This is a genomic window from Roseimaritima multifibrata, from assembly GCF_007741495.1.
GTDB lineage: Bacteria > Planctomycetota > Planctomycetia > Pirellulales > Pirellulaceae > Roseimaritima > Roseimaritima multifibrata.
On sequence record NZ_CP036262.1, the window covers coordinates 980,413 to 1,441,785 of the forward strand.

The following is a 461,373-nucleotide window of genomic DNA, read 5'->3' on the forward strand; positions in this document are numbered from 1 at the left end:
CTGCGTCTCGCGCTGCGTTCCCGTCACGCAAACGGATCTTTTGATTACCGATTTACGTCAGGTCCACGCACTCATCGGGACCGGCGAATCGTTGGCTCCGGAATCGCGTATCGAGCCCGGGGACATTGTTCGTATCAAGAACGGGCAATTCGCCGGCTATGAAGGTCGGGTGATCCGCCGCGAACACGAAATTCGATTGGTCGTCGACGTGCGGTTCATGAACCAAGGTGTTTCGGTGGAATTGGACGACTGCCAGATGGAAGTGATCGGCAAAATTCCTGCATCCTGAGCGAGTATTCAGGTACATGCGGTTAAGGTTTTCAAGTTCAAATCTTCGCGGCATTGAGGGGGCTCCTACGGCGGGTCTGAATTCCCGCGTAAAGGGCCGGACACCGTGCGCCCAGTGTCGTCTACTTTCTTAGCGGAACGGCGCGAGCCGTCCGGCAATCGCATAGAAAAAACAATGATGCGCCGATCCGCTAGGAAATTCGGCCGCAGATGCCAAAGTAGGTGGCATTGGGCGTGCACTGTTCTGCTATTTATGGTCGGCCCTGCAAAAGACAGCGGCTAGAGAAGCGATTACAATCGTTTTTCTCTGATCCAGATCTTTATTCCTGCAGACAGGCAGCCTTAATGCGCGTCTTAATCACTGGCGGCGCCGGTTTCATCGGTTCCAATCTCGTCCGCCTGGCTATCGAATCGGGGCACACCGTCCTGAATGTGGACAAATTGACGTACGCGGGTAACCTTGCCTCCCTAAAAGATCTCGACAGCCACCCAAATTACCAGTTTTTGCAGGCCGACATTACGGATGCGGAAGCGGTGTCCCAAGCGTTTGCCAGCTTCCAGCCCGAAGCGGTGATGCATTTGGCGGCAGAAAGTCATGTCGACCGGTCTATCGACGGCCCTGGGCAGTTTATCCAGACAAACGTTGTCGGCACCTTTCAGCTACTTCAGGCCAGCCTCCAGTATTGGCGAGGCCTCTCGGCGCAAGGGCAGTCGGAATTTCGTTTTCTGCATGTATCGACCGATGAAGTTTACGGATCATTGGGCGAAACTGGCCTGTTCACTGAAACGACCCCATACACGCCCCATTCTCCATACTCAGCCAGCAAGGCTTCCAGCGACCATTTGGCCCGCGCCTGGCACGACACCTACGGACTGCCCGTTTTGGTGACCAATTGCAGTAATAATTATGGTCCCTATCAGTTCCCTGAGAAATTGATCCCGGTTGTCATTCTTAAATGTTTGCGTAACGAACCGATCCCGATCTATGGCAAAGGTGAAAACATTCGCGACTGGTTGTACGTGGTCGATCACTGCGAAGCCCTCCTGAAGGTTGTTCAAGAAGGAAAAATAGGCCAGACCTATAATATTGGCGGAAACAACGAACGTACGAACCTTGAACTAGTAAAGACTCTGTGCGGGCTGTTGGACGATTTGCGGCCTTGTGAATCAGGGCAAATGCACGAGAAGAAAATTACCTACGTAACCGATCGCCCTGGGCATGATCTGCGGTACGCCATTGATGCTTCGAAAATAGCCGAAGAACTTGACTGGCATCCCAAGGAAGACTTCGCCAGCGGCTTTCGTAAGACCGTAGAATGGTATCTGGATCATCCGGAATGGTGGCAGGATATCCTCTCGGGTGATTACCAACTGCAGCGACAGGGAAATAACGTTTCTTAGATCGCGAGGGATCGTTATTGCTGGTTCTTACTTATTTCTAACTTTTGACCGAATGAAAAACATGGCTTGCCAACGATTATTCGCACTTCTTTTTGCCGGCCTTTTAATGGCGGTTACCGTGAACCTTGCCAGCGCCGAAGAAACGACGCGAGAATTTTACGAAGTTCGCACCTATCAGCTGGGCGAAAACGGTGACCCCGCGGCTCTGGATGCGTATTTAGAAAAAGCCCTTTTGCCAGCGCTTCAACGCCAAGGCATCGGTCCAGTAGGAGTCCTTTTTGATCCGCAAGCTGAACCAGCAAACCAGCAAGTTACCGTCGTTATCCCGTTCAACTCGCCCGCTCAATTGCCTGAAGTTCAAGCGGCTTTGGCAAGCGACGAAGCCTATCAAAAAGCTGGCAAGGATTACCTTGAATTGCCTGTGGACCAAGCTCCGTTCAGCCGAATTCGAAGCGAACTGCTGATTGCCTTTGAATCGATGCCACGCATGGAGGCACCCACCGAATCGATCGCTCCAAAAGACGAACGCGTCTATGAACTGCGTACGTACGAAAGTGCGACGGAGCAAAAGGGAATCGTCAAGGTTCACATGTTCAACAACGGTGAAATTCCAATCTTCTTGGACTGTGGGATCCAGCCTGTTTTCTTTGGTCAAGCGATCGTCGGACCAAACTGCCCCAATCTGACTTACTTGACCGTGTACCCAACGGACGAAGCCCGCCAAGCTGGCTGGAAAGCCTTTGTCGCGCACCCCGACTGGGCAACCCTAAAGGTCAAACCCCAATACGCAAACACCGTCAGCAAAATCGAAAAAGCCGTACTGAAGGCAAAGCCATACTCCCAGTGGTAAGCAACGGCGATTGGTGTTGCGCTTGTACGCTTGTCCTTGCGGGCAAGCGATTTATAAATGGACGGCTTTGCTGCGTTTTAACACCTGGTCCTGAGCGAGCAGGTTGATCGCTTCCCGTTGCGAGTTCCGTCGGGCTAGCCCGAAACGGAACGCTTACTGCAGGTGAAGCTTGGCTTGTGAAACGCTAAAGCCATCACTTATGAATTTTACGTCCCGCGCGAAAGGACGTCTTCTCTTAACCGCCAGCCTGCTTGCCGGCGAAGGAATTTGCTTTTTGCTAGGCGGCTGGCATTCCGATCGCTCGGCGCCATGCACTGATTTGGCCTAGGTGCATCATCATGTGGCCACCCATGTAAAAAGTGTGCATCGATCCCATTGTGGAGAAACGCTCACGCATGCGCTCAAGTGGGTTTGCGACTTCGTAGGCAGCGTTGTCGATGTTAGCGATCTCTTTCAGGGCCGCTGCGTAGGAGTCGTAAAACCGGGACATGATTTCATCCATTGGAGGATAGATGTCGCCATTTACGTCGTCGCTGCAGGCGACTCCGGGCTTAAACAGTTCGTGGTAGTTTGCGGGGGCTTCGATTTTGCTTGCATCCAGCCCTAGGTCTTCGAGCATTCGGGCGGGGTACAAGCAAAGATGCCCGAACACGAACGCAGGATGGTTTGAGTCGATAGGTCCGTTGGATCCGGTTGCGAAGCGTCCGAACTGGTCCGCTTTAACATCGGTCATAAGACGTTGGGCATAACCGATGGATAGGTTGGCCGATTCGGTAATTGCAGTGGCAATCGATTGCATGGTATCGCTTATCTAGGTGGTAGGACAGAAAAAAAACAGGGAGTGCGGTTGAGTTCTGGATGGGGGCTTTGCCGTTTCGTTACGGCGATAGGTGCCGCTGCAGCAGCCCACCATAAGCATCGATTCGGCGATCCCGCAAGAATGGCCAGTGGGTGCGGACCAGATCAAGCATGTCTAACGAACAGGTCTGGATCAGGGTTTGTTCGTCGCTGTGGGACCCTTGTTCGATGACTTCGCCGGTTGGTGCAACGAAAAAGGAACCGCCCCAGAATTCGATCCGCCCTTCGGTGCCGACGCGGTTTGGGGCGGCAACCCACAGCCCGTTTGCAATCGCATGCCCGCGCATGGAGGTCTGCCAAGCATTGTACTGATTTTTGCCAAATTCTTCCTTTTCTTCATCGATCCAGCCGATCGCCGTTGGGTAGAGCAAGATCTCTGCTCCGCCCAAGGCAAACAGTCTCGCCGCTTCGGGGAACCACTGGTCCCAGCAGACGCCGACTCCAAGTTTGGCGTATCGGGTTTCGATGACCTTGAACCCTAAGTCACCGGGGGTGAAGTAGAATTTTTCATAGTACAACGGGTCATCGGGGATATGCATTTTCCGGTAGATGCCCGCAATGCTTCCGTCCGCGTCCAGGACGGCGGCCGTGTTGTGATAAAGCCCAGGTGCCCGGCGTTCGAATAGCGAGGCGACAATCACGACCTCGTATTTTGCAGCAACCTTGCCAAGCACGTCGGTTGTCGGGCCGGGGATCGATTCCGCCCAGTCAAAAACCCGGTGGTCTTCTTCCTGGCAGGGGTAGGGGCTGGTAAATAATTCTTGCAGGCAAATGATCTGCGCCCCTTTCTCTGCAGCTGCTACAATTCGCTCGACCGCTTTACAGACGTTTTGCTGCTTATCTTCGGAGCATTGCATTTGCACTAGGGCTAAAGAAACGTCGCGTGTCATAAATTGGTCTCGGGGAAGGGCGTTCATCATTGGATATCGTTTTGTAATTCAAAACCGCCAGCAGCTTCTACCCCCTATAATGCGGCAACCGTTCTTAATTTTCACTCTTCCTCCTTCCCTCCCGAATCGACCGGATGGTGGGCATGATCGTCAAAGCACCTCCCATCCTCTTTTTTACGGGGACCGACACCGATGTGGGGAAGACCTACGTCGCTAGTTTGACGGCAAAATTGCTTGCCGGCTACGGAATGAAGATTGGAGTCTACAAGCCTGTCGCCAGCGGCTGTGACTATCGCAACGGCGAACTTGTGTCCGAGGACGCATTGGGATTGTGGCAGTCAGCGGGCCGCCCGGAAAGCCTCGAACGTGTTTGCCCTCAGCGGTTTGCGGCTCCTTTAGCACCCCCATCGGCCGCGGCACTAGAAAATCGAATCGTCGACAAGGACGAACTGATTGAGGGAGCCAAGTGGTGGTATGGCCGCTGTTCGTTGTTAATCGTCGAGGGGGCCGGGGGCCTTTTTTCTCCTTTGGCAGACCGATTTAGCAACGCCGACTTGGCCTATGCCTTGCGGGCCACTTTGGTTTTAGTGGCAGAAAATCGGTTAGGGGTGATTCATCAAGTGGTTGCGACCACTTTGGCGGCTAAACATTTTGCCGATGGAGAGGGGCTGAACCTTGCTGGCATTATCCTGAATCAAGCGATGTCACGCAGCGATGCGTCTGCAGAAACCAACCTCACTGAAATACGAAAATACTGCCATGTTCCGTTGCTTGGTTCGCTCCCTTACGGAAGCGACGCCTCGCCGATTGAACAGTGGCTACGGAAAGCCTGCTAAGTAAGAATGTCACTCCCTGCGATTGCAATCACCACCGGTGACCCTGCTGGAATTGGTCCTGAAGTTTCGCTGCGGGCGATTCCCGAAATCCTTGCTTTTTGCCGTCCTCAGCTGATTGGCAATCGCACGGTTTTGCAGCAAGTTGCTGCTAAGATTGGCGTCGACCTACCTGAGGTTCCCATCCTGGACCCTGCCGGCGATTTCTCAGCTGTGCAGCCCGGACAAATCTGTGCTGAAAATGGTAGTGCTTCTTACCAGTACGTTACGACTGGTATCGATTTGGCCATCGAGGGCAAGGTGGCTGGGGTCGTGACGGGGCCGATCCAGAAAGAGGCTTGGCATCTGGCAGGGATTCCTTTTCCCGGCCATACCGAACTGTTGGCGTCACGCACTCATTCGTCCAATGTTCGCATGATGTTGACCGCGCCGCAGATTAGCTGTGTGTTGGTGACGGTGCACGTCGGGTACGCCGAGGTGCCGCGGCTGCTTACCACGGAGGGGATTTTTGAATCGATTCAAATGGGGCACGAGGTGGTGTCGCGGATTCGTCAACGCAAGGCGCGCGTCACTGTCTGCGGCTTGAATCCGCACGCCGGAGAACACGGGCTGTTCGGTCAGCAGGAGGAAGAGCGAATCATCCAGCCGGCCATTGATCGAGCGAGAGAAGCGGGGATGGACGTTCAGGGCCCCCTGCCGCCCGACACCGCATTCACCGCAGCAAAACGCCTGGAAACCGACGTCTACATTTGCATGTATCACGACCAGGGGCTGATTCCGCTGAAGACACTTGCCTTTGATGACGCGGTGAACGTCACGTTGGGGCTGCCGATCGTGCGCACGTCCGTTGACCATGGGACCGCCATGGACATTGCTTGGCAAGGAATCGCCGGGCACAGCAGCATGGTCCAGGCGATTCGTTTGGCCGTCCAGTTGGCGTCCCCAGGGCAAGTCTAGGTTTGACTGGCACTGGTTTGCGCTGCAGCCATTGGATTGCATTCCTGGGATGGGGCCAGGAATGCAATCGAAGGGGAAGTCTTCTTTACCGACTATTTCTTGTCGGTGACATCAAAGTCTTTTGTCATTCCGTCGCCTTCGGTAGGGATATCCAGTTCGACTTTGTAATCGCTAAAGAGGGGCTTTCCGAGGGGCAGTTCCGCATCCGGTTCGGCTTTCCCGTCAAACCCGTTGATGATCACTTCGTGAGGGCCGCCGACGGTCCCTTTTCCGCCCTCGGCTGCGGTATCGTATTTTCCGTTGATAATTTTCGCACTTCCCGCGGGTCCAGGGTTGCCCGATTTTGGCAGGAACTGAATGTCACCCATTTGGACCGGAGCCCCCTTAAAGGTGACGGAACCACTGACGTTTTGTCCTCTTGGGTCGGCTGGTCCGCAGCCGATTTGCGATAGCAGCAGGACGGCGGCACAGAGCAATAAAGCGGGAGACAGTCTTTTCATTTTTTGATGCAGGGCTAAAGAGACAGATTCATAAAATAAGAAAGCCACCTGCGATCCAATCGCAGGCGGCAGTGGGATGGTCATCAAAAAAGGTTTAAAGACCGTCGGACTCGCGTCCGTTAACACTTGCAGCGGATAGGTACGTGCTGAAGTTAATGGTTTCGGAAACGAACCGAACCGAGCCGTCGCAAAGCCCAAACATCGCACCGCCTGGGTGCTCGCTGCCCATGCTCATGTCATTAAACAGGGCCGTGTAATCGGAGTTGATGGCGCGAGCAATGTTCTTGGCAGGTGCCATGTATTGATTCACTTGGCCGCCACGCGTCCATGCTCGATAGCGAGTCGCGTTTCCATTCCGTTCGGACCATGAAATTTCGCCAAAGGCCAAAGAGTTCGAAGTTCCGTCAACGATGTTGGCGAAGTTTTTAGGTTTCAGCCCCCAGCGAAATAGCCCTTGTTCGCTCCAACCACCGTGTGCGCCGGAAGTGTTTTCTTTGTAGGCGACGCCGGATTGAGGGTTGGTGCCTGTCGGCCCCATGACGCCGTAGTAGTGAGTCGTGTAATCGGCTTCGGTATCATCCGCGGTATTTTCCGGCGAACTAGGGCAAATGTACATCGCCATTGGGGCGTCTTGAGTCAACGGTCGATTGTTTGCGCTATTGAAGACTTCCTCAATGATAAATCGATCGTACTTGTTGCCTTGTTCCATGAATGGCAGCAACGCGACGTGTAGCGAAAGTCCCTGCGTGATCGCAGTGGCCCCGAGTGGGAAGGCCTGATGCGTGTCGTGGTAATTGTGCAGCGACAGCCCTAACTGCTTGAAGTTGTTGCTGCAGCTCATTCGTCTAGCGGCTTCGCGAGCGGCTTGGACGGCTGGTAAGAGCAAGCCAACCAAGACACCGATGATGGCAATCACCACCAATAATTCAACTAAAGTAAAAGCGTTCCGTTTCATAGGATAAGCCCTTTGGGGGATAGAAAAGAAAATTGGAAAAGAGGATCGCTTCCGTGAACCACCAAGGAAGCAATGAAGGTTTGCCCGCCTTTAATCCTGTGGTATGGTTGCTTGGAATTGCATCCGTACTCACTATATCGGTTTCTGGGGGCCGAGAGTAGCAATTTTGCCAAGATTCTTTGAGCTTTGTTTTGCCCGTTTCTATCGACGGGCTGAGAGGGCCGAGGCGTGCAAGCAACACGTCAGCGGACGACGCAAGCTCTCCAGTGTGTTCGTCTGCCCGCGCGCCGGTGCAAATCGCAGGGCCGATTTCCACCGGCGGAAGCAATTGTGGGTTTCCGCCCGGCTTCCCCAGGTCGGTGCAATCACTGGCAACTGCGTCCAGTCTCCCGTGTTCGTTCTTTGGGTTGCCGACTGGGTGATTGTCGCCTTTCGCCCCGCGAAAGGCCGCAATCTTTTTCTGCTTCCGATTAAAACGACAGCCCGTTTTTAGAGGAACATGCGGTAAACAGGATTTTGGGTTTCTTCCACGCAGGGGTATCCTAGGCCTTCGATGAAATTCGAGATCGCTTTCAGATCGCTATCGGGCACTTGGATTCCGACCAATATTCGTCCGTAGTCGGCGCCTTGGTTGCGGTAGTGGAACAGGCTGATGTTCCAGTTGGGATGCATGCTTGATAAGAAACGCATCAGTGCCCCGGGGCGCTCCGGGAATTCAAAGCGATACAGGTGTTCATTCTGTGAGGCTTGGCTTCGGCCGCCCACCATGTACCGAATGTGTTCCTTGGACAGTTCATCGTCGACCAAGTTGATCGATTCAAAACCCTCTTCGGTAAATGCTGTGCGAATGGCTTTGGCTTCCTGACGATCATTGGTGGCCAGCCCGACCAGCACGTGAGCCTGCTTTGCATTGGAGATCCGGTAGCTAAATTCGGTCACGCTGCGTTGCCCGATCACTTCGCACAGGCGTTTGAAACTGCCCCGCTCTTCAGGGATCGTGACGGCAAACAAGGCTTCGCGGGCTTCGCCAACTTCGGCTCGCTCCGCGACGAATCGCAGACGGTCGAAATTCATGTTGGCACCGCAGGTGATGGCGACCAGCGATTCATTTTCAATATTGTGCTGGGCGATGTATTTTTTCATGCCTGCGATTCCAATCGCCCCGGCTGGTTCCAGAATGCTTCGCGTATCTTCGAACGCATCTTTGATCGCAGCACAGACGGCATCGGTATCGACAAGCACGAAGTCATCGACCAAGTTCTTGGTCAGTCGAAACGTTTCCTCGCCAACCCGTTTGACAGCCGTCCCGTCGGAAAACAAGCCTACATCTTCTAGCGTGACGCGTTCGCCTTTGCGGATCGATCGGATCATGGCATCGGAATCTTCCATCTGGACTCCGACAATTTTGATGTCGGGGCGTACGGCTTTGAGGTAGGCGGCGACTCCTGAAATCAAGCCTCCTCCGCCGATCGCGACGAAGACCGCATGGATTGGATGTTGGTGTTGGCGAAGGATTTCCATCCCGATCGTTCCTTGCCCGGCAATGACATCGGGATCGTCAAAGGGATGCACAAAAACCAATCGGTCGCGTTCTGCGATCTCGAGTGCGTGGGCATGCGCGTCGGAGTAGCTTTCACCGTGTAAGACCACGTTCCCGCCGAGGGCGCGGACCGCATCCGATTTAAGTCGCGGAGTGGTTACCGGCATGACAATGACGGTTTTGCAACCGAGCCGCTTCGCACTGAGGGCAACGCCTTGTGCATGGTTCCCCGCCGATGCACAGACGACCCCCCGAGCCAGTTCCGCCGACGTTAGCCGCGACATCTTGTTGTAGGCTCCGCGCAGCTTGAAGCTGAAGACCGGTTGCGTGTCCTCTCGTTTTAGCCAAATTCGATTGCCTAACCGCTTGGATAGTTTTTCCGCTTGTTCAAGAGGCGATTCAATGGCAACGTCGTAGACCGGGGCATTCAGGATGCGTTGCAGGTAATCGAGAAGCGTTTGGTTCATGTTCATGGTTGGGGTTGTACGTGTGGCGAAGGCCAGTCGAGGACGCGACGCCGGAGGTTCCCGCGGTCGGAGAGCCTGATTCTAGCAAAGCAACCGATCGCGACAGCCAGGGAGTATTGGGTTCCAGACGCGGCGCATGCATTGGGACTGTCCGGAAAGTCCGCGTCGTGTGGGGGGGAGGTGTCCGGAATGATCGATAAATCAGCAACTTTCAGCGACCGCCAACAGGAATTGAGATTAGGTTAAAATCATCTTGTCGTGCCTCACGGCAGATTCCCTCCCCATAATCCTTCCGCTGCATGCTAAACAACATGAATCAATCCTTCTTTACGCAATCCTCCCGTTTGTTAACGGTGTTTTTCGCCGTTGGACTAGGGAGTTCTTTTTTGTTGGCCCGTTCGGCTTACTCGCAGCAAACGAGTGCCGAGAAACCGTTGGTCGCCTATGTAGGGACCTTTAGTGCTCCCTTGCAAGACATGCTTCCGACTCAGGTCGATCTGCCACCAGGAAATGGACGAGGCATTCACCGCTTTCACGTCGATCGTCAAACGGGAGCGATGACCCAAGTTGGCGAGTTTCTGCTGGGCACCAGTCCAAGCAGTTTGGTGATCAATGCCGCAGGCAATCGACTCTATTCGGCCAATGAAACCGATCGTGTTGGCGAAAACAAAGAGGGAACTGTCAGTGCGTTTGCCATCGATCCTGATGGCGGCAAACTAACCCCGCTGAATTCGGTGTCGTCGGGAGGTGCAGGCCCCACCTACGTGAGCCTGGATCCAAGCGGACGCTTCCTGTTGGTTGCCAATTATTTTGGAGGCTCGGTTTCCGTTTTGCCGATCTTGGCAGATGGGAAACTTGGCCAGGCCACGGACATCCAGGTGGACGAAGGGGAAATTGGACCAACCAAGGCGACTCATGCTCCTCCTGGAAGTTTTGCGATCAGCGGCCACGACCGCACGCATGCTCACATGATTCATTCCGACCCTTCGGGACAGTTTGTGCTGCATGTTGATCTGGGATTGGATCGCATCTACGTTTGGAAACTGGATCGGGAAACTGGAAAATTGATTCCCAACACGCCTGCCTTCGTTTCGCTTCCTCCGGGCGATGGACCACGGCATTTCCATTTTCATCCAAACGGCAAATGGTTTTATTCGATCCAAGAAGAAGGTTCGACCGTTGCCCTGTTTGATTTTGATGTCGAAACCGGGAACCTAAAGCATCGCCAAACGCTTTCGACGCTCCCGCCCGAATTTAAAGGGAGCAACTTCTGTTCGGGGATTCTGGTTTCCAATGACGGCCGGTTTGTTTATGTCGGGAACCGTTTGCACGACAGCATCGGGATTTTTTCGGTCAACGACGACGGGACATTGACTTACGTCGGAGAAGAGTGGACGCGTGGCGATTACCCTCGCAGTTTCAATTTTGATCCGACCGGTCAGTTCTTGTATTGCTGCAACCAACGGGCGGATCACGTATCGGTGTTTCGAGTTGATGCGAAAACAGGAAAGCTGATTTTTACCGATCATTACGCAGCCGTGGGGAATCCGTCGGCAATCGTGTTTCTAGATCAAGCTGAAACAGGCAAGTAGTGAAGCCTGATTCACGTCGGTTGACGTTCCCCGCGTCAACGGCGAGTGGTGGTCACTCCCCTGCGGTATCGCGGGGCCTCCACCCGCTTAGGCTGCGTCACCGGGCACCGGTTGCTTATCGATTTCGCGTCCCGCACGGAGCGTGAAATCAGCCCTATGACCAAGCTTGGCGGAGCGTTCGGAGGAAGTTGCCATGAAAGATTGCTTCGCGGTCTTCCTCGCTGTAGCCGCGACGCGTCAGGATTCCATCAAGGGCTTGCATGTCCGCGATCGTATCCAGATCGCTAGGCGATTGTTCCTTGCCATAGGCTCCGTCTAGATCGCTGCCGATGCCCGAATGCTGAGCGTTTCCTGCGAGCTGGCAAACGTGATCGATATGGTCGGCGATCTGTTCCATGCCGACGCCGATCGACGTGGGCGTTGATTCACCGCGAATGAAGCCGGGGACGACCATCCAAACATCGAAGGCTGCCCCTAATACGGCGCCTTGTTCGATCAGTGCCGAAATCTGGCGATCGCTGAATTGCCGGACGTCGTCGACCAATGCTCGGCACATCTGATGGCTTGCCCAGATGGGACCGCTGAAATGTTCCAGCGCCTGCCAGAAGCAGGGTTCGTTCAAATGCGTCACATCGAGGATCATCCCCAGCTGGTCCATTTTCTTTATCAGTTCGATTCCGATCGGTGGAAAAGAACCTTCCACATCATGTCCCATCGCGTATCGGCCGATCCCGTAGTGCGCTGGCCCGAGGGCGCGCAGGCCGTACTCCCAGGCTTGGTCCAGGTGGTCGAGGGTGACGATCGAATCGGCACCTTCTAGGCTGAGGATGTAACCGATGGGCTCGTTACGAGCGGCTGCGGCAACGGGATCTGCCCAGCGTTGGATTTGCGATTCCAGGCCGGCGAGGTCGGTGATTTGGATCATCTCACCTTGGCGTTCCATCTCGCGGTACCAGGCGAGCTGCCCCTGAGACATCGCCCAAGCCTGGGATGGCGATTCCCAGTTCGCTACAAAGGAGCTTGGTTTCATGCAGCCGCCGATTTGGGTGGCCACGCACAACCCGATTCCGCCGCGCCGCATGTCGGGCAGAGAAACAGTCCCGGCGGCTTGCCCGGCCAAGCGAGGTGGCAAGGTCCGTTCGAATTCGCGGATGTCGGCAACGGTCCGTCGTAAGTCCCGATTCCACTCCAAAGCGTTTAGGCTGAGGTCTAGATGTGCATCAAAGATCCATTTCATCTTAAGCTTCCTTTTTATCGTTCTGTTGGCCTCGAATCGGTTTGGTCGCGTCGGTCCCCAGGACGGCCAGTCCTGCGACCCCGTACATCCCAGCACAAGTCAGGAAGACAAGGATCTGCCCGTCGCTGAAGATCGAATCGAGGGAGTTTCCAAGGTTCAGTAGGTGGGGGACGGCAACGGCGCTGGCTGCGGCCCCTAAATTGCCCCACATATTTCCCCAGCCAAAGACGGCCGAAGTGTTGCGTCCCCCGACGTCTTGCATAAAAGCCCAGACCGTTGGGTTGCCGATGTCGGTCATCAGGGAAACCATCGCACAGCAGCCGACGATCAACCAAACCGAATCGAAACTTGAACAACCGACGTAGGCGATTCCGGCGAGGAAGCAGGTCCCGCTTAATGGTGCGACGCGTCCCCAGCGGTGTCCCAGACGGATGACCGCTTGATTGCCTAACCAGCCGCCAATCAACTGGCCCGGGATCGCGATCGCTAAAACGCCGGTGACCATTATTGAACCCAAGAAGGATTCCACGCCCTTCTCTTCTTTCAGGTAGGTGGGTAGCCAAGTGATCAGATAAACCCAGCCAAACACCAAGCAAAACTGAGCGAGTGCATTCAGCCATAAGGAACGACTGGCCATGATGGCCCCCATCATCGGGAGGATATCACGGAGGTTCGTTTTCGGTTCCGCTTCCCCTTGGGATCCGATCTTTTCCAGTTCCGCTGGATTCACACTGGGATGTTCTCGCGGGTCGTCCCGCACAATCATCCAGTACGCGATCGCCGACGCGATTCCAATGAAACCGTACAGGTACAAAACGTAGCGCCAGCTTCCTAACTGGAGCACCAGCAAGGTTGTCAGGAATGGGGCGAGCGTCCCCCCAAGGCGACCTCCAATCGAAACGAACGAACTGGCCATCGCTCGATCACGGAAGTGAAACCAGTTTCGAATCACACCGCTACTGGTCGGGTAAGCCCCCGCCTGCACGACTCCAAATGCAAGCCGAGCCATCAGCAGACCGCTTAGGCTGGTCGCCATCCCTGAGAACGCCGTCAGCCCGGACCAAGCAAGGATATAAAAAGTCAGCATGGCTCGACCGCCAAAGCGATCGCTGATCCAGCCCGCAGGGACTTGGAAAAGGGCATAGGCAAAGAAAAAGGCTCCGAGGACTTCCCCGATTTGTTCTTTGCTTGCGTCCGGGAAATCGCCTAGAAACGAATCGCTTTTAACCATTTCCCCCAAGCAGACTCGATCCAGGTAGAGCAAGAAAGCCATCACAAAACTGACGGCAACCACCTGCATTCGGATCGCACTTGCGGGCTGCGGTGAGGAGCTGGGGGGCCCGCTATGACCGATTGCGGAATCAGGTTCGGTTGGCATGAGCATTCAGGCAGGCAAGAGAATTAAGGAGGGCTGCCGCCAATCCTAGCAACTATCGAGGGCCTTTGCTGGCATTTCCATTGAAGGCTCGTTTGCCATCAAAAGAAATTTTCTTCTACAGAATCCTGCGGAGCAGATCTGGGTTGCGAACGGCTTCGTAACTTCCCAGTGTCGTTCCCGCCGTCAAATCATCCGCCGACATTTCTTCAAGCACTCGGTCCGCCTGGTCGGCGCCGGTTTGAAGCCGATGCAACCACAGCGATTTCATCATCCCATGGGAATCGAATAGGTCGGGACGTAGGCAAAGCATTACCGCTTCGGTGACCTGGCGATTGCATGCCGGGAGGGCGGGGGCGTTGCTGCAACGCCGCATCAAGGCGTCACGCATGGTGGCAGACGTCAACCAGTTGGCGGTGTCGCGGGCTGCGCCGGCTGGCAGAAGTCGAGCATCGTTCGCATGGGCTGCGGCACGTCGCTGGTTGATGGCGTATTCGAGTGGTTCTGGAAAGTGGGCCCCCATCGATCCGAGAAGCACGTCCGTCCAGCGTTCGACTTCGGTTCGCAAGCGATTCAGCCGGACCGCTTCGTCGACGCGGCCGCCACGACCGTGGACCATCAGATTCAAGACGCGAAAGCGGACTTCGATATGGGTTAAATGAACGGAATGGGCAATCGGTTTGATTTCGGACTTCGCACACTCACGGTCCAGGCCGGATGCAAGCGCCGCGTAGACTCGTGTCAAACATTCCGTGACCAGAACCTCTTCTAGCAAAGGGATATGGTCGTCCCACCATTGTCGCAGTTCGATCGTGTGGCCACTTTCTTCGATTCGCCGATAGCGTCCGATCGCGTGATGCCAAAGGTCAAACCGGTTGCGAGCCGCCGTCCAGTATTTCGTCATCGCTTCGGTGGGCAGCATGGAGCGATGGTAAAGCAGCCCTGGCCCGTGATGGGCGACGACAGCAGCAAGTTCGGCAGTATTAATGCAGTGCATGGTGTGTGATGCTCGTGAGCCATGAAGCGATGCGGGTTTGCGAGAATTGCGACGCTAAGTTTTCTCGCTCTTTCATTGCATCGCACTCACTGTGCCAGAGCCTTGGTCCATGATCTGTCTGAGTCTGTAAGTCATTGTTGTGAAGTGACTTAGCGCGGCTGGGTGGGTCCGCGGCGTTTGGGAAGTGTGGCGTCAGGGCAGCGGTTCACGATGCGAAAAAACAACATGCGATACCATTCTTGGCTTTTCGAAACGGTTCGCTCTTGTTCCCGATCGTCGGCAATCAGTATGCTCGCAGGCAGGAGGGGCCCTTCGCGGCCGGTATCACTATGCGCAAGGAAGCGTCGATTCATTGCAAGCTGTTATTTCTATGGGGATGGTGCGCCATCCTGATAGCTCCGGTAGCGTTCGCGCAAAGCACGGATCTGAACGGGAGGTTGCAGCAAGGTTTGCAGCAACTGGCTGCAAAGGATTACGCGCAGGCCCACCAAACCCTGCAGCACTACATTGATTCGATCCCCAGCGACGAATCCGCCGCGCAAGCGTATCAGCCCTATCTGTTGCAAGCGACGATGGCGAACGGAAAAGCCTTGACGCGTTTGGGGCAACACGAAGATGCCCTGAAGCAATACCTGGCAGCCATCGAATGGGCGCCGAAGAATTTTGATCGAACCCCTCTGCAGTTGACGGCAGCCGATGCGGCATACCGTTGCCAGCAATGGGATCAGGGGGCCAGCCTTAGTCAGCAGGTCCTGGATACCGCTGAGGATGCTCGCCGACTGGCGTTGGCTAGGCGCATCCTTGTCGCTTGTGAACTTGCGAATAAGCATCGTCAGCAAGCGTGGGAAGTCTTAAGCCAAGCTACCGAATCGGAGGCGGCTGGCCTTAGCGAATTTGCCAATCGGTTAGGTGCCGCCGCACTCGGTCAGAACGAAGTTGAGCTTGCATCCAAGGCGTATGGCTGGATCCTCCAATATCCAACCGACGAAGAATTGCAGCGCAAAGCGAATTTAGGATTCGCCTGGGCAGCCGCTCTGGGGGCAGCCCCTCCCGATGAAGCAGCCGCTTTGCTGATGGGCTTTGCCGACCAATATCCAGAAGGGGAAGATGCTTCGCGAGCGCTTCGTGCGGCCGCGACCTGTTGGAATCAGGCGGGAGAGCCCGAGCAGGGGAATGCCTGTTTGCAGCAGATCATCGATTCCGTGAATGCCACCGATTCGGCTCCGCTCAGCCCGGTCGTGGTGGCGGCGGCAGAAACTTTGTCGGCGAATCCTCAAACCGCCGATCAAGAGGGACTTCGCTCGATCAGGAAACGATTATTCGTCACGCGGGACTCAAGTGACAATCCAATCCCCGCTTCGCTTATTGCGGCCAGCATCGTGGATGCGGCCCTGGAAAATGATGAATCGGCTTGGCAGCGATCGACGTTAGCGGCAGAACGTCATCCTGACGCGGGTGAAATCATGGCAGCGACCCTGAAACGTTTGAGCCAGCAAGGGGCGGACGCCGATGCAGAGCGTCTTGCCGCTTACCTGCTGCAGAAATTATCAAGCACAGATCCAGATGCTAGCATCCAGGGCAAAACGATCGAAGCGGCTTGTCGCTGGGCTGCGGAATCAGGAAAGTGGAGTTTGTTGGCGTTGGCGGCAGAAGATGTCGATACGGTGGATGTGGCAGCCCGATTGCCTTCCGCTGGAATTCGATTGCTAGCGGAGGCCCTAATCCAAACACGGCGTGCTGCGGCGGCGAAGCGATGGTTCGATGCGGCGGTTACCGCAGGAGCCGATGACTTCCCGACTTTGGTTCGTCGAGCCGAACTTTCGGTCGCGATGGACGACTTGACCGACGCCGACAAGAACTTGCGGGCCGCGGTGGAAGCGGCTGGACCGGAGGACGACACGACGCTGGTCGAAGTCCTGCAAGCCGAACTGTTGATACGTCGGGCGAGGCTGGAAGAGGCACGTGTTGGTCTTGAGCGAATTGTTCGAATGGACACGGCCGCGGGCCCGGTTCGTTGTCGAGCCCAATGGTTGATCGGTGAAACCTTTTTATTGCAACAACGCTACTCCGAAGCGATTGATGCCTACCGGATCGTGGAAACCCTTGACAGCCCGCCAGGCAACTGGACGGCCGTCGCGTTGGTTCAAGCAGGGAAGTCTTTTGAAAAATTGGGGAGGCATCGAGACGCCGCAACTTGTTACAGCGGTCTCTTGCAACGCTTCGCCGACAGCGAACACGCTTTGGTTGCGAGAGATCGACTAGCGGTGATTGGGGCAGACACCCAACGTCGTTGAAACATCCTTCGCCTGTCCGATTACGATTCCAAATCAACATAATTTCGCACTAATATGTTAGCCAATCTCTGCTGCTGCACGCCGCTTGCCACGCTTTCGTTTAGATCGCGAATGTCGATCTGTTTGTTGTTGCTAGGCATTGCAGCCGCTCCGGTTCATGCCCAGTATCCCGCGCCCCCTTCCGGCCCTATTTCGATGCCCAGTCAGTCGGGGCGAATGCAAATGGGGGGAAGTGGTGTGACACAACCGGCTCCGATGATCCCGCAAACTGGCGTTCCCGCAGCCGCCGAACCGGTGGCTGGCGAAGAAGCGGTGGACGCGGAGGCTTCGGCAATGCCTGCGTTTGTGCAGCGATTGACCGAGGGGGGGCTGTTGATGATTCCCCTGGGAATTTGTTCGCTGATCGTTTTCGCATTGTCGCTGGAACGCTTGGTGGCGCTCCGCCGTGGGCGGGTTATCCCTCGCCCGTTTGTGCGCCGATTCACAGAATGCGTTGAAGACGGCCAGTTAAGTTACGAGGAAGCCGCCCAGATTTGCGATGAATTCGACTGCCCTGTTGCAGAGGTTTTTCATGCGGCGATTAAACGTTGGGGCCGACCGGTTATCGAAATCGAACAAGCGGTTATGGATGCTGGAGATCGTGTTACCGATAGTTTGAGAAAATTCTTGCGGGTGTTTCACGCGATCAGCAATGTGGCTCCGCTGCTGGGATTGTTGGGGACCGTGCTGGGGATGATCGAAGCCTTTGACATGATGGCATCCGAAGAATCGGTCGGGCGTCCCGAAATGTTGGCTTCGGGGATCAGTGTCGCTTTGTTGACAACCGCAGGTGGGCTGTCCGTCGCAATCCCCGCCTATCTGGCTTACATGTACTTCACCAGCAAAGCGGATCGTTACCTGGTCGAAATCGATAGCCTCTGTCAGAAAGTCATCGATTCGATCAGTGCAGAGGGCCTTGAATCGGGGTCAAGTCGCAGCCGTAAATCACGTCGAGCCGCCTAGTCTGAGCCGCGTGTTGGGTCCCTTAACGGTAAAGGTGTGGGGACCTCCTATTCGAATTTTATGTCACTTATCGTTTTGCCAAGTAAACCATTGCCATGCGACGTCGATCTGCTGAAGAGGCGACTCTCAACCTGACGCCGATGATCGACGTTGTCTTTCTGTTGGTGATTTTTTTCATGGTGGGAGCGAAATTCACCGAACAAGAAAGTCAGATCCCGATCAATCTGCCCGGAGTCGGACAACTGAATCCGATGGTGCGTGGTCCGGATCGCCGAACGGTCGATTTGACGCCAGATGGGCAGGTCACCTTAGATGGTCAGCCGGTCAGTCTTGCTCAGCTCCGTTCGGATCTCCAGGTGGCGCATGCTTCTTATCCTGATTTGCAAGTAAGTGTTCGAGCCGATGCCAGTGAATCACTCGCTCGGTTTACGGAAATCCTCCATGTCTGCCGCAGTAGTGGTGTCGAAAATTTAGGAATTGCAGTTCAACCTCAGCGACGTTGAGGCTTTAAATAAATATGTGGACCGACCCACGGGTTGTCTGGCCGATCGCCGGTGTTGCTATCATTCTGTTGATGGCAACCTGGTGGCTTATGCGCCGCGGTCGTCGCCGTCGTCCGCGGGCCGCTGCAATCTGTATCACGCTGTCCATTGTCCTGCACGGGCTGCTGTTTTGGCTGATGCCCTTGGTGACTCGGCCCGGTGGTGGAGCCCCTAAGGGGGCGGGGAATGAAGAGGTCCGTGTCGCGGACATCACCCTCTCGGACCTGAGCGACGAACCGCTTGATGATCAATCCGGCGACGATCCGACATTGGCCATGGAGCCCCTGCCGGTTGCGCCGCCGGCACCGGTTGTCCCCGACGCGGAACCGGCCTCCCCTACCCCGCCATCTGTCGAAACCGATTTGACCGCACAGTTGGCTGAGGCTATCGACAGCCCGGAAGTCAGCTCGGATTTCGATACTGAATTCGATGCCGGCTTAGATGAAATGCTTGCTGCCTTGGAACTGGCGCAGACGGTGGCGGTTGATCAATCGCCCGCGGCAGGCGACGCACCCAATGCAGCCGCTTCGCCATCGGTTAAAGCGGATTCATCCGTTCAGGCAATCGCCGCTTCACAATCACAGGCACCCGCTTCCTCGCGGTCGACGCCGGCACAAGCGGCGTCCGCTCGCGTGGTTGCAGATCAAGAAGGAGATTTTGCCAATCGAACGGGTGAAGCCAAGCAGTCGGCTTTGAAGCAACTGGGCGGAGACGCGCAGACCGAAGCGGCTGTGGAGGCTGCCCTCCGCTGGTTGGCGTATTACCAACGTGCCGACGGATCGTGGGATGCGATCGCTAGTGGAGCCGGCCAGGAGCGTAAGGTGCTTGGAGAAACCCGTGCGGGCGCGGGGACTCGCGCTACTAACGCGATTACCGGTTTGGCCCTCCTGTCGATGTTAGGTAGCGGTAGCACGCATCGCGAAGGACCCTACGCCAACAACATTCATGCGGGGCTTAGCTATTTGATTCGCAACCAAGCCCCCAACGGGTCGCTGGCGGGACCGGCAACCCCGTTTGCACAAACCTATTGCCATGGGATGGCATCGCTGGCGCTCTGTGAAGCGGCAGCGATGACCAAAGATCCGCAAGCGATTGCAGCGGCGCGCGCCGCCGTTTCGTATACACAGCGACTGCAGCATCCAACCACAGGCGGTTGGCGTTATCGAGCAGGAGAAACGGGGGACACCAGTCAGCTTGGCTGGCAGGTCATGATGCTTGATAGTGCACGGCAGGCGGACATACCCCTGGACCCGCGGACCCTTCCCCTGGCAAGTCATTTTTTACGCTCGGTTCGGCTCGGTTCGTATGGCGGTTTGGCATGCTACCGGACCGGTCATCCCGCTTCCAGAACGATGACCGCCGAAGCGTTGGCCATGCGATTGATGATCGGGGAACAGGTTCCAGCGTTGGAAGTTCAGGAGGCGGAACGTTATCTCTTGGAAGAGCTGCCGGGGACGGGGCAACCGAATCTGTATTACTGGTACTACGCTTCGTTGGCCTTGCACCAATTGCAAGATCCAGCGTGGGAGAAATGGAACCACCATCTCAAGCAAACGCTGCTGAAAAGCCAGCAAGCCGACGGTAGTTGGCCTACCGATTCGGTTTGGGGAGGCTACGGCGGACGCGTCTATACGACCGCGTTGGCAGCGCTTAGCCTAGAAGTCTACTATCGCCATCGCGTCGGGAAGTAGCTGTGCGGGGCATTGGCGTTTTAGCGGTTCAAAGATTCGGCATTGCAGCGAACGTTTAAGCGATCTTGAAATCGCGAACTTGCCATTCGTAGCGTTCGGAATCTTCGTCCCATTTTCGCTCCATTTCGATCGATAGTTCTCCTTCGATCGATCCGCTTGCGTCTTTGAATTTGACGACCGCCAAGATCTTGCCACGGTCGGTATAGATCTTCGACGGTTCGCTTATTTGCCAGTCAAGCAGTTGTCTGGCGTTGACCATTTGGGAGATGTCGGGCCGTTCTCGGAATTCGCTCAACGCTTCGATTCGCATCGGGTTGTTTGCGTAAAATTCCTTCAACGGCATTTTAGGATTCTGCCGGGCAGAGGGAGCATTCATCAGTTCCATCACGATTTCCCATTCGCCCTGCCGAGCCAGTTCCGCCCAGTCCGCGGCAAATTGGTCGGCTCCTTCGGCGATGCCTCGATCCATTGTCTGGGATTTTGAAATCCCCCAGGTTCCGAAAAAGAGGGCAAGCAGCATTCCCAGCACAGCGGCTTTTTGGCCAACGGCCGGGCCAAACGGAGAGGGGCGGAAAGCGATAGCCCCGCATACGAATGCGGCCACGACCAGAGGGATAAAGTAGGTCGTCAGGATGTTGAGGATGCTTAGCAATCCAAACAGCAATGCAAAGAATCCACTGACCCTAACCGGGGCGATTTGAATCGACTCCGCACTTTCCGTGAGGTCCGAAAAAGCGGTGGTAGCTTGGTTCGATTCCATCGGCGTAAAGTATGCAAATCGGGTTTGGGACGGACTAAAACGGCCTCCCGCTTGTTACGCAGAATCGGGCCAGATGGTTCGGTTTATAGATTGGATCGGATGCTATTCAGCGACCAATAAACCACACCGCACGTGAATGCGATCAGGATGCAGGTGTAAATCGTGACGACAATGGCCCAGGTCCATCTTTCCGTGCGGGAAAAATTAGGGTTCATCCAGAGGAGCGGAATCCCCAAAAAACCGGTCATCAAAAACAGCACCGCGAGGATCGCAATTCGACTGTTTTGAGCTCGCTTTAGAATCCCTGGAGGCGGCGTCTGGACCAGCCTTGCTTCAACGATCGTTTCGGAGGACGTCATTGGACCGCGGGATCATTCATAGATTGGACAGAATGTATTAAACGCTTCTTCGCAAAAATCGCCTGGGTCATTGAAGCGGCGGTGTTGATCCAGTCCACTGATCTGAGACATCTCTTCGGAGCTTAGCTGAAAATCGAAGAGTGCGAAATTTTCGACCAGCCGTTCTTTGTGAGAGGTTTTCGGGATGATTGCGGTTCCACGCTGGATGCCCCAGCGGAGAACAATCTGAGCTTCCGTTTTGCCATGTTTCCGTGCGATCTGCTGGATCACCGGTTCGGTCAACACGGTATCTGATTCCGTCGCCCGGTTCATTTCGTGATACGAAAGAGCCCCCAGCGGCGAAAAGGCGGTGTAGGCGATCTTTTGTTGCTGGCAGAAGCGGAGCAATTTTTCTTGGACCAGGTAGGGATGGGATTCAACCTGGAGTACCGAAGGAGCGATCTTGGATGAATTTAATAGATCGCGCAGCAGCGAAGTGCCGAAATTGCAAACCCCAATGTTTCGAACCAAGCCCGAAGTGACCAGTTCTTCCATCGCTGCCCACGTTTCCGCGATCGGCACCGCGTCCATTGCCATCTTTGGATCGTCGGCAGACGGATCCGGGAACCAGCCGGGTGGATAGTTCGTTTCGAAATCAACGAATTGCAACGCAATCGGGAAATGGATCAGATACAGATCGAGGTAATCGACGCGGAGGTCGTTCAGCGTCCGCTGTAGGGCTGGGCGAACATGTTCGGCGCGATGGTAAGTGTTCCAGAGTTTCGACGTGATCCAAAGGTCTTCACGAGCGACGGTCGATTGCTGCAGAACCTGTTGCAGCCCGACGCCGATCTCGGATTCATTGCCATAGTCACAGGCGCAATCGAAATGTCGATAGCCAACTTGGACCGCTTCATCAACCAATGAGGCACAGCGGTCAGGAGCGACTTTCCACATGCCTAACCCCAGTTGAGGTAGTTTGTCGCCACTGGAAAGTGTCAGCTTATTATCCATCAATCACCCACTCCTAGGTCTTCTTCCAAAGCAACTAAAATCAAATTCAGCTCGGCCGATTCGTGGGCTTTTAAAGCCTTATCAAAGACTTGGAACTGAGCTGCCAATGCTTCGCACTGGGTCAGTTGTTCCAGGTCTCGTTGGTTGGCCGAATCCGCTAAATCTCGAGCCAATACAAATAGCTCAGCATGTTGGGCTCGGAGCGCATGCGCTTGGTTGTCAAGTCGCGGCGAGGATTCAATGGCATCTTCAAAGTAGCCGTAGGCTTCTTCTAAAGAAAAATGAAAAGCCAGTTGATCTCTTAAAGCGCCCAGGGTTTCCGTAAATTCTCGATTATGGTTGGGCATCGCTTGCGGTTGCGCGCTCCAGGCTCGAAGCCGTTCGAGCAATTCTTTCAGTTGTTGATGATCCGCTTTGATTTCTTGTAGAAACGCGGCGTTGATCGTAACGCGACCCGCAGGCTTGTCGTCTGACATGATTTCATTCCTTAATCACTGCTATGAAAGGTCCGCGAAGGAAGCTGCGACGGGACTCTATTGTAAGCGGTGAATGAGGGTGCCGCGGCACCGCTGGCGAAGAAATCGGCTAGCAATCAGAAAGAATTAAGTTTGCTCGACCGGGGGGGGCGAGAACTTGGGGGCCGACGTAGTCGTTCCAGGCCCAAAATCGTCGTCATCATCTTCTTCTTTTTCAATCGGCTTCGGACGGGACATTTCCAATTCCGCCACCCGAAACTGATTCTGGATATCGCTCATCCCACGTTTCAGTTCGCTGTAGCTTCCCCCTAGAGTTCTCGCAACTTCCGGTAGTTTTGCCCCGAACAACAGGACAGCAACCACACCGATAACCCCGAGCTCAAAAAAGCTAAGTCCAAACACGAACAGGTACCTTGGAAGGGAGCAATGAAATCAATGGTATTAACACAGACGTTGTGAAAATTAGACGACGGGCTTCGATTTTGAGTCACTGTCTTGAGGAACATCGTCCGAATCGCCTTGGTCGCTCATCCCGCTTTTGAACTCATTGATGCTCCGTCCCATGTTTCGCATCAGCGACGGCAAACGAGCTCCGCCGAATAGCAATAATGCGACAAACAAGACGATCATCATTTCGGGTAAACCGGGCATAGCAAAAGCTAACAGTTGGGTGCTCATGTAACACGCTCGCGAGTGGAGGTAAGGTGGGCCAATGTTCTATTTTATTGTACCCAGGCTGCCTGTCAAAGGCTCGCCAGATTTCGTCAATCGCGAAGGATTGCCCGAAGTTGATAGCGAACCTTCATCATAGCCAATCCTGCAACCGATCAAGGGCTACCATCAGTTGATTCCACTCTGTGACCACTTCAAATGTCTCCATGCTGCTGCAATCGTCACGATCGAACCCTTTTTCGCTTAGGCGAATCTGCGAATCCAGGACGAACATGCCCCCCGCCTGGGCCTGGCAGGCTTTCTCAGAGGGCGAATCGCAGGAATCATCATAGGTAGGGACGATCTGCTGCATCACTTTGTGGACGGCCCAGAGGGCCGCACGGCGAGAATCGGTTGCGGAAACGACTGTGCGAACGGTTCCGGACTGAACGTAGTACTTTGCCATCTGATTTGATTTCCGTCGTTGGGGGTAAGGACTTCTGACCAAAGTTGAAAGGCCCAGGGGGACAGCCTCTCTTTCGTACTATTGGTATCGCTGGCTGTGGGACACGTCAGGTCCAAGCCCTCGGGACCCTCTTTTTTCCACGCCGTCAGTTTTTGGTTGCCCTCAAATGCTTTGTCGGTCGATTCTGCCGATCCCCCCCGAATCTGGCGGTTTGGGCACGACGGAGGTTTTCAGCTGGTTACACGTGGCGAAGTCGCCTTGCTGCGGTAGACGATCGCACCCCCCGAAGTCCGCTCAATATGCCTAAGTCCACGCCGTTCCAACCTCCCTTTCGAATCGCTGATTAGACTCGGTAAGCTCCGCGACCCAGTAGGCAGCCTGCGGCAGCCGTTGGGTGGTTGAGAAACGTCAAAACTGTCATAATTTCCCTGTCATTGCTTTCACTATGCCTGTCTCGCCTACATCTCTCTTTCTCCCTCGGAGAGTCTTCATGCTTCGCATCTTGCTGCCCAATCTTTGTTGCCTGACCATCCTTCTTGCCTGTGGATGCGACCGCCAACGCACCGTCGACCAGGTTCCCTACCAAGAGCGGGATCAGGAAGTGCTGGAACGTGAATCGCTGGGCCCCAAACCCAATCCGTATTCCAAAATTACCGCGAAAGAAAACAAGCCGTCGGCTGCTAAGGCGACGATGAAACCGGCACCTGCAAAACCGGCCGCTGTAAAACCGCAGCCCAAGCCATCGATCGATGATGCCGATGCGGTTGCAGCGATTGAATCGGGGTCCATCCCCGTCAAAATTCGCCGTGATGGTGATGGCGCAATTATCGATGTCGATTACCGAGGCACCGAAGTGTCCGACGCCGATCTCGCTCCGCTGACCAAGCTGCCCCGCTTGCGAGCGCTCCGTTTGGGCGGAACAAAAGTGACGAACGAAGGCCTGAAAACAATCGGTCAGATCAAATCGCTTGAAGACCTAGACCTGCGTGATTGCCCCGTCGGAGACGACGGGCTTGCCGAGTTGACCGGACTAAGCAAACTGAAAGCCCTTCGCTTGTCGGGAAAATCGGGTGACTGTGATGTCAGTGATTATGGAATGGAACACGTCGCCAAGCTTACCAATCTAAAGGTCCTGGCAGTCGATTTTTTGTGGGTTAGCGAAGAAGGGCTTGCTGAACTGGCGCCCCTTACGCAGTTGCAGGAACTTTATCTTGCCGAAACGACCATCGGCGACGAAGCGATCGGTCTTCTGGCACAGTTTCCAAATTTGAAAAAGCTACGGATCTCGCGGACCCTGATCGGCGCAGACGGGATGGCCGATATCCCCAAGCTAAGCAAGTTAGTCGAACTGGACTTGAGCGAATGCTCGCAGCTGAGTGAAGATGCGATGGTTCCACTTGGTGAGTTAAAGGAAATGCAGAAACTGAATCTCTGGCGTCTGAATATCTCCGATGCCGGGATCGATCCTTTGAAGTCGCTTGAGAAACTGACTTGGTTGAATCTTGATAACACCCGTCTAACGGACGCTGGGCTGAAGAACCTAAGCGAGATGGACCAGTTGACCTTCCTGCATCTTGGTTCGACGTTGATTACAAACGATGGACTAAAAGAACTGGAAGGCATGCAAGGCCTGAAAGATTTGATCGTGACCCGTACGGCGGTGACTCAAGAAGGTGTTGACGAACTGCAGCCGAAGATTCCGAATGCCAAAATTCAGTTGCTCTATCTGGGTGACGAATAGTGGCTTGCTAAGTGCGGAGAAATCCTTTGCGCCTTATCGATAGCTAAATAGCACGTCCGACATGCTGGAAAGGTTAGTTCCATGAAGAACCCTCTTTGGACCTGTTCGGCGTGCTCTTTGGCGTGTGAAGACCTGCAGATGGGGCTCACCGAAAATCAGTTGACTCTCCAGCCTGCCTGCGGGCTGGCGGAGCGACAATTGCAGCAGCGAATCTCCAGCAGCGGTGCGGTTGCCTATCTGAATGGGCAGCCCGTTGATCCTGTGCAGGCGATCGACGCGCTGGCGACGATTTGGGACAGCGCACGCGATCCGGTCCTCCGTGGAAGGTTTTGCGATTTGCAAACCGCCCGATCTGCGGTTGCTTTCGCTGCAGCAAGCAACGCCGTCATCGACCTGCCTTCCTCCGCGACACTGCGTTCTCTATTCGCTGCGGTCTGCCGTGATGGGGCGACGATGGCGACGCTTGGGGACGTCCGGCAGCATGCGGACCGAGTTGTTTTGATCGGTGATTGTCTGACGGAAATGCCACGCTTGGCGGAACGTTTCTTCCCCGGTGTCCCCCCGCTTTTGCTGTTGGAACGCGATGCCGATTTTTCCGTGTCGGCGGATTCAATGTCGCCAGGAGCCGTGGTTCAGCGGCTGGATTCCAGTTGGAGTTCCTGGCTGCGTGCTCAGCAGTCTGATCCGAGTGGTATGGATCACGCGGTCGCTGGCTATCTGCAAGACGGCAAATACACCGCCTTGATCCTTGCTGCAAATGCGTTGGATCAGGACGAATTGGCGGCGACTTGGTTGCTGAAATGGATTGAGCAATTGTCCGAATCGATGCGAGCCGTATTGGTCGCTCCCGATCAATCGACTGCAGCAAAACAAGTCTTGCTTTGGCGAGCAGGATTTAGCGGTCCCGTTCGGTTTCGCGATCAAATTCCAGAACCACTGGAAAAGGTCCCCTGCGGTGACGTTCAGTTGATCCTCCAACCGTCGTTGCCGTTGGTCGCTCCGAAACAGCTGGAACAACAGATTCGCACGCGTCGACAGGCGGGACAGCAAACCATTTTATTAGGCGACCAAGCGACTCCTGTGTATCTGTCTGCGGCTGCAGATCTCTTTTTGGCACTGGACTGGCCGGGGCAGGAATGCGGGGGGACTACGGTCCGCGGCGATGGTTCGGTAACCTTGCCGCTGCCGCCGCTGAACGTTTTTCGAAACGAGTTGCCGGAACCCTTTAACGCTGAGCAACTGTTCGCTGAAGTCCTTCTTTCACTGAATGTCTAAACCTACGATTTGGTCTCTATGCAATCCTCTACTGCGACGTTTCGAGTTGACGTTACCAAAGAACAATTCGTTTTTTCGGCTGCTCATTTTATTACCTTTGCAGGCGATATTTGCGAGCGGATTCATGGGCACAACTACGGTGTACGTGTTGCCGTCGAAGGTCCACTGGATGAAAACCGCTACGTTGTCGACTTCATTGCCCTGCGCGATGCGGTGTTAGCGGAAACCAGTCAGTGGGACCATCACATTCTGCTTCCAACCAAACATAAAGAGATTTTGGTTTCTTCGGACGATAAAGAAACGACGGCTCGTTTCCGTGATCGCCGTTGGGTCTTTCCGAATGAGGATTGCATTCTATTGCCTGTCATTAACACGACGGCGGAGGAACTTGCCCGCGTTCTAGCCGAACAGGTTCGTGAGCGGACTGGCGATGCGTTTGGGAATGCCTTGTCTTGGATCGAAGTTGCTGTCGACGAAAACCACGGACAGTGGGGCGTCTGTCGTCTGCCCTGGTAAGCGTGAACCGATTGCGACAAGTAGGCCGGACCAAAGAGCAACATCGATACCGTTCCGGCAAACTACAAGTAGGCCGGACCAAAGAGCGACAGCGATACCGTTCCGGCAAACTACAAGTAGGCCGGACCAAAAAGCGACAGCGATACCGTTCCGGCAAACTACAAGTAGGCCGGACCAAAGAGCGACAGCGATACCGTTCCGGCAAACGCGTCCTGCCTTATCACGGGTCCGATCTCCGTCGCTATCGCACCTCGATCCGGCTAACGCGACTCATCGCTCCGCCTCTCGGGACGTGCGATTTATAAGAGGTGACTTTTTAAGGCATGTCGGATAACCGTTACATTCGGTTTTGTTTGCCAGCTTTCCGGGCGAACCGACTGGATGGGGTGAGTGGTTTTATGGATTCATCGTCCGATGCCGATGGAAAGGAGTGCGGGCACCACCTCCCTAAACTCCATTCAGTCCACAGCGATGGTCGATTTGATGACAGAAACCGCAGTACTTGGCGAAGACGGCTTGCGTAAGGCAGCCATTCTGATGATGTCATTGCCCAATGACGTTGCTGCGAAGGTTCTGGCCAAATTGCCTCCACGTCAAATCGAAGCAATCAGCATTCGCATTGCGCAGATGGAATCGGTGGGCGGTACCGAGCAAGAAGTGGTGATGGCCGAATTCCTCACCAGTGAAGCAAGTGCGGTCTTTGCCAGTGAAGGAGGGCTTGAGCGAGCGAAGGAATTGATCAAGAGCGCGCTAGGGAAAGATGGCGCGGACGTGTTGGGTAATCTGCAGCAAACCATCGACGCCATGCCGTTTGGCTTTTTGAAAAAGGTCGATCCGCAAACCCTGCTGCAGTTCATTCATGAAGAGCATCCGCAGACGATCGCGTTGTTGATGAGCCACACCGCGGGGGCCTATGGGGCCGAACTGCTGGCCGGTCTGGGGCCCGAAAAACAGTTGGAAGTGATTCGCCGAATCGCGGCGATGGGGCGTACCAGTCCCGAAGCGGTCGATGAATTGGAACGCGGGCTGGAGCAGCGTTTGAGCACCATGGTCAGCCAGAAACATGCCAAGGTTGGCGGCGCGGAAAGTGTTGCGGAAATCCTTAACGTTTCTGAACGGTCGATCGAACGTACGATCATGGAATCGCTTAATCGTGAAGATCCCGAATTGTCAGACGGGATTCGGCGGTTGATGTTCGTGTTTGAAGATATCGCCAAACTGACCGACCGCGATATTCAGTCGCTCCTTAAGAACGTGGAAACCGCGCAGTGGGCGATGGCTCTTAAGGGAGCCAGTGAACCGTTGCAGGAAAAGGTCATGCGAAACATGAGTTCGCGAGCCGCAGACAATTTGAAAGAAGAGATCGACTTTCTCGGCAGCGTGCGCGTTTCCGAAGTGGAAGGGGTGCAGCAAAAGATCGTCGACATCGTCCGCCATCTGGAAGATTCCGGCGAACTTTCCAGGCCAAGCGGAGACGAAGAGGAAGAATACGTGACCTAGATGATCGCCAGTGGGTCACGTTTCGATTCCATTGTCCCGCGAGTCACTCCGACGCGGTTTAGTGCTTTTAGTTCTTTCCACACGCTTGCACCATCTTTGTGACCGGCCAACAGTTCTTGGTAGGTTTGCAGGATGGATGCGGTATCCGCAGCGTTTTCTTCAAGCAGTTCAACACGGAAGTGTTGAATCCCTCGTTTCTTAAAATCGCTGACCGCTTCTGCGGCACTTTGCGGGACTGCGTTGTAAAGCGTGTTGCGGCAGGCGATGTCGGCTTGCAGTGGATGTTCAACTCCGGTGCGATCTCGTAGCGAAACCACGTGGGTGTCGCAAGGACGACCGCAATTGGTTTTGTTGGTCCCTTCGGAAAGAACCGAGCAGAATACGCAGTGCTCCATATGGAACATCGGCATATGTTGATGCACGACGATTTCTAGCCATTCTGCTGGAACGGCATCGATCAACGCCATCAGTTGTTCGCGGTTTAAGTCGTAGGAAGGAGTGATCCGCTGAGCGCCCAGTGAATGCATCCATCGCGCCGACAAATCGTTGGCAACGTTTAAAGAAAAATCGACGATCGCGGGCCAGCCTTGCTCGCGGCAGAATGCTAGTGCAGCCAAATTGCGGCACAACATTCCCGCCGGTGGCGTGCGGCGGAGGACGTTAAATAATCCCAGTTCACCTGGCTTCTGGATTCGCAGCGAGGCGATCATGACTTCGGCTTGATGCTCCGACGCCAGTCGAATTGCCTCGCCGTACAACCGAATATCCTGGAAGTCGGCGTAGAGGTGTTTGATTCCGAACTCGGCGGCCGCAGAGATTTGTTCTAGGCTGCGGCAAAGGACCGTCAGGCGTTCGGTGGTTGGAGCTTGCTGTGCGGCATCGGTGCGAACTTCACCCGCTGGTGCCATTCGTAACGTTTTTAGTGCGTCGGTGCGAACTTCGCGATGCTCCGGCGTAACCGACTGCTTCTGTAGGTTCTCGACAACCGATCGGCGCAGTTTGTTGATCATGCTGACAGGGACCATGGGGCTCCCTTCGATTCGGCATGAGAGTTGACGAAGTTCATAGGACGAACCGCCCAGTCGCCCGATTTTCTCTCGGATCATTTCATCGGTCGCCGGTAGATTGCGAGCTACCTGCAATGGCTCGGTACCTGAATCGCTGGCGGTGTTGCCCGAAGCGGTGGTGGCGGTCACCTGCAAAGGTTGCCCGGCGATGGCGGTCACTTGCATATCAAGTGGTTGGCAACGCTGTGGGTCTTTACCACCGTAGGACCGTCGTAGCCGACGGTTTAAGTCGGGGTCATCCGATTTCCAGACAAGCTGACCGACATGAAGTTCGTCAAAGTCGATGTCGCCGCGTCCGAAAACCACTTCGATTTCAGTATCTTTGGCCGTCGTTCGGTCGACCGAATTGCCGTCGAGATACAAACCAAAAACCCGGCCGCCTTGTTGGGTGCCCTCTTCACGTCCCCCGGCAAAGCCCAGGCCATCGCCTCGAGCCAGTGTCCGCTGGAGTTCCAGGATCACGGAATGAGGTTTGACTTCGGTGATGCTACCAAGCAGGATCCCGCGTTTTGCAGAATCTTTGCCGGGGACAAGTTCCTTGTGATCACAGCCGTTCAACCAGCCCTGCGAAAACCCTCTCGAGAAGGAAAGTTGCATGTCATCAACCGCTTTGGCGGGCAGGTTGACGACTCCGTCGGCCATCGCTTGATCGATCGCGTTTCGGTAGTGAGCGGTGATATTGGCGACGTATTCAGGGGTCTTCAGCCGGCCTTCAATTTTTAAGGAGCAGATCCCGGCTTCGATCAGTTCCGGAATCAGCGCATAACCAGCTAGGTCTTGGGGGCTGAGGAGGTAACGGACGTCGCCCAGGTCCTGGTCTTCGCCATCGCAGATCAGTTCGTATGGCAGGCGACAGGCCTGGGCACATTGCCCGCGGTTGGCGCTGCGGCCCCCCAGCGATTCGCTGGTCAGGCATTGTCCGGAATAAGCAACGCAGAGTGCCCCGTGGATGAAGGCTTCTAGCGGCATATCCGTTTGACTGTGGATTTTTGCGATTTCCTTGACCGAGGTTTCGCGAGGAATCACGACACGTGAAATGCCTAGTTCCGCCGCGACGGCAATCGTTTCGGCACTGGTCAGCGTCATTTGGGTTGAGGCGTGAAGTGGCAGCTGGGGGCAAATCTGCCTAGCCAGCCGAGCGACGCCAAAATCCTGCACCAGGATCGCGTCGACGCCCACCTGAGCAATCCTCGCTAGGATCCGTTCCAGGTCTGCCAGTTCGTTGGCAAAAGCGAGCGTGTTGACCGTTACGTAACCCAAGACACCACGATGATGGAGGGTCGACATAATCGAGTCCAAATCGTCGAGGTGAAAATTGCTAGCTCTCGCCCGGGCATTGAAGCCGCAGTCCAGCCCAAAATAAACGGCATCCGCCCCATTTTCGATGGCTGCTGATAAACACTCCCACTGGCCAGCCGGGGCTAGCAATTCGGGGGCTCGCCGCGGTGTGGGCTGAGAAGCTAGCGGCGAAAGTGAATCGGATGGGGCCGGAAGAGGCATTTAATAGCTGTTTTCAAGAGAAATGGACCTCCCGTCCAGCTTTGGAAACGTGTCGCCTATCCTTGGAGCAACAACGTGGAGGCCGCAAGAAATTATCTATGGGCCTGCTAAAACCTATCCGCAACAGGGGAATTGCGGAAGTGGCAAAACCTAGGCTTCTAAGCTTCGCAGGCTCGCTTTGGCATCGGCGATGGAAACGGTCTGACGCTTGCGGTTCAGGAAGAAATGGACATCTTCGTACCCGGCGTCCGACAGTTTTTGCAGGGCAATTTCATACCCGTCGGCAACGCGTTCTGGCTGATGGGCGTCCGCTCCGAGAGTGACGGGGATGCCTCGCTGGCACATTTCCTTCAGCATTCCCGGAAACGGATTCATTTCCGAGATCTTTTTGTTGACCCCCGACGTGTTCAGTTCCATCGCGATCCCGGTCGCGGCAATTCGGTCTAAGGCCTCGCGGATGTCATCCAGAACGGCCTCCGGTTGCCATCCATCAGCGGTGAAGTTCTTGATTAGGTCTGGATGTGCCAGTGAATCAAAAAGCTTGGTTTCGGCAGCCTTCGCCAACAGGCGGAAATAAAGCCGCTGCATTTCCTGAGGATTGCTGTTCCAGTATCGAGCCCGGTATTCGGGGATTTGCGGATGCACGGATCCCAGCACAAAGTGGAACTCCGCTGAATCGAGTTGCTTTTCCAGGTAGGCTTCGTATCCCTCGAAATAGTCCGCTTCCAGTCCCAGGCGAACGTCGACGCGGCCTTCCCATTCTTCGCGAGTCTGGGCGACCAGGTCGACGTATTCTTCGAACTGGTCCTCCCGCATTCGGACCGCGTGGGAGAACCCACTTGGCATCGGGTTGTGGCACGTGACCAGTAGCCCGCGCAGGCCCCTCGCCTCGGCGACCGCCGCATACTCTGTCGGCTGGCCGTCAGCGTGCATGCATAAAGGTGTGTGCGAATGGGATTCAAACAGCAAAGGTGCAACAGTCATGAAGAACAAACATCACATGTAGTAAAGAACCAAACAGAGCGCGAGCAAAATGGTTGCCCAGATGGTCATCGTTCCCGTCGGCCACGCACGTCCAAAGATTCCTCGAGGGCTGAACAATCGCTCAACCCCTCTGAGAAACCAGTTGAGCGTATCCATTGCGGTTCGGCGTAGGGTGCCATCAATCATCACAATCGCGGTCCCGCCCCACTGAATCAGTTGCGGGAAGGCACGGCGATAGATCCAGTCCGTATCCAAGTTCACTGAGCGAATCTCAGGTGGATAAAGATGGGTTTTCATCAAAAATACGAACGCCAGGGCGGCGAACAATAGTAATTGTAGTTGAGTGACGACATGCGTCACGGTGTACGGATGGTAATCCACATCGTGCGGAAGCCACTTGTACAGTAGTGGGTAAGCGACCCCTAATCCGACGCAGAAGAAGGCGGCGATCCCCATTGCAAAACGCATATGAAGCGGCGCTTCTTTGGGGCGTTTTCCGGAATCGTGACCAAAGAATGCAAAAAACGGAATCTTGATTCCCGAGTGTTCCATCACCCCTGCAGAGGCAACCAGCAGGATCAGCCAGACCCACAGCAGGTGTTCTTCCCCGGCAGCAGAGATAATCATCGATTTGCTGATGAACCCACTGAGCAGTGGGAACCCCGAAATCGCTCCGGCTCCGATCAGGCAGAACCCCGCGGTCCAGGGCATCGATTTATGTAATCCACCCAGTTCCGTTGCTTTGGCGGTTCCGGTCCGGTACATCACCGCTCCGACTGACATAAACAATAGGGCTTTGTAGATGATATGGCAAAACGCGTGTGCAACCGTACCGTTGATCGCCAGTTCGGTTCCGATCCCGACACCGACAACCATGAACCCAAGTTGGTTGTTAAGGCTGTAAGCCAGGACCCGGCGAAGGTCGTTTTCAATCACAGCGTAGATGATTGGGAAGAGGGTCATGACGCACCCGATCCAGATCAATATCTCTGTCTGTGGAAATCCACGCGCCAGCGAATAGACCGCCAGTTTGGTCGTGAACGCACTTAAGAAAACGGTTCCGGTGACGGTCGCTTCGGGATAGGAATCCTGCAGCCAGTTATGCAGCAGCGGAAAGGCACACTTGACCCCAAATGCCAACAGGATCAGCATCGCGCCAAGGCTCATCGTGCCACCGGCGGGCGTGAACCGCGTGAATTCAATCGAACCTGTCGTGACATACTGCACGACGACACCCGAAAGAAGTAACACCCCGGAACCAACCTGAATAATCAGGTATCGCATCCCGGTTCGGTAGGATCGTTCGGTGCCGCTTGCCCAGATCAAAAAGACCGACGAGATCGCGGTCAATTCCCAGTACACAAACAGCGTGATCAAATCGCCTGCACAACACGCCCCGATGGCGGCTCCGGCGTAGACCAAGCCGGCGATGTGCTGACGGATGTCGCGAACATGCAGCGCATACAAAGCCGACAGGATCGCGGCAAGGTGAAAGATCACTCCGAAGATTCGGCTGAGCGAATCGATGCGGACGACGTTGAGGGAGGCCCCTAGGAATTCGAATTCGCCATATTGGCCCGACGGAGTCCAGAGGAACAGCGCCAGGCTGACCGATGACAAAACCAAGACGCCAATGGCTTGAGCTTTGCGACTTAAAAAGGGCAAAAACCATGCCCCCAGGATCATCAGCAAGCCCGGTGGAAGGATGGTGTTACCGATCATAGTAGTCCTCGTCGCGTTGGACGAACCATCGCAGGATCTTCCCCAGGTAAACGACCACCACAAACGTCACAAAACCAAACCAAGATTGAAAAGCAAACGTTGATTCGATGGCAAAGTGGGCATGTGGATTGGTGTAAAACAAATCGGCCAGCGTCACGATCGCACACGCGATTAGCAAGCCGATAATTAACTTGTTAATGTTCTCGGGCCGTTCAAACCAACTAGGACTATCCCCCTCAGGAGTTTGGTCGGTTGGCGAATTGGATGAGTGATTCATGGGCTGTTATTCCTACGGTGTCAACGTGATCGGCAGGAGGACGTCGTAGATCGCCTGAGCCACAAAGAACAGCACAACACTACCGATGGCGGTAATGCAAAGCGGTACCACGCACATCAGCGGAGCCTCGTGAATGCCTGTGCTAGAAGTATCGTCGGAATGGTCGGATGGGCTCTTAAGTGGAGCCTGGAAGGCGCGGATGGGAATCGGAATCAAGTAGGCGATGTTCAGTAGCGAACTGATCATCAAAGCAGCCGTTAGCCAGTACAGGTGATTCTCAACCGTCCCGACCGCGAGGAACCATTTGCTCCAGGCTCCGCCCCCCGGCGGCAGACCGATGATGCTAACCGAAGCGATCAGGAACGCGGCAAACGTGAAGGGCATCTGGCGTCCCAGCCCACGCATCTCGCTGATGTTCTTTTTATGAGCCCCGACATAGATCGCACCGGCACAAAAGAAAAGGGTGATCTTGCCGACCGCGTGCATCGCGATATGCATCCCGCCGCCAATAATGCTGTCGGGTGTGGCGAGTGCGGCGCCGAGCGTGATGTAGGCCAGTTGGCTGATCGTTGAATAGGCCAGACGAGCTTTTAGGTTGTCTTTGGTCATCGCCACCAAAGAGCTCAGCAAGATCGAAGCCCCCGCAGCGTAGGCCAGCCAGATGCTGATTTCGGTTTCTTGCAGTAAGTCGATTCCAAAGATATAGACCGTTACCTTCAGGATGGAAAAGACTCCAACCTTGACCACGGCAACCGCGTGCAGGAGGGCGCTGACCGGGGTTGGGGCAACCATCGCCGCGGGAAGCCAGCGATGCATTGGCATCAAAGCGGCTTTGCCGATCCCAAATGCAAATAGCCCGAGCAAAATTCCCAGTTGTTGGTTACTGATCCGTCGATCCGAATAGGCTTCGGTGAGGATTCCTCCCAGCTGGAAATCAAGCGTGCCCGCCAATTGCCAGGTCCAAGCGATCGCCAACATGAACAGGGCGATCGACGTCGACAGAAGGATTCCCAGGTAGACTCGGCCCCCGTCGCGAGCTTCTTTATCGCCGTTGTGCGTTACCAGTGGGTAAGTTGAAATCGTCATGATTTCGTAGGCAACAAACAGCGTGAACAGGTTGGCCGAAAAGGCCGCCGAGAGGGCTGCGAAAATCGCCACTGCGAAACAACTGAAAAAACGTGTCTGGTGCTTTTCGTGATGCCCACGCATGTAGCCGATCGCGTAGACCGTCGTCAGGATCCACAGCCCCGAAGCAACGATGGCAAACAGCATCCCCAGCGGTTCGACGCGGAAGGCAATTTCGAAGCCGGGGATCATTTCGCCGATGATCCATTCCGGCCTGCCGCCGGCGAAGACGTCACCGGCCAATTGGCAGACGGTGGCAAATACTAATCCGGAAACGACCAGGCTGCAGGTTTCGCGAAGGTTGGGCCAGCGGCCACAGATAATGACCAACAGCAGGCCGACCAAGGGCAAGCCCATCGCTAGCGGGATCAGCTGCGTACTTGTTAATGATTCCAGTCCAGGCATCTTACAGTCCCCCTCCAAGCAAGGCGGCGGCGGCTCTTTCGGCCAGGCCTGCGGAATAGAGCGTCCAGACACCAAACACGAGCGTCGCTGCGGTCAGCAAATAGGTGGGCAGTAGCATGGTCAGTGGAGCCTCACGAGCTTGCAGTGCCTTTTCAGAGGGCTCGGAAAAATAAAGGGTTTCGACCACACGCCAGACATAGATGACTGCCAATAGCGAACTTAATAACATCAAAACCGCCACCGGCCAGCGACCTGTTTGGATCACCGCCGTCAGGATCATCCACTTGCTAACGAACCCGGCTGTGACGGGGACTCCGATCAAAGCCAGCCCACTGATGACCCAGGCAAAGGAGGTCCATGGCATCGTCTTGCTCGCGCCCCGCCAGTCCGAAAGGTGAACCGATCCCAGGCGAAGTGCGAAACAACCGACCACCAGGAAGAGACTGCACTTGATCAACGCATGGTTGAACATGTGGACGATTCCCCCAGCCAAACCGGCTTGGTTGGCAAGGCTGATCCCCAGCAGCATGTACCCAATCTGAGCAACGCTGGAATAGGCGAGCAGCAGTTTGATGTTCTCCTGGTAAATCGCGGTTATCGAAGCGGCAAAGATTCCGGTTAACGCGAACACGATCAACGCCGTGTCCAGCGATAGATGCCCCAAGGCAAATTCGGGGGTAAAGATCCCGTAGACGACGCGAATAAAGGCGTAGACGGCAATCTTGGTCGACGTGGCAGCGATGAACGCGGAAACGACCGACGGAGCGTACGTATAAGCGCTGGGCAGCCAGGTATGGAGTGGAAAGACGGCCATCTTGATGCATAGCCCGACCGTTAGGAACGCGAACGCCACCAAGACGGTTCGTGGCCCATGATCGATCGGCAGTCTGGCTGCCATGTCGGCCATGTTTAAAGTCCCGGTCATGTGATAGACCAGACCGATACCAATCAAGATGAAGGTCGCCCCGACCGAGCCCAAGATCAGGTATCGAAATGCCGCCAAAGGGGCTCGCCGTGAGCGTCCGAGGCTGATCAATGCATACGAGGATAACGACGATATTTCCAAAAAGACAAAGACATTAAAAAGGTCACCCGTGATGCACATCCCCAGCAATCCGCTCAAGCAAAGCAGGTAGCAAGCGTAGAACATCGTCCGCTTAGAGGGTGGGATTTCATCGTCGATACTTCGTGGAGCGTAAGCCATCACGACCGCTCCGATCCCCGAGATAAACAAGAGAACAAAGCTGCTCAGTTCATCGACGACGTATTCGATTCCGTATGGGACTTGCCAGTTTCCCATGTTGTAATGAATCGGGCCATGTTGCAGGACCATCGCGGTCAATGCGATGGATATCGCAAAAGTGCAGCAGGCGACAACCAACGCCAGCAGGTAGGCGATGCGGCGACCGCCTAGCAGAACACACAGCGGTGCGGCCAGCAGCGGTAGAACGATTTGTAGGGCAGGTAACTGGCTTTCGATCACGACTGATTATCCAATGCCAGTATTTCGTCTTCGTCAATGGTCCCGAACTCTTCGCGAATTCGCACCACAAGGGCGAGCGCCACTGCGGTCGTTGCGATACCGACGACAATCGCCGTCAGCATCAACACACTTGGAAGCGGATTCGAATAGATCACGCCATCTACAGCGCCTGCGGCATTGGCCGCATGCTCCGCGATTGGGGCGGCCGCGGTCGCTACCGTATCGGCGGTTTCTGCAATCGCATGACCGGCTTCAGCGGAGTGGTGCGTGTCATGGGCTGCGGAGTGGCTCTCTGCGATCGCTCGAGGAATGATGGGGGCGGTCCCGTCCTTCACTTTTCCCATGGTGATGTACAGCAGAAACACCGACGTTTGAAACAGGTTCAAACCGATGACGGTCTTGATCAGGTTTTCTCTCGCGATGACCACGTAAAACCCGGTCATCATCAGAAAGATCACGATCCAGTAGTTATACAGGCCAAGAATTGTATCCCAGTTCATACCGACCTCCGCCTTCCTGCGAACGCATAGAAAATCATCGTCATGACGGACGTGACGGTGATCCCGACGCCCATTTCGACTAACAGGATTCCCAAGTGCTGGCCACTCGGCAAAATTCCATGCCCAACCGAATGTTCAAGCGTGCTGTAATCTAAGAATTGCCCACCAAGGTACATCGTTAGAACCCCCGTTCCGCCATAGATCAGAACACCAAGTGCGGTCAGCCGTTCCATCAACGCCGGTGGCGCAACGCGCTGAATCGCCTCCAGTCCGAAGACCAGTCCATAAAGGATCAGGCCAGAGGCGAAAATCACGCCCGCCTGGAAACCTCCGCCGGGACCAAAGTCCCCGTGGAACTGGACATACAGCCCGAATAGCAGGATGTATGGGATCAATAATTTCGTGACGATGCGGACGATGGGAAACGTGGTTTGGATCATGCCGAAGCTCCCTCGGTATTTTGTTCCGATTCCGGTGAATCCGATTCCGGTGACCCTGGGCGGCTGGATCGTGGTTTCTCACGTCGCAGAATCAACAACACGGCGGTTCCTGCAGTGAAGATCACCGCGGTTTCACCCAGCGTGTCGTAACCGCGGTAGCTCGCAAGTAAGGCGGTCACCACATTCGGCAGCCCATGCATGTCGGGCTGAGATTTCTGAACAAACGATTCTTTCGGGTAGATCTGTACCGGCGCGTTGGGGTCTCCGAAATGATGCATGTCCAAAGTCCCGTAGATCAGAATCCCGCCGGTAGCCACGACTGCTAACAGCGGCACGATCCGTACGCCTGAGCGACCCTGCTTGAAGCCGGTCAGGGCTAGCGTGCTTAGCATCAGGACGGTTGAAATTCCCGCGCCAACGGCCGCCTCGGTAAAGGCGACGTCGGGGGCATCCAGATTCAGCATCCAACTGGCTGACAGAAAACTGTAGATGCCCGTAAACATGACCGCCGCCCAAAGGTCGCGGATACGTGCGATCGTAACCGCAGTGGCGGCTAGTAACGCCAGGATGATGATGTCGATTGCGATCATGATTTGTCGCCCTTCTTCTGAAGGATGCTCGCATCTAATTCAGGCTTTAAGCCGTGAGCCAACGCTGAACGAGCCAGCGCGTGGCAGGAGGTCGGACTGGTGATCCAAACGAAAAACAGAATGGTTATCAACTTCACCGTCACCAGCGAGAACCCCGCGTAAAACATCAGCCCGGTTAAAATCAAACCGGCTCCCAAGGTGTCGGTAATCCCGCCACCATGCATCCGAGAGAAAAATTCGGGTAAACGGAGAATCCCGATGCCTCCGATCAGGGAGAAGAATGCCCCGCTAACGAGGAAGAGCCAGCACAGGATGTTGCCAGTCATTTGCATGATTTCAGGGAATGTCATTCGAGGTTTTCCCCGCCGAAATCACCAAATTCGGTGAAACGTAAGAGGGCCACCATCCCAATGAAATTCATCAAACTGTAAAGCAAGGCAAGGTCTAAGAAATCATCGCGGCCCGACATGAAATCTAAAACGCAGATCAAGAGCACGGTCTTGGTGCCAAACATGTTCAGCGCCAATACCCGGTCGAATACCGTCGGCCCAAGCATCGCTCGAATCAGGGCCAAGGTCATCGTGACCAAGATCGCAATCGAAGTTGCCAGAAATAGATGGGTCATGGTCATGATTGGGGAGGCTCCAAGTCGCAGATTCGATCGGACATCTCACCGGCGATGTCTTCTTCTGCATCTGCAAGCGATAGGGCGTGAACCGTGATCTGTGAACCGTGCAAGTTAATCGCCACGGTCCCCGGAGTTAGCGTGATGGAGTTCGCTAGGATCACTCGCCCGAGTTCTGTCTTTTGGGGGGCGTCGACTTCGACGACGCAGCGCTGAATGGGCATCTTGCGTGCTAGCAAAATTCGGGTGACGTCCAGGTTGGCAACGACAATTTCTTTGATCAACCAAGGGGCGTACCGTGTGAACGGGCGAATCCCTAGTTGCACCGGAGCTCCTTCGTCGTCGACGATCTTCATCCGTCGTGCAATGTAGACGCAGAATATGCAAGAAACTGCACCCACCCCCAGCAGGAAGGGGTGATTGAAGTAGCCCGACCAGAGCAGCCAGTTCGCAGCAAGTGCGGCGCTAAGGGTGAGGGTGTATTTCACAAGACGTTGCGATCGATTGAAGTCATAAAACGGCCACGCATGTGCTGGGTTAAAAGGTAAATGGAGGTGTCAAATGGATAGGAGACCAGGGCTTAATCAAAGCGATTAGCACTTACCGGACCAATCGTTTTTTATCCTGTACGGCTCCCTGCAATAACCCTCAATTTCGTTCTTAACGGCGCACTAGCGTTATTCGGAAATATATAACGATCCGAACAAATTGCTAGAAGTCCACCATGGACAATCCTTTCTATCGGTCGATGTGACGAGTCAAAAGACCGTAAATAGAAGATTCCCTAAAGCAAAGGCTATTTGGTTGCTTCGGTTTTCCGTAGTCAAAGACCTCTGGTTAGAAGTTCTGGTTGTGAACGTTCAGTTCTTTGGATCGAGACACGGAGGCACGGAGGCACGGAGACACGGAGACACGGAGACACGGAGACACGGCCGCTGGAGAATCATCGCACGGTGGATGGCTGGGTAGGTTGCGACGTGATGCTGGCGTGAGGGAGGGAAATTGCAAAAAGTTAAATTGCAAAATGGCTGTCCCTGCTGGGGATTTTGCAGTCTCTTACGCGGTTCGTGGAATTTTGTGCTGCGCAACGCGATCAGGAGAAGCCTTTTCGTCAGTCCAATGGAAGACTGGGGGACATAGGGGAGAAAAGTTGCTGTGGGGAATGTGCTCGGGTGTAAGTGCGTGTCCGATCGTCTTTGGTTCAGTAGGCTAGGCTGCTAGCCTGTTAGGACCGGGGCGACAGGCTGGCAGCCTATTCCACTCATTAGCGTCTCTACTGTCACCGCCTCCACCGGCGGGCGGCACTCGGTATGCCTTTTCGCGAAACCGGGAGGTTTGCGACGGACTTTGGGATTGTTGGGGCGTTCGATTTTCCTTCGGTCGTCCTTCCAATTATCCTTGGAGGGGCTCCGCTAACGATTTTTGGGGGAGCTGCCCTTTTTCTTTGCCATGAAATGGAATGATGGGGCGTTTCAGGGGACGTCCTGATGGCTTAAAACAGTCCCATTCATTGCTTTTTATCCCTCTTCGCTTGCCGACGCCATGCCTCCCAAAGACCCCCAAGAAGAGCCACAACTTTGGCAATCGGTGCCACCCATCGAGTTTTCGGTTGTTGTTGGAACGCGTGAACAGCAACAGGGCTTGGAAATTCTTGCTCGTCAGGCTCCTGGTTACCCCGTTGCCGCTGGGCAGATCGCTCATGCTCTAAAAGTCCGTGCAACCCACATCATGATGGACTTTACCCAGCAAGCGACCGCGATGCGTTATCAGATCGATGGTCAGTGGGAAAACCTTCCGCCGCTGCCTCGCGATGCGGGGGATGCGATGCTGTACACCCTGAAACAGGTGAGCGGTCTGAATCCAGCCGATCGTCGAAGTGCCCAATTGGGCAAGTGTGCGACGAAGGTTAAGAAAGCGAAATTTACGATCACCGTGCAAAGCCAGGGTACGAAGACGGGCGAACGCGTCTTGGTCCGGATCGAACCCGATAAAGCTCCGTTTGCAGGTCTGACCGATCTTGGGATGCGAGACAAGATGCGGGAAATTACCAAAGCGGCTCTCGATGCCGATGGTGCTTTGGTCCTGATCAGTGCTCCTAAGGGTACCGGTTTAACGACCACCTGGCAGGTCAGTATGGAGGCGGCTGACCGGCTGACTCGCGATTTCCAGTCGGTCGAGAACGAGGACCGGAAAGAGCCTGAAACGATCAACATCAGTGCGAACTATTACGGTCCCAAAACGGGGAAAACCGCGGGCGAATTAGTGCGCAGCATGATCCTGAAAGAACCGGATGTCTTTGTGCTGCCCGAGATTCCCGATGACGAAGTATTGGCGTCGATTCTGGATCAGGTTGCAAACAACGAGAAGGCTGCCTATACCCGTTTGGTTGCCCAGGATGCGGTAGAGGCGGCGGTCAAATTGGTCGCAAAACATCGCAGTTGTGCAAAGGCGATTGCGTCCACGCTTAAGGCAGTGACAAGTCAGCGTCTGGTTCGCCGGTTGTGTGAAAACTGTCGCCAGCCGTTCGAACCTTCGCCGCAATTGCTAAAGCAGTTGGGGATTCCGCAAGGCCGCGTCGGAGTGTTGTACCGCGCCTACGTGCCGCCTCCGATCGAACAGCAGGTTGATGAAAAAGGGAATCCGGCGCCGGTTCCTGTCTGCCATGTTTGTAACGGCCGGAGTTACTTGGGGCGTGCCGGCGTTTTTGAATTGCTTCAGCCAGGGCCGCAGTTCCGTGCCGCCCTGTTGAAGACTCAAGACGTCAATAAGCTCCGTCAAGTTGCCAAGGCCGAAGGGCATCGAGGCCTACAGACCGAAGCGGTCCTGACGGTAGCTCGAGGCATCACCAGCCTGGAAGAGGTCAAGCGAGTTTTCGCGGGCGGTTAGGCCTATTCGTTGACCAGTAAATTGACAATCCGGCAAGCCGTTCCCTTGCTTGCTTCGTTGTGGTCAGCATCGATTTGGATTCGCAGGACGTGTTCCCCTTCGGGGAGTTCGGATTCAAGGACATGCACCCACGGGATGTGCAGGCCTCCGCTCCATTTGGTGAACAGGTCTAAGTGTTTGGTTTCGCCGCCGTCGACTTGGTAGGAAATTTTGCCGGCGTCTGGCCCGGCGGCGACGAAGATTCCAACGCCACGTCCGCTGAATTTCAGCGCAAACGAATCGCCAGCCGATGTGCCCACCAGCATTGGAACGTCATGAAAACGTTTGCGGACACCGCCGCCAATATCGTTGGCGCGTGGGTCACATTTGGGATCGATCCGAAAACCTTGCAGGTCGGTTGCCGATTCCAAGGGAACCATGGTTCCTCGGTCATAGCTGAAAGGATCGATCGGCTGGGGCATGTTGTGGTCGACTGCGGTCGCGGTATCGCGGAGCGGCGGTTCCCAAGCGGTGCTTAGCAAGCGACGGATGGTGGAAGCGTAAAGACGGTGCCCGTAATCCGAAGGGTGCAGGTCACGAAAGTCTTCTTTCCAGGTGAACTGGTTGGCATCGATCCGCTCGGTAACTTCTTTTGCCAATTGGATCGTGGGCACGTCATAGTGTTTCGCCACCCGTTGGTGTTGTTCAATGACCTTTGGAGTTTGCCCGTTGCGGTAATCGGTCATGTGATACGGGTCCACAAATTGCATCACGACGATATCCATCTTGGGATTGGCTCTGCGAGCGTGCCTTAGGATTCCTTCCATGCCGCGAACGATTTCGGTTGGCTGGCGGAAATTGTGTTTGTCATTGACGGCGGCTTCTTCAAAAAAGAGATCGATGTCACCCGCTGCCAGGACGTCTCGCATCAGGCGAAAGGATCCGGGAGTCGATCCGGTGGACGAGATTCCCGCATCGATGAATTCGAATTCGGTTTCGGGGAATCGAGATCGCAGGTAGGCTTGCGTCCGCTCTCGCCAGCCTTTCATCTCGGTGATCGAACCACCCATAAAAGCGACGCGACCCTTTTTATTGCGTTCGAATTGAATGCGTGAATTATCAAGGCTCCCGCGCAGTTCGAAGTAATCGTTCGTGTTAGGCAGCACGGTCGCGTGGGCTTCAATGAAGTCGGCGACTCGGACCGGGTCGGGATGGGTGAAGTGATGTCCCTGAGATTTTTCGGTCCCTTCGGCAACTTCGATAATGTCCATCTGGCCGCCTAGTTTTCGATATCGATCGGCGAGGATGAACGTGTTTTCCTCGGGAGGGACGACGCGATCGGTCAGCGATACGATATGAAGGATCGGGATCTTGGCCGCGGCGATCGTTTCCAGGCGGTCGATGGGGTTGCCTTGGTAGGCCAATGCCTCGGCTTCGCTGAATCCGTATTCTGCCAAACAGGTTTTCCACGTCGAGGCACTTCCGACTCCCTTTCCTTTGCCTCCTGGCCAGCTTTTCATGTCGCAGACCGGGGTGTCGCAGTAGATGCAGGCGACACGATCGGGCCATTGAGCGGCGAAGGCATAAACAAATAAACCGCCGCGGCTGACCCCTTCTAAAGCGACTTGCTTGGCCAGTCCTTGGGAGACCATCGCTTGATAAAACGCATCCCAGGTCTTCATGGCTCGAGGGCTGCCAAGTTGGTTGGCCGTATCGATATGAGCCACATGGAAACCTCGGTCCAACAGAATCTTGTCCGCTTCAGCGTGGAAGCCAGGAAATCGAGCTCGCCAGACCCAAGGGGCACCGGGGGCGACTGTTTCGGGGGCGACCACGTACGCTTTGTGTTGATCGACCTGGAAATCGAAGCGTTTAAATCCTTCCCACTTCGATTCGGTTCCTTTCCAGTCGAATCGCTTGGCAGTCGTTTCCGAATCTGGAGCGACAACGGGCTCAGCCGCCTGAATGGTTGCGAAACCGCCCAAAATGCCCAGGACAAGCAATGTTAGGGCAAAAAGCCGGCAGCGGGATTGAAACAAAACAGTCATGGTGGGGCCTCGATGCGGCTTGTTCTTAGGAAGGGGGGATCGAATAGTTCGGATTCCAGAGGGTCATTGTGGCAGCGAATAGGCGCGGTTCAAGCACGAATTGGGGCGAAATTGATAGATCAAGCTCTGATCGCTGAATCCTCTATAGAAGTGAACTAAACTAATACAGCCTGTCCGCTTTTCGCTCCTCCTTCTTTTGGCCCGACCAGGATGACTCGTCGCTTCCACTGCTTAATCCTCGCTGGCTGGATGTTTTGTCTGCTACTGGGTGGTGCGCCCTCGCAAAACGTGATGGCTCAGCCTCCCGCAGCGGATCCGTTTGCGCCGGTTGATCCCTTTGCGCCTGCTGGGGATAACCCCGGTATGGACCCCAACAATCCGTTCGGAGGCCCGGTCGAAGGGAATCTGTTCGATCCGGCAGCGGCGCCGGCAGCCGCCGCAGGGCAAGCGCTTGGCGAAATTCTGCAGCCGACGGACCCGTTTATCGAAGAACTGCGACGTTACGCGGCAGGATCGAATGCGAAGTTAGCGTTAGCGATTCGGCAGGCTGCCCGGATTGGTAACTGGAAAGAGGTGGAAGATTTCTTGCAGATCTTGGCCGGACGGAAACCAAGTCAGGCGGTCCTTTCGTCGATGGCAAACACGATTGATGGGCCGTTGTTGGCGAGGATGCGTCTGCAGCCCAAATTGTCGCCTGAGTCGATCAAGATGATCGATCAGATGCGTTCCGCGGCTCAAGCGAGTGCAAGCGATAACAAAATCCTTCGGCAGGCAATCCTTGCTCTGAAGTCTCCCAGTGTCGACCTGCAGTTGAAGGGATACCGTGCGTTGTTTACGGGAGGCGATAACGCGATTGCGGAATTGGTGACCGCCGCGGTGCAGCCCAGTCCAGTCGTCCCGCGTGAAAAACTGGTTCCGGTGTTGCGTGAAATGGGGCCTTCTGCGGAACACGCCATTCGGCAATTTGTGCTGTACGGAGCTCCCGAACTGCGAGCAGGAGCCCTGGAGACCCTGGTTCTTTGGGATCGTAAGGCCGCACTTGGCGATTTAGTGACCGCGTTACATGCGGCCGACGCAACGGATAAAGAGCGATCGATTGCGGCATCGACGCTGGCTCAAGATTACAAACCGCTGCCGTCGGGAAAAGAAGCGGAACAGTTCCTAACCGGAAAATTGAACGACGCGGTTCGTTTGGCAAAACGAACCGCTCGTGACGAAAAAATGAAGACCATCTGGGTGATTGGCGAGGATGGCAAAACGATCACGCCTCAGTTGGCTACGGCTCGGCTTGCTGCGGTTCAGCAGGCAGCCGTTGCCGCCGCAAGGTTGCGTCCGTTGTCAGGCCTTAGTCTGGAGGCTCAGCGAGCCGCTTTGATCACGGACATTGACTATGCCGTTCAGCAAGACCTGCTTTTTGGGACCGACCCGAAGGACTTTGACTCGTTGCGAGAATCTTATTCCGCGGACGCGTTTTCATTGCCTCAGTTACAGAGCCTGCTTTCGGACAGTATGGATCAGCGCCGCGATGCCGCTACGGTCGGGATCCTTCGGTTGCTGCCGGCGGACCCTCAGTTGGTCCGTTCGATGTCTCAGGACCAAACGCCACTGGTCGATGCGGCTTCTCATCCCGATCCCCGCGTCCGGTATGAAGCCTCGTTGTTGATTGGGCGAACGAAGATGGATGAGCCGTATCGGGGGAGCAGTGTTGTGCTTCGTCGCTGGCTTGAGATGGCGGCTTTGAAGAATCGGCCGACGGCGCTGGTTGTGCAGCCCCGCCCCGCTGCGGCGATGCGGCTGGAGGCGATGTTGATTCAGCAGGGTTACAACGTTGAAATTGTGCCAAGCGTTCAGGAAGCGGCACTCCGAGTCGCCCGAGGGGGGGACATCCAAGTGATTGTTGCGACGACCGACCTTCCCGACCTGCCGCCGATCGAACTGGTTGACCGCATTCGCCGCATTTCACTTGGGGCGAACATCCCCATCCTCTTTTACGGCGACGATCGCGCCGGGACCAGTAACAACAGCCTTTCGGCTCCGGTTCGGCGGATCGTTCCGCCACGGCGCACGCTGGATCAAGATCGCTATGACGTGCTGCTGGAATCGCTTCAGTTGTTAAACGACGATTTAGAATTTGTATTGTTTCAGCCACCGATCGACGTACCGGTGAACCGTCCGGATCCGCAGTTGGAACAGCGCGAAAATTACGCGGCTGCATTGGAAAAAGTTCGTGCGGCAGTGCTGAAATCGAAGTTAGATCGCAACCTCAGTTTCTTTGGATTGGCACTTGGAATCGATGCCCATCCGATTGCGTTGACCCTGCAACCTGAAACCGAAGGTGGGATCGCTCAGGCTGAAATTTTGCGAACATCGCTGGAAGACCTTGGTTTCGAATTTGAAAGTGTCAGCGATTTGGCGGCGCTTCAGACCCGTTTGGAGGATCGCCGACCGGTCCATATGGTTTTTCTGTCCGCCAGTTCGGCGCCGGAGTACGCGCGTGATTTGGTCAACCAGATTCGCGAGACAAAGGAAGGTGCCAAGGTCCCGATTTTCTTCTACGGAGGGAGTGACGATGGACTGGAAACCGCTCGTTTTGAATCCCAGCTCCGAAGGCGGCATGCGATATCGACGCCAGAATCTTTTACGTCCGTGATGGATGCGGTTAATGCAGCGGCTGCACTGCCGCCGCTGGATTCTGACGAACGGAAAGCTTACGAGATTGGTTCGATGTCGATTTTGTCTGCGGTCGCTCAAGATCCGAAGCAAGAATTCTACGACCTGCGAACAAACGAAATCGACAAGGTGCTAGGGGCCCCCTCTTCCGGATCCAACGAATCACACCTCGCGGTTTTGGCCGGTTTAGGGACCGCGGAATCGCAGGATGCCCTTGCTGAACTGGCGGCAAATGAGTCGGTTGCACAGCCGGTTCGGATGCGGGCCGCCGAGCGATTTGCCGAATCAGTTCAGCGTTTTGGTACAAGACTCAGCCGAGATCATGTGGCGTTGCAGTATCAACGCTACAATCGCACAAATAACGAAGACATTCGTGCTTCAATCGGGATTGTGTTGGATGCCATGGAAAAACGGGTCTCCAGCACGAATTGATTTGCTTCGACCAACCTGCTGACCAACGCTGATATTTTGAAAACGGATCGTGAAACACTCAGGCGGTTGGGCCCCTCGGCACTTGCCGACCTTCAGCTGTGCAAATTGAATCGGTTACTGGCAGACGTCTTGCCGCATTCCGAATTTTATCAAGCCAAGTACGGCAGGCAGGACTGGCAACTGGAGTCGCTGGACGAGCTGAAATCGATTCCCTTTCTGAAAAAAGGGGAATTGGTCAATCCGCAACCCGGCCATCCCGCTCGGTTTCATTGTCTTCCTCGGCGGCAATACGTCCGTTTCCATCAAACCAGTGGCACGACCGGGCGGCCAATGCCGGTCTGGGATACGGCGGCTGACTGGGAGTGGTGGATACGAACATGGCAGTATGTTCTGGATGCTGCCGAGGTGACGCCCGATGACACCGTTGCGATGGCCTTTTCGTTTGGCCCGTTCATCGGATTCTGGTCGGCAAACGATGCCCTGATCCGTAGACAAGCCTTGGTCGTTCCCGCCGGTGGGATGAGCACGCGGGCTCGATTGCAGTTAATCATCCACAGCCAAGCGACTCTGCTGTGTTGTACGCCGACTTACGCGCTGCACTTGGCCGAAGTCGCTCGCGAGGACAACTTGGACCTCCGTTCAAGTTCGGTAACGCGAATCATCGTCGCTGGGGAACCGGGGGGATCGATTCCCGAAGTTCGTCAGCAGATCGAATTGGTCTGGGATGCGCGAGTGATCGATCACAGTGGGGCCAGTGAGCTGGGCCCGTGGGGCGTCGGAGCGACGGACGGGAGCGGGCTGTTCGTGATTGAATCGGAATTCATTGCCGAATCGTTGGTTCCCGGTACCGACCAACCGGCCGCCGATGGAGAACTGGGGGAATTGATTTTGACTGGATTGGGGCGAGTCGGTGGTCCTGCAATCCGGTTTCGCACCGGGGATTTGGTGCGAGCGACTCGTCAGCACGATCACGATTGTCGTTTTCTGTTCCTTCCTGGAGGCGTTTTGGGGCGAGCCGACGACATGTTGGTGATTCGTGGGGTTAATGTTTTCCCCAGTGGAGTCGAATCGGTGGTTCGCTCGATCGACGGGCTGGGGGAATTTCGGATGATCGCCACACGGGTTGCCGCGATGGACCAGTTGGAAGTTGAAGTGGAGGGGGATACTGCAGCGGCGACGGAATTGGGTAAAGTACTTCAAGTGCGTCTAGGGTTGCGGATCCCGGTTCGCTCCGTCCCCCACCAGTCGTTGCCTCGTAGTGAAGCAAAATCGCGACGACTTGATGACCGCCGCTTCCTTCCTTAAACCGATTTTCGACCGCCCTTATGAGTAATTCTGGTATCGTCCATCCGACTTCGATTGAACGTCTTGGCAGTGATCAAATCGCGATCCTGTGGAGTGACGGGTCACGCACCGAGCCGACCATACAGCAACTTCGCAGAGCCTGTCCCTGTGCAACGTGTCGAGAGAAGAAGAAGGCTGCCGATAAGCCACCAGAGCCGTCGAAACCGATTGGTTTGCCCGTGCTAAAAGCGGAAGAGGCTCAGTCGCTGCAGATCACCGCGATGCGTCCCGCTGGGCAGTACGCCTACAACATTCAGTTCAGCGACGGCCACCACAGCGGGCTGTTCCCATTCGAATTGTTGCGTTCGATATAGAGAAGCGGTGAGAGCCTGAATCCAAATTCTTAGCGGCAGGGCGCGAGCCCTCCGGCCCGTGGATAGGATCGGCTTCTCGCAGATTTGCTGGTCTCATGGTCCACTAGCCCGGAGGGCGACAGATACTTGCCGGTGGTGTAAACCACCGGGCCAGTCAGCAGTACAGGAAAGCCCGGAGGGCGACAGATGACACACCGTAAAGTGGCGTCGGCAGAGATTCTGTCGCCCTCCGGGCTAGCCAAGGCCTTAAAGACAGACCGGCGGCTGACGCCGCCGGCAAGTATCTGTCGCCCTCCGGGCTAGCCAAGTATTGCACACATCGAAGTGCCAAGCATTGAAATGCACTGGAGGATCAAGGCCTTTCTTTCTTAGCGGCAGGGCGCGAGCCCTCCGGCCCGAGCGTAGGGATGCGAAACAGGCCGGACGGCTCGCGCCGTTCCGCTAAGAGTGGGCGCCGCGAGCCCTCCGGCCCGAGTGTAGGGATGCGCAACAGGCCGGACGGCTCGCGCCGTTCCGCTAAGAAGGGACGCCGCGAGCCCTCCGGCCCGAGTGTAGGGATGCGCAACTGGCCGGACGGCTCGCGCCGTTCCGCTAAGAAGGGGCGCCGCGAGCCCTCCGGCCCGAGAGTAGGATCGCGCACCATGCCGGACGGCTTGCGACGTTCCGCTAAGAAGGGGGGGGGGGCGTATATTCAGCGCCCTTCGGCCTGTCGACAGGATCGCTTAATGGGGAGACCGATCAGTCGGGGTCGTAGGCTAGGTTGGGAGCTAGCCAGCGTTCCATATCCCTTAATTTCCAGCCTTTGCGTTTCGCGTAGTCTTGGACTTGGTCCCTGGTGATTCGATCAACGGTGAAGTATTTCGCTTGCGGGTGGGCGAAATACAGTCCGCTGACGCTGGCACCTGGCGTCATCGCATACGATTCGGTTAATTGAACGTGTGCTTGGTTTTCGGCGTCCAGTAATTCGAACAGCGTGCTCTTCTCGGTGTGGTCGGGGCATGCTGGGTAACCGGCTGCCGGTCGAATGCCACGGTACGATTCGGCGATCAAATCGTCTTTGCTGAAGTTCTCCTCTTTTCCAAAAGCCCATTCGTTGCGGGCTTTCTCGTGCAACAGTTCCGCAAAGGCTTCGGCCAGGCGATCGGCGACGGCTTGCACCATGATCGCCGTGTAATCGTCTTGTTTGGCTCGATACGTTTCTGCCAGTTCGTCGGCTCCCAGTCCCGCAGTGACCGCAAACGCACCGAGGTAATCCTTGCGTCCCGAATCAACCGGAGCAATGTAATCGGCAAGCGATCGATAATCGTCTTGCCCTTTGCGTTCCCATTGTTGGCGAAGGAAATGGAATCGAGTTCGCTCTTCAGTCCGTTGATCATCGGTGTACAGGATGACCGAATCGCCGTCGCTGGCGACCGGGAAGAATCCGTAAACCCCACAAGCACGCAAGCTGTTGTTGGCGATCATTTGGTCTAGCAAGCGGTTTCCGTCGTCGTACAGTTCGCGAGCCTGTGCGCCGTATTTGTCGCTTTCGAATATCTTGGGGTATTTGCCTTTCAGCTCCCAAGTCATGAAGAATGGCGACCAATCGATGTACTTGCGAAGTTCCTCAAGTGGGTAATCGGTCAGCGTCTTCGTTCCTAAGAATTCTGGCGTGTCGATCCGTACCGATTCCCAGTCCGTTTCAAACTTTTTCGCAAGCGCTTCTTCGTATGGAATGAGGGTCTGGCGCCGGTCACGGAAACTTGCAACCAGTTGTTCTTGCTGCTTGTTGTTTTCCTTGATGAAAGCATCTCGGTTGTCTTTGTTAAGCAGTTTTTCGACGACTCCGACACCTCGGCTGGCATCCAAAACATGGACGACCGGGAAATCGTAGCGTGGAGCGATCCGGACGGCCGTATGCTTGGCGCTGGTGGTTGCTCCGCCGATCAACAGGGGTGTCGACATTCCCAAGCGTTTCATCTCGCTGGCGACGTGAGCCATTTCATCCAAGCTGGGCGTGATCAAGCCGGACAGCCCGACCAAGTCGACCTCTTGTTTCTTCGCTTCTTCGAGGATGCGTTCCGCCGAAACCATGACGCCGAGGTCAATGACTTCGTAGTTGTTGCACTGGAGAACAACGCCGACGATGTTTTTGCCGATGTCGTGGACATCCCCTTTCACCGTTGCGATCAAGAACTTGCCACGATGGGAGTGCATCGCGGTCCCGTTTAATCGCTTTTCTTCTTCCATGAACGGTTCTAAGTAGGCGACAGCCTTTTTCATCACACGAGCGGATTTCACCACCTGTGGTAGGAACATCTTGCCTTCGCCAAACAGGTCTCCGACAACCTGCATGCCGGCCATCAGGGGGCCTTCGATGACATCCAAGCAGCGCGGTAATTGTTGCCGGGCTTCTTCGGCGTCTTCGACGACAAACTTGTCGACCCCTTTTAGGAGCGCATGTTTCAGTCGTTCGGAAACGTCGCGTTCCCGCCAGCTAAGGTCTTCGGCTGATTTTTTCTTGCCGCTTCCTTTGACCGTTTCTGCAAAATCGAGCATGCGATCGGTTGCGTCTTCGCGCCGGTTCAGCAGCACATCTTCGACATGTTCCAGCAGGTCTTTGGGGATTTCTTCATAGACCTCTAACTGACCCGCGTTGACGATCCCCATGTCCAGTCCCGCCTTGACGGCGTGGTAAAGGAACGCGCTGTGCATGGCTTCGCGGACAGGATCGTTGCCGCGGAAGCTGAAGCTGATATTGCTAACGCCACCACTGGTTTTTACGCCGGGGCAGACTTTTTTGATTTCGCGAACGGCTTCGATGAAATCGATCGCGTAGTTGTTGTGTTCTGACATCCCGGTAGCGACCGTCAGGATGTTCGGGTCAAAAATGATGTCCTCTGGCGGGAACTGGACTTCATTGACAAGCAGGTCGTAGGCTCGCTTGCAGATGGCCACTTTGTGATCTTTTTCAGCCGCTTGACCTTGTTCGTCAAAAGCCATCACGACGGTAGCGGCCCCGTACTGGCGGATCAGTCGAGCTCGTTCGAGGAACTTTTCCTCTCCGTCTTTTAGGGAGATCGAATTAACGATTGCCTTTCCTTGGACGTTTTGTAGACCGGCTTCGATGACTTCCCATTTGCTGCTGTCGATCATGAGTGGGACGGCCGCAACCACTTCGTCACCGGCGATCAGGCGCAGGAACCGAGTCATTGCTTCGACGCCGTCCAGCAGTCCATCGTCGAAGTTCAGGTCGATGACGGCCGCTCCGTTGAGGACCTGTTCTCGAGCCACTTCGACCGCTTCGTCGTACTTGTCGCCTCGGATCAATCGTGCGAACGCCCGGCTGCCGGTGACGTTGGTCCGTTCCCCGATCATCGTGAAGGGGACTTCGGGACGCATGGCGAAGGGCAGCTGGCCGGACAATCGCGTGTAGACCGGTTGGTCGGCATCTTGGCGAGGGCGGATGTTTTTAACCGCGGCATCAATTTCTCGAATGTGATCGGGAGTCGTACCACAGCAGCCACCGACGATGTTCAGCCATTGATTGGAGGCAAAATCGGCAATCATTTCGCCCATCGCTTTTGGCCCCAGGTCGTAGGCGCCCATTTCGTTGGGGAGCCCCGCATTGGGGTGGCAGCTGACCGGAACGGGCGAGACCTTTGCTAGCTCTTCAAGGTGAGGACGCATGATGTCGGGGCCGAGGGCGCAGTTCATGCCGATCGACAGTAGCGGGAAGTGGCGGATCGCGGTCACGAACGCTTCGACGCTCTGTCCGCTGACGAACGTTCGGCCGCCACGGTCGAAGGTGCCACTGGCCATTACCGGAATCCGGCGGCCTCCTCCGTCGTAGTACTGCTGAATCGCAAACAGAAGGGCTTTCAGGTTAAGGGTGTCGATCGCCGTTTCTGGCAATAGGATATCGACGCCAGCGCCCGCGAGGGCCACGATTTGGCGGTGATAGCTATCGGCCATCTCGTGAAAGGTGACGTCGCGGTGGGCGGCGTCGTCGACGTTCGTGCTGATCGCGGTTTGGCGGCTGGTGGGGCCGATCGACCCTGCCACAAAGCGAGGTCGGCTGGGATTTTTTTCGGTGAATTCGTCCGCGGCTTTTTTGGCACAGGTCACCGCGGCGATGTTGATCTCTTCCACTAATTCGAGTGGAAGGTCAAATTCGATCATCCCGACTGGCGAGGCTCCGAACGAATTGGTTTCCACGATATCGGCACCCGCGGCGAAATAGGCCCGGTGAATATCGGTGATCTTGTCGGGGTGGGTGAGGCACAGAATGTCGGAAAAACGGTTCAAATCCTTGTGATGTTCCGCAAATCGTTCGCCGCGAACCGCTTTCTCATCCAGGTTTAGACGCTGGATCATGGTCCCCATCGCGCCATCAAGGATAAGAATGCGTTCACGTACCAATTCAGGAAGGATCGATTCGGAGTTGCTCGCCTGCAACATTTTTCTTATACCAAAATCTAAAGGAGAGCCCGCGGTACGCTGCCGCATCACTGCGGGGTACGTGGGTTCGAACGGAAATCGCGAGGAGGGGAAACCAGGAAGGACCATTGTCAGCGGTTCTTGGTTCCTCTCTTTTTAGCCTTTTTGTGGCGTTTTATCGAGCGGTGGCTAAAAGCCATACTTGGTAGTCGATCCATCTTGCCGAATCGGCAAAGTTTCGCTATTCCGCAAAAAGGTAAAGATCGTCAAAGTTAGTGACGATAACCTAAAGACAAGCCGTTGCCGCGCCACGCAGAAGCTGGGGGTGGGCCGAACGCTAGGAATGGATCCTGCGGCGGCGCCATAAGACCTCCTAAAATCGGGAACTATTCGTCAAGGACGACTGAATCTATGACACATCCAGGAAATCCAGCCAAATCAGGGCACCCTGGTTTTCAATCGAGCAACCTTTCGCACGATTCCGTCGGCAGCGATGACCCTCCAGTGCTGTTTCGTCTGCCTGCTTTAAATCAGGCGGCTTCCGCTGCTCCGGCCAGTCCAAAGTCTAGATTGACAGAGGATACCGGTTCGCCGGCGAATAGTTTTCCTCCTCCGCCTCCGGTTGCCGCTGCGGGTAGCAATTCGTTTCCGCCACCACCGGTTCAGCCTGCAGTCCCCAACCAAGCTTCGCCTGCGCCGACCGCCAATACTGCGGAACGCGAGTCGCGGAACGCCCATACGCCCGATACGAATCAGCCTGCCGGTCGCTCCTGGACCGAAAACATGGGAACTCGGTTGGCTGTCATCGCATTGGTCTTGGCTGCTGCGGGAGTCATGTTGTTGATCTCACGCAATGGTGAAGACAAATCCTTGCAGATCGCTGAAGACGAAACGGATCAATTGCTTGCCGATTTGGGGATCCCTGCGAATGGCGATGCCGGCAATGATGCCGCTCCTGAATTTTCCACGACAGAAACACCAGACCCCGCAATCGATTTCGATTTCACACCGACCAAGCCCCCTGCGACCGCGCCGCCTGCAGAGCGTGGCGACGTCGATTTGGCTGCCTCGCCTGCTCAGCGTGCACCTGCTGAACTGCCGGCTTGGGACATCGACACCGCGGCCACCGAAACATCCGGTCCGCTTGGTTCCGGCGATCCAGCGGCACGGACCGCGGATGCTCGTGCCGATGATTCTCGTGCCGATTTCGCTACCGATTCAGCCCCTTCCGCGATCAGCGAACCAGCGACGATCAATGAACCTTCCGGTGACGAAGGGTTTGAACTGACGGCACCTCGTTCGCCTTATGACTCTCAGACACGCAGCTCGATGCGAGCTCCGGAAACCAATCGATTCGCGACCGCTCCTGAATTCCAGCCGTCCGCTGCAACCCAGCCGGCGGCTCCCTCGAACGTTGCACCGCAACCTCAGGATCGGGTTGCGTCGCTTCCTCAGGCGAACGTTGCTCAGCGCGTCTCCAGCGATACGTTGGGACAGCCTTCCAGCCGTTCGGCTCCGCAGCCAAGCCAGACCGAAACTCCATACGCTGTTTCCGACTGGTCGCAGTATCTGCCTGCCGAATCAAATCCAGCGGCCGCAGCAAATGTAGCTCAGCAGCCAGGTTCGCCGCAGCAACAGCCGGTAGTGGCTCAGCAACAACCTGGTTACCCACAACAACAGCCCGGTTTTTCACAGCAGCAACCTGGATACCCGCAGCAGCCGGGCGGTTACGGCCAACAGGCAGCAGGCGGTTACGGCGAAGTTCCCCACGTCGCTCAAGCACCTCAGGGCTACGGTCCGGCTCCCGCAGCGGGGGCCACTCAGCCCGGGCAGTATCCATCCAGCCCGTACGGCGGTGCTGGAGGAATGATCGAAAGTTCGGACGTTCCGGTCAGCCCTTACGACAACCGCTGATCCACTGTCACACCAGTCAACACCAACCTTTTTACCGTTGTCCTTTTCGCGCGGACAGGATCTTTCCCATGAGCAAAATCGACCAAGCATTCGTCAAGGCGTTCGCCAAAGAGCGACCTCGTACGGCGCCTCCAACTCCCGAGTCGATTGCTGCCGAAATGGTTGCAATGGGGATGTCTTCTTTTTGGGTAGACCCGTCCAACAACGATTTGCTCCGCAAAGATGAGCCTCAGTCGATTGGTCAAACCTCGACAGGCCGGCGCCGCGGTTCACGTTCCGTCAAATCAGCACCTCCGGTTTCGCCTCCTGCACAGGCGGCGTCCCCGTCAGCGTCTGACGAACCGTCAAAAGCGGCTCCGGACGCGTCGGTTTCTAAGCGAATCCGTCCTGACCAGGCGACTGCTTCGACCGAATCCCACAGTATTGAACTGCTTCGGTTTGATCGGGCTCAGATGGAAATTTCGCCTGAAAAACTTCTGCGTGCGAGACTGGATGCCAGCTCGTTCCCGGCATTCACCGTCGCTCACGATTCCCTTGAAGATATCGTCCCTGAACGGATTTCCGCTGCGGACGCCACGCTTCCAGTTGACACAACCGAAGAAGCCACAACGCATGTTGACGATGCACGCTTTGTGCCGACGACATGGGGGGACCACGCGCCAGCCCCGGCGACGCCTCAAATCGATCATCCTGAAGTCGCCTCGTCGGCCTCTGCCCCAGCACCCGCAGCGCCCGAAACAGTATCGGCTCCGTTGCCTGCTGCAGGCCCACTCCGTTTTGACTCGCCACATCCTTCGCGTCCGGCGACTGAAGTAAACTCGAACGCTTATCAAACGGCTGTCGAAGAAGTCGCCGAAATCCAATTTGCACCAGCAAGCGAAGAAGCGGATGTAACGCGGCGTGAGATGCCTGCGGTTGAAAAAGCCGTTCCGGTTCAAGAGGCTGTTTCGCCGAACGCTTTCGCACAGCAAGCAATGGAACAGGCATCTCCCGTTCAATCGCTCCCGTTTCAGGAAGCACCGCTGCCGGTTGAGCAATCATCTGCGTCGGCTCCGAAAACCAGCGGCGCGTTCGAAGCTGCCTGGGAAGTCGACGGCTTTGATGCCCCTTCGATCGTCCGGGAATTGATGGTCGCCGGGGATATGGTTAACAATGCCGGGCAGCCACTGGCGCAAGCTGCAGCCGAGGGGATGCAAGCCGTTTTGGTTTCCAGTCCTCGCCGCGGTGACGGCCGTTCGACACTTGCTATGGCGTTGGCACTGTCGGCCGCCGCAACCGGTTGTCGTGTGGCCCTGGTCGATGGAGACTGGGAAAAGCCTTCGCTTGCGGACGATTTTCAGCTGGAACTTGAATTTGGCTGGCCCGAAGCGATCCGTGGTGGTGTGCCTCTAAGCGAGACCGCCGTTCATGGTGTTGAAGATGGCGTGACGCTCTTTCCGATCGTTCCCGCCGAAAATGCACCGCAGCCATCGGCGGATGCTCTTCGTCAAACCGTCGATAGCTTGCGACCTCACTTTGATCTGATTTTGGTGGATGGGCCGACCGCCGATACACCGCTTCAGTACAGCGGTTTCCAGTCGGCGATTGTGATCCACAACCGACAGTCGTATGACTCGGTTGGTTTGAATCACTGCATCCAGCAGCTTCGTTATGCCGGAATCGCTCATGTCGGAGTCGCCGAAAACTTTTCGGCGTAACGATCTCCCTCAACCATTGCCGCGATCTTTCTTCCCCCCAAGAAAATAGACCTAATCGTCTGGAGCCGAAAACGATGTACGAAAGCTACTGGAATCTTAACGAACGACCGTTTGAAAACTGGAGCGATCCGCGTTTTTATTACCCTTCGGAAATCCATCAAACGGCACTGTTGAAGGTCCGGTACGCGGTCGAAAATCGGCGTGCGGCTGTGGCGATTTGTGGGGACAGCGGAATCGGTAAATCGTTGATCGTCGATGCGTTGGCCGCTCAGTTGCCCGATCCTTTTGCACCGGTTGCAAAACTGGCTTTCCCGCAGTTGGCGGGTTCGGAATTGTTGGGTTATGTGACGGACGAACTTACCGGAACGACCGGCCCTAATGATGAAACCTCGCGGACTTCGCTGCGTCGCTTGGATGATTTTTTTGCTGACAATGTCGATGCGGGACGGCATGCGGTTTTGATCGTTGACGAAGCGCATTTGTTAACCGCTCCAGAACAGCTAGAAACCCTTCGGTTGCTGCTGAATCTGCAACGTGAACAGGCACAGGCCGAAGCGGCTTGGACCCTGGTCCTTGTTGGGCACGCGACGCTTCTGAGTGTGATCGAACGCAATCGCGCTTTGGACGAACGGATGAGCGTCAAGTGCATGCTTAGCCGTATGAATAGCGAACAGACTGCCGCTTACATTCAGCATCGCCTGCAGGCGGCCGGTTGCGAAAACCATCCGATCTTTTCGGCTGAGGCGATCGAAACGCTGTATGTCCGAAGCGGCGGAATCCCACGTCGGATCAATCGGCTTGCCGATTTGGCATTGATGGTTGGGTATGCTGAAGAACTGGAGCAAATTGACGCAGCCCACATCGATGGCGTTCATCAAGAATTGGTGACGATCGCCGCCTAACGCAGCTTGTTCAGCAGCCAGCAGGCGGCTAACCCGGTTAGCGGTCTGCTGCGAACACGTTTTGCATGATTTCTACCTAGGTACCAGACTTTGGCTTGCGGCCTGTCGCATTAATCGGCAGCGAAGAAAAATTGTCCTCTTTCGCTCCGTGACAGGTGCTTTGAGGAAGCGTTCTTTCGCATAGCGAAAGGGGGCACTCACCAGCCCGTCATCACGTGTCGGGTTGGGTTTGCAGGCTTCCATCTTATTCGCATCCGCTGAAATAGTGCCCCTCTTCGGCTCCTCGGCAGCGGGATTCAGGACGCATGCGATCGCGTTGTTCGGTTGAAAATGTCCGAGACGGCGCGGGAAAATCGCGGCACGATGGTTCCTCTTTGATTTCAGGGGCGGTATTCTCTAACCGTCTCGCACCTTTCAAAGAACAGTACCATGTCGCAAACATCTGAAATCGTTTACACCCTGACCGACGAAGCTCCTGCACTGGCAACGCGTTCGCTGTTGCCCATTATTCAGGCATTTACCCGATCCTCAGGAGTCTCTGTCCGCCTGAAGGATATCTCTTTGGCATGCCGGATCCTGGCTCAGTTTTCAGATGTGCTCCCCGCAGACCAGCAGCGATCCGATGTGTTGGCCGAGCTTGGTGAATTGGCGAAGACTCCGGACGCCAACATTATCAAATTGCCGAACGTCAGTGCTTCGATCCCGCAGTTGAACACCGCGATTGCTGAACTTCAGTCGCATGGCTACGCGATCCCTGATTATCCGGCCGATCCGCAGAACGACGCCGAACGCGAAACGAAGTCGCGTTACGCAAAGGTTCTGGGAAGTGCCGTCAATCCAGTGCTTCGCGAAGGGAACTCCGATCGCCGCGTCGCGGCTCCGGTTAAAAAATATGCCCAAGACCATCCGCACTCGATGGGGGAATGGTCCAGCGATTCCAAAACCCGCGTCGCTTCGATGGCTCAAGGCGATTTTTACGGCAGTGAACAATCGCATGTCATGGTTCACGCCGGAGAGATCCGGATCGAACTGGAATCACCTACAGGTGAAATCACGGTACTCAAGCCTAGTCTTGAGCTTCTGCCAGGCGAGGTAATCGATGCTTCCTGCATGAGTCGCAAGGCTCTGCGAAGTTATCTTGAAGAGCAAATTGCTCAGGCCGGCAGGGATCAAGCACTGCTTTCGTTGCACCTGAAGGCAACGATGATGAAGGTTTCCGATCCCATCATTTTCGGGCATGCGGTTACCGTCTTTTTTGCTCCTGTCTTTGAAAAGTATGCGGAGACGCTTGAATCGCTTGGAGTCAATCCGAACAACGGTCTTGGCGACCTGCTTCGCAAAATTGAATCGTTGCCAGAAGCCGAAAAGGTTGCGATTCAGGCCGATATCGAAGCCGTCTACGCTCAGCAGCCTCGCTTGGCGATGGTCGATTCCGACAAAGGGATCACGAATTTGCACGTTCCGAGTGACGTGATCATCGATGCTTCGATGCCAGCAGCGATTCGTTCGTCAGGGAAAATGTGGGGCCCCGATGGAAAACTTCACGACACCACCGCTTTGATCCCTGACCGTTGCTATGCAGGCGTTTATCAGGCAACGATCGACTTCTGCAAGAAGCATGGCGCTTTTGATGTGACCACGATGGGAAGCGTATCAAATGTCGGCCTTATGGCTCAGAAAGCCGAAGAGTACGGGTCGCATGACAAGACTTTTGAAATCCCCCACGCCGGAACCGTTCGCGCGATTGATCAAGACGGGAACGTGCTGACCGAGCATGTCGTCGAAGAAGGGGATATCTGGCGCATGTGCCAGACCAAAGACGCTCCGATTCGCGATTGGGTCAACCTGGCCGTCAAGCGAGCCCGAGCGACCGGCAACGCAGCCATCTTTTGGTTGGATGCCAATCGTGCGCACGACGCCAATCTGATCGCCAAGGTTCGCCACTATCTGGATGAACTGGAAACCGATGGGCTGGAAATCGAAATCCTTTCCCCGATCGTTGCCGCAAAGGAAACCTGCCAACGAAGTCGTGATGGGCTGGATACGATCTCGGTCACCGGGAACGTGCTGCGGGATTATTTGACCGATTTGTTTCCGATTTTGGAATTGGGAACCAGTGCGAAAATGCTCTCGATCGTTCCTCTGCTGGCCGGTGGGGGGCTGTTCGAAACGGGAGCCGGTGGCTCGGCCCCAAAACACGTTCAGCAGTTCGTTAGCGAAAATCACCTTCGCTGGGACTCGTTGGGCGAATTCCTTGCCCTGGCGGTTTCGCTGGAGGACCTGGGCCAAAAGACCGGAAATGAGAAACTGCTCGCACTGGCAAAGGGATTGGATCAAGCCAACGGGGCTTACCTCAGCCACAACCGGTCCCCTTCGCGAAAAGCGGGCGAAATCGACAACCGTGGTGGTCACTTCTACCTGGCTCTGTACTGGGCGCAGGCGATTGCAGGAAGTTCTGACAACGCTGAACTGCGAAGCGAATTCGGTGCGTTGGCAAAGGAGCTGGCCGCCAACGAACAGACGATTGTCGACGAGCTAAACGCGGTTCAGGGAGCCCCCGTCGATCTGGGGGGCTACTTCAATCCGGATGAAAAGAAGGTGGAAGCTGCTATGCGGCCCAGTGCAACGCTTAATCGTATTTTGCCGGGCTAGCCATTCTGGGCGCTCTTTCGGGACCCATTTTGGGCTCCTGATCGTCTTATTCGTTCGCCTCCGGTTCTTGATTGGGCCCCGAGGCGAGCTTGCGGTCCCTTACCGGACGCAGAGGGCTTGCCAGATTGTCGCTTGTTACGGCATAATGCCCCGCTTATTCAATTAAAAATCCGGTCAGTCACGCGGTGGCTGAATCAATATTTACGTAACGGCAGAGTTTTACGATGGCAAAAAGCAAGAAAAAGGTTGAAACGGTCTTTCTCATTTGTGAAGAAACCGGCGATTACAACTACACCCTACGGCGTAAGCCTGGTGGTGAAAAACTGCGTTTGAAGAAGTATTGCCCTCGTGTTCGCAAGCACACTTGGCACGTCGAAAAGAAAAAATAACCCGCCTGACTCTCACCGCAGGATGCGAGCATGCGCAAAGAATGGCGAGTTTTGCCGCTGGACCAGGGCCGCGTCGAACAACTCGCTCGGCTTGCTCGTATTCCCGATGTGGTGGCGCAGTTGCTTGTCAGCCGCGGTGTCTATGATCTCACCGCGGCAAAGCAGTTCTTGGACGCAAAACTATCGGATCTTCGTGATCCGCTAGATCTTCCGGGTGTCCCGTTGGCCGTTGAAGTGATCGCCAAGGCGATCCGCAGCAAAGCCCCCATTGTGATCTACGGGGACTATGACGCCGATGGTATGACCTCCGCAGCCATTCTGTTTCGCGGTCTGAAACTGATGGGATCGGACGTCAGTTACTACGTTCCCAACCGACTGGAAGAGGGCTACGGCTTAAGTTCCGCCGCCCTTGAGAAACTGGCCCAGCGAGGCAAGAAGTTGGTCATCTCGGTCGACTGCGGCGTCGGCAGCGTTGACGAAGCCAAACTGTGCAAGACGCTTGGGATGCAGTTGGTCATTACCGATCACCATCGCATCGATGGAGAATTGCCCGATGCCGCTGCGATTGTGCATCCGCGTTTGCCTGGCACGTCCTATCCGTTTGGTGAATTGTGCGGTGCAGGGGTCGCGTTCAAGCTTGCTTGGGCGCTCTGCCAGGAAATCTGTGAATCGAAGCGGGTGACTAACCAGTTGCGGCAGTACCTTTTGGAAGCCCTTGCTCTGGCGGCGATTGGCACCGTTGCCGATGTCGTTCCCCTTGTCGATGAAAATCGGATCTTGGTAAAGCATGGTCTGAAATCGTTGCGAGCTCATCCGGGGCCGGGCGTGGCTCAGTTGATGCGGATTACCAAAATCGATCAGCGCAGCGATCTGCAGAGCGAGGATATTGCGTTCTCGATCGCTCCTCGATTAAACGCGGCAGGACGGCTTGGGCAAGCTCAGTTGGGGGTCGAATTGTTGACCATCCAAGAGGAAACCCGAGCGATCCAGTTAGCCGAGTATCTGGACCAGTTGAACGCGAACCGAGTCAGTCTGGAACGGAGCGTCTATCTGGCGGCTCAGAAGCAGGCAACCGATGATTACGATCCGGAAGCCGATTCCGCACTTGTGCTTGCGGGTTCGGGATGGCACCTGGGTGTCATCGGAGTCGTTGCAGGACGACTTGCCGAAAAGTACGGACGCCCCGTGTTGATTCTCTCTCTTGATCCGGTGAATGGACGTCCGGCAACGGGATCGGGACGTGCCGGTGGCCCGCACATCGACCTTCACGAAGCCCTTGGGGAATGTGAGCATCGCTTGCAGAAGTTCGGAGGTCACCGAGCGGCCGCTGGGCTTACGCTTGAGGACGCGCAGGTCGACGATTTTCGATCGGATTTTTGCGAAGCTGTCGCGAAACAGGTCGCAGAGAGTGATCACGTGGCCGAAGTTAAAATCGATGCCGAAGCGGGCATCGGGCAGCTCTCTTATCAGAGTGTTCGGCAGATCGAACAGTTGGCGCCGTTCGGTCAGGGGAATCCCCGGCCGGTCTTGTACGCACGCGGGGTTCAGTTGGCCGAGCCTTCCAGACGGATGGGCGGCGGAGACCGACACCTGACGTTACGGGTCACGCAGGACGGCGTCAGTATCCGCGGCGTCGCTTTCGGACAAGGCGATTGGTGCGAGGAGCTGAATGCCCATGAGGGACCGTTCGACATTGCCTACCGTCCTGTCATTAATGAATTTCGAGGCCAACGCAACGTCGAAATTCAGTTAGTCGATTGGCGTCCCACGCATGCTGCCGTCGTCGGAAGCTAACAGAGCCATTCTCAGGTCTGAGAATGTCGCCTTTCGCTCCGTGAAAGAACGCTCTCTTCAATCTTCTTCATGTCCCGAAAAGCGTGGCGACGGATCGATTTGTCCGCAGGACTTTGGTGAACCTTGTACCGATAGAATGGCTCTTTTGTTGCCATGTGGACGCTGGATGTTGCGTCCTTTGTTTGGGCCATTTGTCCGAACGGCCTAAACTGTCAGATAGCGGAGTTCCCTTTTGTCGAATCAAATGATCCCTACCGGCGAAGCGACGGCAATCTTGCCTGCTGGTAATCATCATTCCCCCGTGAAGGTTTTTGGGAATGAGAAGATCCGTGCGACCTTTGACGACCTTTGTTTGCAGCAAGCGATTAATTCACGCTGTGCGCCTGGAGTGACCGAGGTCGTTTTGAATCCGGACGCTCATTGTGGATATGGTGCTCCGATCGGATGCGTGCTGGCTTCGCCAACGCACATTTACCCGGGGCCTGTTGGCTTTGACATCAAGTGCTCGATGAGCCTTTTGCAGACCGACGTTCCGGCCGATGCGATGATAGATAAGACCATTCGCCGCGAATTGATTCATGCGGTTTGCCGGCGGATTCCTACGGGGATGGGGAAAGGGGCTCGCGATGTGCCGAAGTCACGCCGCGTGGAGGAAAAGACCGGCGTTGCCGCGATGACCGATGGAGCCTCGTCTGATGTCTTGGCGGCGCTTGGCGTTCCGGTTGCTTGGGCGGACCGCTGTGAAGATGCCTTCCATCGCGGGCACGACGGTTCCGCCGATGCGCTTCGGCAGCGTCTGTACTACTTGCGGCAGGGGAAAACCTTTTCCCGATTTCGTTCGACGGTTCAGCAGTTGGGCTCTTACGGAGGTGGTAACCATTTCGGCGAATGTGAAGTGGTTGATGTTGTGGATGACAACGAATCTCGGCAGATTGCCAACGTTTTTGGATTGCGGGATCAGCATGTTGCGTTCCTGTCCCATTGTGGGTCTCGCGGGATCGGGCATCGACTGGCAAGCGGGCAATTTAAGCAACTGGAGCACAAGTTTGATCAATGGAAGATTCCCTACCCAGGGAATGATAAGCAACTTGTTTACGCACCCATCGGATCAAGCGAAGCCAACGACTATATCGACGACATGTCGCTGGGGGCAAATTTTGCCACCGTCAATCATCTGTTGATTAATGCATTGGTGCTGGAGGCGTTCCAGGAGATCATTCCGGGAACCACTGGTAACCTGGTCTATTTCATCAGTCACAACATTGCCCGTCAGGAGATCGTCGATAACCGTGAAACATGGGTTCATCGCAAAGGGGCGACACGCGCATTCCCGGCTGGTCATCATGCCCTTAAGCGAACTCCGTTTGAGCATACCGGTCATCCGATTCTGTTGCCGGGAAATCCGCAAGCGGGCTCGAGTGTGATGGTTGGGTTGCCTGGTGCGAAAGAGAGTTGTTACAGCGTGAACCATGGTGCAGGACGAGCCTTGGGGCGACGTCGAGCGATTCGTGAACTGGATCAGAAGCAGATTGACGCATCGTTTGATTCCGCCGACATCCTTTCGAACTGCCGTCGTTATCCACGCGACGAAGCTCCCGCGGCTTACAAAGATTTTGAAGAGGTGCTTCGCAGTGTCAAACAAGCGGGGCTTGCGAAAGAGGTCGCTCGGTTGAGAGCACGGTTTGTGATTAAAGACTCTTCGGATGCGGATGACTAAACAAGGAAGCTTTCGCGAGCGTTGCTGCGTGTTTGCAATCGTGGGAATACCGCATGCCCATCGTCTGGCGACGGTGGTTACGGCAGTCACGTAGCATACGCTTGCCAGAGCTTGGGCAGGCCGACAGCAAGGGGCGAATAAATTTCACATCTCCCGCGAAAGAACGCCCCCTTAAAGCACCTTTCAAGGAGCGAAAGGCGACGCTCGTTCGTCGCTTTCAATCGAATCGACAGCCCACGTAGTTGGCAAATTGTTATGCGCTCCGTTTTCTAAGGTGTTCAAGCGGGACGTAATATTTGCGGTAGCGTTTTCCATCGTCAAAAAGGGCTCCGGCTTGGTCGGGGACGAGGACAGTTGCCCGTCTGGTGATCCGGTTCACCACCCCCTGCAGCGGCTGCCCTTCGAATTGAAAATTAACTTTTGATCCGACTCCAATTTTAAATTTTCTTGCGGCGCGTTCGCGTTGCGTGATCAGATCGTGTTGATGTTGAGTGTGTCCGAAGGCTCGATTGGCGATTCTTTGGAACAGTGATTTCGAGCAGGAGCTGTCGTCCCAAACCAGCATTTCAACCAAGTGAACCAGTTCATGCTCAAGGACTCGTTGCATCGCTTGCAGGCGGTCGCGGCAGACGATTCCAGTCACTTCAACGGGGCGATCGATATCGCTGAAGGTTTGGAAAAGCAAAGCGGAAGAGAGGATGATTTCGAATTTTCTTCGATCCCCTCGTTTGTAGTTGTGCGGATAAAGAGTGACTGTTTTTCCAGCGTTTTTCGTCATTCGGGACGACCAGCCAAACTTCAGGCCTTCATCGGCGGCCAGTTTTAGCAATCGACCTTCGAAGAAAAGTTCGTCATACATTTTGGCCATTTGACGCAGGTCGTCATTGGCAACCCTGGTGAAATTCGGGCGGTCCATCGCTCTGCTAATGCGCAGGCTGTCGGAATAAATTTGGTGCTGACGAGCGACCGTATCTTTGTTTTTCGCGGGCAGGCTTAGGACCATCTCTCCTAACTTGCTCCGTTCTTTTTCATTCATACCCGATCTCCTTAATTTCCTGCGGGCTCACCCGATTCTCGTCCAAATATTCAATCTAGGAAGTTTGTTCCATTCCTGGAGGGTTGCGTTATCATAGTGGAATCCAAACGCCAAGGTGATCTGGGGAGTTTTTGTACCGCATCTGGAATGGCACCTCCCTGACGCCACCGAAAGAACTCCCACCCCCCACACAGGCATGGCCCACACTGACGAAAAATCATCCCATCCTTCTCCTCAACGCTCCGCTGCCCCACGGCGTGAGTTCTTGAAAGGGGCTGCTGCCCTGGGTGGAGCCGCCGCAGCGCTTAGCGTGACAGCTCCCAAACTCCACGCCGCTGGATCGGATGTCATCCGAATCGCATTGATCGGTTGTGGTGGACGTGGCCGTGGTGCCGCATTGAACGCGATGGCTGCCGACCCGAAAGTACGGTTGGTCGCATTGGCCGATTTGTTTGATCAATCGATTACCGATTGCCGCAAGCAATTGACGAAGCAAAAACCTGACCAGGTCGAGCTATCGGACGAAACATGTTTCGTCGGTTTTGATGCGTATAAAAAAGCGATCGAGCTGGCCGATGTGGTGCTGCTCGCTTCACCGCCTCACTATCGTCCCGACCATTTGGAAGCTGCCGTTGCCGCCGACAAACATATCTTCTGCGAAAAACCGATTGCGACCGATGCCACGGGCGTTCGTCGCGTGCTTGCGATCTGTGAAGAAGCGGACAAGAAGAATTTAAATATTGTCAGTGGTTTGTGCTGGCGTTACGACCAAGGTGTCCGGGAAACGATGGGGCAGATCTTTGATGGCAAGATCGGCCGCGTGATCGGTTCCCAAGCGAACTACCTTACCGGGCCCGTCTGGATTCGTCCTCGCAAAGACGGCGAATCGGAAATGGCATACCAATGCCGTAACTGGTATTACTTCAACTGGCTTAGCGGTGACCATATCACCGAGCAGTTCATCCACAGTTTGGACAAGGCGCTTTGGCTTCGTCACGACGAGCCGCCTGTAAAGGCTTACGGAATGGGCGGTCGCGGACTACGAAGTGATTTGACCCAAGGGGATATCTTCGATCACTTTGCGGTTGTCTACGAATGGGCCGATGGTTCCACCACAAACGCTTTCACGCGACAGGTTCGTGGGGCGTACAATCAAGTTGAAGACTTTGTCTACGGCAGTGATGGAAAAGCCTCCGTCCTCGCCAATAAAATCGAAGGCAAGAATTCTTGGAAGTTCGATGGCAAGGATAAAGTCAACATGTACCAGCAAGAGCACAACGAGCTGTTCGAAGCGGTCCAGGGCAAGCGTCCTCGAATCAATAACGGGACCTACATGTGCCGCAGCACGTTGCTGGCGATCCTCGGTCGTGAGGTCTGTTACTCGGGCAAAGAGATCACTTGGGATGAAGCGATTAACAGCCCCCAAGACCTGCGTCCTCAGAAGTACTCTTTCGATGCTGAGGCCCCAGCGGTTAAAGTACCGAAACCGGGAGTCTACAAATTTCCGATTGCAAAACCGGGTGACAAATCCGGTTCGGTCTAAAACCCTTTAGGGCTAAGCACGGATGGCAAATTACTGGTCTCGACGATTTTCGGCTTTTGTGATCACCGCTGCATCCCTTGGGATCAGCGGATCGGTTGCGGTTGCACAAACCGAACCGACCGATTCGTCGGCAGTCAACGCTACGTCGACAGTCGATTCAGCACCCGTTGAGGATGCTGAACAGATAACGAAATTCGTCGAGCAACTTGGAAGCAACCAGTATGTGCAAAGGGAAATTGCCTCTCTTGAATTAGCTAAACGCGGGACGGACGTGATTCCGTTCCTGTTGGACCAAGTCGAAAGTGGGGATCTGGAGCGAACCGAACGAACGGTGCAGTTGCTGCAGCGGATCGCGTTGCGGGAAGAACCAACCGACCCACCGCTCGGGTCTCAGGCGTTGCAGTTATTGGCCGAGCAGGGAGGCGGGGCGATTTCCAGTCGTTCACAAGCGACGTTGCGAGTGGTTGCTGAGAATCGTACCGAACGCGCGCGTGAAGCGCTTCTTCAGGCAGGCATCACGGTAGGCTTCAGTGACGTTGTCCTAGAAGCGTCGCGAGTCAGCGAAGAAATTGTTTCGATCTCCGATGAGTGGAACGGCGACCCGCACACGCTTGTCTGGCTGAAATGGATTCCCAATGTCCATTACGTCTTGCTTGACGGACCGAAGATTGATCAGTCGGTCATCAAGGCGGTCATCGATATCCCGGACTTGCAAAATATCGTGATTTCGAATGCGGACTTCGATGCCAAGGAACTGTTGCCGTTGGCGGAACTGCCGCGAATCGACCTGTTCGAAATTCGTTACACGCCGCTCGATGATGATGCGATCGCTTTATTGGAAAGTTTCGCGATCCGGCAAAAATTGATTCTTAACGGGACCCTTATTACTCCCGAAGCCGTTGCGGAAATGAAAACGAAGCTGCCGAATTTGCAGGTCGTTTATAAGCGAGGCGGTTTTTTGGGGGTCAACTGCGACCCGCTGAACCATCGTTGTCTGGTAACGGTTGTTGTGGCCGGTGGGGCGGCCGAGATCGGTGGCGTGCGGGCTGGCGATATTATCGTGAAGGTCAACGAAAAAGAGATCACAAGGTTCGCGGACCTGCTGGCCGCGATCTCCGTCTTTGCCCCGGGGGAAGAGGTTAAGATCGAAGTCGATCGGCATGGGCGGAGCGAAACCCTGACCGTGACATTGGGCCGCCTGTAAGATGGCCAAGAAGGCGAAGAGGGCTCTCTCGGAGGTGATTTCGGCAGCCCCGCATGACGATCGTTGGCTTTCCGATCCATGGCGTACCCGAATCCGCCGCCGACTGCTGCAATGGTTTAAAAAGAATGCGCGTTCGCTCCCCTGGCGTGATCGGGCAAGCGACCCGTATTCGGTCTGGCTAAGCGAAGTGATGCTGCAGCAAACGCAGGTCAGTACCGTCATCCCCTACTTCAAGCGGTTCCTAGAAAAATTCCCCACGGTCACCGATTTGGCCGCAGCCGAAGAGGCGACCGTGCTGCAGTTGTGGGAGGGGCTGGGGTACTATCGCCGGGCTAGGCAGCTTCACGCCGCCGCCAAGCAGATCGTGGAATCCCACGACGGGAAATTCCCTACGCAGTACGACGATGTCCTCGCGTTACCTGGTATCGGACGCTATACCGCGGGTGCAATCTTGTCGATTTCGACAGGGCAGCGATTGCCAATTGTCGAAGCCAACACGCAACGCCTGTACAGTCGCTTAATCGCTTCCACGAATCATCCGACCGATAAGGCCGCCAATGCCCTGCTGTGGGAATTTGCCGAACGCATTCTCCCGCGTCGCGACAGTGGCCAGTTCAATCAAGCGGCGATGGAACTGGGGGCACTTGTTTGCACTCCACAGCAACCCGACTGTCCGAATTGTCCGCTCCAGCCCTGTTGTGCAGCCCATGAAAAGGGACTGGAGACAATCATCCCGGGGAAGGTGAAGCGGATTCAGTACGAAGCACGCGATGAGTATGCGTTGCTGGTTAGGCATCCCGACCGTCATGCCTATTTTGTTTACCAGGTTCCCGCGGGGCAAAGATGGGCAGGCCTGTGGGATTTCCCGCGTTTTGGTCCGCCGCACGCAAGCTCTTTAGACGGAGCCATTCGCCAGGCCAGGCAGGACTTTGGGCTGGAAATCAAAGCAGGCGATTTAGCGACCACGATTCGCCATGGTGTCACCAAATACCGGATCACGCTGTACGCCCATCATGTGCATTGGCAAAGCCCGGAACCGAGTTCGCTGGAGGAAAACCAGCAGTGGCAAACCCCCGAGCAACTGCAGTCGCTGCCGCTAAACACCACCGGCCGCAAACTAGCTAATTTGCTGGCTGCCGAATAAGCAGGGGGAAGCGGCTATCTCCGTAGCTCTGTCTTTTAAGTAGCTCCGTCTTTCCAAGACGGAGAGATCCGCGATCGATTCTTGAATGTATCCAAACAGGTTGGTTGCTGCGGTCAATCGTCCTGAGTTCCGTGCTCTTGCTGATGCCTCAAGCATACGGCTATTCCAGCACCTTTTTAGCTCCAAGTATCGAGAGTTCCGTTTCCGGGCTTGCCCCGGCGGACTCGCAATTGGCAGCTACCTTATTGCGCGATCGAAATGCTGTTCTCCGCCAGCCCCAAATCGCCTAGGCGATTTGGGGCTGGCGGAGAAGGATGAAATCGCAAAGAGGCATGGGGGTAGCTGCCAGTTGTTGCCCCGGACCGGGACAAGCCCGGCGGAAGCAAAGTAGCCAACTCCGAAAAACGCAGCTTCAAAATGCGTAAACGAGGGATCGCGGCCTGCTCTTTCGGTCCCTCGCTTGCGCAGCGGGTTAGGATATCCGCTGTCTGCGGCCTCGCTCGCAACGTATTTGTCACGCGTCCCCGAGAGACGCGGCTAGGTTGTTGCACCTACCAGCCGTCGCTTCCGGGCGAAGCGACGTCTGTGGGTTCGGCCCGTTACCTCGGGTCAAGTGCTGCGCTTCCTAATCCTCTTCCGCGGGGAATGTATTTGCACATCAAAATTCCCAGGAAGTATAAGAAGATCAGGGGGATGGCCAGGGCAACCATGCTGGTGACGTCGGCAGGGGTTAGGATCATCGAGGCAACACAGATGATCAAGATCGCGATTCGCCAGCTGCTGACGTAAGACTGGACGGTGAACATTCCCAGCCGTTCGAGGAACAGCATCACCAGTGGCAATTGGAATGCGACGCCAAAGCCCAACGGCAGCAGCAATACGAAGTTCATGTAATAGCTCAATCGAGGCTGAATATCGACATTCATCCCCGCATTAAAGGTGAGCAAGAAATTGAGGACGTAGTACAGAACGACAAAGAAGGCGAGGCAGACGCCGGAGGCGAATAGGACGACGCTGAAGGGTAGGTAGATGTAGACGTATTGACGTTCGTGGGCATAGAGGCCGGCGGCGACAAATCCCCACAGGTTGTAAAAGATCATTGGGCTGGCAATGACCGCTCCGATCATTAACCCCGCCTTGATCCAGATCATGAATCCTTCTTCGGTCTTGTGCGAATTCAAGCCGGCGGAAGAGGGACGCAGCGTTACCTGTCGCTGCAATGAGCTGGGGTCGAAATGGTCGCCGGTCAAAGCGACCAAATCCTCCTGCTCGGCTTTGATGAAGTCGGGGATATCCGATTCGGGTTCCCCGGCAGCCAGTTCCTGCGCTACCGATTCCTCTTTCACAGGGACCTTGCCGGTCGCGTCGTCTGCTTTCGCTAGTTTTTCGGCCTTCGCTGCCTCTTTAGCTGTCGCCTTTTCAGCAGCCGCATCGGCCGCTTCCGCAGCTTTTTCCTCGGCGGGGGGAACCAGGAAAACGGTTTCGATCTGAAACGAGTTTTCGATTAAGAAGGCCTTGAGGGGGCTTAACGCTTTGTCATTGGGGTCCAGGTTGCGACGCGCGATTTCACGATCCGCCTGGAACGTGAGGATCGCTTCTCGTAGCGGTTGTTGGACGTAACTGACTAAACCTGTTGCGAAATAGAGTCCAATCGCTAGACCGATCGCTAGCCAAATGACGGCTCCTCGCAGGGCGCGGCGCAGTTCCTCCAAATGCTCGCCGAATGTCATCGACGATTCTTCGAAAAGACTATCTTTTGGGCGGGATGGCAATTCCACGGTGCAGTGTTCGTTTTTCTTGAGGCGGGGGCCGATCCGATCGAGCAGGACTCGACACCTAGACAAAGGTGGCAACAATAACGGATCGGCGTTGGGAGCTAGATTGATTGCCCTTCAGTTTAACTGCCACTCAGTGGTTTGGCGAAAGGGGCAGTTCGCTTTTTCTTGGAGGCATTAAAAGGATTATAATGATCAAACTGGAACCGCTGAAAATGAACCCCATCATGCGTGACTACCTGTGGGGGGGACGCAAGCTGTCTGAGCGGCTGGGGAAAACGATCGAAGAGGGCCAGACCGCTGCGGAAAGCTGGGAAATTGTCGATCGGGACGATGCCCAGAGCGTGGTTGCTGACGGACCCTGGAAAGGGCAGACGCTGCGGCAGTTGATCGCCGAGCAGAAACGCGAAATGCTTGGTGATTGCGACTCCAATAGCCATTTTCCGCTGTTATTAAAATATTTGGATTGCCAGCGAGTCCTTTCGGTGCAGGTCCACCCTACGGACGAGTATGGGCTGAAAATGCCCCAGCCTGACCTGGGGAAGACCGAAGCGTGGTATATCGTTGATGCCGAACCGGATAGCGTGATTTACGCCGGTCTAAAAGAGGGAGTCGACCGGTTGATGCTGGCCGAAGCGATTCAGGACCAGCAGACCGAGAAAGTTCTTCACGAAATTCGCCCCAATGCAGGCGACTGTATCTTTATTCCCGCCGGGACGGTCCATGCGCTCGGCGCAGGACTGTTGGTGGCTGAAATTCAGCAAGCCAGCGACACCACTTTTCGCCTGTACGACTGGAACCGCGTCGGTGCCGATGGAAAGCCTCGCCCGTTGCATATCGAACAAGCTCTGGCGGTGACGAATTACGATTCGGGACCGGTTTACCCTGTTAGCCCCAAAGACGTTGCCGATGGTTGGCAGCAGTTGGTCGATTGCGACAAGTTTCAGCTGTTAAAGGCAAGCGAATGCGGTTCGTATCCGATTCCCTCGGCAGACCGTTTTGTCATCCTCAGCGTCCCCTGCGGAAAAGCGCTCCTCCGCTGGGCCGGAGGGACTCGATCCCTTGAAGTAGGGGATTCAGTACTGGTTCCTGCGGCTGTCACCGACGTGGAAGTCGTCATCGAAGAGCCCCATTCAACGGTCTTGAGGATGCACGGGCCTGCCGATACCCCTTGCCTGGCTTAGACAATCGGTCTTTTCTCGCGGGTTTGCTAGCAAATCTTGCTGGATTGGTTCGGATTGCTGCAGAGGGGGATTCTTGGAGGTCGATAGGAGGTGTGTGAGTCGGCCTGAGGCGGTCAGGGATCGGACGATTTTGGTTCCTTTGCCTGCCGAATAGGTATTGGCTTCACCGCGATGATTTCGCTACGCTCGACGCGCCAAGGGCTGCGTCCCTTCCTCTACAACCAATAAAAATCCCATGCGAACCATAGCTCTTCTCATTTGCTGTGCGACTTTGACGTCTTTGGGATGTCGTCAGCGTCCGCTTTTGGCTCCTCCGGGGCCGACCAGTTATCAGCAAGGGCAAGCGGTCATCCATGATCCTTACCCCCAAAATGACATTGGTGTGGAAGAGCAGGCCAGTCGCCCTCGGGATTACCAAAAGCCTCTAGCGGAGCCGGTTCGCGATCGGCTGTACCGCGACGCGTCGCCATGGTGGCAGTTCGGAGGTTAAACCGGGCAGGTTTTAGCTTCCCTCTTTCAAGCGAAACGACGCTGGTCCAATCTCTTTATCGGCGTTGCGTGTTCGGTTTTAAAGCATTCGCTAGATAGGCTTTAAGCGGATTGGTTAAACGGTTGGTGAATGATTCGGGCTAGCCGCCTGATGGAGATTTACTGGAACCTTGGCCGCTGGCGGTTTGATGCTCTCAAACAAAAAAAGAGTACGGCAAAAAACCCCAAAGCCAAAACGGAGGATGTGTGTTAATCTAGGAGGCCTTCTCTTTCGCTTCCCATTCATTGATCTGCACACACCTGATGGCCGCTCCAAAATCCAACCGCAATCACGATCATGGTGACAGCAAGTCTTCCAAGGCATCGGAAGGTGAGCAACGACTGCAGCGCATTTTAGCGGCCGCCGGTTTTGGTAGCCGTCGCAAGTGCGAGGAATATATCACGGAAGGTCGAGTGGAGGTCGATGGCGAGATCGTCATGCGATTGGGAGCGACCGCCGACCCACTGCACAGCAAAATCTACGTCGACGGCAATAAATTGCATTTGCCGAAAGCGGTTTATTTTATCTTGCACAAGCCAACCGGCGTCGTTTCGACCAATCGTGACCCTCAGGGCCGGCCTCGCGTTATCGATCTGATTCCCCCCGGAACTCGCGTTTTTCCGGTTGGTCGTTTAGACCGTAATAGCGAAGGATTGATGCTGATGACCAACGATGGTGCGTTGGCCGACCAGCTAACCCACCCTCGGTATGGCGTGATGAAGGTCTATCATGTGACCGTCGCTGGCGAGGTGACTCCCGAAGCGATGAAGAAGATGCGGGAGGGGATTTTCATCGCGGAAGGTCGAGTGCAGGTCGATGGGGCCAAAATCCGCAAAGCGGGGGCTCGTTCGACCGATATGGAAATCAGCCTGCGAGAAGGCAAGAATCGCGAAATCCGCCGCATCTTGGCTCGCCTAGGCCATAAAGTCCAGAAACTACGCCGCGTAGCGATCGGTCCGCTCCGATTGGGTGAATTGCCTAAAGGGGCTCATCGCCAGCTGACGCATATCGAAGTCAAAAAATTAAAAGCCGAAGCGGCAGCAGGGGCAAAGCGGGCAACCGACGGCGTCGATCTGCGGCAGCCGCAGGAGCCTGAACGTCCAGAGCGTGGCGAAGCTCCGATTCGAATCGCACCCTCCGCGAAAGCATCGCAGCCTGCCAAGGAATTTCGGCCCGCGAAAAAATCTCGATCGGGCAAAGATTCTCGGCCTGCGAAGGCATCGCGTCCCAGCAAATCAGGTCAATCGGCCAGCAAGCTGGGTGCAAAAAAGGGGACCAAGCGTCCTTCGCCAAATCGATCCGCTGGTGGTCCATCCAAGCGTCCCGTCGTATCGCGAGGCAAAAAAGTCGCTTCGCGATCGAAATCCAATTCGTTTGAATTCGATTTCAATTCCGCCGGAGCTCGTGGTGGTGCTTTGATTGGGATTGAAAGCGAATCGCAAGAAAAGCCAGATCGTGCAAAGAAAAAGAAGCCGGCGAAACGTGGGGCTCGTGGGGCGGCTGGCCGTTCGGGAACCTCAAGGTCAAAACCAAAGTCCAATACCCGATCGGCGGGAAAGCCGAATCGTGGTTCCGATAGGAAGAAAGGGAAGTAGCACGGTGGCTGAATCGCTTCATGCGGCCTATTACGCCGATCAGATGCAACAGGTGGACGCCCAGGTGGTTACGAATCAGCCACTGGCCAAGGAGACCTACCTCGTTCGAATTGCCGCTCCAGAAATTGCGGCTCGTGTTCGTCCGGGACAGTTTGTGATGATCCGCATGTCGGGATTGAATGATCCCTTGATCGGACGTGCGCTGGCCGTTTATGACGTCGGGTGTGACGACCAAGGAACCCCGGCAACTTTTGATCTGGTCTATCTGAAAAAGGGCAAACTAACGACCTGCTTGTCTCAAGCGGCAGCGGGGGATTCGGTCACGGTTTGGGGACCGCTGGGCAATGGTTTTGCTCCGGTACCCTGTGAGCATCTGGTAATGGTCGCCGGTGGAATCGGGCAAACCCCGTTTGTGGTTCTGGCGAAAGAAGCGTTAGGTTTGCAGACCTTTGGCCAGCGGACGGGCGGCTGGGCAAAAAGTGTCACCCTAATCTACGGAGCTCGCAGTGCCGATCGTTTGGCAGGCGTCGACGATTTTCGGAAACTGGGCGTCGATGTTCGACTGTGTACCGACGACGGGTCGACGGGCGAAAAAGCGTTGGTTCCGGCCGTCCTTGACCGTTGCTTAACCGAGCTGAAAACGTCCCTTGCTGCCGATTCGATTCGCGTCGTTTGCTGTGGCCCTGAAATCATGATGGAAAAAGCTTCCGAGGTCGCGATCGCTCAGTCGACGCCGTGTGAAGTGTCGATGGAAACGCCCATGGCGTGTGGCATTGGGATCTGTTTTTCTTGCGTTGCCAAGGTCCGGCAATCCGATGGGGAATGGGATTACAAACGGACCTGTGTCGAAGGGCCTGTTTTTGACGCTACAAAAATTTGCTGGTAAGCCATGCGGATCCTGCAAATTACCAGCGGTGGGCAACAGTCCAACGGAGCGCTGCAGTATGCGGTGCAGTTGTCGAATCGCTTAGTCGATCGTGGACACGAAGTTTGGATGCTGACCGTTCCCGGAGGCTACGTTGCCCAGGCGATCGAACAATCCGATGTAACGTTGATCCCCTCGTCACTGCATCGTTGGCCGCTGGATGAATTGAAGCGAATCGACCAGCAGATTCAGAAACTGGGAATTCAGGTGGTGCACGGCCATAGCAGCCGAGCATGTAATTTTGCCGTTTGTCTAAGACGGCTCTACGGGGTCCCTGCCGTTTCCACCGCTCATGCCAATAAGGTGCAGGTGCACTGGGCTTGGGCTGACCGCATCATTGCGGTTTCCAAGGTGACGGAAACCTTTCACCGCCGCTGGAACCTCGTCCGTAAATCGCGTATTTCGATCATCCACAACCCGATTGATACGGACCGATTTCAGCCGCTGGATCCGGCCCTGCGGTCCGCTCAGCGGGCTGCGTTGCACGTCGCGGACGAGACGCCGGTGTTACTGATTGCAGGGCACATTGTGCGTCGTAAGGGACAGCGCATTGCGGTTGCCGCGATGCCGGAAATTCTGGCAAAATTCCCGGCAGCCCAGTTGTGGTTGGTGGGGCATGAAGATCACCGGTATGGAAAACTGGTCCGCGAGGATATCGAACGGTTAGGAATTCAAAACTCCGTTCGATTGATCCCGCCTTGTGAGGATGTGCAACGCTATTTCGCAATGGCAGACCTTTGTCTTTGCCCGTCACTAGACGAACCTTTTGGGTTGACCGCCTGCGAATCGCTCGCCTGTGAGGTGCCCGTCATCGCGTCCTCTGTCGGAGGATTTCTGGAAACGATTCAGCACGATCGATCCGGAGTTTTGCTGAAACGAAATGATGCACCGACGTTGGCAGCGGCAACGATTCAGATGCTGCAAAACCGGGAACGGTGTCAGGCGTTTGGGAAAGTTGGTCGAAGGTGGGTTCAACAAAACCTAACGGCGGATGCGCACGACCAACAGGTCGAGCAAGTCTATCAGTCTCTCTTAAAATAACCGATTCGCGACAGAGCCGTTTAAAGAACATGAAGCCCGAATCGCCTTATTCGCCACCCTTTTCGCAAACCATGCAGGTCGATCGCCATCGGCTTCGCAAGGCGTGGCAACGCATCGAACAAACCGGTTCCCAGGACCAGGCATCCGAGTCAGCGCGGCAGCGTTTCCAGGAGCAATTGGATGCTTCGATCGCCGTTCGCCAACAACGCGAACAGTTAAAACCGTCGCTGGAAACGCCTGCGGAGCTACCGATCAGTGGGTACCGCGATCAGGTCATTCAGTTGCTGAAAGAGCGGCAGGTGATCGTGGTCTGCGGAGAAACAGGCAGCGGGAAAAGTACGCAGCTGCCGAAATTCTGTCTGGACGCTGGGTTTGGACGCAAAGCGATGATCGGGCACACCCAGCCCCGGCGGCTGGCAGCACGATCGATCGCAGCCCGGTTGGGCGATGAACTGGCCTGCCCTTCGTCGGTCGGATTTAAAATTCGATTCACCGACGCCACCGAATCGAACACCTTGGTCAAATTAATGACCGATGGAATCCTGCTGGCAGAGACTCAGCATGATCGGTTCTTGGATCGCTACGATGTGATCATTATCGATGAAGCGCATGAGCGTTCGCTGAATATCGATTTTTTGTTGGGGTACCTGCGGCGTCTGCAAGGGAAGCGTCCCGACCTGCGGATCATTATCACCAGTGCCACGATCGATGCCGAGCGGTTCGCCGAGCATTTCTCTGATGAATCCGGCCCCGCGCCGATCTTGACGGTGGAAGGCCGTGGTTACCCGGTGCAGATGCGGTACCTGCCTTGGGACGAAGTCGCCGCCAGTACCGATGACGGAATGTCGCCGACCTATGATCTTTCGCGTCACGTGATCGCGGGAGTGGACGAGGTTCTTCGCGACGGTGGAGGGGACGCGTTGGTGTTCCTGCCGACCGAACGCGACATCCGTGAGGTTTCTCATCGTTTAAACGGACATTTTAAGCGACAGGGACGTGAGGGGCGGATCGACTTGCTGCCGCTGTATGCGCGATTGCCTCAGAAAGAACAACAGCAGATCTTCAACCCCTCAGGATCGAAGCGACGGATCGTGTTGGCGACCAATGTCGCGGAATCGTCTTTGACGGTCCCACGCATCCATTACGTCGTCGATGCGGGAACCGCCCGAATCAGTCGATACAGTCCACGCAGTAAAGTTCAGCGGTTGCCGATCGAGGCGATCAGTCAGGCGAGTGCCAATCAGCGTGCCGGACGTTGTGGACGGATTGGACCAGGGGTTTGCGTTCGCTTGTACAGCGAACAAGATTTCGCCGATCGTCCTGCTTTTACGACTCCTGAAATTCGCCGCACCAATCTGGCTTCGGTCATTCTTCAGACCAAGACATTGAACCTGGGCCCGATCAGCGAATTTCCGTTTCTGGATCCGCCGCGACCGGAATCGATTCGGGAGGGGCTGAAAACACTGCATGAAATCGGAGCGATCGACCGCCGCGAAGAATTAACCAAGATCGGGATGCAGTTGGGACGGATGCCCGTCGATCCTCGCGTGGGCCGAATGCTGCTTGCCGCAGAGGAACATGGCGTGTTGCCCGAGGTCCTGGTGATCGCCGCGGCGATTGAAATCCAGGATCCGCGTGAACGGCCGATCGAAAAACAGCAGGCCGCTGACGAAGCGCAGGCGATCTTTCAGGATGGTCAAAGCGACTTTGTTAGCTATCTCCGCTTGTGGCATTTTTATCAGGAACAACGCGAGGCGCTCTCTCGGAATCGGCTGCAAAAGGCCTGCCGAAGTCGATTCCTCTCCTACAATCGCCTCCGAGAGTGGGAAGACGTCTATCGACAGTTGCGTGAAATGATTCGCGGTGTCCATCGTCCTTCGCCCGGGCAATCGCGTGGGAAACGCTCGTCGGGTGGCGGCAAGCTTGCTTCCATCGGGCCGCCACGGTTGTTGGAACCGGATGACAATGCAAGCGAAGAACCGGCTGCCCAGCCGGTGCTGAGTGAAGAACGTTACGACGCCGTTCACCAAGCACTTCTGACGGGGCTGTTGTCCGGCGTCGCTCAGAAAACCGACAAGCACATGTATCTGGGAGCCGGGGGACTAAAGTTGCAGTTATGGCCTGGGTCCGGGCTGTTCGAATTGGCGCCGCAGTGGATCGTGGCCGCCGAGCTGGTCGAAACGACGCGAACCTATGCCCGTACTGTTGCCAGAATTAAGCCAGAATGGCTAGAGCAACTGGCCGAACATCTGGTGCGTCGCAGTTACAGTGAACCGCACTGGAGCAAAAAGCAGGGAGGAGCCTTTTGTTATGAACGGGTCAATCTGTTTGGATTGCCGGTCGTGCTTCGTCGCCGCGTCGCCCTGGCACCGATCGACCCCACCACCGCTAGGGAATTGTTGATTGAACAAGGGTTGGTCGAACAGCAGTTGCCCACCCGTTCGCGATCCGTCACCCACAACCGGCGATTGATGGAATGGATCGATCAGTGGATGGCCAAAGCGAGGCAGCGGGAGTTTGTTGTCGACCCACTGACCATTCATCAATTTTACGCGATGCGTTTACCGGCGAATGTTGTCGATCGAGTTTCGCTGGAGCGACTGGACCGAGACCAACCGATTCCTGATTGGGTCCGTTCGCTGAAATCGCCAGAGGACCTCCAAGCCTGGCTGGAAGCGCCTCCGGAAATCGAAAACGTCGAGGGACAAGAGGGGCCCGATACCCTAGCGACCCTCTACATGGCTCCGCACGACCTGTTGCCGCAAGTCGCTGCCACGATTGCTCCCGATCAGTTTCCCGACATGTTGGATGTTGGCGGAACCCAGTTGCCAATCGATTATCACTACGAACCAGGATCGCCACGCGATGGGATCACGGTAACGGTTCCCAAGGCTGCGCTTGCTCAGGTTTCCGATCATCGATTTGGTTGGTTGGTCCCCGGTCTGCTGGAGACGAAGGTTACGGCGATGATCAAGTCGCTGCCAAAACGAATTCGCCGAAACCTGGTTCCGGCGGCGGATGTGGCTCGCGAAGTCTGTGCGGAATTGTCCCCTGATTTCGGAGCGGTCCCTTTTCTCCCGACGTTATGTGCAACCCTTTCACGGCGCGCGGAAATGCCTATTAGCGAGGGGGACTTTAATTCCGAAAAGCTCCCTCAGCACTTGCAGATTTTGGTGAATGTGGTCGATGAAGAGGGGCAAACGATCGCTAGTGAACGGAGTGTGGCTGAGGTTCGAACGCATCTGGGCGTTGAAGAATCCTCCTCTTCCGAATCGTTGGTGCAGGCCGTGACAACGGCTCAGATCGATCGCGAAGGGATGCAGACTTTCGATCTGGAGTCGATTGAAGAACAAGTGATTCGGACGCAGGGAGGTGTGCAATTAGCACAATTCCCCGCCTTGGTTGACGATGTTGATTCGGTTTCACTGCGACTGTTTTCCGATCGTCTAACCGCCGAAGCGGCTCATCGCCGTGGTTTAATGCGGTTGTATGCCATTGCCGAACGGAAGGAGATTCGCAGCCAAGTGCGCTGGTTGCCCGGTGCCGATAAAGCAAAGGTGCGACTGGGCAGGATCCTGCCAGCCGATCAGTATGAGCCAGCGCTGATTGATTTGGTTGCCCGGATGGCGTTTGTCGATCAGGGGCCGCTGGTCCGCAGCGAGGCGGAATTCAATGAACGTCGCAAGAATCGCGGCGAACGGATCGCCGTCGCAGCCCAACAGGTCGCCAAGTGGTTGCCCGCTTGGGCCGACGCCTATCAGCAAGCGCGAAGCGAATGGGAATCGATCGGGCAAGCACGTTATGCCGACGTCCGCCAAGACGTCCACGAGCAAGTCGAATGGCTGACCGGCGACCACTTTCTTTCGAGGACGCCCTGGCAGTGGTTGCAGCACTACCCAAGATATTTCAACGCGATTGCCTACCGTCTGGATAAATTCCGTTCGGGCGGAGAGAGTCGTGACAGGGAAGCGACGGCAACGGTTTCACGCTTGTTGACGCAAATCGAAAACTATCAACCCGGCTCGGGGGCTCCCGGACGCCCGGCCAAAGCGACCAAAGAAACCTTGCGTTGGTTAATCCAAGAACTGCGAGTCAGTCTGTTTGCACAGCCGCTGGGAACCGCCGAGAAAGTCTCGGTCCCTAGGATCGAGAAGTACTTGAATTGATTCGATTCATAACTTTCCGTTCCGGTTGGGCAACGTCCCCTGGTCGGCTTGTCCGACAGGAACGCAAGATTTGTAATTAGATATGGGAGCGACAGAAAGCCGCTCCCCTCGCCAGCTTGTCTGGCAGGAAGCTGAGGTCGCGTTGCGTTTGCCCATGGATCGTTTTTTAACTTCAAATCTTTTGCTCCCGCTGGGCAAGCCAGCGCGGGGCAATGGTTTGATCCTAGCAAATTTTAGGACCGTCGGAGCCATTCTCGGGCTCTCATCAACGTCCCCTGGTCGGCTTGTCCGACAGGAACGCAAGATTTGTAATTAGATATGGGCGAGGTTTGAAGCCGCTCCCCTCGCCAGCTTGTCTGGCAGGAAGCTGAGGTCGCGTTGCGTTTGCGTTAAATCTTTCCGTTCCGGTTGGGCAAGCCAACCGGGTCGGCGTTTGCCCATGCATCGTTTTTTAACTTCAAATCTTTTGCTCCCGCTGGGCAAGCCAGCGGGGGGCAATGGTTTTGTCGTAGCAAATCGTGAAGACGATCGGAGCCGTTTTTCGGCTCTCATCAACGTCGGTTTGGCAACGTCCCCTGGTCGGCTTGTCCGACAGGAACGCGAGATTTGTAATTAGATATGGGAGCGACAGGAAGCCGCTCCCCTTGCCAGCTTGTCTGGCAGGAAGCTGAGGTCGCGTTGCGTTTGCGTTAAATCTTTCCGTTCCGGTTGGGCAAGCCAACCGGGGCGGCGTTTGCCCATGGATCGTTTTTTAACTTCAAATCTTTTGCTCCCGCTGGGCAAGCCAGCGGGGGGCAATGGTTTGATCTTAGCAAGTCGTGAAGACGATCGGAGTCATTCTCGGGCTCTTATCAACGTCGGTTTGGCAACGTCCCCTGGTCGGCTTGTCCGACAGGAACGCGAGATTTGTAATTAGATATGGGCGAGGTTTGAAGCCGCTCCCCTCGCCAGCTTTCCGTTCCGGTTGGGCAAGCCAACCGGGGCGGCGTTTTCTCATGGAACGTCTTTTTAACTTCAAATCTTTTGCTCCCGCTGGGCACGCCAGCGGGGAGAAATGGTTTGATCGTCCTGTTTTTAGTCGGCGAATAGTTCTTGGCCGCTTGATTCGGATTCCATAAGCGCCGTTTTGACGACGGTTCGAACTTGCCTTTCAGCGACTTCCTTTTGCAGTTTTGCAATCGCTTCGGCGACTGGCATCGACCCAAGGTCTCCGTCGATTCGGTCTCTTAGTGCCAGTTGACCCGATTCGGCTTCTTTGGGACCGACGACTGCCATGTACGGCGTCAGTTCCAGTTGAGCGTCTCGGATCTTCGCTTGGACTTTGCTGTTGCGAAGGTCGGTGGTGGCTCGTAGTCCCGCGTCGGTCAACTGTTTGGTAAGCGCGACGGCGTAGTCGGTCGTTTTTTCCGAAAGGGGCAAAACGCGAATCTGCTCGGGGGCCAACCAGAGTGGGAAAGCACCGGCGAAATGTTCGATCAACATTCCGACAAAGCGTTCCAACGATCCAAATGGAGCTCGATGGATCATGACCGGACGATGGCCGACGTTATCCGCTCCGGCGTATTCCAACTTGAAACGCTCGGGCAGGTTGTAATCCAGTTGCACGGTGCCCAGTTGCCATGAGCGGCCGATACAATCGCGGACCATAAAGTCAGCCTTGGGACCATAAAACGCGGCCTCGCCTGGTTGTTCACCAAAATCGAGCCCCGAATCATTGAGGACTCCGCGAAGAGCCCCTTCGGCGTGATCCCAGTTTTCTTCAGTGCCGACGTATTTATCGCTATCGGGGTCTCGCAGCGAAAGTTGAACTCGATAGTCAGCCAGACCGACCGCTTCGAGAACAAACTTGGTCAGTTCAATCGTCGCTCGGAATTCTTCTTCGACTTGATCGGCGGTGCAGAAGATATGGGCATCATCCTGCGTCAGGCCGCGGACGCGAAGCATTCCGTTCAGTTCCCCGGTCTGCTCGTGGCGATAGACTGAACCGAATTCGAACAGTCGCAGCGGCAACTGGCGATAGGATCGCGGCTGAGCCTTAAAAATATGGCAATGATGCGGGCAGTTCATCGGTTTCACGAGGTACCGCTCATTGGTCGCTTGCCACTGCTGCAAGATATCTCGCTTCGATTCGACTCGAGCACTCGTGGTGTAATCGGGAAGGCTGACGCCAAGCACTTCGGCGGCGGCCATCAATTTGTCTTCGCCGTCGGCGTCGATGGTGCCAGCTTCTAGCCGTTGGCTCCAAGCATCCACGAGGGCTCCGGCTTCGGCACCGAACAACGGTGGAAACTGGCTCTCGCGATAATAGGGGAAGTGCCCACTGGTTTCGTACAATTCGACACGGCCCAGGTGAGGACTGTAGACCGGGTCGTAGCCGCGGCCGAGCAATTCCTTTCGAAGGAAGTCTTCCAGGATGGATCGCACGCGGGCTCCGCGAGGCAGCCATAAACACAGGCCGGGGCCGACTTCGGGATTGAACGCGAACAGTCCATGCTTTTTGCCCAGCACGCGATGGTCGCGGCGGCGGGCTTCTTCTAGCAATTCGAGATAGGCCTTCAGATCTTTTTTGTCAAAGAAAGCCGTTCCGTACAGGCGTTGAAGTTGCCGGCCTTTGGCATCCCCTTTCCAGTAGGCGCCCGCCACGCTTAGTAGTTTGATCGCTTTGATCGTGCCAGCGTGCGGGATATGGGGGCCGCGGCAGAGGTCAACGAATTCGCCCTGGCGGTAGAAACTGACCTGTTCCTGGTCTCCAAGACCCGTTTGGATATGCTCGACCTTTAGGTCTTGGCCCATTTCGTCACACAGTTGGACCGCTTTGTCACGATCCAAACTGAAACGTTCAAACGGTTCCTTTGCCTTGATGATCTTGGTCATTTCGGCTTCGATCTTAGGAAAGTCTTCTTCGCTGATTTTTTCCGGCAGATCAAAGTCGTAATAGAAACCGCCGTCGGTGGTCGGTCCGAAAGCGAGCGAGACGCCCTTGTAGACCCGCATGACAGCGCGGGCCATGACATGGGCTGCGGAGTGTCGCAGCACGGCCAGTGCGTCGGCGTCGTGGCGGGTCAGCAGTTTAAGCTTGACCGTATCGGAGTCTGGCGACTTCAATTCTTCGAAGGTGCGGACGGCATCCACGATCTTGTCGTCGATCACCGCGGCGACGACACCCCTTGCCAGTCCCTCGCTGATTCCCTTCGCCACGTCCATGGGCGTCGCTGAAGCGGGCTGAGTTTGAATAGAACCGTCGGGTAACTGAACCGAAATATCCGCCATCGCTGCCGTCCTTCGAAATCAAAGAGGAAAGGAACCCCGTTACAAAAGGAGTTCTACACATCGTAGGATGGCAACCGCCGGGGGGCTCCGTCAAGCGGTCGCAATAAAGACTACTTTTTTTGTCCGACTGGCCAGAACTTCTGCCAGACGCCTTTGGTCCCTTCTTCGCCCTTGGCGTCGGCGTCAGCCGCATCGGGAGAAGCGGTCGATTCACCAACTAAATTATGAACCAAATCGCGCACAGCCTGGGTGATACCAGCTTTAGGGGCTTGGGTTATCAAAGGGACGCCGTTGTTGCGAACTTCGACCATTGTTCGGTAGTCGTTGGGCAATTGAGCGAACACGTCCCGTCCCATCGTCTCTTTGGCCTTTTTGAGGCTGATCCCACCGGTATCCAGTCCCGCTCGATTGACGACGATTTTTGTCTTCTCTTTAAGATTGTTCGTTTCTTCAAAGCTCATCATCAGGCGAACCACGTTCCGCAAGCAGGGAAGGTCCAGCTGGGTCACCAGGATCGCGTGATCGGCCTCTTCTAAAATCGTCATGTCTAACGACGAGTAGCTTTTCGAAAGGTCAAAAATCAGATGCGTAAACGAAGCTTTCAAGAGCCCGAGGACTTTGCGAAGGCTTTCCGCATTGATGACCGCCGCGTCCTTCAATTCAACCGGACGGGGCAGTAGGTAAAGCCCCGAGCTATGTTTGGTCAACGAACGCTTGAGCAACTGGATGTCCAGTCGCGAAATGTTTTGTGCAACGTCCGCCAGGGTATAGTCTGGAATCGCATCCAGAAAAACATCCGCATCGCCAAGTGCCATGTCCAGGTCGACCAAGGCGACACTCGTGCCGGGCTGGGTCGCCAGCACACAGGCCATGTTGACCGCCAAGCTGGTGCTGCCAACTCCGCCGGTTGCCCCGGCGATGGCAATCACTTCACAGGATCGCGTCTTGCCATCGGATTCTCCGAATCGCTGTCGTCCCACGCGTCCCAAAGCGCTGACCAGGTCCTCGGCGTTGATCGGAAGGGTGATGAATTCACGAGCTCCCGCCCGCATGGTTTTTAGGATCAAGTGCCCGTCGGTGCTCGAACTAGCCGCAAGCAATGCACAGTCAGGGTGCGATGCCGACAGCTCCGCAATCAACTCAATCCCTTTTTCGCTGCTGGTATCCAACGCTACGACACCCACGTCCGGAGTCGTTTGTTCGACAACATCCGCGAAAAATTCGTAGCGTGAACATTCCGCTTCTAGCCAAACGGTATCCATCCCCAATAACAGTGACTTTAACGATTCGCGAGATCCATCATCTGGATCGACGATCGCTAGTCTTAGTACATTACTCATCGAAGGGCGTCCGAATTTTTTGAAGTGGAAGGAACCCGAGCCTTATTCGGCTGGAGCGAGGACCGTGACACCAGGTGCAACCTCGGTGCCTTCGGCTTGTGGGATCACGGCGTCTGCCGGAATCCCGTCAGAGTAAAGCCCTGCACTCGTGCATTCCGTGCACTGCCCACAGTTTCCACAACCTCCACGGTACACGGGGACTTCGATGTGCCCCTTAAGATAAAGTTCATTATCTGTAGGCGACATTGAATTGAGTCCTGGTCCGCCGCGAGGAACTTCGTGTGGATCCATGGCCCCTACAAATTCTGGGGTCACCAGGATCAGTAGCTCAATTTCGTTTGTTGTTTCCGTGACCCGGCGGAAGGCAGCTCCGAAGTATGGCAGTTCGCCAAGGAAGGGGATCGCTGACGTGCTCGCTTCGGTTCGGCTTTGTAATAAACCTGCAATGGCGAACGTCTGACCCGCATCCATTTCGACAGCCGTTTCAACGTATCGGCTTCGGAAACCGGGGACCGAAGTCCCGTCAATCGTCAATCCTCGTGATGGATCGGGCTCGCTCACTTCGGGGCGAACTTCCAATCGAATTCGGCCGGGGCCGACGACAAATGGTAGGAAGTCGACCGAGGTTCCGAATTCTTCATAGTTGACCGTGACCCCTTGTTGAGAAGGAATCAGGTAAGGCACTTTACCACCAACAATGAATCGTGCGGGGCGACCGTGAGTCGCGACGACCGTTGGTTCTGCCAGGACTTTGATCAAATCGTTTTGACGCAGTGCCTTGATAAGGGCTTCGAAGTTGTAGCTTCCCAGCGTGAACGCAGCACGAGCGTTCCCCTGCAAAGCCACCGGCGATAGCGCCCCCGAGGTCGGGCTTGCCGCTGCATTGACCAATCCACCAGGAGCGGAGACCACACCGTCAATCCCACCGGGGTTGTGCAATCCCCAGTCGATGCCGAAGTCGCGAAGTTTGGTGCGAGACACTTCCATGATTTTGGTATGCAGCAGGACCTGCTGGACGCCGACGACACGGATATTGTTGACCACGTTCGGGTAGTACTGTTCGACAATCGCAACCGCTCGGTCGACATCGTCGACATTGGTCACGGTACCGGAGACAATCGCACTTTGATTGATCGGCGTCACGCGAAGCGAAGCCATTGGCAATTGTGAGCCAAGGATTCCTTCGACTTCACGAGCGTCTGCAAGGACGACAATGTCGACCGTATACAGTTGGTCATCCGCATCCCAGAGATTCAACTGGGTGGTTCCGGGAGTTTTCCCGTGGACCTGAATTTGATTTTGCGAAACCGGGGTCGCTCCCAAGATCTGTTCATTATGAACTTGGAATCGAGGGACCCGTTTATCGAGGGTCAAGATGCGACTGCTTTTAACAATCATCTCCAGCCGTTCAACGGGCTGTGTGACGTTGTAGTTCACACTCGCACTGGTCGAGGCCAACATTGAATCACCGGCTCGTCCGCTTTCTGCAGACAAACCCTGGGCGTGCCCGGACTGCGGGCTCCCTGTGGTGCCAGCAACCAGCAACAAGCAAGCGACCGCGTGGGCCGCGAAGCGTTTTTTGATCATGCTATCGCTTCCTTGCTCGACCAATTAATCGGATCCTTCCGAAAAGCCTAATCATTCGAATGAGTGCGTCGGCAGTGGTCAGTGCGAAGTGTTAAAGGGACAAAACTATTAGCGGACTCGGTTAAGCGCTCGGATCGGGCGCTGATTGTTTCCGGGTTGCGGTTCTTCTTCAAAAAATGGGCTACCCGAACCGTTTAGGTAACTGTAGTCGTCTGGGCCGGTGCTGGTATTGGCACCGGTGCCAGTGCCAGTGCCAGCACCTGGCATTGTATTGGCTTGGGCAGGAGGCGAAATCAATCCCGTTGTAGGGGAAGTTTCCGTGTCGGCGTCCGAAGACTGAACAACCACCCAAATACCGTTTTGCATTTCGTAGACCGTCATCATCCCGCCCGACATCTTGGTCATCCGGAGGGCTTGTTCGGTGTTTTCTGGAGCCGGAGCGGCTGGTGCGACGGCGGCAGTCGGTTGACTGATCTCCGCCTCACGCTTGCCGTAATCGGCGATCCATTTCAGGAATTCTTGTCCTGCGACGTCCGAGCCGTCGGAGGTTTCTCGATTGTCATACTCGTCGGGATGACTGAGGGACAAGCGAATGCGTCCGAGTTCGTTGGCGTACGTCCAGGCCTCTTCGTCTCGTTTATGAATCAGCAGTGAAACCGAACGAGCCGGCGTGCTAATCGCTTCGCCTTCGGTTCGCGTTTTACGGCCGTCCACCGCATAGACGCGGATTCCCGTCAGTACTTTTTGTGTCATCGTTTGCGGGATGACTTCTCCTTTTTTGAAGAAGCCCATCACGTTGACGCGGTCGCCTGGCTCGATCAGCGTCGCCATGCTGGTCGCGGGATCCGTTTGCAGGGATACCACGCTATAGTCGCGAGGAATATCGCGGCGAGTGTTACCAGCGGTTTCGCTGATCTTGCGACTGATCAATGGTTCGCCCGCATACAATCGTTGGTTCGTAAATTTACCTTCGATCTGCTCAAGCTTTTGCATCGATCCTTCAGGGATACGATCAAGCGGCCATGCTTCTAGGCGGACGTTCTCTGCAGTGAACTGCTCACCGATCTCGATATCCTGAACGGTTACAAAGATCTCGGCAGTCTGTTGCTTTTCAACGCCACCCTGGGCATGCATCCACTTGCTGGTGCCGACTGCGGCAATGGTGCCACAGATGCCGGCGACGGCGAGAAGAAGGGATTTGCTACGCATGAGTGTGTGCCTCGGTGGGCGACCTAAGTTTTGGGTCGGAAGTAACGGACCTAGCGGTTGTCATCGGTGGAACAGTGGGATCGTCTGTAACAAAGGTTCTTTGGGATGACAGGGTTTAACATTGTCCCGTAGCTACCGTAGGCGGAATAAGTTAACTATTCGTCTAGATCAGCATGCCGGCATAGGCGAAATACAAGATCGAACCGATGGCCATGGGGATCCCATAAGGAAGGAGAGTCATGGTTGGTTTTCTCTCTTTAGCGATCTCGAATAGTTTTTCTGGATCGCGAACGGTTTTCCATTCGTGAAGAATTTGGCGAGCCATGTAGTAGTGCTTCCGCCAATGTCCGCTCATTGCAATCATTACGATCGCCATGATGGCTCCCACAAACGTGGTGACAACGAATGCCCACCAGACGGTCGAAACACCAACCCAGGCTCCCAGCCCAGCAAGTAGTTTCACGTCGCCACCGCCCATTCCACCGATAGCACGAACGACTAGCAACAGCGCCAAACCGACAGCGGTACCTGCAAGGCTCCATCCCAGTCCGGGAAGGCCTGCGTGGAGTAGTCCATGGGCCCATCCGCAAAGGATGAACGGGAAAGTCAACCAATTGGGGACTTTCAGGATCAGGCCATCGATAACCGCAGCAAAGATCATCACGGCACTAACCAGCCAAATTGGCCAGTTTGCGGCGATGGAATCCAGAATCATTTCCATTGTACAGTCCCCCGAGAGTGCATGGTTTTCGGGGTTTCAGTGCAAAATCCCGAAGGTTGGATTAGTGATTTGTGTTGTCGCAAAAAGCGAACTAGCGCAGGCACGCAAGCCAGCTGAACATGGCCACGATCAACGTCGTCACGCAGCAGACGATCTGCCACGCTTGGGCAGCCGCTTCGGCAGGTAGCAACGGATAGTCCATGTCAGGAAAATCGCTTTAAGGAAAGTATTGTGAGGTTGATGTTGGTATCGTTCCAAATCACGGAACTTGATGTTTCATCTTTAAAATCCCCTACACACGAAGTCGGTTCGCCTAGAGACGCCAACTTCGTGTGCTGGGGAAATTTTCAGCAAATATTGCGAACAGACTATTTAGCCAGTTCGGTTGCAATTTTGTCGAATTTCGCATTTGCATTGGTACCGATAAGGCCAACGCTGCCCAAGCAGACAACGATGATCAAAGCCATCATGACGGCGTACTCAACTGCGGTTGGACCATCTTCGTCCTTCAGGAAATTCACAACTTTTTCAGCAAAATTTTTCATAACCTAGTACTCCTCGCGAGTGAGTTAATGACGGCAATAAAGTTAGTGCCGCCACAACAACAAACAAATTAGCCAGGCAACGAAAGTCACCTAGCAAGTGCAGCCTCGTCTCCAGTCATTTACCTTGGTGACAGGGCGGCACGTCTTGCTTCGCATTCGCGGTAGCTAGACGAACCGTTCACTGCTGCCTTGGCAGCCCGGCGATCCAATTCCCGAAGAAATTGCACCCGCAGCTTTGCGCCCCGACCTTGCGATCGGTTTGCCTTTTTCAAGGAGGCAGAGGCCGACCGAAACTTTTCAACGATTCAAAACTCGCAAGTCTCTTGTCGCAATCGGTCTCGGCAGCGGGTTGAACACCAACCCGCTCGCTCTCTGATGAAAAAGTACGACACGAATGGGGCAAGTCAAAAGAAACGGGTCAGGTTTGCTGTTTCCATTGCGATAAGTTGGAAGCGTGCGTTGAATTTGCCGATTAATCTGAATATCCCGCTCGTTTGCCAGTACGCGATCATGTCCCGCGTCCGGATGGGGATATAAGTCGCCCGGATGGGTGGTTTGCAGGCTTTTCGATAGCAAGGTATTTCTCGAACCTCACCGTATGACTGCCCCGCTAGAAAACCGTCCCGCCGCACCTTGCGTTCAGCCTTCTCTCGGGAAGTGGACGGCGATTTGGCTGGGGATTGTCTTCCTCGCTCAGCTTGTGCTGCCTGATGCGGAATCGATTGACGCTCCCACAAACGTCTTCTGGTTGGCCGCGATGTGGAGCGGATTGTCGATTAGCGTCTGGGTGACGGTTCAAGGGAACGCGGTCAATTGGCGACATCTGGTTCTTTTGGCAGCGTTCGCTTGGCATGTCTACTGGATGACGGCAATCACCGGAGAACCTGTGTCGCGATACTTCCTGTCGATGGGAAGCTTGGTCCTGCTGCAATTCGCTTCCGCAACGGTCCTGGGGCTGACCGGTTGGCGTATTCCTGCGTTCGAATCGTCGACTGAGCAACGCGATTCGCCGTCTTCGCTACGTCGACAGTTTGGAATCACAACGCTGCTGGTTTTGACTTTGTTGTCAGCGGCTTGGTTGTCCGCCAATAAGCAGTTCGGATCAGCGGAATGGCAAGATTACGGCGAGATCACCTTCCTCGTGATGACCATGATCCTCGTTAACTTTGCGATGCAAAGAGCCTTGTTGGGGACGCCGCGCACCACGCCATGGTGGGATGCTTTGCTGCTGCTAGGCACCCTTCTCTCTTCGCTGCTAGGGATTGGAGCTTTTACATCCTGGGTCTACGAACCGCCCGAGCGGTCCACGGTTCAGATCGTGCTGGTGAACATCTTCTTGCTGTACGCCGGAGCCATCGCCGTGACCGCCTTCTGTGGTCGCGTCGATCGAAACGTTCGTGAGCGGCAGTAACGAAGAACAAGCCACAAACCCACCCTGTTGCGTAAGCGAGGGACCGAAATAACTACGCAGCGGGTTGGGAGTTCGGCGGCCTGCGACCCTGTTCGCAACTTATTTATCGCACGTCCCGAGCGCAAGGGGACATTGGCTGCAGCAACGGCCTGGCAGGTTAGCCAAGCTTCAGCGAACCGACGATGTCGGAAACTTGTGTTGCCTGCAGCGATTGCAAGGCGCCCGGCAGTTCGTCGATCAAGCGAGTCGAAAGCGTGGGGTCGTAATAGTTTGCGGTGCCGATTTGGACGGCGGATGCTCCGGCGATAAGGAACTCCATCACGTCATCGATATTACCGATTCCGCCGATCCCAATAATCGGGACGTCGCATGCTTGTCGGACTTGATGAACACAGCGAAGGGCGACCGGTTTGATCGCGGGCCCACTCAATCCCCCCATGACGTTGCCCAGCAGAGGGCGTTGTTTTTTCCAGTCGATCGCCATTCCTAGGAGGGTATTGATCAGGCAGACCGCGTCGGCGCCGTTTTCTGCGGCAGCTTGAGCGATGGAAACGATGCGGGTTACGTTGGGGGTTAGTTTTGCCAAAACCGGAACCGGGCAAGCGTTCACTGCGGCCCCGACCAATTTTCCGCAGGCTTCAGCGTCGGTCCCAAAATCGACTCCGCCCGAGACGTTGGGACAGGACAGATTCAGCTCGATCGCCGCGACTCCCGGCTGGCTGCCCACTTGTTCCGCTAAGCGGACGTATTCTTCGGCGGAACGGCCGGCGACGCTCACGACAATAGGAGCGCCAACCCCAGCTAGGTAGGGAAGATGCTGAGTAAGAAAGACGTCGACGCCGTCATTATCTAGGCCGATCGAATTCAGCAGCCCCGCGGAAACTTCGACGGTTCGCCAAGGAGCGTTACCGATTCGCGGTTCGGCGGTGATCGTTTTGGGCAGAATGCCCCCAAGTCTTGAACAGTCAACAATCTGTTGCATTTCGCGAGCATAGCCAAACGTCCCCGACGCGACCATGATCGGATTGGGCAAATTCAGGCGGTTCAGACGAACGGACAAGTCCATTGGGGGATTCCAGATACGCAGTGACGTCGGTAGCCCGATTTAAACGTTGGTAGGGATCTACCGCATTGCTGGCGGTTTCGCACTGCTGGCGGTTCGGGCCAACGCAGTCTAAAGAGGGTAGAAGAGGGGGACAAGGAGGAGTTTGGTATGGACATTCGGCTGCCGGGCACTTTAGTCTTCAGCTTTTGGTCATGTTGATGCGTTCGAATAACCCAGTGCGAGTTTGCGACGATGATAGTAAGCCACATCTTGGGCGGCCTGGGAAACCAGATGTTTCAGTACGCCTATGGACGCTGGCTGGCGGACCGCTGGGATGTTCCGCACTATTTGGATTTGCGTGAATTTGCCGGGTATGGGCTGCACGCTTACCAGTTGGACTATTTTCCGCATCGCGCGGTCGCGTTGCCGCCCGAATTGGAATCGCGTTGCCCGCAGCATTTGCATGGGGCGAGGGTTCGGATTGCGGCAAAGCTGCCCGACTGGATGCGGAGAGGGCTCTGTCCCGTCCGCGAACGCCCCTTTGGTTTTCGCCCAGCCTATTTGAAAGCTCGCCCGAACAGTTATTTGTGGGGATATTGGCAGAGTGAATCGTTTTTTCCGGGCCATCGGGAAACGATTTTGCAGGATTTTGCATTCCCTGAATCGACTTTAAGCCCTCGGACTCGGGAAGTTGCTCAGGCGATCGAGAAACAGCCCAGCGTCTTTTTGCATGTGCGTCGCGGTGACTACGTAACCGATCCGCAGACCAAAGCGATCTACCTTTCAATGGGACGCGATTATTACCGCGCCGCTTTAGACGATTTGTTGCAGCGCCAACCCAATTTGCATGCCTATCTGTTTACCAATGACCCCGAGTGGTGCCGGAAGGAGTTTGATGTAGGGATTCCGTTGCACATTGTGGATCACAACAACGCGGCGACCTGTCAGGAAGACCTGTATTTGATGTCACGATGTCAGTATGGAGTGACTGCCAATAGTAGCTTTAGCTGGTGGGGCGCCTACTTGATGACCAACCCGCAACGGCGAGTTTATGCACCGGCCGCTTGGACGGCGACAGGACGGGATGATTCCCACCTGCCGGTCGCCGACTGGCAGGTCTTGCCGGTCGAGGGGAATGCCCCTGCTGCGGTTGCTGGATAGGGAGTAAGGCGTAAACTAAACAGGATGCCAATCATCCGCCAATTGCCGCCAAATCTTGTCAATCAAATCGCCGCTGGTGAAGTGATTGAGCGGCCCGCTTCTGTTGTTAAAGAATTGCTTGAAAACAGTGTCGATGCGGGGGCCCAGCGGATCGAATTGCTGATCGAAAAAGGGGGGACCGAGCGAATTCGCGTCAGCGACGATGGCTGCGGCATGTCCGCCGAACAGCTTCCCCTAGCGGTCACCAGCCATGCGACCAGCAAGTTGCCCGATGATGAATCGCTGTTCCATGTCGGCACCTTAGGTTTTCGTGGGGAGGCGTTGGCCTCGATCGCTTCGGTTTCTCACATGACCATTCGCAGCCGGCCGGCCGATGCTGCCGAAGGCGCGGAACTTCGGATTCGCGGCGGAATCATCGATCCGGTGGCTCCCTGCGGTTGCCCGACCGGCACGGCGATTGAAATTCGCAATCTGTTTTTCAACACCCCGGTCCGTCGCAGGTTCTTGAAGACGCCACAGACCGAACGAGGCCATATCGTCGAAGCCTTCACGCGACTGGCGCTGGCGAACCCGCGAATCCATATGGTTTTGACCAACGGCGAAAAGGTTGTCTATGACCTTCCGCCTACCGAGCGTTGGGCCGATCGGATCGAAGCCTTTTTCGGAGGCGAGGTTTCCGATTCGCTGATCTCGCTGGAAAGCGACGACGGGCAAATTAGGATCTCGGGTTATGCTTGCGACCCCGCGGTTAGCCGGGGGAATAATCGTATGCAGTACCTGTTCCTGAATGGTCGGTTCATTCGCGATCGCTCGCTGCAGCATGCGTTGGGAGAATCGTATCGAGGACTATTGATGTCGGGACGTTTTCCGATTGCGTTCCTCCGCATGCAGATCCCCCCCGAAATGGTCGACGTCAATGTCCACCCTTGCAAGCTAGAAGTCCGGTTCACCGACGGGGGACGAATCTATAGCCGCGTCTTGCAAACGCTGCGTCATAAATTTCTATCGACCGACATGACGATGCGAGTCGGTCCAGGCGGTCCTGATTCTGCTGGTTCCGATTCGAACAGCCATCGACAGGCTACTTCGACTGGAAATGCGTTGCCCGCAAGCGGTTCGCAGACCCCGTTATCGGGAAGTGGTTTGTCGCCGCTGATGCCGCAAAGCAGTGTGCTGGGGATGCCCGCCGATGTCGAAGCTTCGCAGCGGCAAAGCGTTATCGAATGGGCGCGGACCGGTGCCCCTTCCCTGCCCACCAGCCTTTCGGGCCCTGCAGCTTTTAAGCCCTTTGAGGGACAGGCCGTTCCCTGGCAACCAGCCGAAGAAGACGCCGCTGCGGTCGATAGGCAGCCGGTTGAATTCGCCTCCTCGACCAGCCCGCAAGAAGAGGTTCAAGGTTTGGGCGTAGGGAGCGACGGCACTCAATCAGATGCTGTCGCCGGAGTGGCGAACCAACGTGTCGATGCGCCTCATCCGCCACGGATCAGTCACCTCGGATTTCAAGTCCACAATCGGTACCTGATCACTCAGGATGAAAAAGGGATGGTGGTCGTTGATCAGCATGCGTTGCATGAACGAATCTTGTATGAGCGAATCCGCGAAAAGGTTCTTGGGGAAGGGATTGAAACCCAGCGGTTGTTGGTGCCGGAACCTGTTTCTTTGACTCCTGCCGAGCAAACCGCTGCCCTGGATGCGAAAGAGGTCTTGGGGAAAGTCGGGATCGATATCGAACCGTTTGGCGGAGATACCGTTCTCGTGCAATCGTATCCCGCAATGCTCGCGACGCTTCGTCCCAGTGAGGTGTTACGGCAATCGCTGGAGTCCCTTATCGCGGCTGGCAAGGACCCTGAAATTCGAGATTTACTGGATCACTTGTTGCACACGATCGCTTGCAAAGCAGCGATTAAGGCAGGCGACCGACTGGCTCCAGAAGAGATTACCAGCCTGCTCGAACAACGTGATCACTACCAAGATACGCACCACTGTCCTCACGGTCGTCCGACCGCGCTGTTCTTCAGTCGAGACGAACTGGACCGGATGTTCGGACGCTTGGGGCCACGTGGCCGAGCAAGATCCGATGGCTAAGCACTGCAGTCTAAGCATTGGAGTCTAAGCGGATCGTGTATTCGCCTGCATGTTCAGTCGTTGCATGCGCAGTTTGCGCGTTGCATACGCTGAGGAGGCGTGCAATCTATAACCGGCGTAGTGGATGAGGCCGTTAAGGCTGCCGTTGTGAGCGAAAGTAGCTTTAAGGGAGCGTTCTTGCGCGGGGGATGTGAAATCGGTTGGTGGCGGTTTCCAAGTGGGGACCACCGTCTGGCTACGGCAGCCACGCAGTTACGCTTGCCAGAGCATGGGCAGACCGATAATACGTCACCAATGATTTACCGCCGCAACAGACTATGGTCCTGACTCTGCCACTGGCGGGTGCTCCAAGGGGCCGGTTATGGGTTGCTGTTTCACGTCCGAAGCGTTTTTCGTCCGTTTCTCCGCTTTTAATTGCCTTTTCTGGGGGCTTTTTGAGACTTTTCAGGGGACGGATACGAGACTTTTAGGCATTCATTACGTCCATATCTGGTAAAGTTGGTGCATGATTCCGGCAAATGACCTGTCGGGTATCCGAAAAGTCACGCTGTTTCGGCGGCCTGTGGGGCGTTGTTTAACCTTAGCGTCGTTATAGTGGTGGTAAGGGACGATGGCCGAATGAAAGGACTTTTCTTGACGCCAGGATCGTTTATATTAATCCTGTCCATTACCTAATCCCCTAATACTTTGATCGGGACATTGAAATGACGAAGAGCAAGTTGGAGTACATTTGGTTGGACGGCTATCAGCCGACTCAAACCTTGCGGAGCAAAACAAAGGTTGTCGACGACTTCAGCGGAAAAGTTGAAGACGCCGAGGTATGGTCCTTCGACGGATCGTCAACGCAGCAAGCCGCAGGTAGCTCCAGTGATTGCTTGCTGAAGCCTGTGTTCTGCTGTCCCGACCCAGGTCGATCGGGCGATTCTTTCCTGGTCATGTGTGAAGTATTGAATTCAGACGGCACCCCACACCGTACCAACGGTCGGGCGACGATCCTGGATGATGATGACGATTTCTGGTTCGGTTTCGAACAGGAATACACGATCTGGAATCTTGACACCAACAAACCAATCGGCTTCCCGGTTGAAGGTTTCCCCGCTCCGCAGGGACCTTACTACTGTAGCGTTGGGTCTGGCAAAGCAATCGGTCGCGAAATCGTTGAAGAACATCTTCAGATGTGCCTCGACGCTGGCTTGAACGTTGAAGGTATCAACGCGGAAGTCATGATGGGCCAGTGGGAATTCCAGATCTTCGCCAAGAGCGCAAAGCGTGCAGGCGACGAAGTTTGGTTGGCGCGTTACTTGCTCGAACGAGTGGCTGAATCTCACGCCGTTTCGATCAACTGGCACTGCAAGCCTGTCCAAGGGGACTGGAATGGTAGTGGCATGCACGCAAACTTCTCGAACGACCTGCTCCGCACCTGCGGTAGCCGCGAAGTTTACGAGCAAGTTTGTGTCGCCTTCGAACCACGTATCAAAGAACACATCGACGTTTACGGTGCAGACAACGATCAGCGTCTGACCGGACTTCACGAAACCCAGTCGATCGACAAGTTCAGCTACGGTGTTTCCGATCGCGGTGCTTCGATCCGGATTCCAATCGCAACCGTCGAAGGTGGCTGGAAGGGTTGGTTGGAAGACCGTCGTCCAGCTTCCAACGCAGATCCATACATGGTTGCTTCGGCAATCATCAACACGGTCCGCAGTGCTAAAGTCGGCGCAACGACCTAAGCGAATCGTTTGAATTCGATATACGAAATCCCGTCTGGTTTTTTCCAGGCGGGGTTTTTTTGTGGAGACACGGAGTGAAGGAGTGAAGGAGTGAAGGAGTGAAGGAGTGAAGGAGTGAAGGAGTGAAGGAGTGAAGGAGTGCGGGTGCGGGTGCGGGTGCGGGTGCTAGCACTGTTTTGGTTGACTCGATTGCGGGTTTTTGCTTGTTTTGAACATTGATAGGGATCCGCTACGATGTTTGCGATGGCGGCTAGCGAAGCCTTTTTTTGGCTCCCTGTCTCGGATTCTGTGGGCAGCACGTTATAAAGAGGGGCAGCAACTAGCAGTCCCTTAAGTAGGCCCTGTTTGGCAACGGCACGAATTGCAATGACATTCTCACATCCATCTGAAATCATCCTCGCGTCGACAGATCCGGATTTACCTGCGGTGATCCCTCAGGGGTTGGAACGCTACAGTAATTTCAGGGAAATGGCTCGAGGTGGTAATGCGCTGCTGCGCAGCTGTATTGACACGGTTATTGGTCGAACGGTCGCTCTAAAAACATTGCTTCCGCAGCATCAAATGGACTCCCGTGAACGGCGTCGGTTTCTCCGCGAAGCACGTGTGACCGCTCAACTTCAGCACCCCAATACGGTTCCGGTTTATGAAATCGGTGACGATCCACATGAGGGGCTGTTTTTCACCATGAAGCGGATCTCCGGTGAGAACTTTTTCGAAGCGCTTAAGCGAATTGCTCGGAATGATCCCGCCACGGTCGAAGAGTACACCGTGGCTAGGCGGTTGGAAGTGGTCATCAATGTCTGTCAGGCTTTGGCCTACGCTCACATGCGTGGGGTCATTCATCGCGATGTGAAGCCCGAGAATATCTGGGTGGGAAACTTTGGCGAAGTCATCTTGTTGGATTGGGGAGTCGCCAAGGTTTGGGGACATGCTGACGACAATCCCGCGATCGGCAATAGTTCGATTTCGCCTCCAATGGAAAGCGCTCGCGAACAGACGCAGTTCATGACGCTGACCCATGGTGGGTTGCGTCCTGGCACGCCGCTCTACATGTCGCCCGAACAGGTTCAAGGCAATCGAACGATCGACGAAAGGACCGACATCTTTAGTGTCGGGGTCGTGTTGTACGAAATGCTGACGTTCTGCGAGCCATTCAAAGGGGCAACCGTTGACGAAACGTTTTCCAATATTCGCAACCTGGAACTGCCGCCTCCGAGTGAGCGGACGTCGCGAAAGGATGTTCCCAAAGCGATTGACCCGATCGTCGCAAAAGCGCTCGCCAAGAATCCCAACGATCGCTACACGCGGATGCGAGATCTGCTGGAAGATCTACAGCACGTCGTTTCAGACCTATAGGGATGGGCTGTTGGCAACGGTGTGCCGGTTTCGTCTTTGCTCTTCGTCTTGAAGGGCGTCCGTTCCGTGTGATTTAACCACGGAACGGCAGAGGGCTACGGAGTGCGTTCGCGAGTGTTCGCGTCTCTGATCAGCAGTCGCATCATGCTTCTCCGTCGGTATTTCGTTGCTACTGCGAAGGGGCGCCCCGTTGGGCCTGTTCTAGCAGTTGCTGGTACCGTTCGCGGACCGCTACGTCTTGGGGCGGTTGGGTTAGCAGGATGTAGCGACATAGCTTCATCGCTTCTTCCGAATCGTCTGTCCGGATCTTGATTTGGATCGCTGCCTGTTTCGCTCGATGCCATGCGGAACTTCCTTGTGGCAGCCCGGCAGCGATTTGATTGTATAGATCTGCCGATTCGCGAAGCGCCGGTTGCTGATCGGATTCGCTCAGCCCTTTTGCGGCCGCAGTCATCTGTTTTAGGTTCCCCGGTTCCGACTGGATTAGGTCCTGGTAGATCTGTTTCCCTTTCTCCCAGTCGCCGCTCCAGATCAAGGCGCGGGCCATGTCGTTGCTGGCAATTCCATCGTCATTCGCTTTGGCCGGATCCTGCGAAGTCATCTGCTGTTGAAGCTGCAGGATGACTTTGCCCGTTTCCACGCGTCGAGCCGGTTCGGTGCCTCCATCCAAAAACAGACGCTGGATGGCATCCTGCAGCGTCGCGATCTCTGCAGGGTCTGTGGATGTTGGATGCCAATCCTTAAAGGCAATCGCGTTTGGTGGGGATCGCCGAAAGGCAAACAGACGCGCAATCAAATCTGGCAGTGGGAAGCTTTGATCCGCTTGTTTTTCGATGACGGAACGCCCCGCGTATAACACCTCTAAAGTCATGCGACCAACTGCGGCGGCTTCCTGAGTCGGTTGCGGCTGTTTGTTCGTTCCGACGCTCAGGTGTTCAATGGCTTGTTTCAGAGTCGCGGGAGCATCTTCTGCGACGCGGACGGCCATCTGCCACAATCCGGTCGCCTGCTCTACTTCAGAAGGTGTGGCCGCTCGGTTTTTCGGGAATGCGACGTAAGCGGCTTCGGCATATTTGCGTTTGGCGACAAGGATTCGTACCAACCAGCTTGTAGCGGTGGAACCTGCGGATGTTTGAGGCCAGGTTTCCGAGGTTGTCCGCAGTAAAGCCTGCAGGGGTTCAAGGTCGGCACCCGGTTCCTGCTTCAGGGCTTCGGCCAGCAGCCACGACGCCTGAAGGTGTGTCGCTGGCGCCGATGCATGTTGTCGGAAGCGAAGCGACGTCGCGGCGAGGATTTGCACGGCGGCTTCGATTTCTTCCGCCTGTTTCAGGACCGCGGCTGCTTGGGTTGCATGCTTCAAAGCCTGTTCCGGTTCGCTGGCCGCAGCGGCCGCTTGAGTCAACCATTCGCCTGCTTCCAGTAGGTCTCCGGCCTTCAGCCGCAAAGCCGCCTCGGCAACCATCAATCGAGTGTCTCCGCCACTGGGCTGTCCCCGCACGACCTGCAGTGCAGCCGCTTCTCCTTGTCGACGAACGTAGTCTCCGTTCCGTTGTCCGATCACTTCTAGCCAGTCGGCGATCTGCGATGTGATCTCGGATCGCTCGGTTTCGGGGATCGACTTCGCCGTCGCAAGTAGACTGTCCAGTCGAGCCAAGTCAAGGTCGGCCGATGGTGGAGCGAGTTGTGGTTGGTTGCCGTAGTATCGTTGCAGGATTTCGTTGGCGGCAGTGAGGTTTTCTTGTGCAAGGTAGACCTGCACTCGTAGGGCCAGTCGGTCAGGATCGGATTGGTTCGTCGAATTTCTCGCACGTTGGTCCGCATCGAGGATTTCCAAAGCCTCTTCAGGTCGACCGGTTTGAATCAGTGCTTTGATTCGCAATGCCTGTAGTTTGGAATGGGCATTGGTCCCTGTTGGGATTCGCGACATGACTTCGACAGCTTCCCGTTCGCTGGTTGTTAAAGAAGCGATCGCGTCTTCACTTCCACGAGGAAATAGTTGGCTTTGCAGCAGCCAAGCTTCCACGCGTTGTTGGCCAATCGTACTGCGGAGGTCTTGCAGGTCTTGGTTCTCCGTTTCGCCTGATGCATCGATCTGTTCGCGAATGTCTTCAAATTGTTTGAGGCATGCATTGGTCGCTTGTAGGCCTCGGTTCTGAATGTTTGTGTCGCCGGGGGAAATCGCCATGGCCACGGCCGCGTGGCGAGCCGTCGATAAATCGATCAAGCCGCTTTGTGTTTCCAGCCACAGTCGCCTTGGGTGTTGTGGGTAGGCTTTGAGCAATTGTTCGATGGGCTGACGTGCCGCCTGGGCAAGTTCGGGTTCCCAGCGACTTTGGCCAACCATGCGTGCGGTGCGAACCGTTGACAAGCGGATCGTCCAGCGGGCGGCAACATCGGAATCGAGGGCCGAATTTCGCAGGTGATCGATGCAAATCGCTTCCGCCGTTTGCAGCATGTTTGCATTCAGCAGGACGGAAATTAGATCCTGTTGCCAGTCCTCGGTGCGACGTTGGGGACTGGACGTGCCCGCTCCCAGGAGAGGATGGGGAGGGATTGCGTATTGCCAGCAGGCAAGCGTCCCTAGTAAGCACAAGAACCGAACGCGAAAAAGAGTAATTAGGTTCATGTTGCTAAAGACTATGGCTGCTGAACGACTTCGCCGCCGCTGATCGAAGCGTTGGCTTGGTGGACTTGTAGGTCCATTGAAAAGTTGATGGAGCGGACCGATCCGTCGGCCATCACCATGTTCCACGCGGCTGAATGGGCACTGCCAAAATCATGACAAACCAAGCAGTCGGTTGAATGATCGCGGCGAGGCGAGCGGACGGCATAGCGGAGGTAGGAGCTGGGTGTATCATTGTCGCGAGGGTCTCCGGCGATCGGTAGTTGGTCGCCTTGGCTGGTGCCGGTTGTGTAGGCTGACGAGTCCATCGATTTTTCGCCGATCAAATACGTTTGGCTCATCCCGTCGATAAAACTGGCTGCCCTGGTACGCCGGCCCATCTGCCAGGCACCCAGGTCATTGATTTCGACCAAGCGTTCGTTGATCCCTTGACTGCCTGGTGGAGGATTTCCGCTGCCACCGCAAATCGCGTAATCGGTACGAGCTCCGGTAGCCCCATACTGGTCATGGTATTTTTCTAGCAGCGGATAAGCTTTTGCGGATCGACGCGATGGGCAGTGAAGCGATTCAACGGGCGATTGGATGGCTTCTTTGCGTTCTTGTGTTAGTAGACCGTGGGGGTCTTCTTGCAAGCGGTTCAAGCGTTCGGCTAGCTGCCTTTGTTCCAGATACTGCATCGTCTGGATGATCCAGTTTGCACCGGTGAGGCGATCGTCGACATCGTTTTGGGGAAAATAGATCAGTTCTGGACGCTGTTCGCCAGCGTATCCGGGGAACTGATTGAATGTCGACTCATAGTTGTGGCAGGCAAGTCCCAATTGTTTCAGGTGGTTCTTGCACTGCATCATACGAGCCGATTCACGGATCGCCTGAACCGCAGGGAGCAGCAGGGCAATCAGCACTCCGATGATTGCGATGACTACCAACAGCTCCACAAGGGTAAATGCTCTTGAATGGTCTCGTCGCATCGGAAGCTCCCCCGTTTCGAAATACCGTCCGTCGAGGAGCCAGCGGAATCCACCCACCTACTCCCGGATTTCAGTATAGCGGTTTCCCGTCGCTTCAAACTCCCCTAAATCAGCCGATTTCGCGAGGCAATTGCCTCTGCCTTGCTCCTATGTTCTGTTTTACAGCGGGAATTCATTGGGGTCGTCGTACAGAGGCAAGTAGCGGTAGTAGACCTCCAGGGTCATGATCGCCATCGCGGTGGTGTAGAGCCGTCCACCGACGTCGCCGTAGTGATCTTTAAAGTGCCAACTGCCTCGTTCGTGACCCTTTTTGGCCTGGGTCTGGACCAGATAATCGCGAACCAGGGGATGCCATTTGTCCCAGCTCGGGTGCCTTGCATGGTGTAAGGCAAGTGTGGCGTAATAGTTGTAGTACACACTTTTTTTGCTTGGCCCCCATTCGATCAATTGGTTTAGCCCGCTTAGTTCTCCCGGGTGCGTAGGGGACCGGCCTAGGTAGAGCTGTGACGCAAGCGCGATGGCCGTCGGTGTCCTGACGTTTCCTGGTTCGCGGTATCCGTAGTGGATGCCATCATCAAGGGACATTGAATCGAGGTACTCACCGATTCGTGAGAAGGTATCCGACGGCATGCTGATTTTTAAACGTTGGGCTCCTTTGAGAGCCATCAATTGCCAACCGGTCAGAGTCACATCGCCTGGGGCTCCGGGGAAATAGCCCCAGCTGCTTGTCGGGTGCCGTGCGGCCAGGATGAAACGAGTCAATTCATCGGACATTAAAACCAGTCCACTATCTTCGGTCATGCTGGCGGCTTCGGCGATCGCAAGGCTGGCGATCCCGTGCCCGTACATGCTTCCCATCTGCAAGTCCGAACCAAATTCAGCCGGCCGCATTTGGCCGCGAAGGTAGTACAGCCCGCGATCGATTTCCTCTTGATAGGGGCCGGAGCGGTTGGTGTAGCCCGCCCCCATAAAGGCAAGCAGGGCCAGCCCGGTCGCTGCGGTTGGTGGGGTCGGCAGGTTGTCTGGGTTTCGCCGAGGGTTGGAGCATTCGCCGTTGCATGGGGCGTTTGACAAATCGAACGACCAGCTACCATCGGATCGCTGGTGGGCGGCCAACCATTTCAGCCCCAGTTCAACAGCCTCTTCGCTTTCTGGGGTCGCTCCGAATTTATCGCCCCAGACTTTACGTCCCGTCGCGGAGCGTCCACCCAGTCCTCCTCCGGAAGGCATCTGAGTGGTTTGCCCCGAGGTCATCGATGCCATGAGTGCGGCGGTCATCGCCTTCGGGTCCGGAGCGCTAGACGCTTTCGGTTCCAAAGGCGAAGCAGGTGTTTGTGCGGCGACCGAAGGAACCGCAAGCGGAACTTCAATCGGTTGTTCCGCTGCCAAAGCTTCGTCGGTGGTCTGTGGGGTCGGCGGGATCAGGGCTTGAAGCGATGCGTCGTTCGTTTGGGATGACTCGGCAGAATCGACTTGCAGCAGAAGACCGCCCCCCCCGTGAGGAGGCACTGTTAGCAGGGCAAGCACCAAAAGGGCAATGGTGTGCAGGATCATGCTAACCAGCCAAGCCGGAACGCGCTCGTCCTTCATCGTGGGGAGCAAATCCGAGCCCGGAAGGTGCCAATTTGCAGCTTCGGACGGTTCGGGGGGTGGGGCAACCGGAGGCGCAGCAACCAACACCGGTGGCACCCTAGATGCTACCGGCGGCACTTCAATCGGAGGGCGAGCAGGGTTGGTCATGCAAAGCGTAGGTGGCAAGAATTCATGAACTGCCAAACCCTAGCTTACTTTTAATCCCCGTTTAGTGAAGATTTAGCGTCAGTGAAGTGCAGCTCGACGCGGTTTGCGAAGTTCGACGCGTTGCTTTTCAGCTAGCCACTGGCGGTTCACTCGCTCGGGGTCCTTCTGAGACCAGGTTTCCCTGTAAAGCGGTGCCCAGACCTCTCGCAAAACCCCGTCGTCATGCCATAGGCATCGATATCGGTCGGGGTTCCATTGGCGTTGAGGCAGTTGCCGGGGCGATTTAACAAGCCGCCAAGCTTTGACATGGTAGATCTGCTGTTCCTCGGACCACTGGTAGAAAACCACTTGGTCAAACACATGACGCCCTGTGTTGTCGAGGAAATGATTCAATTCAATCAGGTCGACCCGCTGCTGAATGACCGTCTCTCCGGCGGCACCGCCCGACAGCAAGCTGTTGACGAACCAAGCTAGAAAAATCACTCCATTCATAACACACGTCCCTTTTTTGAGGTGAATCAGCGTGTACCACTCTTTCGGATTAGCAGATTTCGTTTTGGGGAGGAAGGGGAGTTGGGAGTTGGGAGTTGGGAGTTGGGAGTTGGGAGTTGGGAGTTGGGAGTTGGGAGACACGGAGACACGGAGATGCGGAGTCTGAAGTCTTTGGTGGGATTGCGGTTAGGGTTGGGGGCGGGATGTCGCCCCCCGGATGGATGCGAGAAAAGCGACTGATTCGCTGTCCAAGTGCTGTCCCTACGACCGACATAACCGGTTGGATGGCTCTATTCTGAGGATCGCTACAGTCACAGCGAATGACTCGCCTTCCCCACTTGCGACGGGAGATCTCATGCTTAAGCAGAACGTACTTCTAGTTGGTGTCTTTTTTGTTTTGACGTCCGCCACACACTGGAGCATTCCAAAGGCGCAGGGACAGGATGCACAAGCGAGTCCAGTAGGGGGACATTCGCCCACCGGTTTTTATGTCGATCCATCGACCGGGAATGTGTACCGCAAGGTACAGCGGACGATCGAGCGGCCGGTCACTCAGTACCGCAATGAGACTCGCGAGCGGACGATTTACCGGCACCAGGTCAGCACTCAGATGCAATCTGAAAAGCGAACCTACTATTCGCCTCGAGTTGAATACGGGATGGCGCCGTATTGGAAGAATCGCTGGAACCCATTTGTGCAGCCAACGCTGGCCTACCAATACGTTCCGATGACTCGTTGGGAAGCTCGTAGTGAAACCATTCATCGTCCCACCACAGTGACTAAGTTGGTCCCGGAGAAGCAGGTCGATACGGTGCCGGTGCAAGTGACTGAAAATAAGAAGGAAGCGGTTGTGCACTATGAATTGGTTCATGGTGGGCCCGCTGCATCGCTTGCCGACAACACCGTGATCGCTCGTCTGCAATCGTATCAGCCTCAAAATCAGATCGCGGCGGCAAGCCCAACCCTGCCAGCGCCGACGCTCCCTTCCACTTATTCAACGGCAAGCGGGATTGTAGCGTTGCAAAGCCCGTCGGAACGATCGGGCACGCAAACCGGGATGCGTCCTTCGGTCCTCCAGCCTTCGACTTTGCCGCCGCCAATGATCCCCGCAAATGTCGCCAGCAATCCGATTCTAGATATGCTCCGATAACGTTCGAATGCAAACTTCTTAGCGGCAGGGCGCAAGCCCTCCGGCCCGTCCGCGCATCCTCACAAAAGGCCGGACGGCTCGCGCCGTTCCGGTAAGAGTGGACGCCCGAATGCAAACTTCTTAGCGGCAGGGCGCAAGCCCTCCGGCCTTCCCGCGCATCCTCACAAAAGGCCGGACGGCTCGCGCCGTTCCGCTAAGAAGGGACGTCCGAATGCAAACTTCTTAGCGGCAGGACGCAAGCCCTCCGGCCCGTCCACGCATCCTCACAAAGGCCGGTCGGCTCGCGCCGTTCCGCTAAGAGTGGACGTCCGAATTCAAACTTCTTAGCGGCAGGCCGCAAGCCCTCCGGCCCGTCCGCGCAACCTCACAAAGGCCGGACGGCTCGCGCCGTTCCGCTAAGAGTGGACGCCCGAATGCAAACTTCTTAGCGGCAGGGCGCAAGCCCTCCGGCCCGTCCGCGCATCCTCACAAAGGCCGGACGGCTCGCGCCGTTCCGCTAAGAGTAGACGTCCGAATTCAAACTTCTTAGCGGCAGGTCGCAAGCCCTCCGGCCCGCCCGCGCATCCTCCCAAAAGTCCGGACGGCTCGCGCCGTTCCGCTAAGAGTGGACGTCCGAATTCAAACTTCTTAGCGGCAGGGCGCAAGCCCTCCGGCCCGTCCGCGCAACCTCACAAAAGGCCGAACGGCTCGCGCCGTTCCGCTAAGAGTGGACGTTCGAATGCAAACTTCTTAGCGGCAGGGCGCAAGCCCTCCGGCCCGTCCGCGCAACCTCACAAAGGCCGGACGGCTCGCGCCGTTCCGCTAAGAGTGGACGTCCGAATTCAAACTTCTTAGCGACAGGGCGCAAGCCCTCCGGCCCGTCCGCGCAACCTCACAAAGGCCGGACGGCTCGCGCCGTTCCGCTAAGAAGGAACGGCTGCCCGTTGTTTACCTTGCGAGCAGCGCCTACGATCATACGGTCCCTTCCGATACGATCGTCAAGCTTATGAAACTGACAACACAAACCGATTACGCTTTGAGAACGCTGATGTTTCTCGCGACGCGAACCTCGCGTTCGAATGTCGCTGATGTTGCGACGCTGTTTGGCATTTCGGTGAACCACGTTGCCAAGGTTGTCAATTTATTGGCTCGCGGCGGCTACGTTCGTAGTATCCGTGGCGTCGGAGGCGGGATCGAACTGGCACTCCCCCCCGAACAAATTTCCGTCGGTGAAGTGATCGCGAACATGGAAGGAGACACTCATCTTCTCGCCTGTGTTGGGACCGACGATTCATGTGCTATCCACTCCTTCTGCAAGCTCAAAGGTGTTTTGGCTGAAGCCGAGCGGATCCAGATGGAGTACTTGCTGGGAGTGACACTGGCCGAAGTCGTCCCGCAAAAACGGCAATTGAACCGAATTCAAATTGCCGCGAACGGTTCTCCCGATAAACCGTCCAGTCGATCCTAGTCGATCCTCCGCGGGGGGGCGGACTCCAGTGCCTTCTTTGGGTCACCACGTGCAAGACGTTGGTGCTCTGTCAAAACCGTCACCGATAAATTTATCGTTCCTGACCCGGAAACCGAGATCGCTTGACAGCGGCTATTCGCAATCCTTAAAACATGTAGGACTTATGCATGTTTGCGATTGACCATCTCTCCACATAGCCAAGGAACGACACCGATGACCAAGGAACTCAAAAAGTCAAAGGTCGAGTTAATCAAAGAAGCGAGCGTTGGGCTGCGAGGGAGTATCGCGGAGGAACTCGATGATCGGACGACAGACCACGTCGTCGATGCGACAACCAAACTGCTTAAGTTTCATGGCACCTATCAGCAAGATGATCGCGATTTACGAAAGCCCCGTCGAAAAGAAGGGCTGGGCAAAGCCTATTCGTTTATGGTTCGCAACCGCATCCCCGGCGGCAAAATGACCGCAGCCCAGTTTTTGGGAGAACTGGATATCGCGGACGAACTGGGGAACGGAACCATCCGTATCACGACTCGGCAGAGCATTCAGTTGCACGGAGTTGTCAAGAACAATCTGTGGGGCGTCATCCACCGGATCAACGAAATCAAACTTTCCACGCAAAGCGCCTGTGGCGATGTGACGCGGAACGTTTGCTGCTGCCCTGCCCCGCTTCGTCAGAATGGTCTGCGTGACAAACTGCAGCAGTTGGCCGACGAAATCGCCGTTCACGTCCGTCCGAAAACGAAAGCCTATCACGAGATTTGGATCAAGGACCCGGAGAGCGGCAAACGTCAGCAAGTCGTCGGCGCACCTACCGAATCGGAACCGGATCCCATCTACGGAAACGCCTATCTCCCTCGTAAATTCAAGATTGGGCTGGCACTGTGCGATGATAATTGCATTGATGTGTATGACAATGATGTTGGCCTGCTAGGCGTGACCGAAGGGGATGAGCTGATTGGTTTTAATATCCTTGCCGGTGGTGGGATGGGGACGACACCTAGCAAAAAACAATGTTTCCCTGCTTTGGCAAAACGTCTGACGTTTGTCAAAACGGAGCATTTGTTGCCGATCATTACGGCCATCATTTTGGTGCAACGCGATTTCGGGAACCGTGCCGATCGCAGCCAAGCTCGCTTGAAATATCTGATTCATAACTTGGGGCTTCCCGAATTTAAATCGAAGGTCGAAGAATACCTACCCGCAGCCGAATCGATTTGCGGAGTTCCTGCGGGGACCGTGCCCTGCCCGTTGCCCGAACCCCATGCTGCGGATGTAACAGGGCATGAAGACCATCTTGGCTGGCATGATCAAGGAGACGGGAAATGGTTTCTGGGATTGCCGATTGAAAATGGACGAGTCAAAGACGAAGGGGCTTTGCGTCTGAAGACGGCCCTGCGAACGCTTTTCTCGCATCACGTCGCTACCGCACGTTTAACGGCTCACCAAAACATTCTTCTTTGTGATATCGAAGGATCGCAGAAAGAAGAAATCGAAAAGGTGCTTGCCGATCACGGCGTGGTTACCGTCAACCAGATCAGTAATGCAAGGCGATTCGCGTTCGCCTGCCCTGCCCTTCCGACTTGCGGTCTTGCCGTAACCGAAAGTGAACGTGCACTACCCGGTTTGATCGATGAACTTGAAACCGAATTGAAAGATCAAGGGTTGGAGTCCGAAGAGTTCTCGATCCGAATGACTGGGTGTCCGAACGGGTGTGCGCGACCCTATAACGCCGATCTCGGTTTGGTCGGACGGAGTGTGGATGGCAAAACGGGAGAAGGACGATACACCGTGTTTCTGGGGGGGAACCAGATTGGAACTCGCATGAATCAAGTTTTCCAAGACCAAGTCCCACGCGGCGAAATTGTTTCGGTTTTGCGTCCTGTCCTGAAACACTTCAAAGAAGGCCGGCAAGGGAAGGAAACGTTCGGGGATTTTTGTAATCGTATCGGCATGCAGGCTCTGGCAGCGCTTGGTAATCCCGTCTGATTGCGGCCAAGTCTGTTGGATATCGAGTGGTAATATTTGACATCGATATCGCTGGATATTAAAACATGCATGAGTCGTGCATGTTTGGTGTTTTTTGTCTGCTTTAAAATTTGGATCGTCCGTATGAAACGTGCAACCCTTCTGTCTTTCGCTGCCGCCTTATTGTTTGGGATGGTCGTCATCGCCGCACCCCAGATCACTCCACTAGCTGCCGCGCCCGTTCAGGACGATGTTCAAGAAGCAAAGAAAGAGCGAAAGAAGCCAGGTAAAAAGGCGGTGGAACGCTCGCGGAAAACCGTTGCAATGTTGGACAATATTTTCAAGCAAACGATTGTCCTGGTGACAGACAAATACGTTCATAGCGACGACGACTTTGCCGCTGGAAGCGCCGCGGTGCTGCTGTTTAAAAACATTTCGGAAAGCGGTGACAACACGATCCGTCTGATTGATGCGACGGGGGATCCCTATGAACCAGACAACGTCGCCAAGGACGCCTTCGAAAAGAACGGATTGAAGAAGCTGAAGCAAGGAGAGCAAAGCGTAGACGCAGTGGTGAACATCGATGGGAAACCCCACTTGCGTGCTTTGACAGCCGTTCCGGTTGTTATGCAAAAGTGTGTGATGTGTCACGCTCACTACAAAGACGTACCCGCCGGGGAACCTATCGGAGCGATCAGTTACACGGTCCCGATTGAATAACCCATCCGCATCGGTTCACAAATGGACTGTGAAATCTTATGGAAACCGAAAGGCAATCAGCTCGCACGCTATACGGGATCGAAGTTCGCACGTCGAACGCGACGCCAGATGATATCGCAGCGGTCTGGAAGCGTTTTTTCACCGAAGGTTTGGCGGACGAAATTCCTCAGCGAGCCGATGACAAATTGATTGCAGCCTACTTCGACTATGAAGGGGACCACACGCAACCCTACAGGTTCTTTCTGGGCTGTGAGGTAATCGACGTAGCATGTGTGGCCGACGGTTACGTGCTCCGCTCTCTACCAGCGGGAGAATACGCGATCTTTCACGCATTCGGCGAAATGCCAGATGCGTTGTTAGACACCTGGGAAAGGATTTGGGATAGCGAACTGCCGCGTACCTACGAAGCCGACTTCGAAGTCCACGATCTAGAAACGCCCCACGAAGTCGCTCTCTATATCGGCGTCCGTTAACGCGGGCCTGTTGGTACTAGATCAGGTGGATACCTGCGGGATCGGATCACCTGATGCCAACTACTTTCTTAGCGGCAGGGCGCAAGCCCTCCGGCCCGTCCACGCAACTTCACAAAGGCCGGACGGCTCGCGCCGTTCCGCTAAGAGTGGACGTCCGAATGCAAACTTCTTAGCGGCAGGGCGCAAGCCCTCCGGCCCGTCCGCGCAACTTCACAAAGGCCGGACGGCTTGCGCCGTTCCGCTAAGAGTGGACGCCCGAATGCAAACTTCTTAGCGGCAGGGCGCAAGCCCTCCGGCCCGTCCGCGCAACCTCACAAAGGCCGGTCGGCTCGCGCCGATCCGCTAAGAGTGGACGTCCGAATGCAAACTTCTTAGCGGCAGGGCGCAAGCCCTCCGGCCCGTCCGCGCAACCTCACAAAGGCCGGACGGCTCGCGCCGTTCCGCTAAGAGTGGACGTCCGAATTCAAACTTCTTAGCGGCAGGGCGCAAGCCCTCCGGCCCGTCCGTGCATCCTCACAAAGGCCGGACGGCTCGCGCCGTTCCGCTAAGAGTGGACGTCCGAATGCAAACTTCTTAGCGGCAGGGCGCAAGCCCTCCGGCCCGTCCGCGCAACTTCACACAAGGCCGGTCGGCTCGCGCCGTTCCGCTAAGAAGGGACGTCCGAATGCAAACTTCTTAGCGGCAGGGCGCAAGCCCTCCGGCCCGTCCGCGCAACCTCACAAAGGCCGGATCGGCTTGCGCCGATCCGCTAAGAAAACCGCCAGCATATGCCAACGTAGATGGCATCGGTGGATCGCCGACGGTTCGAGTGCCAAAGGGCCGGGAAGTGTTTCCTCTATGGCCTCCGTCCACCCTGTGGTTGATTCTTGCGAAAGGGATTGTTGCCTGATCCTCCTGGGCCTCGCCGCCGGTTCATGCCTGGTCGTTCACCGTCGGAACCAGGTCGCATTCCTCCGCCTGGGGCACCTTGGCCTCGGTTGAAACTGTATGTGCGTGAGTTTCGATCCTCGGGGGTGAATGAGATGGTGTATTTGTGGGTCATGGCCTCGCACATGCCTGGAGCGCAGGCGAAGTAATGCAGCGACAGGTTGATGTCGCTAAGCGGGGTGTTGCCATCGATGTTGACCCAGAATTGTCGCGGCTGAGCATCGCTATCTCCTGGCCCCTTTTTCGCTACCGCCGTTGCTGGATCGGCTTGGATACCCGCGGGCAATTGCAGTTCGTACTTCATCCCGGGTGTCAGGTTGTTCCAGTGAGCATCATGAATGGGGTCGGGATAGAAACCGAGGAATAATCGTCCTGTTCCCGTTTCCAAGAGGGCTGGTTCGGCTTCGGCTCGCAGTTTGACGTAGTACGTATCTGCTGGGTTTTCAGGCGTGGTTTTCAGGATTACCAAACCATCGGGTCGCTCGACCAAAATGTCGTTTGTGACATTCGTCGATCGGAATCGAGCCAGTTGTGGAAGCTGGAGATCACGAGCGGAGGTCGGGTTTTCGATGGGGCCTACCAGTTTTGACAACGCTTGTTGCAGGCCATCACCGTTCATTCTATCGGCGGCGTAGACGATTTCGGAATCGGGCGAGATAACGAAGACTGAATTGGAATTGGTTTTCATTGCGACACGAAACGAATCATCGATGGTGTCAGCGATCCAAGGGACATTTGTGCCTAGTTTCTTTTTCGCCTCGGTAACCTGCAGCAAGCGTTCGCTCATGTTCTGGGCTTGGACATAACCTTCACGTTCGGGATGGCGAAGGCTTTGAAAGACGTAAAAGAACTGGACGTCTTTGTCCGCATAGTCTTTTGCAATCGCTTCGACGTCCGCGTAGGCTCGCAAGAATTCAGGGCACGTCAGGCAGCCCGTTTTCAGGACCGTGTATTTCCCTTGGATGAGGTCCCGGACCTTAATCGGTTTGCCGTCCGCGGTGAACGCGTCGGTGTCGGGAAGAAGCCCATGGCTGACGACGATTGGTTGTCTTCCACCACCGCCCTGCCCTCGTTGCATTCCGCCGCGTCCTTGGCCGCCTGGGGGCTGTGCAAGCAAGGTCGCTCCGCTTGAACAGAGAAAGAGCGAAAAGCTAGCAGCAAGAAGAGAAAAGCGATTCATCGTCGGTTCCTGATAAATGACTTGGACGGGGCAATAGGAACTAAAACCCGGCTAGTCAGGAATATCTACCGACAAAATTCTTTTTTAGTGGCGCGGGCCGCCAGCCCGTCTCATTTCAACGCTTCATTTTCCACTCGTATCGTTTTCGTGCTGTAATTCTTTGGCGGTCACTCGCTGGCAGCCTGAGCTAATTGGTGCCCCAATTTGTCTTCCGGGTTTGGGGCGGGGTTTAGGAAGGCCTGTTGTGCGTCTTGGTAATCGAGGATGGCGACTCGCACATCGACCGGGAGGCTACGGATGCTGCGATCGACGTGCGGGTCGACTCGGCCTCGCAGGACTTGCCCCAGCCAATCGGCGGAAATCTGTGGCTCGGATTTATCCAGTACGTTGACGACGTGTCGAAACAGACTGGGGACCGATGACTTGCGCGACGGTGGCGTTTGGCTGGCCAATTTCCGTAGTCTTGATTCCGATTTAACCAATTCCATTGCCGCCCTGCGGACTGCCGGGTCGCAGTCCAAAAAGGTTGCAACGATGAAGCTCGCTTGGCCGACTCGAACGGTTTCTGAATCCAAGCCTGCAAACGTTGATTTTGTGGAATCGGCCGTGATCGATACGTCCAGCAAACCGCCTCGCCAAGAAAGAGGCACCGACAACAGCAGTTCAAATTGTTTGTCTCCTTCCAGAACTTGTAGCGCGGTGGCTCGTAGTTTGAAGTAAACCCCTTTGCCTCGTCCTAGCGTTCCACTTGCCGCGACCACTTCAACCGGGGCGACTCGTTTGTACTTGACGCTTTCTGTTTCTTTTTTGCCCATGTCACCCAGCATGCTGCCGTCGGCGACCGATGGATAGCCTCCTTTAATGGACAGTCCCATGCTTTGGCTTTTCTCGTTCGACCGTGAAACTTCCATGCCGCCTTCGTAGGGGCTGGAAACTTCGGTCCGAGGTGCGTAGTCGGCGACGCTTGCCTGTGCATCCAGGCTGAAGACGCGGACCATGATTTGGTCAACACGCGGGGATCGCGGCGAATCGATCAGGGCTGAAATCCGCAGAGGGATTCGCACCAGTTGTTGACCCGGCAGCGGATTGGCCGTTTCGCAAGGGACCACGGAATCGGCCACAGCCAATGGCGGAAGGTCGAAACGGATGGTGGGATCGGCGGCCGTCAGCGCGGTTGTCAGCGTAAGGGCCGTCAACAGCGGCAAGCACCGCGAACGAATTCCAGAAGATAGCGACGATAATAAAATCGATGGCTGAGTCATCGGTTTTCCTTTCCTTTAGATGGACTTCCGTTTCAGGCCGCATCTTGCGACATCTTCGCTTCCATCCAGGAAGGAGCTTGATGTGACCAACATCAAGGCAAAGCCATCCTATGGGGTTTGCTCTCCAGGGCAAGTCATACCTGCTGGCGAGCCTTGCTTGTCGGTGGTTCTAGCTGTGCATTCTAGGTAGCGAACTGCCTGCGGAAATAATTTCGGCCTCTTGATGAGACAGTTCGTTTAGGCGGTCGCGGACCAGGTTACGGTCGGCGTATTTCTCTGCCAGTTGAACGTAGGTCGTGTGATGCCGAGCCTCACTTTCAAACAAACCGGCATAAAATACCGAGAGCTCAGGGTCCCGCTGAGAGACATGTTTCGCTAGCAAGGAGAACCGTTCACAGCTTCTCGCTTCGATCAAGCTGGCAACCAACAACCGATCAAGAATACGTTCGGGTTCTCGTTTGCGGATGCACTCGTTTAAGCTTTTCCCGTAGGGTCCGGGAGTGAGTCGGTGGAATTCGATTTGACGGGCATCGAGGATTTCTAGGACCATTTCAAAATGCTCCAGTTCCTCTTCGATAATCCGTTTCATTTCGCGGCAGAGGTCGCGGTCTTCGGTGTAGGCGTTGATCAAAGCCATCGCCGTGGAAGCCGCTTTCCGTTCGCAGTAGGCATGGTCGATCAAAATTTGATCAAGGTCCTCATCGACTTGTTTTAACCAAGCGTCGTGGCATATCGGTTGCAGGTGAAGCATGTCGGTTATTCTCCCAGCAGGCTTGGAAGGCCCTGCCGTGTTAGCACTTGGTTTAGCCAGGAAAGTTCCGAGGCGATATCTTTTGCTAGGCCGTGTCGACGCATTGATTCGGGGAGGACCGTCCATGCGTACGTTTCCACTTCAAGGTCTCCGAGGAATTCAGGAGCGTCGCTGCGTTGGAGGCATTGCAGGCAGTATTCGATTTGATCGCGAGTCGTTCCCAGGTTGCCAAATTTTTCTAAGAAGATGGGGACATGAAAGTGGATTCGCCAGGCGTCGTCGTTCAGGTCTGTGCTTTCCTGTTGGATCAATTCTGGCAAGTCTTCGATTAACCGGAAGCGTCCGTCGTCGCTTCGGCATCCCGTCTGGTGCAAGTAGCGGTCTTCGGCAAATTCTGCCAATTGGGCGAAAGCTTCCGCTCTTCGTCCTTTGGACATGATGGACCAGTCCACTTCAATTGCGTTGCTGACTTGGACTTTGCCGATCGTCACTCCTGCGGCGGAGTAGGCGGCCAGGGCATCGGCTTGGTCTTCAAACATTACTGCGGAATGACAGACGTCGTGGCAGACGGTCAGGTAGCGGCGATGCCAAGCTTCGCTGAGTTGCGAATCGAAAAACTGAGTGACGTCTTTGGCGGAATCAAGGATGCAGCCCGGTTCGGGTTCGATGGCGACAACAATACGCTGTCCGCTCCGGTCTTCTAGTTCTCGCAGGTGGCTGGCAACGGTCCTGAAGTTTTCGCCAGCACGAGCGATCGCTGTTGCATCGGCCGTCGGTGAGGGCCAGCCGATCGGAAGCGTACTGATCGAACCGCCACGTCCGTCTGGCAGCAAGCGAGCTAAGATGTCCGCCAAGCGGATCGTGTAGTCGCGTCGTTCATCCGTCCACCACGCCGGTTCGTAGACTTGGTGTTTGACGATTTCCTGGTGGAAATTGTCGTAGGGGAAACCGTTGATGGTGTAGGGCTGTAAGTTTCGTTCTTGCAGCCATAACGAAAACGCTTCGGCGGCTCCCTCTTCGCATAATTCTTCTGCCGCTTTGGCGGGCAGCCATAGCCCGACGGCAAGTCGTTCTTTGCGTAAATCTTGACGGACCGAAACCGCATAGGTTTCAAGATTTGTCCGGATCGAATCCATGTCTGTCCCGGCATGCACATTCGTGCAATATCCAAGGGCCCAATGGGGAGTACTCACGCAAGTCACCTGTGTGTGTCTTATAAAATAGGCTCACCAACGGCAAGCTTCCTAGCGATTTAACCGTACCAGGATAACTCTAATCAGGGCGTCTTGGGCAACCGGGGTAGCCGGCAAAAAAAGTGGTGTTCAAGGAACAGGGAACCCGAAGCGAAACAGGCTGTCGTTTTAATCGAAGACAGAGAACGATTGTAGCCTTCCGCTCGGGACGTGCGATTCATAAGTTGCGAATAAGTCTCAGGGAGCGGGTTGGGATTTGGGTCTCTTGCCACACCACTGCAATCCTCTAGCAAACCGCCAACCTATAAATCGCACGTCCCTCAGGAAACTCTCTTTCGCGTATTTCGTGTATTTCGCGGTTGTAAAAATCAGCAGACGCGGCTCCCAGCCACAACGAAAATTGGGAAATATTTCAACCGCGAAAAATGCAAAAAACGCGAAAGAAGAAGGCGGTTCAAAAAATGATTACATTCCTTGGGGACGTGCGATTCATAAGTTGCGAATAAGTCTCAGGGAGCCAAGCCCCTAAGCCGTTGCGTGAGCGAGGGACGGAAAGAACATGCCGCTATCCCTCGCTTACGCAGCGGGTTGGGATTTTGGTCTCTTGCCACATCACTGCAATCCTCTAGCAAACCGCCAACCTATAAATCGCACGTCCTTCGCGAAAATAGCATTGAAGGTCGTTCTTTCGCTCGGGGCGTGAAATTGATTTGTGGCGGTTTGCCGTTCTGGCCCCGCTCTGGCGAGCGTCGCTGCATGAGTGCCGTTGCTAGGCGGTTGGTTCCTGCTGCGGGTATCCGTTGTCCGCTAGCCTCTTGCGGCGGTCCGCTCTACGATTCGTGTCATGCTGCCTTGGGAAACGCTTTTACCGTTACTGTTGATCCTCTCGCTTGGAATTTTTGTTCAGGCGTCTGCCGGGTTTGCCGCTGGACTGGTTTCGGTGCCGCTGTTGTTGTGGGGGGGCTATCAGCTTCCGGAAGCTCAAACGGCTTTGCTGGTGGCGACTTTGCCTCAAAACTTGGCGGGGGTGTGGTCTTTCCGCAGCTATGTCACCGTGCGAGAAATCCGCTTTCCAGCGTTGCTTCGTGTCGCCACGTTGCCGCTGGGGGCGTGGCTATTGGTCGCGTTGGATAATTTGCCGCGTGAACAGATCAGCCAGTTTGTCGGCGGAGTGGTGTTGTTGGTGACATTGACGATCATCGTTGCACGTCCGAAGCCAAGAGAATCGCTGCCGATTGCTTGGTCCTGGCTGGCTTTCACTTCCTCGGGGTTCCTGCAAGGGTTGGTCGGGATGGGGGGGCCAATGATGGTGCTTTGGGTACAGGCTCACGACTGGGGGACCAGGCGTACGCGAGCGTTTTTATTCTCGATGTATCTGGTTAGTATCGTGCCCGCGCTCTTCGTGTTGTGGCTGTTGTTTGGGTCTCGGATCGTGGAAACCGCGATGGCGACTTTGATCTTTATCCCCTGGTTATTGGTGGTGACATGGGGGGGGCTGCGGGTTGGAACTTGGCTGGGTAGAGCTCGTTTACGGATTGTCACGTTTGGTCTGCTGCTGGTTATCGGTTTGCTTAGTTTGGCAAAACCTTGGCTGCCGTTTTAGCAGGTGGCTCGAAGTTCGTTTCGGAACCTGCTACAACCATAGCTCGACCCCTGCCTTCAGAATCCTCACCTTTTGACGACCGTCAGTTGATGCATCCCTTCGACTTTCAACTTCGTCCCCGCATCGTTTTTGGTGCCGGCGCGATTCAGCAGCTTGGTGATTTAGCTCGCGCGAGCGGCGGCCGACGTGCCCTGATCGTTTCCGACCGAGGCGTTGTCTCGGCGGGCCATTACGATAAAGGAAAGCAGGCTCTAGAAGCCGCTGGATTAGAAACCTTTTCGTTTCATGATTTTGGCGAAAATCCGACGACGGACATGGTCCAAGCCGGCGTTGATTTTGCTCGCCAAGTCCAGCCCGATATTCTGATTGGTCTGGGGGGCGGAAGCAGCATGGATTGTTGCAAAGGAATTAACTTTGTTTATTCCTGTGGCGGCACGATGCATGACTATCGGGGTGTCGGAAAAGCGACCGCGGACATGGTCCCCATGATCGCGGTTCCGACGACCGCCGGAACCGGCAGCGAAGCGCAATCGTTTGCGTTGATCAGTGATGCCCAGACACACGTAAAAATGGCCTGCGGAGATCCACGAGCGGCCTGCCGGGTCGCACTGCTGGATCCCGAATTGACTCTGACTCAGCCGGCGGCAGTCACCGCTCTGACCGGTATCGATGCGATTTCACACGCGGTGGAAACATACGTCACCAAGCCCCGCAACGCGATGTCGTTGACGTTCAGCCGCAGAGCCTTCGGGTTGCTGGCCAATGGATTTCCGAAAGTCCTTGCCGATCCGAATGACCTTGAAGCTCGCTCGCAAATGCAGGTTGGATCTTGTCTTGCAGGGTTGGCGATCGAAACATCGATGTTGGGGGCCGCTCACGCCGTCGCAAATCCATTGACCGCACGATTCGACATCGTCCATGGGCAAGCGGTCGGCGTTATGTTGCCGCACGTGGTCCGTATGAATGGCTCGCGATACGAAGACTGGTATGCGGAACTGCTCGCAGAAGTCCAGCCGGTCCGTAACTTGGAAAATGCCGCCGGCCAATTGGCGGATCTATTGACCGGTTTTTTAGACATGGCCGGGTTGAAACAGAATCTTTCTCAGTTAGCCGTAAACGCAACCGCGATCGACGAACTCTCGCAAGCTGCAGCCGAGCAATGGACAGGGACGTTTAATCCTATCCCGCTCGATCGAGACCGAATTACCGGTCTTTATCAATCGGCAATGTAGTGCTGCAGGAGCTCTGCTCCTGCGGCGTGGATGCATAAAAAATGCCGGCACCGTTGGAGGATTCTCCAACCTGCCGGCACTTATGGCATGCCTCGCTTAGCCGACTGTCCGTCGGCTAAGTCGACCCATTAGCGATGGCGACGATGGCTTCCACGGTAGTGGTTGTGGTGCTTTCCACGGTGGACGTCAAAGTGCCCAGGGACGTAATCGTAGTGGCCTCGATGAGGCACGATCGCTGGTGCGTGGTAGTCGAGGTGTGGCCGCGAATAGCTGCGGTAGGACTGATAGCCGCCGTAGTGGTGACCGGGATTGTAGATTCGGTGGCTGCTGTAGCCGCGGTGGCCATAGTTACCGTAATGGCTCGAATGCGCCCCGATGCTCAGGCCACCGACTTGGACTCGGAAACCATCATAGGCTTCGGCTTGTGGTGCGTCGGCGGCAAATGCCAGGGCGAAGGCGACAACAGGGACGGCGGCCCATTTCAATAATGCGGACATGGCTGTATCTCTTTTTTGCGGGGGGAATTATTCGACTTGGATTCACGCTACCAATTCAAATGAACAAATAGATGCACAATCCGGGCCAAATAACCGTACATTTTTATTCTTTTGGTCCCGTGTTGCGTTTTACTAGTGTTTTTGCGGTTTCGTTCGGTTGTGAAGACTTCGTCAACAATCTTGGTGCCGTCAATCGGAGACGGATGTGTCATCTGTTTGATGACATTGTAGCTTGGGTCATGGAGTTAGACTGAGTTGAGTAAACGGACAAGTCGCCACGATGTAAACTATTCTTTTCGTAAACATCGCATTACCATCCCTTGATCGTCTGGATTGAAAGCAATGCACTCACGCCGGAACTTTGTCGTTCTTTTTGCCCTCCTGCTGGGGTCCGCATTTTCGTCGACCACCGCGGTGACGGCCAAGCAACCAAACATTCTGTTTATCTTTTCTGATGACCATGCGTTGCAAGCGATTGGTGCGTATGGGTCGAAGGTCAATCAGACTCCGAATTTGGATCGGATCGCGAAGGAGGGAGCCGTCTTTCATAATTCGTTTTGTGCGAATTCGATTTGCGGCCCGTCACGAGCTTGCATCTTGACCGGCAAACATAGTCACATCAACGGATTCCGCCGCAACGGAAATCGTTTTGATGGGGATCAGCCAACCTTCCCAAAACAACTTCAGCAGGCAGGGTATGAAACGGCTCTGATCGGGAAGTGGCATCTGGGAACCAACCCTACAGGGTTTGACCACTGGGAAATCCTTCCCGGCCAAGGGAGCTACTACAATCCTCATTTCATCCAGATGGATGGGACTCGAGTGCAACGTCCTGGTTACTGCACCGACATCATTACCGAGAATTCTTTGAAATGGTTGGAGGAAGATCGCGATCCAGACAAACCGTTCATTTTGATGTGTCAACACAAAGCCCCACATCGCAACTGGTCACCTCCGCCGCGGCATTACTCGCTGTTTAATGACCAGGTGATTCCCGAACCGGACACGCTGTTCGACGATTACGCGGGCCGGAGTGCTTTGCTGAAAGAAAACGAGATGTCGATTGCCAACCATTTTCATTGGGGGCATGACATGAAGTTCCATGGTGACACACCTTTTCCCGAACACTTTGCCTCGGCACATCGCAACGGTGAATATGCACGGATGACAGCCGAACAGAAGAAGGCCTGGGACGCTGCTTATGAACCACAGAATCAAGATTTTATTCGCCGCATGAAAGCAGGCGAATTGACTGACAAGCAGGTGACGCAGTGGAAATACCAGCGTTACATGAAAGACTACCTCCGCTGCATCCAAGCCGTTGATGACGGCGTTGGCAAAATGTTGGACTACTTAGACGAGTCCGGTTTGGCCAAGGATACAATCGTGATCTACAGTTCGGACCAAGGTTTTTACCTGGGCGAACACGGTTGGTATGACAAGCGTTGGATGTTTGAGGAATCGCTGCGGATGCCCTTCTTAATCCGTTGGCCAGGCGTCATTCAGCCCGGCACCGAATCGAAGGCGCTGATTCAAAACATCGACTATGCACCGACGTTTTTGGAATGGGCCGGCGCCGAAATCGCTGACGACATCCAAGGTCAAAGCATGGTGCCGCTATTGAAGAAACAAGGCGTTGCCGACGATGAATGGCGCGACGCCATCTATTACGCGTACTACGAAAATGCTGCCGTCCATAATGTTCCTCGCCACGATGGGGTTCGGACCGATCGGTACAAACTGATGTTCTTCCCTCGCACACGTGAATGGAATCTGTTTGATCTGGAAAAAGATCCGCAGGAAATGACCAGCGTCCACGCGGATCCCGCATATGCTGAAATCCTTGCCAACCTGCAGCAACGCTACCGCGATCTGCACGAACAGTACGACGTCAACCCAGCCACCATCCCTGCGACACGTGGCGACGAACCAAACTGGCGAAAACGGGACGCTGCCATCACCAAGCGTGCGAAGGGGACTGCGAAATTGGCCTTCATCGGTGATTCGATCACTCAGGGCTGGGAAGGATCCGGAAAATCGGTCTGGAAAGAATTCTACAGTGACCGGGATCCCATCAATATTGGGATCGGTGGAGACCGAACCGAAAACGTGATCTGGCGACTGACTCACGGCAATCGAGGCAATATCAAACCTGAGGTTGCTGTCGTATTGATTGGGACCAACAACACGGGCCATTTCATGCAAGACCCGGATCAGGTGGCCGAAGGGGTCGAAGCGATCCTTGATATCATGGCGAAGCAGTGGCCCAAGACCAAGGTTGTTCTCCACGGGATCTTTCCCCGAGGAGCCTCCGCCGAAGATCCGAAACGCCTAAACAATGACGCCATTAATCAGCGGATTCGTAAGTTTGCCGATCGGGACAATGTGCAGTACCTGGATATTAGTGATCAGTTTATGGAATCCGATGGCACGATTGATAAGAAAATCATGCCAGACCAGCTTCACCTGAGCACCGAGGGGTATCGCCGCTGGGCGACCGCGCTGGAGCCGACTCTGAAGGAATTGGGGCTGTAAAAAAGGGAGTGACCTAAGGTGTCCAGGCCGCAGCGATACTACTTGCAGTTCCGTGACCCACTGACCTGCGAGAATTCGATGACCGCTTCAGCTTCCCTTTCTGCACCCCAGTCGACACAACCGATCTCGCTTCGTGAAGGCGAGATGGGTCGGGCGGTGGCATTTGCGACCCGCCGAGCGGACGATTATGTCGTTCAGTTCGACTATGTCGACGCAAAGGGGCAAACCACCCGCCGTACGGTCAGCCCGATACGATTCGTTTCGGGCGACCGGTTTCTGGCGCTGTGCCTATGCCGCGAAGCGCCACGGCAGTTCTATTTGCAGCGTTGCAGCAATCCCCAATTGATTGCAGCCGCAGATGTCCTGATGCCGATTGCAATGAATTGAGCCGAAAAACAGAGCAAATAACCACTTAAAGCTAGGTTTGGGTTGCCTTTTTCAGGGGTGATGGAATAGAATCAATAAAAACCAATGTCCCCCAACTAAATCCTCGAGGGTCACACTCAATGGCAATTAAGCTTACCGAACGCGCCGCAGAAGAAGTTGTTCGCTTTCGCTCAGAACATAATTTTGGCGACGAAATGGTGCTCCGGGTCGGCGTTGCAGGCGGCGGCTGCAGTGGTTTTAACTACACCCTAAACTTCGATGACAAGTTCGATAATAAAGCCGACAGCAAATTCGAATCGCACGGCGTTGAAGTCGTTGTCGACAAGAAAAGTGCTCTCTACTTGGACGGAACCACCGTCGACTGGTACGACAGCCTGGAAAAGAAGGGTTTCACTTTCGAAAACCCTAACGCTGTCAAAACTTGCGGCTGCGGAAGTTCCTTCCAAGCCTAAGAACTGGCCGTTTGTCTGTCGCTCGTCCCAAGGGACGGGGGAAGACCGCAATGGCCATGGTCGGCTCCCTCGTTTACGTTCTGTAAACCAAGGGCGACTGGTAACCCGTCGTTGCTGAACCGCATTTGTTTTACCGATTTTGTCGGTCGAAAATGAACAGGATCCCGCATTCAAAGTGCGGGATTTTTTTTGGTTCGTACGGAAATGTGGCTAGGTAACGCGAAAGTAGCTTGCAGGGGGCGTTCTTTCCCGTCCCGAGCGAAGGGCGACACTCACCGGTCGGGCATGGAGAAACCTTGCGTATTGCTAGGTGGGTTGGGCCGTTCTGCGACCGCTTTGGGGCCACGCTGCCCGGGATTGCCTGGAATCAGGCGATTTGCGGGCGTTTGAAGAATGGAGTGGAGCCCTCCCGCGTTGGATGCGTCGGCCGCTAGGCCTTCGGAGCGGGGGCTCTACACGCTTTTTCGCTGCTGGCTCCCCGCCAGCAGCTGAATTCGCTTTTCTGCCTAAGCGGCGGCCTGGAGGGGGCTGGTCCGTTGAGATTCAAAGGATCGCAGGGCTTCGTCCAGTTGCGACAACTGTTCCGCGACCGATAACGAAAGGTCGACGAATATCCAGCGGGATCCGCCGTATTCGCACCATCCGGTCGTCTCGCCGCCTAGCCATTCGGTCCGGATCCGAAATCCAGCTTGGCGTGCGTCCGCCAGTCTTTGGCGAAGACGATAAATCACATTGCGTTCGAATTGGATTGATTCTTGGGGGGAATCCAACATTTCAGCACCCTCCGTGGTGGACGTTTGCGACAGACAGATAAGATCGCGTGAAAAGAGTTGTCGGCACCGGGGCTCCTCCAGATCAATCGATAAATGTCAAAGCGTGCGGGCCAACCCAGTCGGTCTATAGCGGAACTCCCTTATCTCCCGATAGATCATTTCAGACGAATTCATGCGCACGGTTGGTACACAGCGTACAGGCCGTACAAAACTAATTGCTAGCAACCTCCAACGGTGGCAGATTCATGACGGACGGACAAAAACAGGCAAGCGAACAGCGATCGGTACCGCTCGAACAGCAAGTCGAGCAACTGCAGGCCCAGATGCGATCGATGCAGGCGATGGCAACGCTGGGAGAGCTAACGAGTACCGCAACGCATGAATTCAATAATGTCTTGATGACGGTGCTTAACTACGCCCGTTCTGGAATGCGTAACAAAGACGAAGCGGCTCGTGATAAAGCTTTTGATCGAATCTTAGAAGCCTCGCAGCGGGCGGCAAAAATTACCGCGACGATTCTCGGGCAAGCCAGAAATCGCGAAGAGGGCAAGCAGCCGACCGATGTTTGCGAACTGATTCGCAACAGTTTGGTCTTGCTTGAGCGGGAGATGCGTAAGTATCGGGTCAGCATCGAAACCGATTTTTCGGAAACCACTCCGACCGCGATCGCCAACGGAAATCAGCTGCAACGTGTTCTCTTGAATCTATTGATCAATGCTCGTCAAGCGATGCCCGAGGGAGGGACGGTATCCATTCAAACCAAAGGGGACGCCGATCAGTTCGTGCTGACGATTCGCGATTATGGTTGCGGCATCCCGACGGAGCAATTGCCACTGATTTTTAAACCCTTCTATTCGACCAAGCAGGGGCCGGACGAAAGTGGCAAGGGAGGAACCGGCCTGGGGTTGGCGGCGTGCAAGGAGATCATCGAATCCCATCAAGGTCGGATTCGCGTGGAAAGCACCGTTGGCAAAGGAACGGCGTTTATCATTCGTTTGCCAGCTAGCGAAGCGAGCATCGTCGCCGCGTGACCTTTGTGTTAGAAGAGATCAGTTGGCCGTCTGTTTTGCAAGTTTGGTGAACAAATCTTGCAATTTGGTGATGTCGACCGGTTTGATCATGTGTTCGTCAAAACCCGATTCTCGGGCCGTTTTACGATCCGATGACTGTCCAAATCCGGTCATCGCCACCATGTAAATCTGAGCGGTTGCAGGGTTCTTTCGCAGTTGTTTGACCAGGTCGTAACCGGTCATGCCGGGCATCGAGATGTCGGAAAAGATCACATCGGGTTGATAGGATTTTAGATGTTCGATCGCGGTCGAACCACTTTCGGCAACTTCAACATGGTGCCCCAGTTTGGTCAGTAGGCTGGCCATAATCTTTCGCAGCGCTGCCATGTCTTCGACGACCAAGACCTTGAATGAGCGGAACGGAGTCGAAAGGTCGGCATCGATTTCTCCGCTGGATGCCACCGATTCAGTACTGATCGGAATGCACACGCTGAATCGGCTTCCTTTGCCGATTCCGTCGCTGCTCGCCGACACGGTTCCACCATGAACTTCAGCCAGTGTTTTCACCAGAGTTAGTCCGATGCCCAGTCCGGCATTGTCGCGTTCAAGCGTGTTATCGACCTGTGCAAACATCTGGAAAATTTCGTTGATGCGATCGGGGGCAATCCCGATTCCATTGTCTTGAATCAGGATGGTTGCCCATTCCTTTCCATCGTTTCGCGTTTCTGTTGTTAGGCCTAATTCGATCAAGCAATTTGCGTCGCTATACCGCGAGGAATTGTTCAGCAGGTTGGATACGACCTGAGTCATTCTGGCTGGGTCGCAGTTGACCGGGACGCTTTTGTCCTCGATATCGACTTTTAGATGTTGTTTCTTTTCGGTGATAAAAGTGTTGGAAGCTTCGACCGCCGCTTTGATAACGCTTCGTAGGTCGGTCACTTCTTTGCGAAGGTTGATCTTGCCTCGGCTGATCCGCGAGACATCCAGTAGGTCATCGATCAATCGAACCATTTGCTCGATTTGACGAGCCATCGTTTGTCGCAATTCCTCGGATTCATCGTCTAGTTTGGACATGCCCATCAATTGGACGGCATTTTTGATTGGGGCCAGCGGATTCCTTAACTCGTGGGCCAAAGTCGCCAGGAATTCGTTCTTCCGGCGGTCTGATTCGGACAGTCTGGCAGCAAGTTCGGCCAGGGCATCGTGGTCGCGTTTTCGTTCGGTCAGGTCTCGCATTACCTTGCTATATCCGACCACGTTGTCGTCCCGGTCGCGGACGACGCTGCTGATTCCGGAAGCCCAAAATCGCTTGCCCCCTTTTCGCATCATCCAGCGATCGTCGCTGGCGCTTCCGGCCGCGACCGCCGCGGCGAATTCAGCATCCGGAATCCCCAACGCTTGGGCTTCGGGCGTAAAAATCAGGCTGCGGACATCTTTTCCGATAAATTCTTCTTCGTGGAATCCAAGTACTTTTAGGATTCCACGATTCCAGGTCGTGGCACGAAAGTCGGCATCCATCGCAAAAATTGCGTAATCTTCGATCTGTTCCAGAAAGGTCCGCATGTATTTGTCTAGCCGCTCTTTGTCCGATTCCAGGCTGCGGACGCGGTCAAGGGTGGCTTGCAGTTGGTCTCGTTCGGTTTCGATCGCCTCCGCAAATTGCTCGGCCCGTCGCCGGTTCCACTGCACCATGTAGAGGACGCTTAGGACCAGGATTAGTCCAGCGATCGTCGAAACCAGACCGGTCGCTAGAGCCAGCCAGTAGGTCGTTGCGGCACGCTGCTCTCGTTCAGAGATCAGGAGTTCTTCGGTTCGACGAAAATCGACGATCTGGTCATGAATGCTTTCCATGGTTCGGCGGCCAATGTTGGTGGCAACCACCAACTGGGCATCTTCGAATCCGGATTCCCTGCGTAGATCGATCGTGGCTGCCAGTTCGTCGCTTTTTTGGGCGACCAGCTTTCGTAGCTCGATCAATTCCGCCTGTTTGACGGGGTCATTCTCGGAGATGACTTCCAGGTCACGCATCGCCACATCAAGGTGTTTCATGGCCGATTCGTAAGGACCCAGGTAGATCTCTTGACCGGTGACCACGTAGCCTCGCTGTCCCGATTCGGCCGACCGTAAGTCCGATTCGACGTCTCGCAACACGCTTAGCAATTCATGCGACCGGCTGACCAGGTCGGTATGTAGACGTAAGCGGCGGGTATTCTGGAAGGAGATCAAACCGGAAGCGACCAACAGCACCACGACAGCCGAAACGGCGAACGGTTCAAGCAACCGCTGGGAGCGTCGGTGCGGAGCAGTATCTGGCAAAATCATTTCTCAATGAGTAATAGCAATTATCCCCCTCTGGGGACGACTGCAATGGTACCAATGGGTTTGGTTGCCAGCGGCAGACGGAATCATTTTCCCTCGTATTTTAGCCAGAACTGAAATCAAAGCAGTTCCGTTATCGTCCACTTCATCCGATTTCGCAAAATACCTACGACAATCCAACGCGTCGGCGGCAGATCCGGCGCGAACGGTTTTTGTGACGGATCGTCGCAAGTCGACTGGTAAACCAGCCGGGTTTTTGAAAAATTTTAAGACTCTTGCCGGACCGGTGACGTCCTTTCGCAAAGCCGCATGCCGCATGCCGCAAACCGGTTGCCGTTCATGGATCGATGGCAGGCTTTACTTGGTCAGATGCGTTTGAAACCAATCGACGGTCGCTTCGATCGCTTTTTGGGCGTCATCGCCTTGGAAACCGTGCCCCGATTCTGGATATTCGATCAATTGGCTTTCGACGTTGGCTTCGCCAAAGGCAGCGTGTATTTTTCGGCTGTGGTCGATCGGTACAAGTTCGTCTTTGACCCCTGCCAGCAGAAGCGTTGGAGGATCGTCCGCCGAGACGTGAAGCAGTGGCGAATCTTTCGCGGCGGTCTTTTGATCGATTTCTAAAGCGGGAAAGCGGTCGTAGGCGGGGAGTCGATCGGGAGCGTCCTGAGCCATGATCCGCAGGTCGGTAGGCGCCACAAACGCGACGACGGCGTTAACGTGATCGCTTGCGCGTTCGACTGGATCTTTCGCTTCGGTAGAGCCCTCGTCGGACGCGGTCCCCAGCATCAATGACAGGTGCCCTCCAGCGCTCATCCCGTAAACGCCGATACGCTCTGGGTCGATATGAAATCGAGCTGCATTGGTGCGGATAAAGCGAACGCTGCGTCGGACGTCTGCAACCGCTTCGGCAATCGAGAATCGAGGGCTACTGCCGTGCCGGACCGCAAAGACCGTAAACCCTTTGTTGGTGAGTGGGCGAAAAAGGGCTTGAGATTGTTCAGGGGCCGTCCAGCCGGAATACCAACCTCCGCTGACCATGAAAAGAACCGCCGCTCCGTTAGCATTTTCGGTTGGCGTGAAGGCATCACACGTCATCGCTAGACCCAGTTTGTGCCCATAAACCACATCGGGCGTAATCTGAACCTCCTGGGCAAAACCGTTTGTCGGATTTCCTGCCAGGAGGATAGGGCACAGCAGCAAAGTCAGCGACCGAATCAACATCACGAGAGTCCTTATCGAGTTTCGAACCGAAGGTCTTTATCGTAGCTTGAATCGGATCGTCATTCCGAATTTAGTAGTCGTTGGTAAGATTGCTGCAATTCGTCGGGGACCGGTTGGATGCGTCCGTTTCGATCGATCACCGCCAACGTCACATCGGCTTCTACCAAGACGGTTTCGCCCCGACGGATCGTGTAATGGTGCATGATCTTTGCGTTGGTCACTTTGCTGACGGCCGTATGGATCTGGATCAAATCATCGTACCGCGCAGGCGATTTGTAGCGGCAGTCGACCCGTACAACCACGACCAACTGGCCTGCCGCTTCCATGTCACGGTAGCTGCCTCCCGAAGCCCGCAGTAGCTCGGTTCTGCCGATTTCAAAATATTTCAGGTAATTGGAATGGTGCACCAACCCCATAGGATCGGTTTCGTCATAGCGAACTCGCAGTTCAAATGTATGCTCAATCAGCATGCTGGTCTCTTTCTCCGGTGCGATTCAGGTGGGCCGTTATCGTGAAGCCTCCGACAGCCCCGCCAAAATGATAGCCGGAACGACTTGAAAGTGAACGGCGGAGACCCGTTTGGGGCAATTGCATCGCAAGAAAACGGACTTCCGGCCATCGGATTTATTGCTAGTCGCGTGACGGGCTGACGCAGCGGGTTAGGTTTTTTTTCGGCGGTTTGCGGTGCATAGCAAGATCGCTGGCAGGATGATCAAATCACCTATCAACGCGGTCAGAATCGCCAACATCGCCAGCATTGCAAAAATTCTGAGCGGCGGGGTCTCGCTGGCAAGCATTCCTGCCATCCCCACGACCAGGATCAATGACGAAAGTAAAAGGACGCGTCCGACTCGCCGTAAACTGATCAGGACACTTCGTTCGATGGAGTGCCCTTCCAGGCGACTGTCACGGTACTGTTTGAGGAAATGAATGGTATCGTCGACAGCGATTCCCAAGCACAAACAGAACGTCAAGGTGTTGGTCAACGTCAGGTAGCCAGTGGTCCAGTAGATCGCAAACCCGGCGACCAGCAGCGGAAACGCGTTGGGAAGTAGGCTGGCCAGTCCCAGTGTCAGGGAACGGAGCGGGATCGAAATGATCACAAAAACCAGCACGGATGCGACCGCCAAACTGATCGCCAATTCCTGGATCATGTTCGTGAAAACGTTTCCTGCGACCACCGGGGTCCCACCTAGGGTCAGGGAGACTCCGGTTTCCGTTTCGATGTTCTGTAGCGAGCGGTTGACTTTTTCCAGCGTCTGTTTCAGGGCGTTGGCTCCTACGTCGGCCGTTAAGAAGTAGATCACGGCTTCCCCCGGAAGGTCGTCGCCCTCTTCGTCGACGACCAATCGTCTCGCTTGTTTCTTGAATTCCGGACGACGTTGTAATGCGGCCCAGCGGTCTGCGTATCCGCCCGGTAAAAAATCGGCACTCGCCAAAACGTTGGCAATGGATAAGGGGACCCCAAAACGCGATTCCTCGCGAATCACCTTATGTGTTGCTGCCATGGCATTGATGACCTGAGGTGAAGCCACGTTGGCTTCGGCAGGCCAGCGAACCAATACGGCGCCGTACGCGGTCCCTCCAAAATGACGATCCAGTTCTTCGACGGATCGCATCGTGGGACTTCCTTTGGCAATACTTTCGGTCCAGAAAATATTGGGTTCTAAGCGAACGCATGTCGCTCCCATTACTAGGCAGGCGATGATCGATACCGCCACGGTTGTTTTGGGAAATCGTAGTATTCGTCGAATCGCACGCAGCCAAGTCGGTTGACGGCGGCGGAGGCCCGGAGGCTTGGCAAACGGTTTGGCGTTGATTACCGCCGCTCCAAAAGGGCTGGCTGCAAGCGCCCAGAAGGTCAGTACGACCGCCAGGAACAGCAACATCGCACCGATTGCACAGCAGAAGCCAAAACGCTGAACGCTGGTCGTTCCTGAAAGCATCAGCGATCCGAAACCGGCAGCGGTCGTTAACGAAGTCATTAAACACGCACCGCCCAGTTCCTTCAGGGTGCGGTATGCCGCTTCACGCGAAGAGAGCCTCTTTTTTGCTTTGGTCTGCAAGCGTCCCAGTCCCATCACCAAGTGAACCGAATCGGTGAACCCGATGACAAACAATAGCGATGGGATGATGATTTTGATTCCATCGATTCGTTGATCCATCCAGCCCATCGCCCCCATCGTCCAGACGACTCCTATCGTAGGGCCAAGCATTCCCAAACCGATCGCCTGCCATTGGCGAAAAATGAAAATCGCAATGCATAGCGACGACAGGCCACCAATGATGGAAAACTTGAATTGCTCGACTCGGATCCGGGCAAGGCTTTCGACTCGAATGGTCGGCGGCCCTCCAATGAACAATTGAATACCCGGCAATTTGCGCAGTGGAGTCACTAACTGTTCAATGTTCTCCAGTGCTTCTTGCATGTGGGCAATGTTTAGTGATTTTCCGGCTAAGCGAATCAGCAGGATGGTCGAGTGCCCGTCTTCGGACAGCAGCAGGCCGCGGGCAAGTGGGTGCTGTAAGGCCAGACGCTCCATTTCCGCCAGCTGCTGAGGGCTGTTGCGATCTGGATCGACCAGAAGAATCGGAACACGTTGGCGGCGAAGACTGAATAGGCTGTTAACCTCTTCGATTTCGGGCAGTTCCTGCAGCCGATCGACGACCGGTTTCATCTCTTTTATCAGGTCGCCCGAGAAAATTGGTTGCTTGGCTTGAACCATCACCATGACGGTGTTGTCGTCCGATCCAAACGACTCATACATCTGTTCAAGTAGATCGCTCTCTGGGCCTGCTCTTAGATAGAGGTCTCGAGGATTGTCTTGGTAATCCAATCGCCAAAGACCGAGGACCGCAATCACGGTCCCGGCGACGAGAAGTAACCAAGTCAATCGGACAGATGGAATCAAACTAGGAATCCCGAAAGATTGCGTCGTTAATATGAGTCGCTTGTCGATCAAGCCGTTCAAAACAAAAGCTGTCGATCAGTTCGTCGGGACGTGAGCAAACCGGCTTTTCGATTAAACCGGACGATGCCGCCGCCCAGCCGATGATTTGGCGTGGATCGATCCCGGCTTCTCGGTACTGACTTAGTCGTGTGTCCCCATGCCGTTTCGCTAATCGCCGGCCATCGGGGCCGAGGACCAGTGGCACATGAGCAAATTGAGGGGGCGGTGCATGGAGGGCTTCGAACAGGTCCAACTGCCGAAAAGTGCTGGCGATCAAATCGTCGCCTCGGACGACTTGATTGATCGTCATTTCGATGTCATCGATAACCACCGCCAGTTGATACGCTGCTTCGCCGGTCTTTCGCGTTAACGGGAAATCGCCAAGTTCTTTCGCCACGTTCAGTTGTTGACGCCCATGGACCAAATCGACAAATTCTCGAATCCGGTCGGTCGCTCGGTATCGCCAGCAATAACTGCCTTGGGGAGGCAGTGGATCGCCGATCTGCCAAGCGGCACAGGTCCCAGGATAGACGGGGCCCTCATGATCGTGCTGCGTCGCGGTGTCTGTGTTGGGGTGTGGAGCGCTGGCTGCCGTCGCGATGTCCTGCCTTGAACAGACGCAGGGGTAGGCTTTTCCTGCGGCGACTAATTCCTGCAGGACCACTTGATAACGGTTCGCTTTGGTCGTTTGGATGTAGGGTCCGTGGGGGCCACCGATGTCGGGGCCTTCGTCCCAGTCCAGTCCCAACCAGCGAAGGTCATCCATGGCCTGTTCGGTTGCCCACGGTTTCACGCGCGGCGAATCGATATCTTCGATCCGCAGGATCACCCGTCCACCAGCACTACGAGCCGCCAACCAGGCAAGCAGGTAAGTTCTTGCGTTTCCCAAATGCTGAGCTCCTGTGGGCGAAGGAGCCAAACGACCAACTACCTGATTAGAAATCGGCATTGCCAGGGGTTCGCGGAAACGGGATGACGTCGCGGATGTTGGCCATTCCGGTCACATACTGAACGGCGCGTTCCAGTCCCAGACCAAAACCGGCATGGGGTACCGTGCCATATCGTCGGAGGTCGACGTACCAGTCGTAGTGGGACATATCCAGTTCCGCTTCGGTCATGCGGCGCTGCAGGACATCCAATCGTTCTTCACGTTGACTGCCGCCGATGATTTCACCAACGCCGGGAACCAGGACATCCATTGCGGCAACGGTTTTGCCGTCGTCGCTAACCCGCATGTAGAACGGTTTGATGCTACTGGGATAGTCCGTCAAGATCAGCGGGCCGCCGACGTGTTGTTCCGTCAAGTAGCGTTCGTGTTCGGCTTGCAGGTCGGTTCCCCAGGAGACCGGGTAATCGAATTTCGCATCGCAATTTTCCAGAACCTTGACCGCCTCGGTGTAAGTCATGTGGGCGAAAGGCCTGTCGATCACTGATTTCAACTGCTCGATGACTCCCGGCTGAATGCGTTGCTCGAAGAAATCCATGTCTTCGTCACATTGATGCAAGCAGTCGGTAAAGACCCGTTTCAGGAAGGCTTCTGCAAGCCGCATGTTATCCTGCAGGTCAAAAAAAGCAGCTTCCGGTTCGACCATCCAGAATTCAGCTAGATGGCGACTGGTGTTGCTGTTTTCGGCGCGAAAGGTTGGTCCAAAGGTATAGATTCGGCCTAATGCGGTCGCATACGTTTCGCCTTCCAGTTGTCCGCTGACGGTTAGGAAAGTTGGTTTGTCGAAGAAATCATATTCGTAGTTAACCGCTTTGCCCGATTTTGCCATGCGTTCCAGGTCGAGTGTTGTGACTCGGAACATTTCGCCGGCCCCTTCACAATCACTGGCCGTGATGATCGGGGTGTGGGTGTAGTAGAAATCGTTTTCCTGAAAGAAACTATGGATCGAATCACAGATTTGATTGCGGACTCGAGCGACCGCACCAAATGTGTTCGTGCGTGCTCGCAGATGAGCCCACTCACGTAGTTTTTCAAACGTGTGACGTTTCTTTTGCAGTGGGTAGGTTTCACTATCGCACCAGCCCAGGACGCGAACCGAAGTGGCGTGCAGTTCGGTCGCTTGTCCCTTCGCCGGTGAGGCTTCGATCTTCCCTTCAACAACGACGCTACAGCCCGCGGACAGTTTTTGAACCTCACTGCTGTAGTTGTCTAGTTCTCCCTGAGCAACGATCTGTAGGTTGCCAAAACAGCTTCCGTCATTCAGTTCGATAAAACTGAATCCCGCTTTGGAATCTCGGCGGGTTCGCACCCAGGCACGAACCTCGACGGTTTTCCCGACACTTGCTTCCTGTCGGGCTTCCCGGATTAACAACCATTGATCGCTTTGCATCATGCTTCTCGTTGCGATGGGGAATCTTCAATTTTCATCGAGCGATTCTTGGCGAAGAACGAAACGACTCCAAGAACCAGTAGAACGGCTATTAACACTAACGCGGCATAGCCGATTGGGAAATCGTACATCATACGATCCTTCAATCCCCAGATCGAAGCGAACGTGGCCACGCTGGTCGCCAGTAGCATCAGCACATTCCAGCGAATACGAGCCATTCCGCGTGGCATCGCGTCTCCCAGCAGTGCTTTGCAGTTCATCAGTAGGAAGAACGTTACGTAAGCGATCGGCAGCATGGCGCCACCGATTACTGAAGTTGGAGTCGCCAGGGCTGGAGCCGCTTTGGCCCAGAAAAATGGACCCAGCACGCCGATCGCAGGGATCATCGAACCCAGGCGATGCATGTTCCCTTCGGGCGGAACGCCAATCATTTCGCAGAATGCAAATCCATTGATCAGCATCAGGATGATGATGGTCGATAAAGCCATCCCGAGGACCCCGATCCCAAACAGCTTTTGAGCAAACCCGCCGGGGAACAATGGGTCGAGCGTTTTGGCCAAAGCCATGTTGTCGCGGCCGGCCAGCATGGCAGCCAATTGATGTTCGGATTCTGGGAGGGCTTCGCGGGCTTGATCCAAGGTTAAAACATCTGCGCTCAGCGAGGCAAATTCGTCGCCATGTACGACTTGCAAACGTTTGTCGATCGCCGAGTAGTAGTCCTTGACCTCTTTCGATTTTTGAGCGACTGGATCGTCGGAACGAACCAGAGCCATCACGTCCGATGGGTTGTTGTGGAATTGGCTGGCTGCGGCGATGACCACGCAGCTGGTTGCCAGCACAAATGGGACGATCAAGCCGATCGACAAGTCAAAGATCGCCAAGCTGCGATGAGGTTTTCGCCAACCTTTTCGCAGCATGGAATAAGGCAAGAGGAAGGTCATGTTGATTCCAACCGCTGTCGCAAAAGCGGTGATGATGTTGTCTTTTTGAGTGCTGGCGATCAGCGAACGCCAGTAATCAGCCGCTTCTCCGGTTGCCGTGATCGCCGGTTCCATCGAAGGCACAGGAGTGAACAGGTATTTCGGATTTGGAATCATCCCTTTCAAAATTTCTCCCCATGGCAGAGCACCACGAAGCGTCATCGCGATCACGACGCCGAAGAAACTGAGAACAACGATGCCGACCATCGCTTTGAGGATCAATTCAAAGATTTTTACACCGCGGCCGCCTGAGTTGTAAAACCAGACGATCACCGTTGCGGTAACCAACAGCCCAATCGCGGCGATGTAGGTCCCCGCGTCGTTGTTGAGGGCGGGGATCAGGTTCTGCTTTAACGCTGCGGTACCGAGCGAAAATTGTGGCAAACACCACACGATATTGGCGATCGTGGTTGCCAGCAGCCAAGCCCAAGCGAGCACGGGGCTGACATGCGTTTTGATCGCTTCGAAAGGGCGACGCCCGGTCGAAAGGGTTACGTAACTGATCGCCGACAGCATGATGACCCCTAGGATCATCGCCAAAGGCTGAAGCCACATCAGGTGGTAGCCCATGATCACGCCCAAATAGAGCGCTCCAGCGAGCGAGCCGCCCCCAAGGGTGATGGCTCCTTGCAACCATCCGGGGCCCGACATCCTTACAAACAGGGACCATTTTGCAAAACCGCCCTGCTTCTCAGCAGCTTGGAGAATTGCAATCTCTTGTTCAAAGTTGTCGTTCGATTCCATCAATCGGCTTTCGGGGCTATTTGGAGGTTTGTTTTGGCTAGGCATAGCTTAACCGATCTTTAAGCCAAGGGGAGTAAGGCCCCCACAGCTCGAAAAGAATTCTTGTTAGTCATCCGTTGGCGATGGAGGACCCGGTTTGGAGGAGGTCTGCGGGCCAGCAAAATAGGCCCTATTTGCCTACGCCGGGCTCATCCCAGAAATAGAATTCGTGCGGGGGACGAAGCAAAGGCCGGCATGAAAATCAAAATTGGATCACTGAAGCCCATGTTCCAAAAGGAAGATGGAGGGAGCACAGCGTCCTGATCGCTGCTCGGGTCCCCCGCCTGGACTGACGAGAAGGCTTCTGCTGATCGCGAGGTGTGGCCTGGAATTCCACGAACCGCGTGCGAGGCTGCAAATTGCAAAATGAGAATTGGAAAGTGCAAAATGCATAATCCAAAATCCAAAAACCCCGCAGGGGCAGCCTTTTGGCACCTTGCCATTTAACCTTTGCGATTCCGCATGCCCGCTTACGAGCTTACGCGGCGCTGGCTTGTTGAGAGCTTTCGCCGTCCGTTTCGCCGGCGGCGCGAGCGATCCAGCGGGCTACCTCGGTCCGTTCCGGTGGAGAGGCTCCGCGGAGGGCTCGGCGTCCATCGCTGGTCGCTGAAAACCGTACGATCGCGCGATGTAAGTCAGCGACGGACGCGGAGGCAAGTTTGGGTTGGGTTCGGCATCCGCTGCCAACCAGTAACTGGACATCCCGAGCCAACATTTCAGGCACCTGACACATCAGCAGCGTTTGAGCTTGCCAGTCGGAAACCATTTGGGCCGTAATCCAGCGGGCCGCTAGACGGTCCGCCGTTCGAGCCGCTGGCAGGTCCAGGAATTCGCCAACCGTTTCGATCCCAATGGCATGAAATCGAGCGGCTGTCTTGGGGCCGATCGAAGGGGCGTCGACGATCGGGGCGCGGCGTGACAGACGGCAGTGTTTGGATTCGGAAGGGAATCGAATTGGAATTGTCGCGGGGTAGTTTTTTTCGTTCTCGTTTTCGTTTTCGTTCGTTTCCTGGATTGCTTGCAGCTGTTTGGCCTGCTGGATTTCCAGCTCGCTTTGCCGCAGTTTCTCTGCTTGTTCAATCGCTCGTTCAGCTCGTTCCATCGCTGCACGACGTTGGATTTCCAGCAGTCGAGCTTGTTCCAGGTCTTCTTTTCTGCGATTAGCCGATTCGGTGGCCGCTTGTGATCGGCCGGAGCTTGGCTGTTTGTCCTGGAAGGCTTGCGAGTTCTTCAACGCTGCCATTTTCTCGGATGAGAAATGGCTGTTCGCTGGTGCAAGCGGCTGATGCTGGATGGACGTCCATTCGGTGATCGGTTTGGTCGTGGAAGGGGAAGCCTCTACTGGTTTTGAAGTCGCTGCAGGAACCACCTTCGCAGTCGCTTGAGCGGCCGCCGCTTTGGCTCGCTGGCGATATTTGTATTCACGTTCACGGTGGTAGACCGCGATCGAACGCCGGACGGCAACGGCTTCCGGCGGCGTCTGCTCTCGAACTTGGCCTGTCTGTTGGTATTCCGCCAGGATGGCCTCGACCGCTTGCTGTTCGGTTCGGTCGACCAGATAGCGGAGGAGCCGTCGATGGGGAATCTTGACGGTGGCCATTACGACTGCGCCGGTGAGGGGCAGTTTCGGAAGTTTGGCTTGATTCGCCTGTTCGTAATCGGAGGCAGCGCGTTCCAGGATTTTTGCCCAGCCAACGGTGGTCAGCGTGAACAGTTCCGCCAACGCTTTTCGGCTGGGAGCATTCAGCCCGCTGGGTGGATCTTTGACTCCCGCTTCCAAGTTGTAGGCATCGAGAAGCAGGTTGTAAGATTGGTTGCCGATTCGGGCGGCGTGCAAGATCGCTGCAGCAAGCCAACCGGTTTGCTGAGACAATTCGAAGCGAATCTCGACGGGGTCGCGAAGGGACAGTTGCCGAATCGATTTGTATGATTTGGTAATGCTCCATTCCAGCGGCCTGTGTACCGTTTTTTCACGGTCACTTTGCGCGGTATGCAGCGGCTGGATCGGATCCGTGAAATAGTGACTGAGGACCCCGGCGGCATGGGCGGCGTCCGCCCATCGTTGTTCTTGCAATCGATGCTGAAGGATTTCGTACCAACGCGTCGCTTTTGCGGGTGCACCGCCCCAGTAGCCATCCTTCACATGGACCACATGATTATGAAAATCGTGGAACCGTGTGTCCGGATCCTTTGAACCTTCCAGGTAGCGATCATGATGTCGCAGAAGAATACTTCGTAATCGTTTTCCTGCAGGCGTTTCGACCAAAGGCAGGGCATCGAGGGCAAAGTAATGGTGGGTACTACGGCAGTGGGCTGCGCGTAGTATCGCAAGCAGCGGGCGACGCATCATGATCCCTATTCCTATCCCTAAAATCTTCTAGCTATGCTGATTGCTTTCGCGGCGTCCGTGATACGGCCGGCCGGGTCGGCATTTCAAGGATCGGATTCGCAGCCGATGGGGCTGCTGTCTGATTAAGGAATTCAGCAACGTTGACGTGGTAAAACCGAGCCCGTCTGAGTAGCTGCAGTTGGAAGCGTTCGGCACCCTCCGGAACTCGCAGTGCGGCGTCCCGTCGTTCTGAAAAGAGGGCTTCATTTAACGGTCGAAAAGGAGCATGCCCTTCCGGCGGTTGTTCGGCACCATACATGGCCTGCCGGCGCCATTGGTGATCACGTCTAGCGACCTCTAAATAGATCGCGTAAAGCTCGGTCCTACTGTACAACGACATACCCGTATTGTCCTGCAGAGCCATTGGTCCACTCCAGATTTGACTCGCCAAAGCTGATAGCCGCCTCCGCGACGGCGTAAAAAGAACTATCGGCTTCAACTGGGGCCCGTCGCAAGATCAATTTTGTTTTTGGTACCGGTCAACAATGGTGATGAAGCTGGGGACCAAAAAGGTGCGGACAAAAAAGGTATCAATCAAGACGCCAAGTCCCAGCGCAAACCCTAACTGGACAATGCCTTGCAGCATCGCCTTCGGTGGCGAATCGGAGATTCCAAAGGAATACATCAGCCAAGGAAACCAAGCCGATGCGGTCATGCTGAAGAACGTCGCCGCCATCACCAGACCACAGGCGGTGATGATCCCGCCCGTTCGGGCGACGGCTCGTCTAAGGGCCGACAACCAACCGCCTTGATGCTGCTCTTCCAGGACTCGGGTGACTAAATAGACGTTGTAGTCCTGGCCAACGGCGACCAAGATCACAAACAGGAAGAGCGGAAGTTTCCAGTCCAGCCCAAGATAATTTTCGCCATATAGCCAAGCAAAAAATCCGGAGGTCAGGCCGACGGTCGCGTAGTAGCTAAGCAGCACGGTAAAGATCAGGTAGACCGATAGCCAGAATTTGCGCAGGACCACGACTAAAACGACCAGGACCGCAAGGATGACGGCGATTTTGATCCGCTGATTGTCTTCGATCGTTACCCGTCGTAAATCGATGATCGAAGCGGTTGTCCCCGCGATCGATACTTCCGATTCAAACCAAGGGGACTTCGGGTCATCGGCTTGTTCCTGAAGCCAGCCTCGAAGTTTCGCAACCGATTCGCCCGTTGCGGCTCCAAAGGGATCCCCTTTGATAACCACATCGATTCGAGCCAAGCGATCGACATAGGGGGCCGTTTCGCTGAAGAAATATCGCTGTGAAATCGGATGCTCGCGAAGCAGACGTCTGCGCCATGCGTTGGGGTCAAGCAAACCCATGTGCCGATCCGGTGGGTAATCGCCCAAAGGATCGCTGGCCGTGCGGACGGCGCGAACGCCATCTAATTCATAGAGTGCCTTGCGGAGTTCGGCGATGTCGGCGTTCATCGTCTCGCGTGGGCTGGGCTGTTTCTTCACCAGTAGGACGGTTGTCGGATTGGAATCTCCAATCGAAAAATGTTGCGTCAGGTTGTCCAGCCCGCGGCGACTGACCGCTTGGTGGCTCAGTTGGCCACTCATGTCATAGGTCACGTGTCGTTCTTCTTGGAACCCGAAGCTGGCGGGGATCAATAGGATCAAGATCCCTCCTCCCAGCGTTAGCCAAGGGTACCGCGTGATCATGATCGAAAGTCTGCCCCAAATGCCCGCTTTCTTACGTTCGTATCCGACGACTCGACTGGGCCAAAAGACACACGGTCCAATGGCGTAAATCAAAACGGGAGTCAGCGTCAAACTGACCAACAGGCCGATCAGCAAACAGAGTGCGATGATCGGGCCCGTATGATGGAATTTGCCAAACTGAGCGATCCACAACATGCCCAGACCGACCACGGTCGTGAACGCACTTCCCAGGAGCGCCGGAGTGACACGTGTCAGCGCGACCTCGCAGGCTTCCTTCCAAGGTCGGCTAGCCGCTTCTTCACGCAGGCGTGCGATCAAGAACAGGCAATAATCCGTGCCTGCTCCAAACAGAATGACAACCACAAAAATCCGTGATGTGGTGAAGACTCGCAGGTCAAACCAATCGTTCGGATCACTCCGTGCCCAGCCCGCTAGCAGGGCGACTCCACCGGTGGCGGTCAGCACTGCTGCCAAGATCGAAAGCAATGGGATGAAGACCAGGATCGGGGCCCGGTAGACGACCGCCAAAATGATCAGGATCATCAATACCGTGAAGACCTCGGTGTACCGGATCGCATCACGAGCGGCGATCAATGTTTCGCCACCAATGGCTGCGGACCCGGTCGGCAAAATGCTTAACCCGGGCTGTGTGCAGTGCCCGGAATAAGCCTGAACGTTTGCAATCAGTTGTTCGACAACTTCCAGGGTGGCGATGTTTCCTGTCGCTGCTAATTCCGATTCCAGTTGCAAGCGAATCAAACGGGCTTCAGGAACTTTTAAGCGATGCCCGATGGCGGGGTCATTCCAGCTTAAAATTCCCAGCAGCGACTGCCATGGTTCCAGTTCACGTTGCTCGATCGGCGGCAGCCACGTTTTGATGTCTGGTAACAGGTTTTGAGCGGCCTGCAGATCCGATTCGGCCAGTTCCAGCTCGCCAAACTCTTTTAGCAGTTCACCACGGTCCCAGTAGGCGACTGCCATTCGTGGTTCGGTCGGGGTTGCCACGGCGGTCTGCGGTAAGCAGTCGATGAATTTTTCATAAAACCGAGCGTCCGCTTTGATCGACTCATCGAGGGATTTACGAGCTCGAGTCAGCAGTTCCTCGATCCGTGTCCCTTCCTTGGGGATGCCACCCTTCCAGCCCAATTGCTTCGCTTTGGCAATACTCGCTTCGGCCAGTCGGTGGCTCAGACGTCGCTGCAGATCCAACGCGACGTATTCATCGGATTCGATGAGCGGTTCATCGTCACGTGAGAGGACAATGATGATCTCGCTACGAGCTCTTTCGTCTGGAAAGGCTTGGTCCAGTAATCTTCCCCCGGCGACGCTTGGCAGGTCCGCAGGTAAGTATTCGAAGTCGCCATCGTAGGCGATGCTGGCCCACTTGGGAGCCGACAGTCGTACGCCAGCGGCAACCACGATCCACGCGATTAGGATGACGTACCAAAAGCGGATCACAAGTTTCGCTAGGCGATTGGCCGGTCGACCTGCCGGGACAGGGCTGGTCATAAGCAGCTCTTTCGTCGCTCAGGGATTGGTGGTTTCGCCATTGCCACTGGTTGCTTCTTTTATTTGCGGTGATCGCCTGTTCGGGGGGGCGGCTCCTGCCTCTGTGAATGCCCCTAACGCCGATTCCAGCGCGTCAATGCGAATCGTACCAGAGGTTCGGTGGACCTGAACATTCCCCTGAGTCTTCGCGGCATCGTCCAACTGCCGAATCATGTCAACGATTAGGTCTAGCAAGGGCTCTCCCTCGGCACTTACCAGCAAGGTGTTGCCGACTTCGTCCACCCCGACGGAAAGTTTGCCTTTAAAGGTGAAATCGCTGCCTCCCCCTTCTTTTCCGCCTTGATCAACCAATCCGGCTCCAGGGCCATTGCGGCTTTTTTCGACATTCTCGGCACCCCCTTGTTGGCCTTTGGGTTTCCCCTGGCCGAACGCTTTGTCGTTGCTGCTGAGGAGATCTCGGTAGGCATCTTTCACCGTTTCCGCAATCTTTTCGGCGCGGGAGTAGTGGACGGTGACCAGTTTTGTGTAACGAGCCTTCTGTTGGTCCAGCGGTTCTGGGACGTCCCACAATTCAATTAATTCTTCGATCGTCCGCAACTGCTCGGGAGACGCTCCGGTCACCACAATCGTACTGGTGTCGATATCGGCCAAGAATTTGAGTGGCTGGTCGGCGCCCAGGCCCGCGGGAGTCTCGTCGTCGTCCTCGGGCAGATCGAAATACCACCGGGTGAAAGGATCGTTGTTGCCATCGTCTTCTTCGGCGTCTTCGAAGTACAGTTTTAGATTGGTTTCCATCCAGTAAGCGGACGCATGTTTGACATGAAAGACATGGTAAGGCCGCTTGGGCGGAGGGGCCCGCATCATCAGGCTTTCCAGTTTGTCCAAAGCTTCGGTGTCGGGACTGGTCAGCAAAATTCTGCCTTCCGCGTCGACCTGGATTTGGATCGGCGGGGTGTCTTTAGGAGCCGTTGGGGCGTCAGCACGCTCACCAAACAGACGATCAAAATCTTTTCCCGATTGAACTTGTTCAGCGGTCGGGGGTGGTTGGTCGATCGGAGGTTCGTTTAAGGGAGTCGCTGGCGGAGCACGGAATTGGGCTAGGCTTTGCGTCAGCTGGTTTGTAGAGGCTTCCAGTGGATCGACACGAGGCGTTTCTTTTTTAGGTTGGGCATCGGTGCGAGGCGTTTCAATGTCGGCGTCGGTTTCGGATTCTTCCGAAATCTCCACTTTTTTGGGGGCGGGAAAGTCGTCCTCGCTGGGCAATTCGACTCGATTGGGGGCCAGTCGTTCGAACTGTGTTTGCAACCGTTTCAGGTACTCATAGGTTTCCGGAACGGCGGCAGCATCCATCACGCGAACGGTCTGTTGGTTTCCCCCGGGAGGCGGCAATTCGCCCAGTTTGACTAACAGGTTGGAAACGTCCTCCATCTCGTATTCGTTTGCCCATAAGAGAACCTGTTTGAACCGCACGTCGGCCGCGACACGAAACTTGTCGGGCTCTTCCTTTTTCTCTTGTTGCATTCCAAAGTACGAATACCGATTGCGATTATTGTTCGATTCCTTTTTGTCGTCATTGCCGATCAGGAACCCGATCGATTCGGCCACCGCACGGGGATCGCGATAGCGAATGGGAAGGACATAGAACTGCCTGCCGCTACCGTCTAAACGTTCGATCAGGGACCGCACGATATAACGATCCGCTAATGATCCAGACACGATGAGTGCTTTGTTGTCGGAATCGACTTGGATATGGGTCATCGGTTCTAGGATGTTCATCCCGCGAACGATTTCCAGCAGTTTTTCTGGATCCAGCGAGGTCAATCGAAAGGCTTCCACGCGGGATTCCACGTCGGCCAGCGAGACCATTGCATCGGTGGGGACGTCGACCCGCTTGATGAATTCGGCCGCGATTGCGACTCGGTCGACGGGAGCCTGCAAGATAATCGAATTTCGCCGTTCGTTGGCGACAATGGAAATCGCCGGTTCCTTTTCCTTGGCGGGAGGCGGTTTGCCGCCTTGGCGTTGTTGCATTTGCTGCATCATCTGCATTTGCTGAGGAGTCATGGGCGCTTCCTTTTTCTCCAAACCCAAGAACTGCTCAAGCATCTCTTTGACATCGCTGGCCGAGACATGCCGCAGCATGAATTCCGGCGCCAAATCTTGTCTGGATTCGTCCGATTGCTCGCGCGCCAACAGTTCCGCGATTTGCTGCAGGTTCACCGCAGCGTCCATCGCTTCGATACGGTTGGTTGTCGTGAGTGCGGTCAATTTGCCATTTGCACTGACCATCGGTTTCAATTCTTCCGCCAGCTTTTCCGCCGATAGCCAGCCTACATCCAACGAGGTCCGTACGAAATCATGAGGCGGCAATTTGGACAATTCACTTTTGTCGACGCGAGGGACCAATGCGGCATTGATCTCAGCTGTCTTTAAAACCATCAAGCCATCTTCACGGCGAAGCATAACGTACCCGCGAGCCAACAGATGCCGGTTCAGTAGGTCGCGAACTTCATCCAGCGAGTAGCGTCCGAAGGAAGAGATGTTGACGTGATCGCCGGGAAGTTCTCGCCAGTCGAGCGGCATATCCGAGATTTCGGCGAACCATTCCAGAATGGCCAGCCATGGTTGATTGCGGAAACTGAATGCGATTTTTTCGTCCGCGTCGGGGCGAACCGTTAGTTCTTTCGGGTCCGGTGGCTCGGTCGGCTCATTGGGACGCTGAATCGTCTTCGATCCAGCTGGTTCTTTTTCGCCCTCTTTGGCGGGTTTGTCGCCGGGGCCTGGTTTGCCCGGTTTGTCGCCATCGGCGCCTGCCGGGGGGCCACCGGCCTGCGATTTGGCGGCGGCCGCAGCCTGTGCAGCCTTGATGGCAGCAGGTGAAGGTTGGCCCGCAGCCTGGGGAACCGCTTGGACAGCAGGTTCCTGACCCCGTGCCTGCTTTACGTCTAAATCATTGCTAGGCAATAAGATAGACAAACCACTTGCAAGGCACCCAATCATCCAATGACGCGCTGCAAGCGGGGGCATAACGCGTATGAAATTTCGCAACATCCTAAGGATGCTCCGTTTAACTGAGTAGAAAAGGGGGATGAGGGACCCCCATTCTACCAGATGCGAACTCGTTTTTCCGGAGAAATATACATCTCGCTATTTTCGTCGATTCCGAACGCTTCATAAAACGCGTCCATATTGCTGACAATCCCGTTCACCCGGTAGCGGCTTGGCGAATGGGGGTCGACCATTAAACGACGCCGTAGTTCCGCTTCGCGGTAGAGCCGACGCCAGGCCTGGGACCATCCTAAGAAGAATCGCTGGTCGCCGGTCAGCCCATCGATCACGGGAGCCGGTTTCCCTTTGAGAGACAAGCGGTAAGCGTGGTGAGCAACGTTCAGCCCCCCAAGGTCGCCGATGTTTTCGCCTAGGGTCAGCTCGCCGTTCACATGCATGTCTTTCAGCGGTTTGTACTGGTTGTATTGCTTCACAAGCCCCGCGGTCCGTTTGTCAAAGACCTCGCGGTCCTCTTCGGTCCACCAGTCTCGGAGGTTGCCGTGGCCGTCGTACTGGCTTCCCTTGTCGTCGAATCCGTGGCTTAGTTCGTGACCGATGACCGCTCCGATGCCGCCATAGTTAACCGCATCGTCGGCTGCCATGTTGAAGAACGGAGGTTGCAGGATCGCTGCGGGAAAGACGATTTCGTTCATCGTCGGATTGTAGTAGGCGTTGATCGTCTGCGGCGTCATGTGCCACTCGGTGCGGTCGATCGGTTGGCCCAATTTGTCCAGCATGCGTTGATGCTCAAACTGAGCGGACGCGAGTAGGTTTTCTGCCAAGTCTTTGCTGATCGACAGAGAACTGTAGTCCTTCCACTTGTCGGGATAGCCGATCTTGGTGCTGAACTGCGAGAGTTTTTCGCGGGCCTGTTTTTTGGTTCCCTTCCCCATCCAGTCCAAGTCGTTGATTCGCTCTTCAAACGCAACTTTCAAGTTGTCGACCAATTCGCCCATTCGTTTCTTGGCGGAGGCTTGGAAATGTTTTTCCACGTAAAGCTGTCCAACCAGTTCGCCCAAGACGCTGCCGGTCAGTTCAACGCTTCGACGCCACATCGGTTTTTGTTCGTTGACGCCGGTAATGGCCGTCGCGTGAAAATCGAAATGGCGCTTTTCGAGACTTTCGGTTAAATAGGATGCGTAGGCGTCGATCGTCTTAAAGGCTAGATACGCTTTCCATTTGGCTAGCGGTTCGTCTTTAAGAAGTTCGTTGGCAGCTTTGAAATAGCTTGGTTGGCGAACAATAAACGCATCCGATTTGTCGAACCCGGTCGCTTTCGCATAGGCATCCCAGATCGATAGCAGTTCCGCCATCTGCGCGGCATCTTTTTTGTTGTACGTTTTCACTGGATCACGATTTTCAACCTTGGTCCAGTGAGCCTCGGCGATCGCGGTTTCCAAATCCAGGATTTGCTCTGCCGTTTCTTGCGGGTTTTCTGCGTGATTGCGGCTGAGGAGGTCGGCAGCGTATTCGACCAATGCTTTTCGCATTTGCACGTAACGCGGTTCGTCACTTAGGTAGTAGTCGCGATCGGGTAGCGTCAGCCCCGACTGCGTTAAATAGACCGTGTAGGAATCGCTGTCACGGGCATCGACCGACACATAGCCGCCGAAGAAATGGCCAACTCCCGCACGCTCCAGGTTCGCGATCGTTGTCGCCAGCGAGTCCAGCGAATCGATGGAAGCGATCTCGTCCAGCAGCGGTTGGATCGGTTCGATTCCAAGGGCATCGCGACGTTTCAAATCGAGGAATGAATTGAATAGGTCGCCAACCTTTTGAGTCTTCGAACCCGGCTTGGCTGACGTGGTGTCGGCTGCCGTTTCGATCAGGGTGCGAACCTGATCCTTCGTCGCGTCATCGAGGATCGAAAAGACTCCGTAGTCGGAGCGGTCTCCAGGGATTTTTGTCGTCTCCAGCCAGCCCTGGTTGGCATATTCATAGAAATCGTCCCCTGGTTTGACTTTCTCGCTAAACAGCGTCTGATCAATCCCTGACTGCAAGGTGTTTTCTTCACCTTGCTGGGCATGCAGTGCATTTACCGCTCCAAAGATCAGAGGAGCTATAAGGGCTGCGGTGAATAGTCGAAAACAAATCATCGGTCACGATCCTTCACGATTTTAGAAACATTCTGGCCGACGCAAATCCGTGGAAGGTTTTGCGGAAAGAGTCTATCTTAGCATTGGGGCACCAAACTGCCCACAGACGCCAGAGCGGCAAAGGCCGTTCGGTAGCCCGAACAGGGCAAGCCCTACAATCTTCTTAGCGGAACGGCGCAAGCCGTCCGGCCGCGCGACCAAAAACTTAATGGACTACCGGTCCATATCCGCCGCTGGCAGTTCGTCTAGCACCCGCTGGGCTGACTATTTATGGCACCTCTGCTTGTGGATGTAGAGGTCGCTATGCCGTGCAACAGGGGCGGGATCTTAAGCCACGCCACGTTTTCGCCGGACGTCTCGCCCTCAATGCCACCAGCTTTCTTAGCGGAACGGCGCAAGCCGTCCGGCCGCGCGACCAAAAGCTTAATCGACTACCGGTCCAAATCCGCCACTGGCAGTTCGTCTAGCTTACCAGCCCCTTCGTGACGGTCATGAAAACATCTTCCAGCGTGGGGTCTTTGTCGTTGAATGATTTCATGCGGACACCTTCTTTGATCAATTGCTCAAGCAAGGCAGCCAGGCCCTCGTCATCGGTCGCTAGTTCCGCAACCACTCGAGTCGGTTCGACTTCCAGCGACTGCAGCGCACTGCAGCTGCGTAGAATGGACAAACCCGCGTCCTGGCTGCCGATGAATTGAATTTCGACAATTCGGTTACGGCGAATCTTGCGGTAGACATCGCCGATCGGGCCATGCATCAATAACTGTCCGCGTTCGAGAATTCCGATCGAGCTACAGCAGTCGGCTAGCTCGGTCAGGATGTGGCTGCTGATCAGGATGGTTTTTCCCATCGCCCGCAGTTCTTTTAGCAACGCCTTCACTTCGACACGTGCTCGAGGGTCCAGGCCGCTGGCGGGTTCATCAAGAATCAAAATCGGTGGGTCGTGCACCAAGGTTTTAGCCAAGCACAACCTTTGTTTCATTCCCCGCGACAGACCGTTTACAAAATCGTCACGTTTGTGAGTCAAATCCAACAGTTCCAGTACTTCGGAAATGATCTGTTTTCTTTGCGAGCGGCTGATGCGGTAGGCGACCGCGAAGAAATCGAGGAATTCCCAAACCTTCATTCCGTCGTAGACGCCGAAGTTGTCCGGCATGTATCCGATCGCTTGGCGGACCGCGACCGGATCGCCTGTCACGCTATGCCCGGCCACGCTTCCGCCGCCGCGTGTCGGTTTTAAAAGAGTTGCTAGGAAACGAATGGTCGTGCTTTTGCCCGCGCCATTTGGCCCGATGAAGCCAAACGTTTCTCCTTGCTCGATTTTTAAATCCAGGTTTTGAACCGCTGTGAAATCACCATAGTCTTTCCCAAATCCATACAGTTCAATCATGGCTTAATTTGCTTTCTCTGGTGATTCGAGAGCCTGGTCTAACATCAAGTCATCGACCCTCTCCTTCGGCTTGGGAGGCAGGTTGGTATCCTTTTTGGGCTCTGGCAACCCAGGGTATTGCAGGTGCGCCAGTAGCACGGTGGCTCGGTTTGCTTGACTTGCCTGCGGTTCAATGCGCATCTTGCTGGGAGCCTCTTCGATGGCTGCAACTAGGCGGACTTCTCCGCGTTGCATTCCGGCCGGACTGAGCAAGCCTTGCACCAACGGTCGCAGTGGTTCTGCCCAAGTGAGCAAGTCGTGCAGTTCTTCCGATGCAAATTCCACCGTTCGCGTGGCTCCCGAAGGAAAGTCACCAAGGTCGGCGATCGTGATTTGTCCCTCGTCGCCGCGGCGGACCACGACCGCATTGGTAAGTACTAGGTCTGAACCGTTGGCCAGTTTGTTGTTCTCTGCCGTCCAGCGAAAAAATCCTCCCGCCGGAACGATTTGTTCTGTATGAACCAGGCGAGTCTGGTTTGAGGCGACTTGGATTCCCGAGAGGATAGGCCCTTCGCCGTATCCCATTTGCAGTCGCACCGGGGCGCTCCCATCAGTTGAGTTGTTTTGCCCAACGGGAAGGCCCGCTGCATCGGGACTGTCAAACGCAATTTGATAGTCGGTCCCGAGCGAGCTGTAGATCGCAATGAAACTGCTCAGGTGGGCGCGGTCGTATTCGGGTTGCATTTCGAGCAGTCCGATCTCGTTTTCAAGCCGTGCAAAACCGATGTCCAGCCGAGCGGCTCTGGCCACCCAGATTGCACCACCGACCGCGATGACAGGTACCGCAAGCCAAGCGTATTCAAGGCGTCCGATTAAGCGGAAGAATAGATAGTTAAGTGGAACAAGGATCAATAAATACCAAGCCAGCGATCGGGCGACGAAAGAGGCGGGCGGGATGGAGATGCCTGATTGCTCCGTAAGAGACTGCATCGCGACCGAGGCGACATTGCTGCGGTCGGTCCATGCGCCGACGCCTCCCATCGGTTCCGAAACAAACGCGGGTGCGGCTTGCAGGTCTTGGCTTAAGGATGAACGTGCTGCTCGAACCGCTTGGTCGTCGTTGGAATCGGGGGCGGTTGCCGCTGTCAACTCTTCTAGCGTTGTTGATTCCTCGCTTGCTTCGGTTGTTTCCGGCGTGCCTCCAAGGATCCCGTCGCGGGAGAATAGGCGGAGCGGGGAATTGACTTCCGCCGGGACGGTCGATGCCGCTGGATGACCGGCAAACCGAAGCATTATGTTGCCAGCATCTTCAGTGTATTCACGCGGAGGACGCTGCAGCATCAAGTTGTTATAGAAACTGTCTCGCGAAGCCCAGTTCTGGACGAGGTCTGTTGTGATGTCAAAACGAGTCATGACCACGTTGCCCAGACCCCGGCGTCGCGTCAGCACAAGTTCCCCGGTATTGGGGATGGTCTTTGTGTTTGGGTGTTGCACGCCGTCGATGGCCACATTGCCTTGGATCTTGGTCGCTTGGGCAACCTGAGCCGCTGTGGTTGGGTCTTTGTCCACCGACCAATTTTCAAGCAGCTCCACAAAAGGGGCTCCTTCCAGTTCGACTAGCTTCAGCGAATGCATTGGCAACAGGTCGGCCAGCGGCGTTTCTCCAAAGGATTCGTCCGCATACCTTCCGTTGACCACCATGTGGCCGCCCCAGTTCAGCCAGTCGGTCAGAGCCTGTTGTTGTCCCGGAGTCAAACGGTCTACCGAAACGTCGTCCCAGATAACAAATGCGATTGAAGTCCAGTCGAGCATTGTTTCGGGAAGCGGGACCAGGTCCTCGGTCGGCGGAAAAATAACTCGATAGTTGGTCGGTTGGGAACCGGTTGTGAACGCGTTCGGGTCACGTGGAGGCTTCACCCAGTCAGCGACTTGTACCGAGACAAACCGCTCGGGACGCGTGGTCATCACGGCAACGAAATATTGCTCGGGCCGAAGAAGTGGGATCGCCCGCTCGCCGCTGTCGTAGGCAACGCTTTGGTTACGAGTCATCAACGTGTCTCGTAAGTAACCGCTGCGGTCGCTCAAACGGGAGGAGAGTGGTGCCAGCAGCCGAAAATCTAACTGTTTGCGTTGGCCCTTGGGGAGGACGGCAGGACGTTCTGCGATTAGCGGTTGGTGGATACGCTCGATCTTTCCCGAATCGAGTTTGATCCGTTGGCCCGCCGTCACCTGGATGCTTCCCCGAACATCCTCGCGGTTGGCCCGCAAAGGCTTGGCTGCAGAAAACCAATGCCCCGGCTTAAGAGAAGACTCGTTGGCCGAAGTGCCGGCTGGAAAGGTTTTAATTGGCGAGCCGGAAAAGGCAGCCGCGTTCTCCTGTTCGCCCTCAGGGAGGGGGGCGGCCTGCTGGCAACCTTCGCAGCCCAGCAGGCACGGAAATAGGCAAGCGAGGATAAGACACCATTGTGCCAGGCGTCGTCGCAGGGATGTTTGCTCCGCAGTTTCAGCCACAGACGCCACTTCGGTAAATGGATGTCCTCTCCGGGCGGAAAGAATCCGCAGAGAGAGGCCCGATCAAACCGGTGAACCCCAGCGGGGCCACGCTACCAGCCCATAACCATATTGGATTCGATCACCTTGCGTGCGGTATCGAGATCCGAACCGGTTTCTTGGCGGTACAGGCGGATTGCATGGACTTTGTCGCCTGCGGACTTCGCCAAACAGTCTCGGGCGACACCACAGGGGTCGATCGCCGGGGTGCTTAAGCCGAGCGCTCCCTTGCTGATCACCCAGCTATCGCGAGGGCGTTTGGTCATCCGCAGAACGTCGTCACCCGGGTAAGCATCATCGACAACTAATTTGGCAGCGTCTTCGTTGTCTGCCCAGGTAATGATGATGTGGGCATTTGTTTCGATTTCGTATAGCGGCATCGGAGGCAGCTCCAAGAGATTTTGCATGTTTGCGTAGTGGCAGAACGACCCGGCAGGAGTCTCGGTCTGTCATTCTACTGGATGCGTCCATGGTACCGCTCTACCCCCACGCCGCAAAATTCGCAAATCGGAACGCGGCAGGAGAGGATTAGCGTTTCCGCAGGTCGTTGGAACGCATGCAGAGGAAGCCAAATGTGACGGCACAAGCCGACAATATGCCCCACTGGGTGGAGCTAAGGCCACTAAAGTAGTACATGACCTCGTTGGTGGTTCGGTTGAACCACTGGCTCAGGTTGAAGGCAACGATTATGGCGGTTTGCATGGTAATCCTGATCATTGAATGCGAATGACCGCTTCGGTTTGCCGAAAACGCTCCCTAAAACCTAGGTTATGAATGGCAGAGAGCAGGCTCTGCGGAGGCAATTTTTAAAAAATTGGACGAACTTCGTAAAACTGCCAGGGACGGGCTTGCCAGCAGCTGATCGCTGCGTATACTCTCACACCTGTCGGAGGAAAACGGTCAGAATGCAACGCGTTTAAACGCTACTAATTGCATGTTGGCTAGACCTCATCCGGCGCGGTAGCTCAATTGGTTAGAGCCCCGGACTGTCGATCCGGAGGTTGCGGGTTCGATTCCCGTCCGCGTCGCTTAAAGAACCCTGTCGCAACAGCAAGTTGCGGCAGGGTTTTTTCGTTTCAGTAGGAATCTGTGATTCCTGCGTTCTGGCGCCGTTAGCAACAGTACGGTTAGCAACGATTCCGTCCCAGCGGGACGTGCAATAAATAAATTGCAATAGAACGGTGCAGCGTTTCTCGCTCCCGGCGCGGTCAAGCCTGCACGGCGGGCGGTTCTCGCGGGGGACCTCCCCTGTGTCTCTTGGGCACAGCTGAGGCCAGCTGGTCGCCGAGAAATGTCGCGGCTCACCGACTCGCTTGATCGAGGATGGCGTGAAACCGCTCGCTTTGGTCGTCGCTTGTCTGGAGGGTCTTTGGGGGGCCGAAGCTGCCTCCTGTCAATTGCTTCCGCTAGGTGGAGTCACGTTCGGTGGATAACGGACTTTCGAGATATGCCTGTTTTCGCTAACCTCCCAACCAAATAAGGAAGGCAGGCATCGTTTACGACGGGCGTATTGGATGGATGCTGGATGCGAGACTGGAGCGGAAATGAAGACTTGGTTGCCATGGTTTCTTTTAAGCCTCCTCTGCGTTGTTGCGGGGTGTCGCTCCACTGCGTCGCCCAGCCCGCCCAATTCTTCCGAACTGGCCGTTTCGGATTCCACGCCAGCGAAACGGAAATCCATTTCGTTTGTCGACAGGCCTGAACTTCAGGTTGGAGCGGGGCCCATGGATGCGGAATTCCCGTCGGAGTTCGCAAAGACCGATTCTGGCCTGCGTTATCGGGTGCTGCGAAAAACGGAAGGGGAAAAACCGACGGCTAGTAGCACGGTGACCGTTAACTATCGCGGCTGGCTGAATAATGGAAAAGTGTTCGACAGCTCTTATGAGAAAGGCAAGCCAATAACCTTTCCTCTGCAAAATGTCATCGCCGGCTGGACGGAAGGAATGCAGCTCGTCGGTGAGGGCGGAATGATCGAACTCTGGGTACCCTCACGTCTAGCCTACGGCGAAAGCGGTTCCCCCGGATCCATTCCTCCTCACTCAAACCTCCACTTCATCGTCGAACTAGTGAAAGTCGACTAGTCCAACAAAAAAGGGGTCAGGAGCCTTTTTGGTAGTTTGGGTAGTCTTTGGCGGAAAAAGGGGGCAGGAGCGAATGGCACTGCTGGCCGTTTAGGACGTTTCCTGCGCAGCACTGAGAGCCCCGAGGCTCTCGTGGTATCGAAAATCATTGTTTTTCTAGCCGAAGCATTTTGATATTTTGACGTGGCCGCTCTGCCTGTATCAGTAACGTCGACGTGGCCTTCCCAGGCATGGGTGCTTGAAAAACTTCGGTCAGGGAAGGCCATGTCGTTTTGCTCCAAGTGCCCGCGTGAAGCATCGTCATTTCGCATCTCCAGCGATTCCAGGCTGCAAGATTCATCACTTCCGCTCAGCGAGGTGATTGATCAATCCATTTTCGACGAGGCGTTTGAACGCTTCGATGTCGATTTCTCTTGCGACGATGATGCCGTTTACACACCCGCATTGGTGTTGTGGGCCTTGCGCTCGCAAGCGTTGTTTAAGGATGGCCCCTTTTCGCCATGCACATCTATTATCCCCCAGGAGCTTGTGGTTGATCGTCATGCCAAATTTTTAGCTTCCTGGTGGCCCCCAAAACCGGTACCACCTCACAAGGCCGTCGCCGTTCTTCTCTCATGCGACGCCGAGGTTAGGGCATGCTGCAAGTGGAGCCGGCGTCGACCTTGCGATGTGCCTGAACTAAGTGAACGTATGGACGGGTAAATCGGTGTTGTGTTTTGAGAAGGTGAGGGCCTGCTGCACCTTCTCGATTCCCTTCTTGTTCCCTGAAGGTGCAGCGTCGAATCTACCAAGAGCACCTGAGGTAAACGCAGTCGCGAGTCGAACAGGAGACTAGGGTTTTCAAATTAGTTGGTCGGCTGACCAATACCTGATACGATTGGATGCATCAGCGTCAGTAAACTCTATGGAGGGCAATGGTGATGACACTTCTGAATCGTGATTTTCGGGTTAAGGTTTTTAAGGCGTTTCCCAGCGTGAGCGGGAATTTGCTACTGGGCGTTTGCTTTGCGTTGATCGTCGGCGCGTCTGCGGTGGGGCAGGAGAGCCAGCGCGAACATGAAATCTTGGCACGTCAGTTGACGGGACGAAACGAGATACTTCGTCAGCAAACCTTGGCTCGGTTGGCCGCTAATCCTGAAATCGTGGTTCAGTCTCTGCCAACCTTGATCAAGACCGCAGAAGCCGAAATCGAAGAGCTCGGCCCCGACGATTCCGTGCCGCAGTATGCGGATAGATTGTTGTACGTTGTCGGTACGGCGGGCGAACCCGATGGGGATCGCATGTTGGTCGAAATGCTAGATCATGAAAATTACCGCGTCGCCATGATTGCCGCGGATTCGCTGGGGCAAAATGGCCGCCAAGACACGATTGAATTTCTGAAAAAACAGGTCGATCGTCCCGCCTTCAGTTCGCACTACGGATTTCGCTTTAATTTGGTTCGTGCCCTGTCATTGATGCATCATCCTGATGCAGTGGAGTTCCTGACCCAATTGGAGGCCGAATTAGAAGGTCAGCTTGAATATGAAGTTGGGTTGGTTTTGGCGGAAGTCACCGAAGAACATTTCGCTGGCGAAAAGGAACGGTACGAACGTTGGAAAGCAACGAGGAAAACAAAAGCCGTTGTTCAATACGCCAGTTACGAGTCGCAACCTGATCTGCAGGAAGAACTGCAACCTGATCTGCAAGGAAACCTGCAACCGAATCTGCTGGGAGAATTACAGCCTAAGCTGCAAGGAGAACTGCAGCCTGAGCAGCCGATGCCAAATCAGAAGCTACAAAGGCACTATGGCATTGACATCCATGCGAAGCGAATTCTGTTTGTGATTGATCGCTCAAGTAGTATGCGTAAGAACGCGGGCGAACTGACTAGGTTGGAGCTGGCCAAGATTGAACTTTCGAAAGTGATCGAAGAGATGCCAAGCGACAATGAGTTTGGGCTTGCCTTTTTTGAGGAAGGTGTTCTGGAGTGGCAAGAGCACTTGGTGCCAGCGACTCAGGGAAATAAAGATGCAGCGATGGAACTCGTGCGTCGGCTCGGCTATGGCAGACGTACCAACTCCTATGGTGCACTTCGTGAATCTCTGGTTTTTGATGACCAGCTGGAGATTGTGTTCTTTCTTTCCGATGGGCGTCCTACGTGCGGACAAATCATACGGCCAAGATGGATTGTTGATGACATCATTGAGCGTAATCGACTGCGGCACATTAAATTCAACACGATTGGAATCTCGGTTTCCGGAGAATCAGAGTACTTTTTAAGGTCACTCGCTGAACGATCCAATGGCGAATTCCGCAAGGTCAACTAGCTGGCGGCGAGCGGAGGAGAAACATCACGGCACGCCGAGAAGATCGCAGGATCTGATTCGGGACGAGTTTGGGGGGATTCCACTGCTCGTAGCCGCAAGTTAGATCAACCCGTCGAAAGCCGGGCGACAGGGAAGAATGGTCCTTTAGATTGATCGTCACGTCCGTTGCTTGCCAAGCGATTCCAAGCCGAGATTCGAGATTGAATTTGCGAGTAGCGTTTTCGTCCGCGACGAGTGCCTTGCCATCAAATTGGCAACGTGAATACCTCGGTTGTGTCGCAGTTCGCAAAAAAACTCATCCGCCCCTTTTCTTGGCCGGGCGGCGATGCAACCGTTGTGGTGCGGTCCGTCGGTTTTCTTTGCTGCGATTTCTCTCCGTCACTGATCTTCAAAAATGTTTGGTTCGAGATTAGTGTGCGGCGAGTTCCAGGTCGCCGGTTTGGACCTCTTCATCCGAGTTCGGTTCCATGAATTCAAACTGGAAGCGACATCCCCCCATGGCGGACTCTTCCACCCAGATCTTTCCGTCAAGGTGATCGACGATTCGTTTGCAGACGGCAAGTCCAATCCCAGTACCCTTGTACTCCGATTGGCCGTGCAGTCGTTTGAAAATGCCAAAGATTTGGTCTCGATACTGCGGTGCAATCCCGATCCCGTTATCTTCGACCCAGAACCTGCAGCGATGATCGATGACCTCTCCACCGATACGAACCCGCGGTTTTTCGTTGCCGTGATACTTGATGGCATTCCCAATTAGGTTTTCAAAAAGTTGCGCCATCTGACGCGGATGAGCTTGGATGACAGGCAGGTGGTCAAAAGTGATTTCTGCCTCCGTTTCCGTGATCGCTTCGGAAAGGTTGTCGATCGCAAAGGAAACCGTCTTTTGTACGTCCACTTCACTTGTGCGACGCAAGTCATTGTCCACACGTGAATAATCTAATAAGTCTTGAATCAGTGCTCGCATCCGCCCGGCGCCGTCGATGATGTAGCTCATATAGGTCAACCCGTCTTCGTTCAGCTGATCACCGCAGTCTTCTTTCAGAAGTTCACAGAAAGAGGTGACCTTTCGCAGCGGTTCTTGCAGGTCGTGAGAAGCGACGTAAGCGAACTGAGCGAGTTCCTCGTTGCTGCGGATAAGACAGTTATTGGCGTTTTGAATTTCAAGAACCGCCTTTTTCCGCTCGGTGATATCGGCCGCAATCCCCAGGAATCCGGAGATCTGATTGTCATCGTTGCGAATGGCGGTCACGGTGAGGAGGACTGGGACTTTGCTTCCGTCTTTTCGGATGTACGTCCACTCTCGTTGTTCGGATTCGCCCATGATCGCTTTGGCGATAAATACTTCAAAACCAGGCTCAACGACTCGCCCAAGTTCAACGCTTAATTCCGCTGCACGTGCTACTACTTCGTCCGGATCGTGCATCAAAGCTGGGGTTTCACGTAGGACTATTTCTTCCTTGGTGTAGCCCAACATCGTTTCCGCTGTGGTGTTGTACATCAAGATTAAGCCCTCCGTATCCGTGGCAATCATGGATACCCCGGCCGCCTCTTGAATCGCTGCCTGCATTCGCTGAGTGGCAGCGAGTTCATCCGTCGCAAGTTTGCGCCGAGTGATATCGGTATTGGCGCCTAGCAGACGGCTTGCCTTGCCCTCCGCGTCGCGAAAAATAACTCCCTTCGCGTTAAGATGTCGAATGGTCCCGTCGGGATGAATGACTCGAAATTCACTTTCGTACGAATCACCTTCGGCCAAGGATGCTCGCAACTTTTCCTCCGTCGGTGGAAGGTCGTCGGGGTGAACGCAAGTTGCCCACGAAGCGTACGATTGAACGAATCCCGAGCTTTTTTGGCCGTAGATGTCAAACATCGCATCGTTCCACTTCAATACACCCGATTTAGGGTCATAGTCGAAAACGCCGATTTTGTTAACGCGTGCAGCAAGGCCAAAGCTTTCCAAGTCTGCCGTTAAGGTGTCCGCGAATTGAAGTGATTTTCTCGCACCGCGGGAAATCATTGAAAAGAGGAAGACCAGCATGCTGTTGATGATCAATCCGCCCACGAGGATGGAGTTGGCTTGAGTCGAATCAACGCTTTCGCGGAACGACTTGGAGCTCCATACGTCGAACAACCACGTCCGCCCATAGACGTCAACGCTGTACTGTTTTTTGATAAGCGGATCCGCATCGAAATCCGCTTCGTCGTCGACAAGTTCGTCATACAATTTGTCGGAACCATCGCCGATGCGGATACTTACATGACGTCGAGTCTTGTCCAGCACGCCTTCCATCAACTCGTGAAATACGAAGGGTGCAAAGACAAGTCCATCAAATTCGGATTTGCTCTTCTGCTTAGGTCCATTCGCCTGGAACGGTGCATAGAAAAGGAATCCGGGCGTCTGCAATTCGTCTTGAACCAGGACGATCGGTCCCGTCACTTGAGCGGTGCCCGTTGCGAGTGCTTTGCGTGCTGTGGCAATTCGATTGGTTTCGTGAGCCATGTCCAAACCGATCGCCTTCTCGTTTCCTGTTAATGGCGAGATGGCCAAAATCGGAAAGGATTCGTCAGGATTGGGGGGTGGGTGAATCGCGAAGCTTGGGCGGTCCGTTTGTTGATCCCGGAGGAAGGTGTCGACTTGATCGCCTTTGAGAGACGCGATCACTCCGATCCCATTGATGCCAGGGTATTTTTGCTCAATCCGTAACGCTTCGGCGTATCGATTCCACAGATCGTGGTCGATATTCCCATCCACGGTTCTCAGGAAGGCGACTCCTCCCCACAGGGCTTCTTCGTATTTGGCCATCCGTTCCAAAATCAAATCGACAGTCTGGTCGGCTTCCCGGTCGAACTGAAGGGCCGCGCGTTCGTTCTGTTGCTTGCGTGCTAGGTTCCAGGCAAAGAAGGTAAGGCCGAGAGAGAGTGCAACGACAAGCCAGTGGAACCATCGCAGCGTCCCTGTCTTTTCAAGTTTCGTGCGGATTTTGCTGGTTGCGTGTGCATTGAAATTTCTCATCGGTTGTAGGCACAGACTCGATTACGGCCCGTTTCTTTGGCCTCGTATAGTGCGGCGAATTTGGTTTTTCATGACTGCGCGATTGAGGAGGCACCGTTGAAGTATTCGATAACTAATTGCTCGACGGTTTCCCGCCGCAGTGGTTTCGTTTCCGCTGCAACGACAGATGAAATACCTTGTTTGCACGCGATCGATTCGGCCGTGACGGATGTTGACAGGATCACAACCAGCGGCAGTTGTTTTTTCGCGATTTCCAGCTTTTGATAGGCTTCCAGAAATTCGAAGCCATTCATCTTGGGCATGTTAATGTCAAGGCAAATTACGTCGATTGGGTGCTCAATCGACGCTAGATAATCCAATGCCATCTCGGGTTGTTCGAAGGCAATCACTTCTTCGACCAGCCCTGATTTTTCCAGCACGCGTTTGTGAAGGAAATTATCCGTGCTGTCGTCGTCCACTAACACGACGCGGTGAATTGGTTTGTCAGTAGATACGATGGTGGAGGACATGTTTCGACTGAACGGGTTTGGAGGATAGACTTCGCCTGTGCGAAAGGATTGCACCTTGAACTCGTACCTATCGGATCTGGTTTTGTTAGAAGCCAGATAACAAGAGATGTTTGGTAAGTTGTTGGGATGGTAGCGATTGTGCGGAGGTAGCTACGGCACCCGTACTTGTTCCATCCAAATCAAACGCCGGGCGTCATCAGGCAACGCCGGTGATGACGCGCAGCAAGCAGAGCACCGCATGCACGCTGGACAGGTTCGCGGTTTCGGTCTGGGTGTGATAGGAAGATGTCGGTAACTGCAGTGTCGTGCCGGTGATTTCACCTCCACTCGCTTCGATCAAACGCCCCAGTTCGGTTCGTCCAATCGAGCTTTGCTTTTCGCGGCTTTTGTTCATTTCAACAACGTATTCATCCTTGAAACGATACGAAATCTTCGTTTGATCGCAGGCTAGCTTCAATTCGTTGGTGATGGAGGGATCAAAGTCAGCGACCGAATCACGATTTCGTAGCACCACGTTTTGAACGCTGAGATCATTCGTCGTCGGGAAGGGGCTTGTGTCCAGCACGATCAGGCGTCGCGTTTTTAGATCGAACCGCTGAAACCACTCCGCGACGTAACGATAACTTCGACCGCATTCTTCGCCTGCGGAAAAGAACGCCGTTCCTCGAAAGCCGAGGCGGATCATTTCGATCAGCATGGCAACCGAGATCACGTTGTCCAGTTGGGCAGAGATTTGTCCATCATTTTCTTTCAGGCGATCCACGAAAGAAATCGGCGTACCGGGCTGAAGAAAATCAAGGCCATCGATGTCAAAGATCAGGTTCTTGCGACGCGGGCAGATGTAGGATTCGTTAATCGTGCCTTGACCTAAGTACGTTCCTGCATAAGGTGCGTGAGCTTGCACCCGTTGCCCGCGAAACCGGCCAGCGATGATTGTCATGAATTGTTCGGAGATGGAATCACCGTTCAATTCACCACGATTGCCAGCGATGAAAGCCGCATACTGGAATTCACGCGGGCCGGTGCAAACCAGTCCGTGGCGGTCAACGTGGGCTGATAGGTAGTTGCTCTCTGGATCGTCACCCTGGGCAACTAGCAAACCCTGATAGCGTGTGACCGTGACAGGGAACTCTTCCAGTTCACGTCGCAGCACACGAAAGAAAGCATCCTCCATCCCGACGACGGACGGTTCACGAACGAGCGCTCGTAGGAGGTGCAGGAAATGGGTAAGCGAGCGTCTGGTTGGTTTCATTCAGATGAACCTGGGGAACTGGACAGCATTGCAAGCAAAACCGGCAACGCTTCCCCCTGCTGGAGTCGTCGCCGGAAACACCTGAGTGGGCATCCTGTCGAAAAGCACTTGCGGACCGAATACGTTGCGATCCTCCAAAGGATTTGCGATGGGTGCCGTAGTTTACCTATTTCGCAACGAAACGAGAATAACGATTCGCTCATAAAACGGGCGCCGTTCCCAAGGGGCAGAACAGAGGAAAACAACCTCAATTAGCTCGTGATCGGTAGGTAAAACGCTGGTTGAGAACCAAAAAGGCTCCTGACCCCTTTTTAGTTGGGTTTGGCTTTGGATCGTCGCTTGTGCCATTGTTCTACTTGTCGTTCGATGAAGCCTACGATTACTAGGACGCTGACTGCGAAGAGGGTGACGGCGACTGCTAAACCGACGCGGTCGACGGTGGTGGCGACTCCGATTCCTGCGGTCAGGTAGATCGTCGCTGCTGTCGTTAGACCTTCTACGCCTTCTCGGGAATCATGCACGATTGTTCCGGCTCCAAGAAAGCTGATCCCCACGACGATCGCTTGCAAGACACGGATCGGATCGGAACTGAGGACCGAATCTGGTTCATGCTTTTGGAACTGATCGATGATTTCCTGGCCGAGGATCATCATCAATGCTGAACCGGCACAAACAAAAATGTGAGTGCGGATCCCTGCTGGCTTCCCGCGAATCTCGCGTTCGATTCCAATCATCGCTCCGAGGAAGGCTGCGATTGCGACCGTGGTAAAACTTTGAAGGTCGATGGGGTTCATGTTTCAGTGTCTGCTGAAAGGATTGTTTAATTGAATGTCGGCATCATCGATTTGGTTGCTGCCGAAACGCTAGAGTCAGATCGACGAAAGCAATCGGTCAACATGAATTCATGGCCTAGTGCGTACCATCGAAATCCCAACCCGCTGCGTAAGCGAAAAATAGCAGACCGTGCTCCCTGTCCCTCGCTTACGCAGCGGGTTGGGATTTTGTGATTGGATACTTTGCCGCATAATCCGTGCCCTTCTTCGACCGAGCGTCGCATTCGCTCGGCCCTAGTCGCTTTTACCCGAGTCGTAGAATACGCCTCAATCTTTCGGTCCGCAAACCTATCTCGCGGGCTTGTCTTTTTTGGGAGGGCGGGCATCGCCAGAGTCCAGCTTGTAGCGGTCTGTAACCGGTTTTGCCGCCAGTCGTCCACGAAGATGAACGGGACCAATGGGCTTTTGATTCGCCTGTGGTATGGGCTTTGCATTATGTCGAAATCACTGTTGATGTTTAATTTTACGTTTCCGTGAAAGGTGCCCGATGAGTGACACGAATCCACAAATAGAACAGCAGTTAAAGAAACTTGCAGAAATCGTTTGTCAGTCGCTCGATAGTGAACAGGAGGCGGGCGGCAACGAATCGGAGGCGTTGTTGAAAGCTCTTCTGATGAGCGGGTATGCGAGGCAGGAAGGGGTGTCGCTGCAGGCGGATCTTGAATCTCGCGTGAAAGAGATGTGCAGTGAACCAGGGATGCACCGTGGGGGAGAACTTTCGGGGATTACGCAGCGATTGCAGAGCAAGTTCGACAAACTGGCTCGTTGGGAGTCGCGGAAACCCGAAGGCCAGGACGCGCCGAAAGCGGCCAATTTTAGTTCTGCAACCGATTCTTGAATTCGCGTTGTGTAACGCGCGATAAGTCGTTGCAAGGTCCCTTCGGCGAGGGTTCGCTCCCTGGTCGCGGATCTGTCAATTTGTATGAACGCAACACATATACCTAAAGGATTTCCAAATGAGTAATTCACTAAAAACGAAGAAGATTGCATTTTTGGCTACCGACGGTTTTGAACAGGTTGAACTGACAAAGCCTTGGGAAGCCGTAAAGGCTGCCGGGGCTGAAGTTGTTTTAGTTTCTCCAAAGAAGGGAAAGATCCAAGGGATGAACCATGATGAGAAAGGGGATCGATTCAAGGTCGACCAATGCGTTGATAGCGTCTCTGCTGAAGAGTTCGATGGGCTGGTGCTGCCCGGCGGCGTTGCCAATCCTGACGCACTTCGGATGTGCGAAGATTCTGTCAGTTTCGTTCGCGACTTTTTTAAGCAACATAAACCGGTCGCCGCGATCTGCCATGGTCTGTGGACTTTGATCGAAGCCGATGTGGTTCGTGGACGTCGGGTTACTTCTTGGCCAAGCCTGAAAACCGATCTGAAAAATGCGGGAGCCGAATGGGTTGACGAAGAATGTGTCTGTGATGAAGGCTTGGTGACCAGCCGCAACCCCGACGACTTGCCTGCTTTCTGTAAAAAAGCGATCGAAGAGTTCGCTGAAGGCAAACACGCAAATCAGACTGCCTAGTCGCCGCGTGTTGCATCTTAAACGTTTAACCGGTGGTCGTGCTGGGTAGCTTGCCGCACTCCCACCGGCGCCAGCGATGGGGCTTGTCGCAAACACATCTCATGGGAAAAGGCCGCAAGGTTGTTGCAAACCATCGATGTCTGCTTCCGCTTCTTTTAGGGTGATTTTGCGTGACAAGCGGTGGCATTTTTTCGCTTAACTTAAATCGCGCAAACGTTCTCTTGTCCTTCTGGCATTACTCGACCTTGACCTCGACACGTTCGGCCACTGCGTCGCTTGTCGGTTCAATCGATTGTGTTGTTCGAAGGTAGAGGTACGCTAGCCGCTGGTTTTTTGAACCAAGTTCGTAGACAGCAAACCGGTCTAGTTGCGGGTGTCCTTGGAACAAGAGCAATCGCACCAGCTGAGCCAGTCGGGAATTGCTCCCGACGCGGCTTGCGGTCTTCAAGAACACGAACGGCTTTGGATTGGAAGCCTTCCGAGCAACGTGCCCGTCAATCGGGCCACCGAAGAACTCGATGGTTTGGCTCTCTTTCAGCGACATCGGATAATCTCCCAATAGGTTTGTTTCCACGCGGTCAGCGGTTACAAAATTTGACGGGCCCGTTTCATCCGTGGCTTGGGTTTCACCGGCGTTTGACGCCGGTTTTTCGTCTTAATAGCTTCGTTTTGCGATCGCACCAATCATCCAGCCAGGGAATTGCTGTGCGACTTTTCGTCTTGCGAACGAACTGTTTTGAGCCGACACGACAACCATTCTTCCGTAGCCATAGCTATTAGGCGGGATCACTTCGACTTGCCAGATGTCGGTTACGCCCGCGTCCGCCGCCAGCAATCCCAATTCCAGCATTCGCATTTGACGTTGTTGCCAGGCTTGCTGTCCTGCCGCTTGATAGCGGCGCCGTTGCCGGTCGCGGCTGTTGAGCGCCAATCGCTCACGGCTTGTGGTTTCGTACCGATCTTCCTCACTGACATCTTCCTGCTGGGCTGCTTGCCAGCGGGCGAAACCTGGCCTGACTTCCTCTGCCTCTTTCTCCGTCAGGAGAGCGAGTGGAATGGTGATAACCCCCCATTCCTTCAGTTCCAGTTGGACGCCGCTAACGGTGTACTTGTAGGGGCCGCCTCCGTGTTCGGCGAGGTGTTTTTCCAACGCTTCCAGTGATCCGATCGGCTTTTGGTCGATCGCCGCGACGACGTTTGGGAGGACCTTGCGATAGGCGGTAGGAAGATCTTCAAGGCGATGATCATTGATCCACAAATCACCTAGCTCGCGTTTGATGCTTAGTTCCTGTCGTCCAAAGCCCATCAGGCGGCCAGCAACCACTTCGCCATCGTTAAGTTTCCACTCGGAATCGATGCGTGGCGCCGACGACGCCTTTGCCGCAGCGTCACTTTGCTGAATATATTGACGATCCGGTTCCGAGAGTTGTGCGCGGCGGACGGCGATTAAATCGCCGTCATCTTTTTCCAAGACCACCAAGTTTTTATCGGCAGCAAGGAGTTCCGCTTCGACCCGGAATTTTCCACTCGCATCGGTCCACTGCCTCGTTTCCTCAGCAGAACATTGGGCGAAAAGACCCAGCATGGTCGCCGTTGAAAGAAAGAAGATAAGTCGTTTGGCGGCGTGTCGCATGATTGGAATCACCTGGGCTTGGACGGGATCGATGTAAGGGTGGCCTTGCAACGTCTGAGCGGGGAACGGATCCGCCTCTCCTGGCGATGCACGCATTGGACTTTTCTGCTGAGACCAGGAACAGGTTGGTCAATCCTCTTGTTCTGAGGAAACGCCCTCCCCGCAAACAGAGCGTGGTCGCGCGAACAAAATCGAAGCGGTTTACTCAAGACAATTGTTCGGTGATCACTTCTCATTGCTGCTTCGGTCTCTGAGCAATTCGTATGCAGTTCTAACATTCACTCAAACACTTCCTTAAGCATTTCACTTAAGCACTTCGTTCACTTAAGCACTTCGTGTGCCAATATGAAGGGATGCCTTTCTGAAGGAGACGGTCGCCAAAAACAGAAGACTTTGTTTCCTTCTTTGGCTGCAAACCAGTCACTCTGAACGATGGGCAGGCAGCCACCCGATCTTTTGAGATTGCAGGAGGGCCGGCCACTATTGGAACGGTGTTTGCTTTGGCCTTTGATTTATCAACGGTTGTGAACCGGTGGGACCGTCACGCTCTTTTTCGGCGGTCCACCGAATGGAACGAGTCCCTGCCCCATGTTGAGGGCGAATAAATACTTTTAGGAGATCATCATGTTTTGGCTTATTGGTTGGGTGCTGTTTGGCTTGGTTGTCGGAGCAATCGCACGTGCGATTTACCCTGGATCGCAGCCGATGGGGTTGTTCAAAACGATGTTGCTGGGGATTGCGGGATCCCTGGCTGGAGGTTTTGTCGGCTACCTAATCGTCGGCGGTTCTGCTCTTCAGTCTGCAGGCTGGGTGGGGTCGCTATTGGGAGCCATCGCGTTGATCGCGATTGGCCAACGCCGCAGCGAGGTCAATCGTCGCGTGGGGGCATGATTTAGCCTTCCCGAACCGACTGCCGCTGCGGTCTCGGGCCTTTTTCCTGTCGTCGAACTCTATCGTGCTGATTCCACATCGACGGCACGCTTTTCGCCAACTTGTTGACGCGATATGCCTTATCTGAAGAAGCTGTTCTTTGCTTGCTCAATCGTCTTGGTTGCTTCCTTCGGATCGGCGATCGTGTCGGCTCAGGATCAGGCAGCCGAAACCGTGATCCTGGATCAGGAAGATGAGGCGGAAATTGAGACGCCGGACAAGGTGGAGGTTGATCCGGTCGCGGTCGACGAAGATATTTCGGCTCGGTTGGAGAACATCTTTTCGGCGACCGGTTGGTTCGAAGGAGCGGAGGTGCGGACCGACGAGGGGGTCGTTTTTCTCACGGGAATCGCCGACAACGAGAAGCACCGTGAATGGGCTGAGCGGGTATCGCAGCGGACCTCCGATGTGGTCGCTGTCGTCAATCAGATCAGGGTTAAAGATCGTCCGATCTGGGATTTTCAGCCCGCAGTTTTCCAGTTGCGGCAGCTTGGTCGTAACTTTGTGCAGCTGCTGCCGCTGTTGGCAATTGGCACCTTGGTGATATTTCTGTCCTATTTGGCCGCGAAGCTGGGAGCCACCGTGGCGCGGCGTGTTACCGCTCGCCGACTGGACAGTCAGTTGCTTCAGCAGGTGATCGCCAGCGTCGTGGCGGTCCTTGTCATGTTGGTCGGGATTTATATCGCTTTGAAGGTTTCTGGACTTAGCCGATTGGCGGTCACTGTCTTGGGGGGTACGGGGCTTATTGGACTGGCACTTGGATTCGCGTTTCGAGACATCGCTGAGAACTATCTTGCGAGCATTCTGATTAGCTTGAATCGGCCCTTTCGCGTAGGCGACCTGATTGAACTGGAGGGGCAGAAGGGGTTTGTGCGGCGCGTCACCACCAGGGGAACCCTGTTATTGACCGTGGATGGCAACCATATCCAAATTCCCAATAGCACCGTCTATAAAGCGATCCTCACGAACTATTCCTCGTCACCGCGGGTGCGCAAGGAATTCGTGATGGGAATTGGCTATGACGATTCGGTTACCGAAGCCCAAGAGATCGTCCACGAGGTGTTAACCGGGCACGAAGCGGTGCTCAGTGAGCCATCGCCATTAGTGCTTGTTGATTCACTGGGGGCTTCAACGGTGAATTTGGTAACTCGGTTTTGGTTGGATACGGAGCGTTTTGATGCCGCGTCGGTCTGTAGTGTGTTGATGCGTCAAGCGAAGACCGCGCTGAGTGACGCGGACATTAGCATGCCTGACGAAGCTCGCGAAGTCGTTTTCCCTGACGGTGTGCCTGTAGCGATGTTGGAAACCGGTGGTGCGGCTGAGCGAGAAACGAATCGAGATTCCAGGGTGGCGCACGACCGTGCTGCAAATACGAGGTCGGACAAAGCGGATTCGAACACCGCTGAGGGAAATTTGGCGAACAAAGACGAGACCATACAAGACCACGCCAAAGAAGCCGAATCGGATGCTGAACCGAACTTAATCTCCTAACTGGATTTGTTATGGCACGGGATTCGCGTTTCTCTCTTCACCGTTGAAAGAAATACACCAATCTTTACGGAGAGTCCGAATGACAGCCATCGCTAACGAAAACAGTATTCTCAAAATCATTCTTGCCGTCTTGCTACCACCTTTGGCTGTGTACATGAACACCGGCCTGAGCACGCAATTTTGGTTGAATTTAGTCCTGACCATTGTTGGGTTCTGGGTGGTGGGTGTCGTGCACGCATTGATTGTCGTGCTGTAATTCGAAGCTTTCTCTTCTGAACCCGTTTTCCTTTTTGAGAGAATGAACCATGAATCTTGACTCCCTTTATAAACTGTACATTCACGAGCTAAAAGATTTGTACAGTGCCGAAAATCAGCTTCTTGATGCACTTCCCAAGATGCAAGCTGCCGCGACCGACACTCATCTGAAAGAATCGTTCGCAAAGCATTTGGCGGAAACCAAGGTCCACGTCCAACGTCTAGAAAATGTCTTTAAGGGGTTGGACTTTGAACCGGGGGGTCACCGTTGCAACGCAATGGAAGGAATCATCAGCGAAGGCGAAGAGTTACTAAAAGAGGATATTCCACCACGAGTGTTGGACGCAGCGCTGATCGCCGCTGCCCAGCGAGTGGAGCACTACGAGATGGCCGGTTATGGAACGGCGCGGGCCTTTGCAGAAAAGCTTGGCGAGCATGAAGCCGCGGAAACCTTGCAACTAACGCTCGATGAAGAAGGTAAAACCAACCGCCATCTTTCGCGATTGGCCGAGCGAAGCATTAACTTCTTGGCGACTCGAGTCGTCGCAGAGGCTTAGTCAGCCCGTTTCTCTTAGGTGTCGATTTCATGTGCTGGAATCGGCACCGATGCCTGGCCACGTTGTTTCTAAAGCAGCTGGCTCAAGGCGTCCCCCGCTCCATCCTTCTCCGGCAGCCTTTTAATCGCCCAAGTTCGTAGCTGCCAGTTGGTAGCTGCCGGGGCGAGCCCGGAAATGGAACTCTCGATACTTGGGGCTAAAAGAGGTGCTGAAATAGCCGAATGATTTGAGGCATTCGCAAGAATACGGAAATCAGGAGGATTGACCACAGCAATCACCTAATCGCCTCAAAATCGCAACGTCAAAACTGACGCAGCGGGTTAAAATCTCGACTTGACTCTGCACTTACTATCGCACATCGCAGATGATCATTGGCGGCGGGGCACCGTCTACGAACGCAGTTTGCGTACGGCATCTGTGCTCAGTCGACGTGAAGCGATGCGGGCGACTCCGACGAGGGCACCGGAGACGGCGCCCCACAGAACGGCCTCTTTCCACGCGACCTCATGTGACGCTGGATTCTTTGGTGGATCACGGTCGAGTGTCGTTCGCCATGTCGCTTCAAGTAGTTCGCGGGCGACAAGGGTAGCACCAAGTGCCGCAGCGAACGCAACCGCCGACTCTGTCATTCCGATACCGGCATTTCTGGTATCCGGTTGCCCTACCCCTGTCCGTTCACTTGCTTCATCTCGTACTTGTTCGTATTTCTCATGGAGTGTATCCAGCATGCTATGGTCCTTTTTTGCGGTTATCGATAATTCCACGCTTTCACTGGAATCCGATTAGTCGCAATCTCCATGCCACTTTGCGGTTTGCATCGCGGGGGTGTCACCTGCCAGTTTTCTGGAAGGTCACCGTTCATCGCGAATGATCTTCGACCGTTACCCTTTTAGTGCGTTCGGTAAAGTTGGATTTAGACCTAATCGGTGGGCTTTTCGGCATCCCTTACGATCCCGTTGATCATTTTGGGAAAAACGAAGAAGTGCAGTGGCAGGACTGCGTACCAATAGGCTAGGCCCAGAAGACCGGATGGGCGGAACCGGGCGGTTTGAGTGATGCAGGAATGGGTATCGTCAACGGCTTCCACTTGAAATTCAAGTTCAGCGACTCCGGGTAGTTTCATCTCTGCTGTTAGCCGTAACCATTCACCATTCTTGTATCCATTGACACGCCAGAAATCGACGGCCTCGCCGTAACTCAGTTTCTTAGGATGCCGACGGCCGCGGCGAAGTCCTGGGCCTCCAATTGCCTTGTCCATTAATCCGCGAAGCCACCAAAGCCAATCGGCGCCCCAGTATCCATATTTCCCCCCGATTTGGCTTAACGCTGTAAAAGTTTGACGAGCCGAAGCATTTACGTTTCTGCGACGTTGATCCAAGAAAACCTTTCCGCCGGACCATTCGGGATCACCAGGCATTGCTCCGGCCGTCGACCATCGAGTTTCGACGTCGTCCATCCGCCACTTCCCCAGCGCCGCATCGATCGCTTCTTTCACTCCCAATAGAGGTCCTGGCATCAAACGTTGCGCTGTGTCGTCGCGGCAGACGGTGCGGTTGCGAAGTCCCTCGGCGAGCGGTCTGGCGATGCTTGCGTTGACCGGGGTTACCAGAGATATCCAAGCGGAACTTAGTTTCGGGGTTAGCACGGGGATTGGCAGAATGATTCGTTTGGTCAGTCCTAGAGATTTGGCCATCACCTGCATGAGCTGTTGGTAAGTGAACACATCTGTCCCGCCAATATCGATCACTCGGTCGGCGGTTTCAGGGACTTTTAGGCATTCGACTAGGTAGCGTAAAACGTCACGGATCGCGATCGGTTGTGTTTCCATTTTTACCCATTTGGGCGTGATCATGATCGGAAGTCGTTCGACAAGATATCGAAGGATTTCGAAAGATGCGGAGCCTGATCCGATGATCATCGCGGCCCGAAAAACCGTTGTGTCGAATTCACTGTTGCATAATATTTCAGCGACTTCACGTCGGCTGTGCAGGTGACGGCTTAGATCCGGGCCCAGTTCTCCCAGGCCGCCAAGATAGATAATTCGCCGGCAGTTCGTCCCACGCATGCCTGTCAAAAAGGCGTTGGCAAGTTCACGATCGCGTTTCGCGTAGTCCTCTCCCGCACTGATCATCGAATGGACTAAGTAGTAGACCGCATCGGTATCTTGGGCTGCTCGATGAACGATTTCGGAGTTGTCCAGGTTCCCTTCGATGACCTCCAGTTGCGGGTGCCCTGCCCACGAAAACGCTCGGATTTTCTCAGGGCTGCGTACCAGGCATCGGACCTCTAGGCCCTCTTCTAACAGCTTCGGAACCAAACGCCCGCCGACGTAACCGGTGGCTCCACAAACCAGGACTCGATTGATTTCTGCTTGCGACAAAATCTACTCCAGGGGGCGAACCCGATTTGAAAATTCAGTTTGCACTTGAGGGCTCTGCTTTACCAGAGGTTCTTTTTTTGCTCAGGCTCGTTCCGCTCGCGGTCTCTTCGGCCCGCTTTTGGCAAAGGTGTTGAAGCGGGCACGTCGCACACTTTGGCGCTCGTGCTAAGCAAACTTTCTTGCCGAACTGAATCAGCCAGAAGTGTCCTTCGCGAAAAGCCCACGAAGGTGCCGTCTTCTCTAAAGCCGCAGCTGTTTTCTCCGCTGTTGTGCCCCGAGCGATTCCGGTTCGGTTACAGACTCGATGGACATGCGTGTCGACAGCAATCGTGTCGATAGCGAAGGCGAACTGCAGCACGATGTCGGCACACTTCCTGCCGATCCCCGGCAATTGCATCAATTCGGTTCGGGTGTTTGGCACGACTCCATCAAAGTCGTCCAATAAAGCATGGCAGAAGTTGTGAATGTTCTTCGCTTTTAGATTGTACAGTCCACAAGGCTTGATCGCTGTCTTGACATCCTCTTCGCTCAGATTCAACATCGTTCTTGGCGTGCGAGCAAGTCTGAACAATGCCTTGGTAGCGGTCGCGGTGTTAGCGTCCCGCGACTGTGCCGACAACATGCAAGAGATGCACGAGCGGAATGGATTGGGCTGTCGTTTAGGCCCCATTGCCCCGGGCACTCGACCTGGCATCTCGGAAGATAGTATCCGAAATGCCTGTGCGATTTGCTCTGGTGGCAATGATTGATGTGCCATCAGAGGCCCTCTAGCGGTGGATTAAGAGAACAGAAAGACGTTCTATTGTAGGCATCGTGTCAAGACTTGCCTTTACGTATCACTTTCTAGTTCCGATTCCAGCTTGAGGACGTTGTTCGTGTCGTCAACCGTCACGTAGTAGGCTGGATTGTCGGTGCACCCGTTCCGGGTGACTTCCGTCCCGTCGATTTTTCGCGTTACTTTTTTAGTGAAGGTTGATTGGACCTTACCTCGTCCATACCCGTCGCCCCATTTCCACTTCACTTTCGACCCTTCGTGATATTTAGCCATCGTGTTGTTAGCCTATTCAGGGGAATCAATGGGAGGGTGTTTGGTCGGGGTAATATCTCCCGGGACATTGACGTAAATTTTCTTTCCGCATTGAGGGCACGCTGGGGCACGGTCGTCGACATCCTTGCCGCAGTGCGGGCATTTGACATGATTCAGAGGCGTTGTCATCGGTCGTCCTTTGATTAGGGGAGTCACTATGAATGTGCAGAGGTTGGCAGGTCGAGAATGGTTTTTGATAGAACGGGTAACAGAGATTTGAATGCCTGAATTCCGCAAATATTATTCGGACGTCTCGCCGAATAACGAGTCCGTTTTATCTGTGCCTTTCTCTTCTGCCGTTATGGGATTCCGCATTTTTCGTGCCATCGAGCTCGCTATTAGACTCGGGCTGGCGGAGAACCGCATTTCGATCGTACGAGAGAGTATCTGCCAGTTGTGAGCCCCCCGGGGCAAGCCCGGAAACGGAACTCTATTAACCAAATTTCAAATCTTGGCTGCCTGCCAGGCAAGCTGGCATGGGGCCTTTTCTATCTGCCACACTTGCAACTTATTTATCGCACGTCCCAAACGAAGTCTGGTTTCCGGGGATGTTCCGCGACGTGCGAATGCGATAATCACCAATCACAAAGATCGTAACCAATCCGAATAGGACTCTGTTCATCAAAAAAATTAGAAGTTGGCGGCTGATAGGCAGGCGATGCCAATGCTTTGGATCGAGGGGGCACAGGAGAGCAACTTAGCTGCAACGGAAGACAACGACACCAGCCGAACGAGTCAGAAGGCTCGTCCGGCTGGAGAACGATAAAAGAGAAAGCGTGACGCTGGTCGGTTGTCTTGGGGCGTTATTGGAGAATTAGGATTCGTTGAAATCCTCGTGAATCGCGGAGGTTCATCCGTAAGTTCTGCTGAATCCCGCTATCGGTAATCTCCTTGTCTCATCCCTGACAACAGACCTCCCGCGTTACGCTGCGTCGGTTTCGTCTGTCGTGATCGCGCGATCGCCACAACATGCGTTCTCAATAGAACAGCAGTATGCACGTTTAAGGCAGCACGTCGGTTTGCCCGCAGTTGCTGAAACTGCGTCGGTCGTTGCGGAGGATTTGGCATCGTCACAGCAGGCTGCGTTCGAGAGGCAGCAAGCCGCGCCTTCGCTACAGCATGAAAGCTGGTTGGTTGCGTTTTCCGTCTCGGTAGCCGTCGCGGATGATTTGCCATCATCGCAGCATGGTGCCTCGGCGAGGCAGCAAGGTGCGTCCTCGGTACAACAATCTACGGGGACGGAACAGCAGGCAAGGCCCGCGTCGCAGCAATCCGCGGACTTCGTGCAGCACGCCGATTGAGACGCTGTCATTACGTCTGAATTGGCAGCGGGGGCACAAGTAAAGGCAAACAAAACCGTCGAGAAAATAGTCGCTAACATAATCGAAACTCCAGGATGGATGGCGCAGTCAATATCGACGTGAGCCATCAAGGAAACAAACACAAAACGATCTTCAGATGGATGTCGTTCAGGCTTCGTAAATCGAAGCTCTACTCACAGCTAAATCTGAAGGCGTACGTGTTGTTCAATCAGGGAGTTGGATCTGGGAAATCGAACCGGATCGACAAAGGCGACCGAATCCATTTTCCAATCGACGATAGCGAAATCGCTATGGAGAGAACCGCTGGACGCCGACTCAGCGCCGGACGTTCTGGGCGGTAACCAAACGGGGGCGTCGCAGGATGCCATCGCTGGGCATTCATGCGACGGATTTTCGCCGCAACAATCATGAGCGACATGTTGCGATTGGCAACACGCCTCCGGGCAAGGTTGCCCTGCCCGAACCGCAGGAGAAGCTACCAACAGAACCGCGATCACCGCAAATGCGGCGAAGATTCGAGCGGTGGTGTTGGTGCGGCGGCGGTTCATTGTGAATCGTTCCAAAAACGCGAACGTATGCTGTGGGAATCGGTACGAGCGACTGGTAAGCAGGGCTCCGTTCCCCAGAGGAATTGACGTTACAACTGCACTCTGCTGAGAGAAAGTAATAACGATCAAATCTTGGGATAGGTCACTGCTCCCCTTTGCTTCAATGCTCTTTAGATGATTTTCGCCGCCATTTCTTCACGAAGCTGAAAAAGAAATTGAAGAAAATTTGGATGCCTCTCCGCCATGGAACCAACTAACGCGTCCGATTTCGTTGGAGTCATCGCGGAGGACTTTCGCGAATTTTTCGTTCCGCTCGTCGTCTATGAGCATTGGGGATGTTTTCGAAAAGGTCGTTTGCCGTTAGCCGGTTTCCTCTTCGTGCGAAATCACTTCCCCGTTTTCACGAACTTGGGACGCGACCATCAAACGTGATTAGTCAAGTTTCACTGAACGCAGTCGCAGTGCGTTTGCGATCACCGAAACGCTACTGAAACTCATCGCCGCCGCCGCGATCATCGGACTGAGCAGCAGTCCAAAGACGGGGTATAAAAGCCCTGCAGCGATAGGGATTCCCATCGCGTTGTAGACAAAGGCAAAGAACAGGTTTTGGCGGATATTGCTCATCGTTTTACGGCTTAGGTTCCCCGCAGCGGCGACACCACGCAGGTCGCCTCCGACAAGTGTTACGCCAGCCGATTCGATCGCCACGCCTGTTCCTGTGCCCATCGCAATGCCAACGTTCGCTTCGGCAAGTGCGGGTGCATCATTGATTCCGTCACCGCACATTGCCACGATCTTGCCATCGTTTTTTAATTTGCGAACGAAGGCATGCTTGTCCTCAGGGGAGACGCCCGCGTGGAATTCATCGATGCCCAGTTTCGTGGCGACGGCTTTGGCCGTTGGTTCGGCATCGCCGGTTAGCATGATGACCTTCAGTCCCAGTTCATGTAGCGTTTGCAGCGCGTTCGGCGTGCTTTCTTTAATCGGGTCGGTGATCGCAAGGATTGCCGCAAGCTGATCGTCGATCGAGACAAAGACGACGGTTGCCCCTTCGGTTTGATGATTTTTCGCAGCGTTAAGACCAGCGTCGACTTCGGCCACGTTGTGCTGCTGCAGTAAATCGGTTTTGCCGATCAAGATCGTGTGGTCGTCGACGTGAGCTTGTACGCCTCCGCCGGTGATGCTCTTGAAATCGGTGGCTTCGTGTATTGGAAGGTCATCTGCTTTGGCGCGACGGACGACGGCGTCCGCGAGCGGGTGCTCGCTTTGTGCTTCGACGGATGCAGCTAAGATCAACACGTCGTCTTCACTCCATTTGCCGAATGTTTCGACGGCAGTGACGGCGGGCCGCCCTTGAGTCAGGGTGCCTGTCTTATCAACGACAATCGTGTCGACTTTTTCCATGACCTCCAGTACTTCCGCATTTTTGATCAGCACGCCTTCTTTGGCACCGCGACCGACACCGACCATTACGCTCATCGGTGTTGCCAGTCCCAGTGCACAGGGGCAGGCAATAATCAGAACCGCCACGGCGGCAACAAAAGCGTGAGCCAACTGCGGTTCGGGGCCCCACACCGCCCAGCCAATGAAGGCGGCGATCGCGCACGCGATGACCGTTGGGACGAAGTAGCGTGCAACCACATCGACCAGTTTTTGAATCGGTGCACGACTTCGCTGGGCGTCGGCTACCATTTGTACGATACGGTTCAGGACGGTGTCGCCTCCCACACCGATCGCCTCCATTACCAACGCGCCGGTCTGGTTAAGCGTCCCACCGGTGACCGAATCGCCTTCGGATTTCTGAACCGGAATCGGCTCGCCCGTCAGCATCGACTCGTCAACGCTGCTTGACCCACTCATCACGCGTCCGTCAACCGGGACCTTCTCGCCAGGGCGGACCCGCAATCGGTCGCCCTTGTGGACGGAATCTAATGCGACTTCTTCTTCACCGTTATCGCTGATTCGTGTGGCGGTTTCAGGGGCTAGCTGCATCAGTTCGCGAATCGCGCCGCCGGTCTGCTGGCGGGCTCGCAGTTCTAAGACTTGCCCTAGCAGTACTAAAGTAATGATTACCGCGGCGGCTTCGAAGTACAGCGGTGGAACTCCATTTTCAAAGAACGCCTCGGGAATCACGCCTGGCATTAACACGACGATCAGACTGAACAAATAGGCCGCCATCGTCCCGACCATGATTAGCGAGAACATGTTTAGGTTCATGCTGCGAAACGATTTAGCACCTCGTACTAAAAGAGGCCAACCCGCCGAAAAGACAACCGGTGTTGCAAGTGCCAGTTGCAGCCAACCAAACGCGGTGTTGCTCATCCAGTCTGCAACACGCAAGCCCAGCATTGGGCCCATCGCGATCACCAGCAGTGGCACAGACAGGGCGACTCCGACCCAGAACCGCCGCTTCATGTCGTTGTACTGTTCGTCGTCACCATCGTTGGCGATGTCGACGAATTTCGGTTCCAAGTCCATGCCGCAAATCGGACAGTCGCCTGGACCGACTTGCTCGATTTCCAGGTGCATCGGGCAGGTATAGATCGCGGATGAATCTGCAGGCTGTGGTTTTTTAGCACTCACGTTGGTGGTTGAAGGACCATGTCCGCCGCAGCACGAGTGTTTGCCGCTTTCGTCCGCAGGCTGAGCGTCTTTATTTTCGCCGTCTTTTTTCGCTCGAGCCTCGAGGACTCCAGCGGGATCATCCTCGAATTTTTGTTGGCAGCCGGCACTGCAAAAGTAGTAGGTTTTACCTTGGTACTCGCTACTACGTGAATCGTGCGTCTTGACGGTCATTCCGCAGACGGGATCGGTGGCGGTGATCTGAATCGTAGCCATTCTTATACCTATGCTGTCTTTCTGACGATGTTGAATATGCCCCGTAATGGTATGCAAGTTGCATTCCGTTTCAGCAGCGGCAACGGGGCCGCACCTTTTTCCGCTCGACGTTAGCGTCAGGAGACATCGAATGAGTAACGCAACTGTAACCAAGCAAGACTGTATCGAGAATTGCCAAGAATGCCGCACGACTCTTAATGACATGCTGACGGCAACCTGCCTTGCCGAAGGTGGCGATCATGTCGATCCATCACACGTTAAACTTATGCTGGACTGTGCCGCCGCGTGCAACGCATGTGTTGATTTTATGTCTCGCAACAGCGACTTTCATTCCCTTTACTGTAGAGCTTGCGCTGAAATCTGTCAGGCCTGTGCGGACAGTTGCCTAAAAATTGGCGGCATGGAAACGTGCGTGGAATGCTGTCGTAGGTGTCATGAGAGCTGTTCAGCGATGGCGTCGTAGTGACGTCGGAAATCCGAATGTCCTGATCACCGGCAGAGGAAACCATCGCGACGCTAGTACGCCCCTCGTAAATTCCGGTTGCGACGTCGGCGGCGTTTCTACTTCCGAATTTGGGCCAGTTAGAACGCTGGCGGGGTAACGCCGTGATCCTTCAGGGCTGCCAGGTATTTTTCCGGATCGGCAAGCAATTTCTTTTCGCATCCCGAACAGCAGATGAAGACGGCTTTGCCTTCGACGTTAATCTTTTCCGGCGTGCCCATCGTGCCAAGCATCTCGGCGGTGACAGGGCAAATGTGCTGGGCCATTGCCAATTTATGGTCCTCCGGCGACAGTCCCTTCAGCTCGGGCATCTTTTCAGTCATCGGCGACGTCCCCGTTTCGGAGGCGTTCACATGGAGGTCATGGTCAGCCGGTTCATCGCTGTTCGGCGTTGCTGGTGACGCGAGCTTGTCGGGATCGGGCGAACTACAGCCGTAAACCCCCAAGAGGAAAACACCAAGTAGGATAGGGATGAATAACGCACCCCGGGTGGGGGGAAGTGTTGAACGCATCTCGGTTGCCTGTGTGAAAAAGGGGAGGTTGGTGGTTCGGTAGTCCACCAATTCAGATGCATAGCAGTGCGGTTTCTTCGTGATTCGCCGAATTTAGTTCGCTATTCGGTCAGAATTCTTCTTTTTGCGTCGAAGATGCGAAGAAACGAGCCGGTCGAGCATCCAAACCTGTGTATGTAAAACTTCCCTCTGACTGAGTGAGCGGGTCATGTCAACCAACGATTGCCAATCGATGCAGCTTCTGCTGTCGGCCTACCACGACGGTGAGCTATCGACTGCGCAGTCCAAGACCGTCGCGAAACATATTGAATCGTGCACCGTCTGTACGGAAGAGCTACGTCAGTTTGTGTCGCTTGGAGCGGTTTTTAGTCAGTCCCCAGTGCCGGCAACCCCAGCGGGGATCTGGCAAAAAATCGAAGCCGAGTTACCGAGGGCTGTCGAGCCCGTGTCGCCGTCGCGTCGATTTGGAGACTGGTTTCGACAGTCTTCTTATGGGCCGGCAATCGCTTCAACGGCCGCTTCAATTTTGGTGCTGGTGGGGCTGGGGATTTGGTATGGCGGAGAAGTCGATCATGCGGGGAGTGGTGGCAGGATGGCGATGCCGTCGCATGGTGAAATGCCGATGGATCCCGACCACATGAAAGAGTTTGCCGGAGTGATGGATGATTACTTGCAACAACTTTCTACAAACCCAGATCAAGCTGAGCAGATGCTGTTGGCAAAATACCACGGCGAGAAAGTCGACGCGGAGTCTGCGGTACGGCTAGTTGGCTATCGCCCGATTGTCTCAGGAGGGTTGCCAGACGGTTATTCGCTCGCGTCAACGAGTGTCCTGGAGATGCCATGTTGCACTTGTGTCAAAGCCGTCTGTAAACGCAATGATGGTTCAACGTTGGTGCTTTTCGAGCACGATGACGAAGAGGCAGCATGGTTTGGCAATCGACCTTCCAGCATGGCCAAGTGCGGTGACAAGAGCTGCTGCCTAGTGGATCTGGATTCCAGTATCGCAGCGACCTGGAAGCAAGGGACAAGAAGCGTGACCGCGGTGGGAGTGCGAGATGCAGAGGAAGTGGCGAGGTTAGTGGACTGGTTGGGGAAAGGGATTTAGCGGGGGAGTGGTGGAGACAAGGAGACGAGGAGACGAGGAGACGAGGAGACACGGAGACACGGAGACACGGAGACAAGGAGACAAGGAGACAAGGAGTGAAGGAGTGAAGGAGTGAAGGAGTGAAGGAGTGAAAAGGATGTGCTGAGGAAGGTTTGAGGTTGAGCGTGGTTGTCTTATGAGCTGGCTTTTGTTCGATTCTTCCGGCTCCCAGCTCCCAGCTCCCGGCTCCCGGCTCCCGACTCCCAGCTCCCAGCTCCCAGCTCCCGGTTCCCGGCTCCCGGCTCCCGGCTCCCGACTCCCGACTCCCAACTCCCAACTCCCAACTCCTCGGGTATTGCTTAGAACGGTGGCGATGGCGTTTATGGATGATGAGTCTTCTTTTGATTTAATTGACGACCCGACGGTACTAGCTGGTGCGGTTGGCGATCGCCGTGCGCTCCGTGAGATCTATGAAGCGACTTCGGATCGAGTCTTTGGCTTGATGGTCCGCATGGTCGGCATTCAAGATGCAGAAGACCTGACACAGCATGTCTTCGTGCATGCGTTTTCTAAACTCCATCAATTCAGCGGTGAGGCAAAGTTCGAGACTTGGCTGTACCGATTGGCGACCAACGAGGCCCTGCAGTATCTGCGCCGTGAGAAGCGTCGGCGAACGAGTGAGTTGGTCGTCGAGCCAACAACCCAGCAACCGGATCTTGTCGTGCAAGAGGAACGAGCCAGCCAAGTTCACCAAGCACTAGCCGCCCTCGATCCCGAACTCCGTGCCATCTTCATACTCAAGGAGGAGAACCAACTCTCCTACCAAGAAATCGCAGCAACCCTCAAAATCCCCGAAGGAACCGTAGGGTCAAGATTGAATCGAGCAAGAAGGGAGTTGAAGCGGTTGTTGGGAGACGCGGAGACAGGGAGACAGGGAGACAGGGAGACAGGGAGACAGGGAGACAGGGAGACAGGGAGACAGGGAGACAGGGAGACAGGGAGACAGGGAGTGAAGGGAGTGAAGGAGTGAAGGAGAGAAGGAGAGAAGGAGAGGATGTGCTGAGGAAGGTTTGAGATTGAGGGTGGTTGCCCGGTGAGGTTGCTTTTGTTCAAGGCTCCCAACTCCCAACTCCCAACTCCTTGTCTCCTTGTCTCCTTGTCTCCTTGTCTCCTTGTCTCCTTGTCTCCTTGTCTCCTTGTCTCCTTGTCTCGCTAACTCCATGGCGTTGGAAAGGCTTGTAGTTACAATAGAGAAATCACGGGTATTCCTTTTGGAAAGATTGTTGTGAGTATTTTCCCTTCTATTCGTACTGCTGTTAGCATTTGTCTGATCGCTGCTTTGGTGATTCAGCCGATGGCGATGCTGGCTGCGCAGGGGATGTGTGATCGGGGGGCTGCTGGAGTTTGCTGTGCGTCTGATGCTGCTTGCACTGGCTGCAAGTGCTGCGACGTGGGGGGCGAAGGCTCTCTTCGTGGGTGCTGCGGGGATAGTGAAGCGGCTGCCGATGGTTGTGGCACGCCGCTGAAAACTCGATGGGCGGTGGGTGACTCCTGCGGAGAATTTACTGCTGCCTTGTCGGAGCCACCGGCGAGTGACGATGATGCGTTGATGCCTGAATCGGATGCTGTGTCGGCTTGTATGTGTGGCATTCGTTCCGAGCCCGCTGCGCCGTTGCCTCATCGTGCTCCCGAACTGTTGGTTCGCAGTCTTGTGGTCATCGCTTACTTGGATCATGTCGACACGTCTGGCGATTCTTCGATTCGACCAGACCGTGCCACGTCTCGATTGCCTATCGGCGATATCTCGCCACATTTCTCACAGCGAGTTCTGTGCATCTGGCGGATCTGATCCCGTCATCTTAGGAGCTCTGCGCGCTCGCAGGTCTTCACTCTCAAATTGGTTTTCAAGCAAGTGACGCTGCGCGCTCATTTGGTTCAAAGCTATTCCAATTGAAACCATGCCCGGATCGGCACCAATAGGTGCTGGTCGTTGTGAGAACAATCATGAATCAAGATAAATCAAAAACGCCCGATGGCGGAGTGGGGGAGAGGGGAGTGGAGGAGTTGGGAGTGGAGGAGAGGGGGAGACAAGGAGACAAGGAGTTGGGAGCAGTTGTGGACGAAGGTCTCTCCGTTTCTCACCCTGCTCCCACCTCCCCTGCTCCCAGCTCCCTTACTCCCACCTCCCCTACTCCCATCTCAAACTCCGCGTCACGACGTTGGCTGGTGCGTACTGTTTCGCAGGCGGGGGCGGTTGTGGTTGCGGCGGCGTTGATCTTTTTTTTGCTGGGCGTTGCACAGCGGACGGAGTGGCTGACTGCTGGTGGTCAGAGTGAGACAGTCGCTGCTGAGGGTGGCGAGGCGAAGCGTTACATATGTCCCATGATGTGTACGCCACCGACGACGGAGCCAGGTCGTTGTCCTGTTTGTGCTATGGAGTTGGTCGAAGCGACCGGCGGTGGAGGCGGCGACGGGATCTCGGTCACGATAGAACCCTCCGCTCGACGTTTGGTCGGTATTCAAACCGCGATGTCCAAGACGGGCGAGGTTAATCGAACCATTCGCACAATCGGCTCGATCGATTTCGATGAAAGCCGGCTCTCGACCATCAGCGCTTACTTCGACGGCCGCTTGGAAAAAATGTACGCCAACTACGCGGGCGTGAAAGTTAACGAAGGGGATGACTTGGCGCTGATCTACAGCCCTCAGATCTACACCGCGCAAGCCGAATTTGTTGCCAGTATGAACAGCGATGGCAAAATCGGACGTTTCCAAATTTCCGGCGGTGATCTCCATGAAATGGCTGGCGAGAAACTGACCGAATTGGGGATGACGCAAGGCCAGATTGATGAACTCGCGAAGTCCGGCAAGCCGGTGTCGCGGATTCGCATCAAGTCGCCTCAAAGTGGAACCGTGATCGAAAAATCAGCGTTCGAGGGGGACTATGTGACAACCGGCAGCAAACTGTATCGCGTTGCCGATCTAAGTACCGTGTGGCTGATGCTGGACCTGTTTCCCGACGACGCATCCGCGGTTCGATTTGGTCAACAAGTCGAAGCCGAGATTCAATCCGCGCCGGGGGAAGTCTTTACCGGACGAGTTGCCTTTATCGATCCGGTAGTGAATCCAACGACCCGGACCGTTCGTGTTCGAGTCGAGATATTGAACTTTGATGGTAAGTTGCGGCCGGGTGATTACGCCACCGCTCGAGTCACCGTTCCTGCGATCCCGATGGCGAAGGTCTATGACCCGGCGCTTGCAAACAAATTCATCAGCCCCATGCATCCTCAAGTTATTCGAGACGAGGCGGGAGACTGTCCTTTGTGTGATATGGCGCTGGTGCCGACTTCGCAGCTTGGGTTTTCGTCCGATCCGTTGCCAGCTCAGCAGGTCGTAACGGTCCCACGTGATGCGGTTTTGCTTGCCGGCGAGAATAGTGTGATCTACGTCGAAACCGAACCGGGACGTTTCGAGATTCGCCGAGTCACTATTGGTCCGATGAACCGAACCGAAGCGGTGATCGTCGAAGGTTTGTCCGCGGGCGAGAAGGTGGCGACAGGAGGCAATTTCTTGATCGATTCGCAAATGCAATTGGCCGGCAATCCGTCGTTGCTCGATCCTTCCAAAGCCCCCTCGTATCCCCCGGGGCCGCTTGAAACTCCCGAATCCAATCCGGTCACGCTGACAAGCGATACCGGCGATTTGGTGGACCGGACCTACGACGCCTACTTTGAAATTCAACGAGCGATGGCGGCTGACCAAACACCACCTCCAGTAGCGCTGAGCGGACTGATCGAAGGACTTCGTGAACTGGAAACATCTGCCCACGTTCCCGATGAAGCTCAGCGCAGGTACGCCGCTGCAAGGCGGTCCGCAAGAGGAATGGAAGGCTCGTTGGAAGCCGCAAGAGCATCTTACCGCAGCGTCAGTCACGCACTGTTGCAAGCCGCCGTGGTTGCTCGAGGCCCCAAGACGGCCGCGAACCTAACGCACTACTACTGCCCAATGGTTCCCGGCGGAGGAGGGGATTGGATGCAGCCAGGGGGAGAGTTGGCGAACCCGTATTGGGGCGCTGAGATGCTGAGGTGCGGGGAGGTTGTGGGGGAGTTGGGAAGACAAGGAGACACGGAGAGGGGGAGAGTGGGAGTCGTTGAAGATGGATTAAACGGAGAAGAATCTAATGAGTGACCGGATCTACAGTCATCGAGACTTAATCGTCTATCAAAAATCATTTTCAGCAGGAAAGCGGATTTTTGAATTGTCGAAATCATTCCCACGCGAGGAAATGTTTGCATTGACTGATCAAATGCGACGTTCGTCTCGGAGTGTCAGTGCCAATATCGCTGAAGCTTGGCGAAAGCGACGTTACGTAAAGCACTTCGCCAGCACGCTAAATATCGCTGAGGGGGAGGCAGCCGAGACCCAAGTGTGGATCGAATACGCAGCTGCCCATGGCTATCTTGATCAGCAAACGGCCAAGCAAGCAAATGAATTCTACGACGAAATCTTACGGATGATCGTTTCGATGATTGTCGCTCCGGAAAAGTGGTGCGTCGGTAAAGGAGGCAGCGGAAGGAACCGTGAGAACGATGAGCTTAAGACGAAGGAAGAGCTGTCTGTGTATTCCAGTGTAGAAGCTCCGCTCATCGATCAATCAGAACTGCTCTCCCTGTCTCCCCCTCTCCGTGTCTCCTTGTCTGATGATTTTGAGGATGAAAATGCTTAACCTCCTCATCCGCTTCTGCGTTAAAGAACCCTGGCTGGTCGTGATGGTTGCGATCGCGTTGAGTGTTGCTGGTTGGTTTAGCTTTCGTGCTATACCGATTGATGCGATTCCTAATATTGGTGAGAACCAAGTCATTGTCCTGACGCCTTGGCCTGGACGGTCGCCCAAAGATATCGAAGACCAGGTGACTTATCCGCTTAGCGTTTCGTTGCTGGCGGTACCGGGGGCCGAGTCGGTGCGCGGCAAGAGTATGTTTGGATACAGCTTTGTGCAGGTGACCTTCAAAGATGATATTGATTTTTACTGGGCACGCAGCCGAGTCTCTGAGCAACTCGGGTCGGCCGCGTCCCAGTTGCCCGAAGGAGTTGTTCCCCAGTTGGGGCCGGATGCAACCGGACTTGGCCAGGTCTACTACTACACGCTACAGCCTCCGGAAGAGGGGATGGGTTTGGCGGAACTTCGAAGTCTGCAAGATTTTGTGGTTAAGTATGAACTGCAGGCGGTCGAAGGCGTCAGCGAAGTCGCGTCGATTGGCGGTTACGTTCGTCAATATCAGATCGAAGTCGATCCTGACAAACTTCGCTTTCACGAGATTTCTCTCGCTAAGTTGGCGCTGGCGATTGATGGATCGAACTTGGATGTCGGTGCCAAGACCGTCGAATCCACCGGCATGGAGTTTATCGTCCGCAGCAAAGGTTTTCTTGGCTCGGACAGAGGTGAAGAAGCCAATCAAAATCCTTTGAGTGAATCGCCCCGTGGCCCGCCTCAATCGACGAACCTTGACCCCGCTATCGTGGTTGAGGACATCGAGGATGCGGTCATCATCCAACGTGACGGTGTTGCTGTTCGTATCCGCGATGTCGCAAGGGTGCAGATCGGTCCCGATTTCCGTCGAGGTGCGTTGGACTACAACGGAGCCGAAGCGGTTGGTGGTGTGGTCGTAATGCGATATGGCGAAAATCCACGTGTCGTGATCGATCGAGTCAAAGCGAAGATCGCCGCGATCACTCCATCGCTCCAAGGGGTGAAGATTCACGGCGTTTATGATCGTAGTGGTCTGATCGATGAAACGATGGCCACACTAACGCACGCGTTGCGTGATGAGATCATTATCACGGCGATCATCATTCTGTTGTTCTTGTTGCACATCCGCAGCAGCTTTGTCGTCGCGGTTTGTTTGCCAGCAGCGGTGCTGATGTCGTTTATCGCGATGCGAGTGGTGGGCGTTGGAGCGAACATCATGTCGCTCGCTGGGATTGCGATCGCGATCGGAACAATGGTCGATATGGCGATTATTGTTTCCGAAAATATTTATCAGCACTTGTCGGACTGGGAGTCGAAGCGTGGAGGGAAAGAGTCGGGAGTGGGAGAGTCGGGGGTAAGGGAGCCAGGAGTTGGAGGGGGGGGTAAAGCAACAAATTTGGTGGATCCGAATGATGTTTCCACTTCCCGTTCACAGGTTGTTTACAACGCAACGGTTGAGGTCGCTCCGGCCGTTTTGACTGCGGTGGCCACGACGATCGTTAGTTTCTTGCCGGTCTTCTTTTTGACGGGGCGAGACTACAAGCTGTTTTCGCCATTGGCTTACACCAAAACGTTTGCGATTGCTGCGGCGATGATCGCCGCGGTCACGATTGTGCCAGCCTTGTGCCGATTGATGCTGCGGAGTTCCGTACGGCGGAAGCGGACCGCGTTGATCGCGGGAATCTCGTTGGCTGGATTGCTTGGATTCGCTTCGCATTTTATGTGGGGATCGCGACTCGCCGATCGTTTTGGAATCGAAACTTGGATCGTCACCCAGTTTGCCGCGGCGATTGGGTTTGTGGGAGGCTGGCAGCTGATGCGAGAGCGGATTCGCCCGATTGAAGAAATCCCTTCCAGCCGATTTGTGCGTTGGATTTATGCGGCTCGGCTGCGGCATGCGCTGAATCACAAAGCAGTCGCCCTGTCGTTTCCGCTGGTGCTGTTGGTGATCGGTGTGGGCGCTTATGTCGGAATGCCAACTGTGCTGCGTCCCGTCGAAAAACTCGCCAACGTCTTCGGAGCCGAACTGAATGACTTTCCTGGATATGTGGACGCGAAACATGTCTTCACCGGTTTGCAGAGCGATGACTGGATTGCTCTGGATGAAGGAAGCTGGTTCTACATGCCGACGCTCTACCCGGCAGCAAGTTTCTCGCAAGCGATGCAGATATTGCAGACGCAGGACGTGCTGATTGGCCAGATTCCCGAAGTCAAAGATGTGCTCGGCAAGATTGGTCGCGTCGAATCGGCACTCGACCCAGCTCCGGCGGCGATGATTGAAACCTACGTGATGTTGAAGCCCGAAAGTGAGTGGAGAGAGGGCGTTACCGCACGCGACGTGTGGGATGAAATCAACCGGGTCGCGACCTTGCCCGGCGTCACTCCCGCATCGGCTTTACAACCGATCGAAGGCCGAGTCGTGATGTTGCAATCGGGCATCAAGGCTCCGATGGCCATTCGTATCTACGGTGACAAACTGGATGCGCTTGCCGATGCGGCGATGGATGTCGCAACGGAATTAAGGAAATCGCCACTGATCAATGCTGGTACGGTCAATCCCGATATCGTGCTGGGAAAACCGTACGTTGAATTCACTGTCGATCGTGAGGCCGCCTCACGTTACGGGATGAATGCTTCGATGGTCAACCAAGTCATCGAAACGGCGCTCGGTGGAATGAATTTGATCAAGACCGTCGAAGGCCGCGAAAGGTATCCGGTACGGCTTCGATACAGTCGTGACCTGCGGGAACAGATCGATGGGCTGAAACGCCTACCAGTGGTCACGCAATCGGGGGCCGTTGTCCCATTGGAAGAACTTGCCAAGCTGGAAACGACCTGGGGCCCCGGAGCGATCAATAGCGAGAACGGTCGGCTGGTCGCACACGTCGCCTTCATGACCAGTGGTCTGAAAGGGGATTTGGAATCTGTCGCAGCAATCGAAGAGCAATTGCGTGTGGCGCAGCTAGGAAGTGGCCGAGAAAACCAAACCGGAGCCGAAAAAAAATCACGCACTCCCCTGCTCCGCGACGCCTCGATGCCTGTCTCCCCTACTCTGGACCTGCCGGCTGGATATTCGCTCGAGGCGGTAGGAAGTTTCCGCAATCAAATCGAAGCAAACCGGCGACTGATGTGGATCATTCCTGTAGTTATCTGTATCAACTTGTTATTGATCTACCTCGAGTTTCGCAACTTCTCCATTTCGTTGGCAGTCTTCTCTGGGATCCCCGTTGCCTTCGCCGGTGGCATGATCGCGGTTGCGACGATGGATGTCGAATTAAACACGGCGGTTTGGGTTGGCTTCATTGCGTTGTTTGGGTTGGCGGTCGACGACGGCGTGGTGATGGCAACGTACATCCATCAGTTACTAAAAAAGCGGAAGATAGAAACGATCGAAGATATTCGCAGTACGGTCTACGAAGCGGGCTTAAAACGCATTCGTCCCTGCATGATGACAACCGTCACGACGCTAGCAGCATTGGTTCCCGTATTGCTCGCAACAGGACGCGGAGCCGATGTGGCGCGAGCAATGGCCATCCCGGTGTTCGGAGGCATGCTGGCCGAACCATTTACCTCCTTCATAGTACCAACCCTCTACAGCGGTTACCTAGAACTGAAAATGCGCTTCGGATTCCAAGATGAACTTTTCGAAAAAAACAATGAAGGAGTGAAGGAGTGAAGGAGTGAAGGAGTGAAGGAGTGAAGGAGAATTGCTGGGAACGGTGCGATCGTGTGCGTGGTCGACTCCCGACTCCCGACTCCCGACTCCCAACTCCCAACTCCTTGTCTCCTTGTCTCCTTGTCTTGTGAAGAATTCTTGTGCTGATGCATCTAACGTACTGTCCATTACCTTGAAAGGAAGTTCTCTTATGAAACGTTTACTTGTTGCTACTGCTTGTTTGTTTGCGATGTTTGCTTCGACGAGTGTTGCTCAGACTTTGCAGTCGCGGTCCGGGCACGCTGTTCAGAATGATGAAGCGTCGGCTCTAGAGGCGGCACGCGTTGGGGCACGTGGAGGCAGTTTGAAGCAGGTTGGTGACTTGCAGATCGAAACGATTGTTTCTCAAGGGGGGCTGCAGATGTTCGTCTATGACGGGGCGGGCCAGCAGATTGCCGTTGATAAGGGACGTGGAGCCGTTTCGGTTCGCGTCGAGGGGAACGCGAAACGCTATCGCTACGATTTGCTTCCTGACGGTAAAGGAGCATTGACGGCGCCGGTGAATCTGTCGCAGGTCGCCGGTCGGCAAATCGATGTCGCCGTCCAGTTGGTTGGCCTGGATGCTTTCCACGGTTCGATTGTCGATTTCAATGAGGTCGCAACCGTTCCGGTTAGCGAACAACAATTGGTTGCAGCTGCGATTGCGAGGCAAAAGATCTGTCCTGTCAGTGGAAAACCACTCGGCAGTATGGGCGATCCGCTCGCGCTGGATGTAAATGGGCAGAAACTATTCGTCTGCTGTGCCGGATGTGTTAACGCTGTTCATTCCGATCCCACCAAGTATGCTGCCGGTCGCCCGCAAATCACGGTCTCGACTGCGACGCAAGACGATGCCGCCGCAATCGCTGCCCAAAAAGTTTGTCCCGTCATGGATGAACCGCTTGGCGGAATGGGGACTCCCGTGAAGATGATGGTTGGCGAAAAAACCATTTTTCTTTGCTGCAAAGGATGTATTAAGAAAGTGCAAGCCGAGCCCGCAAAGTACGTGGCAATGCTGTATGGAAGTCAAGAAAAGAGTGAAGGAGTTGGGGGTGAAGGAGCAATGGTGCCAGCAGGTACCGAGCAGGTTCGTGAAGGCATCTTCAAAGTCAACGCGTTCGATGCCCCATTCATCGCCGCACAAAAGAAGTGCCCCGTGATGGACGAGCCTCTAGAGGCAATGGGCGGCCCCTACAAAGTGAACGCCGCTGGCAAAGCAATCTATATCTGCTGCCCCGGATGTGCCAAGAAAATCGCCGCGGACCCGGAGCGGTATGTAGCCGCCCTAAAGTCTCAAGGCGTGGAAGCACCGGTGATTGAGTGAAGGGGGCAGGGAGACAAGGAGACAAGGAGACAAGGAGACAAGGAGTGAAGGAGTGAAGGAGTGAAGGAGTGAAGGAGTGAAGGAGTGAAGGAGTGAAGGAGTGAAGGAGTGAAGGAGTGAAGGAGTGAAGGAGTGAAGGAGTGAAGGAGTGAAAATAAGTTGCTGGGAACGGTTTGATTGTGAGCGTGGTCGACTCCCTGCTCCCAACTCCTTGTCTCCCAACTCCCAGCTCCCAACTCCCAGCTCCCAGCTCCCAACTCCCAGCTCCCAGCTCCCAACTCCCAGCTCCCGCTACCAGCTCCCGCTACCAGCTCCCGCTACCAGCTCCCGCTACCAGCTCCCGCTACCAGTGCTCTTAAGGTTGTCTGTTGGTTTTGGATGTGTCCTTGAAACTACTTGTCTTTGGGTAGGTGGGCTCGTAGTGATTTGATTAATTTCAGAATGTCGTCGTGGGAGTTTTCTGGAGCGGAAATGACCAAAGATGCTGTCTTGGCGTAGGGAACCATTATCGATTTCCCGCCGAAAAACTTCCATTCCGGCGGTGATACGCTCAACCGGATTAGTTGCATGAGGAGACTCGGATTGAATGTCTTGTCCTTGTTCCAGACTGGAAGATCTTCAACTCTGTAAGTCTTAATTAGATGGCGATTTCCTGGTAACTCACCTGCCGCATCGAAAACCGCAACTTGCGGTTCGTCGGCGCCCGTGGTGTGTGCCACTGCAAAAAATGAACAGGCAAGCAAGATCGTTATGTATCGCATCGTGGAACCCCGAGCGGAAGAATTGGGTGAGTTGCTTCTAGTTTACCGGGGGGGCTAAAACCTTGGAATATGAATTTGCTTTGGGTGAGCCACATGAACGCTACACCCTCGGTGTTGTGAGGGGGGGAATACCGGTCCGTCCAAGCGATACCTCTGAACACCGATCTGTTGCGGGCTCACCCATTGCCCTTCCTTCGTTCGAGTGGCCGTTCGTCGACGGATAGATGTGACGCCATGCTTTGGCGATCGCCAAAGGAGTTGGCACGTGTGAAAATGCAAATCCTGGGCGATACGGCTCCATTGAGACGGCTCCTGGAGTAAAATCTAATTCCTTGCAGTCCTCTGCCAGGCTTGTCTAGCTGCTTCTCCTTTTCGCCGATATTCACTATGAAACCTGTTTTTGCGGTCTTGGTAGCTTTCTTTTTGTTGGTACCGTCCGTTGGACGGACCGCCGAGAGGGACGTATCTGCCAAACCGAACGTCCTGTTTATTGCGGTGGACGATCTAAATGATTGGGTCGGGTGCATGGAGGGCAACCCCGATGCACAGTCTCCGAACATCGACCGGTTTGCTAGTCGCAGCGTGCTGTTCAACAACGCTCACTGCCAAGTTGGTTTATGCAATGCGTCGCGCAGTTCCGCCATGACGGGGCTCTACGCATCAACGACCGGCATTTATGGGAACACCACAAAGCCCGCAACGGAGGCGTATCGAAACGCACAGCAGATGCCTGTTTGGTTTCGTGAGAACGGATATCGAGCCATGTGCATGGGAAAGATCTATCACAATGATCATGGCAAGAAGGCGTACTGGGACGAGATCGGTCCGAAGACTCTTCGCTGGGGGCCTGAACCTCCGGAGGGTCGGCAGTTCACGAAACGTTTCGGTAAGAAGGCCTCCGATTCACTCGCTTGGGCGGCGCTTGATATTCCTGTAGGCGAGATGCCTGACGAACAGATCGCGACTTGGGGGAAATCTCAGCTAGACAAGAAGTACGACAAACCATTCTTTTTGGCGTTGGGTTTTTACAAGCCGCATACGCCGCTGACGGCTCCGAAACGGTACTTCGATCTATTTGATCGCGAGCAACTGACAATGCCTCCTGTTTTGGAAAACGATTTGGATGATGTTCCGGAAATCGGGCGGCGGTGGGTGCTCGACCGTCAGGAACTGATCGCGGAGGATGCGGTTAAGCAGTACAGCCCAACCTATCGACGTGAACTGGTGCATGCTTATCACGCTTGTGTTGCTTTGACAGATGATTGTGTTGGCCAGGTCCTCAGGCATTTGGAACAAAGCGAGTATGCCGATAACACGATCGTTGTGTTGTGGTCGGATCACGGGTGGCACCTAGGGGAAAAGCACCACTGGCGGAAGTGGATGCCTTGGGAGGAATCGACTCGTAGTTTAGTGGCGGTTCATGTTCCTGGTGGGAAAGGGAACGGCAGTGTCTGTACTCAGACCATCGGCTTGATCGATATCTATCCGACACTTGCAGAATTGTGCGATTTGCCTGCACCAAAGGAACTGGAAGGACTCAGCTTTCGAGAGTTGTTGGAGGATCCTGAAACCTCGTGGGAACGGCCCGCTCTTACCTCCACAAAAGCGGGGAACCATACCGTTCGCTCGCAACGATGGCGATACATCCGGTACGCCGATGGTAGTGAGGAGTTATACGATCACGAGAACGATCCAAATGAATGGACGAATATTGCCTCGAACCCCGATCTGCAAAATGTCAAAACGGAACATGCCAAGTGGATCGACCAATTAACCGCAGGTGAAAAAATACGCGGCACAGATACCGAAAAAACTCCCGCTTCGAAAAAGTCTAAGGCAAAGGGCTCGACTAAGTCGCCAGGAAAATCCAAAGCATCGGGTGCGATCAAGGGCAAGGCGATAAAAACATCGAAACCAGACGAGATGCCTAATGTGATTCTGATCATGAGTGACGACCAGGGCTGGGGCGATGTCGGATTCAATGGCAATAAGGACTTGAAGACTCCGAACCTGGATGCGATGGCGGCCGGAGGAGTTCGGTTCGACAGGTTTTATGCCGCCGCCCCGCTCTGTTCGCCAACTCGAGGCAGTTGTTTGACAGGACGCTATCCGTTCCGGTTTGGGATCTTGGCTGCCCATACCGGAGGAATGCGAGTCGGTGAGATCACGATCGCTGAAATGTTGAAGAAGCGGGACTACCAAACAGGTTTCTTCGGAAAATGGCACATGGGCTGGGTAAAGCCTGAGGATGCCGGTTCACGCGGTTTCTTTTCACCGCCCGATCAACATGGATTTGACGAATATTTCGCGACCACCAGTGCGGTTCCGACATGGAACCCAACGGTGACTCCGGAGGGTTGGTCCAGCTGGGGCGCCAAGCCTGGTGATCCCTGGAAAGGTGGGGCTCCCTATGTTCAAAACGGCAAAGAAGTTACCGAGAATATGGAAGGAGACGATAGCCGGGTGATCATGGATCGCGTCATCCCGTTTGTCGAAGCCAATAAGGATTCTCCCTTTTTTGCCACGGTCTGGTTCCATGCACCACATGAACCTGTGGTTGCCGGCGAAGAGTATCGCAAGCAGTATTCAAAATTTGGGAAGGCTCGACAGAACTTATATGGCTGCATCACTGCGATGGACGAACAGATTGGACGTCTGCGAGAAAAATTGCGAGAATTGAAGATCGAAGAATCCACGCTCCTCGTGTTCTGTAGTGACAATGGGCCAGCCGATGACTTGACGCGAAAAGGTGTCGCTTCGGCAGGGCCATTCAAGGGACACAAACATACGATGTACCAGGGCGGACTACTGGTTCCTGCATGCATCGAGTGGCCAGGGACGGTGCCGAGCGGGCAAGCGACCAGTGTACGCTGTTCGACGATCGATTTTTTCCCCACCATCGCTAACCTTGTTGGATATCAGTTTTCTGAAAAAGATCAGCGACCGATAGACGGAGTCGATTTGATGCCTGTGATCAAAGGAGACATTCACGAGCGAGGTTCCGACCTTTTCTTCGGCTACCGACGACTTCACCAAGGGATCGATGGAAAGGCTCTTATTTCGGGTGATTGGAAATTGATGCAAGAAGCAAAGAAGAATGGAAAAGTCCATCTATACGATCTCAAGAAAGACCCGTATGAACAGGTTGACCTTGTTGAGACAATGCCGGATCAAGCCAATCGGTTGTTAGAACGGCTGAAAGAATTGGAAGCAAGTTGCCAACGTAGTCGCGATGGAGCTGACTATCGCTACTAGAAGAAATGGTTGGCGAATGTGCCAGACTTGCATGCGAGCATCGGAGCGCCGTCTGCGTTGGCGTGTTTCGATTGTCGCGGAGCCGAAATAAGGAAGGTGTGATCGCTGGTCTGCAGGCGAGTTGAGAAGCCTGATCCTGGCACGTATTTCAGGCCCTCTGAAACATCGCATTATTCGCCATGATCTGGCGCATTCTGGAAGCGGCAACAGTCTCTGGCTGCCTATGGCTCAGACGCGCTGAGCCATCTGGTTCTTTCAGGTCCGTTTCTAATAAGGCTGAATATGTCCAAGATTTCGCTTCCCGTGAAATACGGATACACCCTTTTCGCTATCGTTCTCGCGGTCTACTACTGGCGCGAGTACGGGCCGACGAACTTCTTGTATTTCTGTGATGTTGCGTTGTTCTTGGTGGTTGCCGCGGTCTGGACGGAGAAATCGATCTATGCGTCGTTGGCTGCCGTCGGGATTTCGCTCCCTCAATTATTCTGGCAGCTTGATTTCATGAGTTCGCTTGTTGGGTTTCCGGTGGTGGGGATGACCGCCTATATGTTTGATGAACAGATTTCGTTATTTGCCAGAGGTTTGTCTTTCTTTCATTTCTGGTTGCCGATGCTGGTCTGGTTCTTGGTTTGGCGATTGGGATACGACCGACGCGCGCTCGTTGGCTGGACGGTGATCGCATGGGGCCTGATGTTGGTTTCCTATTTTCTTCTTCCAGCACCGGGGGATCCGCTCGCGTTTCCAAATCAGCCTCACAATGTAAATTACGTGTATGGGTTAAGTGACTCGGCACCGCAGGCGTGGATGCCCGCGTCCGCGTGGCTTAGCATGCTGCTTGTCGGTCTGCCTCTGCTATTCTATTTTCCGACACATTTGTTGCTCTCTTGGCTGGACAGCAAGCGTCCAGTTGTTATCGGTATGGAAATTTAGGCAGCCAAACGGTTTCGTTCACGCCATTTGCGGTGTGTTGGAACATAAATTGCATTCCCTGGTGTATTCGCTTGCATGTCCGTTTCAATTGTCTGGTACTTAAAAGAACTTCTATGAGCAATGAACTAATCGATCGTGAACTTCCTGAAGAAGCACGAGTTGAATTGAAGGAGGCAAAACTGGTTCTTGAGCATCATGGAATCGCGGACCGGCTGACCGAGTTAATAGGGACTCCGATTACGGCTTCACTAAAACTGTTACCTGATGTGGCTGAAAACGCGGTCTATTCAGCGATCGACAAATCGTTGAACGTGGCGATGGATGTTGCGTTAAAAACACTTGGTGAGGATTCGCTTAAAACGGCAAAGCCACGGTTGTTGACTCATAAATTCTTAGCAGGCCTGTCTGGGGCAGCAGGCGGTGCTTTTGGGGGAATGACGTTTGCCGCAGAATTGCCCGTTTCGACGGTTTTGATTCTTCGCAGCGTTGCGGATATTGCCCGTAGTGAAGGAGAGGATCTAACGAACATCGAATCGCGACTTGCTTGCCTGCAGGTCTTCGCGCTCGATCCTGGGAAATCGACCGAAATTGACGATGACACAGAAATTGGCTATTTCGCGGTTCGAGCCGCAATGGCAACGCAGATTCGGGATGCTTCGCAGTACCTCCTGAAAAATGGAGTTGCCGATTCAACGGCACCCCCATTGGTCCGATTGGTTGCTCAGATAAGCAAACGATTCGGTGTCGTAGTGAGCGAAAAAATTGCAGCCCAAGCCATTCCGGTAATCGGGGCCATTGGAGGAGCACTTATCAATAGCTACTTCATCGATCATTACCAGGATTTGGCGCGAGCCCATTTTTGCATCCGGCGACTGGAGCGAAACTACGGAGAAGCATTGGTGCGAGAAACCTATGGTCGCCTGAAGTAAATTGAGGTGGTGCCGGTTTTGGGGGCCACCGGGAAGCTTGCGCCGCTCATGCGGCGGCTTCGTACTGTGTCGGCGTGAGGTAGCCGAGAGATGAATGTCGGCGATCGGTGTTGTAGTACTGGATGTACTCAGTCAACTCGCGTTTTGCGATCGCCATACTCAGGTATTCGGCCATACCCATTTCAGTCTTGAGAGTTCCGAAGCATGATTCCATAAATGCATTGTCGTAGCAGTCGCCCGCACGACTCATGCTCTGTCGCATTGATGCACGAGAGAGAATTCCACGATACCGCTTTCCTGCATATTGGCCACCACGGTCAGTGTGGTGAATCAATCCTGCCGAAGGCTGCACAGCTCGAATCGATCGCTGAAGAGCTGTCACAGCGAGTTGTTCAGTCATGTCATCGCGGAAATCCCATCCAACAATCCGGCGTGAATAGCGATCCATCAGCGTGGCAAGATATCCAAAACCAATACCATCGACGGGAATGTACGTAATGTCGCCTACCCAAAGTTGACCAAAGGTGGTCGGTTCTAGCAGATCCAGCAAAAGGTTAGGACTGTACCCAAGCCGATGTCGACTTTCGGTGGTTCGCGGCTTAAACGATTTCGGCTGAATCGCGCGAAGTCCTGCATCTTCCATGAGTTTTGACACTCTGCGACGGCCGCAATGAATGTCCATTGTCTTCAGTTCCTCAACGATTCGACGGCTGCCATAGCGGCGTTTATGCTTTCGGAAGACCGCAGTGACGATCGGCAGTAACGCGGCATCAGACTCATCGCGCTCCGAGCCTCCGGAACGCTGCCAGGCTTGAAAGGAAGACCGATTGAGCGATAGGAAATCACAGACCTCTCGCTCGGATGCTATCTGCAGCTGGACAATCGACGCGGCAGCGGGATAGATTTCGGCTACTCGTTGCGGCCGAAAATGATTAACGCTTTTTTTAAGACGTCGCGCTCCCGCTCGACGCGACGCAACTGATTCTCCAGCTCTTTGACCCGATCATCCATCGCGTCGGCCACCGGGCCTGCGGCTGTCAACTGCTGCTGTTTCCACCGACGGACGATGGTTGGGCAGGTAATGCCCAGACGTTCTGCCACCGACTTTGCGGAGTGCCCATCGAGGAGCATTTGAACTGCCTCTCGCTTAAAGTCTTCATCGTAAACCCGTCGCGTTTTTGCTTTCTTGGCCATCCATGATCCCCAGGAGCTTGTGGTTGATAGTCATACCAAATTTTTAGCTTCCTGGTGGCCCCCAAAACCGGCACCACCTCAAATTGCTGTCGCATTTCGAAGACTATCTTTGTTTGATCGTTCCAAGAGGCGAGCATGTTCAGGCAATGTTAGCGTGCCGTTGGTGCTTTCGCGTGTCCAGCCGTTGTTGTTAAGGCTCTCCGATATTCCGTCCCCAAGCTAGCTGTTGGTGATGCGTCGCCTGTCTTCGATGTCGATAAAACTCTGTTAAACTAACGGCTCGGCAACTATAATCTTCTGCACTGTGGGTGCCGGTTCGGCGACATCGAAATCCAGCCTTTCGGTCTGGTTGGCTGAGAATTTTGTCGATCGCATCGCTTTGGCGATTCTCCATCGCGTTGCCCAATTTCCTCCCACCTCCCACCTCCCACCTCCCACCTCCCACCTCCCACCTTCCACCTCCCACCTCCCACTCTCTCCCCACCTCAAAAGTCAGTTGGCAACTGGCGATCTAAGGACATCCAATGCGTTCGACGAATTCAAGTATCAACGAAAAGCAATCTATTCAGCGTCGGCGAGTGATCGGTTTGCTGGGGCTAGGTGGGCTTGCGTTTGCGCATGGGGCGAGTGTTGAGGCACAGGATCGTGGTGCGAGTGCTGCTTCTGTTCAGCGTGAAGCCAGAGTTTATCCAACAGTTGCTGCGATGGCCGGAGATTCGACTTTGGCAGTTGGGGTCGTTGTTCGTACGCTGGGATACGCGAGTGCTGGTGATGGCGGAGAGGCTTCTTATGTCGTCGTGAAAGCAGACGCGAAAGATCCCGTCGACGAGACCACAAAGATTTCGATTCGCAAAGGTCTGGTGGCCGAACTGTTACCGGGCAGTTCCGTCAATTACCGCATGTTCGGGGTGAAAAGTGATGGTAAGAGCGACGATGGGGTGCAGATCAAGCAGGCTCATGAATTCGCTAGAGAACATGGTTTGCCGATCATCCAACGGGAAGGGGAATTCTGGATCGTTCGGACGAATCAAATACCCATCACTACCAACGTTGAATGGGGGAACACGATCTTCCACATCAACGAGAAATACAACGACAAGCGTAAGCCTCGATTTCGTGTTTCAAGCTTGTTGCCTGCCAAGTCAATAAAGTTGGATGAAGCGGCCAAGAAATCTTTTCTGGAAAAACTTGGGCCGGGAGTCCAGGTTATCTCGGAGATGGCTCCCTATAAAAACTGTCTTATCAGTATCGCCGATTCGGGGGATCAGATTGGGTTTCGCGCAGGCGATCGTTACAAAGGGCAATCGTGGGATCGTGAAGAACTTTTCTACGTGGAAGAAGACGGACGGATCGTAGGCGACATCGCTTGGGAATTTACGAACTATACAACTTTGACGGCGACTCCCTGCAACGACAGTTTTTTGATCGTGGACGGAGGTGGGTTTTATCTGTCAGGCGATAATCCAGGTACGAAATACACCTCGTATTATTCGAATGGATTCCGAATTGAGCGGAGTCGGACCAAGATTCAAAATCAGTGGGTTGGCTTAGAGCCTGGGCACCGCGATACCTCGATGGAACCGCGTTCAGGTTTTTATACGCTCAGTCGTGTCTTCAATTCGACACTGGAGAATATTCGTCTGATCCCTTGGGAGCAAAACCGCAAGGATCCTGCGAAAAAGGTTGGTGCAGGCACTTACGGGATTAGCGGAAATCGTTTACTGAACTGCACCTTTCGCAATATCACAGCCGAAGGGAGTTATTTGCACTGGGGAGTTTTTGGCACAAACATCAACAAGAACTTTCGTATTGAGAACTGTCGCCTGAATCGAATCGATGTGCATTTTCATTGTTGGAATCTGACGATTAAGGATTCGGAAGTTGGTCTGCGAGGGATTTCGGTGACCGGGGGGGGCGATTTAACGATTGAGAATACCGTTCAGCATGGCAATACGTTTGTCAACTTCCGCTCAGACTTCGGAGCCAAATGGGACGGCAACATCCGCATTCGAAATTGCAAGCTAGCGCCCGCTAGTGACCGTTCCGTCACTATTTTGAGTAGTCGCCCTGCGCAGTTTGGTTTCGGCTATCCGATCGGCTGCGGACGCACGATCGACATTCAAAACTTTCAGATTGACTTTCAGCGATTCCCTGCGTCAACGGCTCCGGTTTGGTTAATGTCGGTCGCCAAGTTCTCAAAAACCAAGGACGATTCAAGGCACTTTTTTGCGCATCATCTTTCGGCACGCAACATAACGGTCTCGGGGCGACAGCAAGGGATTCGGCTGGTCGATATCCCCGCTCCCTATCATTACGATTTGGGAGCGAAGGAAGGCGGCTATGATGGTCAGCAATTGACGACCAATTGCCAAATGATTTTCGAGGATATTCAGTTAGAGGCACTTCCGCCTTCCAAGCCGAATGATCCGGCATTCGCTCATTTACGGATCGGGGACAAGGGGAGCATTGCGTATCAAGACAGCAAGGCACTCTATCCACACATTCGAGTCACTAACTGCCCAAACCTGAGTGTCTATTTGGGCGGCAGTGCCGCCAATCTATCGGTCACTGACAGTGCCATCGATCGCTGTACAGCGGACGTAGACGGTCCTCTACGCGGCAGTCTAAGTTTCTTGAACTGCCGGTTTGCTCCCAACCTTACGGAAGGCACCGAGCGGATTTATGCACTCGAGTCTGAATTGGGGACGCATCTAACAAACTGCACGGTTCATGCTCCTCGAACAGCGGGAACTCTAACGCCCGAGCAAGCCGACCGTCTTGATTTCGTGCAGGTCAACAAACGCGTGCGGTACTACCAGCTGAACACAGCGCTCGGGAACGACTTGCTGAAGTTTTATGAATCGCAGCAGATAAAGCTCCTTCCGCAATTCGTAGCCATGCTAAAGAGCCACCACGCATTAGAGTCCGAAGAAGTTCAAAAGGAAAATAAATAGGGACAGACTACGGGCGCGTGGGCTTAGGTCCAGGACAGACTACGGTCGGGGGAGAGGTTCGTGTTTGCTAGCCTTTTTTTCGGGGGATGTTTGCCCTTTGGGGGCGTTCGGGTTTGCTTGTTTTGATGGCTGAGAAGGCCTTTGGGGGCTTGTTTGGGGCTTGTTTGAGAGGGATGGGCGCACCGGTACCGATCAAAGGCCCTTTTCTTGACTTTTGTGATGCGGTTTTGGCTGAAGGCGACCGTGACTAGGTCAGAATGCGCACCATGTATTGTCGATGGGGATCGATTCCGCATCGGCTTCTTGACGCCGTTGGATCGCGGTGCGCGTTTGAAGGTCGACGGGCGATGCGTAGCGACGCCCCATTTGGGCGTGGCGGTCGGTTAGTTCTTCGATGTTGACGGGCGTCTTCCCCAGCTTCATTGGATGCCGGAACATGTTCGCCGGTAGACGGTCCGAAGCCTGAAGTTCCGGACGAGACTGGATGGCTAGATGCCATAACAGTTCTTGATAGGCTTCTAGCTTCATCGGGAGGCACCCTAGTTGCTCGCTCAACTCTTCACGTTTCCGTACTCGCTTCTTGACCTCGGCGGCCGTTAGCGTGTTAGTGACAAGAACTTGCTTGCCGTCGACCTCCCCTTCTAACTCAAGCGGTGCTAACCACGATTCCAGGTCGGCTGCTTCATCATTGAGTGTTGTCAGGCGTTCGCTGATCGAAACTTCCGCAAAATCATCCAATGCATCGGCCAGACCAGCTCGTAGCGGGTTTAAATCGACGTACAACATTCCAGCCAGAATCTCTTCTTCTGTCGGTAAACGATTCATCTTGAAGCGATTGCCGAATAGATGACCTGTCACTTCGTCTTCTTTGTTGCAACGCCGGGAAAGTGTTTGACACATCTGCCGAACAAACCACGAAATGTTCGAAAGCCGCTCCCGAAGCTCTTCGACGGACTCAGGGTTGTTGACGATCTTAGCGATCTCCGCTTCGGTGATCTCGCCGCCGTTCTTGTTTCGGCTCTTGGCACGCGATGTGACCGAAAGCCAGCGAATGGCAATCTCGCGTGGCGTCAATTTTGCCGCCAAATCCGGTCGGTTGCGCAAGATGGCATGCCAGTGATTCGACAAGACGCTATAGGCCAGAACATCGATGCAAAAGTAGCAAGCAAGCAACGCCATCCGGTCCCGATACCAGCCCCGGCGATGCGAGTAATCTCGCTCTGAAATCGGGTCGATTCCGAATAAGTAAGTTCTGCGAGTGGTTTGGTTCATGGCATGATAGACGCCTATCTCTTTTGCCTTGAACACTTCACTTCGATTTGCATTGCACATCATATCTACCCCATGCATGAGAAAAGAGTGACTCAACTCGATTTCTCGATCCTACCGCTGTCGGGGGAGAGGGTCAACTCGCGAACCAAATTGGATGTCGCTGATTCGCTAAGATTTCCGTAATGCTAGCATGCCCGTTGACGATCGTTTAGCTCGCTTGCACCGGTGATACGAGCCCTTGCGATCGCAAATTTCCTTGCGTGTGCATGCTGCCTCCTGCTGCGATCTGGCACCTGCCGTGATATGCATGGTCCCTTCGGAGGGACTGGATAGTTGAGGTGCCGAAGTTCGGCTATCGCGGTTGGACGTGCAGCTTAATAGGTAGACTGGTGATCCCACCGTCCAGTTCGGCTTTTAAATAAAAGAGACGCATTCCAGGTTTGCTAATGGGATCGGCTGTGATGAAAAACTTGCGTTGTTCCATGCCTTTTAGAAGTAGCAAGCCGTTCAAGCCGATGTTGTCAACATAAACTCCGTGCGTTGCATTGCGTCCTGCTTTCTCTTTCCCAAAGCTTACCTCGGCATCAAAGTCCTTCGCTCGTTCGACTTCGACAATTGCTGACACGGTTTCCCCTGGCGCGATAGTCAATTCGGAAAATTCGCTTGCCTGACCTGAGGCCGATACTGTTTGGTTAAGGCTGATTTTGGGAATGATTCGAGCTGAATCGGCACTCGTCAGGCTTCCTAGTGAGCCGGCGACACGTTCCAACTGAACCCCAGTCCCCCAACCTGTAGCGAAAACTGTGGGTTTCAATTCTGGTGGTAGTTTTATGTCCGCTTCGTCCAGCCAGAGGATGCCGTTGGCACTTTTCTGCCCTGGTTCAACGGTAACCGGAAACGTGCTGTGTACGCCTGCTGGTAAGTCATCGCAGTCAAAAACAACGGCTCCGTCAAAGCCATCATAGCGTTCGACTCGGACGGTAAATTCCCGGCCAGCGCCCCTCAGTAGCGGTTGCTTGATCTCGGTTACCGAGGCGGAAAACGAGGGGCGTGCTGGTCGAATTCGCAATTCATACCGATAGTCGGCTCCCCCTTCAAGCCGCCGATCCGAGATGGCGACTGTAAATAGGCCGTCGGAGGGTGCTCTAAATATCAAACGACTGTTCTTCCCTTCTCGCCGCATTGGATCGTCGTCGTTCTGGTAACCGATTTCGAAAACGGGCAGTCCGTTTGCCAAAGGAGCCTCGTCCGTCGCTAGTGGTTTCACAATGTAGGCGGGCTCTCCGAGCGCATGGGTAACATGCGAAGTTTCAAAGTAAGTCCAGCGGTCGCCTTCTCCGGGATAAACATCGAAGCCTGAATCGGGACCTCGGGGATGCATCCACAAGCGTGTTACTTCACCGTTCGAGTAGAGGTAGTCATCCAGGTGCATACCGTCCCAGCCGAACATTCGAAAATCATTTGATTGGGTACTGCTTTTTCCTCGAAAAGTAAAATAGGATTCGCGTACCGCTTGCAAGCGAACACGGGTAACGATTTTGCCTTCAGAATTTTCGATCTGAATAGTTGGGTCAAGCAATCCGCCTGCAGTGGTCGTGTCTTTTGAGTCGGCCACCGCATCACAATCCACCGCCCACACCTCGCCCGCTTTGGCAGCCCAGCGAAAGCGATCGACTTGTTTGGGGGTATCGATATTTCCGTGAACGATCACGTTTCTCGGTAAGAGTGGAGGCGTCGCTAAGGCACTTGGTTTGGGGTTTTCCGCGACAACGGTTGGAGCCGCAAGGTCTAAGAAAATGGAATCGTGCTTCGGAGCCTCGGACGTCGGTGGATCCGGTTGAGCAAGCGAGGGAATTTCTCTGCGGACCAATGTCCCATCAAAGAGTGTCAAGAAGGCTTCTTTCCCATCCATCGCGACTGCCACATCGCTTGTTGTTGCCCCGAATGGCTGCAAAGTTGCAGCAACATTCCAGTCCGCAATACGCACAATTTTTGCGTTGCCGGATTCGCTGACGACGATCACCCCCTTGCCACCGGGGATGATGGCAATTCCGTTTAGGGAAGCATCATCGATATACCGAGTGGTAATCAGTGGATTTGTGCGGGGTTTGTCAATGGATGTTAACTTCCATGCACGAAACCGATGGTCCGCACTACAAGCAAGGATATATTTTCCGTCCTCGGTAAACGTAACGGCTAACACTTCCCCTTCTGGTTGATTTAATGTGTCGAACCGCTCACCCGTTTCGACATTCCAAACCTTAACCGTCTCGTCTGCCGAGCCACTTACCAACACCTTTCCATCCGGCGAAAAGGCGAGCCCCAGGATGGCTCCGTTGTGTCCCTCTAGACGGTTGACTAACTCTCCTGTGGCGACATCCCAAAGAAGTATCTGTTGGTCGTATCCGGCTGTCGCTAAACGTTGACCGTCCGGCGATAGTTCCGCAGCGTATAATGTGTCACGATGCCCTTGGAACAAGCGTTTCGAAGAGTGAGAAGAATGATCGGTTGCACTGTCGTCGGAGGGCTCCGCTTTACTTGCAGCTAACGCTTCCTCTTGTTTGGAAAGGTCTCCAAGTTCGATGAGAACCGCCAAACCATACTTGCCCGTTAGACCGGACGCGACGACAAGGGTTTTTCCGTCTTTGCTAAAACGAAGCGAATTAATTTTTCCGGGGAAATCCTCCCAGCGATTTAGGATCTCTCCCGAATCGGTTTGCAGCGTGACCGACCCGAACCGAGCGACTGCCAGAAGTTTACCACTTGGCGCGACGGAAACCGCCGTCGCCGGCTGAATGGCTTCGGCGTCCGTCACAATCTTCGGAAACTGCATTGCAGGTGATGCTGATTCTTTGACGCCGTCTTTGGGGCCGATTGCCCCTTGTTCGATCCACTCCGTCAGGATTGCCAGTTCTTCTTCATTGAATCCGTCTTCTTCCGGAGGCATCTTGGGGGCAAGTGTCCCTTTGATCATCAACAGTATGCGACTGCTTTGAGCTGTGCCGGGAGTAATCGCTGGCCCAGAATCGCCGCCTCCCATTAATCCTGCATAACTAGCCAGCACCAGCCCTCCTTCGGGTTCATCCACCGAATGGCACGCAACGCAATGCTTCTCCAAGAGCGGCACGATCTCTGTGGAGAATGCAACGGCTTGCTTTGCTGACACCGATGAAATGGGCAGTCCACAAAGCAACAGCAGCAAGAGCAAAGCAGGCCGTAAGTTCATGTTTGGTATCACTAGCAAAGACGACATTGAGATGAGGGACATGGGGCCGGAGGGGATAGGTGAAGGTCGTTCATTCGCGATCGGTAAATCGTATGCCCGGCGGTTTTGTTCCAGCCGTTTTAGACTGTGATTAAATCCAAGTGAGCGAACCTTAATGGTTGAACGTAAATTCGGCGCTCGTCAATACGCTCCATGCTAAGTCACGCCACGCAACCAAATTTTGATCTTCGTATTCTTGGGTGATTTGCTGTAGTGTTTGGCGTTCTTGTTCGGTTGGCATTCGCGACAGTGCTCGTTCAAACAATGCGGTGAGCACTTGATTCGTGTCGGCACCTTGTTGATCCAGTTGTACCAACAGATTGTCCACTGCATTTAGTTTGGGATTTAGCGTGTCGCCGTTTGATAAATGCAGTACCTGCACCAAGCTGGGTTCCGCACTACGTTCGCATTCGCAGACAATTTCTCTTGGGTTGCGGCCGAACGTTTTCAAAAAGTAAGAGGAAACCGCTGAATCGTACAGTTCGATCGCTCGGGTTCCTGCGGGGTAAAAATCAGTCTTTTGTACATCGGCCCCCGAGAAAGCTACTTGATCAAATGTCGTGGTTGTCTGCAGGACTTGGTCGACCGCGTCAAGCAGGACTTCAGCCATCAGACGACGCGGGTAGTAACGGCTTAGGTAGCGGTCGTCATCTTTGTTGGTTGGCAGTGGAATGCTACTGCGTTGGTAGGTCTCACTTTCCAGGATCACTCGCATTAGACTTTTTAAGTCGAACTGAGCCTCTGCAAGATAATCGGCAGACGCTTGGAGTAACGGTTCGTTGGAGGCTGGGTTGCTAACCCGCAGGTCGTCGACAGGTTCAACCAATCCACGGCCAAAAAAGTTCGCCCATACTCGGTTGGTAATCGCTCGAGCGAAGTAGGGGTTGTCCGCAGTCGTCATCCAGTCGGCCAGCGCCACGCGACGGTCACCAGGAGCATCGAATTCCAGCGGTTGTGAATCCAGCGGAGTCGGTGGTTGTGGTTTCCCGCGTGTCGGTTGGATGACGTCTCCTGAATCGGTAACGTAAAGCGTACGGATCCCGTCGCCGTTACGCGTTTCGCCACCCCAGCCTTTCGCGCGGACTCGGGCGAATAGGTTTGCCATCCCGTAGTATTGATCGTTCGACCATTTCTCCAGTGGATGGTTGTGGCATTTCGCACAGCCGATCGATAGCCCCATAAAAGCCTGACAGGCATTCTCCGTCATCTCTTCAGGAGTCTGATGCAGGGCGTAAAAATTCGTCGCGCCGTTTTCCGTGCTGACGCCGGTCGCTGTTAATATTTGACGAACAATTTTGTCCCATGGACGGTCTTCGGCCACCGCTCCGCGAATCCATTTGTAGTAGGCCTGGACGGCTTGTGGCCGGAGGCGGTTGCCGTTGATCAACAGCATGTCGCTCCACTTGTAGGTCCAGTAGTCGACGTAGTCTTCGCTGGACAACAGACGCTGGATCAGTTGGCTGCGGCGTTCGGGTGCGGGGGTACTTAAGTAGATCTGTCGTTGCTGCTCGTTTGGCAATCGGCCGACGGTATCTAAGAACGCACGTCGCAGGAATGTTTCATCATCGCAACGTGGAGAGGGAGGTAGATTAAGCGTCTGCAGCTGTTCCAGCACCAATTCGTCGATAAAGTTTTCACGTGGTGCTTTCGCGAATAGGCTTGGCGAGGTGGGGTGAGGGAACGAGACGGTCATCCGTGCCAATGCGATTCGGCTTCCAAACCAGACGCGAATTGCCCCTTCACCACTTCCGCGAATGGTTACCAAACCGTTCTCATCCACGCCCGCAATCGATTCGTCCGTTGCTGAGAATTTGGCCCACGAGGTCACATCAACGCTGCCCCCATCATCGTACTGGGCGTGTACTGTAAGCTGAGCTGTGTCGCCGGTTGCCAGGCGAGCCTTTTCGGGGGCGACCTTAATGTTGGTCAGTCTGGCATCCTCTTGGGCTGGTCCCGGGGCTCCAGCGGCGATCCATTCAGCAAGGATTTGGTAATCGCGAGAGTCCGTTTCCAGCCGAATTCCTCCCTTGTGAGGTAAGGTGCCGGTCGGTTTCGCAAGCAGCAAGCTACGCCCGGGGTCCGCGATTTCAATTCGCCTTCCACGATTTTGTTTGGTGATCGCAAGGTAATCGGCTTCGCTATCGAAACCATGCAGCGACAATCGAAATCCTCCTTTACCTGCGAGGGTTCCGTGGCATGCGCCGGCATTGCAGCCGTGCCGCGACAGGATCGACTGCACATCGTTGCGAAAGCTCCAAAGGCGATCGCTGGGGGCTGCTTCAGGTTCCTCGGCAACTGCATTGCAAGACATTGCAAGCAGGCCGATGCAGACCACCATCGCCAAGATGGATCGTCGCGGTGCGGAAGGATTTTGTAACACGTGTTTCTTTCGTCAGGCTGGATTCCGATGCCTCGGTTTAGGCATCAGAGCTTGGAGCGATACCAAAAGTCATTAGCTGAATAATTCGCGGATTTCACGAAAGCCAAAATCGACCAAGGGGAATGGACGGCCGCCGGGACCTGGCAGTTCTGCGTGTAGGTCTAGACCCAGGCTATGGAAAATGGTTGCAATGATCTCGCTGGGCGGTGCCGGGCGGTCGGCTGGGACTCCGCCAATCGGATCGCTCGCGCCGATGGCTCGACCACCCTGAACTCCACCTCCAGCAAAAGTACAACTGAAACATTGTGGCCAATGATCGCGTCCTCCTGCCGGATTCACTTTGGGGGTCCGCCCAAATTCGGCTAAGCCACAGACCATTGTGTCCTCCAACATTCCTCGGTCCGCAAGGTCTTCGATCAAAGCCGAGTAGCCTTGGTCATACATCGGGGCAACAATGTTCTTCATTCCCTCAATGGTCGTGAATGGTTTGCTGCCATGGATGTCCCAGGTCAGTTCATTAAAGACCGTCAGGAACGTATTGACGGTTACAAATCGGACACCGGCTTCCACCAATCGTCGGGAGAGCAAGCAGCATTGGCCAAACCGATTCATTCCGTAGCGTTCGCGTACCGCGGTTGGTTCTTTGGTAAGGTCAAAAGCGGAGCGAGCTTGAGGGCTGTTCATCAGGCGATAGGCTGCAGCGAAGTTTTTATCCATCAGTGCCGCGGATTCGGTCGCTTCAAAAGATCGCATTTTGCCTTCGATGGCGGCCCGCATGCGTCTTCGGCGGTCGATGCGAATATCACCCAGTGAATCGGGCGGCAGCAGATCTGGAACCTTAAAATTCGGCTGGCTAGGATCGGCCATTAGCGCGAAGGGATCGTAGGCTTTGCCCAAAAATCCTCCTGCTTGCCCATTGGGTAGATTGCCGCCGCCGCGCCCCATGGTTTCTGGCAAGACGACGTGAGCCGGTAAATCGGTGCGGCGACCTTTCAGGTACTGCAGCACTGCGCCAGCATGCGGATAGTTCACGCCGCCAGTGAATTGCCGACCGGTCTGCATCATCTGCCAGCCCGCGTCATGGACGGCCGCTGCATTGTGATAACAGGACCGAACAATCGAAAATTTGTCAGCGACCTTTGCGTGTCCCGGAAGGATTTCCGAAATTTGAAAGTCACCCTTTGTGGCAATCGGTTGGAACGGCCCGCGGATCTCCGCAGGGGCCTGCGGTTTCATGTCAAACGTATCAAGCTGGCTAGGAGCCCCCAGGTTAAAGATCATGATGCATGATCGATTGTCTTTGGACTTGTCGGTTAAACCTGCCTCCTTGGCCGCCAGTAATTGAGGCAGACCAAATCCGATTGCTCCTAGCGTACCCGCCTGCAGGAAATCGCGGCGTGTGGTTCCGTTGCAGGTATGCGACTTTCCGCGTGAAATCAAGTTCAGCATGATATGGTTCCTAAAACCCGCTACTTGGAGGGCCGCAGTTCGATTCGGTCTAACCCGACCATGAATCGGCGTAACGCAGATTTGTTGGCCCCGGTAATCTCAAGTTCAAAGGTAAGCGGTTGTCCCTTGGGAATCGTGACTCCTTGCCATTCTAGCGGTTCAGCCAATGACACTTTGGGATCGAACAAATCGATCTCTAAAGGCGATATGCCCGGTCCGCGGACTTGCAGTTGGGCGTAGTCAACGGCTCGAGTTAGATACATCGTGACGTCGTAAGTCCCTTCGGCGGGGACTGGAAGCGTTACCTTTAGTACCGACCCTGGTTTGCCACCCGTCCACCAGAGTTGCGAATCTCCCGACCAATCGCCACCAAAACCGCCCATCGCTTGCGGGCGAAGGGCTCCGGCGGTTGCTTTGCTGCGGGAAACCAACCATTCGCCTTCAAGACGCCAGGTGCCTTCCTGGTCGGGGACGGGAAGTACCTGATCGGCTGACTGACCGGGGAGCGGTACTTGTGAATCACCGCTCAGATATCGAAAAAGTTCGCGGATCTGTTGGTCGGTCATTGGTTCAAGTTGACCTTCGGGCATCAACGACATCTGTGAAAGCACGCGTTCTTCGACGTTCGCTTTGGCAAGCACGACCGATTCCGTCGCGGTTTGCACGGTGACTGCCGATTCGTTTTCGCTTTTAACCAGACCGCTGACCAACCGGCCATCATCCATCAGAAATTGAGTCATCTGGTAATCGCGGCCAATCAGGGCGTTGGGTTCCAGGATGTTTTCCATCCAGTACTTCAAATCGGTTCGGTTGGCACCGGTGATTTCTGGACCGATCGATTCCCCCGTTCCAAACAGTTTGTGGCACTTGCCGCAGTTGGTGTCATATAGCAATCGACCATTGGAACGATCCGCTTTTTGATATGCATTGCCGGACAACAGCTTTTGCAGACGAGTGTACTGTGCCGCTTTTTCCGAGGACGATGTCCCGATCCGGCCCCATGCCTTTTCCAGACGCGCATTTAGTTCGCTGTCGTTTAAAGCGACTGCTTGGCGAACGATAAATGCGGGAACCGTTTGAGAGGCAATTTTTTCGGACTGCATCGCTTCGGCCAATAACTTTGCTGAAGCTAATCGAGCGACCAAGGTGTTCAGTGCAGCGGTTTGGGCTGCAGGTGACAAAGCGTCATATCGAGCGATCAATTGAGCCGCGATTTGGGGATTGTCAAATTGAGCAAGTGCCTTGATCGCAGGGACTGCAACGGCTGGATCCTCCAGGTAGTTCACCAATTTGTCAGCTAGATTCACATCGCCGATTGTCGACAAAATTTTCAACGCAGCCACACGCTGTGAGGCCGGTTTGTCCGTGTCCTCAAATGTCGATTGGTAGTACGGCAGAACGCTGGGATCGCCGAATCCAACGGCGACTGAGCGAGCCGTTTCTTGTAACGCGGGTTCCGCGGTATCCAGAATCTGTTGATAGGACGCAGGCCATGCTTTTGGCATCGGCAGACCTGCGCGGCTGGTCGTTGCCTGCAACAGTTCTTCCAGGATCAGTTTATGATATTTCTTGGCTGCGGACTGCGATACTTGAGCCGCCAGTATCTCGCGACCTTCCTCGGTGGCCGCCGTTCGGCGAATGGTGTATCGCAGAAGGTCGGGCCAACCGCTTTGCATCGCCAGTTGGAAAGCACGACCTGGGTCTTCGCCCGCCAGAGGTTCAAAACCGTACCAAACCAACAGCGGGATATTGCGATCATTCAAGTCGACATGGTGGGTAACCAGTCCGGTGACGATCGGCCAGCGTTGCTCCAGCGGAAGGCGTTGCAGGACCGCAGCAAGCTGACGACGGACTGCAGGGCTGGATTCTGAACGTGCAAGATCCGCAAGCATTGTCAAAGTCGACGCATCCAGCGCTTGCTCGGATTCGCCCAGCATGGTGACAGCCCAGCTTCGGACGTAAGGATCGGAGTCCTTCAAAATTTGCTGCAATGCGGGCACATCCAGTCCGCCGATCGCCCAGTTGGTCCAGAGGGCACGAAGGCGATCGCGTTGACTATTTGTTTCTGCAAATTGGTTCGCCAGTGCTTCTTGTACCTTTGAGCGATCCAGCGTGCCGGCTGCTGCGCGTTCTTGAAGCAAGCGTTGTGCGCGGCGAGCAAAATAGCCGTTGTCGCTTGATAGCCTGGCTGCCAACTGAATGTCGGACTCTTTGCTTAGGTCGAAGCGATAGGGACGTACATCGCCATACCGAAAACGAAACAGTCGGCCGTCACTGCGATTCCAAATTTCTGGCGAGCGGTTGTGGCATGTTTGGGGATCGTGCCAGTCGGAGGTGTAGATGGCCCCGTCCGGCCCGACCATGATTCCAACCCCAATTTGCTGATGATCTTGAGATAGTGAAAAATCGGGGCGATGGCGACCGATGTAGCCGCTGCCCTCATCTTCGACTGCATCGACGACGATTCGATGCCCATGCAGGTTGTGCATCATCAATTGCCCTTGATACTCTGCCGGAAAAACACCACCGTTGTAGATCGCCAGTCCACAATGAGCGTGTCCACCACCAACCATCGACGTGTCGAGTGGTTTTTCGGCGGTAAGTTTCCGGTCCACTCGTCCAGCGTCATTGGCTGAACCGAACGTCCCGTCGCCGTAATGTAAATGGTCAGCGATGGTTGAAATGTCGTCGTAGATATATGGATTGAAGTGAGTTCCTGCTTGGCGAAAATAGCGTCCGCCCTGCTGGATGTGAAACAGATGGGGAATCACGCAGGCTTCAATAAACCAGTCTCCACGATCATTGAAATCAAGTCCCCATGGATTGCTGCTCCCTTCTGCGTAGACTTCGAATTCATGACGAGTGGGATGGTACCGCCAGATCCCTGCGTTGATTGGAATGCGTTGATCATCCTTTGTCCCCGGTTTACCAACGCGAGAGTGTGTGAAGACTCCGTGGCAACCGTATAGCCAGCCGTCGGGGCCCCAAGTAAATGAATTCAGGGTTTCGTGTGTGTCTTGGTAGCCCCAGCCATCCAGTAGGACCTGCGGTTTACCATCGGGGACGTCATCGCCGTCGGCGTCCGGAATGAACATGAATTCCGGAGCCGCTCCGACCCACACGCCACCAAAACCGACCTCGATTCCGCTGGCTAAATTCAGTCCTTCGATAAAGGTTTTTTGTGATTCAAAGGAGCCGTTGGCATCGGCGTCTTCAAGAATGATGATGCGGTCTTTACCTTCGCCTTGCGGTGCTTTCTGCGGGTAGGTGTGTCCCTCAAGAACCCAGATCCTACCCCGGTCGTCGAAGCACATCGCAATCGGTTGAGTGAGTGCGGGTTCGGAAGCAATCAAGTCCGCCTCAAAACCCTCGGGTAGCATCATGTGCTGAGCCGCTTTCTCCGCAGGCACCCCATCGGTGTATTTTGTTTGATCGCGACCTTCCTCGATTTGCCATCGTTTCATTGGCTCGGGAGTCGTTTCCGGTTGACGAATATGCACGGTCAAGCCTTTCTTGCTTGACGACACGATATCAAGCTGGTTGTCCGCATTTAAATCTGTCACCAGTAAATCGGTTCCAACACCTGAATTACGGTCGATCCGATGCGGTACAAATTCGACTCCGTTTTCGCTCCGCTCGCAGCGGAACCAGTACAGAACCGGTTCTTGTCTTCCGCCAACATCGTGGCCGTTATGTGCCCACCAACGTTTGCCGGTAATGATGTCTTGAATGCCATCTTGATCGACATCTGCGAGGACAACCGCGTGCAGTTGACTGAAGACCACACCGTACGGGTTCTTGATTGAGGTATCGCCCATGATGTCGTGGCGTACGAATTTTTCCGGGCCTTGTTGCTCAAACCATGCTAAGCCAAAACCGTGAGCATTCAGCGATGTCACGATGTCCGAGTCTCCGTCACCATCGACATCGGTAACGCCAATCTGTGCACCGCCGCCGCCAATAGGCCCCGGCGCCCATGTGTATTGTTTCCACAGTGGTGCCGAATCCTTGGTGAGGCCCGGATTCTTCCACCAGAATTTCTTGTCCAGTAAATCAACGTGCCCATCGCCGTCGACGTCTCCGATTCCCATCCCATGTGCAAACCGTCCTGCACAGGTTCCGGGGCGTGTGACGCCCGTCCAGACCCATGGCTTTGTGGCGTCTTCGGTGGCCGCGAAGTAGCCGTATTGCCCTTCATGCCCACAAACGATTTCCGGAGTCCCCCCAGGGATCAGGTCATAGAACGCTGGCGATTCGTTGTCGACGTCGCCAGTGATCTCTTTCATTTCCCAGGTTTGGTCGCTTGGATCCCCGCCGGGATGGAGGTACAGACGAGCCGATTTTCCGGGGAAGCCAATCACCAGAACATCGTTGTCGCCATCATTATCGACATCCGAGACATGGCTAAAGAACTGGTCACTGTACTGCGAGATAGGGAATTCTTTTGGAGGAGCAATCTCGTGCGAACGCGTGAAGTCAGGACCACGAAACCACAGAGGCCCCGCGACGATATCGATCTGACCGTCGCCGTCGATATCTCCCGCGGAGGCTCCTTCGGTAAAGAAGTGGTCGTGAATATTCGTCGACGTCCAGCCATTGCCTGCATCGCTTGGCGAGATCACCAAGCACTGAAGTCCGAGGGTTATTCCCAATAAGAAGATAGGCATTCGGATCATTGAGGTTCTCAATTTCGTGAGTCACTGAGGTGAGGATTTGAGCGGGGGAGGTAACGAGGAGAGCGGATGGTCGCGTTCCTGTATGCCTGTTTTGCGGTGCGCAGGTGCCCCTAGTTTAGCTCCTTGGTCGATCGGAATGCTTTCCTACACGCATTTAATTGCGTGCACTGCACAAATTTGCATGTCTATGCGGGGTTTGGGGATGTTGTCGCCCAGCGTGTTCCGGTTGCAGACGGAAGCAAATCTTGATTTCTCACCAGGGAAATAGTGGTTCGAAGCCATTGCTTGGAATGTGCGGCGAATGCTTTGGCACAGAGCGTGCGATGTGGTCATCGCTGCAGTCACTCAGGTCTGCAATTGAAAGTTCAATGTCAGAGAAGCCTTAGGAGGATTCATTAGATGACCGCACTTCATATTGCTGCAATTGAAAAGCGAGCCGAGCAGAAAATTCGTAAATGGGTCGAAGCGGAACACAGTCGAGAACGTTTGGCGAAAGCCGACGTCAGTACAAGTGTCGGTCCTTATCTGATGTTGTCCCGGGAAACGGGGGCCGCAGGCAGCGAAATCGCACAGTTGGTTGGTCAACAATTGCACTGGGATGTACTTGATAAAGAGATCATTGACTACATGGCGGAACACTACGGAACGTCCCGTAGTTTGATCGAGGTGGTTGATGAAAAACATAGCAGCTGGCTAGGCGATATCTTTAACTCGTGGATCGATGGCAATGGGTTCTCCTCGGCGGCCTACATGAATCGATTGAATCGCCTGTTCTTGTTGGCAGCGCATCACGGGAGGGTTGTGATCGTAGGGCGAGGCAGTCGTTACTTGCTGCCTCGTGAAGGAGGGCTTTCCATTCGAATCGTCGCCCCGCTTAACTATCGCATTGCTCGAATCGCCGCCGAGCGTCAGATCGGTCCGAAAGAAGCTCGCAAGTTTGTGGAGCACTCTGACAAAGAACAGGCGGCATTCATCAAAGATCATTTTCATCATCAGTGTGCTGATCCACACGAATATGATTTGGTGATCAATATGGAAAATCGGACTCCGCAAGATGCGGCCGATTTCATTGCCGAAGCTGCCAGGCGATGGATGCAGGTCCATGCAGGGGAAGAAGTTCAGCGAGTCAGCTGACAGCCCGCATTGCCGCAACGGTAACTCTGTTGCGGGGTGCTCTACACGCTCTTTCGCCTCCCCCCGCGTCTAGGCGGGAGGAGGGCAAGCATAACTGGCGGCTTACCAGTTGTCGGTTCGGAAAACAGATGCTGGCAGGTCGTCGCTGTTTTCCAGGTTGGCACCTTCGGGGTTGGATGCCCAGGCGTAGCGGACGGCGACTGGATGGGGAACATTGGGACTTTGGACTTGAACCGAGTTTTTCCCCACGATGGTTGCAGTTGCCCAATGCCACTTCTTGTCTTTGCCGGCGACTTCAAAACGTTTCAGTGGCTTGCCTTCTCCGCTGCGAAGGCCTGTTCCGACGTGATCAAAAGTTACCAGGATCGAATCCCCATCCACTTTGCTTGATTTAAGCAGCGGCCCGGAGATGACCAGAGAACGGCCGTAGTCTTTTGCAAGCGCCCATCGTGCCAGACGTTCGCCCGGGTCCTTTTTGTTTTTGGGATGAATGTCGTTGGCTTCTCCCACGTCATTGATGATCGCCATACCGGTCTTTGGAGTCGTATCGAGAATGAGACGCATGCGGTCTTGAAGAAGCGCCCAATCGTCGGGGGTGCCAGGCTGAGTTGATGGAGCGCGATAATTAGCCAATTGCACGAAGTAGAACGAAAAATCGTCGTCCCAGCGAGATCGCCAGTCACGGATCATAAGCGGAAGGGTTTGGTCGTAGGGAACGGCTCCTGGTTTTGCATTGGCTTCGCCTTGATACCAAATCGCTCCACGCATGGTGTAGCCCACAAACGGATGGATCATTGCATCAAAGAGGACACCTGGTCTTCCTTCGGTTAGCAGCGGACGTTTGGGGGCGGTCGGTCTGCGAGGCATGCGTTTGCGTTCTGCTGCTGGCAAGGCTTTGTTTGCGGCCGCTTTCGCGTTCCACTGCTCAAGCCGAATTTTGTACTGTTTGTCCGCCTTCGCTTGGTCAAAGGTGGCATCCGCCTTTAACGTTGCATCGACCAACCGTTTTGTCCCTGGCAGGGTCGACAATGCTTCGCGGCTGGTGAATGTTTCCACAGGCTTTCCACCCCACGCGGTCTTGATCACCCCAACGGGGATTTCTAGATCTTGATTCAATTTTAGTGCGAAGAAGAATGCAACGGCCGAATACTGTGGAACGGTTTTCGGCGAACAGGCGGTCCAGCTGCCCGCAATATCGTTTTGCGGTTCGGCGGCAGTTGTTGTGGCGGCGTTAAACATTCGCAAGGTAGGATAGTTCGCCTGTTCCATTAACGATTTGTATGCAGGGACTCGGTTCATCGTGAAGGACATATTCGATTGTCCCGAAGCCAACCAAACCTCTCCGACCAAGACATCTTGGATTTCTAACCGGTCGTTTCCTGCTTCGACGGTTAACACGGAACCGTTGGAATTTGCAGGACCCATTTTGAGATGCAATTTCCAGTTGCCATTTGCATCCGCAGTCGTTTGGGATCGCTGACCGTCGAACGAAACACTGACGTCTGCTCGCGGGGCTGCCTGGCCCCAAATCGCAGCTTCCGATTCGCGTTGCAGAACCATGTGGTCGGAAAAGAAATGCGGCATCTGAATTTCCGCATACAACGACGTCGAGGTAATCAGTCCCGCGACTAGGCAAAGTAGATGGCGAATCATTTGAATTAGGGTCCAGTTGAAGGTAGCAGGTGACGGTGTACAGTCTGCTTGCTGCGAACTCGCGACGCAAACGAAGCATCAAAATTAGGCTAAGAGGTCATGGATGACATGGCCGTGGACATCGGTTAAGCGGAAGTCCCTTCCTTGGTAGCGATAGGTCAGACGCGTGTGGTCGATGCCCAACAGATGCAGGATGGTGGCGTTTAGATCGTGAATGTGCATCGTGCCAGGAGTCCACTTTTCCTTGGTCGGTTGTGGCGTTAACGGATTACCGTCTGCATCCGCGATGTTGTATCCAAATTTATCGGTGTGTCCGTAGGTAATCCCCGGCTTGACTCCGCCGCCTGCCATCCAAGTGGTAAAGCATCGAGGATGGTGATCGCGTCCGTAGTTCTCACGTGTCAAGCTGCCTTGGCAATAGACGGTCCGTCCGAATTCGCCACCCCAGACCACCAGCGTATCTTCCAGCAAGCCGCGTTGTTTGAGGTCCGTGATCAGGGCGGCACAGGCCTGGTCGATATCTTTGCACTGGGATTCGTGTTCCGCGGGGAGACGGCCATGGGCATCCCAGCCACGATGGAAAATCTGTACGTTGCGAACTCCTCTTTCCACCAACCGACGAGCATTCAAGCAGCAGGCGGCGAAGGTCCCCGGGGTTTCCGCTTCCTTGCCGTACAAGGTCATCGTTTCGGGGGATTCTTGGGTTAAGTCCATCAATTCGGGGACCGATGCCTGCATGCGATAGGCCATTTCATGTTGATGAATTCGAGCCAGGATTTCGGGGTCGCCAAAGCGGTCGTGTTGCTGTGAATTAAGTGCGGACAATGCGTCCAGCTGTTTTCTGCGGTCGGTACGCGATACGCCAGGGGGATTGCTAAGGTACAAGACCGGATCGCCCTGGCTGCGCATCAGCATCCCTTGGTGATCGGAGGGCATAAAGCCGGTCCCCCACAATCGATTAAAGAGGCTCTGTTCGGGGAACTTTGTTTGTGCATGCATCACCACGTAGTGCGGCAGGTTTTCGTTCATGCTACCCAGGCCGTAACTTAACCATGCCCCAAGACTTGGGCGGCCGGGTATTTGGCTGCCTGTTTGGATGTAGGTAATCGCGGGATCGTGATTAATCGCTTCGGTGAAGGTGCTGCGGATCACACATAGTTCTTTGGCAACCTTTGCGGTGTGAGGGAGCAGTTCGCTGATCCAAACACCGTCCGCATGGTTATCGAATTTTGAAAATTTGTATTTGCTGGGGCAGACTGGTAATCCGTTTTTCTGGTTGGACGTCATGCCTGTCACACGTTGCCCATCGCGCACGTGGTCTGGCAATTGTTCGTTGAACATTTTTGCCAATTCAGGTTTGTAATCCCACATATCCAGGTGGCTGGGGCCGCCACTCATGAATAGATAGATGACATGCTTGGCTTTGGCCGGATGGTGGAGTCCCTCGGTTGTGGAGGCGGCAGAAAGGTCGTCCTGCAGCAGTCCTGCCAGCGAGGCTGTTCCCAGTCCCAGCGCGGCACGGCCAAACAGTTGCCGCCGAGTGGTCATCAATTCGTGTTCGCGAAATGGGCTAATTGTCATCATGCCATCGGGATTAAAGTTCTGCTTAGTACAGTAAAATCGCTACATCGCTTGCCAGCACGGTGGTGACGACTTGAGTCCACGCCGCCATTTCAGTGGGATCGATTCCTTCCTTTGTTTTTGCTTCACCGATGCTGAGCAGTTCTTCCGCGGATGCCGGGGCGGCTTCGTATCGCTGCCGAAGTTGTTGCAGTAAATCAAGGCAAACTTGCTGTTCGGTCGGCGTCGGCGGCCGGCAGGTCAATGTTTTCCACAATCCTTCCAGACGCGCTGAATCGGAAGGGTATTGGTCCAACAGTTGTTCGGCATATTTTCTGCCAATTTCAATTCGTTGCGTTTCGTTCAGCATCCCCAGCGATTGAAGGGCTGTCGTGGTCCGCGATCGGCGGACGCAGCTGGTTTCGCGATCAGGGGCATCAAACAGTGTCATCATTGGATGCGGACTTGTCCGTTTCCAGTAGACATAAAGACTGCGGCGATAAAGCAAATCCCCTTCATCACGGACGTACTGTTTTGTGTTGCTTGCCGGGTGAGCCATCGCCAGCCACATTCCAGCGGGTTGATACGGTTTGACCCCTTCTCCGCCCATTTGGGGATCGAGCAATCCGCTGGCCCACAGCCCCACATCGCGGAGGACCTCGGCATCTAGGCGAAAACTAGGGCCGCGACTCCACAGTCGGTTTTCAGGATCATCGATGTCGTTTCGCCATTTAGAGCTTTGGCAAAACGTGCGGCTAGTGACCATCTGTTTTAGCAGGTGCTTTAGATTCCAGTTGCTCTGATGCATTTCAACCGCCAACCAGTCCAGCAGTTCAGGATGAGTTGGTTGTTGTCCTTGCAAGCCAAAATCTTCCGGAGTCCGAACCAATCCCTCGCCGAAGGTCCGTTGCCAGATTCGATTTACCAAGACTCGTGCGACAAGCGGGTTGTCGGGAGAGGTCAACCAACGCGCCAGCCCAAGTCGGTTTGGCGGGGCGTCGTCGGGAAATGGGTTGAGGACTTTTAAGCCGCTTGGCTGTAGCGGATCGCCAACGGGCATGTCGTATTCGCCCCGTTTCAGCAGGCGTGTTTCACGCGGTTGAGGCAGGTCTTGGGCGATTAAGGTCGAGACGAATTTCGATTGCATGCGATGGGACGCTGCGGCGATTTCGACCGCCGCTGAGTGAAATTCCGAGTCTTTCCACGGCCCATGCGGATCTGCCAACATTTCCAACTGGTCCGATTTGTTGCAGGTTTCCCACGTTTCGTTTGAAGCGAATGCGTCCCAGGGATTTTGTACTTTGGCGATAATCTGGTTGACGTTTTTTCCGCCAACCATTTTAAAACGGAGACGGTGAAGGCCTGATGAGAAATAGGGCCGAGCGATCACCAAGCGATCGTCGGCATCTTGGACGGTGACGACGGTTGGTTTTTCGTCGACCCATAGCTCGGACCCGACAGCTCCTGAGAATGAAACAAGCAGCGATTGATCTTGGGGGACTTCGACCGTTGCGGTCACCCATATCGCTTTTCCGCTGGTTGGTACTTTTCCACGCGAGCTTCGTCCACTGATTTCGCCAGGCAATCCTGCGACGTGCGCGAGTTCCGGTTCGGATGCTTTTTCGTTCGGCTCGGAATCCCAGGTGAAATCCGCGTCGACTGAAACCGGCTTGGACATCTTCCAATCGCTCGACTTCCAGTTGGTCCTCGCGGTGGCGTACTTTCCTAACGCTGTTTCGCGATCGCTTTGTTGAAGAACGCTGGTTGCAGCTTCGATGGTTTCGTCTCTTTGTGCGACGACTTCGGTCCAGGCTTTCCAGGCGGTTTGGTTCGCGGGGACCCACGCGATGGGGCCGTAGGTATAGGAGTTTCCGTCCAGCGCCGGTTCTGCGGTGCTGTTAAAGAACGCCATCAATTGGTAGTACTCGGTATGTTGGATCGGGTCATATTTATGTGTATGGCAGCGAACACAATTCAGAGTCATTCCCATCATGACGGTGCCGAATGTTTCGACTCGATCAAAATTGTTCTTCGCCTGGAATTCTTCTCCGATCGCTCCTCCTTCGCCGGTGCTGGGATTCAATCTTATAAACCCGGTTGCCGCCAGTTGTTCCAAGCTAGGATCCGGCAGCAGATCGCCCGCCAGTTGCCAAGTGATAAAATCGTCCAGTGGCAGATTGTCATTAAAGGCTTTGACAACCCAGTCACGGTAGGCATAGATGCCTCGTTTGTTATCCAGGTGCAAGCCATGGGTATCGCCATATCGAACCGCATCCAACCAGTACCTCGCTTGGTGTTCGCCGAATCGAGGGCTGGCAAGCAGGCGATCGACCAGCCGTTCGTAAGCGTGCTCGGATTCATCTGCGAGAAACGCGTCCAGCATCTTTGGTTCGGGCGGTAGCCCTGTCAGCACAAACGCAGCCCGCCTGGCCAGCGTCGATTTTTCGGCGGCAGGGGCAAAATCAATTTGCTTGGCTTGCAGTTGTTGTTGGATGAAGGCGTCGATCTGCGCTGCGGAGTCTCCTTCGTGCTCGCGGTCTTTGTGTGGTTTCACAAAACCCCAGTGCATCGCGTATTCACCACCCTGTTTGATCCATTGAGAGAGGAGTTCACGTTCGGGCTGCGTGAGAGGTTTTTCGGCATGTTCCGGAGGCATCGGGTCGTCGCTGGAATGAATCCGATGCAACGCGATGCTCTCGCTGGGATTTTCTGGATCGATCGCCCGGTGGCCGCCCAGGTCGGCGTGAGCTGCCGCTGCCGAATCCAACCGGAGTTCACCTTCTTCGGCGTCGGGGCCGTGGCAGAGAAAACATTTGTTGGAAAGTATGGGGAGGATTTGCCTAGCGAAATCGACTTCTTCTTCCGCCAATAAAACGCCAGGGAAAAGCGATAATCCGAAGAGAATGCAGGATCGGAGCATGGGGAGACGGCGTGTGGGAGGGATTTCCAGGCAAAGAACACCCCGGCCATCTTAGCTGATCAGAACACCCAATAGAAACCAATTCAGGATCGGTGCCCATCGCCAAACGGGCTATCGATCTAATCGGAAGCGGAGAAAGATTGTCGCCTTTGGCCCAATGTTTATTTGGGTTGCGAGTTGCAAGGTACCAGAGCCAGTTCTCGAACGGCTGCTTGGATATCCTTTTGACGCATCAATGATTCGCCGACCAGGATCGCTTTGGTGCCAGCAGCGGCGAGCATCGCAACATCGTCGCGGGTGCGGATTCCGCTTTCGCCCACCAGCAGGCGATCTGCAGGGATTTCAGCTCGCATGCGAACGGTGTGCTGCAAATCGGTTTCAAAAGTCCGTAGGTCGCGATTGTTCACCCCGACCAGTTTTCCGCCCGTTGCTAAGACTGCGGGGAGGTTGCTTGGTTCGTACAGTTCAATCAGCGATGTCATGCCAAGTTGTCCGGCTAATTCATATAATTCAATCAGCTGGTCTGGGCTTAGGCATTCGGCAATCAGGAGGATCGCATCGGCGCCAGCACTGCGGGCTTCGTAGACTTGGTACGGATCGACAATGAAGTCTTTGCGTAAGAGCGGTCGGTCAACCGCGGCCCGGATCGCTTTCAAGTATTCCAAGTCGCCTTGGAAAAACGGTTTGTCGGTCAGCACGCTAATGCAGGCCGCCCCGGCTTCTGCGTAGCAGGTCGCAATTTCGACTGGGTCGAAATCGTCGCGAATGACTCCGGCGGAAGGGCTTGCTTTTTTGACTTCCGCGATCAACTGGACATGGTCGCCTGCCTGCAACGCACCGAAGAAATCGAGCGGTGGCGGAGCTTGAGCGGCGGCCAGTTGCACTTCCGCAAGCGGCCGTTGCAGCTTTGCAGCGGCGACGGTTTGCTTTGTGCGGGCAACGATCTTGTCGAGGACAGTAGTCAATGCAGCTTGCTTTCTTGAATCCAGATCAATGTCGGAAGTGTCGGCGACCGGTCATGACCATTGGGATCTGATGACGATCACAGGCTTCGATCACTTCTTGGTCACGCCGTGATCCACCCGGCTGGATGATCGCAACGATTCCAGCTTCGGCTGCGGCTTCGATCGAATCGGGGAAAGGGAAAAACGCATCGGATGCCAAAACGCTTCCGGTTGCACGGTCTCCTGCTTTGTCGATCGAAATATCGACACTGTCAACGCGGCTCATCTGACCAGCACCGACACCGATCAAGGCGGTATCTTTGGCAAGCACAATGGCATTGCTCTTCACGTGCCGGACCATTTCCCAGGCAAACGAGATGTCGTCCCACAGCGCGTCGGTGACTTGGGTTTGAGTGGGGGTTTTCCACTGCAGCGATGCCGATGGAAGTCGATCCGCATCTTGGATTAGCAGGCCGCCACTGATGAAGCGTCGTTCGGTCGAGCGGTTAGGATCGTCCAGGCGTCCGACTTGCATCAAGCGTACGTTTTCACGCCACTTTGGTTTGGTGGTCAGCAAGCCAACCGCTGCCGCTTCAAAATCAGGAGCGACAATCGCTTCGATGAACAAGCCCGGTTCGCAGAGAGCTTCTGCCGTAGCGAGATCGACGGTACGGTTGAAACCTAGCACGCTGCCAAAGGCACTTAGTGGATCACCTTCCAGTGCTTTGCGGCAGGCACGAGAAAGTTTGTCGGCGGTTGCCGCACCACAAGGATTGTTGTGCTTGATGACCGAGGCAGCGGGTTGTGAGAATCCGCGAACGATGGACAACGCGGAATCAAGGTCCAGCAAGTTGTTGTAGGAAAGCTCTTTGCCATTTAGTTGCCGTGCGCTAACCAGGTTGGCCGCACGAACATTGGGTTCGGCGTAGAGGGCCGCTTTTTGGTGAGGGTTTTCACCGTAGCGAAGCAGGTTCTTGCGTCGAAAGTTCATGCTCATCGTTACCGGGAATTCACCCGATACCGATTCGCCACTGAGGTAATCGGCAATCGCTCGGTCGTAAGCTGCGGTGTGCTGAAACGCTTCGCATGCCAGTCGCTGGCGGAATTCCAGGGTGGTGCCACCTAGGGTCTGCAGCTGTTCCAGGATTTCGCGGTACTGTTCCGGTGCGGTTGCGACGGCCACATCTTGTTGATTTTTGGCAGCAGCACGCACCAAGCTTGGGCCGCCGATGTCAATTTGCTCGATCGCTTCGCTACGGGAGACGCCTTGCCGAGCGACTGTTTCGCGGAACGGGTAGAGGTTGACCACGACCAAGTCGAAAGGTTCGATGTCGTGATCGTCGATGGCCTGCATGTGGTCGTCGCGTTCCCGACGAGCCAGGATGCCACCAAAAATCTTTGGATGGAGGGTTTTTACCCGGCCATCCAGCATTTCAGGGAACCCCGTGTAATCGGCCACGTCTTGAACCGGAATTCCGCAGTCTTCCAGGTGACGAGCGGTCCCACCGGTGCTGAAAATTTGCACACCAGCACGGTGTAGACCTGCAGCAAAATCGGCAAGGCCAAGTTTGTCACTAACACTGATCAATGCGTTTCGAATAGGAACGGCGTCAGGCACAGCCATTTTTCCAATTTTGGGGGAAGTGTTATTTCGTCTGCGTTTTTAGTGTTGGTGTAAGGATAAACGGCTTTGCGGTCAACGGGGCGCGGTCTCTACCGGTCGGATCCTGACCCTCCAGTGGGTGATTGTGACAGTTGTTCCAGATAGAGCTGCTCGTACCTCTGGACCATTTCTGTCAGGCTGAAATGACTGGCCACATGGTTGCGGTTTTCCGCACCGATTCGCGAAGCCAGTTCGGGGTCTGCTAGGAAGGTGATGATCGCTTTGGCGGTCCCCGAAACGTCCCCCTGCGGCACACACTGCAACTGCAGGTTTGCTGCTAGCAGTTCAGCGGCTCCCTCCACTTCGTTGCAAACCACCGGTTTTCCGCAGGCCATCGCCTCAAGGACGACGTTCGGCATCCCCTCGTAGTGGCTGGTCAGCACCAGTAGTTGGCAGGCGTGCAGGTAAGGGGCAATTTCCGCTTGCCAGCCGATCCGTCGAGCTCGCTGACCAGGCAATTTTTCCAGTTCCGTGTTGCATTGGTCACGCAGTGGACCGTCCCCAATCATGACCAGCCATGCGTTGGGATCTGCCTGCAAAACCTGCTCGGCTGCGGCAAACAGTCGCTCAAGTCCTTTTTGTGGATCAAGTCGCCCTACGAAGAGGATCACCTTCGCGTCGGATGGGATGTCGTGTCGCCGCCAGTCGATCGGGTACGTCGTTTCCCAGCGAGCGATATCGATTCCGTTGGGGATGACCACCGGGGGGCGTTTTGTTGCAGTGCAAAGCCGGTTCTGTTGAACGAATTCGGCGACCGCTTGGCTTACGCAGACGATGGCTTGCATTTTTGCGACAGCCCAGCGTTCGATACGCAATCGCCACGGGGTCGGGTCGGCAACGCGAACGCCTCCGATGCAGATTTCAACTTTGGCAATTTTGGCGGCGATCGTTCCCAGGACATTGGCGTGAAACAGGAATGTCTGGACCACGTCGGGCGGATCGCGGCGAATCATCCGGCTCAGTCGGTTCAGGGCAAATGGAGCAAGCCAGATGGAGCCCGATTCCAGCGATTCAAAAGGAATCTTCGCCTCATGCAATCGTTTTAGCAAACCATCGCGAGGTTTTAGCGGGGGCGGGCCCAGTGAAATCACACGGACGCGATGACCTCGCGCATGCAGCCCGAGGGCCAATTCGGTCAGGCAGCGTTCCGCCCCCCCCGTGTTCAGTTCCGTGATGATCAAGTCGATCCGCATTTAGTTCTCGCTGGGGGGCGTTTGGCTGCGGGAGATAACGATCTGCAGGTGGTGTTCCATGTGTCCGGCAAGGACCCAAGCCAGCCCACGAACGTTAATTGAATTCCCTGAAACGTTGCCGAATCGGTCCCAGGCGTTGGGGCGTAGGCGTTGAAGAAGGCGGATGTTGGCTTGGCGCAACAGGCCGATTTCCTCAATCAGCCAGCTCAGTTTTCCGCCCATTCCAAAGCGGCTGTCTCCGTATTGTTGCTCGTCCCAGCTGAGGTGAGGGGCGGGGTCTCCAGCAGCAATCCGAAGCATCCGATATCCAAAAATACGCTCCGAATCTGCTAGGTGGGAATAGACCTGGCGGATGGTCCACTGGTAGGGAGCGTGGACCGTATCGATCTGGTCCGTTCCGACATTGCTGGCTGAATTGCACAGGAGTGTCATCTGGTCCCTGAAGATCTGCAGGATGTCGTCTCCCATCACTCGTCCCGCCAGTTCTTGGTAGTACGTGTGGCCGCCAAATTCGGATGCAGCAGGACGTCTAGAAACGGTCGTGTTCATATTGCTAATTGGTATGGAGAGAGCCGCGGAGGGTGCCAACGTTCCGCCTGGAAGGTGAGTTGGGGGGAACCGCTTCGCATTCTAAACGACCGCACACCAATCCGCCTCCGGGGGACGTGAAATGTACAAGGGACGGTGCAGCATCATCCTAACCGATTGTGGCCTTTCGCTCGGGGCGTGAAATCGATTGGCGACGATCGCTACGGCGGTCGCGTCACCAATCGATTTCACGTCTCGGAGAGACGCGGCTACGGTGCAATTTCACGTCTCGGAGAGACGCGGCTACGGTGCAATTTCACGTCTCGGAGAGACGCGGCTACGGGCAATCTGTCGTGGGAACGTCTGCGTGGCTTGGCTGCGTCTGACGTGTGTGGCGAGCGGTCTGGGATTCGCGTCAACTGGCCTCGGAATCGTCTCTTTGATAGGATCGCTTGCGAAACCGAACGGCTTGTACCGGTCTGCGGATCATGCGTTTTCGCTTGGACCGTCGCCGACGCTGCTTCATGGCCCCTTTATGCTGTCCGCTGGAGAACCGATGCTCGATCTTTTCGAAAAAATTAACGACGCCACCGCTGCCATCAAAAAAGTCTGGGACCGATCGCCCCGAGCCGGCATTATCTTGGGGACCGGTCTGGGTGGTTTGGTTGAAGAGATCGATGTCGAAGCGACCATTGAATATGGCGACATCCCTCACTTTCCGACATCGACGGCGACCAGTCATCGCGGGCGTTTGGTTTGCGGGATGTTGCAAGGGATTCCTGTGGTTGCGATGGAAGGGCGTTTCCATATGTACGAAGGTTACCCTCTAAAGCAAATCACTCTGCCGGTTCGTGTTTTCAAAGCGCTGGGGGCTGAGTTGCTGGTTGTTTCGAATGCCTGTGGTGGATTGAATCCTTACTATCAGTCGGGCGACATCATGGTGATCGAAGACCAGATCAATCTGATGGGCGACAATCCCCTTATCGGTGTCAACGACGACCGCTTGGGACCGCGTTTTCCTGACATGTGCGAACCGTATGATCAGCAGTTGATCGATCGCTTGATGGACGTTGCCCGACGCGAGAATATCGTTGCGCACAAAGGGGTTTTTGTCGCAGTCGCGGGACCCAATTTAGAAACTCGAGCCGAATACCGGTTCCTTCGCACGATCGGTGCCGACGTCGTCGGAATGAGCACGGTCCCTGAAGTTTTGGTGGCGGTCCACTGCGGATTGAAGGTGGTTGGGTTGTCGGTCGTTACCGACATGTGCCTGCCAGATGCTCTTCAGCCTGCCAATGTCGAACACATCATCGCAATTGCCAACCAAGCCGAACCGAAGCTTCGCACGATGGTTCGTGGTGCGATCAATACGCTGGCCGAAATTCGCCTCGCGTAGCGTTTTGTTAGATGTTGCACCGTTTTGGCTGCATTCTTCCATGCGGCCCCCCGCGGTCGCTCGCTGGCGAGAGAAAGAAGACGGCATTGGGTTTGTGCCGTCTCGCTTGTGCGTGTTGTGGGGCGAATTTGCCGTGGGGCGAATTTACTGGCCGCTAAAGCGGGCCTCTGCCGACAGGGGGTGGCCTCGCAGGAAGTCGGCGACGGCCATCGGTTTTTTTCCGGCGGGCTGTAGTTGATCGATTTGCAGCAGCCCTGTTCCGCAAGCCACGAACAGGTCTGAGTTTTCTTCGTCAACGACGATCTGTCCCGCCTGCAGGTTGCTTGCTCGCGTTTGGTTGGATGGGGCGGCCTTCAGGACCGTGATTCGAACCGCTGGTTTGTCGCTCCGGTGTAGGAACGTGAATGCGGTGGGCCAGGGCTGCATCGAGCGAATTTGGAAATCAACCTGAGCCGCACTTTGGGACCAGTCGATGGCTCCGTCTTTTTTCTGAAGCCGCGGAGCTCGAGAGGCCTTTGAGTTGTCTTGCGGGACGCCGATTGGTTCCATTCCGTCCCACCCCGCCAATTGCTTTAGGGCCGCCAGCGTCGCTGCGACTCCATCTTCGGCCAGGCGGTGTTCAAGTTCTCCCGCGGTTTCATGGTCCTGAATTTTCAGGGGCCGCTGGGCGACGACGGGGCCGCCGTCCAGTCGCGGAGTCATGTGGATGATCGACACGCCGGTTTCCGATTCGCCTTTGCGCATCGCCCACTGCACGGGGGCGGCACCGCGATAGGCCGGCAGCAGTGATCCGTGTAGGTTCAGTCCTCCCTTGGGAGCCACCGCCAGGGCTTGGTCGCTTAAGATTTGTCCGTAATCGCAGACGAACAGAATGTCAGGGCTGTGGCTGCGGATCGTTTCGATCGCGGCGGGGTCATTGATCGAGGGGGGATCAAAAAGTGGCAGTTGGTGGGCCTCGGCCCATTCGCGTACGGGGGCAGGAGGCGGTCCGCTGCGGCTCTTTTTCGTCAAGGCTGGGCGGGTCACGACCAAGGGGATTTCCATCCCCGCTTGCCGAATCGCTTCGAACGAAGGGACGGCAAAGGGGCCGGTTCCCATCAAAATGATTCGCATCTCTTTTGCTTTGTTATCTAGATCAGGCATATCGGTTTAGCCACTCGGCTTGTTCTTTTATGATCGACTGGTCCGAGGGGATGGTTCCGCCCGCTTGCCGGCTGCGGAATTCAAATTCGAATTCTTCCAGCAGAGGGTCGATTTCTTTGCGAGCACCTTCGGGCATGCGGTCGAAGAACATGGTTCCGTCCAGGTGGTCGGTTTCGTGCTGCAGCACCCGTGCGAAAAAGCCCTCGCAGGTAAAGTTCAGCGGGGTCCCTTGCAGGTCGTAGCCCGAGAACTGAATTTGCTTGGCTCGGATGACATCCCCGAAGACGCCGGGGACGCTTAGGCAGCCCTCCCGGTCGGGTTCTCTGCCCTTGGGGCGTTGGATGACCGGGTTGATGACCACCATCTCTTCCCCTTCGCCCTGCTTGCCCGTTGGGTTGAGGACAAACATCCGGAGGGGCAAGGCGACTTGGTTGGCGGCCAGGCCGACTCCTTCGTGGCAGTACATCAGTTCGATCATCTCGGCAGCCATCATTCGCAGTTCTTTATCGACCCGTTTGATGGGCCGGCTGGGGAACCGAAGGGTTGGATGCGGATAGTTGACAATTTCCAGCGGCATTCGACTGTACAGGAGCAGCGTAAAACGATGAGGAAAAACTAGGCAAATTGCCCGGTTTCTGAAGCTTCCATCCTATCGCCGTTGTCGCCGGGAAGGGAGGGCGCTACTTTTTCGAATAGGCCGCTCATGTTATGGTCTCTGTCTAATTGTGCACGAAGCGAGGAAGCCGGCTGTTTCTGGACGGCTGGCGACCAATTTACCTTTCAGCGGAACCGGCCCCCCCAAATGACCATCGACACCTATACGACTTGCCCCTGTGGTAGTGGCAAGAAAATCAAGTTTTGCAAATGCAAAGATTCCGTTGGTGAAATGGACCGCGTGGTCAAGATGATGGAAGGGGGGCAATTGGTTGCCGCCTTAGATCGACTGAACCAAATTCTTGAAGAGCATCCCTCGGCAGCTTGGGCGTTGGCCGTGCGAGGACGTTTGCTGATTGAAATGCGGGAATACGGTACGCTCGCCAGCAATGCCGAACGATTTGTGCGGTTGCAGCCTTCGAACCCGCTGGCACTTGCCCAGTTGTCGCTCGCTTTGATGACCAAGGGAGATGTGGCCAAGGCGACGGAGACGATGCTGCAAGGGCTGAATGAGGTCGGCCCGGATGTCGATCAATTCTTCCTGATGGTTTCCAGTACGGTCGCGATCGCTCACCTTGAAAACCGAGCCTTCTTGAGCGCGACGGCGTGGGATTCGTTGAGCCAAAACCTCCCTGAATTTCAAGAGCAGCGGGAGCGATCCGCCGGTCGTATGCTCAGCCGATCGCCTGAAGTGAATCAGTTTCTGAAGGGGCCGTTTGCTCTGTTGGAACGCCCCGAGGATGTGGAGTGGGGCGAGCGGTATGACGAAGCCGCTGGTTTGATGCATCATGTTCGCATTCTGGCTGCAGAGCCCAAGTTGGAGTCTCTGGACCGGCAGTATCGCGGTGAACCTGCGATCTTGTCAGGACTGCTGAACTGTGCCATTTGGCGTGGTGATGTGGAACGCCAACAAGCGTTGTTCGGAAAACTGGCCAAGTGTGAATCGCTTGGCGATGAAGAACAGGCTCGGATGCTGGCCCTTTCGGCTCTGGTTGAGCCCGACAGTTCGTTGATGTCGGTGGGGATGGAAGAACATGTCTATACGATCAACGACTTCGAAGCATTTACCGTTGCCTGTACCGCGAACTCTCGGATCGTTGGTAAGCCGGTTGACGATTCATATCCGGCCGAAGCCGAGGATGGCGGCGTGCCTCCGCGATTTGCTTATCAGATTCTGAATGCTCCGTACCCTGAGGTCGCCAGTGCTGCGGAATTGCCGCCGGTCGCGGAAGTTCCCGGTGTTTTGGCCAGTGCCCTCGCGTTTGGTCGCCAGACCGACCGTGCCGCTCGGCTGAAGGCTTACGTCATGGCAAGCAAGGCTGACGCTCTGAAGTCTCTGTTGACGGATCTTCTGGGTGGCGAAGTCGAGATGACTTCGGAGACTCTGCGTGTCTTCATGGCTCATTCGCTTCAGCGAGAAATGCCTCATCCGTTTCAGGCCGCCCTTGCCGGGAAGACTGATTCCTCGGCAGCGAGTGTCGAGTATCTGCGGGAAGGCTTTGTCGATACGGTCATGCAGCTGAAATTGCCTCTTTTCGATGACAAAGCCGTCTCGGAAGTGGTCGACGACGATCAGTACCGCATCCAGCGTTTAGCGTTGGTCCGGACCCTGCAGAATCAGTCGGATTTGGCGATCATTCAAGGCGAAAATCTCGCCAAGCTGGCAGAGAAGCTTGGGGTTTCCGACCTCCCGCCGATTGTTGTCACCGATGCTGAATCGGAAAACGTGAAGGTTTACGAATTGCCGCAAGTCGATTTGTCGCAGGCGGATGCAGAAACCACGTTTTTATACCTGAACTACGCCGAAGCCTACGTCTCTCGCTCGGCAGTCATGGAAGCCGCCGATCGGCTGATTGAGCTGGATCCTCCAGGAGACCTTCGCAGGGCTAAACTGGCCGCCTATGTCGCCAAGGCGTCGGGAGCCCCGGACCATGCGGAAGCGTTGGCCATTCTTGGAGAAGGGCGTCAGTGGGCAGAAGCGAACGAAGTCCCTGCTCCTTCGATTCTTCTTTCCATCCTGCCTCATGCCTTGTTAGGTGGAGCCGGTCCGGTCTTTGAAGAGACGGTGTCGAAGCTGTTGTCCGAGTATCGTGAAGATCCAAACGTGATGGCTCGCCTGCAGCAATTGCTGGTTAATTTCGGGTTGATCAATCCAGATGGGACGCCTCGCAATGCTCCACAGGCAAGCCCTGAACCGCAGGGTGGTCTTTGGACGCCTGATCAAGGGGACGCTCCTGCGGGAGCTCCACCAGCCGCCGATGGCGGAAGTAAGCTTTGGGTTCCAGGAATGGACTGATCGATCGATGAAAGCATGAGGCGGTTCGGCTGGTTCGGGTCGCCGCTGCTGTCGATCTGGCCAACCGGCGAGCTAAATCGCCGCGAAGCTGTCCGGATTCCAGCATCGCCATTTAATAACCAAGGGACATGATGTTACACGCTGTTATTATGGCTGGCGGAAGCGGAACTCGCTTTTGGCCTGCCAGTCGTCGCGATACCCCGAAACAACTTTTGAAGCTGTCTGGCGATCGTACGATGATCCAGGCGACGGCGGACCGGTTGGGGGATCTGGTTCCCGATCAACGCAAGATGGTCGTCACCAATGCGGCTCTCGTCGCTGCGGTTCGGCAGCAGTTGCCCGACCTTCCGGTCGAGTCGATCGTCGGGGAGCCTTGTAAGCGTGATACCGCTCCCTGTATCGGTTTGGCCGCGACCCTGATCGCCGCCAAGGATCCGGATGCGACCATGTTGGTAATGCCGGCGGATCATGTGATCACCAGCGATGCGGATTTCCAAAAGGCGGTTCTCGCGGGGGAGGCTTTGTTGGACGAGGATCCGACCCGGATTGTGACCTTTGGGATTGAACCGTCCTATCCGGCGGAATCTTTTGGCTATATCGAACGGGGCGAAACGCTCGGGAAGGCGGATTCGGCAGCCTATCGAGTTACCCGATTTCGCGAAAAACCGGATGCCGCGACCGCTCAGCAGTATCTGGCTGCAGGGACGTTCTACTGGAACAGCGGGATCTTTATGTGGCGTTGTTCCACGATTCTGGAGGCGTTGCAAAAACAGATGCCCGAGATGATGGAAAAACTGGAAAACATTGGTCAGGCGGCTGGGGAATCGAATTTTTCGGAGGTTCTAGAGCGAGAGTTTGCGGCCATCGAAGGCAAATCGATCGATTACGCCGTCATGGAGGATTACCCCAATATTGTCGTCCTTGAAGCTCCCTTTCGCTGGGACGATGTCGGCAGTTGGCAGTCTTTGGCCCGTATGAATCCTCCCGATGCGGATGGAAATACGGTCCTTGCTAATCACCTGGGGATCGATACTCGGCAAACAATCGTTTTTGGTGATACCGACCACCTAATCGTGACGATCGATATCGAGGACCTGATCGTGGTCCACACTCCCGGGGCGACTTTGGTTGCCCCGAAATCGTCTGAAGAACGCGTCCGTGAAGTGGTCAAGCGATTAACGGAAGAGGGTCGTGAGAGTCGTTTGTGAGAAAATGGGCATAAAATTGCTCTTTCGGAGCGCTGCCTTAGTTGTCACAATCGCCGGCTACCCCTATCTTCACGGGTTCAAATAACCACATATTCCCCCAGTCTCCACTGCTTGGCATTCCCCTAGGGGGCTGTTTTGCTGCTGAAGACCGAGCATTGATATTGAATATTAGGAGTTTTCCACAATGACAATGGACAGCAGCCTGAAAGTTCAGGCCGGAGCGATTAAGACTCGCAACGTTTTGACCCGTGCAGAACGTATTACGCGATTGAAAGAATTGGACCGCTGGAATGAAGACGACAGCGTCGTCGGCATGCCCAAGGTTCGCGTCGTGAAAGTCTCGCTGAAGAAGAAGAAGAAAGTGAAGAAAGAAGAGACCGACGACAAAAAGAAGAAGAAGTAGGCTCGAAATCGAATGGAAGGACCTCCGTTTTGGGTGGCCTCCGTTCGTCTTTCACTCTTTTTTTCTTGAACCAGGGTTGGTCATGAGCGTTGTGGACACGGATTGCCCAAAACCGGGTGCTGGCTCGGCTCCTGCTAAAGGGGAGCTGGATCCCGTTCAGCAAGATGCGACCGGCCAGGCCGATCCATTGCGACTTCCGCTGCCTGAGGCGACTCAGCCGCTGCAGCTGATGTGGCGGTATGTCATCGTGTTGTCGTTGGTGCATCTAGTCGCTCTGATGGTTTTCGTCCCCTGGTTTTTCAGTTGGTCGGGAGTGGTTTTGGCAATCGCCGGGCATTTTGTGTTCGGCATGTTAGGGGTGACGATCGGTTACCACCGGCTGCTAACGCATCGCGGCTTCGAGTGTCCTAAATGGCTGGAGCATACGTTCGCCATTTTGGGAATGTGCAATTTGCAGGACAGCCCTGCTCGTTGGGTCGCGATCCATCGCCTGCACCACCAGCACAGTGATCATCAACCCGATCCGCATTCGCCACTGGCCAGTTTCTTGTGGTCTCATGTCGGCTGGGTCGTCTATCGTCATCGCGACCTGGATCGCACGTCTCGCTACGAACGTTATGTCCGCGACCTGTTGCGAGATCCGTTCTACCTGCGTCTGGAAAAGAAGGACGGTTGGTTCTTCGTTTTCGCTGCACATGCTCTGTTGATCGTAGGTGCGGGAGCTCTGTATGGATGGTTTTCGGGTGGGAGTGGGCAAGCCGCTTTCCAGATGGCGGCCAGTTGGGCTGTCTGGGCGGTCGCCGCACGAACCGTGTTTGTTTTGCACGGGACCTGGGCTGTTAACTCTTTGACGCATGTCTTTGGGTATCGAAATTACGAAACCCGTGACGAAAGTCGCAACAATTGGTTGGTTGCATTGTCAAGTCACGGTGAAGGCTGGCACAATAATCATCACGCACAACCACGCTCGGCGGCTCATGGCCACCACTGGTGGGAATTTGATATGTCTTGGTGGGTGATTCGCGGGATGGAAATGGTAGGGCTGGCCACTAAAGTTGTACGTCCCAAACCTGTTGCCGACCCCGATACCTGATGCCTTCGGATCCGGATCAGCTCCTCTTCCGCTTGTGCTAAGTCAAAACTAATACTTGGGGATAAATGGATGATCCTGTTCCTGCAGCAAGCTTTTCGTTTGGTTCTTGCGGAAGTATCCGGCATGTCCCGGTTCTTCCCCCTTCTGAAAAACGGCCTCCCGCGATTCGGGGTTGTGGCCAGTTCCGCGACGATGCTCGCGTTGGTTCTTGGCTTTGCCGGGTGTTCTGATCCCGGGAAAAGTGCAAACAAAGAGGGTCTGCAGCCGGTCGTGATTCAGTTGAATTGGTACCCGGAGGCCGAGCATGGCGGTGCCTATGCTGCCCTGGTCGATGGATCCTATGAAGCGGCCGGCTACGATGTTGAAATCCGCTCCGGAGGTCCAGCGACCCCGGTTGCCGCCGACCTAGCCAGTGGCCGTTGTCAGTTCGCTTTTGCAAACGCCGATGACGTGGTCCTTTATCGCCAACAGGGCGTTGATGTGGTCGCGGTTTTGGCCGCCATGCAGAACCATCCACGCTGCATTCTGGTGCGGGCCGATTCCGGAATCACCAGTCTTGATGACCTGAAAGGGCTAACCCTTCAGCGTCAGCCTGGCAAGCCTTTTCTGGAATTCATGCGGCAACGCGGATTGTTGGACGGAGTTCAGGAAGTACCTTATCTCGGTTCGGTATCGGCCCTGGTGGCGTCGAAGGATATCGCGATCCAGGCCTATTCATTTGCCGAACCGCTGCTCGCCGAACAGCAAGGAGTCGACGTAACGCCATTGATGGTCAGCGAGCTTGGCTGGAACCCTTACAGCAGCGTCTTGCTGACCACGGGGGAACTGATTCGTGACAATCCGACGTTGGTTCGAGATGTGGTGCAAGCGACTCAGCAAGGTTGGCGTACCTATCTAACCAGCCCCTCGGCGGCGAACGAGAAAATTCTTGCTGCGAATCACCATGGAATGACCGCTGAAGTGCTTGATTTCGGAGTCAAGCAACTGCCAGGACTGGCGATGCCTGACGGGGCAACCATTGAAAGTGTTGGAGGGATGTCTCTCTCGCGTTGGAAAACTTTAGTCGAGCAAATGACCAAACTAGGCATCGTCGACCCCGAGAATGTAAAAGCTGAAGATTGCTTTGACGCTCAGTTTTTGCTTCCTTAGCGTTTGCTACTCATAAGTTTCCCGCTTCAACGATAGACACCGGTGACACAGACCACTCTCCAACGCATTTTTCTGGGCTGGGATCAGCCTCTTCTGCAAGCATCCGTCAACTATTTGCACAAGCGATATGGTTCCAGCAAAAGTTGGGATCTGTCGGCGACGACGTTGGTCGTTCCGACTTCGCGTTCGCGTCGGCAGTTGATTGCGTTGCTTAAACAGCACGCCGCTACGGAGCAGCTGGATTTGCAGCCGCCTCGGATTCTGACCGTCGGAACGCTGCCGGAACAGCTCTACCAGCCCGCGGGCGAACTTGCTTTAGAACTGGAGCAGACACTTGCCTGGACTCAGGTTCTGTTGGCGACCGACCCCCAGCGTCTGAAGGCGTTGCTGCCCACTATTCCGCCGCATGACCCGATTGCGCCGTGGGTCGAACTTGCCGCTTCGCTACGCCGCTTGCATGACACGCTGGCCGCTGACAATTTGCGATTTGCCGACGTCATTGCGTTTATTGAAACCGCTGCCGAAAAAGATCGCTGGCAATTACTGGATGAATTGTTGGATGCATATCGAGGCCAATTGAAGGCAGCCGGGCGGCTGGACCCTGCGGCGGCCAGGCAGACGGCGATCGAAACGGGCGGCTGTGGGACCGATCGTCAGATTATTTTGATTGGTGCTGCCGACCTGAGCGGTGTTCTTTGCAAAATGTTGGACACCGTTGCTTCTAAGGTGACTTCGCTGGTCGGGGCAGCCGAATCCGATCAGGTTTTGTTCGACCGCTACGGACGGGTCGAACCGCAAGAGTGGGCGATGCGTGACCTGCCTTGGCGGGACGAGCAACTTTTGCAGGCCGATGATGCCAGCGATCAGTCGGCCGTGATGGCAAACCAGGTTCTAAAACTGCAGCAGACCTTTAGGCCGGATCAGATCACCGTTGGGGTCACCGACGATTCTTTGGTCACCTTTGTCGAAACCGAACTGGAACAGTGCAACCTTGCCACACATCGCGAGCAAGGTTGGCCACTATCGCAAACGGCTCCGGGCCGGTTCCTGCGTTTGCTGTCGATGTTACGGACGCGGATGGACTGGAATTCTTTGGCGGCACTGGTCAGGCACTCGGATGTTTACGATTGGCTGGACCGGCAGCTGTCGGCGGAAAACGAAGAATCGGGCCTTCCGAAAACGCGTCGCGATCTTCCCTGGTTGACTCAACTGGATCACTTTTTAGGAAACCACTATCCGACAAAGTTGGATGTGGCGATTCCGGCGGTTGCGTTGGACGATTACCCCGTCCTGCCTGCGCTGCTGCAACGCGTCACGGATTGGCTGGCTCCGTTGCTCGCGCCACCGAAGTCGTTGGCCAAATGGTCGCAATCCCTGCTGCGTGTGATCGACGCGATTTATCCGCCCGTCGAAGAGTTCTCCGAAAGCGATACATCGGATTCCGGTGAATTTGGTGCGGATGAAACCGATGCCGTTCCTGGTGAAGACATTGGAGTCCAGCGGACTCAGTTTGCGATCGACCGGATGCACGTGATGTTGGAGCGGTTGGAAACGCTCAGCGATGTCTTAGACGTTCCGGTCCCCGCGGCGGTGGCGATGGAGATGCTGCTGGGTAGGTTGGCCGAAGCACCGATTGTGCTTGCATCCTCCCCCGAGAAAATCGAAATTTTGGGGTGGTTGGAACTTGCCTTGGATGATTCCGAAGGCTTGGTGGTCGTCGGGCTGAATCATCCTTATGTGCCGGAAAGTATCACGGCGGACCCGTTTCTTCCGGGCAGTCTGCGGTCTCGGTTGAACATGGCCGACAATGAACGTCGTTTTGCCCGAGACGCCTATGCGTTGCACAGTATTCTAAGCACCCGTCCCGATACCCGATTTATCGTCGGTCGCCGCGGTCCCGACGGCAGTCCAACGCCGCCCAGTCGTTTGCTTTCGGCGGCATCGGGGGCGGATCTTGCTCGCCGAATCATGCAGTTACTCTCTGCCGCTGATTCTCCGCGTGTGATGCCCCCTTCTTCCTCTGGGGAAATCAGCAAGACATCGCTGCCGATTCCTGTTGCGGGCAAAGCCGACATCAAGGTCATGAGTGTGACCGCTTTTAGTGCCTACTTGGCCTGCCCGTTTCGGTTCTATTTGCGACACGTTTTGGGACTCCGTCCTCAAGACGATCAGTCCCGTGAATTGCAGGCCAACCAGTTCGGCGACTTGGTTCACGGAGCACTCGAGGATTTTGGCGACAATGAAGATCATCGCCAGGCGACCAAGGCAAGCGAAATCGAAGAACTGCTGCTTCAGTATTTGTATGCCTATGCCAAAAAGCGATTTGGGGAAGATCCTGCTGCCGCAGTGCAGGTGCAAATCCATCAGGCGGAGCGACGCTTAAAAGTGGTTGCGTCCCGTCAAGCGGAACGGCGTGCGGAAGGCTGGGAGATTCGCTACGCGGAAGCTTCCGTCGATCCGAAACCTGCGGCGGACGGAAGCCCAGGTGCCGGGATCCAGATCGGCGATCGCCGGATGGGGCTGAAAGGTCGTTTTGACCGTATCGATTACCATCCGCAAACCGGTCAGTGGGCGATCCTTGATTACAAAACGCATGGGCACCTACCGCGTAAAAAGCATATCGATTCAACCAGTGGTGAATGGGTTGATTTGCAGTTGCCGCTGTATCGTTTGATGACCGAGTACATCGAAGGGGTCGACGCTCCAGCGGATCAGATTCAGTTGGGGTATTTCAATATTGCTGACCAAGCGGATGCAACCGGCATTCATCTGGCCGATTTTACAGAAACCGAATTTGAAGCGGCGGAGAAACTTGTGAAGTCATGTATCGAGCGAATTTGGGATAACGATTTTGCCCCGAGTCCCGATCCGGTTCCGTTTGATGACTATGCAATGATTTGTCAAACAGGATTGGCAGCAACTCTGCTCGATTCCTTCTCCCTGCCAAGTGTTGAGGAGGTGAGTCAATGAACGATCCTTCTTCACAGCAAATCCAGTTTGATTTTGACAGTGGCCCAGCGGAAAAAGCCCCCGCGTGGGACTTGCCATCCTACGCGATTCCCGAGCAAACGCTCCCGGCCCTGTTGGTCCGGGCCTCGGCAGGAACAGGAAAAACTTACCGTCTGACGGGCCGACTGCTGCATTTGCTGTTGCAGGGGGCTCCGATCGAAAGCCTGCTTGCTACGACGTTCACCCGGAAAGCCGCGGGTGAAATTCTAGAGCGTCTGTTGTCGACTTTGGCGTCCGCGGCCGATGATCGTACGGATAAATCGTTGCTGGCGTTGCAGCAGCAGATCGGGCGAACCGACGTGACGCGGCAGCAATGCACGCGACTGTTGCATGCGATCATTCGAGAAATTCACCGCTTGCGTATCGGGACCTTGGACAGCCTGTTTTCGCAGTTGGCGCGTTCCTTTCCCTTTGAGCTTGGCTTGCCACCAGGCTGGCGATTGACGGACGAGAACGAGGAACGTTGGCTTCGCAGTCGAGCAATCCATGCGATGTTATCGGAATCCGATTTGGCGGAAGTTACCTCGCTATTGGCGATGCTAACCAAGGGCGAAATCAAGCGTTCCATCGCCCGTGAAATTGAAATGGTGATTGTCGATACGTATGCCGTGGCGCGTGGTTGTTCGCTCGCTGCGTGGGAGAAACTGCAGACGCCGTCCGCCCCAGAGAATCAAACGCTCACCGAATCAGCGGGCTTGTTGTTAACCGCCCAAGTCGGACACAAATCCGCCGATAAGCAATTGCATGCGATCGGTGAATTGATGGAAAGCCGTGAAATCGCCGAATTGGCTGGCAAACCGCTGCCCGCCACCGTCAAAGGGTTGGTGGAACGGGATGAACCGGTCACCTATTACAAACGGGATTTGCCCGAATCGATTGTCAGTGCGCTTCTGGCAGCCTATGACTGGAGTCGTTCGCATACGCTGGGGTTGCTCTCAGAGCAATCGCAGGCGACCGGGCGTATCCTGCAAGATTATGACCATCATATCCATGCGTTAAAACAATCGACTCGAGCCCTTGCGTTTGATGACGTGGCACAGCGATTGTCGGAATGGATCGACAAAGAAGACCTCGCGACGATTGCCTATCGGTTGGATGGTGCGATTGAACATGTGCTGTTGGATGAATTCCAAGATACCTCTCCACAGCAGTGGAAAGTCCTCCGTCCGTTGGCTTATCGAGCGGCCCTTGAATCTCAAAAACAACTCGCTTCTCCGGACGATAAACGACTGAAAAATGGGCGTCCGGTCGCTCCGACTTTTTTCTGTGTCGGAGATACCAAGCAGGCGATTTACAGTTGGCGTGGCGGGGTCGCGGCGATCTTTGATTCGGTCGCCGAGCAGATCCCCGGAGTCACGCAAGATGAAATGTCGATCAGCTACCGCAGTAGCCCGGTCATTACCGATGCCGTGACTCAGATTTTTCAAAATCTGTCTCGACATCCGCTCTGTCAAAACGCTGGCAGTATTGCCTCGGATCCTGCCGACGCATCCGCTTACGAAGCCGATGCGATTCAGCGTTTTAATAATGCCTTTCCGGATCACGAATCCGCGGGTAAATCATTGCCCGGTTACGTCTGCCTGCAGACCGGTCCGGAACACGATGGTCCAGCCGACGAGAAGTCAATCGTTTTGCAGTCCTATGTGGCGGCAAAGGTTGCGGAACTTGCCGAGAGTATGCCAGGCCGTTCGATTGGGATCCTGACGCGCAAGAACGCGACGGTCGCTCGGTTGATTTATTTGCTTCGTGCCCGCGGCGTTGAAGTCAGTCAGGAAGGGGGGAACCCTCTTGTCGATTCCGGTTCGGTTGAACTGCTTCTTTCGGCATTGATGTTGTCGGAGCACCCGGGGGATGGACGTTGGTGGTACCACGTTCGCAATTCACCACTTGCCCAGCACGAGGTTTTTCGGCCGCACGCGGAGGCTGCCGAAAAATTGGCTGCTGGCAATCCAAATCCACAGGATTGGTCTCACCAGGCCAGCATCGCCCTGACCGCACAACAAGCCGGTTCATCGGTACGCCGATGGATCGAGCATCGCGGGTTGGTGGTCGCACTTCGTGAATTAGCGAAACCGATTGCGGAAGTTTCCGAGGCATCCGATCAGTTGCGGATGCGGCAGTTGCTGCAGTTGGCCCAGCAGTTTGAACGCAACCCGCAGCCACGCCTGAGCGATTTTGTCGACCAGGTTCGCCAACAACGCGTTGAACGCCCGCAACCAGCTCAGGTTCGTGTGATGACGGTTCATCAAGCGAAAGGGCTGGAATTTGATGCGGTCGTATTGCCGGAACTGGAATACGCGTTGGGGGCGAGTGGCGTCCGCTGCGTCGCTCGACGTCCTTCGCCGACGGATCCTCCGGAAGCGATGTTGCGGTACTTGGGGAAAGCCTCTTGGCGATTGCTGCCCGAAGCATGGCAGCGAGCCTTTGGAGCAATGGCTGCAGGAAGTGTCACCGAAACGTTGTGCTTGCTGTATGTGTCGGTAACCCGGCCGCGGCATGGGTTGTACATGTTTGTGGCCCCGACCCCCAGCCGGACTGCGACGTCTCAAGCAAATGCTAAAATGTTGCTTTACAACGCTTTGCAGTGCGATGCCAAGCCAGCCGATGGCGAAACCGTTTGGTTTGAAACCGGGGACCCTCTCTGGTATCAGACGGATCCGGCCGGTTCCGAAGACAAGTGATTCACTTGTCACCGGTTACGACGTTCTGTGTTCGCTCTCTTACAGTTTCTTTCTTTCAGCTTAGTACCTTGCGGTGAAAAAATTCATTCATGCGGCGGATTTGCATTTGGACAGTCCGCTCCAGCGCCTTGAGCAATACGAGGGAGCTCCGGTCGAACAGATTCGTGGAGCATCGCGACGTGCCCTTGAGAATCTGGTTGCGCTGGCGCTGAAAGAAGAAGTCGATCTGGTGGTTATCGCCGGTGATTTGTACGACGGGGATTGGCAGGAATTTAACACCGGCCTCTTTTTTGTGACTCAGGTCAGTCGTTTGATCAAAGCGGGGATCCCCGTGGTAGCGATCAGTGGTAATCATGACGCTGCCAGTCAAATGACCAAGTCGCTTCCACTGCCAAAAAATCCGGACGGCAGTGAAATCATGCTTAGCAGCCGGCAAGCCGAATCGCGGCGTTTTCTCGATCTGGGGATCGTCGTCCATGGCCGTTCGTTTGGGAAACGTTCCGAAACGGAGAACATGATTCCAGGATACCCGCCTGCAGATGCGGGGATGTTCAACATTGGCCTGCTGCATACCAGCCTTACCGGGGCGGAAGGGCATGATAATTATGCACCTTGTACGCCAGCACAATTAGCCGACAAAGAATATGACTACTGGGCACTCGGGCACGTGCACACCCGTTCGGAACAGCATGACGTAACCGATCCGGCGGCCGCACCGATTTTGTTTTCGGGCAATATCCAAGGCCGACACCCGCGGGAAACCGGTGCTAAAGGTTGTGTCGTGGTCGAGATCGACGAACAGGGAAAACCGACAACAAAGTTCGAGGCCCTGGACGTTGTTCGCTGGGAAGTTTGTGAATTAGATGCCGCTGAATGCGAAACCGAAGACGAACTGTATGACCTGTATGCCGATTGGTTGCAGGCGGCGATGGAACAAGCCGAACACCGGATTTTGGTCCATCGGATTCGGGTGACCGGAGCTTCAGCACTGCATGAAATTCTAAATTCGAATCGAATCGATTTTGAAAACAATCTTCGTGCTCACGCGATTAGCGTTGCCAACGAGCAGACGTGGATCGAACAGGTCCGAATCAAAACCCGTCCTAAGTTAGAATCGGAACTCGATTTTGATCCCGCCGGCCCACTGGGCTGCCTGGAAGCGGTGCTGTCCGAAATGGAGCAATTGACGGATTTAGAATTGTTCGAAGAAGCGCTGCAGACGTTGCAGCGAAAATTGCCCGCAGAACTGACCGCTGCGAATGTGGAACCGCTTGATCTGTTGGCGCCGGAATCGCTGCAGGAATGGGTTGCCGCCGCACGCCCCCTATTACATCATCATTTGAAACAGCAAGAGGATTCGTAATGCGATTGGAACGTTTAGACCTATTGGCCTTTGGTGGGTTTACCGATCGCAGTTTGGATCTGTCCGCTGGCCCTCATCGTTTGCATTTGATCTTTGGACCCAATGAATCGGGGAAGTCCACAACGCTCCGTGCGATCACGGGGCTGTTGTATGGGATCGAATCGCGAACTCAAGATAACTTTCTGCATAGCAATGCGAAAATTCGCGTTGGCGGTCACATTGTCGACGATCAAAATGGATCGCTGGAATTCGTCCGTAGGAAAGGGAATCGCAATACGCTTCTCAATCCGGATGGAAGTGCTCAAGACGAAGCCAATCTGGCTCGTTTTTTGACCGCGATCGATAAAGAAATCTTCGAGCGGCAATTTGGCTTGAATCATCCGCGATTGAATGAAGGGGGCCAATCGATCAGCCAAGGGGAAGGCGACCTGGGCGAAATCTTGTTCGCTGCTGGAGCGGGTTTGGGACAGCTGACAAATATTCAGCAGATCCTGAAGAAAAAGCAGAGCGACTTGTTTCTCCGCTCGGGCGCAAATCCTGCGATCAATAAAAATCTTGAACGTCTGAAACAGGCCAGACGGGAAATGAAAGAGGCGCTGCTGAAACCGGCGGACTACGTTCAGCGGGTTCAGGCGTACGAACAACTGGCTGCCGAAACCAAGGAATTGCGCGAACAAGTTCAGAAACGCAAAACAAGGTTGGATCGCGACCGTCGCCGTTTAGAAGCTTTGCCACTTGTTGCCCGCCGCGCCATCCTTTGTGAAGAACTGAAGGGGTGTGAAGGCATCCCGATCCTCTCCAAAGATTTTGCGGAGCGGCATCGTGCTGCGGACCGCAAACGGATGCTCGTTGAAGAACAACGGCAGCGGATCGAGAATGGCTTGAAGGATCTGCAAACCGAGTGGGACGCGATCTCCTCGGATGAAAATGCGCTCCGCCATGGGCAGCAGATCACGTCTTTGTACGAGCGATTGGAGTCTTGGAAAAAGACCTTGCGGAAATTGCCGGACATTGGTGCTGAAATCGATTCTCTGCAGCGGCAGATTGCGAACGATCTAAAGCGGATCAATCATGACGCCGCGACGGTCGATATGGAATCGCTTGAAATTCCAGTTGCTCGGCGGGAAGCGATCCAGAACCTTTTCAATCAGTACGGCGGATTGAACGAGAAGGTAAGTTCCGCGGAACGGACATTAAAAGAACTGCAACAGCAGGCCGAAGAGGCCGAGCGGAGTGAACGGGGCAGCGCCCCGCCGACCGACCCGCAGGCTTTGGCGGTTGTTCTGGAACAAATTGGACAACCACAGCTCCTTCTCGATCAACTGCGAACGGCCGAAAAGAATTGCAACAAGCGATTGCAACGCGCGGAAAGCGAATTGCAGAAGCTGGATGGATTTCAAGGGACTTTGACCGAAGTCTTTGAACTGCGAATCCCGTCCGCTGCGAAAATTGCTGAAGAGACCAAGCTGCTTGAAAAGCTTGCTAAAAACTTGCAGCATTCGATCGATCAAATCCACGCCGGTGAAGAAAAACTGACCGAGATCACCGACAAACTGGCCGCCGCCCGTGGCAAGCAGTCGCTCCCTAGCGAAGCCGATTTGGCCAAGTTGCGTCAGGTTCGCGATGATCAGTTGCAGGGGCTTGGACTGAAGCAGGACGGCTCGGGTGGAGAGTGGGCGATTCTTGGGAAAGCGATCGCAGACGCCGATGCCTGTGTCGATATCTTGCGCAGTGAAGTCCAACGCGTCGAACGCAGGGCGCAATTGGAGCACGAGCAAGGTGTGCTGCAAACGCAATTGGAAAACTTGGCAGAAGCTAGGCAGGAAGCCGATGCTGCGTACAACGAGGCTTGGCGGCAATGGTTGGACCTTTGGCAACAGCATGGGATCCGTGCGGATCAGCCCGCGGTTATGAAAGATTGGGTAGCCGCCTTTGATCGTTTGCAGCAGATGCACGGCGAGCTTGATGACGCTCAGCTGGCCGTTCGCGAAGCGAAACAGTCGGTCGCTCTGGCCGTCAATCGATTGCAAACAGCGTTGCGGTTTGCAGAAGTCCCAGCCGGTTCCGGACTGCCAGAGGGAACACATACAGAACAAGATCTAGCGCCGTCCGAAGATGATCGCCCCTTGTTGGACGTGCTTGAATCGCCGCATGAAGAATGGCTGGGTGATGGCGAAGAACCGGTTCATCAATCCAGCTCTCCCGAACCGCCGCTGGAACATCCGCAAGATCTGATCTGGCTGTACACGACCGCGAAGCATCAGCTGGAGCAGCAGCGTGCCCGGTTCTCTGATTTTCAGCAACAGGCACAAGCACGGCAATTATTGAAAAGCCAATTGCCTCGTGCGGAACGTCATTTGGAAGAGTGCAATGCGGAAATGCAAATTTGGCGAACGCACTGGAAAGAGGCCACCAGTTACCTCAATCAGTCGGCTGATCTGCACCCCGATAGTATTAATCGGATCATCCACGATATCGATGCAGTCCTTCGGCTAAATGAAGATCGTGCTCGTTTAGAACAGCAGCGAGACAGCATTCAGCGGGAATCGGATCTGTTTGTCAATGAAGTCCAAGACCTTTTGGATCTGATGGAATTGCCTGCGGACGAAGATCCCGCGAAGTCCGTTCTGCAGTTGTGGCAGGAATTAAATGCCCAGCAAACGAACCACCAGCAACGTGCTTCATTGCGGAAACAATTGGAGCAATCGGAGCAACAAAAATCGCAGATGCAGGTCGACTGGGAATCGGCAGAGACCGAATTGAAGATTTTGATCAAAGAGGCTGGCTGTGAGCGAGCTGATGACTTGAGTGCCGTCGAGCAACAGGCCCTGAAACGGGATCAGTTGGTGTTGGAACGGACCAGCCTTGATTCGCATCTACAAACATTGGCGGGGTCGGGAGACTTGGCAGCGTTTGTTGAAATGGTGGAAACGACGGACGCCAGCGAGCTGCAAGATCAGGTAACCAGCGAACAGGCCGAGTTGGCTGAGATCGATGAACGATTGACCGAGCAGTTGCAAAGGCTAGGTCAGCGTCGCAGCGGCGTCGAAGCGATGGACGGTCGAGGTGCCGCGGCGCAGGCCCAGCAGGAGCTTCAAGATAGTTTGGCGAAGATTCGACGGGACGCAATGGATTACGCAACGCTTCGCGTCGCGGACATCGCGCTGCAACAGGCGATCGAACGCTATCGAGAAACGAATCAGGGGCCTGTTTTAGCGCGCGCGGAAAGTTTGTTCGCTCGTCTGACGCTTAATGACTACAGCGGATTGCGAGCCGATTTTGACGAACGCGGCCGGCCGGTGCTGGTAGGGCTGCGAGGTTCGGATATGGTCCCCGTGACTGCGATGAGCGACGGGACGGCCGATGCGCTTTATCTGTCGCTTCGCTTGGCGAGCCTTGAATCGCACTTAAAACGTCGCGGACCATTTCCATTGGTCTTGGATGATATTCTGATTCAGTTTGACGATGGACGTTCGGCAGCCGCTTTAAAGATTTTGGCAGAGCTAAGTCAGCAGACGCAGGTGTTGTTTTTCACGCATCACCAGCATCTGTTAGATCTAGCGAAGGAGACTTTGCAGTCAAACGAATACCATTCGCATGCGTTGTAACTGCAAGCGAGTCGTTTGATTGGCCGTGCCAGCGTCCCCCTGCCTTCTCCCCGCGGTACCACCCCTCATCGATCGCAATCGATGAGGTGCGTGCTGCCACGTCCACGCACTATCACCCACGTCCGCTATCGCCTGAGCGGAGGCTTGGCGTCCGACCAAGTTGTCGTCATTGAGCATTTTTTTGGGGGGGGCAGCAATCGCCGTTTTTTGTGTGAGCGGTACAGTAAGTCCTATTTAAATGCGAGTCATCGATGTAACTGTCGATTCGCCAATTACCAGGGGACTTAAAGATCTGTGCACGAGCGATTGGCGTCGTCGAACCCAAATTTTCGATGCAAAGCGGTGTGCGATAAAAAAGGGATGTTACTTGCAAGGCAAAAGACGCAGAGGTTGCTGAATGCATTTGCTGATTCATCTCCGAGGCGATTTAATCGCTAGCCATCGCAATTAGAAGCTTGCTCCAGTCCGATTTAGCAGTGAGAATAGAGGCATGGTGGTGGAGTGAAGTGGTGAGAATAAGTCTCCCACCGCCAAAAATCGTCACCGCATACAGATTTGTTCACACCGCCGAACCACCAAGAATCCTCCCCAAAACCATTTATTCCTACCCGGTACGTCCGGTAAGGATGAGTGTTATCCGACTCATCTGAATGGCAGCCAAATGAATAGACATCGTTACCTAGCAAGAACGCTCCTTATTGCAGTCGCTGTTATTGTTGCATATTTCCCGCTTGCGAAACTGTATCACCTGTGGTTTACGAGCGAGTACTCCTCGTACTACGTGACATCATTATTAGCGTCGGAGATTCACAACGGTGATTCAGTTGATGAAGTTGCGACGCACTTTGCATCTCAGCGATTTTTGACCGCTTCGGAAATAGATGTCATGAAGGATATCCCAGATACATTTGGAGGAACCGAGCGTCCGATGGAAGATGGCGACACATACTATTGCTTCTCAACTTACAGTGGCGAGAGCATCTTTGCGCAATTCCGAGATGGTCGCCTTGTTGGGCTTCCAAACGAGTGCTACGAAGACTTGCCCCTGCTTGCAGAAATCAATGGATTTTCGCTGCCAAACCCAATTTTCCGGTTCGGGTTTTGGCCACTTTACCTTATTGGCATTATTTGCATTTGGCTGTTCCTTGTGTCGCGTTGCTGGATTCGCCGACCAGGCAGCAGCGGCCAATCGCTCGCGGTATAGTTACGCGGATAACCATGGCATTCACACGGAGCGGGGCTTGCGGCCGTTTTGAAATAGAAGACTTTACTCTCCCCGCCCGGTGATGCCTGGCGTTACCCGACTGAATCATGAACGATGACCTGTCGCCACGCGAGAAGAAGTGGTCTGACCTTTATCTCCGCTCCGAAAAGCTGCACCGCGCGAAGCAACTCGGCATGGAATACCCACGCGTACAAGGGCATCACCAAATCGAACAACATGCTGTAAACGTCCTGTTCATCTGCTCAAAGAACCGCTGGCGCAGCCCAACCGCAGAGAAGATGTACACTGACCACGACCTGATTCGGGTTCGCTCGGCTGGCACCAGCCGGTCCGCAAATCGCGTTGTGCGGTCCGGAGACCTCAAATGGGCGGACGTTGTGATCGCCATGGAACCGAAGCATGTTTCACGTCTGCGAGCCGACTTCCCTGGCGAGACGCGATACTTGGACATCCACTGCGCTGACATCCCAGACGACTACCGGTTCATGGACCCGGAGCTACAGAGCCTCATCGCTGATGCGGTCGCCCGTATTCTCCCGGACCACGCAAGCAACGGATAACCATCGCATTCATACGGAGCCGGGCTTAGGCGATTTCACGAATGGACACTCAACTTTCCCGGCCCGGTGATACGGGTCGTTATCCGACTCGGATTCTCATGAGTGACACAGTCGAACCCGAGGTGCACTTAGAAGCCAGTCGCTGGCGTTTCTTTATCACGACGGCCTGGTCGAGTTTGTCTATTGGGATTCTGGTCTATCTGCTTACGATGTGGTTAAACGTTCCGTATGGATGGGCTGTTTTTCTCGTTGTGTTGCGTGCATTTCTCTGGGCTGCAACCATCGACATTCGCAACCTGGACGTGCGGGTTGATGCAAACAGTTTGACGGGGCCAGGTATGCTCTTTTCCTCGAGTTCCAGCACGTTGTTGTTGCCGAATATTGACGGCGATAACGTGTTTGAATTGCTCGGCGTTTTCTCCGTGGAGGATTCGGATGGGAATGAGATAATGGGACACTACAGCTACTATTCTCGTGCGGATCGCGAATTCCTTCGTGAATTTATTCAGCGTCTTCGCTAAACTTTACAACTCTTGCAGGGAATCTGCGGATAACCATCGAATCCACCGAAGTCGGGATTGCGAGGTTTTCCAAATGAACAATCAACTTTCCCGACTCGGTGATGCGGGTCGTTCTTGCCGGCTGGCGCGCCTTCAAGCTGGCAATCAATGCTCCCGGTGATCGATCGGTTCTTTCGGCTCAGCGTCCCTTGCAGCTTTCGTGGTAGCCTAAGGCTGTAGGCAGCCATTGTTCGCATCTGGCTAAAGCAACCTGGCGCATCCATTCGCGAAATTAGCGTTATTAGCGGGCAATGTTGCGCGCATGTTTTTGCCCGCGAATGACGCTAATCTACGCGAATGATGGGGCTCGTGATGCGCGGTCGACCTTGATGCGTGTTGTCGCTGCTTCGCGACTCGATGTCGATTTTTGTTGCTCGGCTCCGGTTCGGCCAGTAATGGGGATTTGATTACCGATCCAATCTTCGACCACGATCGGCGCGATGTATATCGTCTCTCGATCGAATACTTTGCCGAGGCATTGGCGTTTGTAAATCACCCAGCGGATTGTATTGTCACGCCAGCGACCAGTGGCTGCGTGCAGCTCAATCGATCCCGCTCAACTTCGCCGAAGGCAACGGAAAATCCCGGCGCACGGATCGTGCGTGATTCCTCGACATTGCATGTGGTTCGGCGTTGGAATATGCGGCAATTCAGGAGATGCTACTGACGACGAAAGGGCTCAAGGTTCAGGACGATGCCGCGGTGAAGGCATTGCTGCACCGGATTGTCTCGATGCTGACTTGAATGGCGATGAAATTTGGCGGTGTCGCCGAAGAGGTCGCGGAGTATGATGCTGCGGTCGATTACGATTGCGATTGGGGAGACCCGCCGGAACCATGTGGTGTTCGTGCGGCGGCAACGGTTTCTCGTGAACGCAACGTCCTGAATCGCCGCCGTGTGACCACTTACGTTCCGTCACTTCCATGCAACTATCTGAAAACGCTTCAATGGCCAATCTGCCCAAACAGCGCATTCTAGATTCACGGCTGACACAAATTAGTCATTCGCATCCAACCAAACCTGAGTTTGTACTTAAAGGAATTGGCCCCGCCGAATTCCGATCTCACTACCTCCGACTTGAATCTGGTGTGGTCCTTGATCTTTTCACTGCCGAACTAACTGTCGCAACCAGCGATGAAATGGTCTGCGCTGGAGAAACGGATGGCATCCCGGTGGACGCCCTAATTGGTAGAACCGTAACCGGCGTTTGGAATGACGACACCGGTTCCTGTATCGTGGTCCTGGACCATGAGATTTATCTGAAGGATTCGAACGACGGTGCGTACGGTAACCCGCTGCGTGCCGGCTTGATCGTCAATGACTATACTGAAGACCAGCGGTTAGAGTTCACTGACTATTGGACCGAAGAGCCGTTGGAATAGGACGCAACCATCGATTGCAACGAAGGCCGCGCGTCAGCCGATTTAAATTGGTCAATCCATTACACGGCCTCCCTGAACCGAACCGTTATCCGCCTGAACCCATCATACGTGCCCAGCATCCTGAATGTCCCAAGCGATGTCTGACAACGAACATTGCGCCATAACCGTTTTTCACGTCGACCCGTTCACTGGGATTTTGCTTGAGCCCACGCCTCCCTTCGAACGCTACAACACTGTTCCGAATCGAAACTGTGTCAATTTCGATACCGCATCCGACGCTATCAAGTATTGCCGGGAAACAGTCGCTTCCCATCCACATGTCCAGTGTGTCGTTAACGGACTTCCGGTTGGCACACCATGCGAGTTTGGAGACCCCGCGTGGGTCGAGGGTGAGTCGAAGCGTCGGATGGAACAAAACAGACTGATTGCCGACGACTTGGAACGCCGCCATCGCCGGGATCGCTTGTGGCTTACGGGATTCATCATCGCTGTTCTAATTGGTGTGGTACTGTTCGTGCTAACCCGATCGGGAGGGTGACTAGTAAGTTGCACTGGAGCGGAAGGTCAGTTGCCGCCGCGGAGTGAGTTTTAACGTTTTGCTGTCCGTGTTTGCTCTGGTCGATTGCAGGCTTGTTGGGCGTTCTTCGCTCTTGCTTAGGCTGTTCCCGAGACTCATCGGCTTCTGATCTTCCTGCCCCCATTTTCCTGCCCATTTGCTCGGCAGGAGTTGGCAAGAAGATGGGGGCAATAAAATTCTAATAATGGTCGAATTGTTGCTCGATCTCTCTTTGGCCAGGGTGCTAAGGGCTCTGGATCCAGGCCGCTTGACCAGTCGTCCGCCACGCATGTTCAGTGCAATGCCCATGTGACGACCAACGTTCTTGCAGGCTAACGTACCGTCCACGCTGGTACTCCATGCTCTTGGTGGTCGATCGGTTCTTTTGATCCGGCGTTTGCGCATCGGTTGTGGTAGGCGAAGGCTACGTGGCAGTCATTGTTCGTTTCTGGCTAGGGTAACCTGGCGCATCCATTCGCGAAATTAGCGTTATTAGCGGGCAATGTTGCTCACATGTTTTTGCCCGCGAATGACGCTAATCTGCGCGAATGATATTGCTTGTGATGCGCGGTCGACCTTGATGCGTGTTGTCGCTGCTTCGCGACTCGATGTCGATTTTCGTTGCTCGGCTCCGGTTCGGCCAATCGGTTGCGATCTACATGTCGATGTTCCTGTTTGCGGTTTGTATCGATCTCTGCTTGCGACCGTTCGTCAGGTTCCTTAAGCGTATCTGTCGATGCTCTCGCGTATCACGGTCTGCGGATCAGGTCGACGGTTCCGCGACTTCCGGTAACGATCTCGCAACAACGCAGCTTAAGGTCGCGCTCGATGCGATGCGAGAAGGTGAGGAGGTTCTGTCTAAATCCTATGCGGCACGACGCTGCTCATTGGATGATTTCGTCCGTGCGAAATCACTTCGAATCCAGACCGAAATCGCGCTGTTTCGACATGAGGCAATGCCAAGGCCTTGGGAAGAAGTTTGTGGAAAATCTCTGTCATCAACATGATTGTGAGGGGATGCACCGATCCGCAGTTGAACCGGCGAACCACGAACTCCATAGAAAATCGCCATGACGTGCTGGACACTGGATCCTCGTTAGGGCGAACCCCGTCAATTTGAACCTTCGACTGAATCTTCGGATCGAACGCATGATTGGGAATCACTCTGAAGGCGTTATCGTGACCGCAGTTTATCGTCATTGCGGTATTGTGGGGCTTCGTTGGTTTGGTCGGGTTTACTTCCCGCTTTTACTCGGTTGCCTAGTCACGCTTGGTATCGCCGTCGTGTGGGCAACACCTTTTCTCCCATCGCCACAACGAGTCGTGACACAAGTTGCGTCGGGTGCACTATTGCTTGTGGGCGTATTTCTCGTCTGCCGTATGTGGGCCGCATTTCAGCGTGAATTGTCTAACCTGGACGGATTGCTGCATCATTCCATTGACGATATTGCTGGCGAGGACGGATCTATTTGTTTCCTTGGCTTCAAGGTGATACCATGCACTCAGGGCCTCGCGTTCTCACGATCTGCCTTGGTACGCACAGCGGTGAACAGCCTGCGTATGCATCGGAGACCGCGAATTTTGTTACTTGGTCGTAGGTAACATTGCCACCGTTTCCGCTGATGCGAACCGTTCTGTCATTACTCTTTTTGAGGAAGCGACATGCGCCTGCTCTCATTACTTATCGTTGTTTTGGTGCTGACTCCTGTGTTTGGGCAGGATGAGGAAGTGCGTTCTGTCGTAGAGTCTACGCCGCAAAAAACGGACTCGCCGCAGGTCGCTCCAATCGCTCTTTGGAACGTTGCACCACTTTCGGCGTCCGAAAATCAGCTGGTTGGCGAGTGGAAACAAACGATCTTACCTACGAACGAAGAGGGCCCAACGTGCACATTCTCGTCAGACCGCGCATTCCGTTCTGACTCAGGGATTGCGGGGCGATGGCATGTCCGTGACGAACTGCTACACATTCAATACTGGACAGACAAGCAGTCTCTTTTGCCGTATGCCGACCTTTTACGACGCTGGCACGCTCCCGCGGATACCTGGAAAATTACGTTTAGCGATGAAGGCAACCGGGTTGAACTGGCTCCACCAAACAAAGCGATTGAGGCTGTATTCACGCGTTTAAAGGATAAGAGCAAACGCAGTGTCGCTGACCAGTCGCAAGCTCCACGCTGAGTGCGACGAAGACAGAAAGCCAGGGGCTGGCAATGCATTGACGTATGGCTTGGGTGGTTTTGTGAATGGAAGATTAATTGTCCGTCCTCGGTGACGGGAGATGTTCGCCGACTGGAATCGACTTGCTATACAGATGATGGACACTAAAACCGTAAATCCATACGATCCTACATCGCTTCCGGACGATGTATTGACTTCTGGATTGACTCGCTTGCAAACCTCTCTCGTTACAATTCTTGCGATAGTGTTGCTTTTGCGAGGCGGTTTCATGCTCTTCTCGTGGGTGATGCAACTGTCTTCCGGCTTCACCATTGATTCTCATTTCTACGCGGCGACCTTTGCCAAAGATCAGATTTACGGGCTTTCCGCGTTCATTGGCGGGTTGATGCTATTGCCCCGGCACAAGTCCGGTTGGTGGTTCGCGTTGATTCATTGGTGCTGGTACGTCGCTTACGAAATCTGTGTTGTCTCCGCTGCTGCGGCACTCGGTTGGCGCATTCCCCTGCATGCCTACCCTCCAACGCTATACCGCGTCATGGGGTTCACCGCGTTTCTTGCGATTTGCGGGCTTTCTATTCTGCTTTGGCGACCCGTTGCCACTGCCTGCCATGCGCCAGTATCCAAGCGGTACTTGGCGGTAACGGCGGTAATGATCTCTTCCGTGGCGCTGGCGTTCGCCGTAAACTGGTGGATGTCACAACGCTGATTTGCGAATGTGGCGAAAGCGACGCGGCAACGGGTACTGTTAAGATCAATCGCAAGCTAAATCAACCTTCTGTCTCGCTGAATAAGCGGTGGCGATTCCGTCCCGCTTCGTGGTCAATGACGGGTAACCCTGCGATGGTAAGAGCGGCGCCGAAACGCGATTGCACATGGTCGACCAACCGCGGCGGGCCGGTGATCGCGGTTGTTCTAGCAGGCTGATGCTCCGACCATGTTGGCAAACACTACTCGCGGAAGGCGATCGGCTCCTGCGTTCCCTTTTACTTTGGGTGACAGCCTAAGCCTGCAGGGCAGGTGTCGTTTGTTTGGGGATAGACAGGTTGATGCATCTGTTCGCGTTATTAGCGCGCAAGGTTGCTCGGATGTTTTGCCCGCTAATAACGCTAATCTACGCGAATGATACTGCTTGTGATGCGGCGTCGACGTTGATGCGTGTTGTCGCTGCTCCGCGACGTGGTGTCGTTGTTTGTTGCTTGGTCCCGATTCGTGCGATATGTTAAAAGAATGCTATATCGATGCGGATGGCGAATCGTTCGTTGTGCCGTAAACCTGTCGCAGGAACGATTTCCCCGCGGGTGGGCGCAAGGCGACCGGCAAATTCGTTGTGTTTTCAATGCGATTGGCGGACGGTTCGCATCGTTCCGCTAAGAACGTAGATGGCATTGGGCTCTTCCCCTCACGTATGGACCAACATGCTCCGTTCCACTCGTGTCTACTCACTTGGTATCTGCACTGGCGTTGGGATTACCTTAACGATTCTCGCAGTCACGGCGCGGCTCGGGATTCTTGCATCCGATGCGTTGCTTGATATCGGTTGCCTTGTCTCTGGCGTTCTCCTTTTGCTTTTCAGTAGCGCGATGTGGTTGCGCCGCAAGCCAATCGTCAATAAACATCTTCCACCTCATCGATCATCTTCCACGCTTCGGAACTAGTTCGAATCCATGGGGTGGCGTCCTGGCGTTGTTTTTCACTGTCGTGCTCCAATGCTCGCTATAATCGCCGATAACACATGGTGTGTTACGTGGCCGGGTTTGCGAACGTTTCTTTCAGCTTGCAAGTTAAGTCTCCCGGTTCCCAGAACCCTACTGTTCGTCGGCCAAACGGACGTCTTAAAGGAACGCTGTGAACGTCATTCATCGACTGACGGCTTGCGAGCGTTTGGCGTTAAATGAATCGTATTCGTACTCAGAGCGCAGCCCGGTACTCGTACTTGTACTCGAATCTGGGCACCGTTGATCGATCCTCGCTTCGAGCACGCTCAAATCGGTCTTTGTCGTCTCTCGTCAGTCGCAGAATGGGATGGGGGCGTCGAGTACGAGTACCGCGATGCTGAGTACAAGTACGAAAAAGGCAGGACCTCAGAACCAGGCTGTGCATCTGCGGACGGCTTGCGAGCGTTTGGCGTTGAATGAATCGTACTCGTACTCAGGGCGCAGCCCGGTACTCGTACTCCTACTCGAATTCGGGCACCGTTGATCGGTCCTCGCTTCGAGCACGCTCAAATCGGTCTTTGTCGTCTCTCGTCAGTCGCGGAGTGCAATGAGGGCGTCGAGTACGAGTACCGCAGTGCTGAGTACAAGTACGAAAAAGGCAGGGCCTCAGAACCAGGCCGTGCATTTGCGGACGGCTTGCGAGCGTTTGGCGTTGAATGAATCGTACTCGTACTCAGGGCGCAGCCCGGTGCTCGTACTCCTACTCGAAATGGGGCACCGTTGGTCGATCCTCGCTTCGAGCACGCTCAAATCGGTCTTTGTCGTCTCTCGTCAGTCGCGGAGTGCAGTCGGGGCGTCGAGTACGAGTACCGCGATGCTGAGTACGAGTACCGCGATGCTGAGTACGAGTACCGCGGTGCTGAGTACGAGTACCGCGGTGCTGAGTACGAGTACCGCGGTGCTGAGTACGAGTACGAGTACAAGTACAAATACGAAAAAGGCAGGGCCTCAGAACCAGGCTTTGAATTTACTGACGGCTTGCGAGCGTTTGGCGCTGAAGGAATCGTACTCAGGGCGCAGCCCGGTACTCGTGCTCGTACTCGAATTGGAGCACCGTTGCCTGTGCGTCGACCGACTGGTTTCGATTTCCGAGTGGGGGTGCAATTCAGGGCAGCTTGCTAGCTTCTTAGATTCCAGTCTTGCATCTCTTCGAGCAATTCTCTGCGGGTGAGGTCAAACTTTAGCGGGGATACGGTGACGTGTCCGTCGCTTAGTTCGGTGACATCGGTGTCGGCTGCCGGAGGTTTTTCCGGTGCGTGCCATACGGCCCAGTAGTAGTCTCGACCGCCTGGATCTTGCCTCTTTTCGTATCGGTCGCCGTACTGGGCCAACCCCATCGGGACGACTTTGACCTCGGCCGCATGATTGGTCGCTTCGGTCGGAATGTTGATGTTGAACAGTCCGCCCTCTGACGACGGTTTCGAGGCGATTCCTCCAATGACGTTTCTGGCAATCACCGCGGCGGCCTGGAAATCGGCATCGGGAGCGTATTCCAGCGAGACGGCACAGCTGGTGATCCCGAAAAAGGCTCCTTCGATCGCTGCGGCGACGGTCCCGCTGTAGAGGACGTTGATCCCTGCGTTCAGCCCGCTATTGATCCCGCTGACAACGATGTCGGGACGCCACGGGCAAAGCTCGGCAATCGCCAATTTGACGCAGTCGGCGGGGGAACCTTCGACCGCCCAGACCGTGCGACGATCGGGGAGAATGATCTTTTTGCAAACCAAGGGGGTGAGGAACGTAATCGAATGCCCTACTCCGCTCTGCTCGGTTGCGGGGGCTGCCACAAAGACCTCCCCTAGGTGCCGCAATTGACTTTCCAACGCTGCCAGTCCTGGAGCGTAAACGCCATCATCGTTGGTCAATAAAATTTTCATGAAAACTCGTTATATAGTTCAATGTGTTTACGGATCATTTGTGAGACCGAGAAATGTTCGGCGATTCGCTGTTGTCCGGCAGCCCCCATCGCTTTGGCCCGATCCGGGTCTTCAATGATCATGTTGGTCACCTGGGCAAAACCTGCCGGGTCACCCAGGGGACGCAAATAGCCGGTCTGTTGGTCAATCACGAGGTCTCGATTTCCGGGAATATCGGACGCGACGACTGGGACTCCCATCTGCATCGCTTCCATCACCGCGTTGCTTTGCCCTTCGTATTCGCTTCCGATCCAAAAGGCTTTACTGTGGGGGAGCAATTGTTGGATGTCACTTCGAGAGCCCGCGAATTGAACCCTTTTCGGGAGCGTTGCCGCGTCGCGGTATCGCAGCAGTTCCGCTCGCTGAGGCCCATCGCCGATGATGACAAGCGTGGTGTCTCGGCGCAATTCGCCCAGCATCTGGCCTCCCCAGACAAGGTCCCTGTATCGCTTCTGGGCCCAGAGTCGACCGACCGCAAGAATGAGGTGCCGTTCGGGGTCGACATTCAACCGGCGGTAGGCTTCGGTTCGATCGATCGGTTCCACTTGAGCCGGCTGGATTCCGTTGGGGATGATGCGAAAGCGTTCGGCTGGGATTCCGTGTGCGGCGTAAAAGTCGCTCACTCCGGAACTGTTGGTTGTGATCGCAGCACTTTTTTTGGCGAGGTAGCGATCGATAAAAAAGTGGCGACTTGTTTTCCATGGATCGACGCAGCGTTCGGATCCGATCACCACAGGAACGTTGATCGCCGCAGCCGCAGCACGGCCGTAGCTGTTGGCGGCAAAGATCCACGTATGAACGATATCGGGGTTCAGTTCGCGGAGGATTCGTTTTAGTCGCCAGTATGCCGAGGGGTCGGCTTTGAATCGTTTGCCAACCAAGGTGACGGGGATCCCCGCCGCATCGAGGGCTTCTCTGCGGGGGCCATCGCGGGTGAGCAGAACAACGTGCGGATCGAATTGGTCCCGTGGTAACCCTGCGGCCAGAAGCGTCAACTGTTTTTCGGCGCCACCTCGATCCAAGGTCGGGATGATCAGGCATAGTCGTCGCGTCACGGTGTCAGCTCAGCAGTCGATGGGTTGGGGGTCGGGTGTTTTCCTGTCAAACGTTCGAATAAGCGAACGTGCTGTTCAACCATCTGGTCATACGGTGACTGCAGCATCACCTGACGAATGCGGCGAGCCTTTTCCTGGCTGATATCGTAGGGTTCTAGCGTGGCAGTGATCGCGTTCAATAGAGAGCCCGTATCGTTTGCGGCGAAGGACTGGCAATCGGAGAACGAAGTTCCCAGCATACGGCGAGTTTCCAAACTGTCGACCACCGCCGCTGGCACGCCTGCACTCAGGACGCTGGGCAAATAGAAGTCCAGTCCATCGGAGGCGCTGGGAAGAACATAGGCATCGGCGGCCAAAAGCGGTTCCGCAAAAGAACTGAACGAGCCCGGCATGCTGATCAGGTTTTGGACACCGGTGCCACGCAGTGCACCGTACAGGGCCATTCGGTCGGGACCGTCGTTCAGCAGCCAAACGCGGAGACGCGGGAAACGGTCAAGCAGTGATGGCAGGGTGTCGACCAGATGCCGCAGTCCCCCTTCGGCATTCATGCGGTTGGTGACCAGGAGGACCTGGGCGTCCAGGGGCACAAAAAGATCTGAATTGATCGCAGAGAGCGCATGGCGGGCGGATTTTCTCGCTTCGGGCGTCCGCGGTTCAGCCGCTTGGTACCCTTGTTGGATGCGTTGAATCCGGTTGGGTTGAGCTCCGGCAGCGATAAGGGCTTGTTCCGCCGAAGCGCGACCCGCAATCAGGTGGTCCGCTTTCAAACAGTGGGTTGCACATTTCCGATTCGAACGCGAACCGCCCCACCAGGCGGCATCGCTGCCGATTTCTGTACCGTGATACCGAAGGATGGAGGGGATTCCTAGTCGCTTGGCGACCTCGACCACGACGGCCCCTTCTTCACGCATCGAATCGGCATACAGGGCGTCGTATCCGCCCGCGTTTGCCTTCAGCCAATTCGTCAAAGCACGCGTGTACCGTGCCATCGACCACTCACTGCGAGGGGCTGGAGCCGGTCGGTGTAAGGGAGTTTCGTTGACGGACAGGGCCCGAGGCCAAGAAGCCGCGTAGCGGGCGGCAACGACTTCGGCCTGAACATGGTACTTCCTCAGCCCTGAAGCCAGCATCGCCAACCGTTGAGTCGCATCGTCACCGACCAGCGGCCAAAAGCGACGAGTAACCATTAGGATGCGAAGAACGCTCATCTTCAAAGTGACGATGGGTTGCGATGGGTTGATGAGTCAGTGGGAAGCGTCTGAAGGATCGCAGCGTTTTCTCCTGCGGCGATCTCTTCGTCATCAAGAATGGCGATGTAAGGAAGGTTTCGATACATGTCGTGGTAGTCTAAACCATACCCGACGACAAACTCGTCGGGGATTTCGAAGGCGACAAAGTCGGGCCGGACGGGGACGTCGTGGGTCCGCTGTTTGTGTAGCAGCATGGCGCTGCGGACACTGGACGCGCCAAGTTGTTGAACCGTTTGGATCAACCCGTCCAAGGTCCGCCCGGTGTCAAAAATATCATCGACCAGCAGGACATCGCGGTCTTTGACATCAAGCAGCATCTTTGTGTCGACCGCCAGCTTGCCGGCGGTTTTCTCCCCGTGATAACTGCTTGCTTGGATCACCCCCACACGAACAGGCATCGACAGCATCCGAATTAAATCGGCAAACAGGATGACCGATCCGGTCATCACGGCGACCACTGTGAGCGGCTGACCTTGGTAGTGTTCATCGATCTGTTGGGCCAGCTTGCGGACGCCTGCTAACAGTTGTTTTTCATCTAGAAGAACTTTCATCGCTCACACGGCTTGGCACAGATTTTACGGACTGGCAGACCTTTTCGGACTGGCAGAGGGGGAGGCAAGTGTAACCGAAATCGCTCGCATTCGCAGGGCTATCGGCTGCGATTTGTCAAACCCGCCTGGCTCGCCAACCACCTTGAAAGGCTAGATAGCAAACAATTCCAGCGCATAGGCGGAGCGGCCAATCCCCCCACCATTGGTAGAGGCTCCAGCGGCTGTCGCGCGTTGGATTGACCAAAAGATGCCCCTTTGTCATTTTCGGTAATGAATCGATAACTCGCCCACTTCCATCGGCCCAGAAGGTGGGGCCTGTGTTGGAGGCCATCAATACGGGCCGCCGGGTGGCGACTGCCGCAAACTGCGAACAGCGACGGTGGTGCCCCAGGATTGGCGACCCTCCGAACCATGCGTCATTGGTCAGGTTGATGATTACATCGGGGTTCTCGCCCTCCGCCAGTAAACTGCGAATCTGACCAATCGGGACCGATTCGACGGCGGTTTCAAAACAGATGTTCGGGACGATATTTACGTCTTTGCACTGCAGCGATTTGACCGCTGGGCCTATTGAAACTCTTGGCATCTGGATCCAGGTATGGACATCGGGGAACCATTCGGTGAACGGGATGTATTCGCCAAACATGACAAGGTGCCGTTTTCCGTACCAGTCCGACACCCGCCCACGCTCTTCGACCAAAACCGCTCCGCTGTAACTATGAGGACGCTCTGCAAACCGAATGACGCCGCACCCTAACAAGAGTGCTGGGGGGACGGTTTGTTTGCTCCCTGCGGTCATCCGGCGTTGGACTTCGCCAGCGTTCAATTGCCATTGTTCAGCACTAACGGTGACTCGATTGGTGAATTCACTTGAAGTCATGCCAGCATCGGCGGGGACGATTGCAGTTTCCTCTAAAAGCATCCAGGGGAAACCACGCGTGAACATCGATTCGGGCCAGACCACCAAATCGACGGTTTGATCGGACGCAGCCAACGCAGCCTTGGAACCATCCAAGTAGGAATCAAATATTTCCGTTTCGCGTCCCGGTGGCATGATGTATTTAACCGCTTCATCACGTTGCACCAAGGCAACGCGGATCCCCAGCGATGGAGCGTCGGGGCCGGATTCCGGTTGTTGCAGTCGCCAAGAACCGTAAGCCAGGGTCGCCGTTACTAGCACCACGCTGGAGGCAACGGCCCCGATCACTAAACGCTTCGGAATCGCGACGGTGCCGGCGCCGAATCGAAAGCGAGCCTGGATCACGATCGCGATTGTCGCAGCAACGGTCGCCAATAACGCACTAACGGCATAGCTGCCCAGAAGGTCGGCAATTTGGATGACAACCGTGATATCGGCTTGAGTGTGTCCCAGCATGCAGGCAGAGAAACCGGTGAACGCGTAACCGCGGATCCATTCCAGACCACACCAGATTAGCGGGATTCCGACGAGTGGTGGGATTCGATTAGCGATCCCGGTCCGCACTAAACCGACAAACAGCGGTGTATAAAGCCCAAGGTAGGCCGACAGTGTCAGCCAGCCGAGAAACATTGCGGGATGGGCGAAGCAGAGACCATATAAAGCGGTCAACCAAAACAAGGTTCCCGCGTACCAAAGACGTCTGTAGCCGCTCGCTCCAGGCCCTTCCGTTTGCAACGCGAGGATGGACCAGGGGACCAACGCTATCCATCCAAACACCCACCATCTCAGCGGATCCATTGCCAACCAGAGAAGGACAGCACCTAGCCAAGGGAGCCACTTCTGCAGTCGCCGAGATCGTGGATCGGGAGATGAAGGTGTTGGTGTTGGTGAAGGCGATTCGGAACCAGAGGACATGGGGACTAGTGGGGTAGTGATCGATCAGAAGGATTGTTTGCAAAGACGCATCCGATTAGGTGAACGTCTTCGACGGGCGTTTTTTTTGTCGTCAGCGATTTGTAATGAGAATCGCCATCGAATGATCTGGAGCGGTTATGGCTTCGCCTTTAGTTGCTTGAGGGCAACCGACCCCGTCTGCGGCGCTTGGCAGGTGTGGTTTTGGCACTCGTACAATGTCGGTTTATTGTCGACGGGAAATTTTCCGCCTAACAGAGCTGCCAGAGGTCCCGCATCGGGTGGGTCCTTTTCCAGGATCGCGATCGTGCTGTGTGGGCGATAGTGAAGAAAAAGTGCATCAAGCATCGCTTGCCGTTCGCTGCCGTTTTCTTCTTTGGGCAAGGCCAGCACAAGTTGTTGGTGGGCCTGATGCCAGTTGTCCAGCGCCGACAGCAGTTTCGCCGCCGCTGCCGATTGTTCTTCGATGACCACGCTACTGGCCAACAGCGTCTTCTCGGCCGCTTCCAAGTAACGCGGATTTGCGGTCAAACGTCCGAGCTGGATCAACGCCACGGCCGCGGAGCCATTGCTGCTGGGAATGCTGTTGTCGTGCCAGTCTTTGGTTCGCGAGATCAGGGTTTCCGCGTCATCGGCTGTGTAGAAAAATCCGCCCGCTTGCGCATCTTCGTAATGTTTCAGCATCTGGTCTGCCAGGATGGATGCCCGTTCCACCCACTTCGCTTCGCCGGTCGTTTCATACAGCTGCACAAAGGCTTCGATCGTATAGGCATAATCATCCAGGTAAGCGATCAGATGCGCTTCGCCAGCTCGGAAAGCATGCAGCAGCCGGCCTTCTTCATTTCGCATTTTCGTCCAGACGAATTCCGCGGCGGTGTTGGCGACCTGCGCGTAATCGAAGGAGGGTTGTTCATCACTGGAGGGGGGCAGTACGCGGCTACCAAGTGCCATCGCAGCGATCGCCATCGCGTTCCAGCTGGTCAGTACTTTGTCGTCTCTACCGGGATGGATTCGAGCATCACGGTGAATTCTTAGTTTTTCGCGGTCGGCGGCGAGTTCCGATTCTAGCTTCGCGAGCGGGATGTTTTGCTGTTCCGCGATGTCTGCTAAGGGAACCGGTAGATTGAGGATGTTTTGATGTTCAAAGTTCCCTTCCTCGCTGACGTCATAGACGGCGGCGAACCGTTTGCCTTTTGTTTCTCCTAGGACTTCAAGGATCTCTTCCAGCGACCAGACATAGAACTTACCTTCCACCCCTTCGCTGTCGGCGTCCTCGCTGCTATGGAAGCCACCGGCAGGGTCGACGAGGTCTCTGGCCAGATAACGCAGGGTCTGATCGGCGACCACCGCGTATTCGGTTGCTGCGGTTAGCTGATAGGCATGTAGGTACAGTTTGGCCAGCCCGCCGTTGTCGTAGAGCATTTTTTCAAAGTGCGGGACAAGCCATTTTTTATCGACGCTGTAGCGTGCGAAACCTCCGCCCAGGTGATCGTAAATGCCGCCGGCCGCCATTCGATCCAGTGTCGTGCGGAGGACGGTTAGGGCGGCTGGATCCTGGCGTCTTTGGTAGTACCGCATCAGCAATTCCAGATCGGTCACATGCGGGAATTTCGGAGCTTCGCCGAATCCACCCCAGGTATTGTCGTGAATCCGGATCAATCGCTGGCAGGCCTGATCGATGGCGGCCAAGGGGGCAACGCTGTCGGCCGTGGAGGCGGGGCCCGCGGCGATTTCCTGTAGTGATTTTGTAACGTCGTCGGCAAATTTATGGGCGTCGGCTTGACGGTTTTCCCAGGCGTCGGCGACCGCATCGATCACGGTCCCAAACGCGGGCATTCCCGCTTTGGCTTCGGGCGGCCAGTAGGTGCCGGCGAAAAAGGGTTTCCGGTCAGGGGTTAAGAAGACGCTCATCGGCCACCCGCCATGCCCGGTCATCATTTGCACGGCGTTCATGTAGATCTGGTCGATGTCTGGCCGTTCTTCGCGGTCGACTTTGATGTTGATGAAGTGCTTGTTTAGCTTGGCCGCGGTCGCTTCATTTTCGAAGCTTTCGTGTTCCATCACATGGCACCAGTGGCAGGCGGCGTATCCGACCGACAGGAAGATCGGTTTGTTCTCCTTCTTGGCTTTGTCCAGAGCCTCCTTACCCCAGGGATGCCAATCGACCGGATTGTCCTTGTGTTGCAACAGATAAGGGCTTCGCGATTTGGCTAGCTGGTTGGGCATCGGTCCATCTCTGGAAGGGATTCAAGAAAGGTTTTGCCGTACGGTTTCGTTTGGATTCGAGGATCCAGGATGACAACGATTCCCGTATCGGATGCGGTACGAATCAATCGTCCAAATCCTTGCCGAAGTTTGATCACCGCTTCAGGCAATTGGTAGTCACGGAATGGGTTTCCCCCGGAAGCGCGGATCGCTTCAAGTCGAGCTTGCAGCAGGGGATGATCGGGAACACTGAACGGTAGTTTCGTGATGATCACGTTTTGCAGTGCATTGCCCGGGACATCCACCCCTTGCCAAAAACTATCGGTCCCCAGCAGGACGCTTCTGGGGTGCTTGCGAAATTCTTCCAGCAACTGAGTCCTCGTTTGGTCTCCGCCTTGAGCATAGAGGTTCATTTTTTGGACGCGGCACCATGGCGTGAGTGCGGTTGCACAGCGACGCAGTAGGTCGTAACTGGTGAACAGCACAAAAGCATGCCCATCGGTTTTTGCGATGTACTTTTGAATCTGCGCCGGCAGAGCCTGTTCAAAGGCGTGGCGTTCTGCCGACGGATCGGGCAGGTCGGTCACGATCGCCAGTTGAGCCTGTTTCTTGTAATCAAACGGGCTGCCAACTTTAAGGGAACCGCCGGTGCTGACCCCTATTCGCGATCGAAAGAAGGAGAAATCCTTTTCCTTGCCAACCGCCAGGGTCGCGCTTGTCAGGATGACCGACTTGGGACGGGGGATCTCTTCCTCTTCGCGAGGTTGGAACAACTGTTGACGAAGGACCGAGCCAACATCGATGGGGGCAGCGGCCAACGTGACCCGAGGTAGGCCACGGCTAGAGGCCGATTGTTCGATCCAGTAGACCGAATCGCCAAAGGCCTGTTCGTTCCAGCTGCGAAGATGCCCTGCCAGTAACATCAGACGATCGTGGGCGGAAATGAAGTCCTGTTTGTCCGATTCGTTCTTCAGGTCGCTGCCATATTGATGCAGTTTTGCTGCCAGCAGTTCAAGGGCTTTGCTGACGGGATTGGCGACCACTTTGGTTGCGTTCACTCGCCCGTTCTTTTGTCCTTGGGTCTCCTGCCAGTCAAGCAGGTCTGCAAAGAAGTTGGTCGAGGCAAAACGGCAGGCTTCCACGTCTTGTTGCAATTGCTGCAGGTCATGCACCACCAGCAAACCTTTTTGGGTTCGATCGTTGTACAGCTTGTTCAGCATGTAATCGATCTGTCCGCTGGTGACGCGAATCCCCATATGGTCTCCGGCAACGGCTTCGACCGTATGGCATTCGTCAAGGACGACCGCATCGTAATCTGGCAGGATGCGGGCTCCCTGTTGGCGGAGGGCCAGGTCGCTGAAGAACAATGCATGATTTACCACCAAGATCTGCGCACGCATGGCTCGGCGGCGGGCCTTGAAATAGAAGCATTCATTGTACATTTTGCATTTGCGGCCCAAGCAGTTGCCTGAATCGCTTTGCACTTCATCCCAAACATCGCGGTCAGGGCGAATCGGGAGGGAACTGAGGCTTCCGTCATTCGTCGATTTTGACCATTGATCGATCGCCTTTAACTGTTGGATTTGACGATCAAATCCCATCAGCTGAGTCGATTTGGCCTTGGCGGAAGCAAGTCGGCGGAGGGAGACGTAATTGCCGCGTCCTTTGACCAACACGGCCGAGAATTCTCGGGGGATGACACTGTTAAGAATCGGCAGGTCTTTTTCGATCAATTGTTCTTGCAGGCTGATCGTGTGGGTGCTAATCAGGACCCTGCGGTTTTTCTTTCCGGTCGCTTCTTTGGGGCCTGCAGCGCCGGAGTCGGCAGCCTGGCCGGAGGCTGCTTTTTGCAAGGCATCATTGGGGGCATCCATTGCGTCCGGCGAATCAGCGGCATCGGGCGATTCGATTTGATCGGAGGTGGCATGCAGGATTGCTGGAACCAGGTAGGCAAAACTTTTGCCCGTTCCGGTGCCTGCTTCGGCGATCAGGTGTTCTTCCCGCTCGAAAGCTTTGGTGATCGCGGCGGCCATTTCCAGCTGTTGCGGTCGGTTTTCGTATTGTTTTAATCGCTGGGCGATCCGCCCTTCAGGGCCAAGAATCGCATCCGCATCGAGGGGAGGGGGCACGGGCCGCTGTCCTATATAAAAAGCTGGCGGAGGAGGTGTCAGTTAAATCCTCGCCACGTATTGGCCACTCAGCCGTCGTACCAACTGACGTGACTCGAGAACACTAATCGTGGCTAGGACACGCTGAACTGGCAACCCACTTGCCGAAGTGATCACGTCAATCGAAGTGGATTGGGGCTGAATGGCTTGCAAAACCGTCCGCTCTTGCTCATTCAGCAGCAACTCCGCCCCGCTGCGGATCGTCTGCCCGGATTTCATTGGGATCGCTGCCGAAACCGGCCCTAGCGCTTCGAGGATATCTTCGGGCCCGCGAATCAAGGTAGCTCCGTCGCGGATCAGCTGATGGCAACCCTGCGAAGTCCGTGAATTGACCGGCCCGGGCAGCGCCAGTACCTCTCGCCCTTGTTCGCCGGAAAGTCGAGCGGTTATCAGGGCCCCGCTGCGATCGGGAGCCTCGACCACGACGGTAGCCATCGACAGCCCACTGATCAGTCGATTGCGCTGCGGAAACATTCCGCCACGCGGGGAGGCATCGGGGCGATATTCACTGACAACGGCGCCGTTGGAGGCAATCGTGGTGGCGAGCGGCTGGTTTTCGGGGGGATATAGCTTTCCCAGCCCGCCCCCCAGGACCGCAATCGTTCGTCCGCCCGCATCCAGGGCCCCGCGATGGGCTGCGGCATCGATTCCGCGGGCCAGCCCGCTGACGATCGTCACCCCTGCGCGGGCAAGCCCGTAGGCGATTCGTTCGGCCTGAGCCCGCCCGTAGAGGGTGGCATGCCTCGTTCCTACAATGCCAACGGCAAGAGCATCCAGCGGCTTCCACTCCCCTTGGCAAAACAGGATGGGCGGGGCGTCGTCCAGGTCCCGGAGCGGATTGGGGTAGGGGCCATGATCCTTCCTGAGGATGGTGGTGCCGTTTTCGGCACACCAATCGAGGATCTTCTGTGCCGCCACATGGTCGGCCGCGTGACGAATTTTGTTCGCCAATGTCGATCCGACGCCGGCAACCGTTTTCAGTTCGGTTTCGCTGGCTGCAAGGGTTGCTTCCGGAGTCTGGAAGCGTTCGAGAAGTGCGGTCAAAATCCGCGGGCCGATCCCGGGGAGCATTGTCAGTTGAAGCCAATGGATTTGTTTCGCCGCTTGCAGATCGACCGATCCGGAATCGCTCGATTCTATCCGCTGCCCCATGAAACCTGCCCCATAAAAAAACCGGGACACGCAAAATGCGTGTCCCGGCAGTTTATCGAACGCAGAGCGTCTCTCGCAAGCAAAAACCGTCAGGTCAGACGATGGTTTCCGGCGGAGGGGGGCCCTGGATTACTCAGCGCTGGGGCGTTGGCGACGTTCGCCACCGCGGCCACCACGTTCACCACCACGTTCGCCACCTCGTTCGCCGCCACGAGCACCACCTCGTTCGCCGCCTCGTTCACCACCGCGTCCACCGAAACCACCACGTCCGCGGTTTTCCTGTGCAGCTTTGACGGCTTCGGAAGGATCTCCCTTCAGTTCATCGAAGGCGACTTGCTGTTCTGTGGTCAGCACGGCCAGCAGTTTTTTCTCTTCGGCTTCGCGGGCTTCGGTAATTTTTTCGCGGATGTTTTCGCGATCTCCACTGGTCATGACTTCGCGGAACGATTCACGAGTCGCGGTACGAATCTTTTCCATTTCGCTAGTTTGTTCTTTGGTGATTTCCAGCTTTTCGATCACGGTTGGATCGGAAAGCGCTTGGATGCCCAGCATTTGGATCGTCAATTGGTTTAGGCGAACCTGTTGTGGTTCAAGAAGGATTTCCTTGATGTCGGCGCGAATTTGTTTCGCTAGTTCCTCGTTCGCTTTTTGCATTTTTGCGACCATTGCACTCCGTTCTTCTTCCGAAGCTTCACGCAAGCCGCGGAAATCGAGGCGTTCGCCTTCGGGGCGTTTGCCTACTTTTTCCAGAGCTTCCAGCTGGTCTGGCATGATTTCGATCTCCTCTTGGACGGCTTCTACTCCCAGTAAGGCCAGCATCGTCCGTTCCGGAGAACCGCCTCGCATGCCTCCAGGTCCGCCGGGGCCACCAGCACCGCGTCCACCTTGGCCGCCACGTCCCTGTGCTGCGAGTGGCAGGGCCGAAAGAGCGACTAAAGCGACGCAACTACCAAATCGAAGCAATTGTTTCATCGTACGTTCCTACAAGAATTTGTTCAGAGAAGCAGAGGTTCTTGGCAAGGTGAAATCGCTTGCCACACCCCTTATGTAACCAATTGTAGGTTCAATGGTTTCGCAGATGTTTAAAAAGAAACCTTAGTTTTTTTTGTCTCCACTGGCGGATTTGCTTGCCAACCCTCCAGACGGCACAATGAGCGATCTTCGTAAAGGCTTTCACTAACGACTCTTTACTCTTCTCTTTTGGGCGACTTCCATGCCAACCAAGGCTTCTGTGCTAACCAAAATATTTCTTATGGGGGCGATCTCTTTCGCCGCGGTTTGGGTCGGTGGTGCCGGATCGCTGTCAGCGCAGGTTTACTCTCATTCCAATGCATTTCCTCACGATTCGAATCGCTACCAAGGGTTGCCGCCAGGCAGCATTATCCTGAGCGAAACCATCTTGCACGAGAATGTCGGTCAGCCTCCGAAAATTTATTGGTATCCCGTCCCCGTTGAAACCGTTTACCCCGCGGTGCCTGCGATGACTCCGATTCCGACGCCCGTTCCCGATACGCCCGAAACCAGGGCCGAAGGGATGGAAGATGACGATAGCGATCCCAATGATTGTCTTCGCCCGGGCAGCGAGAGCTGGGACCGGATGGTTGAATTGATTCGTGAGAATGCGCGGCTGGAAGCCGCTGTCGGTAAGGCCGAAGAAATTGCCGAGATTCGGCAAGAGATTTTGCAAGACCGTCTTGAGCAGTTGAAAACGAAGCTTGCCAAACAAGAAGTCCGAATGGACGACAATGCTGAAATCCTAGAACGCCGCCGATTAACGCTGGCGGAGCAAGCCGTGCAGGTGGCTCAACAAGCCGAGGCCATCGAGCAAAGGGCTGAGGAGCTGGCTCAGCAGGAGCAGCAGTTGACGCAAGCGAAAAAGGTGGTGAGTGAGCGTCTGTCGCACGCCGAACAGTCGTTTTTGAAAAAGCAGAAAGCGATCGCCGAAGGAATGCGAAGAGTGGAGGAAACCAAGGCAGCTGCTGCAAAAATGGCGGATAAAATGAAAGCGGAGTCGGCTAAAACCGTCGAACGGATGAATGAACTGGAGTCGCAGCTGGGGATCGCTCAGGAACGTGCGGATGAATTGGCCGAAGAGCTTGCGACGAGCAACGAGCATCTGGAATCGGCGAGGAAACGCGAGCAGGCATGGAAGAAAGAGCGCGAGCGGATGCAGCAGGAATTGAAGAAAGGACGCAAACGCTCCTAAGGCATTCGGGAACCTCTGAGGTCTCTGGATGCGAGCGGTGTGCGATTTGGAATTGGTCGATTTGTGGGATTCCCAGCGAACTTTTTGGGTTTGCGACCGGCTTGTCCGAATCGCAGCTCCGGTTGCAAACGAGACCTGGCTTGGGAAAAGCCGAAACCATTGCCTGTTCGTATCACGTCCCGTGTGTCCTTGTTCGATTGTCGCACGACCGCGGGCGGTCCGGTAAACACCTGTGGGACAAGGTTTTTGCGATGCTGTGCGCCAAATGGTCGGTTTCCTTGGGCGTGAGCCGTCCGCTGGCACGACCTTCAATTTCGTCAATTATCGGAGCGGCTCACGCCGTGCCGATACGCTCGAAAGGGGACGCAATCCCTTAAGCCTTCACCATTCGGGACTTAGACCCGCAGGCTCGCCCAGATCATGGTATTCTGTGGTGAATTCGTTCTTTAGTCCCGGTCGCTTTCCTCGCAACTGCCCAATTTTACTCAGCGATCAACCTGCTGGATCATAATGACTCGAATCTTAATCGTTGAAGACAGTCCGACTCAGGCGACGCAAATTCGATTTTTGATCGAAGAGGCGGGGTATGATGCTGTGGTCGCAGAAGATGGGCTGGCGGCCCTTGAATCGTTGGCAAATCAGCCGTGCGATATTGTGTTGACCGATTTGCATATGCCGAATATGAACGGCTTGCAATTGGTCGAAGAGGTTCGCAATCGTTATGAAACGATACCGGTGATCTTGATCACCAACGATGGCACGGAAACCATCGCAGCTCAGGCGTTGCAAAAAGGGGCGGCAAGCTATATCCCCAAACGCTATCTCGATTCGACGTTGCTCTCCACGCTAAAAGGCATCGTCGAGATGCAGGATGCCGCCAAGTCGCGGCAGCATATTCTTAATACGCTGGTCGAATCTCGATCGAAGTATATTTTGGGGAACAACCAGGAATTGGTTGCCGTCCTTGTCCAGCACCTGGAAACCGAGCTGCGGACCTTTGATTTCGGAGACGAAACGGGGCTCTTTCAGATTTCGATGGCGTTGACCGAAGCGGTCCTCAACGCGATGGACCACGGCAACCTGGAACTCTCTTCGGCTTTGCGCAGTGATGCAGAAGCGTACCAAAAACTACGGGACGAACGTTGCAGTACGCCCCCCTACGAATCACGCCGAGTCGCCCTTTCGGTCGAACTGACGGCGGAGAAAATCAAGCTGGTCGTCGCTGACGAAGGAAAGGGCTTCGACCCAAGCACCATTCCTGACCCGACCGATCCTGAAAACCTGATGCGAGAAAACGGTCGAGGTCTGATGCTGATCTACAGTTTCATGGATGAAATCCACCACAACGAAACAGGGAATGAGATCACGATGATTAAACATCGCCGGGATCCAGATGCCGAGGAATCCGCCTAGCGAGATGACCGGTCGATTGTGATTTGGTGTATTGGATGTCGGTTTCGGTCTTGATGAAACCGACAGCCTATCTGCCCCCTGCGGAGGGGGCTGCGAAAAGCCTTCGGGGCCGCTTTTCCGCTGCGTCGTAGGTTGTATTCGCCTGATGAATTACAATGGGTTTTCTTCTAGGTCTGCACCGACTTCGACAAAACTGCCTCCAACGCGAAGACTTCTATGTTCCGCTTTGCTGCCCTGATGTCCCTTGCCCTTGTAGGTTCCTCTTTTCTTCCCTGCCCGCAGTCGGTTGCCGTCGCCGCTGACGAAAAAGCCTCTAAGCAGGAGGCCGATAAAGAGGGAAAGGCGGAACGCGAAAAAGAGGCCGTTGCCGAGCCTTCGGTTACCCAGGGCACCGCCACGATCGGGGGCAAAAAAATCGACTATACCGCCACCGCAGGCAAGATGCTGATGAAGGATGATGCGGGGGAGGCGAAGGCCGAGGTCTTTTTTGTCGCCTATACCGTCGAAGCGGCGGATGGGGCTAAGCGGCCGATTACTTTCTGCTTCAATGGCGGACCTGGATCGTCATCGGTTTGGCTGCACCTAGGGATGCTGGGGCCTCGACGTGTCAAATTGAATGACGATGCCAAACCGATTCGCCCGCCACACGAATTGATCGAGAATCCCTATTCGTTGCTGGACAAAACGGACTTGGTCTTTATCGATCCGGTCAGCACCGGTTTTAGTCGCCCCGCAAAAGGGCAGAACAAGAACCAGTTCCATGGATTTGACGAAGACGTTCGCAGCGTCGGGCAGTTTATCCATGATTTCACCACCAAGTATGGCCGCTGGGGATCGCCTAAATTCCTTTTGGGCGAAAGTTATGGCGGTCTGCGGGCGGCAGGTTTGAGCAGTGAATTGCAGGGCCGGTATCACATGTATCTGAATGGGATCGTGTTGATTTCGGCGGTTGTCGATTTTCAGACGCTAAGTGCAAAGGGGAACAATGACATCGCTTACGCGTTGTTTCTTCCTTCGTTTGCAGCGACGGCTTGGTATCACAAGGCGCTGCCTGAATCACTGCAGAACCAGAAGGTCGAAGAAGTGGTTGCCCAAGCCGAAGCGTTTGCTCGCGAACCGTACCTGCAAGCGTTATTGGCCGGTGATTCACTTTCGACGGAGAAAAGAGACGAAGTGATCGCTCGGATGGCAGAGCTGACGGGGTTGTCTGCAGATTACATCGATCGCGCGAACCTTCGCGTCAATATGGGCCGATTTGGCAAAGAGCTTCTTCGCGACCGGCGACAGGTCGTGGGACGTTTTGACGGACGCTACACCGGCGTGGACCTAGACCATGTTGGTGAGCGGACCGGGCACGACCCCAGCGGTTCGGCCGTTTTTGGCCCTTTCACTTCCGCGATGAATCAATATTTGCGAGACGACCTGAAAGTTGAAGAAGATCGCGTCTATGAGATTCTCACAGGGAAAGTGCATCCCTGGGACTATAGCGAATTCACCAATCGCTACGTCGATGCCTCTTCCAAATTGCGTGATGCAATCGCTGACAATCCGTACTTGCGAATCTTTGCGGCCTGCGGGTATTACGACCTGGCAACCCCTTCGTTTGCTATGGAATACACCCGTGATCATCTGGGCCTGCCGGTCGAACTACGAGAGAATTTCACGATGGAATTCTACGATGCAGGGCACATGATGTACGTCCATGAACCTTCGCTGATAAAGCTTCGCGAGGACCTGCTTAAGTTCTACGACACAACGTTGGCTGACGCTCCCGCTGTAAAGAAAGAATAGCGATTCAGGATGCTGCTGGAGGGCTCTTGAAGTAGTCTTCCAGGAAGGCTTTGCGATCTTCCGATTGTGTGTACTGAACCAGTGCATAAAGACGCTGCTGGTCCGCGGTCCGCTTGGCAGAGAGGGCCGTGTTGTCTGCGAATGGGGCCGGAGGTGGATCGACGGGACAACGCAATTCGAAAGCTTGCGGCGGGTGGGGGCCGGCTACGATTTCGTGGCGATCGAGGATCGCAAGTGCGGTCGAAAGTCGGTGGTCATGCCGGCTGACCGATTGCAGTTTTTCGTTCAGCCAGTCGAAACCAAACGCTCGAACTTCTTCCTGGTGTTTGCCGAGATAATGAAACAGACGCCCGTAAAAATCGGCGTCGGGATTTCGCCATTCGATGAATTGCATCTGAGTCATTAGATCGCCTTGGGCGTACAGCAGTCGACAAACCGCGGGCAGGTTGTCACGCCCCGCGCGTCCGATTTCCTGGTAGTACGATTCAATCGACCCCGGCGCTTCGGCATGAATGACAAAGCGGATGTCCTCTTTGTCGATTCCCATTCCAAACGCATTGGTGGCCAATACCAGCGGGCAGTCTCCGTTCATGAATCGCTCTTGGATTCGGCGACGCTGTTTGCGGTCAAGGTCGCCGTGGTAGCAGAGGTGGTCGATTCCGGCTTTGCGGAGATAGTCGCTGAAGCGTTCGAGTGTTTTGATCAGTGTGAAATAGGTGATGCCGCTGCTGCCGGTTGGGCAACGTGGATCGGCAAGGATTTCTTGGATGTGAGTGACTTTTTCCTCTTCGTCCCAGATTTCGGCGACTTGAAGGTCTAGGTTTTCTCGTTCGATGCCGCTGTTGAATATCTGGACTTCCGCGGGGGAGAGTCCCAGTTGGCGGAGGATATCCTGTTGGCAGGCAGCGGTGGCGGTCGCCGTGAGTGCAATCGTGACCGGATTGCCAAGTGATTGTCGGATCGATTCCAGGCGGGTGTAATCGGGCCTGAAGTCGTGCCCCCATTCGCTCACGCAGTGGGCTTCATCGACCGCTAAAAGGTGGACGGTGCGCTGGCTTAACGCATCGCAGAAATCGGGTTTGCGAAAGCGTTCAGGCGTGACATAGAGCAAACGGTATTTTCCAGCCGCTAGGTTTGCATAACGCTCTTTTCGTTCATTCGCCGAAAGCGACGAATTGATGAAGGTGGCATCGATCCCTTTGCGACGAAGGGAATCGACTTGGTCTTTCATCAACGCAATTAGCGGGCTGAGAACCAGCACCAGAGCCGGAGAATCGCCCATGGGGAGCAAGGCTGGAAGCTGATAGCAGAGCGATTTGCCGCCGCCTGTCGGCATCAACACAAGTGCATGTTGGCCGGCGAGAAGCCGGCGAATGATTGGTTCTTGCGAGCCACGAAACTGAGCGTGTCCAAATACCTCTCGCAGAATCGTGTGAAGAGAATCCATCTTCGCTGTGGGTGGCTTGATAACGGCGGGGGCGAATGGTCACGGAACGGAGCAAAACGTTCGGTGGGACAGCGAGAACCTTAGCGAATATCGCAAGCGGGAGGCAACCGCCTGAAAAAATCAATTCTTGCCCCGCGTGAGGCAGTCGGGGCCCGCGAGCGGGAATCTCGGATTGAAGCGGCGGGGAGGGGAGTCAGGTTTTCTTTGCACATCCTCCGCGAAAGAACGCTCCCTTAAAGCTACTTTCGCGAAGCATAAGGCTACGGTCCCTCGCCTACGCATTTTGAAGTTGCGCTTTTGAGGTGATTGCTGTGGTCAATCGTCCTGATTTCCGAACTCTTGCGGATGCCTCAAATCATTCGGCGATTCCAGCGTCTTTGCAGCTCCAAGTATCAAGAGTTCCGTTTCCGGTCTTGCCCCGGACCGGGACAAGCCCGGCGGAAGCAAAGTAGCCAACTCCCAAAAACGCAACTTCAAAACGGACGCAGCGGGTTGGGATTTTGACAGCCTGCGGGCCCGGAGAGTCGGCCTGGTTAAATACCGGACAGAAGCAATACGCAACGTTTCGTGGACCGGCAATGCGTCACCTATTCACTTCACGTCGCGGAGCGAAAGGCGACACTAAAAGACGCGATTCCCAGCAGGGGAATAAGAAGGGGCGTTCAGCTGTGGTTTGAAGCCTCAGCCACGCCTCCGGGAAGGCTGTTAAAGCCTTCCGCTATGCACCGCACGTTTCGTGCGGTCTGATTGAGTGAAAAGTTCAGGCAACTAAGCGATTAGGGCTTCGTCGCGAGCTTTCTTTTCAGCAGCATTTTTGTAGTCGACAACATCCCAGACCAAGCCTAGCTTTTTCAGGGTGCAGATGGCCATCCAGGTAACATCGATTTCCCACCATTTGTGACCATGTTTGGCCATCCGTGGGTAAGCGTGATGGTTGTTGTGCCAGCCTTCGCCGTAAGCGACGATTGCGACCAACCAGTTGTTGCGGCTGTCGTCGGTGGTGGTGTAGTTGCGATAGCCCCACATGTGGCTGAGCGAATTTACCATCCAAGTTGCATGAAGAACAAAAACCAAGCGACAGAATACGCCCCAAACGAGGAATGAGATTGCCATTTCGGTTCCGCCCAACCAATAACCAAGTCCAGTGACCAAAAAGCCGTTCAGGACATGGATCGGTAGGAACAACTTGTCCAGGACCCGCATCCCACGCTCTTTCAACAAATCAGGAACCCAGCGCTGTAGGTATTCTTGGCGGCTTCCGGTGTGGGTATGGAAAGCCAGCCAAAACATGTGGCTCCACATTCCGCCGTCTTGAGGCGAATGTGGGTCTCCATCATGGTCGCTATACGCATGATGCTTGCGGTGGTCGGCGACCCAGTCGAGTGCCGAGCCTTCGCCAGCAAGCGTGCCAATACCGGTGAACAGGTAACGGACCCAGGGGTAACACTTCATGCCCATGTGCGTCAGCAGACGATGGTAACCCAAACAGATTCCTAGACTGCCCGTAATCCAGTGCATGAATACGGTGAATGCCAATGCCTGCCACGTGAAGGTGAACGGGGCTGCAAGGCAGACGATGTGGGCTAGTCCAAGCCAGATCAGCGCGTACCAGCTGACGCGACTCCATTGCTTCCGTTCGGAAGCAGGATTCAGGTCGGTCGCGCTTGAGGCTTTCTTTTCAACGGCGACGCCATTGAGGGAATCTTTCTGCTTCCCAGCCTTGCTTTTCTTCGTACGGCGGGGGGGCTTAGGTTGACTTGGATTCGGTTCCAGAGTGGTGGACATCGTCGTCATTTCCTCTTGTGAATTAAGGCCTTGGGGGGCATTGGTTCCCCGAAAGGGGAGTTTTTGTTCGGTTTAAATTCCTTGGCGACATGCTTGTCGCGGCCGGACAGGGGAAGTTTACCCAGATGTCGGTAGGGACAAGTCACAGACAAGGCCTATCCGTGTAACGGAAGTGTAAAAGTCGTTTTTTTTGATTCCCAGGACGGCATTCGTGGGGGGGTAGGTGTCGGTGAATGTTCTCTAGTTGCCAGAGCCTTCGCAACCGGAAGCGGATGTTTTTGGCGGCTGATTTCAGCGTGCATTGCCTTGCGACTAGGTTCTGGGCGAGCGGTACTGCGAGGCGGGTGCGCGGGGGGGGCGTAACGGGCAAAAGAAACTGCCCAGCGACCGAAGTCGTTGGGCAGTTTTGAAGTTTTCAGATTTTGAAATCCTAACGATAGGATCAGTCGCGTGGGCGGCCACCACCACCACCACCACCGCCACCGCTGCGGCCTGAACCGCTACGGCCACGATCTCCGCCACCGCCGGTACCGCGTCCGCGGTTCCGCTGTGGACGGCGTGGGCGATCTTCGTCGTCTCCACCACGTTCGCCACCTTCGGCTTCAGCTTCGGAGGCCATTTCGTCTTCGATGCCAAGTTCTTCGATCGCCTTGCGGCGGCTCAATTTCACTCGGTCGTGCTCGTCGACATCGATAACCAACACTTTCATCGAATCGCCAACTTGGACGACCTTGTCGATGCTGCTGATGTAGCCACTGGATAGTTCGCTGATGTGGCACAAGCCGTCACGTCCTGGAAGGATTTCGACAAAGGCTCCGAAGTCCTTGATGCTGCTGACGGTGCCGTCGTAGATCTTGCCGATCTGAACGGTTGCCGTGCAAGCTTCAACACTGCGAAGGGCCTCTTGAGCACTTTCAGCGTTGCCGCTGGCGATCAAGACGGTACCGTCGTCATCGACTTCGATAACCGCACCGGTTCGTTCTTGGATGCCGCGGATGTTTTTGCCGCCAGGACCGATCAAAGCGCCGATTTTGTCGGCAGCGATCTTGGTTCGCAACAGGCGAGGCGCTGTGGCGCTGATCTCTTTGCGTGGGCGAGAGATCGTTGTCAACATCTTGCGAAGGATTTCGATCCGAGCTTCGCGGGACTGCTTCAGGGTCGCACGGATGATTTCAAACGAAACACCGGTGACTTTCAGGTCTAACTGAATGCCGGTGATGCCGTTTTGAGTTCCAGCGATTTTGAAGTCCATGTCGCCGAAGTGATCTTCGTCGCCAAGGATGTCGGTCAATAGGCACCAGTTGTCTGGTGAGGATTTGACCAAGCCAACCGAGATACCTGCAACCGGATTGCTGATTGGAACGCCCGAAGCCATCAGGCCGAGGGTTGCACCGCAAACCGAAGCCATCGAGCTGGAGCCATTCGATTCCAGGATGTCGCTGATGACGCGGATGGTGTATGGGAATTCTTCTGCGTCTGGAAGGACAGGAGCGATGCTTCGCTCGGCCAGCATTCCGTGACCGATTTCACGACGTCCTGGTCCTCGGATCGGGCGGCATTCGCCGACCGAGAAGGATGGGAAGTTGTAATCGAGCATGAACTTCTTGCTGATTTCGTCCTGCAGTCCGTCAACGCGTTGTTCGTCTCGCGAGGTTCCCAGTGTGATGGTGACCATCGCTTGGGTTTCGCCACGTTGGAACAATGCCGAACCGTGAACCTTTGGAAGCAGGTCGGTTTCGCAGTAGATGGGGCGAAGCGAGGTGCGATCGCGACCATCGGGGCGAGTTCCAGCGACGATCAGGTCGCAGACGATTTTTTCTTCCAGGTCGTGCCAGACCGATTTGAAGCGGTCGGTGCTGATCGCGCCTTCGGCTTTCGGGTCAGGAATGACGTCGCTCATCGCACGATCGCGAAGGGCGCGGACGGCTTCGGCTCGTTCTTGTTTGCCAGCGGTTTGCTTGACCGAACGGAATTCGTCGTAGTAAGCGTTGTTCAGACGCTCAAATAGGCCGTCGTCTTCAGGAACGGTGTAAGGTTCCTTGGTCGGGTTCACTTTGCGATAGAATTCCTCTTGCATGTCGAGGATTTCTTTGATGACGCCGTGAGCGAACTGAATCGCTTCCATCATCTCTTCTTCAGGCATTTCTTGGGCAAAGCCCTCGATCATCGCGACTTCATCGCGGTTGCCGCTGACGATCATGTCCAGTTCGCTTTCCTCAAGGTCATCGACCGATGGGAAAGGAATCAGTTTGCCATCAACTTTGCCGACGCGGACGCTTGCGAGCGGTCCGAGGAATGGCAGGGGGCTGATGTGGCAAGCGGTGGAAGCACCGTTCATTGCCAAAACGTCGCCGTCATTTTGCATGTCGCTGGACATGACGAAGTTCTGGATTTGAACTTCAGCTTTGTAACCGGCTGGCCAAAGAGGGCGGATCGGGCGGTCGATCAGGCGGCTGCTAAGGGTTTCTTTGGTGGTCGGGCGGCCTTCACGTTTCAGGAAGCCACCTGGGAATTTACCGGCTGCTGCGTAGCGTTCGCGGTAGTCACACATCAATGGGAAAAAGTCAATTCCCTGGCGGGCTGGCCCACTGGCAACCGCACTCAATACAACCGTGTCACCGTACTGGACCAGCACCGAGGCGGCCGCTTGCTTGGCCAATTGGCCGGTTTCGAAGGACAGCGTGTGGCGTCCTATCTGCTTTTCAACTCGAATTTTCACTATTTCTTTTCCTTCATACCTACAAATACAAAATATGCACGAGCACCGTTTGCCGTGCAAAACCAACAAAGGGGCGACCGTCAATGGTCGCAACAACTAGGCTCGACCCGTCGGTCAACGGATAGTGTCGCAATGGAGTGCGACGTTCGAGCAAACAACTTCCGGCGGTAGAGAAGCAGGAGTGCGGAGTCCGCTAAATGCGGACTGTCGCTCCTGTCGCGGAACAGCATTCACCGATTAGAGAAAGGGCCGTGGTTTCGACCGCGATTGCGGTCCCAAAATTTCCACGCTGCCCGAATCCTGTGGGCGACCGCTGCGCGGCTCGGGCGGCTAGAGCCGCCGGGGCCCCAGCCAAAGCCACCCACGACAAACTACTTACGGATACCCAAGCGACCGATGATATCCAAATAACGCTGTGGATCTTTGCCACGAACGTAGTCCAACAACCGACGACGACGGCTGACAAGACCCAGCAGGCCGCGGCGTGAGCCGAAGTCTTTGCGGTGGGTCCGCATGTGTTCGGTCAGGCCATTGATCCGTTCGGTCAAAATCGCAATTTGCACTTCAGGGGAACCGGTATCGTCACTCTCGTGACGGAATTCGGTAATCACTTCCTGTTTGCGTTCTTTCGTAATGGTCATATTGTTCTAGATTCTTTTCCAACACTATTAACACGGATTGCACGCCTCCGCAAAATGCGGGGCAAATGACATAAACCACTAGCATGCAAACCGTTACGGCACAGACAGTACGGTAGACGGTGGTTTTTGAACGGTCAGTGTAGCGTCCCTCAGCACTTTTGCAACGGCAAAACGGGCTCCCCACAAGGGAGATTGAAAGGAACGTTTCCCATTCTGACGGAAGGAGAACGCTGCCCGGTTGCGCAACTTATCACGACCCATATCCCAAAACCTCAAAAACCAATCACTCCTCCACTCCTCCACTCCTCCACTCCTTGTCTCCAGCACTACCGCGCCGCCGGTTGCTGCTGGCTGGCACAGTGGAACGCTCCAAGTCCCCAGGCTAAATCGGCCGCGTCGACCGGTAGGACTTCGTAGTTCGGCAGCAAGTTTCGCATGATTCCGAGTGCGACGCGGTCGGTCTCGGGCGTTCGGAACTGCGGGAAGAGGATCCGTTTGTCGCTTAGCATTAGGAAATTGCAGTAGCTTTCAGGGACTCGTTGCCCGTCGATCGTCCGCCTGGGCGGGATTTGGAGGCGATGGATTTCGACCTGAGGCGACGTCTGGCGTCCCCATACGAAGAGTTGCCGGTAGAGTCGCTGCAGCGGTTCGTAGTTGGGGTCCGATTTTTCCTTGCAGGCCGCCACCACGACATTTTGTGGGTCGGTGAAGCGTGCGAGTTGATCGATGTGCCCGTCTGTGTCGTCTCCTTCTAGCCCGACTTCGTCAAGCCAAAGGATTTCTTCGACGCCGAGGAATTGGTGGAGTTCCCGTGCGATATCTTTTTGGCTCCAGCCTGAGTTTCGCGATTCGGTGACCAGGCAGTCCGTTGTCGTCAGGAGACGTCCCTGTCCGTCGCTCTCTAGGGCGCCTCCTTCGGTCGTGAGGCGGCTTGCCAGTCGCGGGATTTTGACTGCGCTGCAGATCGCTTGGGCGGCCGCGGCGTCGAGGCTCCAGGGAGAGTATTTCCCGCCCCAGGCGTTGTAGTTCCAGTCGACTCCGTGGATGGAACCATCGCTTTGTTTTTGGACGAAGGTGGGGCCGTAGTCTCGGACCCAGCAGTCGTTTGTGCCGATTTCAAAGGATGTGATGTTGGAGATGTTGGCAAGCCACTGAGCCGATTCCTCGCGGCACTTGGCTGGCACGAGCAGGCGTACCGGCAGCACTTCCGCGATGTTTCGGATGAATCGCACGAATGCGGGGGGGACTCGCTGGAATCGGCCGGGCCAGGTGTCTCGGCTGTGGGGCCATGCGATCCAGATACATTCCATGGGCTCCCATTCCGCTGGCCAGCGATAAGGGGAGGGCGAGTCGGAGTAGGTGTTCAATTCGTGGGCATCCCGTCGGGAGGAAGGGTGGGGCGGGCGTCGGGGCACTTGGCAAGCAATTGGTATAGTGCGATTCCGGCGGTGACCGCAAGGTTTAGGCTGCGGACCTGGGGGCGGGTCGGCAGGTTTATTGCGTAGGGGCTGGAGAGGTCGAGAATTTCTTCGGGCAGGCCAGCCGATTCACAGCCGAAAATGAACGCGTCGCCTCGTTGCAGGGGGGCGTCCCAAATCGGTCGTTTCGCAAATCGGCTGAAGAACCATTGCCGCTTGGTGGGCAGTTGTTCTTGCAGGGATTGCCAGTTTTCCATTTGGACCCACTCAAGGTATTGCCAGTAATCCATCCCGGCGCGTTTCAGTCGGCTGTGGGTTATTTCGAAGCCGGTCGGGCCTACCAGCCATAATTTTGCCCCGGTGGCAACACAGCTGCGACCGATGTTTCCAGTGTTTTGTGGGATTTCGGGGCGGTAGAGAACAATGTGGGCCGTAGGGTCGCTTGCATCGGCTTGCATCGAAGGGGTCGCGTCTGGGAAACTACCCGGCGACGGTGTTTGCTTTTCCATCTCGGTTTCTCTTTTCAGATTCGTCATGCCGATCCAAGTTACCTGCCCTAGCTGCCTGAGTCGATTCTCTGTAAGCGATAAATTTGCGGGCAAAAAAGGGCCTTGCCCCAAGTGCAAGAAAGAGATCATGGTTCCGTCGAAGACGGACGAGGTCGTCATTCACGCACCCGCAGATGATGCTCCGAAGGATAGCAAGGGGCAGTCGATTCTGAAACCGATCACGCGAAAGGAGACGAAGGTCACCAACCGCGGGATCGCGATCTCTGTTGCCGTCGTTCTCTTTTTGTTGCTTGCGGCAGTCGGCGTGCGGATGGGGGGATTGGGCGAAGGAGGCGGGGCAACGATCGCCGTGATTGTCGTTGGGTTGCTGGTGACTGCCCCGCTTGCTGTCGGGGCGGCCTATTCGTTTGCTCGTGATTCGGAACTTGCGCCGTTTGTCGGCGAAGAGCTGCGGAACCGCGTCTTGATTGTCTCGGCGGTCATGGCTGCGTCGTGGTTGATCTACGCCTATGTGCCGGTGTACGTCATGGGGCTGGGGAGCACTTCAGAGATGTCCTTTTTTGTCGCCGGGGTCATGATTGTGGTCATGCTGGGGATCGGGGCGGTGACCGCCGCCAATGTTCTGGAACTGGAGATGTCCGGGGGGATGGTCGTGGCAGGGACGTATGTGGTTGTTGCCCTGGTGCTGGCGATGGTCGCGGGCATCCCGTTGGCTGGGAAGGCTCCGGCGCGAGGCATGGAGAGGGAGTTGGTCGTTCCTCCGACGGTGCTGTTGTATGATTCTTTGGAATCGCCGCAGTGGGCTGTCCGGTTGGTGCGGGCGGATTCGGTTGCCCGGTCGCCTGCCGCGATCCTGGAGCCGATTCTTTGATCGAGGAACTGCGTGCGCTGGCGGTCCCGCAGCACTGGGTCCGGATCGCTCCGGAGGTCGACGTTCCGCTGACGCCGCGAGTGACTCGGTTGCTTGATAGTCCGCCGCTTCGGAGGTTGGCACGAGTCAGTCAGTTGGGGTTGGTGTCGCAGGTCTATCCCGGTGCCATTCATCATCGCCTGGAGCATTCGCTGGGGGTTTATCGGCATGCCCTCGAAGTCCTGTCGCGGTTGCTGGTCGAGCCTGGGTTTGCTGCGAATATCACCGAGCGTCAGGCGGGGACGTTTGTGGCGGCGTCGTTGCTGCATGACGTTGGGCATTGGCCGTTTTGTCATCCGATTGAAGACATGCAGTTGGCGGGTTTGCCGCGGCATGAGGTGTTGGCGAGGGATTGGCTCGAACAGCCCGAAATGGCCGCCTTGGTGAAGGAGGACTGGAGCAGCGTCGATGAAGTCTGCGACCTGCTGAGCGGGCGGTATCGCGATCGTGGCTCGGAATTGCTGGGGTCTCTTTTAAGTGGCCCGATCGATATCGATAAAATGGACTATTTGGTCCGCGATAGCTTGCACGCGGGCGTTCCGTATGGGCGGCACTTTGATATCCGGCGATTGCTGGGGTCGTTGGTCCCGCATCCCGAATTGCCGCGGATGGCGCTGGGGGAAAAGGGGCGGACGGCCGCGGAGATGATGGTTTTTGCTCGGTATGTGATGTTTAGCGAGGTTTACTGGCATCATGCGGTGCGAAGTGCGACGGCGATGTTGCAGCGAGCGGTTTATATGCTGCAGGGTGAAATCGATCTGGTCGCCATGACGCGACTGGATGATCATCAGTGGATCGCCTCGCTCTGTCGGGCTGCCGAGGGGACGGCCGCGGAGCCGCTGGTTAGTGGCCTGTTCGGCGATCGGCGGCAGTTGTGGAAGCGAGTCGCCGAATTTGATCGGCTTCAGCATGGCGATTTGCATGCCCAGTTGGCTCGACGTCCCTATGGCTGGTTGGTTCGGTGTAGCGAGGCGCTTGCCGGGCGGTTGGCCCGTGACCTGGGGATCGAAGTTGGTTTGGCCGATGTTTTGATCGATGCTCCGCCGGTGAAGCTGGAAGTGGACATCAATATGGATGTCGTTCGCCGCGATGGAAGTGTTTGTCCGCTGGGGGAAATCTCGCCCGTTGTCGAAGCTTTGGCTCGCCGTCAGTTCGATAATCATGTCAAACGTGTCCGTGTCTTTGTGCGTCCGGACATCCGAAAGGCACTTGAGGGGGGGCAACTGGACGAAAAATTGCTGGAAGAGGCAGCTAAATCGGTTGGCGAGTGAACCTGAAAGCCTGTAAATTGCTCCTTCGTGGGAAGGAATGGGAAATACTTTCAGGAATCTGCCGGGAAAACCGGCCAAGAAGGCCGAATCCGTCTTGTCGCATCCGCCTGGATCGCTAAACTCTTCCCTTCTCACGCCACCCCTGACGGGGAACTGGAAGAGAGCAGCCAGCGTAGCTCAGTTGGGAGAGCAGCTGATTTGTAATCAGCAGGTCGTGGGTTCGAACCCCTCCGCTGGCTCTGTCAGCTGGATAGTCGCTAGAACGCGTCAAGTCGAGTTGACGCTGGCGTGCAGAGAAGGTACGAAGTGAGTCGATTGGCTGAGAGGCTGGTCAAAATCGGGGAGTTGCCCGAGTGGTTAAAGGGGGCGGACTGTAAATCCGCTGACTATGTCTACATAGGTTCGAATCCTATACTCCCCATTGGCCGCCTTATGGCGGCGATATACGATAGTTGGTGAAAGCCAAAAGCGGGTGTAGCTCAATGGTAGAGCAGCAGCCTTCCAAGCTGAATACGAGGGTTCGATTCCCTTCACCCGCTCTCAACCGCTGTTGTAGCTCAGTTGGTAGAGCACATCCTTGGTAAGGATGAGGTCATGGGTTCAAGTCCCATCAACAGCTTTTGACACTACTGGAAAGATTCTCTGTAGGAGGCTTTTCGGCGGTGGTTAATTTTTTTTAGTGATAAGTGATTACTGGCACGGCCGCGGTTTTCTCGATTTACGTTGTGGTGTGAAGGCAACGCGAGAGTAACGAGCGGATGTCACGGGGCGTTCCCGTCGGCACAGTCAGTCAGATGGTTGCAGGTGAAAATAATGGCTAAGGCAACTTTCGAACGTACCAAACCACACGTCAACGTGGGCACGATCGGTCACATTGACCATGGTAAAACGACCACCACCGGTGCAATCCTTGCTGTTCAGGCAGCCAAGGGTCTAGCTGAAGCAAAAAACTATTCGGACATCGCCAAGGGCGGTACCGTTCGTGACCAGACGAAAACGGTTACGATCGCGGTTGCTCACGTTGAGTACGAAACTCCGAATCGTCACTACGCGCATATCGATTGCCCGGGTCACGCTGACTTTATCAAGAACATGATCACCGGTGCCGCCCAAATGGACGGTGCGATCCTGGTTGTCAGTGCTGCTGACGGCCCGATGCCGCAAACCAAAGAACACGTGTTGTTGGCTCGCCAGGTTGGCGTTCCTTACATCGTCGTATTCTTGAACAAGTGCGACCTGGTCGACGACGAAGAATTGTTGGAATTGGTTGAGCTTGAAGCTCGTGAATTGCTTAGCAAGTACGACTTCCCTGGCGACGACCTTCCAGTTGTTCGCGGAAGTGCTCTTCCTGCTTACAATAACCCTGCCGATCCAGCTGCAAGTGCTTGCATCACCGAACTGATGGAAGCCCTGGATAGCTCGATTCCTGAACCTGCTCGTGAAGAAGACAAGCCATTCTTGATGGCTATCGAAGACGTCTTCTCCATCGAAGGTCGTGGAACGGTTGCTACCGGTCGTATCGAGCGTGGAGTCGTTAAGGTTGGTGAAGAAGTCGCAATTGTTGGACTTTCGGACACCCCTGTTAAAACGACCTGCACCGGTGTCGAAATGTTCCGTAAGGAACTGGGAATCGGTAAAGCTGGCGATAACGTCGGTTGCTTGCTTCGTGGCGTTAAACGTGACGACATCCAGCGTGGTCAAGTTTTGGCCAAGCCAGGTTCGATCACCCCGCACACCAAGTTCGAAGCTGAAGTTTATTGCTTGAGCAAAGACGAAGGTGGCCGACACACGCCATTCTTCAGCGGCTATCGTCCTCAGTTCTACTTCCGTACCACGGACGTTACCGGAACTGCAAACTTGATCGATGCTGAAATGTGCATGCCAGGCGACAATGTCAAAGTGACCGTCGAGCTGCACAAACCAATCGCTATGGATGATGGTGTTCGCTTCGCTATTCGCGAAGGTGGACGTACTGTCGGTTCAGGTGTTGTTTCGAAGATTCTTGAGTAATCAAGTAACCTCGGTTTTTTAAATCGAGTTAGAAAACATCCAATGACAGAACGGATTCCGCATCGTCGGCCGTTTTGTCATTTGGACGTTACAGGGGTGTAGCTCAATTGGCAGAGCACTGGTTTCCAAAACCAGCGGTTGTGAGTTCAAGTCCCACCGCCCCTGCTTTAAACGCGTTTTTATATTACAGCTGATGCAGATTCACTGGGTTCGTCCCGCAAATCTGCCTATCATCGTCCCTCCCTCCCAGGAGACAGGATCGTTGTCCAGGGAAGTCGCTAGCTCGCAATCATCGACGCCGCTCACGTCCGAGTTGCTTTCGTTCGATGTATACAAACGTAATCAGGGACGTCTGGTTCGGCAGTTAAGCTGCCTCGCCGTGTGGGCTGTCGTCGCAATCGGATGTTGGCGATTGTACGAAACCCTTAAAGGTGGTGAAAGCGCTTGGGTGGGCATGGGTGTCCCCGGAGTGATTTTGGCAGCTGGCCTGTGGATCGGTTACCGATTGGTCAATTGGCCTCGTTTTGCCGATTTCCTGATCGCTGTCGAAGCGGAAATGAACAAGGTCTCATGGCCTTCCAAACAAGAGATGATCCGGTCGTCGATCGTGGTTATCTTTACGATCTTTTTCCTGGCCATTATGCTGTTTCTGTTTGATATCGTCTGGCAGGAAGTCTTTACCTTCCTTGGCGTAACTACCTAGTCTATCCGCTACTTTCGACCAAGGTTCTTTCAATCGTGTCCGATCCCGACGCCACCGATAACGATGTTTCTGAGGAAGTTGTTTCCGAGGAATCTCAGGCAGCGCAACCGGCCGCGGCCGAATCGACTCCTCCTGCCGCCCCGACTCCCGAGGCGGTTGATGACGGTCCCAAAATGGACTGGTACATCCTGAAAGTGGCTTTCAATCGTGAAGATTCGATCCGTGATGGATTGGAAAAACGCGTGCGAATGGAAGGCATGGGAGATCTGTTTGGGGAAATCATCGTCCCCACCGAAGACGTTGTCGAATTCACGCGGAACGGCAAGAAACGAATTTCCAAGCGGAAATTGTTGCCAGGCTATCTGATGGTCAACATGATCATCAATGATGACAGCTGGTTCCTTGTCCGCGAAACCTCCGGGATCAGTGACTTTACCGGAGCCGCCGGGAAGCCGATGCCGATGGACCCCGCCGATATCGAACGCTTCATTCAGAAACCAAAGAATGAAGACGATGAAGATGCCCCGATGAAAACGGCGATCCCGTTCAAGCCAGGGGATCGGGTTCGAGTCAAAGAAGGGAATTTCCAGAACCAAGAAGGCGAAGTCGATACGATCGACGAAGCAAACGGTCGCGTCACCGTGATCATCAATATCTTTGATCGTAGTGTTCCGATGGAACTGGATCACTGGCAAATCGAAGATCTGTAGTCCGCTTCGGTCGCCTCACGTTAAGTGCGATTTCTTCCTATCGGCGATCGGGCAATTTCGATAGGATCTGAGGACTAATTCAGCTTCACCGGAATGGACTCTGGTTTGATGGCCTCTGTGCGTGTGAATCGACTTGCCCCACTTGAATGGGTTCGCGCTGGTGCGACCCTCTTGGTGGTTCTGCTGCACGCTTTAATGCCCTACGTTTCGCAGCCGATGCCGGGTGTCGCTTGGCCCGTTTGGGAAACCGGCAGCACGACCGCCAATGCGGTCTTCTGGGCAATCGAATTGTTCATCATGCCCCTGTTTCTGGTGTTGGCCGGATTTGTGGCGGTTGGATTGATTGGACGGTTGGGGAAAGCCGATTTCTTGCGGCATCGGGCACGTCGGTTGTTGGTTCCGCTGCTGTTCGGTTTGGTTGTTGTTCTGCCAATCGATCTTTATGTTTGGCTGCTCGGCTGGGTCGTTGAGGGGAAGGTCGGCTGGCAAAAAATGCGCAGCCTGAAGATTGATCCTGAAATCGCGAAGAATCTGTGGGGGACAAGCCATCTTTGGTTCTTGCAGTATCTGCTGCTATACAGCGTGCTATATGCCGTCGTAAAAGAGGCGTGGCCTGAGCGTTGGCGGCATCCGGTGAACCGCAGGACTGTCCGTGCAGCGAGTCTGCTGGCTTTGATTGCAATCGGCGGGAGCGTCCTGTTGGTTCGTCCTGAAGTTGTGTTCGGATTCCAGCACGGTTTTTTTCCCGTCGCATCGAAGTGGATATACAACGGGACTTTTTATGCCGGAGGTATCTGGCTGGCCGTTTTTGATTCGCGGCTGAGACGGATTGAACGGAACGGTGTCGGAGTGCTTTTGTTTGGTCTGCTTGGCGGAATCGCGTCGCTTTGGGCAGGGATGCAGTTCCTTCAAGGGGATGCCTCGCGATTGATTCTGGTGTTAGGTGCGGTCGCAACACTGGCATCCGCTTGGGCCTTAACGTTTGGGATTATTGGGGCCGCTGTCCGGTTTGCCCAGCGTCCTCGGCGAATCGTTTTGTATGTCGCAGCCGCGTCGTTCTGGATTTACCTAGCACACCATCCATTCTTGGGATTGGTCCATATTGGGCTGAAGGTACAGTTCCCTGATGCGGCTCCGCTCGGCAAGGGAATGCTTGCTTGGGCAATCGCAACCCTATGGTGTTTGGGGACTTATCAAATCTTCGTCAGGCATACTTTCATCGGACGCATGTTAGGCGTCCGGCACGCAGAAAGAGTCTGCAAGCAATCGGTCGCCAAGGAACTGGCGAACCTCCGTCAAGCCGCGTAGACGCGGTAGGACAGACGGCGGGCAGTGAAATCGATGGGTGACAGTTTCTGAGCGGGATTGTAAGTCCGCGACGGGATGGGTGTCGCCGGAACCACCGTCTGGCGACGGTAGTGTCGTAGCTACACACGCCAGAGCGTGGGCAGGCCGGCGATCTTTCACGGATAGGTTTCCATGTCCCTAGCGAAAGCGGCCTGGAGAGAGGGGGATTTCGTGGGGGAGGTGAAGTTTATAGCTGGCGAAAGTCTGGCTCCCCTCGCCCCTAAGCAAGCTCTTTGTTGCGGAAGAAATCTTAGCTAGTTTAATTCGTGGTCTCTGCCTTTTCGTTTGGTTTGGCGGAGCTTGCTTGGGGGAGAGGGGCTGGGGGAGAGGGGGGATTTTCGCGAGGCGATTTTGCAGTGCAGGCCTGGGTAACGCCGCGCATTTCAAGCGGTTATGCCACGCCTTGCCTGCCTCTGTCGGCCCCCTCTCTCCCAGCCCCTCTCCCCCAAAACAAGCCTTTGAATCGCGTTCAACCGAACTAGCTGGCGAACCGTTGATTCAATATCCAACCTGTTTTAAGCGAGCTTGTTTTGAGGGCGAGGGGAGCCAGATTTTCTTTGCTTATTCTTTGCTCGTTCGCGACGGGATGGGTGTCGCCAGAGCGTGAGCGGGCGGCGATATTTCACGGATAGATTCCATGTCGCTAGCCTGCCGTGCGTTTGCGGTGGCTATTTCAGCACCGGCAAACTTGTTTTGTCCGTGGTTTCAGGGTCGTTGGTTCGGTTCGCGTCGGGGTCCTTCCAGCGGTCTTCCGAGAAGTGCTGGGTGTAGGTTCCGAAATCGTTGAACGCGTATTTTTTGGCCCAGCGGTAGGCCAAGCTTCGTTCTGGAATTTCATCGCCTGGCTGGAACTGGCTGCGTCGTGGGGAAATGTCCTCCAGCTCTTTCATCACCGAGCCACGAGCGGTCGTGTCTCTTGCTCCGTGTCGATTCGCTAGATCGATCAACAGGTCGGGGCGTTCCATGATGACGCAACCACGAGTGTGCTGTGCGGTCAATTCGCGGAAATCTCGCAAGAAGGCCGATTCGTTGAAGGTATCTTTTAGCGATCGTTTGTCGTGAATCGACTCGGTCGCCAGTTGGATGACCGGGCACGGTTCCAGGTCTCCCCAGGGGCCCACGTGATGAGTGAATCCGGTGGCGGCTGGGCAGAGTGCATTGCCCGCGTCGTCGTGGTAGGCATCGATCACGATGATCGGTTTGGTTGCTCGAATGTCGACAACAAATTGGCGGACGCGACGTTGTTCTTCGCTGTTGAGCGCCAGGTCGGGGTTCGATTCGGGGCCGACAGGTCGGTAGATGTGGAACCAGCAGTACATCACGCCCATTTCGATCAGCCGGTCGATCCAGCGTTCAGAAACCAGGTCATCGATATTAGATTTGCAGACACTGGTGCAGACTCCGACCATCAATTTATTGCGGAGTGCCGCTTCCAGGCCTTTCATGGTGTCGTTTAGGACACCGGCACGGCCGCGTCGTTCGTCGCTGATGATTTCGGAGCCTTCCACCGAGATCAGGGGCGTGACGTTCCCCAGTTCGCGAAGTTGAGCGGCAACTTCGTCGGTGATGAAGTGTCCATTGGTGAAGACTTGGAAATAGGCATCGGGATGGGCGGCGAAAATTTTCATCAAGTCTTTGTGCATGAACGGCTCGCCACCGAGGATGCCAAAGAACGCATTGCCCATCTTTTTCGCTTCGTCGATGGTGCGGTTCGCCGCGTCGACTTCGATCCGTTGCTGTTTGGCAGCGACATCAACCCAGCATCCCTGGCAGCGCAGGTTGCAGCTATTGATCACCGACATGTACAGGAACGGCGGGAAGAATTCGCCTCGTTTCAGACGCCGCTTATGTTTGTGAACGCTCAGTAATCCCTTGAATCCAAGGGTCCAAGTTGCCTTCCAAAGGAGACGTTTATCGGTTTCGGTAAGCAGCCGTTTGGCCATCCGAAAGTACATAGATGCAACCGTGTGAGGTTCGAGGATTCTACCGCGGGCAAGTCCGTCTATCTTATCAGACCGGGGCGAGGATGCACCAGCAACTGCGAAATAGTTGTTCGGGGATGGTACAATGAGGGCGATGCCCCCCCGTGGAGGCGGGGGCGACAAAGTTCGCGTAAAAGGACTTTTTTAACAGTTCAGGTATTCTCGCTTCTCTTTTGCCCCTTTGGTCACCTATGATTGGAGAGAGTAAAGGTCTGCAGCGATCGGCTCATTACCCTTTGGTTTCTGTTTTCTGAGAATCATGTCTAAAACAAAACAATCCATTTTGCTGGCTGGCGTGTTGTCTGCCCTGTTGTTGGCGGCTCCTCTGGTCAGCTTGGCCTGCCCGTTTTGCTCGGCGGTTTCGCAGACCTTGCGGCAGGAAATGTCGACGATGGATGCAGTGGTCATTGCCGAATCGATCCCCGGAGAGGTTCAGGACAGTGAAACCGGTAAAATCCGCATGAAGGTTGTGCGAGTTTTGGTAGGTGAGAAAATCGTCCAGGTTGGCCAAACCGTGACCCCCGTTTATTACGGCAACGTTGGCGAAGGGCGTCGGTTTTTGCTGACAGGCGTCGATCCGCCCGATTTGCAGTGGTCTTTGATGCCGGTGACCGAACGAGGTGAAAAATACATTCTGCAGGTCCTCGCACTTCCAGACGATGATGTCGCGCGATTGACTTTCTTTCGCAACTACCTGGAAGACGAAGAGCCGATGTTGGCTCGTGACGCTTATGACGAATTTGCAATCACACCGTATGAAGCGATCATTGCCTTGAAGGATAAAATGGACCACGACCAATTGGTCGCGTGGATCCAAGATCCTGAAATGCCCGCCGACCGCAAACGTTTGTATCTAACGATGTTAGGGGTTTGCGGAAGCGATAAAGATCTTCCGATGCTGAAGGAAATGCTGAGTGGCGAGCAAACCCAGGGTGGTTTGGATGCAATGATCGCTTGCTATTTGACGTTGGCCGGTGAAGACGGTTTGGAGCTGGTTAACGAACGTTTTCTCGGCAATAAACAGGCCCCCTACACCGAAACCTATTCGGCAATCATGGCGGTTCGCTTTCATGGAACCGAGGGAAATACCATTCCTCGTTCCGCCCTCCTCCCCTCGTTGCACCTGATCCTAGACCGTCCTGAATTGGCCGATTTGGTGATCTCCGACCTGGCACGCTGGAGTGACTGGAGCCAAGTTGATCGTTTGACGAAGCTGTTTGTCAACGCAACCGAAGACAACAATTTCGTGCGTGTTCCCGTTGTGAATTATCTCCGTGCCTGCCCGCTGCCCGAAGCTGCGGAAGCGTTGCAGGAACTGGAGAAAGTGGATCCTGAGAGCATTCGTCGATCGAACATCTTCTTTGCTAAACCGATCGCAAAACCAAAACCGGGGCCAAAATCGTCCTCTTCGTTGACTCCTTCGCAGAAGACCGACGAAGAAGAGAAAGTCCTTGAATCGCCGCTGCCAATCGTACCGGTATCAAACATCGGCGTGCAATTGCGCAGCCGCCAAATGCTTGCTTCAGCGAACGGATTGTTGCCCGTCGCTGCAGGGGGGACCGCTGTTGTGGCGGCGTCCCCAGTGAACCGACTAGGGCTGGCAACCGTATTATCGGTAGCCCTGTCAACGATGCTGATTTTCGCATGGTTAACCCTTACTAGCGGGGCCCCGGCAGTGGCGGCCGGGATCGAATCCTAAATTTCTTTAGGTCTAACGAGCCATGGCAACCAATTTGGACTCTACCCAAAACGATTCGCACGACTCCGCGGAGAAAACTGCGCCGGAGCCGAACCTATCGACCGGAAACGCCTACGAAGCGACTTTGACTTCGGTCTCGGGGAGTGAATTCCCTTATCGTGCCCTCAGTCGCGGCGCGATCGCGTCGGTGTTGGTGGCTCCTTTCGCCTTGTTGGGCTTTGTGCCCGCCTTCAAGGTGATGCTGGTGATGTCCCTGATCGGATTGGCCGCAGCGATCTTGGGTTTGCGAGTCACGCAGATGCATCCCAAGGAATATAGCGGGCGGATGCTGGCGAAATTTGGGATGGGGCTGAACCTGTTGTTGCTGGCTGCTGGAATCGGCATGCACGCTTACATCTACGCGACCGAGGTTCCCGATGGTTACGAACGGGTTCACTTCTATGCGTTGCAGCAACCGACCAAATCGAGTGTCGATATGCCGACCGAAGAGGCGGTTGAACTGAATGGAAAGAACATCTTTCTAAAGGGGTATATTCATCCCGCTTCGGGTAACGGCCGTTTGACTCGCTTTGTGCTGGTGCCTGACCTGGGAACTTGTTGCTTTGGCGGTCAGCCCCGTAGTACCGACATGGTGGAGGTGACGTTGACCAAGGGGAACACGATTCGTCACAGTATGATGCAAGTGAAGCTGGCCGGAGAATTTTTGGTTTCCAATGGCGTCCAGAAGGGTGGATTTGATAAACCGGTCTTTTATCGCTTGCGAGCCAACTACGCAAAATAAGACGGATTGAATTGTGAAACCGATAACCGCGCTGCTGACATGTTTGCTGGCTTTCACGGTGTTGCACTCGGCAACGGCCGACGATACCGAGGACGAGAAAGAACGCAAGACACGGGAAGCCGCTTTCGCTCGCGGTGAAATCACGTTCGATGACATCAAATTTGACATCGAAAAGGATGGTGATTTCGAAAAGAAAATGTTGACCGATAAGGTTCGCAAGTTGGAAGGCAAGACGGTTCAGTTACGCGGCTACATTCTGCCGTCGACCCTTTTTCGCGAAACGGATATCAACGAATTTGTCTTGGTTCGCGATAACCAGGAGTGCTGTTTCGGTCCCGGAGCCGCGCTTTATGATTGTGTGATTATTAACCTTGTCGATGGAGTCACCACCGATTTCACGACTCGACCGGTTACGGTCAAAGGTAAATTCCATTTCAAGGAATATCTTTACCCTGACAATTCAGGCCACTTCGCCGTCTTTCAGATCAAAGGGACGGCGGTAAAGTAGCTGGCTTCGCGGCGTGAAAAGAAGCCAGCCCCTGGGGCTGGCTGCCAAAACCAGCGATTTTCTTAGCGAAACGGCGCGAACCGTCCGGCCGTCGCATCGAAAACAGAATGCACTTGCGGTCGGCTTGCGTCCTGTTGATTTTATCGAAAGCGAAAGGCGGCAACCACTAAGTCACCAAGCCGCTTGCGCTGGTCCGCTAGGAATTCTGGCCGCGGATGTCAAAGCCGATGGCGTTGGGCTTGCTCCGCTCGTCCCAGGTGCTGGCAAGGTGGACGAGCTACGGGGACGTCTGCGAATCGCTGGGCAGTCTTAGCTGCATCACTCGGATGGGATGTTCGGGATCGTCGCTTAGGGCGACCGAGTGCTGTTGGTATTCCCAGCCTGCGGCCTGAATCCAGTCACGGAATTCGTCCGCGATCAGACGGTGAGGATCGCTTAGTAAAACCTCTCCGTTTGGTTCTAGGTGCAGTCGCAGGCAGTGGTCCAGCTCAGGCCAAAGCTGCCTCAGGTAGGTGACGTCGGATCCCAGGATTAAAGGGAACGTTTCACCCTCCAGGCGGTCTTGCCCAAAACGCAAGCGAAGGATTCGGCAACGTTCGGCGAGGTCCCAGCACGTTAGTCGTACCAGCAGCAGCGGGTCATCGACGCCATCGGTAAGCGTCACGTTGGCTCCGCGAAGGGCGGCGGATAATCCGGCGCGCCCGGTGCCGCACCCCAGTTCCAGAACCTGCGTTCCTTCCAGTTCGTAGCGATCAAGGAATTTGTCCAGTCCTGCGGACGCTCGCCAGACCGCTGCCCAGAACGGATCAATGACTCCGGTTTCACCCGCGTCTTGTCGCTCGCAAGCTTCGATCAGCATGCCGTCCGGATCGGATGCGGTCGCAATTTTCCAGGGTTGGCCAGCGACACGGAGCGGAGCCCAGTGCCACTGAAAGCGTTTGGTCGCTTCAGCTTCTAGTTGGGCTTTCGGCGATAGTTCCTCGGTCGTTTCCTCCGCTGGAGGAAGAGATAGATCATCCATGCAATTGTTTTTCTGAGCGGTGATTAGGAATTTCGCAGGTAGCCGGCACTGGTTTGGAAATAGCGTGTTCGGCGGGCCTGGGTCGAATCGACGGCATCGTCTTGCTGGGCCTGAAGGTCGACAAGGTTGGCTTGGCAGCGACGGCAGCCAATGCGTTCGATATGGAAACGAATGTAGTCGTTTGTCGGTTCGTCCAGGACGTTAAGAAGGTATTGCCCAAGTTGCCGGCGATCGGGGCAGGAGAGTCGATGGCGGCGCCAGATGGCCCCGATGGTGTGTAGGCCTGCGTCTTCGCGTCCGCGAACCATGGCCAGCCGTTTCAGCAGCGATTGATCACTGCGGCAGGCTTCCTCGATCGTTGCCATGCCTTCGGGCGGAAGGGATTCATCAAGGAAAGCCAAAAGATCGGCATCAGACCATTCAGGCATCGTACTGCTCGTGAGTAAGGAGTCTTCGGCAACCGGTACAAGATAAGGGCCTAAGAACGACCTCAGGAGGGCGCTTGGACTTCATTTTACAATTGCGGAATCGTCTAATCGCTGCTGCGCTGAAACCATTCCGGCGAAAGTCATGACGACCCCCGCTATTTGCCTGCTACTTCTTTGCTGGCAGACCCCGTATCCCGTCTCTTGTTTGGGCAGCGTCCCAGTATGGCTGAATTTGAGGTCCTCTCCTATCGGGTGGTCAGCGGGCGAATCCAGATATTGCGATATTGAACCGGGCTGCCTTGGTCCTCGAGGACGAGTGGAGCGGCTGGGGGGCCCGCATCGTACTTGGGCAATTCACGGAACTTCGTCGCTCCCATCAGTTCGCGGCGGTGGTGAACCAGCACGCCATTGTGGAACAGAGTCAGATAGGCGGGCTGTTCCAGTTTCCCTGACAAATCAAATTGTGGGGCTTCAAATACGATATCGAAGGATTGCCATTCGCCAGGGGCTCGGGAAGGATTTACCGCAGGTGGGAATTGGCCGAAGATCGCACCGGCTTGTCCGTCGGCAAACGTCCTATTATCAAACGAATCAAGAATTTGGATTTCGTATTGTCCCATCAGCAAAATCCCGCTTCCGCCTCGTTCTTGACTGTCCCCTTGGACTTCTGCTGGGGTCGCCCATTCGACGTGAAGCTGGCAGTCTCCATAGCTTTCAAGCGTCCTTAGTGAACCGCTGTTGGGTTTCACGCTAAGCACGTTCCCATCGATTTTCCACTGGGGGACTCGCAGGTCGGCGCCGCCTTCAGGTCCTTCATGGGCCCAGGCCGAGAGGTCTGGTTTTTCACTTCCCAGCAGGACCGTGGCGTCACTGGGGGCTGCAGCGGGTTGTTTGTCTGAAGCGGGGTGACCGGGCGTGATCGATTTTGGACGAGGCCGTACGACATCGTGGACTCGCCAAGGTTGTCCGGGGAGCTTCGGGGTGTCACTAAAGCCAACGTTCGGCAATGGGACCGGACTGTTCTTTTTCTTCTCCGCGGCCGCTTTTGCTTCAGCCGCCTTCTTCTCGGCCGCCATCTTTGCGGCTTTTTCGGCAGCCGCTTTTACTTCCGCAGCTTTCTTTTCGGCCGCCATCTTTGCGGCTTTTTCGGCAGCTGCTTTTACTTCCGCAGCTTTCTTTTCGGCCGCCATCTTCGCGGCTTTTTCGGCAGCCGCTTTTACTTCTGCAGCTTTCTTTTCGGCCGCCATCTTCGCGGCTTTTTCGGCAGCGGCTTTTACTTCCGCGGCCTTCTTGTCGGCCGCCACCTTTGCGGCTTTTTCGGCAGCTGCTTTTACTTCCGCGGCCTTTTTGTCGGCCGCCACCTTTGCAGCTTTTTCGGCAGCGGCTGTTGCTTCTGCCGCCGCTTTTTCCGCTGCAGCTGCATCCGGTTCGGCTGGCGGATCTACCTTGGTTTCGGCGTTAGGCGTTTCGTTTGCAGGCTCCTGAGCGAATGCGGGCCTAGCGTTTAACGCCGCAAATAAGAGAACAAGCGATCCGAGGACGAGGCGAATGATGTTAGAATGCATGAACTTTCCGTGAGACGCAGCGGTAAAGGTGAGGGGCGGGATATTAAGGGCCAATTTATGGCAGCGTGGATGCTCCGGCACCTCTATTGTAGTTAGGAAAATGAGATTTTGGTTGCACGACTTTTCGGCTTCTTCCCTTTTTGGGGCGCCTTGGTTTTAGGTGCCGCCGGCAGCTTGGGGGCAGTCTTGTCCGCTCAGCCGCCGCTAGGGCCAAGAGCCGCCGAGGAAGGACGTCCTGTCCCTGATGGGCTGGGCGTGCCTGCAAGCCTTTCGGCGGCCGATACGTTCGGGAATCCTGTTGAATTGCCTCGGCCTGAACCCGCGGTTCGCCGAGTTCTTGAGCGGGGAAATGTGCGGTTTGTGTTCTACGATGGCGACCGGCAACCACGGTTATTTCCAGGCAAGACGGAACTGGACCTGAAGTTCAAATACCACGCCAGGACAGAGTGGGAGGTCCCCGCGTCGAGGGGAGTGCGAATCCTTGTCATTCGACCCGACTATGATCGAATCGACTGGATCCTTGACCATCAAATCGAGCTGCCGGCCAGCTTGGTTTCGGCGGACTTTTTTGCGGATGCTTTGGTGCAACATGAATTAGACCATGTTCGAATCAGTGCCGACCCTCGGATTGAGAGGCTCTTCCGGGACCGTGTGCGGAAAAACATCCAGGAAATTCGAATCCCTTGGGAATCCGATCAGCCGCCGCTCAAAAGCATCGTCCAGCAACATGTTGATCGAGCGATTGTCGCTGAATTTAAACAAGTGCTCCAGTTCTTGCAGATCCGATATCGCGAACTGGATCGAGTCACCAAGCACGGGCTGAGCAGATTGCCGGGCGGCTTTTTAGAAGACGCTCCTGATTTGGAGCGAGCTTCAAGCTCGCGTTAAGCCGGGACCGCATTCCGCTCGGGGGACGTGAAACTTTTAGGTGACGATTTCACCCCAGCCCATCCGAGTCTGAGTGCAGTGCTTGTAGCCCAGCGGGCGGCAGATACTTGCCGTTGGCGTAAACTAACGGGAACCTTGCGTCCACATGAAAGCCCAGCGGGCGACAGGCAAGGATGGCTCTGTCGCCCGCTGGGCTTTCCTTTTCGCGATCCCTACTCCGGCGGCTCGCGCCGCCGGCAAGTATCTGCCGCCCTCCGGGCTAAGTGTTCACTCGGACGCCGTTACTCTTTCTTGTCGAGCGCCCAGCGGATTCCGTTGGCGGTCATCTGCATCCAGTGTTCGTCTGCGATCGTTTCGTTGTGGTGGCCTAGCGTGGTGCCAAAGACTCGTGCCCCTTGGTACTCATTGATCCAAACCACGGGCTGTTCGGCTTTCTCTTCTTCGCTGTAGGCTTGTGCGAGGACGGTCGCTGTCGGCCATACTTTTTCAATCACGTATAGTTCTCCATTTGGCGTTTGCCATTTGTTTGGAAAACCTTTCATGATTGGATGTTCGGCCGCTACGGGAATCACATCGAGGGCTCGTTTCGCTTTCTCGTGACGACGCGAGGTCACGCCTAGGAAGGCTCGCCAGGTTTCGGCGGTCGCCGCGGCGCGATAGGAGTGCATGGAGCAATGGATGACCACTGCGGGAACTCCGGCCGAGACATGTCCAGAAACAATCCGTTCGACGAAGGCTCCGTCTTCAACGCCGCCAAAGCACTCGTTGTGGATGACCAGATCGTAGGGGGCGGCCCAGTTTCCTTGGTTGTAGATTGGGGGCATGATGGTTCGCTCGGAACCATGTTCCTTCACCGTCCATTCGATTTCACCAAGCTCCTTATCCAGCCCTTTTTTGATCAGCTTGATCTGTTCTTTATAGTCGTGGCAGCAGCCGCCGGTTACCAGCAGGATGCGTGTCGGTTTGGCCTGTTGTTCGGTTTCTTCAGCGACAGGGGATTTCGGATCGGTCGATTGAGCAAAACTTGGCATCGAAAATGCAAAGGTTACGACTCCTGCGGCGAATAGCAGAGTCCGTAAGGAAGGAATGCGTCGGTGTACCACGTGAATTTGTCCTGTAGGATGAGGGGCTTGGCAAGCGAATTCCTAGCATAACTACTAGATTGGCGGATGGTGGTGATATCCCCGCTATTTTTCCTTCCCGTCGATTTCCCTGCCCTTCTATCCATTCGAAGCACAACGGTTAAATATTATGTTATGGCGGATTTTTCTCGCCTTTACTTTGATTCCATTGATTGAGCTGTACCTGCTGTGGAAAATCACTTTGGCAACCAGTTTGCCCGTGACCATTTTGCTGGTGTTGGTGACCGGTTTCATCGGTTCGATGTTGGCTCGCAGTCAAGGAATACGAGCTTGGCAGCGTTTTCATGCGGCGATCGGTGAAGGGCGGATGCCGGCTCAGGAGATCCAACATGGGTTGCTGATCGCATTTGCTGCGGCGATGTTGCTGACGCCAGGGTTGGTTACGGACGTCGCCGGGTTCGTCTTGCTGGTGCCGTTCACCCGAGAGTGGGTGAGAAAGTACTTCGCGGCTCGACTGAAGAACAGTTTCCAGCTGCAGGTGACCACGTTCGCTGCAGGAGGAGCATCGCGACCGGCTGGCGGGAGCGATGTCGTTGAAGCCGAAGGCGTCCGTCCCGTCGATTCGAATCCAAAGGGTGTCGAATTTAGGCAGTAAGTGATTGTCGCCTTTCAATCGGGACGGGAAACTTATAGGTGACGATTTCAACCCTGTCCATCCGAGTCTGAGTGCAATGCTTTTAGCCCAGCGGGCTTTCCTTTTCGCGATGCCCACTCCGGCGGCTGACGCGGCCGGCAAGTATCTGCCGCCCTCCGGGCTACGTGTTCACTCGGCCCCATATAGACTCGTCAGTTGCTGCAAACCTTTCATTTATAGATTTCGCGTCCCGAGCGAAAGGCTGCCGTTTTTCTCCGCTTCCGATTAAAACGGCAGCTCCTGAAAAGGCGGGCGTGGAAGGTTCGTTAACCGATTTATCGCAGTCTTAAGCGGGCGCCTTTGGGGGCGTCCCGCTTCGCTGATTGCTGACGTTCGGTTTATTTAGGCAGCCGTCCTGTTTCGACTTTTGGGAAGTCGCCGGTCAGGCCTTCTTTCATGAAGTTGACGACGTCGGTCACTTCCTGATCGGTCAGATTCAGAGGCTTCATTTTGTCGCTTAGCCAAGCGTTCGGGTGGCCCCCTTTGTTGTACCAGACCATCACCTCTTCCAAAGTCTCTTGGCTGCCGTCATGCATGTAGGGACCTGAGTCGGCGATGTTTCGCAGTGTGGGCGTTTTGAAAGCACCTTTCTCGGTTTCCTTCTTGGTGATTTCGTAACGTCCTAGGTCTGGGGTTTCCACTTCCATGCCGACGCCAAGATTGTGGTACTGCTCGTCGGTAAAGTTAGCGCCCGCGTGACAGTTTTGGCAGTTGGCTTTCGAGAAAAACAGCTTCATCCCATTGATGGCCGAAGCGCTCATCGGGTTGTCTTTGGTCGCCTTGATCAGTCCTTCGTACTGCGCGACAAACTTTGGGTCTTCGGTGCGAAGTTCGTCTAGGTACTCGAGGTCTTCCGCGTAGGCTTTTTTGAAACGCTCTAGTTCTTGGTAGTGGTCGTAGGGAGTTGGGCCCGTGACGATGGCCCGCTCAAAAGTCGCGAGGGCTTTGCCCACGTTTTCGATCGTCAGCCCATCGTCGAAGATCGCTTCGAACTGCAGGTTGTATCCAGGGATGCCAGCCAGGCAGGCGACGCAAGCGTCATGGTCATGTCCCATTTCGATCGGGTTGGCGATAGGGCCGATCGCTTGGTCTTCAAGGGTGGAGGCACGTCCGTCCCAGAATTGTTCTCGGCTGACAATGCGGTTGTGCGATACCGGTGAATTCCGGCCCCCTTCCTGGCCGCGGACGCCTACTCCAAATTGAGTGTGGGCCGCGTAGCCTTGGTCGGGTGCGTGGCAGCTTGCACAGCTGATCGTCAGGTCCACCGAAAGTCGGGGGTCGAAGTAAAGTTGTCGGCCGAGTTCAATTTTGGCTCGGGTCATCGGATTGTTTTCAGGAATGAAGACGTTTGCCTGGGCGGCTTTCAAGCCAAGCGGCAATTCGACGTCGAGCGTTTCGTGGTTGGCAGGCTTGCTAAGCCATGCGGTTATTTCTGCCTCGGTCAGTGGTCCGCTGCCGGGAATGCCAGCGGTAAGACTTTCGTCACCGAGAACAACCGTTGTAGAATCGGCAGCGGAGACGTGGTGGGAAGGGGACAAGACCATCCATGCAGCAATGCAGGCACCGGATAGGAAATGAAAGCGACTCATGCTTGGCTCCGAGGGGGATAACAGGGTGGGGTGTCGATACGCGGCGGGTGAAGCGTCTATTAGGTATTGTAAACGATTGGGAAGTTGATGACAGAATCATCTCTGGGCATTCAAAACGCAAATTTGCGAGACGCGAATCCGTCTGATTTGCCGGAATTAACCGCGATCCTAAATCAGCAGATCGAGGAAACGGTGAACTCCTTCCGGCTAGGACCTATTTCGGGGCCTGCATCCTTGCAGTGGTGGGCTGCCCATCAAGACCCCCGCTTTCCGATTCTAGTTGCCCCGGCGGGTGGGGGGAATGCTTCGGCGGGGCGCGATGACGTTTCGGTGGCAGGTTGGGCATCCCTGTCGCCATGGTCGTCGTACGAAGCGTATGGCAAGACCGCGGAGGTATCGATCTGGGTGCGTCCCGATTTCCATCGCCAGGGGCTGGGCCGGCGATTAATGGAAGGCCTGGTTGGGCGGGCACGAAACGTTGGTCACCGTGTCTTGCTTTCTCGAGTGGAAGCCAATAATCGGGGAAGCCTGCGTCTGCACGAATTGTTCGGCTTTCGGACGATCGGGACGATGCATCAAGTCGGTGAGAAATTTTCGCAGCGATTGGACGTGGTGATGCTGGAATTGCTGCTGGACGGCGAGCAATAACTGGACGCAATCTCTCGCTGACCGGTCTGTCCACGCGCTGGCGGAGGAGGATCGAGTGGGGGTAAAGGCATTCAGGTAGCTGCCAGTTGTTGTACCGACCGGGACGAGCCCGGCGGAAACAAACAAGAGCAGCCTGATCGGAAATCGTCAACTTATAAATCGCACGTCCCGACCGAAAGGCGACACGAAAGCTTTGCGGCGTCGGTGGGGTTGCCGTTTATTAGGCGTCCGTGAACAGGGCGTCGCTGAAAGCGTCCGAATCGAAGAGTGCAAGGTCTTCGATTCCTTCTCCGACGCCGACAAACTTGACCGGCAACTTAAATTGCTCGAGGATTGGTAGGATCACTCCCCCTTTGGCCGAACCATCTAGTTTTGCCAAGATGATTCCTGTGCAGCCGGCTACTTCGCTGAATCCTTTGGCTTGGCTGATTGCGTTTTGGCCCGAGGTCGCGTCCAGTACTAGAAGGACTTCGTGCGGCGCGTCTTCGACAGGTTTACCGATGACGCGGCGGATTTTTTCCAGCTGAGACATCAAGTGTGTTTGTGTCTGCAACCGCCCGGCGGTATCGATGATCGCTACCTCGGCTCCGGTCGCGACCGCTTTTTCAACCGTCTGATAGGCAACACTTGCGGGGTCGGCTTCGGGTTTACCGGTGACGATTTCGCAGCCAATGCGTCCTGCCCAGACCGTCAATTGTTCGACGGCAGCGGCTCGGAATGTATCACCGGCACCGAGGACAACCGTTCGTCCTAGTTTGTTGTGGATGTAGTTTGCCAGTTTTCCGATGGAAGTTGTTTTGCCACTTCCATTCACCCCGACGACAAGGATGACCGTCGGAGCTTTGTCTGCGAACTGCAGTTCGGTGTGTTCTTGTTGCAGAAGTTCTCGGGTCTGATTGCGAATCGATTCCAGGACATCTTCCATCTGGACTTTTCGGGCACGGAATCGCGTTGCGATATCGTCGCGGATTCGTCCTGCTGGTCCACCGCCCATGTCGGTTCGAACCAATTTGGCAAACAGTTCACTGAGGAACGCATCGTCGACCAAGCGTCCGTCTTCTTTGAAAAGGTCGCGGATGTCGGTCCCTAAAACCTCACGGGTTTTCTGGAGCCCTTGGCGGACGCGCTGAAACATGCCGGTTCCGTCACCCTGCGTTGCTTCGCCACCTTGGGCGGCCGACCCGTCCTCAGTCGAAGCGGAATCGGTGGTCGGCTTGTCGGGGGACTCTTCTTTTTTAGAACGCCAAAACGCCATCGTTGGAAACTACTGTCTTGAAAGGTGTTGATTCAAAAGGGAGTTCAGGTCCCGTTCAACGGTCGAGCGTTTGCAGTTGGAAAAGCTCGGGGCCGGAGTGAACGGTTTTGACTCGCCCAACCAAGGTTGTTGAGGAAACATCGGTCACTTCGATCGGGAGGAATTCACCCGCCTGACGTCGGTTTCCATCATAGACAACGATCCGGTCACAGATCGTGCGACCCATCATTTGAACCAGAGGGCTCTCTTCGGGCTGTTTCTGGCCGCGTTTGCTGGGGCCTTCCACCAGGATTTCGACGGTCTGACCGATGAATTTTAGATTGTCCTCCGCCGAAATTTCGTTTTGGACATCCAGCAGTTCGTTGTTGCGACGGTTCTTAACATCTTCTGGGACATCATCTTCCAGACGTTCCGAAGCCTTGGTGCCGGGGCGGACACTGTACTTGAAGATAAAGCTATTTTTGAAACGGCAGCGGCGAACCAGGTCGATCGTCTTCTGGAAATCCTCTTCGGTTTCGCCACAGAACCCGACAATGAAGTCGCTGCTGATCGAAGCTTCGGGAAGGATCCGTTCGATCCGCTCCATCATTTCCATGTAGTCGGCAACGGTGTAGCCCCGTTTCATCCGTTTCAGTTGTTCATCGCTACCACTTTGTGCGGGGACGTGGAGGTAGGTCGAGCATTTAGGAAGGTCGCGAATCGTTTCCAGCAATTCTTCGGTCATGTCTTTGGGGTAGCTGGTCACAAATTTCAGCCTGCGGATCCCCTCGATCTCGCTAAGCTGCCTGAGCAGGTCGCTCAGGCGTGTGACGGTTCCCTCTTCGTCGGTGTGGCGATAGCTGTTTACCGTCTGGCCAAGCAGCGTGATTTCCACGCAGCCTTGGTCCGCCAAGATTTGAGCTTCCGCAACGATCTGTGCGGGGTTCCGGCCCTGCTCGGGGCCGCGAGTCATCGGCACGACGCAGTAGGTGCAGAATTTATCGCAGCCGATTTGGATACGGAGGTAGGCCTGGAATGGCGTCGGACGCATCGAAGGGTCACGAAGCGGATCAAAGGTTTCGTGACTGCGGCGAATCGTATCCTGCGAACCTGCTTTGCGGCCAAGCGAAACGGCCAATTGGCGGCCTTTGCCGGCAGCAATGTTTTCCAGCAGCGTGGGAATCTGCTGAAGTTGGCCGGGGCCGACGATCAGGTCGACAAACGGAGCTCGCTGGAAGATTAGTTTTTGGTCTTTTTGGGCCATGCAGCCCATTACCCCAATCGTTTTATCGGGGTTCCGCTCTTTGGTTTGCCGCAGTTTCCCGAGCGCGCTGTAGATTTTTTCTTCTGCATGCTCGCGGACGCTGCAGGTATTAAAGAGCAGCGTGTCCGCTTCCTTGGGGGTGGCTACCAATTCGTAGCCGTGCTGTTTCAGGTCCGCGACAACCATCTCGCTATCCAGAACATTCATCTGGCAGCCAACGGTTTCGATGTATAGTCGTTTGCTCATTGCTGTGGCTGTTTAATACAGTCGCTAGAGTTCGCTGGGCGGATTGCTTGCTGGTGGGTTGGAACCGTTGCGTTGTCGTTTGACATAATCGCGCAAGGATTCCGTGCACTGGGTCCGACGGCGGACCATGATGCCGGAAAAGAGGGTGACTGCGACCGCTACAGCGACCGCCCACAACAGCCCGTCGGTCATGGAAAATGCGAGCACACCCATTTCCATAACCTAGCAAGAAAGAGGGTTGAACGGGACGGGGGATCTACCGCCCCATTGCGGATTGCAGGAAATATCCTGCAGAAGTCCGGGTTTGGATCTAAATCAAGGAATCGCTATGATTCCGCCGGCGATCGCAGCCCCTTCCACAATCGCTGCGTTCCGCTGGTATGGAGGACGCTGCAGAAGTGCTGGAGCCCGACTTCCAGGCCGGTAGTAGCCAACCGAGTAGTTGGTTTCACACGGAGGCTGGACGGTCGCTAGATAAGGAAGTGCTGGGAACGTGGCGAAAAAGCGAGCCCCGCTGACGAAGGGGGTCAGCATCGGAAATCGCTCGTGCCCATTCCGCTCCAGCATCGTGTCTTCAAAATAAAGCGGATGAGAAAACGTATTGGGGGCGTGCCACATGTAAGACGTTAATGTCCAGTCTCCTGGGCGACCCGGCCCCTCTGGTAGGAACATTGTGGCGTCTGGAGTCTGATTGGCGAAGGAGGCGGGCAGTTCGCCGTTACCGATCGTATCGATTTCCATCGTCGGGGCGATCAGCGGCGGGATGATGAAATTTCCATCGACCCGTTTGGGAGCTCTTGCTGAGCCATACAGGGATTCGCCACCGATTTGTGGGATTCTGGGAGCTCGCTGCGGGCTGTCGGTTCGAGGTCTTTGGGCCGAAGCTGACGTGCAGGCTCCGATGAAGACGGCTAGGCAGCAAGCTTTGACTGTAAGGTTGTTCACGGCAGGCATCCATGTCCAAAATAGGGCGATTCCGCGCGATCCTCGCACGTGTTCCAATCCCTAGCATCGGTCGTGCCGTGGTCTGATCATCAGAACGAAACCACGTTCCAGCATAATCCGGTGAACGGGCACAACCGTTACAGCCCCACTTTCTTATCGCCAGCTCTCACACCAGTTTTTGGTGTGCAGCCCGCTGCGGATTCGCCATTCTCGCAATTCCCCCAGCAGGCGGGCCTGAGCTTCGGCGGCGATCGGATGGTTCCAAAGATTGTGGCATTCGTCGGGGTCGGTCCGCAGATCAAACAATTGCCCGTGCGGTTCATCTAAGAAATGGACCAGTTTGAATTGGTGATCGCGAACCATCGTCATGAATTGGCACCCTGTCAGGATCCCATCTTGAGCCTGTTCGCAGTAGACGTAAGGTCGTCCTTGCCAGTCGGAGGTTTCCTGAAACGCTCCGTTCAAGGAACGCGCTTCCCAGTCGCCGGGAACGTCGATACCGGCCCACTCCAAGATCGTGGGCCCCAGGTCCATTTGCTGGACCAGTCCGTCGACGCTTCGCCCTGCCTGGAAACGTCCGTTCGTTCGCATCGCGGGCGGTGCCCAGACGATTAAGGGAACGCGAGTGATCGCGTCGTACATGGTCCATTTTTGACTGTGACCATGATCGGTCAAGCAATCGCCATGATCGCTTGTGAAGATCACGATGCTGTTTTCAAGGTAACCGTTGGATTCGAGAGCCTCCATGATCTGTCCGACTTTTTCGTCGATCATGGTCACGTTGGCGCAGTAGTACGCGCGTTGGCGGTGTCGTTGGGCTTCGCTTGGATTCAGGTCCAAGACGACCGAGTCGTGGTCGATATCTTGGTTGTGTTGCCGCAGTTCTTTAAATGCGGGCGGTTGGTTTTCAAGTTCTTCGTCGCTGACCGGTAGCAGCGGAAGGTCTTTGGCAAGATAGGGTTCCGCGTAACTCGGTACCGGGTCGTAGGGTGGATGCGGCCCGGGGAAACCAATTTGTAAGAACAGGGGTTCGCTGCGAGGATGCGAATCGATCCACCAACGGGCCATGTCCCCGACAAACATGTCGGGATGGGCGTCGGCCGGCAGTTCCCAGTCGAAGGCGCCTAACGCTTCCCGGTAATCTTCTCGCTTGCGATAGAGTTCCCGTTGCTGTTTGATCAGCCCACGAAAACGCAACGCTTTGTCCCATTCGTCGAAGAAGTAACGCCCTTCGAGGTAGCGATCTTTGTTCTCGACGACATAGCGTTCGTGGAAACCTAATTCGGTCTCGAACGGCCATGTATGCATTTTGCCGATATTGGTGCAGTGGTACCCGGCATCGTTTAACTGCTCGATCCAGCTTCGTCGCCAAGTGTCGGCGTTGCGGAGGATCCCGGTCGTGTGTGGGAAGTATCCCTTGAAGAGACTTGCCCGCGCCGGTGCGCAGGAGGCCGCCGTGACATGGCACTGTTGGAAATGGGTTCCCTCGTTGACCAAGCGATCGAGGTGAGGGGTGTCCATGTGCGGAAAACCAAGCGATGCGATTGTGTCGTATCGCTGTTGGTCCGTGATGATGAAGATAATGTTGGGGTGTGTCATGCCTGATAGGATAATCAAGCCACGAGGCCAACTGTAGATGCCTGAATCACGCACGGCCGTGGGGATATAAAGTAAGGCGAGGCCGGGCCCGAAAGCCCGACCCCGCCTCGCACGGGGGGATCCACTGTATGGTTGGTCTCAAGCGGGTCCCGTTTGGGGCCGGTCCCTTTTTGGTAAGGGGACTAGGTCGACGGGGCCGCGAATCTTTTTCGCTGGTCGTTGCCGTCGCTCACTCGCTTGGACACCTTTAAACTAGTTCGGGTCCGGCAAGGTTCGCGATAAATTGAAGGAAAAGAGCCCAGCGAATTGGTAAACCAGTCGGTTTTGTTGTGGTTATGCGGGCTGGTTTGTTTGTACGGCCGAAATGGGCTAGTGAAGCTGCGTAAAGCTGGCCATGGAGGCTTCTGGAGGGATCCAAATGGTCGATTTGTCGCTTCGTTGGTGGCGTAAGTGTCGTGAGCATCGGTGGAAAATCATCATAACCGTTACGCTGCGAAAAATGCTGCCGTAATCGTTTAACATTGGGCTTAAGTTTTCTTTGAAAGCGTTGACGCAGGCCACTCTCTGACGTCCAATTCCGCGAGACCGATTGGTCTGCACGTTGTGCACGCTCTGATAGCAAGCTGTTCTCCATCGGAGAGCCGGAAAGTCACAGAGCGTCGTCATCACTTGCTGTACTGGATCGGCTGGCAGTTTGGGGTTTGTCTGAACTGCGTTCCGAGTCTTTCGCTAATTTAAGTTGTCACGATGATTTTTCACCGTCGTCTTCCAACGGTTCTGGCGCTCACTGCGACCAGCTTTTTCGCTTTCATGCCACCAGTGAGTGCTGGTTGTTTGTGCGATTGGCTGTTCGGGCGACCGCCAGCTTATGCCGCCGGTTATGCGCCGGTGTATCCAGTGGGTCCGGCGTATCCGGTAACCCCAGGGTATGCTGCGAACATGCCCGTGCTGCCTCCCGTGGTGACGACTTCGGCTCCGGTTGCTAATAGCGCCCCGACCGCTTACGCGGCTCAGATGCCTGCGTATGGTTCGGCTCCGGCTTCGGCTCCGGTATTGCCCAACGGGTATGCGGGTGCTTACAGCAGTTTGTACGGAGGCGCGACGGCCAGTGCAACGCAGGCGGCTCCTAGCACGCTCAGTTCATCGCTGTACGGGACAGGCAACACCTATGCGAATTCTCCGACGCCTTATCCGGGAACTTCCTATTCGGCAAACATGCCCGCGACTTACAACGCACCTGGAGTGACGGCGTATTCGCCAGCTGCAACGCCATACATGGCAGGTCAACCTGCTGTGGTCGCTCCGCCTGTGGTTCCAGTGGCACCACCACGAACCGGTTTGTTCCCTCGGATTCGAGGGTTCTTCGGGAATCTGTTTGGGACAAATTATCGAACCTCGTACTACCGTGCTCCGGTAACGTATTACCGTCCACAGACGACCGTTGATCCGGCGACTGGAACGACCGTGACGGTGCAGCGTCCTTGTACGTCGTATCAGTACCAAGTGCAGCGGATGCCTTACGTCAGTCTGGATCCCGGCGCGTCGACTCCGGTCGGGGCGGCTCCGGTAGATCCCTGTGCGAACATCAGCCCGTACGGTGCAACGGCTCCCTATGGTCAAACGGCTCCAGGGTTGAGTGGCATCCAGGGTGGCCAATTCGATCCGTATGCTCAACCAAGCTACGGGCAGCCAAACTATGGGCAAACCACTCCCGGTGGGCAACCTGCTCCGCTAAACAATACAACTCCAGGGGCATCGAGTGAGGGGTATGTGCCGCAGCCGACGTTGCCGCCTGTTGTGGAAACACAGCGGTACCCGACTCCTGCCGTTCCTTCGCTCCCGTCGACACCATCGACGGGCCCACTGACCGGGGCTCCAACTCCGCCCAGTACATCGCCGACGACTCGTTATCATCAACAGCCTTACGCAGGCGGAGCGGCGAACAGTCCATTCCCAAGCACACCTTCGACACAGCCAGCGGCACCTTCGCAGCAGTTGCAGGGTTATCAAGTTCCTTCATCGGGGGCGAGCGTTTCGCCTGTACCGCCGGCAGAATACGCACGGCCGATTCCCGCACCTCCAACGAATTGGGACAACCGCGATGCGGCCCCCGTTCCAAGCCGAGAAGTCGCAGGAGGCCGGACCGCTTCCCGACCGGCATGGGGATTCAAGACGATCAGTTGGAGCAAGCCAGTCGACGATCGCTCAAGCGATATTCAGCGAGCAACCTACGACAACGAATCCTTGTCGCTATCGGCGCCTGCCAATGAACCGACCAGAGCCGCTCAACCATGGCCAACACCAACACGTGAACCAGTCGCCGAGCAACTGCCAGAACTTCGTTCGGCTCCAGCACGGCCAGCCGTCACGGCACCACGTGTGAAAGCCTACGACGATTCAGGCTGGCGTTCGAACCGCTAAGAAGTGAGCGGTGGTTGCCAGAGTAAATGGCATTGGTAGCGAGTCCCCTGCACCATCCAGAGCATGGGATTTTAGGCCCGAAGGGTCGGCACAATTTCGCCCAAGGCTCAATGACTCCCACACAAATCTTGGGTCATATTGGACTTCATGCTTGTCGAGTAAGCGAAGGTGTTCGGACTCGAATGATTCCGCTGCATGGTGTTGCATCTGATTGGCAATGTATTGGTACACCGAGTTCTTCTGCGACGGACTGACGGTGAAAGCACCAAATCCGTCTTGCCATCCAAACTTCTTGATGATCTGGCTTGTCTCGTTGATATGTTTACTGGTATTGCCCTTCACCTTGCCGACAAAATTGGAAACAGCAACTTTGGCGGGGATGCGGACCAATAAGTGTGCATGTTCAAAATAGCCTCCCACGATTAGTGCGTATCCTCCAATCTCCTTGGCAACGCCTGCTAGGTAAGCGAACACGCTCTCGCGAAATTCTTCATTTCGGAGGTATGGCTTGCGGTTCTTTGTGCTGAAAACGACGTGGTACAACAACTGTTGATGAGTGCTCATCATTGTCCTCGCAGTTCGGCTGGAGTCTGGGGAGCAAAGTTTGTGCTGGTCCTTTGTGTCTTCTCGTTCGTCGAGCTTGGCAGTTCTCGATTTCGCCAGCCATTTTATCAGCGTTAGAAGAATGTTTGGGCCGGAAGAGATTGTGTGTAATCTTCGCGACACCAATTGTGTCGACCCTTCGGGCCTTGCAGTCCTTGGGGGGATGCAGACCGGGGGTTTGCACCCCCGGCAGAGATTGTGCCGACCCTCCGGGCCTCTTGAATTTGCCGCATGCAGGTCTTGCTACTTGCTACTTGCCGATCATGCTTAGCAGGCTGCGGACGCTGCGGAAGGTTTCTGCCATGGTTAGTTTGCTGTCCCCTTCGGTGCGGTCGTGGAAGGTGATGGGGATTTCTGCGAACTTGGCTCCGTTGCGATGCAGGCCCAGCAGCAGTTCTTCCAGCATTGCGTAACCGTCGCTCTTGAGGGCACCGGCGGGAAGTTTGGCTAGAGTCGCCATCCGGTAGCAGCGGAGGGCTCCGCTGGAATCCTTGACCGGCAGTTTTAACGCGCGGGTGGCGAAACTGTTGACCATCCGGCTCATCAGTTTCCGGCGGAGCGGCCAGCCTTCGATTTTGCCGCCCGCGACATAACGTGAACCGACGACGACGTCTGCTGGCGGGTCGGTTGCCAAAGCGGCGTCAAGCAAACGTGGAAGGTCCTCGGGCGAATGGCTGAGGTCTCCGTCTAGGTTCAGCAAAAATTCGTACTTCCCTTGGTGACCGAACTGGATTCCGGCGCGAAGTGCACTGCCTAGGCCTCGCTCGTCCTTGCGGACCAGGACATGCAGTCGAGGTTCGGATTCGGCTGCCGATTCGGCCCAGGTCCCCGTTCCGTCTGGCGAATCGTCATCGACGACAAGCAGATCGGCCTTGGGAAGTGCAGCCAAAATACGAGGGAGCAGCCGAGGCAGATTTTCCCGCTCGTTGTAAGTGCAGACAACGACCAGAGTTTTGGGCGATGGGGCCGCGGTCGACGGAGGAGCATTACTGGTGGAAATGGGGAATTCTCAAATTGAAATAAGCACGAAAGCAAAACGCCAAGCGTAACAACTTAAATATCGGATCGGATTGTGGGAAGTGAAGATAGGTGATTTGCGGAGAGGGTGCCGGTCTTTCGGAATGTTCTGCATTTTCCGAAAGAATCGGTCCGATCAGTTGTATAGCAAGCGGTAGAACCTCGTCATCGTTAAAGGGATTGAATATGCTCCGCCCCGCAAACCTAATTCTCTCATCGTTCCTCTTGGGAACGCTGTTTTCGTTTGGACTTCCAGCGGTAACCGTCCAAGCACAGGACTGGCCGGCATTGCATGTCGGAGCGAAGAAAATTCCAGCCGTGAAAACCGCCTCGGCAACCGAACCTTCGGCTAGCCAACTCGCACCGACGCGAATGGTCTCGGCCCGGTCCACACCGCGGCTCCGGGACGTGCAGGCTGAGCAGCCGAGTCACGAATCGCAGATTGAACAGGTGAACTACCATCGTTCGGTTGGTTCAGCGGCCCCTAGCTGTGGTTGTGAGGACTGCCGCCCTGCCCCGCGTTTGCGGACTGCGGTCCAAAATTGCGGATGCGGAAGCTGTCAGCTCGGTGGGCCACCATGTCGGGCTCCACTGCGTCGGCTGATGTTGCCGCCGAATCCGATCTACTGTGTTCTGGACAAAGTCGCTGGTGGAGTGGAGTGCGTGCTGGGGCTTTCCCCAAATTGCCGCGTGGGACGATGTGCTCTTCCCGGTGGCGGCGATTGTGGTTGTGATACTGGCGGATGTGATTCGATGGGCTGTGATTGTGGGGATTCTGGGCGAGACGCCCATCCGGCGACTTTGCTCCCGGTTCCGAAACCGCATCCCACGATGGCACCGATGCCACCATCGACAGAGAAGGCGGTGGAGGAAATTCAACATCTGCCAGCTCCGATCGTTCCCGATCGCTTGAAAGATCCTTTCAAGGATGATCAAGCTTGGATTCCGGGTAGCGATCGTACGATTCAGCGAAGTGCGTATTACGAATAGTCGCCAGCTAGCGATTTAGGTAACGCCAATCGTCTTAGAAAATGTCGGGCTCTGCGCCCGGCGATCGGCCCGCAAGGAAATCAAAATCGCATCCTTGGTGGGCTCCCGTGACATGGGACGCGTACATTTGACCGTAGCCTCGAGTGAATTTGGGCTCGGGAGCCGTCCAGGCGACACGGCGACGTTCGGCTTCGGCTTCATCGACATGCCAGACGATCCGCCGGCCTTCGACATCGATTTCGATCATGTCGCCATCCTGCACCAACGCCAGCGGGCCGCCGACGAAGCTTTCGGGAGAAATGTGCAGGACACAGGTGCCGTAGCTGGTTCCGCTCATCCGCGCGTCGGAGATCCGGACCATATCGCGAACGCCCTGTTCCAGCAGTTTTTTCGGGATCGGAAGCATGCCCCATTCCGGCATTCCCGGAGCCCCCAGCGAACCTGCTGAGCGGAGCACAAGCACCGAATCGGCTGTGACATTCAGGTCCGGATCGTTGATGCGTTCCTTCAGGTGGGCGTAGTCATCAAACACCACGGCGGGGCCGGTATGTTGCGTCAGTCGAGGGTCGGCAGCGATGCTTTTGATGACACAGCCATCGGGCGATAAATTGCCACGCAGCACGCAGGTGCCCCCTTGGGGGCTGACCGGATTGTCGATTGTGCGGATCACTTCGTCGTTGATCCCTTCGGCTCCCGCGATCTGTTCTCCCAAGGTTTTTCCCGAAACCGTCATGCAGTCCAGATTTAGATGGTCTCGCAGTCGTTCGAGGAGTGCGGACAATCCGCCAGCGTTGTAAAAATCCTCCATCAGAAAACGGCCACTGGGACGAAGGTCACCAAGGACGGGCGTCGTTCTGGAAAGTTCGTCAAAGCGATCCAGTTCCAGGGAAATTCCGGCACGCCCAGCGATCGCCAGGATGTGCACGATCGCATTGGTCGAACCACCGATCGTCATGTCGGTAATGATTGCGTTGTCAATCGATTCGGGGGTGACCAACTGACTGGGGCGAAGCTGATCCCAGGCCATCGCGACCGCTTGGCGTCCAGATTGGACGGCCAGTCGAGAATGTTCGGCTAGGACTGCAGGGATGCAGGAGGCGCCTGGCAGCGTGAAACCGAGGGTTTCGGCGATGCAGGCCATGGTGCTGGCGGTCCCCATCGTCATACAGGTTCCTGCGGAGCGGGCGATACAGTTTTCGATCGCGGTCCAGTCGGTGTCGCAAAGGTTTCCTGCACAGCGTTCATCCCAGTATTTCCAGGCGTCGCTACCACTTCCGAGGGTTTCGTTTTTCCAGCGGGCCTTCAGCATCGGGCCTGCGGGCAGGAAAAGGCAGGGAATATCCGCCGACAGGGCCCCCATCAGCATTGCTGGAACGGTTTTGTCGCAGCCCCCCATCAGGACCGCCGAATCGATAGGGTGGCAGCGGAGAACCTCTTCCACCTCCATCGCCAGCAAATTGCGGTACATCATGGTCGTCGGCTTCATCAGCATTTCGCCCAGCGACATGACGGGGACTTCGACCGGGAAGCCTCCTTCCTGCAAAATTCCGCGGCGGACCTCGTCGGCTCGATTGCGAAAATGGGAATGGCAGGTATTCAGGTCGCTCCAGGTGTTCAGGATCGCCACCACGGGGCGGTCGCGGTAATCCTTGTCATCGAATCCCATGCCTTTTAGGCGAGAGCGGTGGCCGAAACCACGTAACGTGTCGGCTGCAAACCAGCGGTGGCTGCGAAGTTGGGTCGGATCGTGTGTAGGCATGGTCAGCAGTTGGTTGGGAGGCGGCGAATGAGCGTACGTATGGACTGAGATGAGTGGACTGGGGGGGCTTTTCGTTTTATGGCACAATGCTCTCTTCTGCAATCATGACTCCCTGCTGCAAGCATGTCCTTTTGCAAACACCGATTCCCTGCAAACACTGACCGACTGATATGCGCCCAATCGAAATCTACGACACGACTCTCCGCGATGGGACCCAAGGCGAAGGGATTAGCTTTTCCCTGCAGGATAAACTGAATATTGCCAAGCGTTTAGGTGAAATGGGGATCCAGTTCATCGAAGGTGGATATCCCCTTTCAAATGAAAAGGATACCGCGTTTTTCCAAGAAGTTCGGAAACTGGACCTGGGCGACGCCAAAGTCTGTGCGTTTGGCATGACCCGCCGGCGAAGCATGAAAGCGGCTGACGACCCCGGCATGAAGGCGTTGCTGGCTGCGGAGACCCCGGTTTGCACCATGGTCGGAAAAAGCTGGGATTTTCAGGCGACCGAAGTTCTCGGGGCGACGCTGGACGAAAATCTGGCGATGATCGGTGAGAGCGTTGCATTTTTAAAGCAACAGCGAGACGTTATCTTCGATGCCGAACATTTCTTCGACGGCTGGAAAGCCAATCCCGATTACGCGATGAAAACGCTGGATGCGGCCGTCCAGGGCGGCGCGGGCTGGGTCGTGCTGTGCGATACCAACGGCGGGACCCTCCCGGAAGAGGTCGCCATGGCCGTCGCCAAAGTGAAGGAACTGTTCAAAGACCGTTCGGTGGTGGTCGGGATTCACTGCCATAACGATAGTGAACTGGCCGTTGCCAATTCGCTCGCGGCGGTCGATGCCGGTGCCGATCAAGTCCAGGGGACCATCAACGGAATCGGCGAACGTTGTGGGAATGTCGACCTGATCTCGGTGATCGCTAACCTGGCGATCAAAAAGAAGGGATACCAAGTACTCGGCGGTCGCCCACTGACCCAGTTAACGGAACTGAGTCGTTTCGTTTATGAAACGGCAAACCTGCAATGGCGAAACGGACAACCGTTTGTTGGGCAGAGCGCATTTGCCCACAAAGGAGGGATGCACGTCCACGCGATCAATAAAGCAGCCAGCACGTACGAGCATATCGACCCCGCCGTGGTCGGGAATGAACGTCGCATCTTGGTCAGTGAACTAAGTGGCCGCAGCAATATCATTGCCCTGACCAGCAAGGATAATTTGCAAGATGACAAAGAATTGATGAACCGAATCCTTGCGGAAGTGGTCCGTTTAGAAAATCAAGGTTATCAATTTGAATCGGCGGGAGCTTCTTTTGACCTGCTGGTCAAAAGACTGGCCGGAACTTTTACAGCCCATTTTGAAACCATTAAATACCGAATCGTCGCTGGCGATCGCGATGCTCAGCACGCCGACGGTTTCGCCGAAGCGATTGTGAAATTGCAGGTGGGTGAAGAGATGTGGTTCGATGCGGCCGAAGGTCATGGACCGGTCAACGCCCTCGATGCTGCTCTGCGAAAAGCGTTGCAAGGCACTTATCCCGAACTGGCGGAAATGCGTCTGCTTGATTTTAAAGTCCGAGTCGTCGATAGCAGTGCCGGCACGGCGGCTCATATTCGGGTCAATATTGAAAGTGGTGATTCGAATGACAGCTGGGGGACAATCGGTGTTAGCGAAAACATTATCGAAGCCAGCTGGAAAGCCCTGGTCGACGCCTTTGAGTACAAATTGCATAAGTCCGATTCAGGGGCTTAGAACCAGCCGCCCAGCGATCTGATTTTTCCCTTGCGATGTTGACGTGATTGAGCCTCGTTCTGCTGAATCCTCTTAATTATTCTTCTTCTTCCCTGTTCGATCTTGTTGAACTGTCATGACAGCGACCCCTTCCGATTCGTTTCCAGATGCCCAAGACATCCCCAACCGTTTTGATCATGCGGAGGTCTGCACCAAGACCTATCAAACTTGGGAAGAAGCGGGGTGTTTTCATGCGGAACCAGGTACCGGACGGCCTCCTTACACGATTGTGATCCCGCCGCCCAACGTGACGGGAGCGTTGCACCTTGGGCATGGCCTAAACAACACCTTGCAGGACGTGCTGATTCGAATGCACCGAATGCGGGGGTATGAAGCCCTGTGGATGCCGGGAACCGATCACGCTGGGATCGCGACCCAGGCGGTTGTTGAACGGCGTCTGCAAGAGGACGAAAATAAGACGCGGCACGATCTGGGACGCGAAGCCTTGATCGAACGTATTTGGGCTTGGAAGGACCAGTATGAAGGCCGCATTCTTGGCCAATTGAAACGGATGGGCTGCAGCTGTGACTGGCGACGGACAAGGTTCACGCTTGACGATCGTTGTGCCGCTGCGGTGCGCGTTACCTTCTTTTCGCTGTTTGCAGAACAGCTGATTTATCGTGGCAAGCGACTGGTCAACTGGGATACCTTCTTGCAGACCGCAGTGAGCGATGACGAAGTTTTTAACGAAACCGTCAAAGGGCACTTTTGGCATTTCAGCTACAAGGTGATCGATCCTAAACCAGGCGAACCAAGTTCTGTTGAAATCGCAACCACGCGTCCCGAAACGATGTTGGGCGATACGGCGGTTGCCGTGCATCCCGATCCTAAAGGGGCGCTCGAGCGGGTCGAAAAGGAACTGCGAGAACGCCTGGCAAGTGCACCGGCAAAAGATCGTGCTGGTATCGAAGCTCAGTTAGAAGGGATCACGAAGCGTCGCACTGAATTGTTGCCACAGTTGGAACTCCTCAGCCGGATGGCTGCCGAAGGGCGTCAGCTGATGCTCCCATTGGTCGATCGGCCGATCCCGCTGATCGCTGACGAATGGGCGAAACCGGAACTGGGAAGTGGCTGCGTGAAAATCACGCCGGCTCATGACCCGAATGACTACGAAGTCGGCAAGCGGGGCGATCTGCCGATGATTAACATCTTGAATTCCGACGGGACGCTAAATGAGGCAGCCGGAAAATACGAAGGTTTAAATATCAAGCAAGCCCGCAAGGCCGTCGTCGCGGACCTTGATGCACTCGGTTTGTTGGGGGACATCGAAGACCGCGAAATCGAACTGCCATACAGCGATCGTAGTAAGACGCCGATCGAACCTTATCTGGCGGACCAATGGTTCGTGAAGATGGATACGCTGGCACAGTCGGCCATGGATGCGGTCACCGATGACGAGGTTTCGATCTTCCCTCATCGCTACGAAAAAGGCTACCTCGACTGGTTAAGTGAAAAGCGTGATTGGCCGGTTAGCCGGCAACTTTGGTGGGGACACCGAATCCCGATTTGGTCCATCAGTGGAATGAACGCAGAAGAGGTCGCTGCCAAAAAGATTGCCGTGAAATCGGCAGCCGGTGACAAAGCCGACGATGTTTCAATGCATCACGACGAAGAGCATCTTTTTGTCTGTTTGCGAAACGAAGATGCTGAATTGGAAGCGGCGATGGCTGAGCTGGGATTTGTTCAGGATCCCGATGTTCTCGATACTTGGTTCTCGTCGGCTCTTTGGCCGCACAGTACCCTTGGCTGGCCGGAGAAGACTCCCGAACTAGAGGCTTTTTATCCGACCAATACGTTGATCACCTCCCGCGATATTATTTCGCTGTGGGTGGCTCGAATGGTGCTGATGAGCAAACACAATTTGCAAACCATTCCGTTCCGTGAAGTCTATATCCATCCGACGATTTTGGATGGGAATGGGGAACGGATGAGCAAGAGCAAGGGGAATGGCGTTGACCCGATCGACGTGATCGACAAGTTTGGCCCCGATGCATTGCGGTTCGGTTTGGCTCGCTTGGCTACCGAAACGCAGGACGTTCGCCTGCCGGTCCAGTATGAATGCCCGCACTGCGAACGTCTGATCGACCAGACGAAGAAGAATCGTTCTCTGGCGAAGATCGAGTGCCCTGAATGCAAAAAAGAGTTCGCAACGCAGTGGGCTGAATCCGCAGAGGATCTGAAAATTCCTCGTGGTGCAGTTGTCAGCGAACGTTTTGAAAACGCTCGGAACTTTGCCAACAAACTGTGGAACGCCTCCCGGTTTGTGATGATGAACATGGAAGGTTTTGAAGCGACCACATTGAAGCAGGATGAATTGAATGTGGAAGATCGGTGGTTGCTCAGTCGATTGTCGACCGTGAACCAAGCGGTGAATGAATCGCTGAAGACCTATCAGTTCGCTGAAGCCGCTCGCTCGCTTTACGATTTCGCATGGGACGATTTTTGCAGTTTCTACGTCGAAATCGCCAAGCCTCGTTTGGCAGACCCTGCGGAGCGATCGAAGGTCCAGAATGTTTTGGCTCACGCCCTTGATCAATTGATGCGGTTACTGCATCCATTGATGCCGTTCGTGACCGAGAGTATCTGGGGACACCTGAATGAAATTGCACCCAAACGCGGAATCAAGGAATCGGAAGTCGCTGTGCCTCTGGTAATGCGAGCGGTTTGGCCAGAACCCGCGATGTCGGACCAAGATCCTGCCATCGAGCAGCAATTCGCAAGATTCCAAGCCGTCCTTGGTGCCCTGCGAGAAATTCGCAGTCGCCAGAATATTCCCCCGAAAGAGAAGGTTCCCTTCTCCGTTCGCTGTGACGCCGCGACGGTTGAATTGCTGCAGCCGATGACCGAATACTTTGCGGCTTTGGCGGGGGCGGACGCGGTCCAGTTTGGTGACGTTGAGCCGTTCGAAACGGGAGTCCAGGTATCGGTCGCAGCCCATGACTTGGAAGTTTTTATCGACCTAGAAAAATTCATCGATGTCGAAGCGGAACTGGTTCGTTTGGATAAACTACAGGAACGACTGGGGAAGCAGATCCAAGGGAAAAATGCGAAACTGTCGAATGAAAATTTCGTCAGCCGGGCTCCCGCCGACATTGTCGCCCAGGAACGGAGTAGTCTGGAGGAGATGGAATCCCAGTTGGTAGATACCAAACAAGCCATCGAACGCCTTAAAGCGAAACTGAATTAGTGCCTGAAACTTCGACCACTCAATTAGTCGTCCATGCCAAAGCCGGTAACTCCGAAGCGTTGGGACGACTTCTTGAACGGTATCGAGGTTTCCTGCTGATGCGAGCGCATCGCTATATGGATGAACGCTTGCGTCGCCGAGTCGATCCGTCGGATGTCGTGCAGATTACGTTTCTGGAAGCACAGCGTGATTTGCACGGGTTTCGCGGGAGTAGTCCTGCCGAATTTGGGGCGTGGCTGAAGAATATTCTTCGAAACAATTTGGCCACGGCCGTCGCACAGCATGTGACGACTCAGAAACGTTCTTTGAATCGCGAGGCAAATCCGGTCCGTTCGCCGGACGCCGGTTCAGGCGAAACGCAGTGGATCGCTTCGCTGCCAGCCAAGCAGTCCAGTCCCAGCGGAAAGGCCATTCGGATGGAAACCGCTTTGGAACTGCTTTCCGCTCTGCACCAGTTACCCGAAAATCAAGCCGAGGCGATTCGCTTGCGGTACATCGAGGGGCTGACGCTGATCGAGATCGTTGAACGGATGGACAAAAGCGATACTGCGGTTGCAGGTCTGTTAAAACGCGGCCTGCAGAAATTGCGGACGTTGCTTGTCTCGCCTGATCAAGAGGGCCCCGCTGGGGCCTCGGAAATCTGATGCAGGTTACTTCGCGACCGCGGTATCTTTGAGAAGTTGTTCGACCGCTGGCACGATATCTTTTTCGTATCCGAATCCAGCGGTCTCACCCGCGTCGACAAACTTCTTGACGATACTTCCGTCGGCTGCGTAAAGGATCACTGTCGGAATCGAACCGATCTTCAAAGCGGCAAAAACTTCGTCGCTGGGGGTGGTGCAGATATAAGAGGGGACCGCTGCTTCCTGGGTTTCAAGGAAAGCGGTTACCGCTTCGCGATACGATTCGGCAGGTTTGCTTTTCCGTCCGTCGTAGTCAACGTCGACGGCGATGCAAGATAATTGGTCGCCATGTTCGAGGTGCAGTTTGACCAGGCCAGGGAATTCTTCCATGCAGGGTGGGCAGGCCAAGGACCAATAGTCGACAACCGCCGGACGGCCAAGTTTCTTAACCATTGCGCCGATTTCGTCCAAGCTGGCGAATTCGATTTCGACAGTAGGTTTGGCTGCGGCAGCGTCCACCGCCGGAGCTGGTTCGCTTGTCGGGGATTCCGGTTCAGTCGCTTGTTCTGATTCGGCAGGTGAAGGCTGATCGGCACTGGGTTGATCGGCACTGGGTTGGCAGCCTAGCGAAATTCCTGCCAAGCCGAGTGCAAGGCAAACAAGCGAGCGACGGATCAGGCTGAGAGATGGAGCGGCAGCAAACAAGGGAGGCACCTATCATTTCAAGGGAGGATGGAGGTAGGAGCCTCATTCTACCATTGGACCTCGCCTGGAGTGAACCTTAGGGAACGTGAAAGAGGTCCGTTCCCTAGGATGTTTCCATCCTCCTGTCGCAAACTATCGGCCTGCTGTTAGGCCGCCTGCAGCCTCGAATAGCCGAAGAGCGTCCACGGTATCTGCAACATTGTGGACTCTTAGCACATCGATCCCTGCTGCGGCCAAAGCGAGTGACGCCCCGAGAGTTCCCGCGTCGCGGTTCTTCTCGCGGTCGTTTAGGATTTTGCCCACAAAACCTTTTCTTGAATGCCCCACCAGTATGGGCCAGCCGAGTTGAGTGAATTGCTTGGCATCACGCAACAAGGTCAGGTTGTGCTCGTGCGTTTTTCCAAAACCAATGCCGGGGTCAAGGCAGATGCGTTCGCGATTAATCCCCGCTTGCAAGCAGGCTTCGGCCCGCTGCAAAAGGTATTGGCATATCTCCTCGGTAATGTTGTCGTAGTGCGGGGCGTCTTGCATGGTGGCGGGAGTCCCTTGGCAGTGCATGACACAGACACCCGCATCGGTCCGGGCAGCGGTCGCTGCCATGTCGGGATCCCCCTCCAACCCTGAAACGTCATTGATGATTTCCGCGCCAAGATCGATTGCGGCAGCCGCCACGACCGCCTTGGATGTGTCGATTGAAATGGGAATCGATACACGGTTCTGTAAACGCTCTAGGACCGGAGTGACTCGGCGGAGTTCTTCGTCACCGGCAACCGGTGAACTATAGGGACGAGTGCTTTCGCCGCCGATATCGAGGATGCCGGCGCCAGCGTCTTCCATCCGCAGGGCAGCCTCAACTGCGTCGGCGACCCCAGAGTGTTGTCCGCCGTCGGAAAAACTATCCGGAGTCAGGTTCAGGATGCCCATGACAATAGGAAGCGTTTGCCGCTGCAGGGACCGCGTGCGCAGTCGCCACAGAACGTTGGACGTTGGTGGGGTAGAAGGAGCGGCCACGAATTGTCTTGTCCGAAGTATTGGTGATTTTGTCAGCAAATAAATGCCAGGTTTTGCTTGTCCCCAGCTCTGGTGGGACTTTGTTTCCGCCTGCGAACGCTAACCGAACGCCTAGGCATTCATTGCACCAGGTTGCGGATTGTCTAGCGGCGAAATCATTGGAGCGGCGGCCGGTGGTTGGACGGTTGCCTGGCCACTCATCTGCAAAACGGCAGTGCATATTAGCAGCACGGTTGCCGGCAGGGTTGCGGCTTGCCCGATGCAGCACATGCACATCCCGGCAGTCCCCAGGCCCATCCCCAGCAGCAGTAGAAGGAACGCATTCACTTTGTTGATCGATGCGATCTCATATGCCTTTTGGAAAGCCTCTCTTAAACTTAAACGCCGATCGATTAGCAGGTACTGCCAAGGCCATAGGAACAGATACATCAAAGTCATGGCGGCAAGTGCGATAAATCCACCACCAAGAAAAGCCACCCATGCAAGTGCTTCTGGTACATCCACGCCCAATACAAGGAGCGCGAACGGCGCGGCTAATAGCAGGAAGGGAATCCCTAGAACGAGATATCCCAGAATGGTTTGCCCAAACAGAATGGGAGGGACTTCAAAGCCCTGGCTGAAACGTATCGGGCGACCTCGGGCCAAGTCGAAACCCATCTGCTTCAACCCGATCATTACGTACAGATAGGCGAGCGATAAAAGTACTTGGATGACAATGTTTACCAACATGAAAACCCATTGGCCACTTTCCTGAAAGGCCATCGACAGCACCTGGCTGAGCACCTGATTCAGGATGTTGATGACCAGCAGGATCGCGCCAACTCCGACCAGTGGTTGCCATGATTGCTGAAACAGATAGATCGTAGCGCTGATGTACTGATCGGCAACCACCGTGGTCGCTATGAACGGTTGCGAGGCACGCTGCGGTGAATGGGTGGTGGTCCCTTTCGGTGCATACGGATTTTCCAAGTCGGGGTTGGTTCGGCGGTCGTTTGGTGGAGGGACCGTGTCGGCCGCCGAGAGAACTGGATCGGCCGTCGAATGGGCCGGGGCAGTTGACTCGGGGGCGTAGAGAGGGGCGGGCGCGGGCGTTTCGCTTGCCGTGATCACAAACAGATGATTGCAGGAGGGACACCTCGCCTGACTGCCCACGCTATCTTCTGGAACGGCTAGGGTTGCCGAACATCGAGGGCATACCTGTTGGATTTCTTTCATCAATCATCCCAAGGGCTGGTTGCGGGCTGTTCGTCATCATCCGACATGCCTGCGGGTTGAATCCACCGAACCAGGCTTACGCCGATTCCCAGCAGCCCTGCTAACAGCAGAGGCGCGGAATAGGTGAACAGCAAGAACGTCAAATGCAAAGTGCGGGAAGTCTCTCCACTGGCGACCTCTTTTCCAAACCACCCTAAGACTTCATTGCGGATTGCGGGGACGCGCGAGGCGTAGAACATCGCTGCCGACATCGTACAGATGATGGTCATCATCAATAGCATGATCGCGATGCTAACCTGTGGTCGCCGTGCCTGTGGTCGCCGGTTTGCGGCTTCGGGCAAAGACGACAGCGGCGACCCTTGGGGGGGGCGGTCTGACGTCTCGCTGGGCTGGCTGACCATGGTTTCGGCTCTTGTTCGCGAAAAGACTACAGTCCGGCTTTTCCCCAAGTTTCGGAAAACACAAACTCCGAAAATGCTTTTCGGGTGCGGGGGTTCTGATCGCGTGTGGCTAAATCGGAATGGGTTGACTGGGTGTCAACATAACCAACTGCGATGGCTGTTTGGGGCTGGTACCCTTCGGGAAGAGAATAAGTCGTCCGGATTTTCTCCAATTCGACGCCGGCCATCTGATGGGCCTGCAGCCCTTCCTTCGCGGCCTGCAAGGCGAAATAGCCGGCGGCGGCTCCCAGGTCATGCAGGGCAACTCGGTTCGCTGAGCCATTGCGATCAAACCGGGTGTGAATCGCCGTCAGGATTAGGACGCCAGCATGTTTTGCCCACTCTTGGTTCGGTGCGTTTAAGCAGCCCAGCATCCTTTGGAATTCCGCTTCTTGTTCGCGGAACGCAATCAGGAATCGCCAAGGTTGTTCGTTGTAGCTGCTGGGGGCCCAGCGAGCCGCGTCGAAGCAAGCTTCGATTTTTTCCTTTTCGACCGTTCGCGGCGTGTAGGCGTACGGACTCCAACGCGATGAGAAGGGTTGGGGAACGGAGTCTTGGGGGAGCGGAGCATTCATCGTGGTCAGACTTTCTAATCAGACGTGGGGTGAGGTCACACGAAACCATTTCGCCAGATGCCGGGCTCAATGCTTCCTTCAAGACATTCGGTTGATGTTAATCCTTCGGGAGGTCTGCAGCGGCCGGAGCCTCGGTGGTTACCCGTCGTTTCAAATCTTCATCGGGCTGACTGTCTTCGGGGGCGAACTTGTACTCTGGATTGTCTCGTTGAAAGTCTTTGTCCGTCAATCCGGGGTTCAAGCTTAACCGAGTGAAGACATATTCTTCTTGAAGTGGAGGTTCGGCTTCAGGGTCTTCGGGCCATGCGTAGCTGGCGAAATAAATCGGCAACCGCAATTCTTCATCCATCAGAATACGAGCGATCTTGTAGTCCGAGTCAGGGCGTTGCTCGTTCAGGCGGACTTCGAAGTGTCGGCACTTTCGCCCGTTGATTTTTGCGGAACCGTATTCGATTAAATCGCAGTCGGTATGGCGAAGTTCCACATCGATTCGCCGGACCAGTTCCTCAAGCATGTGCTTCAAACCAGCTTGCGTGACCGGGTAACGACTTTCCGACATCGCCAGCATGCTGGTCGGTCGGACTTGCATCGTCGTATTGGGGATGCTGCGACCGCCGCGTCGAGCCAGCATGTCTCCGTCCCGTTCGTTTTCTACGTAAAGGATCTCTCTCCCCTCCATCACCGCTGGCTTCATGTAGCGGATGTAAATACTGAGTGGAGTGATCAGTTCGTCCCCTTCTTGTTTTCGCTCGCGAACTTTCATCCACAGGTACTGTGGGCCACTCATCCGATCATAGATTCGCTCGCGTTTGATCAGCACGCAGGTGTAATCGCTGATCTCGTTATCAAACCGTTTAAGGGCCGTCTGAGCGGTTGCTAGGAACGGGCCCAGTTTCCGCAGCGTTGCCGCTTTATCGGAATTGGCGGTGATTTTGGTATCGGTTTTCTTTTGCGCTGTGTCGGTTGCGTCCGCTGTGTCGGTGGCGTCCGTTACTTTGTCGTCCGTTGCAGCCGGAGTTTTTGTTGCATTCCGGGCATCCGTTGTGATTGGAGCCTCTAAAACATCCGAAGCGGCCGCGGGGCTCGCTTCCTCGGTGGGAAGGGGATCTTGGGCGTTGGCGGTGACTTCGCCGAAGAGGCATCCGCCAAAACCAAGAAACGCGATGGCAAGGCCGTTTGCTAGAGGCTCTGTCCAGGAGAGTTTTTTGGGCGTGGGGATGGTTGAGTAAGTCATGGCAACACTCCGGGACTGGCGGAATAAACAAGGGAATAGGGCAGGCGGTGTCAAATCGCCGAATAATGACAACAATTCGTGTGCCAATCGGCTCACGATTTACCAGGTATAGTGGTGGAGTCGAAATCGCCGTGCAAAAATCAGGTTTCGCTGCGTTTCCGATTGCATCCAACCATTCCTTTTTCTTTCCAAAAATTTCAATCCATGTTGCAAATGTCGCGTTTTCAATCTTCTAGTCGTCCGTTTTTACTATACCGTGTCGGGATGCCAGGATGCTTGCGTCGGCTGGCTTGTCTGGTTTGTTTTCTGGGGGCTCTTCCCGCGTGGGCACAGGACGGGCATCGCGTGGCGCTGCAGGGTGGCGATCAGTTGATGATTTTGGCCGCCGATGGATCGACGGAATGGCAACGAAAATGGGGCGGGATCCATGACCTGCACGTTCTTCCCAACGGGAATTTGATGGTGCAGGAAGGGGCGGCCGCCGTGGTGGAAATCGACAAGGATTCAAAGGACGTCATTTGGAAATACGATTCTAGGTCACAGAATACGACCGCGAAAAAAGGAACCACCGAAAAACCGATCGAGGTCCACACCTTTCAGCCGCTCCCCAATGGAAAGGTGATGATCGCTGAAACGACTCGCAAACGAATTATCGAAGTCGATCGCGATGGCAAAGTGCATTCGGAAGTCCCGTTGCAGGTCGATCACCCACATCCGCATACCGATACGCGATTGGCTCGCAAATTGGATAACGGGCATTACCTGGTTTGCCATGAAGGGGATGGGACCGTTCGTGAATACGATGCGGCTGGCAAAGTGGTGTGGGAGTACCAGGTTCCCATGTTTGGACGGCAGGCCGCAGGTGGCCATGGCCCCGAAGCTTTTGGCAACAAGGTCTTTTCCGCGGTTCGCCTAGAGAACGGAAACACGCTGATGGGAACCGGAAACGGACATAGCGTTCTGGAAGTTCAGCCCGATGGAGAAATCGTTTGGAGCATCCAGCAGAATGAGCTGCCGGGCATTCGCTTGGCCTGGGTGACGACCGTTCAGGTTTTGGAAAACGGGAATCGAGTCATCGGCAATTGCCACGCTGGTCCAGGGCAACCGATCCTCATCGAAATCGAACCGAAAACCAAGAAGGTCGTTTGGACGCTTGATCGTTTCGAAGATTTAGGGAACAACGTTTCAAATAGCGTCGTTTTAGAAGACTAAAGTTGCCTTTCGCACGTCCCCCGCGAAAGAAGGGCCACTTGAAGCAGCCTTTCGCAACCCGCGCGAAAGGCTGCAATCTTTGTAAGCTTCCGATTAAATCGGCAGGCTCTGTGGTAACCGGCATCCCCAGACCGCTTCTTTGGCGATCGAAGTCAGCCCGGTTCGGTGGTAGATATCGATCGCCGGTTGGTTCTTGGCGTCGACCGCTAGGATCAATTCCGTCAGTTTGAATTGCTTGGCAATCACGATCGCTTCGTCAATGATTTTGCCGCCCCAGCCCTGTCCGCGGACTTCCGGGATGGCTCCCATGTACGTCAGTTCGAGGGTGTTTGCCGAAGCGTATGGAGTGGTGATCAGGCAGGCGATCGGTTTTCCGCCCTGTCGGAAAATGCGCCATCCGGCCGGCTCAAACGCTGGTGAGTCCAAGTAGGCATCGACGATGGTTTGCGGAGGTCGGAAGTGATTCAGGCGAGGGCAGTCGAGCGTCTTTTCAAAAGTGTCCGCGACCACTTTGTAGATGTCCAGACGATCCTGGGCATTGTCGGGGTCGAACGCCTCGATGGCTGAAGTGGATTCCGGAGGGGTGGGATCCGTGGAACTGGCCTTCGTGCCGGCTTTCAAGCGTTCCGATTGGTCGTTCGAGCTCGCCTGCAGGTTTTCGATCGTGCCGGCTAAATAATCTAGGTTCGCAATGAATTGAAACCCGTTCTTTTCGAAAGGGGGAGCGTCCGGGGAATCGTCCCAGCATGCTTGGACGAATCGGATGCCGGTTGCGGACAACTGTTCTAGAAGGTGTGCGAGGGTTGGCTCAAGTAGTTCCGAGCCAGCAACGTCTTCCGTTTGGCTGCATCCGACCAGCATCGCGGCATCGGGCGAAATTCTGGTTGCTAGGCAAGCTGCCAGCATGCCGTCGGTTCCAAGACACTGACTCCCAAATACGGCGTCGGCCCCACGCTGCTTGAGGGCGTCGGCTAGTTGGCTGAGTGCCAAGTGCTGACGCCCGATCGAAAGGGTTTGAGTCGCAAACTGGGCTAACTGCGGAATGTCGGCCGTCTTGCTAGGGGTCAGCTGGTAGGGAATGGGCATCAAACTTGCATCTCTTGTCATTCTTGGCTAGACAATCGTGATTGAATCGCGATTATGAACGTAGTTCAAGTTTACGGGAAATAGGGAGGTACATGGCAATGCGGTGCTTACTAGCGATTTTGATGCTCGGTTTTACGAGCGTGGCTTCTTCGCAAGGGATCCTTGAGCGGCTGGAGAATCAATTCCAGAGTCGTTTGGGAGTAGGCGCTCAGGATGTTCCGTTGGTCGATCCGGTGCCAGATCCGGCAAGCCTTGGAAGTTCGCGTTCGAATCTGCCTCAACCTCTCCGCTTGGGGATTCAGGCGGAAGAGCGAGAATTGGGGCAAGAGACCTCCGTTTATGTCGACACGATCCAGCCAGGAAGTGCGGCCGCCGCGGCGGGGCTTCAACGCGGTGATCGGATTGTCCGTCTGAATGATCAACCGATTGCGACGATTGGCGAAATCGCCCGCTTCATGGCGGCTCGTAAACCGGGTGACAAGATCGAAATTGGGGTGGAACGCGATGGCCAAGAAGTGGTCGGTTCGGCCACGCTGCAGGCCGCTCCCCCCATTATTGCGCGGCCCGGTGCTGGGATGCCAAGTCCTCCTTCGCTCAATTTTGATCGGGAGCCCGCCGATTCGAATTCTGTCTCGCATGGAAGATTGGGCGTTGTCGTCGAAGACAGCTCGCCCGTTGAAGAAAACAGTCCCGCTCGCGTCGTGAACATCATGCCCAATTCCCCTGCAGCGAAAGCAGGCCTTGAAGTTGGTGATCAGATTCTCAGCATCGATGGCCAGCCGCTGGGGGGCGCTTTTGATCTGCAGCAGCGGATGCGATCGACGCGTCCTGGCCAAGAGATCGAGCTGGTCTTTCAGCATCGCGGCGAGACGTCTTCTGCGACCATCCGTTTGATGGGAGCTCCACCGGTGGCCGGAGCCCCGCCTGAATTAGGAACTCCGCCTGGACTGGGGACGCCCCCGGGCCAAGGGCCGCGTCCAATGCCCGCTTTGACTCCACCACCGACGAATCGTCGACCGCCGATGATCGAAGGCCCGCAGTCCGAGCAGCCTGCTCCTTCCGGCGGAGCTGCCCCGGCGGCCAAAGCGGCGGTGGAACCTGCGGCGACGAAAATCGAAGTCGAAGAATTGCGAGCGGAAATCGAAGCGTTGAAGGCCTCGATCAAGGAATTGAAGGAAGAGCTTGCCAAACCGGCTTCTCCCGCCCCGAAACCTGCAACGCCCGCGGAGCCGGAAAAGCCAGCTCCGGCTCCACCTGCTGCGGCCGATCCACCTGCCGCGGCCGATCCGCCGGCTACGCCTGCTTTACCAGCTCCACCTGCAAAGCCTGCTCCGGTTTCGGTTCCGGAATTACCTCAGCTGCCGCCAGCGGCCGAACTACCGGCACCCCCTGCCAGTCCTGAGTAGCGGACATGTGCGAACGTGAGAGTGTTGATTGTCCCTTTCGGTTTGGCAGACCTTGCTGTAACGATGATGCCAGCTTCCTGGGCTTGTTTCTTTCGTGCCAAATGTCAAACCGTGTAATTGCATCCGCGCTCTCCAGGGGCGTTCGCGTCTGAGGCTTACCGCCTCCTTCGTGGTCACGCTGCGGCAGATGGATTCGCAAGCTACAATAGGCCTCATGAACATCGATAGAAAATCATTGATCTTGAGACGGCTTGGAGTCAGCTGTTTTTTGCTTCTTTTGGCCTTCCCCGTCGTCGGGGTCGCTGAGGATGATTTTCTATTAACAGAAGCTCAAGCGGTTCGCAAAGCGGCTGACCAGGTTGCTCCGGCGGTTGTTCGTGTCGAACTGGTTGGAGTGGCTGAATCGACAGGGGAAGTCGCCGCCGATGCGTCGACCGTGGGGACGGTGGTCGATCCCGATGGCTGGATCGTTGCGTCCTCGCTGGTGGGGGACCGCCCCTCTGCATCGATCTTGATTGTTTCTGCCGATGGGACTCGTCAGACGGCGAAGATTGTGGCTAAAGACCTGCATCGAGAGTGGGTGCTGCTGAAGACCGAGCCCAAGGAACCGATGGCGGCGGTTAAGTTGCCGACGTCGATCGACCCGACGGTTGGGCAATACACCGTTGCGGTCGGACGTGTCGAAGGGGCTGCGGAGCCGGCCATTTCGGTTGGGATTCTAAGCGCTGTGGGGCGATTGCGTGGGCGAGCCCTGCAGACGGATGCCCGAGTCTCGCCCGTGTACTACGGGGGCCCGTTGGTCGATATTCGAGGAAATTTGTTGGGGATTCTGGTTCCTGCGATGCCCGCTGCCGCTGGTGCTGACGAAAAATCGGGCTGGTATGATTCCGGAATTGCGTTCGCCATCCCTGCCGATGTGATTGCGGCTCGACTAGAAAAAATGAAAGCGGGCGAAGACGTCCAAGCAGGCTTGTTGGGAATCGTTTCGGGGGCGAGTGACCCATTTGTACTAGGGACCAAAATTGATGCCGTCCGCCCGCGGTCGCCAGCCGCCCGTGCAGGCTTTTTACCCAATGACGAAATTCTTGAAATCAATGGCACGCCCGTTAAATACCAGTATCAGGTACGCCAGGAAATGGGGCGATTCGATGCAGGTGAAAGCGTGTCCTTTAAGGTTCGACGGGAAGACAAAACCGTTGACTTGCAGACAGAGCTAACCGATTCCATTCCTCCATTGGAAATGCAGGCTTGGGGCGTTTATGTAAAAGAGAGCGAGGGGGAGATCGAAGTGGTTGCCATCGAACCTGATTCGAAGGCGGCTGCGGCAGATCTTGCTCCGGGCGATCGGTTGTTGCAGTTGGCGGGACAGCCGATTCGCTCGATCGACGCTTTACGAAATCAGGTGGCTATAGCGGATCCTGAGGGGGGACTGGAATTAACGTATCGACGCGGTGAATCGGAAATGACCGCGACCCTGGGAACCCAGCCGGTTGCTGGGATGTTGTCAAAACTGCCAGAGCAGGAAAAGGCAAAGGAAGCGGGATCGGGCGAACAAAAGCCTGCGGAGTGGTCGGTTTCGGAATTGACGCTTACCGATGCGGCGAATTCGATTTCCTATTTCTCGCCCACGGATCTGGAAAAGACCCCGGTCGAGGGATTGCTGATCGTGTTGCTTGATCCCGGCAAAAAAGAAAGTGAAGAGGGGCTGGAAAAATGGAAGTCTGCCGCCAAAAAGTACGATGTGGCGGTGGCCGTGGTCGCGTCGGCATCCGAACAGCGTTGGACTCCGGCCGAGGCTCAGGACATTGGCCGTGCTGCTGCCCAGCTTGGCAAGCAATTGAATCTGACTAGGAATGCAATCGGGGTTAGTGGTGATTCTCAAGGCCCTAGTTTCGCGATGGCTTTGGTCGTCGCAATCACACAAAAAGAAGCTGTCAGCGGGGTCGCAACGACGACCGATATCAAACCGCCCGCGATTCGTTTACGCGAGAACGACCCCGAATCAAGTCTTCAGATAGCATTGCCGCTGACCGTCAAAGCAGAGCTTCCTCCTTGGGCGGGAGGGTTGCCTCGGCTGGGATTTCCGATCGTTCGCATTTCAGATTTAACGCCATCGTCGGTTTTGCATTGGGTACGCACCCTGAGTCGGATTTAACGTGCCCCCATCAACAACGAATCCTGCGGCCCCGGGTACCGGCTGGCGTCGTCCGCTGATCCTCGTTTTATCCATTGTCCTATTGGCAGTGGGGGCGTTTGTCCGTGCGACCACCGATGAGAGTAGCGGGCATTGGAATTTCGGGACGGGGACCTTGTTGCGTTTGGGGCTGACCTTTGGGGCACTTTGGCTGGCTTGGCCCTCTTTGCAGCGGCCCGCTAGTTGGCTTCCCGCGGGGATGCCTTTTTTGATGTTGGTTGGCGTAGGAGTTATCGCGGCGCAGCCCCGGCTGGTGGTGGCGGTTGTTCCTGCGATTGGCCTGTTGTTTGCACTTTCGGTCGCGGTCAGGATTTTTCGTACCTAGGTGCCATGTCGCAGTGGGGCTCATTTCGCACTGGGGCGATTTGCCGCAACACTTGCCCCCGGGTTCCACGGAAAAAGATTTGCAATTCCGCTACAATGACGTGGATGCTTCTTCCCCGCTGTTGTTTTCTGTATTTCCTGATCGAACGATGAATCACCACTTCTCCGCACTAACCGTGATCATTGCTGCCCTCGCTATCGCTGGATGTAGCAAAGAGGTGCCTCAAGGTCCTCACCCCTTCGAGCCCAACTTGGTTCACGCCTATAAGTATCACGTGTCCCAAGGGTTGCCGATGGATCAGGTGTTGAGCGACGCCGATTGGACTGTCGATAGCCTGCTGGGGGACGCGAACGAGATGCGGCTGAATGAAGAGTTAGCTGCATCGGAGGAGGATTTGGCGACGGTTGTTGATTTTGAACAGCTGAAAATTGGACAGCAGTTGTACATCGACAAACAGTGTTACAGTTGCCACGGATATACGGGCGACGGACGTGGGCAGAACGCCGGCTTGTCCAATCCCTATCCGCGGGATTTCCGCAAAGGGATGTTCAAGTTCAAAGAAACCGAACTGAATTCAAAACCGACTCGAGAAGATCTCGCCGAACGGATCCGGAATGGGATTCCTGGAACGACGATGGTCAAATTGCCTGCGGTCACCGACGAAGAGGTTCAGGCCCTGGTTGATTACGTGATCTATCTGTCATGGCGTGGTGAATTGGAACGCGCCCTGATCGATGATGCCGTGCTTGAGTTGGACATCGAGGGTGGTGATCGCTTGATCAATCCTAGCCACCAGAATTCGACCGATGAGGAAGAAAAGGAACTGTTTGACGAGTCGTGGGATATCGCTCTCGAGTATGCGGCCGACATCGGGTTCGCATGGTTGGAGGCCGAAGACGACATCGTTGAAGTCGAATTGCCCACCGACATTCCTGTCCCTTCGTCCGGGACCGAGTTTTTGGCGATGATGCAAGGAGAGGATGCTGCGGCGTTAACCGCTTCGGTCAAACGAGGTCAGGAAGTCTTCCGCGGTAAGATCGCCTCTTGCAGCAAATGCCACGGAAACGACGGCAAAGGAGACGGTCAGACGGCCGACTACGATGCTTGGACCAAAGATTACACGTTGGCGATCGATATCAAACCGGAAAATCGTGACGCGTTAATCCCGCTGCTGGCTCGCGGTGCCCTGCAGCCGCAGAATATCCTCCCACGTAACTTCGCCGAGGGCGTTTTCCGCGGAGGCTCAGATCCTGAAGATCTGTATCGTCGTATCACCGTCGGTATCGGCGGAACCCCAATGCCAGCGGTTACCTTCGTTCCGGGTGAATTTGAAGAGCCCGACGTTTGGCACCTGATCAATTACGTGCGATCACTAGGAGCCGAAGTCGCGGCCAAAAATGAAAAAGCGGCCGCTGAACAAGCGGTAGCTGAAGAAGAGCAAAGCCCGGAATCCGAAGAAGAGAAGTAGGCAGCGGAGGACAGGTGATTGCCGTTGGCGTTTTTAGCCCGGAGGGCGACGGATACTTGCCGTTGCTGTAAGCCAACGTAAGCTTGGTGTTTTTAGCCCGGAGGGCGACAGATATTTGCCGTTGGTGTAAGCCAACGGAAACTTGGCCAATGGCGCCGAAGCCCAGCGGTCGACAGATTCGGAGAATCTGTCGACCGCTGGGCTTTCTTTTTTCGTTTCCTCCCGGCGGCTCACGCCGCCGGCAAGTATCTGTCGCCCTCCGGGCTAGGCTCTTCTGTTGTCCTCCGGGCTAGGCTCTTCTGTCGCCCTCCGGGCTAGGTCCTTCTGTTGTCCTCCGGGCTATGTCCTTCTGTTGCCCTTCGGGCTAGATCTTTTAGGAATCCTCGTCTCGGGGGACGCGAAATCGAGTGCCGCCGCCCAGAGAGTGATCCAAGACCATGTTGATGTGCGCTACGTCCGATAGGACGCAATTAGAGCAGCGAATCATGATTGGTATCGAAACCGTCGAGTGAAATCGGGCATTCTACAATCCGGCCCAGCGGTCCTGTGCGTCTTGCCCCGTCGCGGGGCCAGCCTGTTACCGTGGACAATTCCGGCATGATTTCCAAAAGTTGCTCGCGCAGGCGATCGGCCATCCGTTGCTGGGACGAGGATTCGGCTTCATTGCGTAAAGCCGCCACGGTCTTCATGATTCGGATTAGCTGTGCACGCTGAGCGACTGAGGTGGTCAGGTTATCGCTTGGCTCGCACAGTAGGTCATGCAACGGAACCTCCAATGCCTGAGCCCAGCGTTGGAGATCGGACAGGCGGAGGTCCACCTGTCCGGTTTCTTCCAGCTTCAGTTGACGGACGGAGACTCCGCACCTTCTTGCAATGGTGCGTAACGTGACGCTCTGCGCTTCGCGGACCTGAGTGATTCGATGAGGCGGCCCGGTTTTGGCAGTGCGTCCCCCAACTGACGGTTTCTCGTTTAAACCCACCCTAAAGCGATCCTTGTTGTCGGGCTATCAGCGACACGGCCCCGCGGCCGTTTTGTCATGCTTTTCCACCCGATTAATCGCTTTCCCCGTAATGGGGAAATTTTCCAACGGAAGGAAAATATGCAAATTAAACGCCGTTCATCCAGCACGGCGGGGGGGGAACGCTTAGATGACTTAGGGGCCCGGAAAGTTCCCTCTCAATAGCGAGATCGCCGGATCAAGCTGATTCGCTTGCCGAGATGTTTTGCCGACAGCATCCGCAAGGCATTTGCAGGTTTGAATTGCGGATCCCTACGGAACGAACTCTGCGGGCAGTTCGTATTTTCCTTCTGCCCCAGCTCGAGTGGAAATCAAGATCGCTTTTTCCCCTGGCTTATTTGGATTGTCGCCGATCACCCAGACCAGCAGCTGTTGTGGTTGGCTGGCATCGGTTACCGATTTATCGATATTTGCTTGCATCACCAGAAGCGTAAGGACCTTCCGGAGAGGTTGATCCTTGATCTTGAAGTCTCGGATCTGTTGGTTCTGCGTAATCCCTTCCTTTTGAAGGTCTCCGCCCAACAGCACGTAGGGAGGGATCGTTGTTCCTGGCGGGGCTTTGCCTTTCACTTCATCGATGACCGCTTGGCCAGCAAATTCAAGGCTCTCCTGATCGAAACTGACCGAAATCGGCATTTCCAGCAACTCTTCAATCGACATCGCTTTGGTGGCCATCGGCGTGGCGGCAATTGCGGCGGCTTTGCCGGGTAGGGTGTTTGCCGCCAGCATCGAAGCCAGCAAAATGTTCGGAGCCGCCTCGCTGGGAAGGTAAAGATTGGCCGTCGCCGCGTCTTCAGCGACGCCGTATCTCGCGTAGCGGTCGATTGCACGCAGCATTTGCGGCATTCGGTTTGCCAATTTCCGCCAAGATGGATCGGGGGATGTGTCGACCAGGAAATTCTCCGCCCAGGTCGGTAACTGAGCAACCGTTGTCTGCATTTTTCTGGAAAGCGTCGTGGACGTGGTGCCAGGCCCCGGCAGCATTCGCGTTTCCAGATACCAGTCCGGTTCCAAATTGCTTACCAATAAAACGCCATTGGCGTCGGGTTGGAGGAATTCTCGCAGCGGGCCGATGATCTGCGGCGCGTAGGTTTTCAGGATGTTTCGGCCATCGGCGAACAGGTAGTTCGGCAGTAGCAACAGATTTAAATCGGCTTCCGAGTTGGCGCTTTGCCACAAACCTTTCAATTGCGGAGGCAGTGGAATGGGAGCTCCGCCCATTTCGGCCACACCTTTCATTTGTTCGATACTGCCAATCGAAAACGCATCGACCATTGCTCCTTCGCTGACGTCACGAACGAAGAAGGCGTCGGGGCCGTCGCCAGCAAGGATCGGATCTCCTTCGGGGGTCTGCGCGATTTCGACCTTCCAGGTTTGCAGTAGGTCTTTCAGCGGGCGAGGCTTTTGTAAATGAATGCCCATGGTGATCGATGCCACGCCCTCCCCCTGTCCGTCAAAAGCAAGGGTCAAGCGTTCGATATCTTCGGCTGGGATCTTCGTTCGTTGCGTTAGGTTCTCCAGTGCGTCGCCAAGTTCTTGAGAGAAGGCGTTGCTAATCGCTTGCCCGGTTGGGGACTGAACTAAATCGCTTAACCGTAGGACGATCACCATCTGTGGGCCGCCGGGAATCATTTCTAGCGGCGGTGGATCGGGAACGCTGGGTGGAGCCCAAAGGGTTTTTTCGTTGTCCGTTAATTCAAAGGGCCCCATCGTTTCGTTTTCGCCGGCGGAGTTGCCGTTTCCTGCACCGGAACCGTTTGCCGAAGGAGACGCAGCAGGGGCACGCGGGGTTGGGACGAAGGGGGCGGGTGTTGTCTGCGATACCTGTTTGCTGGGGCCACTGGGACGCCCCAGGATCAGGATCAAACCAATCATCGCAGCAAAGCCAAGCCCACCGATAACGATCGGCCCACGGTAGCTCTTCTTGGATTTCTTTCTTCGTCGTCCCGCTGAACCCGCTCGTTTTCGCTTTGGAGGGGCGTTGGTTTCGGCAGGGGTAGGACTAGGACTAGGATTCGCGGGGGAAGCGGCCTGTGGTTTTGGGGTTGGCTTGAGGGCTTTGGGAGCCTGCGGTTGTTTGCTGACTGGCTCGGGGGATGAGGCGGCCGGTTTTGCAGCGGGGGTTTGCTTGGCGGGCGACGCTTCTGCTGGCGGGACACGCTGCGTTGGAGGAGCTGAGGCAGGAACAGGTGCAACGGGTTGTTTTTGATGGCGAGGCGGTTCCGCTACAGGTGAAGCTGTCTTGCGCGAAGCAGGAACCACGGTGTCAGGCTTTGCCGGAGGTGCTTTAGGGGTTGGGATAGGGGTTGGGATTGGGGCTGAAGCCGTAGGCGTTGCCGCGGCGGCAGCGATTTCATTCGGTTCTTGCAGTTGTTGGAGTGCAGCGATCATGCCGTCAAGGTTTGTGAACCTAGCGGCAGCATTTTTGGCCATCGCATGCCCAATCACGCGGACGATCCCGCTGCCTGATTTTTCGCTGCCGTTTGCCAATGCCTGGAGTTTCGCAGGAACTTTTTCAATGTGCTGTTGCAGCAAGGCGTCTGAATTGTCCGCGGAGAACGGCGGGGTGCCGAATTGCGATTGGTATAGAAGGCAGCCAAGGGCGTATTGGTCCGAAAGCGGATCGACTGGCTGTCCGGGGAGGGAGAATTCGGGGGCAGCGTACAACGCTGGTTGTTCGGGGCGTCGTAACCAGACCGATCGCTCGCCAAGCGGGTGGTCGATCCCCAAAGGGGCGTCGCGAAGGAGCAGGATTGGGCTGGTTTTTTCCTTGGTGGGCTTGCCGATCCAAATCCGTTCCGGGTGGATGCCACCGTGGGCGTATCCGGCGTGGTGAAGCGGGAGCAACGCATTGGCGACCGCCTCTCCTAGTTCCGCGGTCCGGGCCGGATCCCATTGGCCGCTGGCAAATGCTTCCGCCAAAGTTCTGCCAGGTGGAAGCCGGCTGACGACCAGCGTTTCCCCTTCGTTCCGCTCCGATTCCAGCGGCTGCAGGTTCTTGCTCCGCAAAGACAGATGCAGCGTCAGCCACCGTTGGGCGATTTCGGGAGTGTCCGCAGGCTGTTTGTGGACCAGCATTTCGCCACGACCGCGAGCTTGTTTGGCCCAGAACCAATCGATCCAGGGGGCTTCGGCAGGTCGGCGAAGGACGTAACGCCCGGTGCTTAGGTCTGTCAGATTCCCCGCTAATAAACACTGCACCTGATAGCTGGTCAAAGCCCCGCCGCGGATCAGGAACTTGGCAAGGGTCGCCGAGTCGGCCGGGGGGCGACCGGAATTTTTTTTGGCGTACTCGACAGCCCACCGCCGACAGCGTTCCGCGTCGGCCAGCCCGCTCTCGGTCAGCCGGTTCCAGAATTCGTTGACAGACAGTCGCGGGCTCATAATCAGCAGAGGGGCTGGAAGCGGAACGTATGTGGGAAGGCCTTGGAAAAGACGATATTTTCCAGGGCTTGGTTCCCAAAGCTTGATCTATTCTAGTTGAGTAAGTTGATTCCGTCCTTACCAACGGCCATCGCACCTTCGCTTTTCTTGGACTAGAAATTAAACTTATAAAAAGCAATGAACAAACCATCTTTTGTCTACCGCGGGAAGCCAGCGTGAATATCGTTATTATCTCCACTGAAGCCGTTCCATTCGCTAAAACCGGAGGATTGGCCGACGTCTGTGGAGCCTTACCCGTGCAACTGGCACAGCGGGGCCACCAGGTCAGCCTGATCATGCCGGGGTTCCGGCAGATTCGAGCGGCAGGCCGAGACATCGAAGAAACCGACCTGTCGGTTCGGGTGTCGATCGATGGTCGCGAAATTGCGGCCAAGATTTCTCGCTCGACGCTGCCCGATTCGGATGTGCCTGTCTACTTTATCAACCAACCGGAGCTGTTTGATCGGGCTCAGCTGTACGGTGATGAGAAGGGCGATTACCGTGATAATTGCCTGCGGTTCGCTTTCTTTTCGCGAGCCTGCTTGGGGGCGATCACGCGTTTGGATCTCCAGCCAGATATCGTTCACTGCAATGACTGGCAGACGGGACTAGTGCCAGCTTATATCTCAGAGGATTTCGAGCAGCATCCGTGGATGAACCGTGCCGCTTCGCTGATGACGATCCATAACATGGCTTACCAGGGGGTTTTTCCCAAAGAGAACTTATCCCTGACCGGATTCGATTGGGGACAGTTCCACCACAATGGTTTGGAATTCTATGACCAAATCAATCTGCTTAAAACCGGAATTCAGTACGCCGACACGGTCACCACGGTCAGTGCTCGGTATGCCGAAGAAATCCAGACCGAAGAACATGGGTGTGGCTTGCAGGGAGTCCTGCAAGCACGCTCCGAATCGCTGTTTGGAGTTCCAAACGGTATCGATACCGGGATCTGGAATCCGCAAACCGATCCTCATCTTGCCGCAAACTATTCGCTCGATAATTGGGCCGAAGGTAAAAACGCAAATAAGCGAGCCATCCAGGAACGGTTTGGGATGGAGGTCGATCATGAAGCACCGGTGATCGGATTGGTGGGAAGGCTTGCGGAGCAGAAAGGCTGGGAACTGGTTATCGAATCGATGCAGCACTTTTTGGCAAGCGGCCACGAAGCTCAGTGGGTTGTGCTTGGCACCGGAGCACCGCACTATCACGATGCTCTAACACAGCTAGCGGAAAAATACTCGGGACGGCTGGGCCTGCATCTAGGGTTTTCGGATGCGTTGGCGCATCAGATCGAAGCCGCCTCCGACATCTTCTTAATGCCCAGTCGTTATGAACCGTGCGGGCTGAATCAGCTGTACAGCCTCCGCTATGGAACCGTCCCGGTCGTCAATCCAACAGGTGGATTAGCCGATACGGTCGTCGATACCTGTGAGCAAACTTTGGCGGAGAAAACCAGTTCCGGATTCTATCTCAGTACTTTTGACGCGCCGGGTTTGACCGCCGCGCTCTCAAAGGCCTTGCGAATCCGATCGCAGGAGCCGGAAAAGTGGTCGCAAATCGTCACAACCGGAATGCAGCAAGATTGGTCGTGGGGACGGAGTGCGGACCGGTATGTGCAGATCTATGGCGATACGGCAGCCCGTAAGGGGAGGAAAGTGCGAATTTAAGGATTCTTCTACAAAAAGTTTTTGTGAAAAAAACGCTGCCAGCACTCGGTGGCGGAGGATTTGCACTGTAGGATGTTCCCCCCAGAGGCCGATGGGCAACACACCCTCCTTAATTGAGGGTGGTTCGCAAGAGACTGCATGAAATTAGGATTCTGCAGCGAAGACACTAAACAGTGTGCTTGCTAACACAACCCTCTCGGGGCAACCAGTATAATTTCCTCCTTTCAGTGGAAGAGGACATGATCATGAGTGATCTACGCAATCGCATCGATGATTCTTCGTCGATCAGGCAATCCTCTTCCTCGGCAATTTCGGTGTCGTTAAAGACCGCGACGTCGAGTGAGCAAGCGCCACCGGCGGACTACATCCCCGGTCGATTTGGGGCACTCAGCGAACTTCGCCTGGACGTGCTTACCGGCCGTCAGACCATTTTTGCAACCAGCCGAGGCGACCGCCCGGTTGAAGCGGCTCCGCCCGATGTTGTTTCGGAACCGTTTGGCATCTGCCCCTTCTGCGAAGGGAATGAAAAATTTACCCCGATGACGCTGCTGTCGATTCCTAATGATGAGGATCCGGACAGCTGGTTGGTGCGCGTCGTCGACAACAAATTCCCTGCCGTTACCTGGCGAGGTCTTGCGGGAAAAGAAAATAAACGGCTCCCTTCTGGATTGAAGTGGAAAAATCAGTCCAACCGGCGTTCGCCGCAGCGGCGTGGTAGTGTCGGGCTGTTCGATTCCGCGCCGGTTGCCGGCGGCCACGAAGTGGTGATCGAATCGCCTTGGCATTCGCACTCGATTGTCGATCTGAATGTCGATCATTTGACCAAGGTTTATCAAGCGATTGCCCTCCGGATTGGTGCCTGGAGCAAAGTTCCTGGAGTCGAGTACATCTCGGTCTTCAAAAACGTTGGCTCGCGAGCCGGTGCCTCCCTCAGCCACGCTCATAGTCAGTTGATCACGACCGCGGCACTTCCTCCGCGTGTTGCCGATACGATGCTTCGGTCGGGGACTCACTTCGACCAGACGGGCTGCTGCCTGCAGTGCGATCTGCTGCGTTCGGAGTTAGAAACTGGGCAGCGGATTGCATTTACGACGGAGCATTTTGTCGCCTATTGCCCATTTGCGTCTTCTCTACCTTACCTAACCCGGATCTTGCCCCGGAAACACGGAGCTCGGTTCGAAGATTCTTCTCCAGCAGTCCTGGCAGACCTAGCTCAATTGACTCGCCGTCTGGTCCAATGTTTCGAGACGCTGTTCCCGGAAGTTTCGTATAATTACGTCCTCCACACGCAGCCGCCAGCTGTGTCGAACGAGGAACCATTCCATTGGTCGATGGAGTGGATGCCTCGTGTGACGACTCAGGCAGGCTTCGAATTTGCATCCGATTGTTACATTAACCCGACTTTACCCGAAACCGCGGCGGCCGCACTTCGGGAAGTAGCCCGACAAACCAACCCCTTACGGGGTTCACGTCCGAGAACCGGCCATTCTGTCATAGAAAGATAAAACGATTCTGTCTTTGTGACCGATAAGGTTGGTGAAGAATGGATCGACACTCACAATCGCTAGCGGTCAACATGCAACCACACGTTCATCTCTGCCTGGTACTGCACAATCACCAGCCTATTGGCAATTTCGACGGGATCTTCGAAGCCGCCTATCAGGACAGCTATCTGCCGTTCCTGGAAGTCTTCGAGCCCTACGAGCGCCTAAATCTGTCGCTTCATACAAGCGGCCCTTTGATGCTCTGGTTGGCGGACCATCATCCCGAATATATCGATCGTGTGCGAGCATTGGTCGAAGCGGGACGCATTGAAATCGTCGGCGGGCCGCAGTACGAGCCGATCATGACGATGCTGCCGCAGCGTGACCAGATCGGACAGATCCAGTCCTACGCTCAATGGCTGCGCCGTAAATTTGGGGTGACACCCGCCGGAATGTGGACTCCTGAGCGAGTCTGGGAATCGGGGTTAACCGCGTCGGTCGCCCAAGCGGGAATCCAGTACACGGTGTTGGATGATTTCCACTTCCGCGCCGCTGGCGTGACCCAAGAGGAAATGACCGGATACTTCCTGACCGAAGATGACGGGCACATGCTGCGGATCTTCCCCGGCAGTGAACGCCTGCGGTATTCGATTCCCTTTTTGGCCGCCGATGAAACGATCCGCTACTGCCGCGAAGTCGCCGAGCAGCATCCGGGGGCAGTGTTAACCTTTGGGGACGATGGCGAGAAATTCGGCACCTGGCCCGACACCCAGGCGCACGTCTATGAACGAGGCTGGCTGCGTAGTTTCTTCAACGCGCTGTCCGACAACGCTGAATGGTTGCACGCGACCACGCTAGCCCAGGCCGTTGCCCAAACCAAACCGGTTGGCAAGGTCTATCTGCCCGACAGCAGCTACCGCGAAATGTCCGAATGGGCGTTGCCGGTGGAACAGCAGCAGAGCCTTGATGATGTTATCCACGACTTTGAAGGGGACCCTCGCTGGGATTCCTTGAAGGCATTTGTTCGTGGCGGTTACTGGCGTAATTTCAAAGTCAAATACGCCGAAACCAACGAAATGTACGCTCGCATGATGGATGTCAGTCGACGCCTGGCGGAAGCTCGTGAAGAAGGTTTGGACGCCGGGGAATTGGCGGTCGCTCAGGATCACCTTTACCGTGGCCAATGCAATTGCCCTTACTGGCATGGTGCTTTTGGTGGGGTTTACCTGCCGCATTTGAGAAATGCGATTTACCAACACCTGATCGAAGCCGATTCGATCTTGGAACGTGCCGCCCGTGGACCTCATTCGCGATGGGCGGAAGGGACTGCGGAAGATTACGATTTTGACGGTCAGAACGAAGTGCGGATGTCGACCGATCAGATGGTCGCTTGGGTTTCCCCGGGGCGTGGCGGACGGATTGTCGAATGGGACCTGCGAGCGATTTCGCACAACCTGCTGGCGACGATGCAACGCCGGCCCGAAGCCTACCATCGCAAGGTGCTAACCGGTCCCAATGCTACGGAAGGCGAAGTCGCAAGTATCCATGACCGAGTGGTCTTCAAGCAAGAAGGTTTGGAGCAACGTCTGCAGTACGATCGCTTCCCGCGTAAATCGTTGATGGATCATTTCTACGACGAACAGACTACGTTGTCCGCCGTCCAGAATAATGATGCCCAGGAACGTGGCGATTTCGTTGATTTGCCGTTCCAGGCCAAGCTTCGCCGCGCTTCCGATCGAGTGCAGTTGCGGATGCATCGTGAAGGGAACGCCTGGGGAATTCCCCTGACGATCACCAAAGCGATCACCATGACCGCGGGATCCGACACGGTGGAAATCACCTATTTGCTGGAAAATCTGCCTCCCGGGCAAGTGATGCACTTTGGGATTGAATTCAATTTTGCAGGATTGCCGTCCGGAGCCGATGACCGCTTCTTCACCGATGCTGCAGGCAATCGCTTGGGGCAGTTAGGGGAATCGCAGGATTTGTCCGACACCACCGGGCTGATGCTGTCCGATCAATGGTTGGGGATTGATATCGGTTTGGATATCGATCGTCCGAGCGGAATCTGGGCGTTTCCGATCGAAACGGTCAGCCAAAGTGAAGGTGGCTTTGAATTAGTTCATCAAAGTGTCTGTGTTCAACCACATTGGCTGGTTAGTGGGGATGCCGAGGGCCGTTGGGCGGTTAAGATGTGGGTTCAGAATCGTTGTCGTAATTCGACGGCGATCGAATCATCTAGCACCCAAACCACTACGGTTTAGGCTCGCCAGGTTAGGCTCGACCCCTTACTTGACTGGTGGCAAATCCTTCTGCCACCGAACTGGACCACAGAATGCCCTTACTGGTTTTTGGACATCGCAATCCTGATACCGATGCGATTTGCGCTGCCCTGGCGTATGCGAACCTGCTGCGACAAACCACGCACCCCGACGCGGTGGCGGCCTGTTGCGGTCCAGCCAACCGACGAACCGAATTCGCTCTGAAGCGATGTGGACTGGAACCGCCGCGGATTATCATGGACGTTCGTCCCGAAGTGGAGGATGTCTGTCACCGCGATGTCGTCACGGCAGAGGAAAGCGAGGTCTTCTACGAAGTCTATCGCCGGCTGAAAAAGCATGAACTGCGAAGCATTCCAGTGCTTGATAAGGATCAAACATTGGTCGGAATCCTCAGCCTTCTGTCGGTGATGGAGCTGATTTTTGACGGCGAACATGACGCCCGGATTTCACGCTGCGTCTCGTCCAGCCTTGAGAAAATCCGCCGCGCCGTCGACGGTTGGTATCAGAACGAAGTCGAAGTCGATAAGCGACAGGACTTCATGGTGATGGTGGGGGCGATGAGTGCCGAAAAGTTCACCGAAAAAATGGGGGCACTGCCGCATCGCGACACGCTGGTCGTTAGCGGTGACCGCCCTACCATCCAATTGCCTGCCCTTGAACGAGAGGTTCGTGGGTTGATGGTTACCGGTGGTTTTGAACTTTCGCCGGGTTTGTTGCAGATCGCCAAAGCAAACGGCGTGACGGTCATCGTTAGTCCCTACGACACCGCCACCACGACGATGCGGATTAAGTCCGCACGTGCCATCTTGCCGGCCGTGGAACGCAATTTCGTTTCGCTTTCCGCAAAACAGCCGATCGAAGAGGCTCGCCAGCAAATCGCTCGATCCAATCAAGCCGTTTTTCCTGTCCTCGAGGACGATGGTTCCTTGATCGGTGTGCTTTCAAAATCCGATTTGGTGAATCCGCCAAAACCCCAATTGGTTTTGGTGGACCATAACGAATTAGGGCAAGCGGTTGACGGAGCCGAAGGAGCCGAAATCCTGGAGGTCCTTGATCATCATCGCTTGGGAGGAAGCCTGCGTTCGACTCAGCCAATGCGGTTTATCATGGAACCTGTCGGGTCGACATGCACCCTTGTCGCACAGCGATATCGAATGCACGGAATCGATCCCACTCCAGGGATGGCGCTATGTATGGCTTCGGGGATTATCTCCGATACGCTTTTCTTGCGTTCGCCAACAACCACCGATGTCGATCGCAATGTCATTGATTGGCTGGCAGGATTCTGTGATACCGATTTGGAATCCTTTGCGAAAGAATTTTTCGAAACCGGATCCGCCCTGCGAGTTAGCAACGCCGAGCGAGTCGTCGGCGAAGATTGCAAGGAATTCGAAGAACATGGGCACCGATTCTCGATCTCGCAGATCGAAGAGATTGGCTTTGACTTGTTCTGGAGCCGGAAGGACGAACTTGCAGATGCACTTGAGCAACTGACGGTCAGCCGGAATCTTGATTTCTCCGCATTGATGATCACCGATATCGCGACCAACGGCAGCCTGCTGTTGATGTCGCGAGAACCCGCTTGCTGGGAAGAGATCAATTATCCACGCGTCGATTTGAAACTTTACAAATTGGACAACGTGGTAAGCCGTAAAAAGCAATTGTTGCCGCTCTTCAGCAGCCTGCTAGAAACCGGCGGCGATCATTCCGACGCACGTTAACGTGGGACGCTACTTCGCTGCTGCCGAGAGGGCCCGGTTTTGAGGCAGCGAAACATTGTTTTGCTGCCGCGTCGGATCACTTGAAATGCCGCGGACTTCTGCCGGTCATGGAGACCGGCTTGGGGCGTTCGCTTTTGCGGTTAGGCGTTGTAGTACTCTCGGTACCACTTGATGAATCGATTGATGCCGGTTTCGATCGAGGTGGCTGGGCGGAAACCGACCGCTTCTTCCAGTGCATCGATATCGGCATAGGTCGCGGGGACGTCGCCAGCTTGCATCGGCAATAGATTCTTTTCGGCTTTTTGACCCAAAGCTTCCTCGATGACTTCGATGAAGTAATTCAGTTCAACCGGTTGGTTGTTGCCGATGTTATGGATCCGGTACGGAGCCATGCTGCTGCCCGGGTCGGGCTTGCTGCCGGTCCAGTCGGGATTGGCGGTCGCGGTATGCTCGGCGACTCGATAGACCCCTTCGACGATGTCGTCGATGTAGGTGAAGTCTCGTTGCATTTTTCCGTGATTGAAGACGTCGATTGGACGGCCTTCTAGGATCGCTTTGGTGAACAAGAACAACGCCATGTCGGGACGTCCCCAGGGGCCGTAGACCGTGAAGAAACGGAGTCCCGTGGTCGGCAGACCGTACAGATGGCTGTAGGTATGTGCCATCAGTTCGTTGGCCTTCTTGCTGGCCGCGTACAAACTGAGGGGATGGTCGACGTTATGGTGGACCGAAAAAGGCATTTCGGTGTTCGCCCCGTAAACGCTGCTACTGCTGGCATACGTTAGATGCGGGACCTTCGCGTGACGGCACCCTTCTAGGATGTGCAGGAATCCGGTGATATTGGATTCGGTGTAGGTGTGTGGATGGGTCAACGAATAACGCACACCTGCCTGAGCCGCCAAATGGACAACTCGATCAAACGAATGATCTGCGAACAGTTTCTCGATGGCCGCTCGATCGGCCAGATCGGCTTTGATAAATGAAAACTCGGGGTGTTTTTTGAGGATCGCCAAGCGATCCTCTTTTAACTGGACGCTGTAGTAGTCGTTGACACTATCAAGACCAACGACTCGGATTCCCTTCTTCAGCAGCAACTGCGATAGGTTAAATCCAATAAAGCCAGCGGCTCCAGTTACCAGGTAGGTTTTCATGATCTCAATAATTAAAAACGTTCGTCTGCGTACGCAGGCTCACTATGGGGAACGATTCGGGTTACGTTGACCTTCGTCCGCCGGAGTTCATCGATTTCTACCGTCATCCGTTGAATCAGATTGGCGATTTCGGTTCCAGCGGTTTCGCCGATATGGACAGTTAACGCTTTGCGGGCATTGTAGCTTAGTCCGGTCGATTTCATGAGAGCCTCCAGGCAATGAAAAAAGAAGAATCAAAAACAACGATCGTAGGCCTTAAATTCAAGCCTACTTTGGGTTCACGGCAAAAGCCTATTCCACCGTCACACTTTTAGCCAAATTCCTAGGTTTATCGACGTCACAACCGCGCAGGAGGGCCACGTTGTAGGCAAGCAACTGCAGGGGAATGACGCTGACGATGGGCTGCAGGAATTCAGGTGTCTCGGGAACTCGGATGACGTCGTCCGCCAAATTGTCGATCGCCGGGTCGGCATGGCAGGTAACCGCGATCACAGGACCGCTGCGCGCCTTGACCTCTTCCATGTTGGCGATCACTTTTTCGTAGGTGGTCCCACGAGGCACAATAAATACGCTGGGCGTGTGTTCGTCGACCAATGCGATCGGTCCGTGCTTCATTTCTGCAGCGGGATACCCTTCGGCATGGATATAGCTGATTTCTTTCAGCTTCAGTGCACCTTCGAGCGCCGTGGGGAAATTGTATTGACGTCCCATGTAAAGGAAGGTTGTGGCCGATTGGTATTTTTCGGCGACTTCCCGGACGCGTGATTCGCACGTCAGTGACTGTTCGACCGCCGCGGGCAACCTTCGCAGTGCGGTGATGAATTCCTGTCCCGCTTCGTAGCTCATGTGCCGAAGACGGCCAAAATAAAGTGCCAACATCGCCAGTGTGCAGCACTGCGATGTGTAGGCTTTTGTGCTGGCGACGCCGATTTCAGGGCCGGCGTGCAAGTAGACGCCACCATCGGCCGCTTGGGCGATGGAGCTGCCAACGACGTTGTTGATCGCCAGGGTTCGGTGCCCTTTGCGTTTGGTTTCGACCAGAGCGGCCAAGGTATCAGCGGTCTCGCCACTTTGTGTGATTCCGAATACAAGCGTTCCTGGTTCTATTGGTGGATTCCTGTAACGCAGTTCGCTAGCGTATTCGACTTCCACTGGAATCCTCGCGAATTCCTCGATCAGGTACTCGCCTACCAAAGCCGAATGCCAACTGGTTCCACAGCCGGTCAGAATGATTCGATCAACACTGCGTAGTTGCTGCGGGGTCAGATTCAAACCACCAAAAATCGCTGTCGCATTTTGATCGTCCAGTCGGCCACGCATGGCGTTGCGAATCGAATCGGGTTGTTCATGGATTTCTTTCAGCATGTAATGGGGGTACCCATCCAGGCTGATTTGTTGCGTTTCGGTTTCTAGTCGCTGGATGTCGTGCCGGACGACGCCGCTGTCACGGTGCAGGACCGTCAGGTCGTTCGCTTTCAGGATCGCAAGCTGATGGTCCGCCAGGTAGACGATCCTGTCGGTATGCCCTGCCAATGGTGAAGCATCCGACGCCAGGTAATGGACTCCGCGTCCGACTCCGACCACAAGTGGGCTGCCGAAGCGAGCGGCGATCATCATTTGCGGACATGCAGGAAAAACGACTGCCAGGCCATAGGTGCCTCGCAACTGATTGATGGCGACGCGAACCGCTTGAATGCAGCGTGCTTCTGGGTCGGTCTCTGCAGCAAGTTCGTCGTAGCATTCGGCGATTAAGTGAGCGATGACTTCGCTGTCGGTCGCCGAATGAAAGACGTAGCCCTTGGCGATCAGTTCCTCACGCAACGGTTGAAAGTTTTCGATCACCCCGTTGTGAACCAGGACAACCTGCCCATTTCCGCCTTGGTGTGGGTGGGCGTTGACTTCGGTTGGAGGGCCGTGTGTGGCCCAGCGCGTGTGTCCAATCCCCAAAGGCCCCGAGGGTTTTTGTTCGGCGATCGCTGTGGCAAGTTGATCGATTCGGCCGACGGCACGCGTTATTTGCACGCCCTTGGGATCGATAACCGCGATTCCAGAACTATCGTAACCGCGGTATTCCAATCGACGTAAACCGTCCAGCAGGAAAGGGACGGAGGTGCCATGTCCAATGTAGCCAACAATTCCACACATTTTTCAGAGCCTTAAAGCAGCATTAATAATCGGTTTGGAAAGCATGGCACTTACATCCGCAGGGGACGATTCACCAGCGTTATCTGGCGTTGGCTTGGGGGCGGGTTGCGATTGCCCCAAACGCCGGTTGTTCATAAATGGAAAATTCAGCCCAGATCGGCTGGTGGTCGCTAACGGCCCAGGCTTGGTCAGGAGTCAACCCCAAGTGTTGCACCAGTTCCAGGACTCCCGCGCTTCCTGTGAACTCGCTGGTGGTCATCCGGTCGACCAGGATATGGTCGTAGATCGCGGTTCCCTTAGTATTGGTCGGGGTCGGTCCGGTAACCGACTGCAGACCGGGAATCTGCCCCAGTTCGTATAGGTGTTGCGGATCGACGTTCAGGTCGCCGACGAGAAAGAAATCGTCTTCCCCTTGTCGCATGTACTCGAACTCTCGGACCGATTTATAGACATCATCCAGCACGTTCAGTTCATTCGCTGGCGTGTCCCCTTTCACCTCGTCAGGGTCGGTGTGAACATTGATCATCGTGAATTTGAAACCGTTGCGTCCCGCGTTGGCGGGGACGATGCACTCAAAGGTCGCAACCATGGGGGAGCGATGCATTAGGTCTTCTGGATCGTTGACGACATAAGTCGCGTTTGGGATCTCTCGGATTCGGGTCGTATCCCAAACGTAAGCGTATTGTTCAAGCTGCGAACTTCGCCCTTGAGCGACTCCGACGCTAGACGCATACCGCGTGTTCCCCTGATTGATTCGCTGGATGAGTTTGTCGACGGGGAAAGAATCTGGCGAGCGAACTTCTTGGATGGCAACGACATCAAACAACTGCATGATGTGCGCTAGCACTCCCATGACATTGGTATCTTCCGATTTCGATTTGCCGAATACTTTGATGTTGAAGCTAGCGATGCGAATTCGGTCGAATGGCTTTTGATTGCCCGACGAAGACGTCGGGGGCTGTTGCGGATTGCCATTTCCTGCCAGAGCCGCGTTGTTGTTCGCGGAGCCATTGGGTTGTGCTTGGTTGGGCTGTGCTTGGTTGTTGGTGTGACCGAAATCGCTGGGTTGTGGAAGACCGTTTACCTGAGCGGGATCGGTTGGCTCGGAAGGACTGTTGGCCAGCGCGTGCCTGAATTCCGTCAGCAACGGTCCTTCGCCATCGGCTCGTTCGCGTGCTATGGCGGCCACTTTGGCCTCCGCAAGCACTTCATTGCCCCGGTCGAACCGCGATAGGTCGATCCCTTTGGTGACTCCAAATCCCAATAGGGATAGCAGCCCCATGATGGCTGAGATGGGGCCGATGAATCGAGTCAGTGGGAGTCGCGTTTTGGTGCGACTTTTAGTCTTCCAGAACACTAGGCGGCCATCCCACGAATCGATTCCAGGGCGATCATGGCAAGGCGAGCCAGCCGAGGGGGCCCTGATTGGGCTGCTTGGCTAAGCGTTTCCGACGCTTCGCGTGCGGCGGGGCCAATTCGTCCCAGTGCGGCAACGGCTTCTTCACGGACGGCCAAGTAGGGGGAATTCTTGACCGCGGCCGTCAGTGCCGGCGTCGCAGCCGAAGCAGCGGGCCCTAAGCGACGCAAGATCCTTGCGGCCCAGTAGGCCGATTCGCCATCCGCTTGAGCCGCAGACGGTTCTAAAAATTGAATCAATGCGGGAACCGCACCGGGATCCGGGGCTCCCGCTGTTTCTAACGCTTCCGCTGCCCACATTCGGGTTGAATCGTCACGGTCACCGGCCGCTCGCACCAACGCCAGGATCGCCGGCTTGACCGACTGTTTGGCATTTGCAAGTTGTTTTGCCGCCTCTGCCCGCTGCTCAGGGGCGCGTGAAAGTGCGATGATCCATTCGCTCAGAGTTCCATCCATGACTCGATTTCACCATCCTTAGACAATTTCTCGCCGGGGCCTTAGAATTACCCAACGGCAGCCGTTTTGGTTGTTGGGGATCCTCCCCATAGTTTGTCCATACCTAAAAGGGAAATCGCGTGCAACAGCAACCAGATTTTGCAATGATTCCCGGTCGGGACGAAATCGAGAAATTGGAAAGAGACATTCGCTTTTTCCCCACATCGGTTGCCGCACCACAATCCCTTACCGCCGCCGAGATCGCTCGCTGGAATGAAACGGGGTATCTCGCTCCACTCACCGCGTATGATGGTTCCCAAGCCGAGGATCTGCGGGAGTATTTCGACCGCTTATTGAATCAAACTCTCGCTGCTGGAAACGATAGTTATTCGATCAGCAGCGCCCATCTGAAACACGCCCGGGTCTGGGATCTGCTGAACCACCCCGCGATCGTGGCTCCGGTTTGTGACTTGCTAGGCCCCAACGTGATCGGCTGGGGAGCTCACTTTTTTTGCAAAATGCCGGGCGATGGAAAACGGGTCGACTGGCATCAAGATTGTAGCTATTGGCCCCTGACGCCCACGAAAACGGTTACCGTCTGGTTGGCCATTGATGACGCGGACGCGGAAAACGGATGTATGGAAGTTTTTGCAGGTTCCCATCGGTTTGGTTTGATCGACTTCGAAGCAAGTGATGCCAGTTCGGGAAACGTGCTGAACCAAACGGTTTCGCAGCCAGAAAAGTACGGACAACTAGAATCCGAGCCGCTTCAAGCCGGGCAATTTTCGCTCCATAGCGATCTGCTACTGCACGGTTCGCCCGCGAATCAGTCGGGCCGCCGCCGCTGTGGTTTGACGCTGCGATACTGCCCTGCCGATGTCACTGCGTCGCTGGACTGGAATCGAAAAGGAGTCATCGTTGCCGGTGAAGCCGACCCCGAAAAATGGCCAAACGCGCCCCGTCCCCAAGCGGACTAAAGTCGTTTTAAATATAGCTCCCTCATGCCCGGCGGAACCCTGCTCCGCCAATGCTCCCAAGGATTGAATCGCAACTCCAATGAAGCTTGCTGAATTTTACCGCAACGGACACCGCGGCCTGTCGTTTGAATTGTTTCCGCCCAAAACAGAGAGCGGTCGACAGGCGTTGTATGAGCACGTTGATCGATTGATGGCTTTTCAGCCCGATTACTTTACTTGTACTTACGGTGCTGGCGGTTCCACTCAAGGAACGACCTTGGAGGTTCTGTCGGAAGTCCGACGCAGGACTCAACTGCCCGTCGCGTCCCACTTAACCTGTGTTGGAGCGACCTGCGATGAAATCCGCGAATACCTAAAAGAAGCCGAGTCCAGGGAAACCGATTTCATCGTGGCCCTGCGTGGAGACCCGCCCAAGGGAGAAACCACCTTCCAAGCCGTTGACGGTGGGCTGCAGTATGCCAACGAATTGGTCGAATTGATTCGGGCCGAGAAAAAGCCGTTCGGAATCGCGGTCGCCGGATACCCGGAAGTTCATCAAGAAGCGGTGGACGCCGCGAGCGATTTGGCGAACCTAAGACGCAAAGTCGATGCAGGGGCTGACATCGTGGTGACGCAGTTGTTTTACGACAATGCGGATTTCTACCGCTTCCGTGACGCCTGTGACCTTGCCGGAATTCGGGTGCCAATCGTTCCAGGGTTGCTGCCAATTACCAACCTGCAGCAGGCTTTGCGGATCACTTCGATGTGTAAAGCAAAGCTTCCGCCCGCGTTGGTCGCACGCTTGGAGGAAAAGCCCGAGGACGCCGATTGGCAGTTTGAAATTGGCGTTGAACATGCCCGTCAGCAATTTTTAGATCTGATGGATAACGACGCTGCAGGGATGCATCTCTATGTGCTGAATAAGAGCCAAGCAGCGGAAAAAATGCTGGAAGGCTATACCCGCTAGCCAACCGGCTCAGAGGCTCGATAATCCTTCCTGAGGCAGATACCCAATTTTACTTTTCATTCGATACCTACAAACCACGCACTGAACCACGATGGCGAAACAAACGATTGATCAAACCGATGTTGCTGGCAAAACGGTCCTGATGCGAGTCGACTTTAACGTCCCTCTGAACGATGCGGGCAAGATCACCGACGACCGCCGGATTCAATCGGCAATGTCTAGTATTCAGTCGGTTATCTCCCGTGGCGGCAAGTTGATCTTGATCAGCCACCTCGGTCGTCCCAAGGGAGACGGTGGGGATGCAAAGTACTCGCTCGCCCCAACCGCAGAACGACTAAGTGAAATGCTGGGCCAACCGGTTGCTTTTGCTACCGACACCGTCGGTGACGACGCCAAGGCCAAAGTGGCCGCCCTGGAAGCCGGCGGAGTCGTGATCCTCGAAAACCTGCGATTCAATCCCGGTGAAAAAGCGGGCGATGCAGAATTCGCAAGCAAACTAGCAGCGATGGCCGACATCTACTGCAACAACGCCTTCGGAACCTGTCACCGCAAAGACGCTTCGATGTTTGCGGTTCCGCAGGCCATGGAAGGGAAACCGAAAGTCGTTGGCCATCTAGTGGCAACCGAAATCGAATACCTCACCAATGCGATTTCTGCGCCGCAGCGTCCCTTTGTCGCCATCCTTGGTGGTGCCAAAGTGAGTGACAAAATCAAAGTGATTAAGAACCTGCTTGATATCTGCGATACCATTTTGATCGGTGGAGCGATGGCCTACACGTTCTCGTTGGCCAAGGGGGGCAAAGTTGGGAAGAGTTTGGTGGAACCCGATTATGTGGACCTTGCCAAAGAACTGATCGCTGCAGGCGGCGACAAATTGCAACTTCCTATCGACACTCATTGCGGCGACGATTTCTCCGGCAGTTGTAACAAACAGGTCGTTGCAGCAGGGGAAATTCCTGAAGGTTGGGAAGGTCTGGATATCGGTCCTGAAACCGCCAAGAAGTATGCGGACATCATTGCGTCGGCGAAAACGGTTGTTTGGAATGGACCGATGGGCGTCTTTGAAATGAGCCCCTTCGACGAAGGAACAAAAATCGTTGCCCAGGCCGTCGCAGATAGCGATTCGATCAGCATCATCGGTGGTGGCGACAGTGCTGCAGCCGTCGATCAACTTGGGTTCGCAGACAAGGTCAGCCATGTAAGCACCGGCGGTGGAGCAAGTCTGGCAATGCTAGAAGGTCAGCGTTTCGCTGCCGTTGATATTTTGGACGAAGCCTAGTCCAGGTTTGAAGGTTTCTGCCGTCTGCAGTCTGCATGACTGCGGCTTCGGGGGGCGGAATTTATCGATGACGTGTTTGTCAATTTCTTGACGGACCTGTTTCGCTTCCCTCGAGTGGTGTAACCACTGGCAGTTCCATTTACCCATCCCGACATTCGCAGCCGGCCCCTAATCCCTTGGCGATTTTGGGGCCGACAGAGAACCGCGTTTCGATCGGGCAGCAGGCGAACTGCCCATTGCGATCCCCGGGGCAAGTCCGGGGATGGAACTCTTGCCGAAGCTAGCCGCCAACCGCGGCTGATACAAAAAACGATCCGTACTTACCGCTGCACGTTGGATCGTTGTCTTGCCAGGTTGCCTCGAGGGCGAGCTGCATAGACCCGTGAATCATCGATGATGTAACTGGTGCTCCAGCGTTGCCCGTCGTCTGCGCTACAGACGTTGAAGAAGAAGGTTCGGAAACGTTCTGCTCGGTAGCCGTATGGGAACTGACTGGTGATGTAGTCGTCTTCGGTTAGGTCTTCGACGCCTGGTTTTGCATAGTAGTGAACCATCCCGTCTGGCGTGACAGACATTCCAAGCGTCCACCAGCCGGTGGTCGTTACTTGGGGACCGCGGATGTCTCCACCGCGACTGTTGCTACGGATGCGCCAAAAAGCGTAGTCATGTTCTTTTTTTGAATTCGATTTGCTTTCGAATTCGATGAACATGCCGGGCCAGTAAATTTCGTCACCCATCTCTTCGCGCTTCAGGCCAAAAATCATTTCCTTTTCGACCATTGCAGTGGTCCCGAGGGCCAAGCGGAAACCGAATTGGGGGCCGGTTCGATTTTCCCATTCCGCGACGGGCGGCAAGAAGACTCGGGTTACCACGCTGGGGACTTCGGAAATATCGATCGTTCGTTTTAGACGATATTGCACGTTGGCAACAAAGTCGTCCTGATGCATGGTGTTGCTGGGGCGGCCGGGAATTCCCGTGAACTTCGAACGCAGCATCATCCCATGGGTACTGCCAGGCAATCCACCTTCAGGAATCGGGACGCGTTTAACGATGTCGGGATGACCCCGTTTAACCCCTTCGTACCAACGACCATTCGTCGTTTTGCCTGTGGGGCCGCGTTGGTTCTCGTCAATGTCTTCGGAGCTTTTGGGGTCACGCGGGACGTAATCCCAGTTGGGGTCTTCGAAATCGTCCCCAACTTCCGTTAGCAGGACTCCTGTTCCGGGGACGACTGGCCGCTGAGCGGAAACATCTTTCCCAGAAACGGACAGAAGCATGATTGCTAGCGTCGTACCTGCAAATTTTAAATACCACTTCATCGCTGCGTGACCCCCGAGATTGGACCTTGCTACCGCCTTTTATGACGTACTAGCACGAGTAATCGGCATAATCGACCGAAAGACTTCAACCCAATCAGTCGCAATGAAAAAAGTGCTTTCCTTTTTCTTGCAAAATGCGAAAGATAGGCTAACGGCTTCGGAATGGATGGCCGATACATAACCGATGCAGGGAGGACTTCTCCATGAATGCTCGAAAGATTGCGAGTCGATTCATGAGCTAGATGAACGGGAAGTCCAAGCAGTGCAGGCCAGGGAGATGGCCATTTTAATGATCACTCCCTAATAGGTTAACTGCTATGTCCATTGACATGATTCACATCGCACTTGGTGTTGCGTTTGTTGGAATCTGGATCTTGGTTGGTCAAATTTTAGTCGCGGACCATCAGCCTAGCTAAAGCGATTTCCTCAGCGATGGATGGCCAACGCCGCCAACACAATCGCTGCGGTTTCGATTCGGTAGACCAGTTGTCCTAAACTGACCGTCTGCCAACCGGCTGCCTCAGCCGCTTCTACTTCGTCTGGCGAAAATCCTCCTTCCGGTCCGATCGCGATTCGTATGCCGGTTGGTTCAACCGCAGAATCTTGCGATTTGGCTGCGAGAATTTGTTCTGCAAGCAACTGTTGGAAAGGGGGGCTTGGATTCCCTTTCTCGGCGGTTTCAGGATGAGCGATGAAGTTAAGCCAATTCGTGTCGGCTGTCGGTTGTTCTTGAAACCAATTGATCACCGAGTGTCCGCTATCGATTTCCATCAAGCGGTTGCGGCCAGATTGTTTGCATGCCGCGAGCATTGCGGAACGCCATTTTTCAATGGCTCCAGCGGACGGGGCGAACTGGGTTCGCTCGCAACTTAGGGGCACGCATTCTTGGACCCCTAGTTCCGTTAGTTTTTCGATCAGCAGTTTGCTGCGGTCTCCCTTGGGGAAAGCAACCCCCATCACGACAGGGACCGGGATTCCGTCGGAAGACTGTAGAAGCGGTTCTGTCTGGCAGATGATTTGTCGTTTAATGATCTGCTGAATCGTTGCTTTTGCACTGCCACCCTCGCCATCGAACAGTTCGATCTGGTCGCCTGTTCGAGCTCGCATGACGGTGCGAGCATGGTGAGCCTCGGTCTCTGGAAGGTCCAGTTCGCCACCGTCAGGGGGCAACTGGGGAACGTAGTAACGTTGTGTCATCGTTTCATTTCTTCTGAAGCCAGCGGGGTGGAGGGCCGATAGTATGGAATAGTGCGATTCTATCGACATTCGAATTTGAGTGAATGCAACGCGGTTATGAGTACTATGTCTTACCACGCTTTTTGGTCACTTCGCAGAGCCCCTTTCGGTTCTGGTGAACTTGGACAATCGTTTCACTCGGCCAAACCACAGAAAGAAGCCTTTGCGCGTCTTCATTATTTAGTGGAGAACGGACACGGAACAGGTGTCCTTATTGGCGAACTGGGAAGCGGCCGGACGACGCTTCTTAATCAGGTCGCATCGAGTCGTGGATTCGGAGATACGGCGGTCGATGTTGCGCTTACGACCTGTGCCCACCGAACGACTGCCGAATCGCTACAGAATTTGACGATGCAGTTGGGTGTTTGCAACGGCGAAGCACCTTGGCGAGCGATTGGCGATCGGATCCTTGCGTCGGCTAGGCAGCAAGTCCGTACGTTGTGGCTAATCGATGATGCAACCGCAGAGATTGCGCAGTTGGCCGGTTCACTGGTTTCAGAAAACCGCTGGTTAACGGTTATTGCATCGACCCATCCAGAGAATCTGCCCTCCTTGGCAGTGAACCTGGGGCAATGCCCATTGCGTATCGACCTGCCGACTTTTTCACTCAGGGATACGATGCAGTTTGTCCGTGCAAGGATCAAAGATGCAGGAGGCACTACCCAGATTTTCAGCGATAGTGCTTTGGTGCGAATGCACGAACTGGGGGATGGGCGGATCGGGATCATTGCCCATCTGGCAGAACTGGCACTCTCTTCGGGGGCGACCCACGGTTTGTCTGAAATTCAGGCCGAGTGGATCGAAGCGGTCCAGGACGAATTTGTCCGCGCGGCGTAAGTCTTACACCGCGTGAATGGTTGTCTGGATCAGGATGCTGGTTTCTCAGCACGCGTTTGCTCAAGCTGTCGCAGCAGACTCCATTCGTTTGTCCCTTCTTCAGCTTCGGTCACACCATTCAATTGCTTTTCCAATTGATTGATCCGTTTTTGCCAACGGTCGATCGGTTCGACATCATTGCGATAAGCTCGCTTGTGTCTTGCTTGCAATTCGCGGTGAAGACTTCGTTCGTCGATTAAGGCTGCGTTACGATACTCTTCATCACTAAGGGATTCAGGAGACTGCAAGAACTTGGCTCGCAGTCGGTTCTGGGCTTGCGGAGAAAGCTGCTCGCTTTTTTCGATCACCGCAACGGGATCCGAATCGACCATTTGTCGATGCCCCTGAGCCCACGCAAGCAAGATTGCAAAGCCGATCAAGCCGATCGAAACCCCTTTCCACCACTGGAATTTCGGGGGCGAAGAATCGGTCGCTTCAGCTTGCTCTGAATGGGATTTCAAGGGGGGTAGGTCGTGCATGGTTCTCCGTTTAAGTCCTTCGAGCAGTGACTGCTCCGATAAATTTCTAGCGGCACGTGGCCACTATTCGGTTAGAATCGTCGGCAAGTTGTTGGCGACTTCGCGGAACGTTTCGATCAGGCTGGCACCATCCTCTGCGTGATACAGCTGCCCACCGCCGGTGTCGGCAACACTTTGCATGCGAACCTGGTCAGCTCCGCTGGTGAATGTCACCGAATGGATCGTGACCTTTGCGGAATTTACAATGTCCTCTGCAACGGTCCGTGGATCGGTCCCTGTGTTATGCATCCCGTCGGTCATGACAACCATGGTTTTTGCTGCGTAGCGGCGGCCATTGATTTCATCCAGGATGACGGTTTTGCCTTTTTGCATCCCGTATCCGATGGCGGTGTTGCCACTTGGCCCCAAGGTTGCCAGTTCCGCCATGACATCGGCATAGTTGTCCGTCAATCGCAGATCGATCGATCCCGAAGACGAATAACTTGCTAGTCCGACGCGTTCGATTTGAGGCGTTTCCTCTAGAACCTGCAAAAATGCTTCGACGGCTAGTACCAAGTCATCCCAAGGACGTACTGGCGCTGGCCCGAGGTCAAAGTATTCTTCCCAGGCCCAGTCGTTGTAGTCATCGCTGGAGACGCCACGAGCATAGCTGTAGCGGTTTCGGTAGCTGTCATAGGTCATTAGGCCAGCTTGGTAAGCGGCGTATTTCACTGTATTGCTGTTTGGGTTCGTTCCATCTGGCCAATCGTAGTCTTTCCAGCTCATCGAACCGCTACGATCCAGGACCAGAACGATGTCACGGTCGACCTGCATTGCTACGGAACTCTGTTTGGGCTGGAAGACCTTTCGGTCGACGAAGCCTTGGAAGATCATATTGACAGGACCACTTAGCGATCCGTTTTCGCGTCGTCCATAGACTCGCACAGCGTTAGCTGCGTCTCCAGTGACGGCTTGTGAACGCGATACGGGAGTGAACGAGAAACGATCGGAATTCGCATCCGCTGGCGATGCGAGGCCGAATTCAACATCTTCGCCTTCAGCGGTATTGATTCGCAAAGGAGAGCCCGCGACAGTATTCAATGCCGCCGTGGCACGGGCAGCTGCGAGGGCGCTGTCAACGTCTTGGTATTCACTCAGTCCACGACCGCCCGCACGCGATGCCGCGTCCGTTGCAACCATCAGTTCGGTACGTGTCATCTGCATGTAGGCAGAATTGATCGTAAAGGCAGCCAGGAGGGCTAGTACTGGCAATAGGAATGCCAGTAGGACCAATACCGATCCTCGGCGGTTATGGGGGCCGCGTTTTCTTTTAACGTTCATCATTTTTGTTCGCTTTCGTAAGACTCAAAAGGTGGAAATCAAGCTGTATTACTAAGATGAAAACTATTCAGTGCCGTTGTAAAATCCGTCATATCTTTCGGTCCGCATCGATGCGGTTGCTTCCAAAGTCTTGTCGCCCGTGAACATCGGGACAAAGAGAGCATTGTCACTAATCGGTACTGAAACCGTCACGTGGATTTCTCGCGAATCGGTGGTCAGGCCGCCCCCATCGTTCACGGTAATCGTGGCGTTTTGGGTGTTCATGATTCCGAGGACTCGATTGGCTTCAGTGATCGCGTCCGCTTCGGTCCCGCCGGGAACCATCGCGGTTCGAGCCGCAAAGTAAGCGGCATCTTGGGTCAGGTTTCGCATCATGTTCAGGCGAGTGAATTCGATGCAGATAAACACAATCAAGATCATGACGTTCGCAACGATCGCGAATTCAACGATCGCGGCTCCCATCCGGTCTCCGCGCATCCCGAGCATCCGCCGGTTGCTTCGTCGGCGTCGTGGGGCGTTGATATTGGTCGGAAGCGTCCACATAGGTTTTGGTCTTCGATCGTTTATGGATGGATAGCGAAGTTTGAATCGGTTTGAGGAAAGGTTAGTTCGATGGGTTTGCGTATTCTTTTCGCATCACCACCTGGGCCTGAATCGTTCGGTTATTGAAATACTGCGTTGCCGAGATCAGATTTCCGGCCGCAGGAGCCTCCACCGTCAACGTGATATGCTCCATCGTGTCGGCGGTGTCGAAGTCCGTGTCGGAGAAGGTGACCACCGAACCGGCGTCATAGGTAATGTTTCGCTCGTCTAATAATTCACGCACTCGAGCGGTGGCACGAGCGTTGGTGCCACCCTTCATGATCCCCAGCCGAGAACCTTCGTAGGCGGCGATTGTCAACGATTCTTTGAGGAACATCGCGCTGCAGAGATCGATGGTGGCGACGCAAATCGCTAGCACGATCGGTAGGCAAATGGCCAGTTCAGCCGTTGCAAGGGCTCGTCGGATGGGGCGGTTATGGTTTTTACGGCGACGCATTTGAGGTTTTTCCATATCAAATCGAGGAGAATCTACTTCCAGTTCTCCGTTCAATTTGAAGCGTAGCTCACAAAATACGGAGGCGCCGCAAAAATTCGCCGTTTTCCACTCTCTGCAGGGTTATACGCCGATTATTCTTGAATTTGCTTGGTTTTCTGGTACTCTGGAGGTCCCGTCTCGGCGATCTGATGCAAACGCAGCACCCCACCTCGATTGACATCGCCGACCTGTTTCACGCTCCCTACCCCCCAGCCGTTCTGCTCGCATTCCTGGCCAGCAGTAGGCTTCAGTGAATGACCCCCATGAACCGCTCCCAATCCGCTCGATTCGGTTTGGCTTTGACAAGCTGGGCCATCCTAACCGCTCTTTCGATATCGCCAGCTGTTGCCCAGGTCCCGGAAAATACAACTCCGGAAAACACAACTCCGGAAGTGGCGACTCCTGAAGTAGCGGATTCGGAAGTGCCAGCTCCGGAAGTAGCAGAATCGACCGACGGTGAACTTCGGTTTGCGTTCAATGCAACTCCTTGGCGAGAAGTTATCCAGTGGGTTGCTGAGGAAGCTGGCCTGGCGCTCCATGTGAATGAATTGCCCACAGGTAGTTTTACTTACTCGGATCCCAATGCCTTCTCTCCTGGTGGTGCGATCGACCGGCTCAATCTGTTTTTGCTTCCCGAGGGCTTTGCACTCGTCCGAAGTGGGGATCTCTTGTCGCTGATTCACTTGACCGATTCCCGCAGCATGCAGCAACTAGACGCCTTGGCCGAAACGGTTTCCCGTGAGCAGTTGCCGGAGCTGGATCGAAGGACCGTAGCGAAATGTCTGTTCTCGCTTGGAGAGCTGGATTCTGAGAGTGTTGTCCAGGAGTTGTCCGGTTTGCAGTTGATGTCACCACCCAAAGTCTTTTCGCAAACCAATCAGTTGATGATTACCGATACGGTTCAGAAACTGCAAAGCGTCGAAGCGATTCTCGCAGCTTTTAAGCCGGCTCCCATGGAAGCGGCTGTCGTGAAGGACTTTGCGCTTCAGCATGTAAATGCTGAGGACATCTTGGTTGTCGCTCGACCTCACCTCGGATTGGCGACTGGAGAGATGATTGGTATCGATGTGAGTGTCTCCACCGACCTGCAGGGCAAAAATCTATTTGTCACGGGAGTTGAAGATAAAGTCATGTTGGTTGAACGGTTGGTCAAAGCGATCGATCAACCCGAACAGAATGTTGGGGTGCGTGATGAGACGGCGTTTCTGAAGTCCTACCCCGTGGATGGTGGCAATGTCGAAATCGTCTATGACGTTTTGCAGACCATGTTGGCAGGCGAATCGGTGCGTTTGTCGATGGATCGTGATGCCGACAGTGTGGTTGCTTTAGCGACTCCGGCGGTTCAGGATCAAATTGCCGCGACGGTCACCCAGCTGCAAGCGTCCCAAGCAGAGTTCGAAGTCATTCCGCTGAAGAATGTTGATCCATACCTAGCAATCAGCTTGCTGAAACAGATGTTAGACCTGCCCGATCCGCTGGATGACCCAGATGACTCGGACAAGGATGTTCCCAAAATTGACGCCGACCCCGCAAATCGGCGTCTTTTTGTTCGTGCCAAAGCAAGTCAATTGCAACAAATTAAACAGATCGTGACGGGGCTGGATTCCTCTGCCACGACCGGTAGCGAATCGGATGAACATTTGCGTGTCCTGGCTCTAAGTAACCGGCAAGCCGAACAGACGCTGCAGACCGTCGCCCAATTTTGGCGTGCTAAAAATCCGATCATCCTCTTTGAAACGACCGGAGCAAGCGAAGCAGAAGCTACTGAACGAGTCATCGCAGATGCGACGGACGAGGCCCAGGAATCTTCAGCTGTTGCTGACAACCTATCGGTCTCTGCAGCCAAGCCCCCTTGGACCGCCAGCACGGAACCGGCTGTCCCGCGTCTGTTAAATCCGACCAACGATACCAGTATGGCTCCGGTTCATTGTCAAGTGACGCCGCGAGGTTTGTTGTTGCAATCGGAGGACACAAACGCTTTGAACCGAATCGAAGAACTCGTCCTGACGATTTCTGGCCCAATGGAAACGGAGGCCTCCCCGCCGATTGTTTTCTATTTGAAATACACAAAGGCTGCGGATGCGATTCGCATGCTTGCCGAATTGCTTGATGGAGGGGAATCGGCGAAAGAGACAGAAACCAGTTCGCTTGTGAATGGTTACGTCAGCTCAGGTTTCGATTCCTATCTCGGTAGCATCGTAACCAGCCGTGAAGGAACGGTGACGATGATGGCCGGAAGCATCACCGTGGTGGCCGATCCGCGTCTGAATCGCTTGATCGCACAGGGAACGACGCCAGATATCGAATTGATTCAAAGCTACCTTCAGGTTATCGACAAAGATAATAGCCTGACTTCTATCGAGACCTACGGCCGGTCGCATGTGATCGAATTGGCGAACACAAGTGCGACGGAAGTCGCAAAAGTCATTCGCGAAGCCTTTCCTGGACGGCTCCGAGACGCTGGCCAGGGAGCCGGTGCGAACAGCGGAGGCGCCAACCCACAGGACGCAAAAGCAACGGCCGCCGCCGCTGCAGCAGCCAAGAAACAGAATGGGAACAAAACGCCTGCCGCTGCCAAAGCGACTGACAGAGACTTGGAGCCGATGATGACACTGGCTGTCCATCAACCAAGCAATTCACTGATCGTGACCGCTCCTGAGGCTCTTTACGAAGAAGTTAAGGCGTTGGTTGAGCGTGTTGACACGCGGGGTGAACAATCCATTCAGGTCGTGACTCCGGTAAATGTCCTGGCGGTTGAAGCGGCGCTTCAGGAACTGCTGACGGGTGAAGCTCCGAGCGATCGCCGTCGGTCAAATCAACGCTCCTCTGACAACAACCGGAGGTGAGGTGATGTCATTTCTCCATGCCGCGTCGATCCCATTTGGGCGAGTATGCCGCTTTGCCGCCATCCTACCGATGACCATTGCGACCGTTTGCTTGACCAGTGGACAAGCCTCCGCACAATCGGGTTTGCGTGAATCGTTGGAGCGACTTGATCGCAATCAGAATGGTGAAATCGATCCGGAAGAAATAACTTCCATGGCTCGGCCATTCCTCGAACGAATCGCTAAGTCCAAGCGGTTGTCGCTCAATCGTTCGAACGATATCGAAGAATTTCAAGAAGCCGCACGGATCTATCATGCGATGGCCAATGGAATGGCACGCAACGAAATTGATCTTGAAAGAGACAGTACCGTGGTCCCTTTCGGTAGTCGGTCTGGAGAGACCGTCATCCCCGAGTTTGGGCTGGCTGAAGTGAAATATCCGTACACCGAAGAGGATCTTCGTCTTGCAGAACGGGCGATTCGCCGTAGTGATCGCAATGACGATGGGGTCCTTGACCGAAAAGAAGCCGCGGCGGGTGAATGGCGACAACGCGACCCGTTTGAAGCCGATCTAAACAAAGATGATCGCCTCAGTCGGTTGGAACTCGCTCAACGCTACGCACGACGGCGATTGTTGGACAATGCCTCCAGTGAACTTGTTCGGCGTTCTGCTCGTGTTGGAAATGGTATTCGTCGCGCTGCAGACTCAAGTCGGGATTCCGACAACGATGATTCGCGTGGCCGTAGGCGACGAGGTGATATCCGCTCCTACCTGGTCTGGTCGGTAATGGAGCGTTTTGATGCCGACCGAAACGGACGCTTGGAGGCGGAGGAAGCGGCCAGTCTAGGGGTTCCGCTAAGCCAGATGGACGTGGATCGTGATGGAGTCGTTGATCGTCGTGAGTTGCAGGAATACCTAGAAGAACGGCAAGACGAAGCGGGAGCTGAAATTGGTAACTTGCCCGGTTGGTTCTTTGAACTCGATGCCGATCGTGATCAGCAGGTTGCAATGTCCGAATTTACGAAGGAATGGACCGCTGAAAAACTTGAAGAATTTAATAGCTACGACCGTAACCTGGACGGGCTGTTAACGGCGGAAGAAGTGCAGATGTCGCGGGCAGGCGTTGGAGGGACTTACCGCAATGAAGCGGCCGAAGTGCTTGCCCCAAGAAAGACGATCGTTTCGGAAATTGAAGTGGATGAAGATTACCTGATTGATGATCTGAATTTGCGGTTATCGATTACCCACTCAAACGTCGATTCGTTGGATGGTTACTTGACCGGACCGGATGGACAGCGAGTCGAATTGTTTACCGAAATTGGCGGTTCTGGGAATCACTTCGACGATACCGTGTTCGACGATCAAGCCGACACGCCGATCGTCAAAGGGCGGCCACCCTACGAAGGTTCGTTCCATCCCGAAGCACGCACAAAACGCCAGCCGAGCCTAAGTCACTTTGAAGGCAAAAGCATCAAAGGGGTTTGGCAATTGGTAATCCGTGGAACCCGAGGCGACCGCTTTGGAATGCTGAATGGCTGGAGTCTGATCGTAAAACCGCGCGACGAAATGTTGGATGCCAAGCCGATTGAAGTTGCTGAGGAGGAGTGAACCGGCGGTCCAGTTGTTGGCGTATTCGCTTCTAAGATTCGGCCAAAATTTTAAGAAGTCTTCTTTAGTGTCGCCTTTCGCTCGGGACGGAAACTTATAGGTGACGATTTCAACCCTGCCCATCGGAGTCTGAGTGCAGTGCTTTTAGCCCAGCGGGCGGTAGATATAGAAGTTGCGAGTGTGGCAGGGAGAGAAGGCCCCGTGCCAGCTTGCCTAGCAGGAAGCCAATATTTGAAATTTGATTAATAGAGTTCCGTTTCCGGGCTCGCCCCGGCGGGCTTGCAACTGGCAGCGTCTCTCTTGTGCGATCGAAATGCGGTTCTCCGCCAGCCCCGAATCGCCTAGGCGATTCGGGGCTGGCGGAGAGGGATCGAGTGGGGGGAGGCATTCAGGTAGCTGCCAGTTGTTGTACCGACCGGGACAAGCCCGGCGGAAACAAACAAGAGCAGCAGAACGGAAATCGTCACTTATAAATCGCACGTCCCTCCGGGCTACGTGTTCACTCGGCCCCATGCATCCTCTGGGCTCAAGTGTTTGTCATCGGCCAAACTAGGATTCGGTGCGCCCGCGCCAAGCAATTCGCTTTCCGGTTAGGCTGGTGAAGAACGCTATCCACTGCAGGATGATAAATAGCAAAATGCCGACCGGATGCAGTACGCAACCGAGCCACGATTGCTGGAAGCGAAGAGTGTTGCAGCAGCGTGGTAACCAGCCCCACGCAATTGCAATGGTGGCGATGATCCCGGTATACCAATTCGCAGAATAGCACGCGAAACCGACTGCGATCCACGGCAGTGTGTTGGCGCCAAATAACAGCAGGCTGCAAGGGAGAATCAGTCTTGCGTTTGCGATCCCCTCGTCGGCATTTTTCAGCAAACCTTTGATGACTTCTCCTGCGTTTCGATACATCCGGCAGGTTGCCAAACCATTTCCGTCAAGAACGTCGGTCTTCAATCCTTGCTGCCGAAAGGCTCGTGGTAGCTTTAGTCCGTCGTGCCGCGATTGGCGAATGGCGGCGTGAGTACCGGCACGCTGATAAGAAGCCTGGTTCGCAAGGAACAATTGCCCGCAACCTGCCGCAAGCGACGGTGCCGTCGTGCTACGCATGCTCCGTAAATTGAGAAAGGAAAGCAGGATCACGTGCATTAGCGGAATCAGCATCTTCTCCAGTAACGTTCCGGTTTCTTGGCGAGGAAACGCACTTAGGAGATCGGTTTTATTGGTCTGAGCATAAGCGACCAGCCTTGCCAACGCAGACGGATGCAAGCGGACATCGGCGTCCAGGAAAACCAACCATGGATGGCTTGCCTGCTGCGAAAGTTGCCAGCAGGCATGCTGCTTGCCGTTCCAGCCTTTCGGTAATGGTGGGCTGCCGATCAGCCGCAGTGAATGATGTTCTGCCGCGATCTTCTCTACAATCTCTGCCGTGTTGTCCTCGGAGTGATCGTCCAGCACGATCACTTCCAGTTCAATGTTTTCACTAGCCAAAACGGAAGCCAGGCAAGCTTCGATTCCACTCGCTTCATTGCGGGCAGGAATCAGGACCGACAATTTGGCGGCGGTGTTTGTGTCCGCTAGCGCTGGCGGAGCAAAGTACTGGCGATAGTTTGCCAGGTAAATCGTCAGTGGAATCGCGCTAAATCCCAAAGCCAGCAGGGCAAGCGTGATCGCCATCATTGGAATTTGTCCCCGTGCTGTGTGGGGAGCGGAGTCCCCTGAATCCAGCTCCGCAGACGCCGGAATCCATCGTACACTTTGCCCGCCCCTTTCCCGCCTTGAAGCAGCGGTTGAAAGGAAGAGGCATCGCGTGCGATCGCTCGCGCGGCAAGGGATTGTTGAAGCGTTCGCATGCGGTCTTGCAAAACGTCCTGCCATTCCGCTTTGCTTAGCGATTCGGATAGATCGAGCGGAGTTCCGAACTGGAGCAGGCATTCGGGAAGCCGCTCTTCCCAAAAAGGCAGTTCCATCGCCAGAGGCAGCACATAGCCACTACTTTGGTGCGCGCACAGATGAGCCAAACCAGGTGAATAGTTATTCGATTGATCCCGCACGTCCGTAAAACGACCTTCGGGAGTCATCCATAGCGACGTCCCGGAGGATTGTAGGATTTGGGAACTTGTCTGCAAAAAAGCGGCTCGTCCCGATGTCGTTTTCGCGTCGACACCAAAGAATCCTAGCTTGGCAAAAACCTTGTACTGTTGGAGTGCCGTGGCATCGATGGGGGCGTAGAACTGACGCTCGGGAAAGCGGTTTTCGCATAAAAAATGAGCGATCAACGGATCCCACCAACTGGGATGATTGACGTAAACAATCAACGATGCGTCGGAAGGGATTTCCGAGTTCCGCAAAGAATCTCGCTCTACCGCGATTGCGTGGAAATTCTTTTTCAACATGGAACGCACGAACCGGCGGAAGCCGCGCTGTAGCCATTGCGAAACGGCAGGGGGCTGCAGTTCCGTGTGGCGATTGGTTTCCTCGGATCGGCGATGTCGCTCCAAAATTAAACTCGTGTAAGTAGATGAATCGCAAAAGAAGCGTTTGAAAAGTGTGGAACCGGCCGTGTAGCCAAGCAGTCCTCAGACCGCCGCATGCACGACTTCGTCTGCCACTTTCCTGCCCTCGCGTGAGGTTGCCAGTTTGGTTCATTGCAGACGGTTACGTGAGCGGTATCTTCTGGCCCTCAAATTGGTTAAGCAAGGGCTCCCTTATGCACGTCTTGGTCTAGCGAATCGGCCGCAATCCAGCCACTCATTAGAACCATCGGCATGCCGGGGCCCGGATGGGCGGCGCCCCCGGCCAAGTAAAGGCCGCGGATCTCTTTACGGCGATTCCCAGGTTTGAACGCCCCAGTGTATTTTCCGTGGCTGGCCAAACCGTAGATCGCTCCGTTCAGGACTCGGTAGCGGTCGTGAATGTCTTGCGGCGTCAGAGCGGATTCATAAACGATCGAATCGCGAATCCCTTTCATCTCGGCGGTTTGTTCCAGTTTGTCTAGGATCTTCTCTCGGTAGGCTGGCAACATTTTCTTCCAGTCCTGTCCCGGACGTAAGTAGGGTGTGTGGACCAGCACGTAAAGGGCTTCACCGCCCTCCGGTGCGACGGACGGTTCACTGATCGCCGGAGCACAAACATACGCGCTCAGGTCGTCCGCCGGTTCACCCTTTTCGTAGATCGATTCGAATTCGACTTCGGCGTCCTGACTAAAGATAAAGTTGTGGTGCAATAGCTGTTCGTAGCGGCGGTTTAAGCCAAGGTATAGGACCACGCCACTGCAAGCCGGTTCGAACTTCGATTCGGACTGGAATGGCCGGCCGGAGGTTCCTCCTATCAGTTCGCGATAGGTCCGTACTGCATCGCAGTTGCTAACGACGGCGTCACACGGCACGTGCTCGCCGGTGGTGGTCGTGATGCCTTGGACCGCGCCTTGTTGTACATCAATTTTCTTGACATCCACTTCGGTGCGAAATTGCACGCCCAGTTGGATTGCCAGTTGGTGCAGTGCCATCGGGACCGCTCGGGTGCCCCCGACGGGATACCAGATTCCCTCATCGGTTTGCATGTGGGCGATTCCACACAGCACCGCGGGAGACTGATCGGGTGCGGAGCCCACGTACTGGGTGAAGTGGTCCATCATCTGGGCGACACGTTCATCGGAAACATGTTTTCGCACGACCTGGGCGACGCTCTGTCCCATTTTCAGGCTTAGCACGTCCTTCAGTACGGCAGCGGAGAACGCGCCTCCAATCTGCATGGTGTCCGAAAGTCCGCCAACGCTTCGCCAGAAGAAGAATCGGTCCGATACCCCGTGCAGGCCTTTCGACATTTCGATGAACTTTGCGTAGCCCTGTGCCGAGCCATCGTCGCCAGAGAAACGGGTGATGTTCTGCTGCATTTCGGCGACATTAGAAACCAGGTCCAGGACCGCAGCGGGCTGTTTGTCGGTGGCGTCAAAAAAACAACGCCATTGAGGATCCAGCGGAAGCAAATCCAAATAGTCCTCCCAGGGAACTCCGGCTTCCTCAAAGACTTTTTTCAAAACGCTGGGTAACGTCAGGATGGTGGGGCCCATATCAAACCGAAAGCCCTCCGCCTTCAGTTCGGCGGCCTTGCCTCCGATCCACTCATTTTTTTCGAGGACGGTAACTCGATGACCACGGGCTGCCAGCGTGCATGCGCTGCTTAGGCCAGCCAGACCGCTGCCGATGACAACCACTTCGGCGACGTTGGAGGTTGATGAATTGATATTGTTTAGACTCATGTCGATTCCCTCGAATTAGGGCCTCTATCAAGACGGGCTGGATGGATCACAAAGACTTCAATAAACCGTGCGAATCAATTAGCGATGGCGCTGTTCAGGCCTGCGTCTGAAGACCTTGCCTAGCATTTTAGGGAACAGGCAATAGGGAGGGCGGACACGTTGCATAATGACGTGACGGACGAAGGCCACGCCTGTTCCTGTGGCGTTATCCGTTTGCCTGCGGTGTCTCGGTAACCAGCGTCGGTTCAACGGTGCTTTTCTGTGGAGGAAAGAAAAAGGTCGCTGCAGTGACTCCTATCATTCCTATAAAACCACCACCAAGGATTAGGATCGCGACGATCGCGATTGGAACGGCAAACGCTTCGGGGGATTCACTTGGATCGACCACCACACCAACGACGGCGAGAACATTATTGATCATGTGTGCAATCATCGCCGGGATAATGGAACCGCTTCGATAGGCCAGCCATCCCATCCATAATCCGATCGGGAAGACGCCGATTGCATGTACCGGGTCGAGATGAAAAATAGCGAAAATTGTAGACGCGACCAGGATCCCGATCGTGGGGCCCCAGCGTCGATTTAGTCGAGTCTGGATGTATCCGCGAAAGAGGAATTCCTCACAGATTGCCGGCATCCCACCGATCATCAATGCCAGCGGAATCAGGAAACCGGAACGCCCCAGTTCGCGGAACATTTTCGTCATTTCCTTTAGGGCTTCGCTTTCCTCCAAAAACATTCCTGCCCCGATGGAGGCCACCAGTCCGACAAGTGGTGTGGCCAATGCGGCCGCCAACCAGCCCCACCAAGGCCAATTACCACGGACGAGCCTCAGGCGTTGTCGAAAGCCACGAGGGGATAGCAGGGATGCCACTACGGCAGGGACAACCAAGGCGATTTGCGGCAGGACAACTGTCAGCGTAAAAGCCCATCGCGAATCTTTGATCGCCCCCATCGCTTTGATCGCTTCGGCTTGGGTTGTTGCCACGCTGCCGGTAGCGATCCACTGGCCTGCCAGGATTGCGATCCCCGTGCCCATGATGAACGTCAGGATGGAGGCTAGGACGACCAGAATGACCGGCCAGATTCGCGGAGCGGCTTCCGGGGCGACCGTGGTGGTCGCCTCGTCCGAGAGCCCTGTGGAAACAGGCTGGTAGGCGAATGCGGATGAGACCTCGTCGGGTGCCGGGTCGATGGGGTCTTGCATGTCGTTTATGTCTAAAGTCCCATGGTTTGGTCTAGGCCGAACATGCAATTCATGTTCTGAACCGCGGCTCCGCTGGCCCCTTTGGTCACGTTGTCGATGGCACAGCAGAGGACCACTCGACCACCCGCATCAAATGCACCCATGTGGACGTGATTCGTCCCGCTAACGTGTTTGGTTGCCGGAGGAGCATCGACAATATGCACAAACGGGGCATCGGCATAGGTCTCGTTCCACATCTGTTTCACTTTGGCGGCCGTCAGGCCAGGTCCTTGAACATAAATGGTCGCCAAGATCCCACGGTCCATCGGGGTTAAATGAGGAGTAAAGAGGATGTCGGCTTGGACCCCCGTAAACCGTTCGAGCACATCGACCATTTCAGGCTGATGGCGATGGCTGCCAATCGCATACGCCGTAATCGATTCGTTCGCTTCACAGTAAAGGTTGACTAGCTTTGGCGTCCGCCCTGCTCCACTGACTCCGCTTTTCGCATCCACAATGATGTTAGCATCGATGGCCTTTGCCTGTAGCAGCGGTGCCAATGGCAAGATCGCCGACGTCGGGTAGCAGCCGGGATTCGCCACCAGGTCCGCCCCTTTGATTTGATCTTCAAACAGTTCCGGTAGGCCGTAGGCGACCTGCCCGAGCAATTCGGGCCAAGGGTGTTTGGTGGCATACCACTCTTCGTAAACCGAAACCTCGCGGAGTCGAAAATCGGCACTCAGGTCGATCACCCGCAAACCGACTTCGCGAAGGGAGCGAACCGATTCAGCGGAAGCGGCGTGCGGCAAACAGCAAAAGGCAACGTCGCACTGCTGGGCTAAAACAGCGGGGTCAGCCAAAGAGAGGGGCAGGTCGATCGATCCACGAAGCGCAGGATGCACCTCGACGATTGATTTCCCTTCGTCGCCGCGACTGGTAACCGCTGTTACTTCCGCTTGGGGATGCCCTTGGATCAAACGAATCGCTTCGAACGCGGTATAGCCAGTAGCCCCGATAATTCCAACACGGATCATGGTCAACAGATGGTTTGCGATAAAAGGTGAACCGATCAAAAAACTAGAATGACGCCGGATGGGAGCAGGCGTTTCTTCGTGGTCAATCTTACCAGAGTGAACAAGATCCGTTAACGGCGGGCAACGAAAAGCAGCCGTTGCCGCTTCGGCAGGGGACGGGCCGTGCATGCCGGGGAACCGTGACCGATTTTAGACCTCTGGCACGTGCGATTTCGCCGTGCGGCTGGATTTGCCTGCTGGGCCGATGCAGCCGTCGCGGGGCCGACCGGCTGCCATCTGCTTTCTAGGCATAACGGCGCGAACCGTCCGGTAATGACATAGAAAACACAATGAATTTGCCGGTCGGCTTGCGCCGATCCGCTAGGAAATCCGGTCGCAGGTGGCAAGGTGGATGGCATTGCCGACCGGCTGCTGAAAGCCTGGTTTGAAAGCCTCTTCGCAGCCGGCAAGGGAAGTGGATTGTCTCACATCCGCTGTTCCACGCAGGTTACAATGGTTCCTCTTCTCTTTCTCTATCCGCACGATTTCTCGATCCAGGATGTGTCTTTCACAATGAACCGGAATACCCCGTTTGCAGTCGTATTGTTTGCAGTCATAGGGATGGGCTTGTTCAGCACGCCAGCGCAGCTGCAAGGCGCCGCACTGGAAGTCCAGACCGGAGACCAGATTTGTTTGGTCGGAAATGCCCTTGGTGAACGGATGCAGCACCAGAATTTCTGGGAAACGCTCCTTTATCAACGGTTCCCCGATAAGCAGCTGGCGGTGAGGAATCTCTGTTTCCCTGGCGATGAACCGTATACACGGATTCGCTCGAAGAATTTCGGCGATCCGAATGCTCATCTGACTCACAGTAAAGCTTCCGTCGTCCTCTTTTTCTTCGGGTACAACGAATCCTTCGCGGGGGAGGAGGGGCTGCAGGCATTTGCCGATGATCTGCTGCAATTGGTAGAAGAGACGCAGACGCAAAAATATGACGGGAAACAGGCCCCACGGATTGTTCTTGTTTCGCCCATTGCATTCGAGAATGTTGGCGATCCGAATCTTCCCGATGGAGTCGCTCACAATCAAAGGCTGGCTGCTTATTCGGCCGCGATGGAAGAGGTCGCGAAGGAAACCGGAGTAGGGTTCGTCGATTTGTTTACGCCGACGCTGGCTCTTTTCGAAGAAAGCGATGAACGACTGACGCTTAACGGATGCCATTTAAACGAAGCGGGCTATCGTGCCTTGGCTCCGATTCTTGATGCGGGGCTGTTTGGCGATGGTGGGCCACAGCAGATCGACGAATCACTGCGCCAGGTCGTCGACGGTAAGAGCTTCCACTGGTGGCACCGCTATCGTGCCGTCAATGGTTTTTCCATCTACGGTGACCGCGGCAAAGCCGGTTTCGATGGAACCTACCGAAATGTCGATGTGATGGAACGTGAGCGGGCGATCCTTGATCAGATGACTGCGAACCGTGATCAAAGAATTTGGGCGGTTGCGCAAGGGATGAAAGTGGTGGGGGAGATCGATGACAGTAATACGCTTCCCTTTATCAATCCAAAAACCAATGTGGGCATTCCAAACGACCCGAACGCCAAGCGGGGCAAGCTGGGAACGTTGCAGTACCTCTCGGGAGAAGAGCAGCAGAAACTGTTCAAGCTGCCTCCTGGGTACGAGATCAATCTCTTTGCATCGGAAGAAGATTTTCCAGAACTGGCGAATCCAGTTGCCCTGAACTTTGATAACTCGGGGCGGTTGTGGGTCGCCACGATGGAGTCTTATCCGCACTGGAAACCAAAGACGAAATTGAATGACAAGATTTTGGTTTTCAATGATGCCGATGGCGATGGGAAAGCGGATGACTGTCAGGTTTTTGCAGACGGGCTGCATCAGCCGACCGGTTTTGAAATTGGACGTGGAGGAGCCTACATCGCTCAGCAACCCGATATCCTGTACGCCAAAGATACCGATGGAGACGGAAAAGCCGACCACATCGACCGGCGATTGATCGGGTTCGATTCCGCGGACTCTCATCACGGTATCGCTGCGTTTACCTGGGGACCTGGCGGCAAATTGTTCTTTCAAGAAGGGACGTTTAAATTCTCGCAGGTAGAAAGCCCCTATGGTTTGACTCGAATGAGTGAAGCAGGCGTCTGGCGGTATGACCCGCGTACCGAGAAATTCGGGGCATACATTAATTTCGCGTTCGCGAATCCTTGGGGCCACGTCTTTGATCGCTGGGGCCAAGATTTTATCGCGGACGCATCGCCAGGCTTCACCTACTGGGCGGCTCCGATATCCGGAAAGATCGACTATCCAGCCAAGCACCCTGGTGGTTCGCAGCATCGTCGCATTGCCGCACTGACTGGCGGAGACCCGAAGTACAGTCACCGCACCTTATATGAGAAGCGGATCCGTCCTTCGGCGGGCTGTGAAATCGTTAGCAGTCGACACTTCCCTGATGACGTTCAAGGCGATTTTTTGCTATGCAACGTGATCGGTGAACGAGCCATTCTTAGCCATTCGATTGCCGAGGTCGATTCCGGGTTTGTCGGTACCGAAGTTCCCTCCTTGGTTCGCTGTGAGGATGGGAACTTCCGCCCTATCGATCTTCAGTTTGGGCCGGATGGAGCACTCTATATTGTGGACTGGCACAACGCACTGATCGGTCACCTGCAGCACAATCTCCGTGATCCCAGTCGTGACCACAGCCACGGTCGCATTTGGCGAGTCACCTATCCGGAGCGTCCGCTGCTGAAACCGGAGCCGATTGCGGGAGCTTCGCTGGATAGTCTGTTGACGCAATTGAAATCTCCCGAACATCGCACTCGTTATCGTGTGCGTCGCGAACTTGCCGAGCGAGATTCGGCGGAAGTGGTTGCCGCGCTGGATGCTTGGGTTCCAACTCTTGAGGGAGATTCCGAACAGGTAGAACACGATCGCTTGGAGGCATTGTGGGCTTACCAAACACAGAATCACATCGACGCTGCGTTGTTGGCCCAACTGCTTGCTTCGAAAGATCATCGAGTTCGCGCAGCGGCCGTTCGAGTCCTTGTCAGTTGGCGAGATTCGGTCGATGAACCGCTTGCACAGCTGCAGGCTTTGGTGGGCGATTCGCATCCAAGAGTTCGTTTGGAAGCGGTGCGTGGCCTCAGTTTCTTTGCTGGCGATGAGGCAATCGAAGCGACTCTTGGAGTTTTAGAATATGACATGGATGATTACCTGCAGTACACGCTTGATGAAACGATGCGTGTGCTGGAGTAGTTTCGCCCGCTGAGTGGTAAATCAGTGACGTGGTGCAGGCGGTTGGCTTGCACCGCGCAATCATCAACTTTGACGAAGAGACCTCCGATCGATGGTAATGCGACCGATTTTTCAGGCAGTGGTTCTGGCAGCCAGCGGTGCTGCTGCAACGTTTCTTTGCGGGCAGATCCTGTCAGCACAGGAACACGCGCACGGTGCCCATGCGCATGGTGCACACGCGGGGCATGGTTCGGCAGCCGAGGGTAAAGAGCCGATGGAACGGCCGACCATTTTTCTTGATAAAAGTCCTCGTGTTGTCGCCTATCAATTGAAACGACTGGATAATACGCGGTTGCTGCTTGTTGAGCGGTTTGATACCGATGTGAAATATGCACCGATCTATTTGGCGATTTTGACGCGTGCGGGAATGTCGCCTCAGTATCGTGAAGAGGCTGTCGCGGCGCTTGCAAAACTAAACCAAAGCGATGCGGTAGACGTTTTATTGAGTGCTCTTGCTGAGGTGGATGATTCGGATCGCCAGACACGCCGCACCGCTGACCAGCTGTCCAGGTTGTTGCTTGCTCTGCCCGCGAATGTTTTGGCGGAGCACGCGGATGATTTGGCGGCGGCTGCCGCGGAAGAAGCAGCCGTGGTTCGCAAGGCTGGCTTCGCGGGGTTGGTCGTTGCCGGCGAGCAAGATCGTGCGGCTGCGATTGCGGACGCAGACAGCGACGCGATGGTCGATTTTCTCCTCTCGGTTCCTCTTGTTCCGAAAACGAATGACCGGAATGGGATGCGGTCGTTGGTGATTGCACAGGTTTCTCACTCGGATCCTGCGGTCCAGCGAGCTGCGATCCGGGCGATTGGTGCGATCACGGCGGGTAGGCAGCAAACGTTCAAGCAATTGGCACCGTTGTTCACCGATGCGGATGTGCGGGATTCGGTGGTGCAGACTCTGCTGACGATTCCCGCGGATCAAAGGGACCCGCAAACGGGCGCCAAACTGTTGGCCGATTTGGCTCAATTCGCTGAACAGACCCCCGCGGCAAAGCGGACCGAAGATTTTTTCATCGATGCCATGCAATTGGCGGTTGAGTCGCTAGCCTCGGTTTCACCGGAACAGTCTCGGATTTATCGCGATCGATTGCGAGCGGTCGCCGTTCGTGCGGTCAGGATCCGGACGGTGGAAGAGGAGATGCGGTACGACACGCCTTACTTCGCCGTCGAAGCGGGACGACCTGTGCAAGTGGTTCTCGATAACGAAGACCTGATGCCGCACAATTTTGTGCTGACGGTTCCCGGGGCCTTGAAAGAGGTCGCTCAATTGGGACTGAAGGTCGGGCCCGATGGTGGCTTAGACGGTAAACAGTATGTCCCTGAATCCGAATTGGTTTTGCATGCGACCGATATGGTTCCCGCCGGGACGCAGGTTCGATTGACCTTTGATGCGCCTGCAGAGCCGGGCGAGTATCCCTACGTTTGTACGTTTCCGCAGCATTGGCAAAGAATGTATGGGGTGATGATCGTTGTCGAGGATCTGGATGAGTGGCTGCGAAACCCGGTACCGCCAACCGATCCGATTGGTAGCAATCGCAGTTTTGTTCAAAGTTGGCAAGTCAGTGATCTTGCCGATTCTCTTGAGGATGGGATGCGCGGACGTTCTCCTGAAATCGGCATGCGGATTTTTAAAGAAGCTTCCTGTGCCAACTGTCACCAAGTGGGCGGGCAAGGCGGAGCCGTGGGGCCCGCTTTGGACGATGTCTTTGGGCGATGGAAAGGGGATGCAAAAGCCGTCCTGCAAGAGATCTTAGAGCCATCGCATCGGATCGATGCGAAGTATGCAATGCACGTTGTCCTGACGCTGGAGGGAAAGACGATCTCAGGATTAATCGTCGAGGAAAACAAGGACGAAGTCCTCTTGTTGGAAAATCCCGAGGCACTCAAGCCAACGGTTATCTCCCAGGATGATATCGAAGAAATCGTGAAGACCTCAACTTCAATGATGCCCAAGGCATTGTTGGATCAATACACGCAAGACGAAGTGCTAGAGCTGATGGCTTACTTGAAAGGCTTAGCCGAGAAGAAGCCAGCGGAATGATCGGTTGAATCGGGGACTTGCACCTGAGTCGCGGTTCATTGGCAGATTGCGGCAATGCCATCTGCGGGCCAGTTTCCTAACGGAACGGCGCGAACCGTCCGGCAATCGCATAGAAAACTGAATGGATTTGCCGGACGGCTCGCGCCGTTCCGCTAAGAAAGTCGAGGGCATTGAGCGAAATCCCCTCGAGCGGGATCGTTTGGCGTTTAACCCATCAGTTGCTTGAGGATGGGGAATTTTTGCAGGATTTGGTCAATCACTTCGGCTCCAGCTTTCTCCTTCAGGAAGGCGATGATGGTCGCTACGAAGTCGCCTACTTTGTCCGCTTCGATTCCCGATTCGCTTAGGGCAGCTCCCACTTCCAGGCTTTGTCCAGCCGAGCCACCCAGCATCCCGCTGGCCATTCCTGCCATCTTGCCTAGCAGACCACCACTCTCGGCAGGCGAGGTTCCCTCGGCGGCGGCTTCGGCGGCTCCGGGGATTTTGTCGGCAAGCTGCGAAAAGGCTCCGTCGCCAGCATTTTCCTTGATCAATCCCATCACTTTGTTGACCGCGATGCGTGCGGTTGCAGGATCGATTCCAAGTTTTGCTGCCAATTGGTTGATCAGTTCGTCCACGATAAGGCCTTGCCTGAGTTTTGAAGAGAAGAGAAGGTCGCTGCGTCCTTAATTCTACTGTTGCCCCGTGGGCCAGTCGACCAATTCACCGAAGTTTGGAAGCGGCAAACAAAAAAGCGGTCGCCATGTTCCCCCTACTTGCCAGAAAGGCCCTCTTTTGACATCGTATTTAGCAGTATCACAGCCGGATTATTCCAGAATCGGTTCGATTTCGTTGCAAAGCCTGCATGCGTTTTGCTGGCGGAACCGCAAACAGATTGTATTTTCTGATCCAGGCTAGGCCTTCGCACTCCTTCTTGAACCCTCAATAAGCTTCGCCGAATCGCGAAAGTGGAATCACCATGGCAACCCGGCGTCGTGCCCGAGAAATCGTTCTCCAGCTGTTGTATGAAGCGGACCTTAATCCCGGCCGCGAACCTGAAAGCTCCTATGCATTCGTGAAGTCTCGTATGCAGGGACGGAAAGGATTGTCGGATTACTCTGTGGGTTTGTTGTCAGGAACCCTTGAGCACCGCGAGGCGATTGACGCACGCATTTCCGAATTGACCACGAACTGGTCGCTATCGCGAATGCCCATTACCGATCGTAATATTCTTCGGTTGGGAGCCTACGAAATCCTTTATGGCGGAACGCCAGGGTCGGTTGCCATTACCGAAGCAATCGCGTTGGCAAGTCGCTATGGCGACAAGAATAGCCCGCGATTCGTGAACGGCATCCTCGATAAAGTTTTCAAAGGAAAAGAGTAAGGCCGTCCGGTAAATCGGATGTATTCTCTTAGCGGAACGGCGCGAAATTCTTAGCGGAACGGCGCGAGCCGTCCGGCCGAGGTTTGGCTGCGCGTCACGCACTTACGCGGCGGCTGAGAAAACCTTTTGCCAGATTCCAAAGCAGCTGGCATTGGGTAGTGGCGAGGGGCCGGAGGGCTCGCGCCCTGCCGCTAAGAATTCTCCTAGTCGGCCGAGGTTTGGCTACGCGTCACGCACTTGCGCGGCGGCTGAGAAAACCTTTTGCCAGATTCCAAAGTAGGTGGCATTGGGTAGTGGCGAGGGGCCGGAGGGCTCGCGCCCTGCCGCTAAGAATTCTCCTCGTCGGCCGAGGTTTGGCTACGCGTTACGTACTTGCGCGGCGGCTGAGAAAACCTTTTGCCAGATTCCAAAGTAGCTGGCATTGGGTAGTGGCGAGGGGCCGGAGGACTCGCGCCCTGCCGCTAAAAATTCTCCTAGTCGGCCGAGGTTTGGCTACGCGTCACGTACTTGCGCGGCGGCTGAGAAAACCTTTTGCCAGATTCCAAAGTAGCTGGCGTTGGGTAGTGGCGAGGGGCCGGAGGGGCTCGCGCCCTGCCGCTAAGAATTCTCCTCGTCGGCCGAGGTTTCGATGCAAGCCCGACCGTCCTCCCGGTTGGGAGGACGGGGCTTTGAAGTGGATCGCTATTAAGCGAGTGGCTTGACTTCCCAGCCTTTGCGGTACTCTTTGCTGATGAACTGGTCCGCTTCAGGGCAGTTCGTAGCTTTCAGGTTCTTGGCGTCCCAGTCCAGTTGCTTGCCGGTCCGGTAAGCGACGTTTCCTAGCAAGACGGTTTCGGACAATGCACCTGAATAATCGAAGTTGCAGGTCGTTGGGGTGCCGTCTTTGCAAGCCTTGATCCACTCAGCGTGGTGTCCGATTGATTTAGCAATCGTTTGTTTTGGAGGCTGGAAGTCGGCAAACTTCTCGCGTGGGAACAGGCGGTAGTTGCTGTATCCAGCGTACATTTTGCCTTCGGTACCAACAAACATGACACCGCTGCCTGGAACGCGTTCGCCAGCAACCTCTTTCGGGGTCTGGTTGCCGTCGTACCAAGTCAGGTCCAATGCAGGAGCGTCGCCCCGTTTAGGGAACTTGTATTTGACGGTCAAGCCGAGTGGGCAGGTTTCGTCATGGACGGCTGGGCCTTCAGCTTCGACGGAAGTTGGGTGCCGAAGGTTGAGTGCCCAGAACGGGAGGTCCATGTAATGGCAGCCCATGTCACCAAGGGTTCCTTGGCCGAATTCCCACCAACGACGCCACTGGGCTGGGTGATAGCGACCAGCTGCGTATGGACGTTCTTGGGCAGGTCCAAGCCATAGGTCCCAGCTCAGGTGCTCGGGGACTGGATCCGCTTTGGTTGGCAATTCGCCGCCGCCCCAGCCTTTGCCGACCCAGACGTGAACTTCCTTGATGTCGCCTAAAACGCCAGCCTGGACGATCTCGACGACTCGGCGATAGTTGTCGCCCGCGTGAATCTGGGTTCCCAGTTGAGTGGCAACGCCCTTTGCTGCTGCGGCTTCGGAGATGATCCGAGCTTCTTCAACGGTGTGCGTTAGGGGTTTTTCGCAGTAGCAGTGCAAGCCTGCAGCGATGCCTCGTAGCGAAGCTGGTGCGTGATGATGGTCCGTCGTGCCGATCACAATCGCGTCTGCCGTGTCGGCTTCGGCGGCGATCATTTCGCGATAGTCAGCGTAAAGTTTTGCGTTGGGGAACTGAGCCGAAGCACGATCGAGGTAATTACGGTCGACGTCGCAGAGGGCAACGATGTCTTCGCCTTGGACGCCTGCAACGTCAGCGGCGGCACGGTTTGCCGTTCCAACGCAAAGGATCTTCAGCTTCTGGTTGGCCGACGTTGAATCCTGGGCCCCAACTTCGCTCCATACACCGGTCGCTAAAGCCGCAGCTCCGGTCGCTTTAAGGAAGCCACGACGGGCGATTGGTTTCTTGGGTGTGGAGTGGTTGGCTGACTTCATATTTAATATTCCAAATCAAAGGTAGGGCAATAGGTGGGAGCTTCTAGCAGTAGTAGATAATAATAGCTGATCCGGCAGGCTAAAAGCAAGTAAAATGCTCAGATACCTTAAGAGAACCCGCCGGTGACAGGTTTGTTTTTCCTAGCAGAGGGGGGCGGGTCGTCGCCGCGGCCGGAGTGAGCGAGGGAAGGGATTGTCCTGGTGGGCAAATCGGATGCGACGCATGTCCATTAGTATGGTTACAGGTCGCCTTCTGGATGGGGGGCGGTGGTTCGTTATTGTTGCGCCGGTCGTGGCAAGTTCGGTGGAAATCGCGGGCGCTATTTGTAGGCGCGCAATCGCATCACCAACCGAACTGCAGGTCTCGTGAATGAATTGTTACGCGGTTCTTTCGGCGATTCGTAGCTTCGCGCTTCTTGCCCGCGGGTTTTGGTTCGTCTCTCGTTCCGACGGCCTGAGCGGTTTGGGCGTGATGATTTGCAGCATGCCGTTTTCTCGGAATGCGTGTTTTACAATCCTGTCTTCCAGCGAGTGGAAACTGATCACCGCAATGCGGCCACCTGGATTCAGCCAGTTTGCCGCTTCCCCCAATGCTTTGGTAAGGATGTCCAGTTCATCGTTCACGGCGATGCGTAACGCTTGGAACGTTCGGGTCGCAGGGTCGATGTCGTGGTTTTTCGAACGAGGGACACATCGCCGGACTAGTTCTGCCAGTTCGGTCGTTGTTTCTACGGGAGTGCGTTGCTGGCGTTTTTCGACAATCCGTCTCGCGATGCGGCGGCTGAATCGCTCTTCGCCAAACTGGTAGATGACGTTGGCGATTTGCTGTTCGGATAAGCGGCGCAGCAGTTGGCTGGCCGGTTCGCCCGACGAGGTGTCGAATCTCAGGTCTAGAGGAGCATCAACGGAGAATGCGAAGCCGCGGTTCCGGTCGGCCAATTGGTCGCTGGAAAGACCAAGGTCAAGCAGGAGGCCGTCGACCCCCTCCAGCGATTCGGCCGCCAGGGCGCGGGCTGCTTGGTGGTAGCTGGCACAGTAAACCGTCATGCACTTTGCCGCATCCGGATTGTCGGCGGCCAGTTGGTCAATCGCTTCCTGGGATTTGTCGACCGCACCTTCGTCGCGGTCCAGCCCAATCACCAACCCTCCAGGGGATACCCGAGCGGCTAGCAGCGACGAATGGCCACCGCCGCCGAAAGTTCCATCGATAAACTTTTTGCCCGGTGCTGGCTGGAGTCCTTCAAGGACTTCTTCCGGCATTACCGGAATATGGATGGTTGGTAAAGACAACGGAAATCAACCAATCCCGGATGGGTTGAAGTAGTTGGGCGCGTTCCCGTCGATCCACTTGATGTTGCACCCAATGCTCGGTTTTTGAGTGTCGGGAGCGTCCTTGTCTTGGAGGAGCGATTCAATCGCGGCTCGCAAGTCGGCGCCATCGGGATCGATTCCCTGTCCTGGTCGAGAATTGTCAAGTTGGCCGCGATAGAACAATTCGCGGTTTGCGTCGAACAGAAAGAAATCGGGCGTGCAGGCAGCTGAGTAGGCCTTGGCAACTTCTTGAGTTTCGTCGTACAGGTAAGGGAAGTTGTACCCTCGCGATGCCTTTTCGGCCGCCATCTTCTCGAAGCTGTCGTCCGGGTGGGAGCTGACGTCGTTGCTGCTGATCCCAACGACCGAGATCCCACGATCTGCATAATCATCTGCCAGTCGCTTCAGTTCGTCAGCGACATGAATGACATACGGGCAGTGGTTGCACATGAAAACAACCAGTAGACCCTTCGAGTCTTTAAAGTCAGCCAATTGGACGGTCCGTCCCTCTTCCCCTGCGCTCGGCAGTGAGAAATCGGGAGCTTTCGTTCCTAGGGGCATCATCATGCTGGCAGTACGAACCATGGGTTCCTCCTTTTCAAGGGCGTTGCTTCACAAAGGTCTCTGCTGTCTCGTTCATCGTAACGCAGACAGGGGGAGTGTGGAAAAGGGGGGGAGGTCGAAGAGCAGCATTTGGCGGGGCGGTCATCCTGCATCGTTTGGGGCTCCGTGGAGTTTTCGATCGTGGGAGGCCTCGCAGGGTTAATCGCGAAGATCGGCTCTTTCTGGCTGGGTGGGCCGGTGGGGTTCACGTAGGGGATTCGGCGTGATTGAATTTTTCCGAGAGGCTGGGCCTTTGCTGGCAAGCGAATCACCCGAGTAATTGAAAGAAAACCGGAATTCCAGTCCTTAATCTTAAGTCACCGTTGTATGCAGGATAACGAACGACGATAGAATCAATAAAACGAGTCGACGACCGGTCGCTGCGTTCCCAGCAGGTACCTCAATCCTCTTTGTGCTGAACATCTGTCACGGTTTCATTGGCCGCAGCTAATGGAGTGCTGAAACGTTGATGTCATGGAGGATTTAGGGGTGCACAGAATTACCTTTGGCGAATACTGCGTTAGAAGTACGCGATGAATACATATAGCCTGGACTACATCGACGATCTGTACGCTCAGTTTGTAAAGGATCCGACCACTGTTTCGGAGACTTGGCGTCAGTATTTTGAGCAATTCTTGATCGCCAATGGCGAAGATGTTGAACCTGGTGCTGGGGCCGGTGCGGAGGTCGCAGCAACCAATGGGCAAATGCCAGATGGTTTGGCCGGACCGGTCTCGGGAAGTCAGTATTACGCCAACGTTCAGGATCGAGTCGATCAGTTGGTGCGTGAATACCGTGTCCGCGGGCATCTGATTGCTCAGTTGGACCCGTTGGGGATCTCTCGTCCTGCCTGTCCTGAATTGAATCCGGAGGTCTATGGGCTGACTGAAGGGGATTTGGTTCGTCCCTTCGATGGATCGAGCGTTCATAAATCGAACGCGTGCCGAAGTATCGGCGAGGTGCTGGAGCGTTTGCGGAGCACCTACTGCCGCAGTATCGGTGCTCAGTTCATGCATATCGACAATCGCAATATTCGCGATTGGCTGCAGCGTCGCATGGAGATGACTCAGAACCGTCTGGAGCTCTCTCATGATGTTCAACGCCGGATTTATGCGCGACTGGCCGATGCGTCGATCTTTGAGGAATTCGTACGCCGCAAATTCGTCGGAGCAAAGACCTTCTCCCTTGAAGGTGCTGAAAGTCTGATCCCGATGCTTGACTTGGCTTTGGAGAAAGCAAGCCAGCATAAGGTTCGTGAAGTTGTGCTAGCGATGGCCCACCGAGGGCGATTGAATGTGCTTGCCAATATCATGAAAAAACGGGCGATGAATATTTTCTGGTCCTTCGAGGATCCTCGCCCTGAATTGAATCGCGGTCGCGGCGACGTTCGTTATCACCTGGGGTACAGTAGCGATTGGAAAACCGCATCGGGCGATACGGTTCATATCTCGCTGTGCTTCAATCCAAGCCACCTGGAATTCGTCAATACGGTCGCGTTAGGACGCTGTCGCAGTAAGCAGGATCGACGTTCCGACGACCCGCGGAAAGAGGTGATGACCGTCTTGATCCATGGGGACGCCGCATTCGCTGGCGAGGGGATCGTGCAGGAAACGCTCAATCTTAGTCAGTTGAATGGCTATAAGACGGGTGGCACATTGCATGTCGTGATCAACAATCAGGTTGGGTTCACCACCGAACCGGATCAGGGCCGCAGTACGACTTACGCAACCGATATCGCCAAGATGCTGCAGGTTCCGATTTTTCACGTCAATGGTGAAGATCCTGAAGCGGTCGCTCAGGTGGTTTCGCTGGCGATGGATTTCCGCAAAGAATTCCGTCGTGACGTGGTTGTCGACCTCTACTGTTATCGTCGTTGGGGGCACAACGAAGGGGACGAACCTCGCTTCACACAGCCTCGTCTGTACAGTGAAATCGATCGCCGCAAAAGTGTTCGGGATAACTACCTCAGTCGGCTGTTGAAACTGGGGCAGATGTCGGTCGCAGAGGCTCAGCAGATTCAAACCGATCGCACGGAAAAACTGGAAAGCGAATTCGAAGCGAGTAACGTTTCGGAATTTGTGCCAGACGTACAGACTTTGGGTGGAACCTGGACAGACTACTATGGCGGTCCAGAACCGGATGGTGGCTGGGCGGAAACCGGCGTGGATCAAACCGCTTTGAGTGGATTGATCGATAGTTTGACTCGCTTGCCAGAAGGTTTTTCGGCTCATAAAAAGCTGAAACGCCCGATGAAGCATCGACGCGAAATGGCAGAGGGCAAACGTCCTCTCGACTGGGCCGCAGCCGAAGCGGCTGCCTTTGCAACCCTGTTGGCGGAAGGTCATCGCTTGCGTTTGAGCGGGCAGGATTGCCAACGCGGTACTTTCAGTCATCGCCATGCGGTCCTGCACGATGGTAAGACCGGGGAAACCTATACGCCGCTTGCCAACCTTCCGGGAGTCTCGACGCCCGTGGAATTGATTAACAGCCCGCTTAGCGAAGCCGGGGTGTTAGGGTTTGAGTATGGCTACTCGCTTGATTGCCCTGAAGGTTTGGTTATCTGGGAAGCCCAGTTCGGGGATTTCTGGAACGTTGCACAGGTCATTATCGACCAGTTTGTCGCTAGTGCCGAGGATAAGTGGAAGCGTCTGAGTGGGCTGGTTATGTTCCTGCCACACGGTTTCGAGGGTCAGGGGCCCGAGCACTGTAGTGCTCGCGTGGAACGCTTCCTCGCAATGGCGGCGGAGCACAATATTCAAGTCTGTCAGCCCTCCACTCCGGTCCAGTTCTTCCACCTTCTGCGTCGCCAGGTGAAGCGTCAGTGGCGAAAGCCGTTGGTCGTTCTGACTCCGAAAAGTTTGCTCCGGCATCCGAAGGTGAACAGCCCGCTGGAATCCTTCACAACTGGTGGGTTCCATAAGATCCTTCCGGAAACCGAGATCGCTCCGCAGGAAACCGAACGCGTCTTGCTGTGTACCGGTAAGGTCTATTACGACCTGCTGGAACGCCGTCAGCAGTTGGAAGCGAAAAACGTTTCAATCGTTCGAGTTGAACAGTTGTATCCGCTGACCGACGAAGAGTTGATGGCGTCGCTTTCGGAGTATTCAACCGGATGTGACTTGCTTTGGGTGCAAGAAGAGCCGCTCAATATGGGAGCATGGCCGTACTTGAAGTTCAACTATGGCGATGCCATCGGAGAACGCTTTAAGTTGCGTTGCCTGACTCGAGCCGAATCAGCCAGCCCAAGTACCGGAAGCCACAGTGCTCACAAGCTAGAACAAGAAGATCTGCTGCAGGCCGCATTCGAAGGCCTGTAGGAGTGGCCAGTGGGCATCGGCATCGGCCCTTTTTCTTAGCGGAACGGCGCAAGCCGTCCGGCCACTGCACTGGAATCGCGTCTCAAGAAAAACTTGTCTAGCATGCAGGAGTCAGCCCTCCCCTACCCTTGTCGCCTCGCCGCTAGGAATTCTTAGCGGAACGGCGCAAGCCGTCCGGCCACTGCACTAGAAACGCGTCTGGAGAAAAACTTGTCTAGCAGGTAGAAGTCAGCCCCTACCCTACCCTTGTCGCCTCGCCGCTAGGAATTCTTAGCGGAACGGCGCAAGCCGTCCGGCCACTGCACTGGAAGCGCGTCTCAAGAAAAACTTGTCTAGCAGGTAGAAGTCAGCCCCTACCCTTGTCGCCTCGCCGTTAGGAATTCTTAGCGGAACGGCGCAAGCCGTCCGGCCACTGCACTGGAATCGCGTCTCAAGAAAAACTTGTCTAGCAGGTAGAAGTCAGCCCCTACCCTACCCTTGTCGTCTCGCCGCTAGGAATTCTTAGCGGAACGGCGCAAGCCGTCCGGCCACTGCACGAGAAACGCGTCTGAAGATATTCAGGAAGAACTGATTCGCCTCTCTTCCTATCGCTCCCACACGCTTGCCATCGCTGTTGCAGCCATGGGGTGCTCTCTTAGGTGTCGATGAACTCGAGCGGCACATCGGCGTTTCGGTCGGCGACTCGGATCGCTAGGTCTCCGCTCAGTAGGTCTCGGAAGGATTTTCCGACAACCTCGCTTCGCCAGCCCCGCAGCAGGTAGGGCAGCGAGGCTTCGGAGTCTTTGCCGTCGCCGTCCAGTTCGTAGGCCAGCAGTTCACGGACGTTGTCCATGTTGCCGACGATCGAGGGTGCCATTTGGTGCTTGCGGCAGACGCAGGCAATCGACATGGAGAGAAACTGCGAGAGCATGTTGGCGTATTTTTTTCGATTGCTCCGCGGCCGTTTGGGAAGATCCTCTTCACGCATTTCTAGAGCGATCCGAATCGCTTCGGAAAGGGCCTCGAAGTGAGGGACCAAGTTGCGGCGTTCCATCCCTCGCAATGAGCGAATGCGTTCAATGTTGTCGGTCTGACGTTTGGCAAGCTCAATGACTAGGTCGTCGCGAAGGACTCGCCGTGGCGGTTGGTCAGACTCTTCGGCTCGGTCTTCACGCCACAGCCAGACCTGTCGCACGATTTCCATCTGTCGCGGTGTCAGGCCCGACATGCCGCTGACTCGTCGCCAGTTCTCGCGTTGTTCGCCATCGATGACGGTTTGCTGCAGTGCATCCAGTTCTTCGCCCAGCCACTCACTGCGCTGGAGGTTATCGACTTTTTTCGAAAGTTTTTGCTGCATCGAACGTAGTTCGGTTACGTCTTGCAGGGCGTATAAGATTTGGTGGTCGCTTAGGGGGCGATGGCGCCAGTTCGTGCGTGATTCGCCTTTGGGAAGCGTTTTTCCCTCTAGTTTGGATACCAACGTTCCTAGTGAAGCGGGGTATTCCATGCCGACGAAACCGGCAGCCAATTGGACGTCAAACAGGCCTGCGATCGGTTTGCCGGTGAAGCGGTAGCAGAAGCGAATTTCTTCGCGGGCCGCGTGGGCGATCACCGTTCGGCCGGGGGTGCTGATCAAGTCCCAGAAGGGTTGAGTTTCTGGCATCGTCAGGGGGTCGACGACCGCCAAGCGGTCGCCCGCTGCAATTTGCAGCAAACATAATTGAGGACGATAGCGGTCTTCTGAAACAAATTCCGTGTCAAACCCGACCCATGATTCCTGGGCGATTTGTTCGCAGAACCGTTCCAGTTCTTCACCGGTCTGAATGGATTCGTGTCGCACGGTGGCCTGATCGGGAGTGGGGAAAGGGATAGCGGAATCGCAGCCCTGACTGTAGCTTGCCAAGTAGAATTCGACCATTGGACCACCAGAGCCTTTGTATTGTAGCGGGTTCTTCCCGTCCTTTCCGCCCTGTTGATTTAGGGAATGTTGCCTTTCGCTCTGCGGAAAAACGCTCCGACAAAATACTTTCGCGGAGTGAGAGGGGGCTTTCGTCTTGCCGTTTCGCCTTTGAATGTAATTGATCTAGTGGATGCATCTTCTTTGTCGCTTGGTAGGGCTCGTGCCAGTTCGGATTTTCTTGGTCTGTTAGTCAGCGTGACAACTTTGGAAGAGGCTGCTTTGGCGGCCGGCCAAGGAGTCGCTGTGGTCGATATCAAGGATCCAGGTAAGGGAGCACTGGGGGGAGCCGATCCCGTGCTCTGGGATCAGGTCGCCAGTCGATTGCCCGCAAAGGTGCGGCTCTCCGCAGCCCTCGGCGAGGCGATTGAATCCACGTCGGCCGAACGGTTGCCGTCAAGGTTTCAGTTCGCCAAGGCGGGGCCCGGCGGTTCGGGGAATTTAGCCGCGTTGGTTCGCCGCTGGAGCAAAATTCGTAAGTCGCTGCCCGCAGCAACCGAGTTTGTCGGGGTCGCTTATGCCGATTTCGTTTCCGCGAACGCGCCTTCGCCAGAAGAAGTTTTTCAGGCGGCGGTGTCCGAGGGGCTGCGATGGGTTTTAGTCGACACGTTTACCAAAGATGGACGATCCACTTGCGAACACCTGGGGCGGGACCGCTTGCAAGCACTCGATGATTTGGCTGCTGGAGCGGGGGTAAGTTATGTTCTGGCGGGTTCGCTAAAATTGAATAGTTTGCCGTCCCTTGTTGGTTTGCGGCACCGTTTGATCGGTCTGAGAGGGGCCGTCTGCGATCACGGACGGACCGGCCAGCTTTCGCAGGCGAAGATCCAGCAGTGGCAAACCGCTATCGAATCCATCCGAACGAAGGGCCACGATGCCAGCATCTAATTCCGAATTCCTGCTGGCGGCTTGGAATCTAGCGCCGCTGGGAGCCTTTTTAGCCGCGCTGTCGCTGATCGTTTTTTGCGTGTTCGCTTGGGCATTGAATTTGATTGCATTGCCAGGCAACTGGATTGCGGTTCTCGCCGTCGCCTTGTATGCCTGGTTGGGGCCCGTGGAAAGTCGTGCCGGTGTGGGGATGGCATGTGTGGTGATCGCGTTCGGGTTCGCGCTGCTGGGGGAGCTATTTGAATTCTTTGCCGCCGCCGCAGGGGTCCAGCGTGCAGGAGCCAGTCGGCGGGCTACCTTCTTTGCGATTGTTGGCTCTGTTGGCGGAGCCCTTTTGGGGGCCGTTGTCGCACTGCCCATTCCTGTGGTGGGACCGGTCGTGGGGGCCGTTTTGTTTGGCGGAGTCGGAGCCCTTGCCGGTGCGATGTTTGCCGAATGGACAAACGGTCGGCCTTGGAAAGAAAATTGGCGGATTGGGCAGGCGGCATTTTGGGGCAGGACCATCGGAACCGCTGGAAAGATGCTGGCCGGTTTAGGCGTGATCCTGACCGCCACGATTTCCGTCTGTCTGTAGCCTGTGGGAATGCCGGCCAATGCCATCTACGGGCAGATTTCTTCGCGCCCGCTGCCATCTGCTTTGCCATCAGCGGGCAGGTTTCTTAGCGGAACGGCGCGAGCCGTCCGGCAAATCCATTGTATTTTCTGTGCGATGTCCGGACGGCTCGCGACGTTCCGCTAAGAAAGTAGATGGCGTTGGGCTGCCAGCGGGGATGGCTGTCTGCAGGCACTTCGTTGCCGTCAGTCGTGGAGCCCAAATTCGGTCGCTTCGCCAATCGCTTCCGCGACCTCTTCGCGTGAGATCTGGCTTGCTACTGCAAATCCTTTTTTCGAAAGGGAGAAATCGCGGTGCAGGTGGTGCAGGATAAGCCCTTCCCGGCAGAGAGCTGCGAACCCGTCCAGGAAACGGACCGTTACTTCCGGCTTGTCTGAATTGCGAAACGCGATCGTTCGGTGTTCGTCCAGTTCGACGTAAATTGCTAGCAGACGGGCTGGAGCTTCAAATGCCGTTCGGACGCCTCGCACCTCGATCACTCCGCGATCTTTGGCTGCAAATAAAATGGCTCGCGATTCTGGCGATAGTGAATCCCGGGTGGCCGCATCGTCCTGTTTTTCTGCGGGGGTGTCCAGAAAACTGCGAGCGCACAACGCCGCCAATGCGGCCAGCGTCGGACCTCCTTCACCTAGTGCATCCCAGCTGGACTGTAGTTGGTTGTGAAATTCGCTAGCACCGGGCAATAGCATCGAAGTCTCCAAACTTTAATAATTCTCTAAAGATTGATCTTGACCAGAAAGGCAGAATCAGAACAATCGATTTTGGATCGCTTTGCGGACCGTGTCCAGCTGTGACGATTGGCTGAGGAGAACTTAAGTAAGTTCCCCACTTTGCCAATCCTCGCCAGGGCCGGTACGTTAATGGATGTGCGATCCCGGTCGCAAATTGCTTTCGTTTACCTAAAGGGTGACGGGAAGTAGATCGACCGGGGGACTTTCCCCGTTGGCCGGATGCCTCTTAGGAGATGTCGATGTCCTTACACGCGGACTTCGACCTGAAAGAGCGAGTGCGCGCCGCCGTTGACATTGTTGATGTCATCGGTCAGACGCTTGAGCTGCGCCCGCAGGGTCGCAATTTCGTTGGCCTGTGTCCTTTCCATGCGGACAAGCGACCTTCTTTCACCGTGAACCCCGCACGCCAATCGTGGAAGTGCTGGCCGTGCGATCGTGGTGGAGACGTCTTTTCGTTTGTTCAGCAACGTGATGGAGTCTCTTTCCCGGAAGCCTTGCGGACTCTGGCAGAACGCGCTGGAATCGAAATGCCGACGCACGGTGGACCGCCGGTCGAACCGGGTGGCCCGCGTGACAAAGCGACTCTACTGGCAGCGATGAAGTTTGCGGTTACCGCGTTTTCTGAATGCTTGCAGAACCCTGATTCAAAAGAAGCTGCCGCGGCTCGTGCCTATATGGCCAAACGCGGTATCAACGAGGAAAGCCGTCAGCAGTTTCAGATCGGTTATGCCCCAGATGATTTTAAGTGGCTGGTCAGTAAGGGCGTGGAGGCAGGTTTCTCGCACGAGGTCCTGGAGGCCGCTGGGTTAGCGCTTCGTAAAGATACAAACCGCCCTCCTTACTCTCGTTTTCGAGGTCGCTTGATTTTTCCGATCTTTGATCTGCAAGATCGAGCTATCTCCGCAGGTGGGCGTGTTCTGCCGAGTGATGATCCGCAGAAGTCCGGCGGGGCCAAGTACATCAATGGTCCGGAGACATTGCTGTTCTCCAAATCGCATCAGCTGTATGGATTGAATCTGGCGCGACCCGCTGTGATGCAGTCTCGCGAAATTTTGGTGATGGAAGGTTACACCGATGTGATCGCCGCTCGCCAAGCCGGAATCGAACCGGTGGTTGCTGTGCTGGGAACGGCTCTTGGTGAAGGGCACCTGCGTATCATCAAACGTTTTGCCGATCGTGTTGTTTTGGTGTTGGATGGAGATGACGCCGGGCGTCGCCGGGCGGACGAAGTTCTTGAACTGTTCATTCATGCTGATTTGGACCTGCGTGTTCTAACGCTTCCTGATAACTCCGATCCTGCCGACTTTATTCAGGCAGAAGGTCGTGAGGTATTTGAGAAAAAAGTTGCCGACGCTCCCGACGCAATCGAGCATAAACTTGCCACGCTGTTGAACGGAGTGGATGTCACCACCGACACTCATCGTGCAACGGCTGCGATGGAAACCATGTTGTCGATTTTGGCGAAAGCCCCCAGTCGGCAAGGAGATTTGCGAGGCGAACAAATCTTGCTGCGTCTGTCGCGGGTCTTTAGTACTTCCAAGGAATTGCTTGCTGCACGACTGAAGCAGTTGCGATTGGAGCAATCGAAACGCAAGCGTTATCGCAGTTCGCAGCCGTCGGCGGAAACTCCCGGAAGAGCATCGCAAGGAAAGCCTGTTTCGCAGTCGCGCAGCGTTGCACCGGCGCCGCGTTCGATGCCCAAAGACTTTGATCCTAATAACGCATTTTTAGAACTTGGCTCGGATGAATTTGGTGAAGGCAGTTATGGCGAAGAGCCGGTCGGGTTTGGCACTGCGATGCCCGTTGCCCCGTCGTATTCCTCTGGTCACTCATCGAATTATTCGTCGCAACCAAGTGTCTCACCCGAGAAACCAAAGTGGGAGCCCATTGTTGGGATCGATCGGGAGTTGTTCGAAATTTTGATCGAAGAGCCGCAGTGGGCGCCGCTTGCGATCGAAGCGATTGCACCGGATGACCTGCAAACCGAATCGGCTCGAGAAATTCTGGCCGCTTATCAAGAACTGGACTTGGCGGGCCGCGACCTAGACGTACAATCTTTGCTGTTGATGTTAGAAGTCGAGCCGCTTCGGAAAATGATCGTCACGATGGACGAGAATGTTAAGAAACGAGTGGGCGAGCTGACTCGGACTCCTGAGCAACGTTATCATGACGTGCAGGATCGCTATCAACAAAAACAATGGAATGTTAAACGCCAACAACACATTCAATCGCTTCGGTCGAATGAGATGTCTGCGGATGCAGAAACGAAGTTGTTGCAAGATCTTTTTGAAGGTGAGAAAGCACGCAAAGGATTGCTGTATCGTCCTGTCGTAGAGCCCGTAAAATCTGCGGCCGCGTCGACTCAGCCCCCTTCGCAGCAAACCGCTTCGGGTTCAACGGAATCTGAAGCTCCAGAGTGAAGTGAGTGAGTAGCGAATTCGTTCGCGAGAAGTCAAGACAAGGATTTAGTCGTCAGAGGCGCCGTGCCCGCAAGCGGGTGCCTGTTTTTCCCGTGCAAGGACGCACGACATCGATCTTCCCAGATCCGCATTATGCGGTGTTTCGATGTCTGCGGCAAAAAGGAGGTTTGTCGTGAATTTGCAATTAATGGATTCGGATCTAAAAACGTTGGTAGTGCTCGGTAAAGAGCAAGGCTGGCTGACCTATGATCAAGTCAATGCCTACCTTCCTGACGAAGACACCAATCCCGAAAAACTAGATAACCTATTATTGGCTATCGAATCAACGGGAATCGAACTGGTCGAGAAAGCTCCGGATGCCGAGGGAGTCGTTCCCAAGCAGGCTGCTGAACTGTCGGACATGATCTCCAGCGAATTGCCAAAAGCAAGTGACGATCCGATTCGGATGTACTTGAGCCAGATGGCTGAAATTCCTTTGCTGACCCGCGAAGAAGAAATTTCACTTGCTAAGAAAATTGAAATCACCCGCCGCCGCTTTCGTCGCGCCATCCTTGAAACCGACTATGCCCTCCGTGCGACCCTAGACTGCCTGCACAAAGTCCACGCAGGTCAGTTGCCTTTTGACCGGACCATCAAGGTCTCGTTGACCGAGCAGTTGACGAAGGAACAGATCAGTGCACGGATGCCACACAACCTGCAAACTTTGGATGTGTTGGTTCGTCAAAACAAACAAGACTTTGCCGTATTGGTTCGCCGAAGTGCTTGCAGCGAACAGCGGACTGCCGCGCGTAGCCGCTTCATCGCCTCTCGGCGAAAATGTTTGCAGTTGGTGGAAGAGCTTAGTCTTCGCAGTCGGCGGGTCGTTCCGTTGATGCAGCAGTTGGAAGAAATTTCCGGACGCATGACTTTCATTCGTCAACGTCTGCAAGAACTCGGTTTCGATAGTGTCAGTGAAGACGAGCGAGCCGATCTGACTCAAGAGCTTCGCGAGCTGATCGTGCTGACTCAGGAAAGTCCGACCAGTCTGGCCAATCGTTGCGCCCGATTCCGAAAGCATTTTAATGATCACGAAGCCGTTAAGCGTCAGCTCAGTAGCGGCAACCTGCGGTTGGTCGTTTCGATTGCAAAGAAATACCGCAACCGCGGCCTTTCGTTCTTGGATTTGATCCAAGAGGGAAACACTGGCTTGATGCGAGCGGTTGACAAATACGAATATCGTCGCGGGTTTAAGTTCAGCACCTACGCGACTTGGTGGATTCGCCAGGCCATCACTCGGGCGATTGCCGATCAAGCTCGTACCATTCGAATTCCTGTTCACATGATCGATGTCCTGAGCAAGCTTCGCCAGGCTCAGAAACGTCTGACTCAAGAATTACGTCGCGAGCCAACCTACGAAGAAATTTCTGAATCGACGGAAGTGGCTGTGGAAGAGGTTCGTCGCGTGATGGATATCGGCCGGCATCCTGTCAGCCTGGATCGTCCTGTCGGAGAAGGTGAAGACAGCAGTTTTGGCGAGTTCATCGAAGATGGTGATCACGACAATCCTGTGCGGACCGCCGGTAATGGCATCCTGCGTCAGAAAATCGATGACCTTCTTAAGACCCTTACGTTCCGTGAGCGTGAAATCATTCGTCTGCGATACGGTCTGGTCGACGGATACAGCTATACCTTGGAAGAGGTCGGGCGCATCTTTAAAGTGACCCGTGAGCGTGTTCGCCAGATTGAAGCCAAGGCCGTCAAAAAACTGCAAAGCCCAAATCGAAGCGATCGATTGTCCGGTTTCTTGAAGGCCGCATAGCTTTGGTGACTAGCAACATGTTTCCCTGTTCTGGCTCGGTCGACCTCGCATGTTTTCGGACATGCGAGAGGCGGGTCAGTGTTCAGTAGCATGGGGTTGCTGTTCAAGAATTCTAAGCAATGCCTGCATCGCTCGCTCTTGGATTCCAGGGGCAGAGCTCTCACGGGGGCCAGCGACGTTGAGCCTTTCGGGCTGATGTTGAAGTAACCAGTCGCGGGCGGTTTGAATCGACCATGGTTGATCGATTTGTATGCACAGTACCGGTCGGTCCCAGCGTCTTGCGAGCCGCTGGGTTAAACGCGTTCCGCCTTTTAGTTGAATTTCGTAGAGGATCAGCGTCGCGTCGCTGTCGACAACGTTTTGTTCGGTCCGCACCGTGTAGTCGTCGCTGTCGTTTTCTTGCAGTTCGAATCGTGAAGGAACGACGCCGTCTTCAGCTAGTCGGCCTCTTGGGCACCATCCGCCGTGCGATAGGCCGAGTGCGATCGCCGCTTCTAGGCCCGCTCGATCGACACCCGTTTGCCCGCCCGAGACGATATGGGTGGGGCAAAATGATTCGGAGCTTCGTTCCGGTGTAAATTGTGGGCCGACCATGATCCTAAAAGGATAACAATCGTACGGCCCCGAAACAACAATTTCAGAACGCTCCAGCTTGTGTTTGCCTCTGCGACTTCTTTTATGAGGGGCAGTGGTTTTCTGTGCCTGCAGGTCCGGTCGTCACAAGCTGCGGCTGATTTTATGAGGGCTCTGGCTAAGGCTTTGTCGTGTGCGACTCGCTGCGCCGTTGTTCTAGTCGCAGATGTTGCTGGTCTTGCAGCGGACGTTACCGGTTTGGTTCCAGCGGCAAGTGGCTGCTTTCGAGTGCAGGTTGGAACCAGCCGGTAGAAGATTTCTGCTGGGTGGCTAGCACCCTGGCGGCGATGACGACGAAAAAGCTCGTCCCGATCAAACTACCCAGCGCTGTTCGCAGGTCGAACCATTCCGCAAGGCAGCCAATTAAGGGTGGGCCTAGCAGAAAGCCGAAATAGCCAATTGTGCTGACAGTGGCTAGCCCGACGCCTGGAGGGATTCCCGGTAGTTTTCCCGAGGCGCTAAAGACCGCCGGGATGACTGTTGAAAAACCCAGTCCAATTAGGGCGAAGCCGCATAGGGCGATCGGGATGGTCGTCGCCGATACCACAAGCGTGACTCCTGCTGCTGCCAGGACTCCACTGCAGCGAACATGATTGACGGGCCCAAATTTTGTCAGCAGTGCGTCGCCTGTAAAGCGACCGGCCGCCATGGCGATTGCGAAAATCGTATAGCCCAGTGCAGCGGCACTATTGGAGGTCCCGATCACGTCGTGCAGGTAGACGGCACTCCAGTCCGCCATTGCTCCTTCTCCCAGCATGATGCTGAAAGCAATCGCTCCTAGTAGTAGGCTGCTGGGGCTGGGGACCCAATGTTTTCGCTTAGGGCACTCCGGTGCATGTTCGTGATGGTGCAGCTCGGTCGAAATGTCTGACAATAGGTGTAGGTATAGAGGGACCGCTGCCAGCAGCAGGGCTATGCTCACGAAAGAAAAGTGTATCGAAAGGCTTAGTTGTTCCGCTGTCGCGAAGACACCCAGGCTTGCTCCGCAAAGTCCGCCCACGCTCCAGAGAGCATGGAACGAAGAGGTAATTGGTTTTTGCCGGATCGTTTCCAGTTCAGAAGCTTGCACATTCATCGCGATGTCAAGCATCCCGTGCCCGGCTCCAAATCCAAACATCAGGATTCCGAGGGTCACGATGTTCGGGGCAAACGCCAATCCAAGTAAGCTCAGCACATACACGGCAAAGCTAATACGTGAGATGGGTGCGCTGCCGTATTTGGATGTCAAAAAGCCAGCTAGGGGCATTGATAGAAGGGCTCCCATAGCGATTGCTACCAGTGCTAATCCTAGCTGGCCATGCGAGAATGCGTGCTCGGCCTGGACCGTTGGGATTCGCGTCGCCCATGTGGCGAACACGAACCCATTGGCAAAGAACAAGTAACGAATGCTCCACGGAGTGCGCAAGCCGATGACTCGGCTCGTTCCGTGGGAGTCGTTCGGGGAACGATCGTTTCCCTCAATGCTCATCGCTTCACGCATGTCAAAAGTTCCTTAGGAGGCCAAGCTGGCCCGGCCTGAATAAATCTGATCGGGGCCCGTGTCACCTGAGGGGACGGTTTCGGAGATCGTCAGGCGATCCATCTGAGTTCGATCCCAGCCTTGGACTTCTAATCCACAGGACGAGAAGAGGCTGCGGATGGCGGTTGGGTCGGTCCACCCGACAACATCTTCTAGCAGCGGAATTAAGATGCTTAGAGCGTTGTCGCTTAGGACCGTTCGTTTCGCGATCGGAGCAATATGTGGATTTTCCGATACAGCGATCGTGTATCCGCCGCAATGGTTGGTATGCAGCATGACGTGAATGTCAGAGCTGCCGTCGCCGACATAGACCGTTCGTTTAGGGCCCAGGCCAATGCTTTGCTGCAGTTCGGTCAGGACGGCCACTTTGCCGTAGCCCGCAGTTAGCTGCGAAACCGATTCGATCTCGCCCGTTGCATCGTTGTAGTTGAAGCGGGTGCCGCGGATGCGTTCGGGAGGAACGATACCGTCCAAAGCAGATTGGATAACCTCTTCAGGAGCCGCTGAAATCACATAAAACAAAAACTGATGGCCGGCAATTTTCGACTCGAGGGCCTCAAGTAGCGTCGCCAGATTCTTTTTTAAGCGGATTCGCTTGCCGACTTCGACCAAGTGTTCGCGGCGTACGCAGCGATACTCCGGATCGTGCAGCAATAGGTAGGTAAGTTCGCCACCTTGCTGGACGAGGTGGGAAGCGGCTAATCCGTTCACCTTTTCGGCGAACGAAGACTGCCCAAGCATTTCGCTAAGTGCGACGCCTGAATCGTTGAAACTGAGCGTGTGGTCAAAGTCCGATGCCAAAAGGTAAGGCTTCGAACGGGGCCCTGGACTGATCGGTGGGTGCAACACCATGTGGTCGCTCCTTGGAAAGCAGGTCGTCGCGATGCAAAGAGAATTTCTTTGCTCAGCCAAATGTAGGCACGTTTAGCGAACACCGTCTAGTCTTTCTAAATGAAATGATCCAAAATAGTTGTAAAGACATTATCAGCAATTGTAAGTGACAGGTTTTATGGCTCTCGAATCGAAGCACCAGTTAATCTCGCGAACGCTCCTTAAGGAGATCGCAGCGGGAGAATATCAACCATCCGGCCGATTGCCAAGTGAAACGCAGTTGGTCAAAAGGTTCCGCGTTTCTCGCCCCACCGTCGCGCGCGCAATGCGAGATTTACAGGACCAAGGGTTGGTGGAAAGACGCGCGGGATCGGGAACCTTTCTTCGCCGTGGCAATGTTGCCACCGTCGGCCAACGCGATCTGGGGCTGTTGGTGCCTGAATTGGGGACAGTCGATGTTTTGCAAGCAATATGCGGTGATTTGACCCGTCTGGCACGTCTTCACAACTTCAATCTGCTGTCGGGTGAACATGATTCCATCGAGGCCGTTGATTTCGGATTTCAGGCCGCCGAAGCCCTTTGTGCAGACTACATTAAGAAGGGAGTTCGGGGAGTGTTTTTTGCTCCTTTCGAGTCCTCTATGCACTCGAGCGATTGGAATCGCAAGCTCGCTGCACAATTGCGGGATGCGGGGATATCCGTCATTCTTCTCGATCGCGATTTAGGGAAATTTCCTGTTCGCAGTGAGTTCGACTTGGTCGGGATCGACAACTTTGCGGGGGGATTTGTAATGACAAATCACCTACTTCGTTTGGGGTGTAAGCAGCTCGTCTTCTTGGCTCCACGGACCGAAGTTCCGACCGTTCGAAGCCGGATTTCGGGAGCTTACGAAGCGGTGCGATCAGGCGGAATTTCCACCTCCGATGAGCTTGTTCAGCGGGTCGATCCTGAGGACGTTGGCGCGGTTCAGCAGATGGTGGCGGAGACGGGGTGTCGCGGGATTTTGTGCGCCAACGATCGATTGGCAGTGAATTTGATGCAAACGTTAAAATCGCTTGGAATCAGGGTGCCAGCCGATATTCGCATTGTGGGATTCGACGACGTGGAATTTGCCGCTTCCAATACGATCCCCCTGACGACCATTCACCAACCCTGTCGCGATCTTGCTGCAGTCGCTTTTCGGGCGATGGTCGACAGTATTGAAGAGCGGGATATCACTCCACGTTCGTATGTTTTGCCGATCAAGCTGATTGTGCGTGAATCGTGCGGAGTCTATCGCGAGCAGTGATGCGGGCTCTTGGGTAGTGGGCATTGCCTGCTGTGTTGGCTCTGCCTAGCGATCCGCGGTCATTCGCGAGGCGTTTCAGCGGAATGGCTCAGTGGCTATGAGACGACCAGGGCGGAGTTGTGTCGAGTCAGCAGTCGACTTCTGTGCGATCCGGCGGGGCATTGGCTTCGTACGGCTTGGCGATCGGCTACTTAGAAAGAGTCGCAGAAGCGATGGTGCTGGAGGCCAGTCATCAATTCGAAGAATCGTCTTCCGTGCGAGGCGCAAGGAAGCTCAGGTGATGGGAGGTATGAGCTGCATGAAATTGTTCGAATTCGTCTTTGGGCAGCCTGCCAAACCCAGGGTGTGGATAGAGACGCCCTGAGTGGGAATGGAATCGATCGACGCATTTAGCAAACGCTTCGATTTCAGTCAGATCATTCGCATCCGCCGGAGGAACAAAAATCCCCGCGGTTTTAAGGCCCGTCGGTGAATCTCCACGCAGCAATCGCGGCAAGAGGAACTTACGTAAAACCGGACGGAGGGGCAGTCCAACGGACATCCACAATGGATAGCCATCCATGTTCGCATCAATGGTGAGTCGCATATGGAGGCAGATTTGTCCAAGCGACCAATTCCCATTCCGAACGTAGCCCGATTCACTCAGCATTTTGCAATCGGCAACCGCATCATCAAGATTCCGGAAAAGTAAATCACGGCGATCCATACAAAAGTCATCAGTAAAAAGGCACACAAGCAAAAAGGTCATTCACCCAACGTTGTAAAGGAAAGGTCCAAGCCAATCCATCGGGGACAGTGCACGCAAAACATGCGGGGACAAACATGCGGGGACAGTGCACGCAGGATCTTCTCTTCTCCGTCGGGGACAGTGTACGCAAGGTTATTGCCCGGGCTCTAATGCGTGCTAGCGTTCGGTAGCAATGGCGGGGGACGAGATCTGCGCTGCGAACAGGCATGCGGGAACAGTGCATGCAGGATCTTCTCTTCTCAGTTGGGGACAGTGTACGCAAGGTTTTTGCCCGGACTCTAATGCGTGCTAGCGTTCGGTAGCAATGGCGGGGGATGAGATCTGCGCCGCGAACGGTGCTGTGGCGATGGAAAAGCAGATGGGTAGTGTGTGTGTCGACCCTAATAAGTATCCATCTGGTGGAGCTCGGGCGATGTCTTCGAGGACGGTTTTGGGGCTTGGTAAGCTACTGTGGGGCAAAGGTGCGAAGTTTGTTTTTGCGTCAAAAGAGGGCTCCATTCATCTCTTGCGTCGAGCTAGCAATAGTGTTTTTGGAAAAAACTTTTTTCGCTCAAGTGTAAGTTGCTGCTGGGCTTAGCGACGTAGTGCTGTTGGGAGGCGATGTTAAAAACGGTTTTTCTGGTGCAAGCTTGCGGAACTGCGTTATTATGCCGAAATCTAATTTTTGAACTCTCATGGGAGGGCAGTGCCATGTGTCGACTAGGCCGTTACGAAGTTTTTGCTGAAAAAGAGGTAGGCGTATATCATGTCTATAATCGCACAGTGAGAGGAGGTTTTTTGCATGGTGTCGATCCGGATTCCGGCGTTGATCACACCCCTCGCCGCGACCGGTTTCGCGATCGAATGAAGTTCCTTAGCAAGTTCCTGTATGTGGACGTGCTCTCTTTTGCAATCATGTCGAACCACTGGCATTGTGTGTTCCGTAATCGGCCGGATTTGGTGGAGAAGCTAACGGATCGGGAAGTAGCTGTTCGCTGGCTATCGGTCCTCTCTCGCAAGCGGGTTCCCAAAAAACACCGCGGTAAAATCCAAGAAAGCGAAATCGCTCAGATTGTGAACGATCCTAAACGCGTTGCCGAGCTTCGTTCCAGACTCTCCAGCATTTCGTGGTTCGTTCGTCTGATGTGCCAGACGATCGCTCGCGAATGCAATATCGAAGACGATTGCACCGGCAGGTTTTTTGAGGAGCGGTTTAAGTTGAAGCGATTGCTGGACGAAGCTGACGTGCTCGCGTGCATGAGCTATGTCGACCTGAATCCGATTCGAGCGGGGCTAACCGACTCGCTGGAAGGCTATCTGGAAGTCTCGATTGGTGAGCGATTGAGGACTTTGGACGATGGCCAGATTGACTCGTCCAGTTGGCTTGCGCCTCTGGAACTGGCGAGCGAAGTGGATGGGGAAAAAGTTCGTGTCGTTGGCACGAAGCAAGCAGAGCCGCTTTCGGCCAACAAAAAGCAGGAGGCGCGGCGAGGTTGCCTGCCAATGCGGCTTGAGGCTTACACAAGCCTTTTGTGGCATCTGGCGCTGGAAGCACGCCCGGAATTACAGGCGTTGGAAAGCCTGACGAAGCAAAAGCTTCAAACTCCAATCTGTCTGCGGGGCGAGGAAATCAGCATCGCCGAGTTTTCAGAACGAAACTTGGATTTAGATCGCCGCTGCAAGACAGGGTTAGGAAAGCATACCTGCCGAGTTATTCGTGAGCGGATTGCCGCCCAAGAAGCCGCTCGGCAGAAATCGGCGGGCGTGGGGCTAAGTCCGCGAACCATCGTTAGCTCGCAAATCTAATTCTCGCGAGCTATTTAATGGTTCCGAAAAAGCGGCAGCCATGTCGCTTGCGGTACCGCTGCGCATCCAGCCGCGCATGATCGGCTGTTGATGTCCATTTTCGACGCATCTTGCATCAAAATACGCCCTTCAAGGCGACGTTGGCTAGAGTTGAGTCTCCAGGGGGCCAGTTCGAAAGGCAATAATCGACTTTATCGCGAGATGCCAGCCGTTCTGCAGGCACTGTCCCCGCTCGTTTGGGCTGCAGGCACTGTCCCCGGGGCTTCGTCCCCGGGGCTTCTTTGCGGGCACTGTCCCCGCTTGGGGGGGGGGGGGGGGGGGGGCGGTCACTGTCCCTGGGTGGGGAGGTCTAAGGTGGCGAAGTAGTCGTCTAGGGTTTCGGCGCGACGGATCTGTTTGATGGTGCCGTCGGTGGTGCGGAGGTACTCGGCACTGCGGAGTTTGCCGTTGTACTGGAAGCCCATGCTGTGACCGTGAGCCCCTGCGTCATGAATCGCTATGATGTCGCCGGTTTCGACGGCCGGAAGTGGCCGGTCGATGGCGAATTTGTCGTTGTTCTCGCATAACGATCCGACTACGTCGCAGGGAGCGTCGTCCGGTTGAGTCGGTTTCCCCATGACGCTCAGGTGATGGTAGGCTCCGTACATCCCCGGTCGCATTAGGTTGGCCATGCACGCGTCGACGCCCACGTAATGCTTGTAGGTCTGTTTCTGGTGCAATACTCGCGTTACCAATACGCCGTACGGCCCTGTCATGACTCGCCCGTTTTCCATGCAGATTCGCATTGACCCTAGCCCTGCCGGGACAAGCATCTGTTGCTGAAGCTGACGAATGCCGTCGGAGATCGTTTGCAGGTCGATCGGCTCTTGCTCCGGTCGGTATGGAACTCCTAACCCACCGCCAAGATTGACAAATTCTAGGGTTAGGTCCAGTTCCTTTTTCAGGTCGACGGCAACCTCGAAAATCATCTTCGCGGTTTCGGCGAAATAAGAACTGTTCAGTTCGTTGGATAGCACCATGGTGTGCAGTCCAAATCGCTTGACGCCTCGACGACGTATGTCTTCAAAGCCAGCGAACAATTGGTCGCGAGTGAATCCGTATTTGGCTTCTTGCGGTTCGCCAATGATGAATGCTGTGTCACTTCCTAGTGGTTTGCCAGGGTTGTAGCGAAAGCAGAGTAATTCTGGCAATCCGCAGATCTGATCGAGGTAATCGATGTGACTGATGTCATCCAGATTGATGATCGCGCCCAGTTCGACTGCCTTTTCAAAATCCTTCGCTGGAGTGTCGTTGGATGTGAAAATGATCTCTTCGCCACGAATTCCAATTCGCTCGCATAAAACAAGTTCGGCAAGGCTGCTGCAGTCTGCCCCACAGCCTTCTTCGGCCAACGCTTTTAGGATCGCAGGATTCGGTGTCGCTTTGACTGCGAAGAACTCTTTGAAATCGCACCAATCGAAGGCTTTGATCAATCGTTGTGCGTTTTCTCGAATGCCCGTTTCATCGTAAAGGTAGAACGGAGTGGGGAATTCCGCTGCCGCGTCGACGATAACTTCTTCACTAAAAGGCAAGCTGGACATCTAGGGACTCACAGACTGAACGAAGCATGGTTGAAAAAAGAGAGGATCATCGCAGCGTTAGCTGTTGGCTATTATCAGCCAGTGGCAACTAACGCGGACGAGGATCAATGAATTCCTGAAAAGGAATTACCAGCGAAGGCCAAAGCGATCGCCACCGGAGTCACCGCCTGTGCCGCCTTTAAGTGGGCCGGTGTGCTGAGGTTTGATGATCGGTTCTCGGACCGGTTCGTCAATTTCCTCGGGAGCACTGTCCGATTTGGTTTCGACAGGGGCAGCGGTAGCGGCTTTCAGCGAAAGTCCTACGCGTTGGCTTTCCGTGTCGATGGACATGACTTTGACTTCGACGTTCTCGCCTTCTTGGACCACGTTGTTGACGCGTGAAACGCGATGGTGGGCAAGTTCGGAGATGTGAATCAATCCTTCGATCCCCGGCCCCAGTTTCACGAACGCACCGAAGTTTGCTACGCGAGTGACGGTTCCGTTGACGACCTGGCCGATGGGGTAGTCGGTGTCGACGGTGTCCCATGGGTTGGTGATCAAGTCGCGATAGGAAAGCCCGATCTTGCCGGTTTCCTTATCGAATTGATCGATGCGGACTTTGACTTTCTGACCTTCTTCAAGGACTTCGCTTGGATGTTGGACTCGATCCCAGCTTAGTTTGCTGATGTGGATCAAACCGTCGCATCCGCCTAGGTCGACGAAGGCACCAAAATCTTTGATGCTGCGAACGATGCCTTCGTGCATCTGGCCGACTTCCAGTTGCTCCATTTGCTCTTTGCGACGCTCGGCACGCTCGCGTTCCAGAACCGCACGGCGACTAAGCACCAAGCGATTGCGGCCTGGGTTGCATTCGGTGATCACGCAGACCAGTTTCTGGCCAACAAAGTCCGAGGTGTCTTCGATCCGGTGTTCGGTGATCTGGCTGATCGGCATGAATGCGGGAGCTCCGCCAACCGTTAGCTCTAAGCCCCCTGTGTTCGTGGCGGTAACGGTCGCTTCGACTGTCGCGCCCTCTTCAAGATCGGAGATATCCGAAACACTGATCGTCTGCCCTGGGATGACGCAAAGGTAAAGACCATCTTCGGAGCTGAAGCCACGCACGATCACTTCGATCGACTGACCGACGGTTGGTTCTTCTTCGAATTGTTCGAAGGGAATCATGCCTTCGTCCGGTCCACCCAGGCTGACAAAGACGCTGTCATCGTGAATTTTAAGTACGGCTGCATGCACCCGTTGACCTTCGGCCAAGCCACCTTTTCGGTCGGGCATCCCTGACATCAGGGCATCGAAATCAGCGCCAGCTAGTTCCGCGTCAAGTTCTTGCTGAATGTCGTCGGCAAGAGGACTGCGTTTGCTGGGAATGGTGATTCGAGCCCGGTTGGGCTGGGGAGCCTGCAGCGGATTGGGTTGGTCTGGTTTCTTGTTGCCGCCGGGACGCTTGCTGCCCGGACGAGGGCCAGATCCCGGTTTGCCGGTCGTAGGCCGACCACTGCCCGAGCCTGGGGGCTTGGCAAATTGTGGTTTGACGGCGGGAGCGTTTCCTGGTTTCTGAGCTCCCCCGGATGCCTTGCTGGTTGCAGGCGCCGAAGCGGGCGAAGTTGGTCTGGCAGCACCCGCTCCACGGGCGGCCAAAGGACCCGAGCGACGAGCGGCGGCCGACAAGGGGCCGAGCTCGGCTGCTGGTTTTTCAGCTGCCGGTTGTTCGCTGGCAGGTGGGGCCGCGGTCGTTTCCGTCGCCTCGCCCGCAGCCGATGAATCCTTTTCAGCCGCAGGTGCGGGAGGATCGGTCGCTGCAGGAGCGGGTTGGGAATCGGGAGTCTCAGGGGCTGGCTGGGATTCAGGGTTTTCGCCGACGGTCATACCGGGACACCGGGTTCAATTGAAAGGAGGAAAAGGGCGGATAACGCACCGGGAAATTTGACGGAGCCAAATCGACTCGCGGCACCGCCATCAGTTTACCAGCCGAATGCGTCGGTTGATAGGTTCCGATAGAGCTCATTGCACGTCGTTTGCAATTTGCTTGCGATGGGCGGCTAAGGCGGCCATTCGGAGGTCTGTCCCGGGAGGTGGCGACTGGAATAAAGCCTTCAATTTTAGGTCCGCGGGAGGTTCGTTCATCAATTCCTCGCCTGGGGGGCTGCCCCAGACCAACCGTCGCCCGCTCTGAGTGACCACGTCAAATTCGATTCGATGCCGATTTGCGCCCGTTGTCGGGTGCAGTTCGATCGCCGCCAGTCCCAGTTCTTCACGGTGGGGCATCAGAATCGCAGCAAGGCTGGCTGCCAAAACGACGCGAGAATCGCCGATCGAAACCCCCTCGGTTCCTCGGGGATCGACTTCTGGAATGTTGATGACCAAGTATTTTTCAGCTTCTTTGCCACCAAATGAATCGGGGGGGAGGACAATTCCCATGCGGTCCACGGGGTAATATGCCCAGCCTTGGACGTCAGGGTGCCGGCTGAGATGGCGAACCATGGCAACCGGTTGCCGGTACTGCACGTGAACTTGGATTTCGCCTCCGACACCAACGCGAACGGATTTAACTTGCTCGATCCAGGCGTGCGTCGAATAGGCTTCGGCAATCCGAGCAGAAACCTGACGGTCCAGCAGCGATAAGTCCCCCATTCCGGTCCCCGCAAGGACTTCGGCGGTCAAATCGACGTGCTCGGGAATGTAATCCGGCCGCTCTGTCAGTTGGATATGGCTGGATTCCAGCCGAGAGAAATGCGGGACCACGTGGTCGACGCCCCACTGGATCCAGGCAACGTATGCCGCGATGGCCAGCAGAACCGGCCACAGGAAAGCGACCGATAAAGGTGCTTTTGCGATTTTGCGTACCAGCCCCAGTAAAAAATGCTTTATGGGGTGAGGTTTATCGGAAGGATCGGGAGCTTTTGCTTTCGCCACTGAGGTCGACATCCATGCGACGTGGGACTTAGGAACAGCATCCCGCGAACCCTACCAAATTTGTAGATTCAACTGCAAGTCGATCCCTGACTGCGACGAAACTTGCTCACGGACGCGAGCTAGCAACTGGACAATGTCGTCGCTGGTCGCGCCGCTATGAGCCAGCAAATAGTTCGGTTTTCCGGCGGTCAGGCTGGCATTTCCAAGTCGCATGCCACCCATGCCCGATTGCTGAATCAGGTCGTCGGCACTGAATCCATCGGGATCGATGAAGGGTTGGGCGAGTCGTGGTTCGCCGTCAGGACGCTGGTTCTGGGCAACAATCCAAAATTTTTGTAGCCGTTTTGTCAGTTTGATCGCGTCGTTTTTTTCCAACGCAAAGGTGACCGAAAGGATCAGCAAGCCCGACAGATTTGATTTGCGATAGGAAAACTGAAGATCTTCCTTCGGGATCACGCGGATTGTCCCGTCGGTTTCCATCACTTCGACCTGTTCGACCAGAGACCCGATGTCTCCGCCAGCAGCCGAAACGTTTCCGGAAACCGCAGCACCCACGGTGCCAGGAATTCCAGCCAAGTGCTCTAAGCCACCCAGTCCTTCGCCGACAGCATGCGTGATGGCGTGGCTGAGTTTTGCGCCCGCAGCAGCGGTAAGCTGGTTTTCGGCGACCGATACGGTCGACAACGAAGAGGCTGCCAGCGACAGAACCAAACCGTCAAACCCAGATTCGCGAACCAAAACGTTGGATCCGCTGCCAAGCAGACGGACGGGGATTTCGGCCTTCGAGGCGGCTTGGACCAGTTCGATTAACTGCTCACGCGAGTGCGGTTCCGCAAAATAACGAGCGGGACCGCCAATCCCTAGCCACGTCAATTGGGCTAGGGGTTGGTCGTTCTGGATCAGGTGCTGGAGGTGTTCGGGGAATGGCATAATCTGTTCGTCGAAGTCTGGATGACCGGAAGCAGGCTCGCACCATCACGAGCCCCTCCCAACATACCCGAACCGCTGAAGCTTGCCAGCGTCCAGTGACGTTGCCTGGGGAATGTCGCGGGAAGCGACATTAGCTGCCAAGGATGCGTTGTTTCGCTCGTTTCAGTACCGTGCGAATGGTTGCTCGAGTCTGAAAACCGGTCATCTGAGTCCGTTTCCAGCCACCCGACGTCTGAGGTGAAAAGACAATGATTTGTGGGATCGACTGCCCGCGTTTCAGTTGGGCGGCCAAAGCTGGCTCAGCGTCTTGGTCAACAATCGCCATGCTAACTTCACTGAATTCACCTTCAGCCTTCATCTGAGCGATGGTCTGTTCCTTCAGTGTGACGCAGGCCGGGCACCATTCGGCACCGACGACGACTACAAGTGGCTTGCCCTCATCGTGGGCCGATTGATAAGCCTGAGCATAGTTCTGCTGAGTGACAGGCTGGTCCGAAACCACAGTAGCCAAGACGGCTGCCAGAAAAAGTGAAACCATAGTCGCGACATCCTCAAAATTGAGTGAGTGTTTCTTCAAAACCGCGGCGGAATGTGCCGGATAGGTCAGGATGGCCAATTGTGCCGATTTGTCCGCCAATGCGATTCGGACGAAGTATTGGGCAAGCTGGTTCGGCGAGCAAGACTCTGAGGGAAAGAATCGACCGAATAGTTTTTGTTTGGATTTTAATGGCTTTTCCAGTTCGCTTGGCACGCTCCGCAGCCAATCTCGCTAAACTGTACCCAGCAAACTATTTACCCCCGACCCTTCGTTCCATTGATGCGCAATTCCGCGTGCTGGGATGCTGCCGCTAGCTGAGGAAAAGAAACAATGTCACACCCTCTAATGGCTGGGGTCCGTAACCCATGAGGCTGCGAGTTGGTTTAATCGGCTTGGGGGACGCCTGGAAAACACGCTATCGTCCAGCGTTGAAATTGCTGCACGATCGGTTTGATGTGCGAGCCATTTACACCAATGTCCCCTGGCTAGCGGCTCACGCGGCGACCGATTTTCAGGCACAGTTGGCCGATGGGTATCGGTCTCTGATTCAACGCTCGGATATTGATGCCGTCTTAATTCTTGAACCGTGCTGGCAAGGCTGGCTGCCGATGTTGGCGGCCTGTGATCAAGGCAAAGCGATTTACTGGGCGGCCGATCTTAATTTTGAAGCTCAGCAGTCTCGCGAAGTTAAATCGAAGGTCGATGCATCGGGGGTCGCCTTCATGGCCGAATTCCCGCGCCGGTTTGCCCCCGCAACGCTTCGTTTAAAAGAATTGATCGCAACCCGCTTGGGACAGCCGAAGCTGATCTTTTGTCACCAGCGAATGCCAAACGCAGGGGATAGTAAGCGGACGCCGGCACAGCGAAATGGAGTGCCGCAGGCGGCGGCAAATTCGGACCGGGAAATCCTCGAATCGATCGACTGGTGCCGTTATGTGGTGGGACGTGACCCTGTCGATGTCTACGCTCGGGAACATCGCTCGGGTGAAAGAGTTGACTACCGAAGTCTCAGCATGGGCTTTCAAGCGACCGAGTCGGCCCCGGCGGTCACCGCGCAGTTAAGTGTGGGAACGTACATCCCGACGCAGTGGCACGAAGCCATTCATTTTCGCGCCCCTTCGGCTATGCAGATCTGCTGCGAAAATGGAGTCGCGTTTATCGATTTGCCATCCTCGTTGGTCTGGTTCGATGAGGCGGGCCGGCATCTGGAATCGTTGGATAGTGAGATGTCCGTCGGCGAACAGTTGCTGACGCAGTTTCATCGCGCCGTCACCAGCTTGGTGCGAAAGATGGGAGACCTGGAAGACGCTTGGCGGGCTTCACAGGTCTTGCACGCTGGTCGCTTGAGTCTGGAAACTCAAGCGACAATTAAGCTGACGCTTGATGGCAATGAATGCCAGCTCGCGCCGAAACTTTAGGCGGCCTGCTGGTGAGGCAGCAGGTAGGCCGGACCAAGGAGCGATAGCGACGATGTTCCGGCAAATGCCAAAGCGCGAGCTTCTGCCGGAGCGGCATCGCTGTCGCTCTTTGATCCGGCCTACTTTTACTGCTGGTGAAGCAGCATGCCGAGTTTGTGGTGTAGGCCGGGTCGGTGCAGCAGGTAGGCCGGACCGAGGAGCGATAGCGACGATGTTCCGGCAAATGCGAAAGCGCGAGCGTGCGCCGGAGCGGCATCGCTATCGCTCTTTGATCCGGCCTACTTTTACTGCTGGTGAAGCAGCATGCCGCGTTTGTGGTGTAGGCCGGGTCGGTGCAGCATGTAGGCCGGACCGAGGAGCAAAAGCGACGATGTTCCGGCAATTGCCAAATCGCGAGCTTCCGCCGGAGCGGCATCGCTGTCGCTCTTTGATCCGGCCTACTTTTACTGCTGGTGAAGCAGCATGCCGAGTTTGTGGTGTAGGCCGGGTCGGTGCAGCACGTAGGCCGGACCGAGGAGCAATAGCGACGATGTTCCGGCAATTGCCAAAGCGCGAGCGTGCGCCGGAGCGGCATCGCTATCGTTCTTTGATCCGGCCTACTTTTACTGCTGGTGAAGCAGCATGCCGCGTTTGTGGTGTAGGCCGGGTCGGTGCAGCAGGTAGGCCGGACCGAGGAGCGATAGCGACGATGTTCCGGCAAATGACAAACCGCAATCGTGCGCCGGAGCGGCATCGCTATCGCTCTTTGATCCGGCCTACTTTTACTGCTGGTGAAGCAGCATGCCGCGTTTGTGGTGTAGGCCGGGTCGGTGCAGCATGTAGGCCGGACCGAGGAGCGATAGCGACGATGTTCCGGCAAATGCGAAAACGCGAGCGTGCGCCGGAGCGGCATCGCTATCGCTCTTTGATCCGGCCTACTTTTACTGCTGGTGAAGCAGCATGCCGCGTTTGTGGTGTAGCCCGGGTCGGTGCAGCATGTAGGCCGGACCAAGGAGCGATAGCGACGATGTTCCGGCAAATGCCAAAGCGCGAGCTTCCGCCGGAGCGGCATCGCTATCGCTCTTTGATCCGGCCTACTTTTACTGCTGGTGAAGCAGCATGCCGCGTTTGTGGTGTAGGCCGGGTCGGTGCAGCAGGTAGGCCGGATCGAGGAGCGATAGCGACGATGTTCCGGCAAATGACAAGCCACGAGCCTCCGCCGGAGCGGCATCGCTATCGCTCTTTGATCCGGCCTACTTTTACTGCTGGTGAAGCAGCATGCCGCGTTTGTGGTGTAGCCCGGGTCGGTGTAGCACGTAGGCCGGACCGAGGAGCGATAGCGACGATGTTCCGGCAAATGACAAAACGCGAGCTTCCGCCGGAGCGGCATCGCTGTCGCTCTTTGATCCGGCCTACTTTTACTGCTGGTGAAGCAGCATGCCGCGTTTGTGGTGTAGGCCGGGTCGGTGCAGCATGTAGGCCGGACCGAGGAGCAATAGCGACGATGTTCCGGCAATTGCCAAATCGCGAGCTTCCGCCGGAGCGGCATCGCTGTCGCTCTTTGATCCGGCCTACTTTTACTCAAGCGACCATTAAACTGACACTTGCTGGCAATGAATGCCAAAGCGCGAGCGTCTGCCGGAGCGGCATCGCTATCGCTCTTTGATCCGGCCTACTTTTATTCAAGCGACCGTTAAGCTGGCGCTTGATGGCAATGAATGCCAAATCATCACTGAGATCTAAGCCGCATCGTCTTCGTGGCGAGTTCCCTCGTCGCTTGCGGTCGATTCGTCGGTCGGCACTTCTTGCTGCGTGCTGTACGACCCTGGTTCGTCTTTGCCGTCTCCGTCCCAGTCGCCTGCGATCGGTAAGGCATCGATGCCAGCGACTGGTACTTGCAGGCGTTCGTCTTTGTCCGTCAGTTTACGGTCGCCGTCGGAATCGAGGATCCATTGATCCCCTAAGACGACGCCGAAGTCATCGATCCCGTCTCCGTTCCAGTCTCCGACCACGGGGACCCCGTTGGGCGGTCCGAATTCGAATTCGCGGTCGGCGTTGGTCCAGCGTCCATCACCATCTTCGTCCAGTTGCCACACGCCCGCTCGGAAGACAGCGATCGCGTCGATCCCGTCGCCATTCCAGTCGCCAGCGAGCGGCGTGTCTTGGTGTTGGCCGTAGCGGAAGACATGGTCGATTAAATCGGCGCGAATTGGCTGCGTACTGCGTCGCATCTCTCGCATGCCATCGGTCGCTTCAGGAGCGGTCGGAGGCAAGTTCTTCGGACGCGTTGAACGTCGGTTTCCTGGATCGGGTAGACCCGGATCATTGACGATTGCTTGAGGGTCACGCAGCCATTCGCGGCCAAAGATTCCCACGTCGTCTTTCCCGTCCCCATCCCAGTCGCCAACCACCGGGCGGTCCGCTTCGGTTCCCAGCGAAATCCAAAGATCGCCTGGATCCCAACGTCCGTTTCCGTTCAAATCGACGAACCATTGACCGCCAACAAAGATGGCAACTTCATCACGTCCGTCTCCATCAAAATCGCCTGCCAACGGGATCGCTCCCTCGTCGCCAAGGATGATCGCATCGGAAAGAGACAAGCGTTCTCCGGTTCGCGTTACCAAGTTCCAACGACCGGTGCGGTGTTGGTTCGTTGCGAACGTCGGGTCATCTTGTGAGCTGGTTTGGCGGATGATCGCGCCGTCTTCTTGCATTTCACCACGCGGCGATCCCGCATTGATAATGCTTAGATGCCATGTCACTGGATAAGCCAGGTCGTAAAAGGCTGGCGGTTTGACATATTCGGGAACGCCAAAACCGGCCAAGCGATCCGAGTCCGGGAACGTGTTAGGTACGTATGGTGGGATGACTAGCGGCAGAGGATCCGGATCGGGTTGCGGAACGCTTGGCGGAAGTTCCTTAATGATCAGTTCGCTAAAGTTGTTTTCTTGCGACCGACCACCGGCGACTAGATCGACGTTTAGGATCGCGTCATCGTTCGGGTTGGTTTCATCACTTGCGGACAAAGTCTGTACAATGAACTGGAGGTCAATGTCGTCGGCAATGTCTGCTGGGTTGACTGCCAATCCACCGCTGGTTCCCGGTGTATCCAGTCCGTCGATGAAGTCCTCGGGCTGGATCTGGTAGATGCTGTAAGCACCAGGACGCAGTCCCGTGAATTCGTAGAACCCGTTAATGTCCGTTTGGACGCGGATGACTCCGTCGGCGTAACTGCCCGGGAGGGCGTTGCTGGACGCATAGGGTTGTCCTTGGACCGTGCGTAGTTCTAACCAGACGCCGGCCAACATGGTGTCGTCTTCACCGCGGATCCCGTCAACATAATCCCGCAGCTCTTCTGGAGTCGGAGGGTTTTCCAACGTGATTGCTGGACCATCCTGGAACACAAATCCTGAGATGATTGCAGGAGGGACTTCCGGGAAGTCGTAGTCGACACCATCTTTGCCGCCAGCGACTTGGATGCCCACCAACAGGTCGTCGGCTCCGACGTTGCCGCCTAGCGATCCCAGATTCTGGCCGCCGTGGAAGTAGCCGCCTGGCTGAATTTCGCGGACCTGGTAGTTCCCGGGCCGCAGGTTATCAAAGGTATAGCTGCCGTCGCTTGCAGTGGTGGTCGTGCGAAGGACGTCACCATTTTCGTTTAGCAATTCGACGACGACATCGGCGAGCGGTTGATCGCCAGAATCAAAATCGCGATTCAGGTCGGTTTCGCTCCAAACCATCCCGCTGATCGATCCCCCTTCCAGTTCACAGAAATTGTACTGTGACAGTCGTTCTCCTGGCCCGATACTGATTTTTCCAAGATGGTCTTGGCCGAGAACGATCCCGCCGCCGTCGCCAACAACCTGGCCGCCCTGGAAATAGCCGACCGGTTGTAGTTCGCGGACGCTGTATTCCCCGGGACGAAGATTTTCGAAACGGTAGCTTCCGTCCGCAGCGGTCGTCGTCCGTTCGATGATCTCACCCGCTTCGTTTAGCAGCTGGACTTCGACTCCGCCTAAAGGTTTTTCGTCCGATTCGAATACGCAGTTCTCGTTCGAATCGACATAGACGAATCCGCCTAGCGACGAGGGTTCCAGTTCGCAGAAGTTGTAGTCGGTTAAGCGGTCTCCGTACCCAATCGGAATCTCTGAAATCACATCTTGGCTGGAATCGTTACCACCTGCGGAGCCTGCGGTTTGGTGACCCTGTAGGTATCCGATCGGCTGCGTTTCACGAACCGTGTACTGCCCAGCCATCAGGTTTGTGAAACGGTAATAGCCATTGCTGTCGGTGTAGGCGGTCGCCAGTATGTTTCCGTTAGCGTCCAGCAGATCGACGCGGACATTTTCCAGCATCGGTTCACCTGGATCGAGAATGCAGTCGCCGTTGCTGTCCGCATGCACGTATCCAGAAATCTCAGCCGGAGGGAGTTCACAGAAGTTGTATTCGACTGCGATTTCGCCCGAGCCTAAATCAACGTCTCCGATTCGATTGATTTGGGAATCGTCTCCGCCGGCCGAACCGGCCATTTGTCCACCTTCGAAGTAGCCTTCGGGCTGCAATTCGATGACCGTGTAACGTCCTGGCACAAGGTCGACAAACTGGTAGCGACCGTTCGAATCGGTGAGGGTTTCGGCAATCTTCTCACCTGCCTGATTCCACAATTGAATCACGACGCCTTCAAGCATTTCTTCGTCGGGGTCCGCAATGCAGTCTCCGTCGGTGTCGACGTGCACATGACCCGAAAGGCTTGCCGGAAGCAATTCGCCGAAATCATAGTTGACCCCGGTCTGTCCTTGCTTAATCGCAATGGATCGAATCAGGTCGCCTGGGTTTGCCGCTGTACCAACGGTTGCACCTGCGATGGTTCCTGCTTGATCAAGTCCATCAAGGTAACCGGCCGGTTGGGATTCCCGGATCGCGTAGGTGCCTGGCAGGATGTCTTCGAATACGTAGTACCCGTTGCCGTCGGTTTGGGTTGTCGCGATGACAGTTCCCTGAGTGTCGACCAATTCGATCAATACATCGGCAATCCCTTCTTCGCCGCTGTCGCGATTGCCGTCCTGGTCGCGGTCGTGATAGACGTGACCGCTGACTTCGGCAGGGGATGCTTCGCAGAAATCGTAACGAATGCCGTCTCCGCCGGCTGGCAGCATGATGCTTTCAATTCGGCCGCCATCGATCGCTTCACCGACCTTCAGGTTGTTGATTCGTCCTGCGAAGGAATGCCCGTCGATCAAGCCGGCGGGAGTGAATTCCAGGATCGTATACTGTCCTTTGGGAAGTTGCCCAAAGAAGTACTCGCCATTGTTGTCGGTTGTCGTTTCCATGATGGTGTTGCCACTTCCATCTTGCAGAACCACGCGGACGCCTGGCAGTGGAGCATCGATTCCCGGATCATAACCGTCGCAGTCTTCGCCGGGTCCGAGGACGTAAACCATCCCGCTGATGGAACCGAGCGGCAATTCCCCAAAGTTGTACTCAAGGCCGGTTTGATTCCCTGCCAGAACCAGTCCGGAAATCAGATCTCCAGGGTTTGTCGCCGCCCCGACGGTTGTTCCGTTCACGGTCCCCGCCGTATCCAGCCCGTCCGAAAGTCCGACAGGTTGGTCGATCTGTTCGATTCGGTACTGGCCAGGGGAAAGCCCTTCAAACTGATAGAAACCGTTGTCATCGGTCGTGGCAATCAAAGTCGCTTGATTCGCCAAGGTCGATTCGGGGATCAAGCGAACGCGGATGTTTGCGATTCCTGGTTCACTTGGATCACGGATCCCGTCATCGCTGTCATCGCGGTAGACGTATCCCGAAACTTCGGAGGGTTGGGCTTCGGCAAAGTTGTACTGGACCGCATGCAGATCCCCTTTCGGGATCACGATGTCTGTCAGGATATCGTCTTGCAGTGCCGTGCCGACACTTGATCCGTCCACGTTCCCCGGGACGGCGCCTACGCTGAAATATCCGTCTGGCTGTGATTCGGCAACGCGGTAGGTTCCGGGCATCAAGCCAAGCGAAGTTCCAAATTGATAGTTGCCTGCGCTGTCGGTCGTCGTTCGGAATCCGGTGTCGACGAATTGCCCGCTCGATTCATTGCGTTGCAGCAACGTCAGTTCGACACCCGGTAACCCCTCTTCTCCTGTCTCACGCAGCAAGTCCAAGTCGTTGTCGACCCACACGGTTCCAGCGATCGAGATCGGTTTGGGCGTTTGCGTGACGCTTCCGACGGCGGCGGCCGAACGGTCGGCGTGGCTATCGACGCCGCTCCCTTCGTCGGGCGGAAGGTTCAGACCGAAATCGGCGCCAGGGTCCCCGAACTCATTCAGGAACAGCGCATCGGCGTTAGCCGATTCGTAGTGAGGCGCCTTGAAGGTCGCTTCCAGGATCGAATCTTCAAATTCTTGTCCGGAAGTAATAACGTCTAGCTTTTCATTGAAAATCGCAATGTCGGCGACGTTACGAAGGATTTCATCCACGTCGATCGTGAATTCCAGTCGGTCCCCCGCATGGAATCCTTCTAGGCGAATGATCAGTTCTTGACCGCCATCTTCCACCGTGGCGGTGGCCTGGACCGCGTCGTCGGACGTGATCTTGTGGACTTTGAAACCGTGAGCTCCCTTTTTCCCGCGGTTGCCGACTTCTGTGTCAAAGATCGGATCCCCAACGGACAGCCCGTCGCCGTCTTTGTCGGTGCTGATCCGGATTTCCGTCAACTCGGTATCGGCTGCCCCACCGGTGAAGGAAAGGATGAACCGGTCGCCATGCGAATCGCTACCGACATCGGAATCGGATTCCAGGTAATCCGTTTCGATGTAGACCAAGCCAACATGGATCGGATCCGCAGCCATCAAAATCCGCGGCTCCAACGATTCGGCCGTCATCGAGCGACGGATTGCTGGAGCGGTGATTCGATTGCGTCGTGGTGTTGGTCTTCGTTCCCACACAGTTCGCACCTCCATGTGCGTATCGTGATATTCAAACGAGTGCGTTGTTGCGTTTCAAAATGGACCCCGGAAGGCTTGCGCCGTTCCGCTAATGGTTTTAGCGGACGACGCAAGCCTTCCGGTTGGCCTGTTCTGAATCGCGAGAGTCACTTCGCACGGGTCGTCGGTCGGTTGTACAGTTGCTAGCGTTTGTTGCTAGCGTTTGGGAGTCGGATCTTTGCTTGCTGATACTTCGTTCTGGATCGATTGGTCGTCCCGCTGAGCTACCAGCGGGGCTTGCAGGATTTGGGCGATCGGCCAGCGACGGACGGTGGCGTCAAAGCTTCCTGAAAACAGATATTCGGCGCTTGCCTCGACCGAGGCGATCGATCCGCTGTGCCCGGACAGGGATCGTTTTACTTGTCCTCGCTGAATATCGACGATACGAATTTTGTTGTCCGCACCTCCGACAGCCACATGGTTCGCGTCGAGTGGTGTTACACAGAACAATTTGCACTCCAGAACGGGGATCGTGTGCAGGATCTCTCCTTGCAAGGAATCGTATACGACAATTCGCCGATCCTCGCCAACCGAAACCATCACATTTGACCCTGGCATAAATACTAAATCGCGGATTCGATCCGAGTGAAGTTCAAATTCGCCGGCGGGTTGGCCGCTGACGGGGTCAAAGAAGTGAGCATTCCCCGATCGTCCCGCTGCCACCACAAGTCGCATGTCATCGCTGAATCGCACCACTCGCAAATCGTTGCAGCCGCACCGTAGGACGGGGCGTCTGGCACCACCTTGTTGCAGTAAAAACAGCTGAGGATCAAATCCAACGGCGGCAAGCATCCCTTGTTGAGGGGCAAAGCAGACCGAAGCGATCGCTGGGGCTCCCTCTAGCGTTTGTAGGACTTTCCAGTCCTGTTCACGGTCCCAAAGAATGATTTGCCCGTCGTTGCCGGCCGACACAAGCAATTTCCCGTCATTGCGGAAATCGAGTGAGCGAACCCAGTCGGTATGTTTGCGGAGAACTTGGGCTTCTTCGAACGGATGCGGGTCGATCACGCGGAGGTGATGGTCGTCACCCGCTGCGATTAATACTTGACCCGCCGGATCGACGGCTAAGGCAGTGATCACCGGAGAAGCCTGAGATCCGTCCTGAGGTTCTAGTGAAAGGACCTCGGAAACATTTGCCAAATCCGGGATGACGGCCGCTACGCGATGAGAAGTCGATTGACCATTTGCGTGAGGCTGCGCGACTAGCAGATTGCTAGCGAACGCGATAAGCAGAACCGAACCCCAGCGAAACCAATCGATTTTCATTTCCTATCTCTCTTTGTGGGTAGCTTCGCTCGCGTCACCGTTACAGATTGCCTCAGCGTTAGAGCGCGAGCCCATCGGTGTCATCGGCACAATCACCCAGGTTTTCTGAGACGAACCGGTTGAAAATCAGAGTTGAATTCGGGAGCTGGGATTTAGCCGTAGTGAAAAATGCAGTTTTTCCCCGAATCGGTCTTTCAACGATTCTCGTTTCGTTGCTACCTTCCCACCGCTGCAGGTTGGCGACGGCCTGTTCCATGATTCTCAAACAATTGGCTGAATGGCCAGAAAGGCGCCAAGGATGATGCGTTTCTTGTTCGTTGCCGTTTCCTGTGCCCTCGCTGGCAGTTTTGCGCAGGGGCAGGCCCCCGCAAATACCGCTCAGCGTGGCTACACCGCTCCTCAAGCTGGAAACGGACAGGCCGCGACCTCGACGGCTCAAAACCAGAACTATCAACGGCAGAACCAGCAGTTGACTCCTGCACAGCAGCATCAACTTGCTCAGCAGCGGGCCGCGAGCCAACAGCAAGCGGTTCGCGGGACTCCCACTTCGGCAAGTGCCGGTGCTGCCGCGACCGCTCAAATGAACACTCAGCAGACGGAGCCGAAGCCTCCGTTTGCTCCTCTGACCGCACAGCAAGAAACCGAACTGACGCAGCTGCTGCAGGCCTGGGAAGTCCAAAGTAATAAAGTGGACCGTTTAGAATGTGATTTCACTCGTTGGCATTACGACCTTGTCGCTGCCCCGGCCGGGGTCCATGCGACTTGGGCCAAGGGTGAAATTCGCTACGCATCCCCGGATAAAGGGATGTTTAAGGTCAATGAACTGAAGTTTTTCAAGGGAATGCAGGCGGGCAAGCCGCAGTACGACGTTTCGGAGGGACAGTTCGGCGAGTACTGGGTTTGCAACGGACAGCAATTGCTAGATTTTGATCGTGGCGAAAAGAAGTGCACGATCCAGGATCTGCCTCCAGAAATGCAAGGGACGGATATTTTTGAAAGCCCGCTCCCCTTTGTTTTTAACTTGGACGCAAACAAAATTCGCGAACGCTACTGGGTCCGGACGGTTGAATCGCCCAAGAAAGGGATGATCGTCGTTGAAGCATGGCCCAAACGACAAGAGGACCGAGCCCAGTATCGCTTGGTTCAGATTGTGTTGGATCCGCAGTCGTTCCTGCCACAGGCATTATTAATGTATGCCCCCAACTACAACGCTCAGGCGGCTCCCGCTTGGGATCACTACGAATTCAGCAACGTTAAGCGAAATTCGATTATCGGGGGGCTGGAATCCTTCCTGAACCGGTTCATCGAAAAGCCGGATAAGACATGGACGATTGTCCGTGAACGATACCAGCCACCCGCTGAAAACAATGTCCCTGAAGGGAACCGCAATATCCAAGCGGCCCAGGCTCCAGGCGGGCCGCAGCGACAGTAAATGCATTTGAAGGAAGCAATGTGGCAGTAAAGCCCGGTGAGCTGGTGAGGAATTGTAAACCGCCTCGCCAGCTAGCCGGGTTTTTTTCGTTTGCCTTGAACTGAAAATGTCCGAAGCCTTCTGTGGAGGGGGTGCCCGTTCCCTGGGGGTTTAAGACGCCGATAACATGGGTTTAGCGGGCACTGCGGTTCCGCAATGCCCCCCGCGGTGTCTCTGCAGGGGAGCCATGCAACCTGTAGCACGATGTTGTCCTGCAGGTTTTCATAAATAGAATGGGGGGCAACTGAGCTCCGTGAAAACCCCGGCACCTTGCCTAGAGGGGCTTAAAAGGAGTAGGCTAAACCGCTCTTTAAGGCACACATATCACGTAAACGGTCTATCTTACGAACGATGTCGCAGAGCGTAGCTCGCCATTGCAAGTCGATCGGACCGACGATTCCACTTACTTTCACCGATCACCCTCCCCTTCGTCGCTCGCGTGAGCCTGCACGCGGGATAAGGAAAACAACATATGGCTGACTTAGATGCCAAGACGATCGCTCAAGAAGAACTGAGCAATTCGATGGGAGAACGGCCCCATTTCGATGTCGATCCGGCGGAGACCGCTGAATGGTTGTCCTCTCTGCAGTACGTTCTGCAAAGCAAAGGGCCGGAACGAGCTCGGTTCCTGCTCGAACAACTCCGCGATTCCGCGGCCCTGGAAGGGGTTCAGGTTCCATCGGAAACCGAAACGCCTTACGTCAACACGATCCCGCAAAAGGATCAGCCTCCCTATCCAGGCAACCGAGACCTGGAACGTCGAATCAAATCGATCATCCGCTGGAATGCGATGGCCATGGTGACTCGAGGAAATAAAAAGACAGACGGAATCGGAGGACACATCAGTACCTTCGCGTCGTCAGCAACGCTGTATGAGGTCGCGTTTAATCACTTCCTGCAAGGTCGTGGCGAAGATGGTTACTCGGGCGATTCGATCTACTTCCAAGGCCACGCCTCTCCGGGCATGTATTCTCGCGCCTTCCTTGAAGGACGCATTACGGAAGAGAAACTAGAGAATTTCCGCCGCGAACTAGCCGATGGTGGCGGGCTTTCCAGTTACCCACACCCTTGGTTGATGCCTAGTTTTTGGGAATACCCAACGGTGTCGATGGGCTTGGGCCCGATCATGGCGATCTATCAAGCTCGCTTCAATGAATACCTGCGTGACCGTGGGATCAAAGATACCAGTTCGCAGCGCGTTTGGGCGTTCCTTGGTGACGGCGAAATCGATGAACCCGAAACCTTGGGTGCCATCTCGCTTGCCTCTCGCGAGAAACTGGACAACTTGATCTTTGTGATCAACTGCAACCTGCAGCGTCTGGACGGACCGGTTCGCGGTAACAGCAAAGTCATCCAAGAACTGGAATCGATTTTCCGTGGTGCCGGCTGGAACGTCTTTAAAGTCGTTTGGGGCAAAGACTGGGACGAATTGCTGGAACGCGATACGAGCGGTCTGCTGGTTCGCCGCATGAACGAAGTTGTCGACGGACAGTATCAGAAATACGTCGTCATGCCTGGCAGCTACATCCGCGAGCATTTCTTCGGCAAATACCCAGAACTGCTTGAACTGGTCAAAAACTACAGCGACGAACGGCTAGAACGTTTGGGCCGCGGTGGACACGATCCTGAAAAAGTCTTTGCCGCCTATCACCAGGCCGCCACGCTTCGCAACGGACGGCCAACCGTCGTCCTGGCTAAAACCATCAAAGGTTATGGCCTTGGCGAAGCTGGAGAAGGTAAGAACGTTGCTCACAACCAGAAGAAACTGAACGAAGAAGAACTGCTGGAATTCCGCACCCGGTTTGGAATTCCAATCAGCGATGACGAAGTCGGTAAGGCTCCGTTCTACAAGCCACCAGCCAATAGTGCTGAAGTCAAATACCTCAATGAGCGTCGTGAAGCGTTGGGCGGATACGTCCCCTCGCGTCCGACCGAGCATCCCACGATGCAGGTGCCGACTTTAGAAGAGTACAAAAAGCACACTCAGGACAGTAAAGGCAAAGCGGCCAGTACGACCCAGATGTTTGTCCGTTTGTTGACCGACCTATGTCGCGACAAAACCATCGGAAAGCATATCGTTCCAATCGTACCGGACGAGTCGCGAACCTTCGGAATGGAAGGGATGTTCCGCCAGTTCGGGATCTATGCCCATGCCGGACAACTGTACGAACCGGTCGATAGTGCACAGGCGATGTACTACAAAGAAGCGACCGACGGGCAGATGCTGGAAGAGGGAATCACCGAAGCCGGTTCGATGAGCAGCTTCAACGCCGCGGGAACGGCGTACAGCCTTCACGGCGTCAACATGATTCCGTTTTTTGTCTACTACAGCATGTTTGGCTTCCAGCGGATCGGCGACCTTGTCTGGGCCGCCGCCGACATGCGAGCCAAAGGATTCATGATCGGTGGTACCGCCGGACGCACGACGCTTAATGGCGAAGGACTGCAGCATCAAGACGGCCACAGCCTTCTGAATGCGATCGCGTTCCCCACCGTTCGTGCCTACGATCCCGCTTTCGGTTACGAAATGACCGTGATCGTGCTGGAAGGGCTGAAACGCCTTTATCAAGACGGTGAAGATGGGATTTATTACATCACCGCCGAAAACGATAACTACGAACATCCCGCGATGCCCGAAGGGGTTGAAGAGGGGATCATCAAGGGGATCTACAAGTTCAAATCCCAAGAAGTCGACAACGCGAAGGCTCGAGTTCAACTGTTTGGTAGCGGAGCGATCCTCAACAGTGCTTTGGCCGCTCAGAAGATCCTGGCCGAAAAATACAATGTTGCCAGTGATGTTTGGAGCGTGACCAGTTACACGCAGTTGCGACGCGAAGCGGCCGATTGCCAGCGTTGGAACATGCTTCACCCCACGGAAACTCCAAAGCAAAGCTACTTGGAAAAACAGCTGGAAGGTGTCGAAGGCCCGTTTATCTCGGCAAGCGATTATGTGCGGGCACTTGGTGAGCAACTCGCTCCTTGGGTCCCCGGCGATTACTACGTTCTTGGCACCGACGGCATGGGACGCAGTGAAACGCGAGAAAACCTTCGCCGGCACTTCGAAGTCGATGCGGAATCGATCACCATCGCCACTTTGTCTCGGTTGAGTAAAGTGGATGTCTTTTCGGCACAAGAAGTTGATCAAGCGATTACGGATCTCGATTTCAATCGTGATAAACCGAATCCTTATTTCACTTAGTCCTCCCCCATTCCTTGTGATTTGATATTAATGGCTACTGAAGAAGTAAAACTGCCGGAGCTGAGTGAAGGAATCGACTCGGGTGATGTCCTGGAAATTTTGGTTTCCGAAGGCGATCAGATCACCGCCGGCCAAGATATTGTAGAAATGGAAACCGACAAAGCGACCGTTCCGGTTTCTTCGTCGGTAGGCGGTAAAGTGGTCGAGGTTGTCGTAAAGATCGGTGATACCGTTCCCATCGGTGGCGTGTTGCTGAAGGTGGATGCAGCAGCCGCTGCAGACGCGGGATCGGCGGCTCCTGAACCTGCGGCTCCTGCAGCAACGCCGGAACCGCCCACGCCAGAACCTGCTGCACCCGAACCTGCCGCGCAGGAACCTGCTGCACAAGAAGCTCCTGTTGCTGAAGCCCCAGCGGCACCTGCACCGGCTGCCCCTGTCGCGCCGGCTCCAGAGCCCGTCGCACCTACGCCGCCGCCTGCTGCTCCTGCAGCTCCTGTTAGCGATGGAGCCCCGATTGCAGCGGGACCGGCGATTCGACGTCTGGCTCGCGAAGTGGGGGTCGATCTGTCGACCGTCCAAGGGAGTGGTGCTGCCGGCCGGATCACACGTGAAGATGTGCTTGCCGTTGTGCGGCACGCCAGTGAAGCGGCTCGCAGTGGCGTCGTCGTTAAGGCTCCATCGCCAGCAGCTCCGGCTGTTCCAGGTGCAGAAGCCCTTCCAGGCGATGCATCGAGTGACGCGTTTGGACCGGTTCGCGTCGAGCGAATGACCAAGATGCGCAAAACGATCGCGGCTCAGATGCACCAGAGCTGGTCGACGGTACCGCGTGTCACCAACTTCGATGATGCCGATATTACGGACCTCGAACGTCTACGTGGCAGCAGCAAAGAAGATTACGCTGCTCAAGGCATCAAATTGACCACGATGCCCTTTTTGATCAAAGCCGTTGCGACCGCCTTGCGTCATCATCCCGCGATCAATGCGGTCATTGATGAAGAAAACGGACAGGTCGTTTACAAGGACTACGTCAACATCGGGATCGCAGTCGACACCGATCGCGGTTTGGTTGTTCCAGTGATGCCAGATGTCGATCGCAGCGGGATTCCCGATGTCGCCCGAGGCCTCGCTGAAATGGCGGCCAAAGTGCGAAACGGTCAGTTCGGCTTGAACGACCTGCGTGGCGGAACTTTCACGATCAGCAACCTGGGAGCCATCGGCGGCCAATACAGCACGCCGATTGTGAATGTCCCTGAGGTCGCGATTTTGTTGGTCGGCCGAAGTCGCAAGCTACCAGTCGTGATGCCGGATGACACCATCCAGCCTCGCCTGATGATGCCGCTTAGCCTTTCCTATGATCATCGCTTGGTCGATGGAGGGACCGCAGCTCGGTTCCTAAACGATGTTATCGGTTACTTGGAAGCTCCCAGCCGTCTGTTGTTGGCCCTCTAAAGGGACTTGCAGCAGGCAAAGGAAACCGATAAATCGGGAAAACAAAAAAGATCGAGCGGCAACCGCTTTTCGCCGCTCAATTTTTCGTTAAAATTCGGCCCTCAGCCTTTGGCGTAGGCGTTCAAGTATCATTTGGACGCAGAGGGCGGAGTAAGAAGTGCGGCGGAATAGCTCAGCTGGTTAGAGCAGCGGAATCATAATCCGCGTGTCGGGGGTTCGAGTCCCTCTTCCGCTATTTGAAAAAATTGCAGTGATTTGCAGTCCGGCAACGCTTTTCAGCGTTGCCGCCAAAGCAATAAACGACCCCGCTAAAAATCAGAGCCGTACTGAAAACCTCGGTACTGAAAAGCTCCATACAGAATAGTTCGGTATGGATCAAAGCGGGAGTCTCTCTAGGTGTCGCGTCCAGGACCACAGGCGTCCCCCGCGACATTGCCCTCTCTTCGGCAATGCATGACCACCCAGGGCCAGGATAATTCTATAGGCTCTCGCGACAGCTCGGTGGCATTGGCCCTAGATGAGGTCCTGCTCGCTGTCTATCCTCCAAACCGAATCAATCTGCCGCCGGGTTCCATGTCGAACAACGGGGCAAACGGGGCAAACAAGCAGCTCTTGCGATTGGCTTATGCATGACGAATGATTTGCCTGTCGCATTGACCTTGCAAGCCCTTAACATAAGGGCCGGCACGGAGCCAAGCAACAATAAACGGCCCCGAGTCATGTCGCGGCGTCATCGCGTGTTAGGGGCGACCGCACATCACGAACGAAATCGTTCCCCTAGATTGTCACCATTTGCGGGCAAAATACGGTGTGCGGCATCGCCATCCACAATCGGTATCCATGGGCAATCCCTTTCCAATCGTTTTTGCCGACGTGACTTTGCTCAGTTCAGTAACAACACCCAGTCATTGCCGTCGCCCTCTGCACCCGGTGGGTCAAATTCCTGAACGGGTGCCGCAGGGCCGCTGGGAATGCTCTTTTTGAATGGCTGTCTATCCGTGTGATCCTGGTCTTCGACCTGCCACTTCCCGGTGCGTGGATTGAACCAGAATGCGTTCATCTCCGGAGCCGACAGGCGGTCCATTCTCACTGAGAAATTGCGACCATTGGCGTTGTAAACCATGGCGTAATCGCCTTTCGATCCGCGAGTCGCTTGAAGCCGGTTTGAGCGAATGCCTTCGCTTCCCTCCATGCCGCCGGTGCTGCCTTCAATAAGGGACTGGTCAGGAATGCGGTCAAGGAATTGTTCATTGCTCATGGACGTCATCAGGCGAAACAGGTGCTGCATGTCCATCGCCCCTGGCTCATCCAGGCTGGCCTCCCATTTTCTGGATTTGTCTAGTGTGATGGACTCGTCCGAGGCTGCCACGGCACTGTTGAAATGGTAGATATTCATACTGCCGTAAGTCACACCAAAACCGCCAGCGAAAACGGTTTGATACGACTGGAAACGAATCTGCCAATCTTTGTAAATGTTTCTGCGGAATTCGTAACCACCTTCGAACAGCCATGTTGGTTTGGCTGGTAACAATTTATAGTCCAACTCGGTCGCCGTAATCTGGTCACTTGGCTGATCCTGCATCGAATTGAAGTCCAGCCAGGGCTCGTTGTGGAACCACTCGGAAGAATTAGGCTGCCATTTCCTCGGGTGGTAACTCATTAAGGTTGTGCTGTAGTCGGCTTCCTGATTCGGCTGGTTGATTCCATTGACACCATCGGCAATGCCCTCGGCCATTGCTCCAAACACTTTTCGATAATCTTTCTCGCCGTATACGGCGCTGCGGTCACCGCCGATCATCCAAATGATATTTTTCTTGTTCTTGAACCGTTCGCCAATCCAATGGCTGTATTGATAGCCGCTGGTCTCGTCAAAGATAAGATCTCGCGTTGCTTTCCCATTCGCCCAGTCCCCCGCCACACAGACACCCCATGCTGGCAGTAAGATCGCAGCCATCCCTTTGGATTCCGCAGTGTCGATGATGTATTCCAGATGGTCCCAGTAATCGTATTGAGCCGAATCCTCGGGATTCTTTCCTGGTGTTGTAATGGGCTGTAGAGGATCCCATGCGCCAGATCCGCTGATCTTGAAGGCATGGTCGCCGTACACATTGGGGATGACGACGTTGCCTTCAACGCCTGGAAAGGCGATCAACGCGATCGTATTGAAATTCTGGTCTTTGCGACGTTGCAGGTATCTCTCAACCTGGTCGCGTTTTAACTGCCATCCAATTGCCCAAGCCGTGTCGGCAACGGGGAAGAATCCTGATCCATCTTCCTGGACCAGAAAGCGACCGTTTTCGCTCACTCGCAAGCTGGCAAAATCGTCGGCCCCTAATTTTCCGGAATCGGGAAGTCCAAGCATGACGAGTAATACGAGGCAAAGCAGGAAGGATTTCATCATGATGGTTGACCTTTTGGTATTTCATTTATGTCCGTCACGGAAGAATTCCGGGCAGGAAATATCCGATCGCAACGTACGCGATAACGGGTAACCACCTAAGGAATTTTCTTCACGCGGGATTGCGGGATTGATTGTCAGGCGCTGAGTCGTTGACCGTGCATGTTGCTGCAGAGGTCGGCTGGGTGCGGAAGGCTGAGTTCGTCTTCGTGAAACGTCCAGCCTCGCCATTAGGATGCACCAAGTCGTTCTTACGCGGGTTTGGATCGGCGAAGCGGAACGCCAATCGAATCGCCTTCGAGCAATCACAAGATACCGGCCGAGACGAGGCAGAACAACGGATTACTCGTGCTCGTGCTCAGCAACGCGGTGCTCGTACTCGATTCGCGTGTCCAAGCCGCAATCGATCAAATTTCCAATCGGGGGCACCTCGTCTAACGCCTGCTCGCCGGATCAGGACAGAGCAACAAGCAACGGCACCGATTCGTGAAGCAACAATAAAACGCATCAACGTCGACCGCGCATCACGGCCAGTATCATTCACGTAGATTAGCGGCATTCGCGGGCAATGTATGCGCTCAATATTGCCCGCTAATAACGCTAATTTCGCGAATAGATGCGCCCATTTAATCTGCCGCGAAGAAAACGCTGCCTGTCCTGCAACCTGTATGCGCGGTATGCAGCGACGGGGTTAGCCCGTTCCGTGTCAGAGGTTTGAGTCCAGTTTTGTAATGCGGGTGTCGAGTTCTTTTAACTTTGCGAGTGCAGACATCGCGATCGCCATGCCAGCGAGGCCAAAAGTCATGCCTGTTATACCGAAAACGAATCCAAGTGCGGCCATAGCTAATCCAAGTGTGTTTCGGGTGATTCTGGGACGATAAAAAATGCAGCCCAGCGATAGATAAGGCCGCTAACCCAAAGGAGCAGGGCGCAGATTTTGGTAAGAATTGTTAGAAAACGAGAAAGAGATTGCTTGGAATTCTCTTGTTGTTCCACCATCGGCGTCAGGGATCGGAAATAAATGGAAGTAGAGTCCGAATAATTGCATTAATTTCCACGCAAAAGCAACCGTAGACGAATCCAAAAAATGCAAATGGAATTGTGACAATAATACCGCCAATGGTTCCGAGAAACGATCCGATTCCATAGCCAATCGTGCCCACCAATGCAGCAAAGAATAATCCGAGCAGCAGTCGCATTCCAAGTTCCATTCCCTCAGCAACCGTTTCGATCTTTGGCCCAGCAACGCAGGTTTTGCATAGCCCACTATTCTGACCGGCGGTCGATTCAAGAATGGATGAACCGCATTTCGAGCATTCCATTTTGGTGTTGGTCATCTATGAATTTACCAGTCGGGCAAGAATGGAAGTTCTGGATTAAACGTTTCAGGGGGGATCGCGTTGGTGCAACACGTAGACCACCGGTATTATTGCGTTTCTTGAATCACACCATCTTTTTTGCCACTGGAGTCAACACATTTTTTTTGCGGAATTACGCTGGCGGTAGTCCGTTCGCGTCGTGAGGGGGTGCCATTGCCAAAACTCGCGTCATACGACGCCCAACGTAGATTCCATTTGAAAAACTTATGCCGTCCTCCCGTGCACGACATGGTTCAGTTGAATGCAAAGCTATCGCTTCAAATCAGGGCCGTTGGCAGGCGGGATCGTGAGTTGTTCAAGTTCAATTTGGTTTGACTCCAGGTTGATAATAACGCGAAACTTATTGCCTGTCACGGAATGAACGATCCGCCAATCGCATTTGTTTTTGATCTTCTCGAAAGAAACGGCGACCGAAGCGGCGGGGCAGTTGGCAAGTTCCAGAAGCAGTTTGTTGACCGCCGTCGTGTCACCGGAAAAGTTTAAAGTAGTGACTCGCAGGGTAGAGTGGCCATCAATGAAGTCGCAGTTCTCGGTCTCGAAAGCCTTCCAGATTTGTTGACGTGCGTACTCAGGGTAGTCATTGGAGAGCGGAACTGAAGCCGATTGAAGCTCAATCCATATCGCGAAAGCAGAAGTCGCGGTCCCAGCGATCAGGCTCGCGGTCACGACGGCAACGAAAAGCAGCTTGATCCGTGACATTGATTTGTTCCTTGTTTTCACTCGAGTAGCGAGCTCAATCGGACGCATTGAAATTTCAGATCAGCCATAAGTCTAGTCAGGCAGAACGTTGGTGGTCATGCGACGGTGATCAGCGATGTTGCTTGCACAAAAAGATCCTGCCGCCGCTCGAGTGCGCACCATGGTTCTTGTGGTCGGTTTCCTGCACAGCGAACAAATCACCCGTCGCATCGATATTGCATCCCCTTAGCATATCCGCCGGTTCAGTGCCGAGCAACAAACAGCGACACCGATTCATGCAGCAGCATCAACTTGCATCAACGTCGACTTCACATTGTCAGCAGTCTCATTCGCGTAGATTAGCGGCATTCGCGGGCAATATATGCGCTCAATATTGCCCGCTAATAACGCTAATTTCGCGAATAGATGCGATCATTTAATCTGCCTCGAAAAAAAACGCTGCCTGTTCTGCGGCCTTAGGCTATCACGAAAAGTGCAAAGGTACGTTGGTCCGTTGGTGTCTGGGAGATGCGAAAGAGCGACCATGGCCCGGTCCGTTATCGTGAGTTTACCGATCGCACCACCTCGCGACAAATTTGTCCGCACATGATCCCGCACGGGAATTGTCCTTTCGCTTGTTTCGTTCATTTCGCGGTTGAAACATGACTACACACTAATCCGCATTCCCAGAAAGAATTGCAACCGCGAAAGATGCGAAACACGCGAAAGTAAGGATGGCGGCAACGACTCATCTGATACGCAGCCCGTGCCTGAACCCGGCAACGGTTCGGGACCGCAGTGCGAGCACTGCTATCAATGAAGACGCGGCTAAACCGAAACCGAGCGCGTCAGTCATTTGCCCTGCCCATAATGGGGCGATGGAAGAATTCTTCACTTAACGAACGTCAGGCATGACCCGGTCCGAGCGTTTGTACAGCCATTGCCCAAGAGACACTCGAGGGCTCGACTGCATCTGTTGGTCCGTTGGCGTTCGGGAACTTCGAAACCGCGACCATGGCCCTGATCCGTTATCGTGAGTTTACTCATCGGACTACCTCGCGACAAATTTGTCCGTACATGATCTTGCACGGGAATTGTCCTTTCGTTTGTTTCGTTAATTTCGCGGTTGAAACATGACTGCACACGAATCCGAATTGTCAGAAAGAATTACAACCGCGAAAGATGCGAAATACGCGAAAGTAAGGACGGCAGTGACGGCATTTTTTGAGACGCTCCCTGCGTCTGAGCCCGGCAACGGTTCGCGGCAGCAGGGTGAGCACTGCCATCAATGAAGACGCGGCCAAGCCGAAAACGCGACCATCGTCCCAATCCGCTATTGTGAGTTTACCGATCGCACCACCTCGCGATAAATTCGTCCGTGCATGATCTCGCACGGGAATTGTCCTTTCGTTTGTTTCGTTAATTTCGCGGTTGAAAACTGACTGCACACGAATCCGCATTGTCAGAAAGAATTACAACCGCGAAAGATGCGAAACACGCGAAAGTAAGGACGGCGGCAACGGTTCATTTGAGACGCTCCCTGCGTCTGAGCCCGGCAGCAGGGTGAGCACTGCCATCAATGAAGACGCGGTCAAACCGAAACCGCGACCATGGCCCCGATCCGCTATTGAAAGTTTGTACGAACGAACTTCGCCATGAAGAACGATCCCCAGTAAAAGTCGCATCCAACGAAAGCAGAGTCGACGATCATTTAACCGTCGAATCGCGCGTCTTCGGCAACAAGGTCGTCGTGGCGCTCGTTGCGAGTGATTTGATCGGAACGATCGAGCATATGTGTCGTTTGTAAGTGCGAGAACGCTACTGGTCACCTGGCCGGCGCGAGAGGTCTTTCACTGGCGAAACGACTTGATTCGACGGCTCGGATGCATTGGATGGTGTATCGCATTTGTTCGCTCCCTCGGCGTCAAGCGTCGCGAAACGCACGTTACTGATTGACGCTGAATCCAATCGCTGGAGGAAGCAGATCACGACCTTGGTGGGCACTGGCCGTAACGAGCGAAATGTGACGGTATCGGTTTCGATGTGAACAGTAAACGACACGCCCGTCGGCGACAAAGCCTGTTCGGCTGCTGTGACCTGCGAAGCCGTAGCGCCGTCGTATCCCAGGTCGGTCACTGCGTCCATAGCGGCGGTCATGTATCTCAGCGGTAGTTCGCCATCAACTAGAATTGTCGCTTTCGAGACGTCTAATGTGACGGTCATTTGCTGCTTTGCCTCTGCAGCACAAAGGCCGCTGCCAGCGACCATTGTTACCACTAAGCGGATCAAGTGATTAAGGGTCAACGATTCGACTCCATCGTTTTTGATTGCATCGGGGAGCGGTAGCCGTCCTCGGGTGAACGGCTTGGATCTGGCCCGATTTCGTGCTCGTGCTCGTGCTCAGCATCGCGGTGCTCGTGCTCGTAATCGATCGCCACGGCATAGTCTACCGAAGGTTCTTTGGCGCCGTCAAATTTCATGGCCATCCGGGTCAACATTGCCACGATTCGCTTGAGCTTGGACTTTAAGTCGCGACTCGTTGAGTCGTTCACCCCACCAGTCGCGACCAAGACATCTTGAATCGCCGCACATTCAAACGACGAGCCGCGAGCTATGTCGAAAAATCGAGCACGATCCTTCAAGCTTCGTTTGCCGTTGCCCTCGGCGATATTCAGCGGAATCGACTGGGCGGCGCGAAGCCATTGGTCGCGGGCGTGACGATGCAATCCGCTGAGCGATTTGCAAACGTCAAATGCATCAGCAACGTATTCGATCGAGAGACGATAAACATCGAGCCGATCGTGGTCGAAGATTGGATCGTTCATCAAAGCCCCATTTCGATTACGAGCACGAGCACCGTTTCACTGAGCACGAGCACGATGCGCGCTTCGTGCCAGAACGCTAGCCGTCACCTGGGACGGACGATTGTTTTTCCATTAGTAAAACCTCGCAAGCCGTCCTCGGGTGCACGTCTTGGATCTGGCCCGATTTCGTGCTCGTGCTCAGCATCGCGGTGCTCGTGCTCGTAATCGATCGCCACGGCATAGTCTACCGAAGGTTCTTTGACGCCGTCAAATTTCATGGCCATCCGGGTCAACATTGCCACGATTCGCTTGAGCTTGGACTTTAAGTCGCGACTCGTTGAGTCGTTCACCCCACCAGTCGCGACCAAGACATCTTGAATCGCCGCGCATTCAAACGACGAACCGCGAGCTATGTCGAAAAATCGAGCACGATCCTTCAAGCTTCGTTTGCCGTTGCCCTCGGCGATATTCAGCGGAATCGACTGGGCGGCGCGAAGCCATTGGTCGCGGGCGTGACGATGCAATCCGCTGAGCGATTTGCAAACGTCAAATGCATCAGCAACGTATTCGATCGAGAGACGATAAACATCGAGCCGATCGTGGTCGAAGATTGGATCGTTCATCAAAGCCCCATTTCGATTACGATTACGATTACGATTACGATTACGAGCACGAGCACGAGCACGAGCACGATGCGCGCTTCGTGCCAGAACGTTGGGGATCACGTGGTCACCGCGAACGATTCACCACTTCAATAAATTCAGCGAGGCGACTCACGTGCATCCGGTGGTTCTGCCTTTTGGTCGCCGAAATCGTTCACAAACGTGCTAATCGAACTTTCGCGAATTATGTCGCCGATTTTTCTCGTAGGTCCCATGGCAGTTGTTTGGGTGCGACTGATTGGTGTCTCAATAACCCACCCGAATAACCAGAGGTAGTAATCCATTCGCACGTCAGCAGTGCTGCCGTCTGTGCTCATTGTCCAGAATTCCAGCACGAACGGTGCAACGTAGCCAGGATTCCCGTACCCTTGCTCTACATCCAGGAAACTCGCAACGGCGTTCGGCCCGTATTCTCGAGTTGCCTTGCCGACGGCCAGGTACACGGCAACGAGCAACGGAACGGCAAGAAGCAACTTTAGCGAGAACCTTGGTGTACACCTTCGCACAGTCCTGCGCCACCAAGGATTGGAGTTTCTATTGTCGTCAAATATTAGCGGCATCGCTCGGCAACGAGTTGGGTTCGGCATATTGCCAGAACGTTCCATTATTCCCGGACGGTCCGGATAGGAAAATGTTTATGCCTTGGACCATTCAGGGCATAAATCCCTTTTATACCATGGCTGCTCCCTGGATAGTCGGATCCCCCCGAAGGGATGGTTTTTTCTCTGGGATTTTACGAGGTGACTTGCGCTATCGATGCTCGGCGTTGATTTGTGATGCCTGCGCGGGCCTGAAGTCGCTTGTCTGCTGTTCGCTCTCTGCCTATTGAACTTGTGGAATGATGGGTTGGCGATTGTGCGGCGATAGGCTCGTCCAACGAAAGTTGTGTGCTGACAAACATGGCTGGCGAGGGAGCGATGGGCGGCTGAAATACTTTGGGTGGGGGGCTGGGGCGGTCGGAAAGGTTTGCTGAAATGCGCACTTGCTGCTCTCGATGACTCGCGTGAGAAGTGGTCCGTAGTGGCAAGTTTCGAAACGGTGCTTCTTTCGAAAGGCGAAGCTTCGCTGGCAGAGAGGGGGGGCAACTGGTTAATGCTTCGGGTGACAGTGCTTTGCGTTCATAAGGGGGGGCTCTCGCCTCCATTTTATGTTTCTGAAAATGGTCATTATGGCCGCAGGGCTGCCCCTTGAAGTAACGGTGTCGTTAAAATCTATGCGTTGTCACTGACAAGAGGGCAGGCAGTGGCAGCCGCAGAGGTTCTTGGGCTGCCTGCGTAAATAGAAGCAGCGAGATTTTTAATAGGATGTGGGCAGCAACAACGGTTCTTTACGGGACAAACGTAGGCAAGACTAACGCGGTTTTCGCAGTGCTGGCTGAAAAGGGAGTTGAGGGCAAGCTAGCGACAGCACTCTTGCAGGCGCAGAAAGCAATCGTCGATGTGAGGAAAGCGGATTTCGCAAATGGCGTGAGTGCCGCTTCGCTGACGCCGGTCCCGACAAAAGCCATCTGTCGAATTTTGACCGTTTCCGGACTGCCGTTTCGGTGGGGATGGAGCCTCGATCAGCCTCTGCTTCTCTTGCTCGATCTGCCGTGTGGCCAAGTTGTCTTTTACGCTTCAAAAAGGCATGCGGGGCCCGACTACCATGGCGGAATAGACCAACGTCAGTGGAGCGAGGGAAACGTTATCGCCTATGCCGATTCGCTGCTGTCGGAAGACGGTTTGCCAGCAGAGCAGCCTTCGCGCTAAGCGACGAACTGGCTGCTGGGTAACCGATAGCCACGGTGCAGACAGCGGTGCCGATTCGAATCACCAGCGTTAGGCTGGGCGATTCGAATCTCGCGACCGCGTTTTTCCACTACTCGTCTGCAGGTTTCTCGTCTGCAGGTTTCTCATCTGCAGGTTTCTCATCTGCAGGTTTTTCGTCTGCAGGTTTCTCGTCTGCAGGTTTCTCGTCTGCAGGTTTTTCGTCTGCAGGTTTCTCGTCTGCAGGTTTCTCGTCTGCAGGTTTCTCGTCTGCAGGTTTTTCGTCTGCAGGTTTTTCATCGCTCATCTTCGCGTCGTCGGTGGAATCCTTTTTGGATTCTTCTTCTTCGCTTGAAGGCTTTGGAGGTTCTGCAGTTGTGTCATCTGCTTTCGGGGCACCCGAAGTTGCCTTTTGAGCTCCCTTGATCATTTCCCTGAAGTCGATTTTCAACAGGTCTTTCTGCCGTTGCTCTTCGTTCAGTTCACGTTGCTGATCAAGCAAGGTTTCATATTCCTCGCCTGTGTTCGCTCCGGAATCTCTAGCATCCACGAATCGTTTTAGTGGGAAATCGTCTGGGTAATCTTCCCGTTCGATAGCCCGTTGGTAACGTGCGAGCGAATCGGGTAGGTCGTCACTTGCGGCGTCAAACATGAGCAATGGGAACTGCTCGAAGACCTCTGCCCATTTGACCCAGGCCAATTCGTACTTCTCGATCGCTTCATCTAGTTCCGCTTCTTTGTTCAGTTGGTCCGCTTCATAGACCAAGCGACGCGCTTCCAGCATGGTGTCGGTCTGCTCGGCTAGAGCTCGCGTTTCCCAGTACTCAAAGTTCACTTGTTGGCGGTAACCCTCTACCTTCTCTAAACGCCGTCGTGCCAATTGCAGTTCGTCCGTTAGTTCGATAGCTCGTAGTTGTTGGGCGTCCGGTAACTGCTTCGCGATCAACTGAGCGGAAGGTTTGACCGCTTCCTGTAGTCGATCAAATTCCAGCTGTTGTTCGGAAACCAGGTCATTGCGGTCCATCGCAAGTAGTTCGCGTTCGGTTGCCGACAATTTTTCTTTGGCTTCCTTGAGCAAGCGTTCTCTGGCATCGGAGGAAATGGAGTCCAGTTCAGCTTGCAGGTCGACGATCCGCTGTTCCAGTTCCCCTTCTTCGCCAAGACGAATAGTGAATTCTGCAGTGGTCGGAATCGTTTCCTGGCTGTAGGCATCCCAGCCATCGCTGGCGTTCTGCCAAGCACGCTGGGCAGCTACGGTAAGGTCCCCTTCTTCCTCGATGGCGATCGCGTGGTTGAATAACCATTTTGGACCGGTTTCGTAGTAATGCAGAGGTGTTTTGCGGCGCAGAGGAACCCCGCCGGCACGCGTTAGTTCGTAACCGCGATTCAGCCATTGCCGACCGACCAGCCAGTTGTCCGGTTTGCGATCTGGGCCGAGGCTCTCGTTGCTGTCCAGGTCAATTCCTTCTTCGCGAATCCGCTCGTGTAGTGGAGTGTCATCACGGAAGAGGCGACGGAACTGGGTGTGTTCATCCGACCGTCCAATTTTTTGCCCGTAGTACCATCCGGTGGTCCAGACGAGTACCGGAGCCTTACGGTTCTGGCGAACTCCTTTTTCCAGATACTCGGTCCCGCCGATGACCCATTCATAGCGTTGGCGGTAATCATCGAATTCAGCCGAAACATTGAAGCTCATGTTGTGAGCTTGGAATTCCCAGACCTTTTCGAAGTGTGGTTGTAGCAGGGTGATGTTGTTCAACGTCGCACGGAGGCGATCCCATTCGTGATGGATCTTGTGCTCGTGTGCTTTGTTCCACAGCATCGTCGCAGCGACTCCACGAAGTCCCAAAGAACTTAGTTTCATCGTTTCGCTGGCGGGATTGATTTCTCCAAGGTCGGCCTCGGAGATTTCAAAATCATCTCGCATTTGCGTTAGTTGTCCTCCGGACTGTTCCTCGCCACTGTTCGGTTGCCCGAGCAGAAACAGGGGGATCAGCATGAGGATAAGGATGGCCAAGTAGACCAGCTTATTTGTAAGACCGTGCGATAGGTTCATGCTGCGATCTCCCTAGTCTTAAGACAGAAGTAACTAATTAAGAACGCGAGTAAAAAGTAGCAGAACGTTGTGGTCGCATGCCTTAACAGCAGGCTGTCAAAGATGTCAAAGCCACCCGCTGCGTATTCCGCTGTTTCTAACATCTTCGGCAGGTTGGGAAGCGAAGTGGCCAACGCGTCCATGCTATAGACCGCGACCAAGTCGATTCCTTTTACGATTTTCGCCGTCAATGGATCGACGTCCAGTTCGGTCGTCATCGCATCCTGGCGTACCAAGCGGATCAATGATTCAACCGGCCCACCTCCCATGTCTTGGTTCGTATCGAGGTAATGCCGGACGTCGTAGATCCGTTCGGCGGAGAACCCCATCAATACGCAGACAAAGGTCATCAGCATCGCGACCGGCCCGTTCAGGAAAGTACTGAACATGACGCCAAAGGAAATCACCATGACCATCTGCAGCCAGATCGAGAAGTAGGCCTTGGTCAGGTTCCAGGCAAACGACGTTTCGTGAGGACGCAAGAAAACGTCTCCGCGTGTCATGCCGAGGTATTGTCCGCGGTCCAAGCAACGCAGTTCTAGCTGTAGTGTTCCGTCTTCGGTAACCAAGTCTTCGAAAACATTCAGTTCGCGATTTTCCTCTCCGTCGTTTCCTTCGATGGTGAGAGGCAACTGGTATTCGTCGACTTGGTATTCCTGGACGACAAAGGTGCGTGGATCGCTGACGGCTCCCGTTTCAGGGTTCCGCAGCGTGATCGTTGCTCGCAAGCCTTGGTCGATGATTCCCTTGTGAGCACGGTAGGCTCGCAAGTTGAACTGCAGGGTGATGAAATCTTGGTAACGATCAGGAGTCACGTTGTAGAACGTATAGATCCCGGCTCCCAGGCTTCCCCCTTCGACATACCCGAATTCGATACGTTTGGCTTGGCTGGTTTTGCCAAACAAACGTTCCAAACCAGCACTACCGTATCCACCACTCGTTTTTTCGTAGCCGGTGTCGATCCCCTGGCTGCTTTCCTGGCCGTCGCGGCTGAGGAAATAAAGATCGCCATAAGAGGGGACTCGAGCGGTTAAGCCACCAAGGGGTGCGGAGATAACGTAATCTTCCGAACCTTTGTCGCGGCGGATCGTGTGTTGATGGCCGCGAGCGACATTGGTTTCACCGATCAGGTTGCCCTCTTCGTCCTCGAAGAGCGTGAAGGTGTGTTGATGATTGCGATCAAAGGTTGTCTTGCCAACAAACGTACCATCGGGCAGTTGCTCGATCTGTTCGACGCCAGCATGGTCATGGTCCAGCCCGCGAGTCACAAAGAAATAGCTGGCGATGCCCATTGGAGCAAGCAAGCACGTTCCCACGGCGACAAATCCACCGATCCTACCAAGCACAATTTCAGTGGCTCGGACGGGCTTGGTGACAATGGTGTAGATCGTCTTGTTTTGAATATCCGCTGGCAGGCTGAAAGCACTGATAAATAATGCCAGAATCAAAATCAGATAGTTCGTCGCTGTCAGCACAAAGCTGATGTAAAGCCTAGCAGGGTCGTTGCTGCTGGGATTTAGGTACCAACCGGCAAAAAGTAAACCAACCACAAAAATGGCGGCGACCACAAGGACTTTGCGGCGAATCGCTTCTTTAAAGGCTAGGCGACTTAGTGCGTAAACTCGAGCAACCGAGGTTCCGGGCAGGTCTTTCGTAAACAGTTCGCGAATGACGCGAGCCACCGAATAGAAACCTTCGCTGGGGCCTTTGCGAAGTGCCGCGATGAAATAGCCGACGATCAGTCCGGCGACAATCGCCATCAGGATCAGAACGATTCCTTGCAGCAGTGCACTTTGTAAAAAAGCATTAGGACGAAGCAGCCATTCGCTGTACGTCCAAAAATCTTCAGGCTGAAGCGTCATCATGATTAAGCGCCCTCGCCACTGGAATCGGCTGAATCACTACTCTTCTTGTTCGACTCATTCGATCCGTCGGTTTCGGAAGCCGTCGACAAGCGACGAGCTCCAGGGCGGGATTCGCTTTCGCGAACGATATTGAGGAATAGGTCCTCCATCGTTGCGGTCGGATTATCGATCGATTCCAGTTTGCCACCGTGACGCTGAATCAGTTCTTTGATTTCGGTCTTGGCTTCTTCGGTCAGTCCGCGAGCGTGAACCTCGGTAACGTCTTGAACCTTCAGCAAATCGCTGACGCGGCCCATTTCTTTCAGTTCACCTTGGTGCAGAATCGCGACGCGGTCACAAACGTCTTGGACGTCGGCCAGTTGGTGGCTGCACAGCAGGATCGTTTTCCCTTGGTCGCGAAGACTAAGGATCAAATCCTTCATCTCTCGCGTTCCGATCGGGTCCAAGCCGGTGGTCGGTTCGTCCAGCATGATCAGGTCAGGGTCGTTGATCAGAGCCTGAGCCAACCCGACGCGTCGAGTCATCCCTTTGGAGTATTCGCGAAGCTGACGATGGCGAGCCGATTCCAGCCCCACCAACTTGATCAGTTCGCTGACCCGTTTCTTTCGCTCGGCCGCCGACATATTGAACAACCGGCCGTAGAAATCAAGCGTTTCTTCAGCGGTCAAAAATTTATAGAGGTAGGATTCTTCCGGCAGGTAGCCGATCCGTTCGTTCTTGCTGGTCTCGGTGGCGTCCTTGTCAAAGACCAGAACCCTTCCGCTGGTGGGGAATAGCAGGCCCAGGATCAGCTTGATCGTGGTCGATTTACCACTGCCGTTTGGTCCCAAAAGTCCAAAGATTTCACCTTTTTGGACCTCGATATCCAAACTTTTTAGCGCATGGACCTTCTTCCGGCCCCAGAAGTCCCGGTATATCTTGCTCAGGTTACGTGTTTCAATCACCACTTCGCGACTGGTAGCGGTTGATTGGGAGGATTCTGCGACGGAGGATGCTTGTTCAGTCTCCACGGCGACTCTTTCCGCGGTTGGCGATAGAGAGACAATGACAAAAAAAGAATAGACTCATGCGATGATACGCTGCGGCAGGCCGGACGGTTCGGTCCCTGGTCGTGGAACGTTGTGCTCTTTTTCTACCTTTCGTTTGCCCAGCCAAGGCGTCCCTGAAATTGTCCGAAGAATCGCAGCCTTTTGGCCCCCCGGCCCCCCATGATCCAGAGCTCCAGAAAGCGATGGAGTACCTGTATGGGCAGATTAATTATGAACGAGTGGCCAATCCTGGGCATCCGTTCCGGTTGGCCCGAATGCGCAGTTTGCTGAACCAGCTGGGAAATCCCGACCGTGACCTGGTGATTGTCCATATCGGTGGGACCAAGGGGAAAGGGAGCACGTCGACGATGGTCGCCGCCATGCTGACGTCCGGAGGTGTCCGCACCGGTCTGTACACATCGCCCCACTTAAATCAGCTGGGGGAGCGATTTCGAGTCGATGGAAAGCCCTGTGCGGGGCCCGAATTGGTCTCGCTGGTCGCCGCTGTGCGAGAGGCCGCTGAGCGGCTGGAACGAGACGGCAAGGGAGCGGTGACGTTCTTCGAGCTGACAACGGCGATTGGATTGCTGCACTTTAAGCGTAGCGGTTGCCGGGCGGCCGTCCTGGAGGTTGGCCTGGGAGGGCGGCTGGATAGCACAAACGTCTGTACGCCTGAAATCACCGCTCTCACCTCGGTCGGCCTGGACCATCAGCATATCCTGGGGGAACGCGTCGAGCAGATCGCGTTGGAAAAAGCAGGGATTTTCAAGGCTGGTATCCCGGCGATCAGTGGAGTCGCATCCGGTCCGGCCGCGGATGTCATTCATCAGGTGGCAGAGAGTGTCGGAGCCCCGCTGTTCGTCCGCGAGCGAGATTTTAAGGTGACGGAACAGGGGAAAGCCAAGGATTGGGGGATCCTGTTCGATTATTCATCAAAACTTGAGGGGGGAATCGACCGGAGTTCCTGGAGTCTCCCGCTGGAAGGGGCACATCAAGCCGAAAACGCAGCGGTAGCCTTGGCAATCGTGGATGCCCTGGCCGCCAAAGGAAGCGTGTCCGTTTCCTTGGAAGATCAGCGATCGGGGTTGGAAAACGTCTTCTGCCCGGCTCGGATCGAGCGATTTCAGGGGAGCCCGACGGTGCTGCTGGATGCGGCTCACAATGATGATTCCGTCGCTGCATTGGTGCAGGTCATTGAACGAAGACGCGGCGGACGACGCGTCGCGGTCCTGTTTGGCACCAGCCAGGACAAAGACGCGACAGCTCAGCTAAAACGGTTGCTGCCCGTCTGTGAAAATCTGGTGATCACTCGCTTTCACGAGAATCCTCGTTGGCAAAATCCGGAAAAATTGCTCGCCATTTGCGAGGAATTAGCGTCGGAGAATGCCGCCCAGGGGGATTCCGGCGAAATCGTATCGTCTCATTGGGTTCGGCAGGACGATCCGGTCACGGGGCTGGCTTTAGCCAGTCAATTAGCAGGTCCCGACGGATTGGTCGTCGTGTGTGGCTCCTTTTTCCTCGCCGCAGAGCTGCGTCCGCTGCTGGTGAGCGGTAGGTCTCAAAACGTCCCAGCCCGCGGCATCCGCGAAGGATAGCGGATCGTTTTTTGTAGCCTTTCGCGGGGGGGGAGGATGGCGGTGTCGTAGCTCCGCTTTTCGTAGCTCCGCCTCTCGGGACGTGCGATTTATAGGTGAAGTAAGTCTGGCTCCCCTCGCCCTCAAAACAAGCTCGTTTAAAACAGGTTTGATACTGAATCAACGGTTCGCCAGCTAATTCAATTAAGTACGATTCAAAAGCTTGTTTTGGGGGAGAGGGGCTGGGGGAGAGGGGCCGACAGCGTTGGGCAAGGCGTTGCATAATCGCTTGGAATCCGAAGCGTTAAACGCGTCTTCGCTGCAAAATCGCCGCCTGGTAATCTCCCCCTCTCCCCCCAGCCCCTCTCCCCCAAGCAAGCTCCACTAAATCAAACAAAGAGGCAGAGATCACGCAATGAGCTAGCAGAGATTTCTTCCGCGCCAAAGAGCTCGCTTAGGGGCGAGGGGAGCCAGACTTACTTCATTTATAAATCGCACGTCCCCCGAGGCGGAGAGATCAGTAAGCACGAGTCTCGGAGAGACTCTGCTACGGGCCAATGCAGTGCCGTGGATGGCGGTGACGCAGCTCCGCTTTTCGTAGCTCTGCCTCTCCGAGGCGGAGAACCCAGCGCACACGCTTCTTTCTGTGCGTTTGTTCATGCTTTTGGTTTTTGACGCCCGGAAAGTTTGTTCCCTTTCGCTCTGCGAACGACGCATTCTGAGGGGGGGGCGTTCTTTCCCGGAGCGAAAGGCGACAATTTTGGTTTGGGGGGCTAAATCGACTGCCTGCTTGGGCTCGGTTGCCAACCGTCCTCCCCGATGCGAGAAAATTTCTTTGGGGACCAACTGGCGGGAATTGTTGGTTTCCCCTCCGCTAGCATTAAAAACCTTTGGATCCTCGCGGCAATCTCAGTTGACCCGAGGGGCGTCGTCGATATTCTGGAGTTTCCACGAAGGGGTAAGTCGAAAACGACACCAGTGCATAAGCCTTTTGCTTGCAATAGGTTAGTGCAATGGGCGCCCTCCGCGAGTCCGCCTTGTGTGGATCCAGTATTACCAGCCTGCGGCCACGGGCTGTTCGTGCCAGAGTCGGCTGAGCCGATTCGAGGGATTCACAGTTCTGGCACATGACGTGCCAGTCTGCGGCGGCACCTTTCCCTCCCAAACGGGAAAAAGGTGCAGGCTGATGACCGTTGCAGGGCACAGGGAAGTGTCCTGGTCAGGCTTTGCTACCTGCGAAGTTTCGCTTCCTTCATCGGGAGTGAGGCTGCGGCTCAGGCCTGGGCGACGGAGAGCGGGTTGGGGCCGAGGGTCACGATGCGGAAATTGGTTGGCGGATGTTCGTTCCAGTAGCGGACGATATCGTCGCTGGTGATCGATTCAATTCGGTCTTCCAGCTCCTGTGCTGGCATGACTCGACCAAGGTGGTACCAGTCACTGACCATCGATGAAGCCCGCGACGCACTTGATTCTTGCTCCATGATCAAGTTGCTTTGGACGCGAACCTTTAAGCGTCGCAGTTCGTCCTCGTCGACTCCGTCGACAATCGCTTTGATTTCTCGCAGGGTGACATCAAGCGTTTCTTGAGCGCGTTCGACGGTCGTTCCCGCATACCCAAAAACGCCGCCGATTCCTTTTAGCGAATGGCAACCGGCCGAAACGGAGTAACACAGTCCACGCTGCTCACGAACACGGTCGAACAATCGGCTGCTCATCCCGTCGCTCAGAACCCCCATCCCAGCTCGCAAAGCAAAATAGTCTTTGTGCCCAAAGGAAACCGCTGGATAAGCGAACGCGATATGGGTTTGTTGCGAAGCGTGTTGCAGGTGTTTGTAGAGCGCTGGCGGAGTTTCTTGTGGGGGAATCGGTTGCGGTGGTTTGGATTGCCAATCGCCCCACAGCCGTTCGACCTGTTCCAGCGTTTTGTCCCAATCAAAGTTCCCCGCGATCGCCAAGATCGCTCCGGAGGACTGATAGAACTGAGTGTAGAAGTTCCGGATATGATCGGAGGTGACCGCGGTCAGTCCCTTTTCGGACCCGTAGATGCTTCTTCCTAGCAGCGGGCCATAGTGCAAGGTTTTCAGCAATGTCATCACACGCTGAGTCGGTTCATCACTGATCGCGTGCAGTTCTTGCAGGGCGACCGCTTGAGCGTCTTCCAGTTGGTCCGCAGGGAGATGCGGCCGGCGGGAAACATCGGCATAGATCTCCAACGCCGAATCAAGCGAGTCGGCTGGCATCGCCGCTCCAAAGGAGACGTGTGCGGTGGAAACGCCGGCCGATCGATCCATCCCCAAGTGATCTTGAACGGCAGCTAGGTCCCGGCTGTTACGGCTGCCCGCTCCACGCTGAACCATTTCGCAGACGAGGCCCGACAATCCAGCCAAATGCTCTGTTTCTCGCTGGACTCCGGCAGGTAAGCAAAGCGAAAACGCTGCGGTTCGAAGCCAGGGCATAGGCTCACCCAACAGCGTCAACCCATTCTCGAAAACGTGGGATCGAGTGTGTGACGAGGAGTCAGTCGATGAGATCAAGAGAGCGCCTTTCGTGCAATCATTAATGCAATTCGGTGCTATGGCAAAGCAATACCGTAGATAGATGAAGCCTGACTATATCTGCCAATAGAGGTTGGTTCCATAGCCTGGGATAGATGGTAGTCGCGGCAAGGAATTTTCGTTCCCACCTTCTTAGCGGAACGGCGCAAGCCGTCCGGCCTTTTGCACGCAGGGGCTGTCGACGGGCCGGAGGGCTCGCGTCCTGCCGCTAGGAATTAGGAATTCTCTTCGCGATACGCGACGCCTTGCTTTGGGCTACTCAAAAAGCTGCATTTGGCCGTCGGTGCTGGGACGCTGGAAATGTTTGGTTTCCAGGCTGGGCAATCGCCGCGGCAATTCCAGCTTTTTGCTCATCGCGTTAAACAAGGCCCGGATCTGTTGGGCGACGACTCCGCTGCCAAACATGCGTTGATTGAATTCCGAGCGATTCAGTTTGCCTTCACGCGTTTGCTCGATTCGCCCCAGAATTTTTTCAGCCGCATCGGGAAAGGTTCTTTCCAACCATTCCACAAATACTGGTTCCACGGTGAGTGGTAACCGCAGAAGCGTATAATTGGCCGCGGTCGCTCCGGCTTTCTTTGCGGCTTCCAGTACCGGGCGAATCTGGTCGTCGTTTAATCCAGGGATCATGGGCGCAACCATCACGCCGACCGGGATCCCCGCCGCAGTCAGTTCTTCCATTGCCCTTAGCCTGGCCAGCGGCGTACTGGTGCGTGGTTCCATTTTTCGCGCCAGTTCGGCATCCAGCGAATTGATCGATAGGAATACTTTGGCCAATCCTTTGGCTGCTAAGGGGCCCAGCAAATCGATGTCTCGAGTCACAAGTGCGTTTTTTGTGATGATCCCGATCGGCTGTTGGAATTCGGCAGCGACCTGTAAACATTGTCGGGTGAGCTGGAATTCGCGTTCGGCCGGTTGGTAACAGTCCGTGACGCCGGAGAAGACGATCGGGGCAGGTTCCCAGGCCTTGCGCATCAAGAAGCTGCGAAGCAGGCTAGCCGCCTCTTTCTTCACGATGATCTTGGTTTCAAAATCAAGCCCCGCGTTTAGGCCGAGGTACTCGTGAGTCGGTCGAGCGTAGCAATAGGAACAAGCATGCACGCAGCCTCGGTACGGATTCAGGCTGTACTGAAAAGAAATGTCGGGAGAATTGTTCTTGGAAACAATGCTCTGCGAATCATCGGGAAGGTATTCAATCGGGCGGCGAAGATGGTTCGCATGATGCGGATCCTCTTCGTGTAATTGTTCGAAGTCCGATTCGGTATGGATGCTATGAAAACGGTTGGGTGGATCAATGTTCGAACCATGACGCATGAAATCCGTCCTTAGGCTTTTCGAATAAAGTCCGCTGCGTAACTGCGAACTTCGGTTCCATTAAGAACGTGGACCATGCGTAATTGTTGCACTTCGACACTACTGAAACTGGCAAGGGGAACGTGGACCAGTTGCTTTTTGTAGCGTCGTGCTAGCCGTCGCCAGCCCGCTCCGGGCGGCAGCGAGGAAACCAAGGCGATCTGTTTTCCACGTCCGTACATACAAGCGGCCGCTAACAGGCGTTCTTCAACGGAATCGACAAAGTCCAGTCGGGGATCGGTCCAGATATCGGGGATAACCATCGGCGGGAAAAGGAATAGGGCACCTCCGTACACACTCAATCCGATTCCTGGGCCGACCATTTCCTGGCGGAAATCGGTTGCGTAAAAGGCCATCGTCGATTCGTTGTCGTTTTCCGCAAACCACGTTGTTCGCCACGGGTAGTCGCGCGGATCTGCAGGGCTGTCAAACAGCATCACGCAAGCATCCAGTTGCCCTCGGGTGGGCGGGTTCACGCGAACGTAAATCTGTTTGTCGTACCAGTGACGGAGCGTGTCACGAATGTCGATCCCGTCTTTGACGCTGGTCGTGAATTTTTCGGTGCGAGCAAGGTCGTTGCCGATGATCGCATGCGCGCGGTCAAAGATCCTTGCTCGAAAATTTTCGATGCGAACGTCTTCCGGAGGGAAACTGCATTGCCGAAACGGGTTCCACGAAAACTTCCACTTGTCCGATTCCTCGCGAGTCGGACGCCGCTGCAGTTGCATGGTGCGCCACAATGCTGCGGGACCCGGCAAGCGATTGACCAAATCATGGACTTCGCCATCGGGAAAGCGAACTTGGTCGATTCCTAGAACCACCGATTCACCGGTTGGCGGTCTGGAAAAGGGATATTCGCTCGCTTGTTCGACCACGTGCAAAGCAAACGGGTCGCCAAGGATCTGTTTGGCGGCGGTCAAGATCGTGTAAAGGTCGGGCGTCATGCGTCGCCCCATCAGCGACAGGTTGCGAATGTATTTGACGCATTGCGAAAGCAGCAGCGGCGTGGTCGGTCGGGCTCGCCTGCCGAATTCTTTGCGGTAAGCGTCACGTCCTGCGAGCAGCAGTTCTTTCAGCCCATCGATCGATAGGTTTTCGTCGTCCTCTAGTTCCGCACGAGCTCGTTCATATAGCCCGGTGATAAAAGGCAGTTCACCGAACAGGAACGTTAGCGAACGTGGATCGACGTCGTAACTCTGCGGAGTTTCCACCGCGGCTCCGGGCGTGGTTTCAATTTGGTTCGACTGATAGAGTTCTCGAATCCAAGGCCAGTGCAGCACGCTGCAGACAAATAGGATGCGCTGATGCTGCTGAGAAAGGATGTGTAGCTGTGCCGCCATGTGAGTCAGGCGGTCACGAGGTTGTCCGTCCGGGGGGCGCGGAATGCTGGGGAGGATCGCTGCCGCATAACGTTCTGGCGAGACATGTTTTAGTGCAAACGGGTCTGGAAGAATCGCGGTCTGAGGCTGGAACGGATCGGTTTCTAGGTCGACGTAGGCCCGCGGGATGTGCTCGCCAAGTGCCGAGCGAATGGCCGTGATGACCGGTTGGCAGGGATCGATCGGGACATAGCTGTACGGATCGTTTTCTGGTTCTTCCTCTTCCTGCGTTTCCCATTCGGCCGATTCCGACCATTCGGGTTGTGCCCATTGCTGCGGAGAATTGGCAGAGTACCGTGGCGCTGTTCTCTGGATCACGATCCCCGGTTTCGGCAATCGTAAAACCGCTTCTTCAACCGGTGCGCGAAAGGATTCTGGAAGAGGCAATGCCACGCAGTCAAAGCGGTACTCCAACATCCAGCGGCGAACGGCAAGGGAGCACTCGCCGCTACCGTGGGTGACCGGCAGGACTGCGATTCGATCGCCAATCCGCAATACTTCAGGAATCTCTTTCATTGCGACCTAATATACCCCGTCAGTGGTTGTAACGTCCGGCATCGAAGGAGACTGCCTGTGAAAAACGAGAAAGCGTTTCAAAACTTTCTCGCTTGGGAAGCTCCTATCAGGATCAACCGGCGACGTCGCCTTGTTGCCAATTTCCGTCGACATACCGCCAAGTCGACCCGGTTGGGTTTTTGTTCGCCAGCAATGCGGGCAGTCGGCTGTCACGCACGTTGTCGTAACTGGTCAGTTTGGCAAACCGGGAAATCGCCGCGGGGATTCCGACCGCAGTGAAACCGGGATGACCGGTCGCTGGGAAGGGGCCACCGTGATTCATTGCGGGGCTGACGGCGACACCGGTAGGCATTTTGTCGTTCAGCAATCGTCCGACGCGTGGTGTCAGCGCGAAGGCCAGTTGGTCATAAGCCGCTTCGTCACTGTCGTCGGTTGCTGTGTATAGGCAGCCGGTAAGGTTGCCTTCTAATTGGTCCAGCACGGAGGTTGCCTGATCAAGGTCTTTTGCCACCACCAGCAAAGAGGCGTTCCCAAAAGCTTCGGTTTGGAAGGTTTCAGGATCGGTTAAGAACTGTTCCGCCGAACATTTCAGCAGGGTGTTGGATACCGCACAGCGGTCGGTTTCCGCTTTCCCATCGCCGGCCAATCGCTCGGCTCCGGCATCGACCAAAATCTGGACGCTTTTGCTTAGCGAAGTTGCGACTGCAGGCGAAAGCAATGTTCCCGCGGGTGCCGCTGCGAAGCGTTCGGTGACGGTCGATACAAAGGTTTCTGTCGCGGGATCTTCGATCAGCAGGACCATCCCCGGGTTGGTGCAAAACTGTCCGGTTCCCATCAGCACGCTGGTCATGAATTCGTCAGCGATCTCGGCCCCTCGCTGCTGGAGGGCAGCGGGAGTGATGGCGACAGGATTGACGCTGGACAATTCCAAGTAGATCGGTTTGCCGCTGCGGTCGGCGGCCGCTTTCAGTGCCAGGCCGGCGCTGCGGCTTCCCGTATAGCCTGTTGCCCCGCAGCGAGGATCCGAAACCATCCGTTCGCCATCGGCGTGTCCGGTTCGATAGATCAACTGGACGGTCGCTGCAGGCAGTCCGTTTGCTTGGGCCGCCGCAAAGGCTTGCTCGGCCAGCAGTCGAGTCGTTTCAGGGTGCGATGAATTGGCTTTGGCGATCACCGGGTTGCCCGCTGCAATCGCCGCTGCAAAATCGCCACCGGCGACGCTGTTAAATGCAAACGGAAAATTGTTTGGCCCAAACACACAGATAGGGCCAAGGGATTCAAAGCAAGAGCGGATGCCGCTGGCGGTATCGATGACGGCCGAGGCCCAGTCGCCTTGGACCGTGGCGGCTGCGGCTAAGCGAAGCTGGTTGCTGGTACGGGGAAGTTCTACGCCGCCCAGTCGCGGGCTGCGAGCCAATCCCGTTTCGTTAAACGCGGCTTCCACCAAAGTGTCTGCGGCGGCTTCGATCCGATCGGCATAATCTTTTAGGAACGCAGCGATCTTTTCGCGGGGGATGCGGCGAAGTTCGGTGGCCGCCGCTGCGGCAGCTTCCAGAGCCGCATCGCAGTCGCTCCAAGCACTTACGGGAAAGACCGCCGGAAGCGGTTCGTTCGTGTTCGGGTTGGTCGCTTGGAATGTTTTTCCGTCGGCCAGTTCAGCATTGCGCCAAGAGCCATTAATCAGAACCTGTTTAGTCTCAGTAGCCATGTGCGTGAATTATTATTGCTTAGAGAAAGATTGAAATGCGAATGGGAGGTTAGCGTATTGCGTTAAAGCGACCAGCCCAAGCGAGTTGCCGCATCGTGACGGGTAATCAAGTCGCGGCCACTTAGCCTTGGATGATGGAATTCGAAAGGGTCCCGACACCATTGATCGAGATATGGACCACGTCGTCAACGTTTAATGTAAACGAACTGTCGGGGACGATTCCCGTTCCGGTCATCAAGAAAGCGCCGTTGGGAAAGGAATTGTCGCGTCCCAGCCAACTCACCAGATCTTCAAATCCTCGCGCCAGTTCGGCTGCAGAGGTACGCCCTTCGAAAACGGTTTTCTGCTGGCGTTCGACAGCAAGGCGGACCCACAGGTCTTCGCCTTGAGGAAGTTCGTCCGTGATCGTTAACCAGGGGCCAAGACCCGCCGAAGCGTCGTAGCATTTGGCTTGAGGCAGATAAAGCGGGTTTTCACCCTCGATGTCTCGTGAGCTCATGTCGTTGCCGATCGTGTAACCAACGATCTTCAATTGACTGGAAAGAATCAGGGTGATTTCAGGTTCCGGTACGTTCCAGGTTGCATCGCTGCGGATTCGCAGCGGTTGTTGGTGCCCGCGGACTCGGCTGGCGGTCGCCTTGAAAAACAGTTCCGGACGATCGGCGGTATAAACGCGGTCGTAACATGAAGCTGCAGCGGTCGACTCTTCCATCCGCGCCGTTTGGCTCCGGCGATACGTGACGCCCGCTGCCCAGACTTCTTGGTCATCGATCGGTGGCAGCCAAGAAACATTGGCAAGTGGAATCGGTGTTCCCGAAGGTAGCGACCGAATCGTTTCGCTGGGGTTGGGTTCGTCCAGCAGGTCGGACAATCGTTGCAGCCCCTTTGCCTTAAGATCCAGAGGCACAAGTGTCTGCTCATCAATCCGTCCGACTGCGGCAATTCCGGTGTCGTCTAAATATTTTGCAATTTTCATAAATGCCAGGATAACCTTTCTTTGCGGCATTTTGCAGGTGTGCAGCGGCCGCCGGGAACGGGATTGAATAGTTTCCGCCTGTTCTCGGGCGGGGTTGCCGGTAGAATGGGGGCTCGAAGAGTCTTGGCGGATTTGGAACACATCAACCGCACACTTATACGGACCGTTTGACGATGAACGACAATCGCTTTCAGGGTCGCCGACAACTTGAGACGGCTGAAGGCTATTTGCAGTTAATTACGTCGGTCGCCAGTAAATGGGGCCTACGACGGTCATTGCGAGATCGGTTAGCTATCAAAGCTCTTCGGATCGCAGGAAACTCACCTGTTGATAGCGGGCATGCATGGCGTCGATTGTTTGTCATGGGACAAGCTCTGCGGATTTTACGCAAATACCGAGCTGCCTCGCGGCATCTTTTACGAGCCGCCCAGTTGGAACCGAAACGTTCCGAAATTTGGGTCGCCCTGGCGTGGTCCCTGCGACGGTCGGGACGTCTTCAAAATGCGGTCACCGCGGTCACGCGTGGCTTGTACTATACCCCGGACAGTCCTGGACTCCATTTCAACCTTGCGTGTTATCTGGCGCAACAGGGTGAAACGGATGAAGCGGTCACCGAACTGGAATGGGCGCTCGATCTGGATCCAGAATTGCGTCGCAAAGTCGATGCCGAGCGAGACTTCGATCCGATCCGGTTCGACCCCGCCTTTCAGGTCATCAATCAGTACGTGATCTAAACGCCGCGATGTCTGGCGAGAAAATGGGGGCAAGAAAATACGGAAGCCGGTAGCGACACGTCGCTGTAACCGGCTGGCACTTGTCGGCCGTGCGGGGATTTATTTTCTTGCCCCCATCTTCTTGCCAAAAAGCACCGACTGCATCGGCTTTCCCGTTTCGCCTCAACCTAACCTTGCCAGGGTGCTTTGTAGCTTAGCCCTAGGTTAATGATTCGCTGCAGCAGTTTTTCATAAGAGATACCACTGCTTTCGGCCGACTCGCTGAAGTCTTCGCCGAATTCGATATTGGGATTGGCGTTTGCTTCGATGACGTAGATCTGCCCATCCTCGGTGACTCGCAGGTCCATGCGGGCATACCCGCTCATGCCCAACGCTCGGTAGACCCGTTTGCAGATCGAAGGGATTCGCTTGGCAACTCCTTCGGGCAGGTTTTCGGCAGCCTTGGTTTCGATCCCATGACGCTCTTGGTATTTGCGATTCCACTTGACGCTCCGGGTCGCGATTTTGGGTTGATCGGCCGGAGTTTTCGAGAAGAGTAATTCCCAGGTGGTGAACGTTTGCAATCGTTCGTTGCCGATCACTCCGACATAGAGTTCGCGGCCATCGATGTACTGTTCGGCGATCACGTCTCCGCCTGTCAGCCCATGCAGGTATTTCACTCGTTCAACCAGGGCTTCATCGCTATGGACGATCGAAGCTCGTGAAATTCCCAGCGACGCATCTTCGGTTGCCGATTTGACGAACAGCGGGAAAGGCAGTCGCTGTGGTCGGCGGATGCGGCGGCCAATCGGAAAGACCGCAAACTTGGGCGTGGGGATCCGGTGATAGGTCAGGATTTTTTTGCAAAGCGATTTGTCTTTGGAAAGCAACAAGCCGCGTGGATTGCAGCCGGTGTAGGGCTGCCGCATCAATTCAAGGTAGCTGGTGACCGCTTGGTCGTACGTGACGACGCCGTGGAATTCTTCCAGTAGCATGAAGGTAATGTCGGGTTGGAATTCTTGGATCGCTTGGCGGATCGGTGCCAAGTCATCGTAGACTCCAAGAGGCAGGATTTCGTGCCCCATCGATTTCAAGGTGTCAGCGACATCGAATTCGGCTTTCCATGCATCGATTTCTTTTTCGCTGAAGCCTTCCGTCGTTTCAGGGGGGACATGTCCGTCGCGGACCAGCATCAGAACTCGCGTCGCTTTACTCATAACGCAATCCTGTGCTTGCCAGCATGCAAGTAGTTCATTGTCTGTACCGTCAAGAGAATGGTTGCGTCACGTTTCGTTTGGTCAGGGTGATCTCCGACTCTTAATTTTAGTTCACGGCACCGAGAAATCATTTCGCTAAGGACTTGATCGATCGTGTATTGATACAAACCGGTCCATTCCGCGACGCTGCTGCGAACTTCAGACCGGATATTCGTTAGGAACCGTGCGGCCGTCATATTCCGTCGGTGGACGGGATCGATGGAAAATAGTTTTCGAAGGTCGTGGTCGTAAAAACGAGGGCGGTTTAGTCCGTAGGCTTCGCGTTTCGCTTCGTAGTGTTGGCCCAATGTTTTGGTCATGCGACGGATCGGATCCGGTTTTTGACGCGTCTTGATCGCCGGTTTTTTGCTTGCGATGTCTTCCATCATCTTTTCGACGCAAAGCAATTTTTTCAAAGCCGGCCAGTTTCGATAGCGATGGCGCCACCGTCCATTGGGCCGCAGCCAGACGGCGAAGGTTTCCGCAAAATCTTCGACCGGATGCGACTGGGCATACCAAAGGTCCAGATGCAGAACGTGTTTTTTGCTGTAGGGTTGCGGCCGGTAGTGCGTTGGATAGGGCCGCGTTGGATCCCCGAACAGTTTGCGATACGTCGGTCGAGAGGAAAGCCGGTAAGCCGTATCGATCGCGTGTCCTGTTTCATGCCTTAGAATCCGCAGGCATTCCATTTGAGTGCCCCCTTCAACCTCCAGCAACTGACGCCGTTCCAGTCTGGAGAGTCGGGGATGGGCGAGGTAAAACGGGATCGCGATCCCCGGGATACCGGACGGCGAGTACCACTCGTCACTTAGCCAATAGTGCGGCTGATGGCGGATGTCGTGATGGGCTAGTTCCTCGTTGATCTGGTCGATCCGATCGGTCAGGTTCGATTCTTCAAGCGACAGAGGAAGGTCGCAAATCCGCGTTTCCAAAAGCTCGGCATCGGACATCGAATCCAGGTCATTCACGTGGATCGTTTGCTTGTTTACTGCCATTATCAACTAGCGATCAAAGGGAACAGCCAAGCTCCCAGGATGGTAAAGAAGAGGGCTGACAGTCCCATCGCCGTACTCATTGGCGAAACCGTTCGCAGCCCCTCGGATTCTGTCATTCCGCTCATCTTACAAATCACCCAGAAGCCACTGTCGGTCATCCATGCGATTGGCTTGCTGCCCGCTCCGATCGCCATCGCCAAGTAGACCGGGTGAAATGGAAGTTGGTCTCCGAAGGCAAAGTCTTGCAGCAAGCCCGCTGAGGTAATCATGGCGACGGTCGAAGATCCTTGCAGGGTTCGAATGGCGGTGGTCACAAAAAACGCGATCAAAAGGATCGAAATCCCTCCGCTTCCTTGAGCAAGTTCTCCGATCACGGTCGCAATTCCCGCTTCGCGTAACATCGCACCAAACGCGCCACCGGCAGCTGTGATCAAAATAATCGTTCCGCCGGATGCGAGTGCCTGCTGAACGACACGTGCGCGCGTTTTGTGGATGGCTTCGGTTCCACGGGGTGCATAATACAGTAGCAGTAGTGCCACGGAAGCTGAAACACCCAGTGCGACATTTTTGTCAGCGATGAATTCGATCACCGGATGTTTTCCGACGGCCATGCGGTACGCGGTCCCCAGCCCAATCAAGGCGACCGGCAAGACGATCGGTAGGAGAGCAAACCAAAGGGGGGGACGTGGGGCGGAATCGCTAAAGCCCAAAGGAGGCGTTGCCAATCCTTGGTCGTCCGAACTATCGCTTAATGGTCGTAGAGGAACGTCGACCAGGCGATTGATCGTACGCGCGGCCAGCAGCGAAAGCACACTGCTGAAACTGCAGATGACCAACCCCGTCATCATCATCGTGGCGACGTCCACTTTCAGCACGTCGGCAACCTGTAGCGGCCCTGGCGTCGGAGGGACCAAGGAATGAGCCAGCGATCCGCCAGCAAGGATTGCCAAAATGAAGAGGACGTAATCTTTGCCCAGGGTCTGGCGTAGGGACCGAGCCAACGGGACCATCAGATAAAAAACGGTGTCAAAAAAGACTGGTATTCCAAGGATAAAGGAACTGGCCATCAACGCTTCGGGAGCCCGTTTGGGACCTACGATCGCTAAGGCCCGATCGATGATCGTTTTTGCCGCCCCACTTTCCAATAAACAGACTCCGATGATGCTTGCCATCGCGATCAGGATGCCGACGTTTCCGGCGGTCGCTCCGAAGGCGCTTGCCAGCCTAGTCGCTGGATTGCGCTGCACGAAATCCGCCGCGGCTTTGGGAGTCCACTTTTCGGCGGCGACCTGTTGCTCGGCAAAGACCTGCAGTGTTTCTGGAGGTGTCATCGCTGCCACCAACAGCCCTGCGGCTAGTAGGACAAGCAATGCGTGCAGACGAAACCAAAGAACGCCAATCAGGACAACCGAAACGGCCGCGATGACTTGGAACCAAATCATGATACTTCTCGGATGCTCAAACAACGCTGACTGGCGACGACGATGTGGTCCAGGACGGTGATTCCAATCAGTTTGCCGACCTCGGTCAATCGATCGGTGACCTGGTGATCTTCTCGGCTGGGGGTAGGGTCCCCGGAAGGGTGGTTATGTACAAGGAGCATGGCAGAGGCGGCGTCACGGATGGCGGGTCGAAAGACCTCGCGTGGATGGACCAGGCTGGCGTCTAACGTGCCAACGGTGATCTGGTGAGTACGAATCGGATTATGTTTCGTGTCGAGTGTAACAATATGAAACTCTTCTTGCCGAGCCTCGTGGGCTAAGTAACGGAATTGTTCTTGGCAGTAAGTGACGGCTGCGGCCGTACTATCGATCCTTAGCGGTGCTTGTGGGCGGTTTGCCTCTGCCTCGCTGACACGTCGCCCCAGTTCGATGCCGGCCATGATTTGGCAGTAATTCGCTGCCGTGACGGCGCGGGTCACCTCACGCAGTTCGGACTTGCTTTGCTCGCGAAGCTCTGCCAGTCGCTGATCAAAACGATTCGCGATCCGCCGCCCGCCAGTGACCGCCGATTCGCCTCGGACCCCAACGCGAATAAGAATTGCCAGTAATTCGGCATTGTTGAGAGCCGCGGGGCCGTGATTCAGCAGTTTTTCACGCGGCCGTTCCTCCGTGGGGAGTTCGCGAACTTGGTCGCCGTGGATCTGTTGATCGATCCACTGCTGCGGCTGAAATTCGGCAGGGGGAAGCACCCAGCGGTAGACCGGCTGACGCGACGAATCGGAGGCTGCCAACACCCCGCTGCTTGCCAATTGTTTCAACGTTAGCGTCACGAAGTGCGGAGAGGTTTCGTTGCACCACTGTTTCGCTTCGGTACCGGTGAACTCGTTCAGTTCCGCCAGTGCGAGCAGGATTTGGTTCAGCCGGTAACGCCGTTGTTCTAGGTTCATCGACGCTGGGACTCCAGAAAGAGGGACGCTGTTGCGTCGCAGCGGATGCCCTGCCCCGCCTGCCGTCGATCCAAATGCAGCATCGACCATCCACGTGGGCCGTTTCCGGTCGGCTGAGGGAGTCGGTCGGTGAAAGCCGTCCGGGGAGGTGCTCCGTTTTCGCGAACGTCACCCGGCTTCCGCTGCGCCTCATTCAGGTCGATGGCGTGGGGATTACGCTGCTCCGCAAAGGGAGATTGATTAGAAGACGATCCCCTAGCCTAACAACTTATTTTGCCGGGGGGGTAGTGCGTCCCACGACCCGTCCGCCGTCATTGGCGATGGCGGGAGCCGTCGCTGGATCGACGATCACGCGGCCCAGTTCAAGAACCCCGTTACCCTCGGTTCGCAGTTGAGCGATTCCATTGTCATTTACATGGCTGGAATCAACGACGACACGACTGGCGCCGCCAACACTGATTCCGCTGCGCCCGTTATCGATCACGGTGACGTTGGTCAGTTTGATATTGGTGGCTCGGTCAATCGCATTGATTCCATCGATACGAAACCCGCGGATGGTCAGATCCTGGATTTCAACATGTTGGATGTTGTAGAGAGTGATCCCGGTGGTCAGGACGGTCATTTGCAAATGGTAGTCGCGTGGTCCCTTGCCCGGTGCGGGTCGGAACAAAAACCTGCCCTGCTGCCGAGTCCACGTGTTCGGGCCGATCAGCGAGAGGTTGCCTTGTTCCGTTTTCGGTTTCCATTGAGCAAGCGTTTCGCTGGAACTTAGTAAAAGCCCGAAGCCAGGCGGAGTGTCCACGTATTCCCACAGCCCTTTTTCCTGGGGGACGGTGCGCCATCCGATTGGATTGGTTGCTTCGCTGCCGTCTAGGGTGGCTCCATTCCCGATCAGAACAAGCGGCTCGGTCGAGGTTCCACTTAGTTTGTCGCCGTTCAGGCTGACGCATTCGCGATAGGGTTGGTCGGTTTTGGTTAACACGATTCGATCCCCTGGGCCGGCCGCCGCCAATGCTCTGGCAATCGTTCGGTACGGGCCGTGCGTTGCGGGGCCAGGAGCGTAGCCACGGTCGTTTTGGTAATCGCTTCCGCGGACGTTATCGATGACAAGGTCGTCCGCAAAGGCTTGCGGATTGTTGGGATCAAGAAGTGCGAAGGACCCTCCGCTAAGGAGGACAAAAACCAGCACTAATGGTCGGAATGCAGGCCAGGCGTTGGTGCGACGTAAGCGACGAAACGCCAGCAATGGCCAAATAGCAAACATCATTACAGTCCGGGAATATTCAGATAGGTGTGAAAACGCGAAAACCCAGGCAAAGGTTCCCACCCGATTGGACGCAAAAAGCCCCTGCCAACGCAAGCCAGATTAGGTAAGAAAACGATTCAAACAGAGAAGAAATCTCGTTTTTTATGGTCTCGCTGCGGTGAATCGGTTTTTGCTCTAAAATCGAGACAGATCTCGTCCCTCTCTTCCTCACTAATAATCGCGAAATGAGATGCCGTTGATGTCGGCTACAGCTCCCAGCCATCGCCCTCGTCGTCATTCGACTCCTCCGTTGCAGAGCTCGGAGGCCGCAACCGGCCCTTCTAAAAGCCGAATCCAGGTTTGGGTTTGGGGAGTCGTTTTGGTAGGGATCGCGATCATTGCGGTCGGTTTCGTTTGGAATCCATTTGCCGCCAATCGTGATCCGTTGCAGGCAACGTTGGCTGCTAGATCGGTTGTTCCCAAAGAATACGATCCTGCTCGGGCTTTCGGATTTTTAGAGCAAACGTGCGCCATTGGGCCGCGAGTCAGTGGGACCGCCGGAATGGTTCGCCAGCAGGAAATGTTGACGAAATTCTTTGAAGCGGAAGGTGCGGAAGTTGAATTGCAAACATTCGCAGCGCGACATCCGGAGACCGGAGAAGTCCTTACGCTGGGGAACTTGATCGCTCGTTTTCGGCCCGCCGCTGCAAAGCGTTTCTTAATTTGTGCTCACTACGATACCCGCCCTTTTCCTGATCAGGATCCAATCGATCCCAAAGGGGAATTCATTGGTGCGAATGACGGGGCAAGTGGCGTTGCCGGATTGATGGAATTATCACTGCGCGCGTCTGAATGGCCAGCGGATATTGGAGTCGATCTGGTCCTGTTTGATGGCGAAGAACTTGTCTATGACGGCAATCGAGACCCCTATTTCTTGGGATCGACCCATTTCGCTCAAGAATATTTAGCCGCAAAGGATGCTCCGCGGTATCAGTCTGGGGTTTTGCTGGACATGATTGCGGATGCGGAACAGCATCTCTTTATCGAACAAAATAGTTGGCGTTATGCCCGCCCCGTGGTGCGACAGGTATGGGGGACGGCGGCTCGATTGCGTGTCCAAACATTTAAAAATAGGATCGTCCACGAGGTGCGAGACGATCATTTGCCGCTGAATACGATTGCCAAGATACCGACGATCGACATCATTGATTTTGACTACCCACGTCCGACCCGCTCGGGCCCTTCCTACTGGCACACGCGACAAGATGTGCCGGCGAATTGTAGTGGGCAGTCAATCGTCAACGTCGTGTACGTTGTGGATCAATGGCTGAAGTCGATGTGATCAAAGCGACCCTTCGGAGAAAGCTCCACGATGAGTGCTGCGAGTATTATTTTGGCGATCGCGTTGTTCGCGTTTGTTATCTGGTTGGAAGTGAATGAACGAAACGAACCAAAGGCGGGGGACGAAGATTCCACGTTTGATGATTCGTACCTTCGTGCACGCCACCGCGGTCGAAGAATCGTCAATCTGCTTTTGACCATCGCCGCCGGTTTCATTCTGGTTGCCGGATTGCTCGGTCCCGGGCCGACCTGGATTGCGATGTGGTTGGCAGTCTGCGGGCTGTTGGTCGTGGTGCTGGTGTTGGGGATGCACGATATGGTTCGCACCAACCGATACCTGGCAAAAAAACTTCCCGAGATCCGCGAAAAAACCATCGACCGTTTCGGCACGCGGTCGAATGAATCGACCGGGGGTAGCAACGTTCCCCAAGTAAATGAAGATTAAGCGAGACGCGACATTCCCTAAATCGCCAGCCCGTTAAATCGCCAGCCCGTTAAATCGTCAGCCCGTTAAATATGCTAAATAGAGGTCTCTCTTATCTGCGGTCGATTTAACCTGCGAACGAATCTTGCAACCTTTGGGGATTTGTTCCTTCCTGGTTTTGATTTGTCGGAATTGCCCGCGTTGCCGATGCGCTACAACATTGCGCCGACGACCGACGTGATCGGGATCCTGGCGTCCGCCGAGGGGAAGCGGCAGTGGCGCCCGTTGCGGTGGGGATTGGTTCCTCCCTGGGCCGATTCGTTGGCGATTGGGAATCGGATGATCAACGCGCGAAGTGAAACGGTTGCGGAAAAGCGGTCGTTTCGCCAGCCGTTTGCATCACAACGATGTATCATCCCGGCGTCGGGATACTATGAATGGCAAACGGATCGCGATCAAAAACAACCTTTCCATATCCATCCTCGCGACGACGTCCCTTTTGCGATGGCCGGATTGTGGGAACAAAATTCGCTGGCTGCAGCCGATGGTCAAACGGTCTGGTCCTGTACGCTTCTGACTGTCGCGGCGAACGATGTTACGGCGCCGATTCATGACCGGATGCCTGTGGTTTTGGATGCCGACAGTATTCCCGCTTGGCTTGATCGGTCGACATCGACCTCGCGATTGCAATCGCTCTGTCAGCCAGCCGCAAACGATTTCTTTGTGACCACCCCCGTCGGTCGGCAGGTGAACCGCCCCACTTTCGACCACCCCAGTTGCTTGGAACCGGTTAAGATATTACCTCCGACTCAGCCCGATTTGTTTTAGTAGGGACCATCGGGCTGTTATTCTAAAATCAAGGATTAACCGATATGGCTCGTGAATCAGAACGGACTTCCGATGATCAGACTCGCACACCAAACGCCGCTTGCTCACGGCGGTCGTTCTTGGAATTGGGGGCGGGGCTATCGATCGTAGGAGCCGCTGCGTTGCCGGTTAACGGTTCTCCAGTGCAAGTCGGTGCGTCCGGCGCAGATGGGGGCGAAGCCAAACGAACGAAGCCGAATCCGATCGCGGTTTCGACTTATTCCTACTGGCGATACCGAGATGACAGTAAATTGACTATCGAAGAATGTATCGACCTTGCCGCAGAGAGTGGCTTCGACGCGGTGGAAGTGTTGCACGTTCAGATGCAGGACGAATCGAATGAGGCACTGCAGCGAATCAAACAGCGTGCCTTTCGTCAGGGATTGGATTTGTGCGGCCTTTCGACTCACCAAACCTTCGTCTCGCCAGATCCTGCCGTTCGGCGCAAGAACGTCGAACATACGATCCATTGCATCGAATTGGCTTACGCGATGGGGATTCCAACAATCCGAGTGAACACCGGACGTTGGGGAACGTCAAAGAACTTTGATGCCTTAATGGCAAATAAGGGGATCGAACCGCGACTGGAAGGTTATACCGACGACGATGGTTTCGACTGGGTTCAGGATGGTTTGGAACAATGCCTGCCAGCTGCTGAGAAGTGTGGCGTTGTGCTTGGACTGGAAAATCACTGGGGGCTGGGGAGGACCGCCGATGGTGTTCTGCGCGTTCTGGACGCTGTCGATTCGCCTTGGTTGAAAGCGACGATGGACACGGGCAATTTCCTCGAAAATCAATACGCCCAGTACGAAAAAATAGCTCCGGAAACGGTCTACGTCCAAGCGAAGACCTATTATGGGGGCGGGACCTGGTACACGCTGGAAATCGACTACGCACGTGTCGCAAAAATTCTTGACCAGGTCGACTACCGCGGCTATGTCTCTTTGGAATTTGAAGGCAAAGAGAGCCATGAAACAGCGATTCCGAAAAGCCTTGCAATGCTGCGTAAGGCATTTGCGGTTTAGTTGCCGCTGCCGTAGCGGGCTTCAAAGCATCTGGCATGCGTTGCGGCTACCGCAGCACGTGCGGCTTGGCCGGCGCGTTCGGCTGCTGTCGCGATTTCCCACAGCAGCGGGCCGTAATCACGCACGCTACGCAGCCCGAGGTCCCAGCCAATGTTGATCAACATTGGATACGCCTGGGCATGTTGTCCGGCTGCGACGGCTTGTTGTGCGGCCGATCGCCAATGGGCGGCAACGGCTTGAACGCGTTTTTCTCCGGCCGTTTGAGACCACCGGTTCCAGTAGGGCTGGTGTTGTGGGATTTCGACGGTTTCGTTTTGGTTGGTGATCTGAAGCAACCGCCGCGCCGAGAACTTGCCCTCTTCTTTGCCGTGGGTTCGGAAGCGAACCCCTTGCTCGGTGAAACTGGATGAAATCAAGGATTCCGAGTAATGTTTAACGGCGGTCTGGAGGTCCCCGTTTCGTTCGGCTTGCCAGCCAGCGGTATGGTGTGCCCAGCCAAGGTCGGACCGTTCTGCGAGGACTTTGTCGGCATGTCGCCCGGCAAGGTCCCAGTCTTGTTGCTGGAATTCCGATTCCGCTGCACCTAATTCTTTGGCCAGGTCGGCGATGCGATTTTCAGGGATGGTTTTGTGGTCGAACATCCACAGCAACGCTTCTTGTCCCCAGTCGATGCCAAGACGGTTCGCAATTCCAGGGGTCAGCGTCCGCAGAGGCGAATCGAGGGCCCGTAGGATGGCTTCGGCATGCAGTGGAATGGTGGCGATGTCAAGTTTCAGTAGGTCTTCAATCCGAGCGAGCGGATCGGCCTGGGAATCGGCATCTGGCAATGCAGCGATCGTGTGTATCACCGCTTCTGGAAGGAATTTGCTGGCCCACTGAAACAGCGGATCGTCAGGCTTGGTCAGGCGAATCGGTTCTGCGGGATCGGCATGGCGATAGAAGCGGCCGGGGAGCGAATCTCGGATCATTTGGAATGCGATCGCTTCGGGAAGCGTCTGGCCCCAAGGAATCCAGTCTCCACCGCCGTGATACCAGTAAACGACTTCGCGAACGGAATCGTCGGCACCAACCCTCAAGCAAAGCCAGTCCCCGTACTCGTTTCCGATCAGAGGTAGGACGTCGGGCGGCATGAACCCTGGCCAGATCGGTTCTGGGCATGGTTCGAGCAAGGTTTCCGGAGCCAAAGGGGTCCGGAATTCTCCCGTACCGATCTGTCGCCAGATTTCCGAATCGAACCAATCCTGCAACGATGGATCCAAACGAAGCCGGAAGTGAGCGGAAATTTGTTCCGCCCACCCTGTTCGGCTGGTCGTTGGGGCACCGTTATCGCTCAATGGATTTAACTGACTCGCTTGGTGATTTCGCTTTTCATGAATCGCAGGCCGTCGGTCGCCAGGGTCAATTCATCTTTGTACATTTTCCGCCAAATTTTGGTCGCGGCGGCAATTTCAGGAAGCGCCAATCCGAACGCTTCGATCACCAGCCAGCCGTCGTATCCGGTTCCGACGATCGCGTCGAAGTTTTCCTGCCAGCGGATGTTTCCCGATCCCGGAGTGCTGCGATCGTTTTCGCTGATATGGATGTGGAACAATTTGTCGCCACCGGCACGGACGGCATCCCCGATGTTCTTCTCTTCGATGTTGGAGTGGAACGTGTCGTACATGATCCCGCAAGCCGGATTGTCGACTTCGCGGGCAAAGCGAGTCGAATCCGCGTGGGTGTTTAGGAAATAGCACTCGAAACGGTTCAGGGCCTCAATCCCTAACTTTACTCCAACACTTTGGGCGTGCTCGGCCGTTTTTTGCATGCTTTCGACGCCCCATTTCCATTCATCGCTAGTCGGTCCAGCGCCCGAAAAGACGCCGATTGCCGAGTGGAAAGGACCGACAAGGGTTTCCACGCCAGCGGCCGCACAGCAGTCGAGCGTCTTTTTGTTCAGTTCAACCCCTTTGGCACGGATGGCTGCATCCGGCGAGATTGGGTTGTCCTCTTCATTGCGGATCGTGACCGCTGTCCGAGCCAGACCGATCTCGTCCAGCTTCTTTCCCAGCCCGGCATAATCCAGGTCTAGGTTGAACATTGGCATTTCAATTCCATCAAAACCGGAAGCCTTTAGATGCTCAATGGTCGGAATCATGGCTTCGGTGACTTCACCGGACCAGAGCAGCAAATTCATTCCGTATTTCATAGCAGTTCGTTTCGATTCTCAAGGGTTGAATTTTGATTGGGGCAGACCAGAGGATAACAGCGACGACCGCGCTGAGGCAACGGATCGTCTTGCTTCACCCAACCATGGTACCAATGATTCTGGCAGTCGAGGTAACCCGACGCGGTTCATGATCTGGTTTAAACGGAACCATAGCCGCTCGTTGTCTAGGTAGTCAGGCAAAAATCGTTCCGCGATGAAGCGGGGTAGCAAAGGCTGCAGGCGATCGGTCTGCCTGGGGACCATCGCGTTGACGGTTTTCTCTACAAATTCAGGGGATAAGTGACCGAGGCAGTTGTAGTACTGGTCGACGCGTGCCGGGTCTTCGTGGATTAATTCTGCATCGAGTAGCAATTCAATCAGGATATGCCCCAGGAAACTGGGGCGGAATCCGTCGTCGCCCGGTAATTCGGTGCGAAGCTGAAGTGCGAACTGTAAGTTTAACTCTACAAACAGACGACTCTGGTGGAACCAGCGGTCGTCTTCGTGGTGACGCATGATCCCGCAGGCGATTTGACGTATGCGAGGATCCTCGGAAGCAAGCCAGGGTTCGGCCGCCTGTGACCGCACACGGACCTTCCGGTCGGCCATCGACAGCCAGTCTGGGATCGCCAGACCGGCCACAAAATAAGGGTGGTCGAGATAAAGATAAGCATGGGATAAGTAATTCAAACGCTCGACCATTCAGAGACTGAAATCAACCATTCTCCCCTGTACTGAGGACGGACATAAACGCTTTTTGGCTGATTTCAACATTTCCGACAGCCTTCATTCGCTTTTTACCTTCCTTCTGTTTTTGCAGCAGCTTTCGTTTCCGGCTGATGTCTCCTCCGTAACATTTTGCGGTCACATTCTTCCGCATCGCCGTAACGGTTTCGCGAGCAATGACCCGGCTTCCGATCGCCGCTTGCACGGCCACTTCGAACATGTGGCGTTCGATTTCCGATTTTAATTTCTTGACGACCGCACGGCCGCGTCGATCCGCGTCGGCACGGTGGCAGACGACGCTTAACGCATCGACGCGGTTTCCGTTGACCAGGATGTCCATTCGGACCAGGTCGGCCGGTTCGTAGCCTTGCAGTTCATAATCAAGGGTGCCGTAGCCGCGCGTGCAGCTTTTGATTTTATCGTGCAGGTCGTAGATCACTTCGGCGAGGGGGATGTCATAGGAAATCATCGCCCGAGTTGGCCCGAGGTATTCCTGTGCTGTTTGGATCCCACGTCGCTCTTGGCATAGCTGGATGACGGGGCCGATGTAGTCGGTCGGGACCACGATATTGCAGCGCACGATCGGCTGGCGAAATTCCTCGATATCCCCAGGATCGGGAACATCCTGCGGTTTGTGAATCATCAACGTCTGACCACTTTTCGTGATGATTTCGTAGGTCACGTTCGGGGCGGTCTGGACCAGATCGACATCCGATTCCTGTTCTAAGCGTTGCTGGACAATTTCCATGTGCAACAAACCCAAGAATCCACAGCGGAATCCAAACCCGAGGGCGTCGCTGGTTTCCGGTTCAAATTCAAAACTTGGGTCGTTGATCGACAGTTTTTCCAACGCGTCTCGCAATTCGGAAAAATCTTGACCATCGCTAGGAAATAGCCCGCAGTAGACCATCCGCTTCGGGCGGGAGTACCCGGTCAAAGGTTCGGATGCCTTCTCGCCGGGAACACTGACCGTGTCGCCGATATGGACTTCTTTAAGCGATTTGATATTGCAGATCAGGTACCCGACCTGGCCCGAGGTGAGCGTGTCACAGGGGAGTCTGCCGGGGCGGAATTGACCCATTTCGATCACTTCGTATTCCGATTTGGCTCGCAGGAATCGAATCTTTTGCCCTTTCTTGATCGTCCCGTTCATCACCCGGATGTAGGTGACGGCGCCGCGGTAATCGTCGTAATTTGAGTCGAATACCATTGCTTGAAGCGGAGCGTCTGGGTCGCCGCTGGGCGGCGGCACCTTTTCGATGATGGTCGTCAGCAAGTCCTCGATTCCAATTCCCGCTTTGGCGCTCACTTTGACGATCGATTCGGGGTCGCTTCCCAGCGACTGCTCCATTTCGTTGGCCACTTCTTCCGGTCGAGCGTAAGCGAGGTCGATTTTGTTGATGACCGGGATGATCGCCAGGTCATGTTCCATCGCAGCATAGGCGTTGGCAACGGTTTGAGCTTCGACGCCCTGGAAGGCATCGACCAACAAGAGGGCTCCTTCGCAACACGCAAGCGAACGCGATACTTCGTACTGGAAATCGACGTGTCCCGGCGTATCGATCAAGTTCAGTTCGTACTCTTCACCCTTGTGCATATAACGCATCGAAACCGCGCGGGCTTTGATCGTGATGCCCCGCTGACGTTCCAGATCCAGGTCGTCCAGCAGTTGCTCTTTCATCTGTCGCTTCGTGACCGTGCCGGTATGCTCAAGCAACCGGTCAGCAAGCGTGCTTTTTCCGTGGTCGATGTGGGCGATGATGCAAAAATTGCGAACCTGCATGAATGCGGCTTCGGGGTAAAAGGTTGGAAGGTTTGGACGTTTTTAACGCTAAAGCTAAATCTGAAAAATAAAACCGGGAATGCGGACGTCTGGTTAGCGGGATCCACGATTCCTTGTTTCGGGTGGGGCAAGCTTAACGGGCTGTCGATTTAGTGATTGTCCCCTTTTGCGCCGACAATGAACGCTCGCTAGAAGGTTTTTTTGTGGAGCGAAAGGCTGCAATCTTTCTACGCTTCTGACTCAAACGACGGCCCGTGACAAGACGGGCTTGTCAGCGAGTTTGGGTCTTGGTTTCGGAATCGATCTGTTCTTTGCGGGCGTATCCCGCTGCCCCCAGGTATCCAGCGTTGCTGGTAAGCGTAGCAAATTCAAGTTTGGTTCCAGCAAAAACGTTTGCAAATGTGCGTTCTTCGAATTCATCTTTGATTTTCTGCAGGAATCGTTGCCCCACTGGAGAATCGGCTCCGCCAAAATCCATGGCTCCGCCTAGGACCACCAGTCCCGGATCGATGGTATGGACCAGAATTGTCACTCCGATGCCCAGCCAGCGAGCCGTTTCGTCGATGATCTCGTTCGCCACTGTATCGCCTGCGATGGCCGCCTCGTAGACTTTTTTTGCCGTCAATTCTTGGTCTCCGCCTCCCAATAAGCCCTTCAATTGACTGCTGGCTCCATCGGTCAGGCGTTGACGCGTCCGCTGCACAACCGCACTGGCCGATGCATAGGCTTCCAGTTGCCCGCGACCGCCGCCCCATACGCATAGCTGGGCGTCGGAGGCGCTGTTGACAATCACATGCCCACATTCGCTGCCAAAACTGTTGACGCCGTTGATCAATTCATCGTTGACAATGATCCCCCCACCGACGCCTGTCCCCAAGGTTAGCAGGATCATCGACGAATGTTCGCGTCCCGCCCCTAGCCAAAATTCGCCGTAGGCCGCCGCATTGGCGTCATTGAGGAAGGATACCGGCCGGCCAAGGGCTTTTGCGATGGAATCACGAATCGGAAACTGCCACCAATTCGGCAGGTTCGGAGGCTCGATAAGCATTCCTGCTGGCAGGTCCATGCTCCCCGGAGCCCCCAGACCGATTCGCGGGATTTGCTCTCGCTGAAGCCCTAGTCTATTTTCGATTGCGGTAACCTGGGCGGCGGTGCGATTCACCGCGGCTTGAGCCCCTTTCGATTCCTCGGTAGGGATGATCTCATAGGCGAGCGTTTGCCCTGTACTGTCGACCAGGCCAACTTTGATGTTGGTCCCACCGATGTCGATTCCCCAAAACAACGGAAAAGAGGCTTCGGCGGGCGGAACGAAGGAGATCGATTCGGTCATCAGTGCCTCGTCAGCAGGGTTCCATTAAGATCGCAAGCCAGCGAGTATAGAAACGGTTCAGAAAACCCACAACGCATAACGTTTCACGCATCCCGAAAGCAAACATGCGAATCGCCTATTTAACGGCCGGCGCCGCTGGTATGTACTGCGGTAGTTGCATGCATGACAACGCTTTGGCTCGATCCCTACAGCGAAAAGGGGTCGACTGCGTCCTGCTGCCGATCTACACCCCCATTCGGACTGATGAACAAGATGTCAGTAGTGAGCAGTTGTTTTTTGGCGGAATTAATCTGTTTCTGCTCGAAGAATTGCCCGTCTTTCGGTGGGTCCCGCCTGCAATTCGACGTTGGCTCGATTCACCGAGGCTGCTGAAGTGGGTTAGCGGGCGAGCCGCTCAGCCGAGCGACAAAATGCTGGGCCGGTTGACCGTTTCGATGTTGCGGGGATTGGATGGTCCCCAGGCAAGTGAGGCGAAGCGGCTGGCAAACTGGCTGCGCGAGGAGCTTCAACCGGAGGTCGTGCTGCTGAGCAATTTTCTGATCGGAGGGGTCTTGCCGGCGATCCGGCAATCGCTGCCTGACGCTTCGCTGGTCGTGACGTTGCAGGGCGACGACATTTTTATCGACTATCTGAAATCGCCCTATCGTGAACAGGTGATCGAAGAAATGAAAAGGCTGGTTCCGATCGTGGATCGGTTCATCGTCCATAGCCAGTTCTATGCCGATAAGATGTCGGCGATGTTGGACATCCCGCAGGAAAAGATCGGGCTGCTGCCCTTGGCGATCGACGTGCAGCACTACGCCGACTCTCGCTCTCACCGGCAGGGGGCGGACGATGGGACGTTGTCCGAAGCGGAGAACCAAGCGAAGGAAAAATGGATCGACATCGGTTTTTTGGCACGGCTGGCTCCGGAGAAAGGCCTGCATCATCTGGTGGCAGCCTTTCTGGAAATGCTCGATTCGGATGCCCATCTGCCGGTTCGTCTGCACGTGGCAGGCTGGCAGGGGCCGCAGCATGACTCCTACGTCAAAGAACTTCAGCAGCAATTAGAACAGGCGGGGGCCGGCGACCGATTCCACTTTCATGGCAGTCCCGACCTTGCTGGAAAAAAGCGTTTCTTAGAGCAGTTGGATATTCTTAGCGTTCCCACCGACTACGCCGATCCTAAGGGGCTGTTTGTCTTGGAAGCCTGGGCGGTCGGTTTGCCCGTGGTCCAGCCATCACACGGTGCGTTTTCGGAGCTGTTGGCAAAAGGACAAGGCGGGCTGCTCTTTCCGCCAGGCGATGTGCCAGCGCTGGTCGCTCAGCTCCGCCGCCTAGCCAGCAGTGCGGAGGAACGCGATCGATTGGGGGTGGCTGGCCGAGCGTACGTGATCGAACAAGGATCGATCGAGTACCAAGCAACCGAATTATTAAAATTGTTGGAAGCTTCGAAATCGCGAGCGACGTAAAGCCAAAACCGTCAGCGATCGATTGCCATATTCCAGTGGATGCAGCCCAGGGCAATCTGTGGAAGGTTTTCCTAGCGGACGGTGCAAGCCGACCTGTCTATCTAACCGAAAACGGAGAAAGATTGTCGCCTTTCGCTTCGCGAAAATAGCTTTAGGGGAGCGTTCTTTCGCGGAGCCAAAGGCGACAATCACTAAATCAACAAACCGCTCGCGCCGTTCCGCTAAGAAAGAAAGTGGCATTGGGATGCAACGCGTCAGCCATCGGTAACACCGATGGCTCAGCTGGGCGGCATTGTTTTTTCGGCCTGGCGAATTTCCATGGCCGAGCGTTTGACTTCGCCCATGGCGCGTGCCGGTATGCGGACGTGAATCGTGATGCGATCTTCCTCGACCACCTGCGAAAGGACTTCCCCATTGGCTGCTAGGTGGGCAAGCAGTTTCCCGTTGGATGGCGCGACGTCGACTTCGATGTCAAGGAACGCACTCCCCAGGGCTTGTCCGACCGCGTCACTCAGGTCTGGCAGCGCCACGCCCGTTTTTGCACTGACGGGAATCGCATTGGGATAGCGGTCAAGGATCCGCTTTAGCATCTCGGGTGATTCGACTTGATCGATTTTATTCAGTACAAGCAGGGTGTTTTTCTGCTCGATTTCGATCTCTTCTAGCACCTTGTAGACGGCGGCGATCTGTTCGAACACTTGGCTGTTGGACGCGTCGGCGACATGCAGCAACAGATCGGCTTGGCGAGCCTCTTCAAGGGTCGCTTTAAAACTGGCAACCAAACCGTGAGGGAGGTCACGGATAAATCCAACCGTGTCACTAAGTAGGACATCCCCCCAGTGATTGATGTGCCAGCGTCGGGTTCGTGTGTCGAGGGTCGCGAACAATTTGTCCTGCGCCAGCACGTCGGCGCTGGTCAAAGCGTTCATTAGCGTGCTTTTTCCGGCATTGGTATATCCGACAAGGGATACCGTTGCCGTATCGTCACGGGCGGCGACCTGACGTTCGCGACGTCGTTCGACTTTGCCAAGTTCCGACTTGAGATCGTGGATTCGCTTCAAGGCCAAGCGACGGTCCACTTCTAATTGTTTTTCACCCGGCCCACGCATCCCGACGCCCATCGACTGACGCGAAAGGTGCGTCCACATCCGTTTTAATCGTGGCAGCGAGTATTCCAGTTGAGCCAATTCAACCGCCAGGCGAGCCTCGTACGTGCGTGCTCCGGCGGCAAAAATGTCCAGGATCAGCTCGGTGCGATCGATGACTTTTGTGTCGATCGCCATTTCAAGGTTGCGAACCTGCCCCGGCGAAAGGTCGTTGTCAAAGATCACCAGATCGGCATCTCGTTCTTCAACAAGAGCAAGCAATTCCTCGACCTTGCCTTTGCCGATAAAGGTCTTGCTGTCCGGTTTTTCCCGCCTTTGGATCAGTTGTCCAACCACTTGAGTGCCGGCGGTCACGGCCAGTCCCTCCAGCTCTTCAAGCGGGTCGCCTTCGGGCGATTGACTGGGTTGAATTAAGCGAGCGATGACACTTCGTTCATTCTCGACACGGCCGAGGCTAGTTTCGTCAAGCACGGTAAGGGGGGAATCTCCGTAACGGTGTTTTAATTGAGGTGGATTCGTCCGAGGTCTTTCTGTTTCTATCATACCGTCCCGTCCATCGTGTGACTGTAGTGGTAAGACCAAGGAGCCCGATCCCCACATTAAGGTTCACGGCCCGCGCGATTTGGAAGTGGACGGTTTCGCAAATGTCGGGTGTTTTCCAGCTTCCATTCTTTCTTCGCCCTCTCGGAAATGGCTGCCCGTTTAGTCGAAAGCGGAGAAAGATTGTCGCCTGTCGCTTCGTGAAAGTAGCTTTAAAAGGGCGTGCTTTCGCAGAGCGATAGGGGACAATCACTAAATCGGCAACCCGAAAAAAGAGGGGGATCCTGCGTGGCTGCTTTTGGCTCATGCCATGCCGGAAAGCGGGTGCGGGGCGGTTTCCGATCGCATTGCGGGGGCTCCTCACAAACGCGATGATATTGGTCTGGAACTATTCGTCTCGACTTATTGGGAACACTTCGCCGTGCCTAGCCGCTCTTCCGACGATCCTATTCTTGAATCCATTCGCCTTTATCGTGAAACGCTAAAACAAACCGAAAAACTGTACGTCGAAGGAGGGGAACTGCTGCGGGGGAGCTACGGTTGGCTGGTCAGCAGTGACGCTGAAAATGCCATCGGGATTGCGGATCAGATGTTTGATCTGCACCAGGGATTGGTCATGAAGGTTTACGCCCATTCGCTTCCGGCCAGCCGCCAGCGAACGCTCGAACAACGTCAGCTAGGGCGGACATTGCTGCAGCATCTGTGGGGGGAACCGGTCATCGGAAATCAGCTTAAGGATGCGGTCGATTGGTTGATCCGTGAAGCGGAAAAATTTCGGTGGCTCGACCTTTTAAAACCGTTTGCGGAACTGCCGCCTTTGCGAGATTCCTGGGGCCAGGTTAACGGCGTCGTCATCCAAATGGCGAATTTGGTTTGTAAGGCGGACGGTGAATTTGGTCCCCTGGATCAACAGCACCTGAAAACGCTTCAAAATGAACTCGATCGTATTGGAGGGAACGCCCCGGAACGTTTCCCCTCCGACGTCGCTCCGCAGCGTGAAGCTTTGCAGTGGATCCGTGATGAGGCGGCACGTCTGCGCAGCGGAGCCGCTACGGTTGAAAGAAGCCCATCCCACTTGCCGGTCGATGTCGAAACCGAAACGCCCAAGCCGTCCTCTTCGTTAGGGCCCAAAAGAAATTTACCCGCAAATTCGCAGTCGCCGCCAACACCATCGAAATCGAACGAACCAGAGGCCCCTGAAGATACTCGGACGCCCGAGCAAAAGCTGGCCGATGCGATGGCTAAACTGAATCGCTTGGTTGGCCTGGACAATATCAAGGATCAGGTCAATACGCTGGCTAATTTCCTTAAACTGGAAAATCGACGCAAGGAAGAAGGTCTTCCCTCGACCACGCCCAGTCTGCATATGGCGTTTGTGGGGAATCCAGGAACCGGTAAAACGACGGTTGCCCGAATTGTGGCCGAAATCTTTTCGGCGCTCGGTGTGCTCCCCAATGGCCAGTTGGTGGAAACGGACCGGAGTGGTTTGGTGGCAGAATACGCCGGCCAAACAGGGCCCAAAACGAATGCGAAAATCGACGAGGCTCTTGGCGGGGTCCTGTTTGTGGACGAAGCCTACACGTTGATCGACAGCAGTGGGCAGGACCAGTACGGCCGCGAAGCCGTCCAGACATTGTTGAAACGAATGGAAGACCAGCGGGAACAGTTAGTGGTCATCTTGGCGGGGTACCCTCAGGAAATGGAAGGGATGATCCGCAGCAATCCTGGGCTTAGTTCCCGCGTCGGGACGACGATGCATTTCGAGGATTACTCGCCCGTCGAGCTGGCCAAAATCTTTGAACTGATCGCCGGGGCGGCCAAGTACACGCTTCCAACGGAGTCGCGCCGTCGCTTGCTGTATGGATTCGATTATCTCTATCAGGGACGTGATCGACACTTTGGCAACGGTCGCTGCGCCCGCAACAGTTTCGAACGCAGTGTCCGCCGGTTGGCAAATCGGATCGCTGAGCGAACCGACATCGATCGCCAGTTGTTGACCACATTGGAAGGAGAGGACATCGAAGTGGCCGGAATCCTCTTAAGCCATTTAGCCGCTTTGGCCGGGCAGGAAAGAGAAGTGTTGGTCACCTGTGCCCAGTGCCAAGCAACGCAAGCGATTTCGGATCAAAAATTGGGTTGCGAGTCGATTTGCACGGTCTGTAAAAAGCCTTTTACACCAAAGTGGGGGGCATTCGTGCCAGTCGGCCCCCCGCAGTCGACGGCGGAAGAGGACGGGTAAGGGGGGATAGGGGGCCCTTGCGGCTTTTTGTGCGTCTCTCGCGTTCTGTTCACCCTCCGGAATCTCTAGACTGTCAACCATGGATTACAGGCGGACAGGGTCTGACGCTCGCCAGAGCTCCGTTCCGTTTGAACCAGCAACTTACCATCGAATTAGTTTTGATGGCTGGCTTACGTTTCCGAACGATGCATCGTGGCGCTTTTCATGGCAAATCAAAAACAATCGCAGTCGTCAGCCACTTTTCTTAACGGCTACGACACGGCCAACTTTTTCGATGAACTTGTTAATTCAAATGGCAGTCCACGGCCGGATGCAACCGCCTTGGTCGATCTTCTGAACCGGATGCCTCCGGGAGAACTGAAAAAACGCCAGTCCGCCATTGAACGCTCGCTGTTTGAAATGGGGATTACTTTTACGGTCTACAGCGATAGCGCTGGGACGGAAAAGATCATGCCGTTTGACATCATTCCGCGGATCGTCCCGGCCATTTTATGGAACCACATCGAAGCGGGCCTGAAGCAGCGGATCAAGGCCTTGAATATGTTCTTGTCCGATATCTATTCGGAACAAGCGATTGTTAAGGAAGGGATCCTGCCACGCGAATTGATCGATTCGGCTTCAACATTTCTCCCTCAGTGCATGGGATTGAAACCTTTCAATGATGTCTGGTGTCATGTGACGGGAACCGATTTGGTTCGAGACGATTCAGGCGCATTTTATGTTCTGGAGGATAACCTGAGGTGTCCCTCCGGAGCATCGTATGTGATGCAGAATCGCTTTTTGATGAAAAAGAACTTTCCGCAGGTGTTTCAGGCGTCTCAGGTGCGGCCGGTGAACGATTACCCGGCACGCCTGTACCAGATGCTTCGTCAGATGGCACCTCCATCGGTAAGCGATCCAACGGTCGTGGTTTTGACGCCGGGCGTTTACAACAGTGCCTACTACGAACATTCCTATTTTGCTCAGCAAATGGGAATCGAACTGGTCGAAGGTCGCGATCTGGTTGTCAAAGACAACTTCGTTTTTATGCGAACGACCGAAGGGCTGCAGCAGGTCGATATGATCTATCGGCGGATCGATGACATCTTTTTGGACCCCGAAGTTTTTCGCAAGGATTCGGTGTTGGGCGTTGCGGGATTGATGCGAGCCTACCGAGCGGGGAACGTTTCGCTGGCGAATGCCCCGGGGACGGGGGTCGCCGATGACAAGGTGATTTACGCTTACGTGCCGGATATGATTCGTTTCTACTTGGGCGAGAAACAGATTTTGCCAAACGTCCCAACGTATGTCTGCATCCGGGAAGAGGATCGCAAATACGTGCTCAGTCACATGGATGAATTGGTCATCAAAGCGGCCAACGAATCCGGAGGCTACGGAATTCTGATCGGGCCGCATGCGACTCAAGAAGAACGGGATGCTTACGCCGCGAAGATCAAAGAAAACCCTCGGAATTTTGTGGCGCAGCCAACCCTTTCGTTGTCTCGCGTCCCGACCGTTGTTGGCGATGGCGTCGAAGGACGGCATGTCGATCTGCGTCCTTACATCTTGTGCGGTAGCGATGATATTTGGGTTATGCCCGGCGGCCTGACTCGAGTTGCTTTGCGAAAAGGGTCCCTGGTGGTGAATTCATCGCAGGGAGGTGGAAGCAAAGATACCTGGGTTGCCGCCGAACCTGGCCAAGCGGTCGCCGAAATCTAGTCCCGGCGGTTTGGGGGCACTTACTCACGTCAGGTCTGACGCCTCTGCTGTTTACTTTTGTTTAATGATTGTTTGCCGGTATTCCCCGAAAGGGATCTTATGCTTTCACGAGTCGCAGAGTCGATCTACTGGATGAGTCGTCAGGTAGAAAGGGCCGAAAACCTGGCGCGTTTCTTGGAAGTGACTCATCATTTGATTCTTGACCAACCCGATACGCTTGTCGATCCTTGGGCTCCGTTGATTCAGGTGACCGCCGACAACGAACTGTTCGCAGAACGTTATGGGGTTATGAATGCGGAAAATGTGACCCAGTTTTTGGCTTTCGATACGACGTACGGAAATTCGATGCTCTCCAGCCTGCGGCAGGCGAGGGGGAACGCTCGGGGAGTACGTGAATCGATTTCTTCGGAAGCCTTTGAGCAGCTGAATGAATTCTACCGGTTCGTCAGCACCTCGGCCCAATCCCCGGCCGTGAGGGATCCTCAAGTCTTCTTTGATTCGGTCCGGCGGCACGCCATTCAGTGGACCGGGGTCGTCGATAGTACGATGCCGCGTGGGAT

Annotated in this window: 344 protein-coding genes, 7 tRNA genes and 1 riboswitch (2 of these 352 cut by a window edge); of the genes, 159 read left to right on the forward strand and 192 right to left on the reverse strand. The window is 55.1% G+C overall.

Annotated features, from left to right (window positions below):
- The 3 genes from nusG (FF011L_RS03665) to FF011L_RS03675 form a co-directional block, all read left to right on the forward strand.
- Positions 1 to 289, forward strand: partial view of a transcription termination/antitermination protein NusG gene (gene nusG, locus FF011L_RS03665; protein ID WP_246109710.1) — the 3' portion only. It extends 353 nt beyond the left edge of the window; 289 of the gene's 642 nt are visible here — the last part of the coding sequence; the start codon falls outside the window, past its left edge; it ends in the stop codon at positions 287 to 289.
- A gap of 344 nt (positions 290 to 633) precedes the next feature.
- Positions 634 to 1,689, forward strand: a complete 1,056-nt coding sequence (gene rfbB, locus FF011L_RS03670; protein ID WP_145350226.1) for a dTDP-glucose 4,6-dehydratase — start codon at positions 634 to 636, stop codon at positions 1,687 to 1,689.
- Between the two features lie 61 nt (positions 1,690 to 1,750).
- A complete protein-coding gene (locus tag FF011L_RS03675; RefSeq protein WP_218932994.1) occupies positions 1,751 to 2,539 on the forward strand; it encodes an NIPSNAP family protein in 789 nt (262 codons plus the stop codon).
- A gap of 277 nt (positions 2,540 to 2,816) precedes the next feature.
- On the opposite strand, the gene FF011L_RS03680 is transcribed toward FF011L_RS03675, so the two are convergent.
- Both FF011L_RS03680 and FF011L_RS03685 read right to left on the reverse strand, forming a co-directional pair.
- Complete coding sequence (locus FF011L_RS03680) at positions 2,817 to 3,338, reverse strand: DinB family protein (RefSeq protein WP_145350230.1); 522 nt, start codon at positions 3,336 to 3,338, stop codon at positions 2,817 to 2,819.
- Between the two features lie 79 nt (positions 3,339 to 3,417).
- The gene (locus FF011L_RS03685) at positions 3,418 to 4,287 is read right to left on the reverse strand and encodes a carbon-nitrogen hydrolase (RefSeq protein WP_145350232.1); all 870 of its coding nucleotides are present in this window, start codon (positions 4,285 to 4,287) and stop codon (positions 3,418 to 3,420) included.
- A gap of 143 nt (positions 4,288 to 4,430) precedes the next feature.
- On the opposite strand from FF011L_RS03685, the gene bioD reads away from it, so the two are divergent.
- Positions 4,431 to 5,123: a dethiobiotin synthase gene (gene bioD / locus FF011L_RS03690; RefSeq protein ID WP_145350233.1), complete on the forward strand. Its 693-nt coding sequence runs from the start codon at positions 4,431 to 4,433 to the stop codon at positions 5,121 to 5,123.
- A 6-nt stretch (positions 5,124 to 5,129) separates the two neighbouring features.
- A complete protein-coding gene (gene pdxA / locus FF011L_RS03695; RefSeq protein ID WP_145350234.1) occupies positions 5,130 to 6,077 on the forward strand; it encodes a 4-hydroxythreonine-4-phosphate dehydrogenase PdxA in 948 nt (315 codons plus the stop codon).
- 92 nt (positions 6,078 to 6,169) lie between these two features.
- Here the strand turns inward: pdxA and FF011L_RS03700 are convergent, their stop codons facing one another.
- From FF011L_RS03700 to ilvA, 3 genes are all read right to left on the reverse strand, one after another.
- A complete protein-coding gene (locus tag FF011L_RS03700; RefSeq protein WP_246109711.1) occupies positions 6,170 to 6,661 on the reverse strand; it encodes a hypothetical protein in 492 nt (163 codons plus the stop codon).
- A 10-nt stretch (positions 6,662 to 6,671) separates the two neighbouring features.
- Entirely contained in the window at positions 6,672 to 7,532 is an 861-nt protein-coding gene (locus FF011L_RS03705; protein ID WP_145350235.1) for a DUF1559 domain-containing protein, read from the reverse strand.
- A 489-nt stretch (positions 7,533 to 8,021) separates the two neighbouring features.
- A complete protein-coding gene (gene ilvA / locus FF011L_RS03710; protein ID WP_261342558.1) occupies positions 8,022 to 9,545 on the reverse strand; it encodes a threonine ammonia-lyase, biosynthetic in 1,524 nt (507 codons plus the stop codon).
- A 305-nt stretch (positions 9,546 to 9,850) separates the two neighbouring features.
- Between ilvA and FF011L_RS03715 the strand changes: the two genes are divergently transcribed.
- Complete coding sequence (locus FF011L_RS03715; protein ID WP_246109712.1) at positions 9,851 to 11,131, forward strand: lactonase family protein; 1,281 nt, start codon at positions 9,851 to 9,853, stop codon at positions 11,129 to 11,131.
- 154 nt (positions 11,132 to 11,285) lie between these two features.
- On the opposite strand, the gene FF011L_RS03720 is transcribed toward FF011L_RS03715, so the two are convergent.
- The 3 genes from FF011L_RS03720 to FF011L_RS03730 all read right to left on the reverse strand — a co-directional run bounded on the left by FF011L_RS03720 (position 11,286) and on the right by FF011L_RS03730 (position 14,740).
- Complete coding sequence (locus FF011L_RS03720; RefSeq protein WP_145350239.1) at positions 11,286 to 12,368, reverse strand: dipeptidase; 1,083 nt, start codon at positions 12,366 to 12,368, stop codon at positions 11,286 to 11,288.
- Between the two features lies 1 nt (position 12,369).
- Positions 12,370 to 13,746, reverse strand: a complete 1,377-nt coding sequence (locus FF011L_RS03725) for an MFS transporter (RefSeq protein WP_218932995.1) — start codon at positions 13,744 to 13,746, stop codon at positions 12,370 to 12,372.
- A 115-nt stretch (positions 13,747 to 13,861) separates the two neighbouring features.
- Positions 13,862 to 14,740 (reverse strand): hypothetical protein, encoded by an 879-nt coding sequence (locus FF011L_RS03730; protein ID WP_145350243.1) that lies wholly within the window; start codon positions 14,738 to 14,740, stop codon positions 13,862 to 13,864.
- Positions 14,741 to 15,069: 329 nt separating this feature from the next.
- On the opposite strand from FF011L_RS03730, the gene FF011L_RS03735 reads away from it, so the two are divergent.
- From FF011L_RS03735 to FF011L_RS03750, 4 genes are all read left to right on the forward strand, one after another.
- Positions 15,070 to 17,034 (forward strand): tetratricopeptide repeat protein, encoded by a 1,965-nt coding sequence (locus FF011L_RS03735; RefSeq protein WP_145350246.1) that lies wholly within the window; start codon positions 15,070 to 15,072, stop codon positions 17,032 to 17,034.
- A 111-nt stretch (positions 17,035 to 17,145) separates the two neighbouring features.
- Entirely contained in the window at positions 17,146 to 18,036 is an 891-nt protein-coding gene (locus FF011L_RS03740; protein ID WP_246109713.1) for a MotA/TolQ/ExbB proton channel family protein, read from the forward strand.
- A 95-nt stretch (positions 18,037 to 18,131) separates the two neighbouring features.
- Complete coding sequence (locus tag FF011L_RS03745) at positions 18,132 to 18,539, forward strand: ExbD/TolR family protein (protein ID WP_246109714.1); 408 nt, start codon at positions 18,132 to 18,134, stop codon at positions 18,537 to 18,539.
- 14 nt (positions 18,540 to 18,553) lie between these two features.
- A complete protein-coding gene (locus tag FF011L_RS03750) occupies positions 18,554 to 20,269 on the forward strand; it encodes a prenyltransferase/squalene oxidase repeat-containing protein (RefSeq protein WP_145350252.1) in 1,716 nt (571 codons plus the stop codon).
- A 55-nt stretch (positions 20,270 to 20,324) separates the two neighbouring features.
- On the opposite strand, the gene FF011L_RS03755 is transcribed toward FF011L_RS03750, so the two are convergent.
- From FF011L_RS03755 to FF011L_RS03785, 7 genes are all read right to left on the reverse strand, one after another.
- A complete protein-coding gene (locus FF011L_RS03755; RefSeq protein ID WP_145350254.1) occupies positions 20,325 to 21,029 on the reverse strand; it encodes a hypothetical protein in 705 nt (234 codons plus the stop codon).
- 83 nt (positions 21,030 to 21,112) lie between these two features.
- On the reverse strand, positions 21,113 to 21,388 hold the full coding sequence (locus FF011L_RS03760) for a hypothetical protein (protein ID WP_145350256.1): 276 nt from the start codon (positions 21,386 to 21,388) through the stop codon (positions 21,113 to 21,115).
- A 12-nt stretch (positions 21,389 to 21,400) separates the two neighbouring features.
- Positions 21,401 to 22,381 carry an aldo/keto reductase gene (locus tag FF011L_RS03765; RefSeq protein WP_145350258.1) on the reverse strand — a complete coding sequence of 327 codons (981 nt, stop codon included), beginning with the start codon at positions 22,379 to 22,381 and terminating at the stop codon, positions 21,401 to 21,403.
- Positions 22,381 to 22,857, reverse strand: coding sequence for a hemerythrin domain-containing protein (locus FF011L_RS03770; RefSeq protein WP_145350260.1), 477 nt, complete (start codon positions 22,855 to 22,857; stop codon positions 22,381 to 22,383). Before FF011L_RS03770 ends, FF011L_RS03765 begins: the two co-directional genes overlap by 1 nt.
- A 126-nt stretch (positions 22,858 to 22,983) precedes the next feature.
- Positions 22,984 to 23,259, reverse strand: coding sequence for a Sec-independent protein translocase subunit TatA/TatB (locus FF011L_RS03775; RefSeq protein WP_145350262.1), 276 nt, complete (start codon positions 23,257 to 23,259; stop codon positions 22,984 to 22,986).
- Between the two features lie 60 nt (positions 23,260 to 23,319).
- Positions 23,320 to 23,508 carry a Sec-independent protein translocase subunit TatA/TatB gene (locus FF011L_RS03780; protein WP_145350264.1) on the reverse strand — a complete coding sequence of 63 codons (189 nt, stop codon included), beginning with the start codon at positions 23,506 to 23,508 and terminating at the stop codon, positions 23,320 to 23,322.
- 154 nt (positions 23,509 to 23,662) lie between these two features.
- Complete coding sequence (locus FF011L_RS03785; RefSeq protein WP_145350266.1) at positions 23,663 to 23,974, reverse strand: hypothetical protein; 312 nt, start codon at positions 23,972 to 23,974, stop codon at positions 23,663 to 23,665.
- A 490-nt stretch (positions 23,975 to 24,464) separates the two neighbouring features.
- Here FF011L_RS03785 and FF011L_RS03790 point away from each other — a divergent pair, with 490 nt between their 5' ends.
- From FF011L_RS03790 to fliG, 4 genes are all read left to right on the forward strand, one after another.
- Positions 24,465 to 25,715, forward strand: a complete 1,251-nt coding sequence (locus tag FF011L_RS03790; protein ID WP_246109715.1) for a leucine-rich repeat domain-containing protein — start codon at positions 24,465 to 24,467, stop codon at positions 25,713 to 25,715.
- 81 nt (positions 25,716 to 25,796) lie between these two features.
- Positions 25,797 to 26,990: a molybdopterin-binding domain-containing protein gene (locus FF011L_RS03795; protein ID WP_145350268.1), complete on the forward strand. Its 1,194-nt coding sequence runs from the start codon at positions 25,797 to 25,799 to the stop codon at positions 26,988 to 26,990.
- A gap of 18 nt (positions 26,991 to 27,008) precedes the next feature.
- A complete protein-coding gene (locus FF011L_RS03800) occupies positions 27,009 to 27,506 on the forward strand; it encodes a 6-pyruvoyl trahydropterin synthase family protein (RefSeq protein WP_145350270.1) in 498 nt (165 codons plus the stop codon).
- A gap of 483 nt (positions 27,507 to 27,989) precedes the next feature.
- On the forward strand, positions 27,990 to 29,006 hold the full coding sequence (gene fliG / locus FF011L_RS03805; protein WP_145354924.1) for a flagellar motor switch protein FliG: 1,017 nt from the start codon (positions 27,990 to 27,992) through the stop codon (positions 29,004 to 29,006).
- Here the strand turns inward: fliG and FF011L_RS03810 are convergent.
- The 12 genes from FF011L_RS03810 to FF011L_RS03865 form a co-directional block, all read right to left on the reverse strand.
- A complete protein-coding gene (locus tag FF011L_RS03810; protein ID WP_246109716.1) occupies positions 29,003 to 31,360 on the reverse strand; it encodes a U32 family peptidase in 2,358 nt (785 codons plus the stop codon). The genes fliG and FF011L_RS03810 overlap by 4 nt on opposite strands.
- Before the next feature lie 363 nt (positions 31,361 to 31,723).
- Complete coding sequence (locus FF011L_RS03815; RefSeq protein WP_145350274.1) at positions 31,724 to 32,557, reverse strand: histidinol-phosphatase; 834 nt, start codon at positions 32,555 to 32,557, stop codon at positions 31,724 to 31,726.
- Positions 32,558 to 32,569: 12 nt separating this feature from the next.
- A complete protein-coding gene (locus FF011L_RS03820) occupies positions 32,570 to 34,279 on the reverse strand; it encodes a Na(+)/H(+) antiporter subunit D (RefSeq protein WP_145350276.1) in 1,710 nt (569 codons plus the stop codon).
- Positions 34,269 to 34,556 carry a hypothetical protein gene (locus FF011L_RS03825; RefSeq protein ID WP_145350278.1) on the reverse strand — a complete coding sequence of 96 codons (288 nt, stop codon included), beginning with the start codon at positions 34,554 to 34,556 and terminating at the stop codon, positions 34,269 to 34,271. The genes FF011L_RS03820 and FF011L_RS03825 overlap by 11 nt, the downstream gene beginning before the upstream one ends.
- Positions 34,557 to 34,568: 12 nt before the next feature.
- Positions 34,569 to 36,086: a monovalent cation/H+ antiporter subunit D family protein gene (locus FF011L_RS03830; protein WP_145350280.1), complete on the reverse strand. Its 1,518-nt coding sequence runs from the start codon at positions 36,084 to 36,086 to the stop codon at positions 34,569 to 34,571.
- A gap of 1 nt (position 36,087) precedes the next feature.
- Complete coding sequence (locus FF011L_RS03835) at positions 36,088 to 37,569, reverse strand: monovalent cation/H+ antiporter subunit D family protein (RefSeq protein WP_246109717.1); 1,482 nt, start codon at positions 37,567 to 37,569, stop codon at positions 36,088 to 36,090.
- Complete coding sequence (locus FF011L_RS03840) at positions 37,566 to 38,069, reverse strand: sodium:proton antiporter (RefSeq protein ID WP_145350281.1); 504 nt, start codon at positions 38,067 to 38,069, stop codon at positions 37,566 to 37,568. Before FF011L_RS03840 ends, FF011L_RS03835 begins: the two co-directional genes overlap by 4 nt.
- On the reverse strand, positions 38,066 to 38,509 hold the full coding sequence (locus FF011L_RS03845) for a Na(+)/H(+) antiporter subunit B (protein ID WP_145350283.1): 444 nt from the start codon (positions 38,507 to 38,509) through the stop codon (positions 38,066 to 38,068). The genes FF011L_RS03840 and FF011L_RS03845 overlap by 4 nt, the downstream gene beginning before the upstream one ends.
- The gene (locus FF011L_RS03850) at positions 38,506 to 39,099 is read right to left on the reverse strand and encodes a DUF4040 domain-containing protein (RefSeq protein WP_145350285.1); all 594 of its coding nucleotides are present in this window, start codon (positions 39,097 to 39,099) and stop codon (positions 38,506 to 38,508) included. Before FF011L_RS03850 ends, FF011L_RS03845 begins: the two co-directional genes overlap by 4 nt.
- A complete protein-coding gene (gene mnhG, locus FF011L_RS03855) occupies positions 39,096 to 39,449 on the reverse strand; it encodes a monovalent cation/H(+) antiporter subunit G (RefSeq protein WP_246109718.1) in 354 nt (117 codons plus the stop codon). The genes FF011L_RS03850 and mnhG overlap by 4 nt, the downstream gene beginning before the upstream one ends.
- Positions 39,446 to 39,724: a monovalent cation/H+ antiporter complex subunit F gene (locus FF011L_RS03860; RefSeq protein ID WP_246109719.1), complete on the reverse strand. Its 279-nt coding sequence runs from the start codon at positions 39,722 to 39,724 to the stop codon at positions 39,446 to 39,448. The genes mnhG and FF011L_RS03860 overlap by 4 nt, the downstream gene beginning before the upstream one ends.
- Before the next feature lie 2 nt (positions 39,725 to 39,726).
- Complete coding sequence (locus FF011L_RS03865) at positions 39,727 to 40,212, reverse strand: Na+/H+ antiporter subunit E (protein ID WP_145350288.1); 486 nt, start codon at positions 40,210 to 40,212, stop codon at positions 39,727 to 39,729.
- Between the two features lie 1,054 nt (positions 40,213 to 41,266).
- Here FF011L_RS03865 and FF011L_RS03870 point away from each other — a divergent pair.
- Complete coding sequence (locus FF011L_RS03870) at positions 41,267 to 42,610, forward strand: ATPase, T2SS/T4P/T4SS family (protein WP_145350290.1); 1,344 nt, start codon at positions 41,267 to 41,269, stop codon at positions 42,608 to 42,610.
- Positions 42,611 to 42,612: 2 nt separating this feature from the next.
- On the opposite strand, the gene FF011L_RS03875 is transcribed toward FF011L_RS03870, so the two are convergent.
- On the reverse strand, positions 42,613 to 44,637 hold the full coding sequence (locus FF011L_RS03875; RefSeq protein WP_145350292.1) for an SGNH/GDSL hydrolase family protein: 2,025 nt from the start codon (positions 44,635 to 44,637) through the stop codon (positions 42,613 to 42,615).
- A gap of 210 nt (positions 44,638 to 44,847) precedes the next feature.
- Between FF011L_RS03875 and FF011L_RS03880 the strand changes: the two genes are divergently transcribed.
- The 3 genes from FF011L_RS03880 to FF011L_RS03890 are packed head-to-tail and all read left to right on the forward strand — an operon-like array spanning position 44,848 to position 49,397.
- Positions 44,848 to 47,739, forward strand: coding sequence for a PleD family two-component system response regulator (locus tag FF011L_RS03880; RefSeq protein ID WP_145350294.1), 2,892 nt, complete (start codon positions 44,848 to 44,850; stop codon positions 47,737 to 47,739).
- 36 nt (positions 47,740 to 47,775) lie between these two features.
- Positions 47,776 to 49,044, forward strand: coding sequence for a phenylacetate--CoA ligase family protein (locus FF011L_RS03885; protein WP_246109720.1), 1,269 nt, complete (start codon positions 47,776 to 47,778; stop codon positions 49,042 to 49,044).
- A gap of 20 nt (positions 49,045 to 49,064) precedes the next feature.
- Positions 49,065 to 49,397, forward strand: coding sequence for a DUF971 domain-containing protein (locus FF011L_RS03890; protein ID WP_145350296.1), 333 nt, complete (start codon positions 49,065 to 49,067; stop codon positions 49,395 to 49,397).
- 738 nt (positions 49,398 to 50,135) lie between these two features.
- Here FF011L_RS03890 and metH read toward each other — a convergent pair.
- Positions 50,136 to 53,837 (reverse strand): methionine synthase, encoded by a 3,702-nt coding sequence (gene metH, locus FF011L_RS03895; protein ID WP_145350298.1) that lies wholly within the window; start codon positions 53,835 to 53,837, stop codon positions 50,136 to 50,138.
- Between the two features lie 390 nt (positions 53,838 to 54,227).
- On the opposite strand from metH, the gene FF011L_RS03900 reads away from it, so the two are divergent.
- The 7 genes from FF011L_RS03900 (at position 54,228) to FF011L_RS03930 (ending at position 64,881) form a co-directional block, all read left to right on the forward strand.
- Positions 54,228 to 55,730, forward strand: a complete 1,503-nt coding sequence (locus FF011L_RS03900; protein WP_145350300.1) for a prolipoprotein diacylglyceryl transferase — start codon at positions 54,228 to 54,230, stop codon at positions 55,728 to 55,730.
- Positions 55,731 to 55,798: 68 nt separating this feature from the next.
- Positions 55,799 to 57,427, forward strand: coding sequence for a division plane positioning ATPase MipZ (locus FF011L_RS03905; protein ID WP_145350301.1), 1,629 nt, complete (start codon positions 55,799 to 55,801; stop codon positions 57,425 to 57,427).
- A gap of 74 nt (positions 57,428 to 57,501) precedes the next feature.
- Positions 57,502 to 58,329, forward strand: a complete 828-nt coding sequence (locus tag FF011L_RS03910) for an ExeA family protein (RefSeq protein WP_145350303.1) — start codon at positions 57,502 to 57,504, stop codon at positions 58,327 to 58,329.
- 429 nt (positions 58,330 to 58,758) lie between these two features.
- Positions 58,759 to 60,981: an NADP-dependent isocitrate dehydrogenase gene (locus tag FF011L_RS03915; protein WP_145350305.1), complete on the forward strand. Its 2,223-nt coding sequence runs from the start codon at positions 58,759 to 58,761 to the stop codon at positions 60,979 to 60,981.
- Between the two features lie 224 nt (positions 60,982 to 61,205).
- Entirely contained in the window at positions 61,206 to 61,370 is a 165-nt protein-coding gene (gene rpmG / locus FF011L_RS03920; RefSeq protein ID WP_145350307.1) for a 50S ribosomal protein L33, read from the forward strand.
- A 30-nt stretch (positions 61,371 to 61,400) separates the two neighbouring features.
- Entirely contained in the window at positions 61,401 to 63,164 is a 1,764-nt protein-coding gene (gene recJ, locus FF011L_RS03925) for a single-stranded-DNA-specific exonuclease RecJ (RefSeq protein ID WP_145350309.1), read from the forward strand.
- Positions 63,165 to 63,408: 244 nt separating this feature from the next.
- Positions 63,409 to 64,881, forward strand: coding sequence for an RtcB family protein (locus FF011L_RS03930; protein ID WP_145354932.1), 1,473 nt, complete (start codon positions 63,409 to 63,411; stop codon positions 64,879 to 64,881).
- A 253-nt stretch (positions 64,882 to 65,134) separates the two neighbouring features.
- On the opposite strand, the gene FF011L_RS03935 is transcribed toward FF011L_RS03930, so the two are convergent.
- Complete coding sequence (locus FF011L_RS03935) at positions 65,135 to 65,917, reverse strand: SprT family zinc-dependent metalloprotease (RefSeq protein ID WP_145350311.1); 783 nt, start codon at positions 65,915 to 65,917, stop codon at positions 65,135 to 65,137.
- A gap of 196 nt (positions 65,918 to 66,113) precedes the next feature.
- On the opposite strand from FF011L_RS03935, the gene FF011L_RS03940 reads away from it, so the two are divergent.
- From FF011L_RS03940 to mutY, 3 genes are read left to right on the forward strand one after another with little or no spacing between them, the layout of a single operon-like run.
- Positions 66,114 to 67,460, forward strand: coding sequence for a Gfo/Idh/MocA family protein (locus FF011L_RS03940; RefSeq protein ID WP_145350313.1), 1,347 nt, complete (start codon positions 66,114 to 66,116; stop codon positions 67,458 to 67,460).
- A gap of 22 nt (positions 67,461 to 67,482) precedes the next feature.
- Positions 67,483 to 68,664 carry a PDZ domain-containing protein gene (locus FF011L_RS03945; RefSeq protein ID WP_145350315.1) on the forward strand — a complete coding sequence of 394 codons (1,182 nt, stop codon included), beginning with the start codon at positions 67,483 to 67,485 and terminating at the stop codon, positions 68,662 to 68,664.
- A gap of 1 nt (position 68,665) precedes the next feature.
- Positions 68,666 to 69,808, forward strand: a complete 1,143-nt coding sequence (gene mutY / locus FF011L_RS03950; protein WP_246109721.1) for an A/G-specific adenine glycosylase — start codon at positions 68,666 to 68,668, stop codon at positions 69,806 to 69,808.
- A gap of 599 nt (positions 69,809 to 70,407) precedes the next feature.
- On the opposite strand, the gene tatC is transcribed toward mutY, so the two are convergent.
- Positions 70,408 to 71,538 (reverse strand): twin-arginine translocase subunit TatC, encoded by a 1,131-nt coding sequence (gene tatC / locus FF011L_RS03955; protein ID WP_246109722.1) that lies wholly within the window; start codon positions 71,536 to 71,538, stop codon positions 70,408 to 70,410.
- 236 nt (positions 71,539 to 71,774) lie between these two features.
- Here tatC and FF011L_RS03960 point away from each other — a divergent pair, with 236 nt between their 5' ends.
- The 6 genes from FF011L_RS03960 (at position 71,775) to hrpA (ending at position 81,023) form a co-directional block, all read left to right on the forward strand.
- Positions 71,775 to 72,767 (forward strand): type I phosphomannose isomerase catalytic subunit, encoded by a 993-nt coding sequence (locus tag FF011L_RS03960; protein ID WP_246109723.1) that lies wholly within the window; start codon positions 71,775 to 71,777, stop codon positions 72,765 to 72,767.
- A 235-nt stretch (positions 72,768 to 73,002) separates the two neighbouring features.
- Positions 73,003 to 73,257: a membrane or secreted protein gene (locus FF011L_RS03965; RefSeq protein WP_145350319.1), complete on the forward strand. Its 255-nt coding sequence runs from the start codon at positions 73,003 to 73,005 to the stop codon at positions 73,255 to 73,257.
- 284 nt (positions 73,258 to 73,541) lie between these two features.
- Entirely contained in the window at positions 73,542 to 74,891 is a 1,350-nt protein-coding gene (locus FF011L_RS03970; RefSeq protein ID WP_246109724.1) for a pseudouridine synthase, read from the forward strand.
- Between the two features lie 43 nt (positions 74,892 to 74,934).
- Positions 74,935 to 75,777 carry a dihydroorotate dehydrogenase electron transfer subunit gene (locus FF011L_RS03975; RefSeq protein ID WP_145354938.1) on the forward strand — a complete coding sequence of 281 codons (843 nt, stop codon included), beginning with the start codon at positions 74,935 to 74,937 and terminating at the stop codon, positions 75,775 to 75,777.
- Positions 75,778 to 75,780: 3 nt separating this feature from the next.
- The gene (locus tag FF011L_RS03980; protein ID WP_145350323.1) at positions 75,781 to 76,857 is read left to right on the forward strand and encodes a glycosyltransferase family 4 protein; all 1,077 of its coding nucleotides are present in this window, start codon (positions 75,781 to 75,783) and stop codon (positions 76,855 to 76,857) included.
- A gap of 29 nt (positions 76,858 to 76,886) precedes the next feature.
- Positions 76,887 to 81,023 (forward strand): ATP-dependent RNA helicase HrpA, encoded by a 4,137-nt coding sequence (gene hrpA, locus FF011L_RS03985; RefSeq protein ID WP_145350325.1) that lies wholly within the window; start codon positions 76,887 to 76,889, stop codon positions 81,021 to 81,023.
- Between the two features lie 1,074 nt (positions 81,024 to 82,097).
- On the opposite strand, the gene thrS is transcribed toward hrpA, so the two are convergent.
- The 6 genes from thrS to FF011L_RS04015 form a co-directional block, all read right to left on the reverse strand.
- On the reverse strand, positions 82,098 to 84,293 hold the full coding sequence (thrS, locus tag FF011L_RS03990; protein WP_145350327.1) for a threonine--tRNA ligase: 2,196 nt from the start codon (positions 84,291 to 84,293) through the stop codon (positions 82,098 to 82,100).
- Positions 84,294 to 84,403: 110 nt separating this feature from the next.
- On the reverse strand, positions 84,404 to 85,633 hold the full coding sequence (locus FF011L_RS03995) for an AAA family ATPase (RefSeq protein WP_145350329.1): 1,230 nt from the start codon (positions 85,631 to 85,633) through the stop codon (positions 84,404 to 84,406).
- A gap of 42 nt (positions 85,634 to 85,675) precedes the next feature.
- Positions 85,676 to 87,094, reverse strand: a complete 1,419-nt coding sequence (locus FF011L_RS04000; RefSeq protein ID WP_145354940.1) for a type II and III secretion system protein family protein — start codon at positions 87,092 to 87,094, stop codon at positions 85,676 to 85,678.
- A 234-nt stretch (positions 87,095 to 87,328) separates the two neighbouring features.
- Positions 87,329 to 88,429, reverse strand: coding sequence for a Flp pilus assembly protein CpaB (gene cpaB, locus FF011L_RS04005; RefSeq protein WP_145350331.1), 1,101 nt, complete (start codon positions 88,427 to 88,429; stop codon positions 87,329 to 87,331).
- Between the two features lie 163 nt (positions 88,430 to 88,592).
- Entirely contained in the window at positions 88,593 to 89,150 is a 558-nt protein-coding gene (locus tag FF011L_RS04010) for an A24 family peptidase (protein WP_145350333.1), read from the reverse strand.
- 368 nt (positions 89,151 to 89,518) lie between these two features.
- On the reverse strand, positions 89,519 to 89,695 hold the full coding sequence (locus FF011L_RS04015) for a Flp family type IVb pilin (protein ID WP_145350335.1): 177 nt from the start codon (positions 89,693 to 89,695) through the stop codon (positions 89,519 to 89,521).
- A gap of 188 nt (positions 89,696 to 89,883) precedes the next feature.
- A riboswitch (cyclic di-GMP riboswitch) is annotated at positions 89,884 to 89,969 on the reverse strand.
- A 324-nt stretch (positions 89,970 to 90,293) separates the two neighbouring features.
- Between FF011L_RS04015 and FF011L_RS04020 the strand changes: the two genes are divergently transcribed.
- Complete coding sequence (locus tag FF011L_RS04020) at positions 90,294 to 91,106, forward strand: hypothetical protein (RefSeq protein WP_145350337.1); 813 nt, start codon at positions 90,294 to 90,296, stop codon at positions 91,104 to 91,106.
- A gap of 157 nt (positions 91,107 to 91,263) precedes the next feature.
- Here the strand turns inward: FF011L_RS04020 and FF011L_RS04025 are convergent, their stop codons facing one another.
- The gene (locus FF011L_RS04025; protein WP_145350339.1) at positions 91,264 to 92,172 is read right to left on the reverse strand and encodes a dihydroorotate dehydrogenase; all 909 of its coding nucleotides are present in this window, start codon (positions 92,170 to 92,172) and stop codon (positions 91,264 to 91,266) included.
- A gap of 231 nt (positions 92,173 to 92,403) precedes the next feature.
- Here FF011L_RS04025 and FF011L_RS04030 point away from each other — a divergent pair, with 231 nt between their 5' ends.
- The 4 genes from FF011L_RS04030 (at position 92,404) to FF011L_RS04045 (ending at position 98,483) form a co-directional block, all read left to right on the forward strand.
- Positions 92,404 to 93,312, forward strand: a complete 909-nt coding sequence (locus FF011L_RS04030) for an alpha-1,2-fucosyltransferase (RefSeq protein ID WP_145350341.1) — start codon at positions 92,404 to 92,406, stop codon at positions 93,310 to 93,312.
- A 24-nt stretch (positions 93,313 to 93,336) separates the two neighbouring features.
- Positions 93,337 to 95,397: a DNA mismatch repair endonuclease MutL gene (gene mutL, locus FF011L_RS04035; protein ID WP_145350343.1), complete on the forward strand. Its 2,061-nt coding sequence runs from the start codon at positions 93,337 to 93,339 to the stop codon at positions 95,395 to 95,397.
- Between the two features lie 704 nt (positions 95,398 to 96,101).
- Positions 96,102 to 97,127 carry a glutamine synthetase beta-grasp domain-containing protein gene (locus tag FF011L_RS04040; protein ID WP_145350345.1) on the forward strand — a complete coding sequence of 342 codons (1,026 nt, stop codon included), beginning with the start codon at positions 96,102 to 96,104 and terminating at the stop codon, positions 97,125 to 97,127.
- 366 nt (positions 97,128 to 97,493) lie between these two features.
- A complete protein-coding gene (locus tag FF011L_RS04045; protein WP_145350347.1) occupies positions 97,494 to 98,483 on the forward strand; it encodes a serine/threonine-protein kinase in 990 nt (329 codons plus the stop codon).
- 169 nt (positions 98,484 to 98,652) lie between these two features.
- On the opposite strand, the gene FF011L_RS04050 is transcribed toward FF011L_RS04045, so the two are convergent.
- The 4 genes from FF011L_RS04050 to FF011L_RS04065 all read right to left on the reverse strand — a co-directional run bounded on the left by FF011L_RS04050 (position 98,653) and on the right by FF011L_RS04065 (position 104,306).
- Complete coding sequence (locus FF011L_RS04050) at positions 98,653 to 101,109, reverse strand: hypothetical protein (protein ID WP_145350349.1); 2,457 nt, start codon at positions 101,107 to 101,109, stop codon at positions 98,653 to 98,655.
- Between the two features lie 11 nt (positions 101,110 to 101,120).
- Positions 101,121 to 102,074, reverse strand: a complete 954-nt coding sequence (locus tag FF011L_RS04055; protein WP_145350351.1) for a DUF1559 domain-containing protein — start codon at positions 102,072 to 102,074, stop codon at positions 101,121 to 101,123.
- Positions 102,075 to 102,233: 159 nt separating this feature from the next.
- Positions 102,234 to 103,814, reverse strand: coding sequence for a prenyltransferase/squalene oxidase repeat-containing protein (locus tag FF011L_RS04060; protein WP_145350353.1), 1,581 nt, complete (start codon positions 103,812 to 103,814; stop codon positions 102,234 to 102,236).
- Between the two features lie 78 nt (positions 103,815 to 103,892).
- Positions 103,893 to 104,306: a hypothetical protein gene (locus FF011L_RS04065; protein ID WP_246109726.1), complete on the reverse strand. Its 414-nt coding sequence runs from the start codon at positions 104,304 to 104,306 to the stop codon at positions 103,893 to 103,895.
- Positions 104,307 to 104,661: 355 nt separating this feature from the next.
- Between FF011L_RS04065 and FF011L_RS04070 the strand changes: the two genes are divergently transcribed.
- The 5 genes from FF011L_RS04070 (at position 104,662) to FF011L_RS04090 (ending at position 110,064) form a co-directional block, all read left to right on the forward strand.
- Entirely contained in the window at positions 104,662 to 105,456 is a 795-nt protein-coding gene (locus FF011L_RS04070; RefSeq protein ID WP_145350355.1) for a hypothetical protein, read from the forward strand.
- Between the two features lie 985 nt (positions 105,457 to 106,441).
- The gene (locus FF011L_RS04075; protein WP_145350357.1) at positions 106,442 to 106,903 is read left to right on the forward strand and encodes an RrF2 family transcriptional regulator; all 462 of its coding nucleotides are present in this window, start codon (positions 106,442 to 106,444) and stop codon (positions 106,901 to 106,903) included.
- A 213-nt stretch (positions 106,904 to 107,116) separates the two neighbouring features.
- Positions 107,117 to 108,892 carry an NADPH-dependent assimilatory sulfite reductase hemoprotein subunit gene (locus tag FF011L_RS04080; RefSeq protein WP_145350360.1) on the forward strand — a complete coding sequence of 592 codons (1,776 nt, stop codon included), beginning with the start codon at positions 107,117 to 107,119 and terminating at the stop codon, positions 108,890 to 108,892.
- Between the two features lie 123 nt (positions 108,893 to 109,015).
- On the forward strand, positions 109,016 to 109,591 hold the full coding sequence (locus FF011L_RS04085; protein ID WP_218932996.1) for a c-type heme family protein: 576 nt from the start codon (positions 109,016 to 109,018) through the stop codon (positions 109,589 to 109,591).
- Between the two features lie 38 nt (positions 109,592 to 109,629).
- A complete protein-coding gene (locus tag FF011L_RS04090) occupies positions 109,630 to 110,064 on the forward strand; it encodes a GyrI-like domain-containing protein (protein WP_145350364.1) in 435 nt (144 codons plus the stop codon).
- Positions 110,065 to 110,899: 835 nt separating this feature from the next.
- On the opposite strand, the gene FF011L_RS04095 is transcribed toward FF011L_RS04090, so the two are convergent.
- From FF011L_RS04095 to eboE, 4 genes are all read right to left on the reverse strand, one after another.
- Positions 110,900 to 112,171, reverse strand: coding sequence for a peroxiredoxin family protein (locus tag FF011L_RS04095; protein ID WP_246109727.1), 1,272 nt, complete (start codon positions 112,169 to 112,171; stop codon positions 110,900 to 110,902).
- A 167-nt stretch (positions 112,172 to 112,338) separates the two neighbouring features.
- Positions 112,339 to 113,433, reverse strand: coding sequence for a hypothetical protein (locus FF011L_RS04100; RefSeq protein ID WP_145350366.1), 1,095 nt, complete (start codon positions 113,431 to 113,433; stop codon positions 112,339 to 112,341).
- A gap of 169 nt (positions 113,434 to 113,602) precedes the next feature.
- Positions 113,603 to 114,184: a tRNA-(ms[2]io[6]A)-hydroxylase gene (gene miaE, locus FF011L_RS04105; RefSeq protein WP_145350368.1), complete on the reverse strand. Its 582-nt coding sequence runs from the start codon at positions 114,182 to 114,184 to the stop codon at positions 113,603 to 113,605.
- Between the two features lie 5 nt (positions 114,185 to 114,189).
- Complete coding sequence (eboE, locus tag FF011L_RS04110; protein WP_246109728.1) at positions 114,190 to 115,377, reverse strand: metabolite traffic protein EboE; 1,188 nt, start codon at positions 115,375 to 115,377, stop codon at positions 114,190 to 114,192.
- Positions 115,378 to 116,221: 844 nt separating this feature from the next.
- On the opposite strand from eboE, the gene FF011L_RS04115 reads away from it, so the two are divergent.
- Both FF011L_RS04115 and FF011L_RS04120 read left to right on the forward strand, forming a co-directional pair.
- A complete protein-coding gene (locus FF011L_RS04115) occupies positions 116,222 to 116,980 on the forward strand; it encodes a sulfite exporter TauE/SafE family protein (RefSeq protein ID WP_145350370.1) in 759 nt (252 codons plus the stop codon).
- An 89-nt stretch (positions 116,981 to 117,069) separates the two neighbouring features.
- The gene (locus tag FF011L_RS04120) at positions 117,070 to 118,212 is read left to right on the forward strand and encodes an iron-containing alcohol dehydrogenase (RefSeq protein WP_145354945.1); all 1,143 of its coding nucleotides are present in this window, start codon (positions 117,070 to 117,072) and stop codon (positions 118,210 to 118,212) included.
- Positions 118,213 to 118,340: 128 nt separating this feature from the next.
- Here FF011L_RS04120 and FF011L_RS04125 read toward each other — a convergent pair whose 3' ends face one another.
- Positions 118,341 to 118,709 (reverse strand): hypothetical protein, encoded by a 369-nt coding sequence (locus tag FF011L_RS04125; RefSeq protein ID WP_145350372.1) that lies wholly within the window; start codon positions 118,707 to 118,709, stop codon positions 118,341 to 118,343.
- Positions 118,710 to 119,051: 342 nt separating this feature from the next.
- Between FF011L_RS04125 and FF011L_RS04130 the strand changes: the two genes are divergently transcribed.
- From FF011L_RS04130 to FF011L_RS04140, 3 genes are all read left to right on the forward strand, one after another.
- Positions 119,052 to 121,244, forward strand: coding sequence for a sulfatase/phosphatase domain-containing protein (locus FF011L_RS04130; RefSeq protein WP_145350374.1), 2,193 nt, complete (start codon positions 119,052 to 119,054; stop codon positions 121,242 to 121,244).
- A gap of 78 nt (positions 121,245 to 121,322) precedes the next feature.
- A complete protein-coding gene (locus FF011L_RS04135) occupies positions 121,323 to 121,631 on the forward strand; it encodes a WYL domain-containing protein (RefSeq protein WP_246109729.1) in 309 nt (102 codons plus the stop codon).
- A 119-nt stretch (positions 121,632 to 121,750) separates the two neighbouring features.
- Positions 121,751 to 122,083, forward strand: a complete 333-nt coding sequence (locus FF011L_RS04140) for a HesB/IscA family protein (protein ID WP_145350376.1) — start codon at positions 121,751 to 121,753, stop codon at positions 122,081 to 122,083.
- 506 nt (positions 122,084 to 122,589) lie between these two features.
- Here the strand turns inward: FF011L_RS04140 and FF011L_RS04145 are convergent.
- Positions 122,590 to 122,856 (reverse strand): hypothetical protein, encoded by a 267-nt coding sequence (locus tag FF011L_RS04145; protein ID WP_145350378.1) that lies wholly within the window; start codon positions 122,854 to 122,856, stop codon positions 122,590 to 122,592.
- Positions 122,857 to 123,101: 245 nt separating this feature from the next.
- On the opposite strand from FF011L_RS04145, the gene FF011L_RS04150 reads away from it, so the two are divergent.
- Positions 123,102 to 123,887, forward strand: a complete 786-nt coding sequence (locus tag FF011L_RS04150) for a sensor histidine kinase (RefSeq protein ID WP_145350380.1) — start codon at positions 123,102 to 123,104, stop codon at positions 123,885 to 123,887.
- 18 nt (positions 123,888 to 123,905) lie between these two features.
- Here FF011L_RS04150 and FF011L_RS04155 read toward each other — a convergent pair whose 3' ends face one another.
- From FF011L_RS04155 to FF011L_RS26155, 16 genes are all read right to left on the reverse strand, one after another.
- Positions 123,906 to 126,182, reverse strand: coding sequence for a CHASE3 domain-containing protein (locus FF011L_RS04155; protein ID WP_218932997.1), 2,277 nt, complete (start codon positions 126,180 to 126,182; stop codon positions 123,906 to 123,908).
- A gap of 360 nt (positions 126,183 to 126,542) precedes the next feature.
- Positions 126,543 to 127,409 (reverse strand): alpha/beta hydrolase family protein, encoded by an 867-nt coding sequence (locus FF011L_RS04160; RefSeq protein ID WP_145350384.1) that lies wholly within the window; start codon positions 127,407 to 127,409, stop codon positions 126,543 to 126,545.
- Between the two features lie 59 nt (positions 127,410 to 127,468).
- Positions 127,469 to 127,879: an acyl-CoA thioesterase gene (locus tag FF011L_RS04165; protein WP_145350386.1), complete on the reverse strand. Its 411-nt coding sequence runs from the start codon at positions 127,877 to 127,879 to the stop codon at positions 127,469 to 127,471.
- Positions 127,880 to 128,068: 189 nt separating this feature from the next.
- Entirely contained in the window at positions 128,069 to 130,321 is a 2,253-nt protein-coding gene (locus tag FF011L_RS04170) for an efflux RND transporter permease subunit (protein ID WP_145350388.1), read from the reverse strand.
- A 1-nt stretch (position 130,322) separates the two neighbouring features.
- The gene (gene gluQRS / locus FF011L_RS04175) at positions 130,323 to 131,309 is read right to left on the reverse strand and encodes a tRNA glutamyl-Q(34) synthetase GluQRS (RefSeq protein ID WP_145350390.1); all 987 of its coding nucleotides are present in this window, start codon (positions 131,307 to 131,309) and stop codon (positions 130,323 to 130,325) included.
- Positions 131,296 to 132,696, reverse strand: coding sequence for an asparagine--tRNA ligase (gene asnS, locus FF011L_RS04180; protein ID WP_145354949.1), 1,401 nt, complete (start codon positions 132,694 to 132,696; stop codon positions 131,296 to 131,298). The genes gluQRS and asnS overlap by 14 nt, the downstream gene beginning before the upstream one ends.
- Positions 132,696 to 134,465 (reverse strand): divalent metal cation transporter, encoded by a 1,770-nt coding sequence (locus FF011L_RS04185; RefSeq protein ID WP_218932998.1) that lies wholly within the window; start codon positions 134,463 to 134,465, stop codon positions 132,696 to 132,698. Before FF011L_RS04185 ends, asnS begins: the two co-directional genes overlap by 1 nt.
- A gap of 472 nt (positions 134,466 to 134,937) precedes the next feature.
- Positions 134,938 to 136,809, reverse strand: coding sequence for a DUF4332 domain-containing protein (locus tag FF011L_RS04190; RefSeq protein ID WP_145350392.1), 1,872 nt, complete (start codon positions 136,807 to 136,809; stop codon positions 134,938 to 134,940).
- Between the two features lie 31 nt (positions 136,810 to 136,840).
- Positions 136,841 to 137,212, reverse strand: coding sequence for a hypothetical protein (locus FF011L_RS04195; RefSeq protein WP_145350394.1), 372 nt, complete (start codon positions 137,210 to 137,212; stop codon positions 136,841 to 136,843).
- Positions 137,213 to 137,305: 93 nt separating this feature from the next.
- Positions 137,306 to 140,014 (reverse strand): MMPL family transporter, encoded by a 2,709-nt coding sequence (locus tag FF011L_RS04200; protein WP_145350396.1) that lies wholly within the window; start codon positions 140,012 to 140,014, stop codon positions 137,306 to 137,308.
- Between the two features lie 18 nt (positions 140,015 to 140,032).
- Entirely contained in the window at positions 140,033 to 142,990 is a 2,958-nt protein-coding gene (locus FF011L_RS04205) for a secretin N-terminal domain-containing protein (protein WP_218932999.1), read from the reverse strand.
- A 128-nt stretch (positions 142,991 to 143,118) separates the two neighbouring features.
- A complete protein-coding gene (locus FF011L_RS04210; RefSeq protein ID WP_145350400.1) occupies positions 143,119 to 145,158 on the reverse strand; it encodes a M13 family metallopeptidase in 2,040 nt (679 codons plus the stop codon).
- A gap of 463 nt (positions 145,159 to 145,621) precedes the next feature.
- Positions 145,622 to 146,548: an ABC transporter ATP-binding protein gene (locus FF011L_RS04215; protein ID WP_145350402.1), complete on the reverse strand. Its 927-nt coding sequence runs from the start codon at positions 146,546 to 146,548 to the stop codon at positions 145,622 to 145,624.
- Between the two features lie 3 nt (positions 146,549 to 146,551).
- Positions 146,552 to 149,038 carry a hypothetical protein gene (locus FF011L_RS04220; protein ID WP_145350404.1) on the reverse strand — a complete coding sequence of 829 codons (2,487 nt, stop codon included), beginning with the start codon at positions 149,036 to 149,038 and terminating at the stop codon, positions 146,552 to 146,554.
- Positions 149,039 to 149,130: 92 nt separating this feature from the next.
- Positions 149,131 to 149,484, reverse strand: a complete 354-nt coding sequence (locus FF011L_RS04225) for a DUF6793 family protein (RefSeq protein WP_246109730.1) — start codon at positions 149,482 to 149,484, stop codon at positions 149,131 to 149,133.
- Between the two features lie 121 nt (positions 149,485 to 149,605).
- A complete protein-coding gene (locus FF011L_RS26155; protein WP_218933000.1) occupies positions 149,606 to 149,779 on the reverse strand; it encodes a hypothetical protein in 174 nt (57 codons plus the stop codon).
- A 252-nt stretch (positions 149,780 to 150,031) separates the two neighbouring features.
- On the opposite strand from FF011L_RS26155, the gene FF011L_RS04230 reads away from it, so the two are divergent.
- From FF011L_RS04230 to FF011L_RS04240, 3 genes are all read left to right on the forward strand, one after another.
- Positions 150,032 to 150,105 (forward strand) — tRNA-Asp (locus FF011L_RS04230).
- A 516-nt stretch (positions 150,106 to 150,621) separates the two neighbouring features.
- A complete protein-coding gene (locus FF011L_RS04235) occupies positions 150,622 to 151,158 on the forward strand; it encodes an FKBP-type peptidyl-prolyl cis-trans isomerase (RefSeq protein WP_145350407.1) in 537 nt (178 codons plus the stop codon).
- Positions 151,159 to 152,078: 920 nt separating this feature from the next.
- Positions 152,079 to 153,464 carry a VWA domain-containing protein gene (locus FF011L_RS04240; protein ID WP_218933001.1) on the forward strand — a complete coding sequence of 462 codons (1,386 nt, stop codon included), beginning with the start codon at positions 152,079 to 152,081 and terminating at the stop codon, positions 153,462 to 153,464.
- A gap of 409 nt (positions 153,465 to 153,873) precedes the next feature.
- Here FF011L_RS04240 and FF011L_RS04245 read toward each other — a convergent pair whose 3' ends face one another.
- From FF011L_RS04245 to FF011L_RS04260, 4 genes are all read right to left on the reverse strand, one after another.
- Positions 153,874 to 156,474 (reverse strand): CHASE domain-containing protein, encoded by a 2,601-nt coding sequence (locus tag FF011L_RS04245; protein WP_145350411.1) that lies wholly within the window; start codon positions 156,472 to 156,474, stop codon positions 153,874 to 153,876.
- Positions 156,475 to 156,542: 68 nt separating this feature from the next.
- Complete coding sequence (locus FF011L_RS04250) at positions 156,543 to 156,983, reverse strand: response regulator (RefSeq protein ID WP_145350413.1); 441 nt, start codon at positions 156,981 to 156,983, stop codon at positions 156,543 to 156,545.
- A 196-nt stretch (positions 156,984 to 157,179) separates the two neighbouring features.
- Positions 157,180 to 158,235, reverse strand: a complete 1,056-nt coding sequence (locus FF011L_RS04255) for a zinc-binding metallopeptidase family protein (protein WP_145350415.1) — start codon at positions 158,233 to 158,235, stop codon at positions 157,180 to 157,182.
- Between the two features lie 311 nt (positions 158,236 to 158,546).
- Complete coding sequence (locus FF011L_RS04260; protein WP_145350417.1) at positions 158,547 to 159,029, reverse strand: MgtC/SapB family protein; 483 nt, start codon at positions 159,027 to 159,029, stop codon at positions 158,547 to 158,549.
- 526 nt (positions 159,030 to 159,555) lie between these two features.
- Here FF011L_RS04260 and FF011L_RS04265 point away from each other — a divergent pair.
- Positions 159,556 to 159,906, forward strand: a complete 351-nt coding sequence (locus tag FF011L_RS04265) for a hypothetical protein (protein WP_145350419.1) — start codon at positions 159,556 to 159,558, stop codon at positions 159,904 to 159,906.
- A gap of 118 nt (positions 159,907 to 160,024) precedes the next feature.
- The gene (locus FF011L_RS04270; RefSeq protein WP_145350421.1) at positions 160,025 to 160,588 is read left to right on the forward strand and encodes a type 1 glutamine amidotransferase domain-containing protein; all 564 of its coding nucleotides are present in this window, start codon (positions 160,025 to 160,027) and stop codon (positions 160,586 to 160,588) included.
- 235 nt (positions 160,589 to 160,823) lie between these two features.
- Here the strand turns inward: FF011L_RS04270 and FF011L_RS04275 are convergent, their stop codons facing one another.
- On the reverse strand, positions 160,824 to 161,132 hold the full coding sequence (locus tag FF011L_RS04275) for a hypothetical protein (protein ID WP_145350423.1): 309 nt from the start codon (positions 161,130 to 161,132) through the stop codon (positions 160,824 to 160,826).
- A gap of 111 nt (positions 161,133 to 161,243) precedes the next feature.
- Positions 161,244 to 162,317 carry an SHD1 domain-containing protein gene (locus FF011L_RS04280; protein ID WP_145350425.1) on the reverse strand — a complete coding sequence of 358 codons (1,074 nt, stop codon included), beginning with the start codon at positions 162,315 to 162,317 and terminating at the stop codon, positions 161,244 to 161,246.
- Positions 162,318 to 162,845: 528 nt separating this feature from the next.
- Between FF011L_RS04280 and FF011L_RS04285 the strand changes: the two genes are divergently transcribed.
- The 4 genes from FF011L_RS04285 (at position 162,846) to FF011L_RS04300 (ending at position 165,454) form a co-directional block, all read left to right on the forward strand.
- A complete protein-coding gene (locus tag FF011L_RS04285) occupies positions 162,846 to 163,112 on the forward strand; it encodes a GlsB/YeaQ/YmgE family stress response membrane protein (protein WP_246109731.1) in 267 nt (88 codons plus the stop codon).
- A 114-nt stretch (positions 163,113 to 163,226) separates the two neighbouring features.
- Complete coding sequence (locus tag FF011L_RS04290; protein WP_145350429.1) at positions 163,227 to 164,642, forward strand: mechanosensitive ion channel family protein; 1,416 nt, start codon at positions 163,227 to 163,229, stop codon at positions 164,640 to 164,642.
- Between the two features lie 79 nt (positions 164,643 to 164,721).
- Positions 164,722 to 164,898: a YqaE/Pmp3 family membrane protein gene (locus FF011L_RS04295; protein ID WP_145350431.1), complete on the forward strand. Its 177-nt coding sequence runs from the start codon at positions 164,722 to 164,724 to the stop codon at positions 164,896 to 164,898.
- A 49-nt stretch (positions 164,899 to 164,947) separates the two neighbouring features.
- Positions 164,948 to 165,454: a ferritin-like domain-containing protein gene (locus FF011L_RS04300; RefSeq protein ID WP_145350433.1), complete on the forward strand. Its 507-nt coding sequence runs from the start codon at positions 164,948 to 164,950 to the stop codon at positions 165,452 to 165,454.
- Between the two features lie 389 nt (positions 165,455 to 165,843).
- Here the strand turns inward: FF011L_RS04300 and FF011L_RS04305 are convergent, their stop codons facing one another.
- The 7 genes from FF011L_RS04305 to FF011L_RS04335 form a co-directional block, all read right to left on the reverse strand.
- A complete protein-coding gene (locus tag FF011L_RS04305; protein WP_145350435.1) occupies positions 165,844 to 166,182 on the reverse strand; it encodes a DUF4235 domain-containing protein in 339 nt (112 codons plus the stop codon).
- A 191-nt stretch (positions 166,183 to 166,373) separates the two neighbouring features.
- Positions 166,374 to 167,834, reverse strand: coding sequence for an SDR family oxidoreductase (locus tag FF011L_RS04310; RefSeq protein WP_145350437.1), 1,461 nt, complete (start codon positions 167,832 to 167,834; stop codon positions 166,374 to 166,376).
- Between the two features lie 34 nt (positions 167,835 to 167,868).
- Complete coding sequence (locus FF011L_RS04315; protein ID WP_145350439.1) at positions 167,869 to 168,591, reverse strand: endonuclease III domain-containing protein; 723 nt, start codon at positions 168,589 to 168,591, stop codon at positions 167,869 to 167,871.
- Between the two features lie 72 nt (positions 168,592 to 168,663).
- Positions 168,664 to 168,882 (reverse strand): hypervirulence associated TUDOR domain-containing protein, encoded by a 219-nt coding sequence (locus FF011L_RS04320; RefSeq protein WP_145350441.1) that lies wholly within the window; start codon positions 168,880 to 168,882, stop codon positions 168,664 to 168,666.
- 12 nt (positions 168,883 to 168,894) lie between these two features.
- Entirely contained in the window at positions 168,895 to 169,050 is a 156-nt protein-coding gene (locus FF011L_RS04325; RefSeq protein ID WP_145350443.1) for a zinc ribbon domain-containing protein, read from the reverse strand.
- Positions 169,051 to 170,422: 1,372 nt separating this feature from the next.
- Positions 170,423 to 170,791 carry a hypothetical protein gene (locus tag FF011L_RS04330; RefSeq protein WP_145350445.1) on the reverse strand — a complete coding sequence of 123 codons (369 nt, stop codon included), beginning with the start codon at positions 170,789 to 170,791 and terminating at the stop codon, positions 170,423 to 170,425.
- A 432-nt stretch (positions 170,792 to 171,223) separates the two neighbouring features.
- Complete coding sequence (locus FF011L_RS04335) at positions 171,224 to 173,629, reverse strand: heavy metal translocating P-type ATPase (protein ID WP_218933002.1); 2,406 nt, start codon at positions 173,627 to 173,629, stop codon at positions 171,224 to 171,226.
- A 130-nt stretch (positions 173,630 to 173,759) separates the two neighbouring features.
- Between FF011L_RS04335 and FF011L_RS04340 the strand changes: the two genes are divergently transcribed.
- A complete protein-coding gene (locus tag FF011L_RS04340; RefSeq protein WP_145350449.1) occupies positions 173,760 to 174,092 on the forward strand; it encodes a four-helix bundle copper-binding protein in 333 nt (110 codons plus the stop codon).
- 119 nt (positions 174,093 to 174,211) lie between these two features.
- On the opposite strand, the gene FF011L_RS04345 is transcribed toward FF011L_RS04340, so the two are convergent.
- The gene (locus FF011L_RS04345) at positions 174,212 to 174,643 is read right to left on the reverse strand and encodes a hypothetical protein (protein ID WP_145350451.1); all 432 of its coding nucleotides are present in this window, start codon (positions 174,641 to 174,643) and stop codon (positions 174,212 to 174,214) included.
- 208 nt (positions 174,644 to 174,851) lie between these two features.
- On the opposite strand from FF011L_RS04345, the gene FF011L_RS04350 reads away from it, so the two are divergent.
- The 7 genes from FF011L_RS04350 to FF011L_RS26735 all read left to right on the forward strand — a co-directional run bounded on the left by FF011L_RS04350 (position 174,852) and on the right by FF011L_RS26735 (position 185,498).
- On the forward strand, positions 174,852 to 175,751 hold the full coding sequence (locus tag FF011L_RS04350; RefSeq protein ID WP_145350453.1) for a zf-HC2 domain-containing protein: 900 nt from the start codon (positions 174,852 to 174,854) through the stop codon (positions 175,749 to 175,751).
- 361 nt (positions 175,752 to 176,112) lie between these two features.
- Positions 176,113 to 176,760 carry an RNA polymerase sigma factor gene (locus tag FF011L_RS04360; RefSeq protein WP_145354953.1) on the forward strand — a complete coding sequence of 216 codons (648 nt, stop codon included), beginning with the start codon at positions 176,113 to 176,115 and terminating at the stop codon, positions 176,758 to 176,760.
- A gap of 255 nt (positions 176,761 to 177,015) precedes the next feature.
- Positions 177,016 to 177,579 carry a hypothetical protein gene (locus tag FF011L_RS04365; protein ID WP_145350455.1) on the forward strand — a complete coding sequence of 188 codons (564 nt, stop codon included), beginning with the start codon at positions 177,016 to 177,018 and terminating at the stop codon, positions 177,577 to 177,579.
- Between the two features lie 155 nt (positions 177,580 to 177,734).
- Complete coding sequence (locus FF011L_RS04370) at positions 177,735 to 179,918, forward strand: efflux RND transporter periplasmic adaptor subunit (RefSeq protein ID WP_391560910.1); 2,184 nt, start codon at positions 177,735 to 177,737, stop codon at positions 179,916 to 179,918.
- Entirely contained in the window at positions 179,911 to 180,456 is a 546-nt protein-coding gene (locus FF011L_RS04375) for a four helix bundle protein (protein ID WP_145350457.1), read from the forward strand. Before FF011L_RS04370 ends, FF011L_RS04375 begins: the two co-directional genes overlap by 8 nt.
- Positions 180,449 to 184,156, forward strand: a complete 3,708-nt coding sequence (locus FF011L_RS04380) for an efflux RND transporter permease subunit (protein ID WP_145350459.1) — start codon at positions 180,449 to 180,451, stop codon at positions 184,154 to 184,156. The genes FF011L_RS04375 and FF011L_RS04380 overlap by 8 nt, the downstream gene beginning before the upstream one ends.
- Before the next feature lie 190 nt (positions 184,157 to 184,346).
- On the forward strand, positions 184,347 to 185,498 hold the full coding sequence (locus tag FF011L_RS26735; protein ID WP_246109733.1) for a hypothetical protein: 1,152 nt from the start codon (positions 184,347 to 184,349) through the stop codon (positions 185,496 to 185,498).
- Positions 185,499 to 185,890: 392 nt separating this feature from the next.
- Here the strand turns inward: FF011L_RS26735 and FF011L_RS26160 are convergent, their stop codons facing one another.
- A complete protein-coding gene (locus FF011L_RS26160; protein WP_218933003.1) occupies positions 185,891 to 186,259 on the reverse strand; it encodes a hypothetical protein in 369 nt (122 codons plus the stop codon).
- A 387-nt stretch (positions 186,260 to 186,646) separates the two neighbouring features.
- Here FF011L_RS26160 and FF011L_RS26740 point away from each other — a divergent pair, with 387 nt between their 5' ends.
- The 3 genes from FF011L_RS26740 (at position 186,647) to FF011L_RS04410 (ending at position 191,373) form a co-directional block, all read left to right on the forward strand.
- Entirely contained in the window at positions 186,647 to 189,514 is a 2,868-nt protein-coding gene (locus FF011L_RS26740; protein ID WP_246109734.1) for a sulfatase-like hydrolase/transferase, read from the forward strand.
- 282 nt (positions 189,515 to 189,796) lie between these two features.
- Positions 189,797 to 190,444 (forward strand): hypothetical protein, encoded by a 648-nt coding sequence (locus FF011L_RS04405; protein ID WP_246109735.1) that lies wholly within the window; start codon positions 189,797 to 189,799, stop codon positions 190,442 to 190,444.
- Positions 190,445 to 190,557: 113 nt separating this feature from the next.
- Complete coding sequence (locus FF011L_RS04410) at positions 190,558 to 191,373, forward strand: EcsC family protein (RefSeq protein WP_145350461.1); 816 nt, start codon at positions 190,558 to 190,560, stop codon at positions 191,371 to 191,373.
- 46 nt (positions 191,374 to 191,419) lie between these two features.
- On the opposite strand, the gene FF011L_RS04415 is transcribed toward FF011L_RS04410, so the two are convergent.
- Positions 191,420 to 192,277: an IS3 family transposase gene (locus FF011L_RS04415; protein ID WP_246109931.1), complete on the reverse strand. Its 858-nt coding sequence runs from the start codon at positions 192,275 to 192,277 to the stop codon at positions 191,420 to 191,422.
- Between the two features lie 5 nt (positions 192,278 to 192,282).
- Entirely contained in the window at positions 192,283 to 192,567 is a 285-nt protein-coding gene (locus FF011L_RS26745) for a transposase (protein WP_246109524.1), read from the reverse strand.
- Positions 192,568 to 193,091: 524 nt separating this feature from the next.
- Between FF011L_RS26745 and FF011L_RS04425 the strand changes: the two genes are divergently transcribed.
- Positions 193,092 to 195,521 carry a hypothetical protein gene (locus FF011L_RS04425; RefSeq protein ID WP_145350465.1) on the forward strand — a complete coding sequence of 810 codons (2,430 nt, stop codon included), beginning with the start codon at positions 193,092 to 193,094 and terminating at the stop codon, positions 195,519 to 195,521.
- Between the two features lie 252 nt (positions 195,522 to 195,773).
- Here the strand turns inward: FF011L_RS04425 and FF011L_RS04430 are convergent, their stop codons facing one another.
- The 5 genes from FF011L_RS04430 to FF011L_RS04450 all read right to left on the reverse strand — a co-directional run bounded on the left by FF011L_RS04430 (position 195,774) and on the right by FF011L_RS04450 (position 208,563).
- Positions 195,774 to 196,793, reverse strand: coding sequence for a hypothetical protein (locus FF011L_RS04430; protein ID WP_218933004.1), 1,020 nt, complete (start codon positions 196,791 to 196,793; stop codon positions 195,774 to 195,776).
- A 352-nt stretch (positions 196,794 to 197,145) separates the two neighbouring features.
- Positions 197,146 to 200,019, reverse strand: coding sequence for a c-type cytochrome domain-containing protein (locus FF011L_RS04435; RefSeq protein WP_218933005.1), 2,874 nt, complete (start codon positions 200,017 to 200,019; stop codon positions 197,146 to 197,148).
- 151 nt (positions 200,020 to 200,170) lie between these two features.
- A complete protein-coding gene (locus tag FF011L_RS04440; protein WP_246109736.1) occupies positions 200,171 to 202,438 on the reverse strand; it encodes a DUF1549 and DUF1553 domain-containing protein in 2,268 nt (755 codons plus the stop codon).
- Positions 202,439 to 202,510: 72 nt separating this feature from the next.
- The gene (locus FF011L_RS04445; RefSeq protein WP_145350472.1) at positions 202,511 to 203,887 is read right to left on the reverse strand and encodes a DUF1501 domain-containing protein; all 1,377 of its coding nucleotides are present in this window, start codon (positions 203,885 to 203,887) and stop codon (positions 202,511 to 202,513) included.
- A 20-nt stretch (positions 203,888 to 203,907) separates the two neighbouring features.
- Positions 203,908 to 208,563 (reverse strand): PVC-type heme-binding CxxCH protein, encoded by a 4,656-nt coding sequence (locus FF011L_RS04450; RefSeq protein WP_145350474.1) that lies wholly within the window; start codon positions 208,561 to 208,563, stop codon positions 203,908 to 203,910.
- Positions 208,564 to 208,962: 399 nt separating this feature from the next.
- Between FF011L_RS04450 and FF011L_RS04455 the strand changes: the two genes are divergently transcribed.
- Positions 208,963 to 209,697, forward strand: coding sequence for a cytidylate kinase-like family protein (locus FF011L_RS04455; RefSeq protein ID WP_145350476.1), 735 nt, complete (start codon positions 208,963 to 208,965; stop codon positions 209,695 to 209,697).
- Between the two features lie 102 nt (positions 209,698 to 209,799).
- On the opposite strand, the gene FF011L_RS04460 is transcribed toward FF011L_RS04455, so the two are convergent.
- The 7 genes from FF011L_RS04460 to FF011L_RS04490 all read right to left on the reverse strand — a co-directional run bounded on the left by FF011L_RS04460 (position 209,800) and on the right by FF011L_RS04490 (position 220,179).
- A complete protein-coding gene (locus FF011L_RS04460) occupies positions 209,800 to 211,350 on the reverse strand; it encodes a sialate O-acetylesterase family protein (protein WP_145350478.1) in 1,551 nt (516 codons plus the stop codon).
- An 84-nt stretch (positions 211,351 to 211,434) separates the two neighbouring features.
- The gene (locus FF011L_RS04465; protein ID WP_246109737.1) at positions 211,435 to 212,931 is read right to left on the reverse strand and encodes a DUF1501 domain-containing protein; all 1,497 of its coding nucleotides are present in this window, start codon (positions 212,929 to 212,931) and stop codon (positions 211,435 to 211,437) included.
- 25 nt (positions 212,932 to 212,956) lie between these two features.
- On the reverse strand, positions 212,957 to 215,830 hold the full coding sequence (locus tag FF011L_RS26165) for a PSD1 and planctomycete cytochrome C domain-containing protein (protein ID WP_218933006.1): 2,874 nt from the start codon (positions 215,828 to 215,830) through the stop codon (positions 212,957 to 212,959).
- Positions 215,831 to 215,991: 161 nt separating this feature from the next.
- The gene (gene trpC, locus FF011L_RS04475) at positions 215,992 to 216,795 is read right to left on the reverse strand and encodes an indole-3-glycerol phosphate synthase TrpC (protein ID WP_145350480.1); all 804 of its coding nucleotides are present in this window, start codon (positions 216,793 to 216,795) and stop codon (positions 215,992 to 215,994) included.
- 25 nt (positions 216,796 to 216,820) lie between these two features.
- Positions 216,821 to 218,398 carry a bifunctional phosphoribosylaminoimidazolecarboxamide formyltransferase/IMP cyclohydrolase gene (gene purH / locus FF011L_RS04480; protein ID WP_145350482.1) on the reverse strand — a complete coding sequence of 526 codons (1,578 nt, stop codon included), beginning with the start codon at positions 218,396 to 218,398 and terminating at the stop codon, positions 216,821 to 216,823.
- An 89-nt stretch (positions 218,399 to 218,487) separates the two neighbouring features.
- Positions 218,488 to 219,630, reverse strand: a complete 1,143-nt coding sequence (locus tag FF011L_RS04485) for a glycosyltransferase (RefSeq protein WP_145350485.1) — start codon at positions 219,628 to 219,630, stop codon at positions 218,488 to 218,490.
- Complete coding sequence (locus tag FF011L_RS04490; RefSeq protein ID WP_145350487.1) at positions 219,631 to 220,179, reverse strand: DinB family protein; 549 nt, start codon at positions 220,177 to 220,179, stop codon at positions 219,631 to 219,633. It lies immediately after the preceding gene.
- A gap of 535 nt (positions 220,180 to 220,714) precedes the next feature.
- Here FF011L_RS04490 and FF011L_RS04495 point away from each other — a divergent pair.
- Positions 220,715 to 221,554 carry a purine-nucleoside phosphorylase gene (locus tag FF011L_RS04495; protein ID WP_145350489.1) on the forward strand — a complete coding sequence of 280 codons (840 nt, stop codon included), beginning with the start codon at positions 220,715 to 220,717 and terminating at the stop codon, positions 221,552 to 221,554.
- Positions 221,555 to 221,698: 144 nt separating this feature from the next.
- Here FF011L_RS04495 and fmt read toward each other — a convergent pair whose 3' ends face one another.
- Positions 221,699 to 222,697, reverse strand: a complete 999-nt coding sequence (fmt, locus tag FF011L_RS04500; RefSeq protein ID WP_145350491.1) for a methionyl-tRNA formyltransferase — start codon at positions 222,695 to 222,697, stop codon at positions 221,699 to 221,701.
- Positions 222,690 to 223,274 (reverse strand): peptide deformylase, encoded by a 585-nt coding sequence (def, locus tag FF011L_RS04505; RefSeq protein WP_145350493.1) that lies wholly within the window; start codon positions 223,272 to 223,274, stop codon positions 222,690 to 222,692. The genes fmt and def overlap by 8 nt, the downstream gene beginning before the upstream one ends.
- Positions 223,275 to 223,400: 126 nt before the next feature.
- Here def and FF011L_RS04510 point away from each other — a divergent pair, with 126 nt between their 5' ends.
- The 17 genes from FF011L_RS04510 to FF011L_RS04590 all read left to right on the forward strand — a co-directional run bounded on the left by FF011L_RS04510 (position 223,401) and on the right by FF011L_RS04590 (position 247,328).
- Positions 223,401 to 225,647: a tetratricopeptide repeat protein gene (locus FF011L_RS04510; RefSeq protein WP_145350495.1), complete on the forward strand. Its 2,247-nt coding sequence runs from the start codon at positions 223,401 to 223,403 to the stop codon at positions 225,645 to 225,647.
- A 131-nt stretch (positions 225,648 to 225,778) separates the two neighbouring features.
- Positions 225,779 to 226,855 carry a mannose-1-phosphate guanylyltransferase gene (locus tag FF011L_RS04515; RefSeq protein ID WP_145350496.1) on the forward strand — a complete coding sequence of 359 codons (1,077 nt, stop codon included), beginning with the start codon at positions 225,779 to 225,781 and terminating at the stop codon, positions 226,853 to 226,855.
- Positions 226,856 to 227,039: 184 nt separating this feature from the next.
- Complete coding sequence (locus tag FF011L_RS04520) at positions 227,040 to 227,258, forward strand: small basic protein (protein ID WP_145350498.1); 219 nt, start codon at positions 227,040 to 227,042, stop codon at positions 227,256 to 227,258.
- An 82-nt stretch (positions 227,259 to 227,340) separates the two neighbouring features.
- Positions 227,341 to 228,351, forward strand: a complete 1,011-nt coding sequence (locus FF011L_RS04525) for an acyl-CoA desaturase (protein WP_145350500.1) — start codon at positions 227,341 to 227,343, stop codon at positions 228,349 to 228,351.
- Positions 228,352 to 228,474: 123 nt separating this feature from the next.
- Positions 228,475 to 229,500: an ABC transporter substrate-binding protein gene (locus tag FF011L_RS04530; protein ID WP_246109738.1), complete on the forward strand. Its 1,026-nt coding sequence runs from the start codon at positions 228,475 to 228,477 to the stop codon at positions 229,498 to 229,500.
- A gap of 42 nt (positions 229,501 to 229,542) precedes the next feature.
- Positions 229,543 to 232,470 carry a PD-(D/E)XK nuclease family protein gene (locus FF011L_RS04535; protein WP_145350504.1) on the forward strand — a complete coding sequence of 976 codons (2,928 nt, stop codon included), beginning with the start codon at positions 229,543 to 229,545 and terminating at the stop codon, positions 232,468 to 232,470.
- Positions 232,467 to 235,190 carry a UvrD-helicase domain-containing protein gene (locus FF011L_RS04540; protein ID WP_145350506.1) on the forward strand — a complete coding sequence of 908 codons (2,724 nt, stop codon included), beginning with the start codon at positions 232,467 to 232,469 and terminating at the stop codon, positions 235,188 to 235,190. Before FF011L_RS04535 ends, FF011L_RS04540 begins: the two co-directional genes overlap by 4 nt.
- Before the next feature lie 73 nt (positions 235,191 to 235,263).
- The gene (locus FF011L_RS04545) at positions 235,264 to 236,553 is read left to right on the forward strand and encodes a metallophosphoesterase family protein (protein WP_145350508.1); all 1,290 of its coding nucleotides are present in this window, start codon (positions 235,264 to 235,266) and stop codon (positions 236,551 to 236,553) included.
- Positions 236,553 to 240,161: a YhaN family protein gene (locus tag FF011L_RS04550; RefSeq protein ID WP_218933007.1), complete on the forward strand. Its 3,609-nt coding sequence runs from the start codon at positions 236,553 to 236,555 to the stop codon at positions 240,159 to 240,161. Before FF011L_RS04545 ends, FF011L_RS04550 begins: the two co-directional genes overlap by 1 nt.
- 661 nt (positions 240,162 to 240,822) lie before the next feature.
- Complete coding sequence (locus FF011L_RS04555; protein WP_145350511.1) at positions 240,823 to 241,365, forward strand: hypothetical protein; 543 nt, start codon at positions 240,823 to 240,825, stop codon at positions 241,363 to 241,365.
- Positions 241,366 to 241,472: 107 nt separating this feature from the next.
- A complete protein-coding gene (locus FF011L_RS04560) occupies positions 241,473 to 241,946 on the forward strand; it encodes a low molecular weight protein tyrosine phosphatase family protein (RefSeq protein WP_218933008.1) in 474 nt (157 codons plus the stop codon).
- Positions 241,947 to 242,044: 98 nt separating this feature from the next.
- On the forward strand, positions 242,045 to 242,467 hold the full coding sequence (locus FF011L_RS04565) for a hypothetical protein (RefSeq protein WP_145350513.1): 423 nt from the start codon (positions 242,045 to 242,047) through the stop codon (positions 242,465 to 242,467).
- Positions 242,468 to 243,010: 543 nt separating this feature from the next.
- Positions 243,011 to 243,112 carry a four helix bundle protein gene (locus FF011L_RS26750; RefSeq protein WP_246109739.1) on the forward strand — a complete coding sequence of 34 codons (102 nt, stop codon included), beginning with the start codon at positions 243,011 to 243,013 and terminating at the stop codon, positions 243,110 to 243,112.
- A 138-nt stretch (positions 243,113 to 243,250) separates the two neighbouring features.
- Positions 243,251 to 243,484: a hypothetical protein gene (locus tag FF011L_RS04575; protein ID WP_145350515.1), complete on the forward strand. Its 234-nt coding sequence runs from the start codon at positions 243,251 to 243,253 to the stop codon at positions 243,482 to 243,484.
- The gene (locus FF011L_RS04580; protein WP_145350517.1) at positions 243,454 to 243,888 is read left to right on the forward strand and encodes a hypothetical protein; all 435 of its coding nucleotides are present in this window, start codon (positions 243,454 to 243,456) and stop codon (positions 243,886 to 243,888) included. Before FF011L_RS04575 ends, FF011L_RS04580 begins: the two co-directional genes overlap by 31 nt.
- Before the next feature lie 2,218 nt (positions 243,889 to 246,106).
- Positions 246,107 to 246,622, forward strand: a complete 516-nt coding sequence (locus FF011L_RS04585) for a hypothetical protein (protein WP_145350519.1) — start codon at positions 246,107 to 246,109, stop codon at positions 246,620 to 246,622.
- A gap of 268 nt (positions 246,623 to 246,890) precedes the next feature.
- Positions 246,891 to 247,328, forward strand: coding sequence for a hypothetical protein (locus tag FF011L_RS04590; protein WP_145350521.1), 438 nt, complete (start codon positions 246,891 to 246,893; stop codon positions 247,326 to 247,328).
- 766 nt (positions 247,329 to 248,094) lie between these two features.
- Here FF011L_RS04590 and FF011L_RS26170 read toward each other — a convergent pair.
- Complete coding sequence (locus FF011L_RS26170; protein WP_218933009.1) at positions 248,095 to 248,238, reverse strand: hypothetical protein; 144 nt, start codon at positions 248,236 to 248,238, stop codon at positions 248,095 to 248,097.
- A gap of 819 nt (positions 248,239 to 249,057) precedes the next feature.
- Here FF011L_RS26170 and FF011L_RS26175 point away from each other — a divergent pair.
- Positions 249,058 to 249,459: a hypothetical protein gene (locus FF011L_RS26175; protein WP_218933010.1), complete on the forward strand. Its 402-nt coding sequence runs from the start codon at positions 249,058 to 249,060 to the stop codon at positions 249,457 to 249,459.
- Here FF011L_RS26175 and surE read toward each other — a convergent pair.
- The 9 genes from surE to FF011L_RS04650 all read right to left on the reverse strand — a co-directional run bounded on the left by surE (position 249,456) and on the right by FF011L_RS04650 (position 261,437).
- Positions 249,456 to 250,214: a 5'/3'-nucleotidase SurE gene (gene surE / locus FF011L_RS04610; protein WP_145350523.1), complete on the reverse strand. Its 759-nt coding sequence runs from the start codon at positions 250,212 to 250,214 to the stop codon at positions 249,456 to 249,458. The two genes, FF011L_RS26175 and surE, sit on opposite strands and share 4 nt — an antisense overlap.
- Positions 250,211 to 251,308: a glycosyltransferase gene (locus FF011L_RS04615; RefSeq protein WP_145350525.1), complete on the reverse strand. Its 1,098-nt coding sequence runs from the start codon at positions 251,306 to 251,308 to the stop codon at positions 250,211 to 250,213. Before FF011L_RS04615 ends, surE begins: the two co-directional genes overlap by 4 nt.
- On the reverse strand, positions 251,305 to 252,516 hold the full coding sequence (locus FF011L_RS04620) for a glycosyltransferase (protein ID WP_145350527.1): 1,212 nt from the start codon (positions 252,514 to 252,516) through the stop codon (positions 251,305 to 251,307). Before FF011L_RS04620 ends, FF011L_RS04615 begins: the two co-directional genes overlap by 4 nt.
- Before the next feature lie 2 nt (positions 252,517 to 252,518).
- Positions 252,519 to 253,109, reverse strand: a complete 591-nt coding sequence (gene hpt, locus FF011L_RS04625) for a hypoxanthine phosphoribosyltransferase (protein ID WP_145350529.1) — start codon at positions 253,107 to 253,109, stop codon at positions 252,519 to 252,521.
- Positions 253,110 to 253,224: 115 nt separating this feature from the next.
- Positions 253,225 to 254,943: an apolipoprotein N-acyltransferase gene (gene lnt, locus FF011L_RS04630; RefSeq protein ID WP_145350531.1), complete on the reverse strand. Its 1,719-nt coding sequence runs from the start codon at positions 254,941 to 254,943 to the stop codon at positions 253,225 to 253,227.
- 135 nt (positions 254,944 to 255,078) lie between these two features.
- Entirely contained in the window at positions 255,079 to 257,166 is a 2,088-nt protein-coding gene (locus FF011L_RS04635; RefSeq protein ID WP_145350533.1) for a thioredoxin domain-containing protein, read from the reverse strand.
- A complete protein-coding gene (locus FF011L_RS04640) occupies positions 257,151 to 259,274 on the reverse strand; it encodes an ATP-dependent DNA helicase (protein ID WP_145350534.1) in 2,124 nt (707 codons plus the stop codon). Before FF011L_RS04640 ends, FF011L_RS04635 begins: the two co-directional genes overlap by 16 nt.
- A 42-nt stretch (positions 259,275 to 259,316) precedes the next feature.
- Positions 259,317 to 260,465, reverse strand: a complete 1,149-nt coding sequence (gene dprA, locus FF011L_RS04645; RefSeq protein WP_145350536.1) for a DNA-processing protein DprA — start codon at positions 260,463 to 260,465, stop codon at positions 259,317 to 259,319.
- Positions 260,466 to 260,594: 129 nt separating this feature from the next.
- Positions 260,595 to 261,437: a hypothetical protein gene (locus tag FF011L_RS04650; RefSeq protein WP_145350538.1), complete on the reverse strand. Its 843-nt coding sequence runs from the start codon at positions 261,435 to 261,437 to the stop codon at positions 260,595 to 260,597.
- A 241-nt stretch (positions 261,438 to 261,678) separates the two neighbouring features.
- On the opposite strand from FF011L_RS04650, the gene FF011L_RS04655 reads away from it, so the two are divergent.
- The 3 genes from FF011L_RS04655 (at position 261,679) to FF011L_RS04665 (ending at position 265,875) form a co-directional block, all read left to right on the forward strand.
- Entirely contained in the window at positions 261,679 to 262,671 is a 993-nt protein-coding gene (locus tag FF011L_RS04655; protein WP_145350540.1) for a hypothetical protein, read from the forward strand.
- A gap of 510 nt (positions 262,672 to 263,181) precedes the next feature.
- Positions 263,182 to 264,084, forward strand: a complete 903-nt coding sequence (locus tag FF011L_RS04660) for a response regulator (RefSeq protein WP_145350541.1) — start codon at positions 263,182 to 263,184, stop codon at positions 264,082 to 264,084.
- Positions 264,085 to 264,300: 216 nt separating this feature from the next.
- Positions 264,301 to 265,875, forward strand: coding sequence for a S10 family peptidase (locus tag FF011L_RS04665; protein ID WP_145350542.1), 1,575 nt, complete (start codon positions 264,301 to 264,303; stop codon positions 265,873 to 265,875).
- Between the two features lie 4 nt (positions 265,876 to 265,879).
- Here FF011L_RS04665 and FF011L_RS04670 read toward each other — a convergent pair whose 3' ends face one another.
- The 6 genes from FF011L_RS04670 to FF011L_RS04695 form a co-directional block, all read right to left on the reverse strand.
- Positions 265,880 to 267,322 (reverse strand): RecQ family ATP-dependent DNA helicase, encoded by a 1,443-nt coding sequence (locus FF011L_RS04670; RefSeq protein ID WP_145350543.1) that lies wholly within the window; start codon positions 267,320 to 267,322, stop codon positions 265,880 to 265,882.
- Positions 267,323 to 268,090: 768 nt separating this feature from the next.
- Positions 268,091 to 269,107: an acyl-CoA desaturase gene (locus tag FF011L_RS04675; RefSeq protein WP_246109740.1), complete on the reverse strand. Its 1,017-nt coding sequence runs from the start codon at positions 269,105 to 269,107 to the stop codon at positions 268,091 to 268,093.
- Between the two features lie 442 nt (positions 269,108 to 269,549).
- On the reverse strand, positions 269,550 to 271,829 hold the full coding sequence (pnp, locus tag FF011L_RS04680; RefSeq protein WP_246109960.1) for a polyribonucleotide nucleotidyltransferase: 2,280 nt from the start codon (positions 271,827 to 271,829) through the stop codon (positions 269,550 to 269,552).
- Between the two features lie 368 nt (positions 271,830 to 272,197).
- A complete protein-coding gene (gene rpsO / locus FF011L_RS04685; protein WP_145350545.1) occupies positions 272,198 to 272,467 on the reverse strand; it encodes a 30S ribosomal protein S15 in 270 nt (89 codons plus the stop codon).
- Positions 272,468 to 272,793: 326 nt separating this feature from the next.
- On the reverse strand, positions 272,794 to 273,834 hold the full coding sequence (locus FF011L_RS04690) for an agmatine deiminase family protein (RefSeq protein ID WP_246109741.1): 1,041 nt from the start codon (positions 273,832 to 273,834) through the stop codon (positions 272,794 to 272,796).
- Positions 273,831 to 274,421: a tRNA (cytidine(34)-2'-O)-methyltransferase gene (locus tag FF011L_RS04695; RefSeq protein WP_246109742.1), complete on the reverse strand. Its 591-nt coding sequence runs from the start codon at positions 274,419 to 274,421 to the stop codon at positions 273,831 to 273,833. Before FF011L_RS04695 ends, FF011L_RS04690 begins: the two co-directional genes overlap by 4 nt.
- Positions 274,422 to 274,521: 100 nt before the next feature.
- Here FF011L_RS04695 and FF011L_RS04700 point away from each other — a divergent pair, with 100 nt between their 5' ends.
- From FF011L_RS04700 to FF011L_RS04750, 11 genes are all read left to right on the forward strand, one after another.
- Positions 274,522 to 275,265, forward strand: a complete 744-nt coding sequence (locus FF011L_RS04700; RefSeq protein ID WP_218933011.1) for a hypothetical protein — start codon at positions 274,522 to 274,524, stop codon at positions 275,263 to 275,265.
- The gene (locus FF011L_RS04705; RefSeq protein WP_218933012.1) at positions 275,193 to 276,575 is read left to right on the forward strand and encodes an HD domain-containing protein; all 1,383 of its coding nucleotides are present in this window, start codon (positions 275,193 to 275,195) and stop codon (positions 276,573 to 276,575) included. Before FF011L_RS04700 ends, FF011L_RS04705 begins: the two co-directional genes overlap by 73 nt.
- Positions 276,576 to 276,741: 166 nt before the next feature.
- A tRNA-Thr gene (locus tag FF011L_RS04710) sits at positions 276,742 to 276,814 on the forward strand.
- 100 nt (positions 276,815 to 276,914) lie between these two features.
- Positions 276,915 to 276,996, forward strand: a tRNA-Tyr gene (locus FF011L_RS04715).
- A 47-nt stretch (positions 276,997 to 277,043) separates the two neighbouring features.
- Positions 277,044 to 277,114, forward strand: a tRNA-Gly gene (locus tag FF011L_RS04720).
- A gap of 7 nt (positions 277,115 to 277,121) precedes the next feature.
- Positions 277,122 to 277,194 (forward strand) — tRNA-Thr (locus FF011L_RS04725).
- Between the two features lie 194 nt (positions 277,195 to 277,388).
- Positions 277,389 to 278,585: an elongation factor Tu gene (tuf, locus tag FF011L_RS04730; protein ID WP_145350547.1), complete on the forward strand. Its 1,197-nt coding sequence runs from the start codon at positions 277,389 to 277,391 to the stop codon at positions 278,583 to 278,585.
- A 92-nt stretch (positions 278,586 to 278,677) separates the two neighbouring features.
- Positions 278,678 to 278,750 (forward strand) — tRNA-Trp (locus FF011L_RS04735).
- Positions 278,751 to 278,778: 28 nt separating this feature from the next.
- A complete protein-coding gene (gene secE, locus FF011L_RS04740; protein WP_145350548.1) occupies positions 278,779 to 279,288 on the forward strand; it encodes a preprotein translocase subunit SecE in 510 nt (169 codons plus the stop codon).
- Positions 279,289 to 279,323: 35 nt separating this feature from the next.
- The gene (gene nusG, locus FF011L_RS04745) at positions 279,324 to 279,998 is read left to right on the forward strand and encodes a transcription termination/antitermination protein NusG (RefSeq protein WP_246109743.1); all 675 of its coding nucleotides are present in this window, start codon (positions 279,324 to 279,326) and stop codon (positions 279,996 to 279,998) included.
- Positions 279,999 to 280,106: 108 nt separating this feature from the next.
- Positions 280,107 to 281,306 (forward strand): acyltransferase family protein, encoded by a 1,200-nt coding sequence (locus FF011L_RS04750; protein WP_218933013.1) that lies wholly within the window; start codon positions 280,107 to 280,109, stop codon positions 281,304 to 281,306.
- Between the two features lie 707 nt (positions 281,307 to 282,013).
- Here the strand turns inward: FF011L_RS04750 and FF011L_RS04755 are convergent.
- Positions 282,014 to 283,288, reverse strand: coding sequence for a radical SAM protein (locus tag FF011L_RS04755; RefSeq protein ID WP_145354980.1), 1,275 nt, complete (start codon positions 283,286 to 283,288; stop codon positions 282,014 to 282,016).
- Between the two features lie 298 nt (positions 283,289 to 283,586).
- On the opposite strand from FF011L_RS04755, the gene FF011L_RS04760 reads away from it, so the two are divergent.
- Genes FF011L_RS04760 through FF011L_RS04775 form a run of 4 tightly spaced genes read left to right on the forward strand, consistent with a single transcriptional unit; the run spans position 283,587 to position 286,628 of the window.
- Positions 283,587 to 285,026 (forward strand): hypothetical protein, encoded by a 1,440-nt coding sequence (locus FF011L_RS04760; protein ID WP_246109744.1) that lies wholly within the window; start codon positions 283,587 to 283,589, stop codon positions 285,024 to 285,026.
- 22 nt (positions 285,027 to 285,048) lie between these two features.
- Entirely contained in the window at positions 285,049 to 285,807 is a 759-nt protein-coding gene (locus FF011L_RS04765; RefSeq protein ID WP_145350550.1) for a DUF3299 domain-containing protein, read from the forward strand.
- A 13-nt stretch (positions 285,808 to 285,820) separates the two neighbouring features.
- A complete protein-coding gene (locus FF011L_RS04770) occupies positions 285,821 to 286,315 on the forward strand; it encodes a DUF3299 domain-containing protein (RefSeq protein WP_246109745.1) in 495 nt (164 codons plus the stop codon).
- Between the two features lie 13 nt (positions 286,316 to 286,328).
- A complete protein-coding gene (locus FF011L_RS04775) occupies positions 286,329 to 286,628 on the forward strand; it encodes a hypothetical protein (protein WP_145350552.1) in 300 nt (99 codons plus the stop codon).
- Here the strand turns inward: FF011L_RS04775 and FF011L_RS04780 are convergent.
- The 3 genes from FF011L_RS04780 to FF011L_RS04790 all read right to left on the reverse strand — a co-directional run bounded on the left by FF011L_RS04780 (position 286,593) and on the right by FF011L_RS04790 (position 289,329).
- A complete protein-coding gene (locus tag FF011L_RS04780; protein ID WP_145350553.1) occupies positions 286,593 to 287,336 on the reverse strand; it encodes a class I SAM-dependent methyltransferase in 744 nt (247 codons plus the stop codon). The genes FF011L_RS04775 and FF011L_RS04780 overlap by 36 nt on opposite strands.
- Positions 287,337 to 287,359: 23 nt before the next feature.
- The gene (locus FF011L_RS04785) at positions 287,360 to 287,764 is read right to left on the reverse strand and encodes a hypothetical protein (protein ID WP_218933014.1); all 405 of its coding nucleotides are present in this window, start codon (positions 287,762 to 287,764) and stop codon (positions 287,360 to 287,362) included.
- Positions 287,765 to 288,009: 245 nt separating this feature from the next.
- The gene (locus FF011L_RS04790) at positions 288,010 to 289,329 is read right to left on the reverse strand and encodes a 3-keto-disaccharide hydrolase (protein WP_145350555.1); all 1,320 of its coding nucleotides are present in this window, start codon (positions 289,327 to 289,329) and stop codon (positions 288,010 to 288,012) included.
- A 108-nt stretch (positions 289,330 to 289,437) separates the two neighbouring features.
- Between FF011L_RS04790 and FF011L_RS04795 the strand changes: the two genes are divergently transcribed.
- Positions 289,438 to 290,217 carry a hypothetical protein gene (locus FF011L_RS04795; protein ID WP_145350556.1) on the forward strand — a complete coding sequence of 260 codons (780 nt, stop codon included), beginning with the start codon at positions 289,438 to 289,440 and terminating at the stop codon, positions 290,215 to 290,217.
- Between the two features lie 281 nt (positions 290,218 to 290,498).
- Here FF011L_RS04795 and FF011L_RS04800 read toward each other — a convergent pair whose 3' ends face one another.
- A complete protein-coding gene (locus FF011L_RS04800; protein ID WP_218933015.1) occupies positions 290,499 to 291,320 on the reverse strand; it encodes a ThuA domain-containing protein in 822 nt (273 codons plus the stop codon).
- Positions 291,321 to 291,468: 148 nt separating this feature from the next.
- Here FF011L_RS04800 and FF011L_RS04805 point away from each other — a divergent pair, with 148 nt between their 5' ends.
- The gene (locus tag FF011L_RS04805) at positions 291,469 to 291,954 is read left to right on the forward strand and encodes an FxsA family protein (protein ID WP_145350557.1); all 486 of its coding nucleotides are present in this window, start codon (positions 291,469 to 291,471) and stop codon (positions 291,952 to 291,954) included.
- 377 nt (positions 291,955 to 292,331) lie between these two features.
- Here FF011L_RS04805 and FF011L_RS04810 read toward each other — a convergent pair whose 3' ends face one another.
- Positions 292,332 to 293,582 (reverse strand): cytochrome-c peroxidase, encoded by a 1,251-nt coding sequence (locus FF011L_RS04810; RefSeq protein WP_145350558.1) that lies wholly within the window; start codon positions 293,580 to 293,582, stop codon positions 292,332 to 292,334.
- 87 nt (positions 293,583 to 293,669) lie between these two features.
- Between FF011L_RS04810 and FF011L_RS04815 the strand changes: the two genes are divergently transcribed.
- The gene (locus FF011L_RS04815; protein ID WP_145350559.1) at positions 293,670 to 294,230 is read left to right on the forward strand and encodes a GNAT family N-acetyltransferase; all 561 of its coding nucleotides are present in this window, start codon (positions 293,670 to 293,672) and stop codon (positions 294,228 to 294,230) included.
- Positions 294,231 to 294,450: 220 nt separating this feature from the next.
- Here FF011L_RS04815 and ftsY read toward each other — a convergent pair whose 3' ends face one another.
- The 5 genes from ftsY to FF011L_RS04840 all read right to left on the reverse strand — a co-directional run bounded on the left by ftsY (position 294,451) and on the right by FF011L_RS04840 (position 299,572).
- Positions 294,451 to 295,485, reverse strand: coding sequence for a signal recognition particle-docking protein FtsY (ftsY, locus tag FF011L_RS04820; RefSeq protein ID WP_145350560.1), 1,035 nt, complete (start codon positions 295,483 to 295,485; stop codon positions 294,451 to 294,453).
- Between the two features lie 55 nt (positions 295,486 to 295,540).
- Positions 295,541 to 296,974, reverse strand: coding sequence for a tRNA (N6-isopentenyl adenosine(37)-C2)-methylthiotransferase MiaB (gene miaB / locus FF011L_RS04825; RefSeq protein ID WP_145350561.1), 1,434 nt, complete (start codon positions 296,972 to 296,974; stop codon positions 295,541 to 295,543).
- Positions 296,975 to 296,998: 24 nt separating this feature from the next.
- Positions 296,999 to 297,181 (reverse strand): hypothetical protein, encoded by a 183-nt coding sequence (locus FF011L_RS04830; RefSeq protein WP_145350562.1) that lies wholly within the window; start codon positions 297,179 to 297,181, stop codon positions 296,999 to 297,001.
- 108 nt (positions 297,182 to 297,289) lie between these two features.
- The gene (locus FF011L_RS04835; protein WP_145350563.1) at positions 297,290 to 297,919 is read right to left on the reverse strand and encodes a hypothetical protein; all 630 of its coding nucleotides are present in this window, start codon (positions 297,917 to 297,919) and stop codon (positions 297,290 to 297,292) included.
- A 153-nt stretch (positions 297,920 to 298,072) separates the two neighbouring features.
- Positions 298,073 to 299,572: a sulfatase family protein gene (locus FF011L_RS04840; RefSeq protein ID WP_218933016.1), complete on the reverse strand. Its 1,500-nt coding sequence runs from the start codon at positions 299,570 to 299,572 to the stop codon at positions 298,073 to 298,075.
- Positions 299,573 to 300,265: 693 nt separating this feature from the next.
- Here FF011L_RS04840 and FF011L_RS04845 point away from each other — a divergent pair.
- Positions 300,266 to 301,939 (forward strand): hypothetical protein, encoded by a 1,674-nt coding sequence (locus FF011L_RS04845; RefSeq protein ID WP_145350565.1) that lies wholly within the window; start codon positions 300,266 to 300,268, stop codon positions 301,937 to 301,939.
- Here the strand turns inward: FF011L_RS04845 and tnpA are convergent.
- Together tnpA and FF011L_RS04855 are read right to left on the reverse strand one after the other, a co-directional pair.
- On the reverse strand, positions 301,916 to 302,503 hold the full coding sequence (tnpA, locus tag FF011L_RS04850) for an IS200/IS605 family transposase (protein ID WP_218933017.1): 588 nt from the start codon (positions 302,501 to 302,503) through the stop codon (positions 301,916 to 301,918). The two genes, FF011L_RS04845 and tnpA, sit on opposite strands and share 24 nt — an antisense overlap.
- Before the next feature lie 289 nt (positions 302,504 to 302,792).
- A complete protein-coding gene (locus FF011L_RS04855; protein ID WP_145350567.1) occupies positions 302,793 to 303,542 on the reverse strand; it encodes a polyprenol monophosphomannose synthase in 750 nt (249 codons plus the stop codon).
- A 203-nt stretch (positions 303,543 to 303,745) separates the two neighbouring features.
- Between FF011L_RS04855 and FF011L_RS04860 the strand changes: the two genes are divergently transcribed.
- Positions 303,746 to 304,549 (forward strand): hypothetical protein, encoded by an 804-nt coding sequence (locus FF011L_RS04860; protein WP_145350568.1) that lies wholly within the window; start codon positions 303,746 to 303,748, stop codon positions 304,547 to 304,549.
- Positions 304,550 to 304,583: 34 nt separating this feature from the next.
- On the opposite strand, the gene araD is transcribed toward FF011L_RS04860, so the two are convergent.
- Positions 304,584 to 306,308 (reverse strand): L-arabinonate dehydratase, encoded by a 1,725-nt coding sequence (gene araD / locus FF011L_RS04865; RefSeq protein WP_145350569.1) that lies wholly within the window; start codon positions 306,306 to 306,308, stop codon positions 304,584 to 304,586.
- Positions 306,309 to 306,478: 170 nt separating this feature from the next.
- On the opposite strand from araD, the gene cimA reads away from it, so the two are divergent.
- From cimA to FF011L_RS04880, 3 genes are all read left to right on the forward strand, one after another.
- Positions 306,479 to 308,059 (forward strand): citramalate synthase, encoded by a 1,581-nt coding sequence (gene cimA / locus FF011L_RS04870; protein ID WP_145350570.1) that lies wholly within the window; start codon positions 306,479 to 306,481, stop codon positions 308,057 to 308,059.
- A 115-nt stretch (positions 308,060 to 308,174) separates the two neighbouring features.
- Positions 308,175 to 311,285 (forward strand): valine--tRNA ligase, encoded by a 3,111-nt coding sequence (locus FF011L_RS04875; RefSeq protein WP_145350571.1) that lies wholly within the window; start codon positions 308,175 to 308,177, stop codon positions 311,283 to 311,285.
- On the forward strand, positions 311,285 to 311,929 hold the full coding sequence (locus FF011L_RS04880) for a sigma-70 family RNA polymerase sigma factor (RefSeq protein ID WP_145350572.1): 645 nt from the start codon (positions 311,285 to 311,287) through the stop codon (positions 311,927 to 311,929). Before FF011L_RS04875 ends, FF011L_RS04880 begins: the two co-directional genes overlap by 1 nt.
- A 6-nt stretch (positions 311,930 to 311,935) precedes the next feature.
- Here the strand turns inward: FF011L_RS04880 and FF011L_RS04885 are convergent, their stop codons facing one another.
- The 6 genes from FF011L_RS04885 to FF011L_RS04910 all read right to left on the reverse strand — a co-directional run bounded on the left by FF011L_RS04885 (position 311,936) and on the right by FF011L_RS04910 (position 317,088).
- Positions 311,936 to 312,622, reverse strand: a complete 687-nt coding sequence (locus FF011L_RS04885; RefSeq protein WP_145350573.1) for a TlpA family protein disulfide reductase — start codon at positions 312,620 to 312,622, stop codon at positions 311,936 to 311,938.
- A 123-nt stretch (positions 312,623 to 312,745) separates the two neighbouring features.
- Positions 312,746 to 313,624, reverse strand: a complete 879-nt coding sequence (folP, locus tag FF011L_RS04890; protein WP_449314210.1) for a dihydropteroate synthase — start codon at positions 313,622 to 313,624, stop codon at positions 312,746 to 312,748.
- Between the two features lie 111 nt (positions 313,625 to 313,735).
- Complete coding sequence (locus tag FF011L_RS04895) at positions 313,736 to 314,839, reverse strand: zinc ribbon domain-containing protein (RefSeq protein WP_145350574.1); 1,104 nt, start codon at positions 314,837 to 314,839, stop codon at positions 313,736 to 313,738.
- The gene (locus tag FF011L_RS04900) at positions 314,839 to 315,240 is read right to left on the reverse strand and encodes a hypothetical protein (RefSeq protein ID WP_145350575.1); all 402 of its coding nucleotides are present in this window, start codon (positions 315,238 to 315,240) and stop codon (positions 314,839 to 314,841) included. The genes FF011L_RS04895 and FF011L_RS04900 overlap by 1 nt, the downstream gene beginning before the upstream one ends.
- Before the next feature lie 26 nt (positions 315,241 to 315,266).
- The gene (locus FF011L_RS04905; protein ID WP_145350576.1) at positions 315,267 to 315,854 is read right to left on the reverse strand and encodes a nitroreductase family protein; all 588 of its coding nucleotides are present in this window, start codon (positions 315,852 to 315,854) and stop codon (positions 315,267 to 315,269) included.
- A gap of 97 nt (positions 315,855 to 315,951) precedes the next feature.
- Positions 315,952 to 317,088, reverse strand: a complete 1,137-nt coding sequence (locus FF011L_RS04910; protein WP_145350577.1) for a DUF1571 domain-containing protein — start codon at positions 317,086 to 317,088, stop codon at positions 315,952 to 315,954.
- Positions 317,089 to 317,292: 204 nt separating this feature from the next.
- On the opposite strand from FF011L_RS04910, the gene FF011L_RS04915 reads away from it, so the two are divergent.
- Positions 317,293 to 318,300 carry an outer membrane protein assembly factor BamB family protein gene (locus tag FF011L_RS04915; protein ID WP_246109746.1) on the forward strand — a complete coding sequence of 336 codons (1,008 nt, stop codon included), beginning with the start codon at positions 317,293 to 317,295 and terminating at the stop codon, positions 318,298 to 318,300.
- Positions 318,301 to 318,393: 93 nt separating this feature from the next.
- Here the strand turns inward: FF011L_RS04915 and FF011L_RS04920 are convergent, their stop codons facing one another.
- A complete protein-coding gene (locus FF011L_RS04920) occupies positions 318,394 to 319,386 on the reverse strand; it encodes a GNAT family N-acetyltransferase (RefSeq protein WP_218933018.1) in 993 nt (330 codons plus the stop codon).
- Between the two features lie 98 nt (positions 319,387 to 319,484).
- Here FF011L_RS04920 and FF011L_RS04925 point away from each other — a divergent pair, with 98 nt between their 5' ends.
- From FF011L_RS04925 to FF011L_RS04940, 4 genes are all read left to right on the forward strand, one after another.
- Entirely contained in the window at positions 319,485 to 320,792 is a 1,308-nt protein-coding gene (locus tag FF011L_RS04925; RefSeq protein ID WP_218933019.1) for a PDZ domain-containing protein, read from the forward strand.
- A gap of 214 nt (positions 320,793 to 321,006) precedes the next feature.
- A complete protein-coding gene (locus tag FF011L_RS04930; protein ID WP_218933020.1) occupies positions 321,007 to 322,947 on the forward strand; it encodes a PDZ domain-containing protein in 1,941 nt (646 codons plus the stop codon).
- A gap of 1 nt (position 322,948) precedes the next feature.
- A complete protein-coding gene (locus tag FF011L_RS04935; RefSeq protein WP_145350581.1) occupies positions 322,949 to 323,311 on the forward strand; it encodes a hypothetical protein in 363 nt (120 codons plus the stop codon).
- A 148-nt stretch (positions 323,312 to 323,459) separates the two neighbouring features.
- Positions 323,460 to 324,779: a cytochrome c gene (locus FF011L_RS04940; RefSeq protein WP_145350582.1), complete on the forward strand. Its 1,320-nt coding sequence runs from the start codon at positions 323,460 to 323,462 to the stop codon at positions 324,777 to 324,779.
- Positions 324,780 to 325,249: 470 nt separating this feature from the next.
- Here the strand turns inward: FF011L_RS04940 and FF011L_RS04945 are convergent, their stop codons facing one another.
- The gene (locus FF011L_RS04945) at positions 325,250 to 325,759 is read right to left on the reverse strand and encodes a helix-turn-helix domain-containing protein (RefSeq protein WP_145350583.1); all 510 of its coding nucleotides are present in this window, start codon (positions 325,757 to 325,759) and stop codon (positions 325,250 to 325,252) included.
- A 291-nt stretch (positions 325,760 to 326,050) separates the two neighbouring features.
- Positions 326,051 to 329,182: a serine/threonine protein kinase gene (locus FF011L_RS04950; RefSeq protein ID WP_145350584.1), complete on the reverse strand. Its 3,132-nt coding sequence runs from the start codon at positions 329,180 to 329,182 to the stop codon at positions 326,051 to 326,053.
- Between the two features lie 215 nt (positions 329,183 to 329,397).
- Between FF011L_RS04950 and glgA the strand changes: the two genes are divergently transcribed.
- From glgA to FF011L_RS04970, 4 genes are all read left to right on the forward strand, one after another.
- The gene (glgA, locus tag FF011L_RS04955) at positions 329,398 to 330,891 is read left to right on the forward strand and encodes a glycogen synthase GlgA (protein ID WP_145350585.1); all 1,494 of its coding nucleotides are present in this window, start codon (positions 329,398 to 329,400) and stop codon (positions 330,889 to 330,891) included.
- A gap of 245 nt (positions 330,892 to 331,136) precedes the next feature.
- Positions 331,137 to 332,396, forward strand: a complete 1,260-nt coding sequence (locus tag FF011L_RS04960; RefSeq protein ID WP_218933021.1) for a galactose-1-phosphate uridylyltransferase — start codon at positions 331,137 to 331,139, stop codon at positions 332,394 to 332,396.
- Positions 332,397 to 332,467: 71 nt separating this feature from the next.
- Entirely contained in the window at positions 332,468 to 334,639 is a 2,172-nt protein-coding gene (locus FF011L_RS04965) for an alpha-amylase/4-alpha-glucanotransferase domain-containing protein (RefSeq protein WP_145354987.1), read from the forward strand.
- A 71-nt stretch (positions 334,640 to 334,710) separates the two neighbouring features.
- Complete coding sequence (locus FF011L_RS04970; protein ID WP_145350587.1) at positions 334,711 to 336,378, forward strand: putative manganese-dependent inorganic diphosphatase; 1,668 nt, start codon at positions 334,711 to 334,713, stop codon at positions 336,376 to 336,378.
- 140 nt (positions 336,379 to 336,518) lie between these two features.
- On the opposite strand, the gene FF011L_RS04975 is transcribed toward FF011L_RS04970, so the two are convergent.
- The 5 genes from FF011L_RS04975 to FF011L_RS04995 all read right to left on the reverse strand — a co-directional run bounded on the left by FF011L_RS04975 (position 336,519) and on the right by FF011L_RS04995 (position 341,546).
- A complete protein-coding gene (locus FF011L_RS04975) occupies positions 336,519 to 337,529 on the reverse strand; it encodes an NAD-dependent epimerase (protein ID WP_145350588.1) in 1,011 nt (336 codons plus the stop codon).
- An 11-nt stretch (positions 337,530 to 337,540) separates the two neighbouring features.
- A complete protein-coding gene (locus FF011L_RS04980; RefSeq protein ID WP_145350589.1) occupies positions 337,541 to 337,732 on the reverse strand; it encodes a hypothetical protein in 192 nt (63 codons plus the stop codon).
- Positions 337,733 to 337,820: 88 nt separating this feature from the next.
- Positions 337,821 to 339,674: a glutamine--fructose-6-phosphate transaminase (isomerizing) gene (glmS, locus tag FF011L_RS04985; RefSeq protein ID WP_145350590.1), complete on the reverse strand. Its 1,854-nt coding sequence runs from the start codon at positions 339,672 to 339,674 to the stop codon at positions 337,821 to 337,823.
- Positions 339,675 to 339,753: 79 nt separating this feature from the next.
- Complete coding sequence (locus FF011L_RS04990) at positions 339,754 to 341,031, reverse strand: endonuclease/exonuclease/phosphatase family protein (RefSeq protein WP_145350591.1); 1,278 nt, start codon at positions 341,029 to 341,031, stop codon at positions 339,754 to 339,756.
- Positions 341,031 to 341,546: a HEAT repeat domain-containing protein gene (locus tag FF011L_RS04995; RefSeq protein ID WP_145350592.1), complete on the reverse strand. Its 516-nt coding sequence runs from the start codon at positions 341,544 to 341,546 to the stop codon at positions 341,031 to 341,033. The genes FF011L_RS04990 and FF011L_RS04995 overlap by 1 nt, the downstream gene beginning before the upstream one ends.
- Before the next feature lie 119 nt (positions 341,547 to 341,665).
- Here FF011L_RS04995 and FF011L_RS05000 point away from each other — a divergent pair, with 119 nt between their 5' ends.
- From FF011L_RS05000 to FF011L_RS05010, 3 genes are all read left to right on the forward strand, one after another.
- Complete coding sequence (locus FF011L_RS05000) at positions 341,666 to 342,502, forward strand: phytanoyl-CoA dioxygenase family protein (RefSeq protein WP_246109747.1); 837 nt, start codon at positions 341,666 to 341,668, stop codon at positions 342,500 to 342,502.
- 79 nt (positions 342,503 to 342,581) lie between these two features.
- Complete coding sequence (metF, locus tag FF011L_RS05005; protein WP_145350593.1) at positions 342,582 to 343,448, forward strand: methylenetetrahydrofolate reductase [NAD(P)H]; 867 nt, start codon at positions 342,582 to 342,584, stop codon at positions 343,446 to 343,448.
- A 91-nt stretch (positions 343,449 to 343,539) separates the two neighbouring features.
- Positions 343,540 to 344,727, forward strand: a complete 1,188-nt coding sequence (locus FF011L_RS05010) for a phosphoglycerate kinase (protein WP_145350594.1) — start codon at positions 343,540 to 343,542, stop codon at positions 344,725 to 344,727.
- 320 nt (positions 344,728 to 345,047) lie between these two features.
- Here the strand turns inward: FF011L_RS05010 and FF011L_RS05015 are convergent, their stop codons facing one another.
- Together FF011L_RS05015 and FF011L_RS05020 are read right to left on the reverse strand one after the other, a co-directional pair.
- A complete protein-coding gene (locus FF011L_RS05015) occupies positions 345,048 to 346,046 on the reverse strand; it encodes a hypothetical protein (protein ID WP_246109748.1) in 999 nt (332 codons plus the stop codon).
- Positions 346,047 to 346,472: 426 nt separating this feature from the next.
- Positions 346,473 to 347,243, reverse strand: a complete 771-nt coding sequence (locus FF011L_RS05020) for an RsmE family RNA methyltransferase (RefSeq protein ID WP_218933022.1) — start codon at positions 347,241 to 347,243, stop codon at positions 346,473 to 346,475.
- A 96-nt stretch (positions 347,244 to 347,339) separates the two neighbouring features.
- Here FF011L_RS05020 and FF011L_RS05025 point away from each other — a divergent pair, with 96 nt between their 5' ends.
- Positions 347,340 to 348,119: an AAA family ATPase gene (locus FF011L_RS05025; protein ID WP_145350596.1), complete on the forward strand. Its 780-nt coding sequence runs from the start codon at positions 347,340 to 347,342 to the stop codon at positions 348,117 to 348,119.
- Between the two features lie 29 nt (positions 348,120 to 348,148).
- Here FF011L_RS05025 and FF011L_RS05030 read toward each other — a convergent pair whose 3' ends face one another.
- From FF011L_RS05030 to FF011L_RS05045, 4 genes are all read right to left on the reverse strand, one after another.
- The gene (locus FF011L_RS05030; protein WP_145350597.1) at positions 348,149 to 348,637 is read right to left on the reverse strand and encodes a hypothetical protein; all 489 of its coding nucleotides are present in this window, start codon (positions 348,635 to 348,637) and stop codon (positions 348,149 to 348,151) included.
- 63 nt (positions 348,638 to 348,700) lie between these two features.
- Positions 348,701 to 349,960: a vWA domain-containing protein gene (locus tag FF011L_RS05035; protein WP_246109749.1), complete on the reverse strand. Its 1,260-nt coding sequence runs from the start codon at positions 349,958 to 349,960 to the stop codon at positions 348,701 to 348,703.
- 60 nt (positions 349,961 to 350,020) lie between these two features.
- Entirely contained in the window at positions 350,021 to 350,500 is a 480-nt protein-coding gene (locus FF011L_RS05040) for a TadE/TadG family type IV pilus assembly protein (protein ID WP_246109750.1), read from the reverse strand.
- A gap of 61 nt (positions 350,501 to 350,561) precedes the next feature.
- Positions 350,562 to 350,996, reverse strand: a complete 435-nt coding sequence (locus FF011L_RS05045; protein WP_218933023.1) for a TadE family protein — start codon at positions 350,994 to 350,996, stop codon at positions 350,562 to 350,564.
- Positions 350,997 to 351,298: 302 nt separating this feature from the next.
- On the opposite strand from FF011L_RS05045, the gene FF011L_RS05050 reads away from it, so the two are divergent.
- A complete protein-coding gene (locus tag FF011L_RS05050) occupies positions 351,299 to 353,881 on the forward strand; it encodes a secretin N-terminal domain-containing protein (protein WP_218933024.1) in 2,583 nt (860 codons plus the stop codon).
- Positions 353,882 to 353,885: 4 nt separating this feature from the next.
- Positions 353,886 to 355,469, forward strand: a complete 1,584-nt coding sequence (locus tag FF011L_RS05055) for a proprotein convertase P-domain-containing protein (RefSeq protein ID WP_246109751.1) — start codon at positions 353,886 to 353,888, stop codon at positions 355,467 to 355,469.
- Between the two features lie 549 nt (positions 355,470 to 356,018).
- On the opposite strand, the gene FF011L_RS05060 is transcribed toward FF011L_RS05055, so the two are convergent.
- The 5 genes from FF011L_RS05060 to argC all read right to left on the reverse strand — a co-directional run bounded on the left by FF011L_RS05060 (position 356,019) and on the right by argC (position 361,947).
- Entirely contained in the window at positions 356,019 to 357,146 is a 1,128-nt protein-coding gene (locus FF011L_RS05060) for a glycosyltransferase family 2 protein (RefSeq protein WP_246109752.1), read from the reverse strand.
- On the reverse strand, positions 357,143 to 357,862 hold the full coding sequence (locus FF011L_RS05065) for a lysophospholipid acyltransferase family protein (protein ID WP_145350601.1): 720 nt from the start codon (positions 357,860 to 357,862) through the stop codon (positions 357,143 to 357,145). Before FF011L_RS05065 ends, FF011L_RS05060 begins: the two co-directional genes overlap by 4 nt.
- A 296-nt stretch (positions 357,863 to 358,158) precedes the next feature.
- Positions 358,159 to 359,727: a phytoene desaturase family protein gene (locus tag FF011L_RS05070; protein WP_145350602.1), complete on the reverse strand. Its 1,569-nt coding sequence runs from the start codon at positions 359,725 to 359,727 to the stop codon at positions 358,159 to 358,161.
- 205 nt (positions 359,728 to 359,932) lie between these two features.
- Positions 359,933 to 360,934 (reverse strand): CPBP family intramembrane glutamic endopeptidase, encoded by a 1,002-nt coding sequence (locus FF011L_RS05075; RefSeq protein ID WP_145350603.1) that lies wholly within the window; start codon positions 360,932 to 360,934, stop codon positions 359,933 to 359,935.
- Between the two features lie 11 nt (positions 360,935 to 360,945).
- Complete coding sequence (argC, locus tag FF011L_RS05080) at positions 360,946 to 361,947, reverse strand: N-acetyl-gamma-glutamyl-phosphate reductase (RefSeq protein WP_145354999.1); 1,002 nt, start codon at positions 361,945 to 361,947, stop codon at positions 360,946 to 360,948.
- 552 nt (positions 361,948 to 362,499) lie between these two features.
- Here argC and FF011L_RS05085 point away from each other — a divergent pair.
- Together FF011L_RS05085 and FF011L_RS05090 are read left to right on the forward strand one after the other, a co-directional pair.
- The gene (locus FF011L_RS05085) at positions 362,500 to 365,193 is read left to right on the forward strand and encodes a PVC-type heme-binding CxxCH protein (RefSeq protein WP_145350604.1); all 2,694 of its coding nucleotides are present in this window, start codon (positions 362,500 to 362,502) and stop codon (positions 365,191 to 365,193) included.
- A gap of 97 nt (positions 365,194 to 365,290) precedes the next feature.
- Entirely contained in the window at positions 365,291 to 367,270 is a 1,980-nt protein-coding gene (locus FF011L_RS05090) for a c-type cytochrome (RefSeq protein ID WP_218933025.1), read from the forward strand.
- 206 nt (positions 367,271 to 367,476) lie between these two features.
- Here FF011L_RS05090 and FF011L_RS05095 read toward each other — a convergent pair whose 3' ends face one another.
- Positions 367,477 to 367,887 (reverse strand): DUF2780 domain-containing protein, encoded by a 411-nt coding sequence (locus FF011L_RS05095; RefSeq protein ID WP_145350606.1) that lies wholly within the window; start codon positions 367,885 to 367,887, stop codon positions 367,477 to 367,479.
- A 341-nt stretch (positions 367,888 to 368,228) separates the two neighbouring features.
- Here FF011L_RS05095 and nusB point away from each other — a divergent pair, with 341 nt between their 5' ends.
- Entirely contained in the window at positions 368,229 to 368,633 is a 405-nt protein-coding gene (nusB, locus tag FF011L_RS05100; RefSeq protein ID WP_145350607.1) for a transcription antitermination factor NusB, read from the forward strand.
- Positions 368,634 to 369,317: 684 nt separating this feature from the next.
- Here the strand turns inward: nusB and FF011L_RS05105 are convergent.
- From FF011L_RS05105 to FF011L_RS05115, 3 genes are all read right to left on the reverse strand, one after another.
- Positions 369,318 to 370,646: a Gfo/Idh/MocA family protein gene (locus tag FF011L_RS05105; RefSeq protein WP_145350608.1), complete on the reverse strand. Its 1,329-nt coding sequence runs from the start codon at positions 370,644 to 370,646 to the stop codon at positions 369,318 to 369,320.
- A 378-nt stretch (positions 370,647 to 371,024) separates the two neighbouring features.
- Complete coding sequence (gene rsmH, locus FF011L_RS05110) at positions 371,025 to 371,936, reverse strand: 16S rRNA (cytosine(1402)-N(4))-methyltransferase RsmH (protein ID WP_246109753.1); 912 nt, start codon at positions 371,934 to 371,936, stop codon at positions 371,025 to 371,027.
- Between the two features lie 6 nt (positions 371,937 to 371,942).
- Entirely contained in the window at positions 371,943 to 372,542 is a 600-nt protein-coding gene (locus FF011L_RS05115) for a thioredoxin family protein (RefSeq protein WP_145350609.1), read from the reverse strand.
- 551 nt (positions 372,543 to 373,093) lie between these two features.
- Here FF011L_RS05115 and FF011L_RS05120 point away from each other — a divergent pair.
- Positions 373,094 to 375,877, forward strand: coding sequence for a 2-oxoglutarate dehydrogenase E1 component (locus FF011L_RS05120; protein ID WP_145350610.1), 2,784 nt, complete (start codon positions 373,094 to 373,096; stop codon positions 375,875 to 375,877).
- A 634-nt stretch (positions 375,878 to 376,511) separates the two neighbouring features.
- Here FF011L_RS05120 and FF011L_RS05125 read toward each other — a convergent pair.
- Positions 376,512 to 377,774 (reverse strand): ribonuclease D, encoded by a 1,263-nt coding sequence (locus tag FF011L_RS05125; RefSeq protein ID WP_246109754.1) that lies wholly within the window; start codon positions 377,772 to 377,774, stop codon positions 376,512 to 376,514.
- Between the two features lie 168 nt (positions 377,775 to 377,942).
- Between FF011L_RS05125 and FF011L_RS05130 the strand changes: the two genes are divergently transcribed.
- Positions 377,943 to 378,701 carry a (5-formylfuran-3-yl)methyl phosphate synthase gene (locus FF011L_RS05130; RefSeq protein ID WP_218933026.1) on the forward strand — a complete coding sequence of 253 codons (759 nt, stop codon included), beginning with the start codon at positions 377,943 to 377,945 and terminating at the stop codon, positions 378,699 to 378,701.
- Positions 378,688 to 379,275, forward strand: coding sequence for a DUF456 domain-containing protein (locus FF011L_RS05135; RefSeq protein ID WP_145350612.1), 588 nt, complete (start codon positions 378,688 to 378,690; stop codon positions 379,273 to 379,275). Before FF011L_RS05130 ends, FF011L_RS05135 begins: the two co-directional genes overlap by 14 nt.
- Before the next feature lie 224 nt (positions 379,276 to 379,499).
- Here FF011L_RS05135 and FF011L_RS05140 read toward each other — a convergent pair whose 3' ends face one another.
- Complete coding sequence (locus FF011L_RS05140) at positions 379,500 to 380,003, reverse strand: hypothetical protein (protein WP_145350613.1); 504 nt, start codon at positions 380,001 to 380,003, stop codon at positions 379,500 to 379,502.
- Positions 380,004 to 380,284: 281 nt separating this feature from the next.
- On the opposite strand from FF011L_RS05140, the gene dnaG reads away from it, so the two are divergent.
- Both dnaG and FF011L_RS05150 read left to right on the forward strand, forming a co-directional pair.
- Complete coding sequence (gene dnaG, locus FF011L_RS05145; protein WP_218933027.1) at positions 380,285 to 382,465, forward strand: DNA primase; 2,181 nt, start codon at positions 380,285 to 380,287, stop codon at positions 382,463 to 382,465.
- Positions 382,466 to 382,643: 178 nt separating this feature from the next.
- The gene (locus FF011L_RS05150) at positions 382,644 to 384,263 is read left to right on the forward strand and encodes a sigma-70 family RNA polymerase sigma factor (RefSeq protein WP_145355005.1); all 1,620 of its coding nucleotides are present in this window, start codon (positions 382,644 to 382,646) and stop codon (positions 384,261 to 384,263) included.
- Positions 384,264 to 384,338: 75 nt separating this feature from the next.
- Here the strand turns inward: FF011L_RS05150 and FF011L_RS05155 are convergent, their stop codons facing one another.
- The 3 genes from FF011L_RS05155 to FF011L_RS05165 form a co-directional block, all read right to left on the reverse strand.
- On the reverse strand, positions 384,339 to 384,857 hold the full coding sequence (locus tag FF011L_RS05155) for a putative molybdenum carrier protein (RefSeq protein ID WP_145350615.1): 519 nt from the start codon (positions 384,855 to 384,857) through the stop codon (positions 384,339 to 384,341).
- A gap of 229 nt (positions 384,858 to 385,086) precedes the next feature.
- Positions 385,087 to 386,376 (reverse strand): MFS transporter, encoded by a 1,290-nt coding sequence (locus FF011L_RS05160; RefSeq protein WP_145350616.1) that lies wholly within the window; start codon positions 386,374 to 386,376, stop codon positions 385,087 to 385,089.
- Between the two features lie 12 nt (positions 386,377 to 386,388).
- The gene (locus FF011L_RS05165; protein ID WP_145350617.1) at positions 386,389 to 387,267 is read right to left on the reverse strand and encodes a haloacid dehalogenase-like hydrolase; all 879 of its coding nucleotides are present in this window, start codon (positions 387,265 to 387,267) and stop codon (positions 386,389 to 386,391) included.
- Between the two features lie 157 nt (positions 387,268 to 387,424).
- On the opposite strand from FF011L_RS05165, the gene FF011L_RS05170 reads away from it, so the two are divergent.
- Positions 387,425 to 388,534 carry a substrate-binding domain-containing protein gene (locus tag FF011L_RS05170; RefSeq protein WP_145350618.1) on the forward strand — a complete coding sequence of 370 codons (1,110 nt, stop codon included), beginning with the start codon at positions 387,425 to 387,427 and terminating at the stop codon, positions 388,532 to 388,534.
- Positions 388,535 to 388,766: 232 nt separating this feature from the next.
- Here FF011L_RS05170 and FF011L_RS05175 read toward each other — a convergent pair whose 3' ends face one another.
- A complete protein-coding gene (locus tag FF011L_RS05175) occupies positions 388,767 to 389,240 on the reverse strand; it encodes a DUF1569 domain-containing protein (protein WP_145350619.1) in 474 nt (157 codons plus the stop codon).
- 732 nt (positions 389,241 to 389,972) lie between these two features.
- Between FF011L_RS05175 and FF011L_RS05180 the strand changes: the two genes are divergently transcribed.
- Positions 389,973 to 391,067 carry a hypothetical protein gene (locus tag FF011L_RS05180; protein ID WP_145350620.1) on the forward strand — a complete coding sequence of 365 codons (1,095 nt, stop codon included), beginning with the start codon at positions 389,973 to 389,975 and terminating at the stop codon, positions 391,065 to 391,067.
- Positions 391,068 to 391,393: 326 nt separating this feature from the next.
- On the opposite strand, the gene FF011L_RS05185 is transcribed toward FF011L_RS05180, so the two are convergent.
- The 5 genes from FF011L_RS05185 to FF011L_RS05205 form a co-directional block, all read right to left on the reverse strand.
- On the reverse strand, positions 391,394 to 392,647 hold the full coding sequence (locus tag FF011L_RS05185) for a diaminopimelate decarboxylase family protein (RefSeq protein ID WP_145350621.1): 1,254 nt from the start codon (positions 392,645 to 392,647) through the stop codon (positions 391,394 to 391,396).
- 126 nt (positions 392,648 to 392,773) lie between these two features.
- Positions 392,774 to 394,507, reverse strand: coding sequence for a 30S ribosomal protein S1 (locus tag FF011L_RS05190; protein ID WP_145350622.1), 1,734 nt, complete (start codon positions 394,505 to 394,507; stop codon positions 392,774 to 392,776).
- Between the two features lie 135 nt (positions 394,508 to 394,642).
- A complete protein-coding gene (locus FF011L_RS05195) occupies positions 394,643 to 395,554 on the reverse strand; it encodes a cell division protein FtsQ/DivIB (protein WP_145350623.1) in 912 nt (303 codons plus the stop codon).
- Positions 395,555 to 395,605: 51 nt separating this feature from the next.
- Positions 395,606 to 396,484: a UDP-N-acetylmuramate dehydrogenase gene (gene murB / locus FF011L_RS05200; RefSeq protein WP_145350624.1), complete on the reverse strand. Its 879-nt coding sequence runs from the start codon at positions 396,482 to 396,484 to the stop codon at positions 395,606 to 395,608.
- A gap of 130 nt (positions 396,485 to 396,614) precedes the next feature.
- Positions 396,615 to 397,022, reverse strand: a complete 408-nt coding sequence (locus FF011L_RS05205) for a thioredoxin family protein (protein ID WP_145350625.1) — start codon at positions 397,020 to 397,022, stop codon at positions 396,615 to 396,617.
- Between the two features lie 365 nt (positions 397,023 to 397,387).
- Here FF011L_RS05205 and FF011L_RS05210 point away from each other — a divergent pair, with 365 nt between their 5' ends.
- Positions 397,388 to 398,440 carry a Gfo/Idh/MocA family protein gene (locus FF011L_RS05210; protein WP_145350626.1) on the forward strand — a complete coding sequence of 351 codons (1,053 nt, stop codon included), beginning with the start codon at positions 397,388 to 397,390 and terminating at the stop codon, positions 398,438 to 398,440.
- Positions 398,441 to 400,158: 1,718 nt separating this feature from the next.
- Here FF011L_RS05210 and FF011L_RS05215 read toward each other — a convergent pair.
- Together FF011L_RS05215 and FF011L_RS05220 are read right to left on the reverse strand one after the other, a co-directional pair.
- A complete protein-coding gene (locus FF011L_RS05215; protein ID WP_145355007.1) occupies positions 400,159 to 405,294 on the reverse strand; it encodes an SdrD B-like domain-containing protein in 5,136 nt (1,711 codons plus the stop codon).
- Positions 405,295 to 405,552: 258 nt separating this feature from the next.
- Positions 405,553 to 406,662 (reverse strand): WD40 repeat domain-containing protein, encoded by a 1,110-nt coding sequence (locus tag FF011L_RS05220; protein WP_145350627.1) that lies wholly within the window; start codon positions 406,660 to 406,662, stop codon positions 405,553 to 405,555.
- A 298-nt stretch (positions 406,663 to 406,960) separates the two neighbouring features.
- On the opposite strand from FF011L_RS05220, the gene FF011L_RS05225 reads away from it, so the two are divergent.
- The 4 genes from FF011L_RS05225 (at position 406,961) to FF011L_RS05240 (ending at position 413,016) form a co-directional block, all read left to right on the forward strand.
- Positions 406,961 to 408,094, forward strand: a complete 1,134-nt coding sequence (locus FF011L_RS05225) for a TIGR03009 domain-containing protein (protein WP_246109756.1) — start codon at positions 406,961 to 406,963, stop codon at positions 408,092 to 408,094.
- A 511-nt stretch (positions 408,095 to 408,605) separates the two neighbouring features.
- On the forward strand, positions 408,606 to 411,332 hold the full coding sequence (gene aceE / locus FF011L_RS05230; protein ID WP_145350628.1) for a pyruvate dehydrogenase (acetyl-transferring), homodimeric type: 2,727 nt from the start codon (positions 408,606 to 408,608) through the stop codon (positions 411,330 to 411,332).
- Between the two features lie 30 nt (positions 411,333 to 411,362).
- Positions 411,363 to 412,781, forward strand: coding sequence for a 2-oxo acid dehydrogenase subunit E2 (locus FF011L_RS05235; protein ID WP_145350629.1), 1,419 nt, complete (start codon positions 411,363 to 411,365; stop codon positions 412,779 to 412,781).
- A 161-nt stretch (positions 412,782 to 412,942) separates the two neighbouring features.
- A tRNA-Met gene (locus FF011L_RS05240) sits at positions 412,943 to 413,016 on the forward strand.
- Positions 413,017 to 413,664: 648 nt separating this feature from the next.
- Here the strand turns inward: FF011L_RS05240 and FF011L_RS05245 are convergent.
- From FF011L_RS05245 to FF011L_RS05255, 3 genes are all read right to left on the reverse strand, one after another.
- On the reverse strand, positions 413,665 to 415,182 hold the full coding sequence (locus tag FF011L_RS05245; RefSeq protein WP_145350630.1) for a glycoside hydrolase family 140 protein: 1,518 nt from the start codon (positions 415,180 to 415,182) through the stop codon (positions 413,665 to 413,667).
- Between the two features lie 1,001 nt (positions 415,183 to 416,183).
- Positions 416,184 to 416,516, reverse strand: coding sequence for a hypothetical protein (locus FF011L_RS05250; protein ID WP_145350631.1), 333 nt, complete (start codon positions 416,514 to 416,516; stop codon positions 416,184 to 416,186).
- Between the two features lie 291 nt (positions 416,517 to 416,807).
- Positions 416,808 to 417,257 carry a hypothetical protein gene (locus FF011L_RS05255; RefSeq protein ID WP_145350632.1) on the reverse strand — a complete coding sequence of 150 codons (450 nt, stop codon included), beginning with the start codon at positions 417,255 to 417,257 and terminating at the stop codon, positions 416,808 to 416,810.
- A 1,558-nt stretch (positions 417,258 to 418,815) separates the two neighbouring features.
- On the opposite strand from FF011L_RS05255, the gene FF011L_RS05260 reads away from it, so the two are divergent.
- Entirely contained in the window at positions 418,816 to 419,043 is a 228-nt protein-coding gene (locus tag FF011L_RS05260) for a hypothetical protein (protein WP_145350633.1), read from the forward strand.
- An 11-nt stretch (positions 419,044 to 419,054) separates the two neighbouring features.
- Here the strand turns inward: FF011L_RS05260 and FF011L_RS05265 are convergent, their stop codons facing one another.
- The 3 genes from FF011L_RS05265 to FF011L_RS05275 form a co-directional block, all read right to left on the reverse strand.
- Positions 419,055 to 419,540 (reverse strand): hypothetical protein, encoded by a 486-nt coding sequence (locus FF011L_RS05265; protein WP_145350634.1) that lies wholly within the window; start codon positions 419,538 to 419,540, stop codon positions 419,055 to 419,057.
- The gene (locus FF011L_RS05270; protein WP_145350635.1) at positions 419,537 to 420,061 is read right to left on the reverse strand and encodes a four helix bundle protein; all 525 of its coding nucleotides are present in this window, start codon (positions 420,059 to 420,061) and stop codon (positions 419,537 to 419,539) included. The genes FF011L_RS05265 and FF011L_RS05270 overlap by 4 nt, the downstream gene beginning before the upstream one ends.
- Positions 420,062 to 420,144: 83 nt before the next feature.
- Complete coding sequence (locus tag FF011L_RS05275; RefSeq protein WP_145350636.1) at positions 420,145 to 420,663, reverse strand: four helix bundle protein; 519 nt, start codon at positions 420,661 to 420,663, stop codon at positions 420,145 to 420,147.
- Positions 420,664 to 422,006: 1,343 nt separating this feature from the next.
- Here FF011L_RS05275 and FF011L_RS05280 point away from each other — a divergent pair.
- Entirely contained in the window at positions 422,007 to 422,450 is a 444-nt protein-coding gene (locus tag FF011L_RS05280) for a hypothetical protein (protein ID WP_145350637.1), read from the forward strand.
- A 109-nt stretch (positions 422,451 to 422,559) separates the two neighbouring features.
- Here FF011L_RS05280 and FF011L_RS26755 read toward each other — a convergent pair whose 3' ends face one another.
- The 3 genes from FF011L_RS26755 to FF011L_RS05295 are packed head-to-tail and all read right to left on the reverse strand — an operon-like array spanning position 422,560 to position 427,417.
- A complete protein-coding gene (locus FF011L_RS26755) occupies positions 422,560 to 424,503 on the reverse strand; it encodes an IRE (iron responsive element) (protein WP_246109757.1) in 1,944 nt (647 codons plus the stop codon).
- On the reverse strand, positions 424,500 to 426,407 hold the full coding sequence (locus FF011L_RS05290; RefSeq protein WP_246109758.1) for an ABC transporter permease: 1,908 nt from the start codon (positions 426,405 to 426,407) through the stop codon (positions 424,500 to 424,502). The genes FF011L_RS26755 and FF011L_RS05290 overlap by 4 nt, the downstream gene beginning before the upstream one ends.
- Before the next feature lie 2 nt (positions 426,408 to 426,409).
- Positions 426,410 to 427,417, reverse strand: a complete 1,008-nt coding sequence (locus tag FF011L_RS05295) for an ABC transporter ATP-binding protein (RefSeq protein WP_145350638.1) — start codon at positions 427,415 to 427,417, stop codon at positions 426,410 to 426,412.
- Positions 427,418 to 427,575: 158 nt separating this feature from the next.
- Here FF011L_RS05295 and FF011L_RS05300 point away from each other — a divergent pair, with 158 nt between their 5' ends.
- Positions 427,576 to 429,030: a bifunctional folylpolyglutamate synthase/dihydrofolate synthase gene (locus tag FF011L_RS05300; RefSeq protein WP_145350639.1), complete on the forward strand. Its 1,455-nt coding sequence runs from the start codon at positions 427,576 to 427,578 to the stop codon at positions 429,028 to 429,030.
- Between the two features lie 1,253 nt (positions 429,031 to 430,283).
- Here FF011L_RS05300 and FF011L_RS05305 read toward each other — a convergent pair.
- The 5 genes from FF011L_RS05305 to FF011L_RS05325 form a co-directional block, all read right to left on the reverse strand.
- Positions 430,284 to 431,465 (reverse strand): M16 family metallopeptidase, encoded by a 1,182-nt coding sequence (locus FF011L_RS05305; RefSeq protein ID WP_145350640.1) that lies wholly within the window; start codon positions 431,463 to 431,465, stop codon positions 430,284 to 430,286.
- A gap of 354 nt (positions 431,466 to 431,819) precedes the next feature.
- Entirely contained in the window at positions 431,820 to 432,878 is a 1,059-nt protein-coding gene (locus FF011L_RS05310; protein ID WP_145350641.1) for a PA0069 family radical SAM protein, read from the reverse strand.
- Between the two features lie 11 nt (positions 432,879 to 432,889).
- Positions 432,890 to 434,812, reverse strand: coding sequence for a hypothetical protein (locus FF011L_RS05315; protein WP_145350642.1), 1,923 nt, complete (start codon positions 434,810 to 434,812; stop codon positions 432,890 to 432,892).
- Positions 434,813 to 434,924: 112 nt separating this feature from the next.
- Positions 434,925 to 436,520 carry an aldehyde dehydrogenase (NADP(+)) gene (locus tag FF011L_RS05320; RefSeq protein ID WP_145350643.1) on the reverse strand — a complete coding sequence of 532 codons (1,596 nt, stop codon included), beginning with the start codon at positions 436,518 to 436,520 and terminating at the stop codon, positions 434,925 to 434,927.
- A gap of 121 nt (positions 436,521 to 436,641) precedes the next feature.
- Positions 436,642 to 437,496, reverse strand: coding sequence for a fumarylacetoacetate hydrolase family protein (locus FF011L_RS05325; RefSeq protein WP_145350644.1), 855 nt, complete (start codon positions 437,494 to 437,496; stop codon positions 436,642 to 436,644).
- 173 nt (positions 437,497 to 437,669) lie between these two features.
- On the opposite strand from FF011L_RS05325, the gene FF011L_RS05330 reads away from it, so the two are divergent.
- Positions 437,670 to 438,230: a TPR end-of-group domain-containing protein gene (locus FF011L_RS05330; protein ID WP_145350645.1), complete on the forward strand. Its 561-nt coding sequence runs from the start codon at positions 437,670 to 437,672 to the stop codon at positions 438,228 to 438,230.
- A 167-nt stretch (positions 438,231 to 438,397) separates the two neighbouring features.
- On the opposite strand, the gene FF011L_RS05335 is transcribed toward FF011L_RS05330, so the two are convergent.
- The 5 genes from FF011L_RS05335 to FF011L_RS05355 form a co-directional block, all read right to left on the reverse strand.
- The gene (locus FF011L_RS05335; RefSeq protein ID WP_145350646.1) at positions 438,398 to 439,426 is read right to left on the reverse strand and encodes a D-alanine--D-alanine ligase family protein; all 1,029 of its coding nucleotides are present in this window, start codon (positions 439,424 to 439,426) and stop codon (positions 438,398 to 438,400) included.
- On the reverse strand, positions 439,423 to 440,460 hold the full coding sequence (locus FF011L_RS05340; protein ID WP_145350647.1) for a putative zinc-binding metallopeptidase: 1,038 nt from the start codon (positions 440,458 to 440,460) through the stop codon (positions 439,423 to 439,425). Before FF011L_RS05340 ends, FF011L_RS05335 begins: the two co-directional genes overlap by 4 nt.
- A gap of 2 nt (positions 440,461 to 440,462) precedes the next feature.
- A complete protein-coding gene (locus FF011L_RS05345; protein WP_246109759.1) occupies positions 440,463 to 441,902 on the reverse strand; it encodes a GntP family permease in 1,440 nt (479 codons plus the stop codon).
- A complete protein-coding gene (gene radC, locus FF011L_RS05350; protein ID WP_145355015.1) occupies positions 441,899 to 442,849 on the reverse strand; it encodes a RadC family protein in 951 nt (316 codons plus the stop codon). The genes FF011L_RS05345 and radC overlap by 4 nt, the downstream gene beginning before the upstream one ends.
- Positions 442,850 to 443,117: 268 nt before the next feature.
- Positions 443,118 to 444,116, reverse strand: a complete 999-nt coding sequence (locus FF011L_RS05355; RefSeq protein ID WP_145350648.1) for a right-handed parallel beta-helix repeat-containing protein — start codon at positions 444,114 to 444,116, stop codon at positions 443,118 to 443,120.
- A 238-nt stretch (positions 444,117 to 444,354) separates the two neighbouring features.
- Between FF011L_RS05355 and FF011L_RS05360 the strand changes: the two genes are divergently transcribed.
- From FF011L_RS05360 to FF011L_RS05375, 4 genes are all read left to right on the forward strand, one after another.
- Positions 444,355 to 445,437 carry a M28 family peptidase gene (locus FF011L_RS05360; RefSeq protein WP_145350649.1) on the forward strand — a complete coding sequence of 361 codons (1,083 nt, stop codon included), beginning with the start codon at positions 444,355 to 444,357 and terminating at the stop codon, positions 445,435 to 445,437.
- Between the two features lie 30 nt (positions 445,438 to 445,467).
- Complete coding sequence (locus FF011L_RS05365; protein WP_145350650.1) at positions 445,468 to 445,881, forward strand: hypothetical protein; 414 nt, start codon at positions 445,468 to 445,470, stop codon at positions 445,879 to 445,881.
- Positions 445,882 to 445,974: 93 nt separating this feature from the next.
- The gene (locus tag FF011L_RS05370; protein ID WP_261342582.1) at positions 445,975 to 446,688 is read left to right on the forward strand and encodes an SOS response-associated peptidase; all 714 of its coding nucleotides are present in this window, start codon (positions 445,975 to 445,977) and stop codon (positions 446,686 to 446,688) included.
- 44 nt (positions 446,689 to 446,732) lie between these two features.
- Entirely contained in the window at positions 446,733 to 447,752 is a 1,020-nt protein-coding gene (locus FF011L_RS05375; protein ID WP_145350652.1) for a sugar phosphate isomerase/epimerase family protein, read from the forward strand.
- On the opposite strand, the gene FF011L_RS05380 is transcribed toward FF011L_RS05375, so the two are convergent.
- From FF011L_RS05380 to FF011L_RS05400, 5 genes are all read right to left on the reverse strand, one after another.
- Positions 447,749 to 449,086 carry an SMI1/KNR4 family protein gene (locus FF011L_RS05380; RefSeq protein WP_145350653.1) on the reverse strand — a complete coding sequence of 446 codons (1,338 nt, stop codon included), beginning with the start codon at positions 449,084 to 449,086 and terminating at the stop codon, positions 447,749 to 447,751. The two genes, FF011L_RS05375 and FF011L_RS05380, sit on opposite strands and share 4 nt — an antisense overlap.
- A 5-nt stretch (positions 449,087 to 449,091) precedes the next feature.
- A complete protein-coding gene (locus FF011L_RS05385; protein ID WP_145350654.1) occupies positions 449,092 to 449,940 on the reverse strand; it encodes a sugar phosphate isomerase/epimerase family protein in 849 nt (282 codons plus the stop codon).
- A gap of 18 nt (positions 449,941 to 449,958) precedes the next feature.
- Entirely contained in the window at positions 449,959 to 450,630 is a 672-nt protein-coding gene (locus FF011L_RS05390) for a hypothetical protein (RefSeq protein WP_145350655.1), read from the reverse strand.
- Between the two features lie 25 nt (positions 450,631 to 450,655).
- Positions 450,656 to 452,449 (reverse strand): translation elongation factor 4, encoded by a 1,794-nt coding sequence (lepA, locus tag FF011L_RS05395; protein ID WP_145350656.1) that lies wholly within the window; start codon positions 452,447 to 452,449, stop codon positions 450,656 to 450,658.
- A gap of 271 nt (positions 452,450 to 452,720) precedes the next feature.
- A complete protein-coding gene (locus FF011L_RS05400; protein ID WP_145350657.1) occupies positions 452,721 to 453,779 on the reverse strand; it encodes an ROK family protein in 1,059 nt (352 codons plus the stop codon).
- A 104-nt stretch (positions 453,780 to 453,883) separates the two neighbouring features.
- Here FF011L_RS05400 and FF011L_RS05405 point away from each other — a divergent pair, with 104 nt between their 5' ends.
- On the forward strand, positions 453,884 to 455,230 hold the full coding sequence (locus FF011L_RS05405; protein WP_145350658.1) for a glycosyltransferase family 4 protein: 1,347 nt from the start codon (positions 453,884 to 453,886) through the stop codon (positions 455,228 to 455,230).
- A 278-nt stretch (positions 455,231 to 455,508) separates the two neighbouring features.
- Here the strand turns inward: FF011L_RS05405 and hflX are convergent, their stop codons facing one another.
- Positions 455,509 to 456,879 carry a GTPase HflX gene (gene hflX, locus FF011L_RS05410; RefSeq protein WP_145350659.1) on the reverse strand — a complete coding sequence of 457 codons (1,371 nt, stop codon included), beginning with the start codon at positions 456,877 to 456,879 and terminating at the stop codon, positions 455,509 to 455,511.
- Positions 456,880 to 457,186: 307 nt separating this feature from the next.
- Here hflX and FF011L_RS05415 point away from each other — a divergent pair, with 307 nt between their 5' ends.
- From FF011L_RS05415 to FF011L_RS05425, 3 genes are all read left to right on the forward strand, one after another.
- Positions 457,187 to 459,115 carry an AAA family ATPase gene (locus FF011L_RS05415; protein WP_145350660.1) on the forward strand — a complete coding sequence of 643 codons (1,929 nt, stop codon included), beginning with the start codon at positions 457,187 to 457,189 and terminating at the stop codon, positions 459,113 to 459,115.
- Positions 459,116 to 459,319: 204 nt separating this feature from the next.
- A complete protein-coding gene (locus FF011L_RS05420) occupies positions 459,320 to 460,813 on the forward strand; it encodes a circularly permuted type 2 ATP-grasp protein (RefSeq protein WP_145350661.1) in 1,494 nt (497 codons plus the stop codon).
- Between the two features lie 99 nt (positions 460,814 to 460,912).
- On the forward strand, positions 460,913 to 461,373 hold the 5' end (the start) of the coding sequence (locus tag FF011L_RS05425; protein ID WP_145350662.1) for an alpha-E domain-containing protein. 487 nt of this gene lie beyond the right edge of the window; only the first 461 of its 948 coding nucleotides appear in the window; it begins with the start codon at positions 460,913 to 460,915; its stop codon lies beyond the right edge, outside the window.

What these genes read in the sequence shown, in the direction of transcription:
- rfbB (WP_145350226.1), top strand. Translation starts at nt 634, where the DNA reads ATGCGCGTCTTAATCACTGGCGGCGCCGGTTTCATCGGTTCCAATCTC.
- FF011L_RS03675 (WP_218932994.1), top strand. Translation starts at nt 1,751, where the DNA reads ATGGCTTGCCAACGATTATTCGCACTTCTTTTTGCCGGCCTTTTAATG.
- FF011L_RS03680 (WP_145350230.1), bottom strand. Translation starts at nt 3,338, where the DNA reads ATGCAATCGATTGCCACTGCAATTACCGAATCGGCCAACCTATCCATC.
- FF011L_RS03685 (WP_145350232.1), bottom strand. Translation starts at nt 4,287, where the DNA reads ATGACACGCGACGTTTCTTTAGCCCTAGTGCAAATGCAATGCTCCGAA.
- bioD (WP_145350233.1), top strand. Translation starts at nt 4,431, where the DNA reads ATGATCGTCAAAGCACCTCCCATCCTCTTTTTTACGGGGACCGACACC.
- pdxA (WP_145350234.1), top strand. Translation starts at nt 5,130, where the DNA reads ATGTCACTCCCTGCGATTGCAATCACCACCGGTGACCCTGCTGGAATT.
- FF011L_RS03700 (WP_246109711.1), bottom strand. Translation starts at nt 6,661, where the DNA reads ATGACCATCCCACTGCCGCCTGCGATTGGATCGCAGGTGGCTTTCTTA.
- FF011L_RS03705 (WP_145350235.1), bottom strand. Translation starts at nt 7,532, where the DNA reads ATGAAACGGAACGCTTTTACTTTAGTTGAATTATTGGTGGTGATTGCC.
- ilvA (WP_261342558.1), bottom strand. Translation starts at nt 9,545, where the DNA reads ATGAACATGAACCAAACGCTTCTCGATTACCTGCAACGCATCCTGAAT.
- FF011L_RS03715 (WP_246109712.1), top strand. Translation starts at nt 9,851, where the DNA reads ATGAATCAATCCTTCTTTACGCAATCCTCCCGTTTGTTAACGGTGTTT.
- FF011L_RS03720 (WP_145350239.1), bottom strand. Translation starts at nt 12,368, where the DNA reads ATGAAATGGATCTTTGATGCACATCTAGACCTCAGCCTAAACGCTTTG.
- FF011L_RS03725 (WP_218932995.1), bottom strand. Translation starts at nt 13,746, where the DNA reads ATGCCAACCGAACCTGATTCCGCAATCGGTCATAGCGGGCCCCCCAGC.
- FF011L_RS03730 (WP_145350243.1), bottom strand. Translation starts at nt 14,740, where the DNA reads ATGCACTGCATTAATACTGCCGAACTTGCTGCTGTCGTCGCCCATCAC.
- FF011L_RS03735 (WP_145350246.1), top strand. Translation starts at nt 15,070, where the DNA reads ATGCGCAAGGAAGCGTCGATTCATTGCAAGCTGTTATTTCTATGGGGA.
- FF011L_RS03740 (WP_246109713.1), top strand. Translation starts at nt 17,146, where the DNA reads ATGTCGATCTGTTTGTTGTTGCTAGGCATTGCAGCCGCTCCGGTTCAT.
- FF011L_RS03745 (WP_246109714.1), top strand. Translation starts at nt 18,132, where the DNA reads ATGCGACGTCGATCTGCTGAAGAGGCGACTCTCAACCTGACGCCGATG.
- FF011L_RS03750 (WP_145350252.1), top strand. Translation starts at nt 18,554, where the DNA reads ATGTGGACCGACCCACGGGTTGTCTGGCCGATCGCCGGTGTTGCTATC.
- FF011L_RS03755 (WP_145350254.1), bottom strand. Translation starts at nt 21,029, where the DNA reads ATGGAATCGAACCAAGCTACCACCGCTTTTTCGGACCTCACGGAAAGT.
- FF011L_RS03760 (WP_145350256.1), bottom strand. Translation starts at nt 21,388, where the DNA reads ATGACGTCCTCCGAAACGATCGTTGAAGCAAGGCTGGTCCAGACGCCG.
- FF011L_RS03765 (WP_145350258.1), bottom strand. Translation starts at nt 22,381, where the DNA reads ATGGATAATAAGCTGACACTTTCCAGTGGCGACAAACTACCTCAACTG.
- FF011L_RS03770 (WP_145350260.1), bottom strand. Translation starts at nt 22,857, where the DNA reads ATGTCAGACGACAAGCCTGCGGGTCGCGTTACGATCAACGCCGCGTTT.
- FF011L_RS03780 (WP_145350264.1), bottom strand. Translation starts at nt 23,508, where the DNA reads ATGCCCGGTTTACCCGAAATGATGATCGTCTTGTTTGTCGCATTATTG.
- FF011L_RS03785 (WP_145350266.1), bottom strand. Translation starts at nt 23,974, where the DNA reads ATGGCAAAGTACTACGTTCAGTCCGGAACCGTTCGCACAGTCGTTTCC.
- FF011L_RS03790 (WP_246109715.1), top strand. Translation starts at nt 24,465, where the DNA reads ATGCTTCGCATCTTGCTGCCCAATCTTTGTTGCCTGACCATCCTTCTT.
- FF011L_RS03795 (WP_145350268.1), top strand. Translation starts at nt 25,797, where the DNA reads ATGAAGAACCCTCTTTGGACCTGTTCGGCGTGCTCTTTGGCGTGTGAA.
- FF011L_RS03800 (WP_145350270.1), top strand. Translation starts at nt 27,009, where the DNA reads ATGCAATCCTCTACTGCGACGTTTCGAGTTGACGTTACCAAAGAACAA.
- fliG (WP_145354924.1), top strand. Translation starts at nt 27,990, where the DNA reads ATGACAGAAACCGCAGTACTTGGCGAAGACGGCTTGCGTAAGGCAGCC.
- FF011L_RS03810 (WP_246109716.1), bottom strand. Translation starts at nt 31,360, where the DNA reads ATGTCGACCCTCCATCATCGTGGTGTCTTGGGTTACGTAACGGTCAAC.
- FF011L_RS03815 (WP_145350274.1), bottom strand. Translation starts at nt 32,557, where the DNA reads ATGACTGTTGCACCTTTGCTGTTTGAATCCCATTCGCACACACCTTTA.
- FF011L_RS03820 (WP_145350276.1), bottom strand. Translation starts at nt 34,279, where the DNA reads ATGATCGGTAACACCATCCTTCCACCGGGCTTGCTGATGATCCTGGGG.
- FF011L_RS03825 (WP_145350278.1), bottom strand. Translation starts at nt 34,556, where the DNA reads ATGAATCACTCATCCAATTCGCCAACCGACCAAACTCCTGAGGGGGAT.
- FF011L_RS03830 (WP_145350280.1), bottom strand. Translation starts at nt 36,086, where the DNA reads ATGCCTGGACTGGAATCATTAACAAGTACGCAGCTGATCCCGCTAGCG.
- FF011L_RS03840 (WP_145350281.1), bottom strand. Translation starts at nt 38,069, where the DNA reads ATGAACTGGGATACAATTCTTGGCCTGTATAACTACTGGATCGTGATC.
- FF011L_RS03845 (WP_145350283.1), bottom strand. Translation starts at nt 38,509, where the DNA reads ATGATCCAAACCACGTTTCCCATCGTCCGCATCGTCACGAAATTATTG.
- FF011L_RS03850 (WP_145350285.1), bottom strand. Translation starts at nt 39,099, where the DNA reads ATGATCGCAATCGACATCATCATCCTGGCGTTACTAGCCGCCACTGCG.
- mnhG (WP_246109718.1), bottom strand. Translation starts at nt 39,449, where the DNA reads ATGACATTCCCTGAAATCATGCAAATGACTGGCAACATCCTGTGCTGG.
- FF011L_RS03860 (WP_246109719.1), bottom strand. Translation starts at nt 39,724, where the DNA reads ATGACCCATCTATTTCTGGCAACTTCGATTGCGATCTTGGTCACGATG.
- FF011L_RS03870 (WP_145350290.1), top strand. Translation starts at nt 41,267, where the DNA reads ATGCCTCCCAAAGACCCCCAAGAAGAGCCACAACTTTGGCAATCGGTG.
- FF011L_RS03875 (WP_145350292.1), bottom strand. Translation starts at nt 44,637, where the DNA reads ATGACTGTTTTGTTTCAATCCCGCTGCCGGCTTTTTGCCCTAACATTG.
- FF011L_RS03880 (WP_145350294.1), top strand. Translation starts at nt 44,848, where the DNA reads ATGACTCGTCGCTTCCACTGCTTAATCCTCGCTGGCTGGATGTTTTGT.
- FF011L_RS03890 (WP_145350296.1), top strand. Translation starts at nt 49,065, where the DNA reads ATGAGTAATTCTGGTATCGTCCATCCGACTTCGATTGAACGTCTTGGC.
- metH (WP_145350298.1), bottom strand. Translation starts at nt 53,837, where the DNA reads ATGTTGCAGGCGAGCAACTCCGAATCGATCCTTCCTGAATTGGTACGT.
- FF011L_RS03900 (WP_145350300.1), top strand. Translation starts at nt 54,228, where the DNA reads ATGACACATCCAGGAAATCCAGCCAAATCAGGGCACCCTGGTTTTCAA.
- FF011L_RS03905 (WP_145350301.1), top strand. Translation starts at nt 55,799, where the DNA reads ATGAGCAAAATCGACCAAGCATTCGTCAAGGCGTTCGCCAAAGAGCGA.
- FF011L_RS03910 (WP_145350303.1), top strand. Translation starts at nt 57,502, where the DNA reads ATGTACGAAAGCTACTGGAATCTTAACGAACGACCGTTTGAAAACTGG.
- FF011L_RS03915 (WP_145350305.1), top strand. Translation starts at nt 58,759, where the DNA reads ATGTCGCAAACATCTGAAATCGTTTACACCCTGACCGACGAAGCTCCT.
- rpmG (WP_145350307.1), top strand. Translation starts at nt 61,206, where the DNA reads ATGGCAAAAAGCAAGAAAAAGGTTGAAACGGTCTTTCTCATTTGTGAA.
- recJ (WP_145350309.1), top strand. Translation starts at nt 61,401, where the DNA reads ATGCGCAAAGAATGGCGAGTTTTGCCGCTGGACCAGGGCCGCGTCGAA.
- FF011L_RS03930 (WP_145354932.1), top strand. Translation starts at nt 63,409, where the DNA reads ATGATCCCTACCGGCGAAGCGACGGCAATCTTGCCTGCTGGTAATCAT.
- FF011L_RS03935 (WP_145350311.1), bottom strand. Translation starts at nt 65,917, where the DNA reads ATGAATGAAAAAGAACGGAGCAAGTTAGGAGAGATGGTCCTAAGCCTG.
- FF011L_RS03940 (WP_145350313.1), top strand. Translation starts at nt 66,114, where the DNA reads ATGGCCCACACTGACGAAAAATCATCCCATCCTTCTCCTCAACGCTCC.
- FF011L_RS03945 (WP_145350315.1), top strand. Translation starts at nt 67,483, where the DNA reads ATGGCAAATTACTGGTCTCGACGATTTTCGGCTTTTGTGATCACCGCT.
- mutY (WP_246109721.1), top strand. Translation starts at nt 68,666, where the DNA reads ATGGCCAAGAAGGCGAAGAGGGCTCTCTCGGAGGTGATTTCGGCAGCC.
- tatC (WP_246109722.1), bottom strand. Translation starts at nt 71,538, where the DNA reads ATGACATTCGGCGAGCATTTGGAGGAACTGCGCCGCGCCCTGCGAGGA.
- FF011L_RS03960 (WP_246109723.1), top strand. Translation starts at nt 71,775, where the DNA reads ATGATCAAACTGGAACCGCTGAAAATGAACCCCATCATGCGTGACTAC.
- FF011L_RS03965 (WP_145350319.1), top strand. Translation starts at nt 73,003, where the DNA reads ATGCGAACCATAGCTCTTCTCATTTGCTGTGCGACTTTGACGTCTTTG.
- FF011L_RS03975 (WP_145354938.1), top strand. Translation starts at nt 74,935, where the DNA reads ATGCAACAGGTGGACGCCCAGGTGGTTACGAATCAGCCACTGGCCAAG.
- FF011L_RS03980 (WP_145350323.1), top strand. Translation starts at nt 75,781, where the DNA reads ATGCGGATCCTGCAAATTACCAGCGGTGGGCAACAGTCCAACGGAGCG.
- hrpA (WP_145350325.1), top strand. Translation starts at nt 76,887, where the DNA reads ATGAAGCCCGAATCGCCTTATTCGCCACCCTTTTCGCAAACCATGCAG.
- thrS (WP_145350327.1), bottom strand. Translation starts at nt 84,293, where the DNA reads ATGGCGGATATTTCGGTTCAGTTACCCGACGGTTCTATTCAAACTCAG.
- FF011L_RS03995 (WP_145350329.1), bottom strand. Translation starts at nt 85,633, where the DNA reads ATGAGTAATGTACTAAGACTAGCGATCGTCGATCCAGATGATGGATCT.
- FF011L_RS04000 (WP_145354940.1), bottom strand. Translation starts at nt 87,094, where the DNA reads ATGTTGGCCTCGACCAGTGCGAGTGTGAACTACAACGTCACACAGCCC.
- cpaB (WP_145350331.1), bottom strand. Translation starts at nt 88,429, where the DNA reads ATGCGTAGCAAATCCCTTCTTCTCGCCGTCGCCGGCATCTGTGGCACC.
- FF011L_RS04010 (WP_145350333.1), bottom strand. Translation starts at nt 89,150, where the DNA reads ATGGAAATGATTCTGGATTCCATCGCCGCAAACTGGCCAATTTGGCTG.
- FF011L_RS04015 (WP_145350335.1), bottom strand. Translation starts at nt 89,695, where the DNA reads ATGAAAAATTTTGCTGAAAAAGTTGTGAATTTCCTGAAGGACGAAGAT.
- FF011L_RS04020 (WP_145350337.1), top strand. Translation starts at nt 90,294, where the DNA reads ATGACTGCCCCGCTAGAAAACCGTCCCGCCGCACCTTGCGTTCAGCCT.
- FF011L_RS04025 (WP_145350339.1), bottom strand. Translation starts at nt 92,172, where the DNA reads ATGGACTTGTCCGTTCGTCTGAACCGCCTGAATTTGCCCAATCCGATC.
- FF011L_RS04030 (WP_145350341.1), top strand. Translation starts at nt 92,404, where the DNA reads ATGATAGTAAGCCACATCTTGGGCGGCCTGGGAAACCAGATGTTTCAG.
- mutL (WP_145350343.1), top strand. Translation starts at nt 93,337, where the DNA reads ATGCCAATCATCCGCCAATTGCCGCCAAATCTTGTCAATCAAATCGCC.
- FF011L_RS04040 (WP_145350345.1), top strand. Translation starts at nt 96,102, where the DNA reads ATGACGAAGAGCAAGTTGGAGTACATTTGGTTGGACGGCTATCAGCCG.
- FF011L_RS04045 (WP_145350347.1), top strand. Translation starts at nt 97,494, where the DNA reads ATGACATTCTCACATCCATCTGAAATCATCCTCGCGTCGACAGATCCG.
- FF011L_RS04050 (WP_145350349.1), bottom strand. Translation starts at nt 101,109, where the DNA reads ATGAACCTAATTACTCTTTTTCGCGTTCGGTTCTTGTGCTTACTAGGG.
- FF011L_RS04055 (WP_145350351.1), bottom strand. Translation starts at nt 102,074, where the DNA reads ATGCGACGAGACCATTCAAGAGCATTTACCCTTGTGGAGCTGTTGGTA.
- FF011L_RS04060 (WP_145350353.1), bottom strand. Translation starts at nt 103,814, where the DNA reads ATGACCAACCCTGCTCGCCCTCCGATTGAAGTGCCGCCGGTAGCATCT.
- FF011L_RS04065 (WP_246109726.1), bottom strand. Translation starts at nt 104,306, where the DNA reads ATGAATGGAGTGATTTTTCTAGCTTGGTTCGTCAACAGCTTGCTGTCG.
- FF011L_RS04070 (WP_145350355.1), top strand. Translation starts at nt 104,662, where the DNA reads ATGCTTAAGCAGAACGTACTTCTAGTTGGTGTCTTTTTTGTTTTGACG.
- FF011L_RS04075 (WP_145350357.1), top strand. Translation starts at nt 106,442, where the DNA reads ATGAAACTGACAACACAAACCGATTACGCTTTGAGAACGCTGATGTTT.
- FF011L_RS04080 (WP_145350360.1), top strand. Translation starts at nt 107,117, where the DNA reads ATGACCAAGGAACTCAAAAAGTCAAAGGTCGAGTTAATCAAAGAAGCG.
- FF011L_RS04085 (WP_218932996.1), top strand. Translation starts at nt 109,016, where the DNA reads ATGAAACGTGCAACCCTTCTGTCTTTCGCTGCCGCCTTATTGTTTGGG.
- FF011L_RS04090 (WP_145350364.1), top strand. Translation starts at nt 109,630, where the DNA reads ATGGAAACCGAAAGGCAATCAGCTCGCACGCTATACGGGATCGAAGTT.
- FF011L_RS04095 (WP_246109727.1), bottom strand. Translation starts at nt 112,171, where the DNA reads ATGAATCGCTTTTCTCTTCTTGCTGCTAGCTTTTCGCTCTTTCTCTGT.
- FF011L_RS04100 (WP_145350366.1), bottom strand. Translation starts at nt 113,433, where the DNA reads ATGACTCAGCCATCGATTTTATTATCGTCGCTATCTTCTGGAATTCGT.
- miaE (WP_145350368.1), bottom strand. Translation starts at nt 114,184, where the DNA reads ATGCTTCACCTGCAACCGATATGCCACGACGCTTGGTTAAAACAAGTC.
- FF011L_RS04115 (WP_145350370.1), top strand. Translation starts at nt 116,222, where the DNA reads ATGCTGCCTTGGGAAACGCTTTTACCGTTACTGTTGATCCTCTCGCTT.
- FF011L_RS04120 (WP_145354945.1), top strand. Translation starts at nt 117,070, where the DNA reads ATGCATCCCTTCGACTTTCAACTTCGTCCCCGCATCGTTTTTGGTGCC.
- FF011L_RS04125 (WP_145350372.1), bottom strand. Translation starts at nt 118,709, where the DNA reads ATGTCCGCATTATTGAAATGGGCCGCCGTCCCTGTTGTCGCCTTCGCC.
- FF011L_RS04130 (WP_145350374.1), top strand. Translation starts at nt 119,052, where the DNA reads ATGCACTCACGCCGGAACTTTGTCGTTCTTTTTGCCCTCCTGCTGGGG.
- FF011L_RS04135 (WP_246109729.1), top strand. Translation starts at nt 121,323, where the DNA reads ATGACCGCTTCAGCTTCCCTTTCTGCACCCCAGTCGACACAACCGATC.
- FF011L_RS04140 (WP_145350376.1), top strand. Translation starts at nt 121,751, where the DNA reads ATGGCAATTAAGCTTACCGAACGCGCCGCAGAAGAAGTTGTTCGCTTT.
- FF011L_RS04145 (WP_145350378.1), bottom strand. Translation starts at nt 122,856, where the DNA reads ATGTTGGATTCCCCCCAAGAATCAATCCAATTCGAACGCAATGTGATT.
- FF011L_RS04150 (WP_145350380.1), top strand. Translation starts at nt 123,102, where the DNA reads ATGACGGACGGACAAAAACAGGCAAGCGAACAGCGATCGGTACCGCTC.
- FF011L_RS04160 (WP_145350384.1), bottom strand. Translation starts at nt 127,409, where the DNA reads ATGTTGATTCGGTCGCTGACTTTGCTGCTGTGCCCTATCCTCCTGGCA.
- FF011L_RS04165 (WP_145350386.1), bottom strand. Translation starts at nt 127,879, where the DNA reads ATGCTGATTGAGCATACATTTGAACTGCGAGTTCGCTATGACGAAACC.
- gluQRS (WP_145350390.1), bottom strand. Translation starts at nt 131,309, where the DNA reads ATGCCGATTTCTAATCAGGTAGTTGGTCGTTTGGCTCCTTCGCCCACA.
- asnS (WP_145354949.1), bottom strand. Translation starts at nt 132,696, where the DNA reads ATGCAAAGCGATCAATGGTTGTTAATCCGGGAAGCCCGACAGGAAGCA.
- FF011L_RS04185 (WP_218932998.1), bottom strand. Translation starts at nt 134,465, where the DNA reads ATGCCTAGCCAAAACAAACCTCCAAATAGCCCCGAAAGCCGATTGATG.
- FF011L_RS04190 (WP_145350392.1), bottom strand. Translation starts at nt 136,809, where the DNA reads ATGATGCGTCGCCCGCTGCTTGCGATACTACGCGCAGCCCACTGCCGT.
- FF011L_RS04195 (WP_145350394.1), bottom strand. Translation starts at nt 137,212, where the DNA reads ATGGCTCTGCAGGACAATACGGGTATGTCGTTGTACAGTAGGACCGAG.
- FF011L_RS04200 (WP_145350396.1), bottom strand. Translation starts at nt 140,014, where the DNA reads ATGACCAGCCCTGTCCCGGCAGGTCGACCGGCCAATCGCCTAGCGAAA.
- FF011L_RS04210 (WP_145350400.1), bottom strand. Translation starts at nt 145,158, where the DNA reads ATGATTTGTTTTCGACTATTCACCGCAGCCCTTATAGCTCCTCTGATC.
- FF011L_RS04215 (WP_145350402.1), bottom strand. Translation starts at nt 146,548, where the DNA reads ATGATTGAACTGTATGGATTTGGGAAAGACTATGGTGATTTCACAGCG.
- FF011L_RS04225 (WP_246109730.1), bottom strand. Translation starts at nt 149,484, where the DNA reads ATGCAAAATCTCTTGGAGCTGCCTCCGATGCCGCTATACGAAATCGAA.
- FF011L_RS26155 (WP_218933000.1), bottom strand. Translation starts at nt 149,779, where the DNA reads ATGCAAACCGCCATAATCGTTGCCTTCAACCTGAGCCAGTGGTTCAAC.
- FF011L_RS04235 (WP_145350407.1), top strand. Translation starts at nt 150,622, where the DNA reads ATGAAGACTTGGTTGCCATGGTTTCTTTTAAGCCTCCTCTGCGTTGTT.
- FF011L_RS04240 (WP_218933001.1), top strand. Translation starts at nt 152,079, where the DNA reads ATGACACTTCTGAATCGTGATTTTCGGGTTAAGGTTTTTAAGGCGTTT.
- FF011L_RS04245 (WP_145350411.1), bottom strand. Translation starts at nt 156,474, where the DNA reads ATGAGAAATTTCAATGCACACGCAACCAGCAAAATCCGCACGAAACTT.
- FF011L_RS04250 (WP_145350413.1), bottom strand. Translation starts at nt 156,983, where the DNA reads ATGTCCTCCACCATCGTATCTACTGACAAACCAATTCACCGCGTCGTG.
- FF011L_RS04255 (WP_145350415.1), bottom strand. Translation starts at nt 158,235, where the DNA reads ATGAAACCAACCAGACGCTCGCTTACCCATTTCCTGCACCTCCTACGA.
- FF011L_RS04260 (WP_145350417.1), bottom strand. Translation starts at nt 159,029, where the DNA reads ATGAACCCCATCGACCTTCAAAGTTTTACCACGGTCGCAATCGCAGCC.
- FF011L_RS04265 (WP_145350419.1), top strand. Translation starts at nt 159,556, where the DNA reads ATGAGTGACACGAATCCACAAATAGAACAGCAGTTAAAGAAACTTGCA.
- FF011L_RS04270 (WP_145350421.1), top strand. Translation starts at nt 160,025, where the DNA reads ATGAGTAATTCACTAAAAACGAAGAAGATTGCATTTTTGGCTACCGAC.
- FF011L_RS04275 (WP_145350423.1), bottom strand. Translation starts at nt 161,132, where the DNA reads ATGTCGCTGAAAGAGAGCCAAACCATCGAGTTCTTCGGTGGCCCGATT.
- FF011L_RS04280 (WP_145350425.1), bottom strand. Translation starts at nt 162,317, where the DNA reads ATGCGTGCATCGCCAGGAGAGGCGGATCCGTTCCCCGCTCAGACGTTG.
- FF011L_RS04285 (WP_246109731.1), top strand. Translation starts at nt 162,846, where the DNA reads ATGTTTTGGCTTATTGGTTGGGTGCTGTTTGGCTTGGTTGTCGGAGCA.
- FF011L_RS04290 (WP_145350429.1), top strand. Translation starts at nt 163,227, where the DNA reads ATGCCTTATCTGAAGAAGCTGTTCTTTGCTTGCTCAATCGTCTTGGTT.
- FF011L_RS04295 (WP_145350431.1), top strand. Translation starts at nt 164,722, where the DNA reads ATGACAGCCATCGCTAACGAAAACAGTATTCTCAAAATCATTCTTGCC.
- FF011L_RS04300 (WP_145350433.1), top strand. Translation starts at nt 164,948, where the DNA reads ATGAATCTTGACTCCCTTTATAAACTGTACATTCACGAGCTAAAAGAT.
- FF011L_RS04305 (WP_145350435.1), bottom strand. Translation starts at nt 166,182, where the DNA reads ATGCTGGATACACTCCATGAGAAATACGAACAAGTACGAGATGAAGCA.
- FF011L_RS04315 (WP_145350439.1), bottom strand. Translation starts at nt 168,591, where the DNA reads ATGGCACATCAATCATTGCCACCAGAGCAAATCGCACAGGCATTTCGG.
- FF011L_RS04320 (WP_145350441.1), bottom strand. Translation starts at nt 168,882, where the DNA reads ATGGCTAAATATCACGAAGGGTCGAAAGTGAAGTGGAAATGGGGCGAC.
- FF011L_RS04325 (WP_145350443.1), bottom strand. Translation starts at nt 169,050, where the DNA reads ATGACAACGCCTCTGAATCATGTCAAATGCCCGCACTGCGGCAAGGAT.
- FF011L_RS04330 (WP_145350445.1), bottom strand. Translation starts at nt 170,791, where the DNA reads ATGAACCGCCGCCGCACCAACACCACCGCTCGAATCTTCGCCGCATTT.
- FF011L_RS04335 (WP_218933002.1), bottom strand. Translation starts at nt 173,629, where the DNA reads ATGGCTACGATTCAGATCACCGCCACCGATCCCGTCTGCGGAATGACC.
- FF011L_RS04340 (WP_145350449.1), top strand. Translation starts at nt 173,760, where the DNA reads ATGAGTAACGCAACTGTAACCAAGCAAGACTGTATCGAGAATTGCCAA.
- FF011L_RS04345 (WP_145350451.1), bottom strand. Translation starts at nt 174,643, where the DNA reads ATGCGTTCAACACTTCCCCCCACCCGGGGTGCGTTATTCATCCCTATC.
- FF011L_RS04350 (WP_145350453.1), top strand. Translation starts at nt 174,852, where the DNA reads ATGTCAACCAACGATTGCCAATCGATGCAGCTTCTGCTGTCGGCCTAC.
- FF011L_RS04360 (WP_145354953.1), top strand. Translation starts at nt 176,113, where the DNA reads ATGGATGATGAGTCTTCTTTTGATTTAATTGACGACCCGACGGTACTA.
- FF011L_RS04370 (WP_391560910.1), top strand. Translation starts at nt 177,735, where the DNA reads ATGAATCAAGATAAATCAAAAACGCCCGATGGCGGAGTGGGGGAGAGG.
- FF011L_RS04375 (WP_145350457.1), top strand. Translation starts at nt 179,911, where the DNA reads ATGAGTGACCGGATCTACAGTCATCGAGACTTAATCGTCTATCAAAAA.
- FF011L_RS04380 (WP_145350459.1), top strand. Translation starts at nt 180,449, where the DNA reads ATGCTTAACCTCCTCATCCGCTTCTGCGTTAAAGAACCCTGGCTGGTC.
- FF011L_RS26735 (WP_246109733.1), top strand. Translation starts at nt 184,347, where the DNA reads ATGAAACGTTTACTTGTTGCTACTGCTTGTTTGTTTGCGATGTTTGCT.
- FF011L_RS26160 (WP_218933003.1), bottom strand. Translation starts at nt 186,259, where the DNA reads ATGCGATACATAACGATCTTGCTTGCCTGTTCATTTTTTGCAGTGGCA.
- FF011L_RS26740 (WP_246109734.1), top strand. Translation starts at nt 186,647, where the DNA reads ATGAAACCTGTTTTTGCGGTCTTGGTAGCTTTCTTTTTGTTGGTACCG.
- FF011L_RS04405 (WP_246109735.1), top strand. Translation starts at nt 189,797, where the DNA reads ATGTCCAAGATTTCGCTTCCCGTGAAATACGGATACACCCTTTTCGCT.
- FF011L_RS04410 (WP_145350461.1), top strand. Translation starts at nt 190,558, where the DNA reads ATGAGCAATGAACTAATCGATCGTGAACTTCCTGAAGAAGCACGAGTT.
- FF011L_RS26745 (WP_246109524.1), bottom strand. Translation starts at nt 192,567, where the DNA reads ATGGCCAAGAAAGCAAAAACGCGACGGGTTTACGATGAAGACTTTAAG.
- FF011L_RS04425 (WP_145350465.1), top strand. Translation starts at nt 193,092, where the DNA reads ATGCGTTCGACGAATTCAAGTATCAACGAAAAGCAATCTATTCAGCGT.
- FF011L_RS04430 (WP_218933004.1), bottom strand. Translation starts at nt 196,793, where the DNA reads ATGAACCAAACCACTCGCAGAACTTACTTATTCGGAATCGACCCGATT.
- FF011L_RS04435 (WP_218933005.1), bottom strand. Translation starts at nt 200,019, where the DNA reads ATGAACTTACGGCCTGCTTTGCTCTTGCTGCTGTTGCTTTGTGGACTG.
- FF011L_RS04445 (WP_145350472.1), bottom strand. Translation starts at nt 203,887, where the DNA reads ATGCTGAACTTGATTTCACGCGGAAAGTCGCATACCTGCAACGGAACC.
- FF011L_RS04450 (WP_145350474.1), bottom strand. Translation starts at nt 208,563, where the DNA reads ATGATCCGAATGCCTATCTTCTTATTGGGAATAACCCTCGGACTTCAG.
- FF011L_RS04455 (WP_145350476.1), top strand. Translation starts at nt 208,963, where the DNA reads ATGACCGCACTTCATATTGCTGCAATTGAAAAGCGAGCCGAGCAGAAA.
- FF011L_RS04460 (WP_145350478.1), bottom strand. Translation starts at nt 211,350, where the DNA reads ATGATTCGCCATCTACTTTGCCTAGTCGCGGGACTGATTACCTCGACG.
- FF011L_RS04465 (WP_246109737.1), bottom strand. Translation starts at nt 212,931, where the DNA reads ATGACAATTAGCCCATTTCGCGAACACGAATTGATGACCACTCGGCGG.
- FF011L_RS26165 (WP_218933006.1), bottom strand. Translation starts at nt 215,830, where the DNA reads ATGCTCCGATCCTGCATTCTCTTCGGATTATCGCTTTTCCCTGGCGTT.
- purH (WP_145350482.1), bottom strand. Translation starts at nt 218,398, where the DNA reads ATGGCTGTGCCTGACGCCGTTCCTATTCGAAACGCATTGATCAGTGTT.
- FF011L_RS04485 (WP_145350485.1), bottom strand. Translation starts at nt 219,630, where the DNA reads ATGCGGATCGACTTGATCATCACGGAACTGAACACGGGGGGGGCGGAA.
- FF011L_RS04490 (WP_145350487.1), bottom strand. Translation starts at nt 220,179, where the DNA reads ATGAACACGACCGTTTCTAGACGTCCTGCTGCATCCGAATTTGGCGGC.
- FF011L_RS04495 (WP_145350489.1), top strand. Translation starts at nt 220,715, where the DNA reads ATGCTCGATCTTTTCGAAAAAATTAACGACGCCACCGCTGCCATCAAA.
- fmt (WP_145350491.1), bottom strand. Translation starts at nt 222,697, where the DNA reads ATGCCTGATCTAGATAACAAAGCAAAAGAGATGCGAATCATTTTGATG.
- def (WP_145350493.1), bottom strand. Translation starts at nt 223,274, where the DNA reads ATGCCGCTGGAAATTGTCAACTATCCGCATCCAACCCTTCGGTTCCCC.
- FF011L_RS04510 (WP_145350495.1), top strand. Translation starts at nt 223,401, where the DNA reads ATGTTATGGTCTCTGTCTAATTGTGCACGAAGCGAGGAAGCCGGCTGT.
- FF011L_RS04515 (WP_145350496.1), top strand. Translation starts at nt 225,779, where the DNA reads ATGTTACACGCTGTTATTATGGCTGGCGGAAGCGGAACTCGCTTTTGG.
- FF011L_RS04520 (WP_145350498.1), top strand. Translation starts at nt 227,040, where the DNA reads ATGACAATGGACAGCAGCCTGAAAGTTCAGGCCGGAGCGATTAAGACT.
- FF011L_RS04525 (WP_145350500.1), top strand. Translation starts at nt 227,341, where the DNA reads ATGAGCGTTGTGGACACGGATTGCCCAAAACCGGGTGCTGGCTCGGCT.
- FF011L_RS04530 (WP_246109738.1), top strand. Translation starts at nt 228,475, where the DNA reads ATGTCCCGGTTCTTCCCCCTTCTGAAAAACGGCCTCCCGCGATTCGGG.
- FF011L_RS04540 (WP_145350506.1), top strand. Translation starts at nt 232,467, where the DNA reads ATGAACGATCCTTCTTCACAGCAAATCCAGTTTGATTTTGACAGTGGC.
- FF011L_RS04550 (WP_218933007.1), top strand. Translation starts at nt 236,553, where the DNA reads ATGCGATTGGAACGTTTAGACCTATTGGCCTTTGGTGGGTTTACCGAT.
- FF011L_RS04555 (WP_145350511.1), top strand. Translation starts at nt 240,823, where the DNA reads ATGAATAGACATCGTTACCTAGCAAGAACGCTCCTTATTGCAGTCGCT.
- FF011L_RS04560 (WP_218933008.1), top strand. Translation starts at nt 241,473, where the DNA reads ATGAACGATGACCTGTCGCCACGCGAGAAGAAGTGGTCTGACCTTTAT.
- FF011L_RS04565 (WP_145350513.1), top strand. Translation starts at nt 242,045, where the DNA reads ATGAGTGACACAGTCGAACCCGAGGTGCACTTAGAAGCCAGTCGCTGG.
- FF011L_RS04575 (WP_145350515.1), top strand. Translation starts at nt 243,251, where the DNA reads ATGGCGATGAAATTTGGCGGTGTCGCCGAAGAGGTCGCGGAGTATGAT.
- FF011L_RS04580 (WP_145350517.1), top strand. Translation starts at nt 243,454, where the DNA reads ATGGCCAATCTGCCCAAACAGCGCATTCTAGATTCACGGCTGACACAA.
- FF011L_RS04585 (WP_145350519.1), top strand. Translation starts at nt 246,107, where the DNA reads ATGCGCCTGCTCTCATTACTTATCGTTGTTTTGGTGCTGACTCCTGTG.
- FF011L_RS04590 (WP_145350521.1), top strand. Translation starts at nt 246,891, where the DNA reads ATGCTCTTCTCGTGGGTGATGCAACTGTCTTCCGGCTTCACCATTGAT.
- FF011L_RS26170 (WP_218933009.1), bottom strand. Translation starts at nt 248,238, where the DNA reads ATGTTTATTGACGATTGGCTTGCGGCGCAACCACATCGCGCTACTGAA.
- surE (WP_145350523.1), bottom strand. Translation starts at nt 250,214, where the DNA reads ATGAAAATTTTATTGACCAACGATGATGGCGTTTACGCTCCAGGACTG.
- FF011L_RS04620 (WP_145350527.1), bottom strand. Translation starts at nt 252,516, where the DNA reads ATGAGCGTTCTTCGCATCCTAATGGTTACTCGTCGCTTTTGGCCGCTG.
- hpt (WP_145350529.1), bottom strand. Translation starts at nt 253,109, where the DNA reads ATGAAAGTTCTTCTAGATGAAAAACAACTGTTAGCAGGCGTCCGCAAG.
- lnt (WP_145350531.1), bottom strand. Translation starts at nt 254,943, where the DNA reads ATGTCCTCTGGTTCCGAATCGCCTTCACCAACACCAACACCTTCATCT.
- FF011L_RS04635 (WP_145350533.1), bottom strand. Translation starts at nt 257,166, where the DNA reads ATGCCCAACCAGCTAGCCAAATCGCGAAGCCCTTATCTGTTGCAACAC.
- dprA (WP_145350536.1), bottom strand. Translation starts at nt 260,465, where the DNA reads ATGGGGCAGCGGATAGAATCGAGCGATTCCGGATCGGTCGATCTGCAA.
- FF011L_RS04650 (WP_145350538.1), bottom strand. Translation starts at nt 261,437, where the DNA reads ATGAAACAATTGCTTCGATTTGGTAGTTGCGTCGCTTTAGTCGCTCTT.
- FF011L_RS04655 (WP_145350540.1), top strand. Translation starts at nt 261,679, where the DNA reads ATGCCAACCAAGGCTTCTGTGCTAACCAAAATATTTCTTATGGGGGCG.
- FF011L_RS04660 (WP_145350541.1), top strand. Translation starts at nt 263,182, where the DNA reads ATGACTCGAATCTTAATCGTTGAAGACAGTCCGACTCAGGCGACGCAA.
- FF011L_RS04665 (WP_145350542.1), top strand. Translation starts at nt 264,301, where the DNA reads ATGTTCCGCTTTGCTGCCCTGATGTCCCTTGCCCTTGTAGGTTCCTCT.
- FF011L_RS04670 (WP_145350543.1), bottom strand. Translation starts at nt 267,322, where the DNA reads ATGGATTCTCTTCACACGATTCTGCGAGAGGTATTTGGACACGCTCAG.
- FF011L_RS04675 (WP_246109740.1), bottom strand. Translation starts at nt 269,107, where the DNA reads ATGTCCACCACTCTGGAACCGAATCCAAGTCAACCTAAGCCCCCCCGC.
- rpsO (WP_145350545.1), bottom strand. Translation starts at nt 272,467, where the DNA reads ATGACCATTACGAAAGAACGCAAACAGGAAGTGATTACCGAATTCCGT.
- FF011L_RS04695 (WP_246109742.1), bottom strand. Translation starts at nt 274,421, where the DNA reads ATGACGAATCTGAAAAGAGAAACCGAGATGGAAAAGCAAACACCGTCG.
- FF011L_RS04700 (WP_218933011.1), top strand. Translation starts at nt 274,522, where the DNA reads ATGGTTCCGTCGAAGACGGACGAGGTCGTCATTCACGCACCCGCAGAT.
- tuf (WP_145350547.1), top strand. Translation starts at nt 277,389, where the DNA reads ATGGCTAAGGCAACTTTCGAACGTACCAAACCACACGTCAACGTGGGC.
- secE (WP_145350548.1), top strand. Translation starts at nt 278,779, where the DNA reads ATGCAGATTCACTGGGTTCGTCCCGCAAATCTGCCTATCATCGTCCCT.
- FF011L_RS04750 (WP_218933013.1), top strand. Translation starts at nt 280,107, where the DNA reads ATGGCCTCTGTGCGTGTGAATCGACTTGCCCCACTTGAATGGGTTCGC.
- FF011L_RS04755 (WP_145354980.1), bottom strand. Translation starts at nt 283,288, where the DNA reads ATGGCCAAACGGCTGCTTACCGAAACCGATAAACGTCTCCTTTGGAAG.
- FF011L_RS04760 (WP_246109744.1), top strand. Translation starts at nt 283,587, where the DNA reads ATGTCTAAAACAAAACAATCCATTTTGCTGGCTGGCGTGTTGTCTGCC.
- FF011L_RS04765 (WP_145350550.1), top strand. Translation starts at nt 285,049, where the DNA reads ATGGCAACCAATTTGGACTCTACCCAAAACGATTCGCACGACTCCGCG.
- FF011L_RS04780 (WP_145350553.1), bottom strand. Translation starts at nt 287,336, where the DNA reads ATGGATGATCTATCTCTTCCTCCAGCGGAGGAAACGACCGAGGAACTA.
- FF011L_RS04785 (WP_218933014.1), bottom strand. Translation starts at nt 287,764, where the DNA reads ATGCCTGAATGGTCTGATGCCGATCTTTTGGCTTTCCTTGATGAATCC.
- FF011L_RS04790 (WP_145350555.1), bottom strand. Translation starts at nt 289,329, where the DNA reads ATGCATTCTAACATCATTCGCCTCGTCCTCGGATCGCTTGTTCTCTTA.
- FF011L_RS04805 (WP_145350557.1), top strand. Translation starts at nt 291,469, where the DNA reads ATGTTATGGCGGATTTTTCTCGCCTTTACTTTGATTCCATTGATTGAG.
- FF011L_RS04810 (WP_145350558.1), bottom strand. Translation starts at nt 293,582, where the DNA reads ATGAGTCGCTTTCATTTCCTATCCGGTGCCTGCATTGCTGCATGGATG.
- FF011L_RS04815 (WP_145350559.1), top strand. Translation starts at nt 293,670, where the DNA reads ATGACAGAATCATCTCTGGGCATTCAAAACGCAAATTTGCGAGACGCG.
- ftsY (WP_145350560.1), bottom strand. Translation starts at nt 295,485, where the DNA reads ATGGCGTTTTGGCGTTCTAAAAAAGAAGAGTCCCCCGACAAGCCGACC.
- miaB (WP_145350561.1), bottom strand. Translation starts at nt 296,974, where the DNA reads ATGAGCAAACGACTATACATCGAAACCGTTGGCTGCCAGATGAATGTT.
- FF011L_RS04845 (WP_145350565.1), top strand. Translation starts at nt 300,266, where the DNA reads ATGATTTTTCACCGTCGTCTTCCAACGGTTCTGGCGCTCACTGCGACC.
- tnpA (WP_218933017.1), bottom strand. Translation starts at nt 302,503, where the DNA reads ATGAGCACTCATCAACAGTTGTTGTACCACGTCGTTTTCAGCACAAAG.
- FF011L_RS04860 (WP_145350568.1), top strand. Translation starts at nt 303,746, where the DNA reads ATGCTCCGCCCCGCAAACCTAATTCTCTCATCGTTCCTCTTGGGAACG.
- araD (WP_145350569.1), bottom strand. Translation starts at nt 306,308, where the DNA reads ATGCCTACACACGATCCGACCCAACTTCGCAGCCACCGCTGGTTTGCA.
- cimA (WP_145350570.1), top strand. Translation starts at nt 306,479, where the DNA reads ATGCGCCCAATCGAAATCTACGACACGACTCTCCGCGATGGGACCCAA.
- FF011L_RS04875 (WP_145350571.1), top strand. Translation starts at nt 308,175, where the DNA reads ATGACAGCGACCCCTTCCGATTCGTTTCCAGATGCCCAAGACATCCCC.
- FF011L_RS04895 (WP_145350574.1), bottom strand. Translation starts at nt 314,839, where the DNA reads ATGAAAGAAATCCAACAGGTATGCCCTCGATGTTCGGCAACCCTAGCC.
- FF011L_RS04900 (WP_145350575.1), bottom strand. Translation starts at nt 315,240, where the DNA reads ATGGTCAGCCAGCCCAGCGAGACGTCAGACCGCCCCCCCCAAGGGTCG.
- FF011L_RS04905 (WP_145350576.1), bottom strand. Translation starts at nt 315,854, where the DNA reads ATGAATGCTCCGCTCCCCCAAGACTCCGTTCCCCAACCCTTCTCATCG.
- FF011L_RS04910 (WP_145350577.1), bottom strand. Translation starts at nt 317,088, where the DNA reads ATGACTTACTCAACCATCCCCACGCCCAAAAAACTCTCCTGGACAGAG.
- FF011L_RS04915 (WP_246109746.1), top strand. Translation starts at nt 317,293, where the DNA reads ATGTTGCAAATGTCGCGTTTTCAATCTTCTAGTCGTCCGTTTTTACTA.
- FF011L_RS04920 (WP_218933018.1), bottom strand. Translation starts at nt 319,386, where the DNA reads ATGCCCATTCCCTACCAGCTGACCCCTAGCAAGACGGCCGACATTCCG.
- FF011L_RS04925 (WP_218933019.1), top strand. Translation starts at nt 319,485, where the DNA reads ATGCGGTGCTTACTAGCGATTTTGATGCTCGGTTTTACGAGCGTGGCT.
- FF011L_RS04930 (WP_218933020.1), top strand. Translation starts at nt 321,007, where the DNA reads ATGAACATCGATAGAAAATCATTGATCTTGAGACGGCTTGGAGTCAGC.
- FF011L_RS04940 (WP_145350582.1), top strand. Translation starts at nt 323,460, where the DNA reads ATGAATCACCACTTCTCCGCACTAACCGTGATCATTGCTGCCCTCGCT.
- FF011L_RS04950 (WP_145350584.1), bottom strand. Translation starts at nt 329,182, where the DNA reads ATGAGCCCGCGACTGTCTGTCAACGAATTCTGGAACCGGCTGACCGAG.
- FF011L_RS04960 (WP_218933021.1), top strand. Translation starts at nt 331,137, where the DNA reads ATGAGTGATCTACGCAATCGCATCGATGATTCTTCGTCGATCAGGCAA.
- FF011L_RS04965 (WP_145354987.1), top strand. Translation starts at nt 332,468, where the DNA reads ATGCAACCACACGTTCATCTCTGCCTGGTACTGCACAATCACCAGCCT.
- FF011L_RS04970 (WP_145350587.1), top strand. Translation starts at nt 334,711, where the DNA reads ATGCCCTTACTGGTTTTTGGACATCGCAATCCTGATACCGATGCGATT.
- FF011L_RS04975 (WP_145350588.1), bottom strand. Translation starts at nt 337,529, where the DNA reads ATGAAAACCTACCTGGTAACTGGAGCCGCTGGCTTTATTGGATTTAAC.
- FF011L_RS04980 (WP_145350589.1), bottom strand. Translation starts at nt 337,732, where the DNA reads ATGAAATCGACCGGACTAAGCTACAATGCCCGCAAAGCGTTAACTGTC.
- glmS (WP_145350590.1), bottom strand. Translation starts at nt 339,674, where the DNA reads ATGTGTGGAATTGTTGGCTACATTGGACATGGCACCTCCGTCCCTTTC.
- FF011L_RS04995 (WP_145350592.1), bottom strand. Translation starts at nt 341,546, where the DNA reads ATGGATGGAACTCTGAGCGAATGGATCATCGCACTTTCACGCGCCCCT.
- metF (WP_145350593.1), top strand. Translation starts at nt 342,582, where the DNA reads ATGAAGCTTGCTGAATTTTACCGCAACGGACACCGCGGCCTGTCGTTT.
- FF011L_RS05010 (WP_145350594.1), top strand. Translation starts at nt 343,540, where the DNA reads ATGGCGAAACAAACGATTGATCAAACCGATGTTGCTGGCAAAACGGTC.
- FF011L_RS05015 (WP_246109748.1), bottom strand. Translation starts at nt 346,046, where the DNA reads ATGAAGTGGTATTTAAAATTTGCAGGTACGACGCTAGCAATCATGCTT.
- FF011L_RS05020 (WP_218933022.1), bottom strand. Translation starts at nt 347,243, where the DNA reads ATGACACAACGTTACTACGTTCCCCAGTTGCCCCCTGACGGTGGCGAA.
- FF011L_RS05025 (WP_145350596.1), top strand. Translation starts at nt 347,340, where the DNA reads ATGAGTACTATGTCTTACCACGCTTTTTGGTCACTTCGCAGAGCCCCT.
- FF011L_RS05030 (WP_145350597.1), bottom strand. Translation starts at nt 348,637, where the DNA reads ATGCACGACCTACCCCCCTTGAAATCCCATTCAGAGCAAGCTGAAGCG.
- FF011L_RS05035 (WP_246109749.1), bottom strand. Translation starts at nt 349,960, where the DNA reads ATGATGAACGTTAAAAGAAAACGCGGCCCCCATAACCGCCGAGGATCG.
- FF011L_RS05040 (WP_246109750.1), bottom strand. Translation starts at nt 350,500, where the DNA reads ATGTGGACGCTTCCGACCAATATCAACGCCCCACGACGCCGACGAAGC.
- FF011L_RS05045 (WP_218933023.1), bottom strand. Translation starts at nt 350,996, where the DNA reads ATGCGTCGCCGTAAAAACCATAACCGCCCCATCCGACGAGCCCTTGCA.
- FF011L_RS05050 (WP_218933024.1), top strand. Translation starts at nt 351,299, where the DNA reads ATGAACCGCTCCCAATCCGCTCGATTCGGTTTGGCTTTGACAAGCTGG.
- FF011L_RS05055 (WP_246109751.1), top strand. Translation starts at nt 353,886, where the DNA reads ATGTCATTTCTCCATGCCGCGTCGATCCCATTTGGGCGAGTATGCCGC.
- FF011L_RS05060 (WP_246109752.1), bottom strand. Translation starts at nt 357,146, where the DNA reads ATGATGGCGATCACGCTTGCCCTGCTGGCTTTGGGATTTAGCGCGATT.
- FF011L_RS05065 (WP_145350601.1), bottom strand. Translation starts at nt 357,862, where the DNA reads ATGTTGAAAAAGAATTTCCACGCAATCGCGGTAGAGCGAGATTCTTTG.
- FF011L_RS05070 (WP_145350602.1), bottom strand. Translation starts at nt 359,727, where the DNA reads ATGAGTCTAAACAATATCAATTCATCAACCTCCAACGTCGCCGAAGTG.
- FF011L_RS05075 (WP_145350603.1), bottom strand. Translation starts at nt 360,934, where the DNA reads ATGCAAGACCCCATCGACCCGGCACCCGACGAGGTCTCATCCGCATTC.
- argC (WP_145354999.1), bottom strand. Translation starts at nt 361,947, where the DNA reads ATGATCCGTGTTGGAATTATCGGGGCTACTGGCTATACCGCGTTCGAA.
- FF011L_RS05085 (WP_145350604.1), top strand. Translation starts at nt 362,500, where the DNA reads ATGAACCGGAATACCCCGTTTGCAGTCGTATTGTTTGCAGTCATAGGG.
- FF011L_RS05090 (WP_218933025.1), top strand. Translation starts at nt 365,291, where the DNA reads ATGCGACCGATTTTTCAGGCAGTGGTTCTGGCAGCCAGCGGTGCTGCT.
- nusB (WP_145350607.1), top strand. Translation starts at nt 368,229, where the DNA reads ATGGCAACCCGGCGTCGTGCCCGAGAAATCGTTCTCCAGCTGTTGTAT.
- FF011L_RS05105 (WP_145350608.1), bottom strand. Translation starts at nt 370,646, where the DNA reads ATGAAGTCAGCCAACCACTCCACACCCAAGAAACCAATCGCCCGTCGT.
- FF011L_RS05115 (WP_145350609.1), bottom strand. Translation starts at nt 372,542, where the DNA reads ATGGTTCGTACTGCCAGCATGATGATGCCCCTAGGAACGAAAGCTCCC.
- FF011L_RS05120 (WP_145350610.1), top strand. Translation starts at nt 373,094, where the DNA reads ATGAATACATATAGCCTGGACTACATCGACGATCTGTACGCTCAGTTT.
- FF011L_RS05125 (WP_246109754.1), bottom strand. Translation starts at nt 377,774, where the DNA reads ATGGTCGAATTCTACTTGGCAAGCTACAGTCAGGGCTGCGATTCCGCT.
- FF011L_RS05135 (WP_145350612.1), top strand. Translation starts at nt 378,688, where the DNA reads ATGCCAGCATCTAATTCCGAATTCCTGCTGGCGGCTTGGAATCTAGCG.
- FF011L_RS05140 (WP_145350613.1), bottom strand. Translation starts at nt 380,003, where the DNA reads ATGCTATTGCCCGGTGCTAGCGAATTTCACAACCAACTACAGTCCAGC.
- dnaG (WP_218933027.1), top strand. Translation starts at nt 380,285, where the DNA reads ATGTCCTTACACGCGGACTTCGACCTGAAAGAGCGAGTGCGCGCCGCC.
- FF011L_RS05155 (WP_145350615.1), bottom strand. Translation starts at nt 384,857, where the DNA reads ATGGTCGGCCCACAATTTACACCGGAACGAAGCTCCGAATCATTTTGC.
- FF011L_RS05160 (WP_145350616.1), bottom strand. Translation starts at nt 386,376, where the DNA reads ATGCGTGAAGCGATGAGCATTGAGGGAAACGATCGTTCCCCGAACGAC.
- FF011L_RS05165 (WP_145350617.1), bottom strand. Translation starts at nt 387,267, where the DNA reads ATGGTGTTGCACCCACCGATCAGTCCAGGGCCCCGTTCGAAGCCTTAC.
- FF011L_RS05170 (WP_145350618.1), top strand. Translation starts at nt 387,425, where the DNA reads ATGGCTCTCGAATCGAAGCACCAGTTAATCTCGCGAACGCTCCTTAAG.
- FF011L_RS05175 (WP_145350619.1), bottom strand. Translation starts at nt 389,240, where the DNA reads ATGGATCGCCGTGATTTACTTTTCCGGAATCTTGATGATGCGGTTGCC.
- FF011L_RS05180 (WP_145350620.1), top strand. Translation starts at nt 389,973, where the DNA reads ATGTGTCGACTAGGCCGTTACGAAGTTTTTGCTGAAAAAGAGGTAGGC.
- FF011L_RS05185 (WP_145350621.1), bottom strand. Translation starts at nt 392,647, where the DNA reads ATGTCCAGCTTGCCTTTTAGTGAAGAAGTTATCGTCGACGCGGCAGCG.
- FF011L_RS05190 (WP_145350622.1), bottom strand. Translation starts at nt 394,507, where the DNA reads ATGACCGTCGGCGAAAACCCTGAATCCCAGCCAGCCCCTGAGACTCCC.
- murB (WP_145350624.1), bottom strand. Translation starts at nt 396,484, where the DNA reads ATGCCATTCCCCGAACACCTCCAGCACCTGATCCAGAACGACCAACCC.
- FF011L_RS05205 (WP_145350625.1), bottom strand. Translation starts at nt 397,022, where the DNA reads ATGGTTTCACTTTTTCTGGCAGCCGTCTTGGCTACTGTGGTTTCGGAC.
- FF011L_RS05210 (WP_145350626.1), top strand. Translation starts at nt 397,388, where the DNA reads ATGAGGCTGCGAGTTGGTTTAATCGGCTTGGGGGACGCCTGGAAAACA.
- FF011L_RS05215 (WP_145355007.1), bottom strand. Translation starts at nt 405,294, where the DNA reads ATGACGGCCGAATCGTTGGAGCCGCGGATTTTGATGGCTGCGGATCCG.
- FF011L_RS05220 (WP_145350627.1), bottom strand. Translation starts at nt 406,662, where the DNA reads ATGAAAATCGATTGGTTTCGCTGGGGTTCGGTTCTGCTTATCGCGTTC.
- FF011L_RS05225 (WP_246109756.1), top strand. Translation starts at nt 406,961, where the DNA reads ATGATGCGTTTCTTGTTCGTTGCCGTTTCCTGTGCCCTCGCTGGCAGT.
- aceE (WP_145350628.1), top strand. Translation starts at nt 408,606, where the DNA reads ATGGCTGACTTAGATGCCAAGACGATCGCTCAAGAAGAACTGAGCAAT.
- FF011L_RS05235 (WP_145350629.1), top strand. Translation starts at nt 411,363, where the DNA reads ATGGCTACTGAAGAAGTAAAACTGCCGGAGCTGAGTGAAGGAATCGAC.
- FF011L_RS05245 (WP_145350630.1), bottom strand. Translation starts at nt 415,182, where the DNA reads ATGATGAAATCCTTCCTGCTTTGCCTCGTATTACTCGTCATGCTTGGA.
- FF011L_RS05250 (WP_145350631.1), bottom strand. Translation starts at nt 416,516, where the DNA reads ATGACCAACACCAAAATGGAATGCTCGAAATGCGGTTCATCCATTCTT.
- FF011L_RS05255 (WP_145350632.1), bottom strand. Translation starts at nt 417,257, where the DNA reads ATGTCACGGATCAAGCTGCTTTTCGTTGCCGTCGTGACCGCGAGCCTG.
- FF011L_RS05260 (WP_145350633.1), top strand. Translation starts at nt 418,816, where the DNA reads ATGAAGACGCGGTCAAACCGAAACCGCGACCATGGCCCCGATCCGCTA.
- FF011L_RS05270 (WP_145350635.1), bottom strand. Translation starts at nt 420,061, where the DNA reads ATGAACGATCCAATCTTCGACCACGATCGGCTCGATGTTTATCGTCTC.
- FF011L_RS05275 (WP_145350636.1), bottom strand. Translation starts at nt 420,663, where the DNA reads ATGAACGATCCAATCTTCGACCACGATCGGCTCGATGTTTATCGTCTC.
- FF011L_RS05280 (WP_145350637.1), top strand. Translation starts at nt 422,007, where the DNA reads ATGTGGGCAGCAACAACGGTTCTTTACGGGACAAACGTAGGCAAGACT.
- FF011L_RS26755 (WP_246109757.1), bottom strand. Translation starts at nt 424,503, where the DNA reads ATGAACCTATCGCACGGTCTTACAAATAAGCTGGTCTACTTGGCCATC.
- FF011L_RS05290 (WP_246109758.1), bottom strand. Translation starts at nt 426,407, where the DNA reads ATGATGACGCTTCAGCCTGAAGATTTTTGGACGTACAGCGAATGGCTG.
- FF011L_RS05305 (WP_145350640.1), bottom strand. Translation starts at nt 431,465, where the DNA reads ATGCCCTGGCTTCGAACCGCAGCGTTTTCGCTTTGCTTACCTGCCGGA.
- FF011L_RS05310 (WP_145350641.1), bottom strand. Translation starts at nt 432,878, where the DNA reads ATGCGTCATGGTTCGAACATTGATCCACCCAACCGTTTTCATAGCATC.
- FF011L_RS05315 (WP_145350642.1), bottom strand. Translation starts at nt 434,812, where the DNA reads ATGAAAGAGATTCCTGAAGTATTGCGGATTGGCGATCGAATCGCAGTC.
- FF011L_RS05320 (WP_145350643.1), bottom strand. Translation starts at nt 436,520, where the DNA reads ATGGCTACTGAGACTAAACAGGTTCTGATTAATGGCTCTTGGCGCAAT.
- FF011L_RS05325 (WP_145350644.1), bottom strand. Translation starts at nt 437,496, where the DNA reads ATGAAAATTGCAAAATATTTAGACGACACCGGAATTGCCGCAGTCGGA.
- FF011L_RS05330 (WP_145350645.1), top strand. Translation starts at nt 437,670, where the DNA reads ATGAACGACAATCGCTTTCAGGGTCGCCGACAACTTGAGACGGCTGAA.
- FF011L_RS05335 (WP_145350646.1), bottom strand. Translation starts at nt 439,426, where the DNA reads ATGAGTAAAGCGACGCGAGTTCTGATGCTGGTCCGCGACGGACATGTC.
- FF011L_RS05340 (WP_145350647.1), bottom strand. Translation starts at nt 440,460, where the DNA reads ATGGCAGTAAACAAGCAAACGATCCACGTGAATGACCTGGATTCGATG.
- FF011L_RS05345 (WP_246109759.1), bottom strand. Translation starts at nt 441,902, where the DNA reads ATGATTTGGTTCCAAGTCATCGCGGCCGTTTCGGTTGTCCTGATTGGC.
- radC (WP_145355015.1), bottom strand. Translation starts at nt 442,849, where the DNA reads ATGAACCTAGAACAACGGCGTTACCGGCTGAACCAAATCCTGCTCGCA.
- FF011L_RS05355 (WP_145350648.1), bottom strand. Translation starts at nt 444,116, where the DNA reads ATGATGTTTGCTATTTGGCCATTGCTGGCGTTTCGTCGCTTACGTCGC.
- FF011L_RS05360 (WP_145350649.1), top strand. Translation starts at nt 444,355, where the DNA reads ATGTCGGCTACAGCTCCCAGCCATCGCCCTCGTCGTCATTCGACTCCT.
- FF011L_RS05365 (WP_145350650.1), top strand. Translation starts at nt 445,468, where the DNA reads ATGAGTGCTGCGAGTATTATTTTGGCGATCGCGTTGTTCGCGTTTGTT.
- FF011L_RS05375 (WP_145350652.1), top strand. Translation starts at nt 446,733, where the DNA reads ATGGCTCGTGAATCAGAACGGACTTCCGATGATCAGACTCGCACACCA.
- FF011L_RS05385 (WP_145350654.1), bottom strand. Translation starts at nt 449,940, where the DNA reads ATGAAATACGGAATGAATTTGCTGCTCTGGTCCGGTGAAGTCACCGAA.
- lepA (WP_145350656.1), bottom strand. Translation starts at nt 452,449, where the DNA reads ATGCAGGTTCGCAATTTTTGCATCATCGCCCACATCGACCACGGAAAA.
- FF011L_RS05400 (WP_145350657.1), bottom strand. Translation starts at nt 453,779, where the DNA reads ATGACCGAATCGATCTCCTTCGTTCCGCCCGCCGAAGCCTCTTTTCCG.
- FF011L_RS05405 (WP_145350658.1), top strand. Translation starts at nt 453,884, where the DNA reads ATGCGAATCGCCTATTTAACGGCCGGCGCCGCTGGTATGTACTGCGGT.
- hflX (WP_145350659.1), bottom strand. Translation starts at nt 456,879, where the DNA reads ATGATAGAAACAGAAAGACCTCGGACGAATCCACCTCAATTAAAACAC.
- FF011L_RS05415 (WP_145350660.1), top strand. Translation starts at nt 457,187, where the DNA reads ATGCCGGAAAGCGGGTGCGGGGCGGTTTCCGATCGCATTGCGGGGGCT.
- FF011L_RS05420 (WP_145350661.1), top strand. Translation starts at nt 459,320, where the DNA reads ATGGCAAATCAAAAACAATCGCAGTCGTCAGCCACTTTTCTTAACGGC.